The organism is Streptomyces luteoverticillatus, from assembly GCF_003970715.1.
Classification (GTDB): Bacteria; Actinomycetota; Actinomycetes; order Streptomycetales; family Streptomycetaceae; genus Streptomyces; species Streptomyces abikoensis.
In genome coordinates, this window is the sequence record NZ_CP034587.1 from 3,225,498 (window position 1) to 3,684,536 (window position 459,039).

General features: G+C 71.0%; 405 protein-coding genes, 18 tRNA genes, 6 rRNA genes, 7 pseudogenes and 1 riboswitch (2 of these 437 running past the window's edge). Of the genes and pseudogenes, 172 read left to right on the forward strand and 264 right to left on the reverse strand.

Annotated features, from left to right (window positions below):
• Positions 1-67, reverse strand: partial view of a preprotein translocase subunit SecE gene (secE, locus tag EKH77_RS14070; RefSeq protein WP_126918064.1) — the 5' portion only. The gene continues 218 nt to the left of window position 1, outside the view; the window shows 67 of its 285 coding nt (coding positions 1-67); the start codon lies at positions 65-67; the stop codon falls past the left edge of the window.
• A 105-nt stretch (positions 68-172) separates the two neighbouring features.
• A tRNA-Trp gene (locus EKH77_RS14075) sits at positions 173-245 on the reverse strand.
• A 251-nt stretch (positions 246-496) separates the two neighbouring features.
• Here EKH77_RS14075 and EKH77_RS14080 point away from each other — a divergent pair.
• Together EKH77_RS14080 and EKH77_RS14085 are read left to right on the forward strand one after the other, a co-directional pair.
• Positions 497-1,729, forward strand: a complete 1,233-nt coding sequence (locus tag EKH77_RS14080) for a pyridoxal phosphate-dependent aminotransferase (protein ID WP_126914725.1) — start codon at positions 497-499, stop codon at positions 1,727-1,729.
• 147 nt (positions 1,730-1,876) lie between these two features.
• The gene (locus EKH77_RS14085; RefSeq protein ID WP_126914726.1) at positions 1,877-2,896 is read left to right on the forward strand and encodes an adenosine deaminase; all 1,020 of its coding nucleotides are present in this window, start codon (positions 1,877-1,879) and stop codon (positions 2,894-2,896) included.
• Between the two features lie 70 nt (positions 2,897-2,966).
• On the opposite strand, the gene EKH77_RS14090 is transcribed toward EKH77_RS14085, so the two are convergent.
• The 6 genes from EKH77_RS14090 to EKH77_RS14115 form a co-directional block, all read right to left on the reverse strand.
• The gene (locus tag EKH77_RS14090; protein WP_126914727.1) at positions 2,967-4,022 is read right to left on the reverse strand and encodes a UDP-N-acetylmuramate dehydrogenase; all 1,056 of its coding nucleotides are present in this window, start codon (positions 4,020-4,022) and stop codon (positions 2,967-2,969) included.
• Positions 4,023-4,332: 310 nt separating this feature from the next.
• A complete protein-coding gene (locus EKH77_RS14095) occupies positions 4,333-4,767 on the reverse strand; it encodes a MaoC family dehydratase (protein ID WP_126914728.1) in 435 nt (144 codons plus the stop codon).
• A complete protein-coding gene (locus EKH77_RS14100; protein WP_126914729.1) occupies positions 4,767-5,219 on the reverse strand; it encodes a MaoC family dehydratase N-terminal domain-containing protein in 453 nt (150 codons plus the stop codon). The genes EKH77_RS14095 and EKH77_RS14100 overlap by 1 nt, the downstream gene beginning before the upstream one ends.
• 114 nt (positions 5,220-5,333) lie before the next feature.
• Positions 5,334-5,498, reverse strand: a complete 165-nt coding sequence (gene rpmG, locus EKH77_RS14105) for a 50S ribosomal protein L33 (RefSeq protein ID WP_004571794.1) — start codon at positions 5,496-5,498, stop codon at positions 5,334-5,336.
• Positions 5,499-5,583: 85 nt separating this feature from the next.
• Positions 5,584-5,656: transfer RNA gene (locus EKH77_RS14110), tRNA-Met, on the reverse strand.
• A 50-nt stretch (positions 5,657-5,706) separates the two neighbouring features.
• Positions 5,707-5,779: transfer RNA gene (locus EKH77_RS14115), tRNA-Thr, on the reverse strand.
• A gap of 229 nt (positions 5,780-6,008) precedes the next feature.
• On the opposite strand from EKH77_RS14115, the gene EKH77_RS14120 reads away from it, so the two are divergent.
• The gene (locus tag EKH77_RS14120; protein WP_126914730.1) at positions 6,009-7,280 is read left to right on the forward strand and encodes an amidohydrolase family protein; all 1,272 of its coding nucleotides are present in this window, start codon (positions 6,009-6,011) and stop codon (positions 7,278-7,280) included.
• A 24-nt stretch (positions 7,281-7,304) separates the two neighbouring features.
• Entirely contained in the window at positions 7,305-7,982 is a 678-nt protein-coding gene (locus tag EKH77_RS14125) for an NAD(P)H-binding protein (RefSeq protein WP_126914731.1), read from the forward strand.
• 58 nt (positions 7,983-8,040) lie between these two features.
• Here the strand turns inward: EKH77_RS14125 and EKH77_RS14130 are convergent.
• Positions 8,041-8,122 (reverse strand) — tRNA-Tyr (locus EKH77_RS14130).
• A gap of 184 nt (positions 8,123-8,306) precedes the next feature.
• On the opposite strand from EKH77_RS14130, the gene EKH77_RS14135 reads away from it, so the two are divergent.
• Positions 8,307-8,795 (forward strand): YajQ family cyclic di-GMP-binding protein, encoded by a 489-nt coding sequence (locus EKH77_RS14135; protein WP_126914732.1) that lies wholly within the window; start codon positions 8,307-8,309, stop codon positions 8,793-8,795.
• A gap of 104 nt (positions 8,796-8,899) precedes the next feature.
• Here the strand turns inward: EKH77_RS14135 and EKH77_RS14140 are convergent, their stop codons facing one another.
• Together EKH77_RS14140 and EKH77_RS14145 are read right to left on the reverse strand one after the other, a co-directional pair.
• On the reverse strand, positions 8,900-9,292 hold the full coding sequence (locus EKH77_RS14140; RefSeq protein ID WP_126914733.1) for a YccF domain-containing protein: 393 nt from the start codon (positions 9,290-9,292) through the stop codon (positions 8,900-8,902).
• A gap of 278 nt (positions 9,293-9,570) precedes the next feature.
• Positions 9,571-10,095: an EF-hand domain-containing protein gene (locus EKH77_RS14145; RefSeq protein WP_126914734.1), complete on the reverse strand. Its 525-nt coding sequence runs from the start codon at positions 10,093-10,095 to the stop codon at positions 9,571-9,573.
• Between the two features lie 265 nt (positions 10,096-10,360).
• On the opposite strand from EKH77_RS14145, the gene EKH77_RS14150 reads away from it, so the two are divergent.
• On the forward strand, positions 10,361-10,795 hold the full coding sequence (locus EKH77_RS14150) for a hypothetical protein (protein ID WP_126914735.1): 435 nt from the start codon (positions 10,361-10,363) through the stop codon (positions 10,793-10,795).
• A gap of 86 nt (positions 10,796-10,881) precedes the next feature.
• Here the strand turns inward: EKH77_RS14150 and htpX are convergent, their stop codons facing one another.
• The 11 genes and pseudogenes from htpX to EKH77_RS14205 all read right to left on the reverse strand — a co-directional run bounded on the left by htpX (position 10,882) and on the right by EKH77_RS14205 (position 21,945).
• A complete protein-coding gene (htpX, locus tag EKH77_RS14155) occupies positions 10,882-11,745 on the reverse strand; it encodes a zinc metalloprotease HtpX (protein WP_126914736.1) in 864 nt (287 codons plus the stop codon).
• Between the two features lie 162 nt (positions 11,746-11,907).
• Entirely contained in the window at positions 11,908-13,443 is a 1,536-nt protein-coding gene (locus EKH77_RS14160) for an NADH-quinone oxidoreductase subunit N (protein WP_126914737.1), read from the reverse strand.
• The gene (locus EKH77_RS14165; protein ID WP_126914738.1) at positions 13,443-15,035 is read right to left on the reverse strand and encodes a complex I subunit 4 family protein; all 1,593 of its coding nucleotides are present in this window, start codon (positions 15,033-15,035) and stop codon (positions 13,443-13,445) included. Before EKH77_RS14165 ends, EKH77_RS14160 begins: the two co-directional genes overlap by 1 nt.
• Positions 15,036-15,038: 3 nt before the next feature.
• The gene (locus EKH77_RS14170; RefSeq protein ID WP_126914739.1) at positions 15,039-17,042 is read right to left on the reverse strand and encodes an NADH-quinone oxidoreductase subunit 5 family protein; all 2,004 of its coding nucleotides are present in this window, start codon (positions 17,040-17,042) and stop codon (positions 15,039-15,041) included.
• Positions 17,039-17,404, reverse strand: a complete 366-nt coding sequence (gene nuoK / locus EKH77_RS14175) for an NADH-quinone oxidoreductase subunit NuoK (protein WP_126914740.1) — start codon at positions 17,402-17,404, stop codon at positions 17,039-17,041. The genes EKH77_RS14170 and nuoK (EKH77_RS14175) overlap by 4 nt, the downstream gene beginning before the upstream one ends.
• Complete coding sequence (locus tag EKH77_RS14180; RefSeq protein ID WP_126918065.1) at positions 17,404-17,961, reverse strand: NADH-quinone oxidoreductase subunit J family protein; 558 nt, start codon at positions 17,959-17,961, stop codon at positions 17,404-17,406. The genes nuoK (EKH77_RS14175) and EKH77_RS14180 overlap by 1 nt, the downstream gene beginning before the upstream one ends.
• Positions 17,962-17,972: 11 nt before the next feature.
• Positions 17,973-18,524 (reverse strand): NuoI/complex I 23 kDa subunit family protein, encoded by a 552-nt coding sequence (locus EKH77_RS14185; RefSeq protein WP_126914741.1) that lies wholly within the window; start codon positions 18,522-18,524, stop codon positions 17,973-17,975.
• A 2-nt stretch (positions 18,525-18,526) separates the two neighbouring features.
• Entirely contained in the window at positions 18,527-19,495 is a 969-nt protein-coding gene (locus tag EKH77_RS14190; protein WP_126914742.1) for a complex I subunit 1/NuoH family protein, read from the reverse strand.
• Positions 19,492-20,919, reverse strand: coding sequence for an NADH-quinone oxidoreductase subunit C (locus tag EKH77_RS14195; RefSeq protein WP_126914743.1), 1,428 nt, complete (start codon positions 20,917-20,919; stop codon positions 19,492-19,494). Before EKH77_RS14195 ends, EKH77_RS14190 begins: the two co-directional genes overlap by 4 nt.
• Positions 20,916-21,538: pseudogene (locus EKH77_RS14200) on the reverse strand (NADH-quinone oxidoreductase subunit B). Before EKH77_RS14200 ends, EKH77_RS14195 begins: the two are co-directional and overlap by 4 nt.
• Positions 21,529-21,945: an NADH-quinone oxidoreductase subunit A gene (locus tag EKH77_RS14205; protein WP_126914744.1), complete on the reverse strand. Its 417-nt coding sequence runs from the start codon at positions 21,943-21,945 to the stop codon at positions 21,529-21,531. The pseudogene EKH77_RS14200 and the gene EKH77_RS14205 overlap by 10 nt, the downstream one beginning before the upstream one ends.
• A 172-nt stretch (positions 21,946-22,117) precedes the next feature.
• On the opposite strand from EKH77_RS14205, the pseudogene EKH77_RS14210 reads away from it, so the two are divergent.
• The 8 genes and pseudogenes from EKH77_RS14210 (at position 22,118) to EKH77_RS14245 (ending at position 33,441) form a co-directional block, all read left to right on the forward strand.
• A pseudogene (locus EKH77_RS14210) lies at positions 22,118-23,346 on the forward strand (sensor histidine kinase).
• A 124-nt stretch (positions 23,347-23,470) separates the two neighbouring features.
• Positions 23,471-24,808 (forward strand): sensor histidine kinase, encoded by a 1,338-nt coding sequence (locus tag EKH77_RS14215; protein ID WP_126914745.1) that lies wholly within the window; start codon positions 23,471-23,473, stop codon positions 24,806-24,808.
• A 140-nt stretch (positions 24,809-24,948) separates the two neighbouring features.
• Positions 24,949-25,608, forward strand: a complete 660-nt coding sequence (locus tag EKH77_RS14220) for a response regulator transcription factor (RefSeq protein ID WP_126918066.1) — start codon at positions 24,949-24,951, stop codon at positions 25,606-25,608.
• A gap of 169 nt (positions 25,609-25,777) precedes the next feature.
• Positions 25,778-27,751, forward strand: a complete 1,974-nt coding sequence (locus EKH77_RS14225; RefSeq protein ID WP_126914746.1) for a 2-oxoacid:acceptor oxidoreductase subunit alpha — start codon at positions 25,778-25,780, stop codon at positions 27,749-27,751.
• Positions 27,744-28,793, forward strand: a complete 1,050-nt coding sequence (locus tag EKH77_RS14230; protein WP_126914747.1) for a 2-oxoacid:ferredoxin oxidoreductase subunit beta — start codon at positions 27,744-27,746, stop codon at positions 28,791-28,793. The genes EKH77_RS14225 and EKH77_RS14230 overlap by 8 nt, the downstream gene beginning before the upstream one ends.
• A 101-nt stretch (positions 28,794-28,894) precedes the next feature.
• A complete protein-coding gene (locus EKH77_RS14235; protein ID WP_126914748.1) occupies positions 28,895-30,865 on the forward strand; it encodes an APC family permease in 1,971 nt (656 codons plus the stop codon).
• A gap of 80 nt (positions 30,866-30,945) precedes the next feature.
• Complete coding sequence (gene rarD, locus EKH77_RS14240) at positions 30,946-31,950, forward strand: EamA family transporter RarD (RefSeq protein WP_240667353.1); 1,005 nt, start codon at positions 30,946-30,948, stop codon at positions 31,948-31,950.
• A 135-nt stretch (positions 31,951-32,085) separates the two neighbouring features.
• Complete coding sequence (locus tag EKH77_RS14245; protein ID WP_397613308.1) at positions 32,086-33,441, forward strand: M28 family metallopeptidase; 1,356 nt, start codon at positions 32,086-32,088, stop codon at positions 33,439-33,441.
• Between the two features lie 111 nt (positions 33,442-33,552).
• On the opposite strand, the gene EKH77_RS14250 is transcribed toward EKH77_RS14245, so the two are convergent.
• From EKH77_RS14250 to EKH77_RS14275, 6 genes are all read right to left on the reverse strand, one after another.
• Positions 33,553-34,410, reverse strand: coding sequence for an ABC transporter permease (locus EKH77_RS14250; RefSeq protein ID WP_126914751.1), 858 nt, complete (start codon positions 34,408-34,410; stop codon positions 33,553-33,555).
• Positions 34,397-35,329 (reverse strand): ABC transporter ATP-binding protein, encoded by a 933-nt coding sequence (locus tag EKH77_RS14255; protein ID WP_240667354.1) that lies wholly within the window; start codon positions 35,327-35,329, stop codon positions 34,397-34,399. The genes EKH77_RS14250 and EKH77_RS14255 overlap by 14 nt, the downstream gene beginning before the upstream one ends.
• Positions 35,330-35,493: 164 nt before the next feature.
• On the reverse strand, positions 35,494-36,795 hold the full coding sequence (locus EKH77_RS14260) for a LolA family protein (protein ID WP_126914753.1): 1,302 nt from the start codon (positions 36,793-36,795) through the stop codon (positions 35,494-35,496).
• Positions 36,796-36,957: 162 nt separating this feature from the next.
• A complete protein-coding gene (locus tag EKH77_RS14265) occupies positions 36,958-37,971 on the reverse strand; it encodes a polyprenyl synthetase family protein (RefSeq protein WP_126914754.1) in 1,014 nt (337 codons plus the stop codon).
• Between the two features lie 235 nt (positions 37,972-38,206).
• Positions 38,207-39,430, reverse strand: a complete 1,224-nt coding sequence (locus EKH77_RS14270; RefSeq protein WP_126914755.1) for an NAD(P)-binding domain-containing protein — start codon at positions 39,428-39,430, stop codon at positions 38,207-38,209.
• A 104-nt stretch (positions 39,431-39,534) separates the two neighbouring features.
• Entirely contained in the window at positions 39,535-40,827 is a 1,293-nt protein-coding gene (locus tag EKH77_RS14275) for an ATP-grasp domain-containing protein (protein WP_126914756.1), read from the reverse strand.
• A gap of 239 nt (positions 40,828-41,066) precedes the next feature.
• Between EKH77_RS14275 and EKH77_RS14280 the strand changes: the two genes are divergently transcribed.
• From EKH77_RS14280 to EKH77_RS14290, 3 genes are all read left to right on the forward strand, one after another.
• Positions 41,067-42,254: a fumarylacetoacetate hydrolase family protein gene (locus tag EKH77_RS14280; protein WP_126914757.1), complete on the forward strand. Its 1,188-nt coding sequence runs from the start codon at positions 41,067-41,069 to the stop codon at positions 42,252-42,254.
• The gene (locus EKH77_RS14285) at positions 42,251-43,015 is read left to right on the forward strand and encodes a GOLPH3/VPS74 family protein (protein ID WP_126914758.1); all 765 of its coding nucleotides are present in this window, start codon (positions 42,251-42,253) and stop codon (positions 43,013-43,015) included. Before EKH77_RS14280 ends, EKH77_RS14285 begins: the two co-directional genes overlap by 4 nt.
• 71 nt (positions 43,016-43,086) lie before the next feature.
• Entirely contained in the window at positions 43,087-43,617 is a 531-nt protein-coding gene (locus EKH77_RS14290; RefSeq protein ID WP_126914759.1) for a hypothetical protein, read from the forward strand.
• An 85-nt stretch (positions 43,618-43,702) separates the two neighbouring features.
• Here the strand turns inward: EKH77_RS14290 and nuoN are convergent, their stop codons facing one another.
• From nuoN to EKH77_RS14360, 14 genes and pseudogenes are all read right to left on the reverse strand, one after another.
• Entirely contained in the window at positions 43,703-45,358 is a 1,656-nt protein-coding gene (gene nuoN, locus EKH77_RS14295; protein ID WP_126914760.1) for an NADH-quinone oxidoreductase subunit NuoN, read from the reverse strand.
• Complete coding sequence (locus EKH77_RS14300; protein ID WP_126914761.1) at positions 45,355-46,977, reverse strand: NADH-quinone oxidoreductase subunit M; 1,623 nt, start codon at positions 46,975-46,977, stop codon at positions 45,355-45,357. Before EKH77_RS14300 ends, nuoN begins: the two co-directional genes overlap by 4 nt.
• A gap of 2 nt (positions 46,978-46,979) precedes the next feature.
• Entirely contained in the window at positions 46,980-48,920 is a 1,941-nt protein-coding gene (gene nuoL, locus EKH77_RS14305) for an NADH-quinone oxidoreductase subunit L (protein ID WP_126914762.1), read from the reverse strand.
• A gap of 13 nt (positions 48,921-48,933) precedes the next feature.
• Complete coding sequence (gene nuoK, locus EKH77_RS14310; protein WP_126914763.1) at positions 48,934-49,233, reverse strand: NADH-quinone oxidoreductase subunit NuoK; 300 nt, start codon at positions 49,231-49,233, stop codon at positions 48,934-48,936.
• Entirely contained in the window at positions 49,230-50,069 is an 840-nt protein-coding gene (locus EKH77_RS14315; RefSeq protein WP_126914764.1) for an NADH-quinone oxidoreductase subunit J, read from the reverse strand. The genes nuoK (EKH77_RS14310) and EKH77_RS14315 overlap by 4 nt, the downstream gene beginning before the upstream one ends.
• Positions 50,066-50,623 (reverse strand): NADH-quinone oxidoreductase subunit NuoI, encoded by a 558-nt coding sequence (nuoI, locus tag EKH77_RS14320; RefSeq protein ID WP_126914765.1) that lies wholly within the window; start codon positions 50,621-50,623, stop codon positions 50,066-50,068. Before nuoI ends, EKH77_RS14315 begins: the two co-directional genes overlap by 4 nt.
• A gap of 45 nt (positions 50,624-50,668) precedes the next feature.
• Positions 50,669-52,003: an NADH-quinone oxidoreductase subunit NuoH gene (gene nuoH / locus EKH77_RS14325; protein WP_126918067.1), complete on the reverse strand. Its 1,335-nt coding sequence runs from the start codon at positions 52,001-52,003 to the stop codon at positions 50,669-50,671.
• A 38-nt stretch (positions 52,004-52,041) separates the two neighbouring features.
• A complete protein-coding gene (locus EKH77_RS14330; RefSeq protein ID WP_126914766.1) occupies positions 52,042-54,552 on the reverse strand; it encodes an NADH-quinone oxidoreductase subunit G in 2,511 nt (836 codons plus the stop codon).
• Positions 54,549-55,919: an NADH-quinone oxidoreductase subunit NuoF gene (nuoF, locus tag EKH77_RS14335; protein ID WP_126914767.1), complete on the reverse strand. Its 1,371-nt coding sequence runs from the start codon at positions 55,917-55,919 to the stop codon at positions 54,549-54,551. The genes EKH77_RS14330 and nuoF overlap by 4 nt, the downstream gene beginning before the upstream one ends.
• On the reverse strand, positions 55,916-56,728 hold the full coding sequence (gene nuoE, locus EKH77_RS14340; RefSeq protein WP_126918068.1) for an NADH-quinone oxidoreductase subunit NuoE: 813 nt from the start codon (positions 56,726-56,728) through the stop codon (positions 55,916-55,918). The genes nuoF and nuoE overlap by 4 nt, the downstream gene beginning before the upstream one ends.
• A gap of 17 nt (positions 56,729-56,745) precedes the next feature.
• The gene (locus EKH77_RS14345) at positions 56,746-58,125 is read right to left on the reverse strand and encodes an NADH-quinone oxidoreductase subunit D (protein WP_126914768.1); all 1,380 of its coding nucleotides are present in this window, start codon (positions 58,123-58,125) and stop codon (positions 56,746-56,748) included.
• Positions 58,125-58,895, reverse strand: a complete 771-nt coding sequence (locus EKH77_RS14350) for an NADH-quinone oxidoreductase subunit C (protein WP_126914769.1) — start codon at positions 58,893-58,895, stop codon at positions 58,125-58,127. Before EKH77_RS14350 ends, EKH77_RS14345 begins: the two co-directional genes overlap by 1 nt.
• A pseudogene (locus EKH77_RS14355) lies at positions 58,892-59,445 on the reverse strand (NuoB/complex I 20 kDa subunit family protein). The gene EKH77_RS14350 and the pseudogene EKH77_RS14355 overlap by 4 nt, the downstream one beginning before the upstream one ends.
• 12 nt (positions 59,446-59,457) lie before the next feature.
• Entirely contained in the window at positions 59,458-59,817 is a 360-nt protein-coding gene (locus tag EKH77_RS14360) for an NADH-quinone oxidoreductase subunit A (protein WP_126914770.1), read from the reverse strand.
• An 817-nt stretch (positions 59,818-60,634) separates the two neighbouring features.
• On the opposite strand from EKH77_RS14360, the gene EKH77_RS14365 reads away from it, so the two are divergent.
• Positions 60,635-61,450 (forward strand): C40 family peptidase, encoded by an 816-nt coding sequence (locus tag EKH77_RS14365; RefSeq protein ID WP_126914771.1) that lies wholly within the window; start codon positions 60,635-60,637, stop codon positions 61,448-61,450.
• A gap of 261 nt (positions 61,451-61,711) precedes the next feature.
• Here the strand turns inward: EKH77_RS14365 and EKH77_RS14370 are convergent, their stop codons facing one another.
• Entirely contained in the window at positions 61,712-62,992 is a 1,281-nt protein-coding gene (locus tag EKH77_RS14370) for a hypothetical protein (protein ID WP_126914772.1), read from the reverse strand.
• Positions 62,993-63,074: 82 nt separating this feature from the next.
• Here EKH77_RS14370 and EKH77_RS33010 point away from each other — a divergent pair, with 82 nt between their 5' ends.
• Positions 63,075-63,263, forward strand: a complete 189-nt coding sequence (locus EKH77_RS33010) for a hypothetical protein (RefSeq protein ID WP_206280065.1) — start codon at positions 63,075-63,077, stop codon at positions 63,261-63,263.
• Here EKH77_RS33010 and EKH77_RS14375 read toward each other — a convergent pair whose 3' ends face one another.
• Positions 63,264-63,710, reverse strand: a complete 447-nt coding sequence (locus EKH77_RS14375; RefSeq protein ID WP_126914773.1) for an ATP-binding protein — start codon at positions 63,708-63,710, stop codon at positions 63,264-63,266.
• Positions 63,711-63,957: 247 nt separating this feature from the next.
• Here EKH77_RS14375 and EKH77_RS14380 point away from each other — a divergent pair, with 247 nt between their 5' ends.
• From EKH77_RS14380 to EKH77_RS14405, 6 genes are all read left to right on the forward strand, one after another.
• A complete protein-coding gene (locus tag EKH77_RS14380; RefSeq protein WP_126914774.1) occupies positions 63,958-64,809 on the forward strand; it encodes a helix-turn-helix domain-containing protein in 852 nt (283 codons plus the stop codon).
• An 11-nt stretch (positions 64,810-64,820) separates the two neighbouring features.
• Positions 64,821-65,006, forward strand: coding sequence for a DUF397 domain-containing protein (locus EKH77_RS14385; RefSeq protein ID WP_126914775.1), 186 nt, complete (start codon positions 64,821-64,823; stop codon positions 65,004-65,006).
• Positions 65,003-65,194: a DUF397 domain-containing protein gene (locus EKH77_RS14390; RefSeq protein ID WP_126914776.1), complete on the forward strand. Its 192-nt coding sequence runs from the start codon at positions 65,003-65,005 to the stop codon at positions 65,192-65,194. Before EKH77_RS14385 ends, EKH77_RS14390 begins: the two co-directional genes overlap by 4 nt.
• 88 nt (positions 65,195-65,282) lie before the next feature.
• The gene (locus tag EKH77_RS14395) at positions 65,283-65,630 is read left to right on the forward strand and encodes a DoxX family protein (RefSeq protein WP_126914777.1); all 348 of its coding nucleotides are present in this window, start codon (positions 65,283-65,285) and stop codon (positions 65,628-65,630) included.
• 43 nt (positions 65,631-65,673) lie between these two features.
• Positions 65,674-66,123: a hypothetical protein gene (locus EKH77_RS14400; protein WP_126914778.1), complete on the forward strand. Its 450-nt coding sequence runs from the start codon at positions 65,674-65,676 to the stop codon at positions 66,121-66,123.
• Between the two features lie 49 nt (positions 66,124-66,172).
• On the forward strand, positions 66,173-66,778 hold the full coding sequence (locus tag EKH77_RS14405; RefSeq protein WP_126914779.1) for a DUF4291 domain-containing protein: 606 nt from the start codon (positions 66,173-66,175) through the stop codon (positions 66,776-66,778).
• Here the strand turns inward: EKH77_RS14405 and EKH77_RS14410 are convergent.
• A complete protein-coding gene (locus EKH77_RS14410; protein WP_164737797.1) occupies positions 66,739-67,422 on the reverse strand; it encodes a DUF4232 domain-containing protein in 684 nt (227 codons plus the stop codon). The two genes, EKH77_RS14405 and EKH77_RS14410, sit on opposite strands and share 40 nt — an antisense overlap.
• 239 nt (positions 67,423-67,661) lie before the next feature.
• On the opposite strand from EKH77_RS14410, the gene EKH77_RS14415 reads away from it, so the two are divergent.
• Complete coding sequence (locus EKH77_RS14415; protein WP_126914781.1) at positions 67,662-69,035, forward strand: helix-turn-helix domain-containing protein; 1,374 nt, start codon at positions 67,662-67,664, stop codon at positions 69,033-69,035.
• A gap of 4 nt (positions 69,036-69,039) precedes the next feature.
• Here EKH77_RS14415 and EKH77_RS14420 read toward each other — a convergent pair whose 3' ends face one another.
• The 7 genes from EKH77_RS14420 to EKH77_RS14450 form a co-directional block, all read right to left on the reverse strand.
• Entirely contained in the window at positions 69,040-69,729 is a 690-nt protein-coding gene (locus EKH77_RS14420; RefSeq protein ID WP_126914782.1) for a hypothetical protein, read from the reverse strand.
• 101 nt (positions 69,730-69,830) lie between these two features.
• The gene (locus EKH77_RS14425) at positions 69,831-71,117 is read right to left on the reverse strand and encodes a geranylgeranyl reductase family protein (protein ID WP_126914783.1); all 1,287 of its coding nucleotides are present in this window, start codon (positions 71,115-71,117) and stop codon (positions 69,831-69,833) included.
• A 75-nt stretch (positions 71,118-71,192) separates the two neighbouring features.
• On the reverse strand, positions 71,193-73,379 hold the full coding sequence (locus EKH77_RS34340; protein WP_126914784.1) for a hypothetical protein: 2,187 nt from the start codon (positions 73,377-73,379) through the stop codon (positions 71,193-71,195).
• 183 nt (positions 73,380-73,562) lie between these two features.
• Complete coding sequence (locus EKH77_RS14435; RefSeq protein ID WP_126914785.1) at positions 73,563-74,261, reverse strand: demethylmenaquinone methyltransferase; 699 nt, start codon at positions 74,259-74,261, stop codon at positions 73,563-73,565.
• A 382-nt stretch (positions 74,262-74,643) separates the two neighbouring features.
• A complete protein-coding gene (locus EKH77_RS14440; protein ID WP_126914786.1) occupies positions 74,644-75,327 on the reverse strand; it encodes an imidazolonepropionase-like domain-containing protein in 684 nt (227 codons plus the stop codon).
• Between the two features lie 14 nt (positions 75,328-75,341).
• The gene (gene mqnC, locus EKH77_RS14445; RefSeq protein ID WP_126914787.1) at positions 75,342-76,553 is read right to left on the reverse strand and encodes a cyclic dehypoxanthinyl futalosine synthase; all 1,212 of its coding nucleotides are present in this window, start codon (positions 76,551-76,553) and stop codon (positions 75,342-75,344) included.
• 79 nt (positions 76,554-76,632) lie between these two features.
• Entirely contained in the window at positions 76,633-78,180 is a 1,548-nt protein-coding gene (locus tag EKH77_RS14450) for a serine/threonine-protein kinase (RefSeq protein ID WP_126914788.1), read from the reverse strand.
• A gap of 164 nt (positions 78,181-78,344) precedes the next feature.
• Here EKH77_RS14450 and EKH77_RS14455 point away from each other — a divergent pair, with 164 nt between their 5' ends.
• Positions 78,345-79,748, forward strand: a complete 1,404-nt coding sequence (locus EKH77_RS14455; RefSeq protein ID WP_126914789.1) for an alpha/beta hydrolase — start codon at positions 78,345-78,347, stop codon at positions 79,746-79,748.
• A gap of 139 nt (positions 79,749-79,887) precedes the next feature.
• On the opposite strand, the gene EKH77_RS14460 is transcribed toward EKH77_RS14455, so the two are convergent.
• Positions 79,888-80,778 carry a menaquinone biosynthetic enzyme MqnA/MqnD family protein gene (locus tag EKH77_RS14460; RefSeq protein ID WP_126914790.1) on the reverse strand — a complete coding sequence of 297 codons (891 nt, stop codon included), beginning with the start codon at positions 80,776-80,778 and terminating at the stop codon, positions 79,888-79,890.
• 282 nt (positions 80,779-81,060) lie between these two features.
• Here EKH77_RS14460 and EKH77_RS14465 point away from each other — a divergent pair, with 282 nt between their 5' ends.
• Positions 81,061-81,264, forward strand: coding sequence for a cold-shock protein (locus EKH77_RS14465; RefSeq protein WP_126914791.1), 204 nt, complete (start codon positions 81,061-81,063; stop codon positions 81,262-81,264).
• Positions 81,265-81,412: 148 nt separating this feature from the next.
• Here the strand turns inward: EKH77_RS14465 and EKH77_RS14470 are convergent, their stop codons facing one another.
• Positions 81,413-83,269, reverse strand: a complete 1,857-nt coding sequence (locus EKH77_RS14470; protein ID WP_126914792.1) for an AMP-dependent synthetase/ligase — start codon at positions 83,267-83,269, stop codon at positions 81,413-81,415.
• Between the two features lie 147 nt (positions 83,270-83,416).
• On the opposite strand from EKH77_RS14470, the gene EKH77_RS14475 reads away from it, so the two are divergent.
• Both EKH77_RS14475 and EKH77_RS14480 read left to right on the forward strand, forming a co-directional pair.
• Complete coding sequence (locus EKH77_RS14475) at positions 83,417-84,445, forward strand: AraC family transcriptional regulator (RefSeq protein WP_126914793.1); 1,029 nt, start codon at positions 83,417-83,419, stop codon at positions 84,443-84,445.
• A 93-nt stretch (positions 84,446-84,538) separates the two neighbouring features.
• Entirely contained in the window at positions 84,539-85,693 is a 1,155-nt protein-coding gene (locus tag EKH77_RS14480) for a lipase family protein (protein WP_126914794.1), read from the forward strand.
• 160 nt (positions 85,694-85,853) lie between these two features.
• Here the strand turns inward: EKH77_RS14480 and EKH77_RS14490 are convergent, their stop codons facing one another.
• From EKH77_RS14490 to EKH77_RS14515, 6 genes are all read right to left on the reverse strand, one after another.
• Positions 85,854-87,779 carry an AMP-dependent synthetase/ligase gene (locus tag EKH77_RS14490; RefSeq protein ID WP_126914796.1) on the reverse strand — a complete coding sequence of 642 codons (1,926 nt, stop codon included), beginning with the start codon at positions 87,777-87,779 and terminating at the stop codon, positions 85,854-85,856.
• A 155-nt stretch (positions 87,780-87,934) separates the two neighbouring features.
• Positions 87,935-88,573, reverse strand: coding sequence for a TetR/AcrR family transcriptional regulator (locus EKH77_RS14495; RefSeq protein WP_126914797.1), 639 nt, complete (start codon positions 88,571-88,573; stop codon positions 87,935-87,937).
• Positions 88,574-88,862: 289 nt separating this feature from the next.
• Complete coding sequence (locus EKH77_RS14500) at positions 88,863-90,200, reverse strand: dicarboxylate/amino acid:cation symporter (RefSeq protein ID WP_126914798.1); 1,338 nt, start codon at positions 90,198-90,200, stop codon at positions 88,863-88,865.
• Positions 90,201-90,364: 164 nt separating this feature from the next.
• Positions 90,365-90,655: a DUF4229 domain-containing protein gene (locus EKH77_RS14505; RefSeq protein ID WP_126914799.1), complete on the reverse strand. Its 291-nt coding sequence runs from the start codon at positions 90,653-90,655 to the stop codon at positions 90,365-90,367.
• A gap of 71 nt (positions 90,656-90,726) precedes the next feature.
• Positions 90,727-91,890: an aminofutalosine synthase MqnE gene (mqnE, locus tag EKH77_RS14510; protein ID WP_126914800.1), complete on the reverse strand. Its 1,164-nt coding sequence runs from the start codon at positions 91,888-91,890 to the stop codon at positions 90,727-90,729.
• 59 nt (positions 91,891-91,949) lie between these two features.
• Positions 91,950-92,405, reverse strand: a complete 456-nt coding sequence (locus EKH77_RS14515) for an Lrp/AsnC family transcriptional regulator (protein ID WP_126914801.1) — start codon at positions 92,403-92,405, stop codon at positions 91,950-91,952.
• Between the two features lie 138 nt (positions 92,406-92,543).
• Between EKH77_RS14515 and EKH77_RS34345 the strand changes: the two genes are divergently transcribed.
• Entirely contained in the window at positions 92,544-92,678 is a 135-nt protein-coding gene (locus EKH77_RS34345) for a hypothetical protein (protein WP_276319272.1), read from the forward strand.
• Here the strand turns inward: EKH77_RS34345 and EKH77_RS14520 are convergent.
• Positions 92,675-93,367, reverse strand: a complete 693-nt coding sequence (locus EKH77_RS14520; protein WP_229820672.1) for a UbiX family flavin prenyltransferase — start codon at positions 93,365-93,367, stop codon at positions 92,675-92,677. The genes EKH77_RS34345 and EKH77_RS14520 overlap by 4 nt on opposite strands.
• A gap of 399 nt (positions 93,368-93,766) precedes the next feature.
• On the opposite strand from EKH77_RS14520, the gene EKH77_RS14525 reads away from it, so the two are divergent.
• Complete coding sequence (locus tag EKH77_RS14525) at positions 93,767-94,726, forward strand: hypothetical protein (RefSeq protein WP_126914803.1); 960 nt, start codon at positions 93,767-93,769, stop codon at positions 94,724-94,726.
• Between the two features lie 69 nt (positions 94,727-94,795).
• Here the strand turns inward: EKH77_RS14525 and mqnP are convergent, their stop codons facing one another.
• Positions 94,796-95,692 carry a menaquinone biosynthesis prenyltransferase MqnP gene (gene mqnP / locus EKH77_RS14530; RefSeq protein WP_126914804.1) on the reverse strand — a complete coding sequence of 299 codons (897 nt, stop codon included), beginning with the start codon at positions 95,690-95,692 and terminating at the stop codon, positions 94,796-94,798.
• Positions 95,692-97,143 carry a menaquinone biosynthesis decarboxylase gene (locus EKH77_RS14535; RefSeq protein ID WP_126914805.1) on the reverse strand — a complete coding sequence of 484 codons (1,452 nt, stop codon included), beginning with the start codon at positions 97,141-97,143 and terminating at the stop codon, positions 95,692-95,694. Before EKH77_RS14535 ends, mqnP begins: the two co-directional genes overlap by 1 nt.
• Positions 97,144-97,230: 87 nt before the next feature.
• Between EKH77_RS14535 and EKH77_RS14540 the strand changes: the two genes are divergently transcribed.
• Positions 97,231-97,512 (forward strand): PLD nuclease N-terminal domain-containing protein, encoded by a 282-nt coding sequence (locus EKH77_RS14540; protein ID WP_126914806.1) that lies wholly within the window; start codon positions 97,231-97,233, stop codon positions 97,510-97,512.
• Between the two features lie 34 nt (positions 97,513-97,546).
• Here EKH77_RS14540 and EKH77_RS14545 read toward each other — a convergent pair whose 3' ends face one another.
• The 9 genes from EKH77_RS14545 to EKH77_RS33785 form a co-directional block, all read right to left on the reverse strand.
• Positions 97,547-98,065, reverse strand: a complete 519-nt coding sequence (locus EKH77_RS14545) for an SRPBCC domain-containing protein (protein ID WP_126914807.1) — start codon at positions 98,063-98,065, stop codon at positions 97,547-97,549.
• Between the two features lie 83 nt (positions 98,066-98,148).
• A complete protein-coding gene (ccsB, locus tag EKH77_RS14550) occupies positions 98,149-99,231 on the reverse strand; it encodes a c-type cytochrome biogenesis protein CcsB (RefSeq protein ID WP_126914808.1) in 1,083 nt (360 codons plus the stop codon).
• Complete coding sequence (gene resB, locus EKH77_RS14555) at positions 99,228-101,054, reverse strand: cytochrome c biogenesis protein ResB (protein WP_126914809.1); 1,827 nt, start codon at positions 101,052-101,054, stop codon at positions 99,228-99,230. The genes ccsB and resB overlap by 4 nt, the downstream gene beginning before the upstream one ends.
• A gap of 3 nt (positions 101,055-101,057) precedes the next feature.
• Positions 101,058-101,822, reverse strand: a complete 765-nt coding sequence (locus EKH77_RS14560) for a cytochrome c biogenesis CcdA family protein (protein ID WP_126918069.1) — start codon at positions 101,820-101,822, stop codon at positions 101,058-101,060.
• A 37-nt stretch (positions 101,823-101,859) separates the two neighbouring features.
• A complete protein-coding gene (locus tag EKH77_RS14565) occupies positions 101,860-102,486 on the reverse strand; it encodes a TlpA family protein disulfide reductase (RefSeq protein WP_126914810.1) in 627 nt (208 codons plus the stop codon).
• Between the two features lie 23 nt (positions 102,487-102,509).
• The gene (locus EKH77_RS14570; protein WP_240667355.1) at positions 102,510-103,910 is read right to left on the reverse strand and encodes a hypothetical protein; all 1,401 of its coding nucleotides are present in this window, start codon (positions 103,908-103,910) and stop codon (positions 102,510-102,512) included.
• A 195-nt stretch (positions 103,911-104,105) separates the two neighbouring features.
• Positions 104,106-104,753, reverse strand: a complete 648-nt coding sequence (locus EKH77_RS14575; protein WP_126918070.1) for a histidine phosphatase family protein — start codon at positions 104,751-104,753, stop codon at positions 104,106-104,108.
• 32 nt (positions 104,754-104,785) lie between these two features.
• A complete protein-coding gene (gene hemL, locus EKH77_RS14580) occupies positions 104,786-106,111 on the reverse strand; it encodes a glutamate-1-semialdehyde 2,1-aminomutase (protein WP_126914811.1) in 1,326 nt (441 codons plus the stop codon).
• A gap of 4 nt (positions 106,112-106,115) precedes the next feature.
• A complete protein-coding gene (locus tag EKH77_RS33785; RefSeq protein WP_229820674.1) occupies positions 106,116-106,379 on the reverse strand; it encodes a hypothetical protein in 264 nt (87 codons plus the stop codon).
• Positions 106,380-106,409: 30 nt separating this feature from the next.
• Here EKH77_RS33785 and EKH77_RS14585 point away from each other — a divergent pair, with 30 nt between their 5' ends.
• The 5 genes from EKH77_RS14585 to EKH77_RS14605 all read left to right on the forward strand — a co-directional run bounded on the left by EKH77_RS14585 (position 106,410) and on the right by EKH77_RS14605 (position 109,442).
• The gene (locus EKH77_RS14585; protein ID WP_229347866.1) at positions 106,410-106,847 is read left to right on the forward strand and encodes a hypothetical protein; all 438 of its coding nucleotides are present in this window, start codon (positions 106,410-106,412) and stop codon (positions 106,845-106,847) included.
• Positions 106,848-106,886: 39 nt separating this feature from the next.
• Positions 106,887-107,222 carry a YnfA family protein gene (locus tag EKH77_RS14590; protein ID WP_126914813.1) on the forward strand — a complete coding sequence of 112 codons (336 nt, stop codon included), beginning with the start codon at positions 106,887-106,889 and terminating at the stop codon, positions 107,220-107,222.
• Between the two features lie 68 nt (positions 107,223-107,290).
• Entirely contained in the window at positions 107,291-108,043 is a 753-nt protein-coding gene (locus EKH77_RS14595) for an SDR family NAD(P)-dependent oxidoreductase (protein ID WP_126914814.1), read from the forward strand.
• Between the two features lie 82 nt (positions 108,044-108,125).
• On the forward strand, positions 108,126-108,521 hold the full coding sequence (locus EKH77_RS14600) for a VOC family protein (protein WP_126914815.1): 396 nt from the start codon (positions 108,126-108,128) through the stop codon (positions 108,519-108,521).
• Positions 108,522-108,638: 117 nt separating this feature from the next.
• The gene (locus tag EKH77_RS14605; protein ID WP_126914816.1) at positions 108,639-109,442 is read left to right on the forward strand and encodes an LAGLIDADG family homing endonuclease; all 804 of its coding nucleotides are present in this window, start codon (positions 108,639-108,641) and stop codon (positions 109,440-109,442) included.
• Between the two features lie 45 nt (positions 109,443-109,487).
• On the opposite strand, the gene EKH77_RS14610 is transcribed toward EKH77_RS14605, so the two are convergent.
• Entirely contained in the window at positions 109,488-110,681 is a 1,194-nt protein-coding gene (locus EKH77_RS14610; protein ID WP_126914817.1) for an RtcB family protein, read from the reverse strand.
• A gap of 184 nt (positions 110,682-110,865) precedes the next feature.
• Here EKH77_RS14610 and EKH77_RS14615 point away from each other — a divergent pair, with 184 nt between their 5' ends.
• Together EKH77_RS14615 and EKH77_RS14620 are read left to right on the forward strand one after the other, a co-directional pair.
• Positions 110,866-111,711, forward strand: coding sequence for a hypothetical protein (locus EKH77_RS14615; protein ID WP_126914818.1), 846 nt, complete (start codon positions 110,866-110,868; stop codon positions 111,709-111,711).
• 127 nt (positions 111,712-111,838) lie between these two features.
• Positions 111,839-112,558 (forward strand): hypothetical protein, encoded by a 720-nt coding sequence (locus tag EKH77_RS14620; protein WP_126914819.1) that lies wholly within the window; start codon positions 111,839-111,841, stop codon positions 112,556-112,558.
• A 72-nt stretch (positions 112,559-112,630) separates the two neighbouring features.
• Here the strand turns inward: EKH77_RS14620 and lysS are convergent, their stop codons facing one another.
• Positions 112,631-114,355, reverse strand: coding sequence for a lysine--tRNA ligase (gene lysS, locus EKH77_RS14625; RefSeq protein ID WP_126914820.1), 1,725 nt, complete (start codon positions 114,353-114,355; stop codon positions 112,631-112,633).
• Positions 114,356-114,514: 159 nt separating this feature from the next.
• Between lysS and argS the strand changes: the two genes are divergently transcribed.
• The gene (argS, locus tag EKH77_RS14630) at positions 114,515-116,278 is read left to right on the forward strand and encodes an arginine--tRNA ligase (protein ID WP_126914821.1); all 1,764 of its coding nucleotides are present in this window, start codon (positions 114,515-114,517) and stop codon (positions 116,276-116,278) included.
• A 4-nt stretch (positions 116,279-116,282) separates the two neighbouring features.
• Here argS and EKH77_RS14635 read toward each other — a convergent pair whose 3' ends face one another.
• The 6 genes from EKH77_RS14635 to EKH77_RS14660 all read right to left on the reverse strand — a co-directional run bounded on the left by EKH77_RS14635 (position 116,283) and on the right by EKH77_RS14660 (position 122,746).
• A complete protein-coding gene (locus EKH77_RS14635) occupies positions 116,283-116,714 on the reverse strand; it encodes an ATP-binding protein (RefSeq protein WP_126914822.1) in 432 nt (143 codons plus the stop codon).
• A gap of 285 nt (positions 116,715-116,999) precedes the next feature.
• Positions 117,000-117,992 carry a porphobilinogen synthase gene (hemB, locus tag EKH77_RS14640; protein WP_126914823.1) on the reverse strand — a complete coding sequence of 331 codons (993 nt, stop codon included), beginning with the start codon at positions 117,990-117,992 and terminating at the stop codon, positions 117,000-117,002.
• A complete protein-coding gene (locus tag EKH77_RS14645; protein WP_126914824.1) occupies positions 117,989-119,638 on the reverse strand; it encodes a uroporphyrinogen-III synthase in 1,650 nt (549 codons plus the stop codon). Before EKH77_RS14645 ends, hemB begins: the two co-directional genes overlap by 4 nt.
• A complete protein-coding gene (gene hemC, locus EKH77_RS14650) occupies positions 119,635-120,606 on the reverse strand; it encodes a hydroxymethylbilane synthase (protein WP_126914825.1) in 972 nt (323 codons plus the stop codon). The genes EKH77_RS14645 and hemC overlap by 4 nt, the downstream gene beginning before the upstream one ends.
• Entirely contained in the window at positions 120,603-121,967 is a 1,365-nt protein-coding gene (locus tag EKH77_RS14655) for a glutamyl-tRNA reductase (RefSeq protein WP_126914826.1), read from the reverse strand. Before EKH77_RS14655 ends, hemC begins: the two co-directional genes overlap by 4 nt.
• Complete coding sequence (locus tag EKH77_RS14660) at positions 121,964-122,746, reverse strand: redox-sensing transcriptional repressor Rex (protein WP_126914827.1); 783 nt, start codon at positions 122,744-122,746, stop codon at positions 121,964-121,966. The genes EKH77_RS14655 and EKH77_RS14660 overlap by 4 nt, the downstream gene beginning before the upstream one ends.
• 348 nt (positions 122,747-123,094) lie before the next feature.
• On the opposite strand from EKH77_RS14660, the gene EKH77_RS14665 reads away from it, so the two are divergent.
• From EKH77_RS14665 to EKH77_RS14680, 4 genes are all read left to right on the forward strand, one after another.
• The gene (locus EKH77_RS14665) at positions 123,095-123,382 is read left to right on the forward strand and encodes a glutaredoxin family protein (RefSeq protein WP_397613134.1); all 288 of its coding nucleotides are present in this window, start codon (positions 123,095-123,097) and stop codon (positions 123,380-123,382) included.
• 127 nt (positions 123,383-123,509) lie between these two features.
• Complete coding sequence (locus tag EKH77_RS14670) at positions 123,510-124,454, forward strand: HAD family hydrolase (RefSeq protein ID WP_126914829.1); 945 nt, start codon at positions 123,510-123,512, stop codon at positions 124,452-124,454.
• 464 nt (positions 124,455-124,918) lie between these two features.
• Positions 124,919-125,719: an ECF subfamily RNA polymerase sigma factor, BldN family gene (locus EKH77_RS14675; protein WP_126914830.1), complete on the forward strand. Its 801-nt coding sequence runs from the start codon at positions 124,919-124,921 to the stop codon at positions 125,717-125,719.
• A gap of 287 nt (positions 125,720-126,006) precedes the next feature.
• A complete protein-coding gene (locus EKH77_RS14680; RefSeq protein ID WP_126914831.1) occupies positions 126,007-127,197 on the forward strand; it encodes a DUF5667 domain-containing protein in 1,191 nt (396 codons plus the stop codon).
• 48 nt (positions 127,198-127,245) lie between these two features.
• On the opposite strand, the gene EKH77_RS14685 is transcribed toward EKH77_RS14680, so the two are convergent.
• From EKH77_RS14685 to EKH77_RS14725, 9 genes are all read right to left on the reverse strand, one after another.
• The gene (locus tag EKH77_RS14685; protein WP_126914832.1) at positions 127,246-128,298 is read right to left on the reverse strand and encodes a lysophospholipid acyltransferase family protein; all 1,053 of its coding nucleotides are present in this window, start codon (positions 128,296-128,298) and stop codon (positions 127,246-127,248) included.
• A gap of 14 nt (positions 128,299-128,312) precedes the next feature.
• Complete coding sequence (locus EKH77_RS14690; protein WP_126914833.1) at positions 128,313-129,359, reverse strand: NAD-dependent epimerase/dehydratase family protein; 1,047 nt, start codon at positions 129,357-129,359, stop codon at positions 128,313-128,315.
• Between the two features lie 214 nt (positions 129,360-129,573).
• Positions 129,574-129,672 carry a 30S ribosomal protein bS22 gene (locus EKH77_RS14695; protein WP_003948845.1) on the reverse strand — a complete coding sequence of 33 codons (99 nt, stop codon included), beginning with the start codon at positions 129,670-129,672 and terminating at the stop codon, positions 129,574-129,576.
• A gap of 110 nt (positions 129,673-129,782) precedes the next feature.
• On the reverse strand, positions 129,783-129,992 hold the full coding sequence (locus EKH77_RS14700) for a helix-turn-helix domain-containing protein (RefSeq protein ID WP_067299677.1): 210 nt from the start codon (positions 129,990-129,992) through the stop codon (positions 129,783-129,785).
• Positions 129,993-130,120: 128 nt separating this feature from the next.
• A complete protein-coding gene (locus EKH77_RS14705; RefSeq protein ID WP_126914834.1) occupies positions 130,121-130,936 on the reverse strand; it encodes a phosphatase in 816 nt (271 codons plus the stop codon).
• Positions 130,937-131,066: 130 nt separating this feature from the next.
• Positions 131,067-132,251: an acetoin utilization protein AcuC gene (locus tag EKH77_RS14710; RefSeq protein WP_126914835.1), complete on the reverse strand. Its 1,185-nt coding sequence runs from the start codon at positions 132,249-132,251 to the stop codon at positions 131,067-131,069.
• 76 nt (positions 132,252-132,327) lie between these two features.
• Positions 132,328-132,444 (reverse strand): 5S ribosomal RNA (gene rrf / locus EKH77_RS14715).
• 75 nt (positions 132,445-132,519) lie between these two features.
• Positions 132,520-135,640, reverse strand: a 23S ribosomal RNA gene (locus EKH77_RS14720).
• Between the two features lie 272 nt (positions 135,641-135,912).
• Positions 135,913-137,436 (reverse strand): 16S ribosomal RNA (locus tag EKH77_RS14725).
• Together the 16S, 23S and 5S rRNA genes form the textbook arrangement of a ribosomal RNA operon.
• A 769-nt stretch (positions 137,437-138,205) precedes the next feature.
• On the opposite strand from EKH77_RS14725, the gene trpS reads away from it, so the two are divergent.
• Entirely contained in the window at positions 138,206-139,222 is a 1,017-nt protein-coding gene (trpS, locus tag EKH77_RS14735) for a tryptophan--tRNA ligase (protein ID WP_126914836.1), read from the forward strand.
• Between the two features lie 34 nt (positions 139,223-139,256).
• Here the strand turns inward: trpS and EKH77_RS14740 are convergent, their stop codons facing one another.
• Positions 139,257-140,249, reverse strand: coding sequence for a GlxA family transcriptional regulator (locus EKH77_RS14740; RefSeq protein ID WP_126914837.1), 993 nt, complete (start codon positions 140,247-140,249; stop codon positions 139,257-139,259).
• 104 nt (positions 140,250-140,353) lie between these two features.
• On the opposite strand from EKH77_RS14740, the gene EKH77_RS14745 reads away from it, so the two are divergent.
• Positions 140,354-140,947: a cysteine hydrolase family protein gene (locus EKH77_RS14745; protein WP_126914838.1), complete on the forward strand. Its 594-nt coding sequence runs from the start codon at positions 140,354-140,356 to the stop codon at positions 140,945-140,947.
• A 59-nt stretch (positions 140,948-141,006) separates the two neighbouring features.
• Here EKH77_RS14745 and proC read toward each other — a convergent pair whose 3' ends face one another.
• Positions 141,007-141,816: a pyrroline-5-carboxylate reductase gene (gene proC, locus EKH77_RS14750; protein ID WP_126914839.1), complete on the reverse strand. Its 810-nt coding sequence runs from the start codon at positions 141,814-141,816 to the stop codon at positions 141,007-141,009.
• A 325-nt stretch (positions 141,817-142,141) separates the two neighbouring features.
• On the opposite strand from proC, the gene EKH77_RS14755 reads away from it, so the two are divergent.
• A complete protein-coding gene (locus tag EKH77_RS14755; protein ID WP_126914840.1) occupies positions 142,142-143,692 on the forward strand; it encodes a SulP family inorganic anion transporter in 1,551 nt (516 codons plus the stop codon).
• Between the two features lie 89 nt (positions 143,693-143,781).
• Here EKH77_RS14755 and rrf (EKH77_RS14760) read toward each other — a convergent pair.
• The 4 genes from rrf (EKH77_RS14760) to EKH77_RS14780 all read right to left on the reverse strand — a co-directional run bounded on the left by rrf (EKH77_RS14760) (position 143,782) and on the right by EKH77_RS14780 (position 150,045).
• Positions 143,782-143,898, reverse strand: a 5S ribosomal RNA gene (gene rrf / locus EKH77_RS14760).
• Positions 143,899-143,973: 75 nt separating this feature from the next.
• Positions 143,974-147,095 (reverse strand): 23S ribosomal RNA (locus tag EKH77_RS14765).
• Positions 147,096-147,369: 274 nt separating this feature from the next.
• A 16S ribosomal RNA gene (locus EKH77_RS14770) occupies positions 147,370-148,893 on the reverse strand.
• Between the two features lie 603 nt (positions 148,894-149,496).
• Complete coding sequence (locus tag EKH77_RS14780; protein WP_126914842.1) at positions 149,497-150,045, reverse strand: MarR family winged helix-turn-helix transcriptional regulator; 549 nt, start codon at positions 150,043-150,045, stop codon at positions 149,497-149,499.
• A gap of 101 nt (positions 150,046-150,146) precedes the next feature.
• Between EKH77_RS14780 and EKH77_RS14785 the strand changes: the two genes are divergently transcribed.
• Positions 150,147-151,457, forward strand: a complete 1,311-nt coding sequence (locus EKH77_RS14785; RefSeq protein WP_126914843.1) for an MFS transporter — start codon at positions 150,147-150,149, stop codon at positions 151,455-151,457.
• Positions 151,458-151,538: 81 nt separating this feature from the next.
• Here the strand turns inward: EKH77_RS14785 and EKH77_RS14790 are convergent, their stop codons facing one another.
• Positions 151,539-153,281: an ATP-binding SpoIIE family protein phosphatase gene (locus EKH77_RS14790; RefSeq protein WP_126914844.1), complete on the reverse strand. Its 1,743-nt coding sequence runs from the start codon at positions 153,279-153,281 to the stop codon at positions 151,539-151,541.
• A gap of 277 nt (positions 153,282-153,558) precedes the next feature.
• Entirely contained in the window at positions 153,559-154,854 is a 1,296-nt protein-coding gene (locus EKH77_RS14795; protein ID WP_126918071.1) for an NAD(P)/FAD-dependent oxidoreductase, read from the reverse strand.
• Between the two features lie 612 nt (positions 154,855-155,466).
• Between EKH77_RS14795 and EKH77_RS14800 the strand changes: the two genes are divergently transcribed.
• On the forward strand, positions 155,467-156,216 hold the full coding sequence (locus EKH77_RS14800; RefSeq protein ID WP_126914845.1) for a TetR/AcrR family transcriptional regulator: 750 nt from the start codon (positions 155,467-155,469) through the stop codon (positions 156,214-156,216).
• Between the two features lie 580 nt (positions 156,217-156,796).
• The gene (locus tag EKH77_RS14805; protein ID WP_430980991.1) at positions 156,797-158,914 is read left to right on the forward strand and encodes a sigma-70 family RNA polymerase sigma factor; all 2,118 of its coding nucleotides are present in this window, start codon (positions 156,797-156,799) and stop codon (positions 158,912-158,914) included.
• A gap of 73 nt (positions 158,915-158,987) precedes the next feature.
• Here the strand turns inward: EKH77_RS14805 and EKH77_RS14810 are convergent, their stop codons facing one another.
• Entirely contained in the window at positions 158,988-161,222 is a 2,235-nt protein-coding gene (locus EKH77_RS14810) for an asparagine synthase-related protein (protein ID WP_126914847.1), read from the reverse strand.
• A gap of 699 nt (positions 161,223-161,921) precedes the next feature.
• Here EKH77_RS14810 and EKH77_RS14815 point away from each other — a divergent pair.
• Complete coding sequence (locus tag EKH77_RS14815; RefSeq protein ID WP_126914848.1) at positions 161,922-163,382, forward strand: MFS transporter; 1,461 nt, start codon at positions 161,922-161,924, stop codon at positions 163,380-163,382.
• Between the two features lie 71 nt (positions 163,383-163,453).
• Entirely contained in the window at positions 163,454-164,767 is a 1,314-nt protein-coding gene (gene lhgO / locus EKH77_RS14820) for an L-2-hydroxyglutarate oxidase (RefSeq protein WP_126914849.1), read from the forward strand.
• 216 nt (positions 164,768-164,983) lie between these two features.
• Here lhgO and EKH77_RS14825 read toward each other — a convergent pair whose 3' ends face one another.
• Positions 164,984-165,997, reverse strand: a complete 1,014-nt coding sequence (locus EKH77_RS14825; RefSeq protein WP_126914850.1) for a glycoside hydrolase family 16 protein — start codon at positions 165,995-165,997, stop codon at positions 164,984-164,986.
• A 223-nt stretch (positions 165,998-166,220) separates the two neighbouring features.
• Here EKH77_RS14825 and trmB point away from each other — a divergent pair, with 223 nt between their 5' ends.
• Complete coding sequence (gene trmB, locus EKH77_RS14830; RefSeq protein WP_126914851.1) at positions 166,221-167,114, forward strand: tRNA (guanosine(46)-N7)-methyltransferase TrmB; 894 nt, start codon at positions 166,221-166,223, stop codon at positions 167,112-167,114.
• A gap of 82 nt (positions 167,115-167,196) precedes the next feature.
• Positions 167,197-168,609, forward strand: coding sequence for a PrsW family intramembrane metalloprotease (locus EKH77_RS14835; RefSeq protein ID WP_126914852.1), 1,413 nt, complete (start codon positions 167,197-167,199; stop codon positions 168,607-168,609).
• A 118-nt stretch (positions 168,610-168,727) separates the two neighbouring features.
• Here EKH77_RS14835 and EKH77_RS14840 read toward each other — a convergent pair whose 3' ends face one another.
• Positions 168,728-169,813: an MrcB family domain-containing protein gene (locus EKH77_RS14840; RefSeq protein WP_126914853.1), complete on the reverse strand. Its 1,086-nt coding sequence runs from the start codon at positions 169,811-169,813 to the stop codon at positions 168,728-168,730.
• A gap of 161 nt (positions 169,814-169,974) precedes the next feature.
• Here EKH77_RS14840 and EKH77_RS14845 point away from each other — a divergent pair.
• A pseudogene (locus EKH77_RS14845) lies at positions 169,975-173,114 on the forward strand (DUF3427 domain-containing protein).
• Between the two features lies 1 nt (position 173,115).
• Here the strand turns inward: EKH77_RS14845 and EKH77_RS14850 are convergent.
• Positions 173,116-173,772, reverse strand: a complete 657-nt coding sequence (locus tag EKH77_RS14850; protein WP_126914854.1) for an ATP-binding protein — start codon at positions 173,770-173,772, stop codon at positions 173,116-173,118.
• A 203-nt stretch (positions 173,773-173,975) separates the two neighbouring features.
• Between EKH77_RS14850 and EKH77_RS14855 the strand changes: the two genes are divergently transcribed.
• From EKH77_RS14855 to EKH77_RS14870, 4 genes are all read left to right on the forward strand, one after another.
• Positions 173,976-174,821 carry a helix-turn-helix domain-containing protein gene (locus tag EKH77_RS14855; RefSeq protein ID WP_126914855.1) on the forward strand — a complete coding sequence of 282 codons (846 nt, stop codon included), beginning with the start codon at positions 173,976-173,978 and terminating at the stop codon, positions 174,819-174,821.
• Positions 174,822-174,862: 41 nt separating this feature from the next.
• On the forward strand, positions 174,863-175,033 hold the full coding sequence (locus EKH77_RS14860; protein WP_240667356.1) for a DUF397 domain-containing protein: 171 nt from the start codon (positions 174,863-174,865) through the stop codon (positions 175,031-175,033).
• Positions 175,034-175,367: 334 nt separating this feature from the next.
• Positions 175,368-176,177 carry a hypothetical protein gene (locus tag EKH77_RS14865; RefSeq protein WP_126914857.1) on the forward strand — a complete coding sequence of 270 codons (810 nt, stop codon included), beginning with the start codon at positions 175,368-175,370 and terminating at the stop codon, positions 176,175-176,177.
• A 7-nt stretch (positions 176,178-176,184) separates the two neighbouring features.
• Positions 176,185-176,871 (forward strand): helix-turn-helix domain-containing protein, encoded by a 687-nt coding sequence (locus tag EKH77_RS14870; RefSeq protein ID WP_126914858.1) that lies wholly within the window; start codon positions 176,185-176,187, stop codon positions 176,869-176,871.
• 1 nt (position 176,872) lies between these two features.
• On the opposite strand, the gene EKH77_RS14875 is transcribed toward EKH77_RS14870, so the two are convergent.
• Both EKH77_RS14875 and EKH77_RS14880 read right to left on the reverse strand, forming a co-directional pair.
• Positions 176,873-177,280, reverse strand: a complete 408-nt coding sequence (locus EKH77_RS14875; RefSeq protein WP_126914859.1) for a VOC family protein — start codon at positions 177,278-177,280, stop codon at positions 176,873-176,875.
• A 77-nt stretch (positions 177,281-177,357) separates the two neighbouring features.
• A complete protein-coding gene (locus tag EKH77_RS14880; protein ID WP_126914860.1) occupies positions 177,358-177,732 on the reverse strand; it encodes a DUF805 domain-containing protein in 375 nt (124 codons plus the stop codon).
• Positions 177,733-177,883: 151 nt separating this feature from the next.
• On the opposite strand from EKH77_RS14880, the gene EKH77_RS14885 reads away from it, so the two are divergent.
• Positions 177,884-178,495 (forward strand): DUF7691 family protein, encoded by a 612-nt coding sequence (locus EKH77_RS14885; protein WP_126914861.1) that lies wholly within the window; start codon positions 177,884-177,886, stop codon positions 178,493-178,495.
• Between the two features lie 12 nt (positions 178,496-178,507).
• Here the strand turns inward: EKH77_RS14885 and EKH77_RS14890 are convergent, their stop codons facing one another.
• Entirely contained in the window at positions 178,508-179,524 is a 1,017-nt protein-coding gene (locus tag EKH77_RS14890; protein ID WP_240667357.1) for a methyltransferase, read from the reverse strand.
• Positions 179,525-179,612: 88 nt separating this feature from the next.
• On the opposite strand from EKH77_RS14890, the gene EKH77_RS14895 reads away from it, so the two are divergent.
• Positions 179,613-179,915, forward strand: coding sequence for a hypothetical protein (locus EKH77_RS14895; RefSeq protein ID WP_240667358.1), 303 nt, complete (start codon positions 179,613-179,615; stop codon positions 179,913-179,915).
• Between the two features lie 78 nt (positions 179,916-179,993).
• Here EKH77_RS14895 and EKH77_RS14900 read toward each other — a convergent pair whose 3' ends face one another.
• From EKH77_RS14900 to EKH77_RS14940, 9 genes are all read right to left on the reverse strand, one after another.
• Entirely contained in the window at positions 179,994-180,599 is a 606-nt protein-coding gene (locus EKH77_RS14900; RefSeq protein ID WP_126914863.1) for a disulfide bond formation protein DsbA, read from the reverse strand.
• A gap of 78 nt (positions 180,600-180,677) precedes the next feature.
• Positions 180,678-181,631 (reverse strand): aldo/keto reductase, encoded by a 954-nt coding sequence (locus EKH77_RS14905; RefSeq protein WP_126914864.1) that lies wholly within the window; start codon positions 181,629-181,631, stop codon positions 180,678-180,680.
• A gap of 29 nt (positions 181,632-181,660) precedes the next feature.
• Positions 181,661-183,136 carry an MFS transporter gene (locus tag EKH77_RS14910; protein WP_346429057.1) on the reverse strand — a complete coding sequence of 492 codons (1,476 nt, stop codon included), beginning with the start codon at positions 183,134-183,136 and terminating at the stop codon, positions 181,661-181,663.
• Between the two features lie 129 nt (positions 183,137-183,265).
• On the reverse strand, positions 183,266-184,444 hold the full coding sequence (locus EKH77_RS14915) for a M23 family metallopeptidase (RefSeq protein ID WP_240667359.1): 1,179 nt from the start codon (positions 184,442-184,444) through the stop codon (positions 183,266-183,268).
• 10 nt (positions 184,445-184,454) lie between these two features.
• Positions 184,455-184,624, reverse strand: a riboswitch (cyclic di-AMP (ydaO/yuaA leader).
• 139 nt (positions 184,625-184,763) lie between these two features.
• The gene (locus tag EKH77_RS14920; protein WP_240667360.1) at positions 184,764-185,978 is read right to left on the reverse strand and encodes a PP2C family protein-serine/threonine phosphatase; all 1,215 of its coding nucleotides are present in this window, start codon (positions 185,976-185,978) and stop codon (positions 184,764-184,766) included.
• Between the two features lie 210 nt (positions 185,979-186,188).
• The gene (locus tag EKH77_RS14925) at positions 186,189-187,832 is read right to left on the reverse strand and encodes a DEAD/DEAH box helicase (protein WP_126914866.1); all 1,644 of its coding nucleotides are present in this window, start codon (positions 187,830-187,832) and stop codon (positions 186,189-186,191) included.
• Positions 187,833-188,038: 206 nt separating this feature from the next.
• Complete coding sequence (locus EKH77_RS14930; protein WP_086571010.1) at positions 188,039-188,242, reverse strand: cold-shock protein; 204 nt, start codon at positions 188,240-188,242, stop codon at positions 188,039-188,041.
• 199 nt (positions 188,243-188,441) lie between these two features.
• Positions 188,442-189,278: a DUF6227 family protein gene (locus EKH77_RS14935; RefSeq protein ID WP_229820759.1), complete on the reverse strand. Its 837-nt coding sequence runs from the start codon at positions 189,276-189,278 to the stop codon at positions 188,442-188,444.
• 200 nt (positions 189,279-189,478) lie between these two features.
• Entirely contained in the window at positions 189,479-190,711 is a 1,233-nt protein-coding gene (locus EKH77_RS14940) for an MFS transporter (RefSeq protein ID WP_126914867.1), read from the reverse strand.
• Positions 190,712-191,107: 396 nt separating this feature from the next.
• On the opposite strand from EKH77_RS14940, the gene tuf reads away from it, so the two are divergent.
• Positions 191,108-192,301, forward strand: coding sequence for an elongation factor Tu (gene tuf / locus EKH77_RS14945; RefSeq protein ID WP_126914868.1), 1,194 nt, complete (start codon positions 191,108-191,110; stop codon positions 192,299-192,301).
• A gap of 270 nt (positions 192,302-192,571) precedes the next feature.
• Here the strand turns inward: tuf and EKH77_RS14950 are convergent, their stop codons facing one another.
• The 3 genes from EKH77_RS14950 to EKH77_RS14960 all read right to left on the reverse strand — a co-directional run bounded on the left by EKH77_RS14950 (position 192,572) and on the right by EKH77_RS14960 (position 193,853).
• Complete coding sequence (locus EKH77_RS14950; RefSeq protein ID WP_126914869.1) at positions 192,572-192,820, reverse strand: hypothetical protein; 249 nt, start codon at positions 192,818-192,820, stop codon at positions 192,572-192,574.
• Between the two features lie 99 nt (positions 192,821-192,919).
• Positions 192,920-193,204 (reverse strand): hypothetical protein, encoded by a 285-nt coding sequence (locus EKH77_RS14955; protein WP_126914870.1) that lies wholly within the window; start codon positions 193,202-193,204, stop codon positions 192,920-192,922.
• Between the two features lie 88 nt (positions 193,205-193,292).
• Positions 193,293-193,853, reverse strand: a complete 561-nt coding sequence (locus EKH77_RS14960; protein WP_126914871.1) for a DUF5994 family protein — start codon at positions 193,851-193,853, stop codon at positions 193,293-193,295.
• 315 nt (positions 193,854-194,168) lie between these two features.
• Here EKH77_RS14960 and EKH77_RS14965 point away from each other — a divergent pair, with 315 nt between their 5' ends.
• Positions 194,169-194,645 carry a DUF5994 family protein gene (locus EKH77_RS14965; protein ID WP_126914872.1) on the forward strand — a complete coding sequence of 159 codons (477 nt, stop codon included), beginning with the start codon at positions 194,169-194,171 and terminating at the stop codon, positions 194,643-194,645.
• Between the two features lie 21 nt (positions 194,646-194,666).
• Here the strand turns inward: EKH77_RS14965 and EKH77_RS14970 are convergent, their stop codons facing one another.
• From EKH77_RS14970 to EKH77_RS14990, 5 genes are all read right to left on the reverse strand, one after another.
• A complete protein-coding gene (locus EKH77_RS14970) occupies positions 194,667-195,089 on the reverse strand; it encodes a YjbQ family protein (RefSeq protein ID WP_126914873.1) in 423 nt (140 codons plus the stop codon).
• A gap of 395 nt (positions 195,090-195,484) precedes the next feature.
• Positions 195,485-195,557, reverse strand: a tRNA-Lys gene (locus tag EKH77_RS14975).
• 179 nt (positions 195,558-195,736) lie between these two features.
• Positions 195,737-197,959, reverse strand: a complete 2,223-nt coding sequence (locus EKH77_RS14980; RefSeq protein WP_126914874.1) for a DEAD/DEAH box helicase — start codon at positions 197,957-197,959, stop codon at positions 195,737-195,739.
• 232 nt (positions 197,960-198,191) lie between these two features.
• Positions 198,192-198,701: a hypothetical protein gene (locus EKH77_RS14985; protein ID WP_126914875.1), complete on the reverse strand. Its 510-nt coding sequence runs from the start codon at positions 198,699-198,701 to the stop codon at positions 198,192-198,194.
• 142 nt (positions 198,702-198,843) lie between these two features.
• On the reverse strand, positions 198,844-199,194 hold the full coding sequence (locus EKH77_RS14990; protein WP_189455858.1) for a metallopeptidase family protein: 351 nt from the start codon (positions 199,192-199,194) through the stop codon (positions 198,844-198,846).
• 138 nt (positions 199,195-199,332) lie between these two features.
• Here EKH77_RS14990 and EKH77_RS14995 point away from each other — a divergent pair.
• The 6 genes from EKH77_RS14995 (at position 199,333) to EKH77_RS15020 (ending at position 204,242) form a co-directional block, all read left to right on the forward strand.
• Positions 199,333-199,405, forward strand: a tRNA-Glu gene (locus tag EKH77_RS14995).
• Between the two features lie 40 nt (positions 199,406-199,445).
• A tRNA-Asp gene (locus EKH77_RS15000) sits at positions 199,446-199,520 on the forward strand.
• Between the two features lie 25 nt (positions 199,521-199,545).
• Positions 199,546-199,619, forward strand: a tRNA-Phe gene (locus EKH77_RS15005).
• 96 nt (positions 199,620-199,715) lie between these two features.
• Entirely contained in the window at positions 199,716-203,675 is a 3,960-nt protein-coding gene (gene hrpA / locus EKH77_RS15010) for an ATP-dependent RNA helicase HrpA (protein ID WP_126914876.1), read from the forward strand.
• Between the two features lie 122 nt (positions 203,676-203,797).
• Positions 203,798-203,872, forward strand: a tRNA-Asp gene (locus EKH77_RS15015).
• Between the two features lie 187 nt (positions 203,873-204,059).
• Positions 204,060-204,242 carry a DUF6274 family protein gene (locus tag EKH77_RS15020; RefSeq protein ID WP_126914877.1) on the forward strand — a complete coding sequence of 61 codons (183 nt, stop codon included), beginning with the start codon at positions 204,060-204,062 and terminating at the stop codon, positions 204,240-204,242.
• Between the two features lie 491 nt (positions 204,243-204,733).
• On the opposite strand, the gene bldC is transcribed toward EKH77_RS15020, so the two are convergent.
• Positions 204,734-204,940, reverse strand: coding sequence for a developmental transcriptional regulator BldC (gene bldC, locus EKH77_RS15025; protein ID WP_003949541.1), 207 nt, complete (start codon positions 204,938-204,940; stop codon positions 204,734-204,736).
• Between the two features lie 491 nt (positions 204,941-205,431).
• Entirely contained in the window at positions 205,432-206,298 is an 867-nt protein-coding gene (locus tag EKH77_RS15030) for a hypothetical protein (RefSeq protein ID WP_126914878.1), read from the reverse strand.
• A gap of 193 nt (positions 206,299-206,491) precedes the next feature.
• Here EKH77_RS15030 and EKH77_RS15035 point away from each other — a divergent pair, with 193 nt between their 5' ends.
• Both EKH77_RS15035 and EKH77_RS15040 read left to right on the forward strand, forming a co-directional pair.
• Positions 206,492-207,646 carry a Leu/Phe/Val dehydrogenase gene (locus tag EKH77_RS15035; protein WP_126914879.1) on the forward strand — a complete coding sequence of 385 codons (1,155 nt, stop codon included), beginning with the start codon at positions 206,492-206,494 and terminating at the stop codon, positions 207,644-207,646.
• A 384-nt stretch (positions 207,647-208,030) separates the two neighbouring features.
• The gene (locus tag EKH77_RS15040) at positions 208,031-208,291 is read left to right on the forward strand and encodes a DUF3073 domain-containing protein (protein ID WP_126914880.1); all 261 of its coding nucleotides are present in this window, start codon (positions 208,031-208,033) and stop codon (positions 208,289-208,291) included.
• 187 nt (positions 208,292-208,478) lie between these two features.
• On the opposite strand, the gene purM is transcribed toward EKH77_RS15040, so the two are convergent.
• The 6 genes from purM to purS form a co-directional block, all read right to left on the reverse strand.
• Positions 208,479-209,543: a phosphoribosylformylglycinamidine cyclo-ligase gene (gene purM, locus EKH77_RS15045; protein WP_126914881.1), complete on the reverse strand. Its 1,065-nt coding sequence runs from the start codon at positions 209,541-209,543 to the stop codon at positions 208,479-208,481.
• A gap of 38 nt (positions 209,544-209,581) precedes the next feature.
• Complete coding sequence (gene purF / locus EKH77_RS15050) at positions 209,582-211,099, reverse strand: amidophosphoribosyltransferase (RefSeq protein WP_126914882.1); 1,518 nt, start codon at positions 211,097-211,099, stop codon at positions 209,582-209,584.
• A 146-nt stretch (positions 211,100-211,245) separates the two neighbouring features.
• Positions 211,246-212,091, reverse strand: coding sequence for a sterol carrier family protein (locus EKH77_RS15055; protein WP_126914883.1), 846 nt, complete (start codon positions 212,089-212,091; stop codon positions 211,246-211,248).
• A 117-nt stretch (positions 212,092-212,208) separates the two neighbouring features.
• Entirely contained in the window at positions 212,209-214,458 is a 2,250-nt protein-coding gene (gene purL / locus EKH77_RS15060; RefSeq protein ID WP_126914884.1) for a phosphoribosylformylglycinamidine synthase subunit PurL, read from the reverse strand.
• Positions 214,455-215,135 (reverse strand): phosphoribosylformylglycinamidine synthase subunit PurQ, encoded by a 681-nt coding sequence (gene purQ / locus EKH77_RS15065; protein WP_126914885.1) that lies wholly within the window; start codon positions 215,133-215,135, stop codon positions 214,455-214,457. Before purQ ends, purL begins: the two co-directional genes overlap by 4 nt.
• Complete coding sequence (gene purS / locus EKH77_RS15070; protein WP_042151546.1) at positions 215,132-215,377, reverse strand: phosphoribosylformylglycinamidine synthase subunit PurS; 246 nt, start codon at positions 215,375-215,377, stop codon at positions 215,132-215,134. The genes purQ and purS overlap by 4 nt, the downstream gene beginning before the upstream one ends.
• Positions 215,378-215,694: 317 nt before the next feature.
• Between purS and EKH77_RS15075 the strand changes: the two genes are divergently transcribed.
• From EKH77_RS15075 to EKH77_RS15120, 10 genes are all read left to right on the forward strand, one after another.
• Positions 215,695-216,012 (forward strand): histone-like nucleoid-structuring protein Lsr2, encoded by a 318-nt coding sequence (locus EKH77_RS15075; protein ID WP_126914886.1) that lies wholly within the window; start codon positions 215,695-215,697, stop codon positions 216,010-216,012.
• A 159-nt stretch (positions 216,013-216,171) separates the two neighbouring features.
• Positions 216,172-216,243, forward strand: a tRNA-Gly gene (locus EKH77_RS15080).
• A 45-nt stretch (positions 216,244-216,288) separates the two neighbouring features.
• Positions 216,289-216,360, forward strand: a tRNA-Gly gene (locus tag EKH77_RS15085).
• Between the two features lie 45 nt (positions 216,361-216,405).
• Positions 216,406-216,477: transfer RNA gene (locus tag EKH77_RS15090), tRNA-Gly, on the forward strand.
• Between the two features lie 77 nt (positions 216,478-216,554).
• Positions 216,555-216,627: transfer RNA gene (locus tag EKH77_RS15095), tRNA-Gly, on the forward strand.
• Between the two features lie 131 nt (positions 216,628-216,758).
• Complete coding sequence (locus EKH77_RS15100) at positions 216,759-217,718, forward strand: ABC transporter ATP-binding protein (protein ID WP_126914887.1); 960 nt, start codon at positions 216,759-216,761, stop codon at positions 217,716-217,718.
• Between the two features lie 5 nt (positions 217,719-217,723).
• Positions 217,724-218,548 carry an ABC transporter permease gene (locus tag EKH77_RS15105; protein ID WP_126918077.1) on the forward strand — a complete coding sequence of 275 codons (825 nt, stop codon included), beginning with the start codon at positions 217,724-217,726 and terminating at the stop codon, positions 218,546-218,548.
• Positions 218,549-218,588: 40 nt separating this feature from the next.
• Positions 218,589-219,965 carry a sensor histidine kinase gene (locus EKH77_RS15110; RefSeq protein WP_126914888.1) on the forward strand — a complete coding sequence of 459 codons (1,377 nt, stop codon included), beginning with the start codon at positions 218,589-218,591 and terminating at the stop codon, positions 219,963-219,965.
• Entirely contained in the window at positions 219,962-220,603 is a 642-nt protein-coding gene (locus EKH77_RS15115) for a response regulator transcription factor (protein ID WP_126914889.1), read from the forward strand. The genes EKH77_RS15110 and EKH77_RS15115 overlap by 4 nt, the downstream gene beginning before the upstream one ends.
• A 34-nt stretch (positions 220,604-220,637) precedes the next feature.
• Positions 220,638-220,710: transfer RNA gene (locus EKH77_RS15120), tRNA-Gly, on the forward strand.
• Between the two features lie 44 nt (positions 220,711-220,754).
• On the opposite strand, the gene EKH77_RS15125 is transcribed toward EKH77_RS15120, so the two are convergent.
• The 6 genes from EKH77_RS15125 to purD form a co-directional block, all read right to left on the reverse strand.
• The gene (locus EKH77_RS15125) at positions 220,755-222,134 is read right to left on the reverse strand and encodes a sensor histidine kinase (RefSeq protein ID WP_126914890.1); all 1,380 of its coding nucleotides are present in this window, start codon (positions 222,132-222,134) and stop codon (positions 220,755-220,757) included.
• 7 nt (positions 222,135-222,141) lie between these two features.
• Positions 222,142-222,840, reverse strand: a complete 699-nt coding sequence (locus tag EKH77_RS15130; protein WP_126914891.1) for a response regulator transcription factor — start codon at positions 222,838-222,840, stop codon at positions 222,142-222,144.
• 269 nt (positions 222,841-223,109) lie between these two features.
• A complete protein-coding gene (locus EKH77_RS15135; protein ID WP_126914892.1) occupies positions 223,110-224,012 on the reverse strand; it encodes a phosphoribosylaminoimidazolesuccinocarboxamide synthase in 903 nt (300 codons plus the stop codon).
• A gap of 69 nt (positions 224,013-224,081) precedes the next feature.
• Positions 224,082-225,560, reverse strand: coding sequence for a N,N-dimethylformamidase beta subunit family domain-containing protein (locus tag EKH77_RS15140; protein ID WP_126914893.1), 1,479 nt, complete (start codon positions 225,558-225,560; stop codon positions 224,082-224,084).
• Positions 225,561-225,735: 175 nt separating this feature from the next.
• Positions 225,736-227,406 carry a hypothetical protein gene (locus tag EKH77_RS15145; protein WP_126918078.1) on the reverse strand — a complete coding sequence of 557 codons (1,671 nt, stop codon included), beginning with the start codon at positions 227,404-227,406 and terminating at the stop codon, positions 225,736-225,738.
• A gap of 300 nt (positions 227,407-227,706) precedes the next feature.
• Positions 227,707-228,954, reverse strand: coding sequence for a phosphoribosylamine--glycine ligase (gene purD / locus EKH77_RS15150; RefSeq protein ID WP_126914894.1), 1,248 nt, complete (start codon positions 228,952-228,954; stop codon positions 227,707-227,709).
• A 304-nt stretch (positions 228,955-229,258) separates the two neighbouring features.
• Between purD and EKH77_RS15155 the strand changes: the two genes are divergently transcribed.
• Positions 229,259-229,984 carry an SLATT domain-containing protein gene (locus tag EKH77_RS15155; protein ID WP_189455853.1) on the forward strand — a complete coding sequence of 242 codons (726 nt, stop codon included), beginning with the start codon at positions 229,259-229,261 and terminating at the stop codon, positions 229,982-229,984.
• Positions 229,985-230,096: 112 nt separating this feature from the next.
• On the opposite strand, the gene EKH77_RS15160 is transcribed toward EKH77_RS15155, so the two are convergent.
• The 4 genes from EKH77_RS15160 to EKH77_RS15175 all read right to left on the reverse strand — a co-directional run bounded on the left by EKH77_RS15160 (position 230,097) and on the right by EKH77_RS15175 (position 235,751).
• Positions 230,097-230,747 carry a hypothetical protein gene (locus tag EKH77_RS15160; RefSeq protein WP_126914896.1) on the reverse strand — a complete coding sequence of 217 codons (651 nt, stop codon included), beginning with the start codon at positions 230,745-230,747 and terminating at the stop codon, positions 230,097-230,099.
• Positions 230,748-230,911: 164 nt separating this feature from the next.
• Complete coding sequence (locus EKH77_RS15165; protein ID WP_430980992.1) at positions 230,912-233,389, reverse strand: dolichyl-phosphate beta-glucosyltransferase; 2,478 nt, start codon at positions 233,387-233,389, stop codon at positions 230,912-230,914.
• A gap of 135 nt (positions 233,390-233,524) precedes the next feature.
• Complete coding sequence (locus EKH77_RS15170; RefSeq protein ID WP_126914897.1) at positions 233,525-234,193, reverse strand: GntR family transcriptional regulator; 669 nt, start codon at positions 234,191-234,193, stop codon at positions 233,525-233,527.
• Between the two features lie 202 nt (positions 234,194-234,395).
• Positions 234,396-235,751, reverse strand: a complete 1,356-nt coding sequence (locus EKH77_RS15175) for an aspartate aminotransferase family protein (protein ID WP_126914898.1) — start codon at positions 235,749-235,751, stop codon at positions 234,396-234,398.
• Between the two features lie 322 nt (positions 235,752-236,073).
• Here EKH77_RS15175 and EKH77_RS15180 point away from each other — a divergent pair, with 322 nt between their 5' ends.
• Positions 236,074-236,277: a cold-shock protein gene (locus tag EKH77_RS15180; RefSeq protein WP_126914899.1), complete on the forward strand. Its 204-nt coding sequence runs from the start codon at positions 236,074-236,076 to the stop codon at positions 236,275-236,277.
• Between the two features lie 135 nt (positions 236,278-236,412).
• Positions 236,413-238,158, forward strand: a complete 1,746-nt coding sequence (locus tag EKH77_RS15185; protein ID WP_126918080.1) for a serine/threonine-protein kinase — start codon at positions 236,413-236,415, stop codon at positions 238,156-238,158.
• A 49-nt stretch (positions 238,159-238,207) separates the two neighbouring features.
• Here the strand turns inward: EKH77_RS15185 and EKH77_RS15190 are convergent, their stop codons facing one another.
• From EKH77_RS15190 to EKH77_RS15220, 7 genes are all read right to left on the reverse strand, one after another.
• Positions 238,208-238,435, reverse strand: a complete 228-nt coding sequence (locus EKH77_RS15190; RefSeq protein WP_126914900.1) for a type II toxin-antitoxin system HicB family antitoxin — start codon at positions 238,433-238,435, stop codon at positions 238,208-238,210.
• Positions 238,436-238,446: 11 nt separating this feature from the next.
• Positions 238,447-238,584: a hypothetical protein gene (locus EKH77_RS15195; RefSeq protein ID WP_206279853.1), complete on the reverse strand. Its 138-nt coding sequence runs from the start codon at positions 238,582-238,584 to the stop codon at positions 238,447-238,449.
• A gap of 70 nt (positions 238,585-238,654) precedes the next feature.
• Entirely contained in the window at positions 238,655-238,969 is a 315-nt protein-coding gene (locus tag EKH77_RS15200) for a hypothetical protein (protein ID WP_126914901.1), read from the reverse strand.
• Complete coding sequence (locus EKH77_RS33790; protein WP_240667363.1) at positions 238,966-239,376, reverse strand: hypothetical protein; 411 nt, start codon at positions 239,374-239,376, stop codon at positions 238,966-238,968. The genes EKH77_RS15200 and EKH77_RS33790 overlap by 4 nt, the downstream gene beginning before the upstream one ends.
• Before the next feature lie 186 nt (positions 239,377-239,562).
• On the reverse strand, positions 239,563-239,775 hold the full coding sequence (locus EKH77_RS15210) for a DUF397 domain-containing protein (protein WP_346429058.1): 213 nt from the start codon (positions 239,773-239,775) through the stop codon (positions 239,563-239,565).
• A gap of 4 nt (positions 239,776-239,779) precedes the next feature.
• Positions 239,780-240,640 (reverse strand): helix-turn-helix domain-containing protein, encoded by an 861-nt coding sequence (locus tag EKH77_RS15215; protein WP_126914903.1) that lies wholly within the window; start codon positions 240,638-240,640, stop codon positions 239,780-239,782.
• Positions 240,641-240,745: 105 nt separating this feature from the next.
• The gene (locus tag EKH77_RS15220; protein ID WP_126914904.1) at positions 240,746-242,032 is read right to left on the reverse strand and encodes an adenylosuccinate synthase; all 1,287 of its coding nucleotides are present in this window, start codon (positions 242,030-242,032) and stop codon (positions 240,746-240,748) included.
• Positions 242,033-242,209: 177 nt separating this feature from the next.
• Between EKH77_RS15220 and EKH77_RS33015 the strand changes: the two genes are divergently transcribed.
• Positions 242,210-243,139: a diacylglycerol kinase gene (locus EKH77_RS33015; protein ID WP_164737799.1), complete on the forward strand. Its 930-nt coding sequence runs from the start codon at positions 242,210-242,212 to the stop codon at positions 243,137-243,139.
• 10 nt (positions 243,140-243,149) lie between these two features.
• Here the strand turns inward: EKH77_RS33015 and EKH77_RS15230 are convergent, their stop codons facing one another.
• From EKH77_RS15230 to EKH77_RS15280, 11 genes are all read right to left on the reverse strand, one after another.
• Positions 243,150-243,809, reverse strand: coding sequence for a response regulator (locus EKH77_RS15230; protein ID WP_126914905.1), 660 nt, complete (start codon positions 243,807-243,809; stop codon positions 243,150-243,152).
• Entirely contained in the window at positions 243,806-245,068 is a 1,263-nt protein-coding gene (locus tag EKH77_RS15235; RefSeq protein WP_126918082.1) for a sensor histidine kinase, read from the reverse strand. Before EKH77_RS15235 ends, EKH77_RS15230 begins: the two co-directional genes overlap by 4 nt.
• 112 nt (positions 245,069-245,180) lie before the next feature.
• Positions 245,181-246,407, reverse strand: a complete 1,227-nt coding sequence (gene kynU / locus EKH77_RS15240; protein WP_126914906.1) for a kynureninase — start codon at positions 246,405-246,407, stop codon at positions 245,181-245,183.
• Positions 246,400-247,221, reverse strand: coding sequence for a tryptophan 2,3-dioxygenase family protein (locus tag EKH77_RS15245; RefSeq protein ID WP_126914907.1), 822 nt, complete (start codon positions 247,219-247,221; stop codon positions 246,400-246,402). Before EKH77_RS15245 ends, kynU begins: the two co-directional genes overlap by 8 nt.
• A gap of 158 nt (positions 247,222-247,379) precedes the next feature.
• Positions 247,380-247,793, reverse strand: coding sequence for a DUF3151 domain-containing protein (locus EKH77_RS15250; protein WP_126914908.1), 414 nt, complete (start codon positions 247,791-247,793; stop codon positions 247,380-247,382).
• Between the two features lie 79 nt (positions 247,794-247,872).
• Entirely contained in the window at positions 247,873-249,426 is a 1,554-nt protein-coding gene (locus EKH77_RS15255) for an MFS transporter (RefSeq protein ID WP_126914909.1), read from the reverse strand.
• A 120-nt stretch (positions 249,427-249,546) separates the two neighbouring features.
• A complete protein-coding gene (gene fbaA, locus EKH77_RS15260) occupies positions 249,547-250,569 on the reverse strand; it encodes a class II fructose-bisphosphate aldolase (RefSeq protein WP_126914910.1) in 1,023 nt (340 codons plus the stop codon).
• Positions 250,570-250,774: 205 nt separating this feature from the next.
• A complete protein-coding gene (pyrE, locus tag EKH77_RS15265) occupies positions 250,775-251,323 on the reverse strand; it encodes an orotate phosphoribosyltransferase (RefSeq protein ID WP_126914911.1) in 549 nt (182 codons plus the stop codon).
• 10 nt (positions 251,324-251,333) lie between these two features.
• Positions 251,334-252,131 (reverse strand): aldose 1-epimerase, encoded by a 798-nt coding sequence (locus EKH77_RS15270; protein ID WP_126914912.1) that lies wholly within the window; start codon positions 252,129-252,131, stop codon positions 251,334-251,336.
• Between the two features lie 105 nt (positions 252,132-252,236).
• A complete protein-coding gene (locus tag EKH77_RS15275) occupies positions 252,237-253,007 on the reverse strand; it encodes an SRPBCC domain-containing protein (protein ID WP_126914913.1) in 771 nt (256 codons plus the stop codon).
• An 89-nt stretch (positions 253,008-253,096) separates the two neighbouring features.
• Positions 253,097-253,747, reverse strand: a complete 651-nt coding sequence (locus EKH77_RS15280) for an NAD(P)-dependent oxidoreductase (RefSeq protein ID WP_126914914.1) — start codon at positions 253,745-253,747, stop codon at positions 253,097-253,099.
• A 131-nt stretch (positions 253,748-253,878) separates the two neighbouring features.
• On the opposite strand from EKH77_RS15280, the gene EKH77_RS15285 reads away from it, so the two are divergent.
• Complete coding sequence (locus EKH77_RS15285; RefSeq protein ID WP_126914915.1) at positions 253,879-254,790, forward strand: AraC family transcriptional regulator; 912 nt, start codon at positions 253,879-253,881, stop codon at positions 254,788-254,790.
• Here EKH77_RS15285 and EKH77_RS15290 read toward each other — a convergent pair.
• The 3 genes from EKH77_RS15290 to EKH77_RS15300 all read right to left on the reverse strand — a co-directional run bounded on the left by EKH77_RS15290 (position 254,778) and on the right by EKH77_RS15300 (position 258,521).
• On the reverse strand, positions 254,778-256,340 hold the full coding sequence (locus EKH77_RS15290) for a polyamine aminopropyltransferase (protein ID WP_126914916.1): 1,563 nt from the start codon (positions 256,338-256,340) through the stop codon (positions 254,778-254,780). The two genes, EKH77_RS15285 and EKH77_RS15290, sit on opposite strands and share 13 nt — an antisense overlap.
• A gap of 85 nt (positions 256,341-256,425) precedes the next feature.
• On the reverse strand, positions 256,426-256,944 hold the full coding sequence (locus tag EKH77_RS15295) for a DUF2617 family protein (RefSeq protein WP_126914917.1): 519 nt from the start codon (positions 256,942-256,944) through the stop codon (positions 256,426-256,428).
• 368 nt (positions 256,945-257,312) lie between these two features.
• On the reverse strand, positions 257,313-258,521 hold the full coding sequence (locus EKH77_RS15300) for an aminotransferase class I/II-fold pyridoxal phosphate-dependent enzyme (protein WP_206279854.1): 1,209 nt from the start codon (positions 258,519-258,521) through the stop codon (positions 257,313-257,315).
• Between the two features lie 301 nt (positions 258,522-258,822).
• Here EKH77_RS15300 and EKH77_RS15305 point away from each other — a divergent pair, with 301 nt between their 5' ends.
• Complete coding sequence (locus EKH77_RS15305; protein ID WP_240667364.1) at positions 258,823-260,049, forward strand: hypothetical protein; 1,227 nt, start codon at positions 258,823-258,825, stop codon at positions 260,047-260,049.
• A 32-nt stretch (positions 260,050-260,081) separates the two neighbouring features.
• Here the strand turns inward: EKH77_RS15305 and EKH77_RS15310 are convergent, their stop codons facing one another.
• Positions 260,082-260,615 (reverse strand): YbjN domain-containing protein, encoded by a 534-nt coding sequence (locus EKH77_RS15310; protein ID WP_240667365.1) that lies wholly within the window; start codon positions 260,613-260,615, stop codon positions 260,082-260,084.
• A 78-nt stretch (positions 260,616-260,693) separates the two neighbouring features.
• Positions 260,694-263,354, reverse strand: coding sequence for an ATP-dependent chaperone ClpB (gene clpB / locus EKH77_RS15315; protein WP_126914919.1), 2,661 nt, complete (start codon positions 263,352-263,354; stop codon positions 260,694-260,696).
• A 234-nt stretch (positions 263,355-263,588) separates the two neighbouring features.
• Between clpB and EKH77_RS15320 the strand changes: the two genes are divergently transcribed.
• From EKH77_RS15320 to EKH77_RS15330, 3 genes are all read left to right on the forward strand, one after another.
• The gene (locus tag EKH77_RS15320; protein WP_126914920.1) at positions 263,589-264,620 is read left to right on the forward strand and encodes a hypothetical protein; all 1,032 of its coding nucleotides are present in this window, start codon (positions 263,589-263,591) and stop codon (positions 264,618-264,620) included.
• A gap of 99 nt (positions 264,621-264,719) precedes the next feature.
• Positions 264,720-265,124: a pyridoxamine 5'-phosphate oxidase family protein gene (locus EKH77_RS15325; RefSeq protein ID WP_126914921.1), complete on the forward strand. Its 405-nt coding sequence runs from the start codon at positions 264,720-264,722 to the stop codon at positions 265,122-265,124.
• Positions 265,125-265,206: 82 nt separating this feature from the next.
• Positions 265,207-265,734: a putative immunity protein gene (locus EKH77_RS15330; protein ID WP_126914922.1), complete on the forward strand. Its 528-nt coding sequence runs from the start codon at positions 265,207-265,209 to the stop codon at positions 265,732-265,734.
• 51 nt (positions 265,735-265,785) lie between these two features.
• On the opposite strand, the gene EKH77_RS15335 is transcribed toward EKH77_RS15330, so the two are convergent.
• On the reverse strand, positions 265,786-266,160 hold the full coding sequence (locus tag EKH77_RS15335; RefSeq protein WP_126914923.1) for a cupin domain-containing protein: 375 nt from the start codon (positions 266,158-266,160) through the stop codon (positions 265,786-265,788).
• A gap of 77 nt (positions 266,161-266,237) precedes the next feature.
• Here EKH77_RS15335 and EKH77_RS15340 point away from each other — a divergent pair, with 77 nt between their 5' ends.
• On the forward strand, positions 266,238-266,678 hold the full coding sequence (locus EKH77_RS15340) for a MarR family winged helix-turn-helix transcriptional regulator (RefSeq protein ID WP_126914924.1): 441 nt from the start codon (positions 266,238-266,240) through the stop codon (positions 266,676-266,678).
• A gap of 480 nt (positions 266,679-267,158) precedes the next feature.
• Here the strand turns inward: EKH77_RS15340 and EKH77_RS15345 are convergent, their stop codons facing one another.
• Together EKH77_RS15345 and EKH77_RS15350 are read right to left on the reverse strand one after the other, a co-directional pair.
• Entirely contained in the window at positions 267,159-267,407 is a 249-nt protein-coding gene (locus EKH77_RS15345) for a DUF397 domain-containing protein (RefSeq protein WP_126914925.1), read from the reverse strand.
• Between the two features lie 15 nt (positions 267,408-267,422).
• Positions 267,423-268,274: a helix-turn-helix domain-containing protein gene (locus EKH77_RS15350; protein WP_126914926.1), complete on the reverse strand. Its 852-nt coding sequence runs from the start codon at positions 268,272-268,274 to the stop codon at positions 267,423-267,425.
• Between the two features lie 234 nt (positions 268,275-268,508).
• Here EKH77_RS15350 and EKH77_RS15355 point away from each other — a divergent pair, with 234 nt between their 5' ends.
• Positions 268,509-268,940 carry an ATP-binding protein gene (locus EKH77_RS15355; protein WP_126914927.1) on the forward strand — a complete coding sequence of 144 codons (432 nt, stop codon included), beginning with the start codon at positions 268,509-268,511 and terminating at the stop codon, positions 268,938-268,940.
• A gap of 56 nt (positions 268,941-268,996) precedes the next feature.
• Here the strand turns inward: EKH77_RS15355 and EKH77_RS15360 are convergent, their stop codons facing one another.
• Genes EKH77_RS15360 through dnaK form a run of 4 tightly spaced genes read right to left on the reverse strand, consistent with a single transcriptional unit; the run spans position 268,997 to position 273,174 of the window.
• Positions 268,997-269,455, reverse strand: a complete 459-nt coding sequence (locus EKH77_RS15360; protein ID WP_126914928.1) for a heat shock protein transcriptional repressor HspR — start codon at positions 269,453-269,455, stop codon at positions 268,997-268,999.
• Between the two features lie 3 nt (positions 269,456-269,458).
• A complete protein-coding gene (dnaJ, locus tag EKH77_RS15365) occupies positions 269,459-270,637 on the reverse strand; it encodes a molecular chaperone DnaJ (RefSeq protein WP_126914929.1) in 1,179 nt (392 codons plus the stop codon).
• A gap of 33 nt (positions 270,638-270,670) precedes the next feature.
• Positions 270,671-271,324, reverse strand: coding sequence for a nucleotide exchange factor GrpE (gene grpE, locus EKH77_RS15370; RefSeq protein WP_126914930.1), 654 nt, complete (start codon positions 271,322-271,324; stop codon positions 270,671-270,673).
• A complete protein-coding gene (gene dnaK, locus EKH77_RS15375; RefSeq protein WP_126914931.1) occupies positions 271,321-273,174 on the reverse strand; it encodes a molecular chaperone DnaK in 1,854 nt (617 codons plus the stop codon). The genes grpE and dnaK overlap by 4 nt, the downstream gene beginning before the upstream one ends.
• A gap of 289 nt (positions 273,175-273,463) precedes the next feature.
• Here dnaK and EKH77_RS15380 point away from each other — a divergent pair, with 289 nt between their 5' ends.
• The 3 genes from EKH77_RS15380 to EKH77_RS15390 all read left to right on the forward strand — a co-directional run bounded on the left by EKH77_RS15380 (position 273,464) and on the right by EKH77_RS15390 (position 277,405).
• Positions 273,464-275,734, forward strand: coding sequence for a (Fe-S)-binding protein (locus EKH77_RS15380; RefSeq protein ID WP_126914932.1), 2,271 nt, complete (start codon positions 273,464-273,466; stop codon positions 275,732-275,734).
• Between the two features lie 122 nt (positions 275,735-275,856).
• Positions 275,857-276,369, forward strand: a complete 513-nt coding sequence (locus EKH77_RS15385; RefSeq protein ID WP_126914933.1) for a MarR family winged helix-turn-helix transcriptional regulator — start codon at positions 275,857-275,859, stop codon at positions 276,367-276,369.
• A 139-nt stretch (positions 276,370-276,508) separates the two neighbouring features.
• Positions 276,509-277,405 carry a Yip1 family protein gene (locus EKH77_RS15390; RefSeq protein WP_126918085.1) on the forward strand — a complete coding sequence of 299 codons (897 nt, stop codon included), beginning with the start codon at positions 276,509-276,511 and terminating at the stop codon, positions 277,403-277,405.
• Between the two features lie 134 nt (positions 277,406-277,539).
• Here EKH77_RS15390 and EKH77_RS15395 read toward each other — a convergent pair whose 3' ends face one another.
• From EKH77_RS15395 to EKH77_RS15405, 3 genes are all read right to left on the reverse strand, one after another.
• On the reverse strand, positions 277,540-278,037 hold the full coding sequence (locus EKH77_RS15395) for a phosphoribosyltransferase (protein WP_087927366.1): 498 nt from the start codon (positions 278,035-278,037) through the stop codon (positions 277,540-277,542).
• 44 nt (positions 278,038-278,081) lie between these two features.
• On the reverse strand, positions 278,082-278,657 hold the full coding sequence (gene dcd, locus EKH77_RS15400) for a dCTP deaminase (RefSeq protein WP_071962992.1): 576 nt from the start codon (positions 278,655-278,657) through the stop codon (positions 278,082-278,084).
• A gap of 104 nt (positions 278,658-278,761) precedes the next feature.
• A complete protein-coding gene (locus EKH77_RS15405) occupies positions 278,762-278,926 on the reverse strand; it encodes a hypothetical protein (RefSeq protein ID WP_206279855.1) in 165 nt (54 codons plus the stop codon).
• Between the two features lie 256 nt (positions 278,927-279,182).
• On the opposite strand from EKH77_RS15405, the gene EKH77_RS15410 reads away from it, so the two are divergent.
• Positions 279,183-279,253: transfer RNA gene (locus EKH77_RS15410), tRNA-Gly, on the forward strand.
• Positions 279,254-279,437: 184 nt separating this feature from the next.
• Here the strand turns inward: EKH77_RS15410 and EKH77_RS15415 are convergent.
• Positions 279,438-279,935, reverse strand: coding sequence for an ArsI/CadI family heavy metal resistance metalloenzyme (locus EKH77_RS15415; protein ID WP_126914935.1), 498 nt, complete (start codon positions 279,933-279,935; stop codon positions 279,438-279,440).
• An 82-nt stretch (positions 279,936-280,017) separates the two neighbouring features.
• Between EKH77_RS15415 and EKH77_RS15420 the strand changes: the two genes are divergently transcribed.
• From EKH77_RS15420 to EKH77_RS15430, 3 genes are read left to right on the forward strand one after another with little or no spacing between them, the layout of a single operon-like run.
• Positions 280,018-280,413, forward strand: coding sequence for an ArsR/SmtB family transcription factor (locus tag EKH77_RS15420; protein ID WP_126914936.1), 396 nt, complete (start codon positions 280,018-280,020; stop codon positions 280,411-280,413).
• The gene (arsB, locus tag EKH77_RS15425; RefSeq protein WP_430980993.1) at positions 280,410-281,513 is read left to right on the forward strand and encodes an ACR3 family arsenite efflux transporter; all 1,104 of its coding nucleotides are present in this window, start codon (positions 280,410-280,412) and stop codon (positions 281,511-281,513) included. The genes EKH77_RS15420 and arsB overlap by 4 nt, the downstream gene beginning before the upstream one ends.
• Positions 281,506-281,925, forward strand: a complete 420-nt coding sequence (locus EKH77_RS15430) for an arsenate reductase ArsC (protein WP_126914938.1) — start codon at positions 281,506-281,508, stop codon at positions 281,923-281,925. Before arsB ends, EKH77_RS15430 begins: the two co-directional genes overlap by 8 nt.
• A 37-nt stretch (positions 281,926-281,962) precedes the next feature.
• Here EKH77_RS15430 and EKH77_RS15435 read toward each other — a convergent pair whose 3' ends face one another.
• Positions 281,963-284,884: an AfsR/SARP family transcriptional regulator gene (locus tag EKH77_RS15435; protein ID WP_164737800.1), complete on the reverse strand. Its 2,922-nt coding sequence runs from the start codon at positions 284,882-284,884 to the stop codon at positions 281,963-281,965.
• A gap of 135 nt (positions 284,885-285,019) precedes the next feature.
• Between EKH77_RS15435 and EKH77_RS15440 the strand changes: the two genes are divergently transcribed.
• On the forward strand, positions 285,020-286,957 hold the full coding sequence (locus EKH77_RS15440) for a serine/threonine protein kinase (protein ID WP_126914940.1): 1,938 nt from the start codon (positions 285,020-285,022) through the stop codon (positions 286,955-286,957).
• A 17-nt stretch (positions 286,958-286,974) separates the two neighbouring features.
• Here EKH77_RS15440 and EKH77_RS15445 read toward each other — a convergent pair whose 3' ends face one another.
• From EKH77_RS15445 to EKH77_RS15465, 5 genes are all read right to left on the reverse strand, one after another.
• The gene (locus tag EKH77_RS15445) at positions 286,975-287,682 is read right to left on the reverse strand and encodes a nucleotidyl transferase AbiEii/AbiGii toxin family protein (protein ID WP_126914941.1); all 708 of its coding nucleotides are present in this window, start codon (positions 287,680-287,682) and stop codon (positions 286,975-286,977) included.
• 95 nt (positions 287,683-287,777) lie between these two features.
• Positions 287,778-288,413 carry a hypothetical protein gene (locus EKH77_RS15450; RefSeq protein WP_126914942.1) on the reverse strand — a complete coding sequence of 212 codons (636 nt, stop codon included), beginning with the start codon at positions 288,411-288,413 and terminating at the stop codon, positions 287,778-287,780.
• Positions 288,410-290,539 carry a hypothetical protein gene (locus tag EKH77_RS33795; protein ID WP_240667366.1) on the reverse strand — a complete coding sequence of 710 codons (2,130 nt, stop codon included), beginning with the start codon at positions 290,537-290,539 and terminating at the stop codon, positions 288,410-288,412. The genes EKH77_RS15450 and EKH77_RS33795 overlap by 4 nt, the downstream gene beginning before the upstream one ends.
• Positions 290,540-290,663: 124 nt before the next feature.
• Positions 290,664-290,882, reverse strand: a complete 219-nt coding sequence (locus tag EKH77_RS15460) for a hypothetical protein (RefSeq protein WP_126914943.1) — start codon at positions 290,880-290,882, stop codon at positions 290,664-290,666.
• Positions 290,883-290,936: 54 nt separating this feature from the next.
• Positions 290,937-291,152, reverse strand: a complete 216-nt coding sequence (locus EKH77_RS15465; RefSeq protein ID WP_126914944.1) for a hypothetical protein — start codon at positions 291,150-291,152, stop codon at positions 290,937-290,939.
• Between the two features lie 240 nt (positions 291,153-291,392).
• Between EKH77_RS15465 and EKH77_RS15470 the strand changes: the two genes are divergently transcribed.
• Together EKH77_RS15470 and EKH77_RS15475 are read left to right on the forward strand one after the other, a co-directional pair.
• On the forward strand, positions 291,393-291,803 hold the full coding sequence (locus EKH77_RS15470; RefSeq protein WP_126914945.1) for a helix-turn-helix domain-containing protein: 411 nt from the start codon (positions 291,393-291,395) through the stop codon (positions 291,801-291,803).
• Between the two features lie 154 nt (positions 291,804-291,957).
• A complete protein-coding gene (locus EKH77_RS15475) occupies positions 291,958-292,224 on the forward strand; it encodes a hypothetical protein (protein WP_126914946.1) in 267 nt (88 codons plus the stop codon).
• Between the two features lie 70 nt (positions 292,225-292,294).
• On the opposite strand, the gene EKH77_RS15480 is transcribed toward EKH77_RS15475, so the two are convergent.
• The 3 genes from EKH77_RS15480 to EKH77_RS15490 form a co-directional block, all read right to left on the reverse strand.
• The gene (locus EKH77_RS15480; protein WP_126914947.1) at positions 292,295-292,741 is read right to left on the reverse strand and encodes a rodlin; all 447 of its coding nucleotides are present in this window, start codon (positions 292,739-292,741) and stop codon (positions 292,295-292,297) included.
• Positions 292,742-292,916: 175 nt separating this feature from the next.
• Positions 292,917-293,360, reverse strand: a complete 444-nt coding sequence (locus EKH77_RS15485) for a rodlin (RefSeq protein WP_126914948.1) — start codon at positions 293,358-293,360, stop codon at positions 292,917-292,919.
• Between the two features lie 159 nt (positions 293,361-293,519).
• Positions 293,520-293,864, reverse strand: coding sequence for a hypothetical protein (locus EKH77_RS15490; protein WP_126914949.1), 345 nt, complete (start codon positions 293,862-293,864; stop codon positions 293,520-293,522).
• A gap of 247 nt (positions 293,865-294,111) precedes the next feature.
• Here EKH77_RS15490 and EKH77_RS15495 point away from each other — a divergent pair, with 247 nt between their 5' ends.
• Positions 294,112-294,711, forward strand: coding sequence for a TetR/AcrR family transcriptional regulator (locus EKH77_RS15495; protein ID WP_126914950.1), 600 nt, complete (start codon positions 294,112-294,114; stop codon positions 294,709-294,711).
• Positions 294,712-294,977: 266 nt separating this feature from the next.
• On the opposite strand, the gene EKH77_RS15500 is transcribed toward EKH77_RS15495, so the two are convergent.
• The 3 genes from EKH77_RS15500 to EKH77_RS15510 form a co-directional block, all read right to left on the reverse strand.
• The gene (locus tag EKH77_RS15500; protein WP_126914951.1) at positions 294,978-295,682 is read right to left on the reverse strand and encodes a ScbR family autoregulator-binding transcription factor; all 705 of its coding nucleotides are present in this window, start codon (positions 295,680-295,682) and stop codon (positions 294,978-294,980) included.
• A gap of 198 nt (positions 295,683-295,880) precedes the next feature.
• Positions 295,881-296,654, reverse strand: a complete 774-nt coding sequence (locus tag EKH77_RS15505) for an SDR family NAD(P)-dependent oxidoreductase (RefSeq protein ID WP_126914952.1) — start codon at positions 296,652-296,654, stop codon at positions 295,881-295,883.
• Positions 296,655-296,671: 17 nt separating this feature from the next.
• Positions 296,672-297,454: an HAD family hydrolase gene (locus EKH77_RS15510; RefSeq protein ID WP_240667367.1), complete on the reverse strand. Its 783-nt coding sequence runs from the start codon at positions 297,452-297,454 to the stop codon at positions 296,672-296,674.
• A gap of 254 nt (positions 297,455-297,708) precedes the next feature.
• Between EKH77_RS15510 and EKH77_RS15515 the strand changes: the two genes are divergently transcribed.
• Complete coding sequence (locus EKH77_RS15515) at positions 297,709-298,698, forward strand: ScbA/BarX family gamma-butyrolactone biosynthesis protein (RefSeq protein WP_240667368.1); 990 nt, start codon at positions 297,709-297,711, stop codon at positions 298,696-298,698.
• Between the two features lie 89 nt (positions 298,699-298,787).
• The gene (locus tag EKH77_RS15520; RefSeq protein ID WP_126914954.1) at positions 298,788-299,852 is read left to right on the forward strand and encodes an alpha/beta hydrolase; all 1,065 of its coding nucleotides are present in this window, start codon (positions 298,788-298,790) and stop codon (positions 299,850-299,852) included.
• 93 nt (positions 299,853-299,945) lie between these two features.
• Here EKH77_RS15520 and EKH77_RS15525 read toward each other — a convergent pair whose 3' ends face one another.
• The gene (locus EKH77_RS15525) at positions 299,946-301,286 is read right to left on the reverse strand and encodes an alpha/beta hydrolase (RefSeq protein ID WP_126914955.1); all 1,341 of its coding nucleotides are present in this window, start codon (positions 301,284-301,286) and stop codon (positions 299,946-299,948) included.
• 323 nt (positions 301,287-301,609) lie between these two features.
• Between EKH77_RS15525 and EKH77_RS15530 the strand changes: the two genes are divergently transcribed.
• Together EKH77_RS15530 and EKH77_RS33800 are read left to right on the forward strand one after the other, a co-directional pair.
• Entirely contained in the window at positions 301,610-302,962 is a 1,353-nt protein-coding gene (locus EKH77_RS15530) for a carotenoid oxygenase family protein (protein WP_126914956.1), read from the forward strand.
• Positions 302,963-303,555: 593 nt separating this feature from the next.
• Positions 303,556-304,287, forward strand: coding sequence for a vWA domain-containing protein (locus EKH77_RS33800; RefSeq protein ID WP_240667745.1), 732 nt, complete (start codon positions 303,556-303,558; stop codon positions 304,285-304,287).
• Here EKH77_RS33800 and EKH77_RS15540 read toward each other — a convergent pair.
• From EKH77_RS15540 to EKH77_RS15550, 3 genes are all read right to left on the reverse strand, one after another.
• Positions 304,229-305,341 (reverse strand): sensor histidine kinase, encoded by a 1,113-nt coding sequence (locus EKH77_RS15540; RefSeq protein WP_126914958.1) that lies wholly within the window; start codon positions 305,339-305,341, stop codon positions 304,229-304,231. The two genes, EKH77_RS33800 and EKH77_RS15540, sit on opposite strands and share 59 nt — an antisense overlap.
• Complete coding sequence (locus EKH77_RS15545) at positions 305,338-305,991, reverse strand: response regulator transcription factor (protein ID WP_126914959.1); 654 nt, start codon at positions 305,989-305,991, stop codon at positions 305,338-305,340. Before EKH77_RS15545 ends, EKH77_RS15540 begins: the two co-directional genes overlap by 4 nt.
• 105 nt (positions 305,992-306,096) lie before the next feature.
• Positions 306,097-306,552, reverse strand: coding sequence for a hypothetical protein (locus EKH77_RS15550; RefSeq protein WP_126914960.1), 456 nt, complete (start codon positions 306,550-306,552; stop codon positions 306,097-306,099).
• 253 nt (positions 306,553-306,805) lie between these two features.
• Between EKH77_RS15550 and EKH77_RS15555 the strand changes: the two genes are divergently transcribed.
• From EKH77_RS15555 to EKH77_RS15570, 4 genes are all read left to right on the forward strand, one after another.
• Positions 306,806-307,024 (forward strand): hypothetical protein, encoded by a 219-nt coding sequence (locus EKH77_RS15555; protein WP_240667369.1) that lies wholly within the window; start codon positions 306,806-306,808, stop codon positions 307,022-307,024.
• On the forward strand, positions 307,021-307,257 hold the full coding sequence (locus tag EKH77_RS15560) for a hypothetical protein (RefSeq protein WP_126914962.1): 237 nt from the start codon (positions 307,021-307,023) through the stop codon (positions 307,255-307,257). The genes EKH77_RS15555 and EKH77_RS15560 overlap by 4 nt, the downstream gene beginning before the upstream one ends.
• Before the next feature lie 160 nt (positions 307,258-307,417).
• Positions 307,418-309,139, forward strand: coding sequence for a methionine--tRNA ligase (gene metG / locus EKH77_RS15565; protein WP_126914963.1), 1,722 nt, complete (start codon positions 307,418-307,420; stop codon positions 309,137-309,139).
• Between the two features lie 123 nt (positions 309,140-309,262).
• Positions 309,263-309,631, forward strand: coding sequence for a DNA-binding response regulator (locus EKH77_RS15570; protein ID WP_126914964.1), 369 nt, complete (start codon positions 309,263-309,265; stop codon positions 309,629-309,631).
• A 77-nt stretch (positions 309,632-309,708) separates the two neighbouring features.
• On the opposite strand, the gene aspS is transcribed toward EKH77_RS15570, so the two are convergent.
• Positions 309,709-311,478 carry an aspartate--tRNA ligase gene (gene aspS, locus EKH77_RS15575; protein ID WP_126914965.1) on the reverse strand — a complete coding sequence of 590 codons (1,770 nt, stop codon included), beginning with the start codon at positions 311,476-311,478 and terminating at the stop codon, positions 309,709-309,711.
• A 130-nt stretch (positions 311,479-311,608) separates the two neighbouring features.
• Between aspS and EKH77_RS15580 the strand changes: the two genes are divergently transcribed.
• Complete coding sequence (locus EKH77_RS15580) at positions 311,609-313,741, forward strand: ATP-binding SpoIIE family protein phosphatase (protein WP_126914966.1); 2,133 nt, start codon at positions 311,609-311,611, stop codon at positions 313,739-313,741.
• A gap of 32 nt (positions 313,742-313,773) precedes the next feature.
• On the opposite strand, the gene EKH77_RS15585 is transcribed toward EKH77_RS15580, so the two are convergent.
• Together EKH77_RS15585 and EKH77_RS15590 are read right to left on the reverse strand one after the other, a co-directional pair.
• Positions 313,774-314,808, reverse strand: a complete 1,035-nt coding sequence (locus EKH77_RS15585) for a DUF2278 family protein (protein WP_126914967.1) — start codon at positions 314,806-314,808, stop codon at positions 313,774-313,776.
• 118 nt (positions 314,809-314,926) lie between these two features.
• Positions 314,927-315,877 carry a pirin family protein gene (locus tag EKH77_RS15590; protein WP_126914968.1) on the reverse strand — a complete coding sequence of 317 codons (951 nt, stop codon included), beginning with the start codon at positions 315,875-315,877 and terminating at the stop codon, positions 314,927-314,929.
• Between the two features lie 108 nt (positions 315,878-315,985).
• Between EKH77_RS15590 and EKH77_RS15595 the strand changes: the two genes are divergently transcribed.
• Positions 315,986-316,915: a trypsin-like serine peptidase gene (locus EKH77_RS15595; protein WP_126914969.1), complete on the forward strand. Its 930-nt coding sequence runs from the start codon at positions 315,986-315,988 to the stop codon at positions 316,913-316,915.
• A 38-nt stretch (positions 316,916-316,953) separates the two neighbouring features.
• Here EKH77_RS15595 and EKH77_RS15600 read toward each other — a convergent pair whose 3' ends face one another.
• Positions 316,954-317,406, reverse strand: a complete 453-nt coding sequence (locus EKH77_RS15600; protein WP_126914970.1) for an SseB family protein — start codon at positions 317,404-317,406, stop codon at positions 316,954-316,956.
• A 140-nt stretch (positions 317,407-317,546) separates the two neighbouring features.
• Between EKH77_RS15600 and EKH77_RS15605 the strand changes: the two genes are divergently transcribed.
• From EKH77_RS15605 to EKH77_RS15615, 3 genes are all read left to right on the forward strand, one after another.
• The gene (locus EKH77_RS15605) at positions 317,547-319,376 is read left to right on the forward strand and encodes an acyl-CoA dehydrogenase (RefSeq protein WP_126914971.1); all 1,830 of its coding nucleotides are present in this window, start codon (positions 317,547-317,549) and stop codon (positions 319,374-319,376) included.
• A gap of 86 nt (positions 319,377-319,462) precedes the next feature.
• Positions 319,463-320,755, forward strand: a complete 1,293-nt coding sequence (locus EKH77_RS15610; RefSeq protein ID WP_126914972.1) for a M18 family aminopeptidase — start codon at positions 319,463-319,465, stop codon at positions 320,753-320,755.
• 106 nt (positions 320,756-320,861) lie between these two features.
• On the forward strand, positions 320,862-321,494 hold the full coding sequence (locus tag EKH77_RS15615; protein ID WP_126914973.1) for a DUF4232 domain-containing protein: 633 nt from the start codon (positions 320,862-320,864) through the stop codon (positions 321,492-321,494).
• Positions 321,495-321,602: 108 nt separating this feature from the next.
• On the opposite strand, the gene EKH77_RS15620 is transcribed toward EKH77_RS15615, so the two are convergent.
• A complete protein-coding gene (locus EKH77_RS15620; protein ID WP_206279856.1) occupies positions 321,603-323,417 on the reverse strand; it encodes an NHL domain-containing thioredoxin family protein in 1,815 nt (604 codons plus the stop codon).
• A gap of 188 nt (positions 323,418-323,605) precedes the next feature.
• Positions 323,606-324,385 (reverse strand): carbon-nitrogen family hydrolase, encoded by a 780-nt coding sequence (locus EKH77_RS15625; protein WP_126914975.1) that lies wholly within the window; start codon positions 324,383-324,385, stop codon positions 323,606-323,608.
• Between the two features lie 191 nt (positions 324,386-324,576).
• On the opposite strand from EKH77_RS15625, the gene EKH77_RS15630 reads away from it, so the two are divergent.
• Entirely contained in the window at positions 324,577-325,407 is an 831-nt protein-coding gene (locus EKH77_RS15630) for a maleylpyruvate isomerase family mycothiol-dependent enzyme (protein ID WP_126914976.1), read from the forward strand.
• Between the two features lie 14 nt (positions 325,408-325,421).
• Here the strand turns inward: EKH77_RS15630 and EKH77_RS15635 are convergent, their stop codons facing one another.
• The 6 genes from EKH77_RS15635 to pdhA (EKH77_RS15660) form a co-directional block, all read right to left on the reverse strand.
• On the reverse strand, positions 325,422-326,699 hold the full coding sequence (locus EKH77_RS15635; RefSeq protein WP_126918086.1) for an MFS transporter: 1,278 nt from the start codon (positions 326,697-326,699) through the stop codon (positions 325,422-325,424).
• A gap of 59 nt (positions 326,700-326,758) precedes the next feature.
• Complete coding sequence (locus tag EKH77_RS15640; protein WP_126914977.1) at positions 326,759-327,421, reverse strand: GntR family transcriptional regulator; 663 nt, start codon at positions 327,419-327,421, stop codon at positions 326,759-326,761.
• A gap of 98 nt (positions 327,422-327,519) precedes the next feature.
• On the reverse strand, positions 327,520-328,350 hold the full coding sequence (locus tag EKH77_RS15645) for a helix-turn-helix transcriptional regulator (protein ID WP_126914978.1): 831 nt from the start codon (positions 328,348-328,350) through the stop codon (positions 327,520-327,522).
• A gap of 291 nt (positions 328,351-328,641) precedes the next feature.
• Positions 328,642-330,099: a dihydrolipoamide acetyltransferase family protein gene (locus EKH77_RS15650; protein ID WP_126918087.1), complete on the reverse strand. Its 1,458-nt coding sequence runs from the start codon at positions 330,097-330,099 to the stop codon at positions 328,642-328,644.
• Positions 330,100-330,120: 21 nt separating this feature from the next.
• Complete coding sequence (locus EKH77_RS15655; RefSeq protein WP_126914979.1) at positions 330,121-331,101, reverse strand: alpha-ketoacid dehydrogenase subunit beta; 981 nt, start codon at positions 331,099-331,101, stop codon at positions 330,121-330,123.
• Positions 331,102-331,103: 2 nt separating this feature from the next.
• The gene (gene pdhA, locus EKH77_RS15660; protein ID WP_126914980.1) at positions 331,104-332,249 is read right to left on the reverse strand and encodes a pyruvate dehydrogenase (acetyl-transferring) E1 component subunit alpha; all 1,146 of its coding nucleotides are present in this window, start codon (positions 332,247-332,249) and stop codon (positions 331,104-331,106) included.
• A 364-nt stretch (positions 332,250-332,613) separates the two neighbouring features.
• Here pdhA (EKH77_RS15660) and EKH77_RS15665 point away from each other — a divergent pair, with 364 nt between their 5' ends.
• From EKH77_RS15665 to EKH77_RS15675, 3 genes are all read left to right on the forward strand, one after another.
• The gene (locus EKH77_RS15665) at positions 332,614-333,273 is read left to right on the forward strand and encodes a response regulator (protein WP_126914981.1); all 660 of its coding nucleotides are present in this window, start codon (positions 332,614-332,616) and stop codon (positions 333,271-333,273) included.
• Positions 333,274-333,374: 101 nt separating this feature from the next.
• Positions 333,375-333,824, forward strand: coding sequence for a pyridoxamine 5'-phosphate oxidase family protein (locus tag EKH77_RS15670; RefSeq protein ID WP_126914982.1), 450 nt, complete (start codon positions 333,375-333,377; stop codon positions 333,822-333,824).
• 15 nt (positions 333,825-333,839) lie between these two features.
• A complete protein-coding gene (locus EKH77_RS15675; RefSeq protein WP_126914983.1) occupies positions 333,840-334,910 on the forward strand; it encodes a phosphotransferase in 1,071 nt (356 codons plus the stop codon).
• Positions 334,911-335,019: 109 nt separating this feature from the next.
• Here EKH77_RS15675 and EKH77_RS15680 read toward each other — a convergent pair whose 3' ends face one another.
• A complete protein-coding gene (locus tag EKH77_RS15680; protein WP_126914984.1) occupies positions 335,020-336,660 on the reverse strand; it encodes a protein kinase domain-containing protein in 1,641 nt (546 codons plus the stop codon).
• Between the two features lie 360 nt (positions 336,661-337,020).
• On the opposite strand from EKH77_RS15680, the gene EKH77_RS15685 reads away from it, so the two are divergent.
• The gene (locus EKH77_RS15685; protein ID WP_126914985.1) at positions 337,021-338,799 is read left to right on the forward strand and encodes a protein kinase domain-containing protein; all 1,779 of its coding nucleotides are present in this window, start codon (positions 337,021-337,023) and stop codon (positions 338,797-338,799) included.
• Between the two features lie 100 nt (positions 338,800-338,899).
• Here EKH77_RS15685 and EKH77_RS15690 read toward each other — a convergent pair whose 3' ends face one another.
• From EKH77_RS15690 to pdhA (EKH77_RS15730), 9 genes are all read right to left on the reverse strand, one after another.
• Positions 338,900-339,460: a bacterial proteasome activator family protein gene (locus EKH77_RS15690; protein WP_126914986.1), complete on the reverse strand. Its 561-nt coding sequence runs from the start codon at positions 339,458-339,460 to the stop codon at positions 338,900-338,902.
• Between the two features lie 97 nt (positions 339,461-339,557).
• Positions 339,558-340,034: a hypothetical protein gene (locus tag EKH77_RS15695; RefSeq protein WP_126914987.1), complete on the reverse strand. Its 477-nt coding sequence runs from the start codon at positions 340,032-340,034 to the stop codon at positions 339,558-339,560.
• 106 nt (positions 340,035-340,140) lie between these two features.
• On the reverse strand, positions 340,141-341,118 hold the full coding sequence (locus EKH77_RS15700; RefSeq protein WP_126914988.1) for an NAD(P)H-quinone oxidoreductase: 978 nt from the start codon (positions 341,116-341,118) through the stop codon (positions 340,141-340,143).
• 78 nt (positions 341,119-341,196) lie between these two features.
• The gene (locus EKH77_RS15705; RefSeq protein ID WP_126914989.1) at positions 341,197-342,261 is read right to left on the reverse strand and encodes a potassium channel family protein; all 1,065 of its coding nucleotides are present in this window, start codon (positions 342,259-342,261) and stop codon (positions 341,197-341,199) included.
• On the reverse strand, positions 342,258-344,165 hold the full coding sequence (locus tag EKH77_RS15710; RefSeq protein WP_206279857.1) for a molybdopterin molybdotransferase MoeA: 1,908 nt from the start codon (positions 344,163-344,165) through the stop codon (positions 342,258-342,260). The genes EKH77_RS15705 and EKH77_RS15710 overlap by 4 nt, the downstream gene beginning before the upstream one ends.
• On the reverse strand, positions 344,162-345,019 hold the full coding sequence (locus EKH77_RS15715) for an NTP transferase domain-containing protein (RefSeq protein WP_126914990.1): 858 nt from the start codon (positions 345,017-345,019) through the stop codon (positions 344,162-344,164). Before EKH77_RS15715 ends, EKH77_RS15710 begins: the two co-directional genes overlap by 4 nt.
• 64 nt (positions 345,020-345,083) lie before the next feature.
• Entirely contained in the window at positions 345,084-346,496 is a 1,413-nt protein-coding gene (locus tag EKH77_RS15720) for a dihydrolipoamide acetyltransferase family protein (protein ID WP_126914991.1), read from the reverse strand.
• Positions 346,496-347,542 (reverse strand): alpha-ketoacid dehydrogenase subunit beta, encoded by a 1,047-nt coding sequence (locus EKH77_RS15725; protein WP_126914992.1) that lies wholly within the window; start codon positions 347,540-347,542, stop codon positions 346,496-346,498. The genes EKH77_RS15720 and EKH77_RS15725 overlap by 1 nt, the downstream gene beginning before the upstream one ends.
• Entirely contained in the window at positions 347,539-348,708 is a 1,170-nt protein-coding gene (gene pdhA / locus EKH77_RS15730; RefSeq protein WP_126914993.1) for a pyruvate dehydrogenase (acetyl-transferring) E1 component subunit alpha, read from the reverse strand. The genes EKH77_RS15725 and pdhA (EKH77_RS15730) overlap by 4 nt, the downstream gene beginning before the upstream one ends.
• Positions 348,709-348,878: 170 nt before the next feature.
• On the opposite strand from pdhA (EKH77_RS15730), the gene EKH77_RS15735 reads away from it, so the two are divergent.
• Positions 348,879-349,385, forward strand: a complete 507-nt coding sequence (locus tag EKH77_RS15735) for an Lrp/AsnC family transcriptional regulator (RefSeq protein ID WP_126914994.1) — start codon at positions 348,879-348,881, stop codon at positions 349,383-349,385.
• A 53-nt stretch (positions 349,386-349,438) separates the two neighbouring features.
• On the opposite strand, the gene EKH77_RS15740 is transcribed toward EKH77_RS15735, so the two are convergent.
• The gene (locus tag EKH77_RS15740; RefSeq protein ID WP_126914995.1) at positions 349,439-350,032 is read right to left on the reverse strand and encodes a TetR/AcrR family transcriptional regulator; all 594 of its coding nucleotides are present in this window, start codon (positions 350,030-350,032) and stop codon (positions 349,439-349,441) included.
• A gap of 2 nt (positions 350,033-350,034) precedes the next feature.
• Positions 350,035-351,555 (reverse strand): 3-hydroxyacyl-CoA dehydrogenase, encoded by a 1,521-nt coding sequence (locus EKH77_RS15745; RefSeq protein WP_126914996.1) that lies wholly within the window; start codon positions 351,553-351,555, stop codon positions 350,035-350,037.
• Positions 351,556-351,693: 138 nt separating this feature from the next.
• Here EKH77_RS15745 and paaN point away from each other — a divergent pair, with 138 nt between their 5' ends.
• Complete coding sequence (gene paaN, locus EKH77_RS15750; RefSeq protein ID WP_126914997.1) at positions 351,694-353,397, forward strand: phenylacetic acid degradation protein PaaN; 1,704 nt, start codon at positions 351,694-351,696, stop codon at positions 353,395-353,397.
• Between the two features lies 1 nt (position 353,398).
• Here the strand turns inward: paaN and EKH77_RS15755 are convergent, their stop codons facing one another.
• Genes EKH77_RS15755 through EKH77_RS15765 form a run of 3 tightly spaced genes read right to left on the reverse strand, consistent with a single transcriptional unit; the run spans position 353,399 to position 356,135 of the window.
• Positions 353,399-354,172: a TrmH family RNA methyltransferase gene (locus tag EKH77_RS15755; protein ID WP_126914998.1), complete on the reverse strand. Its 774-nt coding sequence runs from the start codon at positions 354,170-354,172 to the stop codon at positions 353,399-353,401.
• A 5-nt stretch (positions 354,173-354,177) separates the two neighbouring features.
• Complete coding sequence (locus EKH77_RS15760) at positions 354,178-355,461, reverse strand: HTTM domain-containing protein (RefSeq protein ID WP_240667370.1); 1,284 nt, start codon at positions 355,459-355,461, stop codon at positions 354,178-354,180.
• Positions 355,458-356,135: a DUF5819 family protein gene (locus tag EKH77_RS15765; RefSeq protein WP_126914999.1), complete on the reverse strand. Its 678-nt coding sequence runs from the start codon at positions 356,133-356,135 to the stop codon at positions 355,458-355,460. Before EKH77_RS15765 ends, EKH77_RS15760 begins: the two co-directional genes overlap by 4 nt.
• 217 nt (positions 356,136-356,352) lie before the next feature.
• Here EKH77_RS15765 and paaA point away from each other — a divergent pair, with 217 nt between their 5' ends.
• The 6 genes from paaA to EKH77_RS15795 all read left to right on the forward strand — a co-directional run bounded on the left by paaA (position 356,353) and on the right by EKH77_RS15795 (position 361,242).
• A complete protein-coding gene (gene paaA, locus EKH77_RS15770) occupies positions 356,353-357,315 on the forward strand; it encodes a 1,2-phenylacetyl-CoA epoxidase subunit PaaA (RefSeq protein ID WP_126915000.1) in 963 nt (320 codons plus the stop codon).
• Complete coding sequence (gene paaB, locus EKH77_RS15775; protein WP_126915001.1) at positions 357,312-357,599, forward strand: 1,2-phenylacetyl-CoA epoxidase subunit PaaB; 288 nt, start codon at positions 357,312-357,314, stop codon at positions 357,597-357,599. Before paaA ends, paaB begins: the two co-directional genes overlap by 4 nt.
• A 44-nt stretch (positions 357,600-357,643) precedes the next feature.
• Positions 357,644-358,348 (forward strand): 1,2-phenylacetyl-CoA epoxidase subunit PaaC, encoded by a 705-nt coding sequence (paaC, locus tag EKH77_RS15780; protein ID WP_240667747.1) that lies wholly within the window; start codon positions 357,644-357,646, stop codon positions 358,346-358,348.
• Positions 358,342-358,860: a 1,2-phenylacetyl-CoA epoxidase subunit PaaD gene (paaD, locus tag EKH77_RS15785; RefSeq protein ID WP_126915002.1), complete on the forward strand. Its 519-nt coding sequence runs from the start codon at positions 358,342-358,344 to the stop codon at positions 358,858-358,860. Before paaC ends, paaD begins: the two co-directional genes overlap by 7 nt.
• Positions 358,860-359,954 carry a 2Fe-2S iron-sulfur cluster-binding protein gene (locus tag EKH77_RS15790; RefSeq protein ID WP_126915003.1) on the forward strand — a complete coding sequence of 365 codons (1,095 nt, stop codon included), beginning with the start codon at positions 358,860-358,862 and terminating at the stop codon, positions 359,952-359,954. Before paaD ends, EKH77_RS15790 begins: the two co-directional genes overlap by 1 nt.
• Positions 359,955-360,078: 124 nt before the next feature.
• Positions 360,079-361,242 (forward strand): acyl-CoA dehydrogenase family protein, encoded by a 1,164-nt coding sequence (locus EKH77_RS15795; RefSeq protein ID WP_126915004.1) that lies wholly within the window; start codon positions 360,079-360,081, stop codon positions 361,240-361,242.
• A 47-nt stretch (positions 361,243-361,289) separates the two neighbouring features.
• Here the strand turns inward: EKH77_RS15795 and EKH77_RS15800 are convergent, their stop codons facing one another.
• From EKH77_RS15800 to EKH77_RS15810, 3 genes are all read right to left on the reverse strand, one after another.
• Positions 361,290-361,637 (reverse strand): rhodanese-like domain-containing protein, encoded by a 348-nt coding sequence (locus EKH77_RS15800; RefSeq protein WP_126915005.1) that lies wholly within the window; start codon positions 361,635-361,637, stop codon positions 361,290-361,292.
• A 22-nt stretch (positions 361,638-361,659) separates the two neighbouring features.
• Positions 361,660-362,487, reverse strand: coding sequence for a J domain-containing protein (locus EKH77_RS15805; RefSeq protein ID WP_240667371.1), 828 nt, complete (start codon positions 362,485-362,487; stop codon positions 361,660-361,662).
• A gap of 61 nt (positions 362,488-362,548) precedes the next feature.
• A complete protein-coding gene (locus EKH77_RS15810) occupies positions 362,549-363,988 on the reverse strand; it encodes a DUF2252 domain-containing protein (RefSeq protein WP_126915006.1) in 1,440 nt (479 codons plus the stop codon).
• A gap of 256 nt (positions 363,989-364,244) precedes the next feature.
• Here EKH77_RS15810 and EKH77_RS15815 point away from each other — a divergent pair, with 256 nt between their 5' ends.
• Positions 364,245-365,948 (forward strand): proline--tRNA ligase, encoded by a 1,704-nt coding sequence (locus EKH77_RS15815; RefSeq protein ID WP_126915007.1) that lies wholly within the window; start codon positions 364,245-364,247, stop codon positions 365,946-365,948.
• Positions 365,949-366,079: 131 nt separating this feature from the next.
• Here the strand turns inward: EKH77_RS15815 and EKH77_RS15820 are convergent.
• Positions 366,080-366,163 (reverse strand) — tRNA-Leu (locus tag EKH77_RS15820).
• Positions 366,164-366,494: 331 nt separating this feature from the next.
• Between EKH77_RS15820 and EKH77_RS15825 the strand changes: the two genes are divergently transcribed.
• The 6 genes from EKH77_RS15825 to pknB all read left to right on the forward strand — a co-directional run bounded on the left by EKH77_RS15825 (position 366,495) and on the right by pknB (position 374,575).
• Positions 366,495-367,334, forward strand: coding sequence for an FhaA domain-containing protein (locus EKH77_RS15825; RefSeq protein WP_126915008.1), 840 nt, complete (start codon positions 366,495-366,497; stop codon positions 367,332-367,334).
• A 10-nt stretch (positions 367,335-367,344) separates the two neighbouring features.
• Positions 367,345-367,875 (forward strand): FHA domain-containing protein FhaB/FipA, encoded by a 531-nt coding sequence (locus EKH77_RS15830; RefSeq protein ID WP_126915009.1) that lies wholly within the window; start codon positions 367,345-367,347, stop codon positions 367,873-367,875.
• A gap of 75 nt (positions 367,876-367,950) precedes the next feature.
• Positions 367,951-369,480: a PP2C family protein-serine/threonine phosphatase gene (locus EKH77_RS15835; RefSeq protein ID WP_126918091.1), complete on the forward strand. Its 1,530-nt coding sequence runs from the start codon at positions 367,951-367,953 to the stop codon at positions 369,478-369,480.
• A gap of 23 nt (positions 369,481-369,503) precedes the next feature.
• Positions 369,504-370,922: an FtsW/RodA/SpoVE family cell cycle protein gene (locus EKH77_RS15840; protein ID WP_126915010.1), complete on the forward strand. Its 1,419-nt coding sequence runs from the start codon at positions 369,504-369,506 to the stop codon at positions 370,920-370,922.
• Positions 370,919-372,370 (forward strand): peptidoglycan D,D-transpeptidase FtsI family protein, encoded by a 1,452-nt coding sequence (locus EKH77_RS15845; protein ID WP_126915011.1) that lies wholly within the window; start codon positions 370,919-370,921, stop codon positions 372,368-372,370. The genes EKH77_RS15840 and EKH77_RS15845 overlap by 4 nt, the downstream gene beginning before the upstream one ends.
• A gap of 162 nt (positions 372,371-372,532) precedes the next feature.
• A complete protein-coding gene (gene pknB, locus EKH77_RS15850) occupies positions 372,533-374,575 on the forward strand; it encodes a Stk1 family PASTA domain-containing Ser/Thr kinase (protein WP_126915012.1) in 2,043 nt (680 codons plus the stop codon).
• Between the two features lie 88 nt (positions 374,576-374,663).
• Here pknB and EKH77_RS15855 read toward each other — a convergent pair whose 3' ends face one another.
• The 6 genes and pseudogenes from EKH77_RS15855 to EKH77_RS15880 form a co-directional block, all read right to left on the reverse strand.
• Complete coding sequence (locus tag EKH77_RS15855; RefSeq protein ID WP_126915013.1) at positions 374,664-375,389, reverse strand: class E sortase; 726 nt, start codon at positions 375,387-375,389, stop codon at positions 374,664-374,666.
• Between the two features lie 30 nt (positions 375,390-375,419).
• Positions 375,420-376,253 (reverse strand): annotated as a pseudogene (locus EKH77_RS15860) (class E sortase); the annotation flags it as partial.
• 50 nt (positions 376,254-376,303) lie between these two features.
• Positions 376,304-376,942, reverse strand: a complete 639-nt coding sequence (locus EKH77_RS15865) for an aminodeoxychorismate/anthranilate synthase component II (protein ID WP_126915014.1) — start codon at positions 376,940-376,942, stop codon at positions 376,304-376,306.
• Positions 376,939-377,136: a hypothetical protein gene (locus tag EKH77_RS15870; protein ID WP_126915015.1), complete on the reverse strand. Its 198-nt coding sequence runs from the start codon at positions 377,134-377,136 to the stop codon at positions 376,939-376,941. Before EKH77_RS15870 ends, EKH77_RS15865 begins: the two co-directional genes overlap by 4 nt.
• Positions 377,137-377,205: 69 nt before the next feature.
• The gene (locus EKH77_RS15875) at positions 377,206-378,012 is read right to left on the reverse strand and encodes a class E sortase (protein WP_126915016.1); all 807 of its coding nucleotides are present in this window, start codon (positions 378,010-378,012) and stop codon (positions 377,206-377,208) included.
• A 21-nt stretch (positions 378,013-378,033) separates the two neighbouring features.
• Positions 378,034-378,798, reverse strand: a complete 765-nt coding sequence (locus EKH77_RS15880) for a DUF881 domain-containing protein (protein ID WP_126915017.1) — start codon at positions 378,796-378,798, stop codon at positions 378,034-378,036.
• A 162-nt stretch (positions 378,799-378,960) separates the two neighbouring features.
• Here EKH77_RS15880 and crgA point away from each other — a divergent pair, with 162 nt between their 5' ends.
• Positions 378,961-379,215, forward strand: a complete 255-nt coding sequence (gene crgA / locus EKH77_RS15885; RefSeq protein WP_126915018.1) for a cell division protein CrgA — start codon at positions 378,961-378,963, stop codon at positions 379,213-379,215.
• A 291-nt stretch (positions 379,216-379,506) separates the two neighbouring features.
• Here the strand turns inward: crgA and EKH77_RS15890 are convergent, their stop codons facing one another.
• Positions 379,507-380,367 (reverse strand): rhomboid family intramembrane serine protease, encoded by an 861-nt coding sequence (locus EKH77_RS15890; RefSeq protein WP_126915019.1) that lies wholly within the window; start codon positions 380,365-380,367, stop codon positions 379,507-379,509.
• A gap of 168 nt (positions 380,368-380,535) precedes the next feature.
• Positions 380,536-381,063, reverse strand: a complete 528-nt coding sequence (locus EKH77_RS15895; RefSeq protein ID WP_126915020.1) for a peptidylprolyl isomerase — start codon at positions 381,061-381,063, stop codon at positions 380,536-380,538.
• 228 nt (positions 381,064-381,291) lie between these two features.
• On the opposite strand from EKH77_RS15895, the gene EKH77_RS15900 reads away from it, so the two are divergent.
• Entirely contained in the window at positions 381,292-381,942 is a 651-nt protein-coding gene (locus EKH77_RS15900) for a DUF5324 family protein (protein WP_126915021.1), read from the forward strand.
• Positions 381,943-382,094: 152 nt separating this feature from the next.
• On the opposite strand, the gene EKH77_RS15905 is transcribed toward EKH77_RS15900, so the two are convergent.
• Positions 382,095-382,167: transfer RNA gene (locus EKH77_RS15905), tRNA-Ala, on the reverse strand.
• A gap of 118 nt (positions 382,168-382,285) precedes the next feature.
• Between EKH77_RS15905 and EKH77_RS15910 the strand changes: the two genes are divergently transcribed.
• Both EKH77_RS15910 and EKH77_RS15915 read left to right on the forward strand, forming a co-directional pair.
• The gene (locus EKH77_RS15910) at positions 382,286-382,831 is read left to right on the forward strand and encodes a helix-turn-helix domain-containing protein (protein WP_126915022.1); all 546 of its coding nucleotides are present in this window, start codon (positions 382,286-382,288) and stop codon (positions 382,829-382,831) included.
• Positions 382,832-382,882: 51 nt separating this feature from the next.
• Positions 382,883-384,013, forward strand: coding sequence for a serine/threonine-protein kinase (locus EKH77_RS15915; RefSeq protein ID WP_126915023.1), 1,131 nt, complete (start codon positions 382,883-382,885; stop codon positions 384,011-384,013).
• 156 nt (positions 384,014-384,169) lie between these two features.
• Here EKH77_RS15915 and EKH77_RS15920 read toward each other — a convergent pair whose 3' ends face one another.
• From EKH77_RS15920 to dnaA, 10 genes are all read right to left on the reverse strand, one after another.
• Positions 384,170-384,304: a DLW-39 family protein gene (locus tag EKH77_RS15920; protein ID WP_208809277.1), complete on the reverse strand. Its 135-nt coding sequence runs from the start codon at positions 384,302-384,304 to the stop codon at positions 384,170-384,172.
• Positions 384,305-384,516: 212 nt separating this feature from the next.
• Positions 384,517-384,590 (reverse strand) — tRNA-Ile (locus EKH77_RS15925).
• 77 nt (positions 384,591-384,667) lie between these two features.
• On the reverse strand, positions 384,668-385,402 hold the full coding sequence (locus tag EKH77_RS33805) for a DUF3566 domain-containing protein (RefSeq protein WP_430981032.1): 735 nt from the start codon (positions 385,400-385,402) through the stop codon (positions 384,668-384,670).
• Positions 385,403-385,579: 177 nt separating this feature from the next.
• Complete coding sequence (gyrA, locus tag EKH77_RS15935; RefSeq protein ID WP_126915024.1) at positions 385,580-388,201, reverse strand: DNA gyrase subunit A; 2,622 nt, start codon at positions 388,199-388,201, stop codon at positions 385,580-385,582.
• A gap of 48 nt (positions 388,202-388,249) precedes the next feature.
• Positions 388,250-390,301 (reverse strand): DNA topoisomerase (ATP-hydrolyzing) subunit B, encoded by a 2,052-nt coding sequence (gene gyrB, locus EKH77_RS15940; RefSeq protein ID WP_126915025.1) that lies wholly within the window; start codon positions 390,299-390,301, stop codon positions 388,250-388,252.
• Between the two features lie 405 nt (positions 390,302-390,706).
• A complete protein-coding gene (locus EKH77_RS15945; RefSeq protein WP_126915026.1) occupies positions 390,707-391,264 on the reverse strand; it encodes a DUF721 domain-containing protein in 558 nt (185 codons plus the stop codon).
• A complete protein-coding gene (gene recF, locus EKH77_RS15950; protein WP_126915027.1) occupies positions 391,261-392,385 on the reverse strand; it encodes a DNA replication/repair protein RecF in 1,125 nt (374 codons plus the stop codon). The genes EKH77_RS15945 and recF overlap by 4 nt, the downstream gene beginning before the upstream one ends.
• 46 nt (positions 392,386-392,431) lie before the next feature.
• Entirely contained in the window at positions 392,432-393,310 is an 879-nt protein-coding gene (gene gnd, locus EKH77_RS15955) for a phosphogluconate dehydrogenase (NAD(+)-dependent, decarboxylating) (RefSeq protein ID WP_126915028.1), read from the reverse strand.
• Between the two features lie 198 nt (positions 393,311-393,508).
• Positions 393,509-394,639, reverse strand: coding sequence for a DNA polymerase III subunit beta (gene dnaN / locus EKH77_RS15960; RefSeq protein WP_126915029.1), 1,131 nt, complete (start codon positions 394,637-394,639; stop codon positions 393,509-393,511).
• Positions 394,640-395,501: 862 nt separating this feature from the next.
• Complete coding sequence (dnaA, locus tag EKH77_RS15970; protein WP_126915030.1) at positions 395,502-397,346, reverse strand: chromosomal replication initiator protein DnaA; 1,845 nt, start codon at positions 397,344-397,346, stop codon at positions 395,502-395,504.
• Positions 397,347-397,766: 420 nt separating this feature from the next.
• Between dnaA and rpmH the strand changes: the two genes are divergently transcribed.
• The 9 genes and pseudogenes from rpmH (at position 397,767) to EKH77_RS16020 (ending at position 404,540) form a co-directional block, all read left to right on the forward strand.
• Entirely contained in the window at positions 397,767-397,904 is a 138-nt protein-coding gene (gene rpmH, locus EKH77_RS15975) for a 50S ribosomal protein L34 (RefSeq protein WP_003949374.1), read from the forward strand.
• A 24-nt stretch (positions 397,905-397,928) separates the two neighbouring features.
• Positions 397,929-398,356, forward strand: a pseudogene (gene rnpA / locus EKH77_RS33360) (ribonuclease P protein component).
• Positions 398,353-398,670: a membrane protein insertion efficiency factor YidD gene (yidD, locus tag EKH77_RS15990; RefSeq protein ID WP_126915033.1), complete on the forward strand. Its 318-nt coding sequence runs from the start codon at positions 398,353-398,355 to the stop codon at positions 398,668-398,670. Before rnpA ends, yidD begins: the two are co-directional and overlap by 4 nt.
• Before the next feature lie 3 nt (positions 398,671-398,673).
• Complete coding sequence (yidC, locus tag EKH77_RS15995) at positions 398,674-399,768, forward strand: membrane protein insertase YidC (RefSeq protein ID WP_126915034.1); 1,095 nt, start codon at positions 398,674-398,676, stop codon at positions 399,766-399,768.
• Positions 399,769-399,782: 14 nt separating this feature from the next.
• A complete protein-coding gene (locus tag EKH77_RS16000; RefSeq protein ID WP_126915035.1) occupies positions 399,783-400,292 on the forward strand; it encodes a protein jag in 510 nt (169 codons plus the stop codon).
• A gap of 130 nt (positions 400,293-400,422) precedes the next feature.
• Positions 400,423-401,136, forward strand: a complete 714-nt coding sequence (gene rsmG, locus EKH77_RS16005) for a 16S rRNA (guanine(527)-N(7))-methyltransferase RsmG (protein WP_126915036.1) — start codon at positions 400,423-400,425, stop codon at positions 401,134-401,136.
• 236 nt (positions 401,137-401,372) lie between these two features.
• On the forward strand, positions 401,373-402,425 hold the full coding sequence (locus EKH77_RS16010; protein ID WP_126915037.1) for a ParA family protein: 1,053 nt from the start codon (positions 401,373-401,375) through the stop codon (positions 402,423-402,425).
• Complete coding sequence (locus EKH77_RS16015) at positions 402,422-403,579, forward strand: ParB/RepB/Spo0J family partition protein (protein WP_126915038.1); 1,158 nt, start codon at positions 402,422-402,424, stop codon at positions 403,577-403,579. Before EKH77_RS16010 ends, EKH77_RS16015 begins: the two co-directional genes overlap by 4 nt.
• Before the next feature lie 343 nt (positions 403,580-403,922).
• Positions 403,923-404,540 carry a GNAT family N-acetyltransferase gene (locus EKH77_RS16020; protein ID WP_126915039.1) on the forward strand — a complete coding sequence of 206 codons (618 nt, stop codon included), beginning with the start codon at positions 403,923-403,925 and terminating at the stop codon, positions 404,538-404,540.
• A gap of 64 nt (positions 404,541-404,604) precedes the next feature.
• Here EKH77_RS16020 and trxA read toward each other — a convergent pair whose 3' ends face one another.
• The 7 genes from trxA to EKH77_RS16055 form a co-directional block, all read right to left on the reverse strand.
• Positions 404,605-404,931: a thioredoxin gene (gene trxA / locus EKH77_RS16025; protein ID WP_397613791.1), complete on the reverse strand. Its 327-nt coding sequence runs from the start codon at positions 404,929-404,931 to the stop codon at positions 404,605-404,607.
• 47 nt (positions 404,932-404,978) lie between these two features.
• A complete protein-coding gene (gene trxB, locus EKH77_RS16030) occupies positions 404,979-405,953 on the reverse strand; it encodes a thioredoxin-disulfide reductase (protein ID WP_126915041.1) in 975 nt (324 codons plus the stop codon).
• Between the two features lie 114 nt (positions 405,954-406,067).
• On the reverse strand, positions 406,068-407,009 hold the full coding sequence (locus tag EKH77_RS16035) for a hypothetical protein (RefSeq protein ID WP_126915042.1): 942 nt from the start codon (positions 407,007-407,009) through the stop codon (positions 406,068-406,070).
• On the reverse strand, positions 407,006-407,695 hold the full coding sequence (sigM, locus tag EKH77_RS16040; RefSeq protein ID WP_126915043.1) for an RNA polymerase sigma factor SigM: 690 nt from the start codon (positions 407,693-407,695) through the stop codon (positions 407,006-407,008). Before sigM ends, EKH77_RS16035 begins: the two co-directional genes overlap by 4 nt.
• 35 nt (positions 407,696-407,730) lie before the next feature.
• A complete protein-coding gene (locus tag EKH77_RS16045) occupies positions 407,731-409,410 on the reverse strand; it encodes a protein kinase family protein (RefSeq protein WP_126915044.1) in 1,680 nt (559 codons plus the stop codon).
• Between the two features lie 109 nt (positions 409,411-409,519).
• The gene (gene murJ, locus EKH77_RS16050; protein ID WP_126915045.1) at positions 409,520-411,727 is read right to left on the reverse strand and encodes a murein biosynthesis integral membrane protein MurJ; all 2,208 of its coding nucleotides are present in this window, start codon (positions 411,725-411,727) and stop codon (positions 409,520-409,522) included.
• A gap of 45 nt (positions 411,728-411,772) precedes the next feature.
• Positions 411,773-414,124 (reverse strand): DUF6049 family protein, encoded by a 2,352-nt coding sequence (locus EKH77_RS16055; protein WP_126915046.1) that lies wholly within the window; start codon positions 414,122-414,124, stop codon positions 411,773-411,775.
• 209 nt (positions 414,125-414,333) lie between these two features.
• Here EKH77_RS16055 and EKH77_RS16060 point away from each other — a divergent pair, with 209 nt between their 5' ends.
• Complete coding sequence (locus EKH77_RS16060) at positions 414,334-415,812, forward strand: CCA tRNA nucleotidyltransferase (protein ID WP_126915047.1); 1,479 nt, start codon at positions 414,334-414,336, stop codon at positions 415,810-415,812.
• 101 nt (positions 415,813-415,913) lie between these two features.
• Here EKH77_RS16060 and EKH77_RS16065 read toward each other — a convergent pair whose 3' ends face one another.
• From EKH77_RS16065 to EKH77_RS16080, 4 genes are all read right to left on the reverse strand, one after another.
• Positions 415,914-416,435, reverse strand: a complete 522-nt coding sequence (locus tag EKH77_RS16065) for an LppU/SCO3897 family protein (RefSeq protein ID WP_126915048.1) — start codon at positions 416,433-416,435, stop codon at positions 415,914-415,916.
• Between the two features lie 111 nt (positions 416,436-416,546).
• The gene (locus EKH77_RS16070) at positions 416,547-417,815 is read right to left on the reverse strand and encodes an MFS transporter (protein ID WP_126915049.1); all 1,269 of its coding nucleotides are present in this window, start codon (positions 417,813-417,815) and stop codon (positions 416,547-416,549) included.
• A gap of 98 nt (positions 417,816-417,913) precedes the next feature.
• Positions 417,914-418,996, reverse strand: coding sequence for an inositol-3-phosphate synthase (locus EKH77_RS16075; protein WP_126915050.1), 1,083 nt, complete (start codon positions 418,994-418,996; stop codon positions 417,914-417,916).
• Between the two features lie 48 nt (positions 418,997-419,044).
• Positions 419,045-419,632 carry a PadR family transcriptional regulator gene (locus EKH77_RS16080; protein WP_126915051.1) on the reverse strand — a complete coding sequence of 196 codons (588 nt, stop codon included), beginning with the start codon at positions 419,630-419,632 and terminating at the stop codon, positions 419,045-419,047.
• A 394-nt stretch (positions 419,633-420,026) separates the two neighbouring features.
• On the opposite strand from EKH77_RS16080, the gene EKH77_RS16085 reads away from it, so the two are divergent.
• Both EKH77_RS16085 and EKH77_RS16090 read left to right on the forward strand, forming a co-directional pair.
• Complete coding sequence (locus EKH77_RS16085; protein ID WP_126915052.1) at positions 420,027-422,675, forward strand: transglycosylase domain-containing protein; 2,649 nt, start codon at positions 420,027-420,029, stop codon at positions 422,673-422,675.
• 130 nt (positions 422,676-422,805) lie between these two features.
• Positions 422,806-424,299, forward strand: a complete 1,494-nt coding sequence (locus EKH77_RS16090) for a glycosyltransferase family 87 protein (protein ID WP_126915053.1) — start codon at positions 422,806-422,808, stop codon at positions 424,297-424,299.
• A gap of 36 nt (positions 424,300-424,335) precedes the next feature.
• Here EKH77_RS16090 and EKH77_RS16095 read toward each other — a convergent pair whose 3' ends face one another.
• From EKH77_RS16095 to EKH77_RS16105, 3 genes are all read right to left on the reverse strand, one after another.
• Complete coding sequence (locus tag EKH77_RS16095; RefSeq protein WP_126915054.1) at positions 424,336-425,367, reverse strand: alanine racemase; 1,032 nt, start codon at positions 425,365-425,367, stop codon at positions 424,336-424,338.
• Between the two features lie 45 nt (positions 425,368-425,412).
• On the reverse strand, positions 425,413-426,531 hold the full coding sequence (locus EKH77_RS16100; RefSeq protein WP_126915055.1) for a lipid II:glycine glycyltransferase FemX: 1,119 nt from the start codon (positions 426,529-426,531) through the stop codon (positions 425,413-425,415).
• A 101-nt stretch (positions 426,532-426,632) separates the two neighbouring features.
• The gene (locus EKH77_RS16105; RefSeq protein WP_126915056.1) at positions 426,633-426,962 is read right to left on the reverse strand and encodes a hypothetical protein; all 330 of its coding nucleotides are present in this window, start codon (positions 426,960-426,962) and stop codon (positions 426,633-426,635) included.
• Positions 426,963-427,238: 276 nt separating this feature from the next.
• Between EKH77_RS16105 and rpsF the strand changes: the two genes are divergently transcribed.
• From rpsF to rplI, 4 genes are all read left to right on the forward strand, one after another.
• Positions 427,239-427,529 (forward strand): 30S ribosomal protein S6, encoded by a 291-nt coding sequence (gene rpsF, locus EKH77_RS16110; protein ID WP_126915057.1) that lies wholly within the window; start codon positions 427,239-427,241, stop codon positions 427,527-427,529.
• A gap of 80 nt (positions 427,530-427,609) precedes the next feature.
• Positions 427,610-428,194, forward strand: coding sequence for a single-stranded DNA-binding protein (locus EKH77_RS16115; RefSeq protein WP_126915058.1), 585 nt, complete (start codon positions 427,610-427,612; stop codon positions 428,192-428,194).
• 74 nt (positions 428,195-428,268) lie between these two features.
• On the forward strand, positions 428,269-428,505 hold the full coding sequence (gene rpsR / locus EKH77_RS16120) for a 30S ribosomal protein S18 (RefSeq protein ID WP_004950692.1): 237 nt from the start codon (positions 428,269-428,271) through the stop codon (positions 428,503-428,505).
• A gap of 18 nt (positions 428,506-428,523) precedes the next feature.
• Positions 428,524-428,970, forward strand: a complete 447-nt coding sequence (rplI, locus tag EKH77_RS16125; protein WP_126915059.1) for a 50S ribosomal protein L9 — start codon at positions 428,524-428,526, stop codon at positions 428,968-428,970.
• Between the two features lie 138 nt (positions 428,971-429,108).
• On the opposite strand, the gene EKH77_RS16130 is transcribed toward rplI, so the two are convergent.
• Positions 429,109-430,449, reverse strand: coding sequence for an MATE family efflux transporter (locus EKH77_RS16130; RefSeq protein WP_126915060.1), 1,341 nt, complete (start codon positions 430,447-430,449; stop codon positions 429,109-429,111).
• Between the two features lie 523 nt (positions 430,450-430,972).
• Here EKH77_RS16130 and dnaB point away from each other — a divergent pair.
• From dnaB to EKH77_RS16150, 4 genes are all read left to right on the forward strand, one after another.
• A complete protein-coding gene (gene dnaB, locus EKH77_RS16135; RefSeq protein ID WP_126918093.1) occupies positions 430,973-432,430 on the forward strand; it encodes a replicative DNA helicase in 1,458 nt (485 codons plus the stop codon).
• A gap of 56 nt (positions 432,431-432,486) precedes the next feature.
• Positions 432,487-433,896: a serine hydrolase domain-containing protein gene (locus EKH77_RS16140; RefSeq protein WP_126915061.1), complete on the forward strand. Its 1,410-nt coding sequence runs from the start codon at positions 432,487-432,489 to the stop codon at positions 433,894-433,896.
• Between the two features lie 92 nt (positions 433,897-433,988).
• Positions 433,989-435,116 (forward strand): pyridoxal-phosphate-dependent aminotransferase family protein, encoded by a 1,128-nt coding sequence (locus tag EKH77_RS16145; RefSeq protein WP_126915062.1) that lies wholly within the window; start codon positions 433,989-433,991, stop codon positions 435,114-435,116.
• Between the two features lie 221 nt (positions 435,117-435,337).
• Entirely contained in the window at positions 435,338-436,087 is a 750-nt protein-coding gene (locus EKH77_RS16150; protein ID WP_126915063.1) for a TetR/AcrR family transcriptional regulator, read from the forward strand.
• A 98-nt stretch (positions 436,088-436,185) separates the two neighbouring features.
• Here the strand turns inward: EKH77_RS16150 and EKH77_RS16155 are convergent, their stop codons facing one another.
• Entirely contained in the window at positions 436,186-436,650 is a 465-nt protein-coding gene (locus tag EKH77_RS16155) for a MarR family winged helix-turn-helix transcriptional regulator (RefSeq protein ID WP_126915064.1), read from the reverse strand.
• Positions 436,651-436,861: 211 nt separating this feature from the next.
• On the opposite strand from EKH77_RS16155, the gene EKH77_RS16160 reads away from it, so the two are divergent.
• The 3 genes from EKH77_RS16160 to EKH77_RS16170 all read left to right on the forward strand — a co-directional run bounded on the left by EKH77_RS16160 (position 436,862) and on the right by EKH77_RS16170 (position 440,592).
• The gene (locus EKH77_RS16160) at positions 436,862-438,118 is read left to right on the forward strand and encodes an MFS transporter (RefSeq protein ID WP_126915065.1); all 1,257 of its coding nucleotides are present in this window, start codon (positions 436,862-436,864) and stop codon (positions 438,116-438,118) included.
• Positions 438,119-438,156: 38 nt separating this feature from the next.
• The gene (locus EKH77_RS16165; RefSeq protein WP_126915066.1) at positions 438,157-438,789 is read left to right on the forward strand and encodes an HAD family hydrolase; all 633 of its coding nucleotides are present in this window, start codon (positions 438,157-438,159) and stop codon (positions 438,787-438,789) included.
• A 633-nt stretch (positions 438,790-439,422) separates the two neighbouring features.
• Positions 439,423-440,592, forward strand: coding sequence for a globin domain-containing protein (locus tag EKH77_RS16170; protein WP_397613779.1), 1,170 nt, complete (start codon positions 439,423-439,425; stop codon positions 440,590-440,592).
• Positions 440,593-440,598: 6 nt separating this feature from the next.
• On the opposite strand, the gene EKH77_RS16175 is transcribed toward EKH77_RS16170, so the two are convergent.
• From EKH77_RS16175 to EKH77_RS16185, 3 genes are all read right to left on the reverse strand, one after another.
• Positions 440,599-441,096, reverse strand: coding sequence for an NUDIX hydrolase (locus EKH77_RS16175; protein ID WP_126915068.1), 498 nt, complete (start codon positions 441,094-441,096; stop codon positions 440,599-440,601).
• A gap of 41 nt (positions 441,097-441,137) precedes the next feature.
• Positions 441,138-442,034: a LysR family transcriptional regulator gene (locus EKH77_RS16180; protein ID WP_126915069.1), complete on the reverse strand. Its 897-nt coding sequence runs from the start codon at positions 442,032-442,034 to the stop codon at positions 441,138-441,140.
• 241 nt (positions 442,035-442,275) lie between these two features.
• Positions 442,276-442,656 (reverse strand): phage holin family protein, encoded by a 381-nt coding sequence (locus EKH77_RS16185; RefSeq protein ID WP_126915070.1) that lies wholly within the window; start codon positions 442,654-442,656, stop codon positions 442,276-442,278.
• A 93-nt stretch (positions 442,657-442,749) separates the two neighbouring features.
• Here EKH77_RS16185 and EKH77_RS16190 point away from each other — a divergent pair, with 93 nt between their 5' ends.
• The 3 genes from EKH77_RS16190 to EKH77_RS16200 all read left to right on the forward strand — a co-directional run bounded on the left by EKH77_RS16190 (position 442,750) and on the right by EKH77_RS16200 (position 444,378).
• Complete coding sequence (locus EKH77_RS16190) at positions 442,750-443,067, forward strand: cupin domain-containing protein (protein WP_126915071.1); 318 nt, start codon at positions 442,750-442,752, stop codon at positions 443,065-443,067.
• 218 nt (positions 443,068-443,285) lie between these two features.
• On the forward strand, positions 443,286-443,504 hold the full coding sequence (locus EKH77_RS16195; protein WP_126915072.1) for a DUF5326 family protein: 219 nt from the start codon (positions 443,286-443,288) through the stop codon (positions 443,502-443,504).
• A 427-nt stretch (positions 443,505-443,931) separates the two neighbouring features.
• On the forward strand, positions 443,932-444,378 hold the full coding sequence (locus EKH77_RS16200) for an SsgA family sporulation/cell division regulator (RefSeq protein WP_126915073.1): 447 nt from the start codon (positions 443,932-443,934) through the stop codon (positions 444,376-444,378).
• A gap of 296 nt (positions 444,379-444,674) precedes the next feature.
• Here the strand turns inward: EKH77_RS16200 and EKH77_RS16205 are convergent.
• The 3 genes and pseudogenes from EKH77_RS16205 to EKH77_RS16215 all read right to left on the reverse strand — a co-directional run.
• Positions 444,675-446,114: pseudogene (locus EKH77_RS16205) on the reverse strand (SPFH domain-containing protein); the annotation flags it as partial.
• 103 nt (positions 446,115-446,217) lie between these two features.
• Positions 446,218-446,418, reverse strand: coding sequence for a hypothetical protein (locus tag EKH77_RS16210; protein WP_126915075.1), 201 nt, complete (start codon positions 446,416-446,418; stop codon positions 446,218-446,220).
• 23 nt (positions 446,419-446,441) lie between these two features.
• Positions 446,442-447,797 (reverse strand): YibE/F family protein, encoded by a 1,356-nt coding sequence (locus EKH77_RS16215; protein WP_126915076.1) that lies wholly within the window; start codon positions 447,795-447,797, stop codon positions 446,442-446,444.
• Positions 447,798-447,990: 193 nt separating this feature from the next.
• On the opposite strand from EKH77_RS16215, the gene thiC reads away from it, so the two are divergent.
• Positions 447,991-449,763, forward strand: a complete 1,773-nt coding sequence (gene thiC, locus EKH77_RS16220) for a phosphomethylpyrimidine synthase ThiC (protein WP_126915077.1) — start codon at positions 447,991-447,993, stop codon at positions 449,761-449,763.
• 76 nt (positions 449,764-449,839) lie between these two features.
• Here the strand turns inward: thiC and EKH77_RS16225 are convergent, their stop codons facing one another.
• From EKH77_RS16225 to EKH77_RS16235, 3 genes are all read right to left on the reverse strand, one after another.
• A complete protein-coding gene (locus EKH77_RS16225) occupies positions 449,840-450,742 on the reverse strand; it encodes a hypothetical protein (RefSeq protein WP_126915078.1) in 903 nt (300 codons plus the stop codon).
• Between the two features lie 180 nt (positions 450,743-450,922).
• Positions 450,923-452,032: a metallophosphoesterase gene (locus EKH77_RS16230; RefSeq protein ID WP_126915079.1), complete on the reverse strand. Its 1,110-nt coding sequence runs from the start codon at positions 452,030-452,032 to the stop codon at positions 450,923-450,925.
• A gap of 282 nt (positions 452,033-452,314) precedes the next feature.
• Entirely contained in the window at positions 452,315-453,427 is a 1,113-nt protein-coding gene (locus EKH77_RS16235; protein ID WP_126915080.1) for a LacI family DNA-binding transcriptional regulator, read from the reverse strand.
• 397 nt (positions 453,428-453,824) lie between these two features.
• Between EKH77_RS16235 and hisC the strand changes: the two genes are divergently transcribed.
• The 4 genes from hisC to cydD all read left to right on the forward strand — a co-directional run.
• The gene (hisC, locus tag EKH77_RS16240) at positions 453,825-454,904 is read left to right on the forward strand and encodes a histidinol-phosphate transaminase (RefSeq protein WP_126915081.1); all 1,080 of its coding nucleotides are present in this window, start codon (positions 453,825-453,827) and stop codon (positions 454,902-454,904) included.
• Between the two features lie 227 nt (positions 454,905-455,131).
• Positions 455,132-456,712 carry a cytochrome ubiquinol oxidase subunit I gene (locus EKH77_RS16245; protein ID WP_126915082.1) on the forward strand — a complete coding sequence of 527 codons (1,581 nt, stop codon included), beginning with the start codon at positions 455,132-455,134 and terminating at the stop codon, positions 456,710-456,712.
• 89 nt (positions 456,713-456,801) lie between these two features.
• On the forward strand, positions 456,802-457,803 hold the full coding sequence (cydB, locus tag EKH77_RS16250) for a cytochrome d ubiquinol oxidase subunit II (protein ID WP_126915083.1): 1,002 nt from the start codon (positions 456,802-456,804) through the stop codon (positions 457,801-457,803).
• Between the two features lie 13 nt (positions 457,804-457,816).
• Positions 457,817-459,039, forward strand: the start of a protein-coding gene (gene cydD / locus EKH77_RS16255; protein ID WP_126915084.1) for a thiol reductant ABC exporter subunit CydD. 2,308 nt of this gene lie beyond the right edge of the window; 1,223 of the gene's 3,531 nt are visible here — the first part of the coding sequence; the start codon lies at positions 457,817-457,819; the stop codon falls past the right edge of the window.

The window sequence follows — 459,039 nt, forward strand, 5'->3', positions numbered from 1 at the left end:
TTGCGGGCGCCTCGTCCTCGGGACGACCACTCTCAGGTGTCGCGGTGGAGCCGAGGGCTTCCGTCACTACGTCCTCACCTGAATCCCGGTCGTGGCCGTGCCGCGCCCGGGTGAGCCGCACGGCGGTGCATTTCAGTACGTACGCATGCACGCAACCTGGCGGTGCGTGTAGCAGGGCCGAAGGGACTTGAACCCCCAACCGCTGGTTTTGGAGACCAGTGCTCTACCAATTGAGCTACGACCCTTTGTGGTTCCCCCAACGTACCGCATCCGCCCGGAAGCACGGTGTGCCCGAGGGTTGATTCGCCGGTGGAGGCCAACGAGGCATGAGTGTACGTGCTCGAGCCGCCGACGTCGAACAGCTATCAGCGGCGACGCGTCCCGGCCGCCGTGACGCTCCGATCCGGAGGGTGCCGGGACCGGCGGTAACCCCGTGGGACGGCGCCTCCTGGCAATCCGCGTGCCCGGCCTCCGGCCGGTCTGGGACGATGCCCCTATGACCGCTGCGACTCCTCCCCAGTCCCCCACCGAGCGCCGGGTCTCCGCCCGCGTCGGTGCCATCTCCGAGTCCGCCACCCTGGCCGTGGACGCCAAGGCCAAGGCCCTCAAGGCCGCCGGGCGCCCGGTCATCGGCTTCGGCGCCGGCGAGCCCGACTTCCCGACCCCCGGCTACATCGTCGAGGCCGCGGTGGAGGCCTGCCGTACCCCCAAGTACCACCGCTACACCCCGGCCGGCGGCCTCCCCGAGCTGAAGGCCGCCATCGCCGCCAAGACCCTGCGCGACTCCGGCTACGAGGTCGACGCCTCCCAGGTGCTCGTCACCAACGGCGGCAAGCAGGCCATCTACGAGGCGTTCGCCGCGATCCTCGACCCGGGCGACGAGGTCATCGTCCCCGCCCCGTACTGGACCACCTACCCGGAGTCCATCCGCCTCGCGGGCGGTGTGCCGGTGGACGTCGTGGCCGACGAGACCACGGGCTACCGTGTGTCGGTCGAGCAGCTGGAGGCGGCCCGTACGGAGAAGACGAAGGTGCTGCTCTTCGTCTCCCCCTCCAACCCCACCGGCGCCGTCTACACCCGCGCCCAGGTCGAGGAGATCGGCCGCTGGGCCGCCGAGCACGGGCTGTGGGTGCTGACGGACGAGATCTACGAGCACCTGGTCTACGGCGACGCCGAGTTCTGCTCGCTGCCGGTCGTCGTGCCGGAGCTGCGCGACAAGTGCGTCGTCGTCAACGGTGTCGCCAAGACGTACGCCATGACGGGCTGGCGCGTGGGCTGGATCATCGGCCCGAAGGACGTCGTGAAGGCCGCGACGAACCTGCAGTCGCACGCCACGTCGAACGTGTCGAACGTCGCCCAGGTCGCGGCTCTGGCCGCCGTGTCGGGTGACCTGACGGCCGTCGACGAGATGAAGGTCGCCTTCGACCGCCGCCGCCGGAAGATCGTCTCGATGCTGAACGAGATCGACGGCGTGGTCTGCCCCGAGCCGGAGGGCGCGTTCTACGTCTACCCGTCGGTCAAGGAGCTGCTCGGCAAGGAGATCCGCGGCAAGCGCCCGGCCTCGTCGGTCGAGCTGGCCGCGCTGATCCTGGACGAGGCCGAGGTCGCGGTCGTCCCGGGTGAGGCGTTCGGCACGCCGGGCTACCTGCGGCTGTCCTACGCGCTGGGCGACGAGGACCTGGTGGAGGGCGTCTCGCGGATCCAGAAGCTGCTGGCCGAGGCGAAGTAGCCTGCGGCTCGCCATTTGGTGCGATGCGGGGTTCCGGCCGTGCTGTGCGGCCGGGGCCCCGCATTCGTTTTCGGGTTCGTTTTCGGGTCCGTCCCCGATCAGGGAAAACGCCTTCCGGTCCGGTGCCGGTTGAGGCAGGATCGGGCAATGGAACGCTCGCGTGATCTCCGTCTGCTGCCGAAGGCCCATCTGCACCTGCATTTCACCGGGTCCATGCGCCCCTCGACCCTGCTGGAGCTGGCCGACAAGTACGGCGTGCACCTGCCCGAGGCGCTGAGCGGCGGCGAGCCGCCGAAGCTGCGGGCCACGGACGAGCGGGGCTGGTTCCGCTTCCAGCGGCTCTACGACATCGCGCGCTCCTGCCTGCGGTCCGAGGAGGACATCCGGCGGCTGGTGCGCGAGGCCGCGGAGGAGGACGTCCGGGACGGTTCGGGCTGGCTGGAGATCCAGGTCGACCCCACCTCGTACGCGCCCCGGCTGGGCGGTCTGATCCCGGCCCTGGAGATCATCCTGGACGCGGTGGAGGACGCGTCGAGGGAGACCGGGCTGGGGATACGGGTCCTCGTCGCCGCGAACCGCATGAAGCACCCGCTGGACGCCCGTACGCTCGCGCGGCTGGCGGTGCGCTACGCCGACCGGGGCGTGGTCGGCTTCGGGCTCTCCAACGACGAGCGGCGCGGGCTCGCCCGGGACTTCGACCGCGCCTTCGAGATCGCCCGGGAGGGCGGCCTGCTGGCCGCGCCGCACGGGGGCGAGCTCTCGGGGCCGAGCAGCGTCCGCGACTGCCTGGACGACCTCCACGCGACCCGCGTGGGGCACGGCGTGCGGGCCGCGGAGGATCCGCGGCTGCTGCGGAAGCTCGCGGAGCGGGGGGTGACGTGCGAGGTCTGCCCGTCCTCGAACGTCGCCCTGGGCGTCTACGACAAGCCGTCGGACGTCCCGCTGCGGACGCTGTTCGACGCGGGCGTGCCGATGGCGCTGGGCGCGGACGACCCGCTCCTCTTCGGCTCGCGCCTGGCGGCGCAGTACGAGCTGGCGCGGGAGCACCACGGCTTCACGGACGCGGAGCTGGCGGAGCTGGCGCGGCAGTCCATCCGCGCCTCCCGCGCCCCGGAGGGGGTGCGCCAGGAGCTCCTGGCGGGGGTGGACGCCTGGGTGGCGGCGTAGCCGCCGGGTTGTGGGCAATCGTTCCGCAAGGGCGGAACGGGTGGGCACAACCCGGCCCGCAGCCGGACGACTACAGACTGACCCCCACGGTCACGGGTTCGTTCACGAGGGTGACCCCGAACGCGGCGTGAACGCCGTCCCGCACCTCGCGGGCGAGGGCCAGGAGATCCTCCGTGCTGGCCGAGCCCCGGTTCGTGAGGGCGAGCGTGTGCTTGCCCGAGATCCGGGCCGGCCCGGAGCCGTACCCCTTGGTGAAGCCCGCCTTGTCGATCAGCCACGCGGCCGAGGTCTTGACCAGGCCGTCCCCCGCCGGGAAGGCGGGCGGCATGACGTCGGCCCCGAGCCGCTCGGTCACGCGGGCCAGGAACGCCTCGTGCTCGGCGGCGGTGAGGATGGGGTTGGTGAAGAAGGAGCCCGCCGACCAGGTGTCGTGGTCCTCGGGGTCGAGCACCATGCCCTTGCCGGAGCGCAGCTTGAGCACGGTCTCGCGGGCCCGGACGGCCGGGACGCGGTCGCCCTGCTCGACGCCGAGCGTGCGCGCGGTCTCGGCGTAGCGGATGGGGGCGGAGAGCCCGCCCGCGTCCTCCAGCTCGAAGCGGACGCGCAGGACGACGTAGCGCGAGGGGTCCTCCTTGAAGCGGCTGTGCCGGTAGGAGAAGGCGCACTCGGTGCTGGTGAGGGTGACGGTCTCGTCGGTGCGGCGGTCGTAGGCCACGACCTCGGTGATCGTCTGGGAGACGTCCTGGCCGTAGGCGCCGACGTTCTGGATGGGGGTGGCGCCGGCGGAGCCGGGGATGCCGGCCAGGCACTCGACGCCGGCGAGGCCGGCGTCGACGGTGCGGGCGACGGCGTCGGACCAGTTCTCACCGGCGGCGAGCTCGAGGCGGGTGCCCTGGAGGTCGAAGCCGGTGGTGGCGATGCGCAGGGCCGTGCCGTCGAAGCCCTTGTCGGAGATGACCAGGTTGCTGCCGCCGCCGATGATCAGCAGCGGGGTGCCGGTGCGGTCGGCCTCGCGGACGGTCTCGACGACCTCGGCGTCGGTGACGGCCGTGATCAGTCGGGTCGCGGGGCCGCCGAGCCGGAAGGTGGTCAGGGGGGCGAGGGGGGCGTCGTGTCGTTCCTGCACGGGCACCAGGGTACGGGGGTGGGGCGGGGGCGGGGCGGGGTGGACGGGCCCTTACGGGGCTGAGCTCTTCGCGGTGCCTGCCACCTTGGTGCGGGGCGCCCCGTATTCACCTCTGGCGGCGAAGAGCTCCTTACGCCCCTACCAGGGCCCATCCACCCCGCCCCGCCCCCTCACGTCAGTACCCGGGGGCGCCGGTGGCCGTCAGCCCCTACCCGGGCCAATCCGGTCCGGGCAATCGGGCGGGCGGGTGGGGTAGAACCCGCGCCGAAGGCGCGGAAAACCCCCACCGGGGGCACCCGGAAAGCGCGGCTCAGGCGAGGGCGACGACCGCTCGGGCCATGCCGAGGACCTTCTGGCCGTCGCAGACGGCCGTGAGGTCCACGCGGACCGTGCGGGCCTCGTCGTCGAGCTTCGCCGCCACCTTGGCGGAGACCTCGACAACCGCACCCTTGTCGTCGTTCGGAACGACGACCGGCTTGGTGAACCGCACGCCGTAGTCGACCACCGCGGCAGGGTCACCGACCCAGTCGGTGACGACCCGGATCGCCTCGGCCATGGTGAACATGCCGTGCGCGATGACGTCCGGCAGACCCACCTCCTTGGCGAACTTCTCGTTCCAGTGGATCGGGTTGAAGTCGCCGGAGGCGCCCGCGTAGCGGACGAGTGTGGCGCGTGTCACGGGGAAGGCCGCGGCGGGCAGCTCGGTGCCGACCTCGACGTCGTCGTACGAGACTGTGGCGGCCATCACGCCTCCTCGGCGGCGCGCGCCACCAGCTTCGTGTGCGCGGTCACGACGTGTTCGCCGGCCGCGTCGTGGACCTCGCCGCGGACGAGCAGGACGTCGTTGCCCGCGAGCGACTTGATCGACTCGATCGTGGACGTGACCGTCAGCAGGTCGCCCGCCCGCACGGGGCGGGTGTACGCGAATTTCTGGTCGCCGTGCACCACTCGGGAGTAGTCCAGCCCCAGCTGCGGGTCCTGGATGACCAGCCCGGCGGCCTTGAAAGTGATCGCGAACACAAAAGTGGGCGGAGCGATCACATCGGGGTGGCCGAGCGCCTTGGCGGCCTCGGGGTCGGTGTACGCCGGATTGGCGTCGCCGATGGCCTCGGCGAATTCGCGGATCTTCTCCCGGCCGACCTCATAGGGGTCGGTGGCCGGATAGGTCCGTCCGACGTAGGACTGGTCGAGCGCCATGGCCCGGCACCTCCTGAGTGGACTGGTCCTTGAGGGGACTGTTTACGGGTCGGAATATGCCATGAGGCCGCCCCCAGAAGCTGGGGACGGCCTCATGAACGACCTGTTGCGCTGTTAGCGCGTCTCGCGGTGCGCCGTGTGGGCGTTGCAACGAGGGCAGTGCTTCTTCATCTCAAGACGGTCCGGGTCATTACGCCGGTTCTTCTTGGTGATGTAGTTCCGCTCCTTGCACTCCACGCAGGCCAGCGTGATCTTCGGGCGGACGTCGGTGGCAGCCACGTGAGTGCTCCTTGACGGATGGACGGATACAACGCATAAAAGAGTAGCCGATCGGAGGACCGACCCCACAATCGGCTACTGTGTGTAGCGGCGACCGGACTTGAACCGGTGACACAGCGATTATGAGCCGCTTGCTCTACCGACTGAGCTACGCCGCTTTGATGAGGTTGGTTCTCCCGTCCGAAGACGGGAGAACCTCTCCCACCAGAGCCCCAAAACGGAATCGAACCGTTGACCTTCTCCTTACCATGGAGACGCTCTGCCGACTGAGCTATTGGGGCGAGCGAGGAAGACATTACACGGTCTGCGGCCGAAGGTGAAATCCGTATGCGGCCGCCCCTGCCAGGGCGTTCTTCCCGGCCGTCACCGGCGTGGCCGCCGGCGTGTTCCCGGCCGCCCAGAAGGCCACACCAGTACGACTATTCGGCGGTTCCGCCGACCGGCTCGGTGCGCGGCCTACGCTCGAACCGCTGCGTGATCATGCCCGCCCCGGCCTACCGGAGGATCGTGATGCCCGACAGTCAGCCGCAGCCCGCGAGAAGCCCCGACGGGGACGCCGCCGCCCCGCCGCCGGGCGAGGGCGCGCTGGTGCTCTGCGGTGCCCGGCTCGCCGACGGGCGCGTGGTGGACGTACGCCTCAGCGGAGGGCGCATCGAGGCCGTCGGCACGGCGGGCAGCCTGGCGCCCGGCCCGCGCGTCGACCTCACCGGCTATGTGCTGCTGCCCGCGCCCGCCGAGCCGCACGCCCACCTGGACACCGCGCTGACGGCCGATGTCGCCGGCCCCGTCCCGCACGGCGTCGAGGACGTCCAGCGCCGGACGACGGAGGCCGCCCTGCTGCAGCTGGGCCACGGCGCCACCGCCGTGCGCACCCACGTCCGCGTGGGCGACGTGGCGGGGCTGCGGGCCCTGGAGGGCGTCCTGGCGGCGCGGCGCTCGCTGCGGGGGCTCACGGAGCTCAGCGCGGTCGCCGTGCCCCGGCTGCTGACCGGCGTCGCGGGGGCCGACGGGCTCGCCATGCTGCGGGACGCCGTCGGGATGGGCGCCACCGTCATCGGCGGCTGCCCCGACCTCGACCCCGATCCCACCGGCTACGCCGAGACCGTCCTCGCGCTGGCCGCCGAGCACGGCTGCGCCGTCGACCTCCACACGGACGGCGCCGAACCGGCCCGGCTGGCCCGGCTGGCCGCCATGGCGGGCGGGCTGCGCCCCGGGGTGGCCATCGGGCCGTGCGGGGCCCTCGCCCGGCTCCCCCGGGACCAGGCCGCCCGCGCGGGCCAGCAGCTGGCGGCGGCCGGGGTGACGGTGGTCTGCCTGCCCCAGGGCGACTGCGGGGTCGCGGGCGGCGCCCGGGGCGACGGGGGCGCCTGGTGCGCGCCCGTACGGCTGCTGCGCGCGGCGGGCGTCAAGGTCGCGGCGGGCAGCGGCTCGCTGCGCGACGCCGTCAACCCCGTGGGGCGCGGCGATCCTCTGGAGGCCGCCTACCTGCTCGCCTCGCACGGCGAGCTGGCCCCCGAGCAGGCCTACGAGGCCGTCAGCGGCCGGGCCCGCGCGGTGATGGGCCTGCCGGAGGTCCGGGTGGAGGCCGGCTTCCCGGCGGAGCTGCTGGCCGTCCGGGGCCGCGCCGTCGCGGGCGTCCTGTCGCTCGGCTACAGCCGGCTCGTCGTCCACCACGCCCGGGTCGTCGCCCGGACCAGCGCGGTCCGCGAATACGGCGACGTCCAGGCCACGGTGGCCCTGGACCTGCCCCGGCAGTCGCCGCGCGGCGGCGACCCCTCGTGAGGGGCCGCGGCGTACGGTCGGATCATGCGCATTGTCATCGCTGGAGGACATGGCCGGATCGCGCTGCGGCTGGAGCGGTTGCTCGCCGAGCGCGGTGACGAGGTGGCGGGGATGATCCGCCGTCCCGGGCAGGCGGGAGACCTGCTGGCGGCGGGCGCCGAGCCCGTCGTGTGTGATCTGGAGTCGGCGGGCGTGGCGGATGTCAGCCGCCACCTGGAGGGTGCCGACGCGGCCGTCTTCGCGGCCGGCGCGGGCCCCGGCAGCGGGTCCGCGCGCAAGGAGACCGTGGACCGGGCCGCCGCGGTCCTCTTCGCCGACGCGGCGGAGGCGGCGGGCGTACGGCGCTTCGTCGTCGTCTCGTCCATGGGCGCCGACCGCGAGCCGCCGGAGGGCACCGATCCGGTCTTCGCCGCCTATCTGCGGGCCAAGGGCGCCGCCGACGCGGACATCCGCTCCCGGGCCGGGCTCGACTGGACGATCCTCCGCCCGGGCCGGCTGACGGACGAGCCCGGCACGGGCCGGGTCGCGCTGTCGGCGGGCTCCACGGGCCGGGGCGACGTGGCCCGGGACGACGTGGCGGCCGTGCTGGCGGCGCTGCTCTCCGAGGACGAGCGGGGGGCCGTGGGGCTGACGCTGGAGCTGATCGGCGGCGACACGCCGGTGGCGGAGGCCGTGCGGGGGCTCGCGGGGCAGCCGGGATAGCGGCGGGGGGCCCGAAACGAAAGAAGCCCCTGATCCGAAGATCAGGGGCCTCATTCCGTGGCGGCGCCAGGATTCGAACCTGGGTAGGCTAAGCCGACGGATTTACAGTCCGCTCCCATTGGCCACTCGGGCACACCGCCATGGGTCGTCACCTCGGTCGCTCTTTCGAGCACTCCGTGGCAACGACGTAAACAATACCCGATGACCTGGGGTGCTCCGCCACTCGGTTCACAGCCCCTCGTTCGGGCCCCGGGTGACTAGGCTTGCCACGCGGCCCCCGGGCCGCGACCCCTGACGGATCTACGCACGAGGAGCCAACTCAATATGGCCGACTCCAGTTTCGACATCGTCTCGAAGGTCGAGCGGCAGGAGGTCGACAACGCCCTCAACCAGGCCGCCAAGGAGATCTCGACGCGCTACGACTTCAAGGGCGTCGGCGCCTCGATCGCCTGGTCGGGCGAGAAGATCGAGATGCGTGCCAACTCCGAGGAGCGCGTGAAGGCCGTTCTCGACATCTTCGAGACCAAGCTGGTCAAGCGCGGCATCTCCCTGAAGTCCCTGGACGCGGGCGAGCCGCAGTCGTCCGGCAAGGAATACAAGCTCTTCGCCTCCATCGAGGAGGGCATCTCCCAGGAGAACGCGAAGAAGGTCGCGAAGATCATCCGCGATGAGGGCCCCAAGGGCGTCAAGGCCCAGGTCCAGGGCGAAGAGCTCCGCGTCTCCTCCAAGAGCCGCGACGACCTCCAGACCATCATCGCCCTCCTCAAGGGCAAGGACCTGGACTTCGCGATCCAGTTCGTGAACTACCGCTAGTTCCTGAACTACCGCTGGCCACACCGAAAGGGGTGCGTCGGGAGCGGCTTCACCGCCGCTCCTGACGCACCCCTTTCGTCTGTCGCTCGGCCTCCGGTGGACGGCTATCGCGTCGCGAACGGGCGGTCCGTCGGCACGATCTCGCGCCCCAGGGGCATCAGCGAGATCGGGATCAGCTTGAAGTTCGCGATGCCCAGCGGGATACCGATGATCGTGCAGCACATGGCGATGCCGGTGACGATGTGCCCGAGGGCGAGCCACCACCCGGCGAAGACGAACCAGATCACGTTGCCGATCAACGACCCCGCCCCGGCGTCCCGCCGCTCGACGGTCGTCCGACCGAACGGCCACAGGGCGTAGCCGGCGATCCGCAGGGAGGCGATGCCGAACGGAATCGTGACAATGAGGACGCAGCAGATCAGACCCGCCACGACATAGCCGAGCGCCATCCAGAAGCCACAGAGCACCAACCAGATGACATTAAGGATGAACTTCATAACAGCAGCCTTCCACTGGACCGACCCGACAGCCACTGAGACGTCGGCGGGCCGGTCCATAGTTGCTGCCTGACCTGGTGCTCTACCCCGAGAAACCCCCTAGGGGTCGACGCCGGGCCGCAGGCTCCCGCGCTCCCCGAACACAGGGCCGCTGGATCGATACAGCGCACCCCACACGACGTCGGCTTCGTCACGTCCGCCCTCGGTAAGTAGGCGCCTCCGGCGATGACTTCGGGTGGGCCCGGGTCCTTTCCGGGCCCGCCTTCGTTCGCGGCCCGTCACGCCGGGATGTCCTCCAGCGGCCTGCTGTACAGCGCCGCGCCCATGGGGGAGCCCTCACCGGTGACGTGGGCGCGGATGGCGGCGATGTAGTCGCCACGGCCTACGCGGCCGACGCCGTCGGCGTCCAGGGCCGCGAACGCCGCTTCGGCGTTGGCGGCCGGGTTGTTCAGCGCGGTGCGCAGGGCGGTGAACTGGGAGAAATCGAGGGTGCCGTCCTGGTCGGCGTCGGCGAGGTCGAAGAGGGCGCCGAGGATGGGTGCGCAGACGGTGTCGAACGCCTCGGCGCCGGCCCAGGCCGCGTATTCGTCGAAGGTCATCCTTCCGTCGCCGTCGGCGTCCATCGACGCCCACGCCTTCCGGCCGAGCGTGCGCGCGGTGACGGCGAGCGGGTCGTCCTCCTCGCGGCCCGTGGCCAGCGCCACGTTCCTGGCACGCGCCAGGTATTCGTCCTCGGAGACGATTCCGTCCCCGTCCGCGTCCAGCATGGCGAAGACGAGTCTTTGCGCGGCTGTCTGGTCCATCGGGAGCCTTTCCGCTGGGGCTGTTCGGCCGAGAGTGCTGTATTCCGGTTCGGCTGTCCTACCCCCCGGCTTGAGGATCAAGGCCGCCGTCCGGAGTGCGCGGTGCACACCCCCGCGCACGGTGCGGGACGTGCGCCGGGCGCCAACTACCCGTCCGGCGCAGCCCAGCGCGCCGTGGGGTCCGGGGCGTGGTCATGTGGCTGGACCGGACGCACCACGCGGACGTACGCACGGAACGGACGACAGGACGAGGAGTCGGAGCCCCATGCACACGTACCGAATCGCAGGTCTGGCGGTCGCGGCGGTGGCGGTCGTCGCCGTCAGCGCGCCCAGCAGCGCCCGCGCCGCCGCTCCTGCCACTCCCGTCGACATCGACATCCTGGGGTGCGTCACCGGGGGCGGCTGGCCCGGCTACCCTGGCGACGACGACGGGCTCGGAGTCCTCGACGACGACAACAACTCGATGGTGTGCCAGGGAGGTTCGCACAATGGCGAGCCGATCAGCCTGGCCAGCGGGCGGGGCGACCGGCCGTCGTCGGGGCACCGGCCGCCCGGTGGTCACCGGCCGACCAACGGTCATCTGCCGGGCCTGAGCGACCGGCCGACCAGTGGGCGCCCGCCGGCCCACGGCGACCGGCCGACCAACAGCCACCTCCCCGGCCTCAGCGACCGGCCGTCCGGCGGTCACCACCGGCACTGAGCGAGTACCGCGCCCCGTAAGGGGCGCGGGGAACTGCGCGACCAGCCCCCACCGGCCCGCAGCGACCGGACGGCGCTCTGGGCCGGTCAGGCGCGCGGGCCCGCCATCTGCTCCAGCCGCGCGATGCGCTCCCGCATGGGCGGGTGTGTCGAGAAGAGCTTCGACATGCCCTCGCCCGGGCGGAACGGGTTCGCGATCATCATGTGGCTCGCCGTCTCCAGGCGGGGCTCCGGCGGCAGGGGCAGCCGCTGGGTGCCGATCTCCAGCTTGCGGAGGGCGGCGGCCAGGGCCAGGGGGTCGCCGGTGAGACGGGCGCCGGAGGCGTCGGCCTCGTACTCGCGGGAGCGGCTGACGGCGAGCTGGATGAGGGAGGCGGCGACGGGGCCCAGGATCATAATCATGATCATGCCGACGAGGCCGGGGCCCTCGTCGTCGTCGGAGCGCCCGATGGGGATCAGCCAGGCGAAGTTGACCAGGAACATCACCACCGAGGCGAGGGCTCCGGCCACCGACGAGATGAGGATGTCGCGGTTGTAGACATGGCTGAGCTCATGGCCGATGACGCCGCGCAGCTCGCGCTCGTCCAGCAGGCGCATGATGCCCTCGGTGCAACAGACGGCGGCGTTGCGCGGGTTGCGTCCGGTGGCGAAGGCGTTGGGGGCCTCGGTCGGGGAGATGTAGAGCCGGGGCATCGGCTGGCGGGCGGCCGTGGAGAGTTCGCGGACCATGCGGTAGAGCTGCGGGGCCTCGAACTCGCTGACGGGCCGGGCCCGCATCGCGCGCAGGGCGAGCTTGTCGCTGTTCCAGTAGGCGTAGGCGTTGGTGCCGAGGGCCACCAGGACCGCGACGATCAGGCCGCCGCGCCCGAACATGCTGCCGATGACGATGATGAGCGCGGACAGGCCCCCGAGGAGCAGGGCCGTCCTGAGCCCGTTGTGCCGGCGGTGCACGGTACGCCCTCCAAATGGTGCGGCAGGGGAACCCTTGAACCAGTGGAACCTTTCGAACTGGTCAACGCCAGACGAGGGCCGCTAGTTCCCTTGTGCACCCCCGCAGGGACCGCGGGGGGCCGCTGGGGGCCGCGCCATTCGGGTGAAAAAGCGGTGATACCGCTACAGGAGTGCCTGCGAGGCGAAGCGCAGGACGAGCTGGGGCGCGCCGGAGAGGGCCACTCCGATGGCCGTGGCCAGGGCGATGGCCGCGCCGAGGGTGGCCGGAACACGCACCGCCGGTTCGGCCGTCGCTCCGGACGGCAGCGTTTCCCCGGCTTCCTCGCGGCCGCCCTTGAAGAGGACCGCTGTCCACTGGAGGTAGTAGTACAGCGCGATCACGACGTTGACGGCCATGACGACCGCCAGCCAGCCCAGCCCCGCGTCGACGGCCGCCGAGAAGACGGTGACCTTGGCGAAGAGCCCGATGACGCCCGGCGGCAGGCCGGCGAGGCACAGCAGGAAGAAGGCGTGCGCGAGGGCGGCGAGCGGGTTGCGGGCGGACAGGCCGCGGTAGTCGGTGATCCGGTTGTCCGGGCGGGTGCGGGCCACGAGGGCGGCGACCGCGAAGGCGCCGAGGTTCACTGCCGCGTACATCAGGGCGTACGCGACGGTGGAGCCGATGGCCCGCGAGGGGTCGTCGGTGTAGCCGGCGGCGGCGAGCGGGACGAGCAGGTAGCCCGCCTGGCCGACGGAGGACCAGGCCAGCAGGCGTACCGCGCTGTGCTTCCGGTCGGGGCGCTGGCGCAGCGCGGCGACGTTGCCGGCGGTCATGGTGAGCGCGGCGAGCACGGCCAGGGCGGGGCCCCAGACGTCGGCGTACGACGGGAAGGCGACGACCGTCACCAGGGCGATTCCGGTGAAGCCGACCGCCTTGCCGACCACCGACAGGTACGCGGCGATGGGCAGCGGCGCGCCCACGTAGGTGTCGGGCACCCAGAAGTGGAAGGGGACGGCGGCGGTCTTGAAGGCGAAGCCGACGAGGGTCAGGGCGACGCCGGCCTGGGCGAGGACGGCCAGGCGCGGGTCGACGTGGCCGAGGCCGTCGGCGATCTCCGTGAGGTGGAGGGTGCCGGTGGCGGCGTAGAGGAAGGACACGCCGAGGAGGGTGACGGCGGTGGCGGTCACGGAGGACAGGAAGAACTTCAGTGCCGCCTCGGAGGAGCGGCGGTCGCCGCGGCGCAGGCCGACGAGGGCGAAGGCGGGCAGCGAGGCCACTTCCAGGGCGACGACGAGGGTGGCCAGGTCGCGGGAGGCGGGCAGCAGCGCGGCGCCGGCGGCCGACGACAGCAGCAGGAACCAGTACTCCCCCGCGGGAAGTTTGGAATCGGCGATCGCGCCAACGGACAGCAGGCCCGTCAGCAGGGCGCCGCCCAGCACCAGCAGCTGGATGACGAGGGTGAAGTGGTCCGCCGTGTAGCTGCACGCCGTGACGGCGACGTCGGGTCCGGTGAGGCAGAAGGTCGAGCGGTCGCCGCGCAGGAGCGGGAGGAGGGAGAGCCCGGCCAGGACGAGACCGCCGAGGGCGATCCGGCCGAGGAGGGGTTTGCGGTCCTCCGGGAGGAAGAGGTCGACGACGAGGACGACCAGCGCCACGGCGGCCGTGACGGTGGGCGGGGCGATGGCGAGCCAGTCGACGGACTGGACCAGGGAGCCCATCAGTTGCCTCCTGCGAGGAGCTGCTGAACGGCCGGGTCGGTGAGGCCGAGGAGGGCCGCGGGCCAGAGTCCGGCGAGGACGGTGAGGGCGACGAGCGGGGACCAGGCGGCGAGCTCGTGGCGCCGGACGTCGGCGAGGGCCGGGCCGTCGGGCATCAGGCCCGCCTTCTCGGCCGCCGGGTCCACCTCGCCGCCCATGCACACGCGGCGCACGACGACCAGCAGGTAGGCGGCGGTGAGCAGGGTGCCGAGGCCGGCCAGGGCCATGAAGACGAGGAACGCGGGGCGGCTGAGCCCGTCGGCGGGGCGGAAGGAGCCGAACATCGCCAGCATCTCGCCCCAGAACCCGGCGAGTCCGGGGAGGCCGAGGGAGGCCACGGCGCCGAAGGCCAGCAGGCCGCCGAGGCGCGGGGCGCGGCCGTAGAGCGCGGCACCGGTGGTGCCGGCGAGGCTGTCGAGGTCGCTGGTGCCGTAGCGGTCCTTGATGGCGCCGACGAGGAAGAAGAGGAGGCCGGTGATGAGGCCGTGGGCGACGTTGGCGAAGAGGGCGCCGTTGACCCCGGTGGGGGTGAGGGTGGCGATGCCCAGGAGGACGAAGCCCATGTGGCCGACGGACGAGTAGGCGATCAGGCGCTTGAGGTCGCCCTTGCCGCCCCTGCGGGCCAGGGCGATGCAGACCAGGGAGCCGTAGACGATGCCGACGGCCGCGAAGGCGCCGAGGTAGGGCGCGAAGGTGTGGGCGCCGTCCGGGGCCACCGGCAGGACGATGCGCACGAACCCGTAGGTGCCCATCTTCAGCAGGACGCCCGCGAGGAGCACCGAGCCGACGGTGGGGGCGGCGGTGTGGGCGTCGGGCAGCCAGCTGTGGAGGGGCCACATGGGGGCCTTGACGGCCAGTCCGACGCCGATGGCCAGAACCGCGATGACCTGCGTGGTGTGGCTGAGCGAGGACCCGTTGTCAGTGGCGAGTGCCACCATGTCGAACGTGCCGCCGTCCAGACCGACGAGGAGGAGGCCCAGCAGCATCACGACCGAGCCGAGCACCGTGTAGAGGATGAAGCGCCAGGCGGCGCGCTCCCGGCCCTCGCCGCCCCAGCGGGCGATGAGGAAGTACATCGGGATGAGCACCGTCTCGAAGGCCAGGAAGAACAGCATCAGGTCGAGGACGGCGAAGGTCGCGAGGGTGCCGGTCTCGAGCACGAGGAGCAGCGCGACGAATGCCTTGGGGGACGGGCCCACAGGCATCTTGAAGTAGCTGTACAGCGCGCAGAGGAAGGTCAGCAGCGCGGTCAGGACGAGGAGGGGGAGCGAGATGCCGTCGACGCCGAGGTGGATCCGGATGCCGAGGGCGGGGATCCAGGGGAGGTCGGTGGTCGCCTGCATCCGGGCCGGGTGGTCGTGGTCGAAGCCGGCGGCGAGGGCGATGGACAGCGCGAGGACGACGCCCGTGACGGTGACGCCGTGGCGGAGCACGGCCTGCTCGGGGCTCTTGCCCTTGAGGCCGGGCGGGGCGGGGAGCAGGGCGGCGACGGCTCCCAGCAGGGGGAGGACGACGATCGCGGCGAGGAGGAGCTGCATGACGGTGTGACTCATGGATCAGGCTCCGGTGGCGACGAGGACGGCGGTGACGGCCAGGACGACGGAGCCGGCGAGCAGGGCGCCGAGGTAGGTCTGCACATTGCCGGTCTGGGCGCGGCGGACGGCCGCGCCGAGCAGCCCGGGCGCGGTGGCGGCACCGCGCACGTACGCGTCGACGACCTCGCGGTCGAGGAAGCGGGCGAGGCGGGCGGCGGCGCGGGTGGGCCGGACGAACAGCGTGGAGTACACGGCGTCGAGGTGGAATCCGGTGGCGGCGTGCCGGTGGAGGGGGCCGAGGAGCAGCCTGCCGGGGTCGCCGGGGTCGGGGGCGGCGGCGATGGTGCCGTACACGGGCTCGTGGCTGTCGATGGCCTCGATCTCGGAGACGGCGGGGGACGCGTCCGGGTCGGCGGCCACGGCGCCCAGGGGGGTGCGGGCGGCGAGCGCGGCGGTGCGGCGCCAGGCCGCGTACATGACGAGCGCGCCGGCGACGGCGCAGCCGGTGGAGAGGACGGAGGTGGTGAGGCCGGGGGTGAGCGAGCGGCCGTCGAACCAGTCGGGCAGCTTCCAGGCGGCCAGACCCAGGGCGGCGGTGGGCACGAACAGGACCCACAGCACGCCGTTCATGGCGACGGGCTCGCGGCCGTGGTCGGGGGCCTCGGCGCCCTTGCCGTGGAAGGCGAGCAGCCACAGGCGGGTGACGTAGCCGGCGGTGAGGACGGCGGTGACCAGGCCCGCGATCAGGACGATCCAGCCGGCCGGGCCGGCCGCGGCGGCGGGGATGCCGTGGGCGCCGCCGGTGGCGGCGTGCTCGGCGGCGCCGAGGACGGCCTCCTTGGAGAAGAAGCCGCTGAACGGGGGGATCGCGGCGAGCGCCAGGAGGGCGACGGTCATCGTCCAGTAGGCGTCGGGGATCCGCTTGGCCAGGCCGTTCATCCGGGCCATGGCGGCCAGCGAGTTGGTGCCGGCGGCGTGGATGATCACGCCTGCCCCGAGGAAGAGGAGGGCCTTGAACGCGCCGTGGGAGATGAGGTGGAAGACGGCCGCGCCGCGGTCGCCGACGGCCAGGGCGCCGGTCATGTAGCCGAGCTGGCCGACGGTGGAGTAGGCGAGGACGCGCTTGATGTCGTCCTGGGCGAGCGCGGCGAGGGCCGAGCCGACCATGGTGACCGCGGCCATCACGGCGAGGACGACCAGGGCCGCCGCCGAGGCGGCGAAGACGGGGAGGAGCCGGGCGACGAGGTAGACACCGGCCGCGACCATCGTCGCGGCGTGGATCAGCGCGGAGACGGGCGTCGGGCCGGCCATCGCGTCGGGCAGCCAGGTGTGGAGGGGGAACTGCGCGGACTTGCCCGCGACGCCCGCCAGGAGCAGCAGCGCGACGAGGGTGGGGTGGTCCAGTCCGCCGGAGGCGGCGGTGGCGATGATGCCGTTGATCCGGAACGTGCCGGCGTCGGCGGCCAGCGCGAAGATCCCGATCAGGAAGGGGACGTCGCCGAGCTTGGTGACCAGGAAGGCCTTGAGGGAGGCGGACCGGGCCGCCTCGGTCTCCCAGTAGTGGCCGACGAGGAAGTACGAGCAGATGCCCATGATCTCCCAGCCGACCAGCAGCACCATCAGGTCGCCGGTGTAGACGACGAGGAGCATCGCGGCGGTGAAGAGGGAGACGAGGGCCGCGTAGGAGGGGTAGCGGGGGTCGTCGCGCAGATAGGCGGTCGAGTACAGCTGGACGCAGGCGGCCACGACCCCGACGAGCACGGCCACGAGCACGGCGAAGCCGTCGAGGTGGAGGGCGAGGTCGACCGGCACGGAGCCGGTCGGGGTGAGCCGGGTGGCGGCGTCGAGGGCCGCTCCGCCGCCCTGCCGGCAGGCGACGACGATCGCGAGCACGGCGGCGGCGAGCGTCGGCAGCACGGCGAGCGGGCGGACGAGACCGGGGGCGCGGCGGCCCGTCAGGAAGCCGGCGAGGGCTCCGAGGAAGGGCAGCAGGGGGACGAGGACGGCGGTGGTCGTGGTGCTCACGCGGCGGCCTCGGCCTTCTCCTCGCGGTGCTCATGGTCGGTGTCGGGGTCGGGGGCGTCCTCGGCGAGGTCGCGGAGCCGGTCGACGTCGGCGGTGCCGCGGTTGCGGTGGACCTGGAGGACGATCGCCAGGCCGATGCCGATCTCGGCGGCGGCGATGGCGATGGTGAAGAGGGTGAGCGCCTGGCCGGCGTGGAGCGTGTCGCGCAGCCACACGTCGAAGGCGACGAGGTTGAGGTTGACGGCGTTGAGCATCAGCTCGACGGACATCAGGACCAGGATCGCGTTGCGCCGGGCGAGGACGCCGTAGAGGCCCACGCAGAAGAGGAGGGCGGCGAGGACGGCGGGGTAGACGAGGTGCATCAGCGCTCTTCCTCCTTTTTCCTTCGGGAGAGGACGATCGCGCCGACGAGCGCGGCGAGCAGCAGGACGGACAGCGCCTCGAAGGGCAGCACCCAGTGCCGGAAGAGGATCTCGCCGGAGACCTTCGTGCTGCCCTGCGGCGCGCCGTCCAGGTCGATCCAGGTGGTGCGGAAGGCGTCCACGACCACCCAGACGAGGGCGGCCGCAGCGGCTCCGGCGACCCCGAGGGCGACCCACCGGTTGCCGGAGTCGGCGTCCGGGGAGCGGCCGATGGGGGCCCTGGTGAGCATGAGCCCGAAGAGAAGGAGGACCACGACGGAACCGACGTAGATCAGCACCTGCACCCAGGCGATGAACTCCGCCGTCAGCAGCAGGTACTCCACGGCGAGCCCGCCGAGCGCCACGACCAGCCAGAGCGCGGCGTGCACCAGCTGCCGGGTGGTGACGGTGACGACGGCCGCGCCGAGGGTGACGAGGCCGACGAGGAGGAAGACGATCTCGACACCGGAGGTGGAGAGGAAGCCGCGCGAGACGTGCTCGGCGGCGAGCGCGCTCATGGCGGTGCCGGTCACGCTTCTCCCTCCTTCTCCTGCTGCTCCAGTTGGGCTGCCAGTTTCTCGGCCGTCTTGCGGGCCGCCGCGATCTCCTTGGGCTCCTCGGCCGCCGGGTCGAGCGCGGGCGGCTCGGGCACGGTCCACATCCACTCGCGCAGCTTGTCGCGCTCGTGGGTGAGCTCGTGGATGTCCGTCTCGGCGTACTCGAACTCCGGCGACCAGAACAGCGCGTCGAAGGGGCACACCTCGATGCAGATGCCGCAGTACATGCACAGCGCGAAGTCGATCGCGAAGCGGTCGAGGACGTTCCGGCTGCGCTCGCGGCCGCCCGGGGCGGCCGGGGGCACGGTCTCCTTGTGGGAGTCGATGTAGATGCACCAGTCCGGGCACTCGCGGGCGCACAGCATGCAGACCGTGCAGTTCTCCTCGAACAGCCCGATGACGCCGCGCGTGCGGGGCGGCAGCTCGGGCTGGGCGTCCGGGTACTGCGCGGTGATCGAGCGCCGGGTCATGGTGCGGAGGGTGACGGCGAGGCCCTTGGCCAGGCCGGAGCCGGGGATGCCCATGGTTACTGGATCACCACCTTGACGACGCCGGTGAGGGCGATCTGCGCGAGGGCGAGCGGGATGAGGACGGTCCAGGCCAGCTTCTGGAGCTGGTCCTCGCGCAACCGCGGATAGGTCACGCGGAGCCAGATCACGACGAAGGCGAGGACGAGGGTCTTGATCAGCGTCCACAGCCAGCCCAGGCCGTCGGCCCCGAACGGGCCGTGCCAGCCGCCGAGGAACAGCACGGTCGTTAGACCGCACAGCACGACGATGCCCGCGTACTCGGCGAGCAGGAACATCGCGAACCGCAGACCGGTGTACTCGGTGTACGCACCGAAGATGATCTCCGAGTCGGCGACCGGCATGTCGAACGGCGGACGCTGGAGCTCGGCCAGGCCGGCCGTGAAGAACACGACGCCGCCGACGATCTGCCACGGCACCCACCACCAGTGGAAGGCGTCGACGATCCCCGGCAGCGACACGGTGCCCGCCGCCATGGCGACGGACGCCGCCGCGAGGAGCATCGGCAGCTCGTACGCGAGCAGCTGCGCGGCGGTGCGCAGGCCCCCGAGCAGCGAGAACTTGTTGGCCGACGCCCAGCCGGCCATCAGCGACCCCAGGACGCCGACGCCCATCACGGCGAGCACGAAGAAGATGCCCGCGTCGACGGCCTGCCCGACGGCGTTGCCCGGACCGACCGGGATCGCGAGCAGCACGAGGAGGTACGGCAGCAGCGCCACGGCGGGCGCGAGCTGGAAGATCCGCCGGTCCGCGTCGGCCGGGACGACGTCCTCCTTCTGCGCGAACTTCACCCCGTCCGCGACGAGCTGCGCCCAGCCGTGGAAACCACCGGCGTACATGGGGCCGAGGCGGCCCTGCATGTGGGCCATCACCTTGTGCTCGGTCTGACCGATGACCAGGGGCAGCACGACGAAGCAGACGAAGACGGCGAGGAGACGCAGCACGACGTCGAGAGTGTCGCTGCTCATGCGGGGTCGCCTCCGGCGGGGTTCTGATCGTTCTCGGGCCCGCGCGATTCGCCTGCGGCGGGCTTCCGGGTGACGGGCTCGCCTGTACGGGGTTCACCTGCGGCGGGCTCAGCGGGGCGTGCGGCCTCGTCCGTGCGGGGTTCGCCTGCGGCGGGCTCACCGGGTGCGGGCTTGCCCGTGCCGGGTTCGCCTGCGGCGGGCTCGTCCGTGCCGGGGGCTCCGGGTGCGGGCTTGCCCGTGCGGGCCGGTGCCTCGGCTTCGGGTGCCGGTGCGTTCGGCACCGCCGGGCTGCGGTCCTCTGGCTGAGCGCCGTCGCGGCGGGGTTCGCCCGCGGCGGGCTCGGCCGGGGATTCCGGGGCCGTGGTGTCCGTCGGCGCTTCGTCGAAGGCCGGGCGGGCGTGGTGCCAGGGGGCATCCGAGGAGCGGGGGGCCGGGCGGGGGCGGGTGGGCTCACCGGCGGCGTCCTGCTGCTGGCTCGCGGAACCGTCGGCGGCGCTGCGCGTACGGCGAGGTGCCGCCTCCGCACCCGCCTGGCTCGCCGAACCGTCGGCAGCGCTACGGGTACGACGGGGCGCAGCCTCCGCGCCCCCCGCCTGGCTCGCCGAGCCTTCGGCCGCGCTCCGCGCGCGGCGCGGGGCCGGGGCCGCGCCCTCGGCGGCCTGGCTCGCCGAGCCGTCCGCCACGCTGCGGGTACGCCGAGGCGCGGCCTCCGCACCCGCCTGGCTCGCCGAGCCCTCCGCCACGCTCCGCGCGCGGCGGACCGGGCGCTCCGCGCCCGCGCCCGCCCCGGCGGCTGCCGCGCGAGGGGTGCGGGCCGGGCGGGCGGGGGCCGGGGGGAGCTGGCCCTTGAGGGGGCCCCATTCGTTGGGGTCGGGGACTCCAGGGGGAAGCATCTGACGGCGCTTGGGGCCGCCTTCCGCCGCCTCGCCGGGCTCCTTCGCGCCCGGCCATGCCTTCACCACGCGGGCCGCGAGGACGAAGTCCTTGCGCAGCGGGTGGCCCTCGAAGCCCTCGGGCAACAGGAGCGGCACGAGGTGGGGGTGGCCCGGGAAGTCGATGCCGAACATCTCGTGGGTCTCGCGCTCGTGCCACGCCGCGCCCGCGTAGACGCCCACCGCGCTGGGCAGCGCGGGGGCCTCGTGCGGCACGGTCGTGCGCAGGAGCAGCCGGCGCGTCGTACCGCCCGCGCCCTGCGGCAGCGCCGCCACGTGCGCGCAGACGCGGAAGCCCGTGCCGGGCTCGTCGACGGCGCTCAGCCAGTCGAAGAACGTGCAGCCGAGCTGGTCGCGCGCGGTCCGCAGCGCGGTCAGCCACTCCCCCGCCGGGACGTCGACCGTCAGCAGGTCGTACGCCTCCTCGGCGGTCGCGTCCGCGCCGAAGAGGTCCGTCACGGCACCCGGGAGCCAGGCAACGGGCTCGGTCATCGGTCCGTCTCCTCGGAAGCCGACGCGGCAGCCCCCGCGGGAGGGGGCGGCGGCGGGGTCACCAGGCCGCTGCGCAGGGCCGCCGTGGACGCCCGCCCCCCGCCGGAGGCGTAGCGCTCGTCCAGCGACTCCTTGGCGATCTTCTCCTGGAGCTTGATGATCCCCTGGAGCAGCGCCTCCGGCCGCGGCGGGCAGCCCGGCACGTACACGTCCACGGGGATGATCTGGTCGACGCCCTTGGTCACCGAGTACGAGTCCCAGTAGGGCCCGCCGCAGTTGGAGCAGGCGCCGAAGGAGATCACGTACTTGGGCTCGGGCATCTGCTCGTACAGCCGCTTCACGGCCGGGGCCATCTTGTCCGTGACCGTGCCCGAGACGATCATGAGGTCGGCCTGGCGCGGGCCGGGCGCGAAGGGGATCACGCCCAGGCGGATGAAGTCGTGCCGCGCCATGGACGCCGCGATGAACTCGATCGCGCAGCAGGCGAGCCCGAAGTTGAAGACCCACAGGCTGTAGCGGCGGCCCCAGTTCAGGACGACCTTCATGGGCTCGGGGCCAGGCGCGCCAGCGGGCCGAGCCGGCGGGGCTCGGGCAGGTCGACCGGGGGTGTCACGTCCATTCCAGGACGCCCTTCTTCCATGCGTACAACAGGCCCACGGCGAGGAAGCCGAGGAAGACGAACATCTCCACGAGCGTCGCCCCGCCGAAGCCCGGCGCGGCGAACACCGTGGCCCAGGGGAACAGGAAGATCGAGTCCACCGCGAAGATCACGTACAGGAACGCATAGACGTAGTAGCGGACCTGTGTGTGCGCCCAGCCCTCGCCGACGGGGTCCACGCCGCACTCGTACGTGAGCAGCTTCTCGGGCGTCGGCACCACCGGTCGCAGCAGCCGTCCGGCCCCGAAGGCCACGGCCACGAAGAGCACGCCGATGACGGCGAGCAGTCCGACGACCGAATAGGCGTGGAAGTAGTCCGCCGCGAGCTGGACATCGGCGCCACTGGTGCGCACGGTCGCCTCCGGCACGTCCGCCCCTCGCTCCCTGTCCTGTTTGTTCGACGATCTGTACGCACGCGAGTCTAGGCCCTGTGGCGCCCGGGACGATCCGCCCCGGCGGGCGTGGGGTGGGGTTATCCCCACCCCACGGCACCCACGGCCCCCATGGCGGCAGCGGTCCTGACCAGGGCACGCTTGCCGTATGACCGCCCGTATCCACACCCGTTCCCACGCCGTCCCGGTCGCCGCCGAGGACGACGACCGGCTGCCTCCCGCGCGCTTCGCCTTCGGCTCCGCGACGTGGAAGGAGGTCGCGCACCTCCACCTCAATCTGCTGGAGGGGATCCTCGGCTTCGTCTACGTCTCCCTGTGGCTCTACGCGGGCGCGCTGCTGTCGGTGACGGTCGTCGGGCTGCCGCTGCTGGCGGCCGGCCTGATGGGCGCGCGGGTGCTGGGCAGGGCCGAGCGGTGGCGGGCGCGGGTGCTGCTGGGCGTGCGGATCGACGAGCCGAGCCCGCTCCCCCGGCACCGTGCCCGCGGTTTCCTCAGCCGGATGTGGATGACGCTGAAGGATCCGGTGGCCTGGCGGAGCACGCTGTACGCGTTCATACGACTGCCATGGGGTGTTCTCACGTTCGCCATCGCGCTGACGTCCCTGTTCGTCGCGTGGCCGGTGCTGGGCACATCGCGCGGGGGCTGACCAATGTGGACCGGGCGATGGTGCGCGGGCTGCTGTCGCCGTCGAGCGAGCTGGAGCGGCGGATCGCCGAGCTGGAGGAGGACCGGGGCGTGGTCGTGGACACGGCCGCCGCCGACCTCCGCCGTATCGAGCGCGATCTCCACGACGGCGCCCAGGCCCGTCTCGTCGCCCTGGCCATGGGGCTCGGCCTGGCGAAGGAGCGGCTGCTGGAGGACCCGGAGGCGGGCGCGCGGATGGTCGACGAGGCGCACGGCGAGGTGAAGCTCGCCCTCCAGGAGCTGCGCGACCTCGCGCGCGGCATCCACCCCGCGATCCTCACCGACCGCGGCCTGGGTCCGGCGCTGACGTCGGTGGCCGGGCGCTGCACGGTGCCGGTGAACGTGGCCGTGGACCTGGAGTCCCGTCCGGCGCCCGCGATCGAGGGCATCGCCTACTTCACCGTCTCCGAGCTGCTGCAGAACATCAGCAAGCACAGCGGGGCCCGGACGGCGGAGGTCGAGCTGTGGCGCGCGGCGGACCGGCTGCTGATCCGGGTCTGCGACGACGGGCGGGGCGGCGCCTCGACCGCCCGGGGCAGCGGGCTGGCCGGGCTCGCCGAGCGGCTGGGCTCGGTGGACGGGCTGTTCGTCGTGGACTCCCCCGCCGGCGGCCCGACGGTCGTCACGGCCGAGCTGCCCTGGCGGAGCCGTACGGACGGTGGCACGGGCGACCGTCCCGGCGGCCGTCCCTAGCCGGGGGGTGGGGCTTTCCCCACCCCGAGGACACCCACCCGCCTCATGGTCCCCGGCCGCCCGCCGGGAGAGCCTGGACGGGACAGGACACAGGCTCACGAAACCAGCACGAGGACAGGACGACATGGCCATCGACCACGCGACCGGACGACCCCACCGGGTCCCCGCCGTGCTGCGCGCCCCGCTGGAGGGCCGCACCTGGCGGGAGTTCCTCCACCTGCTGACAAGCCTTCCCATAGCGATCGTCGCCTTCGCGCTCGCCGTCACCCTGACCGCGGCGAGCGTCGGCACGCTGGTCACCTTCGTCGGGGTGCCGCTGCTGGCCGCCACCCTCGCCGCCGCGCGCGGGCTGGGCGTCCTGGAGCGGGCGCGGGCCCGGGGGCTGCTGCGGCTGGAGATCGCCGAGCCCGAGCCGGTCCGGGTCCGGGTCCGGCGACGCGACGGACGCGGCGCCGGCCCGATGGCGTGGGTGGGCGCACTGCTCAAGAGCGGTACGTCCTGGCGCCACCTGCTCTACGCGGTCGTGCACTTCCCGTGGGCGCTGTTCACGTTCGTCCTGTCGCTGGTGCTGTGGTCGGTCAGCTGGGTCCTCTTCCTGTACCCGGCCTGGCAGTGGACGCAGCCGACATACGCGCACCAGCCGGGTATCCAGCTCTACGGCGATTCCGACGGCCGGGCCTTCTACCTCGACAGCCCCTTCGAGATCGCCCTCGTCTGCGCCATCGGCCTTCTCCTCGTGCTGTTCACGCCGTGGGTGATCCGGGGCCTGGCGCACGTGGACCGGCTGCTGGTGCGCGGGCTGCTGGGTCCGTCGCGGCTGGCGGAGCGCGTCTGGGAGCTGGAGGAGGACCGGGGCGTGGTCGTGGACACCGCCTCCGCCGACCTCCGCCGCATCGAGCGCGACCTCCACGACGGCGCCCAGGCCCGGCTCGTCTCCCTCGCCATGGAGCTGGGCCTGGCGAAGGAGCTGGTGGAACGGGACCCGGAGAAGGCCGCCCGCATGGTCGACGAGGCCCACGGCGAGGTGAAGCTCGCCCTCCAGGAGCTGCGCGACCTCGCCCGCGGCATCCACCCCGCGATCCTCACCGACCGCGGCCTCGGCCCCGCGCTCGCCTCGCTGGCCGGCCGCTGCACCGTGCCGGTGGCGACCGAGGTGGACCTGGACTCCCGTCCGGCGCCCGCCATCGAGGGCATCGCCTACTTCACCGTCTCCGAGCTCCTCCAGAACGTGAGCAAGCACAGCCGGGCGCGCTCCGCCCAGGTGGACGTCTGGCGCTCGGGCGACCGGCTGATGCTGCGGGTCGGGGACGACGGGCGCGGCGGCGCCGGGACCACGAGCGGCAGCGGCCTGGCGGGGCTCGCCGAGCGGCTGGGCTCGGTGGACGGGCTCCTGGTCGTCGACTCGCCCGTCGGCGGCCCCACGACCGTCACCGCCGAGCTCCCCTGGCGCGCCCGGGGCTAGCGCCCCGGCGCGCACCCCGCGTCGGCCGCCCCGGCCGCGCGCCGCACGCTCCGCCCCCGGATGCTGCGATGCTGACGCAGTACGAACCACGTCGGCAGCAACGCCAGGGGGCAGGAGAAAACGTGATCGCGGACGACAGGGTGCGGGTGGTCATCGCCGAGGACTCGGTGCTGCTCAGGGAGGGCCTGACCCGGCTGCTCACCGATCTGGGGCACGACGTCGTGGCGGGCGTGGGCGACGCGGAGGGGCTGCTGAAGACGATCGCCGAGCTCTCCGCCGCCGACGCCCTCCCCGATGTGGTCGTCGCGGACGTCCGGATGCCCCCGACCCACACCGACGAGGGCGTCCGCGCGGCGGTGCGGCTGCGCCGCGACCACCCGGAGCTGGGGGTGCTGGTCTTCTCGCAGTACGTCGAGGAGCAGTACGCCACCGAGCTGCTGGCCGGCAGCACGCGGGGCGTCGGCTATCTGCTGAAGGACCGGGTCGCCGAGGTCCGCGAGTTCGTGGACGCGGTCGTCCGTGTCGCGCGTGGCGGGACCGCGCTGGACCCCGAGGTCGTCGCCCAGCTGCTGGGCCGCAGCCGCAAGCAGGACGTGCTCGCCGGGCTCACCCCGCGCGAGCGGGAGGTCCTCGGCCTGATGGCCGAGGGCCGGACGAACTCGGCCATCGCCAAGCAGCTCGTGGTCAGCGACGGCGCGGTGGAGAAGCACGTCAGCAACATCTTCCTGAAGCTGGGCCTCTCCCCGAGCGAGGGCGACCACCGCCGGGTGCTGGCGGTCCTCACGTACCTGCGGTCCTGACAGTCCGAAGGGCCCGGGGAACGGCGAGCGGATCTACCGGAGCGTTACCGTCCGCTGTTGATTCGTTGATCCCCTCGGGGAAGGCTGCCCTTGCCCACGTACGATGGCCGTGGGATCGCCGGTCGGCGCCATCGTCCGGCCGGCGCCGCCACGAGGGAGGTCCGAAGCAGTGACCAGCCAGGTCAGCAGCCCGGCCGAAGAGGCCGCATCAGACGGTCCGGGCGGCGAGGCCGACGCCCGTGAACGCCTCGCCGGACAGCGCGGCCCGACCGAAGGCCCGGACGGCGCCAAGGAAGTACGCCGGCTGGACCGGGTGATCATCCGGTTCGCGGGTGACTCGGGTGACGGCATGCAGCTCACCGGGGACCGGTTCACCTCGGAGACGGCGTCGTTCGGCAACGACCTTTCCACCCTGCCGAACTTCCCCGCCGAGATCCGGGCCCCCGCCGGCACCCTTCCGGGCGTGTCCTCGTTCCAGCTGCACTTCGCCGACCACGACATCCTCACCCCCGGTGACGCGCCGAACGTCCTGGTCGCGATGAACCCGGCCGCGCTGAAGGCCAACATCGCGGACGTGCCCCACGGCGCGGAGATCATCGTCAACACGGACGAGTTCACCAAGCGCCCCATGGCGAAGGTGGGTTACGACAGCAACCCGCTCGAGGACGGCTCGCTGGACGCCTACAACGTCCATCCGGTGCCGCTGACGACGCTGACCATCGAGGCGCTCAAGGAGTACGGCCTCTCCCGCAAGGAGGCGGAGCGCAGCAAGAACATGTTCGCGCTCGGCCTGTTGTCGTGGATGTACCACCGGCCGACGGAGAGCACCGAGGCGTTCCTGCGGAAGAAGTTCGCCAGGAAGCCTCAGATCGCGGAGGCGAACGTCACCGCGTTCCGGGCGGGCTGGAACTTCGGTGAGACGACGGAGGACTTCGCGGTCTCCTACGAGGTCGCGCCCGCCACGGCGGCCTTCCCGCCGGGCACCTACCGCAACATCTCCGGCAACCTCGCGCTGTCCTACGGTCTGATCGCCGCGGCCCGTCAGGCGGACCTGCCGCTCTACCTGGGCTCGTACCCGATCACCCCGGCCTCGGACATCCTCCACGAGCTGTCGAAGCACAAGAACTTCGGCGTGCGCACCTTCCAGGCCGAGGACGAGATCGCCGGGATCGGCGCGGCGCTGGGCGCGGCGTTCGGCGGCGCGCTCGCCGTGACCACCACCTCCGGCCCGGGTGTGGCCCTGAAGTCGGAGACGATCGGTCTGGCCGTCTCGCTCGAACTGCCGCTGCTGATCGTCGACATCCAGCGCGGCGGCCCCTCCACGGGGCTGCCCACCAAGACCGAGCAGGCCGATCTGCTGCAGGCGATGTACGGGCGCAACGGCGAGGCCCCCGTGCCGATCGTGGCCCCCCGGACGCCCGGCGACTGCTTCGCCGCCGCCCTGGACGCGGCCCGCATCGCGCTCGCCTACCGGACGCCGGTGTTCCTGCTGAGCGACGGCTATCTGGCCAACGGCTCCGAGCCCTGGCGGGTCCCCGAGCCGGACGAGCTGCCCGACCTGCGGGTGCAGTTCGCCTCCGGGCCCAACCACGAGCTGGCCGACGGCACCGAGGTGTTCTGGCCCTACAAGCGCGACCCGCACACCCTGGCCCGCCCCTGGGCCGTCCCGGGCACCCCGGGCCTGGAGCACCGCATCGGCGGCATCGAGAAGCAGGACGGCACGGGCAACATCTCCTACGACCCGGCCAACCACGACTTCATGGTCCGCACCCGCCAGGCCAAGGTCGACGGCGTCGACGTCCCCGACATCGAGGTGGACGACCCGTCGGGCGAGGCCCGCACGCTGGTCCTCGGCTGGGGCTCGACCTACGGCCCGATCACGGCGGCCGTACGGCGCGTACGGGCGGGCGGGGGCGCGGTGGCCCAGGCCCATCTGCGCCACCTCAACCCCTTCCCCGGGAATCTCGGCGAGGTCCTCGGGCGTTACGAGAAGGTGGTCGTACCGGAGATGAACCTCGGTCAGCTCGCCACGCTGCTGCGGGCGAGGTACCTCGTCGACATCCGCTCGTACACCCAGGTGAGCGGAATGCCGTTCAAGGCCGAGCAGCTCGCCACCGTGCTCAAGGAGGCCATCGATGACTGAGGCGCTGAAGCTGGTGCCCAAGGCCGAAGCCCGGCAGACGATGAAGGACTTCAAGTCCGACCAGGAGGTGCGCTGGTGCCCCGGCTGCGGTGACTACGCCATCCTCGCCGCCGTCCAGGGCTTCATGCCCGAGCTCGGGCTGGCGAAGGAGAACATCGTCTTCGTCTCCGGAATCGGCTGCTCCTCCCGCTTCCCGTACTACATGAACACCTACGGGATGCACTCCATCCACGGCCGCGCCCCGGCCATCGCCACGGGCCTGGCCACCTCGCGCCGCGATCTGTCGGTGTGGGTCGTCACGGGCGACGGCGACGCGCTGTCCATCGGCGGCAACCACCTGATCCACGCCCTGCGGCGGAACGTCAACCTGAAGATCCTGCTGTTCAACAACCGGATCTACGGGCTGACCAAGGGCCAGTACAGCCCGACCTCCGAGGTCGGCAAGATCACCAAGTCCACGCCCATGGGCTCCCTGGACGCGCCCTTCAACCCCGTGTCGCTGGCGCTCGGCGCGGAGGCGTCCTTCGTCGCCCGCACGGTCGACTCCGACCGCAAGCACCTCACGGAGGTCCTGCGGCAGGCCGCCGACCATCCGGGCACGGCGCTCGTGGAGATCTACCAGAACTGCAACATCTTCAACGACGGCGCCTTCGACGTCCTGAAAGACAAGCAGCAGGCCGAGGAAGCCGTCATCCGCCTCGAACACGGCGCGCCCATCCGCTTCGGCGTGGACGGCGAGAAGGGCGTGGTCCGGGATCCGGCGACGGGCGATCTGAAGGTCGTCGCGGTGACGCCGGAGAACGAGGCGTCCATCCTGGTCCACGACGCGCACAGCGCGTCCCCGACCACGGCCTTCGCGCTCTCGCGCCTCGCCGACCCCGACACGCTGCACCACACACCGATCGGCGTCTTCCGCAGCGTCGACCGGCCGGTCTACGACACGCTGATGGCCGAGCAGCTGGAGACCGCCGTCGAACAGAAGGGCAAGGGCGACCTGGCCGGCCTGCTCGGCGGGAACGACACCTGGACGGTGGTCGGGTAGGTCGCGCGAAACGGTCGTGCGAAACGCCGGACGGGCTGTTTTCGGCCCGTCCGGCGGGGCGTCTGACGCCCCGGCGGCTGGGCAGCCGCTCTCATATGAACATGGCCGAGCTCGAGCCCGAACCCGTCGTCCGCGACCGCCTCGCCTACCGACTGAAACGCGCGCTCCTCGGTCCGCCGCTGGTCACCGAGCGGCTCTCGCAGGAGAAGCTGTCCAACCCGATGGCGCTCGGCGTCCTCGCCTCCGACTGCATCTCGTCGACCGCGTACGGCACCGAGGAGATGCTGCGCATCCTCGTCCCCGTCGCCGGTGTCGCCGCGTTCACGCTGCTCATGCCCGTGACCGGCGCGATCCTGCTGGTGCTGCTGCTCCTGACGCTCTCCTACCGCGACGTCGTCTCCGTCTACACCCGCGCGGGCGGCTCGTACGTCGTCGCGCGCGAGAACTTCGGGCCGCGCGTCGCGCAGATCGCGGCCGTGGCGCTGCTCGTCGACTACATCGTCACCGTCGCCGTGCAGACCTCCGCCGGCACCGACGCCCTCATCTCCCTCGCCCACCTCACCGGTGACGGCTACACCGGCATCGACCACCTCAAGCTCCCCATCACGGCGGGAGTGGTGGTGCTGCTGATGTACGGGAATCTGCGCGGGGTGCGGGAGGCGGGGCGGGCGTTCGCCACGCCCGCGTACCTCTTCATGCTCGCCGTGGCGGCCCTGCTGGTGGTGGGGCTGCTGCGGGCGCTGGACGGCGGGCTGCCGCACGCGGACGTACGGGCCCACGGCGCGGTCCCGCTGGGCGAGAGCGGGCACGGCTGGCTGTACGGGGCGTCGCTCTTCATGGTGCTGCGCGCCTTCGCCAACGGCGGCTCCTCCCTGACCGGCCTGGAGGCCATCTCCAACGGCGTCTCCGCCTTCCGCCGCCCCCAGGGCGTCAACGCCCGGCGGACGCTCACCGCGATGAGCTGCGTCCTGGGCGTCATGGTCTTCGGCGTCTCCGCGCTCGCCCACTTCACCCACGCCGTCCCCTACACCGACGGCAACCCCACCGTCCTCGCCCAGGAGGCCCGCCTGGTCTTCGGCGGCGGCTGGGCGGGCACCGCCGGGCTCGTCTACGTCCAGCTCGCCACCGCGCTGATCCTCTACACGGGCGCCAACACGCCCTTCACCGGCTTCCCCTTCCTCGCCAGCTTCGTCGCCGAGGACCGCTTCCTGCCCCGGCAGCTGACGCGGCGCGGGCACCGGCTCGCCTTCTCCAACGGGATCATCTGCCTCACCGTCGTCTCCCTGGCGCTGCTGCTGGTGACGCGCGCCAGCGTCGACAAGCTCGTCGCGCTGTACGCCATCGGCGTCTTCACCGGCTTCACGATGGCGGGCGCCGGGATGACGGCCCACTACTGGCGGCGCCGCGAGTCCCTCTGGAAGACGGCGACGAACCTCGCCGCGGCGGTGGTCTCCGCCCTCGTCGTCGTGATCTTCGCGATCACCAAGTTCACCGAGGGCGCCTGGCTGGTCGTGGTGGTCTTCCCGCTCGGGGTGTGGGCGCTGATCCGGATCAACCGCCAGTACCGGGAGGAGGCCGCCGCCCTGGAGAACGTCCCCGCGTTCGTCTCGGACCGCCCCCACTGGCGGCGGCACGTCGTGCACGTCCTCGTCGACAGCCTCGACCTGGCCACGATCAAGGCCCTGCAGTACGCCCACGAGCTGCGCCCCAACGAGGTGCGCGCCCTCCACTTCGTCATCGACGAGCCCCGGGCGCGGCGGCTGGTGGCCCGCTGGGATCGTTCGTCCGGCACGACCGTCCCGCTGGAGCTCGTGGACTGCCCCGACCGGCGGCTGCGGCACGCCGTGGCCGGACTCGCCGCCCGGACGACGGCCGACGGCACGACAGCGCTGACCCTGCTCATCCCCCGCCGCACCTACTCCTCCCCGCTGGGACGGCTGCTGCACCGGGGCACGGCGGAGGAGATGGCCCGGGTTCTGGAGCAGCTGCCGAACGTCGCGGTGACGATCCTGCCCTTCCATGTCACCACCGCGATGCAACGTGTCCGCGCGGGGGGCGCACCACGACCGTAATGCGATACGGGCATGACAGTCCCGCGCGCCGGGGTCTACCGTCGCTAGGTCGCCGTCGCCGCACCCCAGGGAGGGACCCCGTGTCACCCGAGCCATCACCCCAGGAATCCCGCGCAGGGCTGCTCTACGGGGTGGCCGCCTATGGCATCTGGGGGCTGTTCCCCCTGTACTGGCCGCTGCTGGAGCCCACCGGGGCGGTCGAGATCCTCGCCCACCGCATGGTGTGGTCGCTGGTCACGGTCGCGGCCGTACTGGCCCTGACCCGGCGCTGGGGCTGGATACGCCCGCTGCTGCGGCAGCCCAAACGACTGGCGATGGCGGCGGTGGGCGCGGCCGTCATCTCCGTGAACTGGTGGGTCTACATCTGGGCCGTGAACTCCGGCCACGTAGTGGAGACCTCGCTGGGGTACTTCATCAACCCCCTCGCCACCATCGGCCTGGGCGTCCTCGTGCTGCGGGAGCGGCTGCGCCCGGCGCAGTGGGCGGCGGTCGGCGTGGGCGTCGCGGCCGTGATCGTGCTGGCCGTGGGCTACGGCAAGCCGCCGTGGGTGGCGCTCACCATCGCGGCGACGTTCAGCACCTACAGCCTGGTGAAGAAGAAGGTGGGGCTGGGCGGCCTGGAGTCGATGGCCGTCGAGACGGCCGTGCAGTTCCTGCCGGCGCTCGTGGTGCTGATCGTGCTCGGCGCCCAGGGGAAGTCGACCTTCGCTTCCGAGGGCGGCGGGCACACCCTGCTCCTGCTGGGCACCGGTGTGATCACCGCGATCCCGCTGGTCTCCTTCGGCGCGGCGGCGGTACGGCTGCCGCTGTCGGTGCTCGGGATGCTCCAGTACCTCGCGCCGGTCTTCCAGTTCGCCCTGGGGCTGCTCGTCTTCCACGAGGCGATGCCGGCGGAGCGCTGGGCGGGCTTCGCGCTGGTCTGGCTCGCGCTGGCCGTGCTCACCTGGGACGGGCTGCGCACGGCGCGGCAGTCCCGGATGGAGCTGAAGGCGGCCCAGGAGCGGGTGGTCACAACTGGCAACACAGAAAACACAATTGCCACTGAGACCTCTCAGGACACAGAAACCACAGCTCAGCGCGGTTGAGCAGACGACCGATATCCGGAAACCGGTGATCGGTGTCCGAAACACGCTCTTGACGCGCTTTCGGGGGGCCCTCAACATCATGGCCACGTCAAACAGAGTTGGGAGCCCCCCATGCTTGCACTCAACGGACCAGCCCTGACCCCGCCCCGAAGAGCCCGTACCGCCACCGCCGCCCTGCTCGCCTCGGGCGCGGCCGTCACGGCGGCCCTTCTGGGCATCTCCTCCGTCCCGGCGACCGCGGCTCCCACCACCGCGACCGCCGGCCGGGGCACCGCCGCCAAGTCCGTGGCGGCGCCGGACATATCCGGGGCCAACGTCAAGGCCCACCTGAACCAGCTCCAGTCGATCGCCACCGCCAACGGCGGCAACCGCGCCCATGGCCGCAGCGGCTACAAGGCGTCCCTCGACTATGTGAAGGGCAAGCTGGACGCGGCCGGCTTCACCACGACCGTCCAGCAGTTCACCTCTTCCGGCTCGACCGGCTACAACCTCATCGCCGACTGGCCGGGCGGCGACGCGAGCCACGTCGTCTTCGCCGGCGCCCACCTCGACTCCGTCACCCGGGGCCCCGGCATCAACGACAACGGTTCCGGCTCGGCGGGCATCCTCGAGGTCGCCCTCACCGTCGCCAAACAGAACTACAAGCCCGACAAGCACCTCCGCTTCGCCTGGTGGGGAGCCGAGGAACTGGGCATGGTCGGGTCGAAGTACTACGTCAACAACCTGCCCGCCGCCGAGCGCTCGAAGATCGACGGCTATCTGAACTTCGACATGATCGGCTCGCCCAACCCGGGCTACTTCGTCTACGACGACGACGCGCGGCTCGAAGGCGTCTTCAAGGACTTCTTCGCCACCCGCAACATCCCCACCGAGATAGAGACCGAGGGCGACGGCCGCTCCGACCACGCGCCCTTCAAGAACGCGGGGATAGCCGTCGGCGGCCTCTTCAGCGGCGCGGACTACATCAAGACCGCCGAGCAGGCCCAGAAGTGGGGCGGCACGTCGGGCCTGGCGTTCGACCGCTGCTACCACGCCTCCTGCGACTCGATCTCGAACATCAACGACACGGCGCTCGACAACAACAGCGACGCGATCGCCTACGCCATCTGGAACCTGAGCGGCGGCTCCACCACCCCGCCCAGCGGCAACGTCTTCGAGAGCAAGTCCCAGGTCGCCATCCCCGACGCGGGCCCGGCCGTGGAGTCCCCGATCACCGTCTCCGGCGTCACCGGCAACGCGCCCGGCGCGCTGAAGGTCGGCGTCGACATCAAGCACACCTACCGGGGCGACCTGAACGTCGACCTCGTAGGCCCGAGTGGCAAGACCTACCGCCTGAAGGCCGCCGACCCGAACGACTCGGCGGCCGACATCAGCACCACCTACACGGTCAACGCCTCGACGGAGACCGCGAACGGCACGTGGAAACTCCGCGTCCAGGACGTCGCCGCCCAGGACGAGGGGTATGTGGCGGGCTGGAAGCTCACGTTCTGACACACCCGCACTCGAACGCCGGACGGCAGCAAAATCAGCCCGTCCGGCGTTTGAGGACCGGGGTCCGGGGCGGAGCCCCGGGAAACGGTGAAAGGGCGGGGCTGGGGCGGACTACACCGTCACGTCCCGAGATGTGAAACGCGCCCACGCCGCCGAGCCGAATACCCCCGCGTAAAGGGCCTGCAACCCCAGATTCCGCAGAATCTGATCCCAGTAGAGCGGATCCCTCAACAGGTCCGCAAAACTCAACCAGTAGTGCGGAAAAAGATACGGCTGCACCGCACTCAACTGCGGAAACTGATCAAGTATCTGCACCGTGATCAGCAGCCCCACCGTCGTGGCCATCGCCGCGATCCCGCTGTTGGTGAGCGTCGAGACGAACAGCCCCAGCGCCGCGAGCCCGGTCAGCGACAGGGCGACCACCCCGGCGATCGCCAGCGCGCGCAGCAGCCCCTCGCCGAACGACACCGTCGTGCCGCTGATCAGCGTCACCTCGCCGACCGGGAAGAGCAGCGCGCCCACCGCCAGCGCCGAGACGGCGACGACGAGCGTGGCGGCGAAGGCGAAGAGGACGGTCGTCGTGAACTTGGCGAGCAGCAGCCGGGTCCGCCCGGCCGGGGCGACCAGCAGATAGCGCAGCGTGCCCGCCGACGCCTCGCCCGCCACGGAGTCGCCCGCGATCACCCCGATCGCCATCGGCAGGAAGAACGGCAGGGTCGCGGCGAGTGAGGCGAAGACGAGGAAGAGGCCGTTCCCGGCGACCTGCCCGATGAACGCCGGACCGCCACCGCCGTCGCCGCGCCCGCCACCACCGCCACTGCCCGTCTCGATCCGCACCGCGATGCCGACGAGGACCGGCACGGCCGCCAGCACGCCCAGCAGGGCGAGCGTGCGCCAGCGCCGGAAGGTGGTCGTCGCCTCGCTGCGGAACAGCGAAAGGGACGGCGTCCACGCTTCAGCCCGCGACATCGAAACCCTCCCCCGTCAGCGCGACGAACGCGTCCTCCAGCGAGGCCCGCTCCGTGCCGAAGGACCGCACGCGCACATCCGCCCGGACGAGCGCGGCGTTGAGGTCGGCGAGGTCCGCGGCCGGGCCGCCGGGCGGGAGTTCGCCGGTGACGCGGTCGTCGGTGACCGTCAGGTCGTGCACGCCGTGCTCCTTGAGGACCCGCACGGCCTCCGCCGTGTCGGGAGTGGTGACGGCCAGCCGGGCGCGGGCCGAGGTGGCCAGCTCCCGGACCGTGCCCTGGGTGAGGAGCCGGCCCTGCGCCATGACGGCGGCGTGGGTGCAGACCTGCTCGATCTCGTCGAGGAGGTGGGAGGAGAGGAAGACCGTGGTGCCCTCCGCCGCCAGCCCGCGCACCAGGGCGCGGATCTCGCGCATGCCCTGCGGGTCGAGGCCGTTGGTGGGCTCGTCCAGGACGAGGAGCTCGCGCGGCCGGAGCAGGGCGGCGGCCAGGCCGAGCCGCTGCTTCATGCCGAGGGAGTAGGCGCGGGCCTTCTTGCCCGCCGCGCTCGTCAGCCCCACCCGTTCCAGCGCGGCGCCGACGCGGGCGGCGCGGGTGCGGGGGTCGGCGGTGGGGTCGGCGGCGTCGAACCGCAGGAGGTTGTCGCGGCCGGAGAGGAAGCCGTAGAGCGCGGGGCCCTCGATCAGGGCCCCCACCCTGGGCAGGACGCGCCGCCCGGCGCGCGGCATCTCCTGGCCGAGCACCCGGGCGGCACCGGACGTGGGCTCGATGAGGCCCATGAGCATCCGGATGGTGGTGGTCTTCCCGGAACCGTTGGGACCGAGGAAGCCGAAGACGCTGCCGCGCGGCACGACGAGGTCGAGCCGGTCGACGGCGAGCTGACGGCCGAAGCGCTTCGTCAGCGCGGCCGTCTCGATCACGGCGCCCTCCCCCGCGGCGCCCTCGCTCGTGGCCCCAGGCCACGAACCCGGCTTGGACCGGCCCTCCACGGTGTCTCCTCTCGCGTGCGGCCCGGCGCCACCAGGTGGCCCTGGGGCGCCGTGCACGCCGGCGCCTGCGGGCCTTGGCAGGGGCAGCAGCCTGCTTACTTCGCGTTCGCGGCCTTGACCAGCGCGTCCTTGGTGACCGCGCCGACGTAGACCTTGCCGTCGTCCGTCATCAGGGCGTTGACGATCCGGGTGCTGTAGACGCGGCCGGAGCCGAAGTCGCCCGAGACCTTGGTGCCGAAGCCGTCCAGCAGGGCCTGCGCGTCCGCGCCGCCCTTGCCGCCCGCGCTCTTCTTCCCGGCGCCCTTGCCGTTCAGCGCGGACCCGGCGTCCTTGCCCGCGTCGAACTCGGCGATGGAGCTCCAGCCCTTGCCGAGGACCTTCGACTTGCCGGCGCCCGCCGCGTCGGTGCCGGGCACACCCAGCATCCCGGGCAGGCCGCCCTTGTGCTCGCGGTCGGCCTTCTGGCCGCCGTCGGCCTTCTCCGCGCCGCCCTCGGTCACCTTGGCGCCCTTGGGCGGGGTGAAGTCGAACGTACCGGCGCCCGGCTTGCCGAAGTCGACCTTGGTGAAGGCCGCGTCGACGACCGCCTTGCCGCCGCCCTTGGCCGCGAGGGTGAACTTCAGCGGCACGCCGTTCTTCGCGTCGACCGCGATCCGGATCGAGCCGACCGTCGTGTCGTCCGCCTTGGGCTTGATCAGCAGCTGGTAGGCGTCCCGGCCGGCCACCTTGGCCGTGCCGTCGACGGTGACGGCCGTGGTCTCGTCGGCGGCGGCGAGGACCTTCTTGGCCAGCTCCTGCGGCGAGGCGCCGCTCAGGTCCTTCGGCAGGGCGTCGTCCTTGCCGCCCTGGCCGGCCTTGCCGTGCGCGCTCTCCCGCGGCGCCTTGGAGTGGTGGACGGTGTTGCTGGAGCTGTCGTACGCCCACACCTCGTCGCCGTTGCGGACGACGCTGTACTCGGCGGCGCGCTCGACGATCGACACCCGCTGCTTGTCGGGGCCGTCCACGGCCAGCCGCAGGGTGTGCGAACCGGCGGCGAGCTCGGTGAGCTTGGACTGCGGGGACGGCGCGGAGCCGCCGCCCTTCTTCCCCTCGCCCTTCTTGTCCCCGTCGCCGAAGGAGAGGCCCGACGGGAGCGAGGGGAGGCCCAGATCGGTGTTGATCTTGACGCTTCCGGACATCCGCTGGGTGTCCGACTGCGCCATCTTGGCTATGAGGTCCTGCGCGCTGATCTTCGGCAGATCCGGGTCACCGGTGCTGGCGAGCGCCGACCCGATCCCGATCGTGGCCGCCGCGACGCCCGCCACCGCGACCGGCACGGCGTAGCGGACGGCTTTGCGACGGCGCCGGGCCGGGCCCTCGAAGTCCTGGACCTCTGGTGTCGGCTGGTTCTCTGCCATGTGCTCTACCCTCCGTCGTCGGCAGCGGCCTTACCCTTCGATTCCATCAGGGTGGCGGCTTCCCGTCGTCAGCCGACGGGATCAACTGCTCATACGCCTTGGGTATGACGCGCCGGCCGAGGGGTGGAGTTCCCGGGACCGTCGGGCCGTCAGCCGCGGTCGTCAGCCCGCGCGGTGGACCACCGCGTCGCACAGCTCCTCGAGCGCCGTCTTCGCGGCGCACGCGGGCAGCGGGGCCAGCGTGGCGCGTGCCTCCTCGGCGTAGCGGACGGTGTCCCGGCGGGCCTCCTCCAGCGCCGGGTGGGCGCGCAGCCGTCGGAGCACCTCGGCGTGGAGGGCGTCGTCGTCGAGGTCGCCCTCGAGCATCCGGCACAGCTCCAGGTCCTCGGGGTCGCCGGTGGCGGCGGCCCGGGCCCGCAGGTGGAGGACGGGCAGGGTGGGGATGCCCTCGCGGAGGTCGGTGCCGGGGGTCTTGCCGGACTCGTGGGAGTCACTGGCGATGTCCAGCACGTCGTCGGCGAGCTGGAAGGCGATGCCCAGGCGCTCGCCGTAGTGGGTGAGGATCTCGACGATGCGCTCGTCGGCGCCGGACATCATGGCGCCGTAGCGGCCGGCGACGGCGACCAGCGAGCCGGTCTTGCCGGCGAGGACGTCGAGGTAGTGGTCGATGGGGTCGCGGCCGTTCTGGGGGCCGGCCGTCTCCAGGATCTGGCCGGTGACCAGGCGCTCGAACGCCTCGGCCTGGATGCGCACGGCCTCGGGGCCGAGGTCGGCGAGGATCCGGGAGGCGCGGGAGAAGAGGAAGTCGCCGGTGAGGACGGCCACCGAGTTGCCCCAGTTCACATTGGCGCTGGGCACGCCGCGGCGGACATCGGCCTCGTCCATGACGTCGTCGTGGTAGAGGGTGGCCAGGTGGGTGAGCTCGACGACGACGGCCGAGGGCACCACGCCGGGGGCGTAGGGGTCGCCGAACTGCGCGGCGAGCGACACCAGCAGGGGGCGGAACCGCTTGCCTCCGGCCTTGACCAGGTGCTGGGCGGCCTCGGTGATGAAGGGCACGCCGCTCTTGGTGGCCTCGATGAGGCCCTCCTCGACAGCGGCCAACCCGGCCTGGACATCGGCTTCAAGAGCCTGGTCCCGCACGCTCAGCCCAAAGAAAGGCCCGACGACGGTCACGAGGGTCACTCCTGTCTGCCTGCGAACACGGGGATTGTCGATGTGTCGCTGTCTTCACCAAAAGTCAGCGTATCCGGTCGGCTGTCGATCACCGTGGGCACCCTCAGCCACCACAGCAGGACAGTGGCCCCGGCGCTGCCGTTCGGCAGCGCCGGGGCCACTGTCCTTTTTCCGGCCACACTCCCCTAAAAGACACAGCCCCCTAAAAAGGCGCGGCTCCCTGAACCACGGCCCCTCACCCCAGCCCCGCCACCGCCCTGGCCAGCCGGGGGGAGGCGTACTCGGTGCCGCAGACGAAGCGCATGACGGGCCCGTAGCTGGCGGCGGCGGGCAGGCCGGTGAAGTGCAGACCGGGTACGGAGGAGCGATATCCGGCCATCAGCCGGGGTCCCCCGGCGCTCACCGCCAGGCGGGTGCGCAGCCCGGTGCCGAGGAAGTCCATGGCCGCCACATCCATCCGGTAGCCGGTGGCGGCGATGACGTGGTCGGCGCGGAGTTCACTCTCGGTGCCGTCCCGGTCGGGGCCGTCGCCCGACGCTGTCAGCGTAAGAACTGGACGGCCTGATTCCACTCGGGCGCGGACGATCCGCTTCCCCTCGGTGACCTGCACCCGGCCGATGAAGCGCTCGCGCAGCCACCACGCGCCCAGCGGCCCCAGCACCCGGCGCACCAGGTACTGCCGGGTGGGCGCGGGCAGCCGGCGGAAGCCGTCCGCGTAGTAGGAGAAGGCGTACAGCGACCAGGCCCGCCCGAAGGGGGTGTCGGGCTTGAACAGCGACTGCCCGTCGGGCGCCGCGCCGAAGCGGACCGCGCCCCGCCGCCGGGCCAGCACCCGTACCGACGCCGCGCCCGCCTCGGCCAGCAGCACGGCGGTCTCCAGCGCCGACTGCCCGGCGCCCACGACCACGACGTCCTTGCCCGCCAGCGGCGAGAGGTCGCGGTGCTGGGAGCTGTGCGAGACCGGCCCGCTCGCCGAGGGCCCGCCCGGGACGGCCGCCGCGAGCTCGGGCGGCAGCTGGGCCAGCCCGCTCAGCCCCGTGGCGACGACCACGGCCCGCGCCGTGAACTGCTCGCCCGAGTCCAGCTTCAGCTCGAAGCCGCCGCCGAGCCCGCGCCGGTCGACCGAGACCACCCGCTCACGCTCCAGCTGGGGCACCAGCCGCTGCTGGAACCACATCCCGTACCCGGCGAAGGTCTCCACCGGAATGGCGTCCCAGTCGGACTCGAAGCGGCGCTCGCCGACGTCCTGGCAGTAGTCGAAAAGGGTGTGACCGGGCTGGGGGGCGTCGATGTCGGAGGCGGCGGGAGTGGATTTCAGCAGCATCCCGGCGGGCATGTGCTCCCGCCAGCTCACCATGGGCGAGCCGAAGACGCGTGTCGGCACGGCACGCGCTTTGAGGTGGGCTGCGGTCGAGAGGCCGTACGGACCGGCCCCGATGACGGCTACGGGAAGTGTCACGGATCCCCTCCCAGGGCACGCGGGGTGTTCGGCGTGGCGAATACGGGCGTTGTCGCGCTGTCGGTGGTGCTCGTTATCGGTGACGCTCGTACCGGTGGTGCTCGTTATCGGTGGTGCTCGACGGACGAGGCCGCCGAAGCGGCCGAGGCAGCCGCAGCGGCGCGGCGCCGGCTGCGCCACAGCTGCCACAGATGCCGGGCGCCCGGTCGTACGAACCGGGCGAGCATGGTGAAGAAGGGCTTCATGTCGTCACGGGCGGCCCACGCCAGCTCGGTGCCGCTGGCCCGGGCGGGGGCGTGCGGGGTGGTGTAGCCGCTGCGCCGGTAGGCGGCGAAGGCGGGCAGGTCGATGTTCTCCACGATGAAACGGCGGCCGGTGAGCTGCTCGGCCTCCGGGACGGCCCGGCCGGTGAGGTCCAGGTGCTGGGCCCGGACGACGTCGATGCCGGCCTCGTTCTCGAAGAGGCGGAACTGGGCGCCCATGCGGGGGTTGAAGTCCAGCAGCTTGTACCGGCCGTCACGCCGGTCGAAGCGCCAGTCCAGGTCGATGATCCCGCAGAAGCCGATCTGCTTGATGAACTGCGCCGCCATGGCCGCCAGTTCCGGGTTGTCGACGACGTAGGCGTTGGCGGTCATGCCCGCGTGCGGCGGCCAGGAGCGCACCTTCACGCCCGTGAACATCGCCAGCGGGGTGGACTCGGCGTCGAAGTAGGCGTGGACGATCCAGTCCTCGGCGTCCTCGCGCGGCAGGTACTCCTGGAGGATCACCCCCGGGGCGGGCCCCCAGCCGCGCGCCAGCTCCAGCAGCTCCCCGGGCCCGCCGATCCGGGTGGTGCCGTGCACCGCGGGGCGCCGCCGCCGCTCGAACGCCTCGCGGTTCTTGGCGACGACCGGGTACGTGGCGATCGCGGCGTACTTCTCGATCTCCTCGAACGACGCGGGGAACAACGTGGCCGGGGCGGGCACCCCGTGCTCCACGCACAGCTCGTGCAGCCCCTGCTTGCTGGCCAGCCGGCGCGGCAGCGCGGGCTCCACGGGCGGGAAGAGGAAACGGCCCGCGAGCGACTCGGCGTGCTCGGCGATCAGGACCGCCGCCTCCTCGTCGGTGGGGATCAGCACGGCCGGGCGCCCGATCCGCCGGCCGATCCCCAGCAGGCCCGCCACCAGCTCCTCCGCCCGCTCCGTTCCGGTCGTCGGCCAGACGAAACCGGAGCGCAGATAGCGGGAGAGGGCGGCGGGGGTCCATCTGTCCTCGGTGACGGCGTACATCGGCACGCCCAGCCTGCCGAGGCTGCGGATGGCGCCGACGCCGCCATGGTGCAGGGGATAGTCGCCGATCTTCACAATCAGCCCGGGTACGGACCGGTCCGCCGCCACGGGCGCGATCCTGCTCGCCACCAGCACCCCCCTCGGCCACCCAGCCTCAGCGGCCCCCCACTGTGTGTGACCCGACTTAGGACGCTACTTCGGAATCGACGTCTCCAGCAAGGAGTTACCGGACATTGCCCTCCCTTTAGCCAGCGGTCGGACACCTGTCGGACACCTCTTGCCCAAATGGACGCAGCCCGTACTGTGTGGATCAGGTCACCGGGCCCATCAGGCCCCCTGAGCTCACCGGAAGGCGAGGCAGCGTCCCCATGCCCCAGAACCGCCCCGAGCTGCCCGAAGGCGACCCCTTCGGCGCGGACACCCTCCCGTACGGCGTCTTCACCACCGCGGACGCTCCCGACCGCCCCCGGATCGGCGTGCGCTACGGCGCGTACGTCCTGGACGCCGCCGCGGCCGCCGCCGACCACGGCTCCGCCCACGCCGGGCTGCTCGCCGCGCCGACGCTCAACCCGCTGCTGGCCGCCGGCCGCCCCACCTGGCAGGCCGTGCGCGCGGAGATCCGCGGCTGGCTGGACGGGCCGTACTTCCACCCGCTGGCGGAGGTCACGCTGCGGCTGCCCTTCGAGGTCGCCGACTACGTCGACTTCTACGCCAGCGAGCACCACGCCTCCAACGTGGGCCGCATCTTCCGCCCCGACGCGCCGGAGCCGCTCACCCCGAACTGGAAGCACCTGCCGATCGGTTACCACGGCCGCGCCGGCACGATCGTCGTCTCGGGCACCGACGTCGTCCGCCCCCAGGGCCAGCGCAAGGCCCCCACCGACACCACCCCCACCTTCGGCCCCTCCCTGCGCCTGGACATCGAGGCCGAGGTCGGCTTCGTCGTCGGCACCCCCGCCCCCGAGAACACTCCCGTGCCGCTCGGCGCCTTCCGCGAGCACGTGTTCGGCGTCTGCCTCGTCAACGACTGGTCGGCCCGCGACCTCCAGGCCTGGGAGTACGTGCCGCTGGGCCCCTTCCTCGGCAAGTCCTTCGCCACGTCCGTCTCCGCGTGGATCACCCCGCTGGACGCCCTCGACGCGGCGCGCACGCCCGCGCCGGAGCGCACCCACCCGCTGCTCCCCTACCTGGACGACGCGACGGCCGAGCCCGGCGGCATCGACCTGCGCATCGAGGTGCGGATCAACGACGAGCTCGTCTCCCGGCCGCCGTTCTCCGCCATGTACTGGACGGCCGCCCAGCAGCTGGCCCATATGACGGTCAACGGCGCCTCGCTGCGCACCGGCGACTTCTACGCCTCCGGCACGGTCTCCGGCCCCGAGCCGGACCAGCTGGGCTGCCTGCTCGAGCTCACCAAGGGCAAGGGCCCCTGGCTGGCGGACGGCGACGTGGTGACCATCACCGCGTGGGCGCCCGGCGCGAACGGCGCGCGCGTCGGCCTGGGCGAGGTCACCGGGCGGATCACCCCGGCGCGCGAGGCGGCGCCCGGCGCATGAGCACCACCCCCTCCTCCGGCCTCACCCTGCCGGAGGAACTGATACTCCTCTCCCACGCCCCCTCCGACGGCAAGCGGTTGTGCGCCACGCGGAACCTGGCGTACGGCCTGGCCGGGGCGGTCCTGGCCGAGCTGGAGCTGCGCGGGCTCGCGGCGGAGGACCGCGGCGGACCCGTCAGGGTGCCCGGCATCCCGCCGGCGGACCAGCGGCTCGCCCTGCCGCTGGCGAGCCTGCCCGAGCTCGGCAAGCCCGGGGCGAAGGGCCGCTCGCGCCTCTTCCGGCTGGGCACCTCGACGCACCGGTGGGTCCGGACGGCCGCCCGGCACGTGGAGGAGCCCTGGATCGTCGGACTGGTGGAGCGCGGGATCCTCACCCCGAAGGCTCCGGACCGGTTCGCCGTCGTCCGGCAACTGCGCTACGCCGTGGGGCCGAACGATCTGACCACCGCCACCCGGCAGCGCTTCGCCGGGGCCCGGGAGGCCGGTTTCCCCGGCCGGCGGGACCGGATGCTCGCCGGGCTGGTGTCCGCGACCGGTGTCGGCACGGTCCTCTACCCGGGCTGGGACCGCCGGGCCGACCGCAAGGAGCTGCGGCGCCACATGCGCGACGAGTGGACCGCCTACGCCGTGTACCGCAACGTCTCGGAGGACTCCTCCTCCAGCAGTGGCGGCAGTGATGGTGGCGACGGGGGTGGCCACTCCGGCGGGCACGGCTGCGGAGGCGGTGGCGGCTGCGGTGGGGGCGGCTGCGGAGGCGGCTGACGAACGGACGTGCTGCTAGCTTGTCGTGCCCGGCCCCACCGGGTCGGGACATGACAAGAGAAAGGGCGCACGTGCGCAAGGCAGTACAGATCACGGGGGCGGCCGCGGTGGCCGCTGTGCTGATGACCGGCTGCGGCAGCAGCAGCGACAAGGGCGGGGACAAGAGCAAGGAGACCGGGGCCACCGCCCCGGCGACCGCCGACAGCGGCAAGCCCACCCCGGGCGGCGCCGCGTCGAGCGCCCCCGCGCAGCGCGTCTCGGCCGCCGACCTCAAGGGCGGCTGGTCGAAGGGCAAGCTGTCCGACCAGAGCCTGCTGGTCCTGGTGTTCGCCGGCAGCAAGGTGTCGCTCAGCGCGAAGACGGCGTGCTCCGGCACCGTCGTCGACAACGCGCAGCCCGTCACGCTGGAGATCACCCACTGCCAGGACGGCAGCACCGACTACAGCAAGGGCACCGTCAAGAGCTTCGACGGCAAGTCGCTGACGATCGCCTGGGCCTCCGGCAAGGAGGACACCCTCACCAAGGCCGTGGGCTCCGACGGCAAGCCCGCGGGTCTGCCCGCAGGCCTGCCGGCCGGCATCCCGGCCAAGCCCGCCGGCTGACGCCGACGCCGACGTACGTGCGACGGCGCCCGGCCCCCCTCGCGGGGGTGCCGGGCGCCGTCGCGTCGTGGGCTGGTCGTAGGGCCTACCGGACGAAGACGCCCGCCTGCCCGGCCAGTTCCAGGAAGTACTGGGGGGCCACACCGAGGACGAGGGTGACCGCGACGCCGATGGCGATGGCCGAGGACGTCAGCGGGCTGGGCACCGCGACGGTGGGCCCGTCGGCCTTGGGCTCGCTGAAGAACATCAGCACGATCACCCGGATGTAGAAGAACGCCGCGATCGCCGAGGACAGCACACCGACGATGACCAGCGGCGCCGCCCCGCCCTGCGCGGCCGCCTTGAACACCGCGAACTTCCCCGCGAAGCCGCTGGTCAGCGGGATGCCCGCGAAGGCCAGCAGGAAGACCGCGAAGACCGCCGCCACCAGCGGCGAACGCCGCCCGAGCCCCGCCCACTTCGACAGGTGGGTGGCCTCGCCGCCCGCGTCCCGCACCAGCGTCACCACCGCGAACGCGCCCAGCGTGACGAAGGAATACGCGGCCAGATAGAAGAGGACCGACGAGACGCCGTCGGGGGTGGCCGCGATGACACCGGCGAGGATGAAGCCCGCGTGGGCGATGGAGGAGTAGGCCAGCAGCCGCTTCACATCGGTCTGGGTGACGGCCACGATCGCGCCGACGAGCATCGTGACGATCGCAACGCCCCACATCACGGGCCGCCAGTCCCAGCGCATCCCCGGCAGGACCACATAGAGCAGCCGCAGCAGCGCGCCGAAGGCCGCGACCTTGGTGGCCGCCGCCATGAAGCCGGTGACCGGTGTGGGGGCGCCCTGGTAGACGTCGGGCGTCCACATGTGGAACGGCACCGCGCCGACCTTGAACAGCAGCCCCATCAGCACCATGGCCACACCGACCAGCAGCAGCGCGTCATTGGCCGTGCTGCCCGCCAGCGCCGGGTCCATGACCCGCGTGGCGCCGCTGACGACGTCGGCGATGCCCGCGTAGGTGACGGTGCCCGCGTAGCCGTAGAGCAGCGCGATCCCGAAGAGGAGGAACGCGGAGGAGAAGGCGCCCAGCAGGAAGTACTTGACGGCCGACTCCTGCGACAGCAGCCGCTGACGGCGGGCCAGGCCGCACAGGATGTACAGCGGGAGGGAGAACACCTCCAGGGCGACGAACAGCGTCAGCAGATCGTCGGCGGCGGGGAAGACGAGCATGCCGCCGACGGCGAACATCACCAGCGGGAAGACCTCGGTGGTGACCAGCCCCGCCGCCACCGCCTCCCGCTCCGCGTCCCCGCCCGGCACGGCGGCGGCCTGCGCGGCGAAGGAGTCGACGGGCCGGCCGTCGGCCGCCGGGTCGAGCCGGCGCTCGGCGAAGGTGAACACGGCCACCAGGGCGACGAGGAGAATGGTGCCCTGGAGGAACAGCGCGGGCCCGTCGACGGCGACGGCGCCCATGGCCGCCACGTGGGACTTGTCCGACGCGTAGCCGCCCGCCGCCAGGGCGACGACGGCGGCGAAGGCCGCCGCCAGGCCGACGGCGGCCAGCCCGAGCTGGGCGCGGTGCCGGACGCCACGCGGCAGGAAGGCCTCGGCGAGGACGCCGAGGAGCGCGGCGCCGAGCACGATCAGCGTGGGGGACAGCTGGACGTACTCGATGTGCGGGCCGGGGATCTTCTTCGGCGCCTCGGCCGCCGCCAGTGTCCACAGGCTGTGGACAGTTTCCGCGTGGCTCACTTGGCGGCCTCCACATCGTTCACGTGGGCGTCGTTGACATGCACAGCGGGCTGGGGATCGCTCTTGTGGACCTGCGACATGGTGTGCGCGACCGCCGGGTCCAACAGCTGTGTCACGGGCTTGGGGTAGACGCCCAGGAAGAGCAGCAGCGCGATCAGCGGTGCCACGACGGCCAGTTCACGCGCCCGCAGGTCGGGCATCTCCCGCACGGGCTCGGCCACCGGGCCCGTCATCGTCCGCTGGTAGAGCACGAGGACGTAGAGCGCGGCGAGCACGATGCCGACGGTGGCGACGGCCCCGGCGACCGGGTAGCGGCTGAAGGTGCCGACCAGGACGAGGAATTCGGAGACGAAGGGCGCGAGCCCCGGCAGCGACAGGGTGGCCAGACCGCCGATCAGGAAGGTGCCGGCGAGCACGGGGGCCACCTTCTGCACCCCGCCGTAGTCGGCGATGAGCCGGGAGCCGCGCCGGGAGATCAGGAAGCCCGCGACCAGCATCAGCGCGGCGGTGGAGATCCCGTGGTTGACCATGTAGAGCGTCGCACCGCTCTGGCCCTGGGTGGTCATCGCGAAGACGCCCAGGACGATGAAGCCGAAGTGGGAGATCGAGGCGTAGGCGATCAGGCGCTTGATGTCCCGCTGCCCGACGGCCAGCAGCGCCCCGTAGAGGATGCTGATCAGCGACAGCACGAGGATCACCGGCGTCGCCCACTTCGACGCCTCCGGGAAGAGCTGGAGGCAGAAGCGGAGCATCGCGAACGTGCCGACCTTGTCGACCACCGCGGTGATCAGCACGGCGACGGGCGCGGTGGCCTCGCCCATGGCGTTGGGCAGCCAGGTGTGCAGCGGCCACAGCGGCGCCTTGACGGCGAAGGCGAAGAAGAAGCCGAGGAACAGCGCCCGTTCGGTGACGGTCGCGAACTCCAGCTTCCCGGCCGCCCGCGCCTGGACGATCTCCGTGAGGGAGAAGGTGCCGCTGCCCAGCTGGTCGGCGGTGACCGCGTACAGCCCGATGACGGCGGCGAGCATGATCAGTCCGCCGACGAGGTTGTAGAGCAGGAACTTCACCGCCGCGTACGAGCGCTGGGTGGCGCTCTCGGCCTCGCCGCGCTCCCCTGCCCGGTCGCCGAAGCCGCCGATGAGGAAGTACATCGGGATGAGCATGGCTTCGAAGAAGATGTAGAAGAGGAAGACGTCGGTGGCCTCGAAGGCGATCACCACCATCGCCTCGACCATCAGGATCAGCGCGAAGAAGCCCTGGGTGGGCCGCCACCGCGAGGAGTGGGTCTCCAGGGGGTCGGCGTCGTGCCAGCCGGCGAGGACGATGAAGGGGATCAGCAGCGCGGTGAGCCCGATCAGGACGACCGAGATGCCGTCCACGCCCAGGTCGTAGCGGACACCGAACGCGGCGATCCAGGCGTGCGACTCGGTGAGCTGGAACGGGCCCTTCACGTCCGGGTCGAAGCGCACGAGCTGTACCGCCGCCAGCACCAGCGTGACCAGCGAGACGGCCAGCGCGAGCCACTTGGCGGCCGCGCGCCGCTCGGCCGGGACGGCGGCCGTGGCGACCGCGCCCAGCGCGGGCACCACCGCCGTGGCCGTCAGCAGGGGAAATGACATGACTAGACCGCCCTCATCAGCAGGGTCGCGGCGATGAGCACCGCCGCACCGCCGAACATCGAGACCGCGTACGACCGCGCGAAGCCGTTCTGGAGCCTGCGCATCCGGCCCGACAGCCCGCCGACGGCGGCGGCGGTGCCGTTGACGACGCCGTCCACCAGCGTGTGGTCGACGTAGACCAGGCTCCGCGTCAGGTGCTCGCCGCCCCGGACCAGCACGATGTGGTTGATGTCGTCCTGGAGCAGATCGCGGCGGGCGATCCGCACCGGCAGGCTCCCGGGCGGCGCGGTGACGGGCACGGGCCGGCGCCCGTACTGCGCCCAGGCGAGCGCCACACCGATGAAGAGGACCACCAGGGTGGCCGTGGTGACCTGCACGGCGGTGACGGGCGAGTGGCCCTCCTCGTGGCCGGTGACGGGCCGCAGCCAGTTGAGGAAGGCGTCGTTGAGGCTGAACAGGCCGCCCGCGAGGACCGAGCCGGCGGCGAGCACGATCATCGGGATCGTCATCACCTTGGGCGACTCGTGCGGGTGGGGCATCCGGCCCTCGCCACGGGTCTCGGCGGCCGGTTCGGCGCCGGGCTCCTCCGGCGAGGGCGCGGGCTGCCAGCGCTTCTCGCCGAAGAAGGTCAGCAGCATCACGCGCGTCATGTAGTACGCCGTGATGGCCGCGCCCAGCAGGGCCGCGCCGCCCAGGATCCAGCCCTCGGTGCCGCCCTTGGCGAAGGCCGCCTCGATGATCTTGTCCTTGGAGAAGAAGCCGGACAGGCCGGGGAAGCCGATGATCGCGAGATAGCCGAGGCCGAAGGTGACGAAGGTGATGGGCATATAGCGGCGCAGTCCGCCGTAACGCCGCATGTCGACCTCGTCGTTCATGGCGTGCATCACCGAGCCCGCCCCGAGGAAGAGGCCGGCCTTGAAGAAGCCGTGGGTGACCAGGTGCATGATCGCGAAGGGGTAGCCGATCGGGCCCAGCCCGGCGGCCAGGACCATGTAGCCGATCTGGGACATCGTCGAGCCGGCGAGGGCCTTCTTGATGTCGTCCTTGGCGCAACCGACGATCGCACCGAAGAGCAGCGTCACCGCGCCGACCGTGACGACGGCCGTCTGGGCGTCCGGCGCCCCGTCGAAGATCGCCCCCGAGCGGGTGATCAGATACACCCCGGCGGTGACCATCGTCGCCGCGTGGATGAGCGCGGAGACCGGCGTGGGGCCCTCCATCGCGTCCCCGAGCCAGGACTGCAGCGGCACCTGGGCCGACTTGCCGCAGGCGGCCAGCAGCAGCAACAGCCCGATGGCCGTCAGCCTGCCCTCGCCCGCCTTGTCCGCGTTCTCCAGCACCGGCCCGAAGGCGAAGGTCCCGAAGGTGGTGAACATCAGCATGATGGCGATGGACAGGCCCATGTCGCCGACGCGGTTGACGAGGAACGCCTTCTTCGCCGCCGTGGCCGCGCTCGGCTTGTGCTGCCAGAAGCCGATCAGCAGGTACGACGCGAGACCGACGCCCTCCCACCCGACGTACAGCAGCAGGTAGTTGTCGGCGAGGACGAGCAGCAGCATCGCGGCGAGGAAGAGATTGAGATAGCCGAAGAAGCGCCGCCGCCGCTCGTCGTGGGCCATGTAGCCCACCGAGTAGAGGTGGATCAGCGAGCCCACGCCCGTGATCAGCAGGACGAAGGTCATCGACAGCTGATCGAGCTGGAAGCCCACGTCGGCGCGGAAGCCGCCGACGGGCACCCAGCTGAACACGGTCGCGGCCAGCTCGCGGTCCTCGCCGCTCCGGCCCAGCATGTCGGCGAAGAGCACCACGCCGATGACGAACGACAGGGCGGCCGCGAACGTGCCGATCCAGTGGCCCGCGCGGTCGAGCCGCCGCCCGCCGCACAGCAGCACGCCCGCGCCCAGCAGGGGCACCAGGACGAGCGTTCCGATGAGGTTCTCCACCGTCAGTGTCCCCTTACAGCTTCAGCAGGCCGGCGTCGTCGACCGAGGCGGAGTGGCGGGACCGGAAGATCGTCACGATGATCGCGAGGCCCACCACGACTTCGGCGGCGGCCACGACCATCGTGAAGAACGCGATGATCTGGCCGTCGAGATTGCCGTGCATCCGGGAGAAGGTGACGAACGCCAGATTGCAGGCGTTCAGCATCAGCTCGACGCACATGAAGATGACGATCGCGTTCCGCCGGATGAGCACACCGGTGGCACCGATGGTGAACAACAGCGCCGCCAGATAGAGGTAGTTGACGGGGTTCACTTGGCTCCCTCCTCGGTGCGCTCCCCGGCGCGGCGCTTGTCCCGCTCCAGCCAGTCCTCGGAGCGCTGCTCCAGCGCGGCCAGCTCCGCGAGCGCCTCGCCCGACACGTCGCGGATCTGGCCCCGCGCACGCAGGGTCGGGTTGACGGTGAGCTCGGAGGGCGTGCCGTCGGGCAGCAGGCCGGGGATGTCGACGGCGTTGTGCCGGGCGTAGACGCCGGGGGCGGGCAGGGGCGGCAGCTGCCTGCCGCCGCGCACGCGCCGCTCGGCCAGCTCGCGCTGAGTGGCGGCGGGCTCGGTGCGCTCGCGGTGGGTCAGCACCATCGCCCCGACGGCGGCCGTGATGAGCAGCGCGCCGGTGATCTCGAAGGCGAAGATGTACTTGGTGAACAGGAGCGCGGCGAGCCCCTGGACGTTGCCGCCGGCGTTGGCCTGGCCCAGCCCGTCGAAGTCGCGCAGCGCGGCGTTGGCGATGCCGGCGGCCAGCAGGACGCCGAAGCCCAGGGCGCACAGCCCGGCGAGGAGCCGCTGGCCCTTGATGGTCTCCTTCAGCGAGTCCGCGGCGGTGACGCCGACGAGCATCACGACGAACAGGAACAGCATCATGATCGCGCCGGTGTAGACGACGATCTGCACGACGCCCAGGAAGTAGGCGCCGTTGGCGAGGTAGAACACCGCGAGGACGATCATCGTCCCGGCGAGGCAGAGCGCGCTGTGCACGGCCTTCTTCATCAGCACCGCGCCGAGCGCGCCGGCCACGGCGACGACGGCCAGGATCCAGAACTGGACGGCCTCGCCCGTGGACGTCAGGTACGAGGCGGCGGCGAGACCGCTCATGCCTCCACCCCCTCGTCCTCTTGCTTCTCCCCCTTGGAGACCGCTACCTGCCGGACCGTGCCCGGGGCGGCGCCCGTCACCAGGCCCCGGTAGTAGTCCTGTTCGGTCATGCCGGGGAAGATCGCGTGCGGGGTGTCGACCATGCGGTCCTCGAGGCCCGCGAGGAGCTGTTCCTTGGTGTAGATCAGCGACTCGCGGCTGGCGTCGGCCAGTTCGTACTCGTTGGTCATCGTCAGGGCGCGGGTCGGGCACGCCTCGACGCACAGGCCGCACAGGATGCAGCGGAGGTAGTTGATCTGGTAGACGCGGCCGTAGCGCTCGCCGGGCGAGTAGCGCTCCTCGTCGGTGTTGTCCGCGCCCTCGACGTAGATCGCGTCCGCCGGGCAGGCCCAGGCGCACAGCTCGCAGCCGATGCACTTCTCCAGGCCGTCGGGATGGCGGTTGAGCTGGTGGCGGCCGTGGAAGCGCGGCGCGGTGTGCTTCTTCTCCTCCGGGTACTGCTCGGTCAGCCGCTTCTTGAACATGGCCTTGAAGGTCACGCCGAAGCCGGCCACGGGATTCTGGAAGGGAGCCCCGGGGGTGTCCCCCGGGAAGACTCGCTAGACACCGTCGGCCTCCTCTCGGTCACTCTGAGTGTCCACCCCACCACTGACAATCAGCTCCCGGTCCTGGCGGGACCGGCGCCGAGGCACGGGCGGCAGGCTCTGGCCTGGCAGCGGCGGCACGGGGAATCCCCCCGCCATGGGGTCGAAGACGGGCGCCGGCCCCTCGGCGCCCTCCCCCGCCACCTCGCCGTCCGTCTCGCCCCTGCCGTGGAACAGGTCGAAGAGCAGCGACAGCAGCAGGAGCCCGAGGACCCCGCCGCCGACGTACAGCACGATGTCCTGGAAGGCGTAGTTCTCGTTCCGCAGGGCCCGTACGGTCGCGACGAGCATCAGCCAGACCACCGAGACCGGGATGAGCACCTTCCATCCCAGCTTCATCAGCTGGTCGTAGCGCACCCGGGGCAGCGTGCCGCGCAGCCAGATGAAGAAGAACAGCAGCAGCTGCACCTTGATGACGAACCACAGCATCGGCCACCAGCCGTGGTTCGCGCCCTCCCAGAACGCGGAGAGCGGGTACGGGGCCCGCCAGCCGCCCAGGAAGAGGGTGGTCGCGACCGCCGAGACCGTCACCATGTTCACGTACTCGGCGAGCATGAACATCGCGAACTTGATGGACGAGTACTCGGTGTTGAAGCCGCCGACCAGGTCGCCCTCGGACTCCGGCATGTCGAAGGGGGCCCGGTTGGTCTCGCCGACCATCGTGGCGATGTAGATGACGAAGGAGACCGGCAGCAACAGGATGTACCAGCGGTCGTGCTGCGACTCGACGATCGCCGAGGTCGACATCGAGCCGGAGTAGAGGAAGACCGACGCGAAGGCAGCGCCCATCGCGATCTCGTACGAGATCATCTGCGCGCACGAGCGGAGCCCGCCGAGCAGCGGGTACGTCGAGCCCGACGACCAGCCGGCCAGCACGATGCCGTAGATGCCGACCGAGGCGACCGCGAGGATGTAGAGGATCGCGATCGGCAGGTCGGTGAGCTGCATCGTCGTGCGGTGGCCGAGGATCGAGACCTCGTTGCCGGACGGGCCGAAGGGGATCACCGCGATGGCCATGAACGCGGGGATGGCGGCGACGACCGGCGCGAGGACGTAGACGATCTTGTCCGCGCGGCGGACGATCACGTCCTCCTTGAGCATCAGCTTGACGCCGTCCGCCAGCGACTGCAGCAGCCCCCAAGGACCGTGCCGGTTGGGGCCGATGCGCAGCTGCATCCAGGCGACGACCTTGCGCTCCCAGACGATCGAGAAGAGCACCGTCACCATCAGGAACGCGAAGCAGAAGACCGCCTTGATCACCACCAGCCACCAGGGGTCCCTGCCGAACATCGACAGGTCCTCGACGGCCAGTTGACTCAGAGCAGGACTCACGACCGCACCTCCGGCCTCTTCGCTCCACCCTCGTCACCGGCGTCCGCGCCGATGCGCACCACCTCGCCCGGCCGCGCCCCGACGTCGGAGGCGACGCCCCCGCCGACGGAGTTCAGCGGGAGCCAGACCACCCGGTCGGGCATGGCCGTGATCCGCAGCGGCAGCCGCACCGAGCCGTACGGGCCCGTCACGGCGAGGAGTTCGCCGTCGCGCACCCCCGCCTCGGCCGCCGTCGCCGCCGACACCCGGGCGAGCGCCGGGTGCCGGGTGCCGGCCAGCGCCTCGTCCCCGTCCTGGAGCCGACCCCGGTCCAGCAGCATCCGGTGCCCCGCGAGGACCGCCTCGCCGCGCTCGGGCCGCGCCGGAGCCCGGCCGGGCTCCGCCGGGCCGGCCGGCCGCTCGCCGTCCCAGGCCCCCAGCCGCGTCAGCTCGGCCCGCACGGCCGGGAGGCCGTCCAGGGCGAGGGGCACGTCCATGGCGTCGGCCAGCATGTGCAGCACCCGGAAGTCCGGCTGGGTGTGCCGCACGGCGAGCTGGTCCGGCTTGAGCGCCGCCTCGAACGGCCGCGCCCGGCCCTCCCAGTCGAGGAACGTCCCGGACTTCTCGGCGACGGCCGCCACCGGCAGCACCACGTCCGCCCGGTCCGACACCTCGCTCGGCCGCTGCTCCAGGCTGACGAGGAAGCCCACCGCGTCCAGCGCCTCGCGGGCCCGCGCCGGATCGGGCAGGTCCGCGACCTCCACGCCGCCCACGAGCAGCGCGGCCAGCTCTCCCGTGGCCGCCGCCTCCACGATCTGCCCGGTGTCCCGGCCAGCGCCGCGCGGCAGTCCGGCCACGCGCCACACCGCCGCCGTCTCCTCCCGCGCCCTCGGGTCGGTGACGGGCCGGCCGCCCGGCAGCAGCCCCGGCAGGGCCCCCGCCTCCAGCGCGCCCCGCTCGCCCGCCCGGCGCGGCAGCCACACCAGCCGCGCGCCCGTCGCCCCGGCCGCCGCCACGGCGGCCGACAGCCCGCCGGGCACCCCGGCCAGCCGCTCGCCGACGAGGATCAGCGCGCCCGGCGCGCGCAGCGCGTCCGACGCCGCCCGCCCGGCCGCGTCCAGACCCGACGAGTCCGCCAGCGCCCGCAGCCACTCCGGCTCCGTGCCCGGCGCGGCCGGCAGCAGCGTGCCGCCCGCCTTCGTCAGGCCCGGGGTCGCGTAGGGGGCCAGCGCGAACAGGCGCTGCCGGCGCTTGCGCCACGCCTTGCGCAGCCGCAGGAAGACGCCCGGCGCCTCCTCCTCGGCCTCCAGCCCCACGAGCAGCACGCCGGGCGCCTGTTCCAGGGCCGTGTACGTCACTCCCGTGCCGTCGAGGTCCCGGCCGCGCCCGGCGACGTGGGCGGCGAGGAAGTCGGCCTCCTCGGCGCTGTGCGTCCGCGCCCGGAAGTCCACGTCGTGGGTGTCGAGGGCGACGCGGGCGAACTTGGCGTAGGCGTAAGCGTCCTCCACCGTCAGCCTGCCGCCGGTCAGCACCCCGGCCCGGCCGCGCGCCGCCGAAAGGCCACGAGCCGCGATCTCCAGGGCCTCCGGCCAGCTAGCCGGCGTGAGGACGCCGCTGTCGTCCCGGACCAGCGGGGTGTCGAAGCGCTCGGGCCGCTGCGCGTAGCGGAAGGCGAAGCGGCCCTTGTCGCAGACCCACTCCTCGTTGACCTCGGGGTCCTCCGCGGCCAGCCGGCGCATCACCTTGCCGCGCCGGTGGTCGGTGCGCAGCGCGCAGCCGCCCGCGCAGTGCTCGCACACCGACGGCGAGGAGACCAGGTCGAAGGGGCGGGCGCGGAATCGGTACGCCGCCGAGGTGAGGGCGCCCACCGGGCAGATCTGGATGGTGTTGCCGGAGAAGTACGACCGGAAGGGGTCGCCCTCGCCCGTGCCGACCTGTTCCAGCGCGCCGCGCTCCAGCAGCTCGATCATCGGGTCGCCCGCGATCTCGTTGGAGAAGCGGGTGCAGCGCGCGCACAGCACACAGCGTTCGCGGTCCAGCAGGATCTGCGTGGAGATGGGGATCGGCTTCTCGTAGGTGCGCTTGCGGCCCTCGAAGCGGCTGTCCGCCTGGCCCGCCGACATGGCCTGGTTCTGCAGGGGGCACTCGCCGCCCTTGTCGCAGACGGGGCAGTCCAGCGGGTGGTTGATGAGCAGCAGCTCCATCACGCCGCGCTGTGCCTTCTCGGCGACGGGCGAGGTGAGCTGGGTCTTCACCACCATGCCGTCCGTGCAGGTGATGGTGCAGGACGCCATGGGCTTGCGCTGGCCCTCGACCTCGACGATGCACTGTCTGCACGCGCCCGCCGGATCCAGCAGCGGATGGTCGCAGAAGCGCGGGATCTCGATGCCCAGCAGCTCGGCCGCCCGGATGACGAGCGTGCCCTTCGGCACGGAGAGCTGGATGCCGTCGATGGTGACGGACACCAGGTCCTCCGGCGGGACGGCCGCGTTCCCTCCTCCGGAAGGGGCGGACGTGGTCACTGTCATGCGTTCACCCCCAGGTGAGCGTGCTGGTTGGTGGCGGGACCGTCGGCCCACACCGTCGACCTCGCCGGGTCGAAGGGGCAGCCCTTGCCCTTGATGTGCTGCTCGTACTCCTCGCGGAAGTACTTCAGCGAGGAGAAGATCGGGCTGGCGGCGCCGTCTCCCAGCGCGCAGAACGACTTGCCGTTGATGTTGTCGGCGATGTCGGCGAGCTTGTCGAGGTCGGCCATCCGTCCCTTGCCCGCCTCGATGTCGCGGAGCAACTGGACGAGCCAGTAGGTGCCTTCACGGCAGGGCGTGCACTTGCCGCAGGACTCGTGGGCGTAGAACTCGGTCCAGCGGGTCACGGCGCGCACGACGCAGGTCGTCTCGTCGAAGCACTGGAGGGCCTTGGTGCCGAGCATCGAACCGGCCGCGCCCACCGCCTCGTAGTCCAGGGGGACGTCGAGGTGCTCGTCGGTCAGCAGCGGGGTCGAGGAGCCGCCGGGCGTCCAGAACTTGAGCCGGTGGCCGGGGCGCATCCCGCCGCTCATGCCCAGCAGTTGCCCGAGGGTGATCCCCAACGGCGCCTCGTACTGGCCGGGGTTGGCGACGTGGCCGCTGAGGGAGTACAGCGTGAAGCCGGGCGACTTCTCGCTGCCCATCGAACGGAACCATTCCTTGCCCCGGTTGAGGATCGCGGGAACCGAGGCGATGGATTCGACGTTGTTCACCACTGTGGGGCAGGCGTAGAGGCCTTCGACCGCGGGGAAGGGGGGCCGGAGCCGGGGCTGGCCGCGGCGGCCCTCCAGCGAGTCGAGCAGCGCGGTCTCCTCGCCGCAGATGTAGGCGCCCGCCCCCGCGTGCACGGTGACGTCGAGGTCGAGTCCGCTGCCCAGGACGTTCCGGCCGAGGAAGCCCGCCGCGTACGCCTCGCGCACGGCCTCGTGCAGCCGGCGGAGCACGGGGACGGTCTCGCCGCGCAGATAGATGAAGGCGCGGTCGGAGCGGATCGCCCAGCAGGCGATCACCATGCCCTCGATGAGGGAGTGGGGGTTGGCGAAGAGGAGGGGGATGTCCTTGCAGGTGCCGGGCTCGGACTCGTCGGCGTTGACGACGAGGTAGTGCGGCTTGCCGTCGCCCTGCGGGATGAACTGCCACTTCATCCCGGTGGGGAAGCCGGCGCCGCCGCGGCCGCGCAGCCCGGAGTCCTTCACATACGCGATGACGTCGTCGGGGGTCATCGCGAGGGCCTTGCGCGCGCCCTCGTAGCCCTCGTGCCGCAGATACGTCTCCAGCGTCCAGGAGCGCGGCTCGTCCCAGAAGGCGCTGAGGACGGGTGAGAGCAGCTTCTCGGGGCTGGTCTCGAAGATCTCGGGCGCCATGGTCATTCCTCCCCCTCCTCGGTGACCGGTCCGCTGGGGTGCGCGGGGTCCGAGGCGGACGTCTCCTGCGGCGCGTCGTGGGAGCTGAGGTGCTCCGCCGGGCGCTCGTCCTGCGGCGGCTCGCCGCGCGGCGGCACCACCCGGTGCCCGCCCTCGCCCCTGGCCAGCCGCAGCCCGGCCAGCGAGGCGGACCCGGCCCCGCCGCCCGCCTCGACGGCACCCGGCCGCCGGTCGGGGAAGCCCGCCAGGATGCGGGCCGTCTCCTTGTACGTGCACAGCGGCGCCCCGCGCGTGGGCTCGACGGTGCGGCCGGCACGGAGGTCGTCGACGAGCCGTTTGGCGCTCTCGGGCGTCTGGTTGTCGAAGAACTCCCAGTTGACCATCACCACGGGCGCGTAGTCGCAGGCCGCGTTGCACTCGATGTGCTCCAGCGTGACCTTGCCGTCCTCGGTCGTCCCGCCGTTGGCGACGCCCAGGTGGTGCTTGAGCTCGTCGAAGATGGCGTCGCCGCCCAGCACCGCGCACAGGGTGTTGGTGCACACCCCCACCTGGTAGTCGCCCCCGGGCGCGCGCCGGTACATGGTGTAGAAGGTCGAGACCGCCGTGACCTCCGCCGTGGTGAGCCCGAGCCGCTCGGCGCAGAAGCGGATGCCGGTGCGGGTGACGTGCCCGTCCTCGGCCTGCACGAGGTGCAGCAGCGGCAGCAGCGCGCTGCGGCTGTCGGGGTAGCGGGCGATCACCTCGTCGGCGTCCGCGTCCAGCCGGGCGCGGACATCGGCGGGATAGTCGGGGGCGGGGAGCGCGGGCATCCCCATCTGCACGGGTGCGTCACTCACCGGTCGACGCCTCCCATCACGGGATCGATGGACGCCACCGCCACGATGACGTCGGCGACCATGCCGCCCTCGCACATCGCCGCCATGGCCTGGAGGTTGGTGAAGGACGGGTCCCGGAAGTGGACCCGGTAGGGGCGGGTGCCGCCGTCGCTGACGACGTGCACGCCCAGCTCCCCCTTGGGCGACTCCACGGCGACGTACGCCTGCCCCGGCGGCACCCGGAAGCCCTCCGTCACCAGCTTGAAGTGGTGGATCAGGGCCTCCATCGAGGTGCCCATGATCTTCTTGATGTGGTCGAGGGAGTTGCCGAGCCCGTCCGGCCCGAGGGCCAGCTGCGCCGGCCAGGCGATCTTCTTGTCGGCGACCATGACCGGGCCCGGCTGGAGCCGGTCCAGGCACTGCTCGACGATCCGCAGCGACTGCCGCATCTCGTCCAGCCGGATCAGGAAGCGGCCGTAGGCGTCGCAGGTGTCGGCGGTCGGCACGTCGAAGTCGTAGTTCTCGTAGCCGCAGTAGGGCTGGGCCTTGCGCAGGTCGTGCGGGAGCCCGGCGGAGCGCAGGATCGGCCCGGTGGCGCCCAGCGCCATGCAGCCGGTGAGGTCGAGGTGACCGATGCCCTCCATCCGGCCCTTGAAGATGGGGTTCCCGGTGGCGAGCTTGTCGTACTCGGGGAGATTCCGGCGCATCTTCTTGACGAACTCACGGACCTGGTCGACCGCGCCGGGCGGCAGGTCCTGGGCGAGGCCGCCGGGGCGGACGTACGCGTGGTTCATCCGCAGGCCGGTGATGAGCTCGAAGATGTCGAGGATCATCTCGCGGTCGCGGAAGCCGTAGATCATGATCGTGGTGGCGCCGAGCTCCATGCCGCCGGTGGCGATGGCCACCAGGTGGGAGGAGATTCGGTTCAGCTCCATGAGCATCACCCGGATGACGGAGGCCCGGTCGGGGACCTGCTCCTCGATGCCGAGCAGCCGCTCCACGCCCAGGCAGTACGCCGTCTCGTTGAAGAACGGCGTGAGGTAGTCCATGCGCGTCACGAAGGTGGTGCCCTGGGTCCAGTTGCGGAACTCCAGGTTCTTCTCGATGCCGGTGTGGAGGTAGCCGATGCCGCAGCGGGCCTCGGTGACCGTCTCGCCGTCGATCTCCAGGATGAGCCGGAGCACCCCGTGGGTGGAGGGGTGCTGGGGACCCATGTTGACGACGATCCGCTCGTCGTCGGCCCGCTTGGCGGCGGCGGCGATCTCGTTCCAGTCGCCGCCGGTGACGGTGTAGACGGTGCCCTCGGTGGTCTCGCGCGCGCCGGCGGGGGCGCCGCTGTCGTGCGGGGTCTCGTTGGCGGTCCCGTTGGGCGGGACGGTCCCGTTGGGGGTGGACATCACGAGTACGACCTCCGCTGGTCGGGGGCCGGGATCCGGGCGCCCTTGTACTCGACGGGGATGCCGCCGAGGGGGTAGTCCTTGCGCTGCGGAAAGCCCTGCCAGTCGTCCGGCATCATGATCCGCGTGAGCGCCGGATGGCCGTCGAAGACCAGGCCGAAGAAGTCGTACGTCTCGCGCTCGTGCCAGTCGTTCGTCGGGTAGACGTCGACGATCGACGGGACGTGCGGATCGGCGTCGGGCGCGCTCACCTCCAGCCGGATCAGCCGGTTGTGGGTGATCGAGCGCAGGTGGTAGACGGCGTGCAGCTCGCGCCCCTTGTCCCCGGGGAGGTGCACCCCGCTGACCCCGGTGCACAGCTCGAAGCGGAGCGCCGGGTCGTCGCGCAGGGTCCGGGCGACACGCGGCAGGTGCTCGCGGGCGATGTGGAAGGTGAGCTCGCCCCGGTCGACCACGGTCTTCTCGATCGCGTTCTCCGGGACCAGCCCCTGCTCCTCCAGGGCGCCTTCCAGCTCGTCCGCCACCTCGTCGAACCACCCCCCGTAGGGACGGGTGGCCTCGCCCGGCAGCCGTACGGTGCGGACGAGCCGGCCGTAGCCGGTGGTGTCGCCGCCGTTGTTCGGGCCGAACATGCCGCGCCGGACACCGATGACCTCGCCGTGGTCGAGGCGCTGGCCGGGGAGGTTCTGGGCGTCGAGGTCCTTGTCGGGGTTGACGCCGTTGGGGGGCTTGGGAGGCTTGGGGCCCTCGGTGGGCTTCGGGTCGCTCATCGCAGCAGCCCCTTCATGTCGATGAGGGGCAGGGCCTTGAGGGCCGTCTTCTCCGCCTCGGCCTCCGCCTCCGCGCGCTGCGGGCCGAGCTTCTCGTGCTGGATCTTCTTGTGCAGCTTGAGGATCGAGTCCATGAGCATCTCGGGCCGGGGCGGGCAGCCGGGCAGATAGATGTCGACCGGCACGACGTGGTCGACGCCCTGCACGATCGCGTAGTTGTTGAACATGCCGCCGCTGGACGCGCAGACCCCCATGGAGATCACCCACTTGGGGCTGGGCATCTGGTCGTAGACCTGACGCAGCACGGGCGCCATCTTCTGGCTCACCCGCCCCGCCACGATCATCAGATCGGCCTGGCGGGGGAGCCCCGGAAGACCTCCATGCCGAAGCGGGCGAGGTCATAGCGCCCCGCTCCCGTCGTCATCATCTCGATGGCACAGCAGGCAAGGCCGAAGGTGGCCGGGAAGACGGACGCCTTGCGCACCCATCCCGCGGCCTGTTCGACGGATGTCAGCAGAAAGCCGCTCGGCAGCTTCTCCTCAAGTCCCATGCGACGAGCCCCCTAGTCCCATTCCAGGCCGCCGCGCCGCCATACATAGGCGTAGGCGACGAAGACGGTGAGCACGAAGAGGAGCATCTCCACGAGCCCGAACAGCCCCAGGGAGTCGAAGGTGACCGCCCAGGGATAGAGGAAGACGACCTCGATGTCGAAGACGATGAAGAGCATCGCCGTCAGGTAGTACTTGATCGGGAACCGGCCGCCACCGGCCGGGTGCGGGGTCGGCTCGATGCCGCATTCGTACGCCTCGAGCTTGGCGCGGTTGTAGCGCTTGGGCCCCACGAGCGAGCCCACGACCACGGAGAAGATCGCGAAGCCCGCACCTAGGGCTCCCAGTACGAGGATGGGCGCATAGGCGTTCACCGCTCCTCGCTCCTTCCAGTCTGTCGACGCTGACTGCTGGCTGACCGGACCCGGTGGATGGCGGCTCTCCGAAGATCGCCGCCATGTGAGGCAGTTCACAAGCCCGGGTCGCCTGCATCCTATGCCCGCCGGTCTGTGATCTGCGACACGGCGTACACGACCGCGTTTGTGATCTCCACCACCTGACGAACGATCATTAAGTCGGATGAGCGGTGATCTTCATACGCGAAGCGGTTGAGTGATCACCAGTGGTGACATTCGGGGGCTGCGGTGCTGGTCGGGGCGGGTGAGCCATTATCAAGCCATGGCGGGATCGGGCAAATTGGCAAGGAGGTCGGTCAACTGATATAGGTCCGCGACCGACTGAGGGGATAACGGACGGCATCACCCCTCCCCCTTCACCCGGCCGACCGCCCGGCCGACCGCCCGACGGACCGCCCGACGGACCGTCACCGAAACCGCGCTCGAGGGGCCGGCGGGCGCCCGGTACGCGCGTCGCTTCACAAGCCGCGCCCGGGGCCGTCCCCGGGGAGACCGGACGGACGCGCGATACGTGAGTTGCGCCACGCGCCGGAAGGTTCGGCGACCGGATTTCGTGGGTAGCCTCGACGCGCGGGCTGTAAAGGTGATAGGACGCTCGCCGCACGTCACAGATGGCCAAATGCCATGCTGAGGCGCTTGATCGCCCATCCGGACGCCCCTCGCGCCGTGACCTCTCTGTGATCAAAAGGCCCGCTTTCCAAGCGCGTACACGTCAATTGTGGCGCAGGTCACTTATCTTGAACTCAACCAGCGCGGACTGATAGTCCGTTGTCCCATGTCCCCGAACGCGCATATAACCAGCCACCGAAAGCACCGTCGCCCGGCGACCCAGTCCTGGGTCGTCCGCACGGGTGTGGCCGGTGGCGTCCTCAGCACCCTGGCCGTGGCCGGCACCGCGTCCGCCGCCACCGCCACCGCCGAGAAGCCGGCCGAGGCGACCCAGGAGATCCCCGCGTTCAACGCGGCCCTCTCCACCTCCATCGCGCAGAGCGCGGTCGCCACGCAGCAGGCGGCCACGGACACCCAGATCCGCGCACAGGTGGACGAGGCCGTCGACGTCGCCAAGGCGCAGGCCAAGAAGGTCAAGGACGAGGCGGACCGCAAGGCCGAGGCCGAGCGCAAGGCCGCCGAGGCCGAGGCCAAGCGTGCCGAGCAGGACCGCGCCTCCCGTGACAGCGACCGCTCGTCCATCGGCACCAAGTCGACCTCCGGCTCCAGCACCGGCTCCCACGCCAGCGGCAACGCCGCCACCCTGGTCTCCTTCCTGGAGGCCCAGGTCGGCAAGGCGTACATTATGGGCGCCACCGGCTCCTCCGCGTACGACTGCTCCGGCCTGGTCATGACCGCGTACAGCCAGATCGGCATCGACCTGCCGCGCGTCTCCCAGGACCAGTCGACCGCCGGCACCCAGGTCGGTCTCGACAACCTGCAGGTCGGCGACATCCTCTACTGGGGCTCCGCCGGCAGCGCGTACCACGTCGCGGTCTACATCGGCGGTGGCAAGTTCATCGGCGCGCAGAACCCGAGCACGGGTGTCGCCGAGCGCAGCCTGAGCTACTCCCCGCCCACGGGCGCCGTCCGCGTCCTGTAGTCACGCGGATTCGCAGACTCCAGAGCAGACTCCAGAAGGGCCGCCGCTCCCCCCGCTCGGGACGGCGGCCCTTCGGCGCATCCGGGACCCGGGTGCCCACCCCCGTTACCCTCGGGCACCCGGCCCCCGCGCCGATGGTTGGAGTCTGGGACGGTCACGCCATGCGCGGCAAACCCCTTCGGGTGGGGTCGAAACCGGACCGCCTCGCGGCTGGGCCGGGAGTGGGGAGGGCGCAGGTGGGGGTGCCTCCGCCTCCGGCGGTCAGCCGGGGGGTTCGAGGTTCAGGGATTCGAAGTCCAGGAGGGCCTCGGCGGGGACGAGATGGCCCCTGGACCGGTCCGCGTGCGTGCTCCCGCGCACCAGGCCGACCAGTTCCCCCGTTTCCACGTGGAAAGCCGGCGCCCCGATCAACCCCCGGTCGAGCTCTCCTTCGACGCGTACCCACTGGGCGGACCGGCCCTTCACTTCGAGCAGGCAGGAGTGCGGTTGGGCCAGCCCCCTGTCGCCGAACGCGTAGCCGTTGACGAGCAGACGGGATGCGGGGGCGGGCCACCGCCCCAGGGTGAACGACGGCACCGGGCCCGGCAGGGGCTCGGCCAACCGCAGAACCGCCAGGCCGAACCAGGAAGACGAGCTCTCGACGACTTCCGCGCGGAACCCTTCGCCGGCTTGCGAATACACCTGGCACTCGGACCCGGCGTTCTCCGGTTCCCCCTGCGGCGCGACCACCGTGCTCGCATCGACGAGCAGTCCGCTGCTGGCCTTCCATACCCGCCGGTCGCCGTCCCGTAGGTACGGCTGTCTGACCAGCACCGTCAGAGAAGCGACGAACGCCTCGTCGATCGCCCACCGGCTCGGGTCATTGATGTACACGTGGCCGTTGAAGACGTTCCGCACACCAGGGTGATCGAAAGCGGTGACGCCCAACTCGCCCACGTGGTCCGTCTGCCGCTCTGCGTCGGCGAGCTTTCGTTCGAGCCGCTCGCACCGCTCCTCCGCCTGACGGTGCGCCTCGCGCACCTCCTCCAACTCCTGCTTCAGCTGCCGAATCTCGATGAGCAGCCGCGCCCGATCGGCGTCCTGGTCGGGACCGGCACGAAACCCCCCGATCTGCAACTGCAGCTCGCGGACGCGGTGTTCGCGATCGCGGAGGGTGTCCTCCAGCCACCGCTCGCGCTGGGCGGCCCGGCGGGCGTCCTCGTCCGCCACGGCGAGCTGCTGCTGCAACAACTGCACCTTGTGCGTAGGGCTCTTGCCCGCCTTGAGCGCGGCATGGTGCAGGGTGCGCAGCATCTCCGTCGTCTCCGGCGTCGGCACTGTGCCGCGCGTTTCCGCGACGTCGTTCAGCAAGTTGAGTGCGAATTCCCATGGCGGAAGGCGCTGTCCGCTCAGGTAGCGGGAGACGGTGGACGAGTCGTAGCTGCGACGGGCCGCGTAGCGCCGCTCGGAGATCTCCAGCCCCGCGAAGAGATCGCGCAGCGCCTGCGCCAGCGCGCGCGTCTCCGGCGAGAGCCCCTCACCGAACGCCTGCAGTTCACTCACGCTGCCACCTGCCTGTCAGCACCGCTGCGGCTGCCGCAGCGCATCCGTCCCCAACGACTCTGAGTCGTACCATCACCGACTCATGGGAGGGGCCTCAATGGCCAACGACGGCAAGCGGGTTCACGATCTCATCGTTTTCCTCGCCGTGCTGGCAGCAGGGATCCTGCTTCTGCTGCTGGGCGTATCGCCCGGCGCGCTGGCGACCGTCACCGCGTCCCTGTCCGGGCTCTACGCGACCTGGCGCGGCGGTGGCGGTCGCCCCACGCCGTGATCACCGTTCCCGCAGCTCGAACCACACGCGCTTGCCGATGACGTGCAGCCCGTCCCAGACGAGGTTCACGCCGAAGGCGTGCGACAGCTTGTTCATGAGGACGAGCCCCCGGCCCCGCTCGTCGCCCGGCTTCGCGGCGAGCCGGCCGTACGGGCGCCTCACCGGGTCGTCGTCCCGCACGGCGATGACCACCCGGTAGGGCCTGACGGTGACTTCCACTGACAGCGCGGCCACGCGCGCGTGCTGCACGACGTTCGCGACGGCGTCCGACACGCAGACGCACGCGTCCTCGATGAGGGCGGGGTGGTTGGTCGCCTGCAACGTTCCGCGTACGAACTGGCGGGCGAGGCGGGCGGTCGTCGCCGTCGCCGGTGCGGCGAGCTCGTAGAACGTGTGGGGGTTGTAGTAGGGCGCGGTTCGTGGGTCGTTGAGCACGGTTGCGCTCATGGGGCGCCTCCCTATTCGGGTTGCCGATGTCCTGTGCGGTTTCGCTTTCGCGCGCCGCCGTCGTCCGTGGCCCGGCCACCAGCTTTGGCCTCAACTTGCCTGCTGGTAGCTGCACTTCGGCTCTTCCGGCCGCATTGCGCGGTGTGAGTAGGACCATAGGGCACGACGGATCGATGTAGCTACCGATTCCGGAACAACGTGGATCCCTCGTGGACCACTGTCACTCGATAGGTGCAGACTGACGGCCATGGCTCCAAGGACAGTCACGACAGCCCGACAGCGCCGCCTGGGCACCGAGTTGCGCAAGATGCGGGAGGCCGCGAACCTCACCGCACGCGAGGCCGCGCGTCTCATCGGCGTCGATCACACGAAGATCAGCCACATGGAGACCGCACGGTTCGGCGTCAGCGCTGATCGAATCCGCGTTTTGGCCGACGCCTACGGCTGTCCGGACCGGGCGTACGTCGACGCCCTCGTCGCGATGGCGGCCGAGCGCGGCAGAGGATGGTGGGAGGAGTACCGGGGAATCCTCCCGGACGGCTTTCTCGACCTCACCGAGCTGGAGAACAAAGCGACGTCCCTACGGACTTACCAAGTTACCCACCTACCCGGCCTGGCCCAGACGCCCGATTACGCCCGAGCGGTTTTCGAGCTCACATTTCCGCGCCTGCCAAAGGATGACGTGGAAGCTCGAATCGCTCACCGCATGAGGCGAGCACAGGTACTCAGCCGATCGGATAGCCCGAGGTACTCGGCCATCATCCATGAGGCCGCGCTGCGCATGCGCTTCGGCGGGCGGGAAGTGGCCCGCAGACAGCTTGAGCACCTGCTCACCCTGTCCATGAACCCCCGCTGCGAACTCAGAGTGATTCCCTTCGAATCAGCCGGATTTGCCGGTTCGGGCCAAGCAGTCCTCTACGCCAGCGGCCCCCTCCCACAGCTCGACACCGTCCACCTCGACACAGCGCATGGCGCGACGTTCTTGAGCGCTGACGCCGAACTCGGCGCATATCGCGACCTCCTTGACGCCATGGCGAGAAGTACGCTGAGCGTCAAGCAGTCGCGTGAAGCGATCAAGGACATCGCACAGAAACTGTGAAAGGGTAGGAAATGCCGGAAACCCAGTGGCAACGATCCTCCTTTTGCGGCGGAGGTGGCAACAATTGCCTGGAGATGCGCCCGGCGATCGGGCTGATACAGGTGAGAGAGAGCGAAGCTCCCGGCACCGTCATCGCCACGCCCACCGACCGGATCACAGCACTCATCGCAAGCGTCAAGGCCGGTCGATTGAGGTGAACGCTGGGGCGCGGTGGCAGAAGTCCTCGTACTCGGGCGGAGGCCCGGACAACAGCTGCGTGGAGCTGCGCTCCGTCGGCCGCTCTGTGGCCCTGCGCGAGAGCGACGCACCCGGCATCGTGATCGCGGCATCGCCTGGGCGGATGGCAGCGCTCATCGCACGCATCAAGGCCGACGGGCGAAGGTAACCGCTCCCCAACAACCGGCGGTTTGAACGAATCCGGGACGGAAAGTCAGGACATCAGACGAACCCGCCCGGGACGAGGAGCCGCCGCCATGTCCACCGCCTACGTCGTCGTCACCGCCCTGGCCGCCGCCATGGCAGCCGTCTCCGCCGGGACGTTCATCTTCCGCGCCCCGGCGGTCGTGCGGTCGATCACCGCGTACGGCGTGCCCGAAGCGTGGCTGCCCTGGCTGGGGGCGGCCAAGGCCGCGGGGGCCGTGGGCCTGCTCGTCGGGCTCGCCGTACCGGCCATCGGCGTGGCGGCCGGCGTCGGGCTGGTGCTGTACTTCGCCGGGGCCGTCGCCACCGTGATCCGCGCACGCGAATACGCGCACGTGCCCATGCCCCTGCTGTACGCGGCGCCGGTGGTCGCGTCCCTGGTGCTGAGGGCGAAGTCCTGATCGTCCGCCGGGGATTGTCAGTGGCGTCACTTACCGTAAGGCTATGGGAACGCGTCTGAGAGAGACCGCCAGTGAAGTGGCCGCCCTGCTGTGGCGTGAGCACGTCGTGTACCGCGAGCGGGGTGGGGGCGTGGTCATCCGGGGCGAGCACGTGCAGCGGTGGATCAGCATGGCTCCGAGCGGCGGCCGGGACGAGGTCCTGGTGCGCGCGGGGCGGATACTCGACGGCGGTACGACCGCGCCCGCGCGTACGGAGGCCCTCGCGAGTCTCGACGCCGGAACGCACGAGCTCGCCGCGACATGCCGGCGCCTCCTGGCCGAGGTCACCACCGAAGCCACTCCGTCCGCGCCGCCGACCCGGCGGGTCCGGAAGCGGGGCCGGCGAATACGTGAGGGCCGGCACACAAGCCTCACCTCGTGGGTGGTCATCGTGGGCGTGATCGCCCTCGTCGGCCTCTACGCGTACAACGCGGTGCTCGCGCGCCTGCGGTAAGCCGTAATTCGTTGGCGCACAAGAAACCGCGGCGCCCACCCTGTTCACCGTGGCAGAACCCAAACACCAGATACGAGCCCTGCACACGGACTCCACCGTCACCGTCTACCAGGCCTACGCGCCGCACATCGGCCTGCCCGCCGCCCGGGAAGGCCGGTTTCCGGCAGCGTGGAAGCGGGACCGGATGACGTGGATCAAGCCGTCGTTCCTGTGGATGATGTACCGCTGCGGGTGGGGCACGAAGGAGGGCCAGGAGACCGTTCTCGCCGTCGAAATCTCCCGCGAAGGCTTCGAGTGGGCGCTGGAAAACGCATGCTTGTCGCACTACGAGCGCGGGCTCCACGCCGACCAGGCCGCGTGGAAGCGCCAGCTGAAGCGTTCCCCGGCCCGGGTCCAGTGGGATCCCGAGCGCGACCTGCGCCTCCAGCCCCTACCCCACCGTTCGCTCCAGCTCGGTCTCGCCGGCGAGGCCGCGCGCCTCTACGCCGACGAGTGGACCGTCTCCATCACCGACGTCACCCCGCTAGCCCGCGCGGTCCACGCGCACGTACGGGACGGGGACCTGGACGCCGCGCGGCAGCTCCTGCCCCGCGAACGCCCGTACCCCGTGGAGGGTCACCACTTGATGGCGTCCTGGAAGTCCGACTGCCAGTAGGTGGCGGCGGCCGAGTCGTCGATGTGCGTGTCCTTGGGGAGGGTGAGGTGGGCCGGGGTGCCCGTGGAGTCGTTGCCCGAGCGGCCGGAGAAGTAGACCGTCAGGTCGTGGGCGGTGCGGCCGTGGGCGCCGCTGCCGTCGGCGGACGAGAGGCGGATGCCCGCGTAGGCGGACTGCCCCGGCTCCAGCATGACGACGGACTGCGGCACGCTCTCCCGCACGACCTGGATGGCGGCCTGGGCGTCGTCGAAGATGAGGGCGGGGGAGCTGTACGCGGCGCAGGGCTTGGCGCTGGTGTTGGTGACGGTGAGGGCCAGGTGGTTGATGGGGCGGCTGATGGGGTTGACCGTCACCTTGGAGTTGGCGGCCGAGCAGGCGACGAGGCGGTCGGCGGCCTTGCCCTTGGCGGCGGCCGGAGTGGCAGCCGGAGTGGTGGCGGCGGGCTTGCCGGCCGGGGTGCCCGGACGGGCCGCGCTGCCGGAACCGGGGGTCGCGGTCGAGGACGCGAGCTCATTGGCGGCGGCGGAGGTGGCGGGCGCGGGGCTGACCTGGTTCGAGGCGACACTCTGGCCCTGGCAGGCGGTGATGGTGACGGCGGCGGCGGCCACGAGGGCGGCGGCGGTGATACGGCCGGCGGTGGACATGAGTGTCTCCTGTGCGGATGGATGCGGGTGTGGTGTGGTGCGGCGTGGTGTGCCGAGGGCGAGATCCGGCGGCCGGCCGAAGGGCGGTCCGCTCGTCGCCCTCACAGCCTGCGGCGCCCGGCGAGTCGACCGCAATGGCGTTCGAACCATCCGGGAAAATGGAACGGTCGAACGCGTTCTGACCTGGGGAAATGTCATTCCCCTGGAACGCGGTCCTGGGATGGGGAGGGGCACGGCCGATGGCCGAGGAGACCGAGGAATTCGCCGAACTGCTCCGTGAGCTGAAGTCTCGCTCCGGGCAGAGCTACGCGGGACTGGCCAAGCGGCTGCACATGAGCACGTCGACGGTTCACCGCTACTGCAACGGGGACGCCGTGCCGGCGGAGTACGCCCCCGTGGAACGTTTCGCCAGGGTGTGCGGGGCGAAGCCCGAGGAACTCGTCGAGCTCCACCGCCATTGGATTCTCGCGGATGCGGCCCGCCGCCGGAAGGCGGCGACTAGCCGGGCGGTGGCGGCCCCGGCCGCCACCGAAGGCGGCGCCGAAGGCGCGGCCGAGGCCGATGCCTCCCCGGTACCGGGCGCGCCCGCGCAAGGCGCCGCTGCCACGCCCGTTTCGTCGGCGGCTGTCGGCCCGTCGTCGGGTGGTGCCCACCCGTCCCGCCTTGCGGGACGATTGCCCACCACGCGGCTCGCCCTCATCGGGGCCGTCGTCGTGGCCATCGCCGCGGCCTCGGCCGCCGTGGTGGGCTACGCGGCTTCCCCGGGCCGTGGCAGCGCTGCCCACGACGACGCCCGCCGCCCCCAGCAGGCGCAGTCCCCCACCGCGCCCGGCCGGACGAGCATCCCGAAGCCGCTCCTCTCCTCCCCCTCCGCATCCCCCTCCGGCGGCACCGTCGCCCCCGCGCCGGACGCACCCAGCGAGGCACCGAGCGAGGCCCCCGGGCCCAAAGCGCCGAGCGGCAGCGACTCCGCCTCCGCCGTCCCCCTCACCGTGTCGACCCGCCCCTACGTCTGGCAGGACCGGTGCGACCAGTACTACCTGACGGACCGACAGCCGCCGTTCATGCCCCCACCCCCGGAGGAGCAGGACGCGCCCGGCTGGGCGGCCAACCTACGGGCCGTGGCGGGCGGCCGGACGGACGTCGAGCTGTCCGTGCAGGGCAAGGGCCGTGAGGCAGTCGTGCTGCACGCCCTGCGGGTCCGGGTCGTCAAGCGGTCGGCGCCGCTCTCCTGGAACGCGTACGCGATGGGCAGCGGCTGCGGCGGCGGTCTGACGCCCGCCTTCCACGACCTCGACCTCGACGCCGGGCAGCCGCGGGTCCGGGCGATGGGCGGCATGCAGGGCGACATAGCGATCCCCGCCACTGACTTCCCTTACAAGGTCAGCTCGACCGACCCCCAGGTGCTCAAGGTGTACGCGCGCACCGAGAGCCACGACGTCAGCTGGTACCTGGAGCTGGAGTGGAGCAGCGGGGACCGGCACGGCACCGTCCGCATCGACGACCACGGGCGCCCGTTCCGTACGAGTGCCATCAAGGACCGTCCGCAGTACTTCTACTGGCTGGGGAAGAACGTCTGGTCGCCGGTGGAGGGCGAGAACCGGTCCAAATAAGCCTTTACGGGCAGTTCAGGGGCTGATTTCCGCTGTCGACGGTGCACACGTCCGTGCCGTCGCCCCCGTCCACCTCGCCCTGGTTGACGTGGACGTGCAGGACGTCGTCCCCGTCGTCGCCGTGCACCCGGCCCGTGGGGGCGACGGTGCCGTTGATGTCGATGAAGTCGTTCTCGCCGACGCCCTCCACGAGGCCGCGGATGGTGACGGCGCCGTCGGCGAGGATGACGTCCGCGCCCCGCGCGCCGCGGATGACGCCGGCCTCGCCGGTCGTGGCGGTCTTGAAGAGGAGGATGAGGTCGTCGTCCTGGCCACCGCGGACCGTGCCGAGGACCGCGCCCCGCAGATCGATCTCGTCCTTCCCGGCCTGGCCGTCGATGACGCCCCGTTCGGTCAGCCGGGCGCCTTCCGCGAGGACGATGTGGTCGTCGCCGTCGCCGCCGAGGACGCTGCCGGACACGTCCCCGGTGAGGGTGATCGTGTCGGCGCCGCCCCGGGCATCGACGGTGGCACCCGCGTCCAGCCCGCCGCAGACGATGACGTCGTCGCCGTCGGTGCCCGTGATGTCCGGACCGGGCACCGGGGCGCCGTTGACCGTGCAGGAGGTCGCCGCGTGGGCGGCGGGCGTCGCGAGGAAGGCGACAGGGAGGAGGAAGACCGCCGGTGCGAGACGTGCGAAACGCGTGAGGTTCATGGCGAGCACATCCCTTTCACAACGGGACTCCGGCTCTCCCCCATTACCTTCCGTGGAGCCGACGCGCCGAAACGGCGCGAAAGCCCCACGAATGGATGAACCTACGAGCGCGGTGCCACCTTGCTCAGGCCGTTGATGATGCGGTCCATCGCGTCGCCGCCCGTCGGGTCGGTCAGGTTCGCCAGCATCTTCAGCGTGAACTTCATCAGCAGCGGATGCGTCAGACCGCGCTCCGTCGCCAGCTTCATGACCTTCGGGTTGCCGATGAGCTTCACGAAGGCCCGGCCGAGCGTGTAGTAGCCGCCGTAGGTGTCCTTGAGGACCTTCGGGTAGCGCTGGAGGGCCAGTTCCCGCTGCGCGTACGAGGCACGGGCGTGCGCCTGGACGATGACGTCGGCGACGATCTGGCCCGACTCCATGGCGTAGGCGATGCCCTCGCCGTTGAAGGGGTTGACCAGGCCGCCCGCGTCGCCGACGAGCAGCAGGCCACGCGTGTAGTGCGGCTGACGGTTGAAGGCCATGGGGAGGGCGGCGCCGCGGATGGGGCCGGTCATGTTCTCCGGGGTGTAGCCCCAGTCCTCGGGCATCGAGGCGCACCACGCCTTGAGGACCTCGCGCCAGTCCAGCTCCTTGAAGGAGTCGGAGGTGTTGAGGACGCCGAGGCCGACGTTGCTCGTGCCGTCGCCCATGCCGAAGATCCAGCCGTAGCCGGGCAGCAGCCGGTCCGGGCCGGGGCCGCGGCGGTCCCAGAGCTCCAGCCAGGACTCCAGGTAGTCGTCGTCGTGGCGCGGGGAGGTGAAGTACGTGCGGACGGCGACGCCCATCGGGCGGTCCTCGCGGCGGTGGAGGCCCATGGCCAGCGAGAGGCGCGAGGAGTTGCCGTCGGCGGCGACCACGAGCGGGGCGTGGAAGGTGACGGGCCTCTTCTCCTCGCCCAGCTTGGCCTCGACGCCGGTGATGTGGCCCGTGCGGTCGTCGATGACGGGCGCGCCGACGTTGCAGCGCTCGTAGAGCCGGGCGCCGGCCTTGACGGCCTGTCGGGCGAGCTGCTCGTCGAAGTCGTCGCGCTTGCGGACCAGTCCGTAGTCCGGGAAGGACGCCAGCTCCGGCCAGTCGAGTTCGAGACGGACGCCGCCGCCGATGATGCGGAGGCCCTTGTTGCGCAGCCAGCCCGCTTCCTCGGAGATGTCGATGCCCATCGCCACGAGCTGCTTGGTGGCGCGCGGGGTGAGGCCGTCGCCGCACACCTTCTCGCGCGGGAAGGCCGTCTTCTCCAGGAGGAGGACGTCGAGGCCGGCCTTGGCCAGGTGGTACGCGGTCGTGGAGCCGGCCGGGCCCGCCCCGACGACGATCACATCAGCGCTGTGTTCGGAGGGGGACTCGGTCACGGCGGGGACTCCCGAAGACTCGTCGATTGGGAACGAGTGCAGTCTATGGGGGCGCCCCCGCCGGACCCGTGGGGGTCAGTCGAAGTCGACGGGGATGACCGACCAGGTGGCCAGGGCCGTGTCGAACACCTTGCGCGAACCCGCCCAGTACTCGTCGCGCGCCTGGAAGTAGACGGCGTACTCCGTGCCCGATTCGTTCACGTACGCCTGGTCGACGGCGTGCATCGTCCTGCCCGTGTCCCGCTGGACCCAGGTGAACTCCCAGCGGGCGCCGGGACGGCCCTGGAAGGTGTTGGCGTCGAGCGCGACCCGCTGGTACGTGTCGTTCTTCTCCTTGAGCGTCTTCTCCAGCTCCAGGAAGTGGTCGTACGCGGTCTGCGGGCTCTTGGGGACGAGCCCGACGCGGAGGTACGAGCCGCCGGTACCCGGCTCGTAGTCGATCTGGTGGTTGCCCTTGTCGCCGCGCTTCCAGCCGTCGGGGACGGCGAGCCTGAAGCCGAGTGAGTCGTTCCGCATGGCGTAGCCGGGCGGGACGGAAGGCGTCGCGCCCGGGTTCGAGGCCGGGTCGGGGGCGGGGGCGGTCGGGGAGCCGGTGGGGCCGGAGGGGCCGGAGGAAGCGGACGGCTCGGCGGGTCCTGCCGAGGGGGTTACGACGACGCGCCCGCCCCGGTTGTCGCCGTCGTGGCGCGCGCTGTCCTGCCGTCCGCCGTCGGTCCGGCCCACCAGCATCACCCCGGCCGTCGCGGCACCGCCGACCAGGAACGCCGCCAGGCCGATGGCCGCCCACACGATCGGGCCGCGAACGGACCCGGCGCGCGGGGGGACGGGGGCGGGGGCGACAGGTGCGGCAATGGGGGCGGGTGCGGTGTACGGCGGGGGCACGACGGCCGTCGGGGCCTCGGACGGCACCGGGGGCGCGACGGGCACGGTGGGCGGGGCGACGGGCGCCACTGCCGGAACGGGCGGGGCGGCCGGAACCGGCGGGGTCGTGGGCGGCTGGGCGGGCGCGGGCGGCTGAGCCGGCACCGGCGGCATCACGACCACACCTGTACCGACTCCCGACGCACCCGTCCCGTGCGTCCCGCTCGTCCCCTGACGACCCAGCACCCCCGCCAGCAGCACCGCGCCCGCCGTCCACAGCAGCCCGAACAGCAGCAGCTCCCCGGCGTTCGTGCCGACCGACGCCTCCATGCCCCGCAGGCGCCCCGAGAAGGAGGACTGACCGGAGGTCATCCGCATGTCGCCGCCGGAGACGAACGACAGCAGCCACACCACCGCCAGGAAGAACACCCCGGAGAGCACCTGCTCCACCCGGTCCGCCGAGCGCCGCGCGGCCAGGACGGCGAGGATCACCGCGCACACCACGCCCAGCGCCACGGCACCGGCCTGGGCCCAGCCGCCCGCGAGTTCACCGATCTCGGAGAGGCCGAGGGTGCCGCCCACATGGCGGCTGTGCTCGGTGGACGAGGCCTCGACGCCCGCGCCCCAGGAGACACCGAGCGCCATCAGCCCGAGGTTGACGAGCACCGGGAGCGAGCCGACGACGGTCCAGCCGCCGACGTCGTCCTGGTTAGCGGCGAGGACGACGAAGGCGACCAGCGCGCAGAGCGCCACCGACAGGGCGAGGGCGCGCAGGGCGGTGCCCCACGCCCGTATGACCACCTGGACGCCGGCGCCCAGGCGCGCGACGAGCCGGTCGCGGCACAGCATCGCGCCGCTGACCGCGCCCGCCAGCGCGCAGGAGAACAGCGCGGCGAGGCCGGGCGAGGTGGAGACCGACAGGTTCTCGACGTCCTGCTGCCCGCACAGGGCGAGCACCAGCACCGCCGCCCCGCACAGCAACGCGACGCGCACGGCGGCCTCGGCCGCACCGGGAGTCCCGCCCGTCGCTCCCGTCGCGCGCCGCAGCCGGGCCGTGCCCAGAGCCACCGCTCCGGCCCACAGAATCGTGACCGTCAGCGGCCATACGGAGAGATAACCGCTGCCGCGCAGGAACGTCGACAGCAGCGTGTCCCCACCGCGCAGCTCCACGTCCAGCGTGCCGCCGAGGCCCTGGACGAGCAGGGCGAGGACGACCTGGAAGCGGTCGGACCAGTCGCCGAGGCGGGCGCGGTCGAACTCGTCCGAGGACGGCAGCGAGATGGCGACCGCGAGGACGAGGAGCAGCGCGGACGGCCACAGCGCCGCCTTGGCCGCACCCGCCCAGTCCCCCGCGACCGTACGGCGCAGGAACAGCGCCCCGCGCGAGGGCGGGGCGTGCACGGGGGGCGGGGGGTACGACGGCGGGGGTGGCGCGGTCGGCACGGTGCCTCCGGGGCTCGGCGACGATCAAGCGATCAGACGATCATGGGCAGGGCGGTCAAGATCGTATCGATCTTGACCGCCCTGCCCATGACAACCGCTCCCCGGAGCGACCGGCCGAACGGCCGGACGGACGACCGGGCGTCAGCCCTGCGGCTTGAATCCGCGGTGCAGCGCGACGACGCCGCCCGTCAGATCGCGCCACGCCACCTTCGACCAGCCGGCCTTCTGGAGCCGCGCGGCGAGCGCGGGCTGGTCGGGCCACTCGCGGATCGACTCGGCGAGGTAGACGTACGCGTCGGGGTTGCTGCACACCGTGCGGGCGATCGGCGGCAGGGCGCGCATCAGGTACTCGCTGTAGACCGTGCGGAACGGCCCCCAGGTGGGCTGGCTGAACTCGCAGATCACCACGCGCCCGCCCGGCTTGGTCACACGCAGGAGCTCGCGCAGCGCGGTGTCCGTCTCCTGGACGTTGCGCAGTCCGAAGGAGATGGTCACGGCGTCGAAGACGCCGTCCGCGAAGGGCAGCTTCGTGGCGTCGCCGGCGGTCAGCGGCAGCCAGGGGTTGCGCTTCTTGCCCTCGCGCAGCATGCCCAGCGAGAAGTCGCACGGGACGACGTAGGCGCCGTCCATGGCGAACGGGAGCGAGGACGTGCCCGTACCGGCGGCGAGGTCGAGGACCTTCTGCCCCGGGCGGGCGTCGACGGCGCGGGCCACGGCCTTGCGCCAGAGACGGGCCTGACCGAGCGAGATGACGTCGTTGGTCAGGTCGTACTTCGCCGCCACGTCGTCGAACATCGCGGCGACTTCGTGCGGCTGCTTGTCCAGGGTTGCTCGGGTCACGGACCCATTCTTCACCACGGCCCAAAAGACCTTGGACGGGGACGGCCGCCCCGGGAAGGACCGGCCGTCTCGCGGTGCCGACTGCGCTCGCTCCTGTGGACCCGCCACGAGAACCACCGGTCCCCCACCCGCGGCCCCCTCGGCAACGGATTCTCTACCGGTCGTGCGCGTCCTCGCGGCCTGCCGCCTGTCCGACGACCGGGCCCGCCACACCTTCGCACCGCGGGACGACCGAAGCGGCCGTCCCCGCGATCACCATCCTGGCGGGTGAAGCGGTACGAACGGCTCCTCTTGACGGGGCTCTGACGTGCGGGGACGTGCTCCTGACGGATCACTGACGGGCCGTCGCGGCACGCCCTCGCAGCGGCCTCCCGGCGCCCGCTCAGCGGCGCCGGTGCACCAGCCGGCCCGCCAGCACCGTGGCGACGCACGTGCCCGCGCCCGCCTCCAGCAGCGCCGCCTCGTCAAGCGCGTCCGGCACGTCCGGCGCGTCCGGTACATCCGGCACGTCGAAGACGGCGAGGTCGGCGCGGCCGCCGACGGTCAGTGGGGACGCGACGGCGTCCGCCAGTCCGTACGCGTTGCGGAACGGGTCGAGGTTCGGCTCCTCCAGGAGGATGCCCGGGGCGCCGAGGGGCGACACGACCGTCAGGCCCGACCGTGCGACCGCCGTCGAGACCACCGGGTCCGAGCCGATCGCCACCGCCGTCGTGCCGTGCCGCAGCATCTGCTGCACCCCGCGCCGGACGCTCCCCGCCCACCGCGTGCCGGTCATGTCGAGCACGGCGAGCCGCTCCCCCGTCAGCGGCCGGTCGCCCAGTTCCTCGTACTCTCGCGGGTCCGGGTGGTAGGCGCGCGTCAGCAGGTACGCGCCGTGCCACTGCCGCAGCCCGGGCGTGATCACCCCCGGCCACCGTCGCACCCGTGCCCGGGGATACGCCGCCGCGAGCTCCTCGTACGGGCCGAGCGCCGCGACCGTGTCGCCGTCGACGACCACCGCGCCGCCCGGCACGGGATCCGTGCCGGGGACGGCGATCAGCAGGTCGGCGGCGTGGAGCGTCAGCAACGCGCGTCAGCCCGTCAGCTCGCCTCGACGATCTTCAGCTCGGGGTGGGCCGTGCCGCCCTCGATGGCCGTGGACGACAGGTGGGAGACGACGCGGTCGTCGACCGGGTCGTTCGCCGGGTCGTCGTGGACGACCAGGTGCTCGTACGTCGTGGCGCGCTGCGCCGGGACGCGGCCCGCCTTGCGGATGAGATCGATGATCTCCATCCGGTTGGAGCGGTGCTTGGCGCCGGCCGAGGAGACCACGTTCTCCTCCAGCATGATCGAACCGAGGTCGTCCGCGCCGTAGTGCAGCGACAGCTGGCCGACCTCCTTGCCCGTGGTCAGCCACGAGCCCTGGATGTGGGCGACGTTGTCGAGGAAGAGCCGCGCGATGGCGATCATGCGCAGGTACTCGAAGAGCGTCGCCTGCGTCCGGCCCTTCAAGTGGTTGTTCTCGGGCTGGTACGTATAAGGGATGAACGCGCGGAAGCCGCCCGTACGGTCCTGGACGTCACGGATCATGCGGAGGTGCTCGATCCGCTCGGCGTTGGTCTCGCCCGTGCCCATCAGCATGGTGGAGGTCGACTCGACGCCCATGGTGTGGGCGATCTCCATGATCTCCAGCCAGCGCTCGCCCGACTCCTTCAGCGGCGCGATGGCCTTGCGCGGCCGCTCCGGCAGCAGCTCGGCGCCGGCGCCCGCGAAGGAGTCCAGACCGGCGGCGTGGATGCGGCGGATAGCCTCCTCGACGCTCACTCCGGAGATCCGCGCCATGTGATCGACCTCGGACGCGCCGAGGGAGTGGATCACGAGCTGCGGGAACTCCTTCTTGATCGCCGCGAAGTGCTCCTCGTAGTACTCCACGCCGTAGTCGGGGTGGTGGCCGCCCTGGAACATGATCTGGGTGCCGCCCAGCTCGACCGTCTCCGCGCAGCGGCGCAGGATGTCGTCCATCGGGCGCGTCCAGACCTTCTCGCTCTTGGGCGGGGCGTAGAAGGCGCAGAACTTGCACGCGGTGACGCATGCGTTGGTGTAGTTGATGTTGCGCTCGATGATGTACGTCGCGATGTGCTCGGTGCCCGCGTAGCGCTTGCGGCGCGCGGCGTCGGCGGCCGCGCCCAGGGCGTGCAGCGGCGCGGAGCGGTAGAGCTCGAGCGCCTCCTCCGGGGTGATCCGGCCGCCGGCTGCGGCTCGGTCGAGGACGGCTGTGACATCAAAGGACTTGAGGTCGGCGTTCTCGGTCACCGGGCGTCCCTTCGGAGGGGGTATGCGAATACCGGGTCAGCCTACGCGAGGCGGCCGTACGGGCCGGATACCGGGCCGGTCAGCGGCCGCTCCGGGTCAGCGTCGCCCTGACCTTGCCGCCCTTCTCGTCGTCGGAGGTGAAGGCGACGGTGCCGTCCGGGGCGAGGGTGTACGTCACGGCCGAGGTCTGGCCCGTGCAGCCGGGCCCGGCGGTGCCGTCGGTGCTCTCCTCCAGGGTGATCCTCCCGGTGGTGGCCGAGGTCAGTTTCGCCTTGCTGTGGCACTGGATGACGCCGAGCACGTCGTAGGTCGTACGGACCGCGTAGGGGGCCTGGGGGTCGTCGGTGACGACGCTGGTCATGGTGCCGTTGGGAGTGCCGTCGGACTGGACGACCTGGCCGGTCCAGGTGCCCGCGAAGCCCCCGAGGACGGTGGCCGGCCGGGAGGGGCCCGCGCTGGCGGCCGGGCGCCCGGCCGCCCCGTCGCGGCCGCTCCCGCCCGTGCCGGGCAGCAGGCCGAGGAAGAACGCCGTGGTGGTGACGGCGGCCAGGGCGCCGGCGACGGTCAGGACGAGCGTGCAGCCTCTTCCCTTGCGGGTGGCGAGGGATACGGCGGCGGACTTGGCGGTCGCGGTCGGCGCGTGGGCGAGGTCTCCTTCGGGGGCTCCGCCCCCGGGCCCCCACTCCTCAAACGCCGGAGGGGCTGGATGGTCCGCCGGAAGGGCTGAGGTCTCCAGGTCCAGGAGCTCCACCGCCTGCCTGCTCACCCTCTCCACCAGCGGGCCCGGCAGCCAGCCCGGGCGGAGCAGGGCGGACGCGCCCGCCGGGCCGCTCAGGCGGCGGACGAGCTCGGCCGGGGCCGGGCGGGCCGTCGGGTCCTTGGCCAGGCAGGCCGTCACCAGTCGCCGCAGGTCGCCCGTCAGGGCCGGGCCCAGGACGGGTTCCTCGTGGACGACCTTGTAGAGGAGGGCGGCCGAGCTGTCGCCCGTGAAGGGCGGCTCGCCCGTGGCCGCGTACGTGAGGACCGCGCCCAGCGAGAAGACGTCCGCGGCGCCCGTGACGTCCTTGCCCACGATCTGTTCGGGGGCCATGTAGCCGGGCGAGCCGATGGAGACGCCGGTCGCGGTGAGGGACGCCGTGCCGTCCGTGGCACGGGCGATGCCGAAGTCGATCAGGCGGGGGCCGTCGAGGGCGAGCAGCACGTTGGAGGGCTTGACGTCCCGGTGGACGAGCCCCAGCCCGTGCACCGCCGTCAGCGCCTCCGCCAGGCCCGCCCCGATCGCCCGCACCGCCGCTTCCGGCAGCGGGCCCACCTCGGCGACGGCCTCGGTCAGCGAGGGCCCGGCGACATAGCCCGTGGCCACCCACGGAACGGCGGCGTCCGGATCGGCGTCGAGGACGGGCGCCGTCCACGCGCCACCGACTTTCCGGGCGGATTCCACTTCTCGCCGGAAACGCGCCCGGAATTGCGTGTCCAGGGCGAAATGCGGGTGCACGGCCTTGACGGCGACCGTGCGGCCGCCGGCGCTACGGCCCAGGTACACCCGGCCCATACCGCCCGCCCCGATCCGTCCCAGCAGCCGGTACGCGCCTATGACCTGCGGGTCTTCCTCGGACAGCCGTTGCATCGGGACCTTTGCCTCCCCCTTGAGCGGGCCCTGCGGCCCCGATTTTCAGCCTATGACTCAATTCACGGGTCGTCCGAGGAACCCCGGACCCTGGTTTGCCCATCAACTAGGAAGGAACAAACCGTCATGTCCTTCGGGGCAGCAGCATCATCCGGAGCGACGCGATGGCGCACTCACCCAACGGGGGCTACCGGCCCAACGGGGGATATCAGCAACAGGGCGGCGGCCACCCGCAGGGTGGTGGCTTCGGCCCCCGGCCGGGCGGCTACCCGCCGCAGGGTGGCGGCGGCTACGGCGGCCAGGACCGCGGCTACCAGCAGCAGGGTGGTGGCTACCGTCAGCAGGGCGGCCCGGGCACCTACCCGCCGGCCGACGGCTACGGTCCGTACAACGGCCAGGACGGCCGTGACGGTCGTGACCCCCGGGACGACCAGTACGGGGACCAGTACGGCGGTCAGTACGACGACCAGTACGACGGTCAGTACCAGTCGCAGGGGCGTCAGCGGGCCTCCCGCGCCAAGTTCTGGACGATCGTCGTGGCGTCCATAGCCATAGTCGGTCTGCTCACGGGTGGTGTGCTGAAGTACCTGGAGATCGGCCCGTTCTCCAAGAAGGGCGACCCGGTCAGCTTCGGTCAGGGCGCCGACAAGAACGGCGGCCAGGCCGGCGGCGCCGGCGGCGGCACCGACTCCGGTGACTCCAAGACGCTGATGCCGACGGGTCCGCAGGCGCAGTTCAAGAACGCCAACACGCTCGGCGACGGCACCGAGATCGGCGTCGTGACCATCACGGGCAAGAAGTCCGGCTTCACGGGCAAGGTCTGGGTCTGGGCGCCCAAGCAGTACAAGGACCCCAAGTACGCCAAGAGCGGCTTCCCGGTCCTGATCGCGCTGCCCGGTGGACCCGGCTACCCGAACAACTACTGGATGGGCACCGACCTCGGCCTGGAATCCTCCATCGCCAAGTGGGCGGACGAGGGCAAGAGCAAGCCGTTCCTGCTGGCCATGCCCATCCTCAACCCGAACGACAAGAACTACTACGACGGCAGTGACATCCCCGGCCAGGCCAAGATGGGCACCTGGCTCACCGAGGACGTCCCGGACCTCATGAAGCAGAACTTCCGCACGCTGAAGTCGCGTGACGGCTGGGCGTTCATGGGCTCCTCCTCCGGTGGCTTCGCCGGCTTCAAGGCCGTCATGAAGCACCCGGACAAGTTCAAGGCCGTCATCGCCTCCGGCCCGGACATCGTCCCGGACTCCCCGCTGTGGAAGGGCTACGACGCCGAGAAGCGCGAGAACAACCCCGAGGTGCTCTCGCAGCGGCTGATCGACACCAAGTCGAAGAACGACGTCTACGTCGCGTTCCAGTACGGAACGCTCGAAGCCGCCATCACACGGCAGGGCGTCGACAAATACATCGCCACCTATGGCAACAAGGGCCCCATCCACACCCATCTCGAGGTCATCCAGGGCGGCAAGCACGACGCCAAGACCTACGTGAAGGGCATGGGCAACAGCAGCATCCAGTGGATCAGCGAGCAGATGGAGGGGCCGACGCCCTCCTCCTGAGCCCTGACGCTCACGACTGACCCGCGCGCGATGGCCGGGCCCCGGTGGTTCCACGGGGCCCGGCCGTCGGCGTATGAGGCGTACGAAGGCCGTATGAAGCCCTTGAAGCCCTGATCCCTCCCCGGACTCCCCGGAGGGGTCAGGGCTTCAGCAGTTCCACCCTGACGTCGGCCGGGAAGCCGGTCGTCGGGCCGGTGCGGCGGGCGAACTCCGACACGCCCGCCAGCTGGTCCGGGCCGAAGCGGAAGTCCAGCGTCGTGAAGTAGCGCTCCAGCAGCTCGGCGTCGAAGGACTCCCAGCGGGCGGCCTGGTCGGCGACCTTGCCGACCTCCTCCAGGGACAGGTCACGGGAGGCCAGGAACGCCTGGTGGACCTGGGCGACGAGCTCCGGCTCCCGGGCCAGGTAGTCCTTGCGGGCGGCCCAGACGGCGAAGACGAACGGCAGGCCCGTCCACTCCTTCCACATCGTCCCCAGGTCGTGGACGGTCAGCCCCAGCCTCGGCGCGTCGTGCAGTGAGGCCCGCAGGGCCGCGTCGCCGATCAGGACGGCCGCGTCGGCCTCCTGCATCATCGCGGCGAGGTCCGGCGGGCAGGTGTAGTAGTCCGGGGACACCCCGTAGCGCTCGGCGAGCAGCAGCTGGGCGAGGCGGACGGAGGTGCGCGAGGTGGAGCCGAGGGCGACCCGGGCCCCGTCCAGCCGGTCCAGCGGCAGCTGGGAGACGATGACGCAGGACATGACGGGGCCGTCGCAGCCCACCGCGATGTCGGACAGCGCGACGAGGTCGTCGGCGTTTCTCAGGAACTCGACGAGCGTGACCGGCCCCATGTCCAGCTCCCCGGCGATCAGCTGCTCGCTGAGCTTGTCGGGGGTGTCCTTGGTCAGGTCCAGGTCCAGCAGCGTGCCTGTGCGGGCGAGCCCCCAGTAGAGGGGCAGGCAGTTGAGGAACTGGATGTGGCCGACACGCGGACGGCTGCGCGGCCGCTCCGGAGCGTCGACGGCGATCGCTACATCTGAGGCTGAATTGTCCACATCCGGAGGCTAGCCCCGCCCCCTCGCGGCCGCCGGGCCGGGGTGCCGCTACAGGTGCCCGACCGGCAATCTTTTCCGCCCGCAAGGGCCGGAAAACCCGCCTTGGGCGTGATCTTCAACTCCTTCCCCGGAACAACGTCGCGTGCTAGGCTCGCCGCAAGTTGCAGTTTGGTTTCCCTTGCAGTACAGAGCCTGCGGAGCATGTGACCCCGCAGGCTTTTGTAGTTTTCAGACTTCTCGCAGGTTCTGGAGCAGGGCAACCCTTTGGCCCAAGGAGGGCTTATGGCTACCGGAACCGTGAAGTGGTTCAACGCTGAAAAGGGCTTTGGCTTCATCGCCCAGGACGGCGGGGGCCCCGACGTCTTTGTCCACTACTCCGCGATCAACGCCGCTGGCTTCCGCTCCCTCGAGGAGAACCAGGCGGTCACCTTCGACGTCACGCAGGGCCCCAAGGGCCCGCAGGCGGAGAACGTCACCCCGGCGTGATTTGCCGATCCCCGGCTCGCCGGGGATCACCCAAGGAGCCCTTCCTTCCGCTTCGGCGGAGGGCGGGGCTCCTGCCTTTTCGGGGGTCCGGCCGATCCATGGCTTGTTCACAAAGTTTTTATCCGGTCATCTTCGACCGGCAAAGCGTTCACCCACTCGCGCCACTTATTTCACTTCCGCGCCCACCTTCACGCTCGCCTTCAGGCTCGCCTTCGCACTCATTTTCGTACCGACCTTCGTACAACGCCTCGATTTCCCCGGCATAGCGCTCCGCGACCGCCGTCCGGCGGAGTTTCAAGGTCGGCGTCAGGGTGCCGTTCTCCACCCCGAAGTCCCCGGTCAGGATCGTGAACGCCCGGACCCGGGCGGGCCGCGCCACCCGCTCGTTGGCCGCCGCCACCGCCTCCTCGCACAGCCGCCGCACCGCCGGGTGCCGGGCGGGCCCTCCGGCAGCGAAAATCACCCCTTCGGAGGCGGCCCACGCCATGATCTCCGCTGTGTCGAGGGTGAGCAGCGCCACCGGGTGGGGCCGACGGTCGCCGATCATCACCGCGCGGGAGATCCAGCGGGACTGCTGGACGGCGAACTCCCACAGCGAGGGGGTCAGGTTCTTGCCGCTGGACGTGATGATCAGGTCCTTCTTGCGACCGGTGATGCTGAGGTAGCCCTCCGCGTCGAGGGTGCCGATGTCACCGGTGCGCAGCCAGCCGTCCGCGTCTACCGCGTCGGCAGTGGCGGCCGGGTTGCCGTGGTACCCGGCGAAGACGCCGGGGCCCCGGGCCAGCACCTCGCCGTCCTCCGCGATCCGCAGCTCGCAGCCGGGGATCGCCCGCCCGACCGTGCCGGGGCGCACGGCACCCGGATGGTTGACGGTGATCACGCCGGATGCCTCGGTCATGCCGTAGCCCTCGTAGAGGGCGATGCCGCAGGCGCGCAGGAAGTGCAGCGTCTGCGGCGCGATGGGCGCGGCCCCCGTGAGGGCCCAGCGCAGCCTGCCGCCGAAGAGCGCCCGCGCGGGGGCGAAGACGCGCTTCTCGGCCGCCTCCCAGGCGGCGCGCAGCGCCTCGTCCGGCTCCTCGCCCCGCTCGCGCAGCGCGGCCACCTCCAGGCCGACGCGGACGGCCGCCTCCAGGCGGGCCCGGCCCTCGGGGCCGTGCGCCTCGGCGAGGGAGACGGCACCGGCGTGGACCTTCTCGAAGAGCCGGGGCACGGAGGGCAGGTGGTGGGGCCGGACCTCGGCGAGTTCGGCGACGACGTTCTCGACCCGGCCGCCGAAGTAGCAGAGCGCGCCGCCCCGGCGGAACGTGGTCAGCTGGATGAGCTGGCCGAGGATGTGGGCGAGCGGCAGATAGAGGTAGGTGGTCTCGCCGGGGCCGCCGCCGGTGAGGTCGGCGGTGGCGTCCTGGTTGGAGACGAGGTTGGCGTGGGTGAGGCGGCAGCCCTTGGGGAGGCCGGTGGTGCCGGAGGTGTAGACGATGGTGCACAGGTCGTCGCCCTTGCGCGCGGCGGCGCGCGCGAGGAGCTCGTCCAGGGGTGCGGCGGCGGGCAGCGCGCCGATGGCGTAGGTACCGGAAGTGGGTTCGGCGTCCATCAGCACCAGGTGGCGCAGCTCGGGCAGTCCGCCGCGGACGGCCGTCACGCGGGCCGCCTGGGCGGCGTTCTCGCAGATCACGACGGAGGCGCCGGAGTCGCCCAGCACCCAGGCCAGCTCCTCCTGCCCGGCCGTGGGGTAGACGGGCACGACGACCGCGCCGGCGGCCAGCGCGGCGAACTGGGCGTGGGTCCACTCCGGGCGGGTCTCCGCCAGGATCGCCACCCGGTCGTCCGGGCGCACGCCGAGCCCGATCAGGCCCCGGCCGAGGGTGCGCACGGTGTCGCGCAGCCGGACGTAGTCCGTCTCCGCCCAGCCGTCGCCGTGGCGGAAGCGCAGGGCGGGCAGGCCCCCGTAGCGCTCCGCCGCCCATTCGGTGAACTCGGCGAAAGTGTCGGGGCGTTGCTGCGGCATGGGGCCTCCCGGACGAACTGGTGAACGGACGGAATCCTGCGTAACGATGTACCCATCCGGTACGGTCCACCCCACCCGCCCCCACGGGGATGACCGGAATCGTCAGCCCCGCTGACCCGGGCGTTCAACAGGGTTACCGTGCGATGCATGAGCAGCCGGACGATCACCGTGCACCAGGTGCGGGCCGCGCTCGGCGGGGCGCGGCGGCAGGGTCTCGACAGCGTGCCGCTGCTCCAACGGGCCGGGATTCCGCCGCTGTTGCTGGGCGACGAGCGGGCGCGGGTGACCGCCGAGCAGTTCGCGCTGCTGGTCCGCGCGGTGCAGCGGGCCACGGAGGACGAGTTCATGGGGCTGGGCTCGGTGCCCAGCAGACCGGGGACGTTCGCCATGATGTGCTACGCCAGCATCGGCTGCCGCGACCTGGGCACGGCGCTGGAGCGGGCCGTGCGGTTCTACGGGCTCTTCCCCGGCGGTCCGGACCTCGCGCTCGAACGGAACGGCGAGGACGCGGAGTTCGCCGTCCGCAACGATCTGCGCGACCACGCCGAGGGGCGGTTCCTGGCCGAATGCGTGCTGGTGATCTGGCACCGGCTGGCGAGCTGGCTGATCGGCCGGCGGATCCCGCTGCGCCGGGTCCGCTTCGACTGCCCGCCACCGCCCCACGCGGGCGAGTACGGGCCGCTGTTCGACTGCCCGGTGGAGTTCGGGCCGGGGCGGACGTTCAGGGCGGGCGCCCTGTTCGACGCCCAGTGGCTGGCGGCGGCGCCGATGCGGGACGAGCCGGCGCTGGAGGAGCTGCTGCGGCGGGCGCCCGCCATGCTCATCGGCCGCCACGAGTACGGCACGACGGTGGCCGAGCAGGTGCGGCGGACGTTCACGCGCGCCCTGCGCGAGGGCCGCCCGGCCCGGCTGCCGGAGCTCGACCGGCTGGCGGCCCGGCTGGCGGTGAGCCCGGCGACGCTGCGGCGCCGGCTGCGGGAGGAGGGCACCTCGTACCGGCGGCTGAAGGACCAGGTGCGGCGGGAGGCGGCGCTGGCCGGGCTGGCGGGCGGCCGGGAGCCGATCGTGGAGCTGGCGGCGCGGCTGGGGTTCTCGGAGGACGCCGCCTTCCACCGGGCTTTCCGCCGCTGGACGGGGACGACGCCGGGGGCGTACCGGCGCGGCCAGGAAAGCTGAGCGTTCCGGTCAGCGCCGCCCTACCGGCGGGTCACTACGGTCACCAACCAGCCGATTTCACACGGTAGTCGCTCCAACAGTGGGGAGAGCCGCATGCATCTGCGCAGAACGGCCCTCGCGGCGGTGGCCGCGCTGGTCGTCACGTTCGGCCTGTCGGGCGCCGCCTCGGCGGCCGGCGGTACGGACACGGGGTCGCCGGGCGACATCGTCAGCGCCGCCCCGACCTCCTTCCACCCGCTCCCGGGCCAGCCCACGAACACCCGCGCCTGGCACATCACCTACCGCTCGACCACAGCCAAGGGCGCCCCGAACGTCGTCTCCGGCACCGTGATCGTCCCCCGGGACGGGCGCACCGGCCCGCGCCCGCTGATCACCTACGCCGTGGGCACCGTGGGCATCGCCGATCAGTGCGCGCCCTCGGCGGGCTTCCCGCGCGGCACCACGCTGGAGGCCAACCTCATCCAGTTGCTCACCGCGCGCGGCTGGGCCGTCGCCGTCACCGACTACGAGGGCCTGGGCACCCCCGGCGACCACACCTACACCGTCGGGCGCGCCGAGGGCCACGCCGTCCTCGACGCGGCGCGCGCCGCGCTGCGGCTGCCGCAGGCGGGGCTGGGCCCGGACACGCCCGTCGGCATCATGGGCTACTCCCAGGGCGGCCAGGCCAGTAGCTGGGCGGCGGAGCTCCACGACTCGTACGCGCCCGAACTCGACGTCCGCGGCACGGCGACGGGCGGCGTGCCCGCCGATCTGCTGAAGACCGCCGACTTCAACAACGGCAACGTCGGGGCCGGGCTGATCCTGATGTCCGCCGTCGGCCAGAACGCGGCCTTCCCCGAGCTTGGGCTCGACGGATACCTCAATGAGAGGGGGCGTTCGTACGTCGACTTCCTGAAGAAGCACTGCGTGGTGATCGACGTCGCGGCGGGGCTCTTCAAGCGGATCGGGGACGTGACGGTCAGGAACCCGCTGTACGAGGCGGACTGGCAGCGGGTGCTGCGGGCGTCGAGGCTGGGCACGCACGCGCCGGATCACCCCGTGTACCTCTATCACGGGGTGATCGACGAGCTGATCCCGTACGAGGTGGGGCGGGGGTTGCGGGCGGACTGGTGCGCCCGGGGCGCGGACGTGCAGTGGAAATCGCTGCCGTTGGCCGAGCACGTGGCAGGTGTGATCGCGGAGTCGATCCCGGCCGCGAACTGGCTGGCCGACCGTTTCGCGGGGCGGCCGGCGCGGGGTAACTGCTAGGGGGGTGTGCCCCGGTCCCGCCCCTTCCCGTTTCCGAGGGGGCTCCGCCCCCTCGCACCCCCGCCGCACGGGCCGATCCCAGCCCGTCCGGCGTTTGAGGACCGGGGGTCCGGGGGCGGAGCCCCTGGAAGAAACGGGAAGGGGCGGGCCGGGGGCGGATTCACTGCTCGTACAGTCCCGCGATCTCCGCCGCGAAGTCCCGCGCGATGACCTCCCGCTTGAGCTTGAGCGAAGGCGTCAAGTGCCCCGAGTCCACGGAAAATTCGACCGGCAGCACCGCGAACCGCCGAATCGACTCCGCCCGCGACACATACCCGTTCGCCTCCTCCACCGCCGCCCCCAGCTCCCTCCGCAGCGCCTCGTCGTGGACGAGCTCGTGCACCGGTACGTCGTCCAGGCCCCGCATGCGGGCCCAGTGGTCGAGGCCGTCCGCGTCGAGGGTGAGCAGCGCCGTGACGTACGGCCGGTCGTCGCCGATGACGACGCACTGGTCGACGAGGGGATGGGCCCGGACGCGGTCCTCCATGGGGGCCGGGGCGACGTTCTTGCCGCCGGACGTGACGATGATTTCCTTCTTCCGGCCGGTGATCGTGAGGTAGCCCTCGGCGTCCAGCGCGCCGAGGTCGCCGGTGGCGAACCATTCGTCCGCCCCGGACGCCGGGACCGCCTCCGCCTTCTCCGCGTCCCAGTAGCCGGCGAAGACGTGGGGGCCGCGCAGCAGGATCTCGCCGTCGGCGGCTATGCGGACGCCGCCGCCGGGCAGCGGCCAGCCGACGGTGCCGGGGCGGGGGAGCAGGGGTGGGGTGAGGGTGGCGGCGGCGGTGGTCTCGGTGAGGCCGTAGCCCTCGAAGACCCCGATGCCGGCGCCGGCGTAGAAGGCGGTGAGCCGTGTGCCCAGCGGTGAGCCGCCGCTGATGACGTGGCGGACGCGGCCGCCGAGCGCGGCCCGGATCCGGCGGTAGACGAGCGGGTTGTAGAAGGCGTGGGCGGCGCGCAGCCGCAGCGTCGGGCCGGGCCCGGTGCGGGACAGGCCGGCGGCCGTGGCCTCGGCGTGTTCCCGGGCCACGGCGGCCGCCCGGTCGAAGGTCTCGGCGCGGCCGAGCCGTTCCGCCGTCGCCCGGCCGGTGTTGTAGATCTTCTCCAGGACGTAGGGGATGGCGAGGAGGAACGTCGGCCGGAACCCGGCGAGTTCGGCGCGGAGTTCGTCGCCGCTGAGGGAGTCGGTGTGGCCCAGGCGCACCCGGGCGCGGACGCAGCCGACGGCGAGCATGCGGCCGAGGACGTGCGCGAGCGGCAGGAAGAGCAAGGTGGAGGCGGGCGCCTTGCTGACGGCGGTGAAGACGGGGTGCAGCAGCGCGATCGCGTTGTCGACCTCGGCGAAGAAGTTGGCGTGGGTGAGGACGCAGCCCTTGGGGCGGCCGGTGGTGCCGGAGGTGTAGACGAGGGTGGCGATGTCCTCGGGGGTGCGGGCGGCCCGGCGTTCGGTGATCACCCGGTCGGGCAGTGCCCGTCCGGCGGCGACGAAGCGTGCCACGGCTCCGGTGTCGAGCTGCCAGACGTGGGCGAGGGCGGGTAAGTCGGGGCGGGCGGCGGCGACGAGCTTCAGCTGCTCGGGCGTCTCGACGACGCACGCGGCGGCGCCGGAGTCCGCCAGGATCCAGCGGACCTGGTGGCCGGAGGAGGTGGGGTAGATGGGCACGGTGACCAGGCCGGCGGCCCAGGCGGCGAAGTCCAGCAGCGTCCACTCGTAGCGGGTGCGGGCCATGATGGCGAGCCGGTCGCCGGGCCGCAGCCCGTGGGCGACGAGACCCTTGGCGACGCCGCGCACCTCGGCGGCGAAGCGGGCGGCGGTGATGTCGCGCCAGACGGGCCGGCCGGGGCGGCCGGCGGTGCCGGGTTCCTTGCGGCTGAGGGCGACGGCCTGGGGGTCCTCGGCCGCGTTGTCGAAGGGCAGGTCGCCGAGCGTGCCGTGGTGGACGCGCGGGGCGAGCGCGGGGACGGCCGCCTCGCGGACGGTCCCGGCGACGGTGGTCGTACGGGGCGGGACGAGCGGCGGGGGCGCGGCGGCGCCGGGCGTTGCGGACACGTGCGGCTCCTGTTCGGTACGGCAGGCGAACGACAGGCGAAACCGGCAGGCGACATTACTCGGCAGTAGATGCCTGGCCGTAAAGGTACGCCTGCGCGCCCGCGCCGACCACCCCCTCTCCCCGGGCCTTCCGGGTCCGGGGAGAGGGGGACGGCTCAGGGCCGGGCGGCGTGTGTCCAGCGCCGGCCGCCCCTGAGGTTCTCCAGCCCCACCCACGCCACGTTCATCAACGTCGCCGCGGTCTCCTTCGCCGAGGGGACGGCGCCCGTGCGGGTGTTGGCCCACCCGGCGAGCGACTCGGCGGCGCCCACCAGCGCGTGCGCCAGCCCGGAGGCCTCGTGTCCCGCCAGGGCGGCGCTCCCGTCCCCGCCCGCGCCCTCGGCGGCGGTGGCGGCGATGAGCCGGGTGACGAGGCCGACCATCTCCTGCCGCAGTTCGTCCGCCACGGGCGCGGCCGGCTCCCCGTTCGTCCGGGCCTGGCAGCTGAGCACCGCCCAGCCGTCGGGATGTTCGGCGGTGTGGGTGAAGAAGGCGCGCAGGCCGTGCCACAGCCGGTCGTCGGCGGAGGCGTCGGGCTCGATCGCGGCCCGTACCGAGGCCTTCAGGGCGTCGGCCTCGCGGCGGACGCAGGCGCCGAAGAGGTCTTCCTTCGAGTTCAGATACAGATAGACCAGCGGCTTGGAGGCCCCGGCCAGTTCGGCTATCTCGTCCATGGACGCGGCGCGGTAGCCGCGCCGGGCGAAGACCTCCACCGCGGCGTCGAGCATCTGCCGCTCGCGCACCTCCCGTGGCATCCGCCGGATCTTCCCGGTGCCGCGCTTGCGCCTTGGGGCCGGCTCCTGCGGTGGCGGCGCTCCGCCCCCGGACCCGGTGGCGCCGTCCCGGGTGGTGTTCTCCGCGGCCCTCGGGGCCCTTGCGACCTGTGCGTCACTCACAACCGTCACGACAAAAAATCCCTCCCCCCCGTCACACTACCGGCAGGTAATATCACGGGGAGGAGGGACGTCAAGGGCCGGGAACGAGCCTCCGGGGGGCCGTCCGGCCCTTTCTTACCGGTCCGTCAGGCAGCGGCGGGCCAGTCCGTCAGGCGGCGGCCGGCGCGGTCCGCGCCCCGGCGACGGGCTCGTCCTCCAGGTGGGAGCCGTCGGCCGTGTCGTAGGCGGCGCGGTCCAGGATCTTCTCCCGGGAGGCCACGATGATCGGGATGACCGACTGCCCGGCCACGTTTGTGGCAGTGCGCATCATGTCCACGATCGGGTCGATCGCCAGGAGCAGGCCCACGCCCGCCATCGGCAGGCCCAGCGTCGAGAGCGTCAGCGTGAGCATCACGGTGGCGCCGGTGAGGCCGGCGGTGGCGGCCGAGCCGATGACGGAGACGAAGGCGATCAGGATGTAGTCCTTGACCTCCAGCGGCACGTCGAAGACCTGGGCGACGAAGATCGCGGCGATGGCCGGGTAGATCGAGGCGCAGCCGTCCATCTTGGTCGTCGAGCCGAAGGGCACCGCGAAGGACGCGTACTCCTTGGGGACGCCGAGCCGCTCGGTGACCTTCTGGGTGAGCGGCATGGTGCCGACGGAGGAGCGGGAGACGAAGGCCAGCTGGATGGCGGGCCAGGCGCCCTTGAAGAAGCGCAGCGGGTTGACCTTGGCGACGGTCGCGAGCAGCAGCGGGTAGACGCCGAACAGCACGATGGCGCAGCCGACGTAGATGTCGGCGGTGAACGTCGCGTACTTGCTGAGCAGGCCCCAGCCGTAGGTGGAGATGGCGGTGCCGACGAGGCCGACCGTGCCCAGCGGGGCGAGCCTGATGACCCACCACAGGGCCTTCTGCAGCAGCTCCAGCACGGAGTGGCTGAAGGTGAGGACGGGCTGGGCCTTCTCGCCGGTCTTCAGGATCGCGATGCCGACGACCACGGCCATGAAGACGATCTGGAGGACCTTCAGCTGGGTGAAGGGCGTGACTATGTCGGTGGGGATGATGCCGGTGAGGAAGTCGAGCCAGGAGCCGTGCTTCTTGGGCTCGGCGCCGTCGGCGGCGGTGAGGCCGGTGCCCGCGCCCGGGTCGGTGAGCAGGCCGATCGCCAGGCCGATGACGACCGCGATCAGCGACGTGATCATGAACCACATCAGGGTGCGGGTGGCCAGCCGGGCGGCGTTGGAGACGTTCCGCAGATTGGTGATCGAGACCAGGATCGCGAAGAACACCAGCGGCGCGATGACCAGCATCAGCAGCTGGACGAAGATGTCACCGATCCTGCTCAGCGTGCTGCCGAGCCAGCCGATGTCACCGCTCTTGGCGGCCCAGCCGAGCAGGGCGCCCAGGGTGAGGCCGAGCAGGATCTGGGCCCAGAAGGGCACGCTGAGTATGCGGGATATGCGCCCGCGCGAGGCGGCCGCCGTGGGGGACGGTGACGTCGACATGCGGATTACCGTAACACTCATGCTTTGAGCAACCCAAAGAACTTCTTTGAGGCGCACGCCCATCAGAACGCGCCGGAAGGTGCCGGAACGCGCCTGCGCCCCGCCCCGGAACGGGAGTTCCGGGGCGGGGCGCAGGTTGGCGTATGTCGTATATGTGAGGAGTGTTACTGAGCCGCGTCCTCCTGGCCCGCGTTCTCGGCCATCCTGGCCTTCGCGCGGTCCACCCGCTCCACGATCTGCTCGGACATGGCGTCCCGCTGCTTGCGCAGCAGGACCCAGCTCAGCGGCGCGGAGAGGATCAGGGCCAGCAGGATCATCCAGACGAGGTTGGAGTTGCCGACCCCGAGCGGGATGACGTGGACGTAGCACAGCATCCAGACCACGGCGAAGCAGCCGACCAGCAGGCCGAGCCGCAGGGCGGTGTAGCGGAGCGACGCGAACTTCTGGCTACTCACGGACGGGACCTTCTTCTCGACGACAACCGAAACGTGCAATTCCAGTAGTACAGCACGCCCGGAAGTGGATCTCAGACCCGCATCGGCTGCGGCGACTCCCGCAGCGAGGCGTCCGGACCCGGGTACTCACGGATGGTCTCGTAGCGGGTGTTGCGCTCCACCGGGCGGAAGCCGGCGTCGCGGATCAGCTCCAGCAGATCGTCACGGGTGAGCTTGTTCGGCGTGCCGTAGTTGTCGGCGTCGTGAGTGATCTTGTACTCGACGACCGAGCCGTCCATGTCGTCCGCGCCGTGCTGGAGGGCGAGCTGGGCGGTCTGCACGCCGTGCATCACCCAGAACACCTTGACGTGCGGGACGTTGTCGAACAGCAGCCGGGAGACGGCGAAGGTCTTCAGCGCCTCGGCGCCCGTCGCCATCGTCGTCCGCGCCTGGAGCCGGTTGCGGACCTTGCCGTCCTTCATGTCCACGAAGTCGTGCTGGTAGCGCAGCGGGATGAAGACGTGGAAGCCACCGGTCTCGTCCTGCAGCTCACGCAGGCGCAGCACGTGGTCCACGCGGTGGCGCGGCTCCTCGATGTGCCCGTAGAGCATGGTGCAGGGGCCCTTGAGGCCCTTGGAGTGGGCGAGGCGGTGGATGCGCGACCAGTCCTCCCAGTGGGTGTCGTGGTCGACGATGTGCTGCCGCACCTCCCAGTCGAAGATCTCCGCGCCGCCGCCGGTCAGCGATTCCAGACCGGCGTCGATCAGCTCGTCGAGGATCTCCTCGGCGGGCATCCCGGAGATCTTCTCGAAGTGCTGGATCTCGGTGGCGGTGAACGCCTTCAGGGAGACGTTCGGCAGCGCCTCCTTGAGCGCGCGCAGGGAGCGCGGGTAGTAGCGCCACGGCAGCGTGGGGTGGAGGCCGTTGACGATGTGCAGCTCGGTGAGATTCTCGCTCTCCATGGCCTTGGCCAGGCGGACGGCTTCCTCGATGCGCATCGTGTACGCGTCCTTCTCGCCCGGCTTGCGCTGGAACGAGCAGTACGCGCACGACGCCGTGCACACATTGGTCATGTTGAGGTGGCGGTTGACGTTGAAGTGGACGACGTCGCCGTTCTTCTGCGTCCGGACGTGGTGCGCCAGACCGCCCAGCCAGGCCAGGTCGTCGGACTCGTAGAGGGCGATGCCGTCCTCGCGGGTGAGCCGCTCGCCCGCGTAGACCTTCTCCTCGAGCTCACGCTTGAGTCCAGCGTCCATGCGTCCGCCCTCTCCGATACATCCGATTTCGAGACCCCGTCGAGCCTACTCCCCCGGCCTCACACGTCCTCGGGCAGCTCGCCCACGCGGTTCTCCCACTTGGTGGAGAGCACGATCGTGGTGCGGGTGCGGCTGACGCCCTTGGTGCCGGAGAGCCGGCGGATGGTGCGCTCCAGCCCGTCCACGTCGCCGACCCGGACCTTGAGCATGTACGAGTCGTCGCCGGCGATGAACCAGCAGTCCTCGATCTCCTCCAGGTCGCGCAGCCGGCGCGCCACGTCCTCGTGGTCGGCGGCGTCCGAGAGCTGGATGCCGATCAGGGCGGTGACGCCCAGGCCCAGCGAGGCCGCGTTCACGGTCGCGCGGTAGCCCGTGATGACGCCCGCCGCCTCCAGCCGGTTGATCCGGTCCGTGACGCTCGGCCCCGACAGGCCGACCAGCCTGCCGAGCTCCGCGTACGACGCCCGGCCGTTCTCCCGCAGCGCCTGGATGAGCTGCCTGTCCACCGCGTCCATAGCCTGGCACCTTTCAATAATCAGCGAACTCGCCGGTTTCAGTGTAGAATCTAAGGCGTACGGGGTTCCAGACCCCGAAAATCTTTCACCAGATCAGCGAATCATCGACGATCCTTCGATCTCAGGAGTGAAGACCTCGTGTACTCGATCGAGATGGCCTACGCCCGCATGCGCGAGCTCCAGGACCTGGCCAACCGCTCGCGTGCCCACCAGTCCGCCCCGGCCCCGCGCCTCGCGGCGAAGATCCGCCTGCCGCGCGCCAAGAAGCGCTAGCCCTCCCCACGAGCGCTCGCCCCACCGAGCTCTCCTTCCCAGCGGCGGTACAGCCGGTGCGGCACCTCCGCCGCGTCCAGCGCCCGCCCGGCGACGAAGTCCACCAGATCCTGGATGTGCGTCGCCCCCGCGTAGAACGCCGGCGAGGCGGGCAGCACCACGGCTCCCGCGTCGTCGAGCGCCACGAGCTGCCGGAGCGTCTGCCCGCTGAGCGGGGTCTCGCGCACCGCGACGATCAACGGCCGACGCTCCTTCAGCGTCACGCTCGCCACGCGCTGGAGCAGATCCTTCGAAAGCCCGAGCGCCACTCCCGCCACACAGGCGGTGCTCGCCGGAACGATCAGCATCCCCTTCGCGGGGTACGAGCCGGAGGACGGCCCGGCGGCGAGATCCCCGGCCGCCCAGTGGCGGACATCGGCCAGGGCCGCCTCGTCGACGGCGAAGTGCTCCTTGCCGTCCGCGCCCAGCGCGAGCCAGCTCGCGAGGTCCCGCTGCCAGTGCCCGTCCCGGAAGCGGATCCCGGTCTCGTCCAGCAGCGTCAGCCGGGCGGCCCGGCTGACCACCAGGTCCACGGCCTCACCGGCGGCCAGCAGGCCGCGCACCACGGCGGCGGCGTAAGGCGTCCCGGACGCGCCGGAGACCCCGACCACCCAGGGCCGGCGTCGCGTCGTGTGTTCGTACGGCTCCACGGGATCGAGCCTATCCGGACACCGCGGGCGGTCCGTCCGCCGTCCCGGACGGGGCCGGTCCGCCGCGCGTCTTGACGGCGTCTTGGCGGAATAGTCCTTTGACATGCCTATTCGTCCTCGACTTAAGTGACCTTCATATAAACGGAACGGTCCAGGGGGAACGTCATTCACACCACGCGCAAGGGTCTGGCCGCCGCCGGCTGCGTCGCTCTCGTCGCCGCCGCGTCCGTCGCCTGCGATCCCACCGAGAAGCTGAGCCCCGAGGCGAAGGTCGAGCGGGCCTTCGACAAGCTGAGCGGCCAGAAGGCCGTCTCCGCCGACTTCGGCTTCGACGCCGGCGCCGACAAGCTCTACGAGGCGCTGAAGGGCGAGGACGACTTCCAGCGCTCCGACGCCGACATGCTGGCGAGCCTGCGGCTCTCCTTCGCGCTCAGCAATGACAAGCCGCTCAAGGACGTCAAGGACGGCGACAAGAACGGCGCAGTGACGTTCAAGCTGGCCAAGAAGGACGCCGACAAGCCGCTCGTCGAGCTCCGCGGCGTGGCGCAGAAGATGTACGTGCGCGGCGACCTCAAGGCCATCGCCGAGCTCGGCGGGAAGAGCGAGAAGAGCAAGAGCGCCAAGGGCGCCAAGGGCAAGCAGGCCCTCGACGAGCTGCTGAAGAAGGCCGACCAGCTCCCGCCGTCCCTGGACGCCGTCAAGGGCGCCATCAAGGGCGACTGGGTCACCCTGGACACCAAGTCCTTCGAGGAGTTCGGCAAGTCCTTCGGCAAGGACAAGGGCACCTCGGGGAAGGCGAACGGCTCGCTGAGCGACTCGCTCGACCCGAAGACCCAGAAGCAGGCCCTGGAGGCCATGCGCAAGGCCCTCATGGACAACGCCAAGTTCGCCGACGCGGGCTCCAAGGACGGCGCCGACCACGTCAAGGTCACCGCCAACGCGAAGACGGTCGGCAAGCAGGTCGTCGAGAGCCTCAAGCCGCTCAAGGACAAGCTCGGCGACAAGCGCTTCGACAAGTTCTCCAAGTGGGAGGACGCCCCGGACAAGGACGTCACCGTCGACGTGGCCGTCAAGGACGGCATGCTCTCCGCCCTGTCCTTCGACGCCGCCAAGCTCGACAAGGAGGCCAAGGGCGAGCTGCCGGTGACCATCGGCTTCAAGGGCGGCTCCGAGAAGATCGAGGCCCCCGCCGGCGCCAAGGAGCTCAAGCCGCAGGACCTGATGGGCGCGGCCATGTTCGCCTTCATGGGCGGCGGCGGTCAGGGCGGCGCGAAGAGCCCGTTCGGCAGCGACGCGAACAGCCCCTTCGGCGGCCCCCTCGGGGGCGGCGCGCAGGACCCGTTCAGCAAGTCCGTCTGACGGCCCGTACACACGACGAAAGGGCGGCCCACCTTCCGGTGGGCCGCCCTTTCGCGTGTCTCCGGCGCGTCAGACCGTCAGGCCGCGCACCAGCAGGTCCAGCAGGGCGCACAGGAAGAGCGCGATGCCGATGAAGCCGTTCACGGTGAAGAACGCCCGGTTCAGCCGGGACAGGTCGTGCGGCTTGACGATCGTGTGCTCGTAGAGGAACGCCGCGGCGACGACGACCAGGCCCGTCCAGAAGAACACGCCCGCGTGCGTCGCCAGCGCGTACCAGACCAGCAGCGCCGTGGTGATGACGTGACAGACGCGGGCGCCGTACAGGGCGGCCGGGATGCCGAAGCGGGCCGGGGTGGACTTCACGCCGTGGGCGCGGTCGGCGGCCACGTCCTGGCAGGCGAAGATCAGGTCGAAGCCGCCGATCCACACGCCGACCGCCAGGCCCAGGATCACCGCGTCCCAGGACCACTCCCCCGTCACCGCCAGCCACGCGCCCACCGGGCCCATGGCCTGGGCGAGCCCCAGGATCGCGTGGGGGAAGTTGGTGAAGCGCTTGCCGTACGGGTAGACCACCATCGGGATCACGGCGATCGGCGCGAGCGCCAGGCACAAAGGATTCAGCAGCGCGGCGGCGCCGAGGAAGACGACCACGGCCACCCCCGCCCCGGTCCACGCCGAGCGCACCGACACCGCGCCCGTGACCAGCTCCCGGTTCGCCGTGCGCGGGTTACGGGCGTCGATCTCACGGTCGATGATGCGGTTGCAGGCCATCGCGAAGGTGCGCAGGCCCACCATGGCGATGGTGACGAGCAGCAGCCGCGCCCAGTGGATGTTCCCATCGAGCTGGAACATCGCGGTCAGGGCGGCGATGTAGGCGAAGGGCAGCGCGAAGACCGAGTGCTCGATCATGACGAGGCGCAGGAAGGCCTTCGTCCGGCCCGGCTGCGCGACGGCGGCCGTGGTCATCACAGGCCGTACTCCTTCCACCGGCGGTCGACCTTCGTCGCCGTCTCCGGGTCCGACTCGACCATGTTCGGCCAGCCGCCGTCGCGCGTGTAGCCCTCCTCGGGCCACTTCGCGGTCGCGTCGATGCCCGCCTTGCCGCCCCAGAACTGCTGGTAGGAGGCGTGGTCCAGATGGTCCACGGGGCCTTCGACGACGGTCAGGTCGCGGGCGTAGTCCGTGTTGCCCAGCGCGCGCCAGGCCACTTCGTGGAGGTCGTGGACGTCGCAGTCGGAGTCCACCACGATGATCAGCTTGGTCAGCGACATCATGTGCGCGCCCCAGACGGCGTGCATGACCTTCTGGGCGTGCTTGGGGTACTTCTTGTCGATCGAGACGATCGCGCAGTTGTGGAAGCCGCCGGCCTCCGGCAGGTGGTAGTCCACGATGTCCGGGACGATCACCTTCAGCAGCGGCAGGAAGAACCGCTCCGTGGCGCGGCCCAGCGGGCCGTCCTCGGTCGGCGGGCGGCCGACGACGATCGACTGCAGCAGCGGGCGCCGCCGCATCGTGACGCAGTCGATGGTGAGCGCCGGGAAGTCCTCCTGCGGCGTGTAGAAGCCCGTGTGGTCGCCGAACGGGCCTTCTGGCAGCATCTTCCCCGGTTCCAGCCAGCCCTCGATGACGACTTCCGCGTTCGCGGGGACCTGGAGCGGGACGGTCTTGCAGTCGACCATCTCGATCCGCTTGCCCTGGATGAAGCCCGCGAAGAGGTACTCGTCGATGTCGCCGGGCAGCGGCGCGGTGGAGGCGTACGTGACGGCCGGCGGGCAGCCGAAGGCGATGGCGACCGGCAGCCGCTCCCCGCGCTTGGCGGCCACCTGGTAGTGGTTGCGGCTGTCCTTGTGGATCTGCCAGTGCATGCCGATGGTGCGCTTGTCGTGGCGCTGGAGGCGGTAGAGGCCGAGGTTGCGGACGCCGGTCTCGGGGTGCTTGGTGTGGGTGAGACCGAGGTTGAAGAAGGAGCCGCCGTCCTCGGGCCAGGTGAAGAGCGCCGGGAGCTGCTCGAGGTCCACGTCGTCGCCGGTGAGGACGACCTCCTGGACGGGCGCGTCCTTGACCTTCCGCGGCGGCACGTGCGCCATCGCGCCGAGCTTGCCGAAGGCCTCGCGCATGCCGACGAACCCTTGCGGGAGCTCCGGCTTGAGCAGCCCGCCGATCTTCTCGCTGATCTCGTCGTAGGACGTCAGGCCGAGCGCCTTGAGCATCCGGCGGTCGGTGCCGAAGACGTTCATGGCGAGCGGCATGGCCGCGCCCTTGACGTTCTCGAAGAGCAGCGCGGGCCCGCCCGCTTTGTTCACTCTGTCGACGATCTCCCCGATCTCCAGGTACGGGTCGACTTCGGCCTTGATGCGCTTGAGATCGCCATCGCGCTCCAGTGCCCGGAGGAACGAGCGAAGATCGTCGTAAGCCATACGTTCCAGTATCGAGCACGCACTACCCTGGAGCGGTCACGGGGGCCGCGAAGCGGCTCCGGGCACCGCACTCCGGGGGCCGCCGCCATGCTCAGGTATCTGCCGTTCCTGCTGGTCCTGGCGCTGTGGATCTACGCCTTCATCGACTGCCTCAACACCCCCGAGAACGAGGTGCGCGGCCTGCCGAAGCTGGCGTGGGTGTTCGTCATCCTGCTCTTCGGCGAGGTCCTGGTGGGCCCGGTGGCCTGGCTGGTCGCGGGGCGCCCCCGCGCCCGTACCCGCCCGGCGCCGCGGCGGTGGGTGGCGCCGGACGACAACCCGGAGTTCCTCCGCTCGCTCCGGCCGGACGAGGACGGCCCCAAGGGCTGAGGACGGCTCCGAGGGCTGTGGACGGCCCCAAGGGCTAGCGTCCCTTCCCGTACTCCTCGCGCAGCTCCCGCCAGCGCTCCAGGGTCCACGCGGACCAGTCCGCGGGCTGCCCGGCGAGGGCCTGCAGCAGGTACTCGAAGTGGTGGTGCCAGCCGGCCAGGCAGTCCAGGCGTACGTCCTCCGGCCCGGCCAGCTCGTTGGTGAAGTGCAGCAGCGTCCCGCCGACGCCCAGCGGCCCGGGCTCCAGCTCGAAGCGGACCCGCCCGTGGACGTCCACGGTGTACTCCACCACCCTCTTGGGCTCCCAGGCCGTCACCCGCCCCGGGGCGACCGTGGCATGGCCCCGGGCGTCCTTGTTCTGCCACCGCAGCGTGATCGCCCCGCCCTCCCGCTGCTCGAACGGATCGGCGACGGCCAGCCAGGTGGGCAGCCCGTCGGGCGTGGCGATGGCGTCCCACACCTCGTCGACGGGGTACGGGATCGACAGCTCGTAGCGCAGGGCGTGGACGTCGCCCTGGGACTCGGACGCGCCGTAGGGGGAGGGGATCTCCATGGGTCCACGTCTAGCACGACGGCCCGCCTCCCGCGCGCTGGAAGCGGCGGGAGGCGGGCCGTCGCACGGCACGGTGAGACGCGTCAGACGCCCGCGTACGAGTGCTTGCCGCTCAGCAGGATGTTCACGCCGTAGTAGTTGAAGAGGTAGCAGGCGAAGGCCAGCAGGGCCAGGTAGGCGGCCTTGCGGCCCTTCCAGCCGGCGGTGGCGCGGGCGTGGAGGTAGCAGGCGTAGGCGACCCAGGTGATGAAGGACCAGACCTCCTTGGGGTCCCAGCCCCAGTAGCGGCCCCAGGCGGCCTCGGCCCAGATCGCGCCCGCGATGATCGTGAACGTCCACAGCGGGAAGACGGTCGCGTTGATGCGGTAGGCGAACTTGTCGAGCGTGGCGGCCGAGGGCAGGCGGGAGAGGACGTTGCCCCAGGCGCCGTCCGCGTCCTTGCCCGCCGCGAGCTTGGCCTCGTAGGAGTCGCGGAAGAGGTAGAAGAGCGTGGAGCACGCGCCCACCCACAGCGCCGCGCCGGAGATGATGGCGCAGGAGACGTGGATCCACAGCCAGTAGGAGTGGAGCGCGGGCACGAGCTGGTCGCTGCTGGTGTAGAGGACCGAGACGGCCAGGCCTAGGTCGAGCAGGATCGACGTGGTCAGCGGCAGGCCCAGCCAGCGGACGTTCTTCTTCGCGGCGAGCAGGCCGAGGTAGACGGCCACGGCGGTCATGCCGAAGGTCGTGGAGAACTCGTACATGTTGCCCCACGGCGCCCGCTGCACGGACAGCGCGCGGGTGAGGACGCCGCCCGCGTGGAGCGCGAAGGCCAGCACGGTCAGCGAGACGGCGATGCGGCCGTACAGGTCGCCCTTCTCGCTGCCGCCGGCCGCGCCGGGGCCGTCGGGCACGTCACGGCTGCCGGGGGCGGCGCGGGTGACGACCTCGGGGCGCTCCAGGACGGCCGTGCCGCCGCCCTGCTTCTTGACCGTGACGGTCACGGACGACGAGCGGGCCGCCTCCGTGGTGAGCGCGGCGGCGGTGCGGGCGACGGTGCTGCGGCTGCCGAAGACCCACTCGGTGATGTGCGCGAGGAAGGCCAGGGTGTAGACGGCCATGGCCGAATAGATCAGCACATTGCTGATATTGGCCAGGTTCTCGTTGGTTGCGGCGGCGAGATTCACGCGCGCGCTCCTTCGGACGGTTCGGCGGGGTCGGAGGCGGCTTCGTCCGCTTCGACGGCTTCGACGGCCTCGGCCGTGGCGGTGCCGGTGGCGGTCGCCGCGGCGGGCGGGGCGTCGGGCTGGAGGGCGGCGGCGAGGGAGGCGAGCTCCTCGGGCAGCCGGGCGGACTCGCTGCGGGCGAGGCCGGCCAGCTCCACGACCGTACGGCCGTCGGCGCCGGCCGTGGCCCGCACCCAGACGCGGCGGCGCTGGATGAACAGCGAGCCGGCCAGGCCCAGCAGCGCGGCGACGGCACCGCTCAGGGCGAGCTCGTTGCCGGGCTTCTGGGAGACCTGGAAGGTGGCCCACTCCTTGATGGCGTCGAAGTGCAGCGAGCCGCCGTCGGGGAGCGTCATGGTGTCGCCGACCTTGAGCAGCTTGGCGAAGGGCGAGCCGTCCTTCTCCGTGAACTGCTTCATCTTGGTGACGTCGAGCTGGTAGACGTTCTGCGGCATGCCGGAGTCGGTGCCGAGGCTGCCGTGGTAGGCGGTGAGGACGAGGGCGGGGTTGTCCAGGGCCGGGAACTGGGACGCCATCATCCCGGTCTTCAGGTCCAGCGTCGGCACGAAGTTGCCCTTGAAGCCGATCTGGGTCTTCTCGCCGTCCTTGTCCCGGTAGTCGCCGACCTTGGCGACGGCGGTCTCGGTGACGTTGCTGTCCAGCGGCAGCGCGGACATCGGGCCCCGGAAGGCGATGTTCCCCCGGCCGTCCTTGACGGTCACCATCGGAGCGTAGCCGTGGCCGATGAGGTAGACCTTCGAGCCGCCCGTCTCCAGCGGCTCGTTCACCTTGATGGTGGCCTCGCGGGCCGGGCCGTCGGCGCCCTCGTAGTAGGTGATGTGGGCGGCGTAGTCGCGCGGGGTGCCCTTCTGGGGGCCGGTGCGCTCGTAGCTCCCGGAGAAGCTGTTCAGGTAGAAGCTGAACTTGTCGAGGTCGTCCGGGCGGAAGAGGGAGCCGGACTTGAAGTCGTCGTACTGGGTGAGGGTGTTCGAGAAGCCGTCGCCCTCGACGACGAGCTTGCCGCCCTCGGACTTCCACAGCTGGCCGGAGGCGAAGGCCACCAGCAGGGCGATCAGGGAGACGTGGAAGAGGAGGTTGCCGGCCTCGCGCAGATAGCCCTTCTCGGCGCCGACGGAGCCCTCGCTCCGCTCGACGCGGAAGCGGCGGCGCCGCAGGAGCTTCTCGGCCGCCGCGACGACCTGCTCGGGCTTCGCGTCCGTGTGCCAGGTGGCGTGGGCGGGCAGCCGGGTGAGGTTGCGGGGGGCGGCCGGCGGGCGGCCGCGCAGCTGGCCGACGAACTGCCAGGTGCGCGGGACGATGCAGCCGATCAGCGAGATGAACAGCAGGATGTAGATCGCGGAGAACCACACCGAGCTGTAGACGTGGAAGAGCCCGAGCTTGTCGTAGACGGACGCCAGGGTCTCGTGGTCGGCCTTCCACTGCTCGGCCTTGAGCGCGTCGACGCTGGTCTGCGGGACGAGCGAGCCGGGGATGGTGGCCAGGGAGAGCAGGAAGAGCAGGATCAGCGCGACCCGCATCGAGGTCAGCTGCCGCCAGACCCAGCGCACCCAGCCGGTGATCTCGCGGGCGGTCCAGGCGAGCGCGCCGAGAAGGCCGGCCTTGCGGACGCCGCCGAAGGAGCCGGGTACGGCCTGGCCGTCACCGGCCCGGTCCTCGGCGGGGGCCGTGGAGAGGTCCGATGCCGCCGCGTCGTCCGCCGCGGCGGTATCGGTCTCCGCGGTATCCGTTTCGGCGGTGTCGGTGGAGTCGTTGGTCTTGGCCATTGATCAGATCCCGGGGGTGTAGCGCGACGACCACGTCTGAAGGTCCTGGACCATGCTGTCCCACAATCCTGTGACCAGGAGCAGGCCGACGACGACGAGCATGCCGCCGCCGACGCGCATGACCCACGCGTAGTGCTTCTTGACCCAGCCGAAGGCGCCGAGCGCGCGCCGGAAGGCGATCGCGGCGAGGACGAACGGCAGGCCCAGGCCGGCGCAGTAGGCGACCATCAGCAGGGCGCCTCGGCCCGCGCTGGCCTCGTTGAAGGAAAGTGACTGCACGGCGGCGAGCGTCGGGCCGATGCACGGGGTCCAGCCCACGCCGAAGAGCACGCCGAGCAGGGGTGCCCCGGCCAGGCCCATCGTGGGCCGGCGGTGGAAGCGGAACTCGCGCTGGCCGAAGAGGTTGAACAACCCCATGAAGCCCAGGCCGAGCACGATCGTCAGGACGCCGAGCACCGTGGTGATCGTGCTCTTGTACTCCTGCAGCGTCTGCCCGAAGAAGCCGAACAGCGCGCCGCCGGAGACGAAGACCGCCGTGAAGCCCAGGACGAACAGCGAGGAGCCGGCGACCATCCGGCCGCGCTTGGTCTCTGCCAGGTCCGCGCCGCCGACGCCGGTGACGTACGACAGATAGCCGGGCACGAGCGGCAGGACGCAGGGGGAGAAGAAGGAGACGAGGCCGCCCAGCATGGCCACGGGCAGGGCCAGCAGCAGGGCGCCGGTCAGGACGGTCTGGTTGGTGTCGCTCGCCGCGGCGAGGGCGGTGATCGCGTGCGCGGCCGTGGGGGTCCCGGTGGTCACGGGGTCACTTCTCCGCGACCAGCGGGTCGAGGGTGTCGCGCAGCTCGTCCTCGCCCAGCGCCTTGATCGCGCGGGCGGCGATCTTCCCGTCCCGGTCGATGAAGACCGTGGAGGGGATCGACTGGGGGTTGAGGCTGCCCTTGGGGAAGCGCAGCAGGAGCTTGCCGGCGGAGTCGTAGAGGCTCGGGTAGGGAACCTTGAACTCCTTCTCGAAGGCGAGCGCGGGAGCCGGGTCGGGGTCGCGGGTGTCGAGGCCGACGAACTCCACGCCCTTGTCCTTGTAGGCGTTGGCGGCCTGCACCAGGTACTTGGCCTCGGCGCGGCACGGCGAGCACCAGGAGCCCCAGACGTTAAGGACGACGATCTTGCCCTTGTGGTCCTTGGCGACGTCGAGGTCCTTGCCGTCGAGCGTCTTGCCGGAGAGGTCCGGGGCGCTCTGCCGGCTCGCGCGGTCCTTGACCACGTCGACGCCGCCGGTGCCCTGGACGAACTGGGTCTGCCCCCCGCCGCCCGAGCTGCCGCCGGAGCCGCAGGCGCTGAGCGTCAGCGCCGCCGTGATGGCGACGACAGCGGCCGGCACGGGGAGACGACGGCGGGAAAGTGGGCGTCGAAAGGCGCGGCGGGCACTCATGTGAAAAGTTTCGCATGGGCGGTTTAGGGATCTTCCGCACCCCCCTCGGAGTCGTCGTGCCCCTTGTTGCCCGCGGGAGCCGTGGGAACGTCGCCGCCCTTGGGCCCGACGGGCACCTCTCCGGCCTTCGGCCCGACAGGCGCCTCGCCACGCGGTGCGGGGGTGTCGCCCCGGTTCCACGGCCTGCTCGTGCTGCCGCCGCCCGCCCTGGAGTGCCACTTCTCGCCCACGTCGAGCCGGCGCAGTTGCGCGAGGACCGCCGGGCTCTGCACGTCGAGCCAGTCGACGAACTGCCGGAAGGACACGAGCCGGACGTCCTTGCGCTTGTCGTCGGCCATGTATTTGAACGCCTCCTCGACGGCGTCCATGTAGATCCCGCCGTTCCACTCCTCGAAGTGGTTGCCCACGAAGAACGGCGCCCGGTTCGTCTCGTACGCCCGGTCGAAACCGGCGATGTACGACTCGATGGCCTGCCGGCGCCAGCCCGCGTAGTGGGCGGGCACGCCGCGCGTCGTGTTCTTCGACTGGTTGGCGAGGATGTTGTAGTCCATGGACAGGACCTCGAAGGAGTGCCCCGGGAAGGGCATCTGCTGCAGCGGCAGGTCCCACAGGCCCTGCTTCTTGCGGGGCCACACCTGCTCCCCGCCCGAGGAGCTCGCGTCGTAGCGCCAGCCCAGCCGCCGGGCGGTGGGCAGCAGGCCCTCCTGGTTCAGCAGACAGGGGGTGCGGCCGCCGATGAGCTCCTTGCGGTAGTCGAAGGGCAGCGGCTCGAGATCGGTGAAGCCGGTGTGGGTGCGCCAGCGGGTGACGAAGGAGACGGCCTGCTCGATCTCCGACTCCCAGTCCTCGGGCGTCCAGTGCGCCACCGAGCCGTGACCCGAACAGAAGTGCCCGTTGAAGTGGGTGCCGATCTCGTGGCCCTCCAGCCACGCGGCGCGGATGTTCTTCAGCGTCGCCCGGATGTGCTCGTCGGAGAGGTAGCCGATGTCGGAGGCGCCGGGCGAGTTGTTCGGCGGCTCGTACATCCGCTGCTTGGACTCCGGCAGGAGGTAGATGCCGGAGAGGAAGAACGTCATCCGGGCGCCGTGGTCCCGGGCGAGCTTGCGGAAGCGGGGGAAGAGACCGTTGCCGACCTCGCCCGCCCCGTCCCACGAGAAGATCACGAACTGGGGCGGCTTCTCCCCCGGCTCCAGCGGCACCGGCTTCGGCGGCTGATTGGGCTGTGAACCGGTGTCGGCGGTGGAGCCGTCGCCGATCAGTTTCGCCTTGGCCTTCGCCTCCACGCTCGCCCGCGCCTTGGGCCGGCCGGCCGTGCCGGTGGTGCCGGACGGCCCGTCGGAGCAGCCTGCCATCGCGCCCAGCGCGGTGGCCGTGCCCAGGCTCACGCCCAGTCCGAGCAGGCTGCGTCGGCTCAACTCGCGCATGTCGGCTCCGTCCGTGCTCGCGGCCCCATACCATACGCCGTCCATATAAATGGACATTAGGGGTGACGGCACGGTGGATTACGACGCTTGCGCTGTTTTCCCGTTCCTAACGGTGCATTCGGGCACAAACGACGGCGCGGGTGCGCCGGAGCATGAGCCCCGGCGCACCCGCGCCACCCCGCTATACGTCCGAACTCAGGCGCCGAACGCCTTCGACCCGCCCTTGACCGGCTTCGCCCCGGCCAGCAGGTGCTTCGGCACCAGATCCCGCGCCGGCTCGGAGTACCCCACCGAGACGATCTTGTCGCCGCGGTAGGTGAACGTCGTCAGGCTCGCCAGCGTGCACTGCCGCTTCCGCGGGTCGTGCCACAGCCGGCGCCGCTCCACGAAGCTCCGCACGATCCAGATCGGCAGCTGATGGCTGACCAGCACGGCCTCATGACCGCGCGCCGCGTCCTTCGCCGCGTCCAGCGCGCCCATCATCCGCACCACCTGCTCGATATACGGCTCGCCCCACGACGGACGGAACGGATTCGTCAGGTGCTTCCAGTTCTCCGGCTTGCGCAGCGCGCCGTCACCCACGCCGAAGGTCTTGCCCTCGAAGACGTTCGCCGCCTCGATCAGCCGCTCGTCCGTCGCCAGGTCCAGACCGTGCGCCTTCGCGATCGGCGTCGCCGTCTCCTGCGCCCGCTCCAGCGGCGACGCGACCACATACGTCACGTCCCGCTCCGCCAGGTGCTCCGCCACCCTGTCCGCCATCCGGTGCCCCAGCTCCGACAGGTGGTACCCCGCACGGCGCCCGTAGAGCACGCCCTCCGGGTTGTGCACCTCGCCGTGCCGCATCAGATGGACGACCGTGATGTCAGCCTTGCCGCTCACTTGCCCTCCTCCGTCGCCTCGGCCGCCGCGCGCGCCGCCGCCGGCAGCGCCGCCGCGACCCGCTCGATCGCCGCCGCGTCGTGCGCCGTCGAGACGAACCACGACTCGAACGCCGACGGCGGCAGGTACACACCCTGCGACAGCATCGAATGGAAGAAGGCGTTGAAACGGAACGCCTCCTGAGTCTTCGCCTCGGCGTAGTTCGTCACCGCGTCCTCGGTGAAGAACACCGAGAACATGTTGCTCGCCGTCTGCAGCCGGTGCGCCACACCCGCCTTCGTCAGCGACTCCGTCACCAGAGAGCCGATCTCCGCCGCGACCGCGTCCACCCGCTCGTACGCCGCGTCGTCCAGCAGCCGCAGCTGCGCCAGGCCCGCGGCCGTGGCCACCGGGTTACCGGAGAGGGTGCCCGCCTGGTACACCGGGCCCGCCGGCGCCAGGTACGCCATCACATCGGCGCGACCGCCGAAGGCCGCCGCCGGGAAGCCGCCGCCCATGACCTTGCCGAAGGTCATCAGGTCCGGCTCGACGCCGTCGACGCCGAACCAGCCCGCCCGGCTCGTCCGGAAGCCCGTCATGACCTCGTCGGAGATGTACAGCGCGCCGTTCTCGGCACAGGCCGCCTTCAGGCCCGCGTTGAAGCCCGGCAGCGGCGGGACCACGCCCATGTTGCCCGGCGACGCCTCCGTGATCACACAGGCGATCTCGCCCGGGTGCGCCCGGAAGGCCTCGCGCACGGCCTCCAGGTCGTTGTACGGCAGCACGATCGTCTCGCCGGCCTGCGCGCCGGTCACGCCCGGGGTGTCCGGCAGCCCGAAGGTCGCCACCCCGGAACCCGCCGCGGCCAGCAGCGCGTCCACGTGGCCGTGGTAGCAGCCGGCGAACTTGACGACCTTGGCCCGGCCCGTGAAGCCGCGCGCCAGCCGGATGGCCGACATCGTCGCCTCGGTGCCCGAGGACACCAGCCGCACCTGCTCGACCGGCGCGATCCGCGCGACGATCTCCTCCGCCAGCGCGACCTCGCCCTCACCGGGCGTGCCGAAGGACGTACCCCGCGCCACGGCCTCCTGCACCTTGGCGATCACCTCGGGGTGGGAGTGGCCGAGAATCATCGGCCCCCACGAACACACGAGGTCCACATATTCCCGGCCATCCGCATCGGTCAGATACGGACCGGTGCCGGAGACCATGAACCGGGGCGTACCGCCCACGGCGCGGAACGCGCGCACCGGAGAGTTCACGCCACCGGGCGTCACGACCGACGCACGGTCGAAGAGCGTCTGCGAGACTGGGGCCGTGTATGGGTAGCTCATGCTAGCCATGGTCTCAGAGCCCCCCGCCGACTCGTGCCCGGGCGTTTCGCACGCCGTCTACGGGGGAGGTCTCTGAGACGATGATCGGGTTGCGCGGCGGGGGCTGTGCTGCCTCAATGTGCGGTCGGGCAATGTGCGGTCGGGTGGAGATATGCATCGCGGTGGCGGACTGGGCGAAGGCACGGACGACCTGGGCCCCGAGCGAGCCGAGCGCGCCAACAAGGGGCGGCACCGGCGCCGGGAAGAACGACGCGACGAACGGCGCGAAGAGCGACACGAAGAGAACGGTGCGAGCAGGAGTGGCCGGGTGGGGGTGACCTACAAGTACTTCGGGGCCCCGAACGGCGCGACCGCCGCCCGCGTCCCCATCTCCATGCGCCCCGAGGAGCTCGGCGGTGACGAGCTGGGCATGGGCGGAATGTTCACCAGGATCAAGCCGGAGACCGTGGCCGCCATGGTTCTCACCGGCATCGAGGGCATACCCCTGCACAAGGTCCCCCCGCTCGAACTGGTCGTTCTCCACCCCGACTACGCGGTCGTCAAGCTCCCCATGACCGTCGTCGACCCGCTGCGCGGAATTGGCGAGGAATCGGTGGGCGCGGCGGCCTTCATCTGGTCCACGGTCCCCGACCGCGGCGGCCCGCGCGACGCCTTCGAGGTCTACCAACTGCTCCACGAATGGCAGGACTTCTCCCACCGCCTGCACGAGGCCGGCCACCAGCCGTACTGCCTGGTCTGGCCGTAGCACCCCGGAACGTCCGTAGCCGCGCATACCCTGACATCCATGCTCAATCTCCGCTCCGCCGCCCTGTTCGTCCTCGCCGCCCTCCTGGAGATCGGCGGGGCCTGGCTCGTCTGGCAGGGCGTCCGCGAGCACAGGGGGTGGGCCTGGATCGGCGCCGGGATCGCCGCCCTGGGCGCGTACGGCTTCGTCGCCACGCTCCAGCCGGACGCCCACTTCGGCCGGATCCTCGCCGCGTACGGGGGCGTGTTCGTCGCCGGCTCGCTGGCCTGGGGCATGGTCGCCGACGGCTACCGCCCCGACCGCTACGACGTCATCGGCGCCCTGGTCTGCCTCGCCGGCGTCGCGGTGATCATGTACGCCCCCCGGGGCCGCTGACCGGCCGGGCGCGGGCCCCTATGCTGCGGATAGACCCCAGCAGCCCCGGCCGTCCCAGGAGGCCCACCATGAGCACCCGCACCGCAGTCATCACCGGCGCGAGCAGCGGCATCGGCGCCGCCACCGCCCGCCGGCTGGCCTCCGACGGCTACCGCGTCGTGCTCACCGCCCGCCGCGAGGACCGCCTGACCGCCCTCGCCGAGGAGCTGACCGCGGCGGGCCACGAGGCGCTCGTCCACGTCCTCGACGTCACCGACCGCGCCGCCGTCGACGCCTTCGCCCGCACCCTGGACCGCGTCGACGTCCTCGTCAACAACGCCGGCGGCGCCATCGGCACCGAGACCGTCGCCACCGCCGACCCCGCGGACTGGCGCACGATGTACGAGACGAACGTCCTGGGAACCCTCAACACCACCCAGGCCCTCCTCCCCCGCCTCGTCGAGGCCGAGGGCACGATCATCATCCTCTCCTCCACGGCGGGCCTCGCCACCTACGAGGGCGGCGGCGGCTACGTGGCCGCCAAGCACGGCGCCCACGTCATCGCCGAGACCCTCCGCCTGGAGCTGTGCGGGCAGCCCGTGCGCGTCATCGAGATCGCCCCCGGCATGGTCAAGACGGACGAGTTCGCCCTCACCCGCTTCCGCGGCGACAAGGACCGCGCCGAATCCGTCTACACGGGCGTCGCCGAACCCCTCACCGCCGACGACATCGCCGACACCATCGGCTGGACCGTCTCCCGCCCCGCCCACGTCAACATCGACCTCCTCGTCGTCCGCCCCCGCGCCCAGGCGTCCAACTACAAGGTCCACCGCGAGGGGTGACCCCGACGGGGCCACGGCCCACTAGCGTCGTACGCACAGCCGCCCGCCCCCGGGCGGCCCGTACGAAAGCAGGAGGCAGCCCATGCGTGTCACCGCCTTCGACCACCTCGTCCTCAACGTCTCCGACGTCGAGCGCTCCCTGGCCTTCTACACCGGCCCCCTGGGCCTGGAACCGGTCCGCGCCGACGAATGGCGCGCGGGCGAGGCACCCTTCCCCTCCGTCCGCGTCTCCCCCACGACGATCATCGACCTGGTCGCCCGCGAACGCGGGGAGTCCTCGAACGTCGACCACATCTGCCTGGTCGTCGACCCCGTCGACTGGCAGGAGGTCATCGCCTCCAACACCTTCACCGTCGTCGACGGCCCCGGCCCCCGCTTCGGGGCCCGGGGCGTCGCCGAGTCGATCTACGTCCTGGACCCGGACGGCAACACGATCGAGCTGCGCTGGTACCCACAGGACGGGGGGCGGGGCGCGTGAGGCGCTCCGAGCGCGTAAGCGGAAGCAGCGCGTTTACGCGCGTTGCGCGCTCGCTAGTTCGAGTGACGCTCTGTCGTTTCGAATATCGGAGCGGCAGAGGCGGCCGACGATCGGGGCATGACCTTCATGGACCTCGAGGATCCGCGGTACGCGTACATGTTCGGCTTCCTACAGGCGGACGGGCACATGCACTCGAGCACTCGACAAAGGGGGCAGCTCACCGTCGAGATCAGCCACCGTGACATCGACATACTCCGTGCCTTCCAGGAGCTGTGCCCGTACAAGAGCACGATCAGAGAACGCACCCGGGCGACCAACTTCTCGGAGAGCCACCGATCGGCGATCTGGACCGTACACGCGCTGGAGGCCAGAAACCGCCTCGTAGAACTCGGGATCCCCTACGGGAAGAAGTCCACGAGAATCACGCCGCCGCGTGTTCCGTTCTCCCGGCGGGACTACCTCCGAGGAATCATCGACGCCGACGGCGCCGTGGGTTTCACAGCCCAGGGACTCCCCTTCATCAGCCTCGCCACGACCAGCACCGCGATCGCCACCTATCTGTGCCGCTACACCAAGCTGGCACTTGGCATCCCGAAAACGACCAGCCGGAACGCGCGTGACCGCGCGTACAACATCATGTACATGCGGGAGCTGGGAGTGGCGGTGACGGATCACTTGTACTACCCGGGGAGCCTGGCCCTGGAGCGCAAGCGCTCGGCTGCCGCCGAAGTGAGCGCCTGGGTCCGCCCGGCAGATATGTCCCTACCCCGGCCGCGCCGCAGCTGGACACAGCTGGAGGACCGCCTCCTGCTCGACGCGCCTACCATCACAGAAGCAGCCGAGAAACTCGGCAGGTCAGAGCAGTCCTGCAACCTCCGGCGCTGGCGCCTGCGCAAGAAACAACAGGCCCAGGCCGAATAGCCGGATCAAGGGGGCGGGCGCCCGACGCCCGCCCCCTTTCGCTTGTCAGCCCTTTACGCAGACGATCTGCTTGAGCTTGGCCACGACCTCGACGAGATCCCGCTGCTGCTCCATGACCTGCTCGATGGGCTTGTAGGCGGCCGGGATCTCGTCGACCACACCACGGTCCTTGCGGCACTCCACGCCCCGCGTCTGCTCCGCCAGGTCCTGCTCGGAGAAGCGCTTCTTCGCCTGGTTGCGGCTCATCCGCCGGCCGGCGCCGTGGGAGGCGGAGTTGAACGACGCCTCGTTGCCCAGACCGCGCACGATGTACGAGCCGGTGCCCATCGAGCCCGGGATGATGCCGTACTCGCCGCCGCCCGCGCGGATCGCGCCCTTGCGGGTGACCAGCAGATCGACGCCCTCGTAGGTCTCCTCCGCCACATAGTTGTGGTGACAGGAGATGACCGGCTCGAACATCGGCTTGGCCTTCTTGAACTCCTTGCGGACCACGTCCTGGAAGAGGGCCATCATGATCTCGCGGTTGTGCCGCGCGTACTCCTGCGCCCAGAACAGGTCGTGCCGGTAGGCCGCCATCTGCGGGGTGTCGGCGATGAAGACCGCCAGGTCACGGTCGACCAGGTTCTGGTTGTGCGAGAGCTTCCGCGCCTCGCCGATGTGGTACTCGGCCAGCTCCTTGCCGATGTTCCGAGAGCCGGAGTGAAGCATCAACCAGACCGAACCTGTCCCATCGAGACAGAACTCCACAAAATGATTTCCGGATCCGAGCGTTCCCATCTGCTTCACTGCCCGACCCTGACGGAATTTGACCGCTTCCGCGACCCCGTCGAACCGCCCCCAGAAGTCGTCCCACCCGGCCGTCGGCAGCCCGTGCAGCCGGCGCGGGTCCACCGGGTCGTCGTGCATGGCGAAGCCGACCGGGATGGCCTCCTCGATCTTCGACCGCAGCCGGGACAGATCGCCCGGGAGGTCGTTGGCGGTCAGCGACGTCTTCACCGCCGACATGCCGCAGCCGATGTCGACGCCCACCGCCGCCGGGCACACCGCACCCCGCATGGCGATCACCGAACCGACCGTCGCGCCCTTGCCGAAGTGGACGTCGGGCATCACGGCGAGGCCCTCGATCCACGGAAGTGTGGAGACGTTCCGCAGCTGCTGCATGGCGACGGGCTCGACCGTGGCCGGGTCGGCCCACATACGGATCGGTACCCGGGCGCCGGGCACCTCGGTGTACGTCATAACTACCTCATTCCCCCGAAAAGCGTGGATAACGCAAAAGCCGGACCTCTCATCTCATCCACGACAGCGGGACGGCGGGCGCGGCAGCGCTTGCGGTACACATTGTGTCCAGTCGCCACCCAGCGGCGACAACCGGTTTTCCGGTGGACGCGGGCGAGATTTTCGGTGAGAGGAGCCACGGACAGTGCAGCGAAGGGCATACGCACCGGCAGCCGCACTGGCCTCGGCGGCGGTGTTGTCGACGGTGCTCACCGGGTGCGGCGGAGGGTCCGGGTCCGGTGGCGGGGGCCAGGACCCCAAGCCGGGACAGGCCGGATCGTCGACGGCCGCGGCCGAGCCCGGGAAGTACCACAGCCTCCCCGAGCCATGCGGCTACGTCAGCCGGGACACGCTGCGGCGGATGCTGCCCGGCGTGGGCGACGGCGACGAGGAGGAGGCCAAGCGGCTCCTCCAGGGCCAGGCGGCGATCACCTATGACACCGACCGCCGCGTGGGCTGCCGCTGGAAGCTGGAGACCCCCAACGGCACCCGCCACCTCTCCGTCGACTTCGAGCGCGTGGTCTCGTACCAGCCGGGGATGAGCGACGAGAACCGGGCCAAGCAGCTCTACCAGCGCCAGGCCACCGCCGCGCACATCCCCAACGCCACCCCCTCCCCCACGACGTCCGCGAGCCCCGGCGGCACCCCGTCCCCGAGCGCCCGCACCGCCGACCCCGGCCCCGGGCCGCAGCTGGCGGACGCCACCGTCGCGCCGATGACCCCGTCGGCCGTCCCGTCCGCCGACCCCAAACTGGCCCCGCGCGTCCTCGACGACCTCGGCGACGACGCCTTCGTCGACGACAAGCTCGCCACGACGGGCTCGGGGGTGCACCGCGATGTGAAGGTCGTCTTCCGCGCCTCGAACGTGCTGGTCACCATCGCCTACGACCAGTGGACGACGGACGCCCTCCACATCCCCAGCAGCCAGGACCTCCAGGGCAAGGCCCATGGCCTCGCCCGTGAACTCGACGCGGGCCACTTCGGGAACTGACACAGGCAGTGGGGGCGCGTTTCGGCGTGGCAGCCGCGTGCGGGCCGCGTACCGTGCCCGTAGGCAAGCCCCCGAGCCCCCGCACCGCCCCGCCCCCGCGTCACCGACCCGAATGAGCGAAGGACCCATGCACCGACCCACAGCCCCGCGACTCGCCCGAATCCTCGCCTGCGCCGCAGTACCGGTGATGCTCGTCGCCACCGGCTGCTCGGACTCCGACTCGGGGTCCAAGAAGAAGGAGTCGGGCAAGCCCTCCGCCCCGGCCACCCCGAGCTCCGCCGCCCCCTCGGTCAAGGCCGCGACGTTCGGCAAGCTGCCGGAGGTGTGCAAGACGCTCTCCGAGAAGACCATCGACAAGCTGGTGCCCAAGGCGGAGAAGAAGGAGGGCAAGGCCCTCCCGTCGAGCGACACCAACGACTCGGCGAGCTGCTTCTGGAGCGGCCTGAACGACGAGGACGTCAAGGACCTCCAGTTCCGCACGCTGACCGTCTCCCTCAAGCGCTTCGCCTCCGACCCGACGCTGGGCACCGGCGAGAAGCGCGCGCAGGACTTCGTGGCGAAGCAGACCTCGGTGGCCACCACCGCGGACGGCGCCAAGGACGCGAAGACGGACAAGGCGTCGGGCATCGGCGACGAGGCCAACGTGGTGGGCACGACCACGAAGAAGGACGACAACGACCACAAGAACGAGACCGTGGTGGCCCGCACGGCGAATGTCGTGATCACGGTCAAGTACAGCGGCGCGGGGCTCCAGGGCGCGAAGACGCCGGACGCCGACGCGCTGAAGAACGACGCCCAGGACGCGACGAAGGAAGTCGTGACGGCGGTCGCCGCGGCGAACAAGTAGCGGCAACGCGAAAAGGGGCCCCGGCCCGGTGACCTGAACGTCACCGGGCCGGGGCCCCTTCCCGTATGGGTGTTACGCCGCCAGCAGCTTGCGCACCCGGTCCGCCCCGACCGCGAGCAGCAGCGTGGGCAGGCGCGGGCCGGTGTCGCGGCCGACGAGGAGCTGGTAGAGCAGGGCGAAGAACTCGCGCTGCGCGACCTTGAGCTCCGGGGTGGGCTTGGCGTCGGGCTCCAGGCCCGCGAGGACCTTGGGCACGCCGTAGACCAGCGTGGTCAGGCCGTCCAGGGACCAGTGCTCGTCCAGGCCCTCGAGGAGCAGGCGCAGCGAGGCGCGGGACTGCTCGTCGAGCGTGGCGAGGGTCTCGTGGTCGGGCTCGACGCGCACGACGGTGCGGGACTCGGCGGGGACCTGGTTGTTGATCCAGTGCTCGGCCTTGTCGAGGCGCGGCCGGGTCTCGTCCAGCGAGGTGACCGGGTTCTCGGGGTCGAGGTCGCTGAGGATGCGCAGGGTCTGCTCGTCGTGGCCGGCGGTGATGTCGACGACCGAGGCCAGCGTGCGGTAGGGCAGCGGGCGCGGGGTGGCGGGCAGGTCACCGGCGGCGGTGCGGACGGCGCGGCTGTGGGCGGCGGCGTCGGCGGGCAGGGCGGTGCCGTCGGCGACCTTGCCGCAGAGCTTGTCCCACTCGTCGTAGAGCCGCTGGATCTCCTGGTCGAAGGCGATCTTGAAGGACTGGTTGGGCCGGCGGCGGGCGTAGAGCCAGCGCAGCAGCGGGGCCTCCATGATCTGGAGGGCGTCGCCGGGGGTGGGGACGCCGCCCTTGGAGGAGGACATCTTGGCCATGCCGCTGATGCCGACGAAGGCGTACATGGGGCCGATGGGCTGCTCGCCGCCGAAGATCGGGCCGACGATCTGGCCGCCGACCTGGAAGGACGAGCCGGGCGAGGAGTGGTCGACGCCGGAGGGCTCGAAGATCACGCCTTCGTGGGCCCAGCGCATGGGCCAGTCGACCTTCCAGACCAGCTTGCCGTGGTCGAACTCCTTGAGGAGGACGGTCTCGGCGTGGCCGCAGGCGCAGGTGTAGGCGAGCTCGGTGGTCTCGTCGTCGTACGCCGTGACGGTGGTGAGGTCCTTGTTGCAGACGGTGCAGTACGGCTTGTACGGGAAGTAGCCCGCGCCGCCGGCGCTGCCGTCGTCCTCGGTCGCGGCGCCGGAGCCCTCGGCGGCCTCGAGCTCGGCCTCCTCGACGGGCTTCTGCTGCTTCTTGACCGCGTTGGCCGGCTTGGCCTTGGTGCGGTACTGGTCGAGGATCGCGTCGATGTCGCCGCGGTGCTTCATCGCGTGGAGGATCTGCTCGCGGTAGGCACCGGCGGTGTACTGCTCGGTCTGGCTGATGCCGCGGTACTCGATGCCCAGCTCGTCCAGGGCCTCGATCATGGCGGCCTTGAAGTGCTCGGCCCAGCTGCCGTAGGGGCTGCCGGGGGGCGCCGGGACGGCGGTGAGCGGCTTGCCGATGTGCTCGGCCCAGGACGGGTCGATGCCGGCGGGGACCTTGCGGTAGCGGTCGTAGTCGTCCCACGAGAGGACGTGGACGCACTCGTGGCCGCGGCGGCGGATCTCGTCGGCGACCAGGTGCGGGGTCATGACCTCGCGGAGGTTGCCCAGGTGGATCGGGCCGGAGGGCGACAGGCCGGAGGCGACGACGATGGGTTTGCCGGGGGCGCGGCGCTCACCTTCGGCGATGACCTCGTCGGCGAAACGGGAGACCCAGTCGGCCTCGGTGCTCTGAGCCTGAGCCACGGCACTTCCTTCCTTACGGTCCTGGCATGACCATTGTCCCAGACGACCAGGGTGGCGCTCGGGTTGCCCGACCGCGAGCGAATTCCGTGGGGCTCTGTGATAGGCGCGTGGGATACTCGGGGGGTTCGAAATGCCGCCTACCGGAATGGCTCCCATCCCATGGCTTCGGTTCCCTCGCTCGCTTCCACGCTCCACCAGCGCATCACGGACGCCCTCTCGGCCGCTCTGCCGGAGGCCGGTGTCGTCGATCCGCTGCTGCGACGAAGCGACCGGGCGGACTTCCAGGCCAACGGCATGCTGGCGCTGGCGAAGAAGCTCAAGGGGAACCCGCGGGAGCTGGCGACGAAGGTCGTCGAGGGGCTGCCCACGGGTGACGTGATCCAGGACGTCGAGGTCTCCGGGCCGGGCTTCCTCAACATCACGGTGGCCGACGCGGCGATCACGCGGACGCTGGCGGCCCGTGCGGCGGACGACCGGCTGGGGGTGCCGTTCGCGAAGGCGGCGGGCACGACGGTCATCGACTGGGCCCAGCCGAACGTGGCGAAGGAGATGCACGTCGGTCACCTGCGTTCCGCGGTGATCGGCGACGCGACCGTGAAGATCCTGGAGTTCACGGGCGAGAAGGTGATCAGCCGCCATCACATCGGTGACTGGGGCACCCAGTTCGGCATGCTCATCCAGTATCTGATCGAGCACCCGCACGAGCTGGACCACAAGGACGGCGCTTCCGGTGAGGAGGCGATGTCCAACCTGAACCGGCTGTACAAGGCGGCGCGGGCGCTGTTCGACGCGGACGCGGAGTTCAAGGAGCGGGCCCGCCGCCGGGTGGTGGATCTGCAGGCCGGGGACGAGGAGACGCTCGCCCTGTGGCAGAGGTTCGTGGACGAGTCGAAGATCTACTTCTACTCGGTCTTCGACAAGCTCGACATGGAGATCCACGACGAGAACGTCGTCGGCGAGTCGGGTTACAACGACATGCTGGCGGAGACGTGCCGGCTGCTGGAGGAGTCGGGCGTCGCGGTCCGTTCGGAGGGAGCGCTGTGCGTGTTCTTCGAGGACGTGAAGGGCCCGGACGGCAACCCGGTGCCGCTGATCGTGCAGAAGTCGGACGGCGGTTACGGCTACGCGGCCACCGACCTGTCCGCGATCCGCGACCGGGTGCAGAACCTGAAGGCGAACACCCTGCTGTACGTGGTGGACGCCCGGCAGGCGCTGCACTTCAAGATGGTCTTCGAGACGGCCCGCCGGATCGGCTGGCTGAACGAGGACGTCCACGCGGTGCAGCTGGCGTTCGGCACGGTCCTGGGCAAGGACGGCAAGCCGTTCAAGACCCGTGAGGGCGAGACGGTCCGCCTGGTGGACCTGCTGGACGAGGCGGTCTCCCGGGCGACGGACGTGGTGCGCGAGAAGGCCGAGAAGGTGGGCCTGAGCGAGCAGGAGATCGTCGAGAACGGCCGCCAGGTGGGCATCGGCGCCGTGAAGTACGCGGACCTGTCGACGTCGGCGGCGCGCGACTACAAGTTCGACCTGGACCAGATGGTGTCCCTCAACGGCGACACGTCGGTCTACCTCCAGTACGCGTACGCCCGTATCCGGTCGATCCTGCGCCGGGCGGGCGAGGCGAAGCCCGTCGCTCACCCGGAGCTGGCGCTGGCTCCGGCGGAGCGGGCGCTGGGGCTGCACCTGGACCAGTTCGGAGAGACGCTGCACGAGGTCGCCGGGTCGTACGAGCCGCACAAGCTGGCCGGGTACCTCTACCAGCTGGCCTCGCTGTACACGACGTTCTACGACCAGTGCCAGGTGCTGAGCGACCAGAACGCGCCGGAGCTCGTGGAGAACCGGCTGTTCCTCTGCGACCTGACGGCCCGTACGCTCCACCAGGGCATGGCGCTGCTCGGTATCCGGACGCCCGAGCGCCTCTGAGGCATCATCCGGCCCCGAGCTCGAACCAGATGAGCTTGCCGACCAGCCCCTGGGGCTGGTCGCGCAGGGCGAAGCCGCCCCAGCTGTCGGCGCACCACTGCACCAGGCCCAGCCCGCGGCCCTGTTCGGCGCTGTTCTCGGCGTCGGGCAGGGTGACGCCGTCGAGGGCGGGAAGGCGGGGGTTGGTGTCCCAGACGGCGACTCTGACGCGGTCGCCCTCGCGTTTGACGCGTACGGAGGCGGGTCCGTCGGAGTAGCGGTAGGCGTTGGTGACCAGCTCCGAGGTGAGGAGCTCGGCGGTATCGGCGAGTTCCAGGAAGCCGTGTTCCTCGAAGATGGTGCGCAGGGTGCGGCGCGCGATGCACGGCGCCATGGGGTCCGAGGGGACCTGAAGCGTGTACTCCCAGTCGTCCGTGAGTTCGGGGTCATGGCTCATGCACGCCTCCGGGGGATGAGCGCCGCGATAAGCGCCGGGGTAAGCGACCTGACACACACGGTAGTCATGGTCGGATCGTGTACGCCGCGCCTCCGTCATTTCGCCAAGACTCGACCTGTGTGGGTGACGATCGTGAACTATGCGCCTCCTCTCGCGTGAGCTGCGCAAACGCGAGGCAAAGGCGAGGGGTTCGCAGGCCGGGCACGACGATGGCGGCGTTCCGGGGCCTCATCGGCCGGGGAACGCCGCCATCGCGCTGTGTGACGGGCTGGGTGTCGGGGGCGGCTAGAGCTGCCGCGCGACCTCCGTCGCCCAGTAGGTGAGGATCATGTTGGCGCCGGCGCGCTTGATGCCCGTGAGGGTCTCCATGATGGCGCGGTCGCGGTCGATCCAGCCGTTGGCGGCGGCGGCCTCGACCATCGCGTACTCGCCGGAGATCTGGTAGGCGGCGACGGGCACGTCCACGGACTCGGCGACCTTGGCGAGGACGTCGAGGTAGGGCAGGGCGGGCTTGACCATGACCATGTCGGCGCCCTCGGCGAGGTCAAGCTCGAGCTCGCGCATCGACTCGCGGAGGTTGGCCGGGTCCTGCTGGTACGTCTTGCGGTCGCCCTGCAGCGAGGAGCCGACGGCCTCGCGGAACGGGCCGTAGAACGCGGAGGCGTACTTGGCGGTGTAGGCGAGGATCGACACGTCCTCGTGGCCGGTCTGGTCGAGGGCGTCACGGATGACGCCGACCTGGCCGTCCATCATTCCGCTGGGGCCCACGACGTGGACGCCGGCGTCGGCCTGGACCTGGGCCATCTCGGCGTAGCGCTCGAGGGTGGCGTCGTTGTCGACGCGGCCGTCGGCGTCGAGGACGCCGCAGTGGCCGTGGTCGGTGTACTCGTCCAGGCAGAGGTCGGACATGATGACGAGCTCGTCGCCGACCTCGGCCTTCACATCGCGGATGGCGACCTGGAGGATGCCGTCGGGGTCGGTGCCGGCGGTGCCGAGCGCGTCCTTCTTGGCCTCCTCGGGGACGCCGAAGAGCATGATCCCGGCGACGCCCGCCTCCAGCGCCTCGACGGCGGCCTTGCGGAGGGTGTCACGGGTGTGCTGGACGACCCCGGGCATGGCCGAGATCGGCACCGGTTCGGCCGCGCCCTCCCGCACGAAGGCGGGAAGGATCAGGTCGGACGGGTGCAGCCGGTACTCCGCGACCATCCGGCGCATGGCCGGGGTGGTGCGGAGCCGCCGGGGCCGGGACCCCGGGAACGTGCCGTACGTGGTGCTCAACTCCGTGCCCTTCTGCGCGATCCGGGCCGCCGCTCGCTCGGGCGGGTGACCGGGTCGCCGGCCTCCAGGGCCGTGTCGCGCCGGGCCGCGCCGAACTCCGCGAGCGCCTCGGCCAGCTTGTGCACCGAGGGCTCGGGCGACAGCACGTCCACCCGCAGGCCGTGTTCCTCCGCGGTCTTCGCGGTGGCGGGGCCGATGCAGGCGATGACGGTGACATTGTGCGGCTTGCCGGCGATGCCGACGAGGTTCCGCACGGTGGAGGACGAGGTGAACAGCACGGCGTCGAAGCCGCCGCCCTTGATCGCCTCGCGGGTCTCGGCCGGCGGCGGCGAGGCGCGCACGGTCCGGTAGGCCGTGACGTCGTCGACCTCCCAGCCCAGCTCGATCAGGCCGGCCACCAGGGTCTCGGTGGCGATGTCGGCGCGGGGGAGGAAGACGCGGTCGATCGGGTCGAAGACCGGGTCGTAGGGCGGCCAGTCCTCGAGCAGACCGGCGGCGGACTGCTCACCGCTGGGGACGAGGTCGGGCTTCACACCGAACTCGATCAGCGACTTCGCGGTCTGCTCGCCGACGGCGGCGACCTTGATGCCGGCGAAGGCGCGGGCGTCGAGGCCGTACTCCTCGAACTTCTCGCGGACGGCCTTGACGGCGTTGACGGAGGTGAAGGCGATCCACTCGTAGCGGCCGGTGACCAGGCCCTTGACCGCGCGCTCCATCTGTTGCGGGGTGCGCGGGGGCTCCACCGCGATGGTGGGGACCTCGCTGGGCACGGCGCCGTAGGAGCGCAGCTGGTCGGAGAGCGAGGCGGCCTGCTCCTTGGTGCGCGGGACGAGCACGTTCCAGCCGAAGAGCGGCTTGGACTCGAACCACGACAGCCGCTCGCGCTGCTCGGCAGCGCTGCGCTCGCCGACCACGGCTATGACGGGCTGGGCGCCGTCGGCGGTCGGCAGCACCTTGGCGGCCTTCAGCGTCTGCTGGAGGGTGCCGAGGGTGGCCGTCCAGGTGCGCTGGCGGGTGGTGGTGCCGGCGACGGTGACGGTCAGCGGGGTGTCGGCCTTGCGGCCGGCGGCCACGAGCTCGCCCGCGGTGGCGACGACCGAGTCGAGGGTGGTGGAGACCACCGCCGTCACCTCGCTCGCGCCGACCTCGGCCCAGCAGGTGGCGGAGGCGGTGCGGGCGTCGACGAAGCGGACGTCTCCGCCGCGGCCGTCGCGCAGCGGCACGCCGGCGTAGGCGGGCACGCCGACGGCGGTGGCGACGCCGGGCACGACCTCGAAGGTGATGCCCTCGTTGGCGCAGGCCAGCATCTCCTCGGCGGCGTCGCCGTCGAGGCCGGGGTCGCCGAGCACCGCACGGACGACCCGCTTGCCGCCGCGCGCGGCCGTCATGACAAGATTGGCGGTGTCCCTGAGAACGGAGACGTCAGCGGTTTTTGACGCCTCGTCGGTCACCGTCTGGACAGGCATGTCCACGGTGCTGCGGGCGTGCGTACGCACCACGTCGAGCACCTGCGGATCGGCGATCAGGACGTCCGCGGCCGCCAGCGCCTCCACGGCACGGAGCGTCAGCAGGCCCGGGTCTCCGGGGCCGGCACCGAGGAAGGTGACGTGCCCGTGCGCGGGGTGGTTCGGGGCGGTGGGGTTCAAAGTGCTCGCTCCCCCATAAGACCGGCCGCACCCTTGTCGAGCATCTCGGCGGCGAGAGCGCGGCCGAGGGCAAGGGCGTCCTGGTGGGACGCGGGTACGGGACCGGTGGTGGACAGCTGCACCAGCGTGGAGCCGTCGGTCGTGCCGACGACGCCGCGCAGGCGCATTTCGGTGACAGCCCCCTCGTCGCCCCGGAAGTCGGCGAGCGCACCCACGGGTGCGCTGCATCCGGCTTCCAGCGCGGCGAGCAGGGACCGCTCGGCGGTGACGGCGAGCCGCGTGTGCGGATCGTCGAGCTCGGCGAGCGTGGCGGCGAGCGGTGCGTTGGTCACGGCGCACTCGATCGCCAGGGCCCCCTGGCCGGGGGCGGGCAAAACGGTGTCGGGCGAGAGGAACTGGGTCGCCTCGCCGATCCGGCCGATCCGGTTGAGCCCGGCGGCGGCCAGTACGACGGCGTCGAGATCGCCGTTGGTGACGAAGCCGACGCGGGTGTCGATGTTCCCACGGATCGGCACGGTCTCGATCCGGCGGCCCAGCGCGCGGGCCCAGGCGTTGAGCTGGGCCATGCGGCGCGGGGAGCCGGTGCCGATCCTCGAGCCCTCGGGGAGGGTCTCGAAGGTCAGGCCGTCGCGGGCGACCAGCACGTCGCGCGGGTCCTCGCGGAGCGGGATCGCGGCGAGGGCCAGGTCGTCGGGCTGGCTGGTCGGCAGGTCCTTGAGAGAGTGGACGGCGAAGTCGATCTCGCCCGCGAGCAGCGCGTCGCGCAGCGCGGAGACGAAGACGCCGGTGCCGCCGATCTGGGCGAGGGCCTCGCGCGAGACGTCACCGTAGGTGGTGATCTCGACGAGCTCGACCGGGCGGCCGGTGAGCCGTCGTACGGACTCGGCCACCATCCCGGACTGGGCCATGGCCAGCTTGCTGCGCCGGGTGCCCAGTCGCAGGGGCGCCGTGGCGTTGGTGTCGTTCATGCCGACTCCCGTGCTGTGGTGGGGCGACCGTGTTGCGGGTCCGCCTTGCTGACGGCGGCGACCGCTTGCGGGTCGAGGTCGAAGAGCTCCCGCAGGGCGTCGGCGTAGCCCGCGCCGCCGGGGGTCGAGGCGAGTTCCTTGACCCGCACGGTGGGTGCGTGGAGGAGCTTGTCGACGACGCGGCGCACGGTCTGGGTGATCTCCGCGCGCTGCTTGTCGTCCAGGTCGGGCAGCCGGCCGTTGAGCCGGGCCATCTCCCCGGTCACGACGTCGGCGGCCATGGTGCGCAGGGCCACCACGGTGGGCGTGATGTGCGCGGCGCGCTGGGCGGCGCCGAAGGCGGCGACCTCGTCGGAGACGATGGTGCGCACCTGGTCGACGTCGGCGGCCATGGGGGCGTCGGCGGAGGCCTCGGCCAGGGTCTCGATGTCGACGAGCGCGGCGCCGTCGAGGCGGTGGGCGGCGGCGTCGATGTCGCGCGGCATGGCGAGGTCGAGGAGGGCCAGGCCCGCGCCGTCGCGGGCGGCGAGGGCGGCCTGAATGACGTCGGCCGTCAGGACCAGGCCCGTGGCGCCCGTGCAGGAGACGACGATGTCGGCGAGTGCCAGCTCGGCCGGGACGGCGGTCATCTCCACCGCCGTCGCCGTGACGGCGCCGGGGGCGCCCGGCTCGGTGAGGATCCGGGCGAGCCGCTCGGCGCGCTCCAGCGTGCGGTTGGCGACGGCCACGTGGGCGACGCCCGCGCGCGCGAGCGTCGCGGCCGAGAGCGAGGACATGGAGCCCGCGCCGATGACGAGGGCGCGCTTGCCGTCGGCCCAGTCGGCGACGGGGGTGCCGTCGGCGAGCTGTTCCAGGCCGAAGGTCACGAGCGACTGGCCGGCCTTGTCGATGCCGGTCTCGCTGTGGGCGCGCTTGCCGACCCGCAGGGCCTGCTGGAACAGGTCGTTCAGCAGCCGGCCGGCGGTGTGGAGCTCCTGGCCGAGGGCGAGGGCGTCCTTGATCTGGCCGAGGATCTGGCCCTCGCCGACGACCATGGAGTCGAGCCCGCACGCCACCGAGAAGAGGTGGTGGACGGCCCGGTCCTCGTAGTGCACATAGAGATACGGAGTGAGCTCGTCCAGGCTGACGCCCGAGTGCCGGGCGAGGAGCGTGGACAGCTCGGCCACGCCGGCGTGGAACTTGTCCACGTCGGCGTAGAGCTCGATGCGGTTGCAGGTGGCCAGCACCGCCGCCTCGGTGGCGGGCTCGGCGGCCAGCGCGTCGTGCGCGAGCCGGGCCTGCGTCTCGCGCGCGAGCGCGGCGCGCTCGAGCACGCTCACCGGCGCGCTGCGGTGGCTGAGGCCGACGACCAGGAGACTCATGCCGGCATCACGGCGGGGACATCCCCCTCCGGTCCCTTCCCGCCGCCCGCGGCGGGGGCCGACGCGCGCGCCGGCGTGCCGGGGCGGGCGGCCGCGGCGGCCGCCGGGCCGCTCTCCTCGCCGGCCTTGCGCTGCTCGTGGAAGGCGAGGATCTGCAGCTCGATGGAGAGGTCGACCTTGCGCACGTCCACGCCGTCGGGCACGGACAGCACGGTCGGCGCGAAGTTGAGGATCGAGGTGATCCCGGCGGCGACGAGCCGGTCGCAGACCTGCTGGGCGGCGCCGGCCGGGGTCGCGATGACGCCGATGGAGACGCCGTTGTCGCGGATGATCGACTCGAGTTCGTCGGTGTGCCGCACGGGCAGCCCGGCGACCGGCTTGCCGGCCATCGCGGGGTCGGCGTCGATCAGGGCCGCGACGCGGAAGCCGCGGGAGGCGAAGCCGCCGTAGTTGGCGAGGGCCGCGCCGAGGTTTCCGATGCCGACGATGACGACCGGCCAGTCCTGGGTGAGGCCGAGCTCGCGGGAGATCTGGTAGACGAGGTACTCCACGTCGTAGCCCACGCCGCGGGTGCCGTACGAGCCGAGGTAGCTGAAGTCCTTGCGCAGCTTGGCGGAGTTCACGCCCGCCGCGGCGGCCAGCTCCTCGGAGGAGACCGTGGGGACCGAGCGCTCGGAGAGCGCGGTCAGCGCGCGCAGATACAGCGGTAGCCGGGCGACGGTGGCCTCGGGGATCCCTCGGCTTCGGGTCGCCGGTCGGTGAGTTCGGCCAGTTGCCACGGTGCTCCTGCGGGTAGAGCGGGGCTGCGGGCAGCGCCTTGTCCCAGAACCGCCCTGTTGAACGCAGGCTATGCCTTTGTGAACGCGTGCACAAAGATGGTGTCCGATTTGCCCGGCCAAAGTGATGGGTGTCACGCGGTGATTCCCGTCAAGGCGGGAACCATGGACGACGACACCACGACTGTCACTCAGGCCACTCGCGCAACAGGAGCGGACCGACGGGGTCATGACCGTCCACCCCTTTCCCCGGCCGGGCCGTTTCCTCCCGGACGTCAACAAAACGCCCACGATGGTAGTCGACTCAGGCATCCATCACACCCACGCGCGGGGGCGCGGCCGCCTGCCAGAATGGCCGGCATGAGTCCGCTCCTGCGCCGCGGCGCCCGCAAGAACCCGGCCGACAGCGTCGTGACGCTGATCGGCAAGCCCGGCTGCCACCTGTGCGACGACGCCGAGGCCGTGATCGCCGAGATCTGCGGCGAGCTGGGCGCCCGCTGGGAGAAGAAGGACATCACCGAGGACGAGGAGCTCCACCGCAAGTACTGGGAGCAGATCCCGGTGATCCTCGTCGACGGCGACCAGCACGACTTCTGGCGGGTGAACCCGGACCGGCTGCGCAAGGCCCTCGGCGCCTGACCGCGCTCCCCACGCCCCCTGCGACCAGGGCGGCCACCCGCCGCGTCACCACCCCGACGCGCAGAGTTCACGCCATCACGGCGGAGGGGACTCCGGTTACCCCGAACAAACTGGCTATGCTCGCGGCATGGCCGTACTCGGATGGCTCACTTACCGCAGGCGTTCCGCCACCGCACGCAGCGTGCTGGCAGGCGAGGCGGCGGCGGAGGCAGCCCGCAAGTCCGCCCAGGAGAACGAAGAGGCCCTGGCCGGAGGCCCCACCGAGCCCCCGGAGCCCGAGCCCGAGTTCCCCGTCGTGGGCGACGAGAAGGCCGCCGCGTTCTTCGACCTGGACAATACGGTCATGCAGGGCGCCGCGATGTTCCACTTCGGCCGCGGCCTCTACAAGCGCCACTTCTTCGGCAAGCGCGAGCTCGCCCGCTTCGCCTGGCAGCAGACCTGGTTCCGGCTCGCGGGCATCGAGGACCCCGAGCACGTCCAGGAGGCCCGCGACAGCGTCCTGTCGATCGTGAAGGGCCACCGCGTCTCCGAGCTGATGACCATCGGCGAGGAGATCTACGACGAGTACATGGCCGAGCGCATCTGGCCCGGCACCCGCGCCCTCGCCCAGGCGCACCTGGACGCGGGCCAGAAGGTCTGGCTGGTCACCGCCGCCCCCGTCGAGACCGCGACGATCGTCGCGCGCCGGCTGGGCCTGACCGGCGCGCTGGGCACGGTCGCCGAGTCGGTCGGCGGCGTCTACACGGGCAAGCTGGTCGGCGAGCTGCTGCACGGCCCGGCCAAAGCCGAGGCCGTCCGCGCCCTGGCCGCCGCCGAGGGCCTGGACCTGGCCCACTGCGCCGCCTACAGCGACTCGGCCAACGACATCCCGATGCTCTCGCTCGTCGGCCACCCCTACGCGGTCAACCCCGACGGCCGGCTGCGCAAGCACGCGCGCGAGCACGGCTGGCGGCTGCGCGACTACCGGACGGGCCGCAAGGCCGCGAAGATCGGCATCCCCGCCGCGGCGGGCCTCGGCGCGCTCGCGGGCGGCGCGGCCGCCGGCATCGCGCTGCACCGCCGCCGTCGCTGAACCCGCCCCCGCCGCACCCGAGTTACCGCCGCGACGCCGGGCCCGGAATCCGGGCCCGGCGTCCCCATGTGCCCGCCCACGGCGGGGTGGGCCTCCATCACCGGTACGGGCGACGTTTCGGCGCGCCTCCTCGCCACTGCCCGTAACCGCCTTGATCGCACAGGCAATCCTTTTGTCATACCCCCACATGGCCCCCGGCAGTCCTCGCGTGTCCGGATTGCCACAACACGCTGCCCAATCGGCCACACCCTCGCCAAATCCGGTCAACTACCGTTTGTAGTTCGATATTTGATCGGCCATGAACCGTAAGAAGATCGAACGGAAACGATGATTTAGGCAACTCGGTGTAGCGCTGCCTGTACGAAGGGTTATTCTCCTCAGACGCAAGCCGGTACCCGCTTGTCCCTACGACGAGTGAACGGTCCCGCACTGCACGTGATGGAAGCTCTGCCTCTGGGAGTCCCGTGTACCCACACGTCGGGGTTGACGCCTCGGGCCTGGCTACGCTGCGCGCAGCGGTCCTCGACCGTCTGCGCGTCTTCGTCCCCACCGCGTACGCCGTCCCCGCCTTCGCCACGCTCGCCCCCGTAGCGGTGGGCGGTCATGCCGGCCCCTGCTACGCCCTCGCCGAGAGCGGGGCGGCCGTCGGCAGACGAACCCGCCGAGGAGCCGCCACCGCCACGTCGACCACCCCCCGCCGCCCCAGCGCCGACAGCGACAGCGCCCGGATGCTCGACCTGGTCGAGCGCGCCCAGGCCGGCGAGGCCGAGGCCTTCGGCCGGCTCTACGACCAGTACGCCGACACCGTCTACCGCTACATCTACTACCGCGTGGGCGGCCGGGCCACCGCCGAGGACCTGACCAGCGAGACCTTCCTGCGCGCCCTGCGCCGCATCGGCACCTTCACCTGGCAGGGCCGGGACTTCGGCGCCTGGCTGGTGACCATCGCCCGCAACCTGGTCGCGGACCACTTCAAGTCCTCCCGCTTCCGGCTGGAGGTGACCACCGGCGAGATGCTCGACGCCAACGAGGTCGAGCGCAGCCCGGAGGACTCGGTCCTCGAATCCCTTTCCAACGCCGCCCTGTTGGAGGCGGTCCGCAAGCTCAATCCACAGCAGCAGGAATGCGTCACCCTCCGCTTCCTCCAGGGCCTCTCGGTCGCCGAGACCGCCCGGGTGATGGGGAAGAACGAGGGCGCGATCAAGACCCTCCAGTACCGGGCCGTGCGCACCCTGGCCCGGCTCCTCCCGGACGACGCCCGCTGACGTCCGCCGACCCCCGCCGGGCCCTCGCCCGGACCCCCTGACCGGCCCCCCTGACCGGACCGACCGACCGGACCCCTCACCGACCCGATGTCTGGATTCACTCACCGGCGGCCACCTCTCTCCGGCCGCGTAACCCGACTGCCGCGCCACTCGTTGTCCGGGATGCAGACTTCCCCAAGGCGCTTCGTGACCGTATTCACTCACTCGATCGAGTGGATGCGTTCACGTCGTGCAACCCTTCAGGTGCCCCGGGGAGTCGACCGTCATGACGAGAGGAGGTGCCGCCTGTGATCGCGAATGTATCGGCGCACCGGCGGGCGAACGCCTTCGCCCAGGCCCTGGAGGACCAGGAAGTCCAGGGTGCTGCGGCCGCACAGTCCGACCCATCGCTGGAAGACACCGAGCACGCAAGGCTGTTGGCGCTGACGGGCGGCCTCGGCGCGCTCCCGGCCCCCCAGCTGGACGCCGAGGTCAAAACCGTCCAGCGGGCACAGCTGATCGCCGCCATGGAGGCCCAGTTCGCCGGGGGCGGTGCCGTTCCGGCGCAGCGCTCCGGGCGGGGTGCCCACCGGGCGCTGAGCAGGCTGAGGCCGCGCTCCCGCTGGTCCAAGGGGCTCGCCGCGGGCGGTCTCACGGTCGGCGTGGCGGCGGGGGCCTTCGGCGGCGTGGCCGCCGCGAGCTCCGGCGCCCTGCCCGGCGACACCCTGTACGGGCTCAAGCGCGGCATGGAGGACCTCAAGCTGGGCATGGCCGACGGCGACTCCGACCGCGGCGGGCTCTTCCTCGACCAGGCGTCGACACGCCTCCAGGAGGCCAACCGCCTGATGGAGCGCGGCCGCTCCGGCCAGCTCGACCACGAGTCGCTGACGGAGATCCGCCGCACCCTCGCCGGGATGCAGCACGACGCCGCCGAGGGCCACCGGCTGTTGCACGGCGTCTACCAGCGCGACGGCTCGCTGGGCGCGATCCAGCGGCTCTCCTCGTTCACCGCCTCGCACCGCGAGGGCTGGAGCAGGCTGCGCGAGCGGCTCCCCGTCCAGCTCACCGACGTCGGCAACGGCGTCTCCTCGGTGCTCGACGCCATAGACGACGAGGTCGAGCCGCTGCGCGGGCTGCTCCACGAGAAGCAGGGCAAGCACGGCGGCGAGGCGGGCCCGTCCGGGGCCGCCCGCCAGGGCTCGCCCGGCAGCAACGGCCAGGACAGCCCCGCGCCGAGCTCCAAGGCCCCGGCCACGGCCGACGGCAAGCACCCCAGCGGCAAGCCGGCCCAGTCCTCCCCCAGCAGCCGGGAGGAGCACGAGGGCCTGCTGGGCGGCACGGGCCTGCTCCAGCCGTCGCCGGGTACGGACGGCTCGGGCGCGGACCGGTCGGCGCACGGCAAGGACGGCAAGCCTTCCAAGCAGCCCGACATCACCATCCCCCCGCTGCTGCCGAACATCCTCCCGGGGCTCGGCATCCACGGGGAGGACGACAAGTAGCGTCTCCGGGCGGCCTATGGGCGGCCTTCGGCGGTCGGTGTTCTTCGCCTAGAAGAACACCGACCGCCTTTGCACGAGCAGCTTGTAAAGCGTGTGCTGAATCGTTTCCCGGACCTGGTCCGTGAGGTTGAACATCAGCATCGGGTCGTCCGCGGCCTCCGGCGGATAGCCGTCCGTGGGGATGGGCTCCCCGAACTGGATCGTCCACTTCGTGGGCAGCGGCACCAGCCCCAGCGGTCCCAGCCAGGGCCAGGACGGCGTGAGCGGGAAGTACGGGATGCCCAGCAGCCGCGCGACCGTCTTGGAGTTGCCGAGCATCGGGTAGATCTCCTCGGCCCCGACGATCGAGCAGGGCACGATGGGCGCCCCGGCACGCAGTGCCGTCTGGACGAAGCCGCCCCGCCCGAAGCGCTGGAGCTTGTACCGGTCGGAGAACGGCTTCCCGATCCCCTTGAAGCCCTCCGGCATCACCCCCACCACCTCGCCGCGCTCCAGCAGCGTCTGGGCGTCCTCGGCGCAGGCGAGGGTGTGGCCGAGCTTCCGGGAGAGCTCGTTGATCAGCGGCAGCATGAAGACCAGGTCGGCGGCGAGCATCCGCACGTTCCGCCCGGCCGGGTGGTGGTCGTGGACGGCGACCTGGAGCATCAGGCCGTCGACGGGGAGAGTGCCGGAGTGGTTGGCGACGATCAGCGCCGCGCCCTTCTCCGGGATGTTCTCGACGCCCTTCACCTCGACCCGGAAGTACTTCTCCTTGAAGGGCCGCAGCAGGGAGAGGATCACCTGGTCGGTGAGCTCCTGGTCGTAACCGAAGTCGTCGACCTCGTACTCGCCGGTGACGCGGCGGCGCAGGAAGTTCAGCCCGTGGGCCAGCTTCCGCTCCCAGCCGCCGTCCCCGGCGGCCGCGGGGGCGGCGGCGGTGCCGCCGTCCGCCGCCTGCTCCGGCCGGCCCTCCCGCCCTGCCCGCGCCCGCTCCTCCTCCCGCTGGGCGGGCACGGGCGCGAGCGCCGCCGGCACCCGGTTCGTCCGGGCGCGGGCCGTGCGGCCCGGCCGCCGCTTGGCCCGGGGCTCCTCGCCGAACGGAATGACCTTCGCATCGGCCATGGTGCGTGCGCTCCTCAGTTCTGGCCGCTGCCGGCAGGCATCAGCGCGGCGATCCGGTCGACGGTACGGGCGAGGGTCTCGGGCGGCAGCAGACCCGGGCCGCGACTGCGGGCGAAGTCCGCGAAGGCCTCCGCGGTGGAGTACCGGGGACGGAAACCCAGGGTCTCGCGCATCTGCGTGGTCTCGACGACACGGCCGTGGGTGAGGAGCCGGACCTGCTCGGGCGAGAAGTCCAGAGCGCCGACCGACCGCAGCGCGGAGCCGACCCAGGTGACGGTCGGCAGGAAGAAGGGGAGCGTGGGGCGCCCGAGGCGCCTGGCGGCCTGTGAGAGCAGCAGAACGCCGTCCCCGGCGATATTGAACGTGCCGCTGTTCAGCGTGGACCTGGCGGGCTCCCCGGCGGCCATCCGGAGCACCTCGATGGCGTCGTCCTCGTGGACGAACTGCAGCCGGGGGTCGAAGCCCAGCACGGTGGGCAGCACGGGCAGCGAGAAGTACTCCGCCAGCGGCGAGTCGGCACAGGGCCCCAGGATGTTCGCGAAGCGCAGCACGCACACGGCCACGTCCGGCCGGCGGCGGGCGAAGCCGCGGACATAGCCCTCGACCTCGACGACGTCCTTGGCGAAGCCACCGCTGGGCAGCGACTTGGGCGGCGTGGACTCGGTGAAGACCGCGGGATCGCGGGGGGCGGAACCGTACACGTTCGTGCTGGACTTGATCACCAGCCGTTTGACGGACGGGGTCTTCTGGCAGGCACCGAGCAGCTGCATGGTGCCGATGACGTTGGTCTCCTTGACCGAGGCCCGGCTGCCGCGCTTGCCCAGCGGGGTGCCGTTGACGTCCATGTGGATCACGGTGTCGACGGAGTGCTCCGCCAGGACCCTGCCGATCGTCGGGTGGCGGATGTCCGCCCGTAGGAAATCGGCCCCGCCGAGATGGTGCTCGGGTGGCACCGCGTCCACCCCGATGACGCGGTCGACGTCGGGCTCGCGCTGGACGCGGCGGACGAACCGTCCGCCCAGCTGCCGTGCGACTCCGGTGACGAGCACGACCTTGCCCAAGATCAGCGCCTTCCTTCCCACGTCCGTCCCACGCCTGGAGAGACGAGCGGTGCCCTGTCGCGGCCACCGTAGCGGGTCGTTGTTGCACTGTGACGACCGCCGGGAGGACCGGGCGTCATTTCAAGCCGTAGCGAAGGCTTCACTCACCGCAACGCACCGCAGCCCTCCCACCGTGACCGGTGGAAGGGCTGCGGGTCGAGCACAGCGGCGGTGCTTACTTCTTGTTGCGACGCTGAACACGCGTGCGCTTGAGCAGCTTGCGGTGCTTCTTCTTGGCCATCCGCTTGCGCCGCTTCTTGATAACAGAGCCCACGACTACCCTCGCTTACATCGATTCACTCGGTGCGGGGCGTCCGAGCCCACACGACCTACATCGGGCCAGCCTACCCGGCACCGGGCGATCAGCGTAATCCAGGGCCCCCGTCAGGCTGTTTCCACCCCCACGTAGGACTCTCGGAGGTACTCGTGCACCGCTTGTTCTGGGACCCGGAACGACCTGCCCACCCGGATCGCCGGCAGATGACCGCTGTGCACCAGCCGGTACACGGTCATCTTGGAGACTCGCATCACCGCGGCGACCTCCGCCACGGTAAGGAACACGACCTCGTTGAGAGGCCTTTCGCCAGCAGCCATGACACACCTGAACCTTCCGCACATGACGCGCACCGGCTTCCCCTCCGGTGACTCCTCGTCGCTGCGCGCTCACTCCCCAGGTTAGGGGCGGGTGATGCGAGTGGGGAAGAGGAGCAGCCATCGGCCGCCTACTGTGACAGACACGCTCGATTGAGTACATAGCGAGTAAGCGGTCGGTAGTAATCAGACCGCACAGTGTCATCAAGCGGAACGGCGACGGACACTCGCCCCTCGGCCTCTCCGACGAACAGCGCGGGGTCGTCCGAGTCCGCCAGCCCGATGGCCTCAATGCCCAGCTGACCTGCCCCGCAGACCCATCCGTGGTCCCCGATGACCAAGGCCGGCAACGGCCCGCCCGACCCCGCCGCGGCGTCAAGCGCGGTACGAACCGGGAGAGGTGAATGAGTATGCGCGCCGGGCTCACTTCCGGGAGCCCGTGCGCCGGGTTCGCGCACCATCGCGACTCCTTGGGCGTAGTGAAGGTTGTATGTGCGTACGCCGAACCGGGTCGTTATGTCGACACTTCGACCCTGCGCCGGAGTGAGGACATCGCATCCCGCCGCCGACAGGGCGGCGGCCAAGGCGGCGTAGAAGCCCAGGAGCGGGTGGGGGTGACCGGTGCCCAGGAGCACGGGAGCGCCCGACGCGGCCGCTGTCGCGAGCCGATCGGCGAAGGCATCGAGTGCCACCAGCGTGCGGTCCGGATCGATCACATCCTGCCCGGAAGTGTGCTTGGGATCGGCCGAAACTCCACACCTTTGGGTCATGAGTTGCAACAACTCGGGGAAACGCCAGTCGGATTCAGGCTCCAACCCGATCAACACCCGTGGGTCCCGGGCGGCGAACAACCGGTAGCGGCTCAGGTTCCGTTCCCTGGGCGTGGCGACGGCCCCCGCCAGGTGAGTGACGAGGAGATGATCGCGGAGCGCGTGACGGGTCAGCACGAGGCCGATGGTCGCGGACGGGAACGGTGGGGGGCGGGGATTCGGGACGGCGTCCCACGCGAGGGCTAACGGGAGTTGGGAGGTGGGGGCCCGCGCGCCTCATGGGTCTCAGGGCAGAAGGCCGTGGGTCTCAGGGCAGAAGGCCGTGGGCGGGGAAGACCGCCTTGCGGGTCGCGAGGATCGCCTGGTCCAGCCGGTCGGCCGGGTCGTACCCCGACTCGTCGAACGAGCGCCACTCCGGCTCACGACCATCCGTCATCCTCAACGGCCCCAACTGCGCCGTGCGACGGAACACTTCACTCCGCCACAGGTCCGGCACGGACGACGCGGGATCCACCGGCCGGTCGGCGGCGATGGCCACCAGATGGGTCCACGACCGCGGCACCACATCCGTCACGGCATACCCACCGCCCCCGAGCGCCACCCACCGGCCGTCCGCGTGACGGTGCGCCAACTCATGGCAGGCGGCGGCCACATGCCGCTGTGCGTCCAGCGAGACGGCCAGGTGCGCCAGCGGGTCCTCGAAGTGGGTGTCGGCCCCGTGCTGGGTCACCAGCACCTGCGGCCGGAAGGCCGCCAGGAGCTCGGGGACGACCGCGTGGAAGGCCCGCAGCCAGCCGGCGTCACCCGTGCCCGCCGGCAGCGCCACGTTCACCGCGCTGCCTTCCGCGTCCGGCGCCCCCGTCTCCGTCGGCCAGCCGGTCTGCGGGAAGAGCGTCTGAGGGTGCTCGTGGAGGGAGATCGTCAGGACACGGGGGTCCTCCCAGAACGCCGCCTGGACGCCGTCGCCGTGGTGGACGTCCACGTCCACGTAGGCCACCCGCTCGGCGCCCAGCTCGAGCAGCCGGGCGATCGCCAGGGCCGCGTCGTTGTAGACGCAGAAGCCGGATGCCGCGCCGGGCATGGCGTGGTGCAGCCCGCCGGCGAAGTTCACGGCGTGCGGCACCTCCCCCCGCCATACGGCCTCGGCGGCCCCCACGGACTGCCCGGCGATGAGCGCCGCGGCATCGTGCATCCCCGCGAACGCCGGGTCGTCGACGGTCCCGAGCCCATAGGACGTGTCGGCGGACGTGGGATCGGCCGAGGCCTCGCGGACGGCGGCGATGTAATCGGGGCGGTGGACGAGGCGAAGGGTCGACTCGCCGGCGGGCGGCGCGGAGACAACACGGACCGCCCGGTCCAGCTCGAACGCCTCGACAAGCCGCATGGTCAGGGCGAGGCGTACGGGATCCATAGGGTGCCCGGGGCCGAAGTCATAACCGGTTACCGCTTCGTCCCACATCAGCTGTGCGTGACTGCTGCTCGTGCCGCTCATGGCGGCAACGCTATCGGTAGCCGTAAACGCAAGAAAGCCCTGGTGGGTATCCCCACCAGGGCTTTCTCTAAAAGGAGTTCGGCGGCGTCCTACTCTCCCACAGGGTCCCCCCTGCAGTACCATCGGCGCTGAAAGGCTTAGCTTCCGGGTTCGGAATGTAACCGGGCGTTTCCCTAACGCTATGACCACCGAAACACTATGAAATTAACGTCATCCGGCACTTTGGATGTTCGTTATTTCAGAACTAACACAGTGGACGCGAGCAACTGAGGACAAGCCCTCGGCCTATTAGTACCAGTCAGCTCCAACCGTTACCGGTCTTCCACACCTGGCCTATCAACCCAGTCGTCTACTGGGAGCCTTACCCCATCAAGTGGGTGGGAGTCCTCATCTCGAAGCAGGCTTCCCGCTTAGATGCTTTCAGCGGTTATCCCTCCCGAACGTAGCCAACCAGCCATGCCCTTGGCAGGACAACTGGCACACCAGAGGTTCGTCCGTCCCGGTCCTCTCGTACTAGGGACAGCCCTTCTCAAGACTCCTACGCGCACAGCGGATAGGGACCGAACTGTCTCACGACGTTCTAAACCCAGCTCGCGTACCGCTTTAATGGGCGAACAGCCCAACCCTTGGGACCGACTCCAGCCCCAGGATGCGACGAGCCGACATCGAGGTGCCAAACCATCCCGTCGATATGGACTCTTGGGGAAGATCAGCCTGTTATCCCCGGGGTACCTTTTATCCGTTGAGCGACGGCGCTTCCACAAGCCACCGCCGGATCACTAGTCCCGACTTTCGTCCCTGCTCGACCCGTCGGTCTCACAGTCAAGCTCCCTTGTGCACTTACACTCAACACCTGATTGCCAACCAGGCTGAGGGAACCTTTGGGCGCCTCCGTTACCCTTTAGGAGGCAACCGCCCCAGTTAAACTACCCACCAGACACTGTCCCTGATCCGGATCACGGACCCAGGTTAGACATCCAGCACGACCAGAGTGGTATTTCAACGACGACTCCACACACACTGGCGTGCATGCTTCACAGTCTCCCACCTATCCTACACAAGCCGAACCGAACACCAATATCAAGCTATAGTAAAGGTCCCGGGGTCTTTCCGTCCTGCTGCGCGAAACGAGCATCTTTACTCGTAGTGCAATTTCACCGGGCCTATGGTTGAGACAGTCGAGAAGTCGTTACGCCATTCGTGCAGGTCGGAACTTACCCGACAAGGAATTTCGCTACCTTAGGATGGTTATAGTTACCACCGCCGTTTACTGGCGCTTAAGTTCTCAGCTTCGCCCCACCGAAATGGAGCTAACCGGTCCCCTTAACGTTCCAGCACCGGGCAGGCGTCAGTCCGTATACATCGCCTTACGGCTTCGCACGGACCTGTGTTTTTAGTAAACAGTCGCTTCTCGCTGGTCTCTGCGGCCACCCCCAGCTCAGAGCGCGAAGCTCATCACCAGAAATGGCCCCCCTTCTCCCGAAGTTACGGGGGCATTTTGCCGAGTTCCTTAACCATAGTTCACCCGAACGCCTCGGTATTCTCTACCTGACCACCTGAGTCGGTTTAGGGTACGGGCCGCCATGAAACTCGCTAGAGGCTTTTCTCGACAGCATAGGATCATCCACTTCACCACAATCGGCTCGGCATCAGGTCTCAGGCTTCATGCTGCCCGGATTTACCTGGACAACGCCCTACACCCTTACCCCGGGACTACCACCGCCCGGGCTGGACTACCTTCCTGCGTCACCCCATCGCTTACCTACTACAAGTCTGGTTCGTCGGCTCCACCACTCCCCTTTGTCCGAAGACTCCAGGGCGGCTTCACGGACTTAGCATCGCCTGATTCGATATTGGGCGTTTCAAAGCGGGTACCGGAATATCAACCGGTTGTCCATCGACTACGCCTGTCGGCCTCGCCTTAGGTCCCGACTTACCCTGGGCAGATCAGCTTGACCCAGGAACCCTTAGTCAATCGGCGCACACGTTTCCCACGTGTGTATCGCTACTCATGCCTGCATTCTCACTCGTGAACCGTCCACAACTCGTTTCCACGGCTGCTTCACCCGGCACACGACGCTCCCCTACCCATCCATACACCCGTTGGGGCTGTTGTATGAATGACACGACTTCGGCGGTACGCTTGAGCCCCGCTACATTGTCGGCGCGGAATCACTTGACCAGTGAGCTATTACGCACTCTTTCAAGGGTGGCTGCTTCTAAGCCAACCTCCTGGTTGTCTCTGCGACTCCACATCCTTTCCCACTTAGCGTACGCTTAGGGGCCTTAGTCGATGCTCTGGGCTGTTTCCCTCTCGACCATGGAGCTTATCCCCCACAGTCTCACTGCCGCGCTCTCACTTACCGGCATTCGGAGTTTGGCTAAGGTCAGTAACCCGGTAGGGCCCATCGCCTATCCAGTGCTCTACCTCCGGCAAGAAACACACGACGCTGCACCTAAATGCATTTCGGGGAGAACCAGCTATCACGGAGTTTGATTGGCCTTTCACCCCTAACCACAGGTCATCCCCCAGGTTTTCAACCCTGGTGGGTTCGGTCCTCCACGAAGTCTTACCTCCGCTTCAACCTGCCCATGGCTAGATCACTCCGCTTCGGGTCTTGGGCGCGCTACTCAATCGCCCTATTCGGACTCGCTTTCGCTACGGCTTCCCCACACGGGTTAACCTCGCAACACACCGCAAACTCGCAGGCTCATTCTTCAAAAGGCACGCAGTCACGACACAAGAGCAAGCCCTTGTGCGACGCTCCCACGGCTTGTAGGCACACGGTTTCAGGTACTATTTCACTCCGCTCCCGCGGTACTTTTCACCATTCCCTCACGGTACTATCCGCTATCGGTCACCAGGGAATATTTAGGCTTAGCGGGTGGTCCCGCCAGATTCACACGGGATTTCTCGGGCCCCGTGCTACTTGGGTGTCTCTCAAACGAGCCGCTAATGTTTCAGCTACGGGGGTCTTACCCTCTACGCCGGACCTTTCGCATGTCCTTCGCCTACATCAACGGTTTCTGACTCGTCTCATGGCCGGCAGACCATGAAAGAGAGATCCCACAACCCCGCATGCGCAACCCCTGCCGGGTATCACACACATACGGTTTGGCCTCATCCGGTTTCGCTCGCCACTACTCCCGGAATCACGGTTGTTTTCTCTTCCTGCGGGTACTGAGATGTTTCACTTCCCCGCGTTCCCTCCACACTGCCTATGTGTTCAGCAGCGGGTGACAGCCCATGACGACTGCCGGGTTTCCCCATTCGGACACCCCCGGATCAAAGCTCGGTTGACAGCTCCCCGGGGCCTATCGCGGCCTCCCACGTCCTTCATCGGTTCCTGGTGCCAAGGCATCCACCGTGCGCCCTTAAAAACTTGGCCACAGATGCTCGCGTCCACTGTGCAGTTCTCAAACAACGACCAGCCACCCGTCACACACCATCAGATGGTGCTACACCGGGGCCGGCATCGAAGGTCCAGACCGTAGTCCGTACCCTCAGACACCCAACAGCGTGCCCGACCCAATTCCCAGGTTTCACGTTCCACGCCGAAGCAGTACTAGTGAACCCTCAAGAACTGTGCCGAATAGTCAACGTTCCACCCATGAGCAACCGTGCGAGTCATTCGCTCGCAGTCGGCTATGTGCTCCTTAGAAAGGAGGTGATCCAGCCGCACCTTCCGGTACGGCTACCTTGTTACGACTTCGTCCCAATCGCCAGTCCCACCTTCGACGGCTCCCTCCACAAGGGTTGGGCCACCGGCTTCGGGTGTTACCGACTTTCGTGACGTGACGGGCGGTGTGTACAAGGCCCGGGAACGTATTCACCGCAGCAATGCTGATCTGCGATTACTAGCAACTCCAACTTCATGGGGTCGAGTTGCAGACCCCAATCCGAACTGAGACCGGCTTTTTGAGATTCGCTCCACCTCACGGCATCGCAGCTCATTGTACCGGCCATTGTAGCACGTGTGCAGCCCAAGACATAAGGGGCATGATGACTTGACGTCGTCCCCACCTTCCTCCGAGTTGACCCCGGCAGTCTCCTGTGAGTCCCCATCACCCCGAAGGGCATGCTGGCAACACAGGACAAGGGTTGCGCTCGTTGCGGGACTTAACCCAACATCTCACGACACGAGCTGACGACAGCCATGCACCACCTGTACACCGACCACAAGGGGGCGACCATCTCTGGCCGTTTCCGGTGTATGTCAAGCCTTGGTAAGGTTCTTCGCGTTGCGTCGAATTAAGCCACATGCTCCGCTGCTTGTGCGGGCCCCCGTCAATTCCTTTGAGTTTTAGCCTTGCGGCCGTACTCCCCAGGCGGGGAACTTAATGCGTTAGCTGCGGCACGGACGACGTGGAATGTCGCCCACACCTAGTTCCCAACGTTTACGGCGTGGACTACCAGGGTATCTAATCCTGTTCGCTCCCCACGCTTTCGCTCCTCAGCGTCAGTATCGGCCCAGAGATCCGCCTTCGCCACCGGTGTTCCTCCTGATATCTGCGCATTTCACCGCTACACCAGGAATTCCGATCTCCCCTACCGAACTCTAGCCTGCCCGTATCGAATGCAGACCCGGGGTTAAGCCCCGGGCTTTCACATCCGACGCGACAAGCCGCCTACGAGCTCTTTACGCCCAATAATTCCGGACAACGCTTGCGCCCTACGTATTACCGCGGCTGCTGGCACGTAGTTAGCCGGCGCTTCTTCTGCAGGTACCGTCACTTTCGCTTCTTCCCTGCTGAAAGAGGTTTACAACCCGAAGGCCGTCATCCCTCACGCGGCGTCGCTGCATCAGGCTTTCGCCCATTGTGCAATATTCCCCACTGCTGCCTCCCGTAGGAGTCTGGGCCGTGTCTCAGTCCCAGTGTGGCCGGTCGCCCTCTCAGGCCGGCTACCCGTCGTCGCCTTGGTAGGCCATCACCCCACCAACAAGCTGATAGGCCGCGGGCTCATCCTGCACCGCCGGAGCTTTCCACCACCAACCATGCGGTCAGTAGTCATATCCGGTATTAGACCCCGTTTCCAGGGCTTGTCCCAGAGTGCAGGGCAGATTGCCCACGTGTTACTCACCCGTTCGCCACTAATCCACCCCGAAGGGCTTCATCGTTCGACTTGCATGTGTTAAGCACGCCGCCAGCGTTCGTCCTGAGCCAGGATCAAACTCTCCGTGAATGTTTACCCGTAATCGGGTGACACTCGCGTTGAGCGGAACAACCAGGCGGAATAGGCCCGGTCGTTCACAGCGTCCTCGCTGTGTGTTGCCTCCCACCAGCCAAACGGCGGCGGAAGGACTTTTTAAAGGAACCTCATCCATCGAGATGGACGGGGTGTCAACATATCTGGCGTTGACTTTTGGCACGCTGTTGAGTTCTCAAGGAACGGACGCTTCCTTTGTACTCACCCTCTCGGGCTTTCCTCCGGGCTTCCCTTCGGTGTTTCCAACCTTACCAGATCCGTTTTCCGTTCCGTTCCCGGTTCGGATTTTCGTTTCCGGCCCCCTGTTGGAGCGGGGTTTCTCGCTTTCGGCCTTTCGGCCCCCGGCGTGATCACTACTTTAGCGGATTTTCCCCGGGGCGCCTAATCGGCACCCGATCCGAATTCCGGGCACGCCGAAATTCATCCCGTTCCAGGGTCAAGCCAAGTGGTGATCGCCGCCGATGCGGCAAGAGTGGCCGCCTCGTTGTCCTTGCGGACCCCGTGGCAACTCGAAGGACTCTACACGAGCCTGTAACCATCATCAAACCAGTGGCGCAAGTGGGTTTGGCGGGCGTACGGTCGGCCGCATGACGAAGCATGCCCGCACCCAGCAGTGGTGGGCCGCCTGACGGCGGCCCGACCTCGCGCGTAGCGCGCATGCATCCAACGGCCGCCGCCTCGGCGGCCGTTTTTGCTGTCCGTGGCGGTGGTCCCGACTCTCAGGACCCAAGGAGCCACGACACCCATGACCCGGATCTTCAGCGGCATCAAGCCCACCGGCCACCTCACCCTCGGCAACTACCTCGGGGCCCTGCGCCAGTGGGTCACCGTCGACCAGCACCGGGCGGATGCCCTCTTCTGTGTCGTCGACCTCCACGCCCTCACCGTCGACCACGACCCGGCGCGCGTCCGCCGGCTCAGCCGACAGGCGGCGACTCTGTTCCTCGCCGCCGGGCTGGACCCCGCCCTCTGCACCCTCTTCGTACAGAGCCACGTCGACGAGCACACACGGCTCTCCTATGTCCTCGAGTGCACGGCGAACGACGGCGAGATGCGGCGGATGATCCAGTACAAGGAGAAATCCGCGAAGGAACGAGCCGCGGGAGGCAGCGTTCGGCTGTCTCTCCTCACCTATCCCGTGCTGATGGCGGCGGACATCCTCGCCTATGGGGCCGACGAGGTCCCGGTGGGTGACGACCAGGCGCAGCACGTCGAGCTCACCCGCGACCTGGCCGTGCGGTTCAACCAGCGGTACGGGCACACATTCACGGTTCCGAAAGCCGTGCTCCCGAGCGTCGCGGCACGGGTCATGGACCTCCAGGACCCCACCTCGAAGATGGGGAAGTCGCATGGGGAGACGTCCGGCATCGTCTATCTGCTCGACGAGCCGGACGTCGTGCGCCGGAAAGTCATGCGCGCGGTGACCGACAGCGGGAGCGAGGTCGTCCACGACCGGGAGGCGCGGCCCGGCGTCGCGAATCTGCTGGAGATCCTGGCGGCGTGCACGCGGACGGCAGGCGATGGTGACGTCGGTCCGGCGGAGCTGGCGACGCGGTACAGCTCGTACGGGGCGTTGAAGAAGGACACGGCCGACGCGGTCGTCGAGACGCTGCGGCCGATCCGGGAGCGGCACGCGGAGCTGTGCGCCGACCCCGGGTACGTCGGCGAGGTGCTGCGGGCCGGTGCCGAGCGGGCACGGGGGCTCGCCAGGCCGACGGTCGACGCCGCGTACGAGGCCATCGGCCTGCTCCCCGCGAGGTGACGGGCGCGCCCGTCACCAGTGATCTGCGGTCGTCTCACCCCGCCGCGCGGAAGGACCTGCGGAAAGACCTGCGGTAGTCGCGCGGGCTGGTGGCGAGGCGGGCGGCGAAGTGCTGGCGCATGGTGACCTCGCTGCCGAAGCCGCAGCGGCGGGCGACCTCGGGCATGGGCAGGTCCGTGCGTTCCAGCAGCTGCTGTGCCGCGGCGACGCGCTGGTCGAGGAGCCACTGGATCGGGGTCGTCCCCGTGGTGGCGATGAAGTGGCGGGCGAAGGAGCGCGGTGACATGCCGGCCCAGCGCGCCAGCTCGGCGACGGTGAGCGGTTCGGACAGCCGACGGAGCGCTCGTTCGCGTACCGCCGCCAGGGTGTCCGATGCCTCGCGGTCGTCGGCCGTCGGCGCGGGGTGCTCGATGAACTGTGCCTGGGTGCCCGTGCGGAAGGGGGCGGTGACCATCGAGCGGGCGATGGTGGCCGCCGCCTCGGCGCCGTGGGCGGTACGGACCAGGTGAAGGCAGAGGTCGATCCCCGCGGCGACGCCCGCCGCCGTCCAGACGCCGTCGTCCTCGACGAAGAGGGCGTCCGGCACGACCTCGACGCCTGGGTGGGCGGCGGACAGCAGAGTCGTGAGGTTCCAGTGGGTGACAGCGCGCCGCCCGTCGAGGAGCCCGGCCTGGGCGAGCACGAAGGCTCCCCCGCACAGCGCCGCCACGGGAACGCCGGCCCGGTGAGCATCGCGCAGCGCGTCCAGTACGGGCTCGGGGACGGGGGCCAGGTGGTCGTCGACGCCGGGGACGACGACGAGATCGGCGGTGGCCGTCCAGTCCAGGGCCTGGTCGGGGGCGAGGGTGAGGCCGCCGGGCATCCGGACGGGCGCGCGGTCCGGTGCGCAGCGGCGGAGTTCGAAGGGCGGGGCGCCGCGCCCGGTGCGGTCGACGCCCCAGACCTCGGCGATGACGGCGACGTCGAAGGCCCGTATGCCGGGAAAGGCGACGAGGGCGATGCGCTGGGCGGTGCCGGATGGCTGCATGACGGCCATGGTGCACCAGCCCCGCCCATCCATGGCACTAATCCATCGATCAGGGTCTCTTCTGCCACTGTCGACTCCCGTGTCGCGTCGACAGGATGATGGACATGGAGATCAACGAACTCGCCCAGAACACCGCGCAGAACACCGCGCTCATCGTCATCGACGTGCAGAAGGCCTGGCACGACCCGTCCTTCCCGCCCCGGGACAACCCCGCGGCCGAAGGCAATATCGCCGCGCTCGTCGACGCCTGGCAGGAGGCGGGCCGGCCGGTCGTCTTCGTGCGGCACGACTCGCCCAAGGCGGACTCCCCGCTCCGCCCCGGGCAGGAGGGGAACGACTTCCAGGACTTCGTCGAGGAGCGCCGGGGCCGGGGCACCGGTCCGGAGCTGCTGCTCACCAAGACCGTGAACTCCGCCTTCATCGGCACGCCGGACCTGCGGAGCTGGCTGGACGCGGCGGGGATACGGCAGATCGTCGTCGTGGGCGTCATGACGAACTGGTGCGTGGAGACCACCGCCCGGATGGGCGGCAATCTCGGCTACGACGTGATCGTGCCGCTCGACGCCACCCACACGTTCGACGCCGTCGGCCCCGACGGCCGGTCCCTCACGGCCGCCGAGCTGGCGCGGGCGACGGCGACCAATCTGCACGCGGGCGGTTTCGCGAAGGTCGTCTCCACGGCGGCGCTGCTGGGCTGACAGACCGCTGCTGGGCTGACAGGCCTATGGCATCAGCCCTGGGGTGTCAGCTGGGGGTGTCAGCTGTGGCCGGAGCCCAGTTCGCGGCTGCGGTCGCGGGCGGCCTCCAGGGCGGCGATCAGGGCGGCGCGTACGCCGTGCTTCTCGAGCTCGCGGATCGCGCTGATGGTCGTACCGGCGGGCGAGGTGACGGCCTCGCGGAGCTTCACCGGGTGCTCGCCGCTGTCGCGGAGCATGACGGCGGCGCCGATGGCGGCCTGGACGATCAGGTCGTGGGCCTTGTCCCGGGGGAGGCCGAGGAGGATGCCGGCGTCGGTCATCGCTTCGACGAGGTAGTAGAAGTACGCCGGGCCGGAGCCGGAGAGGGCCGTCGCCGCGTCCTGCTGCGACTCGGGGACGCGGAGCGTCTTGCCGACCGGCTTGAAGATCGCCTCGGCGCGGAGGAGGTGGTCCTCGGTGGCGTGGGAGCCCGCGGAGATGACGGACATGCCCTCGTCGACGAGGACGGGGGTGTTCGGCATGACGCGTACGACGGGGACGCCGGCCGGCAGCCGCTCCTCGAAGAAGGCGGTGGGCACGCCGGCCGCGGCGCTGATGACGAGGCGGTCGGCGGGCAGGTGCGGGGCGAGCTCCTCGAGGAGGGTGCTCATGTCCTGCGGCTTGACGGCCAGGATCAGGGTGTCGGCGGTCTTGGCGGCCTCGGTGTTGCTGACCACCTCGACGCCGTAGCGGGCGCGGAGCGCCTCGGCGCGTTCGGCGCGGCGGGCCGTGCACATCAGGTCGTCCGTGGACCAGCCCGCGCGGATCATGCCGCTGAGGAGGGCCTCGCCGATCTTTCCGGTGCCGAGGACGGCGACTCTCTGCTGCACGGGGGCTCACCTCTTCGTTCCGCTGGACTCGCTTCATCCTCCCACCTCGGTCGCCCCGGGGGGCCCGGGGAAGCGGTAGCTCCTCTTTCCCGACACCGCGTTTACATCGTGGTTACAAATCAACTCGGCGATCCGCACCACGACTTGGCCAAAATATGGTCGAGTGATTAACAGCCCGGCGCCGCAGGGACGACGGCGTCGGCGCCGCTTGTCGCCGCGCGCTCTCACGCGCCACCCGATGCCCATCGGCCCCTTACTCCACCTGTCTGGCAACGATCCTCATCGCATCGCTGCGCGCGCCTCGAGCGCGCTGGAGGCAAACCTCATGCAGAAGACTCTCTTCCGCCGTGTCCGCACCGCCGTCGACCGCGTTGGCCTGCTCGCCGACCTCCGGGCCGATTTCGCCGCGTCGCTGGTCGTCTTCCTCATAGCCGTGCCCCTCTCGGTGGGCATCGCCGTAGCGTCCGGCGTCCCCGTGGAGCTGGGCCTCGTGACCGGCATCGTCGGCGGCCTGCTCACGGGCTTGTTGCCGGGCAGCAGCATGCAGGTCAGCGGCCCGGCGGCCGGCCTGACGGTGCTGGTCTACGAGGCCGTACGGGAGTACGGGCTCAGGGCGCTCGGCGCGCTCGTCCTCACCGCCGGGCTGCTGCAGGTGGCGATGGGGCTGCTGAAACTGGGCCGCTGGTTCCGGGCCATCTCGGTCGCGGTGGTGCAGGGCATGCTCGCGGGCATCGGCGTCGTCCTGATCGCCGGGCAGCTGTACGCGCTCGCCGACGCGGACGCGCCGGCCGGAGCGCTCGAGAAGCTCGGCGGCCTGGTCACTCTGCTCACCGACACCCTGGCCTCGGCCGACTCGCTCGCCGCGCTCGCCGTCGGCGTCGGCACGGTGGCCGTACTGGTGCTGTGGCCACGCTGGCAGTGGGGCGCGCGTCTCGTCCCGGCGCCCCTGGCCGCGGTCGCGCTCGCCACGACGGCGGTCGGGCTGCTCCGACTGCCCGTCGACCGGGTCCAGGTGCGCGGGCTCTTCGACGCCATTCAGCCACCGTGGAATGGCGATTTCGCGCGCTTGACGGAGTTCGGCGTCCTGGGAACGGTGCTCGCCTTCGCGCTCATCGCCTCGGCCGAGACCCTCTTCAGCGCCGCCGCCGTCGACCGCCTCCACGACGGCCCGCGCACGGACTACAACAAGGAACTCATCGCCCAGGGCGCCGGCAACACCGTCTGCGGCGTGCTCGGCGCCCTGCCCATGACCGCCGTGATCGTCCGCAGCTCCGCCAATGTGTACGCGGGCGCCCGGACGAAGGCCTCGCGCGTCCTCCACGGCGTATGGCTGCTGGTCTTCGCGACGCTGCTGCCCTGGGCCCTGGAACTCATCCCGGTCGCGGCACTCGCGGGGGTGCTCGTCCACGCGGGCTGGAAGCTCCTGCCGGGCCGTGAACTGGGCCCGCTCTGGCGGGACCACCGCGGCGAGGTCGCGGTCCTGGTGACGACCACCGTCGCCATCGTCGTGACCAACCTCTTCGAGGGCGTGGTCGTCGGCTTGCTGCTGGCCATCGTGAAGGCGGCCTGGGAGACGTCCCACGTCCACATCGAGACCACTACGACGAGGGACGGCCGGGTACGGGCACGGGTGCTCGGCAACGCCAACTTCCTGCGGCTGCCCCGGATTCTGGACGAGCTCGACGCGCTGTACCGAGCCGGGGACCGGGCCGGCCACGGAGTCGAGCGCGGCGTCGAGCTGGACCTCACCGGCCTTCGCCATATGGACCGGGCCGTGCACACCGCGCTCTCCGGCTGGGCGGAACGGCACGGCTCACTGCGGAACGGCGACGAGAACGGCGATGGAGAAGCCACAGGACGAGTCGTCGCGGTCTAGGCGGTCTAGGCGGTCTAAGCGCGGTTATAGGTGCCCAAACGCAAGAAAGCCCTGGTGGGTATCCCCCACCAGGGCTTTCTTCAAAAGGAGTTCGGCGGCGTCCTACTCTCCCACAGGGTCCCCCCTGCAGTACCATCGGCGCTGAAAGGCTTAGCTTCCGGGTTCGGAATGTAACCGGGCGTTTCCCTAACGCTATGACCACCGAAACACTATGAAATTAACGTCATCCGGCACTTTGGATGTTCGTTATTTCAGAACTAACACAGTGGACGCGAGCAACTGAGGACAAGCCCTCGGCCTATTAGTACCAGTCAGCTCCAACCGTTACCGGTCTTCCACACCTGGCCTATCAACCCAGTCGTCTACTGGGAGCCTTACCCCATCAAGTGGGTGGGAGTCCTCATCTCGAAGCAGGCTTCCCGCTTAGATGCTTTCAGCGGTTATCCCTCCCGAACGTAGCCAACCAGCCATGCCCTTGGCAGGACAACTGGCACACCAGAGGTTCGTCCGTCCCGGTCCTCTCGTACTAGGGACAGCCCTTCTCAAGACTCCTACGCGCACAGCGGATAGGGACCGAACTGTCTCACGACGTTCTAAACCCAGCTCGCGTACCGCTTTAATGGGCGAACAGCCCAACCCTTGGGACCGACTCCAGCCCCAGGATGCGACGAGCCGACATCGAGGTGCCAAACCATCCCGTCGATATGGACTCTTGGGGAAGATCAGCCTGTTATCCCCGGGGTACCTTTTATCCGTTGAGCGACGGCGCTTCCACAAGCCACCGCCGGATCACTAGTCCCGACTTTCGTCCCTGCTCGACCCGTCGGTCTCACAGTCAAGCTCCCTTGTGCACTTACACTCAACACCTGATTGCCAACCAGGCTGAGGGAACCTTTGGGCGCCTCCGTTACCCTTTAGGAGGCAACCGCCCCAGTTAAACTACCCACCAGACACTGTCCCTGATCCGGATCACGGACCCAGGTTAGACATCCAGCACGACCAGAGTGGTATTTCAACGACGACTCCACACACACTGGCGTGCATGCTTCACAGTCTCCCACCTATCCTACACAAGCCGAACCGAACACCAATATCAAGCTATAGTAAAGGTCCCGGGGTCTTTCCGTCCTGCTGCGCGAAACGAGCATCTTTACTCGTAGTGCAATTTCACCGGGCCTATGGTTGAGACAGTCGAGAAGTCGTTACGCCATTCGTGCAGGTCGGAACTTACCCGACAAGGAATTTCGCTACCTTAGGATGGTTATAGTTACCACCGCCGTTTACTGGCGCTTAAGTTCTCAGCTTCGCCTGGACGAATCCAAGCTAACCGGTCCCCTTAACGTTCCAGCACCGGGCAGGCGTCAGTCCGTATACATCGCCTTACGGCTTCGCACGGACCTGTGTTTTTAGTAAACAGTCGCTTCTCGCTGGTCTCTGCGGCCACCCCCAGCTCAGAGCGCGAAGCTCATCACCAGAAATGGCCCCCCTTCTCCCGAAGTTACGGGGGCATTTTGCCGAGTTCCTTAACCATAGTTCACCCGAACGCCTCGGTATTCTCTACCTGACCACCTGAGTCGGTTTAGGGTACGGGCCGCCATGAAACTCGCTAGAGGCTTTTCTCGACAGCATAGGATCATCCACTTCACCACAATCGGCTCGGCATCAGGTCTCAGGCTTCATGCTGTCCGGATTTACCTGGACAACGCCCTACACCCTTACCCCGGGACTACCACCGCCCGGGCTGGACTACCTTCCTGCGTCACCCCATCGCTTACCTACTACAAGTCTGGTTCGTCGGCTCCACCACTCCCCTTTGTCCGAAGACTCCAGGGCGGCTTCACGGACTTAGCATCGCCTGATTCGATATTGGGCGTTTCAAAGCGGGTACCGGAATATCAACCGGTTGTCCATCGACTACGCCTGTCGGCCTCGCCTTAGGTCCCGACTTACCCTGGGCAGATCAGCTTGACCCAGGAACCCTTAGTCAATCGGCGCACACGTTTCCCACGTGTGTATCGCTACTCATGCCTGCATTCTCACTCGTGAACCGTCCACAACTCGTTTCCACGGCTGCTTCACCCGGCACACGACGCTCCCCTACCCATCACAGTCCCCGTTGGGGGTATGTACTGCAATGACACGACTTCGGCGGTACGCTTGAGCCCCGCTACATTGTCGGCGCGGAATCACTTGACCAGTGAGCTATTACGCACTCTTTCAAGGGTGGCTGCTTCTAAGCCAACCTCCTGGTTGTCTCTGCGACTCCACATCCTTTCCCACTTAGCGTACGCTTAGGGGCCTTAGTCGATGCTCTGGGCTGTTTCCCTCTCGACCATGGAGCTTATCCCCCACAGTCTCACTGCCGCGCTCTCACTTACCGGCATTCGGAGTTTGGCTAAGGTCAGTAACCCGGTAGGGCCCATCGCCTATCCAGTGCTCTACCTCCGGCAAGAAACACACGACGCTGCACCTAAATGCATTTCGGGGAGAACCAGCTATCACGGAGTTTGATTGGCCTTTCACCCCTAACCACAGGTCATCCCCCAGGTTTTCAACCCTGGTGGGTTCGGTCCTCCACGAAGTCTTACCTCCGCTTCAACCTGCCCATGGCTAGATCACTCCGCTTCGGGTCTTGGGCGCGCTACTCAATCGCCCTATTCGGACTCGCTTTCGCTACGGCTTCCCCACACGGGTTAACCTCGCAACACACCGCAAACTCGCAGGCTCATTCTTCAAAAGGCACGCAGTCACGACACAAGAGCAAGCCCTTGTGCGACGCTCCCACGGCTTGTAGGCACACGGTTTCAGGTACTATTTCACTCCGCTCCCGCGGTACTTTTCACCATTCCCTCACGGTACTATCCGCTATCGGTCACCAGGGAATATTTAGGCTTAGCGGGTGGTCCCGCCAGATTCACACGGGATTTCTCGGGCCCCGTGCTACTTGGGTGTCTCTCAAACGAGCCGCTAATGTTTCAGCTACGGGGGTCTTACCCTCTACGCCGGACCTTTCGCATGTCCTTCGCCTACATCAACGGTTTCTGACTCGTCTCATGGCCGGCAGACCATGAAAGAGAGATCCCACAACCCCGCATGCGCAACCCCTGCCGGGTATCACACACATACGGTTTGGCCTCATCCGGTTTCGCTCGCCACTACTCCCGGAATCACGGTTGTTTTCTCTTCCTGCGGGTACTGAGATGTTTCACTTCCCCGCGTTCCCTCCACACTGCCTATGTGTTCAGCAGCGGGTGACAGCCCATGACGACTGCCGGGTTTCCCCATTCGGACACCCCCGGATCAAAGCTCGGTTGACAGCTCCCCGGGGCCTATCGCGGCCTCCCACGTCCTTCATCGGTTCCTGGTGCCAAGGCATCCACCGTGCGCCCTTAAAAACTTGGCCACAGATGCTCGCGTCCACTGTGCAGTTCTCAAACAACGACCAGCCACCCGTCACACCCTGCCGAAGCAGACCTTTACCGGGGCCGGCGTATGAAGGTCGAGCAGCGCTCGTACCCTCAGACACCCAACAGCGTGCCCGACCCAGTCCCTGACTCTCTGTTTTCCACGCCGAAGCAGTACTAACAGGAAGACCCTGAACTGTGCCGAATAGTCAACGTTCCACCCATGAGCAACCGTGCGAGTCATTCGCTCGCAGTCGGCTATGTGCTCCTTAGAAAGGAGGTGATCCAGCCGCACCTTCCGGTACGGCTACCTTGTTACGACTTCGTCCCAATCGCCAGTCCCACCTTCGACGGCTCCCTCCACAAGGGTTGGGCCACCGGCTTCGGGTGTTACCGACTTTCGTGACGTGACGGGCGGTGTGTACAAGGCCCGGGAACGTATTCACCGCAGCAATGCTGATCTGCGATTACTAGCAACTCCAACTTCATGGGGTCGAGTTGCAGACCCCAATCCGAACTGAGACCGGCTTTTTGAGATTCGCTCCACCTCACGGCATCGCAGCTCATTGTACCGGCCATTGTAGCACGTGTGCAGCCCAAGACATAAGGGGCATGATGACTTGACGTCGTCCCCACCTTCCTCCGAGTTGACCCCGGCAGTCTCCTGTGAGTCCCCATCACCCCGAAGGGCATGCTGGCAACACAGGACAAGGGTTGCGCTCGTTGCGGGACTTAACCCAACATCTCACGACACGAGCTGACGACAGCCATGCACCACCTGTACACCGACCACAAGGGGGCGACCATCTCTGGCCGTTTCCGGTGTATGTCAAGCCTTGGTAAGGTTCTTCGCGTTGCGTCGAATTAAGCCACATGCTCCGCTGCTTGTGCGGGCCCCCGTCAATTCCTTTGAGTTTTAGCCTTGCGGCCGTACTCCCCAGGCGGGGAACTTAATGCGTTAGCTGCGGCACGGACGACGTGGAATGTCGCCCACACCTAGTTCCCAACGTTTACGGCGTGGACTACCAGGGTATCTAATCCTGTTCGCTCCCCACGCTTTCGCTCCTCAGCGTCAGTATCGGCCCAGAGATCCGCCTTCGCCACCGGTGTTCCTCCTGATATCTGCGCATTTCACCGCTACACCAGGAATTCCGATCTCCCCTACCGAACTCTAGCCTGCCCGTATCGAATGCAGACCCGGGGTTAAGCCCCGGGCTTTCACATCCGACGCGACAAGCCGCCTACGAGCTCTTTACGCCCAATAATTCCGGACAACGCTTGCGCCCTACGTATTACCGCGGCTGCTGGCACGTAGTTAGCCGGCGCTTCTTCTGCAGGTACCGTCACTTTCGCTTCTTCCCTGCTGAAAGAGGTTTACAACCCGAAGGCCGTCATCCCTCACGCGGCGTCGCTGCATCAGGCTTTCGCCCATTGTGCAATATTCCCCACTGCTGCCTCCCGTAGGAGTCTGGGCCGTGTCTCAGTCCCAGTGTGGCCGGTCGCCCTCTCAGGCCGGCTACCCGTCGTCGCCTTGGTAGGCCATCACCCCACCAACAAGCTGATAGGCCGCGGGCTCATCCTGCACCGCCGGAGCTTTCCACCACCAACCATGCGGTCAGTAGTCATATCCGGTATTAGACCCCGTTTCCAGGGCTTGTCCCAGAGTGCAGGGCAGATTGCCCACGTGTTACTCACCCGTTCGCCACTAATCCACCCCGAAGGGCTTCATCGTTCGACTTGCATGTGTTAAGCACGCCGCCAGCGTTCGTCCTGAGCCAGGATCAAACTCTCCGTGAATGTTTACCGGTAATCCGGTTCACACTCGCGTTGAGCGGAACAACCAGGCGGAATAAGCCCGGTCGTTCACAGCGTCCTCGCTGTGTGTTGCCTCCACTCAATCAAGAGCAGAGGACTTTTTAAAGGAACCTCATCCATCGAGATGGACGGGGTGTCAACATATCTGGCGTTGACTTTTGGCACGCTGTTGAGTTCTCAAGGAACGGACGCTTCCTTTGTACTCACCCTCTCGGGCTTTCCTCCGGGCTTCCCTTCGGTGTTTCCAACCTTACCAGATCCGTTTTCCGTTCCGTTCCCGGTTCGGATTTTCGTTTCCGGCCCCCTGTTGGAGCGGGGTTTCTCGCTTTCGGCCTTTCGGCCCCCGGCGTGATCACTACTTTAGCGGATTTTCCCCGGGGCGCCTAATCGGCACCCGATCCGAATTCCGGGCACGCCGAAATTCATCCCGTTCCAGGGTCAAGCCAAGTGGTGATCGCCGCCGATGCGGCAAGAGTGGCTGTCGTGGGACCGTACCGGCCCCGTGACAACTCGGAGAACACTACGGATCCGGCGGGGTCGTGTCAACCGGCTCCGGCCGCCCTCATTTCGAGCCTCATTCGAGCCTCATTCGAGGTCGGTGAGCCGCCCCCCGGCATCCGGCTGGGTGCGCTCCACCCGGCGCAGCAGCCGGGTCAGCATCTCGCCGAGCTGGGCGCGCTCGTCGGCGGAGAGGTCCTGGAGGAGCTCCTCCTCGAAGACCGTGGCCTTGCGCAGGCCCTCCAGCCACTTCGCCCGTCCGTCCTCCGTGATGCCGACGATCACTCGGACGCGGTTGTTCTCGTCCCTCTCCCTGGTGACCAGGCCCTCCGCGACCATGCGGTCGATGCGGTGGGTCATCGCGGCCGGGGTGAGGCCGAGGCGCTTGGCGAGGTCGCCGGGGCCCAGGCAGTAGGGGTCGCCGGCGAGGACGAGGGCCTTGAGGACCTCCCACTCGGCGTTGCCCATGCCGAGCTCCGCGGTCTGGCGCCCGTACGCGACGTTCATGCGGCGGTTGAGGCGGCTCAGAGCGGAGACGACGCGTTCCACCTGCGGATCCAGGCCCTGGTACTCGCGCTGGTAGACGGCGATCTGCTCTTCGAGGCTCGGCTCGGCGGGGCCGGGGGTGTCTGCCATGAGCGGCAGTATCGCAGAAATCGTTGGCGCTAAAGCCCTTCGGCATGTACTCTTTAGCTTCGAAGTTTAGGGTTGAAGTCTTCAAGCTTGAGGGGTGAGGAGTGACCACCGCGATGGGCGCGGCACTGCGCCGGATCCAGTTGGGCAACGCGTTGAGCGCGTTCGGCAACGGCTTCACGGTCCCGTATCTCTACGTCTATGTGGCGAAGGTGCGGGGCCTGGGAGCGGGGACAGCGGGTCTGACGCTGTTCACGCTGGCCGTGGCCGCTCTCGTCGTGCTGCCTTTCACCGGTCGGGCGATCGACCGGCGGGGTCCGTTGCCCGTGGCCATCGTGGGTACGGTCGCGGCGGCGATCGGTTCGCTGGGCCTGGGCCTGTCGAGCGTGACGCCGCTGGTCATCGCCTCCGCCGCCGCGCTCGGTGCGGGTATAGCGGTGATCCAGCCGTCGCTCGCGACCATGATCGTGTGGTGCTCGACGCCCCTGACCCGTTCGCGCTCCTTCGCCACCCAGTTCTTCCTCAACAACCTGGGTCTCGGTGTCGGTGGACTCATCGGCGGCCTGATGGTCGACGAGAACGCCGCGTCGAGCTTCATCCGGCTGTTCGGCATCGAGTCGGTGATGTTCCTGGTCCTGGGCGCGACCGTGGCGACCGTGAAGCTGCCGGAGTCTCCCCGCGTCGAGGACGCCGTGCCGACGGACAGCCGCCCCGAGGGCGCGTGGCGCACCCTGCTGCGTGACCGCTCCATGGTGTGGCTGTGCGTGCTGGGCTTCGTGATGTTCTTCGCCTGCTACGGACAGTTCGAGTCGGGGCTGGCGGCGTACGCCACGGAGGTCACCCACGTCTCCCCCGCCACGCTGGGTCTGGCGCTGTTCGCCAATACGGCCGCGATCGTCGTGACGCAGTTCGTCGTGCTGAAGCTGGTGGAGGGCCGCCGGCGCAGCCGGGTCATGGCGCTGGTCGGGCTGATCTGGACCGTGGCGTGGATGGCCGCGGCGCTGTCCGGTCTGGTGCACGGTGCGCAGGCGGTGGCCACGGGGCTGCTGATCTCCACGTACGTACTGTTCGGTGTCGGTGAGTCGATGCTGTCGCCGACCGTGGCGCCGCTGGTGGCCGACCTGGCTCCGGCGTCGCTGATCGGTCAGTACAACTCGGCCTTCGCCCTGGTGAAGCAGCTGGCGATGGCCTCCGGGCCGCTGCTGGGCGCCCTGCTGGTGGGGCTGGGGCTGTCCGGTGTCTATGTGACGCTGCTGATCATGTGCTCGCTCGGCATCACGGCGCTGGCCCTGCGGCTGGGGCGCCGGCTCACCGCGGCGCAGGACAATCCGCTCGTCGCTCGCGCGCAGCGGGCCCGGGCCGTCGCTCCCGCCGCGGAGGCCGGGGCCGACGAGAGGGTGCCCGTAGCCGCCTGACGTTCGTCGGACCAAAGGGTGGGCCTGGCCGGAAGCATTCGCTTCCGGCCAGGCCCACCCTTTATTCACGCGCCCGGTTATTCACACACCCGGCAGCGCGAACTCGCACCAGACGGCCTTGCCGCCGCCCGGGGTGCGGCGCGATCCCCAGGACGAGGCGATGGTGGCGATGATCGAGATGCCGCGGCCGGCCTCGTCCGCGGGCTCGGCGCGGCGGCGGCGCGGCAGGTGGTCGTCGCCGTCGGTGACCTCGATGATCAGGCGGCGGTCGGTGCGGCGCAGCCGGAGCCGCATGGGCGGTTCGCCGTGCTGGAGGGAGTTGGCCACGAGCTCGCTGGCGGCCAGGACGCCCAGGTCGCGCAGCTCGGTGGGGAAGCGCCAGCTGGCGAGGACGCCCGAGGCGAAGGCGCGGGCCCGGGGCGCGGCCTCGATACCGCCGAGGAGCTCGAGCGCGGCGTTGTGGAAGAGCTCGGCGTCGTGGCCGGTGCGGAAGGGGTGCTGGAGGACGAGCATGGCGACGTCGTCGTCGTGCTCCTGGGTGACGCCGAGGGCGCGGATGAGGCGGTCGCACATGACCTGGGGCGAGCCGGTCGCACCCGCGAACGCCCGCTCGAGGGCGGCGACGCCTTCGTCGATGTCCTCGTGGCGACGCTCGACGAGGCCGTCCGTATAGAGGACGGCGCTGGAGCCGGGGCCGAGGGGCATGCTGCCGGACGTGTGGAGCCAGCCGCCGGTGCCGAGCGGGGGGCCGGTGGGCTCGGCGGCGCGGTGGACGGTGCCGTCGGGGTCGCGGACGAGGATCGGCAGATGGCCGGCCGAGGCGTAGACGAGGCGGCCCTCGTTGGGGTCGTGGACGGCGTAGACGCAGGTGGCGATCTGGGTGGCGTCGATCTCGGCGGCGAGGCCGTCGAGGAGCTGGAGGACCTCGTGGGGCGGGAGGTCGAGGCGGGCGTAGGCCCGTACGGCGGTGCGGAGCTGGCCCATGACGGCGGCCGCGCGGACGCCCCGTCCCATGACGTCGCCGATGACGAGGGCGGTGCGGCCGGCGCCGAGGGTGATGACGTCGTACCAGTCGCCGCCGACGGCCGTGTCGCTGCCGCCGGGCTGGTAGGTGGCGGCGACGCGGAGGTCGTCGGGCTGCTCCAGCTCCTGCGGGAGGAGGCTGCGCTGGAGGGTGACGGCCGCCTCGCGCTGACGGCGTTCGCTGGCGCGCAGTCGTTCGGCGGCTTCCACCTGGTCGGTGACGTCGGCGGCGAAGACGAGGACGCCGCGCCGGCCGTCGCCGTGGCCGGCCGTTCCCTCACCGGTCGCGCCGTGGCCGCCGACGCCGGGGTCGCCGACATCGATGGGGGTGCAGGTGAAGGTGTAGTAGCCGTGGCGGCCGGAGGCGACGGGGACGCGGCGGGACTTGACCGTGCGGGGTTTGCGGCTGCGCAGTACCTGGTCCATCAGGGGGAGCAGACCGAGCTCGGTGAGCTCGGGGAGGGCGTCGCGGGCGGGGGCTCCGGGGGCGCGGGGGCCGAAGAGGGCGGCGTAGGCGTCGTTGACGTAGGCGATGCGGTGCTCGGGGCCGTAGACGACGGCGACGAGGGCCGGGACCGTGCCGAGGATGTCGTGGACGGAGAGCGCTTCGAGGCGGGGGACGGGCTCGGTGTCCGGCGCGGGGGCGGACCCGGCCCGGGCGGCGGGCACGGTGCCGGGGCCCGCGGGACCACCACCGTCGGGCGGCGTGGGCTGCGGGGGCGTGGCGGGCGTGCGGTCGGCGCGCGCCGCTGCTCGGCGCTGTGTTCCGGGGAGCCGGGCGCTCCAGCGGGTGAAGTTCACTGAGGATTACCTCGCGGAGTCGTTCCGGGTCAGCTCGGCGACGTGGGGTGCCTTGCGGGGTGGCGGTGCCGCGCGCCCGGCTCGGCGGCGCGGTCTGCGGTGCGGGGGCCGGCCCCCGGGGGAGTGCAGCAAACGTCCGGATCCTCATGATTGTTACTCTTCGCGGCTACCAGCCCACCCATGGTCACACGTCCAGTGTGGCCGACGGGTCCGACATTCGTCAGACGCCGCGTCCCAAAAGGGGGTTCCGGCTGAAGGACCGGGCCCGTCCCGGACGTCAGCTGGCCTCGGGGTGGCGTCCCGTGCCCGCCGCGAGCTCGAATTCGGCCCGGGGGTTCTCCAGTGAGCCGAGCGAGACGATCTCGCGTTTGAAGAGCCCGGCGAGCGCCCAGTCGGCGAGGACGCGTGCCTTGCGGTTGAGGGTGGGGACCCTGCTGAGGTGGTAGGCGCGGTGCATGAACCAGGCGGGGTAGCCCTTGAGCTTCCTGCCGTAGACGTGGGCTACGCCCTTGTGGAAGCCGAGGGAGGCGACGGAGCCGACGTATTCGTGGCGGTAGTCCTGGAGGTCGTGGCCGCGGAGGGAGGCGATGACGTTCCGGGCGAGGACCTTGGCCTGGCGCACGGCGTGCTGGGCGTTGGGGGCGCAGGTGACGTCGGCCTGCCCGGCGGTGAGGTCGGGGACGGCCGCGGCGTCCCCGGCGGCCCACGCGTGCGGGACGCCGTCCACGCGGAGGGCGGCGGTGCAGACGAGCCTGCCGCGCTCGTCGAGGGGCAGGTCGGTGGCGGCGAGGACGGGGTGGGGTTTGACGCCGGTGGTCCACACGAGCGTGCGGGTGGGGAAGCGCGAGCCGTCGCTGAGCACGGCGACGCGGTTCTCGCACGACTGGAGACGCGTGTCGAGGCGTACGTCGATGTTGCGGCCGCGCAGCTCCCGGATGGCGTACTGGCCCATCTCCGTGCCGACTTCGGGGAGGATGCGGTGGCTCGCCTCGACCAGGATGAACTTCAGGTCCTCGGGCTGGATGTTGTGGTAATAGCGGGTGGCGTAGCGGGCCATGTCCTCCAGCTCGGCGAGTGCCTCCACGCCCGCGTAGCCGCCGCCGACGAAGACGAAGGTGAGGGCGGCGTCGCGGACTTCGGGGTCGCGGGTGGAGGAGGCGATGTCGAGCTGTTCGAGGACGTGATTGCGCAGACCGGTGGCCTCCTCGACCGTCTTGAAGCCGATGCCGTGGTCGGCGAGGCCGGGGACGGGGAGGGTGCGGGAGATGGAGCCGGGCGCGAGGACCAGCTCGTCGTAGTGGAGGTCGACGGCGCCGGTGCCTTCTTCCTCGCTGGCGAGGGTCTTGACGGTGGCGGTGCGGTTCCTGTGGTCGATGGCGGTGACCTCACCGGTGAGGACCTGGCATTTGGCGAGGACCTGACGGAGTGGCACGACGACGTGGCGCGGCTGGATGGAGCCGGCGGCGGCCTCGGGCAGGAACGGCTGGTAGGTCATGTACGGCTCGGGGTCGATGACCAGGATGTCGGCCTCGCCGCGCTTGAGCTTCCGCTGGAGGTGCAGGGCGGCGTACATCCCGACGTAGCCGCCGCCGACGACGAGGATGCGGGTGGGGGCTTCGGGGGTTGGGACGTCGGGGGCCGGGGCGTCGCCCTCGGGTGCCTCGGTGGTGGGTGCCTCGGTGCTGGGTGCCTCGGTGCTGGGTGCCTCGGTGGTGGCTGGATCGGTTCCGGTCGGTGCGGGTTCCGCTCCCTCCCGCTCCTGCCGTCCCTCGTGCCTCTCACGCGCCGGTCCGCTCTCCAAGGCCCTCTTCCTCCTCGTGCTGCCGCGTCGTCCTGGCATCGTCCTCGCGTTGTGGCACAGCTCCTTCCCATGACGCATCGCCCTCAATGGTTTGTCCACAGCCACTTTGAAATGTATGACCGGTCCCGGAGCTGATCCGTCCGTGCGAGGAGGCCCGTCAACTAGGAAAAATTCGCAGGTCAGGGGGGATGCGAGGGGGCGGAGCGGTGGTGCAGAATCAAAGGGGATCAGGCCCGTACTCCAATCGGGGACGGCCTGTGCGGAACTACCCCCTTCTTTCTTGACCTGGGCTCAACTATGTTCGTACTCCGTCGGGGTGTCGAGACACGCCCCGGCAGTCAGGGCGGGGAGTCTCCGGGGGAGACGTCATAACCGGGGGAACGTATGACCATTCAGAGCTCTCATTGGTCTGCCGCTGTCGCGACGACGACCGACGGCACGAGTGGCCGTAATACGCCGTTGCGCGTGGACGCTCAGCGCAATCTGGAACATGTTCTGCGGGCGGCTCGCGAGGTCTTCGGCGAGCTGGGGTACGGGGCGCCGATGGAGGACGTGGCGCGCCGGGCCCGGGTGGGAGTGGGGACGGTCTACCGCCGGTTCCCCAGCAAGGACGTGCTGGTCCGGCGGATAGCCGAGGAGGAGACGGCACGGCTCACCGAGCAGGCGCGCACCGCGCTGGGGCAGGAGGACGAGCCGTGGTCGGCGCTGTCCCGGTTCCTGCGCACGTCGGTGGCGTCGGGCGCGGGGCGGCTGCTGCCTCCGCAGGTGCTGCGGGTCGGCGTCGACGTGGAGGCCGAGGAGCTCCGGGAGCGGGTCCCGGCGCGGGTGCCGCAGCAGCGGCAGCCCCTGGGCGCCGGAGGCCAGCTGCACGAGCTGCGGCTCGTCGAGCAGCGGCCGGCGGCGGTCCAGGAGCGGGACGACGCGGGTGCGGCGGCCCTGCTGGAGGTCGTGGGCCGGCTGGTCGAGCGTGCCCGCTCGGCGGGTGAGCTGCGCGCCGATGTGACCGTCGCGGATGTGCTGCTGGTGATAGCGACGGCCGCGCCGTCCCTGCCGGACGCGGCACAGCAGGCGGCGGCCTCGTCGCGGCTGCTGGACATCCTGCTGGAGGGCCTGCGGTCCCGTCCCGCGCGCTAGCCCGGCGGCGGAAGCCGTGAGGTGACGGTTGCCGGCGGCCGCGACGCGGGTCGCGGGCGCCGACAACCGCCCTCTTCTTCACTCTCTTCTTCACCGGTTTCCATCGGCTTCTATCGGTTCTCGTGACCATCGGTATTCCGGCCCGGCCAGGGCCCGGACGGGTGGTTGCCGCTGGTGAAGTGATCCTGCCGCGTTCCCGTATGCCAGGCTGCTCGGAGTTCGAGTGTGCCGGCGTGTACGGGGAGCCTGCGCTATGAGTGTTGACGGGCGGGAAGAGCCTCGCGGAAGCGACGAGGCCGGCGATCCTTCGCCGCCGCACAAGGTGCCCGGTCAGGGCGGGCCGTCCACGGCCTCCCCCGACCCGGGCCCCGACTCCCTCTCCGGTGCCCTGGACCTGTGGTTCGGGCCCGTCGGGTCGGGAGTACCGGCGCCAAGGGACAGCAGCCGGGCGGACGCCGATCCGGGGGTGACAGACCGGGGCGCTTCCGGCATTCCCGCTCATACCGATGCCGTCGGTTGTACCGGGGACGGTGCGCCGGTCGATGATGCGGGGGTGCGGGAAGACCAGGAAGCCACGGATGTGCCACCGTCCGACCTCGAGCTGGTCGCACAGCTGCGCGGCGGGGAGGGCACCGGAGCGTACGAGGAGCTGTACCGGCGTCATGCCGGCGCGGTCCGCCGGTACGCCCTCAGCTGCTGCCGCGACGACCACACCGCCGAGGACCTGACCAATGAGGTCTTCGCCGCCACGCTTCAGGCGGTCCGGGGCGGCGCCGGGCCGGACACGGCGGTGCGTGCGTATCTGCTGACCACCGTGCGGCGGGTCGCGGCTGCCTGGGGACGGACGACCAGGCGGGAGCATCTCGTCGAGGACTTCGCGGTCTTCGCGACCTCGTCGGCGGCCGCGTCGGTCGCAGCCGAGGACGACACGCTGGGGCTCGGCGCGGATGTGCGGGCCATGCAGGAGGCCGAGGAGTCCCTGGCCGTGCGGGCGTTCCGCAGCCTGCCCGAGCGGTGGCAGACGGTGCTCTGGCACACCACCGTGGAGGAGGAGTCGCCCAGCGAGGTGGCACCGCTCCTCGGGCTGACCGCCAACGCCACGGCGGTGCTGGCCCACCGGGCGCGCGAGGGGCTGCGGCAGGCGTACCTCCAGGCGCATGTGAGTAAGTCGCTGACGACCGGTGGCGAATGCGCGCGCTACGCGGACCGGCTCGGCGCGTACGCGCGCGGAAGTCTGCGGGCCCGGGCCGAGCGGGGGATGCGCAGGCATCTGGACGGGTGTGCGCGCTGTCGTATGGCGGCGCGGGAGGTCGCGGACGTCAACTCGCGGCTGCGCGGGCTGCTGCCGGTCGCGGTCATCGGTTGGTTCGCCGCCGACTGGTCGCTCAAGGCGGCGTCCGGCCTCGCCGCGGGAGCGGCCGGCGCGGCGGGAGCCGCGGCCGTGAGCGCGGGTGCGGGTGCCGGCGCGGATGTGGGCGCGGGGACGGGTGCCGGTGCGGGGGCTGGTTCCGGCGCCGGGTCGGCGGGAAGCGGAGGTGCGGGCGGCTCGGGCGCTGCGGGGAGCGGGTCCGGGTCGGGCGGGGCGGCCGGGTCCGGTACGGCGGGCTCCGGCGCGTCGGGATCGGGGACGGCCGGATCGGGGGCCTCGGGATCGGGTACGGCCGGGTCCGGCGCGGCGGGGTCTGGTGCGTCCGGGTCCGGCGTGTCCGGGGCCGGGGTCGCGGCGCAGGGGCTCGGCCTGGCGGCGAAGGTCGCGCTCGTCGCGGGGACCGTGGCCACCGTCGGGGCGGTCATCGCGTACACCCTGGCGGCCGGGACGTCCGCGCCGCCGGAGAAGCCGCTGGCCAAGGACACCGTCGCACCCGCACTGCCGACGCCGCGTGCGCCGAAGGCCACGCCCAGGCTGAACGCCTCGGAGGGCCCGACGGCACCGCCCGCGCTGGTGGCGAAGCCCGTGGCGGGTTCTTCGAGCGCGCACGCGAGCACGGGCGCGTCGGCCGGGGCCTCGCCCTCGTCGCCCGGCCCGTCCGCGTCGCGCACCCCTACGGCCTCCGCGTCGTCGGCGGCCTCCGCCACGGCCGGGTCGGGGTCCGAGCCCCGGCCCACCGCTCACGCCCCCACGGCCCACCCGTCCTCCCCCACCTCGAATACGTCAAGCACGTCGAACACCTCTGACACCTCGAGCCCCAAGCCGAGGCCCACGCACAAGCCCGACCCCACGCCCGACCCCGAGCCGAAGCCCACGCACAAGCCGCGGCCCCCGGCGGTCTTCCCGCTCAACCGGCTGGAGTACAGCGGGTTCGGCGACGGTTCGCAGCCCGAGGTGCGGTTCGGCGCGAGCAGTTGGCTGTGGCAGCGGTACGGCGGCGTCCGCATCGGCGGCACGTCGTACCGCCACGGGGTGACCGTCCACGCCGCGTCGTCGGTGACGATCGACCTCAACCGGTCCTGCACGTCCTACGACGCCATGGCGGGTCTGGACGACATGTCGTTCGGTCTGGGCACGGTCGCGTTTTCCGTCTACGCGGACGGCGCCCGGCTGTGGAGTTCGGGCCCGGTGCGCGCCGGGCAGGCGGCGGTGCCCGTCCATGTGCCGCTGGCGGGGCGCAAGTCGCTGCGCCTGGTCGTACAGCCGGTGTCCGCGTGGGACCGGGTGGCGGTGCCGGACTGGGCGCTGGCCCGGATCAGCTGCGGCTAGGCCCCCTTAGGCCCTCTCCCAACGGGACCCGGCCTCTCCGGTCGGACCCGTCCTCTCCGGTCGGGTCCCGTCCTCACAAGCTGGGCCGGGGCGGCACGCCGCCCGCCACGGCGCGGCGGCTCGGGGCCGCCGGGCCCGTCCAGCAGGTGCCGCGCCGGGCGAGGAGGCGGCGTAACCAGACCTCCGCCGAGACGAGTTCGGCGAGCCCGTCCAGGGCGAGCGGCGCGCCGTTCGCCGCCGCGCGCAGGGCGCCCCGTACGACGCCGGCGTCGACGAGGCCCGCGTCGGCGAGGAGCGGGGTGGCGAAGAGGTCCTGGAGCGGGCCCAGGGAGGCCCCGATGCCGGCGCGTCCGGCTGCCGCGTGGGCGGCGTGGGAGGGTGCGCCCCAGCCGGGCGGCAGTTCGCGGATGCCCGCGCCGGCCAGGACAGAGCGCAGCACGGAGGCGCGCGCCCCGGGCTGCACCCGGAGCGCCTCGGGGAGGGCGCGGCAGGCTCGTACGACCTGGTTGTCGAGGAAGGGGGCGTGGAGGCGCTGGCCGCGCACCTCCGCCGCCTGCTCCAGGACGCGGTGGTCCGCGGCGTGCCGGCTGAGCGCTGCGGCGGCGCGGCGTTCGCCGGGGCGCTGTGCCAGCCCGTTGGTGCGGACCGCCGCGCTCTGGAGACGAACCGATACTTCCGCGAGCGCCTCGCCGGTCAGCCACCGGGCGGCGGGCCCGGGCCGGCACCAGGCGAGGGCGGCCAGTGACGCGTCCACGGGGCCGCCCGTCGCGGGGGCGCCCGGGAGGGGGCCGTACGCCCCCGGGGTCAGCAATTCCGCCGCCGCTGCCTCAAGGCCCTCGCGGTAGGACGTGCGGGCGAGCCGCCGCGCCGCCCGGTAGACGGTGAAGGGGACGAACAGCGAGTGCGCCGAGGGGTCGTCGGCGCGGGCCAGCGCCGAGACGGGCTTCAGGAGGTGGCGTCTTCTGCGGTCCATCAACAGGTCGGCCAGCCGGGCCGGGTGGGCGTCGAGGACCTGCCGGGCGCCGTGCCCGACGAGGTGGTCGGCGCCGCCCGCGGCCAGTCTCCTGCGGTGCCGGGCGGCGGAGGCGATGGCGGGGCCGGGTTCGTCGGTCAGCGGGCCGTCGTACAGCTCGGCGTACGGCAGCGCTTCCGTTCCGGCGGCGACGATGACGTGGCGGAGGCGGGGGTTGGCGGCGATCGCGCGGGCTCGTTCGAGTTCGGATTCGCGGGTGCGGCCGCCGTCCGAGGCGAGGTCGTTGAAGGTGACGGCGAGCAGCCGCTCGCCCGTTCCGTTGCCGAAGCCGAGGGGGGTGCCGGGCAGGCCCGGCAGCCCGGCCGCCAGCAGCGCCAGGGTGCCGGAGGCGCTGCCCCCGGAGAGGTCGGCGCCGACGCCGGGGGCCGGTCCGCGGCGGTAGGCGGTGCGCCGGTGGGCGGGGCCCGCGCCGGGCGCGGTCCCCCCGTCGGGGGCGCGCCCGTGGCCGTACGCGCCGCCGTCCGGCACGTGTCCATCACCCGGCAGGTGCCCGTCGCCCGGCACGTGGCCACCGTCCGGCACGTGGCCGTCGCCGTACTCCACGGCGTGGCGCGGGGCGGCGAGCCGGGTCCGTACCGCTTCGACGATCGCCTCGCGGACGCCCTCCACGGCCTGGCGGGCGTCGAGTTGGGGCGCGGCGACGGCGAGGGAGGAGGTGGGTTCGTATCCGGTGATGTCCCGCGCGCCGTCGCGCAGCACCAGCGCGTGGCCGGGCGGGACGCGCCGGACGCCGGTGTAAGGCGTGCCGTCGGCGAGTGCCTCCGGGGAGTCGGGGCAGGCGAGGAGCGCGGCGAGGTAGCCGATGTCGAGTTCGGCCTCGACGAGGTCGGCGAGCGGGAGGGCCGCGGTGGCGTAGGCGGTGCCGCCGGACCAGGCGGCGTGGAAGACGGGCCGGGCGCCTGCGAGGTCCCCGGCGACGGTGAGGCGGCGGCCGACACGGGCGACGGCGGTGTAGCTGCCGGGCCAGGCGGTCAGGTGGCGGAGCGCGCCGCCGCGCGCGGCGAGGAGGCCGGAGCGCAGGGCTTCGTCGCTCGCGCCGCAGCGGCCGAGGACGGCGAGCCGGGTGTCGGCGTCGGCGTGGACGACGCGGACCTCGTCGGGGCGCCAGTCGCCGACGGCCCACAGGGGTGCCGGTTCGCCCCACAGGAGGCGGGCGCCCACGGGCTCGACCGGTGGGCCGGGCGACGCGGGCCGGTCGGACCGGTCGGGTGCGTCAGGCCGGGCCTCCGTGCCGCTTCCGGCGGCGCCGCGGCTCCATCCCACCAACCAGCGCATCGCCGCCTCCACAGGCTGTGGACAACCAACAGGTCGCACACCGCGTAGCAGTCATCGAGTAGCAGTCATCATGCACAGCGGGCGACGGTTGCGACATCCATGGGGCGCCCGTTGGGCGACGCGTTCCGTGCGACGCCGGCTGTCAACTCACCTGACAACGGACGGAAATGGCGTTTCGTCACGGTTCGCCCGGCGGTCCGGCCGACGGTTCACCGGAGGCGTCATCGGCGAACCCCCTGTCTTCGGCCGCGCGGCGCACCCGGATCCGGCCAAATTCGGGGCGCGCCGGTTCGCGGTCCGCTCAGCGGGGACCGGAAAGGAGACGGACACGGCGCGAGCGCGGCAGGAAAGGACCGGCCGCGTGCGCGCGTACGGTCCGGGAGGCGCGAGCCGCCTCCCGGACCGTGCCGCCGCCCGCGGGGAATGAGGCGACGGCCTCCCCCAGCCCACTGGTTCCAGCGCAGCGGGCCAACCCACGCCCCTCCATGGAACCGCCGCCCCTGCGGGCGCGGACAGAGCGCACGGCGGGCGCACGGCCACACACAACCGGAGCACGTGCCCCTCGATGCACGCACATACGGGCCAGAATCTCGCCATCCGGGACATCACCTCTTAACGGTCGGGATGCGGCGAACTACGCTGGGTTTACGAATGCCCCGAGCCTATGCCGGGGCGGGCGCCGTTCGTCGAGGGGTGCGCATGTCCAGGGAGCCACGCGGGCCGAATGAGAAGCTGGGCACTGTCCTCGCCCTCGCCGGCATCAGCAACGCCGGTCTCGCGCGCAGGGTCAACGACCTCGGCGCGCAACGGGGTTTGACACTTCGCTACGACAAGACGTCCGTCGCCCGGTGGGTCTCCAAGGGCATGGTCCCGCAGGGCGCGGCGCCGCATCTGATCGCGGCGGCCATAGCGGCCAAGCTCGGCCGGCCGGTGCCGCTGCACGAGATCGGGCTCGCGGACGCCGATCCGGCGCCGGAGGTGGGGCTCTCCTTTCCGCGCGATGTCGGCCAGGCGGTGCGGTCGGCGACGGAGCTCTACCGGCTGGATGTCGCCGGTCGGCGCGGGGGCGGGGGGATATGGCAGAGCCTGGCCGGATCCTTCTCCGTCAGCGCGTATTCGACGCCGGCCTCGCGCTGGCTCATAACTCCCGCCGACAGTTCGGTGGCGCGCGAGCCGCAGCAGGCGGCCCGGGAGGCGGCCACCGCGGCGGCCTCGGGAGGCGGCGCGGACTGCGGTTTACCGCAGCGTGTCGGCCATACCGATGTGTCGAAGCTGCGGGAGGCCGCCGACGACGCCCGCCGCTGGGACTCCAAGTACGGTGGCGGCGACTGGCGTTCGTCGATGGTCCCCGAGTGCCTGCGCGTCGACGCGGCACCGCTGCTGCTGGGTTCGTACAGCGACGAGGTGGGGCGCGCGCTCTTCGGCGCGACGGCCGAACTGACCAGGCTGGCGGGCTGGATGGCCTTCGACACGGGCCAGCAGGAGGCCGCCCAGCGCTACTACATCCAGGCGCTGCGGCTGGCCCGGGCGGCGGCGGACGTCCCGCTCGGCGGGTACGTCCTGGCGTCGATGAGCCTGCAGGCCACGTACCGGGGCTTCGCGGACGAGGGCGTGGACCTCGCCCAGGCCGCCCTGGAGCGCAACCGCGGCCTGGCCACCGCCCGCGCGATGAGCTTCTTCCGCCTCGTCGAGGCGCGCGCCCAGGCGAAGGCGGGGGACGGTCCCGCGTGCGGTACGGCGCTGAAGGCCGCCGAAGGCTGGCTGGAGCGGGCGCGTCCGGGCGACCCGGACCCGTCCTGGCTGGACTTCTACACCCAGGAGCGGTTCGCCGCCGACGCCGCCGAGTGCTATCGCGACCTGCGGGTGCCACGGCAGGTACAGCGCTTCACGGAGCAGGCCCTGGCCCGGCCGACGGAGGAGTTCGTACGCTCGCACGGCCTGCGCCTGGTGGTGTCGGCGGTCGCCGAGCTGGAGTCGGGCAATCTGGACGCGGCGTGCGCGGCGGGCGCGCGGGCACTGGAGGTCGCGGGCCGGATCTCCTCGGCCCGTACGACGGAGTACGTACGCGATCTGCTCCACCGCCTGGAGCCGTACGGGAACGAGCCCAGGGTGGTGGAGCTGAGGGAGCGGGCGAGGCCGTTGCTGGTGGCGCACGGGTGAGGTGAGCTCTCGGGGCCGGGGCCGGGCCCCTCCCCCGCCCCTCCCGCGCGGACGAAAGCGCACGTGGGGCCATGTGGCAACCCATTGTCAGTAGCACCCGTCATCATGGTGACGTGGGTGGCGAAGCACTGAAGGTGCGCGGTGACGGCGGTTACGACAGTGACGTGCTGATCGTCGGGGGCGGGATCGTGGGGCTCTCGACGGCGTACGCGATCACACGCGCCGCCCCCGGCACCCGCGTCGTCGTGCTGGAGAAGGAGCACGCTCCCGCCGTCCACCAGACCGGGCGGAACAGCGGGGTGATCCACAGCGGGATCTACTACCGCCCCGGTTCATACAAGGCCCGCTTCGCCGTACAGGGAGCGGCGGAGATGGTGCGGTTCTGCGCCGAGCAGGGCCTGCCCCACGAGGTGACGGGCAAGCTGATCGTGGCGACGGACCGCTCCGAGCTGCCCCGGCTCCACGCCCTGGTCCAGCGCGGCCGGGAGAACGGCATCCCCGTGCGGGAGCTGGGCCCCGCGCAGATAGCGGAGTACGAGCCGGCGGTGCGCGGCATCGCCGCGATCCACGTCGGTACGACGGGGGTGTGCGACTTCGGCGCGGTGGCCCGCCGCCTGGCCCGGCTCGCGGAGGACGCCGGCGCCTCCGTGCGCTACGGGTCGGAGGTACGGGTCGTCGGACGGCGCGGCTCGGCCGTCGCGGTGCGCACGGCGCGCGGCGAGGTGCTGCGCGCCCGGGCACTGGTCAACTGCGCCGGGCTGTACAGCGACCGGGTGGCCCGGCTGGCGGGCGACGACCCGGGCATGCGGATCGTCCCGTTCCGGGGGGAGTACTTCGAGCTGGCCCCGGAGCGCACGGACCTGGTGCGCGGCCTGGTCTACCCGGTGCCGGACCCGGCGTTCCCCTTCCTGGGCGTCCATCTCACCCGGGGCATCGACGGCCGGGTCCACCTCGGTCCGAACGCGGTGCCCGCGACGGCCCGCGAGGGCTACAACCGGTGGACGGTACGACCGGGCGAGCTCGCCGGGACGGTGGGCTACCCGGGCACGTGGCGGATAGCCCGGCGCCACTGGCGGTACGGCGCGGGCGAGATACGCCGCTCCCTGTCCCGGCGCGCCTTCGCGGAGGCGGTACGGCGGCTGCTGCCGGGGATCACCGTCGACGACCTCATACCGGCGCCCCCCGGCGTACGGGCGCAGGCGGTGCTGCGGGACGGCACGCTGGTGGACGACTTCCTCTTCGCGGAGTCGCCCCGCATGGTGCACGTCCTCAACGCGCCCTCCCCGGCGGCGACGGCCTCCCTGCCGATCGGCCGGGAGGTGGCGCGGCGGGTGCTGGCGCATCTGGGCGGGGCGGCGACTGAATCCAGCCTGTCCGGCGTCTGAGGACCGGGGGCCCGGGGGCGGAGCCCGAGTCCAGCCCGTCCGGCGCTTGAGGACCGGGGGTCCGGGGGCGGAGCCCTCGGGAAACGGTGAAAGGGCGGGACTGGGGCACCCCTCCCCGCCGCGACGGCGATCGGCCACGACGCCGGAGCCCGGCGGTGCCGAACGGGCGACACCCCGCACGGCGACACCCCGCACGGCGGCACCCCACACGGCGACTCAGCGACCGGCGCGCTCGTAAACCCGCACGTAGTCGACCAGCATCCGCGCGGGAAACGGCGTCGACCGGTCGGGCGGCCCAGGCCAGTCGCCGCCAACGGCGAGGTTGAGCAGCAGATAGTGCGGGTGGTCGAACACCCACTTCTGCCCGTGCTTGAGCTGCCCGGCGCAGGCGGCCCCGTACGGCTTGCCGTCGAGGTACCAGGTGAGCTTCCCGGGCGCCCAGTCGACGCGGTACGTGTGGAAGCCGTCGGCGAGGCTGCGCCCCCGGGCCAGGGTGGTGTGGTTCTCGATGCCCTGGGCCACGTACCCGGGGCCGTGGATGGTGCCGTGGACGGTGCCGGGCTGCCGTCCGAGGGCCTCCATGACGTCGATCTCGCCATTGCCCGGCCAGGCGACCTTGTCGACATTGGCGCCGAGCATCCAGAAGGCGGGCCAGAGCCCCTGCCCCTTGGGGATCTTGATGCGGGCCTCGAAGCGGCCGTAGGCGCGGGCGAACCTTCCCTTCGTCGTCAGCCGTGCCGAGGTGATGTCGCAGGGCCCGAAGCCGCATTTCTTCCCGCGCACCTCGTGCACCCGCTCATGGCGGGCGGTGAGGGCGAGGTTGCCGTGGCCGTCGAGGGAGACGTTGCCGGGCCGGTCCGTGTAGTACTGCCACTCGTGGTTGCCCCACTGGGGCTCGCCACCCCGGTCGAAGGACCACTTGGCCTGGTCGGGGCGGTGGCGGGCGGGCCCGCGGAACTCGTCGGACCAGACGAGGCGCCACGCGTCGGCTTTGGCCTTGGGGCTGCCGGCCTTCGGCCCGCCGGGCTTGTGATCGGCGGCCGCAGGGCGGGCGTGGGCAGCGGCGACGACGTGGCGGAGGCCGGCGATGCGGTCACGGGCCGCGTCACGGGCAACGTCACAGCCGCCGATCAGCACCGCGGCGGCGGCCAGCATCGCCACGGCCCCGGGAAACCGGCGGGTGAGGGGGCGCAGTCGAGGTCGCGGTCGCAGTCGCAGTCGCAGTCGCATGAGTGGTCTCCGTCTCACGCATCGTGGCGGCATCGTGGCGGGCCGGGCGAGGAAGATCGTATGAGTGGGAGGCCCTGCTCCCGGGCCACCACGCGCGCTCGGGGGCACGGCCCACCGGATCGGCGGAAAGAAGTCCGCCCGCTTTGACGAGCGACAGCCCCCAGGGCCTCCAGCCCTTGATCGGAAACGGCTTCGCCGGCACCGCCCGTAGACTTGAGGAACTGTGCCCGAGAACCACGCTCCCACCACCGAAGCCACCGCCCCCGAGGCCCTTGAGGTCCCCGAGGCCCTTGAGGCCTCCGAGGCCCTTGAGGCCTCCGAGCCTCTTGAGGCCCGCGCGGCGGTACCGGCCCCTGCCGTCCCCGCCCCCGCCCGTGCCCGCCGGGAGCCGATGTTCCCCGACGGCCCGGCGCCGGACCCCGCGGGCTCGCACCACGAGCGCCGCATCCGGTCCTTCCAGCCGCGTCGCAGCCGGGTCACGACCGGACAGGGCGAGGCGCTGCGCCGGCTGTGGCCGAAGTGGGGCCTCGACATCGACGGCCTGAGCAAGCTGGACCTCGGTGAGCTGTTCGGCGACCCGCGGCTGCCGGTCGTCCTGGAGATCGGCTTCGGCATGGGCGAGGCCACGGCCAAGATGGCGGCGGCCGACCCCGGCACCGGCATCCTCGCCTGCGACGTCCACACCCCGGGCCAGGGCAACCTGCTCAACCTGGCCGAGCAGAACGGCCTGGACAACGTCCGGGTGGCCAACGGCGACGCGATCATCCTGCTCCGCGAGATGCTCGTCCCGGACGCCCTCGCCGGCCTGCGCGTCTACTTCCCGGACCCGTGGCCCAAGAAGCGTCACCACAAGCGCCGGCTGATCCAGCCGGAGTTCCTGGCGCTCGCCGCGACGCGCATCGCGCCGGGCGGCCTGCTGCACTGCGCGACGGACTGGGAGCCGTACGCGGAGCAGATGCTGGAGGTTCTCACGGCCAGCCCGGACTTCGAGAACACCCAGCCCGACGGCGGCTACGCCCCGCGCCCGGAGTTCCGTCCGCTGACCCGCTTCGAGGGCCAGGGCCTGGACAAGGGCCACGTGGTCCACGACCTGCTGTTCCGCCGCCGCGCGGCGTAACGCGCGGCACGTTCCGAGGGGCGGGTTCCAAGGGGCGAGAAAACCGTCACTGCGCTCTCCGCCCCTTGGTTAGGGTCGGGGCGTGCATGAGCCACCACCTCACCCTCAGCAGCAGCCGTACGCGCTCCCCCTCCCCCCGGCCGCCGGGCACTACGCCCCCCGCCGGGCGCTGTGGGACACCCTCTGGGACAACAAGGCCGTGCGGATCGGAGCGGTGTTCCTGCTCCTCGCGCTCTGCGGCCTGATCATCCTTGCGCTGGTGCGCGAACAGACGGGCACCGAGGGCTTCCTGGTGGGGCTGGGCCTGGCGGTACTGCCGGTGCCGCTGCTCATAGCCGCGTTCCGCTGGATGGACCGCGTCGAGCCGAAGCCGTGGAAGAGCCTGATATTCGCCTTCGCGTGGGGCGCGTGCGCGGCGACGCTGGTGGCCATCCTGGCGAACGGCTACGCCACCAAGTGGCTGCTGACGACGGTCGCGGGCGCGCAGCGCGAGGACGCGGCGGGCTGGGGCGCGACGTTCGTGGCGCCGGTGGTGGAGGAGAGCGCGAAGGCAGCGGCGATCCTCCTCCTCTACCTCTTCAGGAGGCGGGACTTCAACGGCATAGTCGATGGCGTCGTGGTCGCCGGGATCACCGCCACGGGCTTCGCCTTCACCGAGAACATCCTCTACCTCGGCAACGCCTTCGCCAACGACCAGAGCTTCGGCTACGAGGGCCTGCGCTCGACGACCGCCGCTACGTTCTTCGTCCGGGTGCTGATGTCGCCGTTCGCGCATCCGCTCTTCACGTCGATGACGGGCCTGGGCTTCGGCCTGGCAGCCACGCTGCCGCAGCACCGCCGCCTCCTCCGTTGGCTCGTCCCGGTGGGCGCCCTCCTGACGGCGATGCTCCTGCACGGCCTGTGGAACGGCTCGGCGACCCTGCCGGGCGCGGGCTTCCTGGCCGTCTACGCCCTCTTCATGGTGCCGGTCTTCGCCCTGCTGACGTGGCTGACCCTCTGGTCCCGCCAGAACGAGCTCCGCACGATCCAGACCCACCTCCCCGCCTACCAGTCCGCCGGCTGGCTCACCCCACCCGAACCCCACGCCCTCTCCTCCATGCGCGCGCGAGGCATAGCCCGAGACCTGGCCCGCCGCCACGGCGGCCCAACGGCGGCCCGAATCGTCGCGGAATACATCTCCTACGCCACGTCCCTTGCCTTCCTCCGCCACCGAGCCCTCCGAGGCACCCCGGACCCCGCTTTCGGGGCCCGGGAGGCGGAACTCCTCCACCACTTGTGGCAACGCCGGGAGGTGGCCCAGCCGGCGCTGGCGAGCGCGGTGGCGGGGGTGGCGTCCGCGCGACCACCGTTCGCGGCTGGCGCGGGGTCGCCCTACGGCACCCCACCCCAGGGCTGGTCCCCACCGGTACCGGGCGTCCCGACACAGGGCTGGGGCGCACCCACGCCCCCAGCCACAAGCCCGGCGTGGGGGCAGGGACCGGGGCAGCACCGCTAAGGGGGCACGGGAGGGCGGCTCGCCCTCCCGTGTAACAGCACAGACCTCAACGCCGGGGCCCAGACCATGAGGGCCAGCGCTGTCACGAAGCCTTCACCCCACTGCAGGATCGTTTCTCTCAGTCGACCAGTCCCCAGGCAGCAGCCAGCGGCGAGCCTGTCCAGCCTCCCGGAGTCCTCCAGACCGAGGCGATCTTCAGCTCTTCCAAATAGGGCATGTATCCCTCGATGTCCTCGCTGAACAGCGCGAGGAGGTGCGGCTTCGACGACGGCTGGTACCAGAAGTGGCTGTACTCAAGGAGCTGCCCCACCGCCCCGCGCACGGCGGAGGTCGGATTGTGCCCGCTTATGGTCTTGGCTTCCACCAACCACTCCGCTCCATCCCGGCGGAGGACCAGGTCCCTGGGGTGCTGCTCCTTCGTGATCGGCACGAACCCGCGTTCTTCGATGTAGTGCCCAAACTGCTCGACCAGCACCTCGTGGCTACGCGACTTGGTGATCGTCCGCTCAGCGATGTGGGCGACGTAGTCGGTACCGTCCTTGGGTTGGAAGCCCTCGAGACCCTTGTACTCGGTGTGCTTCGTTGGCACGTAACCCGCCGTAAATCCTTCAGGCGCAGGCTCAACCGAGACACCCGGCTCGACACGAGCCGCCAACCGCAGGATCTCAGCAGCGTGCCAAAGGTCTTGACGCAGGACACCCTCGGGCGGCAAAGAGCCGATCTCGTAGCATCGCGCAACAACACTGCCTGCCTCGTAGGCTCGCGGCCGATCCACCGTGCTGTTGAACGACGGGCTGTTCGCCCAATCAGCTACGAGCTCCGACGGGAGCCCACTGAACAGCGTCGCGCCTCGAGCACTAAGGAAGTCGCGGAGCTTCTGGCCGTCACCGTATTCGTCCGCAAGCCGCGTTACGCCCTGTTGAAGCGTTAGCGTCACGGACTTGAGGTCAGCAGCGAAGATATAGGCGAGATAGAGGCCCTCTTTCGGGTCTCGAGTGATGTCTGGATGAAAGACACCGATCCAGGGCGTGTGCGCGGCGGTGCCCTGTCCCCCATAGCCCTTCGCCTCGAAGCCACCCGGGACGGCCTGCCGAACCAGGGAAGACACCTCCCGCAGGAGGTCCTGGGCGTGGACCCCGCCCCCAGTTCCTAGGTGTTGCTCGTAGGTCGCAGCTATCTCTCCGAGCAAATCACGGATATCCATGACCGGACACTACCTAGAAGTGATCAACATGCGTCACATCTAGATCGTTTTCAGACAAGCCTGGTTGTGGAAACCTCGCGCGCCCGACGTGCCGCCTCCGCCCGCTGTCACACCCCGCTGGTAGAACATCCCCATCAGTTGGGGAGACGAGGGGGCCATCAATGAGCGAGCGCTTCAGCAGCCAAGCAACGCCGGTACCAGGCTTGTACGAGGAACTGATCACCTCGCGCCTCGAAGGGCATCTACAGAAGCTCGAAGCAAACGGCTGGAAGCCCACAGCCCAGCCGGTTGGTGAGCACTCCTCTCCCCACGTTTTGGCCCGCCACATCGCCCAGACCGTCCATCGCATCCTTGCTTCGCTGCCCGCGTCCGAACAGGTCCTGGCTGCCAACCACATCCTCGAGTCCATGAGCAGCCTCGATGGAGCCAAGCAGTGGATCGAGGTTGTGGCGGATGGGCCACGCCAGCTGCTCGCCATCGCTGAGCAGGAAGCACCCGACGCCTACAGCATCCGTCCTGCCACGCCCCTGTCAGACACGGCACTGCTCACCAACTCCCCCGAAGACCCTAACCTCGGCTACGAACTACGAGCCGAGCTCGCCACTGCAGACCGCATTGACCTGCTCTGCGCGTTCGTGAAGTGGCATGGTCTGCGCGTGCTTGAAGACTCCCTCAAGGGAGCGGCTGCCCGTGGCGTGCCCATCCGCGTCATCACCACCACTTACATAGGGGCCACCGAGCGAAAAGCGCTAGACCGACTGGTCAAGGACTTCAACGCAGAGGTCAAGGTCAACTACGAGCTGCGGTCCACTCGTTTGCATGCGAAGGCCTGGCTCATCCGCCGCCACAGCGGCTACGACACCGCCTACGTGGGCAGCTCCAATCTCTCGCGGGCTGCTCTCCTCGACGGTCTGGAGTGGAACGTTCGCCTGTCGTCTGTAGCGACTCCTGCGGTTCTCAAGAAGTTCGAGGCCACCTTCGATGCGTACTGGAGCGACGCAGCGTTCGAGTCGTACGACCCCGAGAAGGACGGCGACCGGCTTGACGAAGCACTCCTACAAGCGGGCGGTAAGGGGGGAGGCGGCAGGCCTACCATCAGCCTCTCGGGGCTTGAAGTGCGCCCGTACCCCCACCAGAAGGACATGCTGGAACAGCTCCAGGTTGAGCGCGATATCCACGGCCGTCATCGCAACCTCCTCGTCGCAGCGACGGGTACCGGCAAGACCGTGATGGCAGCCCTCGACTACCGAGCGCTGCGGGCGAAGCTCCAAAACCGCGACCTCAAGCTTCTCTTTGTCGCCCACCGCAAAGAGATCCTTAAGCAGTCCATGCTCACGTACCAGCACGTGCTGAACGACGCGAACTTCGGTGAACTGCTGGTCGGCGGCGAGGTTCCGGAGGGCTGGACGCATGTCTTCGCTAGCGTCCAGTCCCTGAACGCTCGCTCGCTTGAGCGCTTTGCCCCTGATCACTTCGACATGATCGTCATTGATGAGTTCCACCACGGCGTCTCACCGACCTACCGGCGCATCATTGATCACTTCAAGCCGGCCGAGCTCCTTGGTCTGACTGCCACACCTGAGCGCATGGACGGGCAGAACGTCCAAGATGAGTTCTTCGACGGTCGTATCGCCGCCGAGATGCGTCTATGGGAAGCGCTGGAGAACGATCTCCTCAGCCCCTTCCACTACTTCGGGATCGCTGACAGCGTGGACCTGGAGGGCCTGACGTGGAAGCGCGGCGCGTATGACACTGGTGAGCTGGACAAGCTGTTCACTGGGAACCACGCCCGGGCACGCCTGGTCGTCAAAGCCGTGCAGGACAAGGTGACCGATCCTGGCGCCATGCGGGCTCTGGGCTTCTGCGTATCCGTCGCGCACGCCCGCTTCATGGCTGAGTTCTTTCAACAGGCCGGGCTCAACGCCATGGCCCTCGACGCCTCCACTCCCGCGGCAGAGCGCGCACAAGCCCTAACTGATCTGCGCGAGGGAAAAATCCAGGTCCTCTTCTCTGTCGACCTGTTCAACGAGGGGCTGGACATCCCAGACGTGGACACGCTTCTTCTGCTCCGGCCGACCTCCAGCGCCACTGTCTTCCTTCAGCAGCTCGGTCGCGGTCTTCGGCGTACCCCTGACAAGGCTGTGCTCACTGTCCTGGACTTCATCGGGCAGCATCGCAAGGAGTTCCGCTTCGAGGAACAGTTCCGAGCGCTCACTAACCTCACCCGCAAGCGCCTGGTCGACAACATGGAGCAGGACTTTCCGCTGCTCCCGTCCGGGTGCCAGATTGTGCTCGACAAGAAGTCGAAGAAGCGGATTCTCGAAAACATCAAGAACCAGATCGGGGTCAATGTCACACAGCTGACGCGCGAGGTCGCCGCCTACGCAGAACCGAGGATCTCTGACTATCTCCGTGAGAGCCGGCGGGAGCTTAAGGAGCTCTACCGCGCCAATAACTCCTGGACGCGCCTGCTGCGCCGGGCCCATCTTCTTCCCGAGGCTGGGCCGAATGGCGAGGAGGCCCTGCTCAAGCGCATCTCTGCCTTCCTTCACGTCGATGATCCTGCTCGTGTAGTTGCATACAGTCGCATGCTGGAGGACGAAGCTCCGGCGTACGACACCCTTGACCAGGTGGGCCAGGCATACGCCCGGATGCTCTTCTTCTCCTTGTGGCCGCTTGGTGGGAGCTTCGCCTCGTACGACGAGGGCTTCCAGGCGCTGGCCAAGCAGGTCGACTTCCGCAGCGAACTCCGACAGGTGCTGAGCCACAACCTGGCCCACACGGAACACCTGCCCGTGCAGCTGGTGGGAGCACATGCAGGCATCCCACTCACCGTCCACGCCTCGTACAGCAGGGAAGAGATCCTGCCTGCGCTCGGCCAAGCGAGTGTCGGCGGGTTCCTTCCCGGGCACTTCCGTGAGGGGTGAAATGGTGTGAGAGTGCCAAGATCGATGCGCTTCTCATCACCCTTGAAAAGGACGAGAAGGATTTCTCCCCGGAGACCCGGTACAAGGACTACGCACGGAGCCCGGAGCTCTTCCACTGGGAATCTCAGAACCAGACCTCCAGCACCTCACCCACGGGCGTGCGCTACCAGAATCACAAGGAGAACGGCTCGGACGTCTTCTTGTTCGTGCGCCGGTACAAGAAGAACGACATAGGTGGTGCTCAGCCGTGGATGTTGCTGGGGCCAGCCGAGTACGTCTCACACGAGGGCAGTAACCCCATGGGCATCATCTGGAAGCTCAAGCACGAGATGCCGGCTGATGTGTGGACGTACTCCGCCATTGCCGCCAGCTGAGCTACGAGGCGGCCCTCGTCACCGCTGCCTCGAAGCGCTTCTGCGCTCGGTCCAGGGCGGTGTCCGGGGCTGTGCCCTGGGCCTGTAGCCAGTGGAGGAGGTCGGCGATCAGCGCGGTCGCGGCTTCCTCCGCCACCAGGCGCACGGCGGGTGAGCTGGCTCTGCTCAGTGCCGGTAGCCGGCCGTAGACGGTGAGCAGAGCCTCGGTGTGCAGCATGCGCGGGGACGTCGGCTGGGGCTCGGGCGCCGGAAGTAGTCCGGTTGAGAGCTCGCACCAGGCCGTCTTGCCGTAGGCGCGAGGGATCACGCCCCAACGGCTGGCCACGCCGACGACCATGCGCAGGCCCCGCCCGCTCTCCTGCTCCGGACTGGTGCGAACGAGGGCCGGGACTCCGTGTGGGTCGGGGTCACGAACCTCGATCCGCACGTGGGTGTCGAGCATGGAGAGCTTCACCCAGGTCGGCGTCTTGGTTCCCACATGGATGATGACGTTGGTGATGAGCTCCGTCGTACACAGTTGCGCTGAGTCCACCAGATCCGGCAGCCCCCAGCGTCTCAGAGTCGTTGCCACGCCTTTTCGCAGGTGAGTGAGCCTCTCCGGCACAGCCAGGAAGGGGACTTCCCAGACCTGCGGCACGGCGAACTGTGGCCTGTTCATGCGATCGGCCCTCCGAAGCGACGAGGTGAGCACGGTGTGCGATCAGCGTGTGATTTGAGAGTGGCAGGCTCAATCCCAAAATGGAACTCTCAGATTGGAAGGGCGGTTGCACTCCCAACTGCGCGCGCCCCGGGCGCACTCCCTTGCGCTCGGCATGATGCTCGCTGCACGCTCGGGCCGATCTACAACGGAGGGCTCTGACCATGGCAGTGGGACCAACAACCCGACGTCGCCAGCTGGGTGCGGATCTACGCCGCCTCCGCGAGCGCAAGGGCTTCACGCTCGAAGAAGCCGGAGCGCTCGTTGGCATCTCCAAGGCCACCTTGAGCCGGTACGAAACCAAGGAAGGCTCGGTCAAATGGCCGACCGTGGACGCGCTGTGCCGCGAGTACAGCGCGTCGGACGACGAGCGGAAAGCCCTCGTCGAGCTGGCCAAAGGGGCCAAGATTCAAGGCTGGTGGCGTTCGCTGGCCGATCCGATCCCCGACTCCATGAACCTCATGCTGACCCTCGAGGACGAAGTGGTGCGGGAGGACCACTACGCCTGTATGTACGTACCCGGCCTCCTGCAGACACGTTCGTACGCCGAGGCGGTCCATCGCGCTTCAGAGGTGCGTTACAGCGAGCAAGAAGTGGCACACATGGCCGATATCCGCATGAGGCGACAAGAGTTGCTGCGTCGCGCCGACCCGCCGCTGATCCACGCAGTGATCGATGAGGCGGTGATCCGACGCGCTGTCGGCGGCAAGGACAACATGTGCGAGCAGCTTCGCCACCTGCGAGCCTGCGCCGACTTGCCGCACGTCACCGTACAGATCCTTCCCTTCGCCACGGGTGCGCACGCTCCGGCCGTAACCAGCTTCGTGATCCTGGGCGGCTCTCACCCGACGCTCGATGTCGCGTACCTGGACATCCTCGGGGGTGGCTTGTTCATGGAGAAGCCACAAGAGCTCGAACGCTATAAGTTGGCGTTCGAATACCTGTGTGCGCACGCGATGGACGCCGAAGCATCAGCGGCCACCATCGAACGGGCCAGCAAGGAGCTTTGATGGAAGACGGCATACGCCCTGGGGCAGCCGGCCTTCGTTGGATGAAGTCCTCATACAGTGGCGGCTACGGGACCGAGTGCGTGGAGGCTGCCTTCACGGTGGACGGCAGCTTCGTCCGCGACTCCCTGAACGCCAGCGGCCACGTGATCAGGCTTACGCACGCGGCGTGGACACACATGGTCACGGCGATACGGGATGGCAAGCTCCGCTGAGCGCCCGGAGCTCGGGTTTCGGGGAGTGAGTGGTTTCCGGGGTCGACGGCGTGCAGGCGGTTTGGGTGGGTGGCCGGGGCTCGAGATTCGGGGGTCGGGATTCGAGCGCTTTCTTTGAGGAATGGGTGGTGGGTGTAACCCACCCACCCTCCCAAGTCGCGCCTAAGCACACGTGGATGACTTTCCGCAACCGAGTCGCCACGCCTCGCTGTCGCCGTGTAGCGTCGCCACAAACAAGCAACCCCGGCCGGTGCGCCAACACCAAAGCCGGGGTCTGTCCACCTTGATCAAAGGCAGTGATCTTGTGGCTTACGCCCACTCTACTCCCGTCCCCATGGCCGCGTCCGGCTTCGGTAAGCGTTCCGCGCCCGATCAAGCCCCTCGTACACGGGATGATTTCGCGCATCTCCCTGTCCGTGAAGCCGCCATCGCCTCCCACATCGACCGGCTTCCCGACGGTGCCGCCGTCGACATCAAGACCCTCGCCAAAGAGATCCCCGCCTACGGGCAGCAGGCCGTGCAGACCGCCCTCAACAACCTCTCCGACGCCGGTCACCTGCGGCGCATCCGGGAGACCGGCGGCGAAGGCCGTACCCAGTGGGTGACCCGTTCGTACTTCTCCCGCACCGCTCGCGACGATGCCTGGTGGGAGGCGTTCCTCGGCGAGGGGGGCGATGCCTCTGCTCCGGCCTCGGCCCCAGCCCCCGCTCGTTCCGTCGCCTACGAGGCCCTTGTCCGCCTCGGTCGTACCGAGCCGCGGCTCAGTCTTTCCGCCGCCGAGTGCTCCGCCCTCGAAGGGCTCGCCTACGAATGGCTCCGGCGCGGTGTCGCGCCGGATGATCTCGTGCGGACTCTCGCCGCCGGGCTTCCGGGCGTCGTTCACCACCCCGGGGCCTTCACCCGTACGAGGCTCACCGAGAAGATGCCGCCCGAGGCCCCCAGCGCGTCCGAGCCGCCGCCGTCCCGCCGTCGTGTCATGGAGTGCACCGGATGCGGCGTGCCGGGGCGGCCCGAGGCGCTGCCCGGTGGTCTGTGCCGGGGTTGTCGGGGCGACGGCCCGGGCCTGGAGCCGACCGGTCCAGCGGACGTCAATGTGCGCGCGTACGTGTCGGAGCTTCGGGCCCTGGCTCGTACCAGCCGTTAGGGGTCCCATGTACGCAGAGCGTGTGTCCCGGGTACCGGGCGCCGTCGTGTGGACGCGGGGCTCGGGGGGCGGCGACGGCGGCACCGTGTTGCCCGACGGGTGTATGGATCTGCTGTGGACCGAGGGCAGGCTTCTCGTCGCCGGGCCCGATACCCGTGCTTACCGGCCTGGCCTCGGCGCTCAGGGGCCTTGGGTGGGCGTCCGGTTCTTTCCCGGGACCGCTCCCGGGCTGCTTGGTGTGCCCGCTCATGAGCTGCGGGATCGACGGGTGAAGCTTGCCGATCTTCGGCCCCGTGGCGAAGTGCGTCGGTTCACGGAACGCGTCGACGCGGCGGGCGATCCTGCCGTCGCCCTTGAGGAATTGGCGTTGCGACTTGCGGCCGACGCCCCGCCTCCCGACCCGCTCCTGCGGGCTGTCGTGGCATCCCTCGTGGCCGGCCGGTCCGTCGCGGCTACCGCCGAATCCGTGGGGCTTGGCGCGCGGCAGTTGCATCGCCGCGCCCTGACCGCCTTTGGCTACGGGCCCAAGACGCTGGCCCGGGTTCTACGGCTGCAGCGTGCTCTCGCCCTCGTCCGCGCCGGCGTGCCCTTCGCGGAGACCGCCGCCCTGGCCGGCTTCGCGGACCAGGCTCATCTGGCTCGTGACGTTCGGGAGTTCACCGGAGAGTCGCTGAGCGGGCTGGTGCGGCGGTGACTCACGTCAGAGGTGCGAAGAGGTCTACGCCGTTGCCGTCCGGGTCGTGCACCACGGCGTACCGCTGGCCCCAGATGGCGTCCCACGGCTTCAGCTCACCGTGGTACCCGGCCGCGATCAGGTCCTCGTACGTCGCGTCCACGTGCTCTGGGCTCGCGCAGCGGAAGGCCAGGCCCAGTCGGCCGCTGCCGCCCGTCGGTGGGCGCCACGTCGGGTGGAAGGAGCGGACGGTGCTCTCGGGGTCGAGGAGGAGGCGCAGCCCGCCCGGTAGGTCCGCCTCTACGTGTGGCTGGTCCTCCGAGCCTTCGGGGAACTCGATCCCTAGGCGTCGGTAGAAGGCGAGCGACGCTGCCAAGTCGGAGACGACGAGGCCGATGGAGTGGAAGTGGGGTGCCGGTGTCGGGCTCATGTGCGGGAGAGTAGGCAGGGCGCGGGTGCCCGGTCTTGAAGGAATCGGACGACCCCGCCCTGCCAGGCCCCCGGGCCTCAGTACGTCGGGTACGTCGGGTACGCCTGGACGTGCTTCGGGCTGGGCCCGTACTCGTTGGGCTCCGGCTTGGTGTCGAGGCACATGAACACCAGCAGGACGATCCAGCCCACGACCGGGATCAGGCCGAACAGAATCCACCACGCCGAACGATCGGTGTCGTGGAGGCGGCGGACGGTGGCGGCGAGCGAGGGGAGGAACACGGCCACGACGTACACGGTCCCGATGAGGGAGCCCGTGCCGAACACGGCGTCGGCGATGGCCAGCACGATGCTGATGACCGTGCTGATCAGGGTGAACATCCAGTACTCCTGGCGGCGCGCCCGGCCGCTGAACACCGCGTATTTCTTGAGTACGGCTATGTACCAGTCCACTGGGTCTCCCAAAAGCAAAAGGCCCCGAAGAGCCCGGTTTCTGTAGGTAAAGGCGAGGTAAAAACTACACTATGTGGGGGATTTGCGACACTCTCCGCAGTCCCGTCAGCCCCGCACCCCGTTGTCAGTGGTCACCGCTAGGTTCAGGCACATGAGTTCGGGACTGAGTGTGTATCTGCTGGACCCGGCCAGGACCCGCGCCCTGGTCGGCTCGCGTGACGAGCAGTTGCTGGAGGTCATCCGCGGCAACTTCGCCGAGGATCTGGCGCGCGCCGACGACTGGTTCTCGCACGCGATAGAGGACGGCGCGCCCACGGCGTACGAGGCGTTGGAAGCCGTCGTCAACGGCGGACCGTTCAGCGAGGACGGCGAGCACGCCTTCCAGTACGGATACGCGTACAAGCGGCTCTGCGACCTCACCGGTTCCTTCCTCGACAACTCCTCCTTCTGCCCCTTCCGGGGCAGTTGGCTGTCGGTGGTCGACGAGGGGCTGCGAGCCCTCGGGATCACGGCGGTTTCCGTGGAGGAGTTCAGCTACAGCGACTTCCCCGATCCCCTGCCGCGGCCGTACGAGGCGCCGGGGTGCGGTGAGTGGAGCCCGGAGCAGTGCGCCAAGGCTCTTGAGCAGTTCGAGGAGACCAAGCGGAAGGGGCACGCCCCGCCGCTGGAGCCCGAGGTCGTCGAAGCGGTCATGGACGTCATCGGGTGGCTGGGCCACGCCGCGGCCCGGCCGGGGTTCGGGATCATCGGGTTCCGGTCCTAGCCCGCCAGTCCGCTATGCGTCCCTCGCCGCCTCTCCCTCCACGATCGACAGGACCGTTCCCGTCGGGATGATCCGGGAGAGGTGAAGGCCCGCTTCCGCGAACAGGTCCCTGAATTCCCGCTCCGTGCGTTCGCGGCCCACCAGCGACGCCATCATCATCAGGTCCAGCGTCTTGCCCTGGTGAGGGTTGTTGTCCTGCGGGATCACCGCGTCGATGACCAGGACCCGGCCGCCCGGGCGCATGGCCTCGCGGCAGTTGCGGAGGATCGTGCGGGACTGGGCGTCGTCCCAGTCGTGGAGGATGCGCTTGAGGAGGTAGATGTCGCCGGGTGGGGCCGAGGTGAAGAAGTCGCCTTCGGCCGTGGTCCAACGGCCTGCCAGGTCCAGGGTGTTCAGGCGGTGGCCGGCCAGGACGTGGGGCTGGTCGTAGAGGATGCCCTGGAGGGTGGGACGGTCGCCCAGGATGGACAGCAGGAGGCCGCCGTGGCCGCCGCCCACGTCCACCACCGTGGCCCCGGGCGGGAACGAGTACGCGTCGGCGATGGGCTGGTTCTCCGCGTCGGACATGGACGCCATGCCGTCGTGGAAGATCGCCGCCGTCTCCGCGTCCCGCTCGAAGTGGTCGAAGAACGGTGCGCCGAAGATGTCCTCGAAGGCCGATGCGCCCTGCTCCACGCATCTGGTCATCTCGCCGGCCGGCAGCCAGAACGTGCGGTCCGTGATCATCAGGACCGCCGAGCGGACCGACACGGGGGCGTCCGAACGTAGTGCGTCCCCCGTCTCCGTCAGGCGGAAGCGGCCCTCCCCGTCCTCCTCGAACAAGCCCCGCGTGGCCAGGAGGCGCAGGACCCGGTGGAGGCTGCGGGGGTCCGTGCCCGTCGCCTTCGCCAGCTCCGACGGGGTGCGGGGGCCGTCCGTCAGGTGGTCCGCCACGCCCACGGCGGCTGCCACGCGCAGCGCCGCCGGGTAGAGGAAGCCCAGGGCCTCGTCGATGATTCGAGCCGCGTCCTTACGAGCGTCTTTGGTCACTCGGTGATTCATGCCCAGGGCGGCGGACGAATCCTCTTCCCCCAGCGTTAGCTTTAGGACGAGATCCCTTGATACGGAGGTTGTTGCTGTGGCAGTTCCTACGTCCCTGGTCGCCGCCGGTGGTCTCATCGGCGGTTACGGCATCGCACGGTGGACCAAGCAGCGGCCCCTCGGCGGAGTGGCCCTCGCCGCCGCCGGTGCTCTCGCCGCCAAGCAGTGGAAGGACACCGTCGGCGCGCCTGCCGCCGCCGGGCTCAGCGGGCTCTACGTCGCCGCCTTCGCCGGGTCGCACCCGCTCGCCAAGAAGGTCGGGGCCTGGCCTTCCGTGTTCGGTGTCGCCGGAGCCGTTGCCCTTGCCTCCTGGGCCGTGGAGCGGGGTCGCAGCCGCTGAGCGCCCGGTTGTAAGCGTGCCCCGCCACTGCTGGCCGGTGGGGGCTGGGCGCGCAGTTCCCCGCGCCCCTTCGCGCGCTCAGCTGAAGTCCAGCTCGCCCGTCCTCGTGCGCTTCAGTTCGAAGAACTTCGGGTAGCCGGCCAGCAGGCGGATGCCGTCGAAGATCCGTACCGCGTCCTCGCCCCGCGGGATCGCCGTCAGCACCGGGCCGAAGAAGGCCACGCCGTCGACGTGGAGAGTAGGAGTGCCCACCTCCTCGCCCACCGGGTCCATGCCCTCGTGGTGGCTCTTGCGCAGCGCCTCGTCGTACTTCGTCGTGTACGCCGCGTCCGCCAGCTCCTCCGGGAGGCCGACCTCGGCGAGGGCCTCGCGGATCAGCTCGTCGGTGGCCTCCCGGTCGGCGTTGTGGATGCGGGTGCCCAGCGCTGTGTAGAGGTCCCGGAGCACGTGCTCGCCGTGCTCCTGGGCCGCCGCCGTGCAGACCCGGACCGGGCCCCAGCCGGTGTCCAGGAGGCGGCGGTAGCGCTCGGGGAGGTCCTCGCGGCCCTCGTTGAGCACCGACAGGCTCATGACGCGGAAGCGCAGGTCGAGATCGCGGTGCTGGTCGACCTCCGTGATCCAGCGGGACGTGATCCAGGCGAAGGGGCAGATCGGGTCGAAGTAGAAGTCCACCTTGTTTGTCATGACCACGAGCCTATGCGGCCGTTGTCCCATCGGACTGGTCCATTCGGGGCCCGTGGTCATGGGCCAATCACCCCGCGATCAAGCGGCCGACGCCTCCGTCAGCCTCGCCAGCTCCGCGTCCGTGAGCTTCAGGTCCGCCACCGCCAGCAGCGCCGGCAGTTGCTCGACCGTACGGGCGCTGGCCAGCGGCGTCGCCACCGTCGGCTGGGCCGCGAGCCAGGCCAGGGCCACGGTCGCGAGCTCGGCGTCGTGGGCGGCGGCCACCTCGTCGAGGGCGGCCAGCACGCGCGCGCCCCGCTCCGTCTCCAGGTAGTGCGCCGCGCCGCCCGCACGCGCGCTGTCCACCGTCGTCCCCGGACGGTACTTGCCGGTCAGGAAGCCCGAGGCCAGCGCGAAGTACGGGACGGCGGCCAGGCCGTGCTCGGCGGCCACGGAGGCGAGTTCGCCCTCGTAGGTGTCGCGCGAGACCAGGTTGTAGTGGGGCTGGATCGCCACGTACTTGGCCACCCCGGCGGCGTCGGAGAATTCCAGGGACGCGCGCAGGCGCTCCGGCGAGATGTTGGAGGCCGCGATCTCGCGGACCTTGCCCTCCTTCACCAGGCCGTCCAGCGTCGTGATGATGTCCTCGACGGCGACCGACTCGTCGTCCACGTGGGTGTAGTAGAGGTCGATGTAGTCCGTGCGGAGGCGGCGCAGCGACGCCTCGACGTCGGCCTTGATCGTCGCGGGGGCGAGGCCGCGGTGCTCGGGCACGCCATTGCCCACCTTGGTAGCGACGACGATCGCGTCACGGTTGCCGCGCTCCGCGAGCCAGTTCCCGATGACGGTCTCGGACTCGCCGCCCTGGTTGCCGGGCACCCAGGCGGAGTAGACGTCCGCCGTGTCGATGAAGTTGCCGCCCGCCTCGGCGTAGGCGTCGAGGACGGCGAAGGACTGCTTCTCGTCGGCCGTCCAGCCGAAGACGTTGCCGCCCAGGTTCAGGGGATGGACGGAGAGACTGCCGATATTCCTGCGATGCGTGTTGTCAGCCATGCGATGGTTCAACTCCCCTGCCGGGCCCGTTATTCCGCGGGCGCCGGTGCCGGCAGGGGATCGGGAGGGGGGTGGACGGAAAGAGGTGCCGCGATGTCCTCCAGCGAGCGGCCCTCCGCCCGCACCGCCAGGAACGCGGCCACCACTCCGCCCACGCACATCAGCGCCGCGCCGAGGCAGAAGGCCACGACCGTGTCGGCGACGACGCCGCTCTGGGTGAGGGCCGAGAAGAGGAGCGGGCCGCTGATGCCGCCCGCCGCCGTGCCCACCGCGTAGAAGAAGGCGATGGCCATGGCCCGGGTCTCCATCGGGAAGATCTCGGAGACGGTGAGGTACGCGCTGCTGGCACCCGCCGAGGCGAAGAAGAGGACCACCGCCCAGCAGGCGGTGAGCGTGATGGCGTTCAGATGCCCGGCGCCGAACAGCCAGGCGGTGCCGAACAGCAGGACCCCGGCCAGGAGGTACGTCGACGAGATCATGATGCGTCGGCCCAGGGTGTCGAAGAGCTTCCCGAGGAAGAGCGGGCCGAGGAAGTTGCCCACCGCTATGACCGCGAAGAAATAGCCGGTGCGGGAGGTGGAGACGCCGAAGAAACGCGTGAGGATGGCGCCGAAACCGAAGGTGATCGCGTTGTAGAGGAACGCCTGGCCGATGAAGAGGGCGAGCCCCAGAATGGCCCGGCGCCGGTAGTCGGAGAAGACCGTGCGGGCGATGTCGCGGAATCCGAAGCTCTCGCGCTGACGGATGGCGAAACGCCCTTTGGCCGGCGGGAGGGCGACGCCCTTCTCGGCGATGACGCGCTTCTCGATCGACGTGACGAGCCGTTCGGCCTCCTCCGCCCTGCCGTGGATGAACAGCCAGCGCGGACTCTCGGGCACATGGCGGCGGACGAGCAGGATGACCAGCCCCAGGACGACGCCCAGCCCGAAGGTCAGCCGCCAGCCGACGGCCTTGGCGAAGATGCTGGTGTCGAGCATCAGGATCGACAGCAACGAACCCGCGATGGCGCCGAGCCAGAAGCTGCCGTTGATGATGAGGTCGACACGGCCGCGATAGACGGCCGGGATCAGCTCGTCGATGGCCGAGTTGATCGCCGCGTACTCACCGCCGATGCCGAAACCCGTCACGAAGCGGAAGGTGAAGAACCACCAGGACGAATACGAGAACGCGGTCAGGGCCGTCGCGGCCAGATAGACCGCGAGCGTGACCATGAAGAGCCTTTTACGGCCGAAGAGATCGGTCAGCCGGCCGAAGAAGAGCGCACCGGAACAGGCTCCCGCCACATACAGCGCGGCCGCCACTCCCGTCACTCCGCCGGATGTGATCGGCAGACCGCTGCCCTGCTCGGAGAGCCGGCCGGCGATATTGCCGACGACCGTGACCTCCAGGCCGTCCAGGACCCAGACCGTGCCGAGGCCGATCACCACGGTCCAATGCCACCGGGACCAGGGCAGCCGGTCCAGGCGGGCGGGCACGGACGTGGTGATCGTCGCGGTGGTCGTCACGTCATCTGATTTCCCGATCGCTCACAGAACATTCCCGGGATATCCGATATCGAGTGGTTCGGGGGGCGCTATGACCTGATTGCCCTGCCCGGCTTGCCGACCGGGCGGCCGATGGCTCCGATGCGCCCGCTACGGCTCCAGGCCCCTGCCGCGCAGCCACGACAGCGGGTCCACCGGCGCGCCGCCGCCCGGCCGTACCTCGAGGTGGAGGTGCGGGCCGGTGACATTGCCGGTCGCGCCGACCCGGCCGATGACCGTGCCCGTGCCGACCTTGCCGGACGTGACCACCATCGACGACAGGTGGCAGTACCAGACCTCGGTACCGTCGTCGAGCGTCAGCACGACGCGGTAGCCGTACGCGCCCGCCCACCCCGCCTGGGTGACGGTGCCCCCGCCGACAGCCTTCACCGGGGTGCCCGTGGGGGCGGCGAAGTCCTCGCCGGTGTGGTTCGCGGACCACATGTTTCCCGCCTGGCCGAAGCCGGCGGTGAGGGTGTAGGAGGCCACGGGGAGGGTGAAGGTCCCGCCGGCCGCGCGGTGGGCGGAACGTTCCGCGGCACCCGACGAGCCACCCGACGAGCCGCTCGCGTGCCGCTCCGGGGTGCCGGCCGAACCGTCCGTCGCCGCGCCCCCGCCCGCCGCCTCCCGTGCCTCCCGTGCCTCCCGCTGCGCTGCCTCGTACGTCGCCGCCTTCGCGTCCGCCGCCTCGCGCTCGGCCGCCTCGCGCTCCGCCGCGGCCTTCTCCGCCGCCGCCTTGCGGTGCTGCTCCGCGGCGGCCTGTGCCACGCGTGCCTGTGCCTCGGCCTCGGCGGCGTTCTGCTGGTTCTCGGCCTGCTGGAGGATGCGGGCCCGCAGCACCTCGCCGGCGTCGGCGGTGTCCCGCACGGTGCGTACCGTCTCGACGGGGGCCTGCTGGGCCTCGGCGGCCCGCCGGGCGCCCTGCTCGTGGCCGTCGGCCATGAGCGAGCCGACGACCGGAATGCTCTGGGTCAGGTCCGGCATGGATATGGGAGCCTGCGGGCGGTCCTGGGCGCTGGCCATGCCGCCCGCGCCGACCGCCGCGATCATTCCGGCGCCGAGGACCGCTCCGCTCCGGGCCATCGTGCCGCCGCGCGGCTTGACGACGCGGTGTCTGCCGCGCACGGGCGCCGCCGGGTGGTCCTCGCCGGGTGCCCACTCGCCTGCGGCCTGCGCGGTGAAGTCCTGGTGAGCCGGTTCCGGTTCGTAAGGGGGGATGTAGGCGGGAACGAACGGAGGGTCGTACGAACTGCCGTCGGACTCGGAGCTGTCGGACCTGTTGGACGCCACTGGGGCGACTCCTTTCCTTCCTGGTCGCCTACCGGGTTTGCGTGGGGGTCCCTCCCAGGCCGTTCAGGCTCTGGGGGAGGGTTCGGAGGAGGAAGGTCTCCTACGGGCCGGCGTACGGGCCCGATTCACCCCAAATGATGGTTCCCCGGTTCCACCCACGGGATTCGGCGAAGGCGCACGGCACCGCCCTTGCGGCGGTGGCAACGACCGCGCTGCGTTATCGAACGTTAATAGACAGGGCGGCTGGAATCCAAGCCGAAAGGGTGAAGCGGGCAGGCGCGTTGGGGCACTTTATAAGGCGCTTACTTCTGAGCGTTCGTCAGTCGTTATGGACCTGAGGAGATCGCAGGCGCACGGTACGGCCGGTGACCTGGGGACGTTTGTGGGTGATGGGCGCGGTACGGAGCCGGCCGTCGATCCGCCGGATGGCGAGCAGGGCCATGTCGTCGTCCGTGCGCCCGCCCGCGTGCCGGGCCACGTCCGCCGTGAGGGAGTCCAGCAGGGCGTCGGGGCTGCGGAACTGCTTGCCGCGCAGCCGCGGCCGGGGGTCGTAGAACGTCCCGGTCGCGTCCCTGGCCTCGGTGACCCCGTCGGTGAACAGCAGCAGCGTCGACCCCACCGGGAACTCCCACTGCTCCACCCGGTCCGGCCATACGCCCAGATCCCCCATCCCCAGCGGCAGGGCGGGCGCCCGGGGGTGGGTGTCGCCGACGGTGCCGTCGGAATGGAGCAGCAGCGGGGGCGGATGGCCGCGGTTGACGATGCGCAGGGCGCCCGCGCCCGGGGGGACCTCGGCCAGGACGGCGGTGGTGAACCCCTCGGCCTGATCGACGTTCGCGCGCCGTGCGCCCTCCCGCTGCAGCGCGCGCTCCAGCCGCGCCGCCAGCCCCTCCAGCGTGCGCTCCTGCTCCGCCGCCTCCCGGAACGCGCCGATCAGGATCGCGACGGCCTCCACCGCGCCCAGCCCCTTGCCCCGGACGTCGCCGACGATGACGCGGACGCCGTACGGGGTGTCCTGCACCGCGTAGAGATCACCGCCGATCCTCGCGTCGGCCTGCGCGGCGACATAGCGCGCGGCCACCCGGAGCCCGCCGATCCGGGCCGGGGGCGTGGGCAGCACGGCCCGCTGGGCTGCCTCCGCGACGCTCCGCACCGACGCCAGCCGGCGATTGCCGCGGCATACGACGCGGTTGATGCCGACGGCGAGCGCGCCGACGGTCACGACGGTGACGACCTCGGTCACCGACTCGCCCACCTCCGGCGCCTGCCGGGCGAGGGAGAGGGTGACGATCGCCGCCAGGGCCGCCACCGCCGCCAGCAGGGTGGCGGACAGGGAGAGGAGCGAGGCGGCGACGAGGGGCGCGGAGACGAAGAAGGGGGCGGAGGAGTACTTGGGGGGCGTGAGGACGTCGAAGACGATGCCGCCGATGATCACGGCGGCGGGGAGGCAGCGGGCCAGGACGACAGGCGCCCACCCGGGGAACGGCTCGCAGAGCGGATCCGGTCCGGGCGGCGGCCCGTCTCGCTTCCCCACCGTGTGTTCTCCTGACCGGCCGACGTCCCTTGCTCCGTACCACCCTCACGTCCGGCGCGCGGGCGGGCGAACGGGGGTGAGCCGTTCGGGGACGTGAAGGGGGCGTGGGGAGACGTTCGGGACGTCGGCGTCAGGACTTCAAGGCTTCAGGACCTCAAGGCTTCAGGGCCTCAGGGCCTCAGAACCTCAGGGCCTCAGAACCTCAACGCGTCAGGACGCGGCGGGACGGCGGCCACCGCCACCGCCGCCGCTCCGGCGCCGGCCGCCACCGGCGGCGTTGCCCGGGCGGGTGCCGCCCGAACGGCGCGAGCCGTCACCGCCGTTGCCGCCGAAACCGCGGAACGGACGGCCGCCGCCGTTGCCGGCACCCATGCCCGAACCGGCGCCGTTGCCGGCACCCGAGCCGGAACGGGAGCGGGAGCGGGAACCGCGCGAGCGCGACGGCTTGGTGCCCTGGCCGGCCTGCGGCTGGGCCGGGGCCGGCGCCGCGATGACGACCGGGACGCCGCTGGGCTCGCGGGCACCGGTGATCCGCGCGAGCTCGGGGTCGCTCGGGTAGGTCTTGATGACGTTCGGAGTGATCTGCGCCGTGGTCATCATGCGGCTCATCTCGCGCCGCTGCTCGGGCAGGACGAACGTGACGACCGTGCCGGACTCGCCCGCACGGGCGGTGCGGCCACCGCGGTGGAGGTAGTCCTTGTGGTCGACCGGCGGGTCGATGTTGACGACGAGGTCGAGCCCGTCGATGTGGATGCCGCGCGCGGCGACGTTCGTCGCGATCAGGGCGGTGACCTGGTCGGTCCGGAACTGGTCCAGCACCCGGTTGCGCTGCGGCTGGCTCTTGCCGCCGTGCAGCGCGGCGGCCCGGACGCCCTCGGACAGCAGCTTCTTCACCAGCCGGTCGGCGCCGCGCTTGGTGTCCACGAACATGATCACGCGACCCTCGCGGGCCGCGACCCGCGCGACGGCGTCCTTCTTGTCCTGGTCGGTGACGTGGAACAGGTGGTGCTCCATGGTCACCACGGCGCCCACCGAGGCGTCGACGGAGTGGGTCACCGGGTCGGTGAGGAAGCGGCGGACGAGCCGGTCGACGTTGCGGTCCAGGGTCGCGGAGAAGAGCATCCGCTGACCGCCCGGGGCGACCTGCTCGAGCAGCTTGGTGACCTGCGGCAGGAAGCCCATGTCGGCCATCTGGTCGGCCTCGTCGAGGACCGTGATCGCCACGTCGCGGAGCGCGCAGTCACCGCGCTGGATGAGGTCCGCGAGCCGTCCCGGCGTCGCGACGAGCACCTCGGCACCCCGGGCGAGGGTCTGGGCCTGGCGGCCGATGGACATGCCGCCGACGACCGTGGCCATCCGCAGGTTGACGGCGGTCGCGTACGGGGTGAGGGAGTCGGTGACCTGCTGGGCCAGCTCCCGCGTCGGGACGAGGACGAGCGCGAGCGGCCGCTTCGCCTCGGCGCGCCGACCCGCCGTACGGGCGAGCAGCGCCAGGCCGAAGGCGAGGGTCTTGCCGGAGCCCGTGCGGCCGCGGCCGAGGACGTCACGGCCGGCCAGCGAGTTGGGGAGGGTCGCCGCCTGGATCGGGAAGGGCGCGGTGACGCCCTCGCGGGTCAGCGTGGAGAGCAGGCCGCCGGGCATGTCCAGCTCGGCGAAGGAGTCGACGGCCGGCAGGGCCGGCGTCGTGGCGGCCGGCGTCTCGAACTCACCCTGGAGAGGGGCGGCGGGACGACGGGCGGGCTGCCGTCCGCCACGGGAACGGGCGTCCGTGGAGCGGTTGGCGCTCGTGGGGCGGTTGGCTCCGGTGGAGCGGCCGGCTCCCGAGGAGCGGGCGGGGCGTGCGGAACGAGTCATTCGGGGGACCTTCCCTCAGTGGGGTGGCACGCCCGGTTTCGGGAGACTCGTATCGCGGGCAGCCCTGGACGGACGTTCCTGCGTGAGCCCTGGGCGCGCTTGCGCTGGGCGGCAAAAGGCCCGCACCCAGTGGTGCGGGCCCTCGCCGTGCGGTGTCGCGTCACGCGTCGACGCGTCACGCGGGGCCGGACGAATCCGGCCGTTCGTCAGATGTTGACGATGTTCTCGGCCTGCAGGCCCTTCTGGCCCTGCGTGACGTCGAAGGAGACCTTCTGGCCCTCGAACAGCTCACGGAAGCCGTTGGAGGCGATGTTCGAGTAGTGGGCGAAGACGTCGGGGCCGCCGCCGTCCTGCTCAATGAAGCCGAAGCCCTTTTCCGAGTTGAACCACTTCACGGTTCCAGTAGCCATGTCCGTCTCCTTCATCATTCGGGTGGGCCCCGGACCGGACATAGACCGGCGAAAACAAAAATGCGCCTTCGGCTACATAACCGTCAGGCGCACACGAGTTCATGGGTACCACAACTGCAACGCGCCCAACCATACCACGTGGTCCCGTTTCGTGTTGATCATGGTCGGCCGCCCCCACCCCCGGCTCCGCCCGCCGCGCCTATAACTCCACGCCCTGCGCCCTGGCATGGCGGTCGGCGGCCACCTCGGCCTCCGCCTCATCGAGATACACCTCACACACGAGCCGGCCGTCGGCCGTCATGTTGTGCTCCAGCTCCCAGAGGCTGACCTCGCCGCCGCCCTCCAGCAGGAACGCGTGCTCGTAGAACCGGCACCAGGTGGCGTCGCGGCCCGTGCCCCGGCGCCTGGGCTTGGTGATCAGCGCGATGTGGTGGCCGAGCGCCCCCTGGAGCAGCTCGCGAACGACCTCGCCCGGCCCGTCCGCGTTCTCCGCGCGGCGCAGCAGCCTGCGGGCGTGATCGGGCGAGGCCTCGGCGACGTACTCCCGGCGGGGCCTCGTCGGGCCCATCGCGAGCAGCAGCTCCTCCGCCAGCCAGGCGGGCAGCTCCTCGGACTCGCTCCCCGGCCCGATGCCCCCGCCGCCGATCCGGTCGTGCACCCGGCGCTCGGCGGCGTCGAGCGCGCCGTCGTCGGTGTAGAGCTCGTAGAGGTAGCGCTCCTGGGGCCCCGTGTCGTGCTCCAGCTCGTAGAGGACGAGGCTGCTGCCGTCGGCGAGGAGGAAGACGTGCCGGTAGGTGTTGCACCGCAGGGGGCGCCGGCCGTCGTTGCGCTGGCGGTACGAGCGGAGCTCGGTCTGGTGCATCAGCGCGGTGCGCAGCCGGTCCAGGAGCGGCTCGCCGATCTCGAAGCCGTTCTGGGCCCGTTCCAGCAGCTCCGCCACCTGCTCGGCGGGCGTCGGCTCGGAGCCGGCGGAGCCGTCCGGCTCGCCGCGCCGCCCGCTCTCGCCCTCGCCCCCGCCCACTCGCGTCTGCGCCATGCCCGTCGCCTCCCGACCTTCGCCACACCGGTACTGCCCACCCCGCGCACTTACCGTAGCGGCGCGAACACATCCAGGGGGCGGGGTTTTGGCGAAGTCGCTCGCGCGACGCCGCTCGCGCTGGCGTTCGCCACACTCCACGGGTGCGGGCGCTTCGGCTGCGGGCCGCCTCTGGCTGGTCGCGCAGTTCCTCGCGCCCCTTACGGGGCCTTACGGCCGCCCAGCCACCAGCCCGCCAGCCCCGCCGCCGACAGCAGGACGCCCGCTCCTACGAAGGCCCCGGCGGGGGCCGCGTCCACGACGGGTGGCAGGAGGAGGAGGCCGGCCAGTCCGGCCGACCGGGTGACCGTCTGGTCGACGGTCAGGAGCCGGAGGCGCTCCGCCGGGGCGAAGCGGGTCAGGTGGGCGCGCAAGGTCACCGCGCAGACGGGGAAGAGGAGGCCGGAGAGGACGCAGAGGGTGATCACGACCGCCATGGAGTCCGCCACGCCCAGCCCGGCCAGCGCGCATCCGGACAGCGCCCAGGCGAGGCAGTACGTGCGGATCCAGGACTCGCCGGGGCCGGAGGAGCCGCTGCCGGCCGGCCGGCCGGCGAGCTGGCCGGTGAGCAGGTTCCCCGCGAGTCCGCCGGCGGCCGTGGCGGCGAGGGCCAGGCCGTATCCGGTGGCGCCCTGGCCGAAGCGGGAGACGAGCAGCGGGGGCAGGCCGACGGTCGAGACCGCCGCGGTGAACAGGGCCACGCCGTGCACGGCCACCGCGATCGCGATCCGCGGGTGGCGGTGGAGAAGGGACCGGGCGGGTACGCCCGCCGTAGCCCGCACGGGGCCGGTGGGCGGCTCCCCGCCCACGGGGCTCGCCGTGCGGCGGCCGAGCCAGCCCAGGGCCAGGGCGGAGACGACGAAGGTGCAGCCGTCGACGGCGAACAGTTCGATCTCGGACACGAGCAGCAGGAGGACTCCGACGCTCCCCTGCCCGACGACCCCCGCGATTCTCGACGTGAGGTCGAACAGGCCGCTGACCAGCGGGAGCTCCTCGACCGGCACCAGCTGGGGGACGAGCGCCCCGAAGTTGGGGTCGAAGACCGCGCTGAGCGTGCCGAGGAGCAGGACGAGCGTCAGCGTGATCAGGAAGCCGGTCGTGTCCGGCGACCAGAACAGCGGCACGGCCAGGGCGACGGCGGCGCGGCCCGCGTCCAGCCAGGCCAGGGAGCGCCAGCGGGAGAAGCGGGCCATCAGGTAGCCGGCACCGCCGAGGGCTATGTAGGGGAGCGATTCGACGGCGGCCACCAGGCCCGTCCGGGAGGACGAGCCCGTCGCCTCGTACACGACCCACATCGCGGCCAGCCCGTAGAGCCGGTCCCCCAGCACGGACAGGGTCATCGACAGCCACAGCACCCGCACGGATCGGCAGCGCAACAGACGTATGTGCTTCATCGCCTATGCCTCTGGCCCATGTCCCATGGCGCGTTACCTCCGGCACATCCGCTTCCGGTGGCGGCACACAGTAGGGCGACTGTCCAGAGCGCCTCCCGGGCATTAGCCGTCAAACCCGGACCAGCCCCGCCACGTCGCCACCCGCACGTGTGGCGCTGTTCGCCCCGCGTCTCGGGAAGCGGACGACGGGGGACGCGCTCGGCCATCCGGGGACGCGCCGCGCGCCACATGACACTGCGACGACATAGAGTGACGGGAGCATTGCTCCGCGTATCCGAGGGTCTGCCGTGCGGGCCGCGAACGTCACGCGAACGCGATGTGGACCATTTCAGGACGCGAGGGATCGGCGGCCGCCGGCCTTCCTTCGTCCTGCTGAGGCGATCTGGAGGTTTCCCAGTGGCGAAGGCGAAGTTCGAGCGGACAAAGCCGCACGTCAACATTGGCACCATCGGTCACGTCGACCACGGCAAGACCACCCTCACCGCGGCGATCACCAAGGTGCTGCACGACAAGTTCCCGGACCTGAACCCCTACACGCCGTTCGAGGACATCGACAAGGCACCCGAGGAGCGGCAACGCGGTATCACCATCTCCATCGCGCACGTCGAGTACCAGACGGACGCACGTCACTACGCCCACGTCGACTGCCCGGGTCACGCGGACTACATCAAGAACATGATCACCGGTGCCGCCCAGATGGACGGCGCGATCCTCGTGGTCGCCGCGACCGACGGTCCGATGCCGCAGACCAAGGAGCACGTGCTCCTGGCCCGCCAGTCCGGCGTTCCGTACATCGTCGTCGCCCTGAACAAGGCCGACATGGTGGACGACGAGGAGATCCTGGAGCTCGTCGAGCTCGAGGTCCGTGAGCTCCTCAACGAGTACGAGTTCCCGGGCGACGACGCCCCGGTCGTCAAGATCTCCGCACTGAAGGCGCTCGAGGGCGACCCGACCTGGGTCAAGTCCGTCGAGGACCTGATGGAAGCCGTCGACGAGAACATCCCGCAGCCCGAGCGTGACGTCGACAAGCCGTTCCTGATGCCGATCGAGGACGTCTTCACGATCACCGGTCGAGGCACCGTCGTCACCGGCCGCATCGAGCGCGGCATCCTCAAGGTCAACGAGACCGTCGACATCATCGGCATCCACCCGGAGAAGACGACCACGACGGTCACGGGCATCGAGATGTTCCGCAAGCTCCTCGACGAGGGCCAGGCGGGCGAGAACGTCGGCCTGCTGCTCCGCGGCATCAAGCGCGAGGACGTCGAGCGCGGCCAGTGCATCATCAAGCCCGGCTCGGTCACCCCGCACACGGAGTTCGAGGCCACGGCCTACATCCTCTCCAAGGACGAGGGCGGCCGGCATACCCCGTTCTTCAACAACTACCGTCCGCAGTTCTACTTCCGTACGACTGACGTGACCGGTGTGGTGACCCTCAAGGAGGGCACGGAGATGGTCATGCCCGGCGACAACGCCGAGATGTCCGTCCAACTGATCCAGCCCATCGCCATGGAGGAGAGCCTGCGCTTCACCATCCGCGAGGGCGGTCGCACCGTCGGCGCCGGCCAGGTCACCAAGATCACCAAGTAGGGGGCGACGGGGAGAAAGGGCGGGAACGGGACATCGCCAAGGGCTGGCCAGAGGACCCTGGAGCCGGACCGGCGGCCCCGTTCCCGATCGACACGCTAGCGTCCGTCCCACGGCCCCGTCCGCAACCCCGACGGTGTGGCGGCGGGAAACCACCCGAGGAAAAGCCTTGAGGCCCAGGTCAGAACAGTCCGACCTGGGCCTCCGCGGTAGGCCGTGTGGGACTCGAACCCACAACCAATGGATTGAAAGTCCCGAGGGCCCGAGGGGCCGCTATTCCGTAGTGCCGCGGCAGAGGCCCTCGACGCGGAACCACAGGCCCGGGGCGTAGACCGCGTGGATGACGGCTTCCTCTCCTCTTGTGACCCGCAGGATTCTCAGGATGCCGCCGGGAAGTACGTCGTATTGGTAACTGATCTCGGCGTTGCCCTCGACGGTGTCGTCGTAGGAGATGTCCGCCGTACGATCGTTCGCGTATTCCTTCGGTGGGCGATTTTCCACCAGTTTGATGAAGACGCTCATGGGCCAACGGTACGGTCCTTTCGCGAGCTTCGCCCTCCGGGATGAGAAGGTCGCGGCACCCACCGGTCCGGGGACATGCGCAGGGGCATGCACGGGCTGTCAGGCTTCGTCGTCCTGCGGGTCGTCGGCCGCAACGCTCCGGCTGGTCGCCAGCCAGGATCGCGCGGGCTCGGCGGGACGCGTGGTGTCGACAGTGAGGTGGAGCCGGGTACCGCCTTCGCGGCCGGCCGGATAACTGCGTTGCTCGGTGGAATCGAAGCAGCGACGGAGGACTTCCGCGACGCGACGGGCGGTCTCGGGGGAGGCGGCGGTGATGCGGATGTCGGCGCGCCCTGCCGGCGGCCCCGGTTCCGCTGGTACGGGGGTGGTGTGTGCGGACGTCATGGTCACTTCCTCGCCGGAGAAGAGGCGGAGTCGCCCGCGGTCCCCGTGCGGTTGCTCGTGGCGGCTGTGACAGCGGTCTCCACGGCCCTCATGTCCCTTGGGCGGAGCGCGGAGGCCCGGTCGGGTTCCCGGCCGGTGGCGGCGCGGTCCCACCCTCTGTCTCCCACTCCTCTTCGCGGTCCCGTGACTGCGTCGCGTCCTCGGCCTCTCGTTCGTCCTCCATCAGCCGGCTCGCGGTGAGGAGGCTTCCGGGGGTGGTCGCGGCGGACATCAGCCGGGCGGCCGCGGCCGGCTCGGTCTCCGGCGGGATGATCAGCAGGTCCAGGCGGTCCGCGGAGTAGGAGAACAGCAGGAGCTTGTGCGGGTCCTGCTCATTGGTGAACCACCCCACGTGCACGGTGTGTCCGCCGACGGGAACCTTGCGCGGGATCACGGGCCAGAAGGCCGGATTCACCGTGACGCGGGTGACCCGCCCCCAGGAGTGGTCCAGCCTCTCCGCCAGTGCGGGGAGCTCGCGGGAGAGGTCGCGAGAGCGGGGCCACCAGGCACCGTCCAGCAGGCCCGGCGCCGTCCCTGGCGTCAGGGACAGGCGGGCGGGCGGCGAAGGGGCGTGCCCGTCGGTGGGCCTACGGTCGGTGGTGACAGCCATGATGCGAACCGAACCTGCCCCCGGGCCCGTCGTCGACTGCCCGGCGTTGTGACTCACCGGGAACGACACCCGCATGGAGGCCGGTGTACGAAGTTTTCCCGGTTTCTCCACCCTACTCCGGCAGGCGGTTCGCAGACCATGCGCAACCGGGCGATCTCCGGGAGCACGGGTGTGCGCGGTCGAGTGGGCGAGCCCACCATGGGCCTGCGGAGTACGGTGGGATTGCGGCGGGTGGCTCGCCCGGTGAGTGCGACGCACGACGCACCCCGGACGACGAACGGACACGCCGATTCCTCGGAGACAGGCGAGCAGGCCATGGCCGATTCCGACACCCCACGCCTCCCCGGACTTCTGCCGGACGCGATCCACGACGCCGTGAAACCCGGGACGGCCCTCCTGCGGCTGGAGACGACAGGGGAGCGCGGGGGAATCCTGGACGGCGCGTGGTGGCCACGCTCCCGCGACATCGGTGCCGAGCTTCCCGGCCTGATCACCGCCCTGACCGAGCACCTCGGCCCCATCACACGCGTCGGCCTGGACGCGAGCGCCTGGGAAGAGCTCCCGACCCGGCTGATCATCGAGGACCGGGTCGTGCGCATCGATTCCTTCCCGGTCGGCGACGACACGGTCCTCATCACCCGGGGCGAGAACGACCACTTCGCCCTGCTGGTGGTCCCGCCCGACGCCACGCCCGACGCGGCACGTGCCGCGATGGCCAGATCCGTACAGGCCGGCAACATCACCCGGGCCGAACAGATCCTCATCGACACGGGCAGCACCCCGCGGACCTGAACGTCGAGGCGACGGCTCGGGTCAGCCGAGGAAGGACAGCCGGACCTGGCGGTCGGGGCCGCCCCGATCGGTGGTCACCAGCACGACGGACTGCGAGGTCCCCAACACCAGCTCACCACCGATCACAGGCAGCGTGGCGTGCGGCGGAACCAGGGCCGGGAGCATGTGACCGCGACCGGGGCCCGCACCACCGTGACGGTCGCGCCAACGGTCGTCCGCGGGAAGAACCTCACGGAGGGCCGCCAACAGGTCGTTGTCGCTACCCGCGCCGGTCTCGATGACCGCCAGACCGGACGTCGCGTGCGGGGTGAAGACGTTCAGCAGCCCATCCCGCCCGTGAGCGACCTCCCGGAGGAACGCGGTGCACGCGTTCGTCAGGTCGTGCATGGTCTCGGCGGAGCCGGTTGTCACGTCGACAGTGCGGGTGGTGAAGGTGCCGGTCATGGTTCACCAGTACCCGCTGTTCGGGAGCAGCGTTGACGGCTGGACGGGTTGTTCCGCGGGGATTCCGGTCGGCCCATCCCCCACAGGCACACCGCGCCGCCGGCTGACGGCTCGTAGCTCCCCCACGCGGCCGGCGTCGGTGCCGGTCCGACGGTGGCCAAGGAGCTCCTACAGGACGGCTGGACGCCCTACGAGTCCGATCCGAAGCCGGACGGCAGCGCGGCTGCGATCGCTCGGCCGGACCGCCCCCGATCAACCTGCGTGACCCACGTCACGCGGCTGCTGCTTTGATCCATGGCGGCGGCGGGGACCTCCACGCCTTCGCCCCGGCTGGAGAAACCCAGCCGGGGCGAGAAGATGCAGGTCACAAACGGTGTGGTGACCTCATCGGGCGGTAGGCCGTGTGGGACTCGAACCCACAACCAATGGATTAAAAGTCCACTGCTCTGCCAATTGAGCTAACGGCCCGCACACCGCAGCATAGCCCGGCCGACCGTGGATGCCCGAGTCGTTATGGCCCCGAACGTCGCGCGAATGTCCGGAAGCCGCTCCCGACGGCCGAGGGCCCGCACGGCGTGATGCCGTACGGGCCCTCAGATCAGCTGCGGAGACGAGCTGTTGGAACAGCAGCGGGAACAGCCGTTGGATCAGCCGTTGCGCTTCCAGCGCGGCTTGTCGGCGCGGCGGTCGAAGGAGCTGCCGCCACGGTGGTCGTCACGACGGCCCTGGGGGCGGTCGCCGCCGCCGGAGCGGAAGCCGCCGGAGGGACGGTCGTCACGACGGTCGCGGTTGAACGGACGGTCGCCGCCGGCGGAACGGTAGCCACCGGAGGGACGGTCGTCGCGGCGGAAGCCACCGGACGGGCGGTCGTCGCGACGGAAGCCGCCACGGTCGCCACCGCGCTCACCGTCACGACGGTCGTCACGGCGGAAGCCACCGTCACGGTCCTCGCGGCGGAAACCACCCGACGGGCGGTCGTCACGACGGAAGCCACCACGGTCGCCGCCACGCTCGCCGTCACGACGGTCGTCACGACGGAACGACGGACGCTCCTCGCGGCGGAAGCCACCACGGTCGCCGTCACGGCGGTCGTCGCGGCGGAAGCCGCCCTCACGGTCGTCGCGGCGGAAACCACCCGACGGGCGGTCGTCACGACGGAAGCCGCCACGGTCGCCGTCACGGCGGTCGTCACGACGGAACGACGGACGGTCCTCACGACGGTCGTCGCGGCGGAAGCCACCACGGTCGCCGCCGCGGTCGCCACCGCGCTCGTCACGGTCGTCGCGGCGGAAGTTGCCGCCACGGCGCTCGAAGTTGCCCCGCTCGTCGCGGCGCTCGGGGGCCTGCGCCGGGATGGCGGCGGCCTCCTCGGCCTTGGCGGCGGCCTCGGCCTCGGCCTTGAGCTCCTCGGCGGCGGCGGCCACGGCGGCCTCCGGGTCCTCGCCGCGCTCGCGGGCGGCGCGGGCCACCAGGCGGTCGGCCTCCTCGCGGAGCTCCGTCGCACGGCGCTGGGCGCGCTCGAGCTGACGGTTCAGGTCGCGGAGCTCGCGCTCGGCCTGCTTGGCGGCGTTGGCGGCCGAGTCGGCCTGGACCTCGGTCAGCGAACGGGCGCCGGTGATCTTGGCGACGTCCTCGTCGAAGGCGCCGGCACCGCCGACGATGTGGCGCGAGGCGTCGACGCCCGCGTCCTCCATCAGGCGGAAGATCTGCTTGCGCTGGTGCGGCAGGGCCAGGGAGACGACCGTGCCGGACTGGCCGGCGCGGGCCGTACGGCCGGAGCGGTGGAGGTAGTCCTTGTGGTCACCGGCCGGGTCGACGTTGAGGACCAGGTCGATGCCGTCGACGTGGATGCCTCGGGCGGCCACGTCGGTGGCGACCAGGACGTGCACGCGGCCGGCCTTGAAGTCCTCCAGGACGCGGGTACGGGCGCCCTGGGTCATGCCGCCGTGCAGCGCGTCCGCGCGGACACCGGCGTCGAGCAGCTGCTCGGCGACGCGGTCGGCGCCCATCTGGGTGCGGACGAAGATGATCGTGCGGCCCTTGCGGGCGGCGATGGCGGCCGTGACCGGCGCCTTGTCCTTCGGCTTCACGACGAGGACGTGGTGGGTCATGGTCGTGACGGCACCGGCGGAGGGGTCGACCTCGTGGGTGATCGGGTCGACCAGGTAGCGCTTGACCAGCGTGTCGATCTCGTTCTCGAGCGTCGCGGAGAACAGCAGACGCTGGCCGCCGGTCGGCACCTGGTCGAGGATCTCGGTGACCTCGGGCAGGAAGCCCATGTCGGCCATCTGGTCGGCCTCGTCGAGGACGGCGACCTGGACCTTGTCGAGCGAGGCGGCGCCGCGGTCGATGATGTCGCGCAGACGGCCCGGGGTGGCGACGAGGATGTCGACGCCGCGCTCCAGGGCGTAGATCTGGTTGCCCATGGACGTACCGCCGCAGACGACCTTCATCTTCAGGCCGAGGACGTCGCCGTACGGCTGGAGGGCGTCGGCGACCTGCATCGCCAGCTCACGGGTCGGGGTGAGGATCAGACCGCGCGGGCGCTTCTTCTCGGTGTGGCCGCCCGCCAGGATCGTGAGCAGGGGCAGACCGAAGGAGAGGGTCTTGCCGGAGCCGGTGCGGCCACGGCCGAGGATGTCCTTGCCGGCCAGGGCGTCCGGGATGGTCGCGGCCTGGATCGGGAAGGGCGTGGTGACGCCGTTCTGGGCGAGCTTGCGGACGATCGCCTCGTCCAGGCCCAGGTCACCGAAGGTGATCTGCGGCTCGGCCGGCTCGGCGGCCTCGGTCGTCTCCACGGGGGCCTCGACGGTCTCGACGATCATCTCGTCGGCCTCGGGCATGGTGGTGGTGTCAGTGGAAATGGACATGCGAAATGCGAAACCTTCCGGAGTTTCGGCACGCGCCCAAGCTCCGTGTCGGCTTCACAAATGACCGCCTCGATGCGGTCAGCCACGGCAAGGTAAGGAACGCGCCACACGGCGCGCTTCTGCGAGGCGCCGGGCAAATGGGATCAAACGATCTACCACCATACGCACCCACCGCAGGGCAGCGCAAGCCGCGGTCGCATGGCCTGCGCCACAGTACCCGAGCCGGACGCGCTCAGGAAGGCCCCGGCTGGGGTGAGGCGGGGGTCGGCGGCGTGGTGGGGGGCGGCTGCGTGGGCGGGGCCTGGGTGGGCGGCGGCACCGTGGCGGGCTGGGTGGGCGCGGGGGGCTTCCCCTGCGCCGGGGAGCTGCCCTGATTGGGCCCGCTCGGCGGCTTGGGCCGGTCCCCCGGCTTGCCCGGCTGCCGGGACGCCGACGCGGAGGCCTCCGGGGCGGCCGAGGCCGACGCCGAGGCGGAGGGACGCGCCTCCTTGGCGGACGGGCTGCCGCTCGCCCCGCCCTTCACCGATTTGCCGTCCGCGTGGCCGGCGCGGCCCGCCGGGGGCCGCAGCCCGCCGTCCGGCTGGGCCCCGGTCTCGCGCTGCCGGCCCGTCCCCGACGGCGCCGGGCGGCCCGGGTCGCTCACGCTCATGCACCCGCTCACGCACCCGCCCAGGGTCAGGGCCAGAGCAGCCGCGGCCGCGAAACGGGTGAACGCTGCCGCGTGCGCTGACGTTGCGCGCATGAATGGGACCGCCTTCGGGTACAGGGGACGAGCGCCCTGCCCAACTGGCCCCGCCCCGCCCAGGACACGCGCGGCGCCCGGCGATCAGCCCTCGATCATCCGTAGCCTCGTCCGGCGCCCGCCCGTCGCCCCGCCCGAGGGCTCATCCGTAGCCCAGCGCGTGGAGGCGCTCGTCGTCGATCCCGAAGTGGTGTGCCACTTCGTGAACGACCGTCACCTCGACCTCGGCCACGACCTCGTCCCGCGTGGCGCACATCCGCAGCGTCGGCCCCCGGTAGACCGTGATCCGGTCCGGCAGCACCCCCGCGTACCACTCGCCGCGCTCGGTGAGCGGCGTGCCCTCGTAGAGCCCCAGCAGGTCCGGGGCCTCGGCCGGGGGCTCGTCCTCGACGAACACGGCGACGTTGTCCATCAGCCGCGTCAGCTCCGGCGGGATCCGGTCCAGGCCCTCGGCGACCAGTTCCTCGAACTCCTCGCGCGTCATCTCCAGCACGCCGCCATTGTCCGCCACGGGGGCCTCCGGAGGGGGGTCCCGGAACGGCTCCGGCAAACCGTTTTGGCGATCGGTCCCTGCATCCCATATGCTTCTCACGTCCCCGAGGCGCCGACAAAGCGCCCAGGTGGGCCATCAGCCCTCATCGTCTAGTGGCCCAGGACGCCGCCCTTTCAAGGCGGTAGCACGGGTTCGAATCCCGTTGGGGGCACGCATGACTGTGTGCGAGACTTGTCTCGCACATACAGCTTGGTCCTGTGGAGCAGTTTGGAGTGCTCGCCACCCTGTCAAGGTGGAGGCCGCGGGTTCAAATCCCGTCAGGACCGCTTGCGATCATCTCGATGATCGCATGGCTGGGTAGCTCAGTTGGTACGAGCGTCCGCCTGAAAAGCGGAAGGTCGCCGGTTCGACCCCGGCCCCAGCCACAGTGAGGCCCCCATCGGAAGATGGGGGCCTCGGTGTTTTCCGGCCCTTAAATGCGTTCGCCGCTTCATGGCGCGTGGTGCGATCCTGGACTCCGTATGTCTACGCAGCCTGCCGCCCCCGCCGCATTCGCCGACCTCGCCGCCCGCCTCCCCGAGCTGACGCTGCGCGACGCGCAGCGCCTGGGGCGGCGGCTCGACGGGGCCCGCCGCGTCCGCAAGCCCGAGGCCCGCGCGGCCGTCCTGGCCGAGATCACGGCGGAGGTCGAGACGGCCGAGCTGCGCGTCGCGAACCGCCGTGCCGCCGTGCCGGCCGTCGACTATCCGGAGCAGCTCCCCGTCAGCCAGAAGAAGGACACGATCCTGGAGGCGATACGCGACCACCAGGTCGTGATCGTCGCGGGTGAGACGGGCTCCGGCAAGACCACCCAGATCCCCAAGATCTGCCTGGAGCTCGGCCGTGGCGTCAAAGGCCTGATCGGCCACACCCAGCCCCGCCGGCTCGCCGCCCGTACGGTCGCCGAGCGCGTCGCCGAGGAGCTGCGGACGCCGCTGGGCGAGGCCGTCGGCTGGAAGGTCCGCTTCACCGACCAGGTGGGCGACACCACCATGGTCAAGCTGATGACCGACGGCATCCTGCTCGCCGAGATCCAGACGGACCGCGAGCTGCGCCAGTACGACACGATCATCATCGACGAGGCCCACGAGCGCAGCCTCAACATCGACTTCCTGCTCGGCTATCTCGCCCAGCTGCTCCCCCGGCGCCCCGACCTCAAGGTCGTGATCACCTCCGCCACCATCGATCCCGAGCGCTTCTCCCGCCATTTCGGCGACGCGCCGATCGTCGAGGTCTCGGGCCGTACGTATCCCGTGGAGGTCCGCTACCGGCCGCTGCTGGAGGAGGAGTCCTCCGACGCCGACCGTGACCAGATCACCGCGATCTGTGACGCCGTCGAGGAGCTCCAGCGGGAGGGCGAGGGCGACATCCTGGTCTTCCTCTCCGGCGAGCGGGAGATCCGCGACACCGCTGACGCACTCGAGAAGAGAAAATTCCGGTTCACCGAGGTGCTGCCGCTCTACGCGCGGCTCTCCCACGCCGAGCAGCACCGGGTCTTCCAGCGGCACACCGGCCGCCGGATCGTCCTCGCCACGAACGTCGCCGAGACGTCCCTGACCGTCCCGGGCATCAAGTACGTCATCGACCCGGGCTTCGCCCGGATCTCCCGCTACAGCCACCGCACCAAGGTCCAGCGGCTGCCGATCGAGCCGGTCTCGCAGGCCAGCGCCAATCAGCGCAAGGGTCGCTGCGGCCGTACGAGCGACGGCATCTGCGTCCGGCTGTACTCGGAGGACGACTTCCTCGCGCGGCCGGAGTTCACGGACGCGGAGATCCTGCGGACGAACCTGGCGTCGGTCATCCTCCAGATGACGGCGGCGGGGCTCGGCGACATCGAGAAGTTTCCTTTCATCGACGCGCCGGACCGCCGGAACATCAAGGACGGCGTCGATCTGCTCCAGGAGCTCGGGGCGATCGACCCGAAGCAGAAGGAGCCGAAGAAGCGGCTCACGCCGCTGGGCCGGAAGCTCTCCCAGCTGCCCGTGGACCCCCGGCTGGCCCGCATGGTGCTGGAGGCCGACAAGAACGGCTGTGCCCGCGAGGTGATGGTGATCGCGGCCGCGCTGTCGATCCAGGACCCGCGCGAGCGGCCGTCGGAGAAGCAGGCGCAGGCCGATCAGCAGCACGCCCGGTTCAAGGACGAGACCAGCGACTTCCTCGCCTTCCTGAACCTGTGGCGGTACGTCCGCGAGCAGCAGAGCACGCTGTCGTCCTCGGCCTTCCGCCGGATGTGCAAGTCGGAGTACCTGAACTATCTGCGCATACGTGAGTGGCAGGACATCTACTACCAGCTGCGCACGGTCGCGAAGACGATGGGCATCCACCTCACCGAGGAGGACGCGCCGGCGGAGCGGGTCCATCAGTCGCTGCTGTCGGGTCTTCTCTCGCACATCGGTCTGAAGGACACCGAGAAGAACAATGAATTCGTCGGGGCCCGCAATGCCAAATTCGCGGTGTTCCCGGGTTCGGCGCTCTTCAAGAAGCCGCCGCGCTGGGTGATGTCGGCGGAGCTGGTGGAGACCTCCCGGCTGTGGGCGCGCGTCAACGCGCGTATCGAGCCGGAATGGATCGAGCCGCTCGCCGAGCACCTGGTGAAGCGGACGTACAGCGAGCCGCACTGGGAGCAGAAGCAGGCGGCGGTGATGGCGTACGAGCGGGTGACGCTCTACGGCGTGCCGATCGTGGCGCAACGGAAGGTCAATTACGGGCGGATCGACCCGGAGACCAGCCGTGAGCTGTTCATCCGCAACGCGCTCGTCGAGGGTGACTGGCGGACGCACCATCAGTTCTTCCACGACAACCGCAAACTGCTGGGCGAGGTCGAGGAGCTGGAGCACCGAGCCCGGCGGCGCGACATTCTCGTGGACGACGAGACGCTGTTCGACTTCTACGACCAGCGGCTGCCGGAACATGTCGTCTCCGGGGCGCATTTCGATTCCTGGTGGAAGCACAAGCGGCGTGACGAGCCGGAGTTGCTCAATTTCGAGCACTCCATGCTCATCAACGAGAACGCGGAGGCCGTCACCAAGGACGACTATCCGGATTCCTGGCGGCAGGGCCGGCTGAAGTTCCGGGTGACGTACCAGTTCGAGCCGGGCGCGGACGCGGACGGTGTGACCGTCCACATTCCGCTGCAGGTGCTCAACCAGGTCTCCGCCGAGGGCTTCGACTGGCAGATCCCGGGGCTGCGGGAGGACCTGGTCACGGAGCTGATCCGGTCGCTGCCCAAGCCGATCCGGCGGAACTGCGTCCCCGCGCCGAACTTCGCCCAGCGGTTCCTCGACAGCGCCGTGCCCCTGCAGGAGCCGCTGACGACGGCGCTGGCGCACGGTCTCCACCGGATGACGGCGGTGCGGATGGAGGCGGAGGACTTCGACCTCGCCAAGGTCCCCGACCATCTGAAGATCACTTTCCGGGTGGTCGACGAGCGCAAGCGCAAGATCGCCGAGGACAAGGACCTGGAGGCCCTGCGGCTGCGGCTCAAGCCGAAGACGCAGGCCGCGATCACCAAGGCCTTCGAGCAGGCGGCGGAGAAGGCCGACGGCGCCTCCGGCGGCACGGCCCGTCCCGAGCAGCGCTCGGGGCTGACGTCGTGGACGGTCGGGACGCTGCCGCGCACCTTCGAGACGCGTCGCGCGGGCCAGCCGGTGAAGGCGTTCCCGGCGCTGGTGGACGAGGGGCCCTCGGTGGCGGTGCGGCTCTTCGACACCGAGCCCGAGCAGCGCGAGGCGATGTGGGCCGGTGTCCGCCGGCTGATCCTTCTGAACCTGCCGTCGAACCCGGCGAAGTTCGCCCAGGACAAGCTCGGCAATCAGCAGAAGCTCGCCCTGTCGCGGAATCCCCACGGCTCGATCCAGGCGCTCTTCGAGGACTGCGTCGCGGGCGCCGCGGACAAGCTGATCGCGGCCCACGGCGGGCCCGTGTGGGACGAGGAGTCCTTCCGCAAGCTCTTCGACGCCGTGCGGGCCGACATCGTGGACGCGACGCTGGACACGATCCGCCGGACGCAGGAGGTGCTGGCCGCCTGGCAGGCGTGCGAGCGCCGGCTGAAGGCCACGTCGAGCCCGGCGCTGCTGACGTCCCTGGCGGACGTCAAGCAGCAGCTGGCGGAGCTGATCAAGCCGGGCTTCGTCACGGCCCACGGCGTCCGCCGCCTGCCGGACCTGCTGCGCTACCTCGTGGCCGTCGACCGCCGGCTGACCCAGCTGCCCACCAACGCCGAGCGGGACCGGGCCCGGCTGGCGAAGGTCCAGGAGATGCGCGACGAGTACGCGTGGCTGCTGGAGCAGTTCCCCAAGGGCCGTCCCGTGCCCCAGGAGGCCCGGGAGATCCGCTGGATGATCGAGGAGCTCCGGGTGAGCTACTTCGCCCACGCGCTGGGCACGGCCTACCCGGTCTCGGACAAGCGGATCGTGAAGACGATCGACAAGCTGGCCCCGTAGCGGGACGCCGGAGGACGGCGCCCGCGACTGTGGGCGCCGTCACGGGGCCGTTGGTTCGACCGCACCCCCTGACCTGCTGTAGAGTCTGTCTCGCAAGAACGCGAGAGCGGGAAAGCAAGCAAGGTCCTGTGGAGCAGTTTGGAGTGCTCGCCACCCTGTCAAGGTGGAGGCCGCGGGTTCAAATCCCGTCAGGACCGCAGTAGAGTCGGAGCCCGTATCCCCCAGGGATACGGGCTCCGTCGTTTGTACGGCCGGGGTCAAGTGCCCCGGGAGCCCGTCGACTTGAAGGCCCGGATCCGCGTCCCCGGATCCGGGCCTCCGTGTTTTCGACCTTGACGGCGACACGTGCCAGGGGTACCCCAGTCAGTGGAGGTGCCTCGCCCTATGACGACGACCGAGCGCAGCCGGCACGAGACCCGGGCGTTGCTGCGCGCCCACCTCTCCGCCGCGGCCGGCTATCGCCACCTGACGAGACACTGCCCGGTCTGCCACCGGCTCCTGAGGCTCGCCCAGGAGGCCGGGAGCGACCAGGAGGCGCCACGGGAGGAGATTCCCCTCCCCCGGTGACGCAGGGCGGCTCAGGCGCCGTGGTGACGGCGCCTGCTCCGGAGAGTGACCGCGGGCGCAAGTCCTTTACCCCAGCGGCCCGATGGGGGACAAGCATGCCGCGATGTGACGGGAGTCACTGAAAGTATTTCCGTGGTAGGGGAACTTACCCCCTCCCTACGCCGGGTCAATTTAATATGTGCAATTGCACCGACCTTCCGGTCTTCCGCCGGCGGCGGCGACGGACCCGGGTACGGGCACGCGGGAGGCGTCCGCGCGGGGATACGGCGGGGATACCGGCGGCGATACAGCGCATAAAAAAGATCGCGCTGGACCCGGCGGAGTCCAGCGCGATCGACGGCCGGCCCAAGTCGGTGGGCGGGACGCCTGTTGGGGCAGGCATCCGCTGTTTACCGTCTGTGGAGCTTCAGCTGGGTGAGAGCCGGGTTGGGGGCCCCGGAAATCACCCCGTCATTCAGTTGTTCAGCCTCTGCTTGTTCAGCCCTGCTTGTTCAGGCCTCGCTGCGCTGCTGCGGAATGCCCGCCAGCAGGGCACGGACCTCCGCTTCGCGGTAACGGCGGTGCCCTCCGAGCGTGCGGATGGACGTGAGCTTGCCAGCCTTGGCCCAGCGGGTGACCGTCTTCGGGTCCACGCGGAACATCGTGGCAACCTCAGCCGGGGTCAGCAGCGGCTCGGCATCAGGGGTGCGAGCGGTCATGAGCGGCCTCCTCGGGAGAACCGAACCATCACGTCGGTTCTTTCCTCTAAATTCTGCACCTTGACCCGCGTTGCCCGAAATGGCGGACGCGGGCCGAGTCGGTTATAGGACGAACGGCTTGTCCTCGGCACTACAACTACACCATCTGTCCAGCCACGTCGGCCAAACCGATGGAATTGCCCTCTCAGGTGTTCAACCTCGACGGAACCCGATGGACCATGCCATAGCGGACAGTCACCCCGCCGTGACGATCAGTCACAGCGGGATCAAACAGATCAGGGGTCACCAGATCCGCCAAGGAGTGCAATACCGAACTATCCGCCCTTACTTGGGCGGAAGGAACCCTTCCCAGACTCCTTGTCCTATTTTGCCATGGGGATGGGCGATCGGCGCAAGACCTAACGTAAGTGCGTTAGGTCACGGTTGCCGCAATGGCCCGGATCGGGACCTAGGTCCTGATCGCGGTACCGGCCGCCGCCGGTGCCGGAGGGTCAGTTGGCGAACTGCCGGTCGCGGACCGCCCTCCAACGCTCCGTCAGCCGCTCGTACGCCGCACCGGCCCGCGCCCCGTCACCCGCCCGCAGCGCGGCCAGCCCATCCGCCGTGTCGGCGGCGGAGTGGTCCTCGGCCAGCTGTGCCTCGGGAACCATATGCACAAGTCCGCCGTAGTCCAGCTCCACCAGGGATCGCGGATGGAACTCTTCCAGCCACCGCCCGACCTCCACCAACCCGTCGATCAGCGGCCCCTCCTCCATCGCGTCCCGGAGCGTACGCAATCCGCGGGCCACTCGCCGACGCGCCTGGACCATCGGCGTCCGGTAGCGCAGCAGCAGTCCCCCGCCGCCCTCCGGTCCCCCCAGCCCCTCCGGTACGGATTTGCCGTATTCGCGCTCCTCGTCCGAGAAGAGCACGAACCAGCGCAGCGGCACCTGCCAGGTGGCCGTCCTGATCCACGGCCGGGCGTCCGGGTTGCGGGCCGCCCAGCGCTCGTGGTCCGCGGCGGCCTGGCGCCGCACCACGGGCGGCAGCACCGCGTCCAGCACGGGCGGGGGAAACCGCTCCGTCAGCTCCCGCAGCGCCAGCCAGCCCCGCAGCCGGGTGCGCCAGGGGCAGACGCACACCACGCCGTCCACGACCGCCACGAAGGCGTCCCCGCTCTCGTGCACCGGGACCGGCACGGGCGGGGTGGGCAGCAAATCCGCCAGCGACCGGCGCAGTTCGTCCTGGGCCCCGGGGAGGCTCTCCCGGCGGGCGTACCGCAGCCAGTGGGACCGCTCCGGCTCCGGGAACGCGGCCAGCGGCTCGTAGACCCGCAGATAGGCCGCGTACGGCACGGTCACCGACGACGCCACGCCCACGCTCGCTCCCTCAAGCCGTAGGTCACTGCCGGGGAGTTGCGGGGTGCCTCTCCCCATACCGTCCAAATCGTCCCATGGCGCCGGAGCCCGGGAGAGTGATCCTCGGCACGAGCCCGGCCGGCCGGGCCACAAGGCCCTACCCTCGTGCCAACCGGCCCTCCACCACCCCCAGCGAGGGCGACCTTCGCGGCATATGGGAGTCACCACCGTGACCGACGTACGTCCCACCAGCGGCGCCGAGGACGGCGTACTGCGCACCCTTTTCCGTTCCGACCAGGGCGGCCATGAGCAGGTCGTGCTCTGCCAGGACGCCGAGAGCGGCCTCAAGGCCGTGATCGCCCTGCATTCCACGGCTCTGGGCCCCGCCCTGGGCGGCACCCGATTCCACCCGTACGAGTCCGACGAGGACGCGGTGCGGGACGCGCTGAACCTCTCGCGCGGCATGTCGTACAAGAACGCCCTGGCGGGGCTCGACCACGGCGGCGGAAAGGCTGTGATCATCGGCGATCCCGATCTGATCAAGTCCGAGCAGCTGTTGCTTGCGTACGGTCGCTTCGTGGCCTCCTTGGGCGGCCGTTATGTCACCGCGTGCGACGTCGGCACGTATGTACAGGACATGGACGTCGTCGCCCGGACGAACCGCTGGACCACGGGCCGCTCGCCCGAGCAGGGCGGCGCCGGCGATTCCTCCGTGCTCACCGCCTTCGGCGTCTTCCAGGGCATGCGGGCCGCCGCGAGGACCCAGTGGGGCGCGCCGACGCTGCGCGGGCGGCGCGTGGGCGTCGCCGGCGTCGGCAAGGTGGGCCACCACCTGGTGGAGCACCTGGTCCAGGACGGCGCCGAGGTCGTGATCACGGATGTCCGGGCCGCCGCGGTCGAGCGGATCCTGGCCCGTCATCCGCGGGTCACGGCCGTGGCCGACGCCGCGGCCCTGGTCCGGACACCGCTCGACGTCTACGCCCCCTGCGCCCTCGGCGGCGCGCTGGACGACGAGACCGTCGCCGTCCTCACCGCCTCCGTGGTCTGCGGCGCGGCCAACAACCAGCTCGCCCACCCGGGGGTCGAGAAGGACCTCGCCGACCGGGGCGTGCTCTACGCGCCGGACTATGTGGTGAACGCGGGTGGGGTGATCCAGGTCGCCGATGAACTGCTCGGCTTTGATTTCGACCGGGCGAAGGCCAAGGCGACCAAGATTTACGACACCACTTTGGCCATATTCGATCGCGCGCGAACGGACGGCATTCCGCCGGCCGTCGCGGCGGACCGGCTCGCCGAGCAGCGCATGGCGGAGGCCAGGGACAGGGCGGCACGGGAGGCGGTGAGCACCGTCCCGACCCCCGCCCGGTGACGCTTCGTGTCCTCGCTGACCCGCCCGGGTGATCTTCCCGCCCGGGCGGGCCGCCGGTCCGCGTACGGCCATCCCGACGCGTTCCCACAGCGATCCCCACAGAAGAGTGACCGGAAGGCGACGGAACGAGAGATCTCTCACCACCCCTCGGCGGGTCGGCGCTCGGGACACGTTAAAATCGTGGCTGACCAGCGAGTACTGGACCCTCTCCGGGTCCGGCTCCGTGGCACGTCATGCGGGCGACGTACCGTATGACGGCGGAAGCAGGTACCGTTGAAGCTCTACAGGCCGGACACCTTCCACAGGGGTCCGCTCTGACTCATGAACGTGAACGCGTGTCAAGACTCTGGGGCCGTCGAGCCCCGTCAATGAGGGGGTCGAGCCATGGGGCGCGGCCGGGCCAAGGCCAAGCAGACAAAGGTCGCCCGCCAGCTGAAGTACAACAGCGGCGGGACCGACCTCTCACGTCTGGCCAATGAGCTGGGCGCAACGCAGCCGGCAGCGATCAAGCCGCCGCCGGAGAGCGAGCCGCTCGAGGACGAGCTGGACGACGACCCGTACGCTCAGTACGCGGCGCGTTACAACGACGACGAGGATGAGGACGAGCAGTCGTCCGACCAGTCGGCGTACCGTCGCCGCGCTTGACGCGGCGGTCATAGCTTTCAGTGACCCGGTCCGGGGCCTTTGGCCCCGGACCGGGTTCTGTGCGTGCCCGCTGCGCGGTGCCAAGGCCGTCCGCCGGGTGCGGGCCGTGTGCGCCCACCCGTGCCTCCCCCAGCTACCGCTGGGAGGTGCCCCCAGGCGGCACGATTGCCCGCACACGGCTCGATCGTCAGCTGTAGTCACCTTCCAGGGCGACCGCTTCCGCGTGGTCGCCGCGGGCCGTGATCTCGCCTGCCACCCAGGCGTCCACGTCGCGGTCGGCGAAGGTCGCCAGGGCCACGTCCACGGACTCCTGCGGGACGACCGCGATCATGCCGACGCCCATGTTGAGCGTCTTCTCCAGCTCGGGGCGCGCCACCCCGCCCAGCTCGCCGACCAGACCGAAGATCGGGTCCGGCGTCCAGGTGGAGCGGTCGACGGTCGCGTGGAGGTGGTCCGGGATCACCCGGGCCAGGTTGTTGGCGAGACCGCCGCCGGTGATGTGCGAGAAGGCGTGGACTTCCGCCGTACGGGTGAGGGCGAGACAGTCCAGCGAGTAGATCTTCGTGGGCTCCAGGAGCTCCTCGCCGAGCGTCCGGCCGAGCTCCGGCACCTCCCGGTCCAGCTCCCAGCCGGCCCGGTCGAAGAGCACATGGCGGACCAGTGAGTACCCGTTCGAGTGAAGTCCCGACGAGGCCATCGCGATGACGGCGTCACCCTTACGGATGCGATCCGCGCCCAGCAGCCGGTCGGCCTCCACGACGCCCGTACCGGCGCCGGCGACGTCGAACTCGTCCGCGCCCAGCAGCCCGGGGTGCTCGGCGGTCTCGCCGCCCACCAGGGCGCAGCCCGCGAGGACGCAGCCCTCGGCGATGCCCTTGACGATGGCGGCGACGCGGTCGGGGTGGACCTTGCCGACGCAGATGTAGTCGGTCATGAACAGCGGCTCGGCGCCGCAGACGACCAGGTCGTCCACGACCATGCCGACGAGGTCGTGGCCGATGGTGTCGTAGACGCCCATCCGGCGGGCGATGTCGACCTTGGTGCCGACGCCGTCGGTGGCCGAGGCCAGCAGGGGGCGCTCGTAGCGCTTGAGGGCGCTGGCGTCGAAGAGGCCGGCGAAGCCGCCGAGGCCGCCGACGACCTCGGGGCGGGTGGCCTTGCGCACCCATTCCTTCATGAGCTCGACGGCGAGGTCGCCGGCTTCGATGTCGACGCCCGCAGCGGCGTAGCTGGCACCGGTGGTCTCAGACATTGCTGGGAACTTTCGTGTCGTTTTGGTACTACGGAGCGTTACGGGCGACGGAGCGCGTCGGCGGCGTCCGCGCCGCCCGCGAGCTCGGTCTCCAGCAGCTGCTTGCCCAGCAGCTCGGGGTCGGGGAGCGCCATGGGGTACTCGCCGTCGAAGCAGGCCCGGCAGAGGTTGGGCTTGGCGATGGTGGTCGCCTCGACCATCGCGTCGAGGGAGATGTAGGCGAGGGAGTCCGCGCCCAGCGACTTGCCGATCTCGTCGACGGTCATGCCGTTGGCGATCAGCTCGGCGCGGGTGGCGAAGTCGATGCCGAAGAAGCACGGCCACTTCACCGGCGGGGACGAGATCCGTACGTGGACCTCGGCGGCACCGGCCTCGCGGAGCATCCGCACCAGGGCCCGCTGGGTGTTGCCGCGGACGATCGAGTCGTCGACGACCACCAGGCGCTTGCCCTTGATGACTTCCTTGAGCGGATTGAGCTTGAGCCGGATGCCGAGCTGGCGGATGGTCTGGCTCGGCTGGATGAAGGTCCGGCCGACGTAGGCGTTCTTGACCAGGCCCGTGCCGTACGGGATCCCGCTGGCCTCGGCGTAGCCGACGGCGGCGGGCGTGCCCGACTCCGGAGTCGCTATCACCAGGTCGGCGTCGACGGGGGCCTCGGCGGCGAGGCGGCGGCCCATCTCCACGCGGGAGAGGTAGACGTTACGGCCGGCGATCTCGGTGTCCGGGCGGGCCAGGTACACGTACTCGAAGACGCAGCCGCGCGGCTTGGCCTCGGCGAAGCGGGAGGTCCGCACGCCGTTCTCGTCGATGGCGATCATCTCGCCGGGCTCGATCTCGCGGATGAAGGTCGCGCCGCAGATGTCCAGGGCGGCCGTCTCCGAGGCGACCACCCAGCCGCGCTCCAGCCGGCCGAGGACCAGCGGGCGGATGCCCTGCGGGTCACGGGCGGCGTAGAGCGTGTGCTCGTCCATGAAGACGAGGCAGAAGGCGCCCTTGACCTGGGGAAGGACCTTGGCGGCCGCCTCCTCGACGGTCAGCGGCTTGCCGTCGTCGTCGGTCTGCCCGGCGAGCAGGGCCGTGACGAGGTCGGTGTCGTTGGTCGCCGCCACCTGGGTGGCCCGGCCGTTGTCGCGCGGGAGCGCGGCGACCATCTCGGCCAGCTCGGCGGTGTTGACCAGGTTCCCGTTGTGGCCCAGGGCGATCGAGCCGTTGGCCGTCGCCCGGAAGGTCGGCTGCGCGTTCTCCCACACCGAGGCTCCGGTGGTGGAGTAGCGGGCGTGACCGACCGCGATATGGCCCTGGAGGGAGCCGAGGGAGGTTTCGTCGAAGACCTGGGAGACCAGTCCCATGTCCTTGAAAACGAGGATCTGGGAGCCGTTGCTCACCGCGATGCCCGCGGACTCCTGTCCACGGTGCTGCAGCGCATACAGCCCGAAATAGGTGAGTTTTGCGACCTCTTCCCCCGGAGCCCAGACACCGAAGACGCCGCAAGCGTCCTGGGGGCCCTTTTCGCCGGGGAGCAGGTCGTGGTTGAGTCGTCCGTCACCACGAGGCACACCTTGAGTCTATGGCAGGGACGAGGTTCATCCGAACCGGGGACGGCCGGGAAATCTCACACCACGCACAGCCACTCGGCGGGCACAGCGCATCACCCTTTCGTGGCTGGATCTCCACGTCGGGCGGGCGCGAAGGCAGGCTTCGCTCAAGTGAGCAAGGGAAGTTGTGCGGAAAGGTCCGCGCGTTCGCCGCTGGCCGTCACGACGGTGGAGTCGAGGGCATCGGTCCAGGTCAGGCGGCCTGTGGCCAGCCGGATCCAGGTGATCGGGTCCATCTCTACGACGTTCGGCGGCGTGCCGCGGGTGTGTTGGGGGCCCGCGACGCACTGCGTCACGGCGAATGGCGGGATACGTACTTCCACCGAGCCGCCGGGGGCCTTGGCCGCCAACACGTCGGCGAACAAACGGGAGACGGTCGCGAGGGCCTGCCGGTCATGGCGTACGACGGTGCCCGTGGCGGTCGCGAGATCGTCGCCGTGCACCACGGCCTCGACCAGTCGGGTCACCACATAGTCGGACAGCGACATGGCGCCGAGACCCGTGGGGACGGCCGTGACGGAGCCCGCGTCGGCGAGCGCGGCGGACAGCCGTTCGACGACCCGATCCAGCGCGGCCACCAGGGAGTTGGGCCCCTGACCGGCGAGCGCGGCGGCAGCGGTGGCGGTCTTCTCCGCCACGTCGGCGGCCCGCGCGGCGAGGCCCGCCGCGTACTCCGGCAGGGTGATCTCGGCCCGCACGGACGGGATTTCACCCGACCGCTGTGCCTCGACGCGCCGCGGCAGCAGCTCCAACGCGCCGGTGAGATGCGTGATCAGCTCACCGACCGTCCACTTGCCCACCCCGGAGGGCGCGGCGAGCAGCGCCTCGGCGTCCGGTTCGGCGCACACCACGGCCACGACGTCCCGCACCGCACGGACCTGCCCCTCCAGGGCGGCCCGCGACTTGGCGGGATCGAAGCTGCGGACACGGGGCTTGCGCGGTGCGGAAGGCATGGCGCGAGCCTAATCCTTGGCCAGGCTTCGGGTGGGCCCAACCGGAACAACCGGCCGGGCCCGTCCCGTACTCATGACGAGAGTTGAGCCGTCGTTACGCCCGTCTCTCCACGTGCGTTACACGAGCAACGAGGGAATCGTGGCCTCGTGCGCGGCGCGCAGCTCCGTCAGCGGAATCGTGAACTCGCCCTGGATGTCGAGCTCTTCGCCGTCGACAACGCCGATCCGCGTCGCCGGCAGCCCCCGCGCCCCGCACATGTCGGTGAAGCGCAGCTCCTCGCTGCGCGGCACGGCGACGACCGCGCGGCCGGCGGACTCGGAGAAGAGGAGGACGAACGGGTCCACCGCGTCCGGGACGACGATCCGGGCACCCTTGCCGCCGCGCAGGCACGACTCCACCAGGGCCTGGATCAGGCCACCGTCGGAGAGGTCGTGCGCCGCGTCGATCATGCCGTCGCGGGAGGCGGCGATCAGGATCTCGCCGAGCAGCTTCTCGCGGTCCAGGTCCACGGCCGGCGGCAGCCCGCCGAGGTGGTCGTGGATCACCTGTGACCAGGCCGAGCCGCCCAGCTCCTCCTTGGTGTCACCGAGGAGGTAGAGCAGGTGGCCCTCGTCGGCGAAGGCCATCGGCGTGCGGCGGTCGACGTCGTCGATGACGCCCAGGACCGCGACCACGGGGGTCGGGTGGATGGCGGTCTCGCCCGTCTGGTTGTAGAGCGAGACGTTGCCGCCGGTCACCGGGGTGCCCAGGGTCAGGCAGCCGTCCGCCAGGCCACGGGTGGCCTCGGCGAACTGCCACATGACGGCCGGGTCCTCCGGCGAGCCGAAGTTCAGGCAGTTGGAGATCGCCAGCGGGCGGGCTCCGGTGGCGGCCACGTTGCGGTACGACTCGGCGAGCGCGAGCTGGGCGCCCGTGTACGGGTCGAGCTTGGCGTAGCGGCCGTTGCCGTCCGTGGCGACGGCGACACCGAGGTTGGTGTCCTCGTCGATGCGGACCATGCCGGAGTCCTCGGGCTGGGAGAGGACCGTGTTGCCCTGGACGAAGCGGTCGTACTGGTCCGTGATCCAGGACTTGGAGGCCTGGTTCGGGGAGGAGATCACCTTCAGGACCTGCGCGCGCAGCTCCTCGGCGGTTTCCGGGCGGGCCAGCTTGTTGGCGTCGTCGGCCTGGAGGGCGTCCTGCCACTCCGGGCGGGCGTACGGGCGCTCGTAGACCGGGCCCTCGTGGGCGACGGTGCGCGGCGGGACGTCCACGATCTGCTCGCCGTGCCAGAAGATCTCCAGGCGCTCGCCGTCGGTGACCTCACCGATGACGGTGGCGATGACGTCCCACTTCTCGCAGATCTCCAGGAAGCGGTCGACCTTGCCGGGCTCGACGATCGCGCACATGCGTTCCTGCGACTCGCTCATGAGGATCTCCTCGGGCGAGAGCGTCGCGTCGCGCAGCGGTACGCGGTCCAGCTCGACGCGCATGCCGCCGGAGCCGGCGCTGGCCAGCTCGCTGGTGGCGCAGGACAGACCGGCGCCGCCGAGGTCCTGGATGCCGTCGACCAGGTCCTCGCGGAAGATCTCCAGGGTGCACTCGATGAGGAGCTTCTCCTGGAAGGGGTCGCCGACCTGGACGGCGGGGCGCTTGGTGGGCTTCGAGTCGTCGAAGGTCTCCGAGGCCAGCACGGACACGCCGCCGATGCCGTCGCCGCCGGTGCGGGCGCCGTAGAGGATGACCTTGTTGCCGGCGCCGGAGGCCTTGGCGAGGTGGATGTCCTCGTGCTTCATCACACCGACGCACAGGGCGTTGACCAGCGGGTTGCCCTGGTAGCAGGAGTCGAAGACGACCTCGCCGCCGATGTTGGGCAGGCCCAGGCAGTTGCCGTAGCCGCCGATGCCCGCGACGACGCCCGGCAGGACGCGCTTGGTGTCGGGGTGGTCGGCGGCGCCGAAGCGCAGCGGGTCCATGACGGCGACCGGGCGGGCGCCCATCGCGAGGATGTCGCGGACGATGCCGCCGACGCCGGTGGCCGCGCCCTGGTAGGGCTCGATGTAGCTCGGGTGGTTGTGCGACTCGACCTTGAAGGTGACCGCGTAGCCCTGGCCGACGTCGACGACGCCGGCGTTCTCGCCGATGCCGACGAGGAGGGCGTCGTTCTCGGGGGCCTTCTCGCCGAACTGGCGGAGGTGGACCTTGCTGGACTTGTACGAGCAGTGCTCGGACCACATCACCGAGTACATCGCGAGCTCGGCGCCGGTGGGGCGGCGGCCCAGGATGGTGCGGATGCGCTCGTACTCGTCCTGCTTGAGGCCGAGTTCGGCCCAGGGCTGCTCGACGTCGGGGGTCTCGTCGGCGTGCTTGACGGTGTCGAGAGTCATGAGCTGACCAGCTTCTTCAGGATCGAGGTGAAGAATCCGAGACCGTCCGTGCGGCCGGTGCCCACGCCCGGCTCGACGGCGTGCTCGGGGTGGGGCATCAGGCCGACGACGTTGCCGGCGGCGTTGGTGATGCCCGCGATGTCGCGGAGCGAGCCGTTGGGGTTGCCGTCCAGGTAGCGGAAGGCGACGCGGCCCTCGGCCTCGAGCTCGTCGAGGACGCGCTCGTCGGCCACGTAGCGGCCGTCGATGTTCTTCAGCGGGACGGAGATCTCCTGGCCCGCCTCGTAGTCGGCCGTCCAGGCGGTGTCCGCGTTCTCCACGCGGAGCTTCTGGTCACGGCAGATGAAGTGGAGGTGGTTGTTGCGCAGCATCGCGCCGGGCAGCAGGTGGGTCTCGGTGAGCACCTGGAAGCCGTTGCAGATGCCGAGGACGGGCATGCCGCCCTTCGCCTGCTCGATGACGGATTCCATCACCGGGGAGAAGCGGGAGATCGCGCCCGCCCGCAGATAGTCACCGTAGGAGAAGCCGCCGGGCAGGACCACGGCGTCGACCTGCTTGAGGTCCTTGTCGCGGTGCCAGAGGGGCACGGCCTCCAGGCCGGCGATCCGGACGGCGCGCTGGGTGTCGCGGTCGTCCAGGGTGCCGGGGAAGGTGACGACCCCTACCCGTGCGGTCACGAGTCGACTCGCACGGTGAAGTCCTCGATCACGGTGTTGGCGAGAAACGTTTCCGCCATCTCGTGGATTCGGGCGAGGGCGGCCTCGTCGACCGGGCCCTCCACCTCGAGTTCAAAGCGCTTGCCCTGACGGACGTCGGCGATCCCCTCGAAACCCAGGCGTGGCAGCGCGCGCTGCACCGCCTGGCCCTGCGGGTCGAGGATCTCCGGCTTGAGCATGACGTCGACTACGACGCGTGCCACTGGCACTCCCGGTGTGTGGTGCGTGAGCTGAAGCGGTACCGCCAGCGTACAGTCCCGAAAAATCTACGCGCATAGATATGCTGGGCTTATCCTTCGCATTTTGCTCGGCCGCCGTACGGACCACTCGGGAAAATTCCGGGAAAAATCCCGGGGGATCACCCGATGTCGATTGCGGCGGGGCAGTGAGACGGAATTAACTGGGCCGCATCATGCATTGCCCTTTGTCGCACACATGAATAAGTATGGTCTGAGAACAACCGAAACCCACACGTCACCGCAGGTCAGAGCGGTGATACTGGCCGAAAGGACCGATTTCCGTGGCGCAGCGCGTAGTGGTCACACTCTCCGATGACATCGACGGCGGGGAAGCCGCGGAGACCGTCATCTTCGGGATCGACGGCAAGTCGTACGAGATCGACCTGAACTCTGCCAATGCGAAGAAACTGCGGGGCATCCTGGAGCCTTACATGGCCGTCGGCCGCAAGCAGTCCCGGTCGGGCCGCGTCTACCGCCGGACGTCCGTCGCACCCGATCCGGCGGCGGTCCGCGCCTGGGCCCGCTCCCACGGCATGGAGGTGCCGCCGCGCGGCCGCATCCCGAAGAAGGTCTACGAGGCGTTCAACGCGGCGGGCTGAGCCCTCCGCGACACCCCGCGTGGCACCCGCCACGGGTCGCGCCCACCGTCGTGCGCGGCCCGTCGATCATCGGATTTGCCAACCGCCCCGGGTGATCAGCTAGAGTTTGGATCACGCCGAGGGGCAACGCCGGGAAACCGGCCGGAACTTCGGGGTCATGCGGGTGTAGCTCAGTAGTAGAGCGCCCCCTTTCCAAGGGGGAGGCGCAGTGTGCGATTCCTGTCACCCGCTCTGACCAGCCAGTGGTCCACTTCTGTGGACTGTCTGGGTGGACGCGCGGGTGTAGCTCAGTAGTAGAGCGCCCTCTTTCCAAGAGGGAGGCGCAGTGTGCGATTCCTGTCACCCGCTCTGACCGTTCGACGGTCCACCTCCGTGGACTGTCCGGATGGGCGCGCGGGTGTAGCTCAGTAGTAGAGCGCCCCCTTTCCAAGGGGGAGGCGCAGTGTGCGATTCCTGTCACCCGCTCTCATCACTTACCGACCACTGCTGTGGATCAGGTAGAGTGGTGCACGCGCCGCCCGGTGAAAGCCGGTCGGAGGCATGCGGACGTAGCTCAGTTGGTAGAGCACCACCTTGCCAAGGTGGATGTCGCGAGTTCGAGTCTCGTCGTCCGCTCAGAGAACGAAGGCCCGGTCGATTTCGACCGGGCCTTCGTCGTATGCGCATTCCTCCCCCATGACATCCGTCATCCGAAGTCATGACAGCCCGCACTGCGCCCCGGCGGAATTCGCCGGGAGCCTGGAGGCATGGATGTCGGGGACGGTGTGATCGAGGTCTCGGAGCTCCGCCGCAGGTACGGCGGGCAGGGGGACAAGGGATTCGAGGCGGTGCGGGACGTGTCCTTCACCGTGCGGCGCGGCGAGTTGTTCGCGCTGCTGGGGACGAACGGGGCGGGCAAGACCTCCACGGTCGAACTGCTGGAGGGCCTGGCCCGGCCGACCGGGGGCACGGTCCGGGTGCTGGGCCACGACCCGTACGCGGAACGCCGCCTGGTGCGGCCCCGGATCGGGGTGATGCTCCAGGAAGGCGGCTTCCCCGCCGACCTGAGCGCCGCCGAGACGGTACGGATGTGGGTGGGCTGTACGACCGGGGCACGGCCCGTCGGGGAGACGCTCGACCTCGTGGGGCTCGGCCCGCGCCGGGACGTACGGGTCAAACAGCTCTCCGGCGGCGAACGCCGGCGGCTCGACCTCGCGCTGGCCCTGCTGGGGCGGCCCGAGGTGCTCTTCCTCGACGAGCCGACGACCGGCCTGGACCCGGAGGCGCGCCACACCACCTGGGAGTTGGTGCGGCGGCTGCGCGAGGAGGGCACGACGGTGCTGCTCACCACCCACTACCTGGAGGAGGCGGAGTCGCTGGCCGACCGGCTGGCGATCATGCGGGACGGGCGGATCGTCACCACCGGCACACCGGGCCAGGTGATCGGCGCCCACCCGGCGCGCATCCGCTTCGCGATGCCGGCGGGCTGGTTCGTGGGCGACCTGCCGCCGCTGGCCGCGCTGGGGGTGCTGCGGCACGAGGAGAACGACGGCCGGGTGGAACTCCAGACGGCCGAACTGCAGCGCACGCTGACCGGGCTCCTGCTGTGGGCCCGGGAGAAGGACGTCGAGCTGGAGGGACTGGACGCGCGGACCGCCTCGCTGGAGGAGGCGTTCCTGGCGATCGCCGGGGCCGCGACGACGTCGGAGCCGGAGAGGGGCGAGTGATGGCAATGAATGTTTCGAAGGACGCGCGGGCGACGGGCGCGCCGGGTACGGGGGTCCCGGCGGGCGCGACGACCGTGACGGGCCGGGCCCTCGCCCTGGGCCGCGCGGAGCTCACGCTCCTCGGCCGCAACAGGATGGCGCTCTACACCGTCCTGCTGATGCCCGTGCTCATGCTCTACGCGATGAGCACGGCGGCCAAGGGCCTCGACATGAGCGGCACCGGGATGTCCCTGAAGGAGGCGACGATGACGGGCGCCTTCGGGTACGTCCTGCTCTTCGTCGTCTACTACAACCTCATGAACGTCTTCACCGCCCGGCGCGAGGAACTGGTCCTCAAGCGACTGCGGACGGGCGAGGCCGGCGACGCGGAGATCCTCGCCGGCACAGCGCTGCCCTCACTGGCGATCGCCGTCGCGCAGTGCGTCCTGCTGGTGGCTGCGGGCGCGGCATGGCTCCACATGCGCCTGCCGGCCCGCCCGGAACTGCTGGTGGCGGGCGTGCTGCTGGGCCTGGCCGTGCTGACGCCGCTGGCCGCCGCGTCCACGGTCCTCGCCAAGACCCCGGAGAGCGCCCAGCTCGCGGCGATGCCGCTGACGATGGTCTCGATGCTCGGCTCGGGGATGTTCTTCCCGCTGGAGGGGCTGCCGGACGGGCTCGCCCGGTTCTGCGAGCTGCTGCCCCTGACCCCGGTCGTCCAGCTGATGCGCGACGGCTGGCTCGGCGGCGCGACCCTGGCCGGGACCCTCGGTCACCTGGGGGCCGCCCTCGTCTGGACCGCGCTCGCGGTGTTTGCTGTACGTCGGTGGTTCCGCTGGGAACCGCGGCGCTGAACTGCGAGAACGACCAGGAACTACCAGGGGGGTGGGGCGCGTGATCAGCCGTGTGCGGAGGTTCCGCGACCACAGCAAGATCCAGCAGATCGACATGTACACGCGTGGCGCGCTGTACGCGTGCCCCTGGCTGTTCGTCGTGTTCGAGGGCCTGGCGCTGCTGGGCCTGGCCGCCGGCCCGGACCGGCGGGGGCTGGGCCTGGGAGCGGCCCTGCTCGTCGTGGCGATCGTCCAGGCCGCGACCGGTGTGGGCCTGCTGCGTCGCGCCCTCGGCCGCTACCTCGGCCAGGAGACCGTCCTGCGGGCGCGGATGGCGGTCTCCTTCGTCCTGCTGGCGGTGGCGCTCTGCCTGATCGCCCTGATCTCGACGCGCGGCAGCAAGGAACTCGGGCAGGGCGTGTCCACCATGCTCATGGGGATCGCGATGGCTCCCCTCGGCGCCCTCTGCCTGATCGTGCGCAAGCGCGTCTACTGGGCGCTGTGCGCGGCGGGCTCGCTCGTCTTCCCGGTGCCGTTCGCCCTGGTGGGCCTCTCGTTCCCGGCGCTGGTGGGCCTGGTGTTCGGGGCGCTGTTCATCGTCGGGTGGGTGCAGCTGATCGCACGCGTCTCGGGGTGGATGCTCTCCATCATGTGGGAGGTCGACGGGGCCCGTGAGGTGCAGGCGCGGCTCGCGGTGGCGGAGGAACGGCTGCGCTTCTCCCGCGACATGCACGACGTTCTCGGCCGGAACCTCGCGGCGATCGCGCTCAAGAGCGAGCTCGCCGTGCAGCTGGCGCGGCGCGGCTCGGACGCGGCCGTGGACCAGATGGCCGAGGCGCAGCGCATCGCGCAGGAGTCCCAGCGCGAGCTGCGCGAGGTCGTCCGCGGCTACCGCGAGGCCGACCTCCACACCGAACTGGCCGGAGCGCGGGGGATTCTGGCCGCCGCCGGGATCGAGTGCCGCATCGACGCCAGGGCCGCCGACGATCTGTCGCCGGCGGTCCAGTCGACGCTCGCCTGGGTCGTCCGCGAGGCCACGACGAACGTACTGCGCCACTCGGACGCGGGGCGCTGCGCGCTGCGGCTGCGGTCGGCGGAGGGGCGGGCGGTCCTGACCGTGGAGAACGACGGCGTGCGGGTCGGTTCCGGCGGCGGCAGCGGTAGCGGCAACGGCAGCGGTTCGGGGCTGGCGGGGCTGCGGGAGCGTCTCGCTGCGCTGGGGGGCACGCTGGCGTACGAGCACGGGGGGAACGGGACGTTTCTGCTGACGGCGCGGGTGGGTTCGGCACCGCCGGAGGGCGACGTCGTGGCCGATCGCCATGGCGGCGGGGAGTGCCCCAGCCCCGCCCTTTCTCCGTTTCCCGGGGGCAAGCCCCCGGCCCCCCAGGGGACGCTCTCCCCCGCCGCGTCGGCCACATCCGAAGGGACGGGCGCATGACCAACCCCCACTCGGCCCCCGGGCCGATCGAACCGATCCGCATCATGCTCGCCGACGACGAGCACCTGATCCGCGGCGCGCTCGCCGCGCTCCTCGGGCTGGAGGACGATCTCCAGGTCGTGGCCGAGGCCGCGTCCGGGACCGAGGCCCTGGCGATGGCCCGGGCCCATCGGCCCGACGTCGCGGTGCTGGATCTCCAGATGCCGGGGGCGGACGGTGTGACAGTGGCCACATCCCTGCGGACCGAACTGCCCGACTGCCGCACCATGATCGTCACTGGTCACGGCCGCCCCGGGCATCTGAAGCGGGCCCTTGAGGCGGGGGTGCGCGGGTTCGTGCCGAAGACCGTCTCGGCCCAGCGGCTCGCCGAGATCATCCGGACCGTCCACGGCGGAAGCCGCTACGTGGACCCCGAGTTGGCGGCCGACGCGATCAGCGCGGGCGACTCCCCGCTCACCGCCCGCGAGGCGGAACTGCTGGAACTGGCCGAGGACGGCGCCCCCATAGCGGAGATCGCCGAGCGGGCCTCGCTGACCCAGGGAACCGTCCGGAACTACCTCTCGGCGGCCACCGCGAAGCTGGGCGCGGAGAACCGTCACGCGGCGGCGCGCATCGCACGTGCTCAAGGTTGGCTATAGTGGTGTCCGCACCGCACGAGAGCGCGGGGCGAATGCGGACGTAGCTCAGTTGGTAGAGCACCACCTTGCCAAGGTGGATGTCGCGAGTTCGAGTCTCGTCGTCCGCTCAGAGAACGAAGGCCCGGTCGATTTCGACCGGGCCTTCGTCGTTTCACCCCTCCGGGGCGGGGAAGCGCAGGCGGAAGCACGCGCCGCCCCCGCGGGCCTGTTCGGCGGAGAGCTCGGCGCCGTGGGCGCGGGCGATCTGGCGGGCCATGGCCAGGCCCAGCCCGGAGCCCGGCAGCGCGCGGGCCTGGCGGGAGCGGTAGAAGCGGTCGAAGACGTGCGGCAGGTCCTCGTCGGAGATGCCGGGCCCGTGATCGCGGACGGTGAGGTCGAGCGTTCCGCCGGCGCGGGCGAGACGGACCTCGACCACGGCACCGGGCGGGCTGAACTTGGCCGCGTTGTCGAGCAGGTTGGACAGCAGCCGGGCCAGCCGGGCCGGTACGCCCGGGACCGTCGCCTCGACGAGGTCCGTCGTGAAGACCGCGCCCGGCCAGTGGCCGCGCGCTACGGCCGCGCAGCGTTCGGCGAGGAGGTCGAGGCGGACCTGTTCGACGAGCGGGCGCGGCTCCTCGTCGCGGGCGAGCTCGATGAGGTCGTTGACCATGCCGGTCACCTCGCGCATCTGCCGGCCCAGGGCCTCGGCGGCCCGTTCCCGCTGGGCGGGCGAGAGCCGCTCGGCGCGGGCGAGGAGCTCGGCGTTGGTGCGCAGCGCGGTGAGCGGGGTGCGCAGTTCGTGGGAGGCGTCGGCCACGAGGCGGCGCTGGGAGGCGACGGCCTCCTCCAGTTCGCCGAGCATGGTGTTGAAGCTGGCCGCGAGGCGGGTGATCTCGTCCTCGCGGCCGGCCTGATGCGGGGGAAGTTCGATGCGGTGGGCCGGGTCGCGGGTGGCGGCGATGCGTTCGGCGGTGGCGGTGAGCCGGGTCACGGGCCGCAGCGAGGTCCGTGAGACCACATAGCCGAGCGCGGCGGCGAGCAGCACCCCGGCGCCGCCGACCCAGCCGAGGTACCAGCCGGCCTGGCGTACGCCCTGGTCGACGGCGTCGGAACGGGCGGCCACCTGCAGGGCCCGGCCCTCGCGGCCCGGCAGGGGCGTGGTCAGCATCCGCATGGGCCGGCCGTCGTGGGTGATGTCGCTGTAGTACGCGCCGAGCGTGCCGGCGGCGACGCGGCGGGTGGCCCCCGTGACGGGCAACACGAGGCCCCGCTGCCCGGGAGCGGCGGGGTCGCCGCGGACGATCTGGGCGCAGGCGGGGGCGGCGCGCCAGGCGCACTGGTCGTACAGGACGCCGCTGTCGGCGCCGCCGCGGCTCTGCTGGGAGATCAGGCCGGCCTGCTGCTTGAGCTGGAGGTCGAGCTGGCGGACGAGTTCGTAGCGGATGACGACGTAGGCCGCTCCCAGGACGCCGATCGCGACGAGCGCGACGGCGGCGGAGGTGACGAGGGCGAGGCGGGCGCGCAGGGGGCGGCCGCGGAGCGGGCTGATCATTCTCGGCTCATCTCTCGGCCAGCCGGTAGCCGATGCCGTGCACGGTGTGGACGAGGCGGCGGGCGCCTCCGGCCTCCAGCTTGCGGCGCAGGTAGCCGATGTAGACGGCGAGGGAGTTGGACTCCGGGCCGAAGTCGGCGCCCCACACCCGCTCCTGGATCACCTCGCGCGGCAGTACCTGCCCGGGGTGGCGCAGGAACACTTCCAGCAGCGCGAATTCGGTGCGGGTGAACTCCAGGGCGTCCCCGGCTCGTTCGCCGGTGCGGGTGAGGGGGTCGACGGTGAGGTCGGCGAAGGCCAGCTCCGGCGGGGCGTCGGCGGTGCCGGGCGCCGGGGTGGCCCTGCGCAGCAGGGCCCGGAGGCGGGCCAGGAGCTCGTCGAGGGCGAAGGGTTTGACGAGGTAGTCGTCGGCCCCGGCGTCCAGGCCGGCGACGCGGTCGGAGACGGCGTCGCGGGCGGTCAGGACGAGCACGGGGGTGCGGTCGCCGAGCTCGCGGAGGCGGCGGCAGACGGCGAGGCCGTCGAGGACGGGCATGGCGAGGTCGAGCACGATGGCCCCTGGCGGGGCGGCGGCTACGGCGGAGAGCGCGGCCAGGCCGTCGGCGGCGACGCGGACCGCGTAGCCCTCGACGGCCAGGCCGTCGGCTACGGCGGCCCGGACGTCGGGGTCGTCGTCGACGACGAGGACGGATGTCGGCTCGGGCACGGCGCGCCTCCGGCGGGGGTACGTACGGGATCTTGTGCGCGTCCCCACGATGGCATGCGCTGTCTGAGAGGGCTCTTAGGGCCGGGGGCGGTTCGGCGCCGCCGGACTCCCCGGTGTGGGTTGCTCGCCGTCGCGGCGGGGAGGAGGCCCCGGTCCCGCCCTTTCACCGTTTCCGAGCGGGGCTGCGCCCCCTCGCGCCCCCGGACGGCGCTCCGCGCGTCGTCCTCAGGCGCCGGAGGACCCGGGGCCCGGTGGGGGCGAAGCCCCCGTCAGGCCCACTTCGTGCCGGTCAGCCGCTCGTACGCCTCCATGTACTTCTCGCGCGTCCGCTCCACCACGTTCTCCGGCAGGGGGGGCGGGGGGAGTTCGCCCGTGCGGTCCCAGCCGGAGGCCGGGGAGGAGAGCCAGTCGCGGACGTACTGCTTGTCGAAGGAGGGCTGGGGGCGGCCCGGGGACCAGGTCTCGGTGGGCCAGAAGCGGGAGGAGTCCGGGGTGAGGACCTCGTCGGCGATGACGAGCGCGCCCTGGTCGTCGAAGCCGAATTCGAACTTCGTGTCGGCCAGGATGATGCCCCGGTCGCGGGCGATGTCGCGCGCGCGGCTGTAGACGGCGAGCGTCGCCTGGCGCAGGACGGCCGCGGTCTCGGCGCCGACCTGGCGGGCGACCTCCTCGTAGGAGACGTTCTCGTCGTGCTCGCCGACCGCCGCCTTCGTGGCGGGGGTGAAGATCGGGGAGGGCAGCTCGGAGCCGTCGTCCAGGCCCTCGGGGAGGGCGAGGCCGCAGACGGTGCGGCTCTCGCGGTACTCGGCGAGGCCGGAGCCGGTGAGGTAGCCGCGGGCCACGCACTCGACGGGGAGCATGTCCAGGGAGCGGCAGATCAGGGTGCGGCCGGCCCAGTCGGCGGGGGCGCCGGCCGGGAGGTCCGTGGAGAGGACGTGGTGGGGCACCAGGTCGGCCAGGCGGTCGAACCACCACAGGGAGAGCCGGGTGAGGATGCGGCCCTTGTCGGGGATCTCGGTGGGCAGCACCCAGTCGTAGGCGGACATGCGGTCGCTGGCGACCATCACCAGGCGGCCCGCCTCGTCACGGTAGAGGTCGCGGACCTTGCCCGTGTGGAGGTGCGTCAGCCCCGGCACCTCGACGGGCTTGGGCTTCTCGACGAATCCGGACACGCGGCCTCCTGTTGGTTTGTCCAAACACCTCGATTCTGCCGTACGCCACTGACGGACGGCCGGGAGGGGTCAGCCTCGTTTGCAGATGCGGTCCAGGAGATTGGCCGTGGCCCGCTGGACGCGGGTGTCCGTGTGGCCGGGACGGTCGAGGGCGGGCGACCAGGCGAAGGTGCCGGAGGCGAAGACGATGGCGCCGCTGGGGGCCCGGTAGATCGAGGTCTCCTGGTGGCGCTTGGCGCCCTCGCCGTCCAGATAGGGCGAGTGGGCGAGGAGGATGCGACGGGTGTGCTCGGGCAGGGCCGTACGGGGGAAGTAGCGGTCGGCCTCGCCGGCGACGAGGCCGGGCAGCTCGTCGCCCTCGCCGGCGCCGGTGGCCTCCCAGAGCCAGTGGCCGGCGTTGCGCACGACCATCGGGGCAGGCTCGGGGACGCGGCCCGCGTACTGGATGCCGAGCAGTTGCTGTTCGGGTGACGCCATGTCGCGCCAGAGGGCGGAGCGGCCGGGGCCGCGGCGTTTTCGGCAGGTGAGCAGCTGGTGGGGGCCGGCGGGCGAGGGGGCGAGCTCGACCTGCCAGTACATGGTGTTGGCGGAGAGGAAGACCAGGGACGTGCCGCAGTCGCGGGCGTTCTCCACGGTGCGGCGCATCTCGGCCGACCAGTACTCGTCGTGGCCGGGGAAGACGACGCCCCGGTAGCGTGCCGGATCGATTCGTCCCGCGTGGAGATCGCGGGTCTCGGCGTAGGCGAGGTCGTAGCCGTAGCGCTCGGCCCAGCGGATGAAGTCGTAGGCGTGGCCCACGTGCAGCGGCAGGCCGGCGCCCGCGAAGGGGCGGTCGAAGGAGACCGTGGTGGCGGCGGCGTCCTCGCCGAGGAGCCGGCCCTCCTCGTCCCAGGCGTGGTAGAGGCTGGCGCCGGTGCGGCCGTCCTCGGGGTAGAGGTTGTAGGCCTGCCAGGTGACGTCGGGGAGGACCAGCAGGAGATCCGAGGGGTTGCCGTCGCGAACGGTGAAGGGGATGTGGCTGCGGTAGCCGTCGGCGGTGGTGAGCACGGCGACGTAGGCGCCGGTGCTCCAGAAGGACGGGATCTGGAGCCGCCAGGAGAGCCACCAGTGGTGGCAGGAGACCGTGCGGTCGACGGTGAGCGGCGGGGGCTGGACGATGCCCGACAGCCGGGGGCTAGTGGTGATCTTGGCGGCGCCGACGCCCCCGTAGTGGCCGATGCGGTAGACGTCGACGGCGAACTGCTGCGGCGGGTCCACGGTGATCCGCAGGTCGACGGCCTCGCCGGGGGCGACGGCGCTGGCGGTGGCGAAGCCCTTGATCTGGCAGTGGACGTCGTCGGCCGCGCGGGGGCCGGGCCTGCGGGGCGGCGGCACGCGCGAGCCGGCCGGGGTGGTCACCGGGTCGACGTACCAGGGGATGATCTTCCCGGTGCCGTCGAAGTAGAACTCGCCGCCGCGCAGCCAGGGCAGCGGGCCCTGTCCGAAGGGGTCCGAGACGGCGTGCGCGAGTGCCCCGGACTCCCAGCGGCGGATCTGATCCATCCCCATGTGCGCTCCCTCCCCTGGGCCTCCGGATACCTTTTCGGATTCCCGGCGGACTCCCAGCAGATCACATGACGCATCCGGACCGTCACCGTTCGTCGGGAAATTCCCCGGAAGTGATGGCTCGGCCTCTACGCAGCGTTACGTCCTCACGGAGGGTCACCCACCCGCTGGGCGCCCCTCACATCAGTCTGACGGGCTTCTCCATCCGGACCCCGACCTCGCCGAGCCAGGCCCGCAGCGGCTCGGCGTCACCGTCCTCCAGCAGGGTCAGGACCGTACGGGACAGACCGGCGCGGCGGGTGCCGCCGACGAGCAGGGCGGGGCCGTCCAGCCAGTCCAGGCCGGGGGCGGCCCCGGCGGTGTCCACGGCGGCGCAGCACACCATGGCGGTCACGTGGTCGGCGAGCAGCTCGCGGCCGCTGCGCGGCGGCTGGAGGGGGAACAGCGGGGCGAGGCCGCCGGCCCAGGAGCCGGCCACCGTGCCGAAGGCGCCGCGCCGGGCGGCGGCCTCCTCGCGGGCGGCGTCCCGCTCCACCTCGGCGCTCAGCCGCAGCTCCAGTTCCTCGCCGATCCCGCTGCCGCCCGGGCCGCCGAGCCGGTCCAGGACGCGGGCGACCGTGGGCGCGCCGGGCGGCACGTCCGGCCGGGGCCGGACGACCGGCTCCGGGGCGCCCCTGCCGCCGCAGGCGGCGATGTCGTCGAGGACGCGGTGCAGCCGGGCGGCCTCCAGGCGCCAGGTGCGGTCGACGACCTCCTCCGGGTACTGGCTCCAGGCGACGGGCCGCCAGGTGGGGCCGGGCTCGGCCGGGCCGCCGTGGAAGAGCCGGGCGGCCAGCAGGGAGGCGGCCTCGTCGATCAGGCCGGGCTCCTCCAGGAGGTCGCAGGCGGGCCGCTCGCCCAGCCGGGAGGCGAAGCCCTCGGCCAGCCGGTCGCGGCGGGAGAGCTCGGTGAGCGCGGAGACCACGCCCGCGTCCAGCCGGGAGGGCCAGCGGCCCATCCGCCAGGCGGGCAGGGCCACGCGGTTGAGCAGCCGGTCCCAGCCGGCGTAGGCGAGGCCGACCTGCTCCTGGGCGACGATGCGCAGGCCGTAGTCGACCGCCTGGGCGCGCTCGGAGGCGGCGGCGGCCACCCCGCGCTCCATCTCGGCCGCGTGCTCGCGGCAGGACCGCAGCAGCAGCCGGGCCACCCAGCCGACGAACGCGAGGTGCGGCCGACCCGCCGACACGGCGACGGCGGCGTCCAGCCCCCGGACGAAGCGGCGGGCGGCGGCTATGTCGGGGTGGGCGGCGGGGCCCGTGCCCGCGACGACCGGCGCCAGCAGGGCGCGCAGCTCGGCGACCCTCATCCACCACAGGAAGGGCGAGCCGATGACCAGGACCGGCGCGGCCACCGCCCGCGCCCGGACGAGGGCGAACCCGCGTGGAGGGCCGTGCGCCGGGTGCGTACGGTCCTCCAGCCAGCTGTCGCAGTCGGGCGTGAGGGCTATCGCGGAGGGCACCGGGACGCCCAGCCGGTCGGCGAGGTCGCGCACCAGGCGGTAGAGGTCCGGGGCCGTCTCCTCGGGGATCGGGACCGTGGGGCTCAGGGCCGGACGGGCCCGGGCCACCACGCCGGCCACCAGGGCGGCCAGCGCCAGCGCCAGCACGGCGGCGGCGGTGACGGCCGGACGGGCGGCCGCCGGCGCGGAGCCGTCGGCGATGTGCCCCGTCGCGGAGCCGACCGCCAGCACCACGGCGGCCGCCGCCGGCAACAGGGCCACGGCCAGCGCCGCGCCGCGTACCCGCAGCACGGCGAGGGCTCTGGCGCGCGCGGTCGACGCGCCTGCTTCGGGACCTGCCACGGGACCGATCACCCCCAGTTGCCGGTAGTGCTCTGCCGAGGTGCGTTGCTTACCTCCCCCACTGTGGCACCGGCCTCTGACATCGCAATGCCGGTGGGCCGGTCGGGCCGCCGAGTCAGCCACCCGGCAGCCGGCCTGCGCCGCACCCTAGTTGGGGGTGGGGCGTGCGTCAGCCGCTTGGGCAAGCGCTCACCCGATGGAATGGCGTCGCGCGGCGGCGGCACGGGCGGACGCGTCGCTTCCGCCCGTTTTCTCCGCCCGTCCTCGCCGCCGGTCCGTCGCCGTTCCCCGCCGGTCGTCGGGCCGTCGTCAGGCCGACGCGGCCTTCTCCGCGATGTCCGTGCGGTGATGGGAGCCGTCCAGCCGGATCCGGGAGACGGCCTCGTAGGCGCGGGTCCGCGCGGTGGCCAGGTCCTCGCCCGTGGCCGTGACCGACAGCACCCGGCCGCCCGCGCTCACCACGCGGCCGGCCTCGTCCCGCCGGCTGCCCGCGTGGAGGACGTACGCCTTGTCGACCTCGGCGGCCTCCGCCAGTCCCTCGATCGGGTCACCCGTGCGCGGAGTGCCGGGGTAGTTGTGCGAGGCGATGACGACGGTCACGGCCGCGTCGTCGCTCCAGTTCAGCGGCGGCTGGGCGGCCAGGTCGCCGGTGGCCGCGTTCAGCAGGACGCCACCCAGCGGGGTCTTCAGCCGGGCCAGGACGACCTGGGTCTCCGGGTCGCCGAAGCGCGCGTTGAACTCGATGACCCGCACCCCGCGCGAGGTGATCGCCAGCCCCGCGTAGAGCAGCCCGGAGAACGGCGTGCCCCGGCGGCGCAGCTCGTCCACGGTGGGCTGGAGCACGCTCTCCATGACCTCGTCGACCAGCTCGGGGCCGGCCCACGGCAGCGGGGAGTAGGCGCCCATGCCGCCGGTGTTCGGGCCCTCGTCGCCGTCCAGGGCCCGCTTGAAGTCCTGGGCGGGCGTCAGCGGCAGCACCGTCTCGCCGTCGGTGATCGCGAAGAGGGAGACCTCGGGGCCGTCCAGGTACTCCTCGATCACCACGCGGTCGCAGGCCAGCGCGTGCTCACGGGCGGCGGTCAGATCCGAGGTGACGACGACGCCCTTGCCGGCGGCCAGGCCGTCGTCCTTGACCACGTACGGGGGGCCGAAGGCGTCCAGCGCCTCGTCGATCTCCTCCGGGGTGGTGCAGACGTAGGCGCGGGCGGTGGGCACGTTCGCCGCGGCCATGACGTCCTTGGCGAAGGCCTTGGAGCCCTCCAGCCGCGCGGCGTCGGCCGAGGGGCCGAAGACCGGGAAGCCGCGCTCGCGCAGGACGTCCGCGACGCCCGCGACCAGCGGCGCCTCCGGGCCGACGACCACGAGGTCGGCGTGCAGCGACGCGGCGAGCTCCGCGACGGCCGCGCCGTCCAGCGCGTCCACCGGGTGCGTCTCGGCGACGTCGGCGATCCCGGCGTTGCCGGGGGCGCAGTGCAGCGCGGTGACGTCGGGATCGAGGGACAGGGAGCGGCACAGGGCGTGTTCGCGGGCGCCGCCGCCGATGACGAGGACCTTCACCCCCTCACCCTATTGCCTCGATTGTGGATCACTACGACTCGGGGTGGGCACGGCACTCGTAGGAACCTCTTGGAGGAACCTGCCGTCAGAACGTTTCGCCGCCCGTTCGGCGTCCACGCCTCGACCGGCGTGCACTCTTTCGGGTGAGTACCCCCGGCCTCCTATACCTGATACCGGCCCACTTACGGACGGAAAAGGCCTGATCTTGCGCCCAACGCCAACCGTTCGGCGGTAGGAAGGAGGCTGCACATCACTGTGATCACGGCACACGGCGGAGAGGGAGTGCAGGGTGAGCCAGCCTGAGATGCAGCCCGAGGGGCTCCCGAGGGAGCAGGGGAACCCCCCAGCAGGGCAGCACCGGGGCGACCTGCGCGGCCGGACGTTCCCGCTCGGGGACTGGGGGGAACCCGCCGAGCGACTGGACGAGCTCTACAGATGGGTCGAGGGCGGCGCGCTGAACCTCGCCGACTGGTACCTCACCGACCGGGCGTGGAAACGCCGCTGGGCGCGCGGGCTGCGTCTGGCGGCGGCCTGCTGCGCGGTGGTGGGCGCGGCCCTGCCGCTGCTGGAGCTCACCAAGGTGCTGCGCACCGGCTCCGCGTGGGCGTTCCTGGCGCTGCTGGGCGCGGTGGCGTGTGTCGCCTGCGACCGGTACTTCGGGTTGACGTCCGGGTGGATGCGGGGCGTGGCCACGGCCCAGGCGGTGCAGCGGCGGCTGGAGGTGCTCCAGTTCGACTGGGCGTCGGAGTGCGTGCGGGAGGTGCTCGGGCCCACGGAGGGCACGGCGAGTGAGGCGGCCGAGCGCTGTCTGACCGTGCTGCGACGGTTTTCGGAGGACGTCTCGGAGCTTGTCCGGGCGGAGACGGCGGACTGGATGGTGGAGTTCCGGGCCGGGCCCGCGCCGTTGCTGACGCAGTCGTTGGTGGCGTGGGGTCCTCGGACGGATTCCGGGCCTGTGGGGCGTTTCCCTATGCCACCGCATACGCGGCCCAATATGCCTCGGCAGCGGCCGCCCGAGTCGCCTCGGTAGCGGGTGCCGGCCCGGTGGGGGCGGGGTGGGGGTGATGCCCCGGTCCCGCCCTTTCACCGTTTCCCGGGGCTTCGCCCCGGACCCCGCTCCTCAAACGCCGGAGGGGCTGGAATTAGCTGAAGACGATCATCGAGCCCTGCCCCAGGCTTCGCGTCGCCGCCGCGTGGAGCCCCAGCCATACGTGGCGTTCCCGGGCGAACGGGCTGTCGTCGTGGGGGCCCGGGGCCGCGCGTTCCTCGAGGGTCGTGGGATGGTCGGGCGCCGCCGGTGGGGCCGGTGGGTTGTCCGGGTCGATGCCCAGGGCCGGTGCCACGGAGTGGAGTTCGCGCAGCAGGCCGTGGCTGGATCCCAGCGGTCCGCCGCCTTCGAGGAGTTCGTCGTTGGACAGCGGATGCGGGAAGTCCACCGGCACGTACGCACCCGCGTGGTCGTAGTGCCAGACCAGGTGCGACTGCTGCGCCGTGGCCTCGAACATCTCCAGCAACTGCTCGTAGTCGCCGCCGAGTTCATCCACCGGAGTGACGGCGAGGCCACAGAGGTTCAGCAGATGGGCGCGGCGCAGGAAGTGCAGGGCGTCGTAGTCGAAGCCCGCGACGGGTGCCACGTCCCCGGAGAGACCCGGCATGTAGCCGAAGACGGGCACCGGGGGCAGCCCCGCCTCGCCGAGTGCCTTGTCGTAGGCGGCGATCTCGTCGGCGAAGGGGTTGTCGGGGCTGTGGCAGAGCACGTCGACTAGGGGCACCAGCCACAGGTCACAGGCCACGTGAGCTCACTCTCGTCATCGCCTTCCCGTCCGATGGTCGGGTGGTCGGGCCAGAGTAGTGCCGCTCAGCCGGTTGTCATACCGGGCGGACAGATGGAGACGCGCCGAATCCGCCCGGCTTCCGGCCGACTTCCGCCCGGCTGCCGGTCGGCTCCGGTCCCGGGTCAACGGTCGGCGCGCACGTCCCACACCCACGTGCCGCCGGTCCGCCGGGGCTCGTCGCCCGTCAGCCGGATGACGGCCGTCCGCAGCGCGGCGGTGAACCGCTGGTCGGTGAGGACGAGCGCGTCGGCGTGCCAGAAGTCGAGGTCCTGGCGGAACGCCCGGCGCTGCGGCTCCCCGATGTCGGGCACCTCGCCGGTCTCGTGGACCTTCCGCAGGAGTTCGGAGGTCGGGCGCGGCGGGGAGCCGGCGAAGCCGTCCCGCTCGGGTCCCCAGGGGCCGTTGAAGTAGCCGCCGGGGAAGGGGAAGCCGAGGCCGGTGTCGATCTGCCAGCCGAGGGCCGCGGTCTCCGTGGGGCTGGGTACGGGAACGGGCACCAGGGCGTGCCCGGGGCGGACGTACTCCCGCCAGGTGCCGTCCGCGAAGAACGCGGGCGTCGGGGCGCGTTCGACGGTGCGGAAGGGGGTGGGCAGCAGCGGGAGGAGGGCGGCGGCGAGGGCGGCGACGCCGATGACGCGGCGGGAGCTCTCGCGCTCGCTGCGCGCGCGCCGGACGGCGAGCCGGTCGCAGGCGAGGGCGAGGAGGATGCCGACGGCGGGCACGCAGACCATCGCCATCCGCGACTCGATGACGGACTCGTAGAGGGGTGCCTCCGCCAGGAGCCGCCACGGGCCGGGCAGCGTCTTGTCCGTGCCCGGCAGCGGGATGTTCTGGCCGAGGGAGAGGACGGCGGCGGCCAGCGCGGTGAAGCCGAGGGCGCGGACGGCCGGCCGGTTCCACATGTGGACGACGAGGGCGACGGTGAAGGCGACGAGCGGCCAGCCGAAGAAGGCGTTCTCCTCGGTCGGGTTGAGGGAGAGCGAGGCGGCGATCGGCCCGTCCCCGGCCAGGGAGCGGGTGGCGAACTCCAGGAACGCCATGGGGTGGTTGCCGGTCTGGCCGTGCAGCACGCTGCGGTAGCTCTGCGGGCCGTAGAACTGCCAGGCCACGGGGCCGAGCACCAGCGGCACGGAGACGAGGGCGGCGATGGCGAGGCCGGTCAGCAGGGGCCGGGCGACGGCCGCGGCCACGTGCGGGGAGGCGGCCGCGTAGCCGAGGGTGAAGAGGAGGAGGCCGGTGGCGGCCAGCAGCAGGGCCTCCTCGCCGAGGAAGACCTGGTAGGCGAGGAAGAGGCCGAGGACGACGCCGTCGCGCGTGGTCCGCCTGCCCTCGCGGAGCCGCAGCAGCCGGTCGATGATCAGCGGGAACATGAACAGCACCGCGAAGTTGGGGTGGGCGTTGCCGTGCGAGATCATCGGCGGTGCGAAGGCGCAGAAGCCGCCGCCCAGCGCGGCCGCCCAGCGGGAGCGGGTGAAGCGTCTCGCCAGCAGCCAGTACCAGGCCCAGGCCGTCGCCGCGAGCCCGCCGGTGAGGACGACGGCCCAGGTGAACTGGGGGCCGAGGGCCAGGGTGAGCGGCGTGAGGGGGATGGACAGGCCCAGCATGGCGGTGTTCGCCATGAGGTTGACGCCGAGCGGGAAGTTCTGGAAGTCGCTGGAGAGCGGATTGCGCAGGTGTACGACGTTGTCGGCGGTGGCGGCGAAGAACCATTCCCACTGCTGCTGGTCGTGATTCGAGTCGATCAGATAGCGGCCGGCCGGGTCGCTCCACAGCCCGTCGTAGAGGAAGACGCTGAAGATGAGGAAGAGCGCGGGTATCGCGAACCGTGCCGGGCTCGCCGTCCGGCGGTAGGTGTGCCAGCGGACGCGCACGAGGTCGGCCAGGACGCGGGGGTAGGCGTTGGGGCGGATCTTGGAGCCGGGCTGGTGGGCCCAGCGCACGGGCACCTCGGCGACCTCCCACCCCTGCTGCTGGAAGAACCGCAGTATCTCGACGTCGAAGGCCCAGCCGTCCAGCCGGGAGCCGGCGAAGGCGGTGCGGGCCTTGTCGCCGTCGAAGAGCTTGAAGCCGCACTGGGTGTCTCGGATGCCGGGGACGGCGGCGGCGCGGATCAGCCCGCCGCCTATCCGGCCCATGACCTCGCGCAGCGCGTGCTGCCGGACGGCTATCCGGGAGCCGGGCAGGGCGCGGGAGCCGACGGCGGCGGGGGCGCCCTCGTCCATCCGGCGCTCCAGGAGCGCCAGTTCCTCGATGGGCGTGGCCAGGTCGGCGTCGGTGACCAGGACGCGGCGGCCGCGCGAGGCGAGGACGCCGGTGCGTACGGCGTGGCCCTTGCCCCGGTTGGCGGGGGTGCGCAGCAGACGGACGCGGGGTTCCTCGTCGGCGGCGGCCTCGACGACGGCCGCCGTGCCGTCGGTCGATCCGTCGTCGACGACGATCAACTCCCACGCGGCCGGGCCGTCCTGGAGGTGGGCGCGGATCGCCTTGAGCGTGGGCGCGAGCCGGTCCTCCTCGTTGTACGCCGGAACGATCACCGACAGCCCGATGGCACCGCGGTCCTCCTCGTCGGCCGTGGTGGACGCGACCGGCGTCATCTTCATTTCGAATCACATTCCGTTTGTCGACGACCGTTAACAGATCTTGACTCTATGCGTACTGCATCGATCAGTCATCGAACGGAATTACCGGATTCAAGGGATTCAATGGACCCATCGGACATACCAGTCTTATGCCGGTTACGTCAGGGCGTCGATCAGTTCCAGCGTGTGCCGGTTGTACGCGACGACGATCCGCTGGGCGCGCTCGACGTCGCGGCAGGCTATTGCCTCCGCGAGCTCGGAGTGGCGGTGCCACAGCCGGCCCCGGAGGTCGCCGAGGCGGCGCAGCAGGGGGACGGTGAAGATCCAGCTCTGCACCCGGAGCCGGTCCAGGAAGTCGGATATGTAGGGGTTCGCCACGAGCCCGGCCATCTCCCGCCAGAAGCGGAGGTCGTAGCCGATGAGGATGTCGAGGTCGCCCGCGAGGGCCGCCCGCGCGGCCTCGTCGGCCCGCCGGCGCACGGAGGCCAGCGCCTCCGGGGTGGCCGCGGCCAGCGCCTGCTCGGCGGAGCGCCGGAACATGCCCTCGACGACGAGCGTGCGGGCCTCGATCATGTCGCGGAAGTCGGCGTGCGAGAACTCGCGCACCCGGTAGCCCTTGTGGAGCTCGACGTCGAGCAGCCCCTGCGAGCAGAGGTCGAGCAGCGCCTCGCGCACGGGCGTGGCCGAGACCCCGTACTGCTCGGCGATCTCCTTGACGGTGAACTGCCGGCCCGACGGGAGCCGCCCCGCGATGACCTCGTCGCGCAGGGCTTCGGCGATCTGTGAGCGCAGCGTCGTGCGCTTGACAGCCTCGCTGCCTGGCATTGGTCCTTCGTCTCCCTTTCCGTGGCCGCACGCCTGGCATGCGAACGGCCCTCGCAACCATAGGCGAGGGCCGACGTCGGGCGATATGACCGGGCGCACGGGACGGTGAACGGTACCTGATGCTGTGCGCGCGCTGTGGGAGTGGGTACCGGCGGTACGGGCCCGCCGGGGGCGGCCGGGGCTCAGGCCGCGTAGCGGACGCTCAGGCCGCGTAGCGGTCCGCGACCGTGAGGGCCTCGTCCAGGGCGGCCAGGCCCGCCTTGGCCTCCGCCTCCGTGATCGTGCACGGCGGCACCACGTGCACCCGGTTCATGTTCACGAACGGCCAGACGCCCGCCGCCTTGATCGTCGCGGTGACGGCCGCCATCGGCGCGTTCGCCTCGCCCGTCGCCGCGTACGGCACCAGCGGCTCGCGGGTGCGGCGGTCGCGGACGAGTTCGACGGCCCAGAAGACGCCGAGGCCACGGACGTCGCCGACGGACGGGTGACGCTCGGCGAGCTCGCGCAGGCCGGGGCCGAGGACGTCCTCGCCGACGCGCGCCGCGTTCTCGACGATCCCCTCCTCGGCCATCGCATTGATCGTCGCCACGGCGGAGGCGCAGGCCAGCGGGTGGCCGGAGTAGGTGAGCCCGCCCGGGTAGGGCCGCTCCTCGAACGTGGCGGCGATCTCCGCCGAGATGGCGACGCCGCCGAGCGGGACGTAGCCGGAGTTGACGCCCTTGGCGAAGGTCAGCAGATCGGGGACGACCCCGAAGTGGTCGGCGGCGAACCAGCGGCCCGTCCGCCCGAAGCCGGCCATGACCTCGTCCAGGATCAGGACGATGCCGTACCGGTCGCACAGCGCCCGGACGCCCGGGAGGTAGCCGGGCGGCGGGACCATGATCCCGGCGGTGCCGGGCACGGTCTCCAGGATGACCGCGGCGATCGTGCCCGGGCCCTCGAAGACGATGGTGTCCTCCAGGTGCCGCAGCGCGCGCTCGCACTCCTGCTCCTCGGTCTCCGCGTGGAACGGCGAGCGGTAGCGGAACGGACCCCAGAAGCGCACGACTCCGGCCGAGGCCGTGTCGGAGGGCCAACGGCGCGGATCGCCCGTCAGGTTGATCGCGGCGGCCGTGGCGCCGTGGTACGAGCGGTAGGCGCTGAGCACCTTGGGGCGGCCGGTGTGCAGCCGGGCCATCCGGACGGCGTTCTCGACCGCCTCCGCGCCGCCGTTGGTGAAGAAGATCCTGTCGAGGTCGCCGGGGGTCCGCCCGGCGATCAGCCGCGCGGCCTCGGAGCGCACGTCCACGGCGAAGCCCGGCGCGATCGTGCACAACCGGGCCGCCTGCTCCTGGATCGCGGCGACGACCTTGGGGTGCTGATGACCGATGTTGGTGTTGACGAGCTGGGAGGAGAAGTCGAGGTGGCGGTTGCCGTCGTGATCCCAGAAGTACGAGCCCTCGGCGCCCGCGACGACGAACGGGTCGATGAGGCCCTGCGCGGACCAGGAGTGGAAGACATGGGCGCGGTCGGCGGCCTTGACCGCCGCTGCGTCGGTGGAAACAGGCTGCGTACTCACGGGCGTGACCTCTGATCGGTTGCTAGGCCGGCGCTGTCGGGCCGAGCCTAGGGAGCCGGGCCGGGCCCCGGTACCGGCACTGTGTCGGCCGCCGGGCGCCCCCGTGGACACAGTGCCGAGTGACGCTCCGGGCCGCCGGCGGCCGTGCGAATCGCCGTGCGGGAAATCCCCGTTCGGTGCTTTTCTCCTGCTACGGTCTTTCGCGGTCGCTGTATTGACCCCATTTGTCATGTGCGCCTGAAGGTCCGTGACCTCGGGCGCTCTTGCGTTTTCCTGGAGTACGGAATTCCGCCGTGCGCCCCCATTAAGGAGATCGATCAGCTTGGCTACCGGCACCGTGAAGTGGTTCAACTCGGAAAAGGGGTTCGGTTTCATCCAGCAGGACGGCGGCGGCGCCGACGTCTTCGCCCACTACTCCAACATCTCGACCCAGGGCTATCGGGAGCTCCAGCAGGGGCAGAAGGTCACCTTCGAGATCAGCCAGGGTCAGAAGGGCCCGCAGGCGGAGAACATCCTCCCCGCCTGACGGCGCGTCCGGCCGGATCGCGCGCCCCCGGAACGGGCCGGGTATCCGTGTTTTCGCCGTGCGGATACCCGGCCCTTTGCCATGACGCTATTCTCCGCCGTGAAACATGGGGGAAGGAGTGCCGGCATGGACGGCATCGAAGGTCTGTCGCCGGAGGATCCGCGCACACTCGGCTCGTACCGGCTGCTGGGCCGGCTGGGCGAGGGCGGGATGGGCCGGGTCTATCTCGCCCGTTCCGACCGGGGCCGCACGGTGGCGGTGAAGGTGGTCCGCCCGGAGCTGGCGGGCCAGGAGGAGTTCCGTCGCCGGTTCGCGCAGGAGGTGCGGTCGGCGCGGCGGGTCGGCGGCGAGTGGACCGCGCCGGTGCTCGACGCGGAGACCGAGGCGGCCGTGCCCTGGGTGGCCACCGGCTATATCGCCGGGCCCTCGCTGGGCCGGGTCGTCGACCGTGACTTCGGGCCGCTGCCGGAGCGGTCCGTCCGGATCCTCGGCGCGGGCCTCGCCCGGGCCCTCCAGTCGGTCCACGCCGCCGGGATCGTCCACCGCGACCTGAAGCCGTCCAATGTGCTGATCACCCTGGACGGGCCGCGCGTCATCGACTTCGGCATCGCCCGGGCCCTGGAGACCGTCACCGGCGCCGGGCTCACCCGGACCGGCGCGACCGTCGGCTCGCCCGGCTTCATGGCGCCCGAGCAGGTGCGCGGCGACGCGGTCACGCCGGCGAGCGACGTCTTCTGCCTCGGCTCGGTCCTGGCGTACGCGGCCGGCGGCCGGATGCCCTTCGGGGCGGTCGACAGCGCGGTGCACGCCGTGATGTTCCGGATCGTCCACGAGGAGCCGGACCTCGCCGAGGTGCCGGACGGGCTGCGGCCGCTGATCGAGGCGTGCCTCGCCAAGGCGCCCGGCGACCGGCCGACGCCCGCGGAGGTCCTGGCCCGCACCGGGGTCCAGGACATGCTGGAGGACCTGCGGTCCACCGAGCCCTGGCTGCCCGGTGGCCTGGTCGCCCAGCTGGGCCGGCACGCGATCAGCCTCCTGGAGGTCGAGGAGCCGGTGCGTCCGGGCCATCCGCCCACGGTCGCCGACCCCATACCCCCGGCGGCCGAGCCGCCCACCCGGGTCGGGCCGCCGCCGGGCACGGACCCACCCACCGTCACCGGGCCCGTCGGCGCGCACCACCAGCCGCTGCCGCCGTACGCGCATGGGACGCCGGGGACGCCGCCGGGCTCGTACAACGGCCCCTACCACCACCCCCCGACCGTGCACGTCGGGCCCGCCGCGCCGTCGTCGCATTCGAAGACGCCCTACCTCGTGGCCCTGGTCGTGGCCGCCGGGCTGCTGGCGGGCGGCGGGATGGTCTACCTGCTCAACCGGGACACCGGGACCGCGAACGCGGGTCCCAGCGCATCGGCCTCCGGACAGCCGGCGCCCGGTCCCGCGACGTCCGACTCGCCCTCCGAGCGGACCACTCCCCCGCCGCCGAAGCCCACGCCGCCCGGCGTCGACCCGACCACCCAGGACCCCACCCGGGCCGCGGCTCCCACGGGCTACTTCGGCACCTGGCAGACCACCTTCGACAGCGGCGCGGGCCCCAACTACCGGACGATCACCGTCTCGGAGGCGGGCGACGTCACCATCCAGGGCAGCGGCACCCTCGCCGACGGCACGTCCTACACCTGCGGGTGGCACGCGACGAGGACCGGGGGCGGCGGCGGCTCCATGCGCCTGGGGCCGTCGTCCGTCACCCAGGCGAACCCCGCGTCCGCCTGCCAGCCCGGCTCCCCGTCCGACCTGACCCTGCTCCCGGACGGACGGATGCGGCGCTCGTTCACGGACTCCGGCACGAAGGACGCTTCGCTGGTCTACAGCCGGACGGGGTGAGGGGCGGCGCGCGCGGCCCCGCGCCGGCGCGGGGCCGTGACCCTCTGGGTCACATCGACGCCGTCGGACCAGGAGTCGGCCCGCCGGGCAGCGCTTTCCTCCACGGCGGCACGAGAAAAACCTCGACGAAGTACGACTCGAGAGCCTCGGTGATCATCGCTCTTGCCTCGGCATGGTCGCTGCCCCAGCTCGTCGTACCCGTGACCGGCTCCAGAGCGTTGTAACCGCCTTCGTCCGGCGTGTAGAGGATGCGAAACCTGGCGCGATATTCGGGCATTGCCGGGGGCGTCAGCGGACGTAGTTCTTCAAGGGCTCCGTGTCGAGAGCGATGTCCACCGGGTCGGGGAGAGTGACTTGTTCCCCGAAGGGGGCGCGGTGGATGTCGAGGTATCCGCGTTCCGGGTCGGGGTTGGTGTGTACCGCCACGACACCGGCGTCGAGGCGTAGGGCTCGGCCCCGCGCCGTAGCGCGGGGCGGGGCGGGGCGGGCAGGACGCCTACGGCTGGTGCGTTCCCCCGCTGCCCGGGGCGTCCTTCCGGCAGTCCGGCGTGCGGTCGGGGGACGTCGTCACGGGCGCGCCGTCGAGGGCGCGGCAGAGCTGCGCGTGCAGGTGTTCCGCCTCGGCGGCGGAGAGCCGGAGGGCGAGATCGGCGTGGAAGCTGCCGTGGTGTTCCAGCCACAGGGGCACGACGATGCCGCCGTCCGCCTCACGGCGGACGGGCTTGCCGGGGACCCGGCTGACCCGCAGCCCGTGGCGCGGCGGGAGCGGCGGAAGTGGGGGCAGCGGCACGGGGTTCGGGGTAATCATCATGCGGCCACCGCCCGGGGAGCGAGCGCGGCGGGGGTGCCGATGCGGTGGCCGTGGATGGCCCAGGGCCCCACGTCGATGCCGTCGAGCGCGAGCGCGAGCGCGGTACGGCGCCGGCGCTGCTCATGGGTGAGGCGGTGGGGGCGGAAGAAGGGGGTGAGGTCGGCGCGGGCGGCACACCGGTCCGGCGTTCCGGGCAGCGGCGGCGGTGTGAGGGCGCGGACGAGGAGGCGGAGGCCGGATGTGGTGCGGACGTGCCGCGCGGCGGGGCGGGTTCCGGTGCCGGTGCGGCAGGAGTCGCACGGCGACGGGGACGCGGCAGCGCGACGGCGCGCTCCCGTGGCCGGGAACAACAGGATGAGGAGGTGGGTGAGTGTCCGTTGCAGGACGAGCCCGATACGGTAGGGCATGCTGACGCTCCTAGACGGCGTTGGCCGGCCCCGGGGTGCCGCGAACACCGCCGGGGCACTTCGGCAGCTTGCTCAACTCAGCGCTGAGCCACGGTGATACGACGGTAGCCACGCCACGCTCCCGCATACAACGCGTAATGCGCAGACCATCCGAACGAGCGATCGCCGGTCGGAGGAATTGACCGTTCAGTCAGACAGGGCGATCTCGCCCACCAGCCCGCCAGCTCTGACGCGGGCCAGGAACGCACGCAGCTCATGGCGCGCAACCTTGAGGACCGCACTCGGGTCGTCACTCTCGCGCAACAGCGCGCACCCGCCATTCAGGGCCAGTTCCACGCAGTCTCCGTCAGGCTGCTCCGAGAACGAAGACTTGCGCCACTGTATGTTCACTGGTCTCACGCCTCTACAACTGCTGCGCCACCTCGTGGATGAGGTCCCGTGAGCGGCTCAGGCTGAGGGCGCGTTGCTCCATACGGTCCAGCACCGCACGGTAGTTCGCAAGGTGGGTTTCCGCATGCAGAAAGCGCGACCCCACGGGAGTGTCCGTCTGCACTGTGTCCAGCTGCGCAACCGGCCCGTGTACGTACCGCGTTGAGCTCGCCGCAGCAGGAAACCCCCCAATGGCGAACGGCAGGACGTGGACCACCACGTTCTCCCGCTCAGTCTGCTCCAGCAGGTGGTGCAGCTGAGCCCGGGCCACCCGGCGACTGCCGAACCGGATGCGCAGGGCCGCTTCGTGAATGATGAACGTGCACCAGGGCGGCTGCGCCCTGTCGAGCACACCGCTGCGTCTGAGCCGAAAGTCGAGCTTGCGCTCGAAGTCGTCACGGGTCAGGGGCGGGACGGTTTCCTGGAACACAGCCCGCGCATAGTCCTCGTGTTGGAGAAGGCCGGGCATGTGCGTGATCTGCGCCGAGCGGATCGCGACGGCATGGTGTTCGAGCTCGGCAAGGTCCAGAAGCGTTACGGGGACCAGGCCGCGGTACTTGTCCCACCAGCCCATGCCCGTGAAGCGTCGTTCCTTCGCCATCTCGACGAGCGCATCGATGTACGCGCTGTCCCGGCACGCGTAGTTGGCAGCCCACAAGCGCACACGGTCAGTGCTCACACCGAACCGCCCGGACTCGACATTGCTGACGGTGGTCCGGTCGGTGCCGTGCAGCGCGGCGGCCTCGGTCAGAGACAGCCCGGCGCGCTCGCGCATCTTGCTCAGTTCGGTACCCAACCGCCGCTGCCGCTCGGTCGGGGGCTTCCTGACCGACATCGCGCTCCCCTCGCACCACAGTGTGGACCGCGCACACTGTGGCACAAACGACGGCGCCCCGGCGGTCGTCGACCACCGGGGCGCCGTCACGCTGTCGCGTGCCGCCTACGACAGGAACGAGTTGATCTCGATCGTCTCGTCGCGGCCCGGGCCGACGCCGATCGCGGAGATCGGCGCGCCCGACATCTCCTCCAGCGCCTTGACGTACGCCTGGGCGTTCTTCGGCAGGTCGGAGAACGTCTTGGCCTTGGAGATGTCCTCGGTCCAGCCCGGCAGCATCTCGTAGATCGGCTTCGCGTGGTGGAAGTCGCTCTGGCTGTAGGGCAGCTCCTCGACGCGCTTGCCGTCGATCTCGTACGCGACGCAGACCGGGATCTGCTCCCAGCCGGTCAGCACGTCGAGCTTGGTGAGGAAGAAGTCCGTCAGGCCGTTGACGCGGGTGGCGTAGCGGGCGATGACCGCGTCGAACCAGCCGCAGCGACGGTCACGGCCGGTGGTGACACCGCGCTCGCCGCCGATCGTGCGCAGCGCCTCGCCGTCCTTGTCGAACAGCTCGGTCGGGAACGGGCCGGCGCCGACACGCGTGGTGTACGCCTTCAGGATGCCGATCACGCGGTTGATCTTCGTCGGGCCCACGCCCGCGCCGGTGCAGGCGCCACCCGAGGTCGGGTTCGAGGAGGTGACGAAGGGGTACGTGCCGTGATCGACGTCGAGCAGCGTGCCCTGGCCGCCCTCGAAGAGGACGACCTTGCCCTCGTCGATGGCGTTGTTCAGGATCAGCGTGGTGTCGGCGACGAACGGCTTGATCTGGTCGGCGTAGGCCAGCAGCCCGTCGACGATCTCCGCCGAGCCGATGGCGCGACGGTTGTAGAGCTTCGCCAGGAGCTGGTTCTTCAGCTCCAGGGCCGCCTCGACCTTCTGGGTCAGGATCGACTCGTCGTAGAGGTCCTGAACCCGGATGCCCACGCGGTTGATCTTGTCGGCGTAGGTCGGGCCGATGCCCCGGCCGGTGGTGCCGATCTTGCGCTTGCCGAGGAAGCGCTCGCCCACCTTGTCGAGGGTGACGTTGTAGGGCGTGATCAGGTGAGCGTTACCGCTGATCAGCAGCTTGGACGTGTCGACGCCACGCTCGTTCAGCCCGCTCAGCTCGGAGAGCAGGACCGCCGGGTCGACGACGACACCGTTGCCGATGACCGGGGTGCACCCCGGCGAGAGGATTCCGGAAGGGAGAAGGTGCAGCGCGTATTTCTGGTCACCCACGACGACCGTGTGGCCGGCGTTGTTGCCACCTTGGTAGCGCACCACATAGTCGACGGATCCACCGAGCAGGTCGGTGGCCTTTCCCTTGCCCTCGTCACCCCACTGAGCACCGAGCAGCACAAGTGCGGGCACAGGCGTACACCCCTTCCGGGCGGGGCATGTCCAACGTGCACAGGTGGCCTCCCGCCCGAGTGATACGGGCGTTCACCACCGCTAGAGCCGTCGAACCGGTGCCCCGGATAGACGAAGCCCCTGGCGCAACAGCGACAGGGGCTCTTGCACCGAGAGATTACCTGAGGAAGGACGAAGGTGTCGGCTCCAGACCCGAGCGGAGCGCAGCTGCTCGTCGTCATCGACCCGGTCGCCAGGCGCGTGGACGGCGAGTCCACGCGGATCGCGAGGGATGTGCTGTGCGCCGGAGCGGTGGCCAAAATCTGTCTCCCGGGCGGTCCGGAGGAGGTGGCGCGCGCGGTCGCCCGGCGCGGGCGGCGGCGGATCGTCGTGATCGGCGACGACCGGGCCCTGCTGCGTGTCGTGGGCCTGCTGCACCGCCGCCGCGAGCTGGCCGACGCGCCGCTGGCGTGGGTGCCCGTGGGGGCGCTCCCGGCGGTGTCGGTGGCCCGGGTGCTCGGCGTCCCCCTGGGGACCGTCGCGGCCGCCAGGGCGGTGCTGGACGGCGCGGAGCGCCGCCTGGGGCTGCTGGCCGACGAGAGCGACGGCGTGGTGCTGGGCGGCCTGTGGGCGCCTGCGGGGGCGGTACGGCGGGCTCCGGGGCCGCCCCGGGGGCCCGCGTCGCCGCAGGCCCCCGCAGCGGTGCCGGCGCCCGGTGGCGGGCCTGAGGGCGGTTCCGGGGGCCCCGGTGGGCCCGGCGGCCACCAGGCGTGGTGGACGCCGGCCGCGCGGACCGCCCGTACGGCTCTGACGCTGCTGTCCGGGCCGTCGGGGCGGCATCCGCTGCCGTCGGCGACGCGGCTGCGGGTGGAGGCGGACGGGGAGCTGCTGGCCGATCTCGACCGGCCGGTCGCGCGGGTCGCGGTGACGGCGGCGGGCGGCCTGGCCGAGGTCGTCGTCCACACGGGCGGCCCGGCGGACGCCCCCCTCCGGGTCCTGGCCCGCACGGTCACCGTCTCCGGCCCGGACTTCCGCTACCGCGCCGACCACCGCGTCCGCGGCCCGGTACGGACGCGAACGTGGACGGCGGTCGGCGACGCGTGGGGGCTGACGCTGCCGCGCGAGTAACGCGGCGGGGTCACCCCCCGGGCCGGACCAGGCCCGCCTCGTACGCGAAGACCGCCGCCTGCGTCCGGTCCCGCAGCCCGAGCTTGACCAGGATGCGGCTGACGTGGGTCTTCACCGTCGACTCCGCCACCACCAGATGTGCCGCGATCTCCGCGTTGGAGCGCCCCTGGGCGACCAGCACCAGCACCTCCGTCTCCCGCTCCGTGAGGTCGCCGACGCGCTCCGGCGTGGGCGTCCTGGGGGTGCCCAGGCGGGAGAACTCCTGGATCAGCCGCTTGGTGACCGTGGGCGCCAGCAGCGCCTCGCCGTCGGCGACGACGCGCACGCCGTCCGCGAGCTGGCGGGCGGAGGCGTCCTTGAGCAGGAAGCCGCTCGCCCCGGAGCGCAGCGCCTGGTAGACGTACTCGTCCAGGTCGAACGTGGTGAGCACGAGCACCTTCGCGCCCGCGTCGGCGGCGACGATCTCGCGGGTCGCCTCCAGGCCGTTCATGCCGGGCATGCGGATGTCCATGAGCACCACGTCCGGCCGCAGCTCGGCGACCTTGCGGAGGGCGTCGAGGCCGTCCACGGCCTCGCCGACCACCTCGATGTCGGGCTGGGCGCCCAGAAGGACGGAGAAGCCCTCGCGGACCATCATCTGGTCATCGACGATCAGCACGCGAATGGTCATGCGGCCGCCTCGCCCGGTGCGACGGGAAGGAAGGCGACGACCTCGTAGCCGCCGTCCTCCGTGGGCTCCGCCGTCATCTCGCCGCCGAGCATCGCGACGCGCTCGCGCATGCCGAGCACGCCGTGGCCGGCGCCCGGGGAGGGCTTGGCGAGACGGTCGGGGCGGCCGTTGACGATCCGCAGGCCGAGCCCGCCGAGGACGTAGGAGAGCTCGACGCGCGCCGTGGCGCCGGGCGCGTGGCGCAGAACGTTGCTGAGCGCCTCCTGGACGATCCGGTACGCGGACAGTTCCACGCCCTGCGGCAGCGGCCGGACCGAGCCGGTCGTGATCCGCTCGGCGGTGAGCCCGGCGGATCGGACGTTGGCCAGCAGCGCGTCGAGATCGTCGAGGGTGGGCTGCGGGGCCTCGGGCGCGGCGAAGGCGTCCGGGTTCTCGGACCGTACGACGCCGAGGACGCGGCGCAGCTCGGTGAGGGCGGCCACGGCGTTCTCCCGGATGGTGGCGAAGGCGGCGGCCAGCTCGGGCGGGGTGTCCTGGACGCGGTAGGGCGCGGCCTCGGCCTGGATGGCGACCACGGACATGTGGTGGGCGACGACGTCGTGGAGCTCGCGGGCGATGGTGGTGCGCTCCTCCAGCACGGTGCGGCGCGACCGTTCGACCTGGGTGACGGCGACCTGCTCGGCGACCTGCTGCTTGGACTCGCGCATGGCGCGCACGGCGGCGGTCACGAAGAGCACCACGCCGAAGACCATGGACATCTCGAAGACGTCGTTGTGCAGGCCGGTGCCGTGGGCGACGGACACGAACGCCTGGAAGGCCACCGTGATCAGCCACATCTCGGCGGCCAGCCGGGGGCGGGTGCGGAGGGTGACGAGCACCATGACGGCGAGGTGGGAGACGAAGCCGCCGGGGGTCCACAGCCCGCCGCCGAAGATCACGGCGGTGACGAAGACCGCGCCGATCGACAGCCACCAGGCGCCGACGGGCCGCAGCAGCGTGGTCACCAGCGGGACGGCCACGAACAGCGTGAGGACCAGGCCGGACATGCTCGGCCGCTCGGCGAGGGTGCCCATCGCGACCAGCGCCGTGAAGGCGGTGACCAGCGCGTGCGGCAGCCAGCGCGTGTAGCGGCCCAGGCCCCACGGGGCGTGGCGGACCAGCGCGTTTCCGTCGCCGAGCGGCGGCAGCGGCCGGAAGGCGAAGGCGTCGGTGAACAGGTCCTTGCGTATCTCTTCGGTCGCGCTCTCGAGAATGCGCATCTCACCGCGTAGGCCGTTCGTCTCATGCGTCTTGGTCACACATCAACCGTAGGCAACGCGAGCGGACGCGTCGTCCGCTTACCAGCGGATCTCCAGGGGTCCGTCTCAAGTACTACGCGAGGACGTCCCCCAGCACCCGCGCCGCCCGTTCCACCTCCCCGAACGTCGTGTACAGCGGGGTGAAGCCGAAGCGCAGCAGGTCCGGGGGGCGGTGGTCGCCGACGACGCCGCGCCGGACGAGCTCCGCCGCCATTCGCGCGGCGGTCTCGGCCCGGGCGACCTTCAGGGCCACCTGGCTCCCCCGTTCCGCGTGGGCGGCCGGCGTGACGGACGTGGCCCGGCCGGCCGGTACGTACGCCTCCGCGCAGCGGAGGAAGAAGTCGGTGAGGGCGAGGCTCTTGGCCCGCACGGCGGCCAGATCGACGTCCTCCCACACGTCCAGCGCCGCCTCCAGCGCCAGCAGGGAGAGGATGTCCGGCGTGCCGACGCGACCGCGCGGCGCGCCGCCGGCCGGGGTGTGGTCGGGGGCCATGCCGAAGGGGTCGGCGTGGGAGTTCCAGCCGGGCAGCGGGGAGTCGAAGCGGGGCTGGAGGTCGCGCCGGACGTAGAGGAAGGCGGGCGCGCCGGGGCCGCCGTTGAGGTACTTGTACGTGCAGCCGACGGCGAGGTCCACGCCGTGGGCGTCCAGGCCGACGGTCAGCGCGCCCGCGCTGTGGCACAGGTCCCAGACGATCCGCGCCCCGGTGGCGTGCACGGCGGCCGTGAGGGCGGGCAGGTCGTGGAGGCGGCCGGTGCGGTAGTCGACGTGGTTGACGACGGCGACGGCGGTGCGGGGGCCGGCCGCGGCGGCGAGGTCGCCGACGGGGACGGTCCGGATCCGGCAGCCGGTCAGCCGGGCGGCGGAGGCGGCGATGTAGCCGTCCGTGGGGAAGGTCGCCGCGTCGACGAGGATCTCGTCCCGGGCCCGGCCCCCCGTTCCCCACCCCATGCGGACGGCCGCGACGACGGCCTTGAAGACGTTGACGCTGGTGGAGTCGCCCACGACGGTCTGGCCGGGCGCGGCCCCGACGAGCCGTCCGATCCGGTCGCCGACCCGCTCGGGCGCGGTCCACCAGCCGGACTCGCTCCACGACCGGACGCGCAGCCGCCCCCACTCGCGCCCGACGACGTCGGCCAGGCGGGCGGGGACGGCGCGCGGGAGGGCGCCGAGGGAGTTGCCGTCGAGGTAGACGGTGTCGTCGTCGAGGACGAACTCCGCGCGCTTGGCGCGCAGCGCGTCGGCGGCGTCGAGGGCGGCGGCCTCGGCGCGTAATCCTCCGGTGCCCCCGGGGTCAGACACGGCTGCGCGCCGTCCACAGTTCGGGGAAGACGTGCTTCCCCGCGCGCTTCTCCAGCCAGGCGACGCCGGCCGAGCCGCCCGAGCCCACCTTGGCGCCCATGGCGCGTCTCGTGGCGACGAGATGGTCGTTGCGCCAGCGCCACACCAGCTCCGCGACCTCCGTGAGGGCCTCGCCGAGCCGGCACTCCTCCGCGTTCTCGTCGCCCGCGTAGACGCGGTGCCAGACGTCCTCGACGGCCGGGTCGCCCGCGTAGCGCGTGGTGAGGTCGCGGTCGAGGACGGCGGCGGGTATCGCGTGGCCGCGCCGGGCCAGCCAGGCCAGCGCCTCGTCGTAGAGGCCGGGCGCGTGGAGGGCCTTCTCCAGCTCCGCGTGGACGCGCGGCGCGCCCCGGTAGGGGACGAGCATCGCGGGGGACTTCTCGCCGAGCAGGAACTCCAGGCGGCGGTAGGTCGCCGACTGGAAGCCGGACGCCTCGCCCAAGGCGGCGCGGTAGGAGTTGAACTGCGCGGGCGTCAGGTGGCCGAGCGGCTCCCAGGAGGAGTTGAGCGCCGCCAGCTCGTACGTGGACCGCTTGAGCGCGGCCAGCGCGACGGGCAGTTCGTCCTCGCGCAGGGCGCGCGCGGCGGTCTCCCACTCATGGACGACGACCGTGAACCACAGCTCCATGACCTGGGTGGTCACGAGGAAGACCATCTCGCCGGGGTCGTCCGAGAGCGGCTTCTGAAGGTTCGTGAGGACCTCGGCGCGGACGTAGTCCTCGTACGGGGTCGTGCCCTCGAACTCGAGGGTGGGGGCCATGGGGGCATGCGTCATCGCGGACTCTCCTCGCAGAGTGCTCCCGGGTAGCGGTCCGCCCCTTCCCGTCGGCATCGGAGCCCCGGTCCCCTGTTCGCATCTTGCGTCGCGGACACCGCTCACGGCAAGGGCCGTGAGCGGTGTCCGGTCAGTTCGCGACGAGCGCGCCGGGGACGTCAGCCCAGGGTGTCGGCGGCCAGCGGGGAGCTGTCGCGCAGGAACGTGCTGCAGCGCTCGTACTCCTCCTGCTCGCCGATCGCCTGCGCGGCGCGGGCGAGGGCGTGGAGGGCGCGCAGGAAGCCGCGGTTGGGCTCGTGCTCGAAGGGCACCGGGCCGTGGCCCTTCCAGCCGCTGCGGCGCAGCGCGTCGAGGCCGCGGTGGTAGCCGGTGCGGGCGTAGGCGTAGGACTCGACGGTCCGGCCGGCCTCGAACGCGTCGTCGGCGAGCTGCGCCCAGGCCAGCGAGGACGCCGGGTACTTGGCGGCGACCTCGGCGGGGGCCGCGCCGGAGGCGAGGAGCTCGCGCGGCTCGGGGTCGTCGGGCAGGTGGGTCGGGGGCGGTCCCCCGAGGAGGTTCTGGTGAATGGACATGCGGCCCAGTCTGCCGCAGCCGCGCGCGGTGCCGGAGCCTCGTACGGGCCTATGGGCCTGCGGGCCTGCGCCTACCTGCCTACGGGCACTTACCCGCGTCGCCCGGGTCCAGGGGCGGTGCGGAGACCCCGCAGTGGAAGGCGCACTCGGGGTGGCAGGACGCGGGCTTCGGCTCGCGGATCGTCCACCAGGCCAGTCCGGCGCCGACGACCAGCGCTCCGGCGCAGTAGACCATGGCCAGGTCGAACGCGCCGGAGAAGGCCGCCGGGTCCCGGTAGGCGTCCGGTCCCATGCCCGCCGCCAGGGGCAGCGCGGCCACGGCGATCAGTCCGGCGGCGCGGGCGGCGGCGTTGTTGATGCCGCTGGCCAGCCCGGCCCGGGCCACGTCGACGGAGGCCAGGACGGTGGCGGTGAGCGGCGCGACCAGCGTGACCATGCCCAGGCCCAGGACGACGAGCGGGGGCAGCACGTCCCGCCAGTAGGAGGCGCCACGCCCGACGCGCGTCATCAGCAGCATGCCGACCGCGCACAGCAGCGGCCCGACCGTGAGCGGGACGCGCGGCCCCACGCGCTGGGCGATCCGGCCGGAGCGGGAGGACAGCAGCAGCATCAGCACGGTCGTGGGCAGCAGGGCCGTGCCGGCCACCAGGGCGGACCATCCCACGACGACCTGGAGCTGGAGGACGGAGAGGAAGAAGAAGCCGCTGAAGGCCGCGTAGACGAAGAACGTGACGACGTTGACGGCCGAGAACAGCCGGACGCGGAAGATCCCGAGCGGCAGCATCGGATCGGACCGCCGTCGCTCGGTCCGGATGAAGGCCACGCCCAGCAGGACGCCCGCGACCGCGGGGACGATCACCCAGGCCGAGAGGCCCTTGTCGGGCGCGGCGATCAGCGCGTACGTCACGGCGGCGAGGGTGAGCGCGCCCAGCGCGGCGCCGGCGGCGTCGAAGCGGCCGCGGGCCGTGGGATCCCGGGTCTCGGGGACGTGCCGCCGGGCGACGAGGACGCACAGCGCGGCGGGCGGGAGGTTGATCAGGAACACCCAGCGCCAGCCGGGCCCGTCCACGAGCCAGCCGCCGACGAACGGCCCGACGGCCGCGGCGACCCCGCCCAGCCCCGACCAGGCGCCCACGGCGGCCGCCCGGTCGTCGGGGTGGAAGACGGACTGGAGCAGCGCGAGCGAGCCCGGGGTGAGCAGCGCGCCGCCGACGCCCTGGAGGGCCCGGGCGGCGATGAGCACCCCGGCGTCGGGCGCGATGCCGCACAGCAGCGAGGCCAGGGCGAACCACACCACGCCGATCACGAACACCCGGCGGCGGCCGTAGCGGTCGCCCAGGGAGCCGCCGAGGAGGATCAGCCCGGCGAGGGTGAGCATGTAGGCGTTGACGGTCCACTGGAGGGCGGCGAGGTCGGCGCCCAGGTCCCGGCCGATGTGGGGCAGCGCGACGTTGACGACGGTGCTGTCGAGCAGCGCCATGCCCGAGCCGAGGACGGTCGTCAGCACGACCCACCGTCCGGTGGGGGTGCCGAGGCGTACGGCGGCGGTGCCGGGCGGGCCGGCGCCGGGGCCGGTCTCCGGCTCCTCCGGCTGGGGGGACACCCGCCGGGGGTCCCGCGCGGAGTCGCTCATGCCCGGATCATCTCTCGCCCGGGCCGAGTCGGCCATACGGGGAAGGGCCCGGCCCGGTCCGTACGAACCGTGCCGGGCCCCTGGAGCCCGTGGTGGGCCCGTGGTGGGCCCGTTGGCGGGTTACTTCAGCTTGGTGCCGGTGGCACGCAGGTCGGCGCAGGCCTTGGTGACGCGCGCGGCCATGCTCGCCTCGGCGAGCTTGCCCCAGGTGCGCGGGTCGTAGGTCTTCTTGTCGCCGACCTCGCCGTCGACCTTCAGGACGCCGTCGTAGTTCTGGAACATGTGGGCCGCCACCGGGCGGGTGAAGGCGTACTGGGTGTCGGTGTCGAGGTTCATCTTCACGACGCCGTTCTCCAGCGCGGTGCGGATCTCCTCCTCGGTGGAGCCGGAGCCGCCGTGGAAGACGAAGTCGAACGGGTCGGCCTTGCCGTGCTTGGCGGCGATGCCGTCCTGGAGCTCGCGGAGGAGCTCGGGGCGGAGGACGACGTTGCCCGGCTTGTAGACACCGTGGACGTTGCCGAAGGAGGCGGCCAGCAGGTAGCGGCCCTTCTCGCCCAGGCCCAGGGCCTCGGCGGTGCGCTCCACGTCCGCGACGGTGGTGTAGAGGTCGTCGTTGATCTCGTGGGAGACGCCGTCCTCCTCGCCACCGGTCGGGGTGATCTCGACCTCGAGGATGATCTTCGCCTTCACGGCCTCGGCGAGGAGCTCCTTGGCGATGGCCAGGTTCTCGTCGAGCTTCTCGGCGGAGCCGTCCCACATGTGGGACTGGAAGAGCGGGTTCTGACCGGCGGCGACGCGCTCCTGGGAGATCGCGAGCAGCGGGCGGACATAGCCGTCCAGCTTGTCCTTCGGGCAGTGGTCGGTGTGCAGCGCGATGTTCACCGGGTACTTCTTGGCGACGACGTGCGCGAACTCGGCCAGGGCGACGGCGCCCGAGACCATGTCCTTGCTGTACTGGCCGCCCAGGAATTCAGCGCCACCGGTGGAGATCTGGATGATGCCGTCGCTCTCCGCCTCGGCGAAGCCGCGCAGAGCGGCGTGCAGAGTCTGCGTCGAGGTCACATTGATGGCCGGGTAGGCGAACTTGCCTGCCTTCGCCCGGTCGAGCATCTCGTTGTAGACCTCGGGGGTTGCGATGGGCATCTGTCCGCTCCTTGTGATGTGCGGGTACGGGCGTTCTACGGGCCCTGACCTAGGGGGCGACGGTCATCGTCGGACCCATCTTCCCAGACTCGTGAAATTGCTCCACATGGTGCTCGTCACGGATCTTGAACGGAATAACCGAAAGGGCGCGGTGTTTCACGTGAAACACCGCGCCCTTTGGCTGCGCACCCGGAAAAGCAGCAGGTCAGGCCAGGCCGAGCTCGTCGATCGCATAGGCGTACACGTAAGGAACGCCCGCCGTCTCGCTGATCTTCTCGGCGGCACCGGTCGCCCGGTCCACGATCGTGGCGACAGCGACGACCTCGGCGCCGGCCTCGCGCACGGCCTCGACGGCCGTCAGCGGCGAGCCACCGGTGGTGGAGGTGTCCTCGACCACCAGGACCCGGCGGCCCTTGATGTCCGCGCCCTCGATGCGGCGCTGGAGGCCGTGGGCCTTGGCGGCCTTCCGCACGACGAACGCGTCCAGCGTCTTGCCGCGCGCGGCGGCGGCGTGCAGCATCGCCGTCGCCACCGGGTCGGCGCCCATGGTCAGGCCGCCCACGGCGTCGAAGTCGAACTCGGCCGTCGTGTCGAGCATGACCTGCCCGACCAGCGGCGCGGCCGTGCCGTCCAGGGTGACCCGGCGCAGGTCGATGTAGTAGTCGGCCTCCATGCCGGAGGAAAGGGTGACCTTGCCGTGGATCACGGCCTTGTCCTTGATCTGGCCCAGCAGTGCCTCGCGCGCTTCGCTCATGTCCATGAGCTTAGGCCAGGCCCAGGGAGCGCCAGGTCCAGGTCGTGGCGATCTCCAGGGGGTCGATCGGCGTGACGAGGCGGGGGTGGGTGTTCAGCCCGTTGGGCGGGCCGGACTGGGGCTCGACGCACACCGCCTCGGTCTGCTCGTCGTAGACGACGACCCACTCGGCGCGGCTGGTGACCTTCAGCTCCAGGGCGCCGGGCCAGGTGAGGGTGACGTCGACGCCGTCGGGCATCCCGAAGCAGTCGTCCCAGGGGCCGGGCCGGGGGTCGATGCGCTGTCCGGTGGGGAGGTGGTCGTCGCCGCGCTCCTCCTGCCAGGACGGCTGGAAGCCGATCTCCACGTCCTTGCCGACGCCGAGGTTCCGCAGGAACCAGGGGTGCCAGCCGGCCTGCGCCGGGAAGGAGTCGTCATAGGTCTCGACGCCCATGGTGAGGGTGAGGGATTCCTCCGTCAGCTCCACCAGCTGGGTGACCCTGCCGCTGTAGGGCCAGGGGTCGGCGAGGTCGTAGGTGAACGCGGCGGACCGGCCATCGGCGCGGGCGGTGCGCCAGGCGGTGTCGCGGCCGGTGCCGTGGATGGCGTGGGGGGCGGAGTTGATGGGCATCTGATGGACGTCGCCGCCGTTGCGGAAGCGGCCGAGTGCGATGCGGCCGCACCACGGGACCATGGGGAAGGCGCCGTAGCGCGGTCCCTGGCGGAGCAGTTCGACCCCGCCGATCCTGAGGCCGGCGAGGCGGCAGCCATTACCCGGATCCACGACCACTTCGGCGGCCCCGGCCGCCAACGTTACGTTTTGGCTCACGCCTTGACCCTAGGGCCTGCGGCCCGCGCCAACCTGCCGGTTTGTGCGGCCACCGGGCCGCACCCGGAAACGGCGCTCGGCCCCGCACCGGGCGTACCCGGCGCGTCAGCGCCTACGGCGCAGCGCGCGCGTCATCACGACCGCGCCCGCCAGGGCGATCGCCGCCGCCGGCGCGGCCCACCGCAGGACCGCTGTGCCGGTGGCCGCCTCCGGCGCCGGCACCGGCGCGTAGCGCCCGCGCGGCGGCGCGTGGTCGACTTCCTCCGCACTGCGGCCGATCATCGTGCGGCGCGCGTGCGCCGCCTCCGCCGGCGGCTCGTCGTCGAGGACGTCGTCCTCGAAGCCACCCGGCCCGCCGAGCGGCCCGTCCTCGTCGGCGTCGACGTCGGCGTCGTCACCGTCCGGTGTCGGCGCGGGCGCCGACACCGCCGGCACCTCCGCCGCCGCTTCCTCCCGCAATTCCTCCGCCAGCGCCGCCCCGAACCGGTCGAGCAGTCGCCGCGCCACGGACTCCGCCGTCTTCGCGTCGAACTCCGCGAGCCGGCCCGCGCCGCCGACCGTTCCCGTGCAGCTCAGCCGGGTGCCACCGGGCGTCTCCTCCGGCTGTGCGCTCAGCGTGAGCGTCACCGTGCCGGAGCCCCGGGCCTCGGTGCCCTCGCCGGAGAGCTCGTACGATCCGTCCCGCTCGGTCAGCCGCATCTCACCCCGGTAGGTGATCGTGGATCCGCCGATGCGCAGCCGGAGCCGCCCGGTGAGGGCGGCACCGGACGAGGCGTCCTGCTGGAGGCCGGGGACGCAGCGGGCGACGCGCGCGGGGTCGGAGAGGACCCGCCGCACCGCACCGACGGGAAACGGAACGAACACCTCATGCTCCATAGCTAGCGAGCCTACCCATCGGGCCCCGCACCAGGCCCGCCCCGGTCGAATACGAGTCGAATCCGATCGAACTTTCCGTCAGAAGACGGTCAGTCTCCGACAGTGAAGCGCTCTCCCACGTGCTTGGGCGTCTCGATCTCGTCGATGAGCGCCACCGCGTAGTCCTCGGTGGAGATCCGGCTCTTGCCCTCCGCGTTCACGACGAGGTCCTCGAGCGCGGTGCGGTAGGTGCCCGTGCGCTCGCCGGGCTCGATCTGGCCGGCCGGGGAGACATTGGTCCAGCGGACGTCGGAGACCGTGCGGTAGAAGTCCAGCGCGTCGCCGTGCGCGTGCATGATCTGGAGCAGGAACTCCGGCAGCCCCTCCGCGTCCCAGACCTGCTTGCCGTCCGGGGTGCGCAGCGAGCCCGCGCCACCGACCGCGATCAGCCGGGGGGCCGTGTCGCCGAGCGAGCGCAGGCCGGCGACCAGGGACTCCGCCGCGGGCTTGATGGTCGCGAGGTGACCGGGGCCGTCGCCGCCGCCGACAGCGCTGACGACGACGTCCTGGCCCTTGGCCACGGCGGCGACCGAGGCCGGGTCGAGGACGTCACCGGTGACGACGGTGAGGTTCGGGTGCTGCTCGGTGAGCTTGGCGGGGTCGCGGACGACGGCCGTGACCTGGTGGCCCCGGTCCAGCGCCTCGCGCAGGACGCGGCTGCCGATGGTGCCGGTGGCTCCGAAGAGGGCGATCTTCGCCATGGGGGTGTCTCCTGTCGCACGGTTCAAGGACGTGTGGTGACGTGGATGTGTGGTGACGCGTACCTGTGTGGTGCGCAATGACCACGCTAGGAGCGGCCGGCCCACCCGGCCAGGTAGGCTCGCGTCTCCCCATGGTGAAAAAGCGACACACTGACCCATGCGCGTCCGTCGGGAGCGACGGCGGCATCCTGGAGCTCGCCTACGAGCCCCCGCCCGGCGCCCCGCCCGGTCTGGAAGTGATGACCGTGGCCGAGCTGCGCGAGCGGGCGCCCGAGGGGCTGCTGTCCAGGCCGCAGCGGCTGGACTTCCACCAGCTCGTCGCCGTCGACGCCGGCTCCGCCGTCCACACCGTCGACTTCCGCACCCACACCCTCGACGCGGGTTCGGTGCTGTGGGTCCGTCCCGGACAGGTCCAGCAGTTCGGGGACGTCGACGCGATCGAGGGCACGGTCGTCCTCGTCCAGCCGGGCTTCATGCCCCCGGGCACGGCCGTCTCCGACGCGGCGGACGACCCGTTCGGGCCTGTGCTGTGGCGGCCGGGCGGCGAGGACGGGGAGGCCGTCTTCTGCGCGGTGCGGCACCTGGCGACGGACTACCGCACCGGCGAGCGGCTGGCCCCCGCCGTCCGCACGGAGGTGCTGCGCCATCTGTTCTCGGTGCTGGTGCTGCGGCTGACGCACGCCTCCGCTCCCGTGAGCGGCCTGCCCGCTCCCGGGGACGCCTTCATGCGGTTCCGCGCCGCCGTGGAGCGCGACTTCGCCGGTCGTCACCGGGTGGCCGACTACGCCCGGGACCTGGGTTACGCGCCCCGCACCCTGTCCCGGGCCACGCTGGCGGCGGCCGGGGTCGGGGCGAAGGAGTTCGTCGACCGCCGGGTGATGCTGGAGGCCAAACGGCTGCTGGCGCACAGCGATCTGCCCGCCTCGCGGATCGCCGAACGGCTCGGCTTCGCCGACGCCGCCAATTTCTCCAAGTTCTTCCAGCAGCGCGCGGGGGACACTCCCGGCGCCTTCCGGGCGGCCCTGCGCGGTCAGCCCGCGTAGCGCGGGTGCATCAGCGTGGACGGCAGCGCGCCCGTCTCCTTGCGGCGCTCGGCCGCCAGGCCCTCGGCGCGCAGCGTCTCCGGAGTGAGGGACGGCAGGGGCGGCCGGGCCTCGGCCAGCGCCAGCCGTACGGGCTCCCGCGCGGCCAGCACGAACCCCCAGTCCCGCTCGGGCGCCCCGCGCTCCCGGGGGACGGCCGCGCGGTAGGGCGCGGTGCACAGCCCCACGGAACGCAGCGTCGCCTCGACGGTCCAGAAGACGTGCGGCCGGGCGTCGAGGTCTCCCCCGTGCACGGCTATTCGGCCGCCCGGGGCCAGGACGCGCGCCACCAGTCCGTAGAACTCCTGGGAGTAGAGCTTGGTGCTGGGCGTGAGCCCGGGGTCGGGGAGGTCGGAGATGACCACGTCGTACGGGCCGGCGGCGGCCCCCCGGCCGTCGCGCAGCCAGTCGAAGGCGTCGGCGGTCACCACCCGTACCCGTGGATCGCGGTACGCGCGGCGGTTGAGGCCGGCCAGGCCGGGGTCGGTCCGGGCCAGCCGCAGCACCTCGGGGTCGAGCTCGACGACGGTCACGGAACGGACGTCCGGGTAGCGCAGCATCTCGCGCACCGCGAGGCCGTCTCCGCCGCCGAGGACGAGGACGCGGCGGTGCTCCCCGGCCAGGGCGGGGTGGACGAGCGCCTCGTGATAGCGGGACTCGACATCCCCACTGACCCTCAGCCGGCCGTCGAGGAAGAGGGAGAGCGGCCGCCCGCCGCCGTCGCCGCCGGCCAGCACCACCTCCTGGACCTCCGAGCGCACCGCGACCCTGACGTCCGTGCCGTAGACGGCCCGCCGGGCGGCCCGCTCGAAGGGGCCCGTGAGCACCGAGCACACCGCCAGCACCACCAGCACCAGGCCATTGGCGGTGAGCAGCGCCCAGCGGGCCCTCGGCGACAGATCGCCCCGGAAGAGCCAGAGCACCAGCGCCCCGCCCGCCACGGCGTTGACCGCGCCGGTGACCAGGGCGCCCGTCAGCTGGCCCAGCGCGGGCAGCAGGAGGAAGGGGAAGGCGAGCCCGCCGACCAGGGCGCCCACATAGTCGGCGGCGAAGAGATCGGCGACCGCGCAGCCCGCGTCCTGCCGGCGGATGCGCTGGATGAGCGTCATCAGGAGCGGCACCTCGGCGCCGATGAGCACCCCGATCGTGAGCGAGAAGGCCACCATGGCGAGCCGGGCCTGCCCGTACCAGGCGAAGCAGGCGTAGAGCGCCATGGCGGAGAGGCCGCCGGTGAGCGCCAGCACCGCCTCGACGGCGGCGAAGCCGAGCGCCGCGCGGGCGCGCAGCCGCTTGGCGAGCAGCGAGCCGACGCCCATGGCGAAGACCATGACGGACAGCACGACGGACGCCTGGGTGACGGAGTCGCCGAGCAGGTAGGAGGCGAGCGCGACCAGCTCCAGCTCGTAGACCAGCCCGCAGGCGGCACAGATGAAGACCGTGGTCAGCACGGCGAGACGGCCGAGCCCGGCCGGTACGGGCAGCCGCGCCGGTACCGGGCGGTGGAGGACCATGCGGTAACGCTACGTCACGAACCAGGACCCCCTTGTCACCCACACGGGTTTAAATTCACGCGCTTGGGCGACTCCCCAGCGGCTCTCACAGGGGCGCGGCCATCCGGACGCCCACGCGGGTCCGGGTGGCCACCAGCCGCCCTTCCTGGGGATACGCGTGCCAGGTGCGCCAGCTGATCTGGCCGTCGCGGCGCTGGGCGAGCAGGGCGGTGAAGGCGTGGGGATCGCCGGGAAACGTTCCGGCCAGCCCCTGCGGGTGTTCGGCGACCAGCGCCAGGAGCTCCTGGGCACGCCCCGCGAAGGAACATCGCGAGAGGGTCTCCACGCGCGCCGCGAACTCGTACTCCCAGGCGCCCACGCGCTTGGCGACGCCCAGGGGCAGCGGGGTCTGGCTGCCGGGTATGCAGGCGACCGTCTCCGAGCAGACTCCGTCCTCCTCTTCGAGTATGACCTGGTGCGAGGCGCCGAGCAGGCGCAACTGCACGTCCGCTCCGTCCAGTTGGAGGTCGAGCACCGCCAGCGCGGGCAGGGGGTCCTTCCCCAGACACCAGGCGAGATCGGCGGCGCGGGTATCGGTGTAGGTGGTCTTGAGGGTGGTGAGCATGGGTCGGCTCCGCGAGCGAGCAGTGGAGGGTGGGCCGGCCCGCCCCGAGGAGGACCACATTCCTGATCGAGTGCGCCGGCTCATGCCCACATCTGAGGTCCCGCGGACCGGTTCCGGCAGGGGTCATTCCGGTGTGCCGGGGATTTCCGGGGATTGTCTCAACGTGGCTCTGATCGAGGGAATCACGAATGAGCGGCGCCCACAGCGGTTTTACCCATGATCTGCAACTTTCCATCCACCCGAGGGCCGTGCAGTTCAAATGTTCAACAGACCGGCGCACATAAGTTCAACACACCGGCGTCCGGCGGATACGGAAAATCCGCCGGACGCATATGCGGATGGACATGGGCCCCTTGCAAATCTCCCGATCAGGCGGCCGCGATCAGCTTCTCCACGGCCTCGACCACGGACTTCTCCCGCCGGCAGAAGGAGAAACGCACCAGATGGGAGGGGGCGTCCGGAGCGAGCAGGAAGGCGGAGGTGGGAATGGCCACCACCCCGGCGCGCAGCGGCAGTTCACGACAGAATCGCACGCCGTCCGCGTGCCCCCACGCGCGGATGTCCGCCTGGAGGAAATAGCCCGCCTCCGCACGATAGGGGCGCAGACCGGCCCGGGTGAGCCCCTCGCTCAGCAGATCCCGGTTACGGCGCAGAGTCCGCCGGAGCTCCCCCGCCCACTCCTCCACGCCCCCCAATGCCCGCGCGAGCGCCTCTTGGTAGGGCGTGCCGGACGCATAGGTGAGGAATTGTTTCGCCGCCGCCACCGCCGCCACCAGCCGGGCCGGACCGCACACCCAGCCGACCTTCCACCCCGTGACGTTGAAGGTCTTGCCGGCCGAGGAGATGGTCAGGGTCCGCTCCCGCATCCCCGGCAGGGCGGCGATCGTCCGGTGCGTCGCGTCGTCGTAGACCAGGTGCTCGTAGACCTCGTCCGTCACCACCGTCAGATCGCGCTCCCGGCAGAGCTTCGCGATCGCCGCCAGCTCCGCCGCCGTGAACACCTTCCCGGTGGGGTTGTGCGGGGAGTTGAGGATCAGCACGCGGGTACGGCCGGTGACGGCGGCCCGCAGCGCGTCCAGGTCCAGGGCGAAGCCCGGCGTGTCCCCGGCGTTCTCCCCGGCGTTCTCCTCAGCCAGCGGAACGGGCACCAGCCGGGCCCCGGCGAAGCGGGCCACCGCTGGATAGGCGTCGTAGCAGGGGTCGAAGGCGAGCACCTCGTCGCCCGGGTCGCACAGCGCCATCAGCGCCGCCGCGATCGCCTCGGTGGCCCCGGTGGTCACCAGCACCTCGCCCTGCGGCGCGTACTCCAGCCCGTACCGCCGCCGCTGGTGCGCGGCGACCGCCTCCCGCAGCGCGGGGAAGCCATAGGCGGGCGGGTACTGGTTGGCGCCCGCCAGCACCGCCGCCGCGACCTCCTCCAGCAGCGGGCGGGGCCCGTCCAGCTCGGGCACGCCCTGGCCCAGGTTGACCGCGCCGGTCCGCCGCGCCAGCTCGGTCATCTCCGTGAAGACCGACTCCCCCATGCCCCGCACCCGCTCCGCCGGGCTCCAGCCCGTCTCCCTGGCGTTCACGTTCATCCCCACTCCCGTTGTCCCATCGGGTCATTCCGGTCCGGACGATCGAGATCACGATAGGCGGGGCGCGCGACGCGGCCCAGCGCCCCGAAGACCCAGCGCCCCCGAAGGCCCGGCACACCGGGACGCGCGGCACAGCGGACGGACCAGCACACCGGGCGGCCCCTCGGCACGCCGACACTCCGGGGTGCGCCCGAGCGGGTGGTAGGCACACCGCTTACGGGCGTTTCCCGGTCGCGCGCGCGAGGACCGCGCCGCATGGTCGGTATGCCTCGACCGTCCCGTCCCGCACCGGAGGTACCCCGTGTCCGCCGGCCCCGCCGTCCAACGCGACGCAGCGCCCGTCCGGGCCCCCGAACCGCGCCGCGCCCGCCAGGGCCGCCGCCGTCCCGGCCGTACCGACCGGATCCGCGCGGCGCTGCGCCGGGCCCTGCCCGCGCTCGGGCTCTACGCCGCCGTCCGGCTGACCGGCATGACGGTGATGGCCGCCTGGGCCTGGTGGATCGGCAAGCACCCGCGCACCCTGCTCGGCCACCTGTGGGACGGCATCTGGTACGCGGGCATCGCCCGGCACGGCTACGGCCTGGTCGTCCCCTCGCCCACCAGCAAGGGCGTCTTCTACAACGACCTCGCCTTCTTCCCCCTCTATCCGGGGCTGGTCCGGGGCGTCGTGGCCGTGCTGCCGGTCACCGTCGTCACGGCCGGGCTCCTGGTGGCCTGGGCGGCCGCCGGAGCCGCCGCCTGGGGCGTCTACGCGGTCGGCGAGCGGCTGCACGGCCGCCGCGTGGGGACCGTGCTGGTGCTGCTGTGGGGGCTGCTGCCGCACGCGATCGTGCAGACCATGGCGTACACCGAGTCCCTGATGACCGCGCTGGCCGCCTGGTCGCTCTACGCCCTGTACACCCGCCGCTGGCTGTGGGCCGGGGCGCTGGCCCTGCTCGCCGGGCTCTCCCGGCCCAACGCGATCGCCGTGTCCGCCGCGATCGCCGTCGCCGCCGTCGTCGCCCTGCGGCGCGACCCGCACGCCCGCCGGGACTGGCGGATCTGGGCGGGCACGGCCATGGCACCGCTGGGCTGGGCGGGCTACGTCGTGTGGGCCGGCTTCCGCTCCGGCGGCGGGCCGCTGGGCTACTTCAAGGTGCAACGGCTGTGGGGCTCGCGCTTCGACTTCGGGCGCGACGCCTTCCTCTTCACCCGGCACCTGTTCACCGGCCGGGACTCCATGGCGTACTACGTCACCCTGGCGATCCTCGCCGTCGCCCTCGTCGCCCTCGTCTTCCTGGCGCTGGACCGGCCGCCCGCCGCGCTGCTGGCGTACGCGCTGGTGCTGGCCGTCATCGCGGTCGGCGGCTCCAGCTACTTCGCGTCCAAGCCGAGATTCCTGCTGCCGGCCTTTCCGCTGCTGCTGCCGGCCGCCGTGGCGATGGCGAGAGCCCGGCCCCGCACCGTCGTCGTGACGACCGGTGCGCTGGCCGGGCTCTCGTTCCTCTACGGGACCTATCTGCTGACCGTGGCCAGAGTCCCGATGTAGCCGCGAGTGGCGGCGTGTGACAGCGGGGAGGCTCAGGCCTCGTCGTCCGGCTTGTCGTCGCCGTCCTCGATGTCGGCCTCCAGGCCCAGCTGCTCGGCGAGCCACTTGTCGAACTCGATCGAGGCACGCACCCAGCTGACCGTGCTGGAGACGAAGTGCTCCAGCGCCACACCGACGCCGATCAGCATCTGCGCCTCACCAATCAGACGGACGGTGCCGTCGTCGTGGGTGTGGGTGTAGACCTTGGGCCACAGCGTGCGACGGTTCCAGTCGTCGATGGCCTCGAGCAGCTTGGCCTTGTCCTCGATGTCGTGCGGACGGTCGTAGAACGTGCGCACGGAGAAGACCTGCTGCTCCTCCTCACCGCGGAACATGAAGTACGTCCGGAACTGCTCCCACGGCGCGGCGAGGTCACCCTCGTCGTCCACGACGTACTTCAGCTCCATCTGCTCGAGGAGCTGCTTGACCAGGTCCTGGTCGGGGATGACGGGGCCGGTCGGGCCCGCCTCAGGCTGCGGTTCGGGCTGGCCCCCGAAATTCGGAATCGAGGACGGGTCGATGCTCACCGTTTGCTTCCCTTCGTACGGTCTCCCGCCATCCTCCCCCATCGTGGGCGGGGCCTGGTAGCCCCGCCCCGCCGTATGTCACAGCGTTTTCGCGACCGCCTCTTCCCGAACGGGCGAAACGGTGAGCTCCTCGGCCCCGTCCGCCACGTCGACGCGGACGGTGTCGCCGTCCCGTACGTCCCCTCCGAGGATGGCCCGGGCGAGCCGGTCGCCGATGGCCGTCTGCACCAGCCGGCGCAGCGGGCGGGCGCCGTAGGCCAGGTCGGGCTGGGTGGCGCCCTCGGTTTCGGGGGTGTGGCCGAGCCAGGCGAGCCAGCGCAGGGCGTCGTCGCTGACGTCCAGGGTGAGGCGGCGGTCGGCGAGGCGGCGCTGGAGGTGGCCGATCTGGATGCGGGCGATCCGCTCCAGCTGGTCGGTGCCCAGGGGGTGGAAGACGACGGTGTCGTCGAGACGGTTGAGGAATTCGGGGCGGAAGGAGGCGCGGACGGTCTCCAGCACCTTCTCCTTCTTCTGCTCCTCCTTCAGCAGCGGGTCCATCAGGAAGGCCGAGCCGAGGTTGGAGGTGAGGATGAGGATGGTGTTGCGGAAATCCACCGTTCGGCCCTGGCCGTCGGTGAGCCGCCCGTCGTCCAGGACCTGCAGCAGGATGTCGAAGACCTCGTGGTGGGCCTTCTCCACCTCGTCCAGCAGCACCACCGTGTAGGGACGGCGGCGCACGGCCTCGGTAAGCTGGCCGCCCTCCTCGTAGCCGACGTAGCCGGGGGGCGCACCGACCAGGCGGGCGACGGAGTGCTTCTCGCCGTACTCGCTCATGTCGATGCGGACCATCGCCCGCTCGTCGTCGAAGAGGAAATCGGCGAGCGCCTTGGCCAGCTCCGTCTTGCCGACACCGGTCGGGCCGAGGAAGAGGAACGAGCCGGTGGGGCGGTCGGGGTCGGCGATCCCGGCGCGCGAGCGGCGCACGGCGTCGGAGACGGCGCGCACGGCCTCGGCCTGGCCGATCAGCCGCTTGCCCAGCTCCTCCTCCATGCGCAGCAGCTTCTGCGTCTCGCCCTCCAGCAGCCGGCCGGCGGGGATGCCGGTCCAGGAGGCGACGACGTCGGCGATGTCGTCCGGGCCGACGTCCTCCTTGACCATGAGGTCCTTGGCGGCGGCCTCCTGCTCGGCCTCCACCTCCGCCTTCGCGGCCTCCTCCAGCTCCCGCTCGACAGCGGGGATCTCCCCGTAGAGCAGCTTGGAAGCGGTGTCGAAATCACCGTCGCGCTGGGCGCGCTCGGCCTGCACCCGCAGCTCGTCCAGGCGCTCCTTGAGCTCACCGACGCGGTTGAGGGACTGCTTCTCCTTCTCCCAGCGGGCGGTCAGGCCGCGCAGCTCCTCCTCCTTGTCGGCCAGATCGCGGCGGAGCTTGGCCAGCCGCTCCTTGCTGGCCTCGTCGGATTCGTTCCGCAGCGCCAGCTCCTCCATCTTCAGCCGGTCGACGGCGCGCTGGAGCTCGTCGATCTCCACGGGCGAGGAGTCGATCTCCATGCGCAGCCGGGACGCGGCCTCGTCGACCAGGTCGATGGCCTTGTCGGGCAGGAAGCGGGAGGTGATGTACCGGTCGGAGAGGGTGGCGGCGGCCACCAGCGCGGAGTCGGCGATCTGCACCTTGTGGTGCGCCTCGTAGCGGCCCTTGAGGCCGCGCAGGATGGCGATGGTGTCCTCGACGGACGGCTCGGCCACCAGCACCTGCTGGAAACGGCGCTCCAGCGCGGGGTCCTTCTCGATCCGCTCCCGGTACTCGTCGAGGGTGGTGGCGCCGACCATGCGGAGCTCGCCGCGCGCCAGCATGGGCTTGAGCATGTTGCCCGCGTCCATGGCGGAATCCCCGCCGGCGCCCGCGCCCACGACGGTGTGGAGCTCGTCGATGAAGGTGATGATCTGGCCGTCACTGGCCTTGATCTCCGCCAGAACGGTCTTCAGCCGCTCCTCGAACTCACCCCGGTACTTCGCACCCGCGACCATCGCGCCCAGGTCGAGCGCCACCAGCCGCTTGTTCTTCAGCGACTCGGGAACGTCACCCTTCACTATCCGCTGCGCGAGCCCCTCGACGACGGCCGTCTTGCCGACGCCCGGCTCACCGATGAGCACGGGGTTGTTCTTCGTCCGCCGCGACAGCACCTGCACCACGCGCCGGATCTCGTGATCCCGGCCGATGACCGGGTCGAGCTTGCCGTCACGGGCGGCGGCCGTGAAGTCCGTACCGAACTTCTCCAGCGCCTTGTACGTGCCCTCCGGGTCGGGCGTCGTCACCCGCCGACCGCCACGGGCGGCCTCGAAAGCGTCCAGCAGCTTCTTGGCCGACGCGCCCTGGTCCGCCAGCAGCTCACCCGCACGGCCACCGCGCGCGGCCAGGCCCATCAGCAGATGCTCGGTCGAGATGTACTCGTCGCCCAGGTCACGGGCGCGCTCGGTGGCGTCCGCGAGGACGGCCATCAGCTCCCGGTCCGGCTGCGGCGGCGCCACCGTCGACCCCTGAACGCTCGGCAACCCCGCCAGCAGCCGCTCGGCCCCACCGCGCAGCACGGCCGCGTCCGCGTCGACGGCGGCCAGCAGATCCATCACGTTCTCGTTCTCCCGGCCGGCCAGGAGGGCCAGCAGGAGGTGCGCCGGCGTCATGTCGGCGTGCCCGGCCGACACGGCACGGTCACTAGCGGCGCTCAGCGCCTCCCGGCTCTTGTTCGTCAGCTCGGCATCCACGGCGACGGGCTCCTCCTTGTACGCGCAGGTCTTGCCTGAGGGAACGTGCGATAAGTTGAGTCTATTCCACTCAACCTTGCCCGCGCAGCCCTCACGCCCGAAAAGTACAGCCATTCCCCTTTCCGGGCGGAGCTGTGCCAAGATCGTTTACGGCGTTCCCCCCACCAAACGGCGCCAACCGTTCTCACACCAGGGACTTTCACCATGTTCCGAGTCCACGGGGGATCACGCCCCTTGAGCCGCGTGGCCATCGGCACCGCGCTCGTCCTCGCCACGACGGCGGGACTCGCCCTTCCTGCCTCCGCCGCACAGGCGGCGCCCGTATCCGCCGTCACGACCGTCGCCTCCGGCCCGGCCGTGCCCGCCGGCTTCGAGGCCCACTACACGAACGGCGTCGTCCTGACCTGGACCGCCAACAAGGACGAGTCCACCACCGGCTACCGGATCTACCGCTGGCGCACGGCGGACGGCCCGGACACCGCCCAGGTGATCGCCACCGCGGGGAAGGTGCCCTTCGCCGGGCGCCACGTGGACGAGACCGAGCTGGACAAGGGCGGCGTCCACTACAGCTACGCCATCACGGCCATCGGCAGGGACGGCGCGGAGTCCGCCTTCTCCACGCCCCGGGACATCGTCCGCCCCTGGCACGCGGCCCCGGTCGACGTCGCCGCCACCCTGGCGGACGGCACGCTGAACATCCGCTGGAAGCAGCCCGAGGCGGGCGACCGCCCCGACCACTGGCTGATCTACCGGTCCAAGACCGCGCCGGTCCGCCCCGAGACCGGTGCCGAGCTCTTCCACGAGGCCGGCGGACCGGACGTCACCCTCCAGGTCCCGGAGAAGGAGGGCAACGACTACTACTACGCGGTCGTCGCCATCACGCCGGCCCGGTCGGCGTACTCGAAGTCGGTCAGGCCCACCATCACGGAGCGCAAGCCCGGAACGCCCGCCGCCCCCGTCATGTGGAATGTCGGCAGCGTCGGCAACCAGGGCGAGATCGCCCTGGTGAGCTGGGACGACGGCAAAGCCAAGCCCGGCGACCCCCGGATCGTGGGCTACAACGTCTACCGCTGGACGTCCGAGGAGCGGCCCGACGCCACGGACCGCGGCGGCGCGACCAAGCTGAACCCGGCACCCGTCACCGGCCGTTCGCTCCAGGACCCGGACGTCAAGGACGGCACCAAGTACTGGTACGCCGTGACGGCGGTGACAGCGGACGGCATCGAATCGGCACCGGCCGCGCCGGTCCTGTACTGGACCGCCTGACGTCCACCGGACCCGCCTGACGTCCACCGGGCCCGCCTGACGTCCCCGGTCGGCCGGGCGGGCCCCACGGCCCGGCCGACCGGGTCTAACCTGGCCGCCATGGCGATCGACCTCCGCGACCCCGACCCCGCTTACCTCGCCTTCTGGCGCGAGCGGCACGTCTGCACCCTCACCACCCTGCGGCCCGACGGCTCCCCGCACGTCGTCCCCGTCGGCGTCACGTACGACCCCGACGCGCGGATCGCCCGCGTCATCTGCGACAAGAGCAGCCGCAAGGTCGCCAACGTCCAGGCGGCCGGCCCCGGCGGCGCCCGCGTCGCCGTGGCCCAGCACCAGGGCAAGCGCTGGGCCACGCTGGAGGGGCGCGCCGTCGTCCGCACCGAGGCCGACGCCGTCGCCGACGCGGTGCGGCGCTACGCCGAGCGGTACGAGCGCGTGCCGCGCGAAAATCCCGACCGCGTCGTGATCGAGATCGCGGTCACGCGGGCGATGGGGCGCGGGTAGGGGGCACCTACCCGCGTGGCAGCGAAAGCCTCCCTTCGGTGGGCCCTTCTCATGGAGGATCGCGCTGCGGCAGGATGAGCGGATGCCCGAGGTGACCATCAGCGAGGAAGATCGCCGACTTCTTGGGCTTTGGGCCGCCGATCGCGCCGAGCGGGCGCTGCCGCTGTTCGAGGCGCGGGCTCCCTCCGACCCCCGCCCCCGCGAGGCCATCGACGGCATCCGCGCCTACGGCCGCGGTGACCTGCGGAAGGGGCCCCTGCGCTCCCTCGCCCTCGCGGCCCTCGCCGCAGCGCGGGAAGTCGGCGATCCCGCCGCCACCGCCGCCGCCCGCGCGGCGGGCTACTCGGCAGCGGCCCCCTACATCCACGCGCTGTCCACCCCTCACCAGGCGAAACACGCCCTCGCGCCCGCGATGTACGCGGCGCACGCCCGTGAGCTCGCGGCGGGCGGCGACACCGGCGTCGGCGACGACGAGATCCGCCGCGCCATCGAGCACGCCCCGCCGGCGGTGCGCGGCATCGTGCGGCAGATGCCGGCCTTCAGCCCCGGCCGCAGCCGCCTCGACGCGTTTCGCCACCGGCTCGATGCGGCTCTTCGCCTCGCGCCCTAGAGGGTGTGTCCGGTGGGTCGATGCGGGTCCCGCGGGCCCATCGGGCGCACCCTAGTTGGCCCAGGGCGGTGTGATGGTGCTTCCGTCGGGCAGCACCGCGCTGAGGCCGACCTGGGTGGTGACCCAGAAGTGGGCGGGCTCGCCGGTCGGATTGCTCACGGCGAGGGTGGCGTCGGCCGGGGCCACCGCGGCATCTCCGGCATCGAGTTCGGCGGTCTCGCCATCGATGGTGAGACGGATCCTGCCGGACAGGACGTAGAAGACCTCCTCGGCGCTGATGACATGCTCCGGGGCCACCGTGCCGGCCGGGATCTCGCCACGCCACGCCGCCAGGTCGCGGCTTCCGGTGGCCGGGCGGACGTAGGAGGCGAAGCGGGCGCCGTGGATCTCGTGGACGACGGCCTGGTTTCCGCGAACAAAGGGCATGGGAATCTCCGGAAAACTGTAACTGGACAAGCTCCTTGTCTATATAGACAAGCCCCTTGTCCAGTTATAGTCAAGGCATGGACGACGCCCTGGCCTTCTCCGCTCTCGTACTGGCTCTGTCCGGGCAGCTGGTTCAGGAGATCGATTTCCGGGTCCGCGAGCAGGGGTTCGCCGATCTGCGTCCCGCGCACGGCTTCGCCTTCGCCCGGATCTCGTGCGGCGACGCCACCACCGCCGACCTGGCCGAACACCTGAATATGAGCAAACAGGCCGCCGCCCAGCTGGTCGAGGAGCTGGTCCGCAAGGGGTACGTGGTACGCCGCCCGCATCCGCGCGACGCCCGGGCCAGGCTCCTGGCGCTCACCGATCGCGGCCGGGCGGCCACCCAGGCCGCCGACGAAGCGGCCAAGGCGGCCGTCGCCCCCTGGCGCGAGGCGCTCGGCGAACGCCGTTTCGCCGCCCTCGTCGCAGACCTGACCGGACTCGCACCCGCCGGACCGATCCGCCCCGCCTGGTGACGCCGGCCGGCCGCCACCGGGCCGACCCATCGGACACGCCCCAGGGGCCCGGCCGAGGGTTGCACTGCCGGAGCACGGCGGAAGCGTGTCGCGGGGGCGATATAGAGGGCGAACCGGGCAGCGGCGATGAGCCCGGGGCCACGGGACAGCGGGATCGTGCATCGGCGGGGCTTGGTCGCGTTTCTTCCGCCCCACGGGAACCAGGGGTGCGTACGGCAGCGAAATCCCTGTTCAGGAGGGCTATTTGGGGCCCTTCCAGTGGAGGATCACGCTGCCTTACGGCGAGCCGGGCCTCCAAGCCGCGCAGCGGTGAGGCTCGCTGCCCGCGCGTCTTCGGGGCGACCGATGGATGCCGCGCCCGCCCTTCCGGCCGCGCGGGACGCTTCGCGTCTGCGCGCGTGGCGGGGCGGGTTTTTCTCCCCCACCCCGCCCCTTCCCGTAACTGGGGGCTCCGCCCCCAGCCCCCCGAGGGGAGGGGGCCTAGGCGCGGAGCGCCGTCTTTACGGTGCGTATGAGTGCCGCGAACGCGGCCGGTTCGGTCGCTATGACCGTGCCGGGTGCGTCGCTCTCGCGGAGGGCGATTGCGGCTTGGGCCGCGGTGACTTCGACGCAGTCGTTGCCGGGCCCCGTGCCCGAGAACGAGCTCTTCCGCCACGCCTCTCCGACAGCCGCAACCTCGACGCATTCGTTGCCCGGGCCGTTCCCGGAGAACGACGACTTCTGCCACATGGTTCGACGCATACGTCACATCTCCCGTGCGATCCGCTGGATGAAATCCCTCGTCGCCTCGGGGCTGAGCGCCGAACGCTCCATCGTGCGCAGTCGGTCACGGTAGTGGTCGAGTTCCGCCTCACCGTCGATGAACACACTGCCGTGCACCTGATCGATCTGCACGGTGTCCAACTGGGGCACCAGACCCTCGGCGTACAGCATCGAGCAGCCCATCCCCGCGAAACGATCCGCCGCGAACGGGATAACCCGAATGGTGACCCCAGGACGCTCCGAACACTCGAGGATGAAGTCGAGCTGCTCCCGGGCCACCTTGTCCCCGTCGACCTTCATGCGCAGCGCAGCCTCGTGCACCACCGCCTCAAACGGAAGCGGGTGTGCCCGCTCCAGGACCTGGCGCCTGCGCATCCGGAATTCGATGACGGCCTCAAGGCGGTCGGGAGCATAGCCCGGACTCAGGTATGTGAATAGGGCGCGCATGTAGGGCTCTGTCTGCAGAAGCCCGGGAACGTGGACTACCTGTATCGCCTTCAGCGCCACAGCATGATGCTCAAGCTCGGCCACGTCCAGGGTCAGCGAATCGATGACACCTCGGTACTTCTCCCACCAGCCTCGTCCCTGCCTGCCGGTCATGGCAACCAGGGCATCCACCAACGCCTCGTCTGTACAGCCGTAATGGCCAGCCAGCACGCGCAGGCGCTCCTCACCGATCCCGATTCGACCGACCTCGACGTGGCTCATCTGCATCGGGCTGATACCAAACCGACGCGCGGCCTCGCGGGCCGTCATGCCCGTGCGCTCACGCATCTTGCGCAGCTCAGCGCCCAAGCGCACTTGGCGCGCAGTCGGGTTACTCCTGGGCGGCATGCGCCAACTCTCCCTGATCTAGAGCACCTGGTGCGTCACCTTGCCACGCCTAACCCCTGCGGGGCGAACTTCAGCGAACCGCTTGCATAGTTGCTACATAGGTCCCTACGTTGAGTGCTCCGCCGCTCACACAGCGACGGAATCCGGCCGCCCCGGAAGCGCACCGCCGTGCCCAAACGCATGCGCGGCAAGACACCGTGAACCGGCCGCCAACACCCCACCGCAGGAGGCGACATGCTGCCGCACGCCGAAACGTTCGAGTACCGACTCCTCATCCCCCACGACGCCCGCGCAGTCCAGGTCGCCCGCGCGTCCATCCGTGCCGCGCTCACCGCGCACGGCATCCGCGAACTGACCGGCCGCGCCGAGCTGTTGGCGGGCGAGATGCTGACGAACTCGATCGTCCACACCACCAGTACCGCCGAGCTGACGCTCGCCTGGTCGCAGTGGGAGAGCCTCCGGCTGGCCGTGCGGGACACCGGTGCCCGGACACCGGCGATCCGTACGACGATGCGGCCGTTCGACAGTGATGGGCGCGGCCTCCGCATCCTCCAGACGCTCGCGGACCGGTGGGGTTATACCCCGCTCCACCGCGACCTCTACGGCGAGGAGTCCAAGACCGTCTGGTGCGAGATCAGCCGGCGCGTGCCCGCCGCGTGGGCCTGAAACGGCACGGGGCCGCCACCCGTCTCCGGATGGCGGCCCCGCCGTGAACACACGGCTCAGTGTTTCTTCTGCTCCCGCTTCGGGCGCCACACAACCAGCGCACTCGTCTGCTGCACGTCCTGGTACGGGACCAGGTCCCGCCGGTACGACGCGTGGACCTGCGCCTCCCGCTGCTGCATCGCCGCGGCCGCGCCGTCGACGACGGACTGCAATTCAGCAACGCGGGCGCTCAGCGCGGCGACCTGGTTCTCCAGCTCGATGATGCGCTTGATGCCCGCGAGGTTGATGCCCTCGTCCTGGCTCAGCTGCTGCACCTGGCGCAGGAGTTCGATGTCGCGCGCCGAGTAGCGGCGGCCGCGTCCGGCCGTGCGGTCGGGGGAGACCAGGCCGAGGCGGTCGTACTGCCGCAGGGTCTGCGGGTGGAGACCCGACAGCTGGGCCGCCACGGAGATGACATAGACCGGCGACTCATCGGTGAGCTCGTACGGATGGCGTCGGCGGCCGATTCCTTCCATGGGTCACGCTCCCTTCGCGGCCTGGAAGAGCTCCTCGCGCGGGTCATCGTCCGCTGTGGCCTCGCGGTAGGTCTCCAGGGCTTCCCGGGCCTTGTCGCTGAGTTGGGTGGGCACGGCGACGTCGACGGTGACCAGGAGGTCGCCGCGGGTGCCGTCCTTGCGGACCGCGCCCTTGCCACGGGCGCGCATCGTCCGGCCGTTGGGCGTGCCGGCGGGCAGCTTGAGGGTGACGGGCGGGCCGCCGAGGGTGGGGACCCGGACCTCGCCGCCGAGGGCCGCCTCCGTGAAGGTGACGGGCACGGTGATGGTGAGGTTGTCGTCCTTGCGCCCGAAGACCGGGTGGGTGCCGACGTGGACGACGACGTAGAGGTCGCCGTTGGGGCCGCCGCGCTCGCCCGGGGCGCCCTTGCCGCGCAGGCGGATCCGCTGGCCGTCGGAGACCCCGGCGGGGATGCGGACCTGCATGGTGCGGGAGGACTTGGCCCGGCCGCTGCCGTGGCAGACGTCGCAGGGGTTCTCGGGGATGAGCCCGCGGCCCTTGCAGTCCGGGCAGGGGTCGGTCAGCGAGAAGCCGCCGCCCGAGCCGCGCGACACCTGGCCGGTGCCGACACACGTCGGGCAGACCCTGGGCGTACCGTTTTTGTCGCCCGTGCCGGAGCACGCCTTGCACGCCGCCGAGGAGGACATCCGCAGCGGAACGGTGGCGCCTTCGACCGCCTCGGTGAAGTTGAGCGAGACCTCGGACTCGATGTCCTGGCCGCGCCGGGGCTGGGTGCGGGCGCTGCCGCCACCGCCCCGGTTGAACAGGCCGCCGAAGACGTCGCCGAGCCCGCCGCCGCCGAAGCCGCCGGCTCCGGCGCCGCCCTGGGCGCCCCCGAAGAGGTCGCCCAGGTCGAAGTTGAACGAGCCGCCGCCGCCCGGCCCGGCACGGAAGCCTCCGTTGCCGAACAGGGCGCGGGCCTCGTCGTACTCCTTGCGACGCTTGGGGTCGGCAAGGACGTCATTCGCCTCGGAGATCTCCTTGAAGCGCTCCTCGGCCGAGGCGTCGCCCTTGTTGGCGTCCGGATGGAACTCGCGGGCGAGCTTCCGGTACGCCTTCTTGATCTCCGCCTCGGTGGCGTCCTTGGAGACGCCGAGGACCTTGTAGAGGTCCTTTTCCAGCAAGTCCCTGCTGAGGCTCATCCCCGGCGCCCCTCCTTCCCGTCACTCATCGCGTCAGCCCTCTTCCGGGCCACCGCTCTCCTCGTCGGACGACTCTTCGGCCTTGGGGCCGGCGCCCGGCTGCGGCTCGGCCACCGCGACGCGCGCGGGGCGGATGGTCCGCTCGCCGATCCGATACCCCGGCTGCAGGATCTGCACGCACGTGGTCTCGGTGACGTCGGGCGCGTAGCTGTGCATCAGCGCCTCGTGGACCAGCGGGTCGAAGGGCTCGCCCTCCTTGCCGAACTGCTGGAGGCCCATCTTGGCGACGACCGTCTCCAGCGACTCGGCGACGGACTTGAAGCCGCCGACCAGCTCGCCGTGGTCGCGGGCGCGACCGATGTCGTCGAGGGTGGGGAGGAGCTCGGACAGGAGGTTCGCCACGGCGACCTCCTTGACCGCGACCCGGTCCCGCTCCACCCGGCGACGGTAGTTCTGGTACTCGGCCTGGAGCCGCTGGAGGTCCGCGGTGCGCTCGCCCAGCGCGGCCTGCGCCTGGTCCAGCTGTGCCTGGAGGCCAACCTCGACGAGGTCCTCGGCCGCGGCCGGGCCGGCCGGGGCCGCCTTGTCGGCGGACCCGGCGGCCTTCGCCGCGTCGTCGGGGGTCGTGGCGTCGGAGGTGCCTTCAGGCTTCTCGTTCTCGTCGAAGCCCGGGGTCTCCTCCGTCACGCCGACGCACCGCCCTTCGGCTTCTCGTCGTCGACGATCTCGGCGTCGACGACGTCGTCCTCGGCCTTGGGAGCGCCCGCGCCGGCACCGGCGGCACCGGCCGCGCCCTGCGCGCCCTGGGCGTCGGCGTACATGGCCTGGCCGAGCTTCTGGCTGACCGCGGCGACCTTCTCGGCAGCGGTGCGGATCTCGGCCGTGTCCTCGCCCTTGAGCTTCTCCTTCAGCTCGGCGACGGCGGTCTCGACCTCGGTCTTCACCTCGGCGGGAACCTTGTCCTCGTTGTCCTTGAGGAACTTCTCCGTCTGGTAGACGAGCTGCTCGCCCTGGTTGCGGGACTCGGCGGCCTCGCGGCGCTTGTGGTCCTCCTCCGCGTACTTCTCGGCCTCTTCGCGCATGCGGTTGACCTCGTCCTTCGGCAGCGAGGAGCCGCCGGTGACGGTCATCTTCTGCTCCTTGCCCGTGCCCAGGTCCTTGGCGGTCACGTGCATGATGCCGTTGGCGTCGATGTCGAAGGCGACCTCGATCTGCGGGACGCCGCGCGGGGCCGGCGGCAGGCCCGTCAGCTCGAACATGCCGAGCTTCTTGTTGTACGCCGCGATCTCGCGCTCGCCCTGGTAGACCTGGATCTGCACGGACGGCTGGTTGTCCTCGGCCGTCGTGAAGATCTCGGAGCGCTTGGTCGGGATCGTGGTGTTGCGCTCGATCAGCTTGGTCATGATGCCGCCCTTGGTCTCGATACCGAGGGACAGCGGGGTCACGTCGAGGAGCAGGACGTCCTTGACCTCACCCTTGAGGACACCGGCCTGCAGGGCGGCGCCGATGGCGACGACCTCGTCCGGGTTGACGCCCTTGTTGGCCTCCTGGCCGCCGGTCAGCTCCTTGACGAGCTCGGCGACGGCGGGCATACGGGTGGAACCGCCGACCAGGACCACGTGGTCGATCTCGGACAGGGCGATGCCCGCGTCCTTGATGACGTTGTGGAACGGGGTCTTGCAGCGCTCCAGCAGGTCCGCGGTCAGCTGCTGGAACTGGGCGCGGGTGAGCTTCTCGTCCAGGTGGAGCGGGCCCTCGGCGGACGCCGTGATGTAGGGCAGGTTGATCGAGGTCTCGGTGGACGAGGACAGCTCGATCTTCGCCTTCTCAGCGGCCTCGCGGAGGCGCTGGAGGGCCATCTTGTCCTTGGACAGGTCGACGCCGTGGCCGTTGGCGAACTGCTTGACCAGGTAGTCGACGACGCGCTGGTCCCAGTCGTCACCACCGAGGTGGTTGTCACCGTTGGTGGCCTTGACCTCGACGACGCCGTCGCCGATCTCCAGCAGCGAGACGTCGAAGGTGCCGCCACCGAGGTCGAAGACCAGGATGGTCTGGTCGTCCTTGTCGAGGCCGTAGGCCAGGGCGGCCGCGGTGGGCTCGTTGACGATGCGCAGGACGTTCAGGCCCGCGATCTCGCCGGCCTCCTTGGTGGCCTGACGCTCGGAGTCGTTGAAGTACGCCGGAACGGTGATGACCGCGTCGGTGACCTTCTCGCCCAGGTAGGCCTCGGCGTCGCGCTTCAGCTTCTGCAGGATGAAGGCGCTCATCTGCTGCGGGTTGAAGGTCTTGCCGTCGATCTCGATCTTCCAGTCAGTGCCCATGTGGCGCTTGACGGAGCGGATCGTCCGGTCGACGTTGGTGACGGCCTGGCGCTTGGCGACCTCGCCGACCAGCACCTCACCGTTCTTCGCGAAGGCGACGACGGACGGCGTGGTCCTGGCGCCCTCGGCGTTGGTGATGACGGTGGGCTCACCGCCCTCGAGAACACTGACGACGGAGTTCGTCGTACCCAGGTCGATGCCGACCGCACGTGCCATGTCGATTCCTCCAGCTGACTTGAGTGGAACAGACTCAAGAGTGCAACAGGGACGCAAACCTGTCAACAGACCTGAGTCGACCCCACTCAGCTTTTATGTCGGGCTTACAGTCACCCAGGGCCGCGAGGGCGCTGCGAAGGGTCGCCTGCGCGACGCAGATCACCGGCGATGCGGGTATATCGCGCGCGCGAGAGTGAGTAGTCTCGAACGGACTGGATAAGTTACCGATTGGTAATTCCGCTCCAATCCTCCATCCCCGCTCTATCCCGCAGGTCCGAGGAGCCCTCCCATGCAACTCGCCGCGATCATCGTGTCGCTGGTCCTCATCGCGGTCGGCGTAGCGCTGTTCGGCCGTGCCCTCTTCCAGATCTACCGCTTCGTACGGCTAGGCCAGCCCGTACCGGCGGGCACCCGCACCGACGAACCGGTACAGCGCACGGTCACGGTGGCCAAGGAGTTCCTCGGCCACACCCGGATGAACAAGTGGGGCGTCGTCGGCGTCGCGCACTGGTTCGTGGCGGTGGGCTTCTTCTCGCTGCTGCTGACGATCGTCAACGCCATCGGACAGCTCTTCAAGGCCGACTGGCTCCTGCCCATCATCGGCGACTGGACGCCCTACAACGTCTTCGTCGAGTTCGTCGGCACGATGACCGTGCTCGGCATCCTGGCGCTCATCGTCATCCGGCAGCTGAACCGCCCGGGCGGCGCCGGCCGCAAGTCCCGCTTCGCCGGCTCCAACACCGGCCAGGCGTACTTCGTCGAGTCCGTCATCCTCATCGTCGGCGTCTGCATCTACATGCTGCACGCCCTTGAGGGCGCCCAGCACCACGTCGACGGCTACGAGGCGTCGTTCTTCCTCTCCTACCCGGTCGTCTCGTGGCTGGAGGGGATGGACGTCTCCACCCTCCAGAACCTCACCTACTTCTTCGCCGGGCTGAAGATCGCGACCTCCTTCATCTGGATGATCACGGTCGCGCTGAAGACGGACATGGGTGTCGCCTGGCACCGCTTCCTGGCCTTCCCCAACATCTGGTTCAAGCGCGAGGCCAGCGGTGACGTGGCGCTGGGCGCGCTCCAGCCGATGACCAGCCGCGGCGAGCCGATCGACTTCGAGGACCCGGCCGAGGACGCCGTCTTCGGCGTCTCGAAGGTCGAGGAGTTCTCCTGGAAGGGCATCCTCGACTTCTCCACCTGCACCGAGTGCGGCCGCTGCCAGTCGCAGTGCCCCGCCTGGAACACCGGCAAGCCCCTCTCCCCCAAGCTCCTGATCATGGCGCTGCGCGACCACGCCCACGCCAAGGCGCCGTACCTGCTGGCCGGTGGCGGCAAGGACGCCGAGGGCGAGGAGCAGGGCACCGCCGAGCAGCTGAAGGACGTCCCGGCGGCCGCCCTGGCCGAGGCCGAGCGCCCGCTGATCGGCACCCTCGCGGAGAACGGCGTCATCGACCCGGACGTGCTGTGGTCCTGCACCACGTGCGGCGCGTGCGTCGAGCAGTGCCCCGTCGACATCGAGCACGTCGACCACATCGTCGACATGCGCCGCTACCAGGTGATGATCGAGAGCAGCTTCCCGTCCGAGGCGGGCACGATGCTCAAGAACCTGGAGAAGAAGGGCAACCCCTGGGGCCTGGCCAAGAAGCAGCGGCTGCAGTGGACCAAGGAGGTCGACTTCGAGGTCCCGGTCGTCGGCAAGGACATCGAGGACCTCACCGAGGTCGACTACCTCTACTGGGTCGGCTGCGCCGGCGCCCTGGAGGACCGCGCCAAGAAGACCACCAAGGCCTTCGCGGAGCTGCTGCACATGGCGGGCGTGAAGTTCGCCATCATGGGCGGCGAGGAGAACTGCACCGGTGACTCGGCCCGCCGTCTGGGCAACGAGTTCCTCTTCCAGCAGCTCGGCCAGCAGAACGTCGAGATGCTGAACATGGCGTTCGGTGAGGACGCGGAGGAAGGGGTCAAGGTCGAGAAGGCGAAGAAGAAGATCGTCGCGACCTGCCCCCACTGCTTCAACACCATCGCGAACGAGTACCCGCAGCTGGGCGGCGAGTACGAGGTCATCCACCACACGCAGCTGCTGCAGCACCTCATCGACGAGGGCAAGCTGATCCCCGTCACCCCGGTCGAGGGCCTGATCACCTATCACGACCCCTGCTACCTGGGCCGTCACAACAAGGTCTACACCCCGCCGCGCGAGATCATCGCCAAGGTGCCGGGCCTGCGCAACGAGGAGATGCACCGCCACAAGGAGCGCGGCTTCTGCTGCGGCGCCGGCGGCGCGCGCATGTGGATGGAGGAGCGCATCGGCAAGCGCATCAACAACGAGCGCGTGGACGAGGCGCTGTCCCTCAACCCGGACATCGTCTCCACGGCCTGCCCCTTCTGCCTCGTCATGCTGACCGACTCGGTCAACGGCAAGAAGAACGACGGCAAGGCCAAGGAGTCCATCCAGGTCGTCGACGTCTCCCAGCTGCTGCTGGAGTCGGTGAAGACCCCGGCCGCCCCGGAGGGCGACGGCGAGCCGGCCGACGCGCCGGAGCCCGACCCGGAGCCGGTGAAGTAACCACTTCCGCTTCCGTGCCGTGTACGAGGCCGGGCCCCGCGAGCGATCGCGGGGCCCGGCCTTCTTCAGTGGCGGCGAACACACTTGATCTCAACCATGCTTGAGGTCCTACCGTCGAAGACATGACGACGACGCCGCAGAACACGCAGCTCACCACCCCCAAGTCCGACGACGGCAACCTCGCCGGGCAGCCCGTCGGCTACTGGACGTACGCCGCCCACAAGGCCGTCATCACGCACATCCGGGCCGCCCTGGCCACGCAGGACGTGACGCAGCCGCAGTGGTGGGTGCTCAACCGCACCGATCTCGTCGAGGGCGGGCTGACGCGGCAGGAGCTGCGCGTGGCGCTCACCGTCAACCTCGACCACCGGCCCGAGGAGATCGACCAGGCCCTGTACGCCCTCGTCGCCCGTGGCTGGATGACCGAGGGCACCGACGACCGGTACGTGCTGACCGACGCCGGCCGCGAGGCCAAGGAGCGCATCTTCGTGGTCGTGCGCCGGGTGCGCGCGGAGATCCACGCCGGCATCACGGACGAGGAGTACGTCGCCGCCCTCACCGTCCTGCGCCGCATGATCAGCAACGTGGGCGCCGACGAGCTGCTCTCGCCCGACCGCTGGCTGCCCAAGCGGTAGGACAGCCTCCCCCTGGGCCTCCCCTGGGTTTTCCCCTAGGGGATGTCACAGCTCGGCCGCAAAGCCCGGTCCGTGCACCCAGGGGCGGCGCCGGTAGCTCTCCGGAGCGGGTACGTTCGAAGGCGTGGCTGGATTCAGGATGGGACGCGGACGGGACGCGCAGGGCTCCGGGCCCGCGTGGCAAGGACAGCAGGCTCCGTACGGCGGTGGCCAGGGCGCGCCCGGACACTCCGGCGCGCCCGGCGGCGGCTACGGGGACCAGCGACAGTGGCAGGGGCAGGGCGGCCAGGGCGGCTACGAGGAGCCGGAGTACTTCGGCGGGAGCGGGCAGCCGCCGCAGCAGCCCTACCAGCAGCCGCAGGCCCCGCAGGGCTACCCCCAGGACCCCTACTACGGGCAGGACGCGGGCCGCACCCAGCAGTTCAGCGTCGGGGAGGCACCGGACGCCTACGGCGGAGGCGACGGCTACGGCGGGCCGCCCGCGCCGCCGCCCGGCCCCCGGCTGCACTGGAAGGACCTGCTGACCGGCATCGTGCTGCGTCCGTCGGCCACCTTCTGGCAGATGCGGGACCACCAGATGTGGGCCCCGGCCCTGATCGTCACGTTCGTCTACGGCCTGCTCGCCGTCTTCGGCTTCGAGAAGGCCCGCGCGGACGTGCTGCACGCCTCGTTCGCCGACGTGCTGCCCGCCGTGCTGATCACCGGCGTGATCATGGTCGTCGCCGGGCTGATCCTCGGCGCGGTCACCCACACCCTCGCCCGGCAGCTGGGCGGCGACGGCATATGGCAGCCGACCGTCGGCCTGTCGATGCTGATCATGTCGATCACGGACGCGCCCCGGCTGCTCTTCGCGATGTTCCTCGGCGGCGACAGCACCCTCGTCCAGCTGCTCGGCTGGGCCACCTGGCTGGCGGGCGGCGCGCTGCTGACGTCCATGGTGAGCAAGTCGCACGACCTCCCGTGGCCGCGGGCGCTGGGCGCCTCCGCGATCCAGCTCGTGGCGCTGCTGTCGCTGATCAAACTCGGCACGCTTTAGCGCTCCGCTGGGAGTGCGGTTCTTCGGCTGCGGGCCGTCCGTGGCCGGTCGCGCAGTTCCCCGCGCCCCTTACGGGGCACGGTAGACGTGAAAGGGCCCGTCCGGAGGACGGGCCTTTTCACATGCTCACGGGGTTACGCGTCGAGGACCTGGCCCTCGCGGCGTACCACCGGCGGCTCCACGGACCACGGGAAGTTGATCCACTCGTCCGTCTTCTTCCAGACGTACTCGCACTTCACGAGCGAGTGGCTCTTCTCGTAGATGACCGCGCTGCGCACCTCGGCGACGTGCTCCAGGCAGAAGTCGTGGACGAGCTTGAGCGTCTTGCCGGTGTCGGCGACGTCGTCCGCGATGAGGACCTTCTTGTTCGAGAAGTCGATCGCGTTCGGGACGGGCGAGAGCATGACGGGCATCTCGAGGGTGGTGCCCACACCGGTGTAGAACTCGACGTTCACCAGGTGGATGTTCTTGCAGTCCAGGGCGTAGGCCAGACCGCCGGCGACGAAGACGCCGCCACGGGCGATGGACAGGATGATGTCCGGCTCGTAGCCGTCGTCCGCGATGGTCTGTGCCAGCTCACGGATGGCCTGCCCGAAGATCGGGTAGGTCAGGTTCTCGCGGATCTCGCTCACGTTGCTCTTCGCCTTGTTCCCTGGACCGTCGTGGCTGTGGACGGTCAGACCTGCGTGCGGTGGAAATTCTGGAAGGACCGCGAGGGCGTGGGCCCACGCTGTCCCTGGTAGCGGGAACCGTGCTTCGCGGACCCGTAAGGATGCTCGACGGGTGACGTCAGCCGGAACATGCACAGCTGGCCGATCTTCATCCCCGGCCACAGCTTGATCGGGAGCGTGGCCATGTTCGACAGCTCCAGCGTCACGTGCCCGGAGAAGCCCGGGTCGATGAAGCCGGCCGTCGAGTGCGTCAGCAGACCGAGACGGCCGAGGCTGGACTTGCCCTCCAGCCGCGAGGCGACGTCGTCGGGAAGCGTGATCACCTCGTACGTCGAGGCGAGCACGAACTCGCCCGGATGCAGGATGAACGCCTCGTCGCCCTCCGGCACCACCTCACGCGTGAGGTCCGCCTGCTCGACCGCGGGGTCGATGTGCGGGTACCGGTGGTTCTCGAACACCCGGAAGTAGCGGTCAAGCCGCACATCGATGCTCGACGGCTGCACCATCGATTCGTCGAACGGGTCGATCCGCACACGGCCGGCGTCGATCTCGGCCCGGATGTCCTTGTCTGAGAGAAGCACGTCTCGAGGATACGCAAAGAAGCCGGACAACCTGACAACGCGGCCCCGGCCCCGGACGGGCCGGGGCCGGGGCCGGGGCCGGTGATCGAAGGCCGCGCCGGACGTCAGCTCTTCTCGGACGCCACGGGGACGGAGTGCCGCAGCCGCGCGCAGCGGGGGCAGCGCAGCAGCCGTCCGGGGCCCAGCCGGCCGGGTCCGAGATGCTGCATCGGGAACGAAGCGGTGCTGAACACGTGCCCCTCGGCACAACGGACGACGGTGCGCTCCATAGAGCTCCCTTTCCCCAGGTACGTGAACGACAAAAGCCACATTAGGGGATGTTTCGGACCGGCCGGAACGCGGCACCCCGACACCCCTCGCCGTTTGCCGATCCCCCCACGGTACGCCCCAACTCCCGCCCGCCACGCCGGTGTCCCCATCGCCCCCACAGCGCCCTCACACGACAGGAAGGCCCCCGGGCGAGTGCGCCGGAGACCTTCGATGGGGTAGAGTGTGCGACGATGCGAGGCCCTGAGGGGCCTTCGCGCGGGCGTAGTTTAATGGTAGAACATGAGCTTCCCAAGCTCAGAGCGCGAGTTCGATTCTCGTCGCCCGCTCTGTACCGAACCCCCAGGCCGTCGGCCTGGGGGTTCGTCGTTGTCCAGACCTCTCGCCGGCCGCTGTGCCCTCCGCATGCCCCAACTCGGGGGAATGCCCTGCCGGGAGGGCCGGTCACTCACGAGGGTCTGGCAACGCCAGTTCGCCTTCCCGAAGCTCAGCTGACGACACGGCAGGGCTCCTTCACCGCGCCGACACCACCCTTTCCAGGTCAGGCGCCACACCGACAGCCGACGTCTGCTCGTCGACGGAGGGCTGATCACCGGTGCGGCCGGCATCCCCCACCTCTCCGACAGGACGCTTGCCGAGGGTATCGGCGTCGGCCTTGACGACGTACACCTCCCACGGCTCCTTTCCGGGGCCCGTCACCCACACCTTGTCCTGGAGCGCGTAGCAGCAGGAGGTGTCGCTCTCCTCGAAGGTGGCCAGGTCGGCCGCCTTGAGGCGCTCGGTGGCGGCGGTGACCTGGTCGGCGCTTTCCACTTCGACGCCGAGGTGGTCCAGACGGGTGTCCTGGCCGGCCTCGCCTTCGATGAGGACGAGCTTGAGCGGCGGCTCGGTGATGGCGAAGTTCGCGTAGCCGGGCCGTCGTTTGGCCGGCTCGACGCCGAAGAGCTTGGAGTAGAAGGTCACGGACGCTTCGAGGTCGGCGACGTTGAGGGCGAGCTGGACGCGGGACATTGCGATCTCCTCGATCCCCGCCTGTATCGATTAACTTCAATGCAAGCTTGCGCCTTGAATCGATAGACTTCAACATAGAGGCATGTCGAATCAAGAATTCGTGGTGCTCGGACAGGACGGCCCCGACGGCTGCTGCCCCGGCCTGCTGACCGCACCGCTCGCCGAGGAACAGGCGGTGGAGCTCGCGAAGGTCTTCAAGGCGCTCGGTGACCCCGTGCGGCTGCGGCTGCTGTCGATGATCGCCTCTCGGGCGGGCGGAGAGGTGTGCGTGTGCGACCTGACCCCGGCCTTCGACCTGTCACAGCCGACGATCTCGCATCACTTGAAGCTGCTGAAGCAGGCAGGGCTGATCGCCTCGGAGCGGCGGGGTACGTGGGTGTACTACCGACTGTTGCCGGAGATGACTGACCGTCTCGCCGGCATCCTCACCCGCCCTGCCGGCCAGCCTCTGCCCGAGCCGGCCGAGGCCCCATCGTGACCCGCACGACCACCGCCCCGGTGGCCGGACGGCTGTCCTTCCTCGACCGCTACCTCGCCGTCTGGATCCTCCTGGCGATGGGCGTCGGCCTCGGCCTGGGCCGTCTCGTGCCCGGCCTGGGGGATGCGCTGGCGAAGGTGACCGTCACCGGGGTCTCGCTGCCGATCGCGCTCGGCCTGCTGGTGATGATGTACCCGGTGCTGGCCAAGGTCCGCTACGACCGTCTCGATGCCGTCACCCGCGACCGCCGCCTGCTCGTGCCATCGCTGCTGTTGAACTGGGTGCTGGGCCCTGCGGTGATGTTCGCGCTGGCGTGGCTGTTCCTGCCGGACCTGCCCGAGTACCGCACCGGCCTGATCGTCGTCGGGCTGGCCCGCTGCATCGCCATGGTCATCATCTGGAACGACCTCGCCTGCGGCGACCGCGAAGCCGCCGCCGTCCTGGTCGCGCTCAACAGCGTCTTCCAGGTCATCGCCTTCGCCGCGCTCGGCTGGTTCTGCCTGTCCGTCCTGCCCGGCTGGCTCGGCCTGGAGACCACCGCGCTCGATGTCTCCGTGTGGGAGATCGCCCGCAGCGTGCTGATCTTCCTGGGCATCCCGCTCGCCGCCGGCTACCTCACCCGCCGCCTCGGCGAGAAGACCAAGGGCCGCACCTGGTACGAGACGAAGCTGATCCCCCGCATCGGGCCGTTCGCCCTCTACGGGCTGCTGTTCACCATCGTCGTGCTCTTCGCCCTTCAGGGCGACGCCATCACTTCCCAGCCTCTCGACGTCGCCCGGATCGCGCTGCCCCTGCTGGTCTACTTCGCCGTCATGTGGGCCGGATCGATGGCCCTGGGCCGCGCGGTCGGCCTGGACTACCCGCGCGCCACGACCCTGGCGTTCACCGCTGCGGGCAACAACTTCGAGCTGGCCATCGCGGTCGCCATCGCCACCTTCGGCGCCTCCTCCGGCCAGGCCCTCGCCGGGGTCGTCGGCCCGCTGATCGAGGTGCCCGTCCTGATCGGCCTGGTGTATGTCGCCCTGGCCGCCCGCCGCTACTTCCCGCCGTTCCCCACCGGCCACCCGGCCACCGCCCCGGAAGGTTCCGCTCGTGTCTGACTCCGCCAAGCCCTCGGTGCTCTTCGTGTGCGTCCACAACGCCGGACGCTCCCAGATGGGCGCCGCCTTCCTCACCCGCCTCGGCCGAGGGCGCGTCGAAGTCCGCTCCGCCGGCTCCGCGCCCGCCGAGACGGTCAACCCGGCCGTCGTCGAGGCGATGCGGGAGGTCGGCGTCGACATCTCCGCCCAGGTGCCGAAGCTGCTGACCACCGCCGCCGTCCAGGCGTCCGACGTCGTCATCACCATGGGCTGTGGCGACGCCTGCCCCGTCTTCCCCGGCAAGCGCTACCTCGACTGGAAGCTCGACGACCCCGCCGGGCAGGGCGTCGAGGCCGTGCGCCCCATCCGCGACGAGATCGAGCGACGCGTCCGCGAGCTCCTCGCCGAACTCGGCGTCGAAGCCGGCGCCTGACCACACCCGCCACCGTGGGGGGTTCGTCGTTTTCCGCTCACCCCCGCACCGGGGTCCACGACGGCCAGGGCTCCTTGCGCACCGAGCGGTCGAGGTCGCCGCTGAGCTCGCGCAGGGCGCGGGCCTCCGGGGCGCCGATGCGGGCGAGCACCGCGTGCGCCTCCGACCAGTGCAGCCGGGCGGTGTCGGGGTCGGGGAGGCGGGCGGTGGCGTGGCCGAGTTCGGCGAGGGCGAGGCCCGCGCCGTACTGGTCGCCGTCGGCCGTGAAGGCGTCCACGGCGCGCGCGGCGGCGTCGGCGGCCTCTGCGGCGCGGCCGGCGGCGCGCAGGACGCGGGTGAGGCTCATCAGGGTGCGGCCGGTGCGGCGGAGCTCCTCGGGGCGCAGCAGGGCGAGGGCGCCGCGGAAGTGGCCGGCGGCCTCGTCGAGGTCGCCGCGTTCCTCGGCGAGGGTGCCGAGGGTGCTCAGGGCGAGGGCCTCCAGGCCGCTGTCGTTCAGGGTGCGGCACAGGGCGCGGGCCGTGGCGGCGGCGTTCCCCGCGGCGTCGGCGCGGCCCCCGGTGGCCAGGGACCGGGCGAGGCCCAGGAGTTCGGGTACGACGGCGGCGGTCGAGCCGAGGGCATCGTGGAGGGTGGCGGCGGCCCGGAAGGCGTCGGCGGCGTCCTCGTGCCGGCCGGCCCGGGCGAAGCAGGCGCCCAGCGCGCTGTGCGCGTGGGCGTGGACGACGGGCGGCAGGGCGTGGCGGACGCACAGGTCGCGGGCGGCGATCAGCTCGGCGAGGGCGGGGGTGGTGGCGGTGCCCATCTCCAGGAGCAGCCGGCCGAGGGCGAGCCGGACGCGTGCCTCGACGGCCGGGTCGCCGTCGGCGAGGGCGGCGCCGAGGAGGGCGAGGGCGGCCCGGCCGAGCCGGCGGGTGGCGTGGCCGCAGTCGTGCCGGAGGGTGCTGTCGAGCAGCAGCTCGGCGGCGAGCCCGAGCTCCGGCCCGGCGGTGGGCGTCCCTTCGGCGTACCGCTGGAGCACGGCGGCGACGTCGCAGGGGTCGGCGCCGGGGTCGCCGTGGTAGCGGCGGACCACCCGGCCGAGCGCCTCGCGGACGTGCTCCGGTTCCCCTTCCGGGCCGCACAGCTTCTGGGCGAAGGCGGACAGCAGGTCGTGGTAGCCGTAGCGCTCGGGGGCGGGCGTCTCCAGCAGGGAGCAGTCCACCAGTGATTCGGCGAGGTCCTCGGCCTCGTAGCGGGGCAGTTCGAGGACGGCGGCGACGGCGTCCAGCGGGAGGTTCGGGAGCCGGAGCGCGGCCAGCAGCCGGAAGGCGCGGGCCTGCGCGGCGTCCAGCTGCTCGTAGCTGAAGCGGAAGGCGGTCTCCACGTCGACGGTGCCGGAGCGCAGGACGTCCAGGCGGCGCCGGTCGTGCTCGTCCTCCAGTTGCTCGACGACGCCGCCGATCCGCCAGGCGGGCCGGCAGGCGAGCCGGGAGGCGAGGAGGCGGATGGCGAGCGGGAGGTGGCCGCAAGCCGCCACGCCTCGGCGCGCGGCCTCCGCTTCGGCGTCGACCCGGTCCGCGCCGACGACGCGGGTGAAGAGTTCGAGGGACTCCTCGGGCGTGAGGACGCCGAGGGCGACGAAGCGCATGCCGGGGAGCGGGTCGAGCCGGGTGCGGCTGGTGACCAGGACCGCGCAGCCGTGGCCGCCGGGCAGCAGCGGGCGTATCTGCTCGGTGTTGCGGGCGTTGTCGAGCACGATCAGCACCCGGCGGCCCGCCACCGCCGAACGGAAGAGGTCCGTCCGCTCGGTGAGCCCGGCGGGCACCGCCTGGGCGGGCACGCCGAGGGCGCGCAGGAAGCCCTCCAGGATCTCCTCGGGCGGGGTGGGCCGTCCGTCGTCGTCGTGGAGGACGGCGTAGAGCTGGCCGTCGGGGAACGCGTCGGCCAGCCGGTGCGCGGTCCGCACGGCGAGCTCCGTCTTGCCGACGCCACCGAGGCCGGATATCGCCACCACGGGCATGCCGTCGGGCCGCAGCAGCGCCTCGGACACGGTGGCCGTCTCGGCCTCGCGGCCGGTGAAGTCGGACGCGGTGAAGGGAAGTTGCCGGGGGGCCGGCGACCAGGGGGCGGGTGCCGTCTCCGCGCGGGCCGGCCGTCGGCCGTCGAGGGGCCGAGTGCCGGGCCTGCGCGGCGCCGGGACGGCGGGGACCAGGGCCGGGTCGGCGGCGAGGACGCGCCGGTGGAGCTCGCGCAGGGCCGGTCCGGGGTCGACCCCGACCTCCTCCGCCAGCACCCGGCGCGCCTCGTCGTACGCCTTGAGCGCGTCGGCCTGCCGGCCGGACCGGCACAGGGCGGTCATCCGCAGCTCGGCGAAGCGCTCGCGCAGCGGGTACGCGGCGGTGAGCCCGGCGAGCTCCTCGACGACCTCGCGGTGGCGGCCCTGTTCGAGGTCGATCTCCAGCCGATTCTCCAGCAGTTCGACCTTGCGCTCGTTCCACCGGGTGCGCTGCCGCTCGGCGTACGGGCCGGGGAGGGCGAGCAGCGCGTCGCCGCGCCACAGGTCCAGGGCCCGCTCCAGGACGCGCAGGGCGCCCTCCGCGTCGCCGTCGGCGCGCAGGGCGGCGGCCTCGGCCGCGAGCTCCTCGCACCGGGTGGCGTCCACGCGGTCGGCGGCGACGCGCAGCCGGTAGCCGCCGGACTCGGAGGTCAGGACGTCCGCGCCGAGCACCCGGCGCAGCCGGTAGGCGTAGGTGCGCACCGTGCCGAGGGCGGAGTGCGGCTGCTCCTCGCCCCACAGGGCGTCGATGAGCCGGTCGGCGGAGACCGTCCGGCCCCCGCTCAGCAGCAGCATGCCCAGCATGGCGCGCTGTTGCGGTGGTCCGAGCGGCAGTTCGGCCCCGCTCCGCCAGGCCCGCAGCGGGCCCAGAACGGAGAAGCACAGCCCCTCGGGCGCTTCCTGCGCGCTCGTTCCGATTGCCATGAATTCAGCCATACCTGTCGTGATTTCCTCTAAGTGGAGGGTATTCTGCACCCCCGGCCGTACCGATCATTTCCTTTCAGTTTCCTTTGGCTTTTTTCGGCTACTTTCGAACACGGTCGTACAGGGTGGGGAAAAGTGCGGGGTAGAACCCTGGCCGGGCGGTACACGCTGGCCGAACGGCTCGCTAGCGGTTCCATGGGGACGGTGTGGACGGGGTGGGACTCCGTCCTGGAGCGGCAGGTCGCCGTGAAGCTGCTGCGCTCGCCGGTGGAGGACGACGCCACGTTCGCCGAGCGGTTCCGCTCCGAGGCGACGGCCATGGCCAAGCTCAACCACCCCGGCATCGTCTCGGTGTACGACTACGGGCACGAGCCCCCGGACGCCGGGGGCACCGGCGAGCCCACCGCGTTCCTGGTGATGGAGCTGGTCACCGGCGAGTCGCTGGACGCGCTGCTCCGCCGCGAGGGCGCGCTGCCCCCGGAGCGGGCGCTGGATCTGGCCGTACAGGTCCTGGAGGCCCTGCGCGCCGCGCACGGGGCCGGGATCGTCCACCGCGACGTCAAGCCGTCGAACCTGCTGCTGCGGGACGACCGGATCCTGGTCGCGGACTTCGGCATCGCGCTGCCCGACTTCTCGCCCCGCCTCACCGCCTCCGGCACGCGGCTGGGCACCGCCCCGTACCAGGCGCCCGAACAGGCCGCCCGGGGCCGGGTCACCCCCGCCGCCGACCTCTACTCGGTCGGCGTGGTCCTCCACGAGATGCTGGCCGGGCGGGTGCCGTTCGACGGCGCGACCGCCTTCGAGATCACCCTCAAGCACCTCACGGAGCCCCCGCCGGAACTGCCGGACGACATCCCCGTGCCGGTGCGGGAAGTCGTGCGACGGGCGCTGTCCAAAGCGCCCGAGGAGCGGTGGGAGAGCGCCGCCGCGATGGCCGCCGAACTGGCCGCCGTGCGCGACGCGGTGGCGGTGTTCTCCTCGTACGGTTCTTCGGCCGCGGTCCCCGCCGCGAAGCCGTCCTCCGCCACGGAATCGTCCACCACGGAGTCGTCCACCGCCGGGACCGTCACCTCCCCGGTGATGGGTGGCGCCCGGTGGCGGGTCCTCGTGTGGGCGCTCGTGGCGGCGGGCATCGCGGCGAGCACCACCGCCGTGGCCGTCCCCCTGGCCCTGCGGGACGGCGGCGAGCGGCGCGCGCGGGCGACCGCCGAGGACGCCGGAAGCGTCCGGCCGGGCGTCTCCCCCGCCGCGCCGCGGGCACTCGCCGCGCCCGGCGCGCCCGGCGCGTCCGCCTCCCCCGCCGCCTCCGCCTCGCCGAGCGCGAGTTCCGGCCATCCCAGCGGCAGCCCGACCCCCTCCGGAGGCACGCCCTCCGCGTCCGGCGGCGCGACGCCCGACATGACGCGGCCCTCCTCGCCGGGCGTCGGCTACACCGTCCCCACTCCGGCGCCCCCCGCGCAGCCCCATGGGAAGGGGACGGGTGACGGGACGGGCGGGGATTCCCGGCCCGACGCCGGCCGGCCGGCACCGGACCCCTCCAAGGACCCGGCCCCCGCCAAGGACAAGGACCCCGCCAAGCCCGACCCCTCGAAGCCCGACCCCGCGAAGCCGGACCCGCCCAAGCCGCCCGCCCTGCCGGCGAAGGTGCAGTGGCGCAACGGCTTCACGGCCCTGGACAACGACAACAGCCGGAAGACCGACGGCAATCGCGTCGGCACCTGGGACATCAACGCGAGCCATGCCCAGCAGTGGCGGCCGACCAAGTACGGGGACGGCAGCTACACCTTCACCAACCTCGCCGCCGAGGGGAAGGTGCTGGACATGAACCGCGAGAACCGCATGGCCCAGATCTGGGGAACGCCCCAGGGCCCCGCGGCGAACCAGCGGTGGCGCGTCGTCCCGGAGGGCGCCGGCTACCGGCTGATCAACGTGGAGAACCAGGAGTGCCTGACCGCCAACGGCCTGCACGTCCTGACCACCATCAGCCCGTGCAACGGCGGCGCCGGTCAGCTGTGGACGGCAGTGGACGCCGACAGCTACGTGACGGAGGACTCGCCTCCGGCCGCCGGCTGAGCGACCGCGTCCGCCGCCTAGCTCCCGTCCCGCTCCTCGTCCTCGTACGGCGCCTCTTCCAGCAACCGTTCGCCGATGTCGTCGGACCAAACCCGCGCCCAGGCGCGCAGTTCGGCGATCCGGTCGTCCGCGAGCCCGTACGCGGCGAACTCGCGGTCGTCGATCCAGTCGGCGCCGTCCAGCCGGGCCCGGAGGTCGGCCGGGTCGAAGGCGTCGTCCCAGGCGTGCCGCCTGCCGAACTCCTCGAGTTCGGCGGGCGGCCAGTGGGCGGAGGCGGCGTGGACGTCGATGAAGTCGCGGGCGAAGCCCCGGGCGGCCAGGGCGCGGACCTTGGTGCCGACGACGTCCTCGGCCGCCAGGCAGGGGCCGAGCCCGGTGGTGACGAGCGGGCGCCAGACCGTCTCCTTGAGGAGCAGCACGGCGCGCTCCTCCCCGGTCTCCGGGTCGGTCACCGCGAAGCGGGCCGACAGCGGATCGGCCTCGGTGTGCCCCACTCGCCAGCCGCGCTCCGCGAGGGCCGCCCGCAGGGCCACGACGAGGTCGGGCAGCGGCTCCTGGCTGTCGGTGGCGAGCGTCGCGTTGCCCACGGGCCGGTCGACCAGGCCGAGCGCCCGCAGGGCGAGGCCGCCGGTCAGGACGAGCGGATACGCCGCCCCCGCCGTGACGAGGTCGGCGATCAGCCGCCGGAGGGACCCGGCGATCGGCGCAGGGCCATCCGCTTCCATGACCGTGATTATCGCGCAGGGAACGATCAAAGAATGATCTCCACGTGCCCGCGCGGGGCGCGGTCGTGCCGCGCCCCGCGAGTGGCCTGCGTACGTCAGTGCTGCGGCCAGCCGTCCAGCTGCCGGTGGACCTTCACGGACGGGCGCGCCGGGTGGGCGGCGGTCAGCGAGGTGGGCCGGGACAGCAGGGCCTTGACCTCGTCGGCCAGGCCGTCCGCCTGCCGCTTGAGGTCGGCGGCGGGCAGCCGGGAGGCGCCCAGCGCGTCCAGCCTGCGGTGGATGTCGGCGAGCCGGTGCTGGGCGTCGGCGGTGAGCCGGGCGGGCGTGGCGGTGGAGACGACGAACTGGTAGGCGCCCGCGAGGGTCTGGCAGCCGTCGCAGTGCTCGTTGACGGCGTGGCCGTTGTTGACCGCGGTGAGCCTGACGTTGTCCCCCGAAAGGGTGACGACCTGGAAGGACAGGGCCACCGAGCGGCAGGCGTCGTCGGCGGTGCACCCCACCGACTTGGCGTCCGCGCGGTTGCCGACGCGGGCCGCCGCGACCGAGCCGAACTGGTGGACGGTGAAGCTGTCGCGGTAGTCGATGTGGTGCCGGTGGTTCGCGGTCGTCCGGACGCCGTCCTGGGTGACGGCGACGGCCTCGGCCGCCTGGGCCGGGCCGGTGGCGGCCGCGGCGAGCCCGGCGGCCAGCAGACCGATCCGCAGAAAATGGCGCGAGAGGTAGGCGTTCATGGCGTTCTCCTTGCGACGGTGACGGGTGGATCAGTGGGTCGCGGCCGGCGTCGCCGTCGGCGAGGGCGCCGGGGTCGCCGGGGCCGCGGTGGTGGGTGCCGGGGCCGGGGTGCCAGTCGGCGCGGGGGCCGGGGCGGGCGACGCGGACGCGGCCGACGGGGACGCGGTCGCGGCCGGGGAGGGCGCCGGCTTGGGTGCCGGGGAGGGCGGCAGCGCGGGGGCAGTGGGGGCGCGGTGGTGGGCGCCAGGACGACCGGGCCCGGGACCGCGGAGGGCTTGGGGGCCGGTGCGGGCCGGCCCGCCGGGGCGGCCGGGGCCGGGGAGGCCGACGGGGGCGGCGAGGGGAGCCCCGGCGCGGCCGGCGGGGTGCGCCAGGGCAGCGGGGAGAGCACGGGGGTGGCCGCGTCCGGGCCGGCACCGCCTGGGGTGCGCCCGGGGACGGGCAGTGGCGCGGCGGCCTCGCCCGGCTCCGGCACGGGCGCCACGGTGGGCACGTTGGGCTGGAGGATCGGCGCGATCGGCGGCTTGGGCGGCAGCGGCTTGGGCGTGACGCCGCTGGTCCAGGCGAAGGCGAGGGTCGTGGCCACGGCGGCGACGCCCAGGACGAGCGCGGCGCGCAGCTTGGGGCGGTCGGAGGTGGCGCGCAGGGCGTTGCGGCCGAGCCGTCCGGAGAGCCGGACGGACAGGTACGTCATGCCGGCCAGCGGCACGATCAGCATCAGGCTGCCCAGCACACCGGCGAGCCCGGCGGCCCACTGGCCGTCGGCGAACGCCTCGTAGGTGCCGATGAGTTGCTGGGTGAGCGAACGGACGCCCGTGGCGACCAGGCGCGGGAGGTTCCACAGGGCGTAGGCGACCTCGGCGGCCAGCAGCGGGACCATGGTGAGCACCCAGGCGGTGACGACGACCCGGGTTTTCGGCTTGAGGTCCGCGACGGCGGGGTCGGTGCCGCGCCAGGGCAGCGCGCTCAGCAGGATCGGCTTGATCTTGCCGTAGAGGTCGGGCACTCCGGCGAGGTCGCCGAGGATGAAATAGCCGTCGAGCCGGACGGCCGGCATCAGCTGTTCCAGTACCTCGAAGTGACCGAGGTAGACGGCGCAGAGCAGAAAGGGCTGGCCGGTGGCGAAGTACGTCCCGGCCAGCAGCAGCATGAAGACGACGTTGAAGTAGACCCCGCCCAGGTCGGTGCGGATCCGCCCGGCCCGGCCGATGCGGTAGACGTCGGTGACGTCCGTGTACATCGAGGGCCAGATCAGGAAGAGGCCGCAGCCGATGCAGCCGGGTGTCGCGCCGTCGTATCTGCAGGCCGAGGCGTGGCCGAACTCGTGGAAGACGAGGGAGGCGACGGTCAGCCCGAAGACCGCGAGCAGCAGCAGCGGCTGGTCGAGGACGTTGAGCACGGGCGTCATCGCGCCGTGGAAGCCGAACAGCCAGGTGTCCATGGCCAGGGCCAGCACCAGCACGACCGCCACCACGGGCGGGCGGTGGAGCCAGGCCAGCGAGCGGGCGATGCCGGCGACCCGCCGCTCGTTGAAGATCACGCGGTGGCCCTTGAGGGCCAGCAGCAGGTCGGAGCGCGGGCCGTCGACCTCGTCGGTCTCCTGGCCGGGCGGCACGGTGATGCCGAGCGGCTGGAGCTTGTTCTCCACGAGATAGCCGACGTTCTCGGCGCTGACCTCGCGGCCGAACGAGGCGCTGACCTCCCGGGCGATCTCCCAGGTGTCGCGCCGCCCGTCGACGGCGGAGGCGACCAGGTGGAGCAGCCGGGAGAGCTGCACCACCTGGCCGTCGCCGCGGCGGGCGATGTATTTGGGCTCGGTGAAGCCCGAGCCCTGGTACTCGCCGTGCAGCCGCAGCCCGGCGCTGAGCCGCGGGACGACGGCTCCCGCTTCGGGCGGCGGCGGTGCGGGCCGCCCCGCGAGGGGCGGCAGCGGGGTCCCGGTGGCCTCCCCCTCCTCGTACGCCGGTGACAGGGCGTACGGAAAGCCACCGGGACCCGGCACCGGGGCTCCGTTGTCCCCTGTCCGGACCTCGGTCCCCCCGGTGTCGAAGTGGATCGTCGTGGTCGTGCCCGTGGTGCGGCGATGGCGGCTCCGGCCGGCCTCGTGGTCCCCGACCACCGTCATCTTGTCTCCCCCTGGACGAATTCCGACGGATCCACCGTTGTCCCCAACCCCCAAGCCCCCCCTGGGGATCGGCGGACCGCGCTTCCCCTGGACGCGGTCCGCCGAGCGCGTGGGCCGGACCGGCCTACTGCTTGATGGAGATGGACTGCGCCGCCTCGGACTGCGCGACCGCGAACGGCGAGCTGTCGTTCACCGCGAGCGACTCGTTGTGCGCGTGGACGTTGGCGATGTGCTTGGTGACGCTGGTGGTGCGGGAGAAGCTGAACTTCAGCTTCCCCAGGGCCTCACGGCCCGGCAGCAGCTCGGCGGACTCGGCTTCGAGCTCGTGCGCGTTCATGCTCATGGCAGTGCCTTTCTCTCTCACGACGTGTGAACGATGTGCGCTACTACTGCTGGACTACTGCTGGATGGCGATGCCCTGCGTGGCCGCCGACTGGGCGACGGCGTCCGGCGAGCAGACGTTCAGCGCCGTCGACGTGTTGTGCGCCGAGACGTTGGCGATGTGCTTGGTGACGGTCGTGGTGCGGGAGAAGCTGAACTTCAGCTTCCCCAGGGCCTCACGGCCGGGCAGCAGCTCAGCGGACTCGGCTTCGAGCTCGTGCACATCGAGCATGGTCGTCCCCCTCGGGATGGTGGTCCGTACGACGACGGACCGAGGTGTCGCGTCCGGACCCGGGCAGGACCCCCCGGCTCGCGTCCGATGCGGTCGGACAAGCTGTCCAACGAGATTGGACAGTAGTGGGGTCCGCCGACGCGGCGCAAGCGGTTCCCGGAGATCTCTCTCTGGACGTCCTCCGTAGAATCGGTTCACCCGAGCGCGCCCGAGCCAGCCGAGAGCAGGAAGCGACCTTCAGTGACCAACGCACTGAGCCAGATCATCAAAGAGCGCCTGGACCGGCAGGGGTGGTCCTACGGGGAGGTCGCCCGCCGGGGCGGCGTTCCGCGCTCGACCGTGCACCACCTGGCCACGGCCGAGCGACTGGTGCGGATGCCGCAGCCGGCCACGCTCGAAGGACTGTCGCGCGGTCTCGAGCTCCCCCTGGACACCCTGCGCCGCGCGGCGGCCGAGGCCTGCGGGATCCACCTCTACCCGACCTCCGAGCCGGCCCCGGACACCAAGGAGCGCACCGCGCCGGCGGACCCGGAGGTCGATCTGCTGATCGCGAGTGTCCAGCGGCTGTCCTCCGACGACCGCCGGCATGTGGTGGCCCTGGTCGAGTCGCTGCTCGAACGTGCGCCCAAGGATCACCCGAACGGGGGCTGAACTGCCCGTTTGGCGGCTGGAGTTCCGTACACGGACGTCGGCCGCGATGCCCCCGGTTCCCGGATCACCGGATTCCGGCGAATATTCGTATCCACCCGAGGAGCACGTCCCCACCGGGCTATCGTCACGGTCTGCCCGAAGCCAGGGGGAATGTGTGCTCGTTGTCAGTGGTGCCTCGACGTCCAACGCCGTCGTCCGGGGGCGCTGCGGGGAATCCGTGGTCCTGCTCTCCGGTGAACTGCCCGAAGTGCTCACCGAACGGAGCGTCGCCGAACTGCTCGACCTGGCGGCCGCGGTGCTGACGGGCGAGGAGATGGCCATGTTCCGCGACTGCCTGCGCGCGCTGCGCCGGGGGGAACGGCTGGGGCGCCGCCGGGTGGAGGTGGGCGGCGCGGTGCTGACGATCTACCACGAGAGCTGAGACGGCGGGAGCCGCCCTCGGCCCCGAGACCGGAGGGCGGCTCCCGCGCGGGCGGGTCAGGCGTGGGCCATCAGTGCCCGTGCCCGTGCCCACGGGCGCCGAGCGCCCCGAAGAGCCCGCCCTCATTGCCGGAACCGTTGCCCGACAGGATCGGGATGTCGTCGAGGATGTGCGACAGCGGGTCGTCCCCGTCGTTGATCGTCGAGTTCTCGGTGCACATCTGCTGCTGCTGCGACGACAGGATCGGGACGTCCTGGAGCCCGACGTTGAGCAGACCGAGGACCGACTGGGCACCCAGCTTGCCGATGGCGATGCACGGCTTGTTGAACGAGCCGTTGATCAGGCCCATCTGGGGGCTCATATAGCCGCTGGTGTAGGTGTTGCCGTACATCTGCATGGCGCCGTTGGCGTTGTAGACGTCCCTGGCGTCACCCCCGCCCTGCGCGAACGCGGGGGCCGACGACACGCCGACCGCGGAAACCGCGAGCGCGGCCGTGGCCACAACCTTCTTGAACACGTTCTTCCCTCAGCTCCGGTCGACGAACTTCCTGACTCACTGCCTAACTCGGAGCCGCCGCCGAGGTTATCTGCCTTCATTCCTTCGGCCCAGCGCGGGAAAAAGGGGAGTCCCCCCGCAGCGGGTCCCGCACACCCGCCGCAGAGGGACTCTTTCCGTTCGCCGGACGGTCCGGTCAGTGACCGTGACCGTGCTCGTGCGACTCGAACTCCTCGCCCTCGCCGCCCTCGCTGTTGCCCGAGCCGTTGCCCGACAGGATCGGGATCTCGTCGAGGATGTGCGACAGCGGGTCGTCGCCGTCGTTGATCGTCGAGTTGTCGGTGCACTGCTGCTGCTGCTGCGAGGTGAGGATCGGGATGTCCTGGACGCCGATGTTGATGAGCGCGAGGACGGACTGGATGCCCAGCTTGCCGATGGCGATGCACGGCTTGTTCAGCGTGCCCTGGATCAGGCTCATCTGCGGGCTTTCCTTGCCGCCGGTGGCCGTGTTGCCGTAACCCGTCCTGGCGCCGTTGGCGTTGAGAACATCCTGGTCGTTTCCGATGGCCATCGCCGGCGAGGCGACGGCGCCGACCGCGGAAGCCGACAGGGCGGCCGTGGCGAGAACCTTCTTGAGCACGTCTATGCCTTTCGATCGAGTAGCGCCCCCACAGAGAAAGCGTTCTGAATAACTCCGGCCCATTCCCTGGGTTGCGGGGTTTCACTCGTTCGATCCAGTGGGACGCGCTATCCCCGATCGGCGTTCACATCGGCGTTCATAGCGAAAACCAAAAGGCCCTCAACGGGTCATTCGCCGATAGGAAAAAATGCTGGTCAGGGTCACGTACCGGTATTGCCCGCCGCGTTCGCTGCGCAGTTCGCCGCGCTCGATGAGATGGGCCACGGTCCACGGGGAGAGCCCCAGCAACGAGGCCGCCGTGCGCACCGGGACACTCAGCCCCTCGAATACCGCGGGCAGGGGCTCCGCCGGGGAACGGCCGGCCGGAGCACGGTCGTCCGGCGCGGTGTCGGCGGGCGCGTCATGACGCGTACCACCGGCCGCGGCGAGACCCGTCGCGTAGTAGTCGTGTGCGTAGTAGTCGATCGCGGCAGCAACATGTCGTGCCATGTCGACGCGCACCATCCCCTCGGTCCAGTCACATTTACGTACCTGCCGCCAGGCTAGTCAGCTAGGCCGGAAGCGTAGGAGGCCCCTAGCCGGGCGTCAAGTATGGTTTCGCCTTGCCTGCCGTCCGGCTAGATTCCCTGCGTCGCACCTGTCCCGGCCGCCACAAGGGCACCGATGAGGCAGGGCACCCGTTACTTACTTGCCGACGGGCTAGTTAGGGACATAAAGAAAGCGCACCACGGACCAGCAGGAGAGTGAGCCCATGGGCAGCACACCCCAGCCACGCAAGAGCGACACCCGCGAGCGCATCCAGCGGACGGCCCTCGGCCTCTTCGTCTCGCGCGGCTACGAGAAGACCTCGCTGCGGGAGATCGCCGAGGAGCTCGGCGTCACCAAGGCCGCGCTGTACTACCACTTCAAGACCAAGGAGGACATCCTCGGCGCCCTCTCCGACCAGCTCGGCCGCCCGGTCGACGAGTTGATCGCCTGGGGCCGGGAGCAGCCCGCCACCCTGGCCACCAAGCGCGAGCTGCTGCGCCGTTACAGCGCGGCCCTGCGCGAGGCGGCGCCGATCTACCACATCCTCCAGGAGAACCAGGCGACCCTGCGGGAGCTCGCCATCGGCGAGACGCTGCGGAAGCGGGTGACGGCGGTCTCCGGGCTGCTCCACGACGGCGAGGCGCCGCTGGACACCCGGGTGCGCCTCTCCAGCGCGCTGCTGGCCGTCCACTTCGGCGCGCTCACCATGGACGCGCTACCGGGGGACCGGGAGGACAAGCGGGAGGCCGTCCTGCGGGTCGCGCTGGAGATCCTGGATTCCACCGCCCACGAGGCCCCCGCGCCGGCCGTCACCGCGGGCTGACGCCGCTCGGCGCGGTGAAAAGTCGGGCCGGCCGCTCGGGAAAAGTGGCTGGCCAATACACCCTTCAATACCGTCACGTCGGTTTGCTCTGCTGCCGACGAATACTTTCGGCCGCCACTTTCCGGCCAGCTTAAGAGAAACGGGTGCCCTGCGGCACCCTATTTACGGAATAAGACACTCCGCCCCGGTGAAAAGACCGGGGACGGCTGCTTTCGGCCCCTGGTTCAGGCGTCCCTGGTTCAGGCACCCCCGCTCGGGCCGGGAGTTCAGCCCACCCCGGCCGGCGCGGCCTCCAGAGCGGCCTCCGCCTCGGCCGCCCGCAGGCGCTGCCGCTCCGCCTCGGCCAGGGCGCGGGCACCGCGCCCCGGTGCCATGTCGAGCCGGGCCAGCACCGAGGGCACGGCCACGCTGGGCATCACGTGCTCATAGAGGATCGTGGCGCGACGTTCCAGGTCAGCACGGTTGTTGATGGCCTGGGACATGGTGTTGATGCCGGCGTAAGCGCCGACGATCAGCTCCGCCGTGTCCGCCGGGACCACATGCGGCAGCACCTCGCCGCGCTCCTTGCCCTCGGCCAGGACGCGCGTGTGGAGCTCCGTCCAACCGTGGAAGGGGCCGCTGCGGTTGAGGTTCGTCGAACCGTGTTCGAGGGTGAGCCGGACGCTGCCGCGCAACAGCGGGTCCACCAGCAGCCGATGGGCGAAGATCATCCCCATGTCGACCAGTTCCTGCATCTTGGAGGCGCGGCCCGGCTCGGCGGCCGGCATGTCCGTCATCATCTGGGCATCGATCACGGCGAGCGCCAGCTCCTCCTTGGAGGCGAAGTGGAAATACAGCGCCCCCTTGGTCACTTCGGCCCGGGCCAGGATCTCCGTAATGGTGGCGGCGTCGTAACCCCGCTCGTCGAACACCACCGCGGCCGCTTCCAGAATGGACTGGCGAGTCCTGATCGCGCGGTCCTGCTTTGCCACGGTCTGCCTCCGGATCGATGAGATAGCTCCGCCGCGTCCCGGCGGCGAGGGCGACATGTCGCCGGCCATACGTGCCGCGGTCGCCCCGGAAATCAAACCGGCGAGTACGTATCCTATCAAGAGCCGTCTGGCAACATGGCGCAATACACTCGATACCAATTCGTCCGGGGCACCGCGGCCGGTCGCCCAACTCCCGTGTCACACCATGTGGAAGCCGCCGTCCACGGGAACGGTGGCGCCGGTGACGAAGGACGAGCGGTCGCTCAGCAGCCAGGCCGCGGCCTCCGCTATCTCCTCCGGCTCCGCGGTGCGGGGCTGCGGGGACGCCGCGTGCAACGCCGCCTCGATTCCCGGGTGCCGTTCGAACCACTCCGCCACCACCTCGGTGCGCGTGGTGCCCGGGGCCACGGCGTTCACCCGGATGCCGCTCGCCGCGTATTCGGCGGCCGCCGCCCGGGTGAAACCGATGACCGCGTGCTTGGCGGCCACGTACGGAGCGGCCACGGGAGTGGCCAACAGCCCGCCCACGCTGCTGTTGTTGACGATGGAACCACCGTCGCCCGACTCCAGCATGGCGGCGATCTCGTCCCGCAGGCAGTTCCAGGTGCCCCGGGCGTTGACGTCCATGATGGCGTCGTAGAGGTCGTCGTCCATCAGGTGCAGCGGAGTGCGTCCCGCGCCCCAACCCGCGTTGTTGAAAGCGGAGTCAAGTCTTCCGTAACGCTCCACGGCGAAGGCGACCGCGCGGGCGGTGTCCTCGCGCCGGGTCACGTCGGTGACCACGTACGCCGCCTCGGCCCCCGCCTCGCGCAGCTCCGCGACCAGCTCGCGCAGCCGGTCCTCGCGCCGGGCCGCCAGCACGACGGTCGCCCCCTCGCGGGCGAAGACCCGTGCGGCCGCCGCGCCGATGCCACTGCTGGCACCGGTGATCAAGGCAATCCGGTCCCGCAGCAATCCCTGGTCACTCTTCATCAAAGGAACCCCTTCACTCACGCTCCGGCAGCGGTACCGTCGGGAGCGGCACCGTCGACCGGCTCCATGATGCCGGTCCGTTGGGCATCGCCCGGCCCGGTGGCGGCCGCCCACGACGTCCCGGCGGCGGCCTCCGCGTCGACGGTGCGCAGCAGCGACTCGTCGATGGCGGCGAGCGAGCCGGCCAGGTGCCGTACGCCCGCCGCCCGCATCAACTCGCCCTGGTAGCCGTGGGCGAAGCCGGAGGGGTGCCCGATGAACGCCACGCCGAGCTCACGTGCCGTCTCCGCGACCCGGGCCACGTCGTCGACGAACACCGCCTCGTCGAGGCCGAGCCCGAAGATCTCGGTGGTGATCTCCTTGACGCCCGGCCGGAAATCATTGGTGCAGACGTACCGGGGGCCGTCGAAGAGGTCCGCGTGCGCGCCGAGGTGGCGGTCGAAGTGAGCGGCGTCCAGGCCGCCGTAGCAGACGACGCGCAGGCCCAGGGCGCGCAGCCGGCGCAGCAGCTCCACGGCGCCGTCGAGCAGCCGGACCGGGTCGTGCTCCAGATACGCGGCGCGCTCCCGGAAGTAGACCTCCAGCACCTTCTCCGGCGCCCAGTCCACCCCGGCCGCCGCGCCGAGCGCGCGGGCCGCCACCAACTGGGGCTGGGAGAAGACGGCGTACTCCACGTCGGCGGTGTACCGGCCGCCCCGGTCGGTGACGAACCGGTGGATCACCGGGCTGAACGTGTCATTGAGAAGGACGCCGTCGATATTGACGGCGGCCAGCCGTATCCGTCGCAGGGACTCGACCACAATCGGCCTCCATTGTCGAACGAAAGAACAGACGGGGGGAACGTGCCCTCGAATTACAAAGCGACGCACCGCGATTGCCCCAGGTGAGAGAGGTAAATCACATCGGCGCTGAAAGGCCGTCACCCGCCTTGTATCTTGACCCCCCGAAGGGCGTTGACCGGGGGGCCGTCAGCCGCTCGAGGAGCCCTGACAGCACGCACCTTGACATACCCGCAGTCGATCCTGGGCGCTGCATGCCGATCCGAGGGGGAACCTTGTCCCAGACCACCTCCGCGCCGGCGTCCTTCGCCCCGGCCCTGCCACGGCTGACCACCACCGTGCCGCGCGAGTACGTCCACCGCGCGGCGGTCGCCGAGGTCCTGCTCACGGGCTGGCGCAAGGTCGAGGCGAACCGGTTCCGGGTCTGGGCCCAATGGCCGCGCGGCCACAGTTTCTTCTCCCCGCTACGGGGGGTGCAGCACGACCCCATGCTGGTCGCCGAGACCGTACGACAGATCGGTTCGCTGCTCGCCCACGCGGAATTCGACGTACCACTCGGATTCCAGTTCCTGATGTGGCACCTGGACTACTCACTGCGCCCCCGGCACACGGCGCTCGAGTCCACCCCCGCCGAACTGGTGCTGGACGTCGAATGCTCGGAAATCCGCAGGAAGGGCCGGAGTTTCGGCGGGATGCGGTACGACGTGGTCATTCGCCGGGACGGGGCGGTCGCCGCCACCGGCAGCGCCTCGTACACCTGTACCTCTCCGGAGGTCTACCGCCGGCTGCGCGGCGACCGGATCCCCGGCACACCCCCCGCGCTGGGCGCCCCGGTGCGTCCCCGGCGCGTCGGCCGGCGCTCCCCGTTCGACGTGGTGCTCGCCGAGGAGGACGCGCCCGGCGCCGCCCGCTGGCGGCTGCGCGCCGACGGCCGGCACCCCGTCCTCTTCGACCATCCCGTCGACCACGTCCCCGGGATGGTCTTACTGGAGGCCGCCCGTCAGGCCGCCGCCGTCCTCTCACCGGACCCGGTCATCCTCCCCACCGAACTCACCAGCAGCTTCCACCGCTACGCGGAGCTGGACAGCCCCATCTGGATAGAGGCCGCCCGCGAGACCGCCGCCGGGGGGCGGAACGGGCCGGCCACCACCGTCGTCCGGGGCCACCAGGACGACGAACTGCTCTTCACCTGCGCGCTGACCTCCATACGCCCGCGGAACGCCCCCGCTCCGCCCGGCGATACGGCCGTCAACCCATCCGAGTAGCCCTGCGCCGTTTTCTCCGGCGCTCCCTCAGCCGCTCCATTAAGGTCGTCCCGCCATCGGGACCGACGAGCCGAGGGGGCGTCCGCGGGATGGGCCTGAGTCTCACCAGCACCGCGTTCCTCGTTCTGCTGATCGTCGCGTCGGTGCTCGCCGTGGTCGCCACGCTGCTGCTGTGGGCGCGGGTCCCCGGGCCCGCACCGCTGCGCTGGCTGGGCCGGGTGCTGTTGATCGGCCTCTGCCAGGCGACCGCGATCTGCGTGGTCGCCGTCTCGATCAACTCCAGCTACGGCCTCTACGCCTCCTGGGACGACCTCTTCGGCCGCAAGAGCACCGGGCCCGTCTCGATGCCCGGCCCGCCCGCCCACCGCGCCCGCTTCAGCCAGGCCGACTACGGCATGCAGGAGACGTACTTCCGGGGCTCGCGCTCCCAGCTCTCCGGCCAGGTCCTGGTGTGGACGCCGCCGCAGTACGAGCAGGCGCGCTACCGCCGGACCGCCTTCCCGGTGGTCGTCCTGCTGCACGGGGTGCCCGGCTCCCCGCAGTCCTGGATGGAGCTGGGCCGGATGCCGGGCGCCTACGAGCGGCTGCTGAGGGAGGGCGCGACCCGCCCGTTCATCCTGGCCGTGCCGATCATCAACCCCGGCGGCGTGGACACCGACTGCTCCGACGTGCCCGGCCGCAAGGTGGCGACCTGGCTGTCGGAGGACGTGCCCGAGCTGCTGCGCACCCACTTCCGCACGGGCCGGGGCCCGGAGTCCTGGGGCGTGCTGGGCATCTCGACCGGCGGCTACTGCGCGGCCAAGCTGCCGCTGCAGTACCCCCGGGCGTACGCGGCGGGCGCGGCCCTGGACCCGGACCCGCTCAACGGCGACGGCGGCGCGATCCCCGACCCCGGGCTGCGGAAACGCAACAGCCCGACGTGGCTGGTGCGGCACACCGACGCCGACGTCGGGCTGTTCGTGGCGACGTCCCGGCAGGACCGGGACAGCCCGCCGCGCTATGTCGAGGAGTTCCAGCGGGAGGCGGCGGGCGGCAAGGTCCGGCTGAGGACGATGCTGCTGCCGTCCGGGGGCCACAACTACGGCACCTGGATCAACCTCTACCCGGCGGCCTTCTCCTGGATGAGCGGGCAGCTGCGGGGCGGACCCGGCTGACGCCGGGTCCTGAGGACGGCCGAAGTCGGCCGGTGTCCGCGGCACGACCCTGCTGGGCGGGCGGCTTCGCGAGCCGCGCACAGGCCGAGGCGGTTATTCCGCCGCCTCGGGCCGCTCCGAGGGCTTGTCCTCCTCGGAAGGCTTCGGGGCCTCCGAGGGCTTGACGTCCTCCGAGGGCTTGGCCTCCTGCGAGGGCTTCGGGGCCTGCGAAGGCTCCGGCGTCCCGGACGGCTTCCCGCCATCCCTCGGCTTGGGCTTGTCGGCCGTGTCCTGCGGGAACGTCAGCTGCTGGCTCATCCACTCCAGCACCGGTCCGATCTCCCGCCGCCACGTCGTGAAGTGGTGGCTGCCCTCGGGGAGGATGATCGAGGAGGCGGTCATCGGCTGCTTGACGGCCCCCAGGAACTTCTCGGTCTCCGCGTAGTTCTTCTCGCCCTTCTTGCTGCTGGTCACCAGCACGTTCACCCGGGGCACGGGCATGTTTCCCAGCCGCCAGATCAGGTCGTGCTCCTGCTGCTTGCGCTTGGCGTCCGGGCCGGAGCCGAAGAGATTGCCGGTGGTGAGGTCGTTGCCGACCTTGTAGTCGCCGGAGAGCGCGGCGGCGGCGGGGTAGACGTCGGGCTGCCGCATCGCGAGCTCCAGCGCGCAGGTGCCGCCCGAGGAGTAGCCGAGGACGCCCCAGGCGCTCGGGTCGTGGCCGACGCGGTAGGTGGTCTTGAGCGCGTCGGGCAGGTCCTTGGTGAAGAACGTCTCCGCCTGCGGGCCGTCGGGCACGTCCACGCACTCGGTGTCGCGCGGCGGGGCGATCGTCGGCCGGAGCATCACGATGACGGTCGGCTGCATCTTGTTCTCCTTCAGCAGCGACCCCGCCGTCTGCGGCACCTGGAGGTGCTGGGCCAAATTCATGATCCCGCCGGGATAACCGCTGATCACGACCATGACGGGAAAGCGGTGACGCTCGTACTGCTTCTGGAAGTACTGCGGCGGGAGATAGACGAATGCCGGATTGATGGCCCGCGAGCGCTGTCCGACGATACGGACCGACTGGACCTTCCCCTCCTTGTCGGCGGGACCGCGCGGAATTCCGCCCACCTTGTCGAGCCCCTGCGGCCCGGCGGGCTGCACGAGCCCGTCCTTCGACGCGCCGACCGTCGCGTACGGGCCGTTCCGGCCCATCTCGTTCACATTGACCGGGGCCTTGTCGACCCGCCCGAGGAGCTGATTCCAGGTCCCGTAGAAGCCGCCCCAGGAATTCACGGCCAGCGCCAGCGACGCCATGATCGTCAGCTGGGTGGTCGCGATGACCCCCAGCCGTCCCAGCACCGGCCGGACCCCGCGGCCGGCCAGCCGGGGCCAGATCCAGACGGTGAGCCCCACGCACAACACGGCGGCGAATACCACCGTGTACAAGAGTGACCTGCTGGTCAGGCCCATGCGCCTCTCAACTCCCTGCCCCCGTGGTGGGTACTCATGTTCGGTCCGGTAATACTCACGGATAAAGAGGCCGGAACAGGCGGAGAGGGTTGCCCTGACCTCATTTATTGCCCTGCTCTTGCCCTGCCCTTGTCCTGGGCTTCCCCGGGCGTTCCCGAGAACGAAAGGCCCCTTCGGGCGGTTACCCGCGCCCGGTGAAGACGGATCGACGGTCGGATGGAGACTGGCCGAACGCCTCCTTCCGCTGTTTGGTGGAATCACGGCCGAGCGACGGGGGCACCGCCCGGGGGCGGCGGAGACCGGGCCGGTGGAGGTGGGACGGCATGAACCGGAATCCGGACGCCGAGGTGCGCAACCCGTACCTCGGGGGGCTCTACGCCCCCGTGACGGACGAGACGACCGCCTACGACCTGCCCGTGACCGGCCGGCTGCCCGAGTCGCTGCGCGGCCGCTATCTGCGCAACGGCCCCAACCCCGTGCACGTCGACGATCCGGCCGGCTACCACTGGTTCGGCGGCGACGGCATGATCCACGGCGTCCGGCTGCGCGACGGCCGCGCCGAGTGGTACCGCAACCGCTGGGTGCGCTCCGACGCCGTCGCCGGGCGGCTCGGCGAGAAGCTGCTGCACGGGCGGCGCCACCGGGGCCTGGACTTCGCGCCCAACACCCACGTGCAGTCCTTCGCCGGGCACTGCCTGGCCCTGGTCGAGGGCGGGGCGCTCCCCTACGAGCTCGATCCCGAGCTCCATACGATCGGCCCGTTCGACTTCCACGGCACCCTGCCGGGCGGCTTCTCCGCCCACCCGGTGACCGACCCGCACGACGGCGAGCTGCACGCGGTGGCGTACTGCCCGGCCTGGCCGTATGTGCAGTACGTCGTCGCCGGGCGGAACGGCTGTGTGCGCCGGCACGTCGAGATCCCCGTCGCGGGCTCCCCGATGATGCACGCCTTCTCGCTCACCGAGCGGTACGTGCTGCTGTACGACCTGCCGGTGGTCTTCGGGCGGGACCCGCGCGACGGTGGCGCCCATCCGCGCTGGGTGCCGGACCGGCCGGCCCGGCTCGGGCTCCTGCCGCGCGACGGCGGGGCGGCGGAGACGCGCTGGCTGGAGACCGAGCCGTGCTTCGTCTTCCACCCCATGAACGCGTACCAGCGCGACGACGGCCGGATCACCGTCCATCTCGCCGTCTACGACCGGTACTTCGACCGTCGTCGGCCGCTGCCCGGCGACCACCTCGCCCGGCTGGAGCGCTGGACCGTCGACCCCGTCGCGGGCACCGTGCGCCGACTCCCGCTGGACGACCGGCCGGTGGAGTACCCCCGCGTCGACCCCCGGCGGCTCACCGTCCGCCACCGCTTCGGCTACGTCATGCGCGAGCGGGTGGCGGGACGGGACACCGCGCTCATCAAATACGACCTGGAGCGCGGCACGAGCGAGGAGTTCGAGGTGCCGGCGGGCGGCGACGTGGGCGAGGGCGTGTTCGTCCCGGCCGCGCCCGGGGCGGCGGAGGACGAGGGATGGGTGCTGGCGTACGCGTACGACCCGGCGCGCGGGGCAGGCGAACTGGTGGTCCTGGCGGCCCAGGACTTCGCGGCCGGTCCCGTGGCCCGGGTGCACCTCCCGGGCCGGGTGCCGTTGGGCTTCCACGGGAGCTGGATCCCGGACTGCCCATGACACGTACCACGGCGTGTCGGGTGTGAACGTACTGGACCGGACTTGACAGCTAGCCTTACGTAGTCGTCAAGCATGCGGACTTTTACGAGCAGTACGGACATATATCTCCCCTCTCCGGCATCACTCGCACCCGAGACACACGACCTGAGACACACGAAGGGCATCTCCCCATGGGCATTCGGAGTCTGCTGCGGAACGCGTTCGGCCGCGCCAAGGCCCCCGGACGCGACGAACCGAGCCTCCCCCAGCAGAACGCGGGCCCCGACCACACCGCGAACCCGGTGTCCGTCCCGGCCCAGCCGACCGCCGAGACCGCCGACCGCGCCGGCTCGACCGTTCCCGACCCCGGCCCGCTCGGGCCCATCCCCACCCCGGGCCCCGCCCGGCCCGAGCCGATCCCCGAGCCGGAGCCGTCGCCGACGCCGATGCCGAAGCCCAAGCCCGTCCCCGAGCCGGACCCGACGCCCCGGCCGGACCCCCACCCCGTGCCCGAACCGCCCCCCGGCCCGGACCCGGAGCCCGCGCCCGCGATGACGGCGGAGGCGCCGGTGCTGACGGCGGAGGCGGCCGTGCTGACGGCGGAGGCTCCCGCCATGACGGCGGAGACGGCGGCCGTGAGCCTCACGAAGGTTCAGGAGACCGCGCCCGGCCTCGTCAGCCTCTACAAGTCGGCGGGCGTCTCGCTGCGGAAGCAGGGCCTGGCGGGCCAACGGGCGGCGGTCTACCTCGTCCTGGACCGCTCCGGCTCCATGCGCCGCTACTACAAGGACGGCACCGTCCAGCACCTCGCCGAGCAGGCGCTGGGCCTGGCGGCCCACCTCGACGACGACGGCGTCGTCCCCGTCGTCTTCTTCTCCACGGACGTCGACGGCACGGCCGAGCTCGACCTCGGCAACTACCGGGGCCGCATCCAGGAACTCCACGACTCCTACGGCCACATGGGCCGCACCAACTACCACTGGGCCATCGAGGCCGTCATCAGTCACTACAAGGCGTCCGGCGCCACCGACCCCGCGTTCGTCATCTTCCAGACCGACGGCGCGCCCTACAGCAAGCCCGCCGCGGAGCGGGCGCTGTGCGAGGCGGCCGGGCTGCCGATCTTCTGGCAGTTCGTGGGCTTCGGCGACCCCGAGGGCAAGGGCTTCGAGTTCCTGCGCCGCCTCGACGACCTGCCCGTGCCGGAGCGCCGGGTGGTCGACAACGCCGGCTTCTTCCACGCCGGCCTCGAACCGCGGCTGCTGAAGGACGAGGAGCTCTACACGGAGCTCATGGTCGAGTTCCCCGAATGGCTGGCGGAAGCACGCGCCGCCGGGATCGTCCGCTAGCGCGTCCGCCCGCGCCGGTCGCCCGGCCCGCCGGCCGCCCGGCCGGCAGGTCGACGACCACCCGGAGGCCGCCCCCCGCGTTGGGGGCGGCCTTCGCCGTACCGCCGTGCGCCCGGGCCACCGACCGCACGATGGACAGCCCGAGGCCCGACCCGCCGCCCAGCCGCTCCCGGCCCCGGCCCCGGCGGAACGGCTCGAAGAGCTCGGGTACCTCCTTGGCGGGCACTGGCGGCCCGGTGTTGACGACGGTCAGCCGGCCCGGGGCGACGGTGACGTCCACGCTGCCGCCGGGGTGGTTGTAGCCGACGGCGTTGCGCAGCAGGTTGCCGGCGAGCCGGCCGAGCAGCACCCGGTTGCCGGAGAGGGGCACGGGCCCGTCGGCGTGGAGGGCGACCCGGACGCCCGCGCGCGCCGACTCCCCGGCGACGGCGGCGGCTTCCTCGCGGACGACCTCGGCGAGGTCGAGCGGCTCGCGGCTCTCCAGGCCGCGCTCGCTGCGGGCGAGGAGGAGCAGCCCGTCGATGAGGCGTTCCGACTGGCGGTTGGCCTCCAGGAGCGTCGCCCTGGTGCGGGCGAGGTCCTCCGGGGACGGTTCGCCGTCCAGTCCGACCTGGACGGCGGCCCGCTGGGTGGCCAGTGGGGTGCGCAGTTCGTGCGAGGCGTTGGCGATGAACCGCCGCTGGCTGTCGAGCGCCCCCTGGACGGGCCGCAGGAACAGCCCGGCCGTCCACCAGCCGACGCCGAGGGCGAGCAGCGCGGTCAGCAGGAGGGCGACGACCGACCAGAGGACGAGTTCGTGGGAGGCGGCCTCGCTGACGTCGCCCGACAGCCGGTAGATCGTGGCGGTGCCCACCGTCTCCCGAGACTGCCCGTGGACCGGCCAGGGCCCGGTCTCGGCGGGCACCGCCAGCCGGGCGATGCGGCCGGCCCGCTCCCGCGTACCGGCCCGGGACAGGACGTTCACCGTGACCAGCAGGCCGGTGCCGAGCACGGCGAACACCGCCCCGAACGCGACGGCGATGCGGGCGCGGGCCGTGAGGACGGGCCGCCTCACAGGGCGTACCCGACGCCCTGCACGGTGCGGATGAGCGGTGGGTCCCCGAGCTTGCCGCGCAGCTTGCTCATGGCGACCCGGACGGCTCCGGTGAAGGGGTCGGCGTGCGCGTCCCAGGCCCGCTCCAGGAGTTCCTCGGCGCTGACGACGGCCCCGTCGGCCTCCAGCAGGATCTGCAGGAGCGCGAACTCCTTGGGCGACAGTTCGAGCTCCCGCCCCTCCCGGCTGGCGGTGCGCCGCACGGTGTCCATGCTCAGCCCGGCCTTCCGCAGCAGCGGGGGCGCGGGACGGGCGCTGCGGCGGCGCAGCGCCCGTACGCGGGAGACCAGCTCGGGAAACTCGAACGGCTTGGGGAGATAGTCGTCGGCCCCCAGGTCCAGCCCGGCGACCCGGTCCTCCATGGAGCCGGCGGCGGTGAGCATCAGGATGCGGGTGCGGGAGCCGGCGGCGACGAGGTGCCGGGTGACGTCGTCGCCGTGCACCCGGGGGAGGTCCCGGTCGAGGACGACGACGTCGTAGTCGTACAGGCCGAGGTAGGCCAGCGCGGCGTCGCCGCTGTAGACGGTGTCCACGGCGAACCCGGCTCTCCGCAGCCCGGTGGCCACGAGTTCGGCCAGTACCTCTTCGTCCTCGGCGACGAGCACTCGCATGACGGTGGCCCCTCGTTCCTCTCGTCCGGTACGCCCCCTTCCTTCCAGGATGCGGGTCTACCGGACGGGGTGTTTCGGAAACCTCTCCGTCGCCGGGTCCGGCGGTCAGTTGCCGAACGGCGGGAGGCCGTAGCCCGGCTTCATCGTCTTCTCGGAGACGAGGGCCTGGAGTTCGCCCTTCTTGGTGTAGAGGCCGGCCGTGGCCTTCGCCGGGGTGTCACCGGGGATGGTGCGGGCCGCCCACTCGACGAAGCTCGTGTGCTTGGCGCCGTCGCACTCCAGCGCGCTCCTGGCCTTGGTGGCCTTCAGCGTGGTCGGTCCGGAGACGAGCTCGACCGCCACGTGGTCCGTGGCGTCCGTGCAGACGTAGTCGAAGGAGACGTCGACGGAGGCCACGATGCCCTTGCCCAGGAATATCTTGTTCACGGCGACGGACGGGCCGGCGGTCGCGTCGGCCGCCTTCGCCGGGGCTGTCGCGGCGCAGGCCGACGGGGCGGCGATGCCGAAGGCGACGGCGGCCAGGACCGGGACGACGGCGGCCCGGAGGATGGTGCGCTTCACTTCTGTACTCCTCAACACACGGGTACCTGGGGGGAGGCGCGCGAAACCCCCGCGTCGTCACGCCCCCCGATATGACCGTTTCAGTGTACCTGTCAGGAGTCGTTCGACCACTCATCGTCACCGTCCGTGCGGGCGCGGGGAACCGCCCCCGCGACACCGGCGGTTGACGCCGTCGCCCTCTTGATCCGCGCGTCACTCTCCGCAACCATTCAATAACCGATCAGGGGACGTGCGAGTGGGCATGGATAAGGGCGTGAACGATGAAATTCCCTGTGGCACCTACGCCGTCGACATCCGGACCGGACGGCTCGGCGAAGTGATGGACCACCACGCCGGTCACGTACAGCTACGCCCGCCGCGCGGTGGTCTGGAGTGGAACTGTCCACCCGAGCACGCGCGGCCGGCGACGGAGAGCGAGGCCGGTCTGCCCGGGGGCGGCGGCGAGGGACATGGAGAGGAGGGGCGGTCGTGACGGCGCGGACGGTGTTCCTCTTCGGCACCTGGACGCTCGCGCCGGACCAGGAGCCGGACGCCGAGCCGATCTCGTACGCGATGCAGTGCGCGGTGTGCGGGTCGAGCTCGGACACGAGCGAGGACGCGGCGGTGGGGCAGCGGTGGACGTTCCAGCACGTGGGACGGCACCCCTCGCACCACACCTTCCGGGAGACGATCACCAGACCGTGGCGCACATGGATGCAGTCGTGAGGCAGCCGTGAGGCGGTCGTGAGCAGGAGGAACGTGGCCTTCCGACGGCTTCCCGACATTGACAGAGCCGTCATAAAAGCAGCGCGGCCCCCCTCCGGCGCTCGGATACGCTAAAGGTGCATCCAAGCCTCAGCCACACAGCGACCAGGGAGCAGCCGCAATGGCTCGACACCTCATCACCAGCGCCCTTCCGTACATCAACGGGATCAAGCACCTGGGCAACATGGTGGGGTCCATGCTCCCGGCCGACGTGTACGCGCGCTTCCTGCGGCAGACCGGCCGCGAGGCCCTCTACATCTGCGCCACCGACGAGCACGGCACGCCCGCCGAGCTGGCGGCCAAGGAGGCGGGGCTGCCCGTCGACACCTTCTGCGCCCAGCAGCACGACGCGCAGAAGGCGATCTACGACGGCTTCGGGCTGTCCTTCGACTACTTCGGCCGCAGCTCCTCGCCGGAGAACCGGGAGATCACCCAGCACTTCGCGCGTCAGCTGCAGAAGAACGGGTTCATCGAGGAGCGGTCGATCCGCCAGGTCTACTCCCTGGCCGACGGCCGCTTCCTCCCCGACCGCTACATCGTCGGCACCTGCCCGCACTGCGGCTACGACAAGGCGCGCGGCGACCAGTGCGAGAACTGCACCCGCGTCCTCGACCCCACCGACCTGATCGACGCCCGCTCGGCCATCAGCGGCAGCAGCGACCTGGAGGTGCGCGAGACCAAGCACCTCTTCCTCCTGCAGTCGAAGCTCCAGGGCGAGGTCGAGGCCTGGATCGACGAGCACGGCAAGGACTGGCCGGTGCTGGCGTCCTCCATCGCCCGCAAGTGGCTGACCGAGGGCCTCAACGACCGCGCCATCACCCGGGACCTGGAGTGGGGCGTGCCCGTCCCGGCGGACACGTGGCCGGAGCTGGCCGCCGAGGGCAAGGTCTTCTACGTCTGGTTCGACGCGCCCGTCGAGTACATCGGCGCCACCAAGGAGTGGGCCGCCCTGGACCCGGAGAGCCGCGACTGGAAGTCCTGGTGGTACGAGGCCGAGGACGTCCGCTACACGCAGTTCATGGCCAAGGACAACGTCCCGTTCCACACGGTGATGTTCCCGGCCACCGAGCTCGGCACCCGCGAGCCCTGGAAGACGGTCGACTACGTCAAGGCCTTCAACTGGCTGACGTACTACGGCGGCAAGTTCTCCACCTCCCAGAAGCGCGGCATCTTCACCGACGCCGCCCTCGAGGTGCTCCCCGCCGACTACTGGCGCTACTTCCTCATCGCGAACGCCCCGGAGTCCGACGACTCGTCCTTCACCTGGGAGCACTTCGCCGCGACGGTCAACAAGGACCTCGCCGACACCCTGGGCAACTTCGTCAACCGCGTCCTGTCCTTCTCCCGCAAGCGGTTCGGCGACGAGGTCCCGGCCGGTCTGGAGGAGGGCGAGGCCGAGGCCCAGCTGGGCCACCAGATCGCCGAGCTGCTCGCGGAGTACGAGCGGCACATGGAGGAGCTCCAGTTCCGCAAGGCCGCGCAGGCGCTGCGCGCCCTGTGGAGCGCGGGCAACTCCTACCTGGAGACCAAGGCCCCCTGGCTGGAGATCAAGACCAACCCCGAGGGCGCCGCGCTGACGCTGCGTACGGCGATGAACCTCATCCACCTGTACGCGATCGTCTCCGAGCCCTTCATCCCGGCCTCGGCCGCCGCGATGCGCTCGGCCTTCCAGCTGGAGGGTGACGACGCCGCCTGGGTGACGCAGGACGAGGCCCGCTCGCTGACCTTCGTCCCGGCGGGCACGCCGTTCACCGTGCCGCCGGTGCTCTTCGCGAAGATCACCGAGGACGACCTGGCCGCGTACCGCGAGCGCTTCGGCGGCGGCGAGGAGACCGCCGTCTGAGCCTGACGGGCACCGATCGCCGAAGGCCCGGGACCGCTGTCGCGGCCCCGGGTCTTCGCGCGTCGTGCGGACGTTGATCGTTCGGCAATCGTTCGTTCAGCCCGGCGCGGGAGGCTTCACCATGTGTTCGAGAAGTCCATCACCGTAAACGTTCATTCCGCCGACGAGGTCGGCCGGCACCGGGTCGTCCGGCAGCTCCGGTCGCTGCCCGGTGTCGACGTCGTCAGCGAGACGCCGGCGGTCGACATCCTGCTGATGGGGCGGCACGACGCCGACGCCCCGGGAAGACTGCGCAGACTGGCCCGGGCCGGCCGCGCCCCCCTGGTGGTCATCGCCGACGAGCTCGGCGAGACGGAGCTGATGGCCGTGTCGGAGTACGGCGTGCGGTCCGTCCTGTGGGGCGAGCGGCTCACTCCGGGGCGGCTGTCGCGGGCGGTCCACCAGGCGGCGGGCTGCTGCCCGAGAGAGCCGATGTCCGCCGCCCTGGTCTGACCTCGCCATCAAACGAAACGCCGCGGGGCGGGCTCGATTCCGAGCCCGCCCCGCGGCGTTCGCATGGCGGAAGGGGGTTACTTCACCTGGGTCTGCGGCTTGCGGATCGACAGGTGGAGCTCCTTCAGGCGGGACTCGTCGACCTCGCTCGGAGCGCCCATCAGGAGGTCCTGGGCGTTGCCGTTGAGCGGGAAGGCGATGGTCTCGCGGATGTTCGGCTCGTCGGCCAGCAGCATCACGATGCGGTCGATGCCCGGGGCGATGCCACCGTGCGGCGGGGCGCCGAACTTGAAGGCGCGCAGCATGCCGCCGAACTCCTTCTCGACCTCGTCCTTGCTGTAACCGGCGATCTCGAACGCCTTGTACATGACCTCGGGCTCGTGGTTACGGATGGCGCCGGAGGACAGCTCGGTGCCGTTGCAGACGATGTCGTACTGCCAGGCGAGGATGTCCAGCGGGTCCATCGTCTCCAGGGCCTCGAGGCCGCCCTGGGGCATGGAGAACGGGTTGTGGGAGAACTCGATCTTGCCGGTCTCCTCGTCCTTCTCGAACATCGGGAAGTCGACGATCCAGCAGAACCGGAAGACGTTCTCCTCGAACTGGCCGGCGCGCTTGGCGGCCTCGACGCGCACGGCGCCCATGATCTTGGAGACCTCGTCGAACTCGCCGGCGCCGAAGAAGACGGCGTGGCCCGGGGTGAGGCCGAGGCGCTCGACGAGGGCCTTGACGTTCTCCGCCGTGAGGAACTTGGCGATCGGGCCGGTGAGGACGTCGCCCTCGCCGACGCGGACCCACGCCAGGCCCTTCGCGCCCTGCTCGACCGCGTAGTCGCCGAGGCCGTCGAAGAACTTGCGCGGCTGGTCGCCGGTGTCCGGCACAGCCAGGGCGCGGACGTGCTTGCCCGCGAACGCCTTGAACTCCGAGCCCTCGAAGACGTCGGTGACGTCGACGAGCTCCAGCTTGGCGCGCAGGTCCGGCTTGTCGGAGCCGTACTTCAGCATCGCCGTGCGGAACGGGATGCGCGGGAAGGGGGAGGTGACGTGGCGGCCGTTGCCGAACTCCTCGAAGAGGTCGGTCATGACCTTCTCGATCACCTGGAAGACGTCCTCCTGCTCGACGAAGGACATCTCCATGTCGAGCTGGTAGAACTCGCCCGGCGAGCGGTCGGCGCGGGCGTCCTCGTCACGGAAGCAGGGCGCGATCTGGAAGTAGCGGTCGAAGCCCGCGATCATCAGCAGCTGCTTGAACTGCTGGGGGGCCTGCGGCAGCGCGTAGAACCGGCCGGCGTGGAGACGGGACGGCACCAGGAAGTCGCGCGCGCCCTCGGGGGAGGTGGCGGACAGGATCGGGGTGGCCATCTCGTTGAAGCCGAGGTTGGTCATCTTCTCGCGGATGGAGGAGATGACGGCGGAGCGCAGCATGATGTTGCTGTGCATCCGCTCGCGGCGCAGGTCGAGGAAGCGGTACTCCAGACGGCGCTCCTCGTTCACCCCGTCCTCGGTGTTGATCGTGAAGGGGATCTGCTCCGCGGCGCCCAGCACCTCGACCGCGGTGACCTCGATCTCGACCTCGCCGGTGGGCAGCTCGGGGTTGACGTTGTCCGCGCCACGGCTGGCGACCTTGCCGTCCACCCGGACGACGGTCTCCTTGGTGAGGTGGCTCAGGGCCTCGTTCGCCGGCGTGCCGGGGCGGGCCACCAGCTGGGTGATGCCGTGGTGGTCGCGCAGATCGATGAAGAGGATGCCGCCCAGGTCGCGCCGATTGTGCAGCCAGCCACTCAGACGGACGTCGGTGTCGACGTCAGCCGCACGGAGCTCGCCGCAGTTGTGGGACCGGTACCGATGCATCGTTCATCCAAGTCGTGGTCGAGGGCGTTGGTCTAAGGTGCGCCGCACAGTGCATACAGCACCAAGCAAGGGTACTGCTCCCGTCCGGCGTCGGTGGTCTCCCCTGTGCATACCTGCATAAGGTGGGGCAATGCGCACCGAGGACGTTCTGGCCACCGTGGCGACCGGTCTGTGGTGCTGGGACAACGCCGCCGGAGCCGTCACCCTCGACGCCGAGGCCAGGCGGCTGCTGGCGCTGCCCGAGCACGCCCCGCTGACCGAGGGCGTCATCCGCGCCCGGTTCCACGCGGTCGACTGGCTGGAGTTCCGGAGCCTCCTCGCCCTCTCCGGCGCCGAGGGGACCCTCGGCGAGCTGCGGATGCGCGTGGTGGACGAGCGGGGCGGGACGCTGCGGACCGTACGGCTGCGCGCCAAGCCGGTCGAGGGCGGCACCGACCGTCTGATGGTCGGCACGATCGAGGAGATCGCCGAGGCCATGGAGGGCACCTCCACCGCCCGGATGCCCATCGTCGCCGACTGGCACCGCAACCGCGAGGCGTTCCTGCTGGACGCGGGCCGGGCCCTGGCCGAGGCCCACTCGACGTCCGAGGTGCTGCGGGTGGCGGCCGGGCTGTCGATGCCGGGGTTCGAGCCGTCGGGGCTGGCGGTCTTCGTCGGCGAGGGAAGCCGGGTGCGGGTGATCGGCCACCACGGCTACGCGCCGGGCGAGGCGGAACCGTTCCTCGAACAGCCGCTGGACGCGGCCTACCCCGCCGCCGAGGTCATCCGCACCGGCCGCGCCGTCTATCTGCCCGCCCCCGAGGACTACCGGCGGCGCTTCCCCGACGCCTACCGCAAGGTGGCCCACTTCGGCCGCACGTCCTGGGCCTTCCTCCCGCTGATCAACGCGGGCCGCACCATCGGCGCCTGGATGGCGGGCTTCAGCGTGCCCGTCGCCTTCACCCCCGACGAGCGCTCGGTGCTCACCACCGTCGCCCGGATGCTCGCCCAGGCGCTGGGCCGGGCCAGTGTCACCGAGTCCGAGCGCGAGCTCAGCGTGGGCCTCCAGCGCTCGATGCTGCCCACCGTCCAGCCCGGCATCCCCGGCATGACGGTGGCCGCCCGCTATGTGCCCACCGGCGGCGGGCTGGAGGTCGGCGGCGACTGGTACGACATGATCCCGCTGCCCAACGGCAAGATCGCCCTGGTCATCGGCGACGTCCAGGGCCACGACGTACGGGCCGCCGGGCTCATGGGCCAGCTGCGGATCGCGCTGCGCGCGTACGCCTCCGAGGGCCACCACCCCGACGCGGTGCTCTCCCGCGCCTCCCGCTTCCTGGCCGGCATCAACGACTCCGGCGACGCGGGCGACGAGCAGCGCTTCGCCACCTGCCTCTACATCGAGGTCTGCCCCTCCAGCGGACTGCTGGTGATCGCCCGCGCCGGCCACCCCGACCCGGCGATCCGGCTCAGCGACGGCACCCTGCTGGTACGGCCCACGGCGGGCGGGCTGCCGCTGGGGATCATCCCCGACACGGACTACCCCACCACCCGGATCGTCCTGGAGCCCGGCGAGACGATGCTCGTCTTCACCGACGGGCTCGTCGAGACCGGCGGCCACGACCTGGAGTCGGGCATGGCACGGCTGCGGCAGACCGTCGAGGGCCACGCCCTGGACGTGGACGGCGATCTGGAGAAGCTCGCCGACGCCCTCGTCCAGGCCGTCCACGGGCCGCCCTCGCACTACACGACCGGGCCGCTCATCGACCGCCGCGAGGACGACATCGCCCTGCTGCTGCTCCGCCGCACGGTCCCGGCCGGCGCGCCGGAGGGCGCGGAGCCGGGGGCACTGCCGCATCCGCCGCGCCGCACGGTCATGGCCATCGCCCAGGCCGAGCCGGAGCGGATCGCGCAGGCCCGGCAGCAGATCCGCGAGCTCATGCACGACTGGCCGGACCCGGACCAGACGGACTCGGCGGTGCTGATGGTCTCCGAGATGGTGACGAACGTCCTCGTCCACACGGACGGCGACGCGTTGCTCATCGCCGAGATATCGGGCGAGCGCGGCACCCGCTGCGTCCGCGTCGACGTCGCGGACGCGAGCGACGAGCTGCCCCACCGCCGGCACCCCGGGGAGATGGCCTCCTCGGGCCGCGGCCTGGTGCTGATGGAGCTGCTGGCGGGGGCCTGGGGCGTCGACCCCCGGGGCGAGGGCAAGAACATCTGGTTCGAGCTGTACGAGGCCGCCGCCGGGGTGGAGGCGCAGTTCGAGGGCGTGACGTAGGGACCGTCCGGCGCGCTGTCGGAACGTCGTCGTCAGAACGTCGTCGTCCAGCCCGCGCCCCGGACCTGGTCGCGGGTGTAGGCGACGCCGTGCACCTTGAGCCCCGCCGGATCGATCAGGGTGACCGCTCCCCCCTCCGGACCGAGCCGGAATCCGTTACCTCCCGCGACGGTGACGGTCGTCCCGGAGGCGAGGGAACGGGCGGGGAGCGGTCGGCGGTGTCCGCTCGCGTCGGCGAGCCGCCAGCCGCCCATGTCGACGGGGTCGGGAGAGGCGTTGAGCAGCGTGACGGACTCGGCGCCCCGCCCCGGTCCGGCCGAGGCGACGCGGGCGGCCACGATGCGCACGGGGGCCTCGTGCTCCCCGGCCGGGAACGGCCGTGCGGCCGGTACGGGGATGGTGTGCCCGGTGGTGTCGTCGGTGTGCCACGCCTGCGACTGGAAGGCCAGGAAGACGCCCACCCAGCGGTCCTCGGCGGTCATGTGGAACAGCAGCCCGCCGTCCTGCCACACGCCGTCGTCCGGGACGAACGGATCGACGTTGCCCTGGTTCATATGGATGTCGTGGACGCCGATGACGGCGGGCCCGCTCCGCGCGGCCCGGAACCGGAAGACCCTGGCGAGGAGGGAGTGGTGGGGCCCGAAGCCCTGGCCGAAGGCGTAGACGGCCACGGCGGGATCGGCGATGGCGCGTTCCGCGTAGTGGTCCAGGAAGTCGGAGAGGTCGTTGTCCACGCCGGGGCGGTCCGGCGGCAGCGGGCGCATCCGGGTGGGGTCGAACAGATTGCCGCGGATGAAGTCGAGGGCGCCCGAGCCCGCCTGCGAGGCGAGCGGGGTCCAGCCGCTGCCCGCCGGGGGCAGGAGCCGCGTCACGGGGTGACGGAAGTCGTCATCCGCGAGGAACAGCAGCTCGGACGGGGCCACTTTGGACAGGACGTTCACGGGCACCTGATAGGAGGCGCCGGCGTTGTCCTTGAGGAAGAGCTGGTAGTGCGGCGTCTGGGTGCCGCCCTCCCGACGTCGGTCGGTGGCACGGGCCGCCAGTACGCCATAGGGGCTGATCGGCATGGCCGGGCCTCCGTTCTGGAGGATTCGCCCGTTCTGGGGGATTCACCCGGTTCCACTCTGCGCCCGCCGGAACCCCGGCACCACTCGATCAGTGCCGGGGCCCCGGGCGCGGGCGTGCTCAGGCCGCCGGGACGGTCCCGAGCCGGCCGGCCCGGAAGTCCTCGAAGGCCTGGGCGAGCTCGGCGCGGGTGTTCATCACGAACGGGCCGTAGTGCGCCATCGGCTCCCGGATCGGCCGGCCGCCGAGCAGGACGACGTCCAGGTCCGGGGTGTGGGAGTCCTGCTTCTCGTCCGCGCGGACGGTCAGCGAGGAACCCGCGCCGAACACGGCCGTCTGCCCCGTGTGGACCGGGCGACGTTCCGCGCCGACCGAGCCACGCCCGGAGAGGACGTACGCCAGGCCGTTGAAGTCCTCCCGCCACGGCAGCGTGATCTCCGCGCCCGGCGCCAGCGTCGCGTGCACCATCGTGATCGGCGAGTGGGTGACGCCGGGGCCCTGGTGCCCGTCCAGCTCACCGGCGATGACCCGCAGCAGCGCGCCGCCGTCGGGGGAGGTGAGCAGCTGGACGGAGCCGCCGCGGATGTCCTGGTAGCGCGGGGCCATCATCTTGTCCTTGGCCGGGAGGTTCACCCACAGCTGCAGGCCGTGGAAGAGACCGCCCGACACCACCAGGTGCTCCGGCGGCGCCTCGATGTGCAGCAGGCCCGAGCCGGCGGTCATCCACTGGGTGTCGCCGTTGGTGATGGTGCCGCCACCGCCGTGGGAGTCCTGGTGGTCGAAGATCCCGTCGATGATGTACGTGACGGTCTCGAAGCCGCGGTGAGGATGCCACGGGGTGCCCTTCGGCTCGCCCGGGGCGTATTCCACCTCGCCCATCTGGTCCATCATGATGAACGGGTCCAGGTAGCGGTAGTCGATCCCCGCGAAGGCTCGGCGGACGGGGAAACCCTCCCCCTCGAAGCCGCCGGGGGCGGTGCCGACGTACAGCACCGGGCGCCGGGTCGCGTCCGCGGCGGGCGCGGCGACGCGGGGCAGGGTCAGCGGGTTCTCTACGGTCACGGCGGGCATGGCGGCCTCCTCGGCTGGGGTGCGGTTCCAAGTTAGTTGAATGGTGAACCACATTCAAGGCGCGTACATTCCCGGAGGGTCCGTTCCCGGAAGAGGGACACTTGATCAATGCGCCCGACTCACGTCGCTCTCGTCTCCGTCACAGTGCTGGCCCTCGTCGCCCTGGGCATCCTCGTGGCGAGCCGCGGCCCGGCCGCGGGCGCGCCCCTGGCCGCCGGTGACGCGACCGGGCACTACAGACAGCAGAAGGCGGCGGCCGACGCGGCGGCGGATGCGCTGAAGGGCGTCCTGAAGAACCCCCGGCAGGCCGCTCCCGCGCCGCTGAACGCCCCGCAGCAGGCCGGCCCCGCCGACGCCGCGCCGGCGTCCGCCGCGCAGCCGCCCTCGGCGGCGGAGGCGGCGCCCTCCCCCGCCGTGGGGCCGCTGTTCTACACCGCCGAGGGCGTCCCGGCGCACGGCTGCACCGCGAGCGTGGTGCACAGCCCGGCGGGAGATCTCGTCGTCACCGCCGCGCACTGCGTGTACATGGACGGCTTCCGCACCGACCTCGCCTTCGCCCCGGGCTACCAGGACGAGACGGCTCCGTACGGCGTGTGGGTGCCGACCTCCATCGACATCGACCCGGAGTGGGCGGCCGACCGGGACCCCGACCACGACGTGGCGTTCCTGCGCGTCCGCCCCGCGAAGGGCGGCCCGCCCGTCGAGCGGGTGACGGGGGCGGAGCGGTTGCGCTTCGACCCGCCGCGCGAGCGGCCCACCCAGGTGCTCGGCTACCCGAACGACGAGGAGCGACCCGTGTCCTGCCGCAACACCACGGCGGGCGAGGGCGACACCCAGCTCCGCTTCGACTGCGAGGGGCTGCCCAACGGCACGAGCGGCAGCCCGTTCCTGACGGACGTGGACCGGGGGACGGGCCTGGGGACGCTCGTCGGCGTCCTCGGCGGCAAGGACGAGGGCGGCGACGAGGAGACGTCCTACGCGTCGTACTTCGGACCCGCCGTCAAGCGGCTGTACGAGCGCGCGACGCGGAGCTCTTAGCCGCGCCGGGGAGCATCGGCCAGACGCGCCGGGGAGCCTCAGCCGTACATCCGCCGCATCGCGAAGTCCACCATCTGCTCGACCGACTTCGCGTCGAAGACCATGCGGTGGTCGCCCTCCATGTCGAGGACGAAGCCGTAGCCGGTCGGCAGCAGGTCCAGGACCTCCGCGCCGGTGATGACGAAGTACTTCGACTCCTTGCCCGCGTACCGCCGCAGCTCCTTCAGCGAGGTGAACATCGGGATCACCGGCTGCTGGGTGTTGTGGAGCGCGAGGAAACCGGGGTTCTCACCGCGCGGGCAGTAGACCTTGGAGTTCGAGAAGACCGTCTGGAAGTCCTCTGCGGACATCTGGCCCGTGGTGAAGGCCCGGACCGCGTCGGCGAGCGACGGGGGCGACGGCTCGGGGTACAGCGGCTGCTCGCCGTAGCCGCCGGGCTGCTGCGGGGGCGCGTAGCCCTGCTGTGCCGCGTTCTGGTCGTAGCCGTACATGGCTCCAAAGCCTAGAGGGTCGTACGGGTCACAGTTGGCCGATCAGGTCTTGCTTCTTATTACCGGTGGGTAGCATCATGCTGCTTACTGACCGGTACGCACAGAGGATCGCCCTCCCGTCACCTACGGAGCCGTCTGTCATGGGCCACTACAAGTCGAATCTTCGCGACATCGAGTTCAACCTCTTCGAGGTCCTCGGCCGCGACAAGGCGTACGGCTCCGGCCCGTTCGCGGAGATGGACGTCGAGACCGCGAAGAGCGTCCTCTCGGAGATCACTCGCCTCTCGGAGAACGAGCTGGCCGAGTCCTTCGCGGACACCGACCGCAACCCGCCGGTCTTCGACCCGGAGACCAACACGGCTCCGATCCCGGCCTCGTTCAAGAAGAGCTACAAGGCCTTCATGGACGCCGAGTGGTGGCGTCTGGGCATCCCGGAGGAGATCGGCGGCACCACCGCGCCGCGCTCCCTGATCTGGGCGTACGCGGAGGCGATCCTCGGCTCCAACCCCGCCATCTGGATGTACTCCTCGGGCCCCGCGTTCGCGGGCATCCTCTTCGACGAGGGCACCGAGCAGCAGAAGCACATCGCGAAGCTCGCGGTGGAGAAGCAGTGGGGCTCCACCATGGTCCTCACCGAGCCCGACGCGGGCTCGGACGTGGGCGCCGGCCGCACCAAGGCCGTCCAGCAGGAGGACGGCTCCTGGCACATCGAGGGCGTCAAGCGCTTCATCACCTCGGGTGAGCACGACATGGCGGAGAACATCCTCCACTACGTCCTCGCCCGCCCCGAGGGCGCCGGCCCCGGCACCAAGGGCCTCTCCCTCTTCCTCGTGCCGAAGTACGAGTTCGACTTCGAGACCGGCGAGCTGGGCGAGCGCAACGGCGTCTACGCCACCAACGTCGAGCACAAGATGGGCCTCAAGGCCTCCAACACGTGCGAGATGACCTTCGGCGACAAGCACCCCGCCAAGGGCTGGCTCATCGGTGACAAGCACGACGGCATCCGCCAGATGTTCATGATCATCGAGTTCGCCCGGATGATGGTCGGCACGAAGGCCATCGCCACCCTCTCCACCGGCTACCTCAACGCGCTGGAGTACGCCAAGGAGCGCGTGCAGGGCCCGGACCTGGCGAACTTCATGGACAAGTCCGCGCCCAAGGTCACCATCACCCACCACCCCGACGTCCGCCGCTCGCTGATGACGCAGAAGGCGTACGCGGAGGGCATGCGCGCCCTCGTCCTCTACACCGCGACCGTCCAGGACGAGATCGCCGTCAAGGAGGCCGCGGGCGAGGACGCCAAGGCGCTGCACGGCCTCAACGACCTGCTGCTGCCCATCGTCAAGGGGTACGGCTCGGAGAAGTCCTACGAGCTGCTGTCCCACCAGTCGCTCCAGACCTTCGGCGGCTCCGGGTACCTCCAGGAGTACCCGATCGAGCAGTACATCCGGGACGCCAAGATCGACACCCTCTACGAGGGCACCACCGCCATCCAGGGCCAGGACTTCTTCTTCCGGAAGATCGTCCGCGACCAGGGCCAGGCGCTCACCACCCTCTCCGAGGAGATCAAGAAGTTCCTCGCCGAGGCCGCCGGCGGCGAGGAGCTCGCCGAGGCCCGCGAGAAGCTCGCGACGGCCGCGGTGGACCTGGAGGGCATCGTCGGCGCCATGCTGACCGACCTCGCCGCCACCGAGAAGGACGTCAAGTCCATCTACAAGGTGGGCCTGAACACCACCCGCCTGCTGATGGCCTCCGGTGACGTCGTCGTCGCCTACCTGCTCCTCAAGGGCGCGGCCGTGGCGGCCGAGAAGCTGCCGACCGCCTCCGCCAAGGACAAGGCCTTCTACACGGGCAAGATCGCGGCGGCGAAGTTCTTCGCCCACACGGTCCTGCCGGCCCTCGCCGTCGAGCGCGCGCTCGCCGAGTCCGTCGACCAGTCCCTGATGGAGCTGGACGAGGCCGCCTTCTAAGGAAGCCTTTCCCTTGAGCACCCGAGGGCAGGAGCCGGACGCGCAAAGCCCCGTCCGGCTCTTGCCCTGATCCTTATTCTGAGGCCATGAGCTCTGCGCACCGCTTCGACCGCGGCCACACCGACGACCTGATGTCCTTCCTCGCGGCCAGCCCCTCGCCGTACCACGTGGTGGCCAACACCGCGGAGCGGCTGGAGAAGGCCGGTTTCCGCGAGGTCATGGAGACCGACGCCTGGGACGGCCGCACCGGCGGGATGTACGTGCGCCGGGGCGGCGCCGTCATCGCCTGGTACGTGCCCGACGGGGCCACCCCGGCCACCCCGTTCCGCGTCGTCGGCGCGCACACCGACTCCCCCAACCTGCGGATCAAGCCCCTGCCCGACACGTCCTCGCACGGCTGGCGGCAGGTCGCCGTCGAGCTCTACGGCGGCACGCTGCTCAACACCTGGCTCGACCGCGACCTCGGCCTCTCCGGCCGGATCACCCTGAGCGACGGCAGCCACCGGCTCGTCAACGTCGACCGCCCGCTCATGCGCGTCCCGCAGCTCGCCATCCACCTCGACCGGGGGGTCAACCAGGACGGCCTCAAGCTCGACAAGCAGCGCCACATGACGCCCATCTGGGGCGTCGGCGAGGTGGGCCAGGGCGATCTGATCCGCTTCGTCGCCGAGGAGACCGGCGTCGCGGCCGATGAGATCCGCGGCTGGGACCTGATGCTGCACAGCGTCGAGGCGCCCGCCTACCTCGGCCGCGACCGCGAGCTGCTGGCCGGCCCGCGCATGGACAACCTGCTCTCCGTGCACGCCGGAATCGCCGCCCTCGTCGCCGCCTCCTCCTCCGCGAGCCTGCCGTACATCCCCGTGCTGGCCGCCTTCGACCACGAGGAGAACGGCAGCCAGTCCGACACCGGCGCCGAGGGCCCGCTGCTCGGCAACGTCCTGGAGCGCTCGGTCCTCTCCCGCGGCGGTACGTTCGAGGACCGGGCCCGCGCCTTCGCCGGCACGATCTGCCTGTCCTCCGACACCGGCCACGCCGTGCACCCCAACTACGCCGAGCGCCACGAGCCGGGCCACCACCCGATGCCCAACGGCGGCCCCATCCTCAAGGTCAACGTCAACCAGCGCTACGCCACCGACGGCGCCGGACGGGCCGTCTTCGCCGGCGCCTGCGAGCGGGCCGGGGTGCCGTGGCAGCACTTCGTCTCCAACAACTCCGTGGCGTGCGGCACCACCATCGGCCCGATCACCGCGGCGCGGCACGGCATCGCCACGGTCGACATCGGTGTGGCGATTCTCTCGATGCACTCCGCGCGCGAGCTCTGCGGCGCCGAGGACCCCCATCTTCTCGCCGCCGCACTGACCGCTTTCCTTGAGGGATGATCGCCGACTGATCGTTCTTGACTGATCGTTCTCGATGGTCGCTACCCGGGGCTGATATACAGCCCTCACACGTCATACGTCCGTCCCACCCCCCGGGGGAAGCACCATGACCACCCGCACCCTGCGGTTCGCCGTCACCGTCTCCGCGCTCACCGCCACGGCCGCCCTCGCGCTCACCGCCTGTGGCGGCTCGGACGGCGAGGAGACCAAGGCGGCCAAGGACGGGCAGGTCGCGGCCGACGCCGCCACCGGCGGGGAGGACCAGGGCGGGGAGACCACCTCGGACGACGAGAACGGCCAGGAGCAGGAGAAGGGCGACGCCTGCGGCCCCGGCACCGTGAAGATCGAGACCCGGGCCGTGAAGTCGCCCGTCAATCACGTCCTGCTGGTGGCGACGAACACCTCCAAGTCTCCCTGCACCGCCTACGGCTTCCCGTTCCTGCGCTTCGACCAGGACCAGGCCACGGCGATCGCGGTCGAGGAGAGCAAGCCGAAGGGCAAGGTCACGATCGCCCCGGGCAAGTCGGCCTACGCGGGGGTGCTGGCCTCCGCCGCGGACGGCTCGGGCGGCACCGGCCGGGACGCCAAGCAGCTGTCGGTCACCTTCCAGACCCCGGGCGGCGACCCCCTCGCCGGCGACCCGTCCTCGGCACCCGCGCCGGGTGGCTCGCTGCACGTGGACGACTCGGCGCGCACGACGTACTGGCTCGACGCGGAGGACGCCGCCCTGAAGTGGTGATCCCAGGGGCCCTGGCTGACGGCCGGGGCCCCGGGATGACGGCGGGGACGGATACCGGGCTCCCGGTGGCCTCCGGGTTCCGTCCGGGCTCCGTCCGGGCTCCTCCCCCTACCCGTCCAGCCCCGCCAGCACCAGCGGCAGCCGGTCCGCGCCGCCGGGGGCCACCCGCACGGGGACGCCCCAGTCCTGCTGGTGGACGTGGCACGCCGGGTACTCGTTCTCGGGGTCGTCGTCGCAGGACGCCGCCATGGCCGAGACGTGCAGGACGCCTTCTATCACCCCGTCCGCGAGCCGCAGCTCACGGCTGAGGTCCGTGCCCTTCCCGGCGCCCTCCGCGAGGAGCTCCGGCGGGGTGGAGCTGACCAGCAGCCGCGTCGACGGCCCGTAGCGGGTGTCGAGCTTCTGCCCGGCGGGCGCCTGGAAGACCACGTCCAGCCGGAGCGCGCCCGGGGCGATCTCCGTGGCCTCGCGCCGGGTGCGGTGGGCGACGGACTCCACCCGCACCGCCTCCTCCGGCAGCCGCAGCCGCGTCAGCCGGTGCCGGGCTGACTCGACCACGACGATGTCCTCACCGACGAGGACGGCGTCCGAGGGCTCCCGCAGATCCGTCGCCAGCGTCGACACCTCGCCCGTCGCCGGGTCGTAGCGGCGCAGCGCGTGGTTGTAGGTGTCGGAGACGGCCACCGAGCCGTCGGGCAGGGCGGTGACGCCGAGGGGGTGCTGGAGGAGGGCCTGGGCGGCGTCGCCGTCGCGGTGGCCGAAGTCGAAGAGGCCGGCACCCACGGCGGTGCGCACCGTGCCCTCGCGGTCGACCCAGCGCAGCGCGGACGTCTCGGAGTCGGCGAGCCAGAGCCGCTCGCCGTCGGCGGAGGCCGCGAGCCCCGAGGGCTGGGCGAACCACGCCTCGGCGGCGGGGCCGTCCACCAGGCCCTCGTTGGTCGTCCCGGCGGCGACACGGACGGTGCCGGCCTCCGGGTCGTACGTCCACAGCTGGTGGACGCCCGCCATGGCGATCCAGACGCGGCCGTCGAACCAGGCGACGTCCCAGGGGGAGGAGAGGTCGACCTCGCGGGCCGGGCCGTCCGTCGGCGAGCCCTGCCACCACTGCTTCCCGGTGCCGGCGACGGTCGTCACGGCGCCGGTGGCGGGGTCGTAGGCGCGCAGCGCGTGGTTGACGGTGTCGGCGACGATCACCGTGCCGTCGGGCAGCAGGGCGAGGCCCTGGGGCTCGCTGAAGGCGGCGGTGGCGGCCGGGCCGTCGACGAGGCCGCGCTCGCCGGTGCCGACGCGGCGGACGACGGTCTCGCCGTCGGCGGCGAACTCGACGAGCTGGTGCCGGGTGGAGTCGGAGACGAGGAAGCCGCCGTCGGGCAGCAGCAGGGCCTTGCCGGGGAAGCGCAGGTCGCCGGCGACCGGCTCGGGGGCGACGTAGGGGCCGTCGCCGCGCCGCAGGGTGCCCTTGGCGTCGTGGGCCTCCTCCAGCTCCTCGACCAGCGTGGCGAGGGCGTGGGCGTGGCCCTCGCCGGCGTGCTGGGCGACGACGTAGCCCTCGGGGTCGATGACGACGAGCGTGGGCCAGGCCCGGACCGCGTACTGCTTCCAGGTGGCGAGCTCGGGGTCGTCGAGGACGGGGTGGTGGACCCCGTAGCGCTCCACGGCGTCGACGACGGCCTGGTGGTCGGCCTCGTGGACGAACTTCGGCGAGTGGACACCGATGATCACCACGGTGTCGCGGTGCTTCTCCTCGAGCTCGCGGAGCTCGTCCAGGACGTGCAGGCAGTTCACACAGCAGAACGTCCAGAAATCCAGTATCACGATGCGACCCCGCAGATCGGCGAGGGTCAGGGCGGTGCCGCCGGTGTTCAGCCAGCCGCCTTTTCCGGTCAGTTCAGGGGCGCGGACGCGAGCGTGAGAAGCAGCCATGCGTCCATCCAACAACATCGGACCCGGCGGTCTTCCACAGGCGACCCGGCGAAGTATGAATATCCGATGAAACGCCGCATCCGGGGGACCCCGGGAATCGTCTGAACCGCGGGAATCGTGTGAACCTCGGAAATCGTGTGAGCCTCGGGAATCCCCGGGAATCCCGGGGAATCCCGGGGAATCCCGGGCTATCGCCCGAGCACGCGGTCCTTCAGCGCCGGAAATTCCTCGCGGACCATGTCGACCCGCGCCGGATCCAGGTCGACGGTCAGCACCTCCTCGTCCGGGCCCGCCTCCGCCAGGACCTCGCCCCACGGGCCGACGACGATGCTGTGGCCGGCCTGCTCGACGCCCGCGTGGGTGCCCGCCGTGCCGCAGGCGAGGACATAGGACTGGTTCTCCACGGCCCGTGCGCGGGCGAGCAGGGTCCAGTGCTCCCGGCGGCGCTCCGGCCAGCCCGCCGGGACGACGAAGAGCCGCGAGCCCGCGTCGACCAGGGCCCGGAACAGCTCGGGGAAGCGCAGGTCGTAGCAGGTCGCCAGGCCCAGCGTGGCCTTCGGGTGGGGCACGGTGACGGGGTCGGTACCCGCGCTCATCAGGACCGCCTCGCCCTTGTCGAAGCCGAAGCGGTGGATCTTCCGGTACGTGCGGACGAGCGCGCCGTCGGGCGAGAAGACGAGCGAGGTGTTGAACAGGGCCCCGTCGGCGGCCCGTTCGACGATCGAGCCCGCGTGCAGCCAGACGCCCGCGTCCCGGGCGGCCGCCGCCATGACCTCGGCCGTGGGGCCGTCGAGGGGCTCGGCCTCGGTGGTGAAGGACTCGAAGGCGAAGGCGCCGACGGGCCAGAGCTCCGGGAGCACCACGAGATCGCTGTCGCCCAGCGACCGGACGAGACCGGCGGCGCGCTCGCGGCGCGCGGCGACCGGTTCGAACGGATCGACATCGAACTGGACCAGGGAAGCGCGCACAGTACCACCACTCTCCGCATGCGTCACACGAAACCTCTGCCGTGGCGACCGTCCGCAGCGTAACTTAACGAGTGAGAACCCCGACAGCCTCGCTCGCCCAGCGGCCCGCCGCTAGCCCGCCGCGGCCCGCCGTCGCCCGTCACCCGCCACGTCACCGCAGCCGCCGCCCAGCACCGCCGAGGGATCCGCCCGTGACAGTCCACCCCAGCCTTCAGCCCGCGATCGACGCCTGGACCCAATCCATCGAATCCGTGCACGAGTTGGTCAACCCCCTGGCCGAGAGTGACTGGAACCGGGCCACCGAGTGTCCCGGCTGGTCCGTCCGGGACGTGGTCTCGCACATCATCGGCGTGGAGTGCGAAATGCTGGGCGAGCCACGGCCGATCCACACCCTCCCGCGCGATCTCCGGCACGTCACCGATGAGTTCTCGCGCTACATCGAGGTCCAGGTGGATGTGCGGCGCTGCCACACGGCGCCGGAGATGACCTCGGAGCTGGATTACACGATCATCCGGCGGTCCCGGCAGTTGCGCAACGAGCACCGCTCCCCCCAGGCGGCCGTCCGCTGGCCGCTGGGCGGTGGCAGCGAGCGAACGCTCGAACGGACGCTGGCCATGCGGGCCTTCGACGTCTGGGCCCACGAACAGGATCTCCGGCGCGCCCTGGGCGTCCCCGGCAACCTCGACTCGCCCGCCGCCGTCATCGCCCGGGACATGCTGCTGGCGGCGCTGCCCCAGGTGGTGGCCCAGGACGCGGGGGCGCGGCCGGGTACGACGGTGGCCTTCGACGTGCACGGTCCGCTGGAGTTCCTGCGCACCGTGCGGGTCGGCCCGCAGGGCAGGGGAACGATCGACGGCAGCGTCTCCCTGGGGCCTACGGCGACGCTGATCCTGGACTGGGAGACGTATGTGCGCCTCGCGTGCGGGCGCGTCCGGGCGGAGACGGTTGCCGACCGGATCAAGACCGAGGGCGATCAGGAACTGGCGTGGTCGGTCCTCCGGGAGTTCGCGGTCACCCCCTGAGACCGTAAGGCCGCTCAGGCGCGCAGCCCACCGCCCTCGTTGTCCCGCACCGGTACGTGCACGGTCGTCACGCGCGACGCCACGATCCGTTCCCGCTCGCGCCGCAGCGCCGGGCCGCGCAGCAGCAGGATCCGCGACAGCCCCAGCGCCTGGAGGACGAAGACGGCGCAGAAGGCGATCCGGTAGCTGCCGCCGGTGGCGTCCAGCAGGACGCCCACGACCAGCAGGGTCGTGATGGTGGCGAGGAAGCCGCCCATGTTGACGATGCCGGAGGCGGTGCCCTGGCGGTCGGGCGGGTTCGCGGGACGGCCGAAATCGAAGCCGATCATGGAGGCCGGGCCGCAGGCGCCGAGCACCACGCACAGGGTGACCAGCAGCCACAGCGGCGCGTGCGCCCCGGGCCAGGAGAGGACCGCCGCCCACAGCAGGGCCGTCGCCGCCAGCGTGCCGAGCGCGAGGGGCAGCCGGGCCTCGTGGTGGCGGGCGACGACCTGCCCATAGACCAGGCCGACGCCCATGTTGGACAGGACCACGAGCGTCAGCAGGGTGCCCGCCGTGTCCCTGTCCAGCCCCTGGGCCTCCACCAGGAACGGCATGCCCCACAGCAGCAGGAAGACCATCGCGGGGAACTGGGTGGTGAAGTGCGTCCACAGGCCCAGCCGGGTGCCGGGCTCCCGCCACGCCCCCACGAGCTGCCTCCGCACCGCACCCTTGCCGGGGCGGGGGCCGGGGGCGGGCTCGTACCCCTCGGGATGATCCTTCAGGAAGAGCAGGAGCAGGGCCAGGGCGACGAGACCGGCGGCCGCGCTGCCCGCGAAGGCCGGGGTCCAGCCGATGTCGTGGAGCAGCCGGGACAGGACCAGGGTCGAGACGAGGTTGCCGCCCATCCCGATGAGCGCCGCGACCTGCGCGATCATCGGGCCCCTGCGGGCGGGGAACCAGCGGGCGCCCAGCCGCAGCACGCTGATGAAGGTCATGGCGTCGCCGCAGCCCAGCAGGGCCCTGCAGGCGAGCGCCGCGCCGTAGGAATGGGCGAACGCGAAACCGAGCTGGCCGGTGGTGAACAGCACCGCGCCCAGCGCGAGCACCCTCCTGGTGCCCATCCGGTCGACCATCAGGCCGACGGGTATCTGCATGCCCGCGTAGACGAGCAGTTGGAGTATGGAGAACGTCGACAGCGCCGAGGCGCCGACGTGGAAGCGGTCGGCGGCGTCGATGCCGGCGACCCCCAGGCTGGTGCGGAAGATGATCGCGACGAAGTAGACGGTGACGCCGACGCCCCAGACGACCATGGCCCGGCGGCCACCGGGTGGATCGCCGGGCAGTCCCGGTGCGGCGCCCCCGCCGGCGCTCACCGGGTCTCCCCTCGGGCGAGGTTGCGCACCCAGCTGACGTGCCGGTGGACGATGTCCGTCGCCGCCTCGGCGTCTCCGGTGCGCAGGGCGGTGAGGATCTCGGTGTGCTCGGCGATGTTCTTGGCGATCCGGTCGGGGTGGGCGTGCATCACGGCCACGCCCATCCGCAGCTGCCGGTCGCGCAGCTGCTCGTAGAGGTCCGAGAGGATGCGGTTGCCGGCGCTGCGCACGATCTCCGCGTGGAAGGCGCGGTCGCTGCGGGAGACGGCGTTCAGATCGCCCGCCGCGGCCTGTTCCCGCATGTCGTCCACCAGTTCCTCCAGCCGGGCGATCAGCGCCGGCGGGGCCGGTACGGCCTTGCCCGCCGCGTACTTCTCGACCAGCAGCCGGGTCTCCACCACATCCGCGATCTCCTGTGCGGACACGGCCAGCACGAGCGCCCCCTTCTTCGGGTAGAGCTTGAGCAGCCCCTCCCCCTCCAGCCGCAGCAGCGCCTCGCGCACCGGGGTCCGGGAGACCCCGACGGCCTGCGCCAGATCGCCTTCGGTGAGGAGCGTGCCGCCTTCGTAACGCCGTTGCAGTACGGCGTCCTTCACATGCGCGTAGACACGGTCGGCGGCGGCGGGACGTCTGCTCTGGACGGTGGGGGCGCTCGGCATGCGCACAGCATAGATACAACACAGATGCGTGATGAGACCCTGTCCGCGATACGGACGATCGTCCGTCTAGGAGCCGGCCCCGGCGCACCGGCGAAACGTCACCTCGGGACGCCCGCCCAACCGTCCGCCGGAGTGATGAAGACGAAGCGCAGATCCGTGCGCTGTATGGGCAGCAGCACATGGCTGGTCACGCGGACCTCGGCGTGCCCGTGGTACGGCAGGCGCAGCCGGAAGTCATGGCCGTCGCGGTGCTCGACCACGTCGTGCTCCTCGGCCCAGATACGGCGGCAGTCGGCGTCGGAGTCGAGGATCTCCTGGACGAGGGCGCGCAGTTCGGCGTTGCCGGGGTTGCTGTTGGCGGCGACGCGGAGCATGGCGAGGTAGACGCGGGCGCAGGCGTCCTCCCAGTCGAGCATCTGCTCGCGGGCCTCGGGCTCGAGGAGCGCCCAGCGCATCAGATTGGGGCGGGGGCGCAGGACCCAGGGGAACCACTCGCCCATGAGGGCGTTGGCGGCGACGACGTTCCAGGCGCCGTCGGAGAGGTAGGCGGGGTAGGTGACCTGCTGGTGGAGGAGGGTCTGGACGCCTCGGGGGAGATCCGTGCGGTCGCGCCCGGCCTCGGGCGGGCGGCGGCCGGAGACGGCCAGGAAGAGGGTGAGCGTCTCCGCCTCGCTGAGCCGGAGGGCTTCGGCGACCCTCAGCAGAAACCTTTCGGAGAAGTCCTGCCGACGGCCGGCCTCCAGCGCGCGGTACCAGCCCTCGCTGACGCCGGTCATCCGCGCGACATGCGCCTGCGAAAGCCGACGCCCCGGTCTGGGAAATATCCCGCGCAGCTCGCGGACCGTCCGCGCGTCGACGCGGCCCCGCCAGGCCCGGAGCAGACGGCTGATGGATTCACCGTCGTCCGCGCGGTCCACCGCGGCCTTCAAAGCGGCCTCCCAATCCGACAGTGCAAGTGTCGGTCAATCTTAAGTAAATTGCCCAGCACGGGCCATTCCACCCTCTGCCAGGGTGATGCCCCGAGGCCGCTCCGCACACGGACAGAGGGCCCGGACGCCATGCTCTCTCCTCACTGGAGGGGGGTGAGGAGAGAGCGTCCGGGCCCTCTGTCCTGTACGTGACCTGTCGGCTCGTCCGCCCGTTTTCCGGACCGCCGAGCCGGTTTTAAATGGTCTATGAACGCATCTCCGGAAGCCCCTGAGCTTCCGGAGACGGTCCGGTCACGCCCAGGTGATCAGGCGCTTGGGGTCCTCCAGGACGGCGGCGATGTCCGCGAGGAAGCGGGAGCCGAGCTCGCCGTCGATCAGGCGGTGGTCGAAGGAGAGCGCCAGCGTGGTGACATGACGCGGCTTGACCTTGCCCTTGTGGACCCACGGCTGGAGCTTGACCGCGCCGAAGGCCAGGATCGCGGACTCGCCCGGGTTGAGAATGGGCGTACCGGTGTCGACGCCGAAGACGCCGACGTTGGTGATGGTGATGGTGCCGCCGGACATGTCCGCCGGGGACGTCTTCCCCTCGCGCGCGGTGGCCACGAGGTCGGACAGCGAACGCGAGAGCTCCGGGAGCGCCTTTTCCTGCGCGTCCTTGATGTTCGGCACGATCAGCCCGCGCGGCGTCGCCGCCGCGATGCCCAGGTTGACGTAGTGCTTGAGGACGATCTCCTGGTTCTCCTCGTCCCAGGCCGCGTTGACGCCCGGGTTGCGCTTGACCGCCACGAGCAGGGCCTTGGCGACGAGCAGCAGCGGGTTGACGCGCAGACCGGCCATGTCGGGGTCGGCCTTGAGCTTCTGGACGAGCTTCATCGTGCGGGTGACGTCGACGGTGACGAACTCCGTGACGTGCGGCGCGGTGAAGGCGCTGGCGACCATCGCCTGGGCGGTGACCTTGCGGACGCCCTTGACGGGGATCCGGGTCTCCCGCGCGCCGCTCGCGACGGGCGCGGCGACGGCGGCGGGGGCCACGGCCTCCGCGGCCGGCTCGGCGACGGCCTGGCTCCCGGCGGTCAGCGCGGCGTGGACGTCCTCCCGGGTGACGACCCCGCCGGGACCGGTCGGCACGACCGCGGTCAGGTCGACGCCGAGGTCCTTGGCGAGCTTGCGCACCGGAGGTTTGGCCAGCGGACGAGCACCAACGGGCGACGCGGGCGCGGCGGCCACCGGAGCAGCCGCCGGAGCGGGCTCCGGCGCGGCCGGGGCGACGGGCGCGGCGGGGGCGGCCGCGTGTCCGTTGAGCTCGGCCTGGATCGCGGCGGCGACGGTCGTGCCCGTCGCGGCGGCGGGCGCCTTGCGCGGCCGGCGCTTGGTCGAGGACGGGGCGGCGCCGTAGCCGACCAGCACGGCCTGACGGCCCTGCTGCTCCGGCTCGGGCTCCTCGGTGGCGGCCGGGGCCGCCGCCGGGGCCTCCTCCGCGGGCCCCGCGCCGGGCTGGGTGTCCACCGAGATGATCACCTGGCCGACGTCCACCGTCGTGCCCTCGCCGAAGCGCAGCTCGTGCACCACGCCGTCGAACGGGATCGGCAGCTCCACGGCCGCCTTGGCGGTCTCGACCTCGCAGACCACCTGCCCGTCGGCGACCGTGTCGCCGACGTTCACGTACCACTTGAGGATCTCGGCCTCGGTCAGTCCCTCGCCGACGTCCGGCATCTTGAACTCACGGAAGCGCTGGGTGTTAGCGGTCATCGTCACGACTCTTCCTCGTCCCTAGTACGCCAGCGCGCGGTCGACGGAGTCGAGCACACGGTCCAGGCCCGGCAGGTACTCGTCCTCCAGCCGGGACGGCGGGTAGGGGGCGTGGTAGCCGCCGACCCGCAGGACGGGGGCCTCCAGGTGGTAGAAGCAGCGCTCGGTGATCCGGGCGGCGATCTCGGCGCCCGAGCCGAAGAAGACGGGCGCCTCGTGGACGACGACCAGCCGGCGGGTCTTCTCCACCGAACGCTGGATCGCGTCGAAGTCGATGGGCGAGATCGACCGGAGGTCCACGACCTCCAGCGACTTGCCCTCCTCAGCGGCCGCCGCGGCGGCCTCCAGACACGTCTTGACCATCGGGCCGTAGGCCACCAGCGTCAGGTCCGTGCCCTCGCGCACCGTGCGCGCGGCGTGCAGCGGACCGGGGATCGCGGCCGTGTCGACCTCGGCACGGTCGTGGTAGCGCCGCTTGGGCTCGAAGTAGATGACCGGGTCGTCGCTCTGGATGGCCTGCTGCATCATCCAGTAGGCGTCGGCGGAGTTCGACGGCGACACGATCTTCAGACCGGCCACGTGCGCGAACAGCGACTCCGGCGACTCGCTGTGGTGCTCCACCGCGCCGATCGCGCCGCCGTAGGGGATGCGGATGACGACGGGCAGCTTGATCTTGCCGAGCGCGCGGGCGTGCATCTTCGCCAGCTGCGTGACGATCTGGTCGTACGCGGGGAAGACGAAACCGTCGAACTGGATCTCCACCACCGGCCGGTAGCCGCGCAGCGCCATGCCGATCGCGGTGCCGACGATGCCGGACTCCGCCAGCGGCGTGTCGATGACGCGGTCCTCGCCGAAGTCCTTCTGGAGGCCGTCGGTGACCCGGAAGACGCCGCCGAGCTTGCCGACGTCCTCACCCATGATCAGGACCTTGGGGTCGGTCTCCAGGGCGGTCCGCAGGGAGGCGTTGATCGCCTTGGCGATCGTGAGCTTCTCGACGCTCATGGCTAGTTGGTCTCCTCTGCGAACGAAGCCTGGTACGCGGCGAACTGGGCGCGCTCCTCGTCGACCAGCGCGTGGCCGTCGGCGTAGGTGTGCTCGAACATCGCCATGTGGTCGGGGTCGGGCATGGCGCGCACGGTGTCGCGGACCCGCTTGGCGAGCGCGTCGCTCTCGGTCTCCAGGCCGGCGAAGAACTCCTCGTCGGCCAGGCCCTCGCGCTCCAGGTGGGCGCGCAGGCGCAGGATCGGGTCCTTCGCCTCCCACAGCTCCCGCTCCTCGTCGCGGCGGTAGCGGGTGGGGTCGTCGGAGGTGGTGTGGGCGCCCATGCGGTAGGTGAACGCCTCGATCAGCATCGGGCCCTCGCCGGTGCGGGCGCGGTCCAGGGCGGCCTTGGTGACGGCCAGGACGGCCAGCACGTCGTTGCCGTCGACCCGGACGCCGGGGAAGCCGTAGCCCTGCGCACGCTGGAAGAGCGGGACGCGGGTCTGCTTCTCGGTGGGCTCGGAGATGGCCCACTGGTTGTTCTGGCAGAAGAAGACCACCGGCGCGTTGTAGACGGCGGCGAAGGTGAAGGCCTCGGCCACGTCGCCCTGGCTGGAGGCGCCGTCGCCGAAGTAGGCGATCACGGCGGAGTCCGCGCCGTCCTTGGCGACGCCCATCGCGTAGCCGGTGGCGTGGAGCGCCTGGGAGCCGATGACGATCGTGTAGAGGTGGAAGTTGTTCTCGTTGGGGTCCCAGCCGCCGTGGTTCACGCCGCGGAACATGCCCAGCAGGTTCGTGGGGTCGACCCCGCGGCACCAGGCGACGCCGTGCTCGCGGTAGGTCGGGAAGACGTAGTCGTCGTCGCGGGTGGCCCGGCCGGAGCCGATCTGCGCGGCCTCCTGGCCCAGCAGCGAGGCCCACAGGCCCAGTTCGCCCTGCCGCTGCAGGGTCGTCGCCTCGCCGTCGAAGCGACGGGTCAGCACCATGTCGCGGTACAGGCCCCGCAGTTCCTCGGGCGACAGGTCGATGGAGTAGTCCGGGTGCTCGACCCGCTCGCCTTCCGGCGTCAGCAGCTGTACGAGCTCGGGCTCGCCGGTGGCCTTCTTGGCCACGGCGCGCTTGCCGCCGCTGCGTCGCGACTTGCGCGCGGCAGTGCTGTCCACGGTCACGTGTGCTCCTCCGTCTGTCCGGCCCCCGGGGTCGCCGGCGGCCAGAGGGGGTCTCCCCGCCGTGAGGCGGGAAGAGGCTCGCTCGATCCCCGACGGCACACGGGGTGGGTGTGCCGAGGCCGGAACCGGGCGTGACAGGTTGCCCCGGCGAATGGCCTGCAATAAGCACGTTACCCAGTGCGAGGCATTCCTGCGAAACCCCGCCTGACCTGCGATTTTGCTTGGAAATCCAAGTAAATCGAGAAAGCCGGGCCAATGGAAGTGCCAATCCACTGGTCAGCGCCTTGCGAACCGCCGTCGGAACGGGGGCACGTTATCCCGCCGGACAAGGGCGGGGGAAGACTTGACGTGCGAGACTGGCACCGTGCGCGAACAAGGAAAAATCACGGTATTTCTGCTTGACGACCATGAAGTCGTACGTCGCGGCGTCCACGAGATGCTCGCCGGGGAGCCGGACATCGAGGTCGTGGGCGAGGCCGGAACCGCCGCGGACGCGCTGACGCGCATTCCCGCCACCAGACCGGACGTCGCCGTACTGGACGTTCGCCTTCCGGATGGCAGCGGAGTAGAAGTATGCCGTGAGATCCGTTCGCAGGACGAAAACATCAAATGCCTGATGCTCACCTCGTACGCGGACGACGAGGCACTCTTCGACGCCATCATGGCGGGCGCGGCGGGCTATGTCCTCAAGGCGATCCGCGGCAATGAGCTCCTCTCGGCCGTGCGCGACGTGGCGGCCGGCAAATCCCTGCTCGATCCCGTGGCCACCGCGCGCGTCCTGGAGCGGCTGCGCGACGGCAGGAGCTCCCGGGGCGACGACCGGCTCGCCTCCCTCACCGACCAGGAGCGCCGCATCCTCGACCTGATCGGCGAGGGCCTGACCAACCGCGCCATCGGTGAACGGCTGCACCTGGCCGAGAAGACCATCAAGAACTACGTCTCCAGCCTGCTCTCCAAGCTGGGCATGGAGCGCCGCTCCCAGGCCGCCGCCTATGTGGCCCGGCTCCAGGCGGAGAAGCGCTGACGAACGGCCCGGCCGGCCGCGATCGAAGGGACCTAGGTCCCGGACATCCGGGGCGGGTGGCCCCTACGAGACGCGAGTGACGGCAGGGCAGAGTGGTGCCCATGCCAACCGCGCCCCACGACGGATACCGAGCGGACGAGTACCGCGCGCTCGAACTGCTCTCCCGCACGCCCTACGGCAGGGTCTCGGTGAGCATGCGCGCCCTGCCCTTCGTCACCGTCGCCCGCCACGTCGTCGTCGACGGCAAGGTCCTCATGCGGCTGCACGGCGGCTTCGGCTACGCCCAGGCCTGCGACGGCAGTGTCGTGGCGTACGGCGCCGACAACCTCGCCGACCGCGAGGAGGGCGACGAATCCGTCTGGACCGTCCAGTTCGTCGGCACCGCACGGATCTTCGTACCCGGCCCGGAGGAGCTCCTGCTGTTCGGCCGCGCCCCCCACTCCGCCGACGACGCGCCCTTCGTTCCCGAATACCTGTGCATAGAACCTCAGTTCATCACGCTGCACCACCTCGAGGGCGTACCCGCGCGACGGCCCGCGCACTCAGCGTGAACTAACATTTGGGGCGTGCCGCGCTCACTTGTCACCTATGCCGATGCCCCAGCCGACACCGGACCCGACACCGGCACCCTGCGCGCCCTGCTGCGCCGCTACGACAGGGCCGGCGAGCCCGTCGCCTGCGACACGCTGACCGAGGGCCTGCTCAACCGCGGCTACCGGCTCACCACCACGCGCGGCCGCTTCTTCCTCAAGCACCACCTGGACGGCGACCGGGACGCCATCGCCCGCCAGCACGAGGCCACCCGCCGGCTGGGCGCGCTCGGCCTGCCCGTCGCCCCGCCCGTGGCGGCCGCCGCCGGCGAGACCGTCGTGGTCGTCGGCGGCCGCTGTTACGCGCTGCACCCGTGGATCGAGGGCCGGCACCGGGACGGGGGCGAGCTCACGGCCGCCCAGTCGCGCCGTCTGGGCGCGCTGCTGGGCCGGGTGCACAAAACCTTGGAGCAGGTCATGGAAGGCCCTGAGAGGGCCTTCCAGGGCGCCGGGGCGGCCCCGGACGCGGCGGCCGACCCCGAGGACACCTTCGCGCTGATCGAGGAGCTCCTGGGCCTGATCCGCCGGGGCGAGGGCAGCCGCCCCCGCGACTCCTTCGACGAACTGGCCGAGCACCGCCTCGTCGAGCGCCGCGCGCTGCTGGAGCTCCACGCCCACCGGCGCCCGCCCGCCGCCGCCACTCCCGCCCGCGGCTGGGTGCACGGCGACTTCCACCCGCTCAACCTGCTCTACCGGGGCGCCGAGCCCGCCGCGATCGTCGACTGGGACCGGCTGGGCGTCCAGCCGCGCGCCGAGGAGGCCGTACGGGCGGCGGTGATCTTCTTCCTGCGCCCGGACGGCACGCTGGACCTGGCGAAGATACGCCCCTACGCACGCGCCTACCGCCGGGTCACCGGCGCGGACGCGGCGGAGCTCGGCGCCGCCGTCCACCGGGTGTGGTGGGAGCGGCTGAACGACTTCTGGATGCTGCGCTGGCGCTACCAGTTGCGCGACCACCGCGCCGACCCCGGCTTCCCGTCCTCGGCGGCGCTGGCCGTGTGGTGGACGAGCGCGTACGAGTCGGTGCGCGCCGCCTTCACGGACTGAGGCGCTTCCCGGATCGAGCGTTTTCACGAACCGGGCGTTTGCACGAACCGAGCGCACGAACGGCGCGAGGCCGGACCCCGCGATGGGGTCCGGCCTCGTTCGCGTCGGCTCAGCCGCCGACGGGGCCCTGGTTGGCACCGCCCTGGGTCGTGGTGCCCGGGGTGCCCTTGTCCGGCGGGTCCGCAGTGTGGGTCGGCGGCTTCCCGTCGTCCGGGGTCTTGGACGGGTTGGTCGACGGGTCCGTGCCGCCCGACGGGTTGGACGTCGGGTTGCCGGACGGCGTCTTGGTGGGGTGCTTGGTCGAGTCGTCCGCGGGCTCGCGCGAGCGGTCCCAGGTGTTGTCGTTCCAGTCGCCGCTGTCGCTGCCCGTGCCGGTGTTCGTGTCGGACGTGTGGCCCTTGGACGGCTTCTTGCTGGGCTTCTCGCTGCCGCTGGGCGTGGGCGCGCTGGGGGTGGTGGAGACCTTGTCGGTGGTCGTCTTCTGGTTGCCGGTGTTGCTCGTGCCCATGCCCTTGACCACGAACGCGATGCCCGCCACGACCGCGACCACCGCGAGCACGGCGAGCAGCCAGGTCTTGCCCCGGCCGCCGCCCGAGCCACCACGGCCGCCGTTGTAGCCGCCGTTGTAGCCGTCGAAACCGCCGTCGTCGGCGCCCTGGCGGCGCGGGATCACAGGCTGCTGCGAGGTGTTGCCGTGCTGCGAGCGCGGCATGGCCGTCGTGGCGCCCGCGCCGCCGCCGATGCCCATGCCGCCCATGAGCTGGGTGGCGGCGGTGGCCTCGTCGACCGGGCCGGTGTTCCACTGGCCCGTGTGGCTGCCCGCGTCGTGCAGCATCTGCAGCGCGTACTGGGCCAGCCCGCGCATCTCCTCCGCGCTCTGGAACCGGTCGTCCGGGTCCTTGGCGAGGGAGCGCATGACGAGCCCGTCCAGCTCCGGCGGCACCGACGGCTGCACCTGCGACGGCGGCACGGGGGTGTCCTGGACGTGCTGGTAGACCACCGACAGCGGGGTCTCACCGGTGAACGGCGGGCGCAGGGCCAGCAGTTCGTAGAGCAGACAGCCGGTGGCGTAGAGGTCCGAGCGGGCGTCGACGGTCTTGCCGAGGGCCTGCTCCGGCGAGAGGTACTGGGGCGTGCCCATGACCATGCCGGTCTGGGTCATGGTGGACGCCGCGCCGTGCAGGGCGCGGGCGATGCCGAAGTCCATGACCTTGACCGCGCCCGTGTTCGTGATGATCACGTTGGCGGGCTTGATGTCGCGGTGCACGATGCCGTGCTGGTGGCTGTAGGCCAGCGCCTCCAGCACCCCGGAGACGATGATCAGCGCCTGCTCCGGCGGCGGTGCCTCGGCGTTGAGCAGGAGGTCGCGAATGGTGCGGCCTTCAACCAACTCCATGACGATGTACGGCACGACGTTGCGGCCGACGGTGTCCTCGCCGGAGTCGTAGACGGCCACCACGGCGTGGTGGTTCAGGCCGGCCACGGACTGTGCCTCGCGGGTGAAACGCGCCTTGGAGACCGGGTCCTCGGCGAGATCCGCGCGGAGCAGCTTCACCGCGACGGTACGGCCCAGCCGTACGTCCTCGGCGGCGAAGACCTCCGCCATGCCGCCCCGGCCCAGCCGGTGGGTCAGCCGGTAGCGGCCGTCGCCGACCAGCCCGCCGTTACCCCACATTTCAGGCACATCGGGCATGCCGCCCCCGTTGGCGTCAGGGTCGGAGGGACCCTGGGCGCTCTGCGTCTGTGCCATCAGTCCTCGCCGTCGTCTCTGGTCCGCCGCCGCCGCTTCGCACCGGAAGTCGATTGCGCGGGGTCACTCGAGAAAGCTGTCTTCCGCTAGGGCACGCTACAGGCTTTGCGACGTGTCCCGGTCCGGGATGGACCGGCTATCAAACCCGTACCGGTACGAGCAAGGCAAATCCCGTGACACCTTGTCGCGCATCCGGTCACGGAACGGGCACGCGGCTTGACGTGCCCCGCGCCTCGGGCAGACTTGGCCGGGATACGTCGGAGAACAGCTGGATCCACGCGCCCCGGGCGCGTCACGAAACCACTCCAGCGACGCCAGTACTGCCAGGCAGCGCGCCGAGGCCGAGGGGGAAGCAACACCATGAGCCAGGACGGCGCTCAGGGCCGCTACGCGGGACGATCTGTCGGCCGGGGCCGCTACCAGCTGCGCGACCTGCTCGGCGAGGGCGGCATGGCGTCGGTGCACCTGGCCTATGACACGGTGCTCGACAGACAGGTCGCGGTCAAGACCCTGCACACCGAGCTGGGCCGGGAGTCCTCCTTCAGGGAGCGTTTCCGCCGCGAGGCCCAGTCCGTGGCCAAGCTCACGCACACCAACATCGTCTCGGTGTTCGACACGGGCGAGGACGACCTCGACGGCTCGACGATGCCCTACATCGTCATGGAGTACGTCGAGGGGCAGCCGCTGCGCTCCGTGCTCGACGCGGACGTCGCCCAGTACGGCGCGATGCCCGTCGCGAAAGCGCTCAAGATCACAGCGGATGTGCTGGCCGCGCTCGAGGTCAGCCACGAGATGGGCCTCGTCCACCGGGACATCAAGCCCGGCAACGTGATGATGACCAAGCGCGGCGTGGTCAAGGTCATGGACTTCGGCATCGCCCGCGCCATGCAGTCGGGCGTCACCTCCATGACCCAGACCGGCATGGTCGTCGGCACCCCGCAGTACCTCTCGCCCGAGCAGGCCCTGGGGCGCGGCGTCGACGCCCGTTCCGACCTCTACTCGGTCGGCATCATGCTCTTCGAGCTGCTGACCGGCCGGCTGCCGTTCGACGCGGACTCCCCGCTGGCGATCGCCTACGCGCACGTCCAGGAGGAGCCGGTCGCGCCCTCCACGATCAACCGCTCGATCCCGCCGGCCGTGGACGCGCTGGTCATGCGCGCCCTGAAGAAGAACCCGAACGAGCGCTTCCCGAGCGCCGAGGCCATGCGCGACGAGTGCGCCCGGGTCGCGGGCACCGCCCAGGCGGCGCCCGCGCCGATCATCATCGCGGGCGGCCCTCCGGCCCGTAGCGGCTCCGGCGTCGGCTCGGCGGTCTTCCCGCCCGTGGACGGCCAGACGCCCGCTCCGGGGCCGCAGAGCGTCCAGACCCCGTACCAGCCCCACCCGGCCCCCGCGAGCCCGTACAACGGCGGCTACGGGCCTTCCACGCCCCCTCCGGGCCCCCAGGCCTACGCGACGCCCGCGTACGCGGAGCCGCCCGCCTACGCGGCTCCCTCGGCGCCCGTCGGCGCCGGCGGCGGCTCGGGCTCCGGCGGCAAGAGCAACAAGTCGGTGCTCATCGGCTCGGGCGTCGTCGCGGTGCTCGCGGTCATCGGCGTGATCGTGGCCATCGCGCTCAACGGCCACGAGAAGGACAACACCAACGCGGGCGGCACCGGCGGCGGCTCGGCCGCCCCCGCCCCCGCCGACCCCGGCGGCGGCAACGGCAGCACCACCGGCGGTTCGGCCGGCGGCGCGGGCACCTCGGGCGGCTCGGCCGGCGGCAACACGGGCGGCACGGGCAAGGGCAACGGGAACGGGAACGCCACCGGGAACGCGAACGGCACCACGGGCGGCGCCCAGGCCAAGGTCAAGGAAGGCGACAAGTCCAAGACCATCGAGCCGGACAAGTGCACCAAGGCGTACGACAGCTTCCAGGACAAGTCGAAGAAGAGCTCCCCGGACTTCAAGTACATCTACATCGACTCCGTCAAGGAGTGCATGCAGGCGGCGGGCTGGAAGTACCGCGTCGACAAGGTGAACGAGAACACCTGGGGCAAGGGCACCGTGATGACCCAGCAGCCGCAGTCGGGCGACCCGTTCGACCCGAAGACCGACCAGTTCGTCCTGACGGTCTCGACGGGCGAGTCCGGCTCCTGACGCCGTAACGCGAAGGCCGGCCGGCACAGAGGATGTGCCGGCCGGCCTTCGTGTGTGTCCGGGGTCCGGAGTTACAGGTCCGCAGTCAGCAGGTCCGCAGCTACAGGTACGGGCCCGAGCGGGCGCCGCCGTGCTGCGGGCCCTCGTGGTCGTCGTCGATGGTGACACCGGCCGGCAGGGCGCGCCGCATCTGCTCCAACTGGGCGCGCGCGGCCATCTGCTGGGCGAACAGCGTGGTCTGGATGCCGTGGAAGAGCCCCTCCAGCCAGCCGACGAGCTGGGCCTGCGCGATCCGCAGCTCCGCCTCGGTGGGGATCGTCTCGTCGGTGAAGGGCAGCGACAGCCGCTCCAGCTCCTCCACCAGCTCGGGCGCGAGGCCGTCCTCCAGCTCCCTGACCGAGCTGTGGTGGATCTCCCTGAGGCGGACCCGGCTCGCCTCGTCGAGAGGAGCGGCCCGGACCTCCTCCAGCAGCTGCTTGATCATGCTTCCGATGCGCATGACCTTGGCGGGCTGTTCCACCATCTCCGTCACCGGGACCTCGCGCGGCTCGTCGTCGCCCTCCCCGCCGCCGGGGCTGGCGCTGCCGAGAGCCATGCCGTCCGGTCCGACGACCAGGACGTGCGGGCTCTCCTGCGACCGTTCATTCCTCGGCATATCCATGCCGCCATTCTCTCGCACAGGTGATTTCCCCCTCTTGATGCCCTCGTACACGCCTGATCCACCGTAGGGGGCGCACGGAAGCGCACGGTGTTTCGAACTATCTGCGCCGCAAACGGAGGGCGATGAAGCCCAACCCCAGCCCCGTCAGTGTCATGCCGGTGCCCAGCGGGAGCACCCGCATCACCCGCTCCGCCTCCCGGTCCGTCTCGACGGCCTCCCGCCGCCCCGGCGCGGGAGCGGCGCCGCCCGGCGCGTTCGAGTGCGGGAGCGCCCGGTGCCCCTCGCCCGCGGCCGGTGTCCCGCCCGACGCGGAGGGCGAGGCTCCGGCAGGGGCGGACGGCGATATCTCCGTACGGCCGGGGTGTCCCCGCCCCTCGCCCGCGACGGTGCCTGCCAGCAGACCGGCCACGGGGGACGGCGGCACGGACGGGAAAACGGTCGTCGTGGCCACGGCCGGGACCGAGGGCGCCGGGGCCGTCGGCTCCCGGTCGTCGGCCCACGCCGGCGAGGGGAGTGCCAGCGCCGTCGATATCGTCAGGCCGAAAAGGAACGCCCTTCGCGGTCCGGTGCTCATGGTCGCCGACCTCCGTACGGGAGACCCCCCTACGGACCCCTCCACCCTCACACGCCACCGGGCACGGGGCGCGCTGGGCGGCGTACGAGGGTGAACGGTCAGGAGGTCAGAGGGTGAGCAGGACCTTCCCGACATGCGCGCTGTCCTCCACGACGCGGTGGGCGGCCGCCGCGTCCGTCATCGGCATCGTGCGGTCGATCACCGCCCCCACCCGGCCGCCCGCGATCAGCGGCCACACGTGTTCGCGCACCGCCGCCACGATCGTGGCCTTCTCGGCGAGCGGGCGGCCGCGCAGCGAGGTCGCCGTGATCGCCGCGCGCTTGGCCAGCAGCTTGCCCAGGTCCAGTTCGCCCTTGCGGCCGCCCTGGAGGCCGATGATGGCGAGCCGGCCGTTGACGGCCAGGACGTCGAGGTTCCGCTCCAGGTACTTGGCGCCGATGATGTCGAGGACGACGTCCACGCCGATGCCGCCGGTGAGTTTGCGGAGCTCCTCGACGAAGTCCTGTTCGCGGTAGTCGATGAGGATGTCCGCGCCCAGCTCCCGGCAGCGCTCCAGCTTCTCCGCCCCGCCCGCCGTGACCGCGACGCGCGCGCCGACCGCCTTGGCCAGCTGCACGGCCATGGTGCCGATGCCGCTGCCGCCGCCGTGGACCAGGAAGGTCTCACCAGGCCCCAGGTGGGCGATCATGAAGACGTTCGACCAGACGGTGGCCGTGACCTCGGGCAGCGCCGCCGCCGAGACCAGGTCCATGCCGGTGGGCACGGGCAGCAACTGCCCCATCGGGACGCAGACCTTCTCCGCGTAACCACCGCCGGCCAGCAACGCGCACACCTCGTCGCCGACGGTCCAGCCGTTCACGCCGGGGCCGAGCGCGGCGATCCGGCCGGAGACCTCCAGCCCGGGGTAGGGGGAGGCTCCGGGGGGCGGGTCGTAGAAGCCCTGCCGCTGGAGCAGATCGGCGCGGTTGACACCGGCGGCCACGACCTCGACCAGGACCTCCCCCTCGCCGGGCGCGGGGTCGGGGACCTCGGCCCAGACCAGGGCCTCGGGTCCGCCGGGTACGGGAATGGTGATCGCATGCATGACCGCGAGGCTACTCCGGGGGACGCCGACTCCCCGGGTACGCGGGACGGTTCGTCCCGTCGCGCGCGGCGGAACCGGTCACTCCTCCGGCGCGGCCGGGCGGGCCCGGACGATCGTGATCAGCCGGTCCGTGGCCTTGAGGGTGCCGGCCTCGGGGTCGTCGTAGCCGAGCAGCCGGTGGCCGCGCAGCACGGAGACGACCAGGTCGTCGGTGTCGCGCGCGCTCCGCCCCACCTCGGCCTTGACCACGGGGCGTTCGACGAGGTCGAGGCCGCTGCCCTGCTGGATGAGGTCCTCCATGACCGTCCCGGCGTTGGGGCTGATCACGGACATGCCCAGCAGCCGCCCGGCGGCGCTCGCGCTGGTGATGACCGCGTCCGCGCCGGACTGCCGCAGCAGCGGCGCGTTCTCCTCCTCGCGCACGGCCGTCACGATCTTGGCGCCACGGTTGAGCTGGCGGGCGGTGAGGGTCACCAGGACGGCCGTGTCGTCGCGCTGGGTGGCGACGATGACCTGACGGGCCTTCTGGATCTCGGCGCGCAGCAGGACGTCGCTGCGGGTGGCGTCGCCGATGACGCCCGCGTAGCCGAGTGCGGTGGCCGATTCGACGACCTTGGGGTTGGGGTCGACGACGACGATCCGTTCCTTCTCCCGGGCCTGCCCGCCCGAGCAGAGGGTCTGCACGGCCGACCGGCCCTTGGTGCCGAAGCCGACGACGACGGTGTGCTCGCGCAAGGCGGACCTCCAGCGGGCCAGCCGCCACTGCTCACGGGTGCGCTCGGTGAGGACCTCGAGGGTGGTGCCGACCAGGATGATCAGGAACAGGACACGGAGCGGCGTCACGAGCAGGATGTTCGACAGCCGGGCGCTGTCGCTGTACGGGACGATGTCGCCGTATCCGGTGGTGGACAGGGTGACGGTGGCGTAGTAGACGGCGTCGAGGAAGCCGACGCCGTCGTCGGCGTTGTCGTGGTAGCCGCCGCGGTCGCCGTAGACGATGGCGACGGTGCCGACCATGACCAGCAGTGCGAGCAGCAGTCGCCGGCCCACCTGCCGTATCGGGGCGATGGTGTAGCGGGGCAGGCGGACGCGGGAGTCGGTCGTGTGCCGCTCGTCCTGCGGCTCGTGCTCGGGGAGCTTCACCGGTCGCCCTCCCAGGGCAGGGCGAGGAGCTCGGCCTCGCCCTCCGGGCCCGGCCCGCCCGGCGGTACGACGGCCAGCGCGTCGGCGGCGGCCAGGCCGCGCAGCATGGCGGGGCCGTGGAAGCGCACCGGCCGGGCGTACCCGTCGGGCGTGCGGACCACGGGCACGAGCCGGGTGCTGGTGGCGTGGCCGGGCACGTCCTCGGTGAGCGGCGCCCGGCACGGCCGCCGCGCGGGACGGCCGGCGAGCGCGCGGAGCAGCGGCTCGGCCAGCGTCAGCAGTCCGGCGACGGCGGCGAGGGGATTGCCGGGCAGCCCGACCAGATGCCGGCCGGACGCGAGGCGCGCGAGCAGCATCGGATGCCCCGGGCGCACCGCGACCCCGTCGACCAGGGGCTCGGCGCCCAGCTGGCGCAGGATGGGGCGTACGTGGTCGACGGGCCCCGCGGCCGTGCCGCCGGTGGTCAGCACGAGATCGGCGTCGGAGGCCTCCAGCGCCGTGCGCAGCGCCGTGGCGGTGTCGCCGAGGCGGCGCGTCGCCACGACCTCGGCGCCGAGCGCGCTCAGCCAGGGGCCCAGCATGGGCCCGAGCGCGTCCCGGATCCGCCCGTCGTGCGGCAGCCCCTCGCGGAGCAGCTCGTCCCCGAGGACGAGCACCTCGACCCGGGGCCGTGGCAGGACCGGCAGCTCGTCGTACCCACTGGCCGCCGCCAGCCCGACCACGGCGGGCGTCACGACGACCCCGGCCGGCAGCAACTCGTCCCCCTCCCGGCACTCCTGGCCCCGGGGCCGCACATCCTGGCCCTGCGTCAGATGCCGGTCGGCGTACAGCTCCCCGTGCGACCGCACGACGCCGTGCTCGAACCGCAGCACGGCGGTGGCACCGGGAGGAACCGGGGCGCCGGTCGCGATCCGGACGGCCTCGCCGTCGCTCAGCCGCACGTCGCCGCCCTGCCCGGCGAGGATGCCGCGGTGGCCCCGGTCGGTGAGCAACCGCCAGGGCCCGGGCCCGGCGACGGCCCAGCCGTCCATCGCGGAGGTGTCGAACGAGGGCAGATCGGTGAGCGCGACGAGCGCTCGGGCAAGCGTCTGCCCCGTGGCCTCACCGAGCGGCACCACTCGTGCCGTGGCTTCCTTCCGCCCCGCCGCAGCCCATCCGGCAACGTTCCGCGCGACGTCCCAGGGGGTGGCGGGCGGATGCGCGGGGTGGCTTTTCGGGGCGCGGGGGGTGGGTTCCTCGGGGGTGGGGTCGACGGGGGCGGGGGCGGCCGGTGCGGGGTCCGCCGGCGCGGCAGCGGAACCGGGCGGATCGGCCGACTCGGCGTCGGTGGAAGCGATGGCACTACGACGGCGCCCGGCGGAAGCAGGGCGCTTCTTCCGCTTGGCCGCCGCGCGACCACGGTCGGCCGGAACGGCGTCGGGCTGACCGGCGGGCGAAGCCTCGCCGTCGGAACGGCGCTCGGACCCGTGCGCGAGCACGGGCCGGGGATCCGGCTCCGTGCCGGGCACGGGGATCCGCACGGTCGGCGCGGAGCCGCCGGCGAAGGGGGTACGGGGAGCAGCCCCGGTTTCGGGAAGGGGAGGGTCAGGGGCGAACAACGTGTCGTAGAACCGCACCCCGGCGAACGGCGCGTCAAGCCGCCCCGCATCCACCCCCTGCTCCGCTGCGGGTGGTACGAACGGCTCCGCGAACGGCTCCGCCTCGAAGTCGAAGCGGAACCGCTCGTCCCGCCCCTGGGCCGCCGCCTCGGCGGCCTCTGCCGCCCCGGCCTCGGCGGGCACCTCCACCGCACGTCCGCCCCGGGGCGCCCGGGACTGCCCCGCGAGCAACGCCAGCGCCTCCGCCGTGGCGCGCTCGAGCGCGTCCTCGCCGTCCCGGTCGCGGCCACCCGCGTGCCCACTCATGACGGCTTCCCGTCCGCTTCCGCCGCCCACCGCTCGGCCAGCGCACCGGCCGCCCGGGCCGCCTCGGCCACGGCCTCCGGGCCGCCGCCCCGCAGCGCGGCGGCGTATCCGACGAGGAAGGTCGTCAGGGGCGCGGCGGGGCGGGCCACGCCGTGGGCGGCGTCACGCGCGAGGTCGAGGAGACCGGCCGTGTCGACGTCGAGTTCGATGCCCAGTTCGGCCTTGACCGCGGAGATCCATTCATCCAGCACATGCCTATCGTCCCTGATGCGCGCGCGGGCCTCGCTGATGTCCTCCCAGGTGTCGCAGTCGAAGGAGGCGGTGGGGTGGGGCAGCCGGGCGAGCGACAGCTCGCCCGTGAGCATCCGCAGCGGCAGGCCGACGAGCGTGCCGTGCTCGGCGACGAGCAGCCCGAGCTCCCGGCGCAGCGCCTCCGCCCGGTAGGCGGCGACCAGCGGCTGCTCCCGCCCGTCCCCGTCCACGAGGACGGCGCCTTCCGTCCCCGCGCCGCCGTCGGCGCCGCCGTCGAGGGCCGTGACCAGCCCCCGCACCGCTCCGGCCGCCAGGAACGGGAGGTCGGCGGAGAGCAGGAGCACCCGCTCCGCGCGGACCTCGCGCAGCCCGGCGTGCAGGCCCGCGAGCGGCCCGCCGCCGGGCGGGTCCTCGAGGGCCCAGGTCACGGGACGGACCGTGGGCCGCCGGGGGCCGACCACAACCGTCCGCCCGGCGTCGCCGCAGGCGCCCAGCACCCGGTCGAGCAGCGCCCGGCCGCCGACCCGCACGGCGGGCTTGTCCGCTCCTCCGAGCCGCCGGGCGGCGCCGCCGGCCAGTACTACCGCGTCGAAAACCGTCACCCGTCGAGTATGGCGACACCGCCCCGGCGGCCCGGCTCAGCCCACCCCGGTCAGCCCACCCCCATCAGACCGTCCGCAGCAGCACCGCCGGCTGCTCCACGCAGTCCGCCACGTACCGCAGGAAGCCGCCCGCCGTGCCGCCGTCGCACACCCGGTGGTCGAAGGTGAAGGACAGCTGCACGACGTGCCGTACGGCCAACTCGCCCTCGTGCACCCAGGGCTTGGGGGCTATGCGGCCGACGCCCAGCATGGCCGCCTCGGGGTGGTTGATGATCGGCGTGGAGCCGTCGACGCCGAACACCCCGTAGTTGTTGAGGGTGAACGTGCCGCCGGCCAGCTCGGCCGGGCTGATCTTGCCCGCCCGCGCGGCCTCGGTGAGCCGTGCCATCTCCACGGACAGCTCGACCGCGTTGCGCGCGTTGGCGTCGCGCACCACGGGCACGACCAGGCCGCGATCGGTCTGGGCGGCGAAGCCCAGATGGACGTCCGGCAGCCGGACGATCTCCTGGGCCTCGGTGTCCACGGTCGCGTTGAGCTCGGGGTACTTGGCGAGCGCCGCCGTGCAGATCCGGGCCAGCAGGGCGAGCAGGGACACCTTGGCGCCGCCGGAGGCGTTCATCGCCCGGCGCGCGGCCAGCAGTTCGGTGGCGTCCGCGTCCACCCAGCACGTGGCGTCGGGTATCTCGCGGCGGCTGCGGCTGAGCTTTTCGGCGACCACGCCGCGTACGCCGCGCAGCGGTACGCGCAGGCCGTCGGCCACCCGTCGCCCGCCGGAGCCGCGGCGGGCGGGCCGGGCCGTCTCGGGACGGGCGGTGTGCCGCGCCGTCTGACCGACCGGCGCCGTGCGGGGGGCCTGCGCGGTGAGCGCGGTGAGCGCCGCCTCCTCGACGTCGGCGCGCAGGATCAGCCCGTCGGGGCCGGTGCCCCGGACCTGGGTCAGGTCCACGCCCCGCTCACGCGCCAGCCGCCGGACGAGCGGGGAGATCACCGCCACGGCCGTGGGCGCCGGTGCCCGCTCGGCCGGGCGCGCGGTCTCGCGGGCCTGCGGCCTGACCCGGCGGCGGCGCGCCGCGGGGGCCTGGGTGCCGTAGCCGACCAGGACGTTGCCCGAGCCCTCCTCGCCGTTGGCCCTGGCCCCGGTGGCCTCGCCGCCATCCGTCGGGCCGGTCGGCTTCGCCGCGGACGCGGCGTCCGCGCCCCCCGTGCCGCCCGTGGGAGCCGTGGGAGCCGTCTCCCCGACCGCCACGGTCAGCAGCGGTGCTCCGACGGGGAGTTCCTCCCCTTCCTCACCGAAGCGGGCGGTGACCACGCCCCCGTAGGGGCAGGGCACCTCCACCATCGCCTTGGCCGTCTCGACCTCGACCACGGGCTGGTCGACGGCGACCACGTCGCCGACCTTCACCAGCCAGCGGACGACCTGCGCCTCGGTGAGGCCTTCGCCCAGGTCGGGCAGCGTGAACTCGCGCACCACCGCCATCAGCGCGCACCACTCTCATCCTCGTCAGGGGTCCATTCCGATTCCCATTGCAGCCGTGCCACCGCGTCCAGGACCCGGTCCACGCCCGGCAGATGGTGCTTCTCCAGCATCGGCGGCGGGTACGGGATGTCGAAGCCCGCGACGCGCAGCACCGGTGCCTCCAGGTGGTGGAAGCAGCGCTCGGTGATGCGGGCCGCCAGCTCCCCGCCCGGGCCGCCGAATCCGGTCGCCTCGTGGACGACCACCGCGCGCCCGGTCCGCCGTACGGACGCGCAGACGGTCTCCTCGTCGAAGGGGACCAGCGACCTGAGGTCGACGACCTCCAGGTCCCAGCCCTCCGCCACGGCCGCCTCGGCGGCCTCCAGGCAGACGGGCAGCGACGGCCCATAGGTGACGAGCGTCGCGGACGTGCCTCGCCTGCGGACGACCGCCTTGCCGATGCCCGGCACCTCGTCGGGGTGGTCCGGGTCCCAGTCGGCCTTGGACCAGTAGAGCCGCTTGGGCTCCAGGAAGATCACCGGGTCGTCGGAGGCGATCGCGGCACGCAGCAGCCCGTAGGCGTCGGCGACGGTCGCCGGGGCGACGACGTGGAGGCCGGGGGTGGCCAGGTAGTAGGCCTCGGAGGAATCGCTGTGGTGCTCGACGCCACCGATGCCGCCGCCGTAGGGGACGCGGACGGTGATCGGCATGGGCACGGCTCCGCGCGTGCGGTTGCGCATCTTGGAGACGTGGCTGACGAGTTGCTCGAAGGCGGGGTAGGCGAAGGCGTCGAACTGCATCTCCACGACGGGCCGCAGCCCGTACATGGCCATGCCCACGGCCGACCCGAGGATGCCGGCCTCGGCCAGGGGCGTGTCCGTGCAGCGGTCCTCGCCGAACTCCTTGGCCAGCCCGTCGGTGATCCTGAAGACGCCGCCCAGGGTGCCGACGTCCTCGCCGAGGACGTGGACCGCGGGGTCCTCGGCCATGGCGTCGCGCAGCGCGCGCCCGAGCGCCTGCGCCATGCTGGCGGGCTTTCGGCCGGTTTCGGCGGGCGCGGTGGTCATCGCTGGCTTCCTTCCTGGGGGCCGCCCGCGCGGGCGCCCGGGAGCTCTTCCGCGGCGGTCAGCTCAGCACGCAATTGTGCTGCCTGCTCGCGCAGTTGGGCAGTCTGCTCGGCGTAAACATGTGTGAACAGTTCCATCGGATCGAGCACCGGGTCCTGGTGCATCCGCTCGCGGAGGTCGGCCGCCATGCGTTCGGCGGCGTCCTGTTCGGCCCGTATGGCGGCGTCGTCCAGCAGCTCGCGGTCGCGCAGCTCGCGCTCCAGCAGGGCGATGGGGTCGTGGGCGCGCCACGTCTCGACCTCGGCGTCGCTGCGGTAGCGGGTGGCGTCGTCGGCGTTGGTGTGGGCGTCGACGCGGTAGGTGACGGCTTCGACCAGGGTGGGGCCGCCGCCGGACCTGGCCCGGTGGACCGCCTCGGCGAGGACCTGGTGGACGGCGGCCGCGTCGTTGCCGTCGACGAGCCGGCCGGGCATGCCGTAGCCGACGGCCTTGTGCGCCAGGGAGGGGGCGGCGGTCTGCTTGGCGAGGGGCACGGAGATGGCGAAGCCGTTGTTCTGCACGAGGAAGACGACGGGGGCCCGCCAGACGGCCGCGAAGTTCAGCGCCTCGTGGAAGTCGCCCTCGCTGGTGCCGCCGTCACCGACCAGGGCGAGGGCCACGACGTCGTCGCCCTTGAGGCGGGCGGCGTGCGCGAGCCCGACCGCGTGCGGCAGCTGGGTGGCCAGCGGGGTGCACAGCGGGGCGACGCGGTGTTCGTGCGGGTCGTAGCCGGTGTGCCAGTCGCCGCGGAGGAGGGTCAGGGCCTGCACCGGGTCCATGCCGCGGGCCACGGCGGCGAGCGTGTCGCGATAGCTCGGGAAGAGCCAGTCCCGCGGCTCCAGGGCCAGGGCGGCGGCGACCTGGCAGGCCTCCTGGCCCGTGGAGGAGGGGTAGACGGCGAGCCGGCCCTGCCGCGTCAGGGCGGTGGCCTGCGTGTTGTAGCGGCGGCCGCGTACGAGCTGTCCGTACAGCCGCAGCAGGAGTGCCGGATCGCACCCGCCCGCGGCCTGGGTGCCGAGCACCCGGAACGGCTCCGCGTCGGGCAGCAGCGGCGCGGGGTCGGTACGGGGTTGCCAGGCCGGGGGCGGGGTGGGCCGGTACGAGCCGGGCTGCTCCAGAACCGTCATGGCGAGCACCTCCTCTTGGGACGAGCTTGACCGGAAAGCGTCCTGCGCTCTCCCTACCGATTGTTCGGTCGTCGGCACTTTTTGGCTACAGGCGACCCAAGCCTGTGGACAAACGGTTCTCCACAACCTGAGATATGGGCAGGACGTCCATGAAGGGGAGGCAGGGCGGTATGCCGGACGAACAGATGGCCACTTCGGGCGGCAGACCGCCCGCCCGCCCGCTCGACGACATAGACCGCTCGATCCTGCGCATGCTCCAGACCGACGGCCGGGCCTCGATACGGTCCGTGGCCGAGCGGGTACACGTGTCGCGGGCCAACGCCTACGCGCGGATCAACCGGCTCATCGACGACGGCGTGATCAAGGGATTCGGCGCCCGGATCGACCAGGAGCGGGCCGGGCACGGCGCCTCGGCGTACATCACGATGAAGATCGTGCAGAATTCCTGGCGCACGGTCCGCGAAAAGCTCCGGGAGCTGCCGGGCGCCGCCCACATCGCCCTGGTGAGCGGGGACTTCGACGTCCTGCTGCTCGTCCACACCAAGGACAACCGCGCCCTGCGCGAGCTCGTCCTGAGCCGTATCCAGGCGATCGAAGAGGTGCTGAGCACGCGGACGCTGCTGGTCTTCGAGGAGACGGACCTCAAGGAGGACCGCCCGCTCGACGACGGCCGCTAGGGCGCCCGTGGGGCGCCGCGGCCGCCACCGGCGGGCGGCGGAAGGCTCGGGCGTCAGCGATAGGTGCGCAGGCCCGCGAAGGCCGTGTGGACCACCGCGTCGGCCACCTCGTCGCTCGTGGCGGCCCCGCGCCGCTCCGGCCGGTACCACTCCACGACCGAGTTGATCATTCCGAAGAGCAGCCGGGTGGCCAGCCGGGCGTCCACGTCCTGCCGGAGGTCCCCGTCGGCGGCGGCCTCCTTCAGCAGCCCGGCGACGCGGTGGTCGAATTCACGCCGCCGTTCCATCGCCCAGCGCTCGGTGTCCGTGTTGCCCCGGACGCGCAGCAGCAGCGTCACGTAGGGCAGCTCGGCGATCAGCACCTCGATGGTCCGCCGGGTGACGTACTCCAGCCGGTCGACCGCCCGTCCGCCGGTGGCGCCCGGCTCGTCCAGGACCGCGAAGAGGCCGTCCAGCGCCCGGCTTATGGCGAGCCGCAGCAGCTCTTCCTTGCCCTTGACGTGGTGGTAGATCGAGGACTTGGAGATCCCGGCCGCCTTGGAGAGGTGCTCCATGGAGGTGCCGTCGTAGCCCCGCTCGTTGAACACCCCGACGGCGACCGCGAGCAGCGATTCGGGCGTGTAGGTGTCGCGCTTGGCCATGGTCATGATTACAGCAGGCTCTCTTCGACGGCCGCACGGCGGCGGAGGGACAGGGACGGGTGGTAGCGGCCGCCGGGGTACTCCCGGTCCAGCCCCGACAGGATGTCCCGGACCCGTTCCAGGCCGAGCTCCCGGCCCCACTCCAGGGGTCCGCGCGGGTAGTTCACGCCCAGCCGCATGGCCGTGTCGATGTCCTCGCGGGTCGCGACGCCCCGGGCGGCGGCGTCCTCGGCGAAGTCGACGAGCATGGCCACCGTGCGGGCGACGATCAGGCCGGGGACGTCATCGATGACGCTGACCTTCTTGCCGAGCGCCTGGAACAGCCCGACGGCGGCGCGCACGTCGGCCTCCGGCGCCTTCCGGGACGGGGCGAGGGCGACCCGGGCGCAGGACCGGTAGTCGAGCGCGAGGTCGAAGTGGATGGTGGTCCCGCCGGCCCGGGGGGTGGCGGCCTCGCCCTTGGTGAGGGTGAGCCGGGTGCCGCCGGGCAGCGCGATGTACCACTCGGGCTCGCGGGGCGTGCGGTCCCGCACGACCTTGACGCCCGCTTCCTCGATCATGCCGAGCAGCGGCGCGCAGACGGGCGGCACCTGGCCGTGCCAGCCGATCTCCGCCGGGGCCTCGCGGGGCTCGGCCGTGCTCGGCTCGGGCTTCTGGGCGCCGTCAGCGTACGGGAACCATCCCGCGCCGGACTTCCGTCCCAGCAGCCCGGCCTGCACCAGCCGGCCCTGGGCCAGTGAGGGCGTGAACCTCGGGTCGTGGAAGAACGCCTCGTGAACCGAACGGGTGACGGCGTCGTTCACGTCCTGGCCGATGAGGTCGGTCAGCTCGAAGGGGCCCATCGCGAAGCCGCCGCTCTCGCGCAGCACGGCGTCGATGGTGGCGGGGTCGGCGCCCCGCTCCTCGTACACGCGGAAGGCCTCGGCGTAGAAGGGCCGGGCGAGCCGGTTGACGATGAAGCCCGGGGTGTCGGCGCAGGCCACGGGGGTCTTGCCCCAGGCGGCGACGGTGGCCCGGGCCCGCTCGGCGGCCGGCTCGTCGGTGGCGTGGCCGCGGACGACCTCGACGAGGGGAAGCACCGGGGCGGGATTGAAGAAGTGCAGGCCGACGAAGCGGCCGGGCAGGCGCAGGGCCCCGGCGACGGCGGTCACCGGGAGGGAAGAGGTGTTGGTGGCGAGCAGGCAGTCGTCCGCGACGACCGATTCCAGCTCCTGGAAGAGCTGCCGTTTGGCGTCCAGCCGCTCCACGATCGCTTCGATGACGAGCGCGCAGTCGGCGAGCCCGTCGAGCCGCGCGACGGGCCGCAGACGGGCGAGAGCCGCGTCCCGGCCGGCCGCGCCGAGCCTGCCCTTTTCCACGAGGCGGCCGAGGCGGGCGGTGATCGCCCGGGCCGCCTCCTCCGCACGGCCGGGTACCGCGTCGTACAGCCGTACCGGGTGGCCCGCGGCCAGGGCGACCTGGGCGATGCCCTGGCCCATGGTGCCGGTGCCGACGACGGCGACGGCTCGGGCCGGGTCGATTGCGGTCATGACAGTGATCCTCCCCGATGAGTTGTCCACAGGTTCGCCGGGCCCCCTTGCCCCGACCGATCGTTCGGTTACTGTATCCACCGGGGGCGCGTCTGATCCCCCGTATCGGAGCCCCGCTCGACGAGGAGTTGGTCTGACGTGACCGCCGGACTCACCACCGCCCAGCTGATCGAGAAGCACCGCCCCACCCTTGACCAGGCACTGGACGCCATCCGTTCACGCGCCTACTGGTCCCCGCACCCGGAGCACCCCAAGGCCTACGGGCCCGAGGGCGCCCCCGGCAGCCTGGGCGCCGCCGAGGGCCAGGCCGCCTTCGACGCCCAGCGCGGCAAGCGCTTCGAGCTGGAACAGCCCGGCACCGACGGCTGGGCGGGCTCGGAGGTCTCGCCGTACGGCTTCGAGCTGGGCATCGAGTACCCGCACGCCGACGTCGACGTCCTCCTGCCCGCGCTGCGCGCGGCGATGCCCGCCTGGCGGGAGGCGGGCCCGCGGGCCCGGGCGGCGGTCTGTCTGGAGATCCTGGCCCGGATCAACGCCCGGACGCACGAGTTCGCGCACGCGGTCATGCACACCAGCGGCCAGGCGTTCATGATGGCCTTCCAGGCCGGTGGGCCGCACGCGCAGGACCGCGGCCTGGAGGCCGTCGCCTACGCCTACGCCGAGCAGACGAACGCCGCCCCGGAGACCGCCGAGTGGGTCAAGCCGCAGGGCAAGCGGGACCCCCTGAAGCTGAACAAGCAGTTCACCACCGTGCCGCGCGGCGTCTCCCTGCTCATCGGCTGCAACACCTTCCCCACGTGGAACGGCTACCCGGGCCTGTTCGCCTCGCTGGCCACCGGCAACGCCGTCCTGGTCAAGCCGCACCCGCGCGCGGTGCTGCCGCTCGCCCTGACCGTGCGCGTCGCCCGTGAGGTGCTGGCCGAGGCCGGATTCTCCCCCGACCTGGTGGCGCTGGCCGCCGAGCGGGACGGCGAGGGCATCGCCAAGTCCCTGGCCGTCCGGCCGGAGATCCGCGTCATCGACTACACGGGCTCCACCGCCTTCGGCGACTGGCTGGAGGCCAACGCCCGCCAGGCGCAGGTCTTCACGGAGAAGGCGGGCGTCAACACCGTCGTCGTCGACTCCACCGACGACTACAAGGGCATGCTGTCCAACCTGGCCTTCTCGCTGTCCCTCTACAGCGGCCAGATGTGCACCACCCCGCAGAACCTGCTCATCCCGCGCGAGGGCATCGCCACGGACGCCGGGCACAAGACCTTCGACGAGTTCGTCGCCGACCTCGCCACGGCCGTGGAGAAGCTCCTGGGCGACGACGCCCGGGCCAACGCCCTGCTCGGCGCCATCGTCAACGACCAGGTGAAGGCCCGGATCGACGCCGCCGCTCAGCTCGGCGAAGTCGCCCTGGCCTCCCGTACGGTGGCCAACCCCGACTTCCCCGGCGCCACGGTCCGCACCCCCGTCATCGTCAAGCTCGACGGCGCCAAGCCGGACGCCGAGGCGGCCTACTTCTCGGAGTGCTTCGGCCCGGTGTCCTTCGCGGTCGCGGTCGACTCCACGGCCGACGCGGTGGAGCTGCTGCGCCGCACGGTGCGGGAGAAGGGCGCGATGACGGTCGGGGCGTACACGACCTCGGCCGATGCCGAGCGGCTGATCGAGGAGGCCTGCCTGGAGGAGTGCGCCCAGCTCTCCCTCAACCTCACCGGCGGGGTGTACGTCAACCAGACGGCCGCGTTCTCGGACTTCCACGGCTCGGGCGGCAACCCCGCGGCCAACGCGGTCCTGTGCGACAGCGCCTTCGTCGCCAGCCGCTTCCGCACGGTGGAGGTACGCCGCCAGGCGTGACTCAGCCCGCCGGGGGCACCGTCCCGGGCCCACCCCAGTGGAACAGGGCCATCGCCACGCTCGTGGCCAGGTTGTAGCTGGAGACCTGCGGGCGCATCGGCAGGGCGACCAACCGGTCCGCCCTGCCCCTCAGCTCCGCCGAGACGCCGTGCCGCTCCGACCCGAACACGAGCAGCGCGTCTTCGGGCAGGGGAACGCCCCGGATGTCGTCCCCTTCCGGGTCCAGGACGTACAGCGGTCCCGGGGGCAGCTCGTCGGCCGGCAGTCGTTCCACGGCCGTCGCATAGTGCAGCCCAGCCCCCGACCGCACGGCGTTGGGATGCCAGGGGTCGATGTCCCCGGTGGTGACGACGCCGGTCGCGCCGAAGCCGGCCGCCAGCCGGACCACCGCGCCGACGTTCCCGAGGTTGCGCGGGTTGTCCAGGACGACGACGGGCGCCTGCCGGGGCCGCCGGGCCAGCGCGTCGAGGTTGGCGCGGCGGTCCGGCCGGGCGGCCAGTGCGGCCACGCCGGTGGGATGGATCCTGGGCACGAGCTCGCGCAGCGTCGCCGCGGGCACCTCCACCAGGAGGTCGTCGAGGGTGTCCGTCAGGTCGGCGGCCAGGTCGGCGGAGAGCTCCAGGACGGAGGCCTTGTCGCTGGTGAGGGCGGGGCCCACGGGCGCGCCGAAGCGCAGGGCGTGCTTGAGCGCGTGGAAGCCGTCGAGCAGCACGGCGCCGGGCGCGTCGGCGGCCCACCGCCGCAGCGCGGCTGTGCCGGGGTCGTCCTGGGTCATGGGCCTCAGCCTACGGTCCGCCGGCCGGGCCCCGGCACGGCGGCCGGAGCGTCGGCCGGGCCGGCGGCCTCCTCCTCGGCCGGGGTCCGGGGCGCGGGGCAGGGCCCCACCGGCTCCCGCCGGCCGCGGGCCGGGGGAAGCAGACGGCGGGCGCCCTCCAGGCGGCGCAGGAAGGACGTCGGCAGGAACACCGCGTCCGCGACGATCATCGCGAGGGAGAAGAACGGCAGTCCCAGCAGCACGGCGATGCCGAGGTGCTCGGCCATCATCAGCACCAGCAGCACGTTCTTCACCCGCCGGTTGAGCAGGGTGAAGGGGAACGCGACCTGGACGGCCACCGTGCCGTAGCTGAGCAGCAGGACGACGAGGCTGCTCGCGGCGAGGGCGTGGGAGAGCCAGGGCCAGGGCGAGAAGTAGTCGATGTGCATCGGGTAGAACAGCGCGGTGCCGTCCTGCCAGCGCGAGCCCTGAACCTTGTACCAGCCGGCCGTGGCATAGATCAGACAGACCTCTGCCATGATCACCAACAGGGCGGCGTTGTGCGTCAGATGGGCCAGCGCGTCGAGCACGGCGCGCGGCTCCCCGGGGGCGTGCCGCCGCACCGCCCACCACAGTCCCTGGACGGCCCACAGCCCCCACAGCGCAACGGGCCAGGAGAGACCGGGCAGCGGCCCTTCGCCGGTCCAGGACATGCTGTCGTCGCCGAGGACCTGCGCGAGGACGAGCCCGAGCCCGCACACCGTCCACAGCACGACGCCCGGCAGGTCCCGCGCGTCGCGGTCGGCACGTCCCCGCGCGTCGCCGTCGGCGCTCTCCCGTGCCAGACGTGCCGCGCGGCGGGCGTCCAGGGACCAGACCTGGCCGCAGCGCGTCAGGACCATGTAGAGCGCCATCAGATGGACGACGTTGTCGCCGCCGTCCCCGATGAACACGCTGCGGTTCTGGAGCGAGAGCACGCCGAGCATGGAGAGGACCGACATGGTCCGGGTGCGCCAGCCGAGCATCAGCAGGGCGCTGAAGACGATGGCGAGCGCGTAGACGGTCTCGAACCACGCGGGGCTGTCGGACCACATCAGCGCGGTGAAGGCGTGGTTGTCGCCGATGAGCTCGTGGGCCATCCGCCAGCTCCAGGGCGCGTCCGGCCCGTACAGCTCATGGCGGTTGGGCCACTCGCGGAGCAGGTAGCACAGCCAGGTGAAGGAGAGCCCGATCCGCAGGAGGGCCGTCTGGTACGGGCCCAGGGAGGCGCCGGTGACGCGGGCCAGAGCGCGCGACAGCGAGTTGGTCATCGGTTCCTCGCCTCCGCGAGATCGGCGGTGGTCACCGGCCACCAGCCCAGCACCCGGTACACCGGCTTGGTGTCGGCCTTCTCGTCACTCCAGGGCGGAGGTGCGATGGGCGTGATCACGGACCGCACCTGGACGCGCTCGACCGGCCGGCCGTCCTGGGACGCGCCCAGCCGGGAGAGGGCGATGCGGCGGACGTACTGCTCGGCGAGGCGGCCGCGCAGGCCGCTGGGGCGCTCCTGGGCGTCGTGGGTGCCCGCGTAGAAGTCCCAGGCGCGGCGGAGCTCGTTCTGCCGGGTGTGGCTGGGGACGGGGTTGTGGAGTATGTCCGCGCCGTCGCGGGCCGACAGGTCGGCCCAGGGGGTGACGGTGGTCCGGCCGTCCGGGCCGGTCAGCTCGGCGCGCGCCTGGACGGCGACGTTCTGCTGGAGCGGGTTGGGGGCGAAGAACTTCCAGTTCTGCTCGAACTCCGGATAGACGTAGTCGTCTATCTCCGCCGCGTGCCGTTTGCTGACCGTGTTCGGCGGTGCCACGTGCAGGAACATCATCGTCAGGTGCACCGCGACCGCCAGCGTCACCACCGCGACGCCGACGGCGACGACGACGCGTGCCGGCAGGGACAGGCCCTCCGGTCCGGCGGCGCCGTCGGCCCGCTCGCGCGCCTCGTCCGTCTCCATCGCCCCGCCCCTATTCCGTGTCCGCCGGTCCATGCGCCCGTGGCGCGCGCCGCCGGGCGCCCGCGTGCCCCGGTGTGCACCCGAACCGTACCGACGCGGCCCCAGGAGGCCCAGCGCCGACGAGTTATCCACAGGGTTGACAGGGTCTGGGGCTCCCTCCACCATTGAACCGAACGATCGGTCGGTAGGGAGAGTCATCAAGGCGAGGGGGCACGGCATGACCACGACGGCGCCGGAGACGGGAGCGCTGGAGGCGGTGTTCGAAGCCGCCGTGGCCGCCGACGAGCGGATCGAGCCACGCGACTGGATGCCCGACGCCTATCGCGCCACGCTCGTCCGGCAGATCGCCCAGCACGCCCACTCCGAGATCATCGGCATGCAGCCCGAGGCCAACTGGATCACCCGCGCGCCCTCGCTGCGCCGCAAGGCGATCCTGATGGCCAAGGTGCAGGACGAAGCGGGCCACGGCCTCTATCTCTACAGCGCCGCCGAGACCCTCGGCACCGGCCGCGACGAGCTGCTCGACAAGCTCCACGCCGGCCGCCAGCGCTACTCCTCGATCTTCAACTACCCCACCCTGACCTGGGCGGACGTCGGCGCCATCGGCTGGCTCGTGGACGGCGCGGCCATCACCAACCAGGTCCCCCTCTGCCGCTGCTCCTACGGCCCCTACGCCCGGGCCATGGTCCGCATCTGCAAGGAGGAGTCCTTCCACCAGCGCCAGGGCTACGAGCTGCTGCTCGCCCTCAGCCGGGGCACCGAGGCCCAGCACGCGATGGCGCAGGACGCGGTGAACCGCTGGTGGTGGCCGTCCTTGATGATGTTCGGCCCGCCCGACGACGAGTCCGCCCACTCCTCCCAGTCCATGGCCTGGAAGATCAAGCGGCACTCCAACGACGAGCTGCGCCAGCGCTTCGTGGACATCTGCGTCCCCCAGGCCGAGTCCCTGGGCCTCACCCTCCCCGACCCGGACCTCCGGTGGAACGAGGAGCGCGGCCACCACGACTTCGGCGCCATCGACTGGGACGAGTTCCACGAGGTCCTCCGAGGCAACGGCCCGTGCAACGAACAGCGCATAACCCAGCGCCGCAGGGCCCACGAGGAGGGCGCCTGGGTCCGCGAGGCAGCCGCCGCGTACGCCACCAAGCACGCGGCCGAACACGGAGAGGCGACAGCATGACCGGTACCGACTGGCCCCTGTGGGAAGTGTTCGTGCGCAGCAGGCGGGGCCTGTCCCACACCCACGCCGGCAGCCTCCACGCCCCGGACGCCGAGATGGCCCTGCGCAACGCCCGCGACCTCTACACCCGGCGCTCCGAAGGCGTCTCCATCTGGGTGGTGCCCTCCACGGCCGTCACCGCCTCCTCCCCGGACGAGAAGGACCCCTTCTTCGAGCCCGCCGCCGACAAGCCCTACCGCCACCCGACCTTCTACGACATCCCGGAGGGGGTGAAGCACCTGTGACCGCACCCGTGACCACGCCCATGACCGCCACCGCGCAGGCGCCCGTGACCGCCGCCCTCGCCCTCGGCGACGACGCTCTGGTGCTCTCCCACCGGCTGGGCGAGTGGGCCGGGCACGCGCCCGTACTGGAAGAGGAAGTCGCCCTCGCCAATATCGCGCTCGACCTGCTCGGCCAGGCCCGCGTCCTGCTCTCGCTCGTGGGCGACGAGGACGAGCTCGCCTACCTCCGCGAGGAGCGCGCCTTCCGCAACGTCCAGCTTGTCGAGCAGCCCAACGGCGACTTCGCGCACACCATCGCCCGCCAGCTCTACTTCTCCGCCTACCAGCGGTCGCTCTACGAGCAGTTGGCGGCCGACGCCGACTCGCCCTTCGCCCCGATCGCGGCGAAGGCCGTCAAAGAGGTCGCCTACCACCGGGACCACGCCGAGCACTGGACCCTGCGCCTCGGCGACGGCACGCCGGAGAGCCACTCCCGGATGCAGCAGGCGCTGGACGCCCTGTGGCGGTTCACGGGCGAGCTCTTCGAGCCCGTGGAAGGACTGTCCGTCGACCGGGACGCGCTGCGCGACGGCTGGCTGACCGACGTCACCGACGTCCTCCGGCGTGCCACGCTGACCCTGCCCGACGGCCCCCAGCTCGGCGCGTGGACGGCCGGCGCGGGCCGGCAGGGCATCCACACCGAACCGTTCGGGCGGATGCTCGCGGAAATGCAGCACCTCCACCGCAGCCACCCGGGGGCGACATGGTGAGCACGCCCACGGGAGCCCCGGCCCCCGTATCCCGTCTCGAAGAGGAGCTCCTGGCCCTGGCCGGGTCCGTGCCCGACCCCGAGCTGCCCGTGCTCAGCCTGGCTGAGCTGGGCGTCCTGCGCGGCCTGCGCGTCACCGGCCCCGGCCGGGTCGAGGTGGAGCTCACCCCCACCTACACCGGCTGCCCCGCCATCGAGGCGATGTCGGCCGACATCGAACGCGTGCTCCATGAACAGGGGCAGGCCGAGGTCACCGTCCATACGGTCCTCGCCCCGCCCTGGTCCACCGACGACATCACGGCCGAAGGCCGCCGCAAGCTGGAGGAGTTCGGCATCGCGCCACCGGGGCCGACGGGCGCGAAAGGCCCTGTCATGGTCGGCCTGGCCATTCGGTGTCCCCACTGCGGATCCACCGACACCACGCTGCTGAGCCGCTTCTCCTCCACCGCCTGCAAGGCCCTGCGCCGCTGCGAGGCGTGCCGCGAACCGTTCGACCACTTCAAGGAGTTGTGATGGCAGCGGCCCGCCATGGCGCCTTCCACCCACTGCGAGTGACGGCCGTCGAACCCCTCACCGACGACTCGGTCGCCGTCACCCTCGCGGTCCCGCCCGCCCTGCGCGCCGGCTTCCGGTACGCGCCCGGCCAGCACCTCGCCCTCCGCCGGAGCGTGGACGGCACGGAGATACGCCGCACCTACTCCATCTGCGGCCGGGCCCCGGGCCCCGAGGGGCCCGAGACGCTACGGGTCGGAGTGCGGCTGGTGGACGGCGGGGCGTTCTCGACGTACGCCCTCAAGGAGCTGGCCGCGGGGGACACCGTGGAGGTGATGGCCCCGGCCGGACGGTTCGTGCTGCGGCCCCGGCCCGGCCGCTTCGCGGCGATCGTCGGCGGCAGCGGGATCACACCCGTCCTCAGCATCGTCTCGACGCTGCTGGCGAGCGAGCCGGACGCCCGGTTCTGCCTGATACGCAGCGACCGCACCACCGCCTCGACGATGTTCCTCGACGAGGTCGCCGACCTCAAGGACCGCTACCCCGACCGGCTCCAGCTCGTACAGACCCTCTCCCGCGAGGAGCAGCAGGCCGGGCCCGCCTCCGGCCGGCTGGACGAGGAGCGGCTGACCCGGCTGCTGCCCGCGCTGCTGCCGGTCGGGACGGTCGACGGCTGGTTCCTGTGCGGCCCCCATGGGCTGGTACAGGGCGCGGAGCGGGCGCTGCGCGCCCTGGGCGTCCCGCGCGAGCGGATCCACGAGGAGATCTTCCATGTGGAGGACGCCCCAGCGGGTACGACGGCCGCGGCACCGGCACCGGGCACGCGCGCGGCCCTCACGCACAGCGAGGTGACCGCCAAGTTGGACGGGCGCAGCGGCAGTTGGCCCGTGCGGGACGGGGAGACGCTGCTGGAGACGGTGCTGCGCAACCGGGCCGACGCGCCCTACGCCTGCAAGGGAGGTGTCTGCGGCACCTGTCGCGCGTTCCTGGTGTCGGGCGACGTGCGGATGGACCGCAACTTCGCGTTGGAGCAGGAGGAGTTGGACGCGGGATACGTACTGGCCTGCCAGTCCCACGCCACCACGGAGAAGGTGGAGCTGGACTTCGATCGCTGACCGCGTTCCCGGATCCCCGGGCACCTCGAATCCCCCAGTCGCCCATTCCAAATTCCCCTTCGCCGCCCTACTTTGACAGACCGTCAGATATTCATATGGGGCGTTGGAGGAAGGGGTGGCGGCCATGGACTTCACCTTCACCGAGGAGCAGCAGGCAGCGGCTGAGGCGGCCCGGGCCGTCTTCGGCGGGGTGAGCGCCGACGGGGTGCCCAGCCCGGCCCTGGTGCCGGGCGCGGTCGCCGAGGACCTCGACCGCCCGCTGTGGGGCCGTCTCGCGGACGCGGACCTGCTGAGCCTGCTCCTGCCCGTGGAGCGCGGCGGCGCGGGGCTCGGGCCGATCGCCCTGTGCCTGGTGCTCCGCGAGGCCGGGCGGGTCCTGGCCCGCGTGCCCCTGCTGGAGACCAGCGCCGCCGCCTTCGTCCTGGGCGCGTACGGCGGCGCCGCGACGGGCCCGCTGCTGGACGGAATCGGCCGGGGCGAGCTCGTCGTCACGGCCGCCGCCCAGGGCCGCACCGGGCACGACGCCCCCGAACTCGCCGTCACCGCCCGGCAGGACAGCGACGACCACTGGATCCTCGACGGTCAGCAGACCGCCGTGCCCTGGGCACCCACCGCCGACCGGATCCTGCTCCCGGCCCACGCCGGGGACGGCCGTACGATCCTCGCCCTGGTCCCGCCCGGTCGTCCCGGAGTCACCCTGGAGGACCAGGTCTCCACCAACGGCGAGCGCTACGCCCGGGTGACCCTGGACGCGGTGCGCGCCGGTCAGGACGAGGTGATCACGGCGGACGGGGCCTGGGCGCGGCTGCGGGAGCTGCTCACCGTCGGCACCTGCGCCCTGGCCCTGGGCGTCGGCGAGGCGGCGGCCCGGATGACCGGTGACTACACGAGCAAGCGGGAGCAGTTCGGCTTCCCCCTCGCCACGTTCCAGGCCGTGGCGGTCCAGTGCGCGGATCGCTACATCGACCTGCGGGCGATGGAGGCCACGCTCCTGCAGGCGGCCTGGCGCGTCGAGACGGCCACGGCGCACGAGGAAACGGGCACGCTGCCCGAAGCGGGCGCGCTGCCCGTCGCCGCCGACATCGCCGTCGCCAAGGTCTGGGCCTCCGAGGGCGTACGCCGGGTCGTCCAGACGGCCCAGCATCTGCACGGCGGCTTCGGCGCGGACACCGAGTACGCCCTCCACCGCTATCACGCCTGGGCCAAGCAGCTGGAGCTCTCCCTCGGCCCGGCCGCCGCCCATGAGGAGGCCCTGGGCGACCTACTGGCCGCCCACCCCTTGAGCTGAGGACGTGAGCTGAGGACGCGAGCTGAGGAACCTGAGCTGAGGAACGGCTAGATCACGGCGCCCGGAGCGCCCGCCGCGTCCACGACCGGACGGCCGGCGGCCTCCCACACCTGCATGCCGCCCTCGACGTTCGCGGCGTCGAGGCCCTGCTGCACCAGGTAGGCCGTGACCTGCGCGGAGCGGCCCCCGGACCGGCAGATGACGTTGATCCGGGCGCCTTCGGGGGCCTTCTCCGTCAGCTCGCCGAAGCGCGCCACGAAGTCGCTCATCGGGATGTGCAGCGCGCCTTCGGCGTGCCCCGCCTGCCACTCGTCGTCCTCACGCACGTCCAGCAGGAAATCGTCGGCGGACAGGGCGTCGACACCGACCGTGGGCACTCGCGAACCAAAAACCATGGCCCCGACGCTACCCGACCGGCTAACCGGTCAGCGAGGCCAGATGAGCCTCCCGTTCCGCGATCTGTGCCAGCAGCCCGTCGGCGATCTCCACCAGCAGCCCGTCCGGGTCCTCCGGCGCCATCCGGAGCATCGCGCCGATCGCGGAGCCCTCCAGTTCGGCGGCCACCGCCGAGAGCATGTCCTTGCGCTGGGCCAGCCACTCCAGCCGCGCGTACAGCTCCTCGCCCCGGCTCGCGCGCCGCTGCGCCGGCACGGGACCCGCCGCCCACTCCTCGGCGAGCTCCTGGAGCAGCGCCTCGTCGCCGTCGGCGTAGGCGGCGTTCACCCGCACCATGAAGGCCTCGCGGCGCGGCCGGTCCGCCTCGTCCGGGGCCAGGTCCGGGTGGGCCTTGCGGACCAGCTCCCGGTAGGCGCGCCGGGCCGCGTCGCCGGGCCGCACCCGGGCCGGCGGGCGCACCCGCTGCTCGGTGAGCATGGCCGTGGCCTCCGGCGACATCCCGGAGTCGTCGATCCAGCCGCCCAGCAGGTCGTCGACCCCCGGCATGGGCTGCACCAGCGCCCGGGCCTCGCGGGCCCGGCGGGTGTCCTCCGCGTCCCCCGAGCGGGCCGCGACGGCCTCCGCGATCAGCGCGTCGAGCTCGTCGAGACGGGCGTACATCGGGCCGAGGCGCTGGTGGTGGAGGCGGGAGAAGTTCTCCACCTCGACCCGGAAGGTCTCCACCGCTATCTCGAACTCGATCAAGGCCTGTTCGGCCGACCGCACGGCCTGGGCGAGCCGCTCGGTACCGGGTTCCTCCGCACGCGGCTCGTCGCCCGCCTCGGCTTCCGTCTCAGCTTCCGGGTTCATCACCCGCCCAGGGTACGAGGTGGCCTCCGGCCCCGGCCTCACGTTCCGGCCCCGACCGGCCTCAGACCCCCGTCTCCGCCGCCACCCGCCCCGTACGCACGGCCTTCGCCAGCTCCGCGTGATCGGCTTCCATGCGGTCCGCGTACGTGACGGCGAAGGCGGCGATCGCCTCGTCCAGTTCCCCGCCCTTGCCGCAGTAGCCGGCGATCAGCAGCGGGTCGGCGCTGTGCGCGTGCGCCCGCGCCAGCAGGGCGCCCGTCATCCGCCCGTAGTCGTCGAGCTCGCCGGGGGCCAGCGCCGCCGGATCCACACTGCCCTTGCGGTTGCGGAACTGCCGTACCTGGTACGGGCGTCCCTCGACCGTCGTCCACCCCAGCAGCACATCGCTGACGACCTGCATCGACCTCTGCCCCAGCACCACGCGCCGCCCCTCGTGCCCGACGGGCGGCGTCTCGAAGCCCGTCTTCTCCGCGTAGGGCAGCAGCGCCGACGGCCGGGCCTCCTTCACCTGGAGCACCAGCGGCTCGCCCCGGTGGTCGTGCAGCAGCACCACGTACGAGCGCAGCCCCACGCTCCCGGTGCCCACTATCCGGAACGCCACGTCCTGGATCGTGTACCGGGCCAGCAGCGGCAGCAGCTCCTCCGGCAGCGTGCCCAGGTACGGGCCGAGCGAGGCCGCGACGGCGGCCGCCTCCCCGTCCGGCACCCGGCGCAGCACGGGTGGGGCGTCCACGAACCGGCGGCCGCCGTGGCCGTCCTCCTCCGTCGCCTTGGCGGCGAAGCGGGCGCTGGTGTTCCGCCGGGCCTTCGCCCCGACCCGCTCCAGCATGCCCACCAGCTGATGGGCGTCGGCGTGGGAGACGAGCTCCTCGTCGGCGATGGCGTTCCAGGCCTCGGACGCGGGCATCCGGGCCAGCAGCCGCATCGTGTGCCGGTAGGCGCCGGCGGCGTCGCGGGCCGCCGTGCGGCAGGTGTCCTCGTCGGCCCCCGCCTCGCGCCCGGCCAGTACCAGGGAGGCGGCGAGGCGCTTGACGTCCCACTCCCACGGCCCGTGGAGGGTCTCGTCGAAGTCGTTGAGGTCCATCACTATCTCGCCGCGCGCGTCACCGTAGAGCCCGAAGTTCGCGGCGTGCGCGTCCCCGCACAACTGCGCGCCCACGCCCGTGACGGCCGTGCCCGTCAGGTCGTACCCCATCAGCCCGGCCGAGCCGCGCAGGAAGGCGAAGGGGGAGGCCACCATGCGGCCCACGCGGATCGGCACGAGCTCGGGCAGCCGCCCGGCGCCGGCCTCCGCGACGCTCTCGACCGCGCCGGGGCGACCGGGGGCGGGCCGCCAGCGGGCGTGCGCGGCGCGGGGCACCTCGTCGCGCAGCGCCTTGCCCGCCGTCTTGGCGGCCCTGCCGGGCCGGCGCGCGTCCCCGGCCGTCCGCTCGGCGGAACCCGAGGCCAAACTCGAGGCGAAACCCTGGGCGAAACCCGGTACGTACGGCAGTCGCGTCATCGCGGCGCCACCTCCCCCATCGGCGTCAACCGCCCATCGGTGTCGATCTTCCCCGACGGTACCGCCCCGCCGGGGCCCGTGTCCGGCAGGACGGCCACGCGGCGACACGCGGCAAATCGCCTTGCCCACAAGACCATTGGCCCGCCACACATACCAGACCTTCCCCCACGAAATCAGCTTCTGTGCGGAGGGACGCGCTGGATACCCTGCACACCCATCGCACATCGCGTCGTTCTCCCCCTCGCAAGGAGTCATCGTGTCCCAGGTCCAGCGCATGTCCAGGCTGATGGTGAAGACTCTGCGCGACGATCCGGCGGACGCCGAGACGATCAGCCACAAGCTGCTGGTGCGGGCCGGCTACGTGCGCCGCAACGCGGCCGGCGTCTGGACGTGGCTGCCGCTGGGCAAGAAGGTCCTGGACAACGTCTCGGCCGTCGTCCGCGAGGAGATGGACGCCATCGGCGCCCAGGAGGTGCTGCTGCCGGCGCTGCTGCCCAGGGAGCCGTACGAGGCGAGCGGCCGCTGGGAGGAGTACGGCGAGCTGCTGTTCCGGCTGAAGGACCGCAAGGGCGCCGACTATCTCCTGGGCCCCACGCACGAGGAGATCTTCACGCAGACGGTGAAGGACCAGTGCGTGTCCTACAAGGACCTGCCGGTGATGCTCTACCAGATCCAGACGAAGTATCGGGACGAGGCCAGGCCGCGCTCGGGAGTGCTGCGCGGCCGCGAGTTCCAGATGAAGGACTCGTACTCCTTCGACATCACGGACGAGGGGCTGGCCGAGTCGTACGCCCTCCACCGGGCCGCCTACCAGCGGATCTTCACCCGGCTGGGACTGGACCACCGGATCGTCTCGGCGGTGTCGGGGGCGATGGGCGGCTCGGCGTCGGAGGAGTTCCTGGCCCCCGCAGCGGCCGGTGAGGACACCTTCGTCGACTGCCCGGCGTGCGGGTACGCGGCGAACACGGAGGCGGTGACCTTCCCGGCGGACCGCGCGGAGCCGGCGGACGCGTCCTCGGTGGGCCCGATGGAGGAGCTGGACACCCCGGACACCCCGACGATCGAGTCCCTCGCCCGGCAGCTGGACGTCCCGGCCTCCGCGACCCTGAAGAACCTCCTGGTGAAGGTGGACGGGGAGATCGTGGCCGTGGGCGTGCCCGGCGACCGCGAGGTGGACCTGGGCAAGCTGGGCGAGCACCTGGCCCCGGCGGTCGTGGAGCTCGTCACCGCCGAGGACTTCGCCGGCCGCCCGGACCTGGTGCGCGGCTACGTGGGCCCGCAGGGCCTGGCGAAGGTCCGCTACATCGCCGACCCGCGCGTCGCCCCCGGCACCGCCTGGGTGACGGGCGCCAACAAGCCGGACACCCACGCGCGCGACGTCGTCTGCGGCCGGGACTTCGAGGTCGACGACTACCTGGACGTCGTCGTGGTCGAGGAGGGCGACCCGTGCCCGTCCTGCGGCGCGGGCCTCCGGCTCGGCCGGGCGATCGAGATCGGCCACATCTTCCAGCTCGGCCGCAAGTACGCCGACACCTTCCAGCTGGACGTGCTGGGCCCGCAGGGCAAGCCGGTGCGGGTGACCATGGGTTCGTACGGCATCGGCGTCTCGCGGGCGGTGGCGGCGCTGGCCGAGCAGACCGCCGACGCCAAGGGCCTGTGCTGGCCCGCCGAGGTCGCCCCGGCCGACGTCCACGTGGTCGCGGCCGGCAAGGCGGCGCAGATCGAGCTCGCCCTGGACGCCGCCGAGCGGCTGCGCGCGGCGGGCCTGCGGGTGCTGGTCGACGACCGGGCCGGGGTCTCTCCCGGGGTGAAGTTCACGGACGCGGAGCTGATCGGCGTCCCGAGGATCCTGATCGTCGGCCGCCGGGCCGCCGAGGGCGTGGTGGAGCTCAAGGACCGCCGCAGCGGTGAGAGCGAGGAGCTGCCGCTGACGGACGCGGTCGCGAAGCTGACGGCCTGACCGCCTGACCATCCGGTCCGGCCGGAGCACGTCGCTCCGGCCGGACCGGTATGTGTGAGCACTCCCACATACCGGACGAGGACATAGCAAGACGGTCGGCATCGTGATCACGATGCCGACCGTCTCGTCTGTGCGCGAGGGGGGAGTTGAACCCCCACGCCCTTTCGGGCACTGGAACCTGAATCCAGCGCGTCTGCCTATTCCGCCACCCGCGCATTGGGTGTGTCTTCCGCTTCCCGGACCGTTCCCCCGGCGTTTCCGCCCGGTTCTTGTCCGTTCGCCTTCCGACATCGAGAACATTAGCACGCCCTCGCGGGTGCCTTCACACCCATTGCCTCCACCCCGTCCCCGGGGGAGGGCCCGGTGAGGGCTCCGGTTGCGGGACACTGGCTTCGGGGCACCTCTACGATCCGCGTGGAGGCGACACTCGTCACTCCTGGCGTCGAAGGGGAACCAGCCGTTTTCCCGACGCGTGGATACGATCAGTAAGCAGTATCAGGAACGACACTGAGCATCAGAGACGTCACTGAGGGAAGGAGGTGCCCCGTGGGAGTACTGAAGCGCTTCGAGCAGCGACTCGAGGGTCTCGTGAACGGCACCTTCGCCAAGGTGTTCAAGTCCGAGGTGCAGCCGGTCGAGATCGCGGGCGCACTCCAGCGGGAGTGCGACAACAACGCCACCATCTGGAACCGTGACCGCACCGTCGTCCCGAACGATTTCATCGTGGAGCTGAGCGCCCCGGACTTCGAGCGCCTCAGCCCCTACTCCGGCCAGCTCGGCGACGAGCTGTCCGGCATGGTCCGCGACTACGCCAAGCAGCAGCGGTACACCTTCATGGGGTCCATCAAGGTCCACCTGGAGAAGGCCGACGACCTCGACACCGGCCTGTACCGGGTGCGCAGCCGCACCCTCGCCTCCAGCGAGTCGCAGGAACCGAACGCCCGGCAGCAGGCCGCGCGCCCCGGACCGGCCGCCGCCACCCAGGGCGCCGGCTATCCGCCGCAGCCCTCCGGCGTCCCGCCCATGCCCGCGTCGCCGCCGCCCGGTGTCCGTCCCCTGCCGCCGCGCGCCGGCGGTCCGGGGCCCGGAGCGGTGCCCGGGGCGCAGACGCGCCGCTGGATCGAGATCAACGGCACCCGTCATCAGATCTCGCGGTCCACGCTCGTGCTGGGCCGCAGCACCGAAGCGGACGTACGCATCGACGACCCCGGCGTCTCCCGCCGGCACTGCGAAATCCGGGTCGGCACCCCCGCGACCGTCCAGGACCTGGGGTCGACCAACGGCATCGTGGTGGACGGACAGCACACCACGCGCGCTACGCTCCGCGACGGCTCGCGGATCGTCGTGGGCAGTACCACCATCGTTTATCGGCAAGCCGAAGGGTGAAGCGGGGGCAATGTCAGAGCTGACCCTCACGGTCATGCGGTTGGGTTTCCTCGCCGTACTGTGGCTGTTCGTCATCGTGGCCGTCCAGGTCATCCGCAGCGATCTGTTCGGCACCCGCGTGACCCAGCGCGGCTCCCGCCGCGGCGGGGACACCCGCCCGCAGCGCGCGCAGGCCCCGGCCGCGCCGCCGCAGCAGCGCCAGCAGCAGCAGCCCGGCGGCCGTCGCGCCGACCGCGGCCGTCGTGGCGCGCCCACCAAGCTGGTGGTCTCCGAAGGCAGCCTGACCGGCACCACGGTGGCCCTCCAGGGCCAGACGATCTCCCTCGGTCGCGCCCACGACTCGACGATCGTGCTGGACGACGACTACGCCTCCAGCCGGCATGCCAGGATCTACCCCGACCGCGACGGCCAGTGGATCGTCGAGGACCTCGGGTCGACCAACGGCACCTACCTCGACCGGACCCGGCTGACCACCCCGACCCCGATTCCGCTCGGCGCGCCGATCCGTATCGGCAAGACCGTCATCGAGCTGCGGAAGTAGTAGGACCATGACGACCGGAGGGTGGGCAGCGTGGCTGGGAAGGGGCTGTACCCGGAGCCGACGGGCGAGGTGCGCATGAGTCTGTCACTGCGCTTCGCCGCCGGATCGCACAAGGGCATGATCCGGGAGGGCAACGAGGACTCCGGTTACGCCGGCCCCCGGCTGCTCGCCATCGCCGACGGCATGGGCGGCCAGGCGGCCGGCGAGGTCGCCTCCTCCGAGGTGATCTCCACCCTCGTCGGGCTCGACGACGACGTCCCGGGCTCCGACATCCTCACCTCCCTCGGTACCGCCGTGCAGCGCGCCAACGACCAGCTGCGCGTCATGGTCGAGGAGGACCCCCAGCTGGAGGGCATGGGCACCACGCTCACCGCCCTGCTGTGGACCGGTCAGCGGCTCGGTCTCGTCCACGTCGGCGACTCCCGCGCGTACCTCCTGCGCGACGGGGTGCTCACGCAGATCACCCAGGACCACACCTGGGTGCAGCGGCTGGTCGACGAGGGCCGGATCACCGAGGAGGAGGCCACCACCCACCCGCAGCGCTCCCTGCTGATGCGCGCGCTGGGCAGTGGCGACCACGTCGAGCCCGACCTGTCGATCCGCGAGGTGCGGGCCGGCGACCGCTATCTGATCTGCTCCGACGGGCTCTCCGGTGTCGTCAGTCACCAGACGATGGAGGAGACGCTCGCCAGCTACCAGGGTCCGCACGAGACGATCCAGGAGCTGATCCAGCTCGCCCTGCGCGGCGGCGGCCCGGACAACATCACGTGCATCGTGGCCGACGTCCTCGACGTCGACGGCGGGGACACCCTCACCACCGAGTTCAACGACACGCCGGTGATCGTCGGCGCGGTGGCCGAGAACCAGCTGCACATCATCGACAAGCGGGCCATGCAGACCCCGGCCGGCCGCGCCGCCGAGCTGGGCCGTCCCGTGCCCCCGCAGGAGGGCGCGCCCGGCGGCTTCGGCCCGCCCGGCAGCGGTGACGCCGGGATGGGCGGCATGCCGGACGGCGCCTTCGGCCCGTTCACCGACGAGGACTTCGTCAAGCCCCGGCGCAAGGGCCGCTGGCTCAAGCGCACGCTGATCCTCGCCCTCGCGCTGGGCGTGGTCGGCGGCGGTCTGTACGGCGGCTACCAGTGGACGCAGACGCAGTACTACGTGGGCGCGAAGGACAACGACCACGTGGCGGTCTACCAGGGCATCAACCAGGACCTGGCGTGGGTGAGCCTGAACAGGCTGTACAAGGACCACCCCGAGATCGAACTCAAGTACCTCCCGGTCGACCAGCGCAGCCGTGTCGTCGACACGATCACCGTCGGCAGCCGGGACCAGGCCGTGCAGAAGGCCAAGGAGCTCGGCACGCTCGCCGGCGCCTGCAAGAAGGAAGCCGAGCGGCACAAGGCCGAGCAGCAGCAGCGCGAGAGCGAGAAGCAGAACACCGACCGCACCGGCGGTGCGAGCGGTGCCCCGAAGGACACGGCGAAGGAATCCGGCGAGGCCCGCTCCCACGCCGCCCAGGCCACCCCGGCCCCCACCCCGGGCCCCACCCTCAGCGAGGAAGAGCAGAAGTTGGTCCCGCAGTGCAGCAGCGCTCAGCAGTGAAGCCGTAGGGGGCCACCACCGCCATGTCAGCGATTTCACCCATTCCCAACTCCGGCAGCAACACGACGACCATCAGCACCGTGGGCGCGCCGAGCCGGCGCAACACCGAGCTCGCGCTGCTGGCCTTCGCCGTCATCCTGCCGTGCTTCGCCTACGCCAACGTGGGTCTGGCCCTCGACGGCGAGATGCCCTCCGGCATGCTCGGCTACGGCATCGGCCTCGGCCTGATGGCGGGCGTCGGCCACCTGGTCGTCCGCAAGTTCGCCAAGTACGCCGACCCGCTGCTGCTGCCCCTGGCGACGCTGCTCAACGGCATCGGCCTGGTCATCATCTGGCGGCTGGACCAGTCGCCGCGGCTGATGGCCGGCAAGACGTTCGCCCCCGCCGCGACCAACCAGCTGCTGTTCTCGGCCCTGGGCATCGCCCTGTTCGTGGCCGTCCTGATCTTCCTGAAGGACCACCGGATCCTCCAGCGCTACACCTACATCTCGATGGCGGTCGCGCTGGCCCTGCTGGTCGCCCCGATGTTCTTCCCCGCCGTCTACGGCGCCCGCATCTGGATCACGATCCCCGGTCTGGGCTCGATCCAGCCGGGTGAGTTCGCCAAGATCGTCCTGTCGATCTTCTTCGCGGGCTATCTGATGGTGAAACGCGACGCGCTGGCCCTGGCCAGCCGCCGCTTCATGGGCCTGTACCTGCCGCGCGGCCGTGACCTCGGCCCGATCCTGGCGGTCTGGGCGTTCTCGATCCTGATCCTCGTCTTCGAGACCGACCTCGGTACGTCGCTGCTGTTCTTCGGCATGTTCGTCGTGATGCTCTACGTCGCGACCGAGCGCACCAGCTGGATCGTCTTCGGTCTGCTGATGTCCGGCGTCGGCGCGGTCGCCGTGGCCAGCTTCGAGCACCACGTCCAGCAGCGTGTCGACGCCTGGCAGCACCCCTTCGACGCCTTCAAGGACGGCAGCTCCGACCAGATCGCCCAGGCCCTGATGGCCTTCGGCTCCGGCGGGGTCTTCGGCACGGGCTGGGGCCAGGGCCACTCCGACCTCATCGGCTTCGCCGCCAACTCCGACTTCATCCTGGCCACGGTCGGCGAGGAGCTCGGCCTGGCCGGCGTGATGGCGATACTCCTGATCTACGGCCTGATCGTGGAGCGCGGCGTGCGCACCGCCCTCGCGGCCCGCGACCCCTTCGGCAAGCTGCTCGCCACGGGCCTGTCCGGCGCCTTCGCCATCCAGGTCTTCGTGGTCGCCGGCGGTGTCATGGGCCTCATCCCGCTGACCGGTATGACCATGCCGTTCATGGCTCAGGGCGGCTCCTCCGTCATCGCCAACTGGGCGCTGATCGCCGTGCTCATCAAGATCAGCGACACCGCGCGGCGCCCCGCGCCGGCGCCCGCCCCGAACCCCGACGCCGAGATGACCCAGGTGGTCCGCCCGTGAACAAGCCCGTGCGCCGGATCGCCATCTTCTGCGGTCTCCTCGTCCTCGCCCTGATGATCAGGGACAACTGGATCCAGTTCGTCCAGGCCGACGAGCTCAAGACGAACAAGCACAACCGTCGCATCACGATCGCCCGCTACAGCCAGCCGCGCGGCAACATCATCGTCGACGGCCAGGCGATCACCGGCTCCCAGGAGACCGGCGGCATCGACTTCAAGTACAAGCGCACCTACAAGAACGGTGAGATGTGGGCTCCGGTCACGGGCTACAGCTCACAGGTGTTCGACGCCAACCAGATCGAGAAGCTCGAGGACAAGGTCCTCACCGGCGACGACGACCGGCTGTTCTTCAACCGCACGGTCGACATGATCACCGGCAAGGGCAAGAAGGGCGGTGACGTGATCACCACCCTGAACACCAAGGCCCAGGAAGCCGCCTTCAAGGGCCTCGGCGACAAGAAGGGCGCGGTCGCCGCCATCGACCCGCGCACGGGCAAGATCCTCGCGCTGGCCTCCACCCCGTCCTACGACCCGTCGACGATCGCCGGGGCCCGGGACAGCAAGGCGTGGAACGCGCTCACGGCCGACAAGAACCAGCCCATGCTCAACCGGGCGCTGAAGCAGACCTACCCGCCGGGCTCGACCTTCAAGGTCGTCACCGCCGCCGCGGCGCTGGAGAACGGCCTCTACAAGGACGTCGACACCAAGACGGACTCGCCGCTGCCGTGGATCCTGCCGGACACGCGTGTGGAGCTGCAGAACGAGGGCAACATCCCCTGCAAGGACGCCTCGCTGCGGGTCGCCCTGCAGTGGTCCTGCAACACCGTCTTCGGCAAGATCAGCGCCGACCTCGGCAACAAGAAGATGATCGACGAGGCGAACAAGTTCGGCTTCAACAAGCCGGTCGACACGCCCGTCCGCGCCGTGCCCAGCATCTTCCCCAAGGACAACCGCCCGCAGAACGCGATGGCCGGCATCGGCCAGGCGTCCAACCGGGTGACCCCGCTGCAGATGGCCATGGTGGCCTCGGCCGTCGCCAACAACGGCAAGCTCATGGAGCCGTACATGGTCGACAAGCTGCGCGCGCCGAACCTGAACGTCATCGAGCACCACCAGCCCAAGCAGATGAGCCAGCCGATGTCCGCCGAGACCGCCCAGAAGCTCCAGAGCATCATGGAGACGGTCGTCGAGCAGGGCACCGGTAAGAAGGGCCAGATCAGCGGCGTCAAGGTCGGTGGCAAGACCGGTACCGCCCAGCACGGCGTCGACAACAGCGGCAACCCGTACGCGTGGTTCATCTCCTACGCGAAGACCGACAAGGGCTCGCCGGTCGCCGTCGCCGTCGTCATCGAGGGCTCGGACACCGTCCGCGACGACATCGCCGGTGGCGAGCTCGCCGCCCCCATCGCGAAGAACGTCATGGAGGCGGTCATCAACTCGGAGAAGTGATCCGGCTCACTCGCCACGGCCGAACCACTCCTCCGTCTGTACCGGTCGTATATCGGGTGCCGGTGGCGCCCGGAAGGCACCCGGCGCGCCGGGTACGGTATGCCGGACAGCACACCGCCGGACCCACGCCGGTGAGGTCAGGAACACGGAAGGGCTGGAGCTATGGAAGAGCCGCGTCGCCTCGGCGGCCGGTACGAGCTGGGCTCGGTGCTCGGCCGCGGTGGCATGGCCGAGGTCTACCTCGCGCACGACACCCGGCTCGGCCGCACCGTCGCCGTGAAGACGCTGCGGGTGGACCTCGCCCGCGACCCGTCCTTCCAGGCCCGGTTCCGTCGTGAGGCCCAGTCGGCCGCCTCGCTCAACCACCCGTCGATCGTCGCCGTGTACGACACCGGCGAGGACTACGTGGACGGGGTCTCGATCCCGTACATCGTCATGGAGTACGTCGACGGGTCGACGCTGCGCGAGCTGCTGCACTCCGGCCGGAAGCTGCTGCCCGAGCGCACCCTGGAGATGACCATCGGGGTGCTCCAGGCGCTGGAGTACTCCCACCGGGCCGGCATCGTCCACCGGGACATCAAGCCCGCCAACGTCATGCTCACCCGCACGGGCCAGGTCAAGGTCATGGACTTCGGCATCGCCCGGGCCATGGGCGACGCCGGCATGACCATGACGCAGACGGCGGCCGTCATCGGCACCGCCCAGTACCTCTCGCCCGAGCAGGCCAAGGGCGAGCAGGTCGACGCGCGCTCCGACCTCTACTCCACCGGCTGTCTGCTCTACGAGCTGCTGGCGGTCCGGCCCCCGTTCATCGGCGACTCGCCGGTGGCCGTCGCCTATCAGCACGTGCGGGAGGAGCCGAACCCGCCGAGCACGTACGACCCCGATGTGGCGCCCGAGATCGACGCCATCGTCCTCAAGGCGCTGACCAAGGACCCGGACTACCGCTACCAGTCGGCCGACGAGATGCGCGCCGACATCGAGGCGGCCCTGGAGGGCCGTCCGGTGGCCGCGGCGGCCGCGCTCGGCGCCATGGGCGGGGGCGGCTACGGCATGCCGGACCAGCCGACCACCATGCTCCGGCCCCAGGATCAGGGGCACATGGCGCAGACGTCGATGATGCCGCCGGTGGCGGACGGCGGGGGCTACGGCGGCTACGACAACGGCTCGCACGGCGGCCGGCGCGGCGGCGGGAACGGCCGCAAGAGCAACCTCTCGACGATCCTGCTGGTCGTCGCGGGCGTGCTGGTGCTCGTCGGCGCGATCTTCATCGGCAAGTCGCTCTTCAGCGGCGGCAACAACTCCAATGTGACCATCCCCAGCCTCACCGGCCAGACCCTGGCGGAGGCGAAGCGCTCCGGCGACAACGGCGGCTTCAAGGTCACCGAGGGGGAGCAGAAGAACTGCGACCAGCCCAAGGGCAAGGTCTGCGACCAGGACCCCAAGGCGGGTGCGAAGGTCGAGCGCAACACCGAGGTCAAGGTCTCGCTGTCCAAGGGCCCGGTCCAGATCGAGGTCCCGAGTGTGATCGGGCAGTCCTTCGACAAGGCCAAGGCGCAGCTGGAGGCCCTGGGCTTCACGGTGACGCAGAAGCAGGAGGAGTCCTCCCAGCCCTCCGGCCAGGTCACCAAGCAGGACCCGGACGCCGGTGAGAAGGCCGAGAAGGGCGCGGAGATCACCCTCACGGTGGCCACCCAGGCGGCGAGCAAGACGGTGCCGTCCGTGGTCGGCCGGCCCTTCGACGACGCCCAGAAGCAGCTCAAGGACCTGGGCTTCACCGTGACCCGCGAGGACGAGGACTCCACTCAGCCCGCCGGTACGGTCACCCGGCAGAGCCCCGACGGCAACACCTCCGCGCGGCCCGGCTCGACGGTCACCCTGTTCGTCTCCAAGGGCGCGGCCCAGCAGAAGGTCGGCGTGCCCCCCGTGGTCAACCAGAAGCTCAAGGACGCCAAGAACGCCCTGACGGGCGCGGGCCTGAAGGTCGGCAACATCGCCGGCCCGCAGGACGACAACGCCCTGGTGCTGGTGTCCGACCCGGCCGCGGGCGCTCAGGTGCCCAAGGACACCCCGGTGAACCTGACGACCATCGCCGGCGCCCCGAACCCGGGCGGCAACCCCGGTGGTCAGCAGGGCGGCCAGCCCGGCGGCACCGACCAGGACACCGGCTTCTTCGGCGGCATCATCGGCGGCCGTCGCCACTGACGCCCGTAGGACAGCGCTGACGCCCGTAGGACAGCAGAAAGCCCCGGCATCCTTCACGGATGCCGGGGCTTCTTGCTGTCTCGGTGTGTCAGCGGAGTTCCTTGGGTGGGGTGCGCTTGGCGTCGACCTTCTCCGTGCGCTCCAGCTCGGCCCAGACGATGTAGCGGTAGTCGGAGGTGTAGACCGGCGTGCAGGTCGTCAGGGTGAGGAAGCGGCCCGGCCGGGTCTTCCCGGACTCCTTCGGCACGGAGTCGAGGACGTCGACGTTGAAGCGGGACGTCTCCTTGAGGTCGGCGTAGACCTTGTAGACGTACCAGGTGTCGCGGGTCTCGAAGACGACCGGGTCACCGCTCTTGATCTTGTCGATGTTGTGGAACTTGGCGCCGTGCCCGTCGCGGTGGGCGGCGAGGGTGAAGTTGCCCTGCCTGTCCCACGGCATGCCCGCCTTGACGGGCTCGCGGTAGAAGCCGGCGACGCCCTCGTTGAGGACCTTGCTCCCGGTGCCGGGCTTGACCAGCACCTCGCCGTTCCGCATGGCCGGTACGTGGAGGAAGCCGATGCCGTCCTTGGTGTCCAGCGCGCCCGGTCCGGCGGCCGTGGCCGGGGCCTTGGCCCAGTTGTCGCGTACGTGGCTGCCCTGGCGCTTGGCCTCGCGGTCGGCGAGGACGTTCGTCCACCACAGCGAGTAGGCCACGAAGAGCGCCATGATCACACCGGCGGTGATCAGCAGCTCGCCTATGACGCCGACGACGGCGGCGAGCCGCCTCCGTGCGAGGTCCTGTCGCCGTGGCTCGTCGCCGTCGGTCCGTGCCACCGCGCCCGTACCCCGTTCTCCGCTGTGCCGTCACTCCACGAGCGCGTCCGGTTTTCCCTTGCTCCGGGGCCGCTCGTCGACCATCTTGCCCCACACCACCATGCGGTACGTACTGGTGAACTCGGGGGTGCAGGTGGTCAGCGTGATGTAGCGGCCGGGCCCGGTGAAGCCGGAGCCGGCCGGAACGGGGTCGATGACCTTGGTGTTCGCCGGGGACGTCTGATCCAGACGGCTTGTCATCTCATAGGTGTAGAAGGTGCTCTGCGTCTCGACGACGACCTTGTCACCGGGCTGCAGCCTGTTGACGTAGCGGAACGGTTCGCCATGGGTGTTGCGATGGCCCGCGAGCGCGAAGTTCCCCTGCTTGTCCCAGGGCATCGCGGTCTTGAGACTGCCGGTGGCGTAGTGGCCGACCATGCCGCGGTCCAGCACCTGGTGCTTGCCGACGCCCTCGGCGATGGGGGCCTTCACGTCCAGCTTGGGGATGTAGATGATCGCGAAGCCCTGGCCCGGGGAGAACTCCCCCGCGTCCCGGGCCGCGCCCTGGGCCCCGCCCTTGTCCCAGCTGTGCCGCAGGCTGTCGGCCGTACCGCCCGCCTGGCGATGGGCGATGACGTTGGTCCACCACAGCTGGTAGGCGACGAACAGCAGCATGACCACGCCCAGGGTGATGAACAGCTCGCCCACGACCCGGCTGGCTATCACCCCGGGGCTGTCCCTACGGGCGCGCGCGGCCCGTTGCGCGGCGCGGCGGCGCTCCGCGCGCCCTCCGGTCACCACCGGGCGCTCCGGCCGCTCGGACCGCGCCGGCCCCTCCGGCTCGACGCGCCGCAGCGTCATCGTCGCCTCGTCCTCGGGCGGCAGCGGCTGGGCCACGGCCCCGGGGGCGTAGGCCCCGGAGTCGTACGCCGCGGTCACGCCCCGGCCTTGCCCACCACCGGGGCGAGCCCTGCCGACCGTTCCACCGCCCCCATGTCCCCACAGGCGACCAGCCAGTTGGCCAGCATGCGGTGGCCCCACTCGGTGAGCACGGACTCCGGGTGGAACTGCACGCCCTCGACCGGCAGGTCGCGGTGGCGCAGGCCCATGATCACCCCGGTGTCGGTCGTGGCGGTGATCTCCAGCTCGTCCGGCCAGCTGTCGCGCTCGGCGGCCAGCGAGTGGTAGCGGGTGGCCGTGAAGGGCGACGGAAGGCCGTGGAAGACGCCCTTGCCCTCGTGCGTCACGGGCGAGGTCTTGCCGTGCAGCAGCTCGGGCGCCCGGTCGACGACGCCGCCGTAGGCGACGGCCATCGACTGCATGCCCAGGCAGACACCGAAGACCGGCACCCCTGTGTCGGCGCAGTGGCGCACCATGTCGATGCAGACCCCCGCCTCCTCGGGCGCGCCCGGGCCGGGCGAGAGGAGGACGCCGTCGAAGCCGTCCTGGGCGTGCGCGGGCTCGACCTCGTCGTTGCGGCGCACCTCGCATTCGGCGCCGAGTTGGTAGAGGTACTGGACGAGGTTGAAGACGAAGCTGTCGTAGTTGTCCACGACGAGGATGCGTGCGCTCACCGGACCACCGCCACCGTTCCGTTGCTCACCGGCATGCCGTTGTCGACCGTGACGTCGTTGAACGGCAGCAGCGGTTCCGCCCAGGGGAAGACGTACTGGAAGAGGACGTAGACGCCTCCCAGCACGAGCAGCAGGGAGATCAGCGCCTTCACCCACGCGTTGCCCGGCAGATGACGCCAGATCCAGACGTACATGCTCTACCCACTCGCCGATGATTGGATGTTTGGGCACCAGACTAAGGGTCGGCACCCCGCCCGCGGGGGTCAGCCGGACAAAGCCGCAGGCCTGCCGTCGGAGACCGGACGGGTCTCGGCCAGATGGCCCCAGACGATGAGCCGGTGGCTGTGTCCCCACTCCGGTTCGCAGGTGGTCAGGGTCAGATAGCGGCCCGGCTCCCGGTAGCCGGACCCGGCGGGCACGGGGTCGATCACGGCGACGTCGGTGGGCAGCGTCCGGCGGGGCCGGGTGTCGACGCGGTAGGTGAACCAGGTCGTCCCGTCGTTGATCACCACCGCGTCGCCGGAGCGCAGCTCGTCGAGGTCCTTGAAGGGGTCGCCGTAGGTGCGGCGGTGGCCGGCGACGGCGAAGTTGCCACTCCCGCCGGGGGGCGCGGTGCCCGGGTAGTGGCCGAGGCCCCGTTTCAGCAGCTCGGTGCCGGTGCCCTCGAGGACGGGCTTGGCCCAGCCGGCGCCCAGGCGGGGGACGTACATCACGGCGAAGGCCGCTCCGGGGCGCTGCCCGGCGGGGCGCGCGGTGGGTTCCTCCGCGCCGCTGCCCGCTACAGGGGGCGCGTCACCGGCGCGGGGCGCCGGGGGGACCGGTGGTGCCGGGGAGGCGGTCCGGGGGCCGTCGGCGGGCACTGAGGGGGCGTCAGGCGCCGGAGCGGAGGGTGGTGCGGCGGCGGGCGGGCCGGCGGCCCAGCGCTCCCGGAGGCGGCCGATCTCGTCGTCCATGGCGCTGTCGGCGCGGACGCCGGTCCAGTAGAGGAGGTAGACGACGAAGAGCACGATCAGCGTGCCGACGGTCAGGCACAGTTCGCTGAGCGTCCGTACGACGAGGCGTGAGCGCACCGGCCGGACACCTCCCGGGGGTCATCCCATGGGCTTGGCGTAGTGGAGATCCACTGTGCCCGAGTAGCCGGGGAGAGTCACCGCCTCGTGCTGGTCGACTTTCCAGCCGAGGCCGTAGGCGGCGACGTACTGGAGATAGTTCTGGATCGCGGGGGAGGCGTCCAGGGCCTTGCGGAGGGCACCCCGGTCACCGACTGCGGTGATCTTGTACGGCGGCGAGTAGACGCGGCCCTGGAGGATGAGGGTGTTTCCCACGCAGCGGACCGCGCTGGTGGAGATCAGCCGCTGGTCCATCACCTGGATGCCCCGGGCGCCGCCCTGCCAGAGGGCGTTGACGACGGCCTGGAGGTCCTGCTGGTGGATGACGAGGTCGTTGGGCTGGGGCTGGGGCACCCCGGGGATCTTCGCGGTGGCGTTGGGCGGGGCGTCGGTGAGGGTGACGGTCATGCCCTGGCCGGCGAGCTTGCGGGTGCCGGCGGCGTCCTCCAGGTCGGCGAGCTTGCGCTGTTCGGCCGCCGTGCCGCCGTTGTCGCGCCGGGCGAGGGCGTCGACCTGGGCGCGGGCCGCCGCGGCGCTGTCCTCGAGGTCGCCGTTCTTGCGGCTGCGCTCCCGGATGAGGTCCGAAAGGCGGAGCATGGAGTCGTCGGTGCGGATGTTGGTGCCCTGGGCGGTGTTGAAGCTCGTCCAGAAGATGAGGCCCGCGAGGGCGAAGACGCCGCCGGTCAGCAGCCGCACCGGACGGAAGCGCCGGATGGGCCCGCTGGTGGAGTCCGCAGAATTACTCACCGTACCCTTATCCTCTCCGACGCCGCGGAAGCACTACGCTAACGGACGCCCGGGGGAACGAAGCGCTCCCGTCGCTCCCGCCCCGGCGGACAGCCCATGTGATACCCAGCCCCATGTGAACCCCAGCGCGGTCACGCAGCGCGTCGACAGGAGAGTTTCCTCGTGCCGAAGTCACGGATCCGCAAGAAAGACGACTTCACGCCGCCGCAGGTGAAGCAGCAGAGCATCAAGCTGGCGACGGGGCGTCGCTGGGTGGCGCCACTGATGCTGGCGATGTTCCTGATCGGCCTGGCCTGGATCGTCATCTTCTACGTGACGAGCGGCGACATGCCGGTGGAGTCCCTGAAGAACTGGAACATCGTGGTCGGCTTCGGCTTCATCGCGGCGGGGTTCGTCGTCTCCACCCAGTGGAAGTAGCGCGAGTTATCCACACCCTCGTCCACAGTGGGGAAAACTCAGAAGATCTGTGGATAACTTCCCTGGCATTGACGCCGGTGTGACTGATCGCAAGCGCCGCGTATCCACGGTCACACCGGTGCCTTCCAGCGAAAACGCAGCTCGGCGGGGGTACGCGGGCCTAGAACACCTGTTCCCACAGGATGGGCCCACGATCCCCCGCCGTTGTGGACAACCTATGCGTCCACCGATGTGGGTGACCCGCCCCTCGGCACGGCCACCGGCCGGAGCGGGCGAGACAGCGGGCCGGGATCAGGCGAGCTGCGCCGTCCGGGCGACCACCATGGCGACGATCACCAGTAGGGCCGCCGCACAGGTCAGCCGCTGGACCAGCAGCCGCTTGCCACGCGGGGCGTGCACCATCCCGTAGGCCACCGCCGTGCCCACCACCAGGCCGCCGACATGCGCCTCCCAGGCGATGTTGCTCCAGGTGAAGGTGAAGATCAGGTTGAGCACGAGCAGCGCGACGACCGGCCGCATGTCGTACTTCAGACGCCGCATCAGCACCGCCGTGGCACCCAGCAGACCGAAGATCGCGCCCGAGGCGCCGAGCGACGGCTGGTTGGGCGCGGCGACGAGATAGGTGAGCGCGCTGCCGCCGAGACCGGCCAGCAGATACAGGGCCAGATAGCGGGCACGGCCCAGCGCCGCCTCCAGCGACGGGCCCAGCCACCACAGCGAGAGCATGTTGAAGGCGATGTGCATGACCTGCTGATGCAGGAACATCGCGGTCAGCAGCCGGTACCACTGCCCCTCGGCGACGCCCTCCAGCGGCCCGAAGTCCGACAGCGTCGCCCGCCCGAACAGCTCCAGGGCGTCCACCAGCCGGTCCCCGGTGGCCATCACCGCGATCCACACCGCGACGTTGATCCCCAGCAGGACCTTGGTGACCAGCCGCGGATCGCTCGTGTGCACCGCCCCGGCGACCGTGCGCGCCGCGGTCGCCCGGGGGTCGTGGCCCGTACCGGAACCGCTGCTCACGCACTCCGGGCACTGGAATCCCACGGAGGCGCTCACCATGCACTCCGGGCAGATGGGGCGCTCGCAACGGGCGCAGCGGATGCCGGTCTCCCGGTCCGGATGCCGGTAGCAGCGGACGGCCTGCTCGTTCATGCTCTCCCTCGCCCCTGTGTCGGGCCCTCGCCCCTTTGCTGGGCCGGTGTGCCCACCGCACAACGCACGGCCCCGCCCGTCATACGGACGGGCGGGGCGCCAGGTTCCCATGAGACGCCGGGGCCCGGGGGCCCACGGCGGATCCTCGCGGGGTGTGCGGAGCGGTTGTCAGCGGGTCTCGACGACGACCGACTCGATCCTCACGTCGTTGACCGGACGGTCGGTGCGCGGGTTGGTGGCGGCCTCGGCGATGGCGTCCACGACCTTCTTCGAGGCGTCGTTGCTGACCTCGCCGAAGATGGTGTGCTTGCCGGTCAGCCAGGTGGTGGGCGACACGGTGATGAAGAACTGCGAGCCATTGGTGCCCGGACCGGCGTTGGCCATGGCCAGCAGGTACGGCTTGGTGAAGGCGAGGTCCGGGTGGAACTCGTCCTTGAACTGGTAGCCCGGACCGCCGGTGCCGTTGCCCAGCGGGTCACCACCCTGGATCATGAAGCCACTGATGACACGGTGGAAGATCGTGCCGTCGTACAGCTTGTCCGTCGTCTTGGCACCCGTCTCCGGGTTCACCCACTCGCGCTCGCCCTGCGCCAGCTCGACGAAGTTCTTCACCGTCTGGGGGGCGTGGTTCGGGAGAAGCCGGATCTCGATGTCGCCCTGGTTGGTCTTCAGGGTGGCGTAAAGCTGCTCGGCCACGGTCTACCTTCCATAGTGTTCACTGACAGCCACCGATCCTCGCACGGCTGCTTCGCGGCGAGTAGCCGACAAAGCCCGGCGCGCGACGGCGAACCGTGGCATTGTCGACCGGAGCTCCCCTGATGACCCGGATGCCCGATCGCACATGCCGGACCGCCCATCGGCAGGCATGATTTTTCCACTGGGTGGAAAGGCGACAAACCATACGCCACCGAGGAGGAGGATCCCGTGACCCGCAAGGACAGCGTGCGCGCCGCGACCAGCACCGCCAAGGACAGCGTGCGCCACGCCGCGGAAGTGGTGGCGCCCTACGCCGGCACGGCCAAGGACGCCGCCGTGCACTACGCCCACGAGGCCCGCACCCGGCTCGCGCCCAAGGTCGCCGAGGCCGCGCACCAGGCCCGTTCGCAGTACGACGCCCACCTCCAGCCGCGCATCGAGCACGCGCGCGGCGCCCTGCCGCCCAAGGTCGACCAGGTCGCGACGAAGGCCCGCGCCGTCGCCGAGCCCGTGCGGGACGAGGCCCTCTCCCGGGGCACCGCCGCCATCGCAGCGCTGCGCGGCCAGGTGTCCGCCGACGACGTGGAGAAGCTGACCCGCCGCCGGAACCGCCGCTGCCGCACCGGGCGCGTGGCCAGGCGGCTCGTCGTGTTCGGCCTCCTAGCGGCCGGCGCCGTCGTCGCCTGGAAGTGGTGGGACCGGCAGGCCAACCCCGACTGGCTCGTCGAACCCCCGGAGGCCACCGAGCCCTCGGACCGCGCGCCCCTGTCCTCCGTCGACGGCAGCGGTGACCGTTCCGCCCTCGACCCGGAGGTCCAGGCCAAACAGGACCGGGCCGACACGGAGGCATCCACCGAGGACGACACCGACCGTCCCTGACGACCGCGTCCGCGGGGCGGCGAAACGGGCGGCGGCACAGGCCCTCCACACGGCCCGCACACACTCGGCACACGCCCCGGCCGCACCGCCCGGCCCCCGGGGACGACAAAACCCCTCCGACCACGTTTCCGCAGGTCGGAGGGGATTCCTTGTGGAGCCTAGGGGAGTCGAACCCCTGACATCTGCCATGCAAAGACAGCGCTCTACCAACTGAGCTAAGGCCCCGTCGGGGACCAGACTACCCGGTGTCGGCGCTCTTTCCCGACCGGGTATCGCCGCGACCCACCACTCTCCGTAGGATGCACCGCAAGATTCGCGGCAGCGAAGCGAAGGGGAGAGCGTGATGGACGCAGCACAGCAGGAAGCCACCGCCCGCGCACGGGAGCTACAGCGCAGCTGGTACGGGGAGCCGTTGGGGGCGCTCTTCCGCCGTCTCATCGACGACCTCGGTCTCAACCAGGCCCGCCTCGCGTCCGTTCTGGGCCTCTCCGCCCCCATGCTCTCCCAGCTGATGAGCGGTCAGCGCGCCAAGATCGGCAACCCCGCCGTGGTGCAGCGGGTGCAGGCGCTCCAGGAGCTCTCCAGCCAGGTCGCGGACGGCACCGTGAGCGCGGCGGAGGCCGCGGAGCGGATGGAGGAGGTCAAGAAGAGCTCGGGCGGCTCCGTCCTCAACTCCACCCAGACCACGGCCAGCAGCGGGGCGCCGACCGTGCGCCGGGTGGTGCGCGAGATCCAGTCGCTGCTGCGGTCGGTGGCGGGCGCGGGGGACATCATCGACGCCGCCGAGACCCTCGGCCCCGCCCACCCCGAACTCGCCGAGTTCCTCCGGGTGTACGGCGCCGGGCGGACCGCCGAGGCGGTCGCCCACTACGAGGCGCACCAGAGCTGACCGTGCCGGGGGGCGCCGGCGCACGGCGGGGGCGGGGGTGACGCGCACGACATGGGTGAGCTCTTCGCTGGGCGGTACGAGCTGGTGGACCCGATCGGGCGGGGCGGGGCGGGCGCCGTCTGGCGGGCCTGGGACCAGCGGCGGAAGCGCTATGTGGCGGCGAAGGTGCTTCAGCAGAGCGACGCCCACACGCTGCTGAGGTTCGTCCGCGAGCAGGCGCTGCGCATCGATCATCCCCATGTGCTGGCGCCGATGAGCTGGGCGGCCGACGACGACAAGGTGCTGTTCACCATGGAGATGGTGGGCGGCGGCTCGCTCGCCCATCTCATCGGCGACTACGGGCCGTTGCCGGCGCATTTCGTCTGCGTATTGCTGGATCAGCTGCTGTCCGGGCTCGGCGCGGTGCACGCGGAAGGCGTCGTGCACCGGGACATCAAACCCGCCAACCTCCTTTTGGAAGCGACCGGTACGGGCCGCCCGCATTTGCGGCTCTCCGATTTCGGGATCGCCATGCGCAAGGGCGAGCCGAGGCTCACGGACACCAACTTCGTCATGGGGACGCCGGGTTACTTCGCGCCGGAGCAAATGCTGGGCGAGGAACCGGACTTTCCCGCCGACCTCTTCGCCGTGGGGCTGGTGGCGCTCTATCTCCTCACAGGCCGGAAGCCGGACGCCGAGGCACTGGTCGAGCTGTTCCCCGAGCAGGGGGTGCCGAGCGCTCCCCAGGAGGTGCCGGAGCCGCTCTGGGAGGTCGTCGCGAATCTGCTCCACCCCGATCCGTACGCCCGCTTCCGGACGGCCACGGGGGCGCGCAAGGCCCTGGCGGCGGCCGTGGAGCTGCTGGATCCGCCCGACGCCGACGAGGAACGGATCGAGGTCTTCGACCAGCTGGGCCCGCTGCCGCCGGGCTTCGGCCCGGACGGGCCGGAGCACCGGCCGGCCCCGGAACCACCGCGCCCCGCCTACCCGCCCACACGCCCCTACACCGCCCCGCGGCCGCTCACCCCGCCCGTTCCGCCGTCCCTGCCTCCGCCGCCCGCGCAGGAGCCCTCCGTGGCGTCCTCGTGGGCCCCGCGACGGCCCTCCGGGCCACCGTCGAAGGTGGTCGTGCCGGTGCTGCTCGTGGCCCTGCTCAGCATCGCGATCGGGGTGTGGGCGCTCGTCGCCGGGCAGGGTGGATGATCTTTACGTTCGCAATCATTTTATTTGCGTACGCAATCAAATCGGCGGTGCAAACGGGCGCGCAAACGGTCCGGGCCCGAACGCACGAACAGGGCCCCGGCCGCTTCCGCGGCCGGGGCCCTGCTTCAGTTCAGTTCGTGTCGCGGAACCGGCGACTCACACACCCGAACCCGAGGGAACGGAGTCGGTCGCCTCCGTCCACAGGTCCTGCTCGGCGCGATCCGCCTGGATCTGCCGGTACACGAGGAGCCCGCCGATGGCGGCCAGTGCGACCAGGAGCAGCTTCTTCACCGCGCGACCTCGTCTTTCCTTGACGTAAGGGAGCCTCTGGTGGCCGATGATACACACCGGCCGATACCGATCGGTGACCTGTGCCCGCTCCCCCGCCGGGGCCGCTCCGGCGCGCGCCCGGCGCCCGGGGCCGCCGGCGGCCGTACGGGGCGGCGTGAACTCCCAAAAGAGATCGGCCCGGACGGAGAATTCCGTCCGGGCCGATCGTACTGTGGGGCTAACAGGACTTGAACCTGTGGCCTCTTCCTTATCAGGGAAGCGCTCTAACCGTCTGAGCTATAGCCCCGCGCCTTGCGACACCGAAAGATTAGCGCACTTGGGGCCCAGTCCCAAAATCGCCCGGGCCCCGTGCCCCGGGAGGCGCTATTCGTCCTCGGCGAGCGTCAGCTCAACACCGCCCACGAAACCGGCGGCGAGGTTGTAGACAAAGGCGGCCAGCGTGGCGAGGGCGGTCGCCAGCACGACGTCGACCACCGCGATGACGGTCGTGAAGAGCAGCACGTGCGGCAGCGAAAGGAACGACTCCAGGTCGAAGCCGCCGCCATCGCCGGAGGTCGTGGCGTCGCTGACCGTACCGCCGACGGCCTGGAAGACGCCCATCGCGTCCATGACCGACCACAGGACGGCCGCGGCCACGATCGTGCAGACGCCGAGGGCGACCGACAGCAGGAAGCTGACCTTCATCACCGACCACGGGTCGGCCTTCGCCACCCGCAGCCTGGCCTTGCGCGTACGCGGGCCCGTGGGGGCCGTACGGGCCGCCGGGCGCTGCGCGGCGGGGGCCGGCTCCTGGCCGGCGGCGCGCTCGGGCGACCGGGCGGGCCCGGGCACCTTGGCGGCCTTACCGTCCTTGCCCGACTTCGCGGCCTGACCGGCCGGGCCGGTCTTGGCCGCCGGGCCGGCCTTGGCGGGCTGGGATGCCTCGGAAGGCTTCCCGTCCTTGGCGCCCTTGCCGTTCTTGGCCCCCTTGGCGGCCCCGCCGGAGGCCTTGGCGGGCTCGGCGGCGGGCTCGGAGACGGAATCGGAATCGGAGCGTTCGGCCGGAGGCTCGTACGCCTTCGGCGGGTGGTACGGCTGTGGACCTCGGGTCTCCGTCATGGTCTCCCCCTTGACTGCGGTCCTGGTGCCACCGGCCCGGGAGCCCGCGCCGTCCTTGTCGGCCGTGCCGTCCGCGGCCGAGCCACGGGCCTCCGTGTCGGAGGGGACGGGTGGGGCGGCTTCCTGCCGCTCGGCGCCCGCACCGCTCTTGGCGGTGCCCGTGGCTCGACTCACGTATTACTCCTCGGTGTGCTCAGGCGTGGTGCCCTCGGCCGCCTCGGACCCGCCCTCGGCCGCGTCGGTCACCTCGTCGACACCCTCGGCCTCGCGACCGGCCTCGGCGTTCCGGGCGATGCCCACGACGGCATCGCGCTTGCCCAGGTTGATCAGTTGGACGCCCATGGTGTCACGCCCCGTCTCCCGGACTTCGGCGACCCGGGTGCGGATCACACCGCCGCCCAGCGTGATGGCCAGAATCTCGTCGCCCTCCTCGACCACCAGGGCGCCGACCAGGGAACCGCGGTCCTCCACGATCTTGGCGGCCTTGATGCCGAGGCCGCCGCGGCCCTGGACGCGGTACTCGTCGACGTTGGTGCGCTTGGCGTACCCGCCGTCGGTGGCGGTGAAGACGAACGTACCGGGACGGACCACATTCATCGAGAGGAGCTCGTCACCCTCGCGGAAGCTCATGCCCTTGACACCGGAGGTGGCACGGCCCATGGGACGCAGGGTGTCGTCCGAAGCGGTGAAGCGGATGGACTGCGCCTTCTTGCTGATCAGCAGCAGGTCGTCCGTGGCGGAGACCAGCTCGGCGCCGATCAGCTCGTCCTCGACGCCGCCGTCCGTCTCGCGGAGGTTGATGGCGATGACACCGCCGGAGCGCGGCGAGTCGTAGTCCTTCAGCGAGGTCTTCTTCACCAGGCCCGACTTGGTGGCCAGCACCAGGTAGGGCGCGACGTCGTAGTCGCGGACGGCGAGGATCTGGGCGATCTTCTCGTCCGGCTGGAAGGCCAGCAGGTTGGCCACGTGCTGACCGCGCGCGTCCCGGCCGGCGTCCGGCAGCTCGTACGCCTTGGCCCGGTAGACCCGGCCCTTGTTGGTGAAGAAGAGCAGCCAGTGGTGGGTGGTGGAGACGAAGAAGTGGTCGACGATGTCGTCTTCCTTCAGCTTCGTACCGCGCACGCCCTTGCCACCGCGCTTCTGCGAGCGGTAGTCGTCGGTCTTGGTGCGCTTGACGTAGCCGCCACGCGTGATGGTGACGACGATGTCCTCCTCGGCGATCAGGTCCTCGATGGACATGTCGCCTTCGAAGGGCACCAGCTTGCTGCGCCGGTCCTCGCCGAACTTCTCGACGATCGCCGTCAGTTCGTCGCTGATGATGCCGCGCTGCCGCTCCGGCGAGGCCAGGATGGCGTTGTACTCGTTGATCTTCGCCTGGAGGTCGTCGTGCTCGGCGGTGATCTTCTGGCGCTCCAGGGCGGCCAGTCGGCGCAGCTGCATCTCGAGGATGGCGTTGGCCTGGATCTCGTCGATCCGCAGCAGGTCCATCAGGCCCGTACGGGCGACGTCGACGGTGTCGCTGCGCCGGATGAGCGCGATGACCTCGTCGATGGCGTCCAGGGCCTTGAGCAGGCCGCGCAGGATGTGGGCGCGCTCCTCCGCCTTGCGCAGGCGGAAGCGGGTGCGCCGGACGATGACCTCGATCTGGTGCGTCACCCAGTTGCGGATGAACGCGTCCAGCGAGAGGGTGCGCGGCACACCGTCGACCAGCGCCAGCATGTTCGCGCCGAAGTTGGTCTGGAGGTCGGTGTGCTTGTAGAGGTTGTTGAGGACGACCTTGGCGACCGCGTCCCGCTTGAGCACGACGACCAGGCGCTGGCCCGTGCGGGAGGAGGTCTCGTCGCGCACGTCGGCGATGCCGCCGACCTTGCCGTCCTTCACCAGGTCGGCGATCTTCTGCGCGAGGTTGTCCGGGTTGACCTGGTAGGGCAGCTCGGTGACCACCAGGCACTGGCGGTTCTGGATCTCCTCGACCGCGACGACCGCGCGCATGGTGATCGAGCCGCGGCCGGTGCGGTAGGCCTCCTCGATGCCCTTGCGGCCCACCACGAGGGCGCCGGTCGGGAAGTCGGGGCCCTTGATCCGCTCGACGAGCGCGTCGAGCAGCTCCTCGGCGGAGGCCTCGGGGTTGGCCAGGAACCACTGGGCGCCCTCGGCCACCTCGCGCAGGTTGTGCGGCGGGATGTTGGTGGCCATGCCGACGGCGATACCGGCGGAACCGTTCACCAGCAGGTTGGGGATGCGCGACGGCAGGACCGTCGGCTCCTGGTTGCGGCCGTCGTAGTTGTCCTGGAAGTCGACGGTCTCCTCGTCGATGTCCCGGACCATCTCCATCGACAGCGGCGCCATCTTGCACTCGGTGTAGCGCATGGCGGCGGCCGGGTCGTTGCCCGGGGAGCCGAAGTTGCCGTTGGAGTCGACGAGCGGCATCCGCATGGCCCAGGGCTGGGCGAGGCGGACGAGCGCGTCGTAGATGGAGGCGTCGCCGTGCGGGTGGTACGTACCCATGACGTCACCGACGACGCGGGCGCACTTGTAGAAGCCCTTCTCGGGCCGGTAGCCGCCGTCGTACATCGCGTAGAGCACACGGCGGTGCACCGGCTTGAGGCCGTCGCGGACGTCGGGGAGCGCACGCGAGACGATGACGCTCATCGCGTAGTCGAGGTACGAGCGCTGCATCTCCGTCTCGAGCCCGACGGGCTCGACGCGCATGCCCACGCCCTCCAGGGGCGCCGGGGCACCCTCGGGCGTGACCTCGGGGACGGGAGCGGTGGGAGTCTCAGGGGTCTCGTCGGCCATTGCTGTTCAAAGTCCTTTCGCTGCGGCTGTTTCGAGTGGCCGACAGGCTCAGATGTCGAGGAAGCGGACGTCCTTGGCGTTGCGCTGGATGAAGGAGCGCCGTGCCTCGACGTCCTCGCCCATGAGCACCGAGAACAGGTCGTCCGCCTGCGCGGCGTCGTCCAGCGTGACCTGGCCGAGCACCCGGTGGTCGACGTCCATGGTGGTGACGCGCAGTTCCTCGGCGTTCATCTCGCCGAGACCCTTGAAGCGCTGGACCGAGTCGTCCTTGATCCGCTTGCCGTTCTCGCGGCCCAGCTGGATCAGGGCGTCGCGCTCACGGTCGGAGTACGCGTACTCGAAGTCGTCCCGGCTCCACTTGATCTTGTAGAGCGGGGGACGGGAGAGGTAGACGTGCCCGGCCTCGACCAGCGGACGCATAAAGCGGAAGAGGAAGGTGAGCAGCAGGGTGTTGATGTGCTGACCGTCGACGTCGGCGTCCGCCATCAGAATGATCTTGTGATAGCGGAGCTTCGAGATGTCGAAGTCCTCGTGCACACCGGTGCCGAAGGCGGAGATCAGCGCCTGGATCTCGGTGTTCTGCAGGATCTTGTCGATCCGCGCCTTCTCGACGTTGAGGATCTTGCCTCGGATCGGGAGGATCGCCTGGTACTGCGGATTGCGGCCGGACTTGGCCGAGCCGCCGGCGGAGTCACCCTCGACGATGAAGATCTCGCACTTGGCCGGCTCGTTCGACTGGCAGTCGGAGAGCTTGCCCGGCAGCGACGCGGTCTCCAGCAGGCCCTTGCGGCGGGTCAGGTCGCGCGCCTTGCGGGCCGCCACCCGGGCGGTGGCCGCCTGGATGGACTTGCGGATGATGTCCGAGGCCTCGTTGGGGTTGCGGTCCAGCCAGTCCGTGAGCTGCTCGTGGACGACCTTCTGGACGAAGGTCTTGGCCTCGGTGTTGCCCAGCTTGGTCTTCGTCTGGCCCTCGAACTGCGGCTCGCCGAGCTTGACGGAGATGATCGCCGTCAGGCCCTCGCGGATGTCGTCGCCCGTGAGGTTGTCGTCCTTCTCCCGGAGCAGCTTCTTGTCGCGCGCGTAGCGGTTGATCAGACCGGTGAGCGCCGCGCGGAAGCCCTCCTCGTGGGTGCCGCCCTCATGGGTGTGGATGGTGTTGGCGAAGCTGTAGACACCCTCGGTGTACTGGGTGTTCCACTGCATCGACACCTCGAGGGAGAGCATCCGCTCCTTGTCCTCGGCCTCGAAGGCGATCACCGAGGGGTGAACGACCTCGCCCTTGCGGGAGTTGAGGTAGCGGACGAAGTCGGAGATGCCGCCCTCGTAGTGGTAGCGGACGGCGAGGGGCTTGCCCTCCTCGTCCACGTGCGCCGGGCGCTCGTCGGTCAGCGAGATGGTGAGGCCCTTGTTGAGGAAGGCCATCTCCTGGAAGCGCCGCGAGAGCGTCTCGAAGGAGTACTCGGTGGTCTCGAAGATGTCGCCGTCGGCCCAGAAGGTGACGGACGTGCCGGTCTCGTCGGTCGGCTCGTTCTGCTGCAGCGGGGCGGTCGGGACGCCGAGCTTGTAGTCCTGCGTCCAGTGGAAGCCGTCGGTCTTGACCTCGACAGCGACGCGCGTGGACAGGGCGTTGACGACGGAGACGCCGACGCCGTGCAGACCGCCGGAGACGGCGTAGCCGCCGCCGCCGAACTTGCCGCCCGCGTGGAGCACGGTCAGGACGACCTCGACGGCGGGCTTGCCCTCGGAGGGGACGATGCCGACCGGGATGCCACGGCCGTTGTCGACGACGCGAACGCCGCCGTCGGACAGGATCGTCACGTCGATGGTGTCCGCGTGACCGGCGAGGGCCTCGTCGACGGAGTTGTCGACGACCTCGTAGACGAGGTGGTGGAGACCGCGCTCGCCGGTGGAACCGATGTACATGCCGGGCCGCTTGCGGACCGCGTCCAGGCCCTCCAGCACGGTGATCGCACTGGCGTCGTACGACGTCTCACCGCCACCGCCAGGGGCGCCGGACCCGGCGCCCGCGGCCTCGGAGGGGGTGGTGTTCTCGTTGGGGTTGCCGGAATCGGCCACGAAGCGCCCTTTCTGGCACAGCACAAGCCATCCCCTGCCGCGGCGGGGATTCCCGGGGCAAGGCAGGAGCGGCTGCGTCGTTCAGTGTCGGTCAGTATGAGTCGGCGATCCCCGCGATCCGGCGGGATTACTACCAGTGTACCGGTGGCGCTGACATGAATGGGGGTTTGCCGGTGCCTGAGTCCTCTTGTGGCGCCCTGAACCGGCATCAGCCGACTCCCCATATGCGGCCCCGGCCTCCAAGAGGCTCACAGGGGCACTCAGCGCTTCGGCCCGGCTTCGCGCTGTCAACCGCCCGTAAACCGTGCGCCGAGTGTCCACCGGTCCCGGGCGTCACTCGGCCCCTCACCCGTCCCCGGCCCGGCTTCCACGCGGCCGTCACCGGCGCTTCCGACCTGGGAGAACCTTTGACCAACCATGACCCGGGGATCATCCGTAGGTGTCGCCGGGGCCCGTGCTCCCAGGGGCGCGCAGCGGCCCGTACCGGCGCGCGGGGCCGCCCGGCCCCAGCACCTTGATCGTCTTCACCGTGCCCTGGCCCAGGTCGTCGTTGAGCCGGGCCACCAGCGTGGGCGCGAGCATCCGCAGCTGGGTCGCCCAGGCCGTCGAGTCGCACTGCACCGTGAGCACCCGCGCGTCCTCGTCGTACTTCTGCGGCTCGCAGTGCAGCGCCAGCTGCTCCCCCACGATCTGCGGCCAGCGGCCCATCACCCCGCCGACCGCGGCGGGCGTCTCCCAGCCCCGCTCGGTGATCAGCCGGTTGATCGCGGCGCCCAGCGGCAGCGGATCGCGCCCGTCGGCGCGCGCCCCGGAGCGCAGCCCACCGCCACGTCGGGCCTGCTTCTTCTGCTGCGCCGCCGCGCCCCGCGCCCGCGCCTGCTCCTTGGCGGCCCGCAGCGCCACGCGCGCCAGATCCACACCGGAGGGCTCCGGGGTCTTCCCCCGGTCCCCCGGGCCGTGGTCCCGGTGGCCGGCCGGCGTGCTCATACGCGCTCGACCCCGCCCCGCTCGACCGCGAAGCGCGCACCGGTGAGGACGCCGGGCACATCGTCGTCCACGGCCGCCGTCACCAGCACCTGCTCGCCCGGAGCGACCAGCTCCGCCAGCCGTTCCCGCCGTCTGGCGTCCAGCTCGGCGAAGACGTCGTCGAGCACGAGCACCGGCTCGTCGCCCTCCGCGCGCAGCAGCTCGTACGAGGCCAGGCGCAGCGCCAGCGCGTACGACCAGGACTCGCCGTGGCTCGCGTACCCCTTGGCGGGCAGCTCGCCCAGGCGCAGCAGCAGCTCGTCGCGGTGCGGGCCGACGAGCGTCACGCCGCGCTCGATCTCCTGCTTGCGGGCCTCGGCGAGGGCGGCGAGCAGCGCCTCGTAGAGCTCCTCGCGGGTGTGGGCGCCCTCGATGCCGGCCGGGCCGCGGTAGTCGAAGGAGACGGGGCCGCCGCCGGGCGCCAGCTGCTCGTAGGCCTTGTCGGCCAGCGGGCGCAGGGTGGCTATCAGGTCGAGCCGCCGGGCGAGCAGCTCCGCGCCGGCCCGGGCCAGGTGCTGGTCCCAGATGTCGAGGGTGGAGAGGTCCAGCTGGCGGCCGCCGTGCCGACGGGCCATCGCGGCGGACTTCAGGAGGGTGTTGCGCTGCTTGAGGACGCGCTCGTAGTCGGAGCGCACGCCCGCCATGCGGGGGGAGCGCGCGGTGATCAGCTCGTCGAGGAAGCGGCGGCGCTCGCCGGGGTCGCCCTTGACCAGCGCCAGGTCCTCGGGGGCGAACAGCACGGTGCGCACGATGCCGAGCACGTCGCGCGGTCTGACCTGGGAGGAACGATTGATCCGGGCCCGGTTGGCCTTGCCCGGGTTGAGCTCCAGCTCGATGAGCTGCCGGCGCTCGTCCTGGACGACGGCGGCGCGGATGATCGCCCGGTCGGCGCCCATCCGCACCAGCGGCGCGTCCGAGGAGACCCGGTGGCTGCCGAGGGTGGCCAGATAGCCGACGGCCTCGACGAGATTGGTCTTGCCCTGGCCGTTGGGGCCCACGAAGGCCGTGACGCCCGGTTCGAGCGGGACCTCGGCCCCGGCGTACGAGCGGAAGTCGGCCAGCGACAGATGCGATACGTGCATGGTTGCGTGCCGACCTCCTCCGGCTGCTGGGTGTTGCTTCTCGGGTCTACTTCTTGGTCTCGACCGCGTGGCCACCGAACTGGTTGCGCAGCGCGGCGATCATCTTCATCTGCGGGGAGTCCTCCTGGCGCGAGGCGAAGCGCGCGAAGAGGGAGGCCGTGATCGCGGGGAGCGGCACGGCGTTGTCGATGGCGGCCTCGACCGTCCAGCGGCCCTCGCCGGAGTCGGCCGCGTAGCCGCGCAGCTTCTCGAGGTGCTCGTCCTCCTCGAGGGCGTTGACGGCCAGGTCCAGCAGCCAGGAACGGATGACCGTGCCCTCCTGCCAGCTGCGGAAGACCTCGCGCACGTCGGTGACGGAGTCGACCTTCTCCAGGAGCTCCCAGCCCTCGGCGTAGGCCTGCATCATCGCGTACTCGATGCCGTTGTGGACCATCTTGGCGAAGTGGCCGGCGCCGACCTTGCCCGCGTGGACCGAACCGAAGTCACCCTCGGGCTTGAGCGCGTCGAAGACCGGCTGGACCTTCGCGACGTCCTCGGCGGAGCCGCCGTACATCAGCGCGTAGCCGTTCTCCAGGCCCCAGACACCGCCGGAGACACCGCAGTCGACGAAGCCGATGCCCTTGGCCGCCAGCTCCTCGGCGTGCTTCTCGTCGTCGGTCCAGCGGGAGTTGCCGCCGTCGACGACGATGTCGCCGGGGGAGAGCAGCTCGGCGAGCTCGTCGATCGTGGACTGGGTCGCGGCACCGGCCGGGACCATGACCCACACGACGCGCGGGCCCTGGAGGTAATCCACAAGCTCCTTCAGGCTGTGGACATCCGCCAGGTCCGGGTTGCGGTCATATCCGATGACGGTGTGGCCTGCGCGGCGGATGCGCTCGCGCATGTTGCCGCCCATCTTGCCGAGACCGACGAGACCGAGCTCCATGGGTGATCCTCTTTGCCGTAGTCGTGCGGGTCGTACCAGGGGTACGTGCTTCGAGCCTACGCCTGGGAATGGACGCACACCTGTGGGGACGTGGCGCTCAAACGGGTCCGCGTACGCCCCGTAAGGGGCGCGGGGAACTGCGCGCCAAGCCACGACGGCCCGCAGCCGAAAAACCCGGCCGCGAGCCGTCGCCGACCGTCAGCCGGAAAGACGAACCGGCATGATCAGGTACTTGTAGGCCTCGTCCGCCTCCGCGTCCATCGCCGGCTTGCCGCTGAGCAGCGCCGGCTTGGTGGACGTGGTGAAGGACAGCTGGGCGACCGGCGAGTCGATCGCGGAGAGACCCTCCAGCAGGAAGCCGGGGTTGAAGGCGATCGAGATGTCGTCGCCGTCCAGCTGGGCGTCGACCCTTTCCACAGCCTGTGCGTCGTCGCTGGAACCGGCCTCCAGGATGAGCACGCCCTGCTCGAAGCTGAGCCGCACCGGGGTATTCCGCTCGGCGACCAGAGCCACACGCTTGACGGCCTCGACGAACGGCGCGGTCTCGATCACGGCGACGGAGTTGAACTCGGTCGGGAAGAGCGTGCGGTACTTCGGCAGGTCGCCCTCGAGCAGCCGCGTGGTCGTACGGCGGCCGGCGCCCTCGAAGCCGATGAGGCCCTCACCGGCGCCGGAGCCGCTGAGCGCGATCGAGACCGTGTCGCCGCCGCTGAGGGACTTGGCGGTGTCCAGCAGGGTCTTGGCGGGCACCAGGGCGACCGCGGAGATGTCCGGGGTCTCCGGCTTCCACATGAACTCGCGGACCGCGAAGCGGTAGCGGTCGGTGGAGGCCAGGGTGACCGTGTCGCCCTCGATCTCGATGCGCACACCGGTGAGCACCGGCAGCGTGTCGTCGCGACCGGCGGCGATGGCGACCTGGGCGGCGGCCGAGGCGAAGACCTCCGCCGGGACGGTGCCCGTGGCCGTCGGCATCTGCGGGAGTGCCGGGTATTCCTCCACAGGCAGGGTGTGGAGTGTGAATCGCGAGGAGCCGCAGACCACGGTCACACGCACACCGTCGGTGGAGATTTCCACAGGCCTGTTGGGAAGTGCGCGGCAGATGTCGGCGAGCAGCCGGCCGGAGACGAGGACGGTGCCGTCCTCCTCCACATCCACCTCGACCGAGACGCGGGCCGAGACCTCGTAGTCGAAGCCGGAGAGGCTCAGCGAACCGTCCTCGGCCTTCAGCAGCAGGCCCGCGAGGACCGGCACCGGCGGACGGGCCGGGAGGCTGCGGGCCGCCCAGGCCACTGCCTCCGCGAGTACATCGCGCTCCACCCGGATCTTCACCGGAACCGCCTCCTGCTTGTTGCTGGCTCGCCCTGCTGGCTTCTTCCTCGGCGACTGGCGCCGGAGAACAGTCTGACGTACGCCGCTGACAGTCGGCGCTGCTGCCGGTCAAATCGAGATCCGGGGCGTGGCGCGGCGCGAGGCCGAGTCATCCACAGCACCCACTTCGAAACGAGTTCCCCGCTAGATCTCTGTGGTCGTAGTAGTAGGGGCTGTGGAAACCGTGGAAAACTTCCTTTGCCCAGGTCAGGACCGATTTTTTGTCCACCGGGCCTGTGGGTGGCGGGGGTGGAAAACCGGGGTGGTCTGTGGAACGCGAAAAGTTCTGCACACCCGGTGCACAGACGGGGGGCACTTCTCCCCAGGGCTGTCCCCAGCTTTACCCCGGTTGCCCACAGCCCAACCCGGCACCTGGGTGTGATGGCTTTCACTCGGTGCGGTGAGACCGGGCGTTTCGTTGCCGAACAGTGGACAGCGGTGTGGAAAGGCTGTGTATAACACCGGTTCGCCTGTGGGTTGCCGGTGGACAACTTCGAGGGCGGCTGTGGACGCTCCGGCTGTCCACAGGCTGTGGAACGGGGTTTGCCACAAATCCACACCCGGCTGACCTCGCCTGATGGCATATCAACAGCCTGGTCTGTGGACACCGTATGGATAACTTCGCGGTCCCCAGGGTGTGGATCGTGGACAGAGCCCGAATCTGTGGAGAACCGGCAGGTCAGAGGCAGGATTCGAACATGCTGGGGACGGTGGACGCCAGCCGTCCCCGCCCGGGAACGCCGAAGGGCGCCCCGGGAAGGGTCCCGAAGCGCCCCAGGACGGCCCTCGCGAGCCGTCGCGTCGTTCTGCTCAGCGGTCGTGCTCAGCCGTTCTTGATGCGGTTCGTCAGCTCGGTCACCTGGTTGTAGATCGAGCGCCGCTCGGCCATCAGCGCGCGGATCTTGCGGTCCGCGTGCATGACGGTCGTGTGGTCACGACCGCCGAACTGCGCGCCGATCTTCGGCAGCGAGAGGTCCGTGAGCTCCCGGCAGAGGTACATGGCGATCTGCCGGGCCGTCACCAGCACCCGGCTGCGCGAGGCCCCGCACAGGTCCTCCACGGTGTGCCCGAAGTAGTCGGCGGTCGCCGCCATGATGGCCGGCGCGGTGATCTCCGGAGAGGCGTCCTCGCCCCCCGGGATCAGGTCCTTGAGGACGATCTCGGTCAGGCCCAGGTCCACCGGCTGCCGGTTCAGGCTCGCGAAGGCCGTCACCCGGATCAGCGCGCCCTCGAGCTCACGGATGTTCCGCGAGATCCGGGACGCGATGAACTCCAGCACCTCCGGCGGGGCGTTCAGCTGCTCCTGGACCGCCTTCTTCCGGAGGATCGCGATGCGCGTCTCCAGCTCCGGCGGCTGCACGTCCGTGATCAGGCCCCACTCGAAGCGGTTCCGCAGCCGGTCCTCCAGGGTCACCAGCTGCTTGGGCGGCCGGTCCGAGGACAGCACGATCTGCTTGTTCGCGTTGTGGAGCGTGTTGAACGTGTGGAAGAACTCCTCCTGCGTCGACTCCTTGCTCGCGAGGAACTGGATGTCGTCGACCAGCAGGATGTCCATGTCGCGATAGCGCTTGCGGAACGCGTCCGCCTTGCCGTCGCGGATGGAGTTGATGAACTCGTTGGTGAACTCCTCGGAGCTCACGTAGCGCACCCGCGTGCCCGGGTAGAGGCTGCGCGCGTAGTGCCCGATGGCGTGCAGCAGGTGGGTCTTGCCGAGCCCGGACTCCCCGTAGATGAACAGGGGGTTGTACGCCTTGGCCGGCGCCTCGGCGACCGCCACCGCGGCCGCGTGGGCGAAGCGGTTGGACGCGCCGATGACGAACGTGTCGAAGAGGTACTTCGGGTTCAGCCGCGCCGTCGGCTCGGCCGCTCCCGTGCCCGCGGAGGACGAGGAGGACGAGGAGGACCCCGAACCGGAACCGGAGGGCGCCGGGCCGGCCGACGGCGACGGCCGGCCGGCGGGCCGGCCGACGGCGCCCGTGTCGGGCAGCTCACGGCGCTGCGGCTCGTACGGCGCGCGCTCGGGCCGCTCCGGGGAGCGGTACTCGGGCTGCTGCTCGTACTGCGAGGCGTAGGGGTCCCGGTCACTCTCGGTGTACGAACCGAGCCGGGGCTGCTGCCAGCCGTAGTCGCCGCGGTCGCCCCGGTCGCCGCCGTGGGGCCCGGACGGCGCCGAGTGGCGCGGCCAGGCGCCCGGGGGCTCGCTGCGGGGCTGCTGGTAGTCCGGGTAGGCGGGGCGCACCGTCGGCAGGTCGTCGCCCGGACGGGCGCCGTAGCCGCCGTGGCCCTCATAGCCCTCGAACGTGTCACGGCCCTGGCCCGGGCCGTGCGGCCGGGGGCGCTCGGGCTGCTGATGGCGCTCGGGCTGCTGGGGGGCCTGGGCCGGGGGCTCGCCGGCGGAGTCGTCGACGGTGATCGCGATCCGGATGGGGCGGCCGCACTCACGGCTCAGGGTCTCGCTGACGATCGGGGCGAGCCGGCCCTCGAGGACGCCCTTGGCGAACTCGTTGGGCACCGCCAGCAGGGCGGTGTCGGCCACCAGCGCCAGCGGCTGGCAGCGCTTGATCCAGTGCTCGTCCTTGCTCTCCACGCCCTGACCACGCCCCTCACCGAGGAGCTGTTCGAGCACGCGCGGCCACACTGCGGCAAGATCGGCGGGCAGGTCAGCCACAGGGCACGCTCTCTCAGTCACGGGGGGTGCCCCGGAGTCCCACGAATGTGTGGTTCTCGGGACGGGCGGGAAGGATTCGGAGTTCAGCCACGGTAGTCAGGGCGAGGCACGTGGTTCAAGTCGTTGTCCACAGGGTGTGTACAAATGTGCCATGAGGTGTCGCCTGTCGTCTTCCCGCCTTCGGGGAGGCTACGGTGGTACCCGGGTACGCTGCCGGTTTGACCGGATGGCGTAACCACGCGTACCGTGACCAGGTCGAGTTGTCGATGGCTGCTGCCGCCTGCCTCCGATGGGCAAAGATCACGGACTCCGGGTCCGTGATTATGAAGCGGTGCACTTGGGCGTATTGCGAGTCTCCTCGTGGGCGCACGGTGACAGCCAGGCGATGTCCCGCCATCAATTCATTTCTGGAGTCCCCGAGTGAGCAAGCGCACCTTCCAGCCGAACAACCGCCGTCGCGCGAAGACCCACGGCTTCCGCCTGCGCATGCGCACCCGTGCCGGCCGCGCGATCCTCGCGTCCCGCCGTGGCAAGGGTCGCGCTCGCCTGTCGGCCTGACCAGCCTGACGTCGAGGTCCTGACGTGCTGCCTTCCGAGTCTCGGCTGAGGCGGCGCGAGGATTTCGCGGCCGCGGTTCGCCGAGGACGCAGGGCTGGCCGCCCGCTCCTCGTCGTCCACCTACGCAGCGGTAACACGGACCCGCACGTGCCCGGGGGATAGCCCCCTCGGCACGTGCGGGTTTCGTCGTGAGCAAGGCCGTGGGCGGGGCCGTCGTCCGTAATCTGGTCAAGCGACGATTGCGCCACCTGGTGCGGGACCGGCTGGATCGGCTCCCCGCCGGTAGCCTGGTGGTGGTGCGAGCCCTGCCCGGCGCGGGCGAGGCGGGCCACGATCAATTGGCCCGTGATCTCGACGCCGCGCTGGAGCGGCTCCTGGGAGGGGCGCCGCGAAGCAATCCCCCGGGGGGTGACCCCCGGAGTCCCGGTCACCCGGGAGGGAGCGCACAGTGAAGTACCCGCTGCTCTGGTTGATCAAGATCTACCAGTGGACCATCAGCCCCCTGCTGGGCCCGGTCTGCAAGTACTACCCGTCTTGCTCGCACTACGGCTACACCGCGATCGACAGGCACGGTGCGGTCAAAGGAACAGTGCTGACGGCCTGGCGCATCCTGCGCTGCAACCCGTGGTCGCTCGGTGGCGTCGACCACGTCCCTCCCCGGAAGCGTCCGGTCTGGCACCAGCGGCTGAGGAGCCGACTGGGCGGGCACCCCACCACGGGGCCCACCGCACAGCCCGAGACCCAGTCCAACGCCCAAGGAGCCTGATTCGTGGACACGATCCTCGGTCCCCTCTATTACGTTGTCTCCTGGATCATCGTCCAGTTCCACGCGTTCTACAGCTTGATCTTCAACAAGGACAGCGGCTGGGCGTGGGGTCTGTCGATCGTCTCGCTGGTGGTGCTGATCCGCATCTGCCTGATCCCGCTCTTCGTGAAGCAGATCAAGGCCACGCGGAACATGCAGGCGCTCCAGCCGAAGATGAAGGCGATCCAGGAGCGCTACAAGAGCGACAAGCAGCGCCAGTCCGAAGAGATGATGAAGCTCTACAAGGAGACGGGCACCAACCCGCTCTCGAGCTGTCTCCCGATCCTGGCCCAGTCGCCCTTCTTCATCTCGCTGTACCAGGTCCTGAACCACATCGCGCAGGGCAAGGTCGTCGGCGTCATCGACAAGCCGCTCCTGGAGAGCGCCCGGCAGGCGCACATCTTCGGTGCCCCGCTGTCGGTGAAGTTCATGGACTCCGCGTCCAAGGTCGAGTCCCTGGGTGCCAGCCTGACCGACGTCCGGGTCGTCACGGTCATCATGATCGTCCTGATGTCGCTGTCGCAGTTCTACACGCAGCGCCAGCTGATGACGAAGAACGTCGACCTCACGGTGAAGACGCCGTTCATGCAGCAGCAGAAGATGCTGATGTACGTCTTCCCGATCATGTTCGCCGTCTTCGGCATCAACTTCCCGGTCGGTGTCCTCGTCTACTGGCTGACCACCAACGTGTGGACCCTGGGTCAGCAGATGTTCGTCATCCGGCGCAACCCCACCCCCGGCAGCCTCGCCTTCCAGCAGCGCCAGGAGCGCCTGCGGGCCAAGGGCAAGCTGAAGGAGGACCCGGCGCAGGCCGAGGCGCGTGAGGCGGCCGAGTCCGCCCGTGCCGCCCGCCAGCAGCCGAAGCGCCAGCCGAAGTCCAAGCGCCAGACCGGTGGCCCGGGCCACTCCGTCGCCTCCTCCGGCAAGACGACGCTGGAGAAGCAGGACCAGGAGTCCGGCGAGGCCAAGGCCAAGCCGGCCGGCGGTGCCGCCCGCGGCGCCAAGTCCGGACAGCGCAAGGGCGGCCCACAGCGCCCCAAGCACCCGACCAAGAAGTGACGAAGGAGTCCCCCGTGACGGACACGGAGCGCCAGACCGCCGAGGGCACCGACACCCTGTCCCGCCTCGAGCAGGAGGGCGAGATCGCGGCCGACTACCTCGAGGGTCTGCTCGACATCGCCGACCTGGACGGCGACATCGACATGGACGTCGAGGCCGACCGCGCCTCGGTTTCGATCATCAGCGACTCCACCAGCCGTGACCTCCAGAAGCTGGTCGGCCGGGACGGCGAGGTCCTGGAGGCCCTCCAGGAGCTCACCCGCCTCGCGGTCAACCGGGAGACCGGTGACCGCAGCCGGCTGATGCTCGACATCGCCGGCTTCCGGGCCCGCAAGCGCGAGGAGCTGGCCGGGCTGGGCGCCCAGGCCGCCCAGGAGGCCAGGAGCACCGGTCAGCCGGTCAAGCTGGACCCGATGACCCCCTTCGAGCGCAAGGTCGTCCACGACGCCGTCGCCGCCGCCGGCCTCCGCAGCGAGTCCGAGGGCGAGGAGCCCCAGCGTCGCGTGGTCGTTCTGCCCGCCTGACCTGTCCCACGTCCAGGTGTGTACGGCCCCGTCTGCTCGCAGACGGGGCCGATCCTTGTCAGCCTGATATTCAGACTCCGAATATTCACCATCAACGTTCGTCGACGTTTGTACGGAAGGACGGTTCCCCGTGGAAGAGGCAGCGGAGCTCCCCCCGGCGCCCGCGGCGGCGCGGGCTGTTTTCGGTGACCGCTTTCCGGAGGCCGTCCGCTACGCGGAGCTGCTCGCGGACGCGGGCGTCAAGCGCGGGCTGATCGGTCCCCGTGAGGTCCCGCGGCTGTGGGAGCGCCATCTGCTGAACTGTGCGGTGCTGGCCGAGGCCGTGCCGGACGGCGTCTCCGTGTGCGATGTGGGCTCGGGCGCCGGTCTGCCCGGCATCCCCCTGGCCCTGGTCCGGCCGGACCTCCAGATCACCCTGCTGGAGCCGCTGCTGCGCCGCACCACGTTCCTCCAGGAGGTCGTGGAGCTGCTGGGCCTGGACCATGTCACGGTGGTCCGCGGACGCGCCGAGGAGATGCTCGGGAAGATCGACCCCGTGCATGTCGTCACCGCGCGGGCCGTGGCCCCGCTGGACCGGCTCGCGGGCTGGGGCGTGCCGCTGCTGCGTCCCTACGGCGAGATGCTGGCGCTCAAGGGCGACACAGCGGAGGAGGAACTCAAGGCCGCCCGTGCCGCGCTGGGCAAGCTGGGCGTCGTCAGGACCTCGGTGCTCCACGTCGGCGAGGGAGTGGTCGACCCGCTGTCGACGCTGGTGCGGGTCGAGGTCGGGGAGAGCCCCGGTGGGGTGCGCTTCGCCGCCAAGCGGGCGAAGGCGGCCCGGGCCACCCGGGCGCGCCGTCGCTGATGCTCCATACAAGCTGGCAAAACTACCCGTAGCGGAGTGTCGCGGCGCGGCGACGGTGAGTGCCATGCATCGTGTTTCACGTGAAACATCGCTCCCTGCTGCATGGAATCATCGGCCGCGCCCGTGCGGCCTCCGCGCCGCGTGACCGCCGAGCGGTCAAGGACATGGCTTCGTCCACAGGTCCATGGGATTCATCCACAGGAGAACGGGCCTCGCTGGTTCACGACACCGAAAGCATGGCAGGCTCTGACCATCGCGAGCCCGATGTCGAGGAGAGTGAATCCTTGCGGTCCGACGCCAATATCGCGGGGCCGATGACCGACCCGGTCCCCGGCCCCCGCCCCTCCGACTCCGAATCGATGGCCGCTCCCGGCCCCCTGCCCATGGGTGAGCTTGTTTCACGGGAAACGCCGCCGCCTCCCATGCCGAGGCCGGAGCGGACCCGAGTGATGGTGGTGGCCAACCAGAAGGGCGGGGTCGGCAAGACCACGACCACCGTGAACCTGGCGGCCTCGCTGGCGCTCCACGGCAACCGGGTGCTGGTCATCGACCTCGACCCGCAGGGGAACGCCTCGACCGCGCTGGGCATCGACCACCATGCCGAGGTCCCGTCGATCTATGACGTCCTCGTGGACAACAAGCAGCTCTCCGAGGTGGTCCAGCCGGTCGTGGATGTGGAGGGCCTCTTCTGCGCCCCCGCCACGATCGATCTGGCCGGTGCCGAGATCGAGCTGGTCTCCCTGGTGGCCCGGGAGAGCCGGTTGGACCGGGCGATCAAGGCCTATGAGCAGCCGCTGGACTACATCCTCATCGACTGCCCGCCGTCGCTCGGTCTGCTGACGGTCAACGCCCTGGTCGCGGGCGCGGAGGTGCTGATCCCCATCCAGTGCGAGTACTACGCGCTGGAGGGCCTGGGGCAGCTGCTGCGCAATGTGGAGCTGGTCCGGGGCCATCTGAACCCCAAGCTCCATGTGTCGACGATCCTGCTGACGATGTACGACGGCCGGACCCGGCTCGCCTCCCAGGTGGCGGAGGAAGTGCGCAGCCACTTCGGGCATGAGGTGCTGCGGACCAGCATCCCCCGCTCGGTGCGTATCTCCGAGGCGCCCAGCTATGGGCAGACGGTCCTCACCTACGACCCGGGCTCCAGTGGCGCGCTGTCGTATCTGGAGGCGGCCCGGGAGATCGCGCTACGGGGGATCGGGGTGCGGTACGACGGCAGCCGGGCTCATATCGTGGGCCGTCAGCAACAGCAAGATCAGCACAGCATGTCGGAGGGGCTTCAGTGAGTGAGCGACGTAGAGGACTGGGCCGGGGGCTCGGTGCGCTGATCCCGCCGGCGCCGAAGGCGGCGGACCAGAGCGGACCGGCGGTCGGACCCGGCGCGACGTCCCCGACCGCGGTGCCGGTGCTGACGGCCGAGCGGGGGGTCGCCGCGGCGAAGGTCGCCGCCCTTCCCCTGGAGGAGATCGGCACGCCCCGGGACTCCCGGCGCGACTTCGGCTCGGTGGACTCCGTTTCACGTGAAACCGAGTCCGTCCCCGTGGCCGGTCCGGGTGCCGAGGGCGAAGACGGCCAGGTGGCCGGCGCCCACTTCGCCGAGCTTCCGCTGGACGCCATCACGCCCAATCCCCGGCAGCCCAGGGAGGTGTTCGACGAGGACGCCCTCGCCGAGCTGGTGACCTCCATCCGTGAGGTCGGGCTGCTCCAGCCCGTCGTGGTGCGGCAGCTGGGCCCGGAGCGCTTCGAGCTCATCATGGGTGAGCGCCGCTGGCGGGCGTGCCGGGAGGCCGGGCTGGAGCGGATCCCCGCCATCGTCCGGGCCACCGATGACGAGAAGCTGCTGCTGGACGCGCTCCTGGAGAACCTCCACCGGGCTCAGCTGAACCCGCTGGAGGAGGCGGCGGCCTACGACCAGCTGCTCAAGGACTTCAGCTGTACCCATGACGAGCTGGCGGACCGCATCGGGCGCTCGCGCCCCCAGGTCTCCAATACCCTGCGGCTGCTGAAGCTGTCGCCGACCGTGCAGAAGCGGGTCGCCGCCGGTGTGCTCTCCGCCGGTCATGCCCGGGCCCTGCTCTCCGTGGACGACGCGGAGGAGCAGGAGAAGCTCGCCTATCGCATCGTGGCCGAGGGGCTGTCGGTGCGTTCGGTCGAGGAGATCGTGACGCTGATGAAGTCGCGGTCGAAGAAGCCGGCGAAGGGCAAGGGCCCCCGGGCCGGTGCCCGTGTCGCCCCGGCGCTGACCGATCTGGCCTCGCGGCTGTCGGACCGCTTCGAGACGAGGGTGAAGGTCGACCTCGGCCAGAAGAAGGGCAAGATCGTCGTCGAGTTCGCCTCGATGGAGGACCTTGAGCGGATCCTCGGCACGCTCGCTCCCGGCGAGGGCCGGGTGCTGGAGCAGCCGCTCGCCACCGACGAGGAGCGGAACGCCGACGCGTAGCCTCCTGGACGACGTCGGGCCCGTCGGATTTCTCCGGCGCTCACCTTCAGGGCGGGTCGTGTTTCACGTGGAACTCATTTGCGTGGAACACGACCCGCCCTTTGCCCTGTCAAGCTATCGGGGCAATCGACCTGTGGATACGATGCGTTGAGGTGTGGCACATCCACGTTGGACGCGGTTCACGGAGGGGCGGGGCCATGCGAACGGTGAGCCGGACGGGACTGGTGGCAGCGGGCTTGGGCCTGGGGGCGGTCGGCGGTTTCGTCGGTGGTCTGCTTCGGGAGCGGAGCGTCCTGGCCACCGCCCGGAGCGTGGCACGCGACGGAAGTGAGGAACTGACCGCATGGGGCGTCGGCTCGTACCGCTCACGCTGGACAACCTCCCGGACCTGCCCAAGCGCTGCCGCGCCTGTGTCTTCTGGGAGCTGGACCCCGTCAGTGGTGAAGCCGCGCTGAGGGCCGGGCGCCCCGAGCTGGAGAAGGAGGCCTGGATCTCCGCCGTGCTGCTGGAGTGGGGATCCTGTGGCCGGGTGGTCTATGTCGACGAGATCCCGGTGGGCTTTGTGCTCTACGCTCCGCCCGCCTATGTCCCCCGCTCGACCGCTTTCCCCACCAGCCCGGTCGCCGCGGATGCCGTCCAGCTGATGACGGCATGGCTGATGCCCGCCTACCAGGGGCAGGGGCTGGGCCGGGTCATGGTGCAGACCGTCGCCAAGGACGTCCTGCGGAGGGGATTCAAGGCGATCGAGGCCTTCGGTGACGCCCGGTGGAAGGAGCCGGCGTGTGTGCTGCCCGCCGACCATCTGCTGGCCGTCGGCTTCAAGACCGTACGCCCCCACCCCCGCTACCCCCGGCTGCGGCTGGAGCTGCGTTCGGCGCTCTCCTGGAAGGAGGACGTCGAGCTGGCCCTGGACCGGCTCCTCGGAGCCGTCCAGAAGGAGCCCGCGCTACGGCCGCTGTGAACGAGGAAGCGGCGCGCGGTTTCACGTTTCACGTGAAACCGCGCGCCGCTTCTTTCGGCTTCGCTTACGCGTGGATGAAGTCCGTGAGCTCGCGCTCGAGAGCGGCCTTCGGCTTGGCGCCGACGATGGTCTGGACGACCTCACCACCCTTGTAGACGTTGAGCGTCGGGATGGACATCACGCCGTACTTGGCGGCCGTGGTCGGGTTCTCGTCGATGTTCAGCTTGACGATCTCGATCTTCTCGCCGTACTCGGCGGCGAGCGCCTCCAGGGACGGGGCGATCTGGCGGCACGGGCCGCACCACTCGGCCCAGAAGTCCACCAGGACGGGCTTGTCGCTCTTGATGACGTCCTCGTCGAAGGACGCGTCGGTGACGGCCTTGAGAGCCATTGAGATGTCTCCTTGAGTCTTCTGTGCGTGGGGGAAGGAGGTGAAGGTCAGACGGCGGCGGACTGCTCGGGCTCGCGGACGTTCTCGCCGTCGCCGAGCGCGGCCAGGTAGCGCTCGGCGTCGAGGGCGGCGGAGCAGCCCGTGCCGGCGGCGGTGATCGCCTGGCGGTAGGTGTGGTCGACGACGTCGCCGGCGCCGAAGACGCCGGTGGCGCTGGTGCGGGTGGAGGGGGCGGCGACCTTGAGGTAGCCCTCGTCGTCCAGCTCCAGCTGGCCCTTGAACAGCTCGGTGCGCGGGTCGTGACCGATGGCGATGAACAGGCCGGTCACCGGCAGCTCGGAGGTCTCACCGGTCTGGACGTTGCGGAGCGTGAGGCCGGAGAGCTTGTTGTCGCCGTGGATCTCGGCGACCTCGCTGTCCCAGACGAAGGAGATCTTCGGGTCGGCGAAGGCCCGCTCCTGCATCGCCTTGCTGGCGCGCAAGGCGTTACGGCGGTGGACGACGGTGACGGACTTGGCGAAGCGCGAGAGGAAGGTGGCCTCCTCCATCGCGGTGTCGCCGCCGCCGATCACGGCGATGTCCTGGTCCTTGAAGAAGAAGCCGTCACAGGTGGCGCACCAGGAGACACCGCGGCCGGAGAGCTCGTCCTCGCGCGGCAGGCCGAGCTTGCGGTGCTGGGAGCCGGTGGTGACGATCACGGCCTTGGCGCGGTGGACGGTACCGGCGGAGTCCGTGACGGTCTTGATCTCGTCGCTGAGGTCGACGGCCACGACGTCGTCCGGGATGAGCTCGGCGCCGAAGCGCTCGGCCTGGGCCCGCATGTTGTCCATCAGATCGGGGCCCATGATCCCCTCGCGGAAGCCGGGGAAGTTCTCCACGTCGGTGGTGTTCATCAGCGCACCACCGGCGGTCACCGCGCCCTCGAAGACCAGCGGCTTCAGGGAGGCACGGGCGGTGTAGAGCGCGGCCGTATAGCCCGCGGGCCCGGAGCCAATGATGATCACGTTGCGGACGTCGCTCACGGGTGTCTTCCTTGTCTGCCGACAGCTGTCTGGAACCTTGCTGGGTCTCACCCCACCCAACGGATCCTACGGGGCGAGCATTCCCGGCAGGTACGACAGCGCGGGCGCGGCGGCTCAGCCACGCGGCAGGGTCTGGTCGATCAGCACCTTCCCGGGGGCGGGGGACGTGGCCGAGCCACAGGTGGCGGAGACCAGGTACGCGTCGACGAGGGCGGCGTCGCCGGGATGCGGCAGGACGATCAGATAGGCGTCCTCGCCGCCGAAGGTCTCCTGGTGGGTGGCCAGCGCCTGCTCCGGGCGCTTGATGCCCTCCCGTACACAGGCGGGGGCGGTGACGCCCGAGTCGCTCAGCGTCTTCTCGGGAGCGGTCCGCGGGGTCATGCCTTGGACCTCGGGACCCTTCGCGGACTTCAGCAGGGCCTGGACCCGGGCCGTGAGATCTCCGGTCGCCCGGCCCGAGGGAGAGATCCCCTCCGTGCGAGGTCCGTCGGCGTGGGTGTCGCCGCTTCCACCGGACTGGAGGAGGAAGCTGCCCACCCCGATGACGGCGGCGGCACAGGCGGTGCCGAGCAGTGCCCGGGGCCAGCGCCGGACGCGCCGGATGCCCGGGCCCGACGCGGGATCGCGCCGCTTGGGACCCGTCGTGGCATGGGGGCTGCCCGCAGGACGGTCGGCGGCGCCGGTTTCACGTGAAACAGCGGCGTCGGCGAGTGCCGGGGATGCCATGGCCGGCTTCGCGGTCCCCGTTTCACGTGAAACACCGCTCTCCGGGGAGACGTCGGCAGTCGTCTCGGGGGCGGTGGCGCTCAGCAGGGCCTCGGCCGCGAGCGCGGCGTCGATGCGCTCGGCGACATCCACCGGCATGCGCGTGGGGCCGGGCAGAGTACCGAGCAGTCCACGGATCTCGTCCAGGGAGCTCCGTACGTCCTCGCACAGCGCGCAGTCCGCGAGATGCTCCCGGATGTCCGTCGTCCGCGCGGGAGAGAGCACACCCTCGGTGAGTGCGGAGATCTCCGCGACCTCCGGGTGCCCATCCGTGCCGGTCCTCGAAGTCACGCTCGCCCACCTCCGCCCTTCACTGGATCTGTGTCGCTCTGCCCCGCCGGTGGTGGGACGGACGTGCCCTGCGACCGGTTCCTTTCCCGGTCGGAGGCGGGGCTACCCCTGCCATCCGGGCGCAGATGGGTGAGCATCGGCAGCAGCCGTGCCCGTCCCCGGGCGCATCTGCTCTTCACCGTGCCGGCGGGAACGTCCAGGACCCTGGCCGCCTCGGCGACCGGATAGCCCTGCATATCGACGAGGACCAGGGCGGCCCGCTGCTCCGGAGGCAGTTTGGCCAGGGCCCGGATCAGCTCCCGGTGGAGATCCCCGCGCTCGGCCGGCGCGGCGGCGGACTCATGGGGTTCGAGGAGCTGCTCGAGGCGCTCGGTCTCCGCGAGCGGGTCGGTGCGCCGGGAGGCGGCCTTGCGGGCCCGGTCCAGACAGGCGTTCACGGTGATGCGGTGCAGCCAAGTGGTGACGGCCGACTGGCCGCGGAAGGTGTGGGCCGCCCGGTAGGCGGAGACCAGCGCGTCCTGCACGGCGTCCGCGGCCTCTTCCCTGTCGCCGAGTGTCCGGAGCGCCACCGCCCAGAGCCGGTCGCGGTGTCGCCGCACTATCTCCCCGAAGGCGTCGGGGTCGCCGTCGATGTGCAGGGCGAGCAGCTCGGCGTCGCTCGCGCCGCCACGTGTGACGTCGTCCACCGTCGAGCCCTCCCCTTGAGCGGTGCGATCCCGCCTCAGCCGGTGAACTTCACCTCGTTGACGGCCTGCTTGTAGCCGGCGTTGCTGAAGGTCGTGGAGTCATACGGGGAATAGGGCACCGCGGTGATCCACATCAGGATGTAACGGGTCTCCGGGGCGTCCTTGAAGGAGACGTGGACCGCCTTCCCGGAGGTCTTCGTCGTCGACAACGCCTTCATGGAGCTCGGCGGGACCGAGGGCGACAGCGAGTCGGTCGCGTAGAAGGACACGGTGGTGTGGTCGCCGCCGTAGCGCATCTCCACCGACGCGGTGCTGAGCTTCTGGCTGGACCCGAGGTCGTAGACGATGCCGATGCCGGGCTTGATCTGGAGCTTCGGCCCGTCCTTGAACGAGCGGGAATGCCACGGGGAACTCTTGTCCCCGTTGTAGGTGCTGTGCACGTCGCCGGCCTGGGGGCTGCCGTCCGGCGCGTACTCCTTGGCGTCCGCGATCCGGATCGGCTGGGGCGTCTTCTTGGGGAGGTCGTCCCCCGAGGACTGGGAGCGCGGGGTGTCCGTCTCCCCGTCCTTGAGCAGCGTGTCCGCGAGCTGCCAGCTGCCGAGGCCCAGCGCGGCGATGAGCAGCGCCGAGACCGTCCACTTCAGGGCCCGGCCGGTGCGTCCCTCGAGCGGAGCCGGCGGGGGCACCGGAACGGGCTGGACGGGGCCGCCGTTGCGCGACGCCGTATGCGGGCGGGAGTAGGCCACGGGCGTGGGGTACGCCGGCTCCGGCGGCCGGATGCGCGGCATCGCGGCGACGGCCTTGGCCAGCTCCTCCGGGGTGGTGCAGGGCTGCTCCTGCCGGGAGGCGGTGGCCCCGTCGTTGACGAGCGCGCGCATGGCCAGCTCGGAGAGGCCGCGGTGGACCCCGGCCCGGACCTGGTCGGGGGCGATCAGGCCGACGCCCTTGGGCAGCCCCGAGAGGCCGTGGGCGTTGGCCTCGTACGGCCAGCGCTGGGTCAGGGCCGCGTACAGCAGGGCGCCGATGGCCTCGGTGTCCGTGCGCTGGGGGTGCTCGGAGGTGATCCCCCGCAGCGCCGCCATGACGGCGAGCCCGCGAATGCGGTACTGGCCGGTCTCCGTGCGCAGCACCGAGCCGGGGTTGAGGCGCAGGTGGGCCAGGCCTTCGCGGTGGGCGGCCGCCATGGCCTGGGAGACCTGGCTGACGAGCTGGTACGCCTCGTGCGGCTCGAGCGGGCCGGAGGTGAGGACGGGGGTCAGCTCGGTCGCGTCGGGCAGCCACTCGTGGACCACGTAGACGAGGTCGTTCTCCTCGACGGCGTCGAGGACCTGAACGAAGCGCGGGTCGCCGAGGAGCGCCGCGGAGCGGGCGGCGGCCAGGACGGGACGGGCGCGGGGGTGGTCGGCGGGCAGGAGGTGGACGCCCACCGCGCGGCGGAGCTTCTCGTCGACGGCACGCCAGCTGCTGAATCCCTCCAGACGGGTGACGCACTCCTCCAGGCGGTACCTTCTGGCGAGCTTGTGGCCGCTGTGTAGCTCGGGCGGTTGCGCGTCGCGCGCGGGGCTTTCGCTCTCCGCGCGCTGGGTGTCCTTGTGGGTGCCGACCTTCTTCGCGGTCTTCGCCCCGTCGGTCGTGGCCTGGTCCGCCTGGGCGGTCAGCGGCTGGTCGCCGTTGTTGTCAGCCACGTCGACGGCAGCCGTGCTCCGTTCCGCCACCGTCGCTCCTGCCTCCCCATCCGTTGGACGCTGTCCACAGCCAAGACAATTGTGCCCACAGTCCGGCGCTATGCACGACACGCGGCGGCGGGCGATGGTTGTGCTCCGGTCAGCGACCGAGCCGGCCGCGAACCATACCGACCATGGCGGTCAGCTCCTCGATGCGCATCCGCTTCGCCGCGATGTAGAAGACGGCGATCAGTACCAGTCCGCCGCCGACCAGGGAGCCGAGCGAACCGGGAACACCGTTGCCCAGAACCTGACCGATTCCGTACGCGGCGGCGCCACCGACCAGAGCCGCCGGGACACAGGCGCCGATCAGTCTGGCGTAGGTGCGGACGACGTGCGAGCCGTCGAGGTCGCCGCCGAGGCGGGTGCGCAGACGGCGCCAGGCGACCCCGACACCGACGGCGTAGCCCAGGCCGTAAGAGAAGGCCATGCCGGCGACGGCCCAGCGGGACGGCAGGAGCAGGAAGCTCAGCCCGGAGAAGGCGGCGTTGACGGCGGCGACGATCACCGTGTTGTAGAAGGGGGTGCGGGTGTCCTCGTAGGCGTAGAAGCCGCGCAGGATGACGTACTGCGCGGAGTACGGGATGAGGCCGAGGCCGAAGGCCATGAGGATGTAGCCGATGTTGGTGGCGGCCGAGCTGCCGGAACCGCTGCCGAACATCAGGGTCGACATGGGGACGCCCAGCGCCAGGAAGGCGAAGGCGCACGGCACGATCGCCACGGCGGACGTCCGCAGCCCGTGGGAGAGGTCGTCGCGGACCGCAGAGACGTCCCCGTCGTGGGCGGCGCGCGAGATCCGGGGCAGGACGGCGGTCATCACCGAGACGGTGATGATGGCCTGCGGCATCTGCCAGAGCTGGAGGGCGTAGTTGTAGGCGGTGATGCCGGTGCCCTCGTGGCCGGCCTTGGTGGCCAGGCTGCCGGCCCGGGTGGCGAGCTGGGTGACGACGACCAGGCCGAGCTGGTTGGCCAGCACGAAGAAGAACGTCCACTTCGCGAGCCCGGCGGCCTTGCCGAGCCCCTGCCCGCGCCAGTCGAACCGGGGCCGGACCCGGAAGCCCGCGTCGCGGAGGTAGGGCAGCATGGCCAGCGCCTGGACGACGAGGCCCAGCAGGGTGCCGATGCCGAGCAGGCGGATGCCCTCGGGCGTGATGGTGGAGGAGGTCACGCCGCTCTGGGTGAACGGACCGAAGGCCCAGATGAAGGAGCCGAAGGTGGCGATGATGATGATGTTGTTGAGGACCGGGGTCCACATCATCGCTCCGAAGCGGCCCCGGGCGTTGAGGATCTGGCCCAGGACGACGTGCACGCCCATGAAGAACATGGTCGGCAGGCAGTAGCGGGCGAACGCGACCGCCACGTCCATCCGGTCCGCGTCGGACGCGATGTCCGGCGACATCATCTGGATGAAGAGCGGGGCGCCCAGCACACAGACCGTGGTGACACCGGCCATCAGGACGACGACGAGGGTCAGCAGCCGGTTGGCGTAGGCCTCACCGCCGTCGTCGTCGTTCTTCATCGCGCGCACCAGCTGCGGGATGAAGACGGCGTTGAGGGCGCCACCGCCGACGAGGATGTAGATCATCGTCGGCAGCGTGTTGGCGACCTGGTAGCCGTCGCTGAGGGTGCTGACGCCGATGGCCGCCGCCATGACGAGGTTCCTGGCGAAGCCCAGGACGCGGGAGACGAGCGTGCCCGCCGCCATCAGCGCGCTGGACTTCAGCAGCCCGGACGCCTTGCCGCCGCCCTTGGCCGCGGGTGCCGCGTCCGCCGGCTCGGGTTCCGCCGCGGGCGGGACCAGCGGAGACTGCGGGGGCGGCGGAACGGGGGAGCCGTACTGACCGGGGGCCGAGCCGAACTGCCCGGGAGCCGATCCGTACTGACCGGGGGCCGGGATCGGGCGGCCGTCCGGGCGCGGGGGCTCGTACGGCTGCTGCTGATCGCGGTAGAGGTGCGCGAAGGCGTCCCGCTGCGGCTGCTCGCCGAAGCCGCCCACGCCGATGACCTGGGTCGCGTCCTGCTCCTCGTACGGGCCGGCCGGCGCCGGGGGCTGCTGCGCCTGGGCCGGGGCCCACGCCCGGGTGTCGGGCCCGTGCGGCGGCGCGGGGGGCTGCTGGTAGCCGCCGGACTGCGGCGCGGCGTACGGGTCCGACGCGTAGGCGTCCCGGAGGTAGGGGTCCCGGGCGTACGGGCCCTGATGCGGCTGGTCCGCGGCGGCAGGGGCCGGGGCAGGCGGGGGCGGCGGGTACTGCCCCCGCTGCTCGCCCCCGGTGCCCTGACCGCGGTCACCGTCGTACGGCGCGCTCATCGCTACCCCACCTCATCGTCCGCGGCCTGACGGCCCCATAAAACGTCAACGTTCCACTTTCTCACCTGAGCCGGACGGGTCACCGCTCCGCGCTCCGGTTTCCGCCGCCGGATCACCCGGCTGCTCCGGCTTGTCGTCTCCGGGGCCACCACTGTCGCCCGGGTCTCCGCCGTCCGTCCCGTCGGGCCCGCCCCCCGCGGCCTTACGGGCGGCGGCCCGCTTGCGCTGGAGGTAGATACGCAGTCCCGCGAGGACCAGGAGGAGGACCCCACCGGCGATGACGAGCAGAACCATAGGGGTGATGGACGTGACATGCACAGTGAAGTAGATCGGATCGCCGTACGTCTGACCGTCCTCGGCGTACAGCTGGGCCGTCACCTTCACCGGACCGTTGGCGTTGGCCCGCGTCTCGAACTTCACGGACTGCTGGCGCCCGCCCCCGACCTCCACCGGCTGGGGAGCGTCGATCTTGAGGCGGTTGGGCTGGCTGGAGGTGAGGACGAGCTTGAGCCCCCGCACCCCCTGGAGCAGGCCGTTCTGCACCGTCACCGGGATGGTGGCGCTGCGTCCGGAGAGGGTCGCGTCGGACTTCGCGATCAGATGGACCTGCCGGGTGAGCTGGTCCAGATACGACTGCACCGCGTTCCGGAACGTCTCCCCGCCCTTGGGGTCGTCCCGCCACGAGGTGGACATCGCCCGCATGATCGCGCTGCCGAACGGGGTGACCACGCGGTCCTGGGAGGTCAGGATCACCTTGAAGCTGTCCAGGGAGCTCTGGGTCCGCTGGATCGCCTCGAACGCCTCGGTGGGCAGCTCCCGCGCGCGCAGCGAGTCCGGATACGAGCCCGAGCCGGGGATGTGCTGGTTGGCCGCCGGGTCCGGCTGGGCCTTGGCCGCGTCCCCGAGGTCGGCCGACTGGGTCCAGCGTCCGTCCGCCAGGCCCTTGAGCGCCGTCGCCATCGCCTGGGCCTGGCTCGTCGTGGGCATGCGCTGCGGCGCGACCACGATGCTGCGCTCGTTCTCGGGAGCCTGCTTGTTCACCATGAGGCTCTGGGCAAGGAAGCGCTGGACGGCCAGCGAGGAGTCATTGGCCTTGATCATCTCGCCGTCGAAGACGGTCGAGAGCCGGGCGTCCGCCACGATCGCCGTGTTGCCGCCGCCGATCTGCCGGGCCGCGGTGGGCGCGTACGAGGAGCCGCCGGGCTCGCGGACGCTGTCGCTGCGGGCGATCACATTGTGGGCGCCGGCCGAGGTGGCCACGTCCACGATGGAGGAGTCGACGGCGCCGTCGACGGGCCAGGCGAAGTCGGTGCGCGGCTTCACCCCGAGGATCGTCTCCACGGTCGTCGAGGCGAGCTCCGTGGCCGACTGGAGGTGGCTGAGCGCCCCGGGGACGTCCTTCCCCCGGTGGGCGAGCGAGGCGAGGTCGGGGTCGCCGAACGGCAGCGCCACCACCTGGTGGTCCGCGACGGCCTCCTGGAGCTGGTTGAGCCACTGCTTGGCCACCGCCTGGCCCCGGCCCGGCGCGGGATTCGGGTCGTCCGGCCCGCCGATCCGGTAGCTCTTCGTCATCGCCTCGACCGTGGCCAGCAGATCCGGGTCGATCACCCAGGTGACCGGCAGGCTCTTGCCCAGCGCCACGAGCTGCTGGAGCCGGCCCCCCGGCGCCAACTCGGCGGCCAGATTGTCATTGGGGAAGACCGGCGTCTGCTGCTGGTCGGAGACCGTCCGGGCGGTGAGATGCGTCGCGGAGACCAGCGGCCACAGGAAGGTCAGCCGGGTCTTCTTCGCGTCGGTCGCCGAGGGCTGCCAGGGCAGCAGGGTGCGCTGGATGCCCAGGACCTGCTCGGACTGCCCGCCGGACTGCCCCGAGAGGGTGACACCGAGCTGATAGACGCCGTCCTTGCCCAGCTCCATGTCCTTCACCGGAACGGTCATGGTGAAGTCGCGGCTGACGCCCGGCGGCAGGCTGTCGATCTTCTGGGCGTGGTTGCCGCCCACCTCCGGGCCGTCGGAGCCCGCGGAGAAGGGCGCCCGGACGCCGATGTCGTCGATGTCGCTGCGCGTGGTGATCTGCGGGCCCACCCGCAGCGCCACATGGGCACCGGTGATCGTCGATTTCGTGTTGTTGGTGACCCGGCCCGAGACGGTGAGCGTGTCGTCCTGCTTGGGCGCGACGGGCGTCACGGTGTCGAGAGAGACGTCGACGGACCGGGAGCTCGCCGAGCTCGCCGAGCTCGCCGATTCGGCCCGCGCCGCCGGAGCCTGCGGCAGCTGCCCCAGCCCCACGACCAGCAACACGCCGGCCAGCAGCAGAGCGGTGCGCCGGAACCACCGGCAGGCAGGAGCGGGCGATGTCCCCTCGAAGGCCCCTTGGACCTCTGCCGCCTCGGCCACGCGCTCGCCCGTCCCTCGTCATCGTCGGTGGTCGTCGGATGGTGCGTCCACGAATGGTAACGAGGCCCGCTGTGACGAAGTGCTGCGGACCGCACTACAAGATCGCCACGGGGTCCGTTGTCCAGTCTCCGCCTGCTTTGTGAGAGGTGTCATAGTGCGTCCGACAACCGGGAGGCTTCGGCGCGCCCGGCCACGTACCCTCTTCTGTTGTGCCGAACGCCAACAATGACAGCCACACCCCGCCGTCGACGACCGAGCTCAGCCAGGCGCAGCGCCGTGCCGTGAGCGAGCTCCTGCGGGTCTCCCCCGTAGCCGACGATCTCGCCCGCCGTTTCAAGGAGGCAGGCTTCACGCTCGCCCTGGTCGGCGGATCGGTACGGGACGCGTTGCTCGGCCGTCTCGGCAACGACCTGGACTTCACCACTGACGCCCGTCCCCAGGACGTGCTGAAGATCGTCCGTCCGTGGGCGGACGCGGTCTGGGAGGTCGGCATCGCCTTCGGCACCGTCGGCTGCCGCAAGTCGGACTTCGACATCGAGGTCACCACATACCGGTCGGAAGCGTACGACCGGACCTCCCGGAAGCCCGAGGTCTCCTACGGCGACTCCATCGAGGAGGACCTGGTCCGCCGCGACTTCACCGTCAACGCCATGGCCGTGGCGCTGCCGGAGAAGGAGTTCATCGACCCGCACAACGGCCTGGAGGACCTGGCCGCGCGCGTCCTGCGCACCCCCGGGACCCCCGAGGAGTCCTTCTCCGACGACCCGCTGCGCATGATGCGGGCCGCCCGCTTCGCCGCCCAGCTGGACTTCGAGGTCGCGCCCGAGGTGGTGGCGGCCATGACCGGGATGGCGGACCGCCTGGAGATCGTCTCGGCCGAGCGGGTCCGGGACGAGCTCAACAAGCTGATCCTTTCCAGCCACCCCCGCAAGGGCCTCACCCTGCTTGCGGAGACCGGGCTCGCCGCCCTGGTCCTCCCCGAGCTCCCGGCGCTGCGCCTGGAGCGCGACGAGCACCACCGCCACAAGGACGTCTACGAGCACACGCTCATCGTCCTGGAGCAGGCCATGGCCCTGGAGGCGCCTCGTGACCACCCGGGGGGCGGCCCCGACCTGGTCCTGCGCCTGGCGGCGCTGCTCCACGACATCGGCAAGCCGAAGACGCGTCGCTTCGAGAAGGACGGCCGGGTCTCCTTCCACCACCACGAGGTGGTGGGCGCGAAGATGACCAAGGCCCGGATGACCAAGCTCAAGTACTCCAACGACCTGGTCAAGGACGTCTCGAAGCTGGTCGAGCTCCACCTGCGCTTCCACGGCTATGGCACCGGGGAGTGGACCGACTCCGCCGTCCGCCGCTATGTCCGTGACGCCGGGCCGCTGCTGGACCGCCTCCACAAGCTGACGCGATCCGACTGCACCACCCGCAACAAGCGAAAGGCCAACGCCCTCTCGCGCGCCTACGACGGGCTCGAGGAGCGCATCGCCCGGCTCCAGGAGCAGGAGGAGCTGGACGCGATCCGGCCGGACCTCGACGGCAACGAGATCATGGAGATCCTGGCCATCGGCCCCGGCCCGCAGATCGGCCAGGCCTACAAGCACATGCTGGAGCTGCGCCTGGAGCACGGCCCCATGGAGCGGGAGGCCGCCGTGGCCGCGCTCAAGGAGTGGTGGGCGGAGCAGCAGGGCTGATGTTTCACGTGAAACGCCACCACGGAGATACAGACAAATGAAGAGGGCCAGGGGCGGTGTTTCACGTGAAACACCGCCCCTGGCCCTCTTCCGGGACCCGGCTACTTCTTGTTGTCGCCCAGGCAGAGCGTGAACTTGTCGGCGCGCTCCTCCCAAGTGAGCGCCGCCGTGGTGCCCTCGACGTTGTTACAGGCGAGGGTATACAGCGTGGAGCCGTCGACCTTCTTGAGCACCTTGTGGCTCGCCTTGCTGTCGGTGCAGTCGACCTTCTTGATGTCCGGCTTGGAGTTGGTGCCCTTGTTCTGGAGGCAGTCGCCGACCTCCAGCACGGTGGTGTCGTCGTCCGTGATCATGTGCTTGGCGATGTAGATGCCCGTGAGGACCAGGACGCTGAGGACGATGCTCCCGATCTTCTTGCCGATCTTCTTGCCCTTGGAGGGGGCCGGCGGAGGCGTCGGCGCGCCGCCCCAACCGCCCGGCTGCTGACCGTACGGCGGGGGAGCCGGTTGGCCGGGCTGCTGGCCGTACGGGCCGGGCTGACCATAGGGCGCGGGCGGCTGCTGGCCGTAGGGGGCACCGCCCTGCGGGCCGTACGGGTTCTGGTGGGGCGGCGGAGTGGTCACGGAGACCCCTTCAGGGACGGTGGTTTTCGGTCGGCGGACGCCGCCCGTAAGTTATCCCGTGTCCATGACATTCCCGCAGTTCAGCGGCATGCTGTGGCCTTGATGTAATAGTTAGCTGCGACGAAATCCAGCCATAGCGGAAGCAATCGCCGCGTAGATGAGGGCCACTCCGATCACCAGCGCGGGCGACCGTCCGTCCGGTGGCAGCATCAGCGAGGCCACCGCCGCCGCGCCCACGAAGGCGACGTTGAAGAGGACGTCGTAGAGGGCGAAGACCCTCCCCCGGAAGGCGTCGTCGACCGACGCCTGGACCACCGTGTCGGTGACGATCTTGGCGCTCTGGGTGGCGAGCCCCAGGACGAAGGCGGCGAGCAGCATGGGAACGGGCTCGAAGGGCAGGCCGAGCGCGGGTTCCAGGACCGCCGCGGCCGCGGCGCAGCTCACCAGCCAGCCCAGCCGCCCCACTCGGCCGACCGCCCATGGGGTGATGGCCGCCGCGGCGAAGAAGCCGGCCCCCGAGGCGACCACGGCGTAGCCGAGCAGGACCAGACCGCCGGGACCGCCACCGGACCAGGCGTACCGGCAGAGCATCAGCAGCATCACCGTCAGCGCGCCGTAGCAGAAGCGCAGCAGAGCCATCGCCGCCAGGGCGCGGGCGGCCACGCGCCGCTCGTTCAGATGGCGGAGCCCGTCGACCAGGCCCCGGGCGGAGACGGCCAGCGCCGTGCGCAGCCGGACCCGGGGCGCCGAGGCGTCCGGCCCCAGCAGGCCGATGGGCATGCGCAGCGAGCAGAGCGCGGCGCAGAGATAGAGGACGGCGCCGAGGAGGACGACCGACGCGTCGTCGGCGGTGCCCTCCGGAGGGGCGAGCCGGACGGCGAAGGCGAGGCCGCCGCCCGCGGTCGCCGCGAGCGTACCGGCGGTCGGCGCGAGGGCGTTGGCCATGACCAGGCGCTCGGGGGAGTCGACGACGCGTGGCAGGGACGCCGAGAGGCCGGCGAGGACGAAGCGGTTGACGGCGGTGACCGAGAGCGCGGAGGCGTAGAAGAGCCGGTCGGGGACCCCGCCGACGATGAGCAGAGCGGTCACCGTGGCCAGCGCGGCACGGAGGAGATTGCCGTGGAGCAGCACCTGGCGGCGGCTCCAGCGGTCGAGCAGGACGCCGGCGAAGGGGCCCAGCAGCGAATAGGGCAGGAGGAGCACGGCCATGGCCGAGGCGATGGCGGCGGGGGAGGTCTGTTTCTCGGGGGAGAAGACGACGTACGCGGCGAGCGCGACCTGATAGACGCCGTCGGCCGCCTGGGAGAGCAGCCGTACTGCCAACAGCCGGCGGAAATCGCCCAACTGGAGCAGGACGCGAAGATCACGCACAACGGGCATGGTCCACAGCCTCACACAACGCACAGGTCCCCGGGCGGATTACCCGGGGACCTGTGGTCGAGCGGAGCGGGCCCCTGTGTGGTGCCCGGTCGGCGCCTTTAGCGCTCGACCTCGCCCTTGATGAACTTCTCGACGTTCTCGCGGGCCTCGTCGTCGAAGTACTGCACCGGCGGCGACTTCATGAAGTACGAGGAGGCGGAGAGGATCGGGCCGCCGATGCCCCGGTCCTTGGCGATCTTCGCGGCGCGCAGGGCGTCGATGATGACACCGGCAGAGTTCGGGGAGTCCCAGACCTCGAGCTTGTACTCCAGGTTCAGCGGGACGTCACCGAAGGCGCGGCCCTCGAGGCGCACATAGGCCCACTTGCGGTCGTCCAGCCAGGCCACGTAGTCCGACGGACCGATGTGGACGTTCTTCTCGCCCAGGTCGCGGTCGGGGATCTGAGAGGTGACGGCCTGCGTCTTGGAGATCTTCTTGGACTCCAGGCGCTCGCGCTCGAGCATGTTCTTGAAGTCCATGTTGCCGCCGACGTTCAGCTGCATCGTGCGGTCGAGGACGACGCCGCGATCCTCGAACAGCTTGGCCATCACGCGGTGGGTGATGGTGGCGCCGACCTGGGACTTGATGTCGTCGCCGACGATCGGGACGCCCGCCTCGGTGAACTTGTCCGCCCACTCCTTGGTGCCGGCGATGAAGACCGGGAGGGCGTTGACGAAGCCGACCTTGGCGTCGATGGCGCACTGGGCGTAGAACTTGGCGGCGTCCTCGGAGCCGACCGGCAGGTAGCAGACCAGGACGTCGACCTGCTTGTCCTTGAGGACCTGGACGACGTCGACGGGGGCCTCGGCGGACTCCTCGATGGTCTGGCGGTAGTACTTGCCCAGGCCGTCGAGGGTGTGGCCGCGCTGGACGGTGACGCCGGTGGGCGGCACGTCGCAGATCTTGATGGTGTTGTTCTCGCTGGCGCCGATGGCGTCGGCGAGGTCCAGCCCGACCTTCTTCGCGTCGACGTCGAAAGCGGCCACGAACTCGACGTCACGCACGTGGTAGTCGCCGAACTGCACGTGCATCAGACCCGGCACGCGGCCGTTCGGGTCGGCGTCCTTGTAGTACTCGACGCCCTGCACCAGCGAGGCGGCGCAGTTGCCCACACCGACGATCGCTACGCGAACCGAACCCATTCCGGTTGCTCCCTGTTTGTACTCGACGTAGCTCTGCGGGTGCAGAGCTCACTGATCCGGGCCGGGGCGTTTGTCACGCCCGGCCCGCTCGCTCTCGATCAGCTCGTTCAGCCAGCGAACCTCGCGCTCCACGGACTCCATGCCGTGGCGCTGCAGCTCGAGGGTGTAGTCGTCCAGCCGTTCCCGCGTACGGGCCAGGGAGGCGCGCATCTTCTCGAGACGCTCCTCCAGCCGGCTGCGGCGGCCTTCCAGCACCCGCATCCGTACATCCCGCGAGGTCTGCCCGAAGAACGCGAAGCGGGCGGCGAAGTGCTCGTCCTCCCACGCGTCCGGGCCGGTGTGGGCGAGGAGCTCCTCGAAGTGCTCCTTGCCCTCCGCCGTGAGGCGGTAGACGATCTTCGCCCGTCGTCCGGCCAGTGACGCCGCGCGGGCGTCCTCCGGGGAGCTTCCGGGTTCCTCGATCAGCCAGCCGTTCGCCACGAGGGACTTCAGGCAGGGATACAGGGAGCCGTAGCTGAACGCGCGGAACACCCCGAGCGAGGTGTTGAGCCTCTTGCGCAGCTCGTAGCCGTGCATCGGGGCTTCGCGGAGCAGGCCGAGGACGGCGAACTCGAGGATGCCGGAGCGTCTGCTCATATGTCGCCTCCTTGTCGCCCACAGCCTAGTTCCTTGTGATCCCTAAATCCTTATTGGTCCCTTATGGCGAGCTGATGTATCGACTCGATACATCCAGACGATAGAACGGACGATCACCAACGACAAGAGGGGGCACGGTGAACGAGGTCACATCACTGATTCGTGGGACACAAGCGGCCTGATTTGGAGTGAACATCCGCAGTGGGCTGGATTTGGCCGTGCGTAGTCTGTGCGCCATGCAGACCACAGGGAACCGGGTGACGTCCACAGACGTCCTGGACCTGTACGCAGTGCGGCCCGCCGGTCAGGGGGACACGGGGGTCGCACGTCGGGGGGAACGCAAGCCACCCTGCCGCTGTCAGGCGATAGCGCCTGCCCGAGGAGTATTCGTTCGATGAGCGAGCACCGCCGCAAGCCGCCGCCGCCTCAAGGCGGCGGACGAGCCGCGGCCCGTCGCGCGGCCCAGCAGCCGACGCCAGGCCGTCGCGCAGCACCATCCACCCACTCGGCCCCGCCCGGCTCCGGCCGTGGTGAGCCTCCGTACGACAGCCGGCCCGGGGCCCGACGCGGTGCTCCGCGCGGTGGCTCCGGCGGTCCGGGCGGGCGCAGACGCTCCCCCGAGCAGGGGCTCGGGGGGCGAGGTCGCCGGGACGGCGGCCGGTCCGGCGCCAAGCGGCTCATCGACTATCCGCGTGCGGGCAAGACCGGGTTCCGGCGCTGGCTTCCTTCCTGGAAGCTCACCGCGGGTCTGATCGTCTCGTTCGTGGGCCTGATCCTCGGCAGCGTCGGCATCGCGCTCGCGGTGGTGCAGGTGCCGAGCGCGCAGAAGGCCGCCGTGGTCCAGAAGAACGTTTATTACTGGGCCGATGGCAAACAGATGGTCGTCGCGGGAGGCGGCAGTCTCAACCGCCAGATCGTGCCGATCTCCCAGATCCCCCTCGCGATGCAGAACGCGGTGATCTCCGCGGAGAACGCCAGCTTCGAGCAGGACATGGGCGTCGACCCCATGGGCATCGCCCGTGCCGTCGTGAAGATGGCGCAGGGCGGTGAGACGCAGAGCGGCTCGACCATCACGCAGCAGTTCGTGAAGAACACCTATCTGAGCCAGGAGCAGACGCTCAAGCGCAAGATCACCGAGCTGCTCATCTCGGTCAAGGTCGGTGCCACCCAGGACAAGAAGGACATCCTGGCCGGCTACCTCAATACGGCGTACTACGGGCGTGGCGCCTACGGCATCCAGGCCGCGGCGCGGGCGTACTTCGACAAGGACTGCGCGGACCTGACGCCCAGCGAGAGCGCGTTCCTGTCGGCGACCCTGAACGGCCCGAACCTCTACGACCCGTACGGCGGCCAGGGCCCGGCGGCGACGCCGGAGAAGAACCTCAAGCGAGCTTCCGACCGCTGGAAGTGGACGCTCGACCGTGAGGTCCAGGTCGGCCGCATGGAGGCCCCGGACCGCGACAAGTGGGTCGCGGCGGGCTTCCCCAAGGTGCAGAAGCCGAAGCCCGCGACCAACCGCGCCGGCCAGATCGGTTACCTCACCGACCTCGCCGACAACTACATCGTCGCCCACTCCAAGATCAGCAAGGCGGAGCTGGACAAGGGCGGCTACCAGATCTACACGACGTTCGACCGGGACAAGGTGGACGCGCTGTCGAAGTCGGTCGAGGAGGTGCGCAAGGCGAACATCAAGCCGAAGGTGCGCGACGTCGACCAGTTCGTCCAGTTCGGCGGCGCCTCGGTGGAGCCCAAGACCGGCAAGATCGTCGCCATCTACGGCGGTGAGAACGCGCTGGAGCACTTCACCAACAACGCCGACTACACCGGTGTCCAGGTCGGTTCGACGTTCAAGCCGTTCGTACTGGCCGCGGCGATGACGCACGGCAAGCGCAACCCGGCGCTCGGCCCGAAGCAGAGCGACAGCCAGCGCACGGTCGTCTCGCCGGAGAGCGTCTACAACGGCAACAACAAGGTGACCCTGCGGACCTACAACGGCACGGTCTGGCACGACCAGGACGGCAAGGAGTGGCACCAGCCGAACGACGGCGACGAGGACAAGGGTCTCGTCAGCCTCCGCACGGCCATGCAGTTCTCGGTGAACACCCCCTACATCCAGCTCGGCATGGACGTGGGCACCGACCTGGTGCAGGAGGCCGCGCTCAAGGCCGGTCTGGACAAGGACCAGCTCGCCTCGCTGACCCCGACCTTCTCGCTGGGCACGTCGGCACCCAGCGCCATCCGGCTGGCCGGCGCCTACGCGACGTTCGCGGCCAGCGGCAAGCAGGTCGACCCCTACTCCGTGACGAAGGTCGAGAAGGACGGCAAGCCGGCCTACGAGCACGAGGAGAAGAGCGCCCAGGCCTTCGACTCCAACGTCGCCAACAACGTCACCGACGTGCTCAAGACCGTCGTGGAGTCGGGTACCGGCACCAAGGCCAAGCTCGGTGACCGCCCGGTGGCGGGCAAGACGGGTACGACCGACGGCAACCGCTCCGCCTGGTTCGCGGGCTACACCCCGCAGCTGTCGACGGCGATCGGCATGTACCGCGTCGACCCCAACGCCAAGAACCAGGAGTTCCTGTCGATGCGCGGTGTGGGCGGCCAGCCCACCATCCACGGCGCCTCGTTCCCGGCGGAGATCTGGGCGGACTACATGACCGAAGCGCTCAAGGGCAAGCCGGTGCTCCAGTTCGACCCGCCGCAGCCGATCGGACAGAAGGTGTTCGGGGACGGGGCCAGCCCCTCCCCCACCCCCGTGCCGGCCACGACCCCCTCGGCCCCGGTCTCGCCGTCGGCGACGCCCTCGAAGTCCCCGTCCGCCTCCCCCTCCCCGAGCGGGTCCTGCGCTCCGTTCGACTTCAAGTGCAAGTTCGGTGGCAACGGCGGGAGCAACGGCAATGGCAACGGCGGCAAGGACGGGGGCGCTGCGGGCGGTCCCGGAGGTGCCGGCGGCGCCGGAGACCCGAGTGAGTCGCCGTCGCCGAGCGGCAACCGGCGCCCGCCGGGCGGCGGTGGCGGACTGTTCGGCGGCCCGGGTGGCTGATCATCGTATTAATCCGTCACGGGCTCTCTGAGCACGTCTTTTCGAGGGCCGTCCCGCGTTCGCGCGGGGCGGCCCTCGCGGTTGTCCACAGGCTCCGCGGGGGCGACGGCGGGTACGGCAGGATGAGGGCATGAGGAGCGCGCGGGACGATCAGCTTGTACGGCCCACCGTCGAGGACGAGGTGGCCGCGGCCGGCAGTGAGCTCATCGGCGGGCCGGTGGGGCGGCGTGCGCTGATCGGCGCGCACTGGTGGACGCCCGTGCGGGTGATCGCGCTCATGGCGATCGGGATGTTCGCGCTCGGCATGGTGCAGAAGCTGCCGTGCTACGACCACGGCTGGTTCTTCGGCGCCACCACCCAGTACACCCACGCCTGTTATTCCGACATCCCGCACCTCTACAACGGTCGAGGGTTCGACCAGGGCCTCATCCCGTACCTAGACCGGATTCCCCAGTCCGTCGGCGGCGGCATGGACTATCTGGAGTACCCGGTCCTGACGGGGCTGTTCATGGAGGTCGCGGCGCTGTTCACGCCGAGCGCCGGAAGCCTCCAGCACCGCGAGCAGCTGTACTGGTTCGTGAACGCCGGCATGCTGCTGGCCTGCACGGCCGTCATCGCGGTGTGCGTGGCCCGTACGCACCGGCGCCGCCCCTGGGACGCGCTGCTGGTGGCCCTCGCCCCGGCCTTCGCGCTCACGGCCACCATCAACTGGGACCTCTTCGCGGTCGCTCTGACGGCCGCCGCGATGCTGATGTGGTCCCGTGGGCGCACGGTGCTGTCGGGCGTGCTGATCGGCCTGGCGGCCGCCGCGAAGCTGTATCCCGTGCTGCTGCTCGGGCCGCTGCTCGTACTGTGCTGGCGGGCCGGGCGGCTGCGGGCCTTCCTCACCGCCGCGGGCGGCGCGGTGGCCGCCTGGCTGGCGGTGAATCTGCCGCTCATGTTCACCCATGACGCCACGGGCTTCCACATCCGCGAGGGATGGGCGAAGTTCTACACCTTCAGCCAGGCACGCCCGGTCGACTTCGGCTCCCTCTGGCTCTTCATCTCCGAGCGCACCGGCGATCCGCTGAACGACGTCAACGTCTACGCGACCCTGCTGATGATCCTCGGCTGCCTCGGCCTTGGCGCCCTCGCGCTGAGGGCCCCCAGGCGCCCGCGCTTCGCGCAGCTGGCCTTCCTGGTGGTGGCGCTGTTCGTCCTCGTCAACAAGGTCTATTCGCCGCAGTACGTGCTGTGGCTGGTGCCGCTCGCCGCGCTGGCCCGGCCCAAGTGGCGCGACTTCCTGGTCTGGCAGGCCTGCGAGGTCCTGTACTTCCTGGCCATCTGGTTCTACCTGGCCTACAACGGCAGCGGCGACAAGCACCAGGGGCTGCCGACGGAGGCCTACCAACTGGCGATCGTCGTCCACCTGCTGGGCACGCTCTACCTCTGCGCGCTGGTCGTGCGGGACATCCTCAAGCCCGAGCGGGACGTGGTGCGCCGCGACGGTTCGGACGACCCCTCCGGAGGCGTCCTGGACGGGGCGCCGGACATATTCGTCCTCGGCTCCGCGCGCCGCGAGCGGCACGCCGAGCCCTCCGAAGGCACGCGCGTCGCATGGGGAACCGGGAGCCACGACGCCTGAGTCACGGCTCCCGGCCACATCACACGGGGGGTGGAATCAGTGGTCGACGACGCGGTCGAACTGCGTGGTGGTGTGCCGCAGATGGGCCACCAGCTCATCGCCGACCTGCGGGGCGGGGGCGTCGTTCGGCACGAACAGGATGGAGACCTGCATGTGCGGGGGCTCCGCGAACCACCGCTGCTTGCCGGCCCAGACGAAGGGCGACAGATTGCGGTTCATGGTGGCCAGGCCCGCCCGGGCCACGCCCTTGGCGCGCGGCATCATGCCGTGGAGCGCCTTCGGCGCCTCCAGCCCGACGCCGTGCGAGGTGCCGCCGGCCACCACGACCAGGTAGCCGTCACCGGCGGCCTTCTGCTGCCGGTAGCCGAAGCGGTCGCCCTTGGCGACGGGGGTGACGTCCAGGACGGCGCCCCGGTACTGGGTGGCGTCGTGGTCGCCCAGCCACAGCCGGGTGCCGATCCGGGCCCGGAAGCGGGTCTGGGGGAAACGCTGCTGGAGCTCGCGGAGCTCCTCCGACTTGAGGTGGCTGACGAACATCGTGTGCAGCGGCAGGTGGGCGTTGCGCAGCCGCTCCATCCACGCGGTGACCTCGTCGACGCCGTTGCCGCCGTCCGTGTGGTCGAGCGGGAGGTGTATCGCGAAGCCCTCCAGGCGCACGTCCTCGATGGCGGCGTGCAGCTTGGGGAGGTCCTCCTCGCTGATGCCGTGCCGCTTCATGCTGCTCATGACCTCGATGACCACGCGGGCGCCCACCAGCCCGCGCACGCCCTCGACCGAGGAGACGGACCGGATGGCCCGGTCCGGCAGCGGCACCGGCTCCTCGCCGAGCCGGAAGGGCGTCAGTACCAGCAGGTCGCCGCTGAAGTAGTCCTTGATCCGGGCCGCTTCGTAGGTGGTGCCGACGGCGAGGGTGTCCGCGCCCATGCGCGTGACCTCGTCGGCCAGGCGCTCATTGCTGAAGCCGTAGCCGTTGCCCTTGCAGACGGGGATGATCCCCGGAAACTGCTGGATGACGGACTGCTGGTGTGCCCGCCAGCGCGCGGTGTCGACATAGAGCGTGAGCGCCATGGCCGGTCCCGGAACCTTTCCCTGAGTGTGGTTGGAGCTGCTGGATCAACGCCGCGACATGTACATGTCGAGCGCCTTGTGGAGCAGCTTGTTGAGCGGGAAGTCCCACTCGCCGAGGTACTCGGCCGCCTGGCCGCCCGTGCCGACCTTGAACTGGATCAGGCCGAAGAGGTGGTCGGTCTCCTCCAGCGAGTCACCGATGCCCCGCAGGTCGTAGACGCTGGCGCCCAGGGCGTAGGCGTCGCGCAGCATCCGCCACTGCATCGCGTTCGACGGACGGACCTCGCGCTTGTGGTTGGCGGAGGCGCCGTAGGAGTACCAGACGTGCCCGCCGACGATCAGCATCGTCGCGGCGGCGACGGCCTCGCCCTCGTGCACGGCGAAGTACAGCCGCATGCGGTTGGGGTCCTCGCTGTTGAGGGCCGTCCACATGCGCTGGAAGTAGCTCAGGGGGCGCGGGCGGAACTTGTCGCGCACGGCGGTGATCTCGTAGAGGTGCTGCCAGGTGGGCAGGTCCTCGTAGCCGCCCTGGACGACCTCGACGCCGGCCTTCTCGGCCTTCTTGATGTTGCGCCGCCACAGCTGGTTGAAGCCCTTGTGGACGTCCTCCAGCGAGCGGCCCTCCAGCGGCACCTGGAAGACGTAGCGGGGCTGGACGTCGCCGAAGCCGGCGCCCTCCTCCTCGCCCTGCTGCCAGCCCATCCGGCGCAGCTGATCGGCGACCTCGAAGGCGCGCGGCTCGATGAAGGTGGCCTCGACGTCGCGCAGGCGCTTGGCGTCCGGGTCGGCGATGCCCTTCTTGATCGCGTCGGCGTCCCAGCGGCGGATGACCACCGGCGGGCCCATCTTCACGGAGAAGGCGCCCTGCTGCTTGAGGTGGGCCAGCATGGGCTCCAGCCAGTCGCGCAGGTTCGGGGCGTACCAGTTGATGACCGGGCCCTCGGGCAGGTAGGCCAGGTAGCGCTTGATCTTGGGCAGCTGGCGGTAGAGGACCAGGCCGGCACCGACCATCTGGCCGTTCTTGTCGAACCAGCCCAGGTTCTCGGAGCGCCACTCGCTCTTCACATCGGCCCACCCCGGCACCTGCATGTGACTGGCCGCGGGCAGGCTCTGGATGTATGCCAGATGCTGCTCTCGGCTGATTGTCCTCAGGGTCAGGCTCATGCGGGGCGCTCCTCGGCAGGTGTGTCCCCATGGTCGGGGCTCCGGCTCTCGCGCCGAAGCCTACTGCGACAGGGGAGCGCCCCGATTGGGCGTACGGTCCGCTATCCGATCACACCCCCGAAGAGTCCGCCGTGCGCCATGCCCAGGAAGAAGCCGATGGCCGAGGCGCCGAGCCCGATGATCAGCAGGAAGCGCTCGCCGGTGGTGGCCGAAATGAACTGTCCCCAGGCCCCCGTGAGGATGCCCACGAGCCCGCTCCAGGACGAGAGCAGGTGGAGGTTGTCGAAGGCCGAGGAGATGAAGGCGAGCGCACCGAGCACGACCGTCACGGCGACGAAGGTGTTCTCGACGGGATGGGGCTTTCCGTCGCTGTTGAGCACACCGCTGAGCAGCGAGCGGAGCCCGCGGGGCTGTCGTGCTGCCTGTGTCATGGGGGCACCTCCTGAAAGCAGGCGGCGCGCTATGGCGCCGGTCACACCCGTCCGGTCCAGACTGAGGGGCCGGGTCGCCCGATTTCAACCACGCGCCGAAGTGCGGGTACTCTGTACGGTCTGCACCGGTGTCTGCCCGGACCCAGCTTCGGTCCCAGGGGCAACCCAGGGACTTTCCGCTGATTGTCAGTGTCCGCCGATACCGTTGTTCACGCATCACGACCCTCCTGCCACGGATCGACCGTGGCCGCTGAGTCCAAAGGAGGTGGGTTCCACATGCGTCACTACGAGGTGATGGTCATCCTCGACCCCGATCTCGAGGAGCGCTCTGTCTCCCCGCTGATCGAGAACTTCCTCTCCGTCGTCCGTGAGGGCAACGGAAAGGTCGAGAAGGTCGACACCTGGGGCCGTCGTCGTCTCGCTTACGAGATCAAGAAGAAGCCCGAGGGCATCTACTCGGTCATCGACCTGCAGGCCACGCCTGAGGTCGTCAAGGAGCTCGACCGCCAGATGAACCTGAACGAGTCGGTCCTCCGGACCAAGGTCCTCCGTCCCGAGACCCACTGAACCTGAAGGTTCAGAGGTAATCGGGCTGCAACTCCACGAGTAGCAAGCAGCCAGCAGCACACCCGCCGAGAGGTTCATCCATGGCAGGCGAGACCGTCATCACGGTCGTCGGCAATCTCGTCGACGACCCCGAGCTGCGCTTCACCCCGTCCGGTGCGGCGGTCGCGAAGTTCCGTGTCGCGTCCACTCCCCGCACCTTCGACCGCCAGACCAACGAGTGGAAGGACGGCGAAAGCCTCTTCCTCACGTGCTCGGTCTGGCGGCAGGCGGCGGAGAACGTCGCCGAGTCGCTTCAGCGAGGCATGCGCGTCATCGTGCAGGGCCGTCTGAAGCAGCGGTCCTACGAGGACCGCGAGGGCGTCAAGCGCACGGTCTTCGAGCTCGACGTCGAAGAGGTCGGGCCCAGCCTGAAGAACGCCACGGCGAAGGTCACCAAGACCACGGGTCGCGGTGGCCAGGGTGGCTTCGGCGGCGGCGGTGGCGGCCAGCAGGGTGGTGGCGGCTGGGGCTCCGGTCCCGGCGGCCAGCAGGGCGGCGGGGCTCCCGCCGACGACCCCTGGGCGTCCAGCGCTCCGTCCGGCAACCAGCAGGGCGGCGGCGGAGGTGGCTGGGGCGGCGGCTCCGGCAACTCCGGCGGCGGCTACTCCGACGAGCCGCCCTTCTAGGTCCCCCGGGGACCCGGGCCTCAAGGGGCCCGAGGGCGACAGCACAAAACTTCTTGATTCACAGGAGAGAGACAATGGCGAAGCCGCCCCCGCGCAAGCCCAAGAAGAAGGTCTGCGCGTTCTGCAAGGACAAGACCGCTTACGTGGACTACAAGGACACGAACATGCTGCGGAAGTTCATTTCCGACCGCGGCAAGATCCGTGCCCGTCGCGTGACCGGCAACTGCACTCAGCACCAGCGTGACGTCGCCACGGCCGTGAAGAACAGCCGTGAGATGGCGCTGCTGCCCTACACGTCCTCCGCGCGATAAGGGAAGGGTGACCAACTAATGAAGATCATCCTCACCCACGAGGTCTCCGGCCTCGGCATCGCCGGTGACGTCGTCGACGTCAAGGACGGCTACGCCCGTAACTACCTGGTCCCGCGTGGTTTCGCGATCCGCTGGACCAAGGGTGGCGAGAAGGACGTCGAGCAGATCCGTCGCGCTCGTAAGATCCGCGAGATCGCCACGATCGAGCAGGCCAACGAGATCAAGGGTCAGCTCGAGGGCGCCAAGGTTCGCCTTGCCGTCCGCGCCGGCGAGGCCGGCCGCCTGTTCGGCTCCGTGACCCAGGCCGACGTCGCTTCCGCGATCAAGGCTTCCGGTGGTCCGCAGGTCGACAAGCGCCGCGTCGAGCTGGGCTCGCCCATCAAGACCCTGGGCGCCCACCAGGTGTCCGTGCGTCTGCACGCCGACGTCGTTGCCAAGCTCGGCATCGAGGTCGTCGCCGCCTGACGTTCGCACCAGGCAGCGGTTTGAAGGGCCGCATCCCGCGAGGGGTGCGGCCCTTTCGCATTTCACGGAAACGTTTCACCTGAGTGGGCCGGTAGCTGCTGGCTCACAGGACCGCTCCCCGACGGCGTGCCGGCGCCCTCAGCCCCGTACGGCCCCGGTGACGATCCAGCGGCCCGAGCGCGCCCTCAGCCACAAGGTCACCAGCCGGGCCGTGAGCATCAGCGTCATGGCCCACCACAGCGCTGTCAGGCCGCCTCCGAGGCCGGGTACCAGCAGGGCGGCCGGGGCGAAGACGGCGAGGACCACGAGCATCGCCCGGGCCAGATAGGGCCCGTCCCCGGCGCCCATCAGCACTCCGTCCAGGACGAAGACCACTCCGGCGACGGGCTGTCCCACGGCGACCACGAGCAGGGCGGGCAGCAGGGCGTCCCGTACGGCCGGGTCCGAGGTGAACAGCGGGACGAACGCGTGCCGGCCCACCACCACCAGGGCCCCCAGCACCACGCCGGAGGCGATGCCCCACTGCACCATGCGGCGGCAGACGGCCCGCGCCCCGGCGGTGTCCCCGGCACCCAGGTAGCGGCCTATGATCGCCTGCCCGGCGATGGCGATGGCGTCCAGCGCGAAGGCCAGGAGGCTCCACAGGGAGAGCACGACCTGGTGCGCGGCGATGTCGGCGTCACCGAGCCGTGCCGCCACCGCCGTGGCGATCATGAGGATGGCGCGCAGCGAGAGGGTGCGCACCAGCAGGGGCGCACCGGCCCGGGCGCAGGCCCGTATCCCCGCGGCGTCGGGCCGGAGCGGGGCGCCGTGCCGCCGGGCTCTCCGGACGACGACGATGAGGTAGACGGCGGCCATGGCGCACTGGGCGAGGACCGTCCCCCAGGCGGAACCGGCGATCCCCAGGCCCGCGCCGTAGACGAGCGCGACGTTGAGCACGGCGTTGGCGACGAATCCGCCGACGGCGACGTACAGCGGCGTCCTGGTGTTCTGGAGGCCGCGCAGGACGCCCGTGGCGGCGAGGACGACGAGCATCGCGGGGATGCCCAGCGCGCTGATCCGCAGATAGGTGGTGGCGTACGGGGCGGCGGTGGGGGAGGCGCCGAAGGCGCGGGCGAGGAGCGGGGCGGTGGCCAGCATGGCGGCGGTGACCACCGCCCCGAGTATCAGTGCCAGCCATATGCCGTCCATGCCCTGGCGGATGGCGGCCGGGAGGTCGCCGGCGCCGACCCGGCGGGCCACGGCGGCGGTGGTGGCGTAGGCGAGGAAGACGAAGACGCTGACGGCCGTGGTGAGCAGCGCGGCGGCGATGCCGAGGCCCGCGAGCTGAGGGGTGCCGAGGTGCCCCACGATGGCGCTGTCGGCCATCACGAAGAGGGGCTCCGCGACGAGGGCGCCGAAGGCCGGGACGGACAGGGCGACGATCTCACGGTCGTGCCGGCGGACGTCTGGCCGGACGGGCGCGGTGGCCTGGGGCACGGAGTCCCTCCCATCTTCCACAGGTAATCAGTGCATCTAGCTTAGGACCCTTACTGCGGCGGGTGGTGCGCGATCTTCTCTGCGCCGTTTGTCGTGATCTCGGGCCAACGGGGAAAGTTTTTCTCCTCAACAGCCGGTGGATGGCAAAGGTGCAGGTCAGGGCCTTGTGGTGGAGGTGATTGTGTGTTTGTCCACAGTGCTTTCCCCCGGCCCGTGCACAGGTTACGGGGACTTCTCCACAGGCTTGGGCCGCTCATCCACATGCCCTGTGGATAACCAGATTGGCTGACGGTGCCCGGGGCCCTACCGTGGACCGGCGCCCGCCATCTGTCCACCGCTCCCGTCATCGCTTCGCGGACCTCACGGGTCCGTCGCGATCCCCTCGCGAATCCACCGCGAACTCGACGCGCAAGAACCGGAGTCGGGCGTCCTATTTGTCAGAGCCGTGCCGTAAGAAGGAGTGGCACGGCGAGGTCCGCTCGGCGGACGGGAGGAGGTGGCCCGGGTGAGCATTCCCGAGCCCATGGACGACGGCCCGTGGGGCGACGGCGGCCCCGGTGACCGGCTTCCCTTCCCCCGCTCCCGGCGCGGTGACGGCAAGGGCCGCGGCGAGCAGCACGACCGGGGGGACGAGGGCTCCTGGGAGCGGAGCAGCGGCTTCGAGCGCGTGCCCCCGCAGGATCTCGACGCGGAGCAGTCCGTCCTCGGCGGCATGCTGCTGTCGAAGGACGCCATCGCCGATGTGGTCGAGGTCCTCAAGGGCCAGGACTTCTACCGTCCGGCCCACGAGACGGTCTACCAGGCCATTCTCGACCTGTACGCCAAGGGCGAGCCGGCCGACCCCATCACCGTCGCCGCCGAGCTCACCAAGCGCGGTGAGATCACCAAGGTCGGCGGCGCGGCGTATCTGCACACCCTGGTGCAGTCGGTGCCGACCGCGGCCAACGCCGAGTACTACGCCGAGATCGTCCACGAGCGCGCGGTCCTGCGCCGCCTGGTCGAGGCCGGTACGCGCATCACGCAGATGGGATACGCGGCCGACGGCGATGTCGACGACATCGTCAACAAGGCCCAGGCCGAGGTCTACGCCGTCACCGAGCAGCGCACCAGCGAGGACTACCTCCCGCTCGGCGACATCATGGAGGGCGCGCTCGACGAGATCGAGGCGATCGGCTCCCGCAGCGGCGAGATGACCGGTGTCCCCACGGGCTTCACCGATCTCGACGCCCTGACGAACGGCCTCCACCCCGGCCAGATGATCGTCATCGCGGCCCGTCCCGCCATGGGTAAGTCGACCCTCGCGCTTGACTTCGCCCGCGCCTGTTCGATCAAGCACAACATGCCGAGCGTGATCTTCTCGCTCGAAATGGGCCGCAACGAGATCGCGATGCGTCTGCTGTCCGCCGAGGCCCGCGTCGCCCTCCACCACATGCGCTCCGGTTCCATGACGGACGACGACTGGACCCGGCTCGCCCGCCGGATGCCCGACGTCTCCGCCGCCCCGCTCTTCATCGACGACTCGCCGAACCTGTCGATGATGGAGATCCGCGCCAAGTGCCGCCGGCTGAAGCAGCGCGCCGACCTCAAGCTCGTGATCATCGACTATCTCCAGCTGATGCAGTCCGGTGGCTCCAAGCGCGCCGAGAGCCGCCAGCAGGAGGTCTCGGACATGTCCCGTAACCTCAAGCTGCTGGCCAAGGAGCTGGAGCTCCCGGTCATCGCGCTCTCCCAGCTGAACCGTGGCCCCGAGCAGCGTACGGACAAGAAGCCGATGGTCTCCGACCTGCGAGAGTCCGGCTCCATCGAGCAGGACGCCGACATGGTCATCCTGCTCCACCGCGAGGACGCCTACGAGAAGGAGTCGCCCCGCGCGGGCGAGGCGGACATCATCGTCGGCAAGCACCGTAACGGCCCCACCGCCACGATCACCGTGGCCTTCCAGGGCCACTACTCCCGTTTCGTCGACATGGCGCAGACCTGATCGGAAGGCGGAAGCCTTTCGGCGTCCGGGGAGAAGGCCTGGCTAGGGTGCGGGACATGACTGTCTCGTGCGAAGTGCCCAAGCAAGAACTTCCGGACGCCGCCCCCCTCGACGAGCTCCTTCCGGCCACCCGGCGCGCGCTGCTGCACCGGCTCGCCACCGGCCAGGCCGAGGGTCGCGCGCCCTCGCTGGTGGGCGCGGTGACGCGGAACGGGCGCATGGTGTGGTCCGCCGGGCGGGGCGACGTGGCCGGGGAGACCCCCGGTGCCGAGACGCAGTACCGGATCGGCTCGATCACCAAGTCACTCGTCGCCGTCCTCGTCATGCGGCTGCGCGACGAGGGGCTGATCGACCTCGACGAGCCGCTCGGGACGTATCTCGACACGCCCGAGGGCGGCCGGGCGACCATCGCCCAACTGCTGTCGCACACCTCGGGACTGGCGGCGGAGGCGCGCGGCCCCTGGTGGGAGCGTACGGACGGCGCTCTGCGCCCCGAGCTCGCGGACATCTTCGGCGAGCGCCCCCAGCGCCATCCCGCAGGGCGCCTCCACCACTACTCCAACCCCGGATACGCGCTGCTCGGCGCGCTGGTGGAGCGGCTGCGCGGTGAGCACTGGTACGAGGTGCTGCGCCGGGAGGTGCTGCTGCCGCTGGGCATGCCGCGTACGACCCTCGGCCCCGAGGCGCCGTACGCCGAGGGCCGGGCCGTGCACCCCTGGGCGGACGTGCTGCTCCCGGAACCCGCGGTGGACACCGGGCACATGGCGGCCGCCGGCCAGCTCTGGTCCACGGCCGCCGACCTGTGCCGCTTCGCGGAGTTCCTGCTGAACGGCGACGACCGGGTGCTCAAGGCGAGCACGGTGGCGGAGATGCGGACGCCGCGGACCGAGCCCCAGGGGCCGGACTGGACGGGCGCCTACGGCCTGGGCCTCCAGCTGACGCGCCACGACGGACGGGTCCTGTGCGGGCACACGGGCAGCATGCCGGGCTTCGTGGCGTCGCTGTGGGCCGACCCCGCCGAGGGCGTCGCGGCCGTGGCGCTGAGCAACCTCACCTCGTTCTTCGGCCTGGTCCCCGTCGTCACGGACCTCGTGCGCACGGTCGTGGAGCACGAACCCCGGATCCCGGAGCCCTGGCGTCCGCTCGACGGCGTGGAGCCGGCCCTGCTGGAGCTGACCGGGCCCTGGTACTGGGGCGCCACCCCGTTCGTCCTGCGCCTGGACGCCGACCGGGCGCTGCGCCTGGGACCGGTGGGCAACGGCGGGCGCGCCGCGCGCTTCCGCGCCGAGGAGGACGGCACCTGGACGGGGCTCGACGGCTACTACGCGGGGGAGACCCTGCGGGCCGTGCGCCGCGAGGACGGCACGGCGAGCCATCTCGACCTCGGCACCTTCGTCTTCACCCGTGAGCCCTACGAGCCCGGGGGCGCGGTGCCGGGCGGCGTCGACACGGGTGGTTGGCGATAGTCGGATTGTCGGCATGGCCGGGGGTGCGGACGTAGAGTCGGCGGGAGATTGGCGGGCGCCGCGACGCGGCGCGACATCCCCTGGAAGGCACCGTGACCGCGAACACCGCACCGGACCTGCTCGACTTCGCGCCTCTCGGCGCGGGCCACTTCGCTCGGATCGAGGACAAGGTCGCGGCGCTGATGCGCACGCGCGAGACCGTCGTCACCATGCAGGGCGAGGCACTGCTCCCGCTGGAGGCGTGCATCCGCTCGGCCGTGCGGCCCGGCAGCACCGCGCTGAACATCATCACCGGCCCGTACGGCGAGACCTTCGGCGGCTGGCTGCGCTCCTGCGGCGCCGAAGTGGTGACCGTGAGCGCGCCGTTCAGCGGGGCGGTCAGCGCCGAGCAGGTGGCCGAGGCGCTGCGCGCGAACCCCGGCATCGACTTCGTCAGCCTGGTGCACGCCGAGGCGGCGACCGGCAACACCAACCCCGTCGCCGAGATCGCCGCGGTCGTCCGTGAGCACGGCGCCCTGCTGATGCTGGACGCCGTCGCCTCCATCGCCGCCGAGCCGCTGCTCACCGACGAGTGGGGCATCGACCTGTGCGTCATCGGCGGCCAGAAGGCCATGGCGGGCCCGGCGGGAGTCTCCGTCGTCTCCGTGAGCGCCCGCGCCTGGGAGCGCATCGCCGCCAACGAGCAGGCGCCGCGCCGCTCCTATCTCTCCCTGCTGGACTGGAAGGAGCGCTGGATCGACGGCGGCCGTGCCGCCCTCCCGCACGCGCCGGCCCAGCTGGAGATGCTCGCGCTGGAGCAGGCCGCCGACCGTATCGCCGGGGACGGCCTGGACGGCGTGATCGCCCGCCACCGCGCCGCGTCCGCCGCCACGCGCGCGGGCGTACGGGCGCTGGGCGCCCTCGCGCCCTACGTCGTTCGCGACGAGGACGCGGCGCCCGCCGCCACCACGCTGCGCGCGCCCGACGGCGTCGACGCCCGCGACATCGTGGCGGCCGCCCTGGCGGCCGACGCGTCCGTGCCCGTCCAGGCGGCCGGGGGCACGCTGGCGACGGAGATGATCCGGGTCAACCACTACGGCCTCGACGCGGACCGGGAGGTCGTACTCGACTCGCTGGCCGCGCTCGCCGCGGGGCTGCGCGCCCTGGGCGTCCCGGTCGCGGACGAGGACGGTGCCCTGGCGGCCGCGGGCAAGGCCTGGGACGCGGTGATCTCCGGCTGACCGCGTGGCGCGGCCGTGCCGGGCCGCGCCACCGCATCGAGCCGCCGTCGGCGCTTCACGCGCCGGCGGCGGCTTTTTGCTTTCCGGGCTTCCGGGCTTTCGCGCTTCTGCTTCATGTTGGTTTTTGTCCCGGTATGGCGCTGTGGGCCCTCGCTCATTCGCACGGATAGAATCGGAACCCCAGTCCCGTTTCCCTCCCAGCCCTCCGGAGACCCAGCCGCATGGCTCAGCGCAGGACCCCGACGACCGCTTCGCCGGTCTCTCAGCCGCTGCGTTCGGACGCCCGTCGCAACCGCGCGCTGGTCCTCCAGGCCGCCCGATCGGCCTTCGAGGAGCAGGGGTTGGCGGTGCCGCTGGGTGAGATCGCGCGCCGGGCCGGGGTGGGAGCGGGTACTGTCTACCGCCATTTCCCGTCCAAGGAAGCCCTGTTCAGGGCCACGGTCGTGGACCGGGTGCGACTCTTCACCGATACGGCACGGGAGTTGGCGCACGCGGACGACCCCGGGCGGGTGTTCTATCGCTATCTGGCGGCTGTGGTGCGGTTGTCCGTGCGGAACAAGGGCCTGTGCGACGCGCTGGAGGGCAGTTTCGAGCCGTCCCCCGGGGTCGAGGCGGACTTCCGGGACGCTCTCGCCGTCCTGCTGGAGCGGGCCCAACAGGCGGGCGCGGTAAGGAAGGACGTGTCCGTCGGTGATGTGACGGCCCTGCTCATGGGGTGTCTGTCGATGGAGCAGCGGCGGGGGCCGGGGACGGCGCCGGGCAGGATGACCGCGCTGGCGTGCGACAGCCTCCGACCGGGGCGGCATGTGACGAAACTCCCCGCGAATCCCGCCCCGAACCGTAACGAAACCCGGTGTGCCGTATGCGGTGGGCCGGTGGCCGCCGCTCGTACGGGCCGGCCCGCCCGGTACTGCGCCGCGGCCTGCCGGCAGAAGGCGCACCGGGAGCGGGCCCGCGCACGCGAGATGTGACCGCTCCGGCCCCTGAGTGCGACCGGCCCGGCGGCTGACAGGGGCCGGGCGGCTCGGGCCGGTGTTACCTCGGTCCGATGGTTACCTCGGGCCGGTGGTCACGAGGCGGCGGGGGCGAGGGACTCCACCGCGGCGACCAGCGGGGCGAGCTCGGTCCGGTTCGCGGCCTCGTCCAGCGCCTCGCGCAGGGCCGCGTCATTGGTGGGGCGAGCCTCTTCGAGGAGGGCGCGGCCGGCGTCCGTGACGTCGGTGTAGATGCCGCGCCGGTCGGTGAGGCAGAGGTAGCGCGTCAGCAGGCCGCGGTCCTCGAGGCGGGTGACCAGGCGCGTCGTCGCGGACTGGCTGAGGACGACCGCGTCCGCCACCTCGTTCATCCGCAGGTGGCCGCCCTCGCCGTTGTGCTGGCGGTTGAGGACGTCGAGCACGGAGAACTCGCGCACGCTCAGCTCGTGGTGGTTCTGGAGGGCGCGCTCTATGTGCGCCTCGATCCGGCTGTGCAGCGCCGAGAGGGCGCACCAGCCCTGCGCCAGGCCGGCCAGGGCGGGATCCAGGGTGCGGGACATGGGTGAGCCCTCCTTCGGGGACGTCCGGGTGTGCCGTCCGAGCGCGCCGTCCGCACATGGCCGTGCGGTCACCACCAGCGTATCTCCCTCCTGCAATAGCCCGCGCTTGCAAGTAAATGCGTCTGCAATTATTGTGGAGGCCGGTAGAAGTCGGCCACAACCACCTGGCCGGAAGGTCTCCCCTGCCTCGATCCCGCACGAAGGACCCCCCATGCCCCTCGCCCTGCTGGCGCTCGCCATCGGCGCCTTCGGAATCGGCACCACCGAATTCGTCACCTCGGGACTGCTGCCCGACATCGCCGCGGACTTCGGGGTCTCGATCCCGACCGCCGGCCTCCTGACCACCGGCTACGCCCTCGGTGTCGTCGTCGGCGCCCCGGTCCTCGCCGTCGTCGGCGGCCGCGTCGCGCGCAAGACGATGCTGATGGCCCTGATGGGCCTGTTCGTCGCGGGGAACGTGATCTCTGCCGCCGCGCCCGTCTTCGGGGTCATGCTCGCCGGGCGCATCGTCGCCTCGCTCGCGCACGGCGCGTTCTTCGGCATCGGCGCGATCGTGGCCGCCGGGCTCGTCGCCCCGCGGAAGAAGGCGGGCGCGATAGCGATGATGTTCACCGGGCTCACCACCTCGACCGTGGTGGGCGTGCCCCTGGGCACCCTCGTCGGCCAGAACGCGGGCTGGCGGGTCACCTTCCTGATCATCGCCGGGCTGGGCGTGCTCGCCGTCCTGGGCATCGCGGCCCTCGTGCCCCACCAGCCGCGCCCCGAGCGGACCAGGCTCAGCGGAGAAACGGCCGCCTTCCGCAACCCCCAGGTGCTGCTCGCCATGGCGATGACCGTCCTCGGCTTCGGCGGCGTCTTCACCATGAGCACCTACCTGGCCCCGCTGGTCACCGACGTCGCCGGTTACGCGCCCTCGTCCGTCACCTGGCTGCTCGTCCTCTTCGGCCTCGGCATGCTGGTGGGCAACCTGATAGGCGGCAAGTACGCGGACCGCGCGCTGATGCCCATGCTCTTCACCGCCCTCGGCGGGCTCGCGGTCCTGCTCGCCCTGCTGCCCCTCGCCGCCCACGACAAGATCGCGACCGCGGTCGTCATCCCGCTCATCGGCGCCTTCGGCTTCGCCACCGTGCCGCCGCTCCAGAAGCGCGTCCTGGACCAGACCGCCGACGCCCCCACGCTCGCCTCCGCCGTCAACATCGGCGCCTTCAACCTGGGCAACGCGATGGCCGCCTGGCTCGGTGGCCTCGTGATATCCGCCGGATTCGGCTACACCGGGCCCAACTGGGTCGGCGCCGGGATGGCCGCCGCCGCGCTGCTCCTCGCCCTGCTCTCCGCGTCGCTGGAGCGGCGCGAGGGCCGGGACGGGCGGCTCGTGGCCTCGGGGACGAAGCCGGTGTCCTCCGACACGGAGGATGCGGCGGACGTGGCGGCTGCGGCGGACGCGGAGCGCGTGACGGCCGGCCGCTGACGCCCGAGCCCGGTCTCGAACGCCTAGGCTCGGTGGTCATGACCAGACTGCACCTGTTCGACCTGGACGGAACGCTCATCCACGGCTCGGCCGCGGCTGTCGAGATATCCCGGCAGCTGGGCCTGGAGAAGGAGATCGGCGAGCTGGAGAGGGCCTTCGCCGTGGGGGAGCTGCTGCCGTCCCGGTTCGCCCAACTGGCCGTGGAGCTCTGGGCCGAGCTGACGGAAGCGCAGGTCACGGCCGCCTTCGAGGGAGCGCCCTGGCTGGTCGGTATCCGGGAGGTGTGGGCCGCCATCCGGGCCGGCGGCGAGCGCTGCGCGGTGATCTCCCTGTCGCCGGGCTTCTTCGTCGAACGCCTGCTGGACTGGGGCGCCGACGCGGCCCACGGCTCGCGCTGGCCCGCCGTGCCGTTCCGCGACCCGGTGGACCCGGCGGGGATCCTCGACGCCTCGGCGAAGGTGCGGATCGCCGACGAGCTCTGCGAGCGGTACGGGCTGGGCCGCGCCGACTGCGTGGCCTACGGGGACTCGATGTCGGACGCCCGGCTCTTCGCCGCGGTGCCGGTATCGGTCGCGGTCAACGCCGATCACCACGTGCGGGACATCGCCTCGTACGCGTACGACGGCCTCGACCTCCGCGAGGCGTACGCGCTGGCCGGCGGCAGCCTCTAGCCGCCACGGGCCGTGAGCCGGAAGGGCGGGCGCGCGGTCGGCCCGCACCGCACCGGATCGGAACAGCCTAGCCTCAACCGACTCGCCGGCACCCGGAGTTCAGGGAAGACACCCGGAATCGGGGACCCGGGGTGCCATGCTGCGTGGACGGGAACAGCGACTCATCAGCAGCGCGGGGAATCGCGGAAACCTTCCCGCCCTCTTCGGCGGAAGCGCGCGGCCCGGCCGGGAAACGCTCGAGGCGAGGCAACCATGAACGCTCCGACCACCCCGCCGACCCATGGCGGCGCGTCCGGACCGGGAGGCGAGAGGAACCGGTTCACCCCGGCCGGGGCACCATGGACGGCGGAGGCGGAGGAGTTACCGGCGCCGGACGGGCCGGGTGGGTTACCGGTCACGGGGGAGGGGCTCGCGGGGGCGTCCGGCGCGGTCCGTCCCCGGACCCCGGTGCAGGAGCACCATTCACCCCTGGGCGACCGCTGGCAGCCGCTGGCGTACCGCACGCACGCGCGTGAACACGAACGCCCCGCGGAAGAGCCCCCCACGAGCCGCCCGGCTCCACCCCTCCCTCCGGCTCCTCCCCGCGCCCCTGCCTTACCTCCGGCTCCTGCTGCTCCGCCCGCTCCCCCCACGTTGCCCGGGAGCGGGAAGGCCCCCTCGCCCGGCGGCTCACCGTCCTCCGACGCCCTGCTGATCCGCCGGACGCTGGCCGAGATCGAGCCTGTCGCCGACAAGGTCACCTCGTACTTCTACGCCCTGCTCTTCGTCCGCCGGCCGGAGCTGCGTGCCCTCTTCCCCGCCGCCATGAACATCCAGCGCGACCGGCTGTTCAAGGCGCTGCTCACCGCCGCCCGCCACGCCGACGACACCGCGATCCTCACCGCCTACCTCTCCCAACTGGGCCGGGGGCACCGGAAGTACGGCACCGCCCCCACCCACTACCCCGCCGTCGGGGAGTGCCTGATCGACGCGCTCGCCCGCCACGCCTCCCGGACCTGGAACGACGCCACGCAGGCCGCGTGGGTGCGGGTCTACACCGCCATCTCCCAGATCATGATCGACGCGGCCGCCGAGGCCGAGCGGAGCTCGCCGCCCTGGTGGCAGGCCGAGATCGTCGGCCATGAGCCGCGCACGCCGGACGTCGCCATCGTGACCGTACGGCCCGACCAGCCCTATCCCTTTCTCGCCGGCCAGTACGCGAGCGTGGAGACGCCCTGGTGGCCGCGCGTGTGGCGGCACTACTCCTTCTCCTGCGCCCCGCGCGAGGACGGCCTGCTCTCCTTCCACATCAAGGCCGTGCCGGCCGGCTGGGTCTCGGGTGCCCTGGTCCACCGCGCCCGCCCGGGCGACGTCATCCGGCTCGGCCCCCCGGCCGGCTCGATGACCGTCGACCACGGCAGCGACAGCGGACTGCTGTGCCTGGGCGGCGGCACCGGCATCGCTCCGATCAAGGCACTGGTCGAGGACGTCGTCCGGCATGGGCGCAGTCGCCCCGTCGAGGTCTTCTACGGCGCCCGTCATGATGACGATCTCTACGACATCGACACCATGCTGCGACTGCAGAAGTCGCACCGCTGGCTCTCCGTGCGTCCAGTGATCTCCGACGGACCCACGCTCGGCCTGAGCGGGCAACTGCCACAGGTCGTCCGCAAGTACGGCCCGTGGAACGCCTACGACGCCTATCTCTCCGGGCCGCCCGGGATGGTCCGCAGCGGGGTGGACACGCTGGTCGGCATAGGGATCCCGGCGCACCGGATCCGTCACGACTCGATCGACGAGCTGATGGCCTCGGCGGCGGGCTGAGGAGCGTCAGGCCAGGTCCGGCGCGAGGAGGGCCCGTACGCCCTCGATGTTCGCGCGCAGGAAGACCCGGAGAGACGGCGGCACGACCTCCACCGAGTCGATGCCCGCCCGGGTGAAGGGCACGCGCACCACCTCGTACGTCCCGCACGGTTCGTCGATCTCGGGGCCGTGCCGTCGCGACAGGTCCATCGAGGCCAGTCGGCAGACGAAGAAGTGCTGCACCTTCACGCCGTGAGCGGCGTGGTGGAGGGAGTGGGAGACGGTGTCGACGAAGGCCGGGACCACATCGACGACCTTCGCGCCGAGTTCCTCGTCCACCTCGCGGTGGAGGGCGGCGACGACGGTGCTGTCCTCGGGCTCGACCCCGCCGCCGGGGGTGATCCAGTACGGTGCCTCGCCGGGCTTGGTGCGTTTGATCAGGACGAGCCGGAGCGTCTCGGAGCCGGGTTCGCCGTCGAGCAGGATGGCACGGGCGGTGCGTTTGACCACAGGCCGTTCGGTCATAGGGGACATCTGCCGCGCACGCCCCGGGGTGAAACCCCTTCTCACCAGGAAACGGCAGCGCGCAGCAGCCACTCGTGCGCCCGCGCGAGGTGGGGATGCGCCAGCGTGCCGGCCCTGACGACCAGGAAATAGGTGCGCAGCGGTGGCACCGGCGGATCCAGGAGCGCCACGACCTCGCCGGTGTCCAGGGCCTCTCCGCACAGATAGCGCGGCAGTACGCCGATGCCCGCTCCGGCGGCGACGCAGGAGAGCACCGCGCGCAGGTCGGGGACGATGACGGTGCCGGCGGCCAGGGGCTTGGAGTCGAAGACGGCCGACCAGTAGCGGGAGACGAAGGGCAGGCTCTCGTGGACCTCGACCACGGGCAGGTGCTCCAGGGCCTGGAGGCCCTTGTCGCGGACGACGGCCGGGCCGCCGAGCCGGGCCGCCCAGCGCGGGGCGGCGACGAGGACGTGCTCCTCGTCGCAGAGCGGTGTGGCGGCCAGCAGCCGGCCGCGCGGCCGGGAGGTGGCGATGGCGAGGTCGTGGTGGCCGTCGGACAGGCCCTCGAAGAGTTCCTCGGCCATGCCGTGGGCGGCGCGTACGGTCAGTCCCCGGCTGATCAGGGGGACGAGCGCGGGCAGGGCGCGCAGGGCGGTGAACTCGGGAGGGCCGGCCAGGTGGAGGGTGCGGCCGGCCCCCTGGTCGTCCAGGTCGGCCCCGGCGATCTCCAGCAGCGCGTCGACATGCGGGGCGATCTTGTGGGCGAGTTCGTCGCCGATGACGGTGGGGCGGACGCCGCGTGCCTGTCGGAGGAAGAGCGGTCGGCCCAGCTGGCGTTCCAGTGTCCGGATCTGGCTGGTGACGGCGGGCTGGGAGAGGCCGAGGAGCGCTGCCGCCCGGGTGAAGGAGCCGGCCCTGTGCACCATGACGAATGTGCGCAAAAGGGCCAGATCCATGTCGTCTCCCTATGGTGCCGCCACCGATCGTGAAGGAACTATAAATAAGTCGATAGGGCTGTGCCGCTAGGGTGATTGGACACTGACGCAGAGTCAACTAGCCTGGGTCGCGCGGTTCTTCGCGCGTGGAGCCGTGGCGGCTCGAGCCAAGAGGGGGGAGGCTCGAGCCGTCCTCCTGTCGTGGCCCCGACGGGTCGGCCGAGGCGCCGGCGCGGGGCCCGGCGCCGTCGGACCCCGCGGTTCAGTCGTTCTCGTCCGGCAGGATGACGTGCATCGCCCAGGCCACGATCGAGATGATCACGCCGCCGACCAGCGCGGACCAGAAGCCGGCCACATGGAAGGCCAGGTCCAGTCTGTCCGCCAGCCAGGAGGTCAGCAGCAGCATCAGGGCGTTGATCACCAGGGTGATCAGGCCCAGGGTCAGGATGAACAGCGGGAACGACAGCAGCTTCACGACCGGCTTGACGATGAAGTTGACCGCGCCGAAGACGAGCGCGACGAGGAAGAGCGTGACCACCTTGCGAGCGGTGTTCTCGCCGGACAGCGTGATGCCCTTGAGCAGCCAGATGGCCACCGCCAGGGCCGCCGCGTTGGCGATCGTCTTGACTACGAAATTCTTCATGGTGAGATCGTTGCAGACGGGCGCGGCCGACGGGGATGCGCGCGAGGACCACGACCGGCCCGGCCGGGCCGAGCGGCGAGGAGTGGACGGCGGATGAAGGCGTTCCGGCTGGACGAGCTGGAGCAGGAGCGCGTCGCGAACGACGGCGCGTATTTGCAGTTCCTGCGGGAGCGGAACATGTCCGTGGGGCTGTACGCGCTGGACGCCGGCGCCTCCGACCCCCAGGGGCCGCACGCCCAGGACGAGGTCTATGTGGTGGTGAGCGGCCGGGCGTCGATCACGGTGGGCACGGAGACCACCACCGTCGGGCGCGGCAGCGTGGTGTACGTACCGGCCGGGACGCCCCACAAGTTCCACCACATCAGCGAGGATCTCCGGGTCCTCGTCGTCTTCTCTCCACCGGAGAGCTGACCTCCGCCCCGGAATCCCGTAGGGGGCCGTTCAGGGGTCTACGGGGGCTGTCGGGCCCCCGTAGGGCCGCTCCCCGGGCCTAGCATCGAGAACAGGCCGGGGTATTCCGCTCCGGACGGCCGGTGAATCACGGCGGGGCATTCATTCCCGCCCGCGCGGCGGCCATGACGTGACAAGAGCGTGTGAATCCACGCGTGATGCGGAGATCGGGAGTCGAGATGGCTGAGAAGGGGATATTCGCGGGACTGCCCTGGTGGGTGACCTGGGTCGCGGTGCCGGTTCTCGTGCTGGTGGTGTTCGGCAGCCTGCTCATGAGCCTGCTCGGCTTTGTCATCAGCCTGCTCTTCAAGGCGCTGCTGCTGGTCGCGCTGGTCGCCGGCCTGATCTTCGTCGTCAAGAAGTTCACGTCGTCCTCCTCGTCGAAGAGCGACTGGTAGGAGTCGGCCGTCCCGGGCGAGGGGGACGCCCGGGCAGCGCCCACAGGGCAGGCGGCGTCGCCCACGCCACCGTCCGGTGCCCGCTGGTCAACTCAACGAAGCGGAAGGCGAGGAGTTATCTCTCCCGTCAACATTCCTCCGTCAACGTGAACGCCGGGGGCACCGCCCCTACGGTAATCCGTGCGCCCTCGGGCCACTTTGGCCAGTTCTCGGCCGGTCCGTGGTGGCAAATCCCCTGTTACGACTCCACGCAGTAGTCGAGTCGCTACGCTCCAGAGTCGGAGAGCTCGTATGCTCACCCTCGGTCTCCATGAGTAACTGGAAAATCACTCCTTGTGATCCACCAGGCGTTCTTGTCAGACTATGGCGTCATTGGGGCCATCAGGCTTCAATCCCTGCCAAACCGACGAAGACGGGGCATTGGGCGATGCGCGACACAGTTCAGGCAGAAGTGGTCATGACCTTCCTCGTCTCCGAGGAGCTGTCCTTCCGGATCCCGGTGGAGCTGGGCTACGACAGCAGCGACCCGTACGCGGTGAAGTTCACCTTCCACCTCCCCGGCGACGCGCCCGTGACATGGGCCTTCGCCAGGGAGCTGCTCCTCGACGGGCTGAGCCAGCCCTCCGGCGAGGGCGATGTGCACATCGCCCCCGCCTCCTCCCAGCACCTGTCGGACGTGTTCATCCGGCTGCAAGTGGGCGGCGAAGGCGCCCTGTTCCGGGCCGGGGCGGCGCCGCTGGTGGCCTTCCTCGACCGCACCGACCGCGTCGCCCCGCTCGGCGAGGAGCACACGGTCGCCGACTTCGACTACGAACTCGCCGCGGCGCTCGACAGCATCCTCGCCGGCAACCCCGAGGGTCAGAACGCGGGTTAGCCGGCCTCGGGAGCCGGTGCGCCGCCGCCCGTCACGGGCGTACCGCCGTCCTCCTCGATCGGCACCCGCTCGGCGCGCGGTGCCGCCCCCCGACCCTGCGGGGCGAACGCCGGGACCCGCGCCCGCGGCCCCGTGCCGCCGTCCGCCGCCGCGTCCGCGGTCACGCCGACCGTACCGCCGTGCGCGTCCGGACCAGCGACCGTCACCCCGACAGCTCCACCGACAGCCCCACCGGCGCCACCCGCACCACCGGACGTTCCGGCGCCGCCGACCAGGCCACCGTTCCCCACCGTGCCCCTGCCCGTGCCGGTGCCCGCGCTCGTGCCCGAGCCGGCTCCGTCGGTCGTGCCCATGGCCGCGAGCAGCTGCCGGGCGAGCCCCAGACCCGTACCTCCCATCGTCAGCGCCTTCGCGAACAGGTCGGACATGCCGTCCGCCCCGTTCAGCAGCACCATGTGATCCACGTTTCCGAACGCCTGAGCGCCCGCCTGGACGATCTCGGGCCACTTCTCGGCGAGTTGCTGCGCGACCACCGCGTCCTGGTTCTCCGCGAGGGCCGCCGCCCGGGCCTTGAGGGCCTCGGCGTCGGCGAGCCCCTGGGCCCTGGCCGCTTCGGCCGCCGCCAGACCCTTGGCCTGCGCGGCGGCGGCCTCGGCCTCACCGGTGGCACGGGTCGCCGCGGCGGCGGCGTCACCGCGCGTCCTGGTGGCCTCCGCCTCGGCCCCCGCCGCCGCCTTCACGCGCGTCGCCTCGGCCGCCGCGGCGAGCTCCGTCTCCTTGGCCTGGGCCTCGGCCGCCGAGATCCGGGCATCGCGCTCGGCCTCCGCGAGCGTCCGCTTCTCGTACGCCGACGCGTCCGCGGGCTTGCGCACATCGGCCTGGAGCTGCTGCTCCCGGCGCATGGCGTCCAGCTCCGCGACCCGTGTCTCCTGGACGACGACCTCCTGGCGCGCGGCGGCCTCCGCCAGCGGGCCCGCCTGTCGCGCCTTCGCGGCAGCGCTGTCCCGCTCGGCCTGATAGCCGGCCTGGAGGATCTCGCTGTCGCGCTGGGCCTCCGACATCCGCGCGGCGGCCTGCTGCTCCGCCTCGGTGGCCAGCCGGTCCGCCTCCGCCTGGGCGATCCGGGCGTCCCGCCGCACGGCGGCGGCGTGCGGCGCCGAGAGGTTCTGGATGTAGCCCGTGGGGTCCTGGATCTCATGGATCTGGAGGGAGTCGATGATCAGGCCCAGCTTCTCCATCTCCGTGCCCGAGGCGGCCCGGGTCTCACCCGTCAGCCGCTCCCGGTCGCGGATCATGTCCTCCACGGTCAACCCGCCGACGATCGAGCGCAGATGGCCCGCGAAGACGTTGTGCACCCGCTCGGGCATATGTTTCTGCTGGTCGAGGAAGCGGCGGGCGGCGTTGGCGATCGAGACGAAGTCATCACCCACCTTGAAGATCACCACGCCGTGCACCTTCAGTGGAATGCCCTGCTTGGTGACGCAATCCACGTTGAGATCCGCCTCGTTGAGGTCGAGGGACAACTTGCGTACCGCCTGTACCCCCGGCAGCACGAACGTCCCCCGCCCCGTGACTATCCGGAATCCCAGCCCGTCCCCCAAGCCCTCCGTACGGTGCTTGGAGCCGGAGATGATCAGGGCCTCGTTGGGCTCGGCGACCCGCCACATGAGCTTGAACAGCCCGACCAGGATGATGACCGCGGCGAGGACTGCCCCCGCCACGACGCCAACGACCATGCGTCTCTCCCCCTTTACGGCCCACTGCGGGCCGTACGTTCACGAAGTGTGCGATCCGGCAGAGCCGGGTGAAGACGCTGATACCCCGCCCACGACTCCGGAATCAGGCGTAGACGGACGTCACATAGACGGTGCGCGGCGGTTGATATTCCGTGACCATCACGACCGTCCCCCGCTCGATGCGCTCGCCCGGCTCGGCGGGGTAGGCCAGGAAGGCCTCGGCGCCGCCCCGAACTCGCACGATCACCTCGCCGACCAGCCCGGGGCCGACCGTCCCCGTCACTCTGCCCAGCTCACCGACCACTGGAAGCCCCCCCCGTCTCCCCGTTACTTCGCGCGGCGGCGCCTGCCGCCCCGGGCCCTCGCCCGCCCCTTGCCTCCTCCATCATGCCGGTCGGCACTGACAACGAGCGCGGCGAGGAGGGTCGTCACCGGCACCGAGGCCACCAGGCCGATGCTGCCCACCAGCGTCCGGACGATCTCCTCCGCGACGATCTCACTGGTGGCCACCGTGCCCACGCCGCTGTCCGCGATCGAGAACAGCAGCAGCAGCGGCAGGGACGCGCCCGCGTACGCCATGACCAGCGTGTTCACGACGGAGGCGATGTGGTCCCGTCCGATGCGCATCGCGGAACCATAGAGTTTCCGCCAATTGGCCGACGGGTTGGCTTCCTTCAGCTCCCACACGGCCGAGGTCTGGGTGACCGTGACGTCGTCGAGCACACCCAGCGAGCCGATGATGATGCCGGCGAGCAGCAGGCCCCGGATCTCGATCTGCGGGTAGAGGCCGTGCACCAGTCCCGTCTGGTCGTCCGTGTTGCCCGTCAGATGGGCCCAGTCGATGAACACCGACCCGAGCAGCCCGATGACCACCAGGGACGTCAGCGTGCCCAGCACCGCCACCGAGGTGCGCGCGTTGAGCCCGTGGCACATGTACAGCGCGATCAACATGATCGCGCTGCCGCCGATCACGGCGACCAGCAGGGGATTCGAGCCCTGGAGGATCGCCGGGAGGATGAACATCGTCAGTACCCCGAAGCTGATCACCAGGGCCACCAGCGCGAAGACGCCGCGCAGCCGGCCGACGACCACGACCGCGAGCGCGAACACCCCCGCGAGCAGGGCCATCGGGAAGTCGCGGTCCACATCCGTGACCGAATAGCGCAGATTCTCCGGCGCCTTCGGCGCGTAGGCGAGGACCACCTTCTGGCTCACGTCGTAGCGGCGCGACGCGCTCGGCTGGACGATCTCGGTGAAGGTCCTGCCCTTGTCCGGGCCCTCGGTCACCTCGATGGTGGCCTTCTCGCAGGTTCCCTGCGCGGGCGCCGGGGCGGGCGAGGGTCCCTGCTGCGGCGAGCCCGGCAATCCGCCCGACTTCGGGCAGTCGAACTTCTCGATCTTCGTCACCTGCCCCGACCGCAACTGCTGGTCGAGGCCGACACCGGTGTGCTGATGCGGCGGCGCGCCGCCCGGCCAGAGGACTATCAGCCCGGCCAGCACCGCGACCGTGAAGGGGACGAGTACCGCCGCGATCACCTTGCGGAGGTGTCCCGAGACGGGCGTCGCGGGCCCGTGGCTGTGGGAATGCCCATGGGAGTGTCCGTGGGAATGTCCCGGGGAATCGTGCGATTGGGCATGCGCATGCGAGTGGGGGGCGTGGGGTGTGGGCTCGGTGGGGGTCACCGCCCGATCATCGCAAGCCCCACTGGCCCTCCGGTCGACGGAGGCGCTAGCGTGGTGCCACCTTTGCAATCGCGGGAGCTCGGAGCACCGGGCTGAGAGGGCGCTGACCTTCGTACGGGAGCACGTACGGAAGCCGCTGCGTCGACCGCCGAACCTGTTACCGGGTAATGCCGGCGTAGGGAGACACGGTCTGATGACCACGCAGGATGCACGCACGTCCGCGACCGGCCGGGAGATCGGCTGGCACAAGGACTACGTGACCGGCTCGCGGCCGGACCTCAGGGTTCCGGTGCGGCGGGTTCACCTCACCAACGGGCAGGACGTGCGGCTGTACGACACCTCCGGCCCGTACACCGACCCGGCCGTCGAGACGGACGTCCGGCGCGGTCTGCTCCCGCTGCGGGAGAACTGGATCATCGCCCGCGGCGACACCGAGGAGTACGCGGGGCGCCCCATGCGCCCGGAGGACGACGGCATCAAGCACACGTCCCCCCGAGGGGGCCTGAAGAACCTCGACGCGGTCTTCCCGGGCCGCCCCCGCCAGCCCCGCCGGGGCCGCGACGGCGCCGCGGTGACCCAGCTGGCGTACGCGCGCCGGGGCGAGATCACTTCCGAGATGGAGTACGTCGCCCTCCGCGAGAACGTCTCCCCCGAGACGGTCCGCGAGGAGATCGCGGCCGGCCGGGCCGTCCTCCCGGCGAACGTGAACCACCCGGAGATCGAGCCGATGATCATCGGTAAGAAGTTCCTGGTCAAGGTGAACGCCAACATCGGCAACTCCGCCGTCACCTCCTCCATCGAGGAGGAGGTGGAGAAGATGACCTGGGCGACCCGCTGGGGCGCCGACACGGTCATGGACCTCTCCACCGGCCGCAACATCCACACCACCCGTGAGTGGGTGCTGCGCAACTCCCCCGTGCCCATCGGCACCGTGCCGCTCTACCAGGCCCTGGAGAAGGTCGACGGCAAGGCGGAGGAGCTGACCTGGGAGATCTACAAGGACACGGTCATCGAACAGGCCGAACAGGGCGTCGACTACATGACCGTCCACGCCGGCGTTCTGCTCCGCTACGTCCCGCTGACCGCCCGCCGCAAGACCGGCATCGTCTCGCGCGGCGGCTCGATCATGGCCGCGTGGTGCCTGGCGCACCACAAGGAGTCGTTCCTCTACGAGAACTTCGAGGAGCTCTGCGAGATCCTCGCCGCGTACGACGTCACCTACTCCCTCGGTGACGGCCTGCGCCCCGGTTCGATCGCGGACGCGAACGACGAGGCCCAGTTCGCCGAGCTCAAGACCCTCGGCGAGCTCAACCGGATCGCCAAGCGGCACAACGTCCAGACCATGATCGAGGGCCCGGGCCATGTCCCGATGCACAAGATCAAGGAGAACATCGACCTCCAGCAGGACATCTGCGAGGAGGCCCCGTTCTACACGCTCGGCCCCCTGACCACGGACGTCGCGCCGGCGTACGACCACATCACCTCGGGCATCGGCGCGGCGATGATCGCCTGGTGGGGCACGGCGATGCTCTGCTACGTCACGCCCAAGGAGCACCTGGGCCTGCCGGACCGCGACGACGTCAAGACCGGTGTGATCACCTACAAGATCGCGGCACATGCGGCGGATCTGGCCAAGGGCCACCCGGGCGCCCAGGAGTGGGACGACGCGCTCTCCGACGCGCGTTTCGAATTCCGCTGGGAGGACCAGTTCAATCTGGCCCTCGACCCGGACACCGCCCGCGCCTTCCACGACGAGACGCTTCCGGCGGAGCCGGCGAAGACCGCGCACTTCTGCTCGATGTGCGGTCCGAAGTTCTGTTCGATGAAGATCTCACAAGACATTCGTCGTGAGCACGGCGGGGAGCTCGGCGGGGATGCCGTCGCGGATCCCGAGGCCGGAATGGCGCAGAAGTCCCGCGAATTCGCCGCCGCCGGCAACCGGGTGTATCTCCCGATCGCCGAGTAGCCGGCGGAGCCGGCCGCACAGGCCCTCCCGGGGCGCTTTCACGGTGGTGCGCGACGCCTGTCGCGCACCACCGTCGTCAATCCTTCCGGGGGCCCTGGCGGGGGGCCGGGCCGCCGAACTCGGGGCCCGTGTAGTCCGGGCTGGTGAAGCCCGTTCGGGTGGGGGAGGACCGGCCGTCGTCGGGGCTCGAGAAGCCGGGCCGGGAGTAGCCGAGCTGGGGGGTGCGGCCGGGGCCGGGGCGGTTTCTGGGGGAGGGCGGGCGGCGTTGTACCGCCGGGGTGTTGGCCAGCGACTCCCGGAGGAACGGCAGGATGCCCCGGTCCAGCAGCGCCTGCCGCCAGGCCTCACGGGCCCGCTCGGTCTCCTGCGAGAGCTGGTCGTAGCCGTCGGGGAGGCCGTCGTGCCGCGGCGTCTCCTCCGCCTGCCTGCCGTTGCGCACGGCCGTGACCAGCATGCCGGAGCTCGCGATGAGCACCGCGGCGACGGTGAAACCGCCGAACCACCAGCCGATCTTGATGATCGGGTCGGCGACGGCACCGTTCGACCCGACCGTCCGCAGGACGTAGCCGATGAGCAGGAAGAGGAAGGCGGCGATCCCCGCCAGGACGGGGGCGAGCACGACGACGACCGCGCCGGCGCCCGCTCCCTGGTCCTCGGGGACGTCCGCGGTGGAGGGGGACGGCGCGCCCGTAGGGCCGTCGTCCTCGCCCGCCGGTGGCCTGGCGGTGGCCGACCAGGCGCGCTGCTCCTCCCGCGCCCTGACGAAGTCCTGATATTCCGTCATCGCGCAGGCGGAGATGGCCGTCATGGCGCTGAGGGCCATACTGCGCAACTGTTCGGTATTGAGGCGCTGTCCTATCGCGGCGGCCAGGGCGCTGATCTGTGGGTCATGGTTCGCGGTACGCAACGCCTGGTCGAGAACTCGCTCGAATTCCGGGCGGTCCTCGGTCAGCAGGTGCGGAGCGCTGTTCATGTGCATCCCCCGATGCTCCGTAGGGCCCTCTTGCCGGCCGGTGCCGACGGTGGGCGGAAACGGAGGAGAGCCTGCTACGGATAAGCCGATGGTAGAGCCGCACCGGCGCGTGGTGACAGTCGGTTTCCCGAATTACCCCGCGTCGGTGGAACTCCTCACCTGCCCGTGCGCCGCCCCGCTGAACCCTCAGCCCGCCAGGGGAAGTTGTACGACCAGCAGCTTTCCGGCCATGGTGACGCCGCCGTCCATGGCGAGCGCGAGCCCGTCGGCGTAGAGGTGCGGGCCGTCCACGCGGGGCGCGCCCTCGTCACCGTCCGCGTCCTCGGTGCCCACTTCGCCGAGGAGGTACGGGATGGGGCTGTGGCCGTGCACGATACGGCTGCCGCCGTAGGTGTGCAGCAGCTCGCGTACGGCCAGGGGGCCCGCTTCCTCGTCGCGGAAGGCGAAGCGCTTGGTGAATTTGCGGAAGAGATCCCAGCATTCGTCGGGGTCGTTCCGCTGGAGGGCTTCGGTGATCGCGTCGTTGACGGCCTCGATGGAGTCGCCGTACTCCAGATAGGCGGTCGTGTCGGAGTGGACGAGCAGGTGCCCGTCCTCCTCGGCGATCGCGTCCAGGCGCGACATCCACTGCAGGTGGTGGTCCTCCAGGCGCTCCATGTCGGAGCGCTGGCCGCCGTTGAGCAGCCAGGCGGCCTGGAAGGAGGCGGTGCCGGCGCCCGAGTTCACCGGGGTGTCGGCGAACCGCTTGGCGCCGATCAGCAGCAGCTCGTGGTTGCCCATGAGGGCCTTGCAGTAGCCGCCGGCGGCGGCCGCCTCGGCGGACAGCCGCATGACCAGGTCGATCACGCCGACGCCGTCCGGGCCCCGGTCGGTGAAGTCGCCGAGGAACCACAGGCGGGCGTTGCCGGCGGCCCAGTGGCCGTGCTCGTCGATGAGGCCCTGCTCGAAGAGCGCGTGGTGGAGCTCGTCGAGATAGCCGTGCACGTCGCCGACGACGTACAGCGGGCCGGGCCCGGAGGGCAGGGGCTGCTGCTGCGGCTGCGGGGCGGAGAGCGGGGTCAGCTCCACGGTGGGCACGTCCTGGGGCGCGGCGGGCCCGCCGATGACCGGTAGGTCACGGGCGGTCGGGGTGTAGCCCTCGGGGTACTCCGGGTACTCGTGGGCGGGCTGTACGGGCGGGGGCGCGGCATGGGTGTACCCGGGCGCGGGTGTGGCGTACCCGGAGAAGGGCGGCATCGCCGCCGTGGTCCGTGCCGCTCCCTGACCGGCCCCCTGAGTCATCGACCCCTCCACCATCGCGCCGCCGTGCACCTTGTGGACCTTGCCTGGTCGACGGCGGTCCGTGGTGTCGTGCGCCCATCATAGGAATGACCGTCGCGCCTTGTGACGCACCAGGGGCCGTGAATCGGGGCGGGAGGCCGGGATCGCCGGTCATTTCTCCCCAAATGAGCCGTTAAATGTGCCGTAAGCGCCGGTCAGGCGGCCCCCCGTCGGCTCCCCGGGGCGGATGACCCGCTGCCCGTGCGCCGGACACGGGGTCCACATCCGGTTGACGCGCGTCGGGCGGGGTGCGGAGGGTCAGGGGGTGGCGGGGCCGCGGGGCGCGCTGATGGTGGTGCGCGGCGGGCGCCGTTCGGAGGAGGTCCGGACGATCAGTTCGGTGGGTATCACCTGTTCCACCGGCCGGCCCGTGTCGAGCCCCTCGATCGCGTCGATGAGCAGTTGGACGACGGCGGTGCCGATGCGCCGGGGCTTGAGCGAGAGCGTGGTGATCGGCGGTTCGGTGGTCGCGTAGACGGTGGACTCGCTGCAGCAGACGATCAGCAGGTCGTCCGGGACGCGCAGGCCGTAGCGGCGGGCGGCGGCGAGCAGGTCGGTGCCGTTGGGGTCGAACAGCCCGTAGACGGCGTCCGGCCGGTCGGGCCGGGCCAGCAGCCGGTCGGCGGCGACGGCGCCCGCGCACGGGTCGTGGGCGGGGTACTCCTCGTAGACCGGGTCCTGGCCGACCCGCTCGCACCAGCGCAGGTAGGCGGTGGTGGAGAGCCGGGTGTAGGTGTCCGTGGTGGTGCCGGTGAGCAGGCCGATCCGGCGGGCCCCGGCGTCGGCCAGGTGGTCGAGGATGCCGAGCACGGCCGCCTCGTGGTCGTTGTCGACCCAGGCGGTCACCGGCAGGGAGCCCGCGGGCCGGCCGTCGGAGACCACGGGGATGCCCTGGCGGACCAGGTCGGAGACGACGGGGTCGTGGTCGGAGGGGTCCACCACGACCGTGCCGTCCAGGGCGACGTTGGACCACACGTCGTGCCGGGAGGTGGCGGGGAGGATGACCAGGGCGTAGCCGCGGGCGAGGGCGGCGGAGGTGGCCGCTCTGGCCATCTCGGCGAAGTAGGCGAACTCGGTGAAGGTGAAAGGTTCATCCCCGTAGGTGGTCACGGTCAGGCCGATCAGCCCCGACTTGCCGGTACGGAGGGTGCGGGCCGCCGCCGACGGGCGGTAGCCCAGGCGGTCGGCGACTTCGCGGACATGGCGGCGGGTCGCGTCCGGGAGCCGGCCCTTGCCGTTGAGCGCGTCGGAGACGGTCGTGATCGAGACGCCGGCGGCGGCGGCCACGTCCCGGATGCCCGCCCGTCCTTGCCGGCTGGCCCGGCGGGATGACTCGGCCCGGCTCACCTGGTGCTTCCCTGCTGCTGTCATGGCGAGCCGATAGTAGGGCTCGGTTGGTCCTTTGGCAGGGCACCGCATTTGACTGTTGACAGGCACGTTTCTGCTCTGGCGATTTCCTTCAATGATCATGGAAACAGAGGCTGTTGAGCGCATTCATGGTGGGCCATCGGGCTGTGGCATATCCACGCCTCATGAATGGTCCAGGTCTCGGTGAGGTCTCAACTCACCTTCACGAGGGATGCGCGCCAGGGCGCCCGCCACGGCGCGTGACAGGCAGAGGAGCGCTCCGACAACTATGGACGCCGCCCGGGGCAATCCTCATAAGGTGTGCAGTATTCCGATCAGGATTCCCACAGGACTCCCGTCAGGGGTGCCCCACGGGGGCGTCCCGTCGGGGTGTCCCGTCAGAGGTGGAGGAGGACCCGCGGTGACCGAGAAGACCCCGAAGCTGCGCGCCGCGCTCGAGGCCGTGCCGACCTACAAGCCGGGCAAGCCGGCGGCCCCCGGCGGCCCCGTCGCCTACAAGCTCTCCTCCAACGAGAATCCCTATCCGCCGCTCCCGGGGGTGCTGGAAAGCGCTGTCGCGGCCGCCTCCACCCTCAACCGCTACCCGGACATGGCCTGTGCCGGGCTGATGGCCGAGCTCGCCGAGCGCTTCGGCGTGCCGCTCTCGCACCTGGCGACCGGCACCGGCTCGGTTGGCGTGGCGCAGCAATTGGTCCAGTCGACGGCAGGCCCCGGTGATGAGGTCATCTACGCCTGGCGCTCCTTCGAGGCGTACCCGATCATCACCCGGATCGCCGGGGCCACCCCGGTCGAGGTGCCGCTGACCGAGGACGCGGCGCACGACCTGGAGGCGATGCTCGCCGCGATCACCGAGCGGACCCGGCTGATCTTCGTCTGCAACCCCAACAACCCCACCGGCACGGTCGTGGGCCGCGCCGAGCTGGAGTCGTTCCTGGACCGGGTCCCCGGTGATGTGCTGATCGTCCTGGACGAGGCCTACATCGAGTTCATCCGGGACGAGAACGTCCCCAACGGCATCGACCTCTACCGCGACCGGTCGAACGTCTGTGTGCTGCGGACCTTCTCCAAGGCGTACGGCCTCGCCGGGCTCCGCATCGGCTTCGCGATCGCGCACGAGCCGGTGGCGGCGGCGCTCCGCAAGACGGCGGTGCCGTTCGGCGTGAGCCAGGTGGCCCAGGACGCGGCCGTCGCCTCGCTGCGCAGCGAGGAGGCGCTGCGCGAGCGCGTGGACGCGCTGGTGGCCGAACGGGCCCGGGTGGTCGAGGCGCTGGCCGGGCAGGGCTGGACGCTGCCGGTCTCGCAGGCCAACTTCGTCTGGCTGCCGCTGGGGGACCGGGCCCTGGACTTCGCCGCCGCGTGCGACCGGGCGGGCGTGGTCGTCCGGCCGTTCCAGGGTGACGGGGTGCGCGTGACGATCGGCGAGACCGAGGCGAACGACATCTTCCTGCGGGTGGCCGAGGAGTTCCGCAAGGAGCTGTAGCCGGCGGCGGGCGGACGCCCGCCATCCGGAACCGGGGTACCTCTTTCGGCGCTAGGGCCGAAGGGGGTACCCCCCTTGTTTGTCCGAAAAGCGGGTGCGCCATAATGCTTGTGAATGTGAACGCGTTCACAAGCTCTGTCTTTATGTCCTGCTTTAACTGGGGCATACACGGGCATAACGTCGGCGGCACGCGTTGCCGACGACGCGAGAGGCAAGGAGAGACCCCGGTGAATCTGGCTCTGGCTCCGGAGACGATCGCGCGGTGGCAATTCGGCATCACGACCGTCTACCACTTCCTCTTCGTACCGCTCACGATCAGCCTTGCCGCGATCACGGCCGGCCTCCAGACGGCCTGGGTCCGTACGGACAAGGAGAAGTACTTCCACGCCACGAAGTTCTGGGGAAAGCTCTTCCTCATCAACATCGCGATGGGCGTGGTCACCGGCCTCGTCCAGGAGTTCCAGTTCGGGATGAACTGGTCGGACTACTCGCGCTTCGTCGGGGACGTCTTCGGGGCGCCGCTCGCGATGGAGGCGCTGCTGGCCTTCTTCTTCGAGTCCACCTTCATCGGCCTGTGGATCTTCGGCTGGGACAAGCTGCCCAAGAAGATCCACTGCGCGTGCATCTGGATCGTCGCCGTCGGCACGATCCTCTCCTCGTACTTCATCCTGGCCGCCAACTCCTGGATGCAGCACCCGGTCGGCTACAGGATCGACAAGGCGACGGGTAAGGCGCAGCTCACCGACATCTGGGCCGTGCTCACGCAGAACACCACGCTCGTCGTCGTCTTCCACACCCTCACCGCCGCCTTCCTCACCGGTGCCGCGTTCGTCGTCGGCGTGGCCTCCTTCCACCTGTGGCGCGCCAAGCGCAAGCAGCTCAAGGGCGAGGAACTCGGCGAGAAGCAGCGCAAGCAGCTGCCGGCGATGCTCACCTCGCTGCGCGTCGGTCTGGTGATCGCGGTGATCGCCGGGATGGGCACGGCGCTCAGCGGTGACTCGCTGGGCAAGGTGATGTTCGAGCAGCAGCCGATGAAGATGGCCGCCGCCGAGGCCCTGTGGGACACCCAGGCACCTGCGCCGTTCTCCGTCTTCGCGGTCGGCGACGTCAGCAAGGGGCACAACAGCGTCGAGATAGAGATCCCCGGCCTGCTGTCCTTCCTCGCCCACAGCAACTTCTCCGACCCCGTCCCCGGCATCAACGACATCGCCGCGCAGGAGGCCGCGCGCTACGGCGGGCAGCCGAAGGACTACATCCCCAGCATCTTCATGACCTTCTGGGGCTTCCGCCTCATGATCGGCTTCGGGATGACCTCCTTCGTGGCAGCACTCATCGGACTGTGGACGACCCGCAGAAAGCTCTGGCTCGCACCCGAGTACCGGGTCGGGGAGGACGAGATCCCGCGCCTGATGCTCACGCGGACGCGCGAGATGAGCCCCTTCTTCACCAAGTGGTCCTGGCGCATCGGCATCCTGACCATGGGCTTCCCGCTCATCGCCAACTCCTTCGGCTGGATCTTCACCGAGATGGGCCGCCAGCCCTGGGCCGTCTACGGGCTGATGAAGACCGGCAACGCCGTCTCGCCCGGGGTGAGCCAGGGCGAGGTGATCGCCTCGATGACCGTCTTCACCGCGCTCTACGCGATCCTCGCGGTCGTCGAGGTGAAGCTCCTGGTCAAGTACGGCTCGGCCGGGCCCGACACGGACGAGAAGCCGCCGACGAAGGACCCCCGGCTGCGGATGCCGGGCGGTGACCGGGGCGCGGAGCGGCCCGAGGACGCCGACAAGCCGATGACCTTCGCGTACTGACGCGTGCCTTTCGCCTACTGACGCGTGACCTTGCGTACTGCGCACGACCTTCGCGTACTGACGCGCGCGGTGGAACGGAGAACCCGACCATGCACCTCCACGACTTCTGGTTCCTGCTGATCGCCGTCCTGTGGATCGGCTACTTCTTCCTCGAAGGCTTCGACTTCGGCATCGGCGTCCTCACCAAGACGCTGGCCAAGGACCGCACCGAACGCCGGGTGCTGATCAACACGATCGGCCCCGTCTGGGACGGCAACGAGGTCTGGCTGATCACCGCGGCCGGCGCGACCTTCGCCGCCTTCCCCGACTGGTACGCCACCCTCTTCAGCGGCTTCTACCTGCCTCTGCTGGCCGTGCTCGTCTGCCTGATCGTGCGCGGCGTCGCCTTCGAGTACCGCCACAAGCGCAACGAGGAGCGCTGGCAGCGCAACTGGGAGAACGCGATCTTCTGGTGCTCGCTGCTGCCCGCCTTCCTCTGGGGCGTCGCCTTCGCCAACATCGTGCGCGGAGTGCCGATCGGCCCGGACAAGAACTTCACCGGCGGCGTGCTCGACCTGCTGAGCCCGTACGCCCTGCTCGGCGGCTTGTTCACGCTGGTGTTGTTCACCTTCCACGGTGCGGTCTTCGCCGCGCTCAAGACCGTCGGCGACATCCGGGACCGGGCCCGGGCCCACGCGGCCCGCTACGGCCTGGCCGCCGCGGCGCTCGCCGCGAGCTTCCTGGCCTGGACGCAGGCCGAGTCCGGCAACGGGCGCAGCCTGCCCGCGGCGGTCGTCGCGGTGGTGGCGCTGCTCGCGGCCCTGGCCCTCAACCGGACGGGCCGGGAGGGGTGGGCGTTCGCCCTGTCCGGGGTGACGGTCGTGGCCGTCTTCGCGATGGTCTTCCTCGCGCTCTTCCCGGACGTCATGCCCTCCTCGTCCGACCCGGCGTGGAGCCTGACCGTGAGCGACGCCTCCTCCAGCCCGTACACGCTCAAGATAATGACGTGGGTCGCGGGCTTCATGACCCCCGTGATCGTGGGCTACCAGGCGTGGACCTACTGGGTGTTCCGCAAGCGGATCGGCACCCAGCACATCCCGGCCGCGCACTGAGGCGGGGCGCGCCATGAAGCCCGTCGACCCCCGGCTGCTGCGGTACGCCGCCGCGACCCGCTTGTTCCTGGCCGCGTCCGTCGTGCTCGGGCTGGCCGGGGCGGGCCTGGTCATCGCCCAGGCGATGCTCGTCGCCGAGGTGGTGACCGGGGCCTTCCAACGCGGGCTCACGGCCCGTGACCTGGGGCTGCCGCTGGCGCTGCTGGCCGCCGTCGCCCTCGGCCGGGCGGCGGTGGCCTGGCTCACCGAACTGGCCGCGCACCGCGCGAGCGCGGCGGTCAAGTCCGCCCTGCGGACCCGGCTGCTCGAACACGCGACAAGGCTCGGCCCTGGTTCCGGCCCCGGCACCCGGAACACGGGCGAGCTGACCACCCTCGCCACGCGCGGAATCGACGCGCTGGACGGCTACTTCGCCCGCTACCTCCCCCAGCTGGGTCTCGCGGCCGTCGTGCCCGTGGCCGTCCTCGCCCGGATCGTCTCCGCCGACTGGGTGTCGGCGCTCGTCATCGTCCTCACGCTTCCCCTCATCCCCCTCTTCATGGCCCTGATCGGCTGGGCCACCCAGGGCCGGATGGACAAGCAGTGGCGGCTGCTCTCCCGGCTGTCCGGCCACTTCCTGGACGTCGTCGCCGGGCTGCCCACGCTCAAGGTGTTCGGCCGGGCCAAGGCGCAGGCCGAATCCATCCGCGCGATCACCGCCGACTACCGGCGGGCCACCCTGCGCACCCTGCGGCTCGCCTTCCTCTCCTCCTTCGCGCTGGAACTGCTCTCCACCCTGTCGGTCGCGCTCGTCGCGGTCGGCATCGGCATGCGGCTCGTCCACGGCGAACTCGACCTCTACACCGGCCTGATGGTGCTCGTCCTGGCCCCGGAGGCCTATCTGCCGCTGCGGCAGGTGGGCGCGCAGTACCACGCGGCGGCGGAGGGCCTGGCGGCCGCGGACGAGGTCTTCGCCGTGCTGGAGACCGAACCGGCGCCCGTCGGCACCCTCCCGGCCCCCGACGCCCGCGGCGCGGCGCTCACGGTGGACCGGCTCGTGGTGCGGCACACGGGGCGCGGCACGCCCTCGCTGGCCGAGACCTCGTTCGAGGTGCGGCCCGGGGAGACGGTCGCGGTGACCGGGCCCAGCGGAGTCGGCAAGACCACCCTGCTGAACGTGTTGCTCGGCCTCGAACGACCCACGAGCGGCCGGGTGTTCGTCGGTGACGCCGATCTGACATCGCTCTCCCCCGAAAG

Bases quoted from the DNA above. Each gene is read 5' to 3' on its own strand.
- EKH77_RS14080 (WP_126914725.1), top strand. From the start codon at position 497: ATGACCGCTGCGACTCCTCCCCAGTCCCCCACCGAGCGCCGGGTCTCC.
- EKH77_RS14085 (WP_126914726.1), top strand. From the start codon at position 1,877: ATGGAACGCTCGCGTGATCTCCGTCTGCTGCCGAAGGCCCATCTGCAC.
- EKH77_RS14095 (WP_126914728.1), bottom strand. From the start codon at position 4,767: ATGGCCGCCACAGTCTCGTACGACGACGTCGAGGTCGGCACCGAGCTG.
- EKH77_RS14100 (WP_126914729.1), bottom strand. From the start codon at position 5,219: ATGGCGCTCGACCAGTCCTACGTCGGACGGACCTATCCGGCCACCGAC.
- EKH77_RS14120 (WP_126914730.1), top strand. From the start codon at position 6,009: ATGCCCGACAGTCAGCCGCAGCCCGCGAGAAGCCCCGACGGGGACGCC.
- EKH77_RS14125 (WP_126914731.1), top strand. From the start codon at position 7,305: ATGCGCATTGTCATCGCTGGAGGACATGGCCGGATCGCGCTGCGGCTG.
- EKH77_RS14135 (WP_126914732.1), top strand. From the start codon at position 8,307: ATGGCCGACTCCAGTTTCGACATCGTCTCGAAGGTCGAGCGGCAGGAG.
- EKH77_RS14140 (WP_126914733.1), bottom strand. From the start codon at position 9,292: ATGAAGTTCATCCTTAATGTCATCTGGTTGGTGCTCTGTGGCTTCTGG.
- EKH77_RS14145 (WP_126914734.1), bottom strand. From the start codon at position 10,095: ATGGACCAGACAGCCGCGCAAAGACTCGTCTTCGCCATGCTGGACGCG.
- EKH77_RS14150 (WP_126914735.1), top strand. From the start codon at position 10,361: ATGCACACGTACCGAATCGCAGGTCTGGCGGTCGCGGCGGTGGCGGTC.
- EKH77_RS14160 (WP_126914737.1), bottom strand. From the start codon at position 13,443: ATGGGCTCCCTGGTCCAGTCCGTCGACTGGCTCGCCATCGCCCCGCCC.
- EKH77_RS14165 (WP_126914738.1), bottom strand. From the start codon at position 15,035: ATGAGTCACACCGTCATGCAGCTCCTCCTCGCCGCGATCGTCGTCCTC.
- nuoK (WP_126914740.1), bottom strand. From the start codon at position 17,404: ATGCACCTCGTCTACCCCGCCGTCCTCGCCGCCCTCCTCTTCTGCGTG.
- EKH77_RS14180 (WP_126918065.1), bottom strand. From the start codon at position 17,961: ATGAGCGCGCTCGCCGCCGAGCACGTCTCGCGCGGCTTCCTCTCCACC.
- EKH77_RS14185 (WP_126914741.1), bottom strand. From the start codon at position 18,524: ATGGGCATCCCCGGCTCCGGCCTGGCCAAGGGCCTCGCCGTCACCCTC.
- EKH77_RS14190 (WP_126914742.1), bottom strand. From the start codon at position 19,495: ATGAGCAGCGACACTCTCGACGTCGTGCTGCGTCTCCTCGCCGTCTTC.
- EKH77_RS14195 (WP_126914743.1), bottom strand. From the start codon at position 20,919: ATGACCGAGCCCGTTGCCTGGCTCCCGGGTGCCGTGACGGACCTCTTC.
- EKH77_RS14215 (WP_126914745.1), top strand. From the start codon at position 23,471: ATGGCCATCGACCACGCGACCGGACGACCCCACCGGGTCCCCGCCGTG.
- EKH77_RS14230 (WP_126914747.1), top strand. From the start codon at position 27,744: ATGACTGAGGCGCTGAAGCTGGTGCCCAAGGCCGAAGCCCGGCAGACG.
- EKH77_RS14235 (WP_126914748.1), top strand. From the start codon at position 28,895: ATGGCCGAGCTCGAGCCCGAACCCGTCGTCCGCGACCGCCTCGCCTAC.
- EKH77_RS14250 (WP_126914751.1), bottom strand. From the start codon at position 34,410: ATGTCGCGGGCTGAAGCGTGGACGCCGTCCCTTTCGCTGTTCCGCAGC.
- EKH77_RS14260 (WP_126914753.1), bottom strand. From the start codon at position 36,795: ATGGCAGAGAACCAGCCGACACCAGAGGTCCAGGACTTCGAGGGCCCG.
- EKH77_RS14280 (WP_126914757.1), top strand. From the start codon at position 41,067: ATGCCCCAGAACCGCCCCGAGCTGCCCGAAGGCGACCCCTTCGGCGCG.
- EKH77_RS14285 (WP_126914758.1), top strand. From the start codon at position 42,251: ATGAGCACCACCCCCTCCTCCGGCCTCACCCTGCCGGAGGAACTGATA.
- EKH77_RS14300 (WP_126914761.1), bottom strand. From the start codon at position 46,977: ATGTCATTTCCCCTGCTGACGGCCACGGCGGTGGTGCCCGCGCTGGGC.
- EKH77_RS14315 (WP_126914764.1), bottom strand. From the start codon at position 50,069: ATGAGCGGTCTCGCCGCCGCCTCGTACCTGACGTCCACGGGCGAGGCC.
- nuoH (WP_126918067.1), bottom strand. From the start codon at position 52,003: ATGTTCGGCAGGGACCCCTGGTGGCTGGTGGTGATCAAGGCGGTCTTC.
- EKH77_RS14330 (WP_126914766.1), bottom strand. From the start codon at position 54,552: ATGACAGTGACCACGTCCGCCCCTTCCGGAGGAGGGAACGCGGCCGTC.
- nuoF (WP_126914767.1), bottom strand. From the start codon at position 55,919: ATGACCATGGCGCCCGAGATCTTCGAGACCAGCCCCGAGAAGCTGCTC.
- nuoE (WP_126918068.1), bottom strand. From the start codon at position 56,728: ATGGGGATGCCCGCGCTCCCCGCCCCCGACTATCCCGCCGATGTCCGC.
- EKH77_RS14345 (WP_126914768.1), bottom strand. From the start codon at position 58,125: ATGTCCACCCCCAACGGGACCGTCCCGCCCAACGGGACCGCCAACGAG.
- EKH77_RS14350 (WP_126914769.1), bottom strand. From the start codon at position 58,895: ATGAGCGACCCGAAGCCCACCGAGGGCCCCAAGCCTCCCAAGCCCCCC.
- EKH77_RS14365 (WP_126914771.1), top strand. From the start codon at position 60,635: ATGTCCCCGAACGCGCATATAACCAGCCACCGAAAGCACCGTCGCCCG.
- EKH77_RS33010 (WP_206280065.1), top strand. From the start codon at position 63,075: ATGGGAGGGGCCTCAATGGCCAACGACGGCAAGCGGGTTCACGATCTC.
- EKH77_RS14375 (WP_126914773.1), bottom strand. From the start codon at position 63,710: ATGAGCGCAACCGTGCTCAACGACCCACGAACCGCGCCCTACTACAAC.
- EKH77_RS14380 (WP_126914774.1), top strand. From the start codon at position 63,958: ATGGCTCCAAGGACAGTCACGACAGCCCGACAGCGCCGCCTGGGCACC.
- EKH77_RS14385 (WP_126914775.1), top strand. From the start codon at position 64,821: ATGCCGGAAACCCAGTGGCAACGATCCTCCTTTTGCGGCGGAGGTGGC.
- EKH77_RS14395 (WP_126914777.1), top strand. From the start codon at position 65,283: ATGTCCACCGCCTACGTCGTCGTCACCGCCCTGGCCGCCGCCATGGCA.
- EKH77_RS14400 (WP_126914778.1), top strand. From the start codon at position 65,674: ATGGGAACGCGTCTGAGAGAGACCGCCAGTGAAGTGGCCGCCCTGCTG.
- EKH77_RS14410 (WP_164737797.1), bottom strand. From the start codon at position 67,422: ATGTCCACCGCCGGCCGTATCACCGCCGCCGCCCTCGTGGCCGCCGCC.
- EKH77_RS14415 (WP_126914781.1), top strand. From the start codon at position 67,662: ATGGCCGAGGAGACCGAGGAATTCGCCGAACTGCTCCGTGAGCTGAAG.
- EKH77_RS14420 (WP_126914782.1), bottom strand. From the start codon at position 69,729: ATGAACCTCACGCGTTTCGCACGTCTCGCACCGGCGGTCTTCCTCCTC.
- EKH77_RS14450 (WP_126914788.1), bottom strand. From the start codon at position 78,180: ATGCAACGGCTGTCCGAGGAAGACCCGCAGGTCATAGGCGCGTACCGG.
- EKH77_RS14455 (WP_126914789.1), top strand. From the start codon at position 78,345: ATGGCGCACTCACCCAACGGGGGCTACCGGCCCAACGGGGGATATCAG.
- EKH77_RS14465 (WP_126914791.1), top strand. From the start codon at position 81,061: ATGGCTACCGGAACCGTGAAGTGGTTCAACGCTGAAAAGGGCTTTGGC.
- EKH77_RS14470 (WP_126914792.1), bottom strand. From the start codon at position 83,269: ATGCCGCAGCAACGCCCCGACACTTTCGCCGAGTTCACCGAATGGGCG.
- EKH77_RS14475 (WP_126914793.1), top strand. From the start codon at position 83,417: ATGAGCAGCCGGACGATCACCGTGCACCAGGTGCGGGCCGCGCTCGGC.
- EKH77_RS14480 (WP_126914794.1), top strand. From the start codon at position 84,539: ATGCATCTGCGCAGAACGGCCCTCGCGGCGGTGGCCGCGCTGGTCGTC.
- EKH77_RS14495 (WP_126914797.1), bottom strand. From the start codon at position 88,573: ATGCCACGGGAGGTGCGCGAGCGGCAGATGCTCGACGCCGCGGTGGAG.
- EKH77_RS14500 (WP_126914798.1), bottom strand. From the start codon at position 90,200: ATGTCGACGTCACCGTCCCCCACGGCGGCCGCCTCGCGCGGGCGCATA.
- mqnE (WP_126914800.1), bottom strand. From the start codon at position 91,890: ATGGACGCTGGACTCAAGCGTGAGCTCGAGGAGAAGGTCTACGCGGGC.
- EKH77_RS14515 (WP_126914801.1), bottom strand. From the start codon at position 92,405: ATGGACGCGGTGGACAGGCAGCTCATCCAGGCGCTGCGGGAGAACGGC.
- EKH77_RS14525 (WP_126914803.1), top strand. From the start codon at position 93,767: ATGCTGGCGAGCCTGCGGCTCTCCTTCGCGCTCAGCAATGACAAGCCG.
- mqnP (WP_126914804.1), bottom strand. From the start codon at position 95,692: ATGACCACGGCCGCCGTCGCGCAGCCGGGCCGGACGAAGGCCTTCCTG.
- EKH77_RS14535 (WP_126914805.1), bottom strand. From the start codon at position 97,143: ATGGCTTACGACGATCTTCGCTCGTTCCTCCGGGCACTGGAGCGCGAT.
- EKH77_RS14540 (WP_126914806.1), top strand. From the start codon at position 97,231: ATGCTCAGGTATCTGCCGTTCCTGCTGGTCCTGGCGCTGTGGATCTAC.
- EKH77_RS14545 (WP_126914807.1), bottom strand. From the start codon at position 98,065: ATGGAGATCCCCTCCCCCTACGGCGCGTCCGAGTCCCAGGGCGACGTC.
- resB (WP_126914809.1), bottom strand. From the start codon at position 101,054: ATGGCCAAGACCAACGACTCCACCGACACCGCCGAAACGGATACCGCG.
- EKH77_RS14565 (WP_126914810.1), bottom strand. From the start codon at position 102,486: ATGAGTGCCCGCCGCGCCTTTCGACGCCCACTTTCCCGCCGTCGTCTC.
- EKH77_RS14570 (WP_240667355.1), bottom strand. From the start codon at position 103,910: ATGCGCGAGTTGAGCCGACGCAGCCTGCTCGGACTGGGCGTGAGCCTG.
- EKH77_RS14575 (WP_126918070.1), bottom strand. From the start codon at position 104,753: ATGCGGCACGGCGAGGTGCACAACCCGGAGGGCGTGCTCTACGGGCGC.
- hemL (WP_126914811.1), bottom strand. From the start codon at position 106,111: ATGGCTAGCATGAGCTACCCATACACGGCCCCAGTCTCGCAGACGCTC.
- EKH77_RS14590 (WP_126914813.1), top strand. From the start codon at position 106,887: ATGCTCAATCTCCGCTCCGCCGCCCTGTTCGTCCTCGCCGCCCTCCTG.
- EKH77_RS14595 (WP_126914814.1), top strand. From the start codon at position 107,291: ATGAGCACCCGCACCGCAGTCATCACCGGCGCGAGCAGCGGCATCGGC.
- EKH77_RS14600 (WP_126914815.1), top strand. From the start codon at position 108,126: ATGCGTGTCACCGCCTTCGACCACCTCGTCCTCAACGTCTCCGACGTC.
- EKH77_RS14605 (WP_126914816.1), top strand. From the start codon at position 108,639: ATGACCTTCATGGACCTCGAGGATCCGCGGTACGCGTACATGTTCGGC.
- EKH77_RS14610 (WP_126914817.1), bottom strand. From the start codon at position 110,681: ATGACGTACACCGAGGTGCCCGGCGCCCGGGTACCGATCCGTATGTGG.
- EKH77_RS14620 (WP_126914819.1), top strand. From the start codon at position 111,839: ATGCACCGACCCACAGCCCCGCGACTCGCCCGAATCCTCGCCTGCGCC.
- argS (WP_126914821.1), top strand. From the start codon at position 114,515: ATGGCTTCGGTTCCCTCGCTCGCTTCCACGCTCCACCAGCGCATCACG.
- EKH77_RS14635 (WP_126914822.1), bottom strand. From the start codon at position 116,714: ATGAGCCATGACCCCGAACTCACGGACGACTGGGAGTACACGCTTCAG.
- hemC (WP_126914825.1), bottom strand. From the start codon at position 120,606: ATGAACGACACCAACGCCACGGCGCCCCTGCGACTGGGCACCCGGCGC.
- EKH77_RS14655 (WP_126914826.1), bottom strand. From the start codon at position 121,967: ATGAGTCTCCTGGTCGTCGGCCTCAGCCACCGCAGCGCGCCGGTGAGC.
- EKH77_RS14665 (WP_397613134.1), top strand. From the start codon at position 123,095: ATGGCCGGCATGAGTCCGCTCCTGCGCCGCGGCGCCCGCAAGAACCCG.
- EKH77_RS14670 (WP_126914829.1), top strand. From the start codon at position 123,510: ATGGCCGTACTCGGATGGCTCACTTACCGCAGGCGTTCCGCCACCGCA.
- EKH77_RS14685 (WP_126914832.1), bottom strand. From the start codon at position 128,298: ATGGCCGATGCGAAGGTCATTCCGTTCGGCGAGGAGCCCCGGGCCAAG.
- EKH77_RS14700 (WP_067299677.1), bottom strand. From the start codon at position 129,992: ATGGCTGCTGGCGAAAGGCCTCTCAACGAGGTCGTGTTCCTTACCGTG.
- EKH77_RS14710 (WP_126914835.1), bottom strand. From the start codon at position 132,251: ATGAGCGGCACGAGCAGCAGTCACGCACAGCTGATGTGGGACGAAGCG.
- trpS (WP_126914836.1), top strand. From the start codon at position 138,206: ATGACCCGGATCTTCAGCGGCATCAAGCCCACCGGCCACCTCACCCTC.
- EKH77_RS14740 (WP_126914837.1), bottom strand. From the start codon at position 140,249: ATGCAGCCATCCGGCACCGCCCAGCGCATCGCCCTCGTCGCCTTTCCC.
- EKH77_RS14745 (WP_126914838.1), top strand. From the start codon at position 140,354: ATGGAGATCAACGAACTCGCCCAGAACACCGCGCAGAACACCGCGCTC.
- EKH77_RS14755 (WP_126914840.1), top strand. From the start codon at position 142,142: ATGCAGAAGACTCTCTTCCGCCGTGTCCGCACCGCCGTCGACCGCGTT.
- EKH77_RS14780 (WP_126914842.1), bottom strand. From the start codon at position 150,045: ATGGCAGACACCCCCGGCCCCGCCGAGCCGAGCCTCGAAGAGCAGATC.
- EKH77_RS14795 (WP_126918071.1), bottom strand. From the start codon at position 154,854: ATGTACGCCGCCCTGCACCTCCAGCGGAAGCTCAAGCGCGGCGAGGCC.
- EKH77_RS14800 (WP_126914845.1), top strand. From the start codon at position 155,467: ATGACCATTCAGAGCTCTCATTGGTCTGCCGCTGTCGCGACGACGACC.
- EKH77_RS14810 (WP_126914847.1), bottom strand. From the start codon at position 161,222: ATGCGCTGGTTGGTGGGATGGAGCCGCGGCGCCGCCGGAAGCGGCACG.
- EKH77_RS14815 (WP_126914848.1), top strand. From the start codon at position 161,922: ATGTCCAGGGAGCCACGCGGGCCGAATGAGAAGCTGGGCACTGTCCTC.
- lhgO (WP_126914849.1), top strand. From the start codon at position 163,454: ATGTGGCAACCCATTGTCAGTAGCACCCGTCATCATGGTGACGTGGGT.
- EKH77_RS14825 (WP_126914850.1), bottom strand. From the start codon at position 165,997: ATGCGACTGCGACTGCGACTGCGACCGCGACCTCGACTGCGCCCCCTC.
- EKH77_RS14840 (WP_126914853.1), bottom strand. From the start codon at position 169,813: ATGGATATCCGTGATTTGCTCGGAGAGATAGCTGCGACCTACGAGCAA.
- EKH77_RS14850 (WP_126914854.1), bottom strand. From the start codon at position 173,772: ATGAACAGGCCACAGTTCGCCGTGCCGCAGGTCTGGGAAGTCCCCTTC.
- EKH77_RS14855 (WP_126914855.1), top strand. From the start codon at position 173,976: ATGGCAGTGGGACCAACAACCCGACGTCGCCAGCTGGGTGCGGATCTA.
- EKH77_RS14860 (WP_240667356.1), top strand. From the start codon at position 174,863: ATGAAGTCCTCATACAGTGGCGGCTACGGGACCGAGTGCGTGGAGGCT.
- EKH77_RS14865 (WP_126914857.1), top strand. From the start codon at position 175,368: ATGGCCGCGTCCGGCTTCGGTAAGCGTTCCGCGCCCGATCAAGCCCCT.
- EKH77_RS14870 (WP_126914858.1), top strand. From the start codon at position 176,185: ATGTACGCAGAGCGTGTGTCCCGGGTACCGGGCGCCGTCGTGTGGACG.
- EKH77_RS14875 (WP_126914859.1), bottom strand. From the start codon at position 177,280: ATGAGCCCGACACCGGCACCCCACTTCCACTCCATCGGCCTCGTCGTC.
- EKH77_RS14885 (WP_126914861.1), top strand. From the start codon at position 177,884: ATGAGTTCGGGACTGAGTGTGTATCTGCTGGACCCGGCCAGGACCCGC.
- EKH77_RS14900 (WP_126914863.1), bottom strand. From the start codon at position 180,599: ATGACAAACAAGGTGGACTTCTACTTCGACCCGATCTGCCCCTTCGCC.
- EKH77_RS14905 (WP_126914864.1), bottom strand. From the start codon at position 181,631: ATGGCTGACAACACGCATCGCAGGAATATCGGCAGTCTCTCCGTCCAT.
- EKH77_RS14925 (WP_126914866.1), bottom strand. From the start codon at position 187,832: ATGACTCGTTCCGCACGCCCCGCCCGCTCCTCGGGAGCCGGCCGCTCC.
- EKH77_RS14930 (WP_086571010.1), bottom strand. From the start codon at position 188,242: ATGGCTACTGGAACCGTGAAGTGGTTCAACTCGGAAAAGGGCTTCGGC.
- EKH77_RS14935 (WP_229820759.1), bottom strand. From the start codon at position 189,278: ATGGCGCAGACGCGAGTGGGCGGGGGCGAGGGCGAGAGCGGGCGGCGC.
- EKH77_RS14940 (WP_126914867.1), bottom strand. From the start codon at position 190,711: ATGAAGCACATACGTCTGTTGCGCTGCCGATCCGTGCGGGTGCTGTGG.
- EKH77_RS14950 (WP_126914869.1), bottom strand. From the start codon at position 192,820: ATGAGCGTCTTCATCAAACTGGTGGAAAATCGCCCACCGAAGGAATAC.
- EKH77_RS14955 (WP_126914870.1), bottom strand. From the start codon at position 193,204: ATGACGTCCGCACACACCACCCCCGTACCAGCGGAACCGGGGCCGCCG.
- EKH77_RS14960 (WP_126914871.1), bottom strand. From the start codon at position 193,853: ATGGCTGTCACCACCGACCGTAGGCCCACCGACGGGCACGCCCCTTCG.
- EKH77_RS14965 (WP_126914872.1), top strand. From the start codon at position 194,169: ATGGCCGATTCCGACACCCCACGCCTCCCCGGACTTCTGCCGGACGCG.
- EKH77_RS14970 (WP_126914873.1), bottom strand. From the start codon at position 195,089: ATGACCGGCACCTTCACCACCCGCACTGTCGACGTGACAACCGGCTCC.
- EKH77_RS14980 (WP_126914874.1), bottom strand. From the start codon at position 197,959: ATGTCCATTTCCACTGACACCACCACCATGCCCGAGGCCGACGAGATG.
- EKH77_RS14985 (WP_126914875.1), bottom strand. From the start codon at position 198,701: ATGCGCGCAACGTCAGCGCACGCGGCAGCGTTCACCCGTTTCGCGGCC.
- hrpA (WP_126914876.1), top strand. From the start codon at position 199,716: ATGTCTACGCAGCCTGCCGCCCCCGCCGCATTCGCCGACCTCGCCGCC.
- EKH77_RS15020 (WP_126914877.1), top strand. From the start codon at position 204,060: ATGACGACGACCGAGCGCAGCCGGCACGAGACCCGGGCGTTGCTGCGC.
- bldC (WP_003949541.1), bottom strand. From the start codon at position 204,940: ATGACCGCTCGCACCCCTGATGCCGAGCCGCTGCTGACCCCGGCTGAG.
- EKH77_RS15035 (WP_126914879.1), top strand. From the start codon at position 206,492: ATGGGAGTCACCACCGTGACCGACGTACGTCCCACCAGCGGCGCCGAG.
- EKH77_RS15040 (WP_126914880.1), top strand. From the start codon at position 208,031: ATGGGGCGCGGCCGGGCCAAGGCCAAGCAGACAAAGGTCGCCCGCCAG.
- purM (WP_126914881.1), bottom strand. From the start codon at position 209,543: ATGTCTGAGACCACCGGTGCCAGCTACGCCGCTGCGGGCGTCGACATC.
- EKH77_RS15055 (WP_126914883.1), bottom strand. From the start codon at position 212,091: ATGCCTTCCGCACCGCGCAAGCCCCGTGTCCGCAGCTTCGATCCCGCC.
- purL (WP_126914884.1), bottom strand. From the start codon at position 214,458: ATGACTCTCGACACCGTCAAGCACGCCGACGAGACCCCCGACGTCGAG.
- EKH77_RS15100 (WP_126914887.1), top strand. From the start codon at position 216,759: ATGGATGTCGGGGACGGTGTGATCGAGGTCTCGGAGCTCCGCCGCAGG.
- EKH77_RS15105 (WP_126918077.1), top strand. From the start codon at position 217,724: ATGAATGTTTCGAAGGACGCGCGGGCGACGGGCGCGCCGGGTACGGGG.
- EKH77_RS15115 (WP_126914889.1), top strand. From the start codon at position 219,962: ATGACCAACCCCCACTCGGCCCCCGGGCCGATCGAACCGATCCGCATC.
- EKH77_RS15125 (WP_126914890.1), bottom strand. From the start codon at position 222,134: ATGATCAGCCCGCTCCGCGGCCGCCCCCTGCGCGCCCGCCTCGCCCTC.
- EKH77_RS15140 (WP_126914893.1), bottom strand. From the start codon at position 225,560: ATGGGGATGGATCAGATCCGCCGCTGGGAGTCCGGGGCACTCGCGCAC.
- EKH77_RS15155 (WP_189455853.1), top strand. From the start codon at position 229,259: ATGCAGCCCGAGGGGCTCCCGAGGGAGCAGGGGAACCCCCCAGCAGGG.
- EKH77_RS15165 (WP_430980992.1), bottom strand. From the start codon at position 233,389: ATGAAGATGACGCCGGTCGCGTCCACCACGGCCGACGAGGAGGACCGC.
- EKH77_RS15170 (WP_126914897.1), bottom strand. From the start codon at position 234,193: ATGCCAGGCAGCGAGGCTGTCAAGCGCACGACGCTGCGCTCACAGATC.
- EKH77_RS15190 (WP_126914900.1), bottom strand. From the start codon at position 238,435: ATGCCCGAATATCGCGCCAGGTTTCGCATCCTCTACACGCCGGACGAA.
- EKH77_RS15200 (WP_126914901.1), bottom strand. From the start codon at position 238,969: ATGATGATTACCCCGAACCCCGTGCCGCTGCCCCCACTTCCGCCGCTC.
- EKH77_RS33790 (WP_240667363.1), bottom strand. From the start codon at position 239,376: ATGCCCTACCGTATCGGGCTCGTCCTGCAACGGACACTCACCCACCTC.
- EKH77_RS15215 (WP_126914903.1), bottom strand. From the start codon at position 240,640: ATGTCGGTCAGGAAGCCCCCGACCGAGCGGCAGCGGCGGTTGGGTACC.
- EKH77_RS15230 (WP_126914905.1), bottom strand. From the start codon at position 243,809: ATGACCATTCGCGTGCTGATCGTCGATGACCAGATGATGGTCCGCGAG.
- EKH77_RS15235 (WP_126918082.1), bottom strand. From the start codon at position 245,068: ATGCGCATTCTCGAGAGCGCGACCGAAGAGATACGCAAGGACCTGTTC.
- EKH77_RS15245 (WP_126914907.1), bottom strand. From the start codon at position 247,221: ATGACGCATGCCCCCATGGCCCCCACCCTCGAGTTCGAGGGCACGACC.
- EKH77_RS15250 (WP_126914908.1), bottom strand. From the start codon at position 247,793: ATGTCCATTCACCAGAACCTCCTCGGGGGACCGCCCCCGACCCACCTG.
- EKH77_RS15255 (WP_126914909.1), bottom strand. From the start codon at position 249,426: ATGAGCGACTCCGCGCGGGACCCCCGGCGGGTGTCCCCCCAGCCGGAG.
- fbaA (WP_126914910.1), bottom strand. From the start codon at position 250,569: ATGCCCATCGCAACCCCCGAGGTCTACAACGAGATGCTCGACCGGGCG.
- pyrE (WP_126914911.1), bottom strand. From the start codon at position 251,323: ATGAGCGAAGCGCGCGAGGCACTGCTGGGCCAGATCAAGGACAAGGCC.
- EKH77_RS15275 (WP_126914913.1), bottom strand. From the start codon at position 253,007: ATGGAGCATGAGGTGTTCGTTCCGTTTCCCGTCGGTGCGGTGCGGCGG.
- EKH77_RS15280 (WP_126914914.1), bottom strand. From the start codon at position 253,747: ATGGCGAAGATCGCCCTCTTCGGAGCCACCGGCACCATCGGCAGCCGC.
- EKH77_RS15285 (WP_126914915.1), top strand. From the start codon at position 253,879: ATGGTGAAAAAGCGACACACTGACCCATGCGCGTCCGTCGGGAGCGAC.
- EKH77_RS15290 (WP_126914916.1), bottom strand. From the start codon at position 256,340: ATGGTCCTCCACCGCCCGGTACCGGCGCGGCTGCCCGTACCGGCCGGG.
- EKH77_RS15295 (WP_126914917.1), bottom strand. From the start codon at position 256,944: ATGCTCACCACCCTCAAGACCACCTACACCGATACCCGCGCCGCCGAT.
- EKH77_RS15300 (WP_206279854.1), bottom strand. From the start codon at position 258,521: ATGAACGTGAACGCCAGGGAGACGGGCTGGAGCCCGGCGGAGCGGGTG.
- EKH77_RS15325 (WP_126914921.1), top strand. From the start codon at position 264,720: ATGGCGATCGACCTCCGCGACCCCGACCCCGCTTACCTCGCCTTCTGG.
- EKH77_RS15330 (WP_126914922.1), top strand. From the start codon at position 265,207: ATGCCCGAGGTGACCATCAGCGAGGAAGATCGCCGACTTCTTGGGCTT.
- EKH77_RS15335 (WP_126914923.1), bottom strand. From the start codon at position 266,160: ATGCCCTTTGTTCGCGGAAACCAGGCCGTCGTCCACGAGATCCACGGC.
- EKH77_RS15340 (WP_126914924.1), top strand. From the start codon at position 266,238: ATGGACGACGCCCTGGCCTTCTCCGCTCTCGTACTGGCTCTGTCCGGG.
- EKH77_RS15345 (WP_126914925.1), bottom strand. From the start codon at position 267,407: ATGTGGCAGAAGTCGTCGTTCTCCGGGAACGGCCCGGGCAACGAATGC.
- EKH77_RS15350 (WP_126914926.1), bottom strand. From the start codon at position 268,274: ATGCCGCCCAGGAGTAACCCGACTGCGCGCCAAGTGCGCTTGGGCGCT.
- EKH77_RS15355 (WP_126914927.1), top strand. From the start codon at position 268,509: ATGCTGCCGCACGCCGAAACGTTCGAGTACCGACTCCTCATCCCCCAC.
- EKH77_RS15360 (WP_126914928.1), bottom strand. From the start codon at position 269,455: ATGGAAGGAATCGGCCGCCGACGCCATCCGTACGAGCTCACCGATGAG.
- dnaJ (WP_126914929.1), bottom strand. From the start codon at position 270,637: ATGAGCCTCAGCAGGGACTTGCTGGAAAAGGACCTCTACAAGGTCCTC.
- dnaK (WP_126914931.1), bottom strand. From the start codon at position 273,174: ATGGCACGTGCGGTCGGCATCGACCTGGGTACGACGAACTCCGTCGTC.
- EKH77_RS15380 (WP_126914932.1), top strand. From the start codon at position 273,464: ATGCAACTCGCCGCGATCATCGTGTCGCTGGTCCTCATCGCGGTCGGC.
- EKH77_RS15385 (WP_126914933.1), top strand. From the start codon at position 275,857: ATGACGACGACGCCGCAGAACACGCAGCTCACCACCCCCAAGTCCGAC.
- EKH77_RS15390 (WP_126918085.1), top strand. From the start codon at position 276,509: ATGGGACGCGGACGGGACGCGCAGGGCTCCGGGCCCGCGTGGCAAGGA.
- EKH77_RS15405 (WP_206279855.1), bottom strand. From the start codon at position 278,926: ATGGAGCGCACCGTCGTCCGTTGTGCCGAGGGGCACGTGTTCAGCACC.
- EKH77_RS15415 (WP_126914935.1), bottom strand. From the start codon at position 279,935: ATGTCCCGCGTCCAGCTCGCCCTCAACGTCGCCGACCTCGAAGCGTCC.
- EKH77_RS15420 (WP_126914936.1), top strand. From the start codon at position 280,018: ATGTCGAATCAAGAATTCGTGGTGCTCGGACAGGACGGCCCCGACGGC.
- EKH77_RS15435 (WP_164737800.1), bottom strand. From the start codon at position 284,884: ATGGCAATCGGAACGAGCGCGCAGGAAGCGCCCGAGGGGCTGTGCTTC.
- EKH77_RS15445 (WP_126914941.1), bottom strand. From the start codon at position 287,682: ATGGAAGCGGATGGCCCTGCGCCGATCGCCGGGTCCCTCCGGCGGCTG.
- EKH77_RS15450 (WP_126914942.1), bottom strand. From the start codon at position 288,413: ATGAACGCCTACCTCTCGCGCCATTTTCTGCGGATCGGTCTGCTGGCC.
- EKH77_RS33795 (WP_240667366.1), bottom strand. From the start codon at position 290,539: ATGACGGTGGTCGGGGACCACGAGGCCGGCCGGAGCCGCCATCGCCGC.
- EKH77_RS15460 (WP_126914943.1), bottom strand. From the start codon at position 290,882: ATGAGCATGAACGCGCACGAGCTCGAAGCCGAGTCCGCCGAGCTGCTG.
- EKH77_RS15465 (WP_126914944.1), bottom strand. From the start codon at position 291,152: ATGCTCGATGTGCACGAGCTCGAAGCCGAGTCCGCTGAGCTGCTGCCC.
- EKH77_RS15490 (WP_126914949.1), bottom strand. From the start codon at position 293,864: ATGGTGCGCGTCGACATGGCACGACATGTTGCTGCCGCGATCGACTAC.
- EKH77_RS15495 (WP_126914950.1), top strand. From the start codon at position 294,112: ATGGGCAGCACACCCCAGCCACGCAAGAGCGACACCCGCGAGCGCATC.
- EKH77_RS15505 (WP_126914952.1), bottom strand. From the start codon at position 296,654: ATGAAGAGTGACCAGGGATTGCTGCGGGACCGGATTGCCTTGATCACC.
- EKH77_RS15520 (WP_126914954.1), top strand. From the start codon at position 298,788: ATGGGCCTGAGTCTCACCAGCACCGCGTTCCTCGTTCTGCTGATCGTC.
- EKH77_RS15525 (WP_126914955.1), bottom strand. From the start codon at position 301,286: ATGGGCCTGACCAGCAGGTCACTCTTGTACACGGTGGTATTCGCCGCC.
- EKH77_RS15530 (WP_126914956.1), top strand. From the start codon at position 301,610: ATGAACCGGAATCCGGACGCCGAGGTGCGCAACCCGTACCTCGGGGGG.
- EKH77_RS33800 (WP_240667745.1), top strand. From the start codon at position 303,556: ATGACGGCGGAGACGGCGGCCGTGAGCCTCACGAAGGTTCAGGAGACC.
- EKH77_RS15545 (WP_126914959.1), bottom strand. From the start codon at position 305,991: ATGCGAGTGCTCGTCGCCGAGGACGAAGAGGTACTGGCCGAACTCGTG.
- metG (WP_126914963.1), top strand. From the start codon at position 307,418: ATGGCTCGACACCTCATCACCAGCGCCCTTCCGTACATCAACGGGATC.
- aspS (WP_126914965.1), bottom strand. From the start codon at position 311,478: ATGCATCGGTACCGGTCCCACAACTGCGGCGAGCTCCGTGCGGCTGAC.
- EKH77_RS15580 (WP_126914966.1), top strand. From the start codon at position 311,609: ATGCGCACCGAGGACGTTCTGGCCACCGTGGCGACCGGTCTGTGGTGC.
- EKH77_RS15585 (WP_126914967.1), bottom strand. From the start codon at position 314,808: ATGCCGATCAGCCCCTATGGCGTACTGGCGGCCCGTGCCACCGACCGA.
- EKH77_RS15590 (WP_126914968.1), bottom strand. From the start codon at position 315,877: ATGCCCGCCGTGACCGTAGAGAACCCGCTGACCCTGCCCCGCGTCGCC.
- EKH77_RS15595 (WP_126914969.1), top strand. From the start codon at position 315,986: ATGCGCCCGACTCACGTCGCTCTCGTCTCCGTCACAGTGCTGGCCCTC.
- EKH77_RS15600 (WP_126914970.1), bottom strand. From the start codon at position 317,406: ATGTACGGCTACGACCAGAACGCGGCACAGCAGGGCTACGCGCCCCCG.
- EKH77_RS15605 (WP_126914971.1), top strand. From the start codon at position 317,547: ATGGGCCACTACAAGTCGAATCTTCGCGACATCGAGTTCAACCTCTTC.
- EKH77_RS15610 (WP_126914972.1), top strand. From the start codon at position 319,463: ATGAGCTCTGCGCACCGCTTCGACCGCGGCCACACCGACGACCTGATG.
- EKH77_RS15615 (WP_126914973.1), top strand. From the start codon at position 320,862: ATGACCACCCGCACCCTGCGGTTCGCCGTCACCGTCTCCGCGCTCACC.
- EKH77_RS15620 (WP_206279856.1), bottom strand. From the start codon at position 323,417: ATGGCTGCTTCTCACGCTCGCGTCCGCGCCCCTGAACTGACCGGAAAA.
- EKH77_RS15635 (WP_126918086.1), bottom strand. From the start codon at position 326,699: ATGGTCGTCTGGGGCGTCGGCGTCACCGTCTACTTCGTCGCGATCATC.
- EKH77_RS15640 (WP_126914977.1), bottom strand. From the start codon at position 327,421: ATGCCGAGCGCCCCCACCGTCCAGAGCAGACGTCCCGCCGCCGCCGAC.
- EKH77_RS15650 (WP_126918087.1), bottom strand. From the start codon at position 330,099: ATGACCGCTAACACCCAGCGCTTCCGTGAGTTCAAGATGCCGGACGTC.
- EKH77_RS15655 (WP_126914979.1), bottom strand. From the start codon at position 331,101: ATGAGCGTCGAGAAGCTCACGATCGCCAAGGCGATCAACGCCTCCCTG.
- EKH77_RS15670 (WP_126914982.1), top strand. From the start codon at position 333,375: ATGCCAACCGCGCCCCACGACGGATACCGAGCGGACGAGTACCGCGCG.
- EKH77_RS15680 (WP_126914984.1), bottom strand. From the start codon at position 336,660: ATGGCACAGACGCAGAGCGCCCAGGGTCCCTCCGACCCTGACGCCAAC.
- EKH77_RS15685 (WP_126914985.1), top strand. From the start codon at position 337,021: ATGAGCCAGGACGGCGCTCAGGGCCGCTACGCGGGACGATCTGTCGGC.
- EKH77_RS15690 (WP_126914986.1), bottom strand. From the start codon at position 339,460: ATGGATATGCCGAGGAATGAACGGTCGCAGGAGAGCCCGCACGTCCTG.
- EKH77_RS15695 (WP_126914987.1), bottom strand. From the start codon at position 340,034: ATGAGCACCGGACCGCGAAGGGCGTTCCTTTTCGGCCTGACGATATCG.
- EKH77_RS15700 (WP_126914988.1), bottom strand. From the start codon at position 341,118: ATGCATGCGATCACCATTCCCGTACCCGGCGGACCCGAGGCCCTGGTC.
- EKH77_RS15710 (WP_206279857.1), bottom strand. From the start codon at position 344,165: ATGAGTGGGCACGCGGGTGGCCGCGACCGGGACGGCGAGGACGCGCTC.
- EKH77_RS15720 (WP_126914991.1), bottom strand. From the start codon at position 346,496: ATGGCGGTGGTGCGCGAGTTCACGCTGCCCGACCTGGGCGAAGGCCTC.
- EKH77_RS15725 (WP_126914992.1), bottom strand. From the start codon at position 347,542: ATGACCACCGCGCCCGCCGAAACCGGCCGAAAGCCCGCCAGCATGGCG.
- pdhA (WP_126914993.1), bottom strand. From the start codon at position 348,708: ATGACGGTTCTGGAGCAGCCCGGCTCGTACCGGCCCACCCCGCCCCCG.
- EKH77_RS15735 (WP_126914994.1), top strand. From the start codon at position 348,879: ATGCCGGACGAACAGATGGCCACTTCGGGCGGCAGACCGCCCGCCCGC.
- EKH77_RS15740 (WP_126914995.1), bottom strand. From the start codon at position 350,032: ATGACCATGGCCAAGCGCGACACCTACACGCCCGAATCGCTGCTCGCG.
- EKH77_RS15745 (WP_126914996.1), bottom strand. From the start codon at position 351,555: ATGACCGCAATCGACCCGGCCCGAGCCGTCGCCGTCGTCGGCACCGGC.
- EKH77_RS15755 (WP_126914998.1), bottom strand. From the start codon at position 354,172: ATGACCCAGGACGACCCCGGCACAGCCGCGCTGCGGCGGTGGGCCGCC.
- EKH77_RS15760 (WP_240667370.1), bottom strand. From the start codon at position 355,461: ATGACCAACTCGCTGTCGCGCGCTCTGGCCCGCGTCACCGGCGCCTCC.
- EKH77_RS15765 (WP_126914999.1), bottom strand. From the start codon at position 356,135: ATGGAGACGGACGAGGCGCGCGAGCGGGCCGACGGCGCCGCCGGACCG.
- paaA (WP_126915000.1), top strand. From the start codon at position 356,353: ATGACCACGACGGCGCCGGAGACGGGAGCGCTGGAGGCGGTGTTCGAA.
- paaB (WP_126915001.1), top strand. From the start codon at position 357,312: ATGACCGGTACCGACTGGCCCCTGTGGGAAGTGTTCGTGCGCAGCAGG.
- paaD (WP_126915002.1), top strand. From the start codon at position 358,342: ATGGTGAGCACGCCCACGGGAGCCCCGGCCCCCGTATCCCGTCTCGAA.
- EKH77_RS15790 (WP_126915003.1), top strand. From the start codon at position 358,860: ATGGCAGCGGCCCGCCATGGCGCCTTCCACCCACTGCGAGTGACGGCC.
- EKH77_RS15795 (WP_126915004.1), top strand. From the start codon at position 360,079: ATGGACTTCACCTTCACCGAGGAGCAGCAGGCAGCGGCTGAGGCGGCC.
- EKH77_RS15800 (WP_126915005.1), bottom strand. From the start codon at position 361,637: ATGGTTTTTGGTTCGCGAGTGCCCACGGTCGGTGTCGACGCCCTGTCC.
- EKH77_RS15805 (WP_240667371.1), bottom strand. From the start codon at position 362,487: ATGAACCCGGAAGCTGAGACGGAAGCCGAGGCGGGCGACGAGCCGCGT.
- EKH77_RS15810 (WP_126915006.1), bottom strand. From the start codon at position 363,988: ATGACGCGACTGCCGTACGTACCGGGTTTCGCCCAGGGTTTCGCCTCG.
- EKH77_RS15830 (WP_126915009.1), top strand. From the start codon at position 367,345: ATGTCAGAGCTGACCCTCACGGTCATGCGGTTGGGTTTCCTCGCCGTA.
- EKH77_RS15835 (WP_126918091.1), top strand. From the start codon at position 367,951: ATGAGTCTGTCACTGCGCTTCGCCGCCGGATCGCACAAGGGCATGATC.
- EKH77_RS15840 (WP_126915010.1), top strand. From the start codon at position 369,504: ATGTCAGCGATTTCACCCATTCCCAACTCCGGCAGCAACACGACGACC.
- pknB (WP_126915012.1), top strand. From the start codon at position 372,533: ATGGAAGAGCCGCGTCGCCTCGGCGGCCGGTACGAGCTGGGCTCGGTG.
- EKH77_RS15870 (WP_126915015.1), bottom strand. From the start codon at position 377,136: ATGTACGTCTGGATCTGGCGTCATCTGCCGGGCAACGCGTGGGTGAAG.
- EKH77_RS15890 (WP_126915019.1), bottom strand. From the start codon at position 380,367: ATGAACGAGCAGGCCGTCCGCTGCTACCGGCATCCGGACCGGGAGACC.
- EKH77_RS15910 (WP_126915022.1), top strand. From the start codon at position 382,286: ATGGACGCAGCACAGCAGGAAGCCACCGCCCGCGCACGGGAGCTACAG.
- EKH77_RS15915 (WP_126915023.1), top strand. From the start codon at position 382,883: ATGGGTGAGCTCTTCGCTGGGCGGTACGAGCTGGTGGACCCGATCGGG.
- EKH77_RS33805 (WP_430981032.1), bottom strand. From the start codon at position 385,402: ATGACGGAGACCCGAGGTCCACAGCCGTACCACCCGCCGAAGGCGTAC.
- gyrA (WP_126915024.1), bottom strand. From the start codon at position 388,201: ATGGCCGACGAGACCCCTGAGACTCCCACCGCTCCCGTCCCCGAGGTC.
- EKH77_RS15945 (WP_126915026.1), bottom strand. From the start codon at position 391,264: ATGAGCACGCCGGCCGGCCACCGGGACCACGGCCCGGGGGACCGGGGG.
- recF (WP_126915027.1), bottom strand. From the start codon at position 392,385: ATGCACGTATCGCATCTGTCGCTGGCCGACTTCCGCTCGTACGCCGGG.
- gnd (WP_126915028.1), bottom strand. From the start codon at position 393,310: ATGGAGCTCGGTCTCGTCGGTCTCGGCAAGATGGGCGGCAACATGCGC.
- EKH77_RS16010 (WP_126915037.1), top strand. From the start codon at position 401,373: ATGGCAGGCTCTGACCATCGCGAGCCCGATGTCGAGGAGAGTGAATCC.
- EKH77_RS16020 (WP_126915039.1), top strand. From the start codon at position 403,923: ATGGGGCGTCGGCTCGTACCGCTCACGCTGGACAACCTCCCGGACCTG.
- trxA (WP_397613791.1), bottom strand. From the start codon at position 404,931: ATGGCTCTCAAGGCCGTCACCGACGCGTCCTTCGACGAGGACGTCATC.
- murJ (WP_126915045.1), bottom strand. From the start codon at position 411,727: ATGAGCGCGCCGTACGACGGTGACCGCGGTCAGGGCACCGGGGGCGAG.
- EKH77_RS16070 (WP_126915049.1), bottom strand. From the start codon at position 417,815: ATGCCCGTTGTGCGTGATCTTCGCGTCCTGCTCCAGTTGGGCGATTTC.
- EKH77_RS16075 (WP_126915050.1), bottom strand. From the start codon at position 418,996: ATGGGTTCGGTTCGCGTAGCGATCGTCGGTGTGGGCAACTGCGCCGCC.
- EKH77_RS16080 (WP_126915051.1), bottom strand. From the start codon at position 419,632: ATGAGCAGACGCTCCGGCATCCTCGAGTTCGCCGTCCTCGGCCTGCTC.
- EKH77_RS16085 (WP_126915052.1), top strand. From the start codon at position 420,027: ATGAGCGAGCACCGCCGCAAGCCGCCGCCGCCTCAAGGCGGCGGACGA.
- EKH77_RS16090 (WP_126915053.1), top strand. From the start codon at position 422,806: ATGAGGAGCGCGCGGGACGATCAGCTTGTACGGCCCACCGTCGAGGAC.
- EKH77_RS16095 (WP_126915054.1), bottom strand. From the start codon at position 425,367: ATGGCGCTCACGCTCTATGTCGACACCGCGCGCTGGCGGGCACACCAG.
- EKH77_RS16100 (WP_126915055.1), bottom strand. From the start codon at position 426,531: ATGAGCCTGACCCTGAGGACAATCAGCCGAGAGCAGCATCTGGCATAC.
- EKH77_RS16105 (WP_126915056.1), bottom strand. From the start codon at position 426,962: ATGACACAGGCAGCACGACAGCCCCGCGGGCTCCGCTCGCTGCTCAGC.
- rpsF (WP_126915057.1), top strand. From the start codon at position 427,239: ATGCGTCACTACGAGGTGATGGTCATCCTCGACCCCGATCTCGAGGAG.
- EKH77_RS16115 (WP_126915058.1), top strand. From the start codon at position 427,610: ATGGCAGGCGAGACCGTCATCACGGTCGTCGGCAATCTCGTCGACGAC.
- rpsR (WP_004950692.1), top strand. From the start codon at position 428,269: ATGGCGAAGCCGCCCCCGCGCAAGCCCAAGAAGAAGGTCTGCGCGTTC.
- rplI (WP_126915059.1), top strand. From the start codon at position 428,524: ATGAAGATCATCCTCACCCACGAGGTCTCCGGCCTCGGCATCGCCGGT.
- dnaB (WP_126918093.1), top strand. From the start codon at position 430,973: ATGGACGACGGCCCGTGGGGCGACGGCGGCCCCGGTGACCGGCTTCCC.
- EKH77_RS16140 (WP_126915061.1), top strand. From the start codon at position 432,487: ATGACTGTCTCGTGCGAAGTGCCCAAGCAAGAACTTCCGGACGCCGCC.
- EKH77_RS16150 (WP_126915063.1), top strand. From the start codon at position 435,338: ATGGCTCAGCGCAGGACCCCGACGACCGCTTCGCCGGTCTCTCAGCCG.
- EKH77_RS16155 (WP_126915064.1), bottom strand. From the start codon at position 436,650: ATGTCCCGCACCCTGGATCCCGCCCTGGCCGGCCTGGCGCAGGGCTGG.
- EKH77_RS16160 (WP_126915065.1), top strand. From the start codon at position 436,862: ATGCCCCTCGCCCTGCTGGCGCTCGCCATCGGCGCCTTCGGAATCGGC.
- EKH77_RS16165 (WP_126915066.1), top strand. From the start codon at position 438,157: ATGACCAGACTGCACCTGTTCGACCTGGACGGAACGCTCATCCACGGC.
- EKH77_RS16175 (WP_126915068.1), bottom strand. From the start codon at position 441,096: ATGACCGAACGGCCTGTGGTCAAACGCACCGCCCGTGCCATCCTGCTC.
- EKH77_RS16180 (WP_126915069.1), bottom strand. From the start codon at position 442,034: ATGGATCTGGCCCTTTTGCGCACATTCGTCATGGTGCACAGGGCCGGC.
- EKH77_RS16185 (WP_126915070.1), bottom strand. From the start codon at position 442,656: ATGAAGAATTTCGTAGTCAAGACGATCGCCAACGCGGCGGCCCTGGCG.
- EKH77_RS16190 (WP_126915071.1), top strand. From the start codon at position 442,750: ATGAAGGCGTTCCGGCTGGACGAGCTGGAGCAGGAGCGCGTCGCGAAC.
- EKH77_RS16195 (WP_126915072.1), top strand. From the start codon at position 443,286: ATGGCTGAGAAGGGGATATTCGCGGGACTGCCCTGGTGGGTGACCTGG.
- EKH77_RS16200 (WP_126915073.1), top strand. From the start codon at position 443,932: ATGCGCGACACAGTTCAGGCAGAAGTGGTCATGACCTTCCTCGTCTCC.
- thiC (WP_126915077.1), top strand. From the start codon at position 447,991: ATGACCACGCAGGATGCACGCACGTCCGCGACCGGCCGGGAGATCGGC.
- EKH77_RS16225 (WP_126915078.1), bottom strand. From the start codon at position 450,742: ATGCACATGAACAGCGCTCCGCACCTGCTGACCGAGGACCGCCCGGAA.
- EKH77_RS16230 (WP_126915079.1), bottom strand. From the start codon at position 452,032: ATGGTGGAGGGGTCGATGACTCAGGGGGCCGGTCAGGGAGCGGCACGG.
- EKH77_RS16235 (WP_126915080.1), bottom strand. From the start codon at position 453,427: ATGACAGCAGCAGGGAAGCACCAGGTGAGCCGGGCCGAGTCATCCCGC.
- cydB (WP_126915083.1), top strand. From the start codon at position 456,802: ATGCACCTCCACGACTTCTGGTTCCTGCTGATCGCCGTCCTGTGGATC.